Consider the following 461,373-nt stretch of genomic DNA (forward strand, 5'->3'; position numbering starts at 1 on the left):
GGACTTAAGAAGAAAGTCATTGAGGGTGCTGAATAATGATAACTCTACCAAAGACCTGGCAAAGCTGCACACTAGAGGATATAGCTAGGATAGTCAGTGGCGGAACACCAAAATCCACAGTGGAAGATAATTTTTGTGAAACAGGTGGCATAGCATGGCTTACTCCAGCTGATCTTAGTGGTTATAAGGCAAAAACAATTAGTAAAGGAAAAAGAAACCTTACTGATAAAGGCTACCTAAGTTGCTCGGCAAAGAAAATGCCTAAAGGAAGCGTTCTATATAGTAGCAGGGCACCAATTGGTTATGTTGTTATAGCTGAAAACGAAATTTCAACAAACCAAGGGTTTAAAAGTTTTATCCCTGATAAAGGGATAGATAGCGAATATCTATATTATTACTTAAAATCAATTAAGCACATCGCTGAGGCCAATGCCACAGGTACTACTTTTAAAGAGCTGTCAGGTACTGCAACTAAAGCTTTACCTTTTATTGCGCCTCCCGCTACAGAACAAAAACGCATTGTTGAAAAGCTTGATAGCTTATTGGCGCAGGTCGATACCATACAACAGCGCCTAAACAACTTACCGGATATCATCAAACGCTTCCGCCAATCTGTCCTTGCCGCCGCCGTCTCAGGAAAACTCACCGAACAATGGCGAAAAGATAACGGAATATTGGTTAACTCGTATGAATTACCACAAAGGATGGTTGATTTAATTCAACCAGAAAGACCTATATCTTATGGTGTTTTAAAGCCAGGTCCATTTGTAAGTGGGGGAGTTACTCTTCTGAGAATCAAAGATATTTTGGATACTAGAATAAGCACAGATGAGTCTCATAAAATTAGCTCAGAACTATCTAAACAATATAAAAGAACGCTTTTGAAAGGAGGAGAAATTCTAATATCTCTTGTTGGAACAATAGGGAGAATAGGGCTTGTTACAAAGGAATTCTCAGGTATGAATGTTCATAGGAATCTGGCTGTTATAGCTCCTAAAAAAGAGCTGCAACAAAAATTTATATATTGGCAGTTTAAATCTGACTTTGTTCAGAAACAAATTCAAAATGCTAGAACTGGGGCAAATCAACCATTATTAAATCTTGGAGATATTAAAAAGTTTAATATCTCAGTCCCCACTATAGAGGAACAAACCGAAATCGTCCGTCTAGTCGAACAATACTTCGCTTTAGCTGATACTTTAGAAAAAAACCTCGCGAATGCCAAACAGCGTGTTGATAACTTAACGCAATCGATATTAGCCAAAGCCTTTCGTGGTGAACTTGTACCACAAGACCCAAACGACGAACCCGCCGATAAGTTATTAGCGCGTATAAAAGCCGCCCGACTTGAAGCCGAAAAGCTAGAAAAAGCCGCTAAAAAAGCAGCAAAAGCCAGTAAAAAATAACACGCTATTTTTAGGTCTGCATTTATGCCGACATGGTTAGCTATAAACAACCATTGTTGGGCAAAAGAACGACCTATAAATACCAGAAGCAGCTAATTATAATAGGCATTACTAATATAATGTCTATTATAAATAAGCACATAATAAATCAATATGATTAACCATTAGTATAAACAGGGAATACAGATGTCACATAAATATAGAGAAGATAAAGATTTAGCATTTTTACACTATGCAGATACAGAGATGTTAGAAGTACTCGTTAAGCATTTGATATTTGATAAGGATGGTGAAAAGCGAAACACAGAATCTTTATCTGGAGATAAAGCATTTATTGATGCTAAAGGTGACTACAGCAAAATATGGAAGAGTATAGCTGCAGAGCTTCAGCATTATGGTGGTGATACGTTGGTTAACCTTATTCGACGAACCGGTGTTACATATCGTGAGATATTAATTGACGTTTGCGAGCGTATGAAAGTGAAAACAGATTTTGATGCAGCTACTATTGAAATAGAAAAAGCGATGTTTGCTAAGCTAATTGAATCTTCTTGGGAAAAGATGACCGATGAGCAGAAAAAGGAGTTAACAAAAGAGCTGCAAGTTGATCCTAAATTAGCAGGGCCTGCAGCAATGGCAGCGATAATTGCTGCAATAAAACTTGGCGGTTTTGCAAGCTATAAAATTGCATTAATTGTTGCTAACTCTATTGCAAGAATGATTATGGGTAAAGGGTTACAATTAGCTGCTAATGCAGGTATTGCTCGAACGATTGGTATTTTTGCTGGCCCAATAGGTTGGGCTATTAATGTTTTAATAACAGTTCCTGCGATTACAGGCCCTGCATTTAGGGTTACTCTTCCAGCGGTTATTCAAGTAGCTGCTATGCGCCAGCAATTAGAAAATAAGGATTTTTTTTAAATGTATGAAAAAGTTTTGATCATTGATTGGTCCAAAGTAAAGCCTGAAGTAATTGAGGGCCTACATAGAGGGACTATGCGCCTAAGAGATGGTGTTGCTGTAAGCAATAAAGGAGTAGAGCAGTGGCTTCCTTTAGTAGAAAAAACAATAGAGTCTTCTGAAGGGCTTGGTTCTATTTTAAAACAAATACAATCTGCTCAAACGATTCAACTTGCTGCAACGGGGTTGTCTACTGGGCTTTTATTAGGTGCTATTGTTGCACAAACAAAATACTTAGCTAATAAAATTGACAAGTTGCAGGATCAGATTGATTTGGTTTCGCAAGATGTGCACTCACAAAATGTTATATATTTTATGAGTCAACTATCTGAATATTTTGGATTAATTGAATCGGCAAGAGTGCTGTTATTAGACAAGTCACTTGTAGAGGAGTCACATGAGATTGCAGTGCAATACATGGCTCAACTTGCAGTTAAAAGAAATGAACTTTTATCGCTTATTGATAACTTAGTTGGATATGTAGACTCTGCAAGCGCACAACATGCAAAGTTGATGTTTGATTTTGTAAATATGATGATGGACTTGCTTCCGAAGACTATTTGCTTAGAAAGCCAACTTTATGAACGCTTCGGTAAATATAAAATGGCTGATCATATTCTTGAGACTTCATCAAAAAATTACAACCTAATTTTATCTAATTATAAGACTTGGTGTAATACAAAAGCACGTGAAGTCATTAGCGGTCAAACTCCTCAGCATGCCCAGTTAATAAACAATCAGAAAGACTTGTTAAAACAACTTTTTGATTCTGAAATTAACCAAGCGATATTAATCGGAAATATGAAGAAAAACTTAGAGTATGCGCCGGTCAGTACCTCGGCTAACTAGCACAAGTTGCTAGTTAGCTTTTGAGTAGATTAATTTTTATAAAATTAAAGTTCAATAGGTACTAAATATGTCGACCATTGAAAATGAATTAAATATAAATAAAAAAGAAATTGAGCAAGAAATTAAAGCAGATTATGAAAAGCTAGACATTTCTTATTCACAAGCCTTAGTTGATGAAGCCGTTATGGTTTCATGTTTGCAAAGCTTGTTAGCTGAGTTAGAAGATCATAATGGATTACACGTTACTTGTTATAACGGTTCTGAAAAATTTATTTTTGATGCAACCGAGCTAGATAGATTAGCCTGTGAACTAGAAGATTATTATGACTCTTTAGTTGAGTTTCCAGAGAATTTAAAGCGCGGTACGTTTGACGAATTTCATGCTGATTTAATTGATACCGTTGAAGCTTTCTGCAATGTAGAACCTTACCTTAATAGAGATATGCTTGACCAATTGCACAGTGAAGTAGTGCATGGGATAGAACCTGACGAAGAAGATGATGCATTATATGGTACTGGCAACACTAAAGAGTTTGATATACCAAAGTTAATGAAAATAGAAGAGTGCTTTGCCGGGTACTTACGAGTGCTTAAAGGCCAACTAAATTTCAGAATTTGAAACGTTATGGTTAATCGTTTAAGAGTATTTTATAGGACGTAATATACAAAAATAACGATGTATTACATACATTATTATTTTTGTGGATGTATTTCCTGTACAGCTTATGCAAAAGAAAAGGGTAAAAATGGAATTTAAAGAGTTTTTAACAGCAAATATGGATGACAACAGTAAGATATTTTTATTATCTAAAAGCGATCAACAAAAAAAATTGTTTGTTGATTCTTTTAATTTGATTCGTGAATATTTTCCACAATGCGATTGTTACACAATTAATAATGAAAAAGGTAGTTATAAACATGCCTTTAGGTTTGGGATCAAGACTTCAAAAGAAAGTGATGGGACTCCACAAATCACAATAAAATTTACTAAAGATGCTTTAAGAGTTTCTTTAAAGGAAGATGTTGTAAAAGAAGAAAATAGGGTCTTAAATCCAGTAACTATTGATCAGCTTCGCTCTATTTTAGAGAGCATAAAAAGTAAACTCAGACATAAAATGGAAGGTAGTAAAAATACTCCAATTAGTTATTTTAAAGGTGAAAAGAGTTCAGATATGGTTATAAAAAATGATATGCATAAATGTGCTAACGAGATACAGCCTTCTCCTTTAAATCAAATTCTATATGGCCCTCCAGGAACAGGTAAGACTTACCATACAATTGAAGCTGCAGTAAAAGCTGCTGAGCCTGAAAAATACAAAACGCTAGAAATTAAACCATCACTAGGTGCATCAAAAGATCAAAGGGAAGAGCTTATAAAACTCTATAAATCTCTAGTAGATGATGATCGTATTCGTTTTGTAACATTCCACCAAAGTTATGGTTATGAAGAGTTTGTAGAGGGGTTGCGTGCCCTTACAAATGAAGAAAAGCAAATAGAATATAAAGTTCTACCAGGTGTATTTAAAAAAATCAGTGATGATGCTGCTAACACAAATATTAAGAAAAGCCTCGAACTTAATGCAAACCCGAGAATTTGGAAGATATCTATTGATGGTGTAAAGCCTAGTACGATTAAAAACTATTGTTTTAAAAATAATGTGGCTGCTATTGGTTGGGGGCATACCGGTGATATGGCACAAGATGAGCGCTCTCCTGAAGAGAATGCTTACTTTGAAGGGCTAACTAGCCAAAATAAAAATACTATTACTCAGTTTTGCTCTGAGATTAATGAAGGTGACTTATTATTATGTATAAGTAGTGCGAAGACTATTCAGGCTGTTGGTGTTGTTAAGGGGGATTACGAATATAAAGAACAAGGGATATTAGATAGAAATGACTTTCGCCATACTTTACCTGTTGAATGGTTGAAAACGGATCTTGACCTTGATATTCATTCTTTAAATGATAATACCAACCTAGTTCAAAAAACAGTTTACGAGCTTGATAGGTTTACAGAGGCTGACTTTTTTCAGCTTATGGAAAAAAATGAAATATCACTTGGCCAGAAATCACTTCCAGAGACTAAAGATAATTATGTTTTAATTATTGATGAGATTAATCGAGGTAATATTTCAAAAATATTTGGTGAACTTATTACGCTAATTGAGCCATCTAAGCGAGCCGGAAAAAATAACCTAGAAACATTAAAAGTAACTTTACCTCATTCAGGAAACCCATTTTCAGTTCCTGATAATCTTTATATCATTGGCACTATGAACACAGCTGATCGCTCATTAGCCATGATGGACACGGCACTGCGCCGTCGTTTTGATTTTGTTGAAATGATGCCTCAACTTGAATTGTTTAAAGGCAAAGTAGTTAAGGGGATTAATCTAGAGAAGCTACTTGAGACAATGAATAAACGTATTGAGGTGCTCTACGACCGAGAGCATACATTGGGGCATGCTTTTTTAATCCCTGTTTTAAACGCTTTAGATAGTGGTGAGGACGATGCAGAGGCAAGCGCATTTACTGAACTTAAAAGCACGTTTAAAAATAAAATTATACCTCTACTTGAAGAGTACTTTTTTGAAGACTGGAATAAAATTCGCTTAGTATTAGGTGACAACCGAAAAGAAAAAAGTGAATTAGAACAATATATTTTTGTGAAATCGGAAAGTGAAAAATATAACGATATTTTTGGTGAAAATCATGGTTTAGAAACCTACGAAGACACGAAAACCACATACACCTTAGCTGATTTTAACGCTCTAGATTCAGTATGGAATAGTCCGAAAGCTTATCAAGCTATTTATGACGACACATTGCTTAAAAGCCCAGCGAACACTAGTGATGATGCAGGTGAAGTTACATCTTCGAGTGCTCACTAATGTTGGAAGTTAAAAAGCAAACTACTGTTTTTGAGTTTGGGTATTTGGGTAATGGTGATGATGAAAGTGACAAAGTACAAGCATCACCCCAGATAGAGCCTATTTCTAGAGATGCATATAATTATTTAAAAAAGTTATGTTTATGTGATGACTCAGAAAGCCGATTTATGCGCCTAAGGCAAGTTGATAGCTGTGAAGTATTACAAGTTAAAAACTATGCTGGTGTTATTTTTACTCCCGATGGAACCCAAATAGAGGTATTGCCTAAAGTAGCTAAGAATAGTGATGACAGCTCCTCGCGTGCGTCATTGCTAATGATGCTTAAATCACTTAAGCAGTTTAGGCACTTACAAACTAATAATGCGAATTTAGCTGAAAATAAAATACCTTTACTAGAGGTTTTTATTAGCCAGTTTTTAGCCTCTGTAAATACCTTAATAAAGCGCGGGCTTAAAAGTGACTATGTACTAAAAGAAGATAACGTTGCCTTTTTAAAAGGTAAACTTTTGGTAGGAAAGCAAGTTAAGCATAACTTTATTAATAAACATAAGTTTTATGTTGAGTACGAAGATTACTTACAAAATAGGCCGGTTAATCGACTAATATACACTGCACTTGTAAAGGTGAAAGGCTATAGCCGAAGTGCTAATAACCAAAAGCTACTGCAAGAGTTGTTATTTGCTTTTGCAGATATACCACTAAGTAATAATGTTAAAAATGACTTTGCCAGCGTTAAGTTAGATAGAGGAATGAAGTATTACGAAGCCCCACTGGCGTGGGCAAGGCTAATTATTGATGGGTTTTCTCCGTTAACTTTGCAAGGCAAGCGCAATGCATTTTCGTTGTTGTTTCCTATGGAAGCGGTGTTTGAGAGCTTTGTTGCTCAGTATATAAAAAAGCATATTACAGGTTTGGGTGAGATATCTGCCCAGGTGAGCACAAAGTCTTTAGTTGATTATGGTAATACACCATATTTTTTATTAAAACCGGACTTATATATCTCACGCAAAAGTAATATTGATAAAAGTAATGACATTGTGCTTGATACAAAATGGAAATTAATAAACGAGAAAAATTCTAAACGAAAAGACAAGTTTGGGCTTTCTCAGGCTGACTTTTATCAGATGCTTGGCTATGGTCATACCTACTTAAATGGTAAAGGGCGCTTAGTCCTTATTTACCCAAAAACAGATGCGTTTAGTACAACACTCCCACATAGCTTTAACTATGAAGGTGGTACATTAAAGCTTTGGGTTGTTCCTTTTGATATAAAAGTTGAATGTGAAAATAGAATAGATTTGAGCAGTTTAAGTTAAGGTCTTATTTGATAGTGATTTTATTTACATAAAAGTAATATTATTCCCATTTTAAATTTGGTTGTAAGTTTAAATTATATGAAAAACAGTGAGTTATACATTGGCACTAAGCTTGTAATAGTTTATTTGTGTTTAACTATTATAAGGCTCAGCCATGACTTCCAAAATTATCCTTAATGCAAACGATTCAATAACCTGTCCTCATTGTGATACTGATTTTCATGTAAAAGATGCGATAGCAAAGCATTTAATTGAGCAGCACGAAAGTGAGTATGAGCAACTACTAAACCAGCAATTAATGGCTATTAAAGCCCAAGCCACAAAAGATGCAGAAAAATCAGCGTCAAAAGTATTTCAGCAGCAACTAGCTCAATTAAATGAACAGCTAGAAGACAGCAAGCAAAGCCAAGAGGTACTTAAAACAAAGATTGAATCTGAAAAAATTAAAGCAGAGCAACGCGTGCTTGAAAAGGTGAAGCTGGAGAAGCAAAGCCTTGAGGAATCAATAAAATCTAAAGATGAACAATTAGATCGATTTAGAGATGAAGAGCTTAAACTCAGAAAGGCCAAAGCAGAGCTTGAAGATAAACAAAAAAACTATGAGCTAGAATTAGCTCGCAAAGTTGAGGAGCAAAAGCAGTTACTGCGTGATGATGCTGCTAATGAGTTTAAATTAAAAGAAGCAGAGTATCGTAAAAAAATTGATGATGCTTCCAAAGCTAATAACGAACTTAAACGCAAGCTAGAGCAGGGATCACAACAACTACAAGGTGAAGTTTTAGAACTTGAGCTAGAGACTACACTAGCACAGTTATATCCGCTTGATTTTATTGAACCTGTAAAAAAAGGTGCTAAAGGTGCTGATGTTATTCAAACAGTTTGCATGCGCTCAGGAACTGTATGTGGAAAAATAGTGTGGGAAACAAAGCGAGCTGAAAACTGGTCAAACACTTGGGTTAGCAAACTTAAAACAGATGTACAAAATGCTGCCGGTGATATTGGAGTACTAGTGACAACAGTATTTCCTGCTAATAATAATGAACCCATGATAATGATTGATGGGGTTTGGTTAGTTAAACCTGCTTTAGCAAAAGGGCTTAGTGAGGCGCTTAGAATCGTACTTTTAGAATCACAGCGCCAAAAAACGGTTAGTGCGGGTAAAAATGAACAAATGGAAGCTATTTATGATTACATATGCAGTCCTCAATTTGTTCAACGAATAAAGGCTGTTGTTGATCACCAAGAACAAATGAAAAGTGAACTTGAGAAAGAACGAAATGCGATGCAAAGAATATGGAAAAAGCGTGAAGGGCAAATAACAGGTATTACATCGCAAATGATGTCGATTTGTGGTGAGCTGCAGGGCCTCTCGCATGGTGGTATGCCAATGTTGGGTGAGATAGGCGCACTTGAATAATAGCCCCAAGTTAGTTAAGAGCATACTGCTCTTAACTAACAGAAAAGATTTATTAGTCGCATAACTATTTGATCTTAATTAAATGAATGGTAGATTAACGATTGTAGTATTGGTTACCCCAAGGTTGGGAAGTAGTGAAAAGGATTTGCAGTGACGATACCTCAGCGTTACCCCTCTATTTATAGCTCTGCTCGGATAATAAAAATATCAAACGAGCCAATCATCCTATTACCCCTAGCTCTATATACAGCTAATACATCAATTGATGAGGGAGTCCCCTGTGCAAAATAAATCTTTAACTCCATCTCAATGGCTTTCTCAGTTTCTTTCTTCTCGTAATTTAGACTCAGTTACTGGCGGGCCCTTGTTTACGCTCCACGTATCTGAAAATGAATATTTTAATTTAAAGTCATTTTTAAAATACCGAAAACCATCAACAGTAACCTTTAAAGATAGAGACTGGTGTGCTTGTTTTTGTTTGTTTGGTGCAGAATGGTATCGCCGGGAGTATAAATCTGGTTGGGCTTGGTTGGGTATTTTTGAGCAACTTGGTTATGAACTAGATGCTAATCATAGGTCAACTGTCGTTATAAAAGGGCTAACTTTTTGGAAGCGCCCAATAAATAAACATAGCAGCGATAGAAATGATTATTTAGGCTCAGTATATTCTGAAGGTGGGTTACCTTTTGGGTTGCTAGCTGAGCAGGGTAGTCGCTTCCAAAGCTTATTTAAGCGTTTACTTAGTGACTATGACAAGGCTAAAACCTTTGGGCAATCCCCCATTCCATTAATTGAACAACAATTGATGAGAATGCCAGATGCTTTTAAAGAACTCAGTACCATTGAACTCTTGCATGACATGGTAAGTAATTTATATGGGTTAATAGATACTTACGAACTTGAGAAACAGTCAAACCCAACTCAATTTTTAGACTCAACTTTACCCCAATGGCGGGTAAGTTTTCCTATACCATTTGACAATAAAACGGGAGATGACTTTCTATCAGGTTTACTTAACTCAGCGGCTGAGCAACGAAAAGAGTATAGGAAAAAAACTGAACGCTTAAAATTGATACAGTGGTTAGTGCCTGGAGACGAATTAACATTTGCGGCCTCAGTCACTGTAAGCAACAAATTTACGGTTGCCCTTAACAAGCAAGATTTAGCTGCACCGATGGTTGAAGTTTTAATTTATGAAGGGCATAACCAAATAGCTGATTTAGGTATGGCTCGCGCCGAGCCTGTTAATGACCATGTTGTTTTACGTATGCGTAAACTATCCGCTCAATTTAGGCGTAGCTTAAATGACGCAGAGTTAAAGTTAGTCATTATGCAAGCGGGGAGTGTTCGTTATATTGAGGAAATTCCATCGTCTGCAATTCAACACGAAGAAATGCCCATTATATTAACTACGGATAGCGATAAACAACTTGTTTATAGCATGGGTAGTAAAAGTAAAAAGGCAAATTCACTTACTACGGTCACTTCAAAAAAGGCACAAATAGACCTTGGACATGCCACATTGCTTGAGGATTCTGAAAAATTAGATTATCGATTATTGAATTTTAGTGGTGAGCTAACAGTAAAGTATGCTTTTGATGAACATAGTGATATTTATGAAATATCAACAAAAGAAGATAGCTTCCACAAAGAGTTATTAAATATTGCTGGTGAAGAGATTCAATTTACAACAGAAAAAGGTTATCCAGTATATAAAGGCTTACCAAAAATAAGCTGTGACTTACCACAATCGCAAATATACTTGGGTGAACACGAGTTAGGAAAAGTTAGTTATAGCGCTGGTTTCTATGGTCGCCAAATTTTAAGGGTAAAGCATGGTAACAAAACACTTTATAGGCGCAAACTAGCTATTCTGCCCACTGACTTTGATTTGAATTTACAAGCTGGTAAAAACTCGAATGAAGGTAGTGTTTTTATCACTAGTGAACACAAGTTTATTTATAAAGTAACCGGTGATTTAAGTGCTAAGTCAGTAGAGATTAACGATGGTAAGCGTGTTAACTTATTGGCCAATAAAACCCCACCACCATATTTTAATATTGCTGTACAAGCAAATTTACTAGCCGAACCTATAGATTTAAAAATACCATTCCCAAGTAGAGGGGCATTATTATTTGATGGCAATGGTAAAGAGTTACCTCTCCATTTTTCGGTTGATAATTTGTTAGGTGCGAGAATCAACTTATATAAAGAGCCGCACAACGTAAGCACAACATTTGAAATTGAGTTAAAAGCACCAACAAGTGCACATGGTAAGGCAAGCTATGTATTTAATTATCAGGTTGATAAGTTTGTTGAAGAAGTAAACCTTTTTGAATTGCGAGAGAAAATCAAAGAGTTACTAGCTACGGCTCAATCTTCAGAGCTTGATGAAGTGGTAAGAATGCTGATTAGCGCGCCTGGGATGAAGACTAAACAATATACTATCGGTTGGTTTGCATTAACGGGCAGACGAGAACAAAACATACTAACGTTCGATGCAAATTCTGATATTGCTTTTTCAAGCTTAAAAGTTGAATTAATTAATTTAGCCAATCCAGAAGAAAAACCACTTCCTTTAGTACAAAGAACATCTGGTGGTGCCCATATTGGCTCCTTTGAGTTACCTTTTTTAATTGATACTCCAAAACTTGCGGTACCTGCACAAAAATCAAGCGTGCAATTTAGGCCTGTATTTATTCCACCAACTAAACAAGCAAGTTCATCTGATAAGATAAGATCTTTAGGTAAAGCAGCTGAAATGTTTCACCCAGTGTTTAATAAGTTTGCGTTTGACGAGGTTTTAAACTTAATGTCAATGGACATTGAGCACTCAGGGTGGCGTTATTTTGATAGTTTGCTTGAAAATAACACACACTTACCAATGCTTACATTTGAAGCATTTAAAGCTCTAGCGAGAAATCCTAAGTGTCTTGCTATTTTACCTTTTGCAACAAAATTAAATGTTGCTCATGTTTTACAAGTTTTACAGACAGAATTTAACGTAGTGTGGGAGTTACTTCCTTTAAGCATGTGGCAAGCAGGTAAAAAATTATACAAATTAAACTTGGAAAAACTGGGATTACCAAAACTCCTAGTTACTAAATATATCGAAGAAAAATTAGAAGCTATCTGCAATTATTTGTCATTACCTGACTTATTCACATTAAGTGCTCACAATAAATTGATGTACCCAGCACTGGTTGGTATTTGGCGTGATGAGCTGTTGAGAGATAATTCAGGCGAAACAGTGCGCTGGCCACAACACTTTAATAATCAGTTAAGTAACTGGGTTAACACTAATTATTCAGAGCTTGCTCTCTTTGATGTACCTAATGGTTTTCAACATTCAGTTATGTATTTTCCTATTGCAGCTGCCGCAGTTGCTTCAACGAATATAGAGTGGGAAGAAGTCCTTAGGTGTAAAGAAGTTAATTATTTTTTACTACGCCAATTAATAGAGTTTGACAGAAGTTGGTTTGATGCCGTTTATCAATGTGCATTGTGCTTTTTTATTTCGGAACAATAAATATGAATGATTTTTTCTCAACACTAAAAAAACAAGCAAATGCTAAAGCTAAAGAAGCTACGTTGAGTGTATTAGGCATTAATAACCCAAGTTTGAGGAATCACTTAAATAATAAAATGCAAACGGATGAGCCTTTTGTTCACGGCCCTGTTTTTGAGCAAATGTTCAGTTGGGAACGAAATACTAAATTTCAGATGCAGGATTTAGTAAATGAAGATTTGTTATCTCAGGTTGTTGTCGACGCTCTGGACTCTGATATAAACAAACGATATGCATTCAAGAAGAGCTGGAGCCCATTTGCTCATCAATATAAAGCTTGGAATGACCTGTTAGCTAAAAACGTACAGTCGCGAATTATTACCAGTGGTACGGGCTCCGGTAAAACTGAGTGTTTTATGGTGCCGGTGCTAGAGGACTTATATCGTGAATTGGCACACACTAAACAGCAATTAGAGGGGGTTAGAGCGATTTTTTTGTATCCTTTAAATGCATTGATCAACTCACAACAAGAGCGCTTAAATGCATGGACTCAGCATTTTAACGGAGATATACGCTTCTGTTTGTTTAATGGCAAAACACCTGAACATTTGAATAGCAAACAAAAACAAAGGCAAAAAGAAACGCCGCAAGAGGTAATGTGTCGAAACGGTTTACGAGAGAGCCCAGCTCCCATTCTAGTAACAAATGGCACGATGCTTGAGTATATGCTGGTAAGGCAAACAGATGCTCCTATTATTAATAAATCTAAGGGCAAACTTCGCTGGATAGTGCTTGACGAAGCACACACCTATGTTGGTTCACAAGCCGCCGAGTTAGCTTTGCAACTACGACGTGTAATGCAATCTTTTGAGGTAAAACCAGAAAACATTCGATTTGTAGCTACATCTGCAACCATAGCTGGTGCTGAAGCGGAAGAAAAGTTAAAAACGTATCTCGCCAGTTTAGCTAATATTTCGGTTGATCAAGTTGATGTTATTGGTGGGCAGCGTGTTGTACCGCCATTAGAAAAAAGAGCCAAGCGTGTATTAACCTTAGATCATATAATGCAAATAGAGCCTGACGGGCAACCGTCAGAGAATAAAAAGGGTAAACAGAACCCTGATGTATCAAAGCTACGCTATGAGGCACTCGAGAGTAGTGAAATTGCTGTAGCCTTGCGTTCGATGTTAACTGAGCCTAAATCTGCACCAAAAACAATTAAAGAAATTCAGCAAAGGTTGAGTAATTTCAAATTAAGCGAAGATGAAATTTATCATTGGATTGATGTTTGCACTGCAACCAAACCTAATGAAAATGATGAAGCCTTTTTAAAACTAAGAGCTCATTATTTTCAGAGAACTTTAAATGGTTTATGGGCGTGCATAGATAAAAATTGTAGCTACAAACAAAATTCTGAGCTTAAAGAAAATTGGCCGTTTGGCAATGTTTACTCTAATCATAGAATGCGTTGTGAATGCACAGCACCCGTGCTTGAGTTGTCGTTTTGTGAAGACTGTAATGAGCCGCATTTACTCGGGGCTTATGATAGCCATTCTCATATTCAACAGTGGATAAATAGCCATAATGATGAATTTTCATTAGCTGAAGGTGATAGGGAAGACGAATCGCAAGATGGTGAAAACGAAGCTAGGAGTTCAATCTATAAAACGTCACCTGCAGTTGTATTTAGCGCTAAAGAAAATGAAGAGCATGGTTACTGTGAAAAAATTAATTTCGACCAATCTGGCCTAATGGGGGATGGCGAAATTACTTTATTTGAAAGAAATCAAGATACCCAAGAGTGTGTAAGTTGTGGTTATACAGGTAGAGGTAAAAGCGCAAAAGCCTTTAGGCGTGCACTGCTTGGGTCACCATTTTATACAACAAATGTTGTTCCAACAATTTTAGAGTATTGCCCAGATTTTGAACCAGATAAAGATAGCGACACTACACAATTTGGTCCAAATGAATTGCCTGCACGTGGCCGTAGACTAATTACTTTTACCGATAGCCGCCAAGGTACAGCTAAGATATCAGTGAGTATGCAGCAAGAAGCAGAGAGGTCGTATTTTAGAGGTGCGTTAGTTAGAGAACTCAAAAAACACCTTGAAGAAAAAATGGATATAGATTCTAGTCTTTTAGCTAAAGTCAAAGAGTATCAATCCATGTCAATTGACACGCTAAAAGTAATACTGCCTTCGATTAAGCAAGTTAAACCTGATGATGCTATAGCTCTTGAGCAGTATATAACTGCAATTCAGTCTCAAACACAGCCAAGTTTGACACCAATTGCTGTAGCTTGGAAGGAAATGATTGAGGTTTTAAAAGGGGATGCAAATATTGCGCATTCCATGACCTACGAAAATCATTATCTTGCACGTGAAATTTTTTCTTTAAATGATGCAACTAAGCTTTCAGAGATGATTTTAACTCGTGAAGTTGCACGCCGCCCTAAAAATAGAAATAACGTCGAGACTCAAGGTTTAGTCAAGTTAATTTATCCTGGTATTGAAACTATCACGCAAGTTCCAGAGCACTGGGTTGAGAATAATTTTAACCTACAAGATTGGAAAAACTACTTAAAGGTTTGTATGGACTTTTATGTACGGGAAAATACATTTGTGGGCATTCCAGACGAAATATCACGATGGGTAGGCATGCACTTTTACCCCAAGTTTTTAATTAGCCCAGATTCCAAAGATGATAATGAAGACAGAGTTAAGTCTTGGCCGTTATTTAATGCAAAGAGTTCTCGGCAGCAGCGTATAGTGAACTTGCTTATAAAAGCCGCTAAGTTCAAAAACGTTGGTAAAAGAGAAGAGGACCAACTAAATATCTGGTTAAAGTCGGCCTGGCATGACTTAGTCAAAACTCGCACCCTTAATGAATATGCAGGTAAACAATACCAATTAAACTTAAATACGGTTGAATTTAGTTTATTGAAAAATGCATATATTTGCCCTGTTACGAATAAAATCATCGATACTGTGTTTGCTGATTTATCGCCCTACATGCCGGCCAATAAAAGTTCTGACGATTATATTTGTAAACCCGTGGTATTGCCTTCAATTTGGGAGTTTGATACTAGCTCAGATAACTCTAGATATATTGCTGAAATTCGTAAAAACATTGCTAACGATGAAAAAGTTAACTTTTTACGAGAGCAGAACCTTTGGACAGATATTAACGATAGTGCGGTAGAAGGAGGCTTTTACTATACAACGGCAGAGCACTCTGCGCAGCAATCATCTGACAATCTAGAGCGTTACGAAGAACGTTTTAAAAACGGGCATAAAAATGTTTTAAACTGTTCCACCACAATGGAGATGGGGGTTGATATTGGCGGCATTAGTGCAGTTGTTATGAATAACGTGCCACCGCACCCAGCAAATTATTTGCAAAGAGCAGGTCGTGCTGGGCGGTCGAGTGAATCACGGGCAATTGGTTTTACTATATGTAAAAGCAATCCTCATGACCAATCTGTATTTAATAATCCTAAGTGGCCGTTTACAACAGAGATAGCCGCTCCTACAGTGACATTTAGTTCTAAAAAAATTGTACAGCGTCATGTAAATTCATTTTTATTAGGTACATTCTTGCGAGAAGAAATTGGCACAACTAATAAAGAAAAATTATTTTTAAATCTGCAATGGTTTTATTTCAAAGGCGAGGCTGAAAAGCCTGTATATAAAAAGTTTGTAGATTGGATTAATGGCTTGAGGACGACGTTACTGGATGAAATTAAATTACTGGTTCAAGGGACTGTACTTACGAGTGCTTCGGTGAAATCGTTATGTAACGATACTATTACCAAAATAGAAGATTTAGCCGCTCGGTGGGTTGGTGAGTATACCTATATTGAAAATGAATTAACTAACACTGATCCTGAAGGACCTTATGGATACAGATTAAAAAATGATAAAAACAGATTGATAAAGGAATACTTATTAAGGGATTTAGCAACTCGTGGCTTTTTACCTGGTTATGGGTTCCCGACTGATGTTGTAAATATCAAAGTTGACTCATGGATAGATTGGAAGCGAAAAGAAGAAGATAAACCCAACAATCGTCAAGAAAAAGGTATGGAACGAGAAGATAATGTTTCGGTTAGTCGTGGCATGCCCAGCCGCAACTTAGCGGTTGCTATTCGTGAGTTTGCGCCTGGAACTGAATTAGTCTTGGATGGCCGAGTTCATAGGTCAGCAGGTATTTCACTTAATTGGCAAAATATTCATGTGGAAGGCGGAACAGACTCTCAAAAGTTTGATGTAGCATGGCGCTGCGATAGTTGCGGGCAAACAGGTTACGAAGCAGATTTAAGCAAACAGAATAATATTTTGTGCTCTAACGTCAAATGTGGTGAACCAATAAAACCAGAAAATCAGCGAAAAGTCATTCAGCCCACAGGGTTTGTGGTGGACTTTTATCGAGAGCCCACAAATAACGTTGCGAATACACATTATGTCCCTGTAAAAGCCCCCTGGGTAATGGGTAAAGGAACACACATTCCATTACCTAATCCCGAAATAGGCTTTATGGTAAGTGATTCATCAGGGAATGTATTTCACCATAGCTCAGGCTTACATGGGAAAGGGTATGGTGTGTGTTTAAGCTGTGGTAAAGCCGAATCGATGACGTCAACGTCTGAATTGCCTAAAACCCTTTCACTTGAAAAAGAACATAGGCCACCAATGCCGACTAAATTTCAGCGTGATGAGAAAGGAAAACCTGAATGTACCGCCACGGGAAAAATTTTACAGGAAATTCATCTAGGTTATAACACCACGACAGATGTATTTGAGTTAGTTTTGCGTAATCCAATGACTAATGAATATCTCGATGATACGTCTATTGCAATCACGCTTGCAGTTGCGTTACGCAAAGCACTTGTCAATGAGCTGGGTATTGCCGTTAATGAGGTCGGATATGGTAGTCGACCTACCCTAATTGATAAAAGTGCTAAAGGCTATGCAATTCAATTATTCGATATGGTAAGCGGAGGTGCAGGCTTTTCAATATCTGCAAAAGATAGCATTGAAACTCTACTTCGAAAAGCTAGAAATATTTTAGATTGTGATGAAGGTTGTGAGCGTTTTTGTCATAAGTGCCTTTTAGAATCAGATTCTCGACATGACATAGACTTATTAAACCGAAAAGCTGGATTAGAGTGGTTAGGCAATATTCAAAAATACATTGCCTTACCTGACGAGTACCATCAAATGTTAGGTCATGGTGTTCCAGTTAAATATGTTGCCGGTACATTAAAAGAAAAACTTAGTGAATTAGTTAGGGGCAAACCTAGCGTTATTAAATTTATTTTCACAGAAAATGTAGATGAATGGGATACCTCTGTAGGTCAATATAAGTCTCTTTTCCATAGTTATTTAGCTGATCAAATTAAAGTTCAAGTTATAGTGCCTGATGCACATTTCAACAAAGAGGTTTCTGCTTTTTTATCTGAATTAGAAGGTATTGGTGTTGAAATCTTTTCGACAAAAAATAATTACCCAATAGCATTTCAGGCTATCAGTGATCAGCAATGTATTACGATTGCTAACTTAGATAAATTAGCTCAACTACCTGGAGACAGTTGGTTAGTTAGTAATGACATAACAATACAAACAGAAAAGTATCCAGAGGTTACCGGTCAGCAAGTTACATTTAATGCTGAAAAGGAAGCTGGTGTTGCTGAGATTTCAGTACTTGATGAATTAAACGGTCCACTTATCGGGTTTGGTAAAAGATTATTAACTCATTTAATGGCTGCCAATTCAGACTTGGAAAAGCTATTAACAACAAAGACTTTACAGTCAATGACCTATACTGATCGCTATATTCAAAGTCCAACAAGTATGATGATGTTGTCTGAATTGTTGTCTGCAATACCAGGTAGTAACCATGTTGACATCGATATTATTACTTGTTTCACGGATAAGAAAGCACCTCCTGGTTATGCTATTCAACATGATTGGGTTTATGAAGATGACTATAAAGGTATTTTCACCGCGTGGTTACAATACAATTGCTCTGAAAAAGCGAAGCTGAACCTTGTAAACAAGCATGAAGTTCCTCATCGAAGAAGCTTAACATTACAGTTTGATGGGGGACATAAATCAACAATCACCTTTGATCAAGGCGTTGGTTATTGGCGAGTAGTAGCTGAACGAGGCTTACATAAGTTAGATTTTAACCAAGACCCCCAACAACAGTTAGTCAAGCTGGCTGAGGTTTTAGGGAAAGCTCGTATTGTGAACAGCGCTAATTGGGAAACGTGGTTAACAGTTAGCCCAGTAAAATAAATACCGAATTACTTTGACAGTTATTTTGGTTTAAGAAGGAGCCCTCTTTTAAAAAGGGGGTTGATCTATGAAGTTCGAACAAATTATTGAGCGTATTATTTCTATTAATCACGCATGGAAACTGGCTCGGGATGACTTTGGTAAAAATAGCCCGATTACTATATCGCTCAGAGAGCAAAAATCATCTTGGCAAGCTAACTTACTCAGGTTTTATCCTGAGGCTAGCTATTTAGCTCTTGCAACAGATTCTGGTGCACACGATGAAGACCTGTACAGTGTCAGGCTTAATAAGCCAGTTAAAACAAGTATTGGCCTTAAAAATGATGCAGAGCATATCCCTAAAAGATTGGCTGAATCATTATTTACAAACCAAGAGTTAAACAAATATTTTAATAAGGATGTATAAAATATGAGCTTTTTGTCGCTCTTTATTCAAGACCCTCTAACAGCTATTTTTAGTGCATGCATAGTTTTTCTTTTTCTTTATGTAGCTGTATCCGAAGTGCTTAAAAGTAATAACTATATTAATAACCAAAATAGTAAGCTTGAAGAGTTAAGAGGATTAGTAAACTCAAAAAGCTTTGATAATGGGTCATGGTTAAAGAACTGCTTTGTACATGACAACGGGAAATTGTTAGAACGCAATAATTTATTGGTTACAAATGTACCACTAAACCATATTGCAGGTGACTTATATGACTCGTCTAATAAAACAATACCAGCACTCTTAACAAGCATAGGTGTTGCAGGTACATTTTTAGGTATTACCTTAGGGCTTTCAGAATTTGATTTAGGAAATGTAGGTAATGACTCTACAGCCTTACTTCATTCTGCAGCTGTTTTACTTACAGGTATGAAAACTGCTTTTGCGACTTCGTTAGCTGGCCTTGTTACATCAGCTTTCATGATCGTAATACTTAAATGGCGTATTTCAAGTACTAATATAGCTCGTAAAAATGTAGCTCACTTCCTTTCTAAAAATTGCTTAGAAGCTACTCCTTTAGATGTTTTACATGAGATCGCCAGCAATACCAATACTGGTGAGCAAGTCGATTTAAGTAGTGCTTTTAATAAGTTAAATGAAAATATGTCCAAGCAATTAACGCAGTTTGAACAATTAGCTGAGTCGTTTAATGGAAATATTATTTCTGAAAAAATATCTTCTGCAGTTAATAACTCATTGGTCGAGAATATAGTTCCGGTATTTAACGATTTAACTACAGAGTTAAAAGCTTTGAAAACTGACAATGAATTAAATCATAAGCAGTTAGTCGAGTCTTTGGTAAATGAAATGGAAACGAAGCTTATTAAGCCAGTTACAGAGCAACTTAGTGATACGGCTAATACTGTTAAACATAGCAATGAAATTAATCAGCAGCTAAATACAAATGTTGAAAAAACCTTAGCAGAAGTAGCTAATACTGTTTCCACAATTGATACTTTTAACCAAAATACAATGGAAAAGCTTCAACAATTTGCACTGTCTCTAAAAGATGTTTTGTCATCATTTAAATCTGAAACTCAGGTTGCCATGACAGAAATAACGACTCAAGTTGATTCTATATTATCTCTTGCACTCAAAGGAATGCAAGAGCAAAGGATTGCATTTGATAGTAGTACTGAAAAAGCAGGTAATGCTTTTGAAAAAATGGGTGAAAATTTAGAAGCATCATTAGACTCTAGAGCAGAAAAAGAAGCTAAACTATATTTAGAAGTTGAAAATAGATTAGGGGCATTATTAGATAAAACAAACGCTTCGTTTGAAGAACAAACAAAGGTGATTAGTCAAACAGTTGAAAGTGCTAGCCTACTAATGAATAACGCTAGAGAGCAATTACAAATCGGTTTAGGTGATATAGATACAAAAGTTCTCAATATGTCTAGGGCAGTTCAAAGTGAGCTTGAGACATTTAGAGCTCAGTATCAAGAAAACTTGAACGATTTCTTTAATCAACAAAATAACTTGTTAGAGGATACACTTGGTAAGCAACGTAACAACCTAATAGAGGTGGTAGATAGGTTTAAAGGTGTGTTTGAGCAAGAGTATCAAACCCGTCACAATTTACTACAAGAGCTTACTGCACAATACCAACACCTACAAAGTAGCGTTGTAACGATTGAAAGGCTGGTTAAGGCTATTGGACTGACCGAATCATCAACATTCTCTCAGCTTGAAGATATAGCTAGAAACACGGGTATTCAAGTGGGTGAGCTTAAAAAGCAATATACAGAAGCAAGTGCTGTGTTTAAAGAAATAACTGAAGGTTTGCCAAAAGCTATGCATCAATATTATGAGCAAGCTAACCAAAGTACAGAGCTTTACTTTAAAGGTTTTGATGAAGCGGCTAGTAAAATACACAACAGATTAGCTCAGGCTGCAGACTTTTTAATTGAGGCTAAAGCACTAGAGAAGTCAGTTGTAGAGAGTGAGGCTTAATATGCTTTCTAGTATGCGTACCCAACAAGTTGATGAAGTTGATGACAGTGGCGCATGGTTATCTATAGGTGATTTAATGTCTGCTTTGTTGATGATATTTGCACTATTATTAATAAGTGCGCTTGTGCAAATTTCAGAGTCTCAAGAAAGTAGCAAGAATAAAAGAATCCTAATTATTCAGGGGATTAATAAAGCACTTAGTGAAGCAAATATCGAGGTAGAAGCAGACCCTGTAACTGGTGATATTTCAATTTTAGACTCCGTACTTTTTGAGCAAGGCGACTATACGTTAAAAGGTAGTGGTAAAAGGTTTTTAGATAAATTTATTCCTATATACAGTAATGTTGTTTTTCAAAGTGAAGATATAGCTGATGAAGTTTCTCGAATTATTGTGGAGGGCCATTCAAGCCGTGAAGGTGGATTTAGCTATAATATGGAGCTGAGTGTCAAGAGAGCTAATAGTGTTTCATATTATATTTATAATATGGATTTTGATAAGAAGCAGGAGTTTTTTGACAAAACATTACTAGCAGGTAGAGGGCCGCTTGATGCAGATAAACACTCTGATAATGCTGCTGATAGAAAAGTAATGTTTAGGTTCCAGTTTAAAGGTCAGGAGTTATTAGGGTCATTTGAGCAGAGTGGTCTAAAAAATGTTGAGTAGCGGTATTAAATTTAGGGCACCTATCATACCTAATGAAAATAGCTTGAATAATGTATCTGCTAGTTCAAATCTTGAAAACAGTGGTGTATCAAATATAGAGCCTAACTTTCCCCCTCTAACATATACTCAAATAATAAACGTTATCAAAAATGATATGGCAGATGCTATTACGTTAAGTGAATGGTTAATGCTTTTTTGTAATGATATTTATATTGATGATGAACTGGAAAAGCAAGAAATAAGCATACTGCTTTGGAAGTGTATAAATAACTATGATGTAGTAGCAAATATGGCTTTCTTTTTAGCCAGTCAGTTCATTGAAAAAGAACGTAAATCTTACCCTGTGTTGTTACTTGATACTTTATCGATCGTGAAGCCATTTCTACATGAAAGACATCACCGGAGAGTTGAGTGGCTTTCAAATATTTATAAAGCAGATTACATTTCCTGCAATAAGCTAGCGTTGGCTAATAATAGTCCAACGTTGAATTTTATTAATAAACTTAAACTTGCAAAACCGAACGCAACAAGGAAAGGTTTAATTAATAATCTTATTAATAGTTTACCTAAAACACTCGATAATATTAGTTCTGAATGGTTAATTTCTTCATTTTCGCCATTGACTCGATTTGAACTGTTATCTGTAACCAATGAGCTGGTCCAAAGCGACATTCATTTTTCTAATATATTAGATACATGGTTAAAAGAAAATTGCCTACCAAGTGAGGAGCAAAGCCTCTGGTATGAATTAGAACCAGCATCGCGAAAGGTGTTAGAGGAAAAGTATGAAATAAGTAATTATTTCTTGTTTGAATTGCTGGTTAAGTTACTTAGCAAGGATATCAATAGCTCAGCTCTTAATATTGATGAAACCCAAGGTAATCAATTAAGAGCTCGCTCTGTATTTTGGAAAAATTACAGTCAAAAATTTAATCAAATAAAAATACTTTTACCTAAGCATACATATCAAGTAATTAGTGAAGGTTTGGTTGTAAATTCTCGAAATTTGATAATACTACCTGAAGAGCGAAATGAAAATTCTGAAGCATGTATTTTTGAAATTGGTGAGCATATTATTGTAGAAATTTTGCGAGGACAAGCGAGTGAAATTAGAGTTTTTGAGCGTTCTCAACGAAATATTATAAGGTTATTAGAAAATAAAAACTTATCTTTGAAAGATATTCGAAACATGACTTATGGATATGTACATGATCATGAGTACTTATGGCAGTACGCATTTGAAAAGCTGCTCAGGACCAAACTGAATATTACTCCTAATTCAGATATTACTCACTTCTTTGGGTTACCAAAGAGTATAGGTAAATACGATCATCAATACGGTATGGCAAAGCCAACTGAAGAAAGCTTGATGAAGCGGCAAAGTCGTATAATTGAGTGGAATGAAAGGTTTTGGAATGAAGAAGAAAAAACTGAAAAATACTCAAAGGTTTCACCTTTAGTTAAAAAAAGCTATCGTGATTTAGCTATAGCTAAAAATGCTTTATTGGACGGTAATAAGCATGTATACGAGACTTATTTACATAAATCCGCTAATAAAGGAAACCCAGAAGCAATGTATCTCTTAGGAATGAATATTATTAATAACCCTAACAGCTCTCCTACTTTAAAGCGTGATGGAGAAGGTTGGGTGATTAAGTCTGCTGATTGTGGTTATGAGCTTGCTATTAATTTAGCTATTAAATATGGTCTTACTTCATCTAAGGAAAGAGAACATAAAGCGCGCGAGGTACCTGGTAAGAACTTAGTTAAAGCCATAAACTCAAGCAGGAAAAAGAAATTTTGAATAAATATTGCTGGCAGTAGAGAAGTTATCTTCAACAGTTTTCTAGAATTAAATGTGTCATCATTGTTAGTGTACTTCATATTGCAGCAAACTTTTTAGTTATTAAAAAAATTAATTAAGAACTTTATATTTTAAATCAAGAGTTGTATGAAATGTAAATTATGAAGACTGCCCGACATAATTCAATTTTAGACTTTATACCTTCTTGCCCCAAAAGTATTTCAGTGAAGAGCCTTCAAGTTCTTTTGTCACAAAATGGCGTTAGCCTCTCTACTCGCATGCTACAACGCGACCTGCAATCTTTATACGAGCAAGGCTGTTTTGGCCTTGAAAAAGACACGCGAACAAAGCCTTATGGTTGGTCTATAAGTAAGGAATGGCGTGGAAATTCGACAGTGATGAGCACAGAGCTTGCTCAGCATTATTTATTGCTTGAGCAGTTACTGCCGCAAAATATTCCTGTAGATATTAAACAATCAATTCATGCAAAAGCAGATGTTGCGTTACAGCGTTTAAATGGCCATAAGCCCGAGTGGTTGAATCAAGAACATGGTTCTTCAATAAAGGTAAATCTTGACAGCAAGGTTGTTAAACAAATCGAACATGCAATAAAACATAAGCGCGTTGTTAGTGCTGAGATTTATCGCGTTTTATATGACCAAGCGCACTGGTTGGCCTTTTCTGAACTCAGTTTTTATGGGCTTGAGGAAGACAATGGTATTTTAATGGCGCAGTTTATGGTGGGTGAGCTTCACGATAAATGCTATCAAATGCCAGTATATCGGATTCGTAATGTTAAGGTACTCCAAAAAACACGGCGTGAACCAAATCTTGAGCAGTTAAGCTCATTACGATTGGCAATTAATAAAGGTAAACGCCAAGAGCCAATTAACTTGGTCATCAAAGTGCCTACTCAATCGGCAATTAATCAAGGGTTTATAGAGCTTGGAGAGCTAATCGAAAAGCAGCAATTAGACGCACAAACCTCCTTACTCACTTTTAAAGTAGATGATACTCAACAATTAATTGATGAATTGTTTAAATTAGCTCATTGGTTAGAGGTCATCGAGCCTGTGGTTATTCGTAACAGAGTCATTAAAAAAATAAAGGCTGCCGCTAATATTTATAATCAGTAAGTTTAGGTGCGTCAAATATTGACGCACCTTGTTGCTATGCTCTTTAAAAAATAAGGAGCTGCAATGTTTGAATTAGTTGAAAAGTTAGATGGCTTGTCTATTGGCGTGTTTGGTATTGGCGGCTGTGGCTGTAACACAGTTAATACCATTTTTAATGAGGTTCAAAATCCACAAACGAAGTTTTATAACGTTAATACCGATAAGGTTGTATTAGAACACTCTCAAAGTGATGACTTTGTGTTGATAGGTGCAGAGCTTACAAACGGCTATGGTGCTGGTGCAGACCCAGCAATAGGGCTACTCGCCGCACAAGAAAGTGAAGAGCAATTATTAACGCTTATTAAAAGCTGCGATATTCTTTTATGCGCAACTGGCTTAGGCGGAGGCACAGGTACAGGCGCAAGCCCATACATAGCTAAGTTAGCCAAAGATCTAAATAAGCCCGTAATCTGTATTGCCACTTTACCCTTTACCAGTGAGGGGGACTTTAGGCGAAAAGTAGCCGAGCAAGGGCTTGATGAATTAAAGCAATATGCTAATGCTGTAGTTACTTTGCCAAATGATCAACTTATTGAAGTGCTAGGCAATGACATAGGCTTATTTGATGCCTTTAAACACAGCAATCAAATTTTACATTCTTTAATTACGTCTCTTATTGATATGTTGTGTTATCAGGGATTAATTAACGTAGATCTTCGCGACTTTCAAAGAGTAATGGATGCACAAGGCGATGCTGTCTTGGGGGTAGGTAAATGCGCCGATGAAAGCGATTTACAAACAGCTCTTACGCAAGCTCTGAGCAACCCTCTGGTTTGTAGTGTTGATATGAGTACAAGCACAGGTGTTATTGTACAAATTAATTGTGTCGATGAGATTTCATTAGGCAGTTACAACACCATTATGGATACAGTACGCCAACAAGTGAGCCCGAATGCGGTGGTTATTTGCGGTGCTTCCAAAATAACTAGTCTTGCTAATAATTTTGAAATATTAGTGATTGCTACAGGTGCAAAAAGTAAGCTTATTAAATCTAATTCATGGGAAGAAACGCCACCTCAAGCCGAGCCAGAAAAAGCGCCTAAACGAGTTGTATCTACTAAAAATGATATTTTTGATATTCCAGCATTTATACGTAGCCAATCTCCCGCACCTTCAGGTAAATAGCTTTGTAACTTTTAAGCGCTTATACACTGTGTATCAGCGCTCAGATTTAGATAATATTTAACTTTTACTAAATACTACCAAAGCAATGGTAATGAGGATCTGTAAAGAACTTGATGTTTGTATGCGCCAAAAAAAATTAGCTTTTATCTTTTTAACTATATACTTTTTAAACAATTTTTTGTCTAAATAGACATACGATGTATTGAGCTTTGTATTAAAAATAACTCGGCCTCTGGGAAAGTTGTAGTAGTCACTGTTGAATAGTGTTAACCCAAACAATTGGTAAATATTATTCTCCTCCCATTCGACTTGGTGTTGCAGTGGGCTATCGATAAAACCAAGTTGATCTGCCTTTAAGTCGATAGCATTTTGAGCTTTATAGACTAATGTGTTTTCAACGAACCAAAAAATACCAACTTTGCTATTCATATAGGACTCCTAAAATTATATCTCCCGACATTACTCGGTTAAGTCCAATTTAGAACCCTTCCTCATAGCCACATTTCTGCGAAAAATTTGTTTCTTATGTGGAGTTTGCTAACAACGCTGGTAGGGATAAGCCAATTCTAAATGTTATAAAACAGCTCACTAATCTCTTTACGCAATTTATGTTCGGTTGATGGCTCCTGACTAAAGTTAATCATTCAATCTTGAATGATTAGAGCGTGATGCGGGTGTAGAGCTTGATCTAGATCAAAGAATGTTTGCTCATTGCAAACTATATTACGCGGCTGCAATTTTTGTTATGTTTTGAAATTTTCGGTGAAGGTTTTAAAAGCGTAACTTCTTTATCTTCCTGTAAGGTTTGTCATGGCATTACTCATCAATAACAAATGTATTAACTGTGATATGTAATGCATCTACCCAATTAGCGCATAAAAATCATTGGCTTAAATTCTTTGTGTTTTTTCTGTGTTTTCCATCTTCGTGTATTTGCCCTAATTAATTCTAAAGCAGTAACCAAAATTAATGTTTATATGGATAGAAATCAACCTGTTTTAGTAGCAATCATTGAAGTAAAAAGCCAGCAGAGCTGGCTTTAGGTTATAACGAGTCAAAAAACCCGTTAACTGATTTATCAAACAAGTGATAAAAATATAAAAATTGTCCAGTGTTTTGAATATGCGATTGCACATCTCGCTTGAACTGTTTCAATAAGTAGAAATTACAACTGAAAAACACGTTCGTAGCAGGGCGCATCTCTTCAGGCAACGCTTGCATAAAAGAGTCGCTAACGACTATAAACTCTTGCTGAGCTACATAATTTCTTACGTAATATATGTAGCCATCATTTTGTTCATATAAAGCAATATATTCTTCATCATTAGCAACTGCAGGTCGCTTCTGAAATAGTTCCACTACGTTTGAGTTAGTCATATTCATCTCCAAAAAATTTGTCTTCGAAAATAAATACGAGCTACTTATGCAAAATTTACATTGTCTGCTGATTTATTATTTATTGATCGATCGGCTAAGAAGGAAACAAACTTGATGAAAAATAAAAAACTTAACGCTGCAGAGGATTTGGCCGTAAAGGGAGGAGCTGAGAGGATTATCAATTAAACGAACGGTTTCTTTTAGACTCAACCATAAGTAAGAGATTGTATGAATAATATGGCTTGTGATATGTGTAGTAGCTCATATCTGATCTTACAGTTTCGATGAATAGGTTTAGACTTCATCTGACAGGCTGCTATGAGCGAGGAGAAGACGGTCGATAAACTCATTTTTGGACAAAAATGAGTTAGATCTGATGGTCTAATACGTTACTGTCAAATTAAGTCTGAGCTAGTACACCTTATTCGTTTGTTAGGCTTTTGTACTGCTCCATATCCAAATCCACCTTGGAATAAATCGTATAAACGATTTTCAATGCCTTTATAGCTTGAAGTAAGTTGTTTAAAAATATTAAGTAGTTTTCAGTTTTACCTGAGTCAAAAATCACATTGCCACTTTTAACATCATATCTCGCACTAAAGTGTCCTATTTCATTTCTCATTTTTCTGCTAACGGATTGAAATAGAGAACTAACTAGCGGCAACTCACTAAGAAACTGAAGTTTTTTAAAAGAAGTTAGCTTTTTGAATTTACTGACTGACATAGAACCATCAGAAAATAGATTAATGTCACCTCGTTTTGAAAGGTTGGCAATCAGAACGATATAAGTAGATGTTTTGGAGATTAATTCAAATATATCAACATATAGGGATTTTACAGTATCAAAGTCAGCTCTATAAAGTCGACACTTATCAATGTCATTTTTAAAATCATCTGATGCATACTCATATATAAAACCTGCCATATATGATTCAATTTGGCGAAATAAACGCTTGTGCAAGTTAAATAATTTCGATCTATTTTCTAGATATTCATGTTTATGATGAAGGTCCATTAACAATCCAGAATATTTGACTAAGCTTTTATCGATACAGTTATTTAATTCATCATAATACTCAGAATAGACTTTTTGCCTATCATCAATTTCTAGGGATGTAAAAAATATTACCGATAAATACGAGTAAACCTCATAAATTAATTGTGCGTTGTTTGCCTTCAAAATATCTGAGTTAGCCTCAAACTTAGAAGCAGATAAAAGTTCTCTAACTAAGCTAAGATTACCTGACTCAAGTGCATTTAGTACCCTAGAGTGCTCACCATACATATGCTCTTTTATCAAAGAGAAAAAAGTAATTACATCATCATATTTTTTAGCACCACGTATGTCTCTTGAAAAGTAATATAATTTAGGTGATCCACCTTCGAGCAATTCTTTGTGGTGAACATCCGTAAAGATGGGGTAATGCGAAGATAATGTAACTATTCCTGTTGGTAGATTTTGATTATGATATTCATCAAAATCTATTGTTTCACATTCATCCGATTCAATAGATATTCCTTTGCTTGTTTTTTTCGTATCTATAAATATTTCAGTTGAACACGTTGGGCAAGAATAGAGATATGTATCCTTCTTTAATTCAGGGCGGTCAATTCTTAACCACTGCGTTTCTTTGCATGAATTACACCTCACCAAGTTTCTAATTACCATAACTTTCCTTAGGATATAACAGTGTCTTTTTAGCAGAATTTGGCTGTATAGTCGTGGATGCTCAACTTAGCTTATAGTCTGTCATTTGGGAAAGTTGGTCAAGAACAGGCATGAGAAAGTGGTTAGGAATCTCGAGCTAAGTTGTTTTGGGGCAGAAACGAGTTGATCATGAATGACTGCTCATGGCACAAATCGGCTATTCACTGTCAGATTTAATTCAACTCTATAAATCAAATCTGGCAGATCAAGTTAAGACTTATTCAGCATATGCTTATCGAAATGATGCTTGCGGAAATAGGCGAGAGCCTTAAAATTACTTTCCTTAATTGGTTCAATGCAGTTGAGTCAACTTAAGCTTTAAAATGGTAATCAATATTGAACTTCAAATTTAAAAAAAACTGGCTTACACCAATGTTTGTCATAACACTTCTTTTCTCATTGGTATCTTTGGTATCTACATATTACTTTCATGATACGGAATCCATAAAGATAAAAGCCGCACTGTTTGTATCTCCAGTATTTTATTTATGTGCAGTCTACTATTTCTCTTATCTAGCTATTACACCCAATGAAATTGTAATTGAGGGTAATAAAATAAATATTGATGGAAAAACTCATTCATTAGGTGGTAATTCGAAATGTTACGTGTACTTTGATAAGCCTATACGCGCTTCTGAAGTACTACAGGCCGAATTTGAAATTTTACTCGAGAATGAAAAACCAATAACTACATCTTGCTTTTATGATTTTGATTTTGATGAAAGTGACTTTATAACTCGCTACGCAGATAGTGAGGTCGTTTTTGCACATTCAAAGGTATTTGATTAAAGTATTAGAACTCTCGATGTGCTACATGATTTCTTACGTAATATATGTAGCCATCATTAGCTATTGCAGGTCGTTTCTGAAATGGTTCCACAACGTTTGAGTTAGTCATATTCATCTCCAAAAAGTTTGTCTTCGAAAATAAATGCGAGCTACTTATGCAAAATTTGCATTGTCTGCCGCTTCTTATTTTTGATTTTAATAACATGGAGTAAATGAAATGGATAATGACAAATTTAATGCAGCTGTAGCAGCCGATTTTTTAGAGAAAGTTAGCCAGTGCCTCTATCAAGAATATGACGCTATTTATGACTTAAACTTTACGGAAGATAATTTTGATATAGAGAAGCTGTTATTTCACTGCTTTTCGAGTAGCTACAAAATTAGTTTTAGTTATGAACAGTTATCTCTTCTAAGGTCACTATTATTACTGCTTTTCAGCAACACTAACTTATTAATGAGTAATGACGCTGGTGATACTGAAGGCTTTGTTGATGAACGTCAGTTAGAATTTGACTTCGATAACTCGCATTAATTCGCTTGCAGTGAACATGTTTATCTTTAAGTACATATAGGAGATAAACATGGACCAAACAAAACTTCAAATTGTCAGAAAGTACACAAGAGAATCTAAGTCACCTTTTAAAGACGCATCGACGAGCCTTTGGCTTGCAAGTGTCACTAACGAAGACGGGCTTGAGTTAGACTTTTCACAATACATTTACGTTCATCGTGATGATGTTGGAAAAGTCGTCGGGGTCAGTGTTAGCAAGTCTATTGCTCGAGAGCATAGCCTTGAAAGTCAGTATCTTGAAGGGAGCGGTATGTACCGCATACTCATCTTTTACATTGACCAAATCAAAGATTTCTGCGAGCTCTGGGCTGATGAATTTGAACAATTCTTTCTACTGCCGCCTGATTTGTTTTTCGAATTAGCGCAGTGGCATTGGAACACAATCATTGAAAAAGATGGTTAATTGAAGCGACTCGAAAGAGTCGCTTTTATTGAGCAAATTACTGTCAGATAGCGTCATGCCCTTACTTGCAATGACACTATTCGTTGGCATTCACTTTTTTATTATCTAGATATACCCAAATAGCGCCGCCAATCATCATTGATAGGGGGACCAGAAAAGTTAAGTATTCAATCTGAAAGTTCATAGTACTTCTCCAATTCAAAGCGAGTAAAAATAGAGCTCGCTACATTTGCTAGTAATTAACTATAACATATAGCAATCTCAGCATGATTTCACTATACGGCCTAGAGCAATATAAATGTCATTTCTACTATTCATGACATGCTTTCTCAAGTACAAAATAGCGGCGCTATTAAGATAGTAAACCAAAATTCACTTTACTAAACTGGTAATAAACACACTTATTTTGCTTGTTTATTTCTTACTTAATAGTGCGAGACAGACTGAAATAAGCAGGACGCTCAATCATCACTTAGCAAATGTCGTTACCACCGCACCCTGGCGGAGGACCTAGATTTGGCTTCTTTAGGAAGTCAGCTCGCATATATAAGCGGTTTGCGATAAGAGTTAACTGTAGGGAGAGTTAGCTGTGTGAGTTGCACGAATGCGTTGCAACAAACTCAGATGAATGGCAGAGCAATAAAAGAGAAAAGCAGGCACAGTGTGCCTGCTTTTCTCTTTAGATTTCTCATCGACCAAACTTATGTATTTGCACAGTACATAAAACAGGAGAAACTGTGTGAAGACATTACGCTTAAAGTTCGTTCTAGATTTAGTTCGAGTTATCGTGAATGTAATTTATATATTTGTGGTTATTGCAGTTGGGTTTTGGGTCGTGGATTATTTTTCAATCTACAGAGCTGCACCAGGTTACTCATTCTCGGGTATCGATGGATACGCACGACTTATTATCGCATTCATATTTGCAGAAATCTTAGGTTATGTAGAGTCGAGCTTAAGAGAGAAGTACTTGTAATACTCAGCGCCCAATGGGCGCTTTTCTTATGAAGATTGATAAAGCAGCTTATCGTTTAAGGTTACTCCACCAATTTTTAAGTTTATCAAATAAGGATAATTTAGAGTTTTCATTAATAGTTGAGTTGCAGGTATTTTCAATCATTTGTAAGCCTGTATCGTTACACCAAACTACACGGCTTTTTGTAATGAAGTAATGTGATCGGCACTTAAAAGACCAATTACCAATTGAAGGCTTTAAAGAAATACTATTACCGTCAAAAATAAGTTTCCAGTCAGAAGGAGAAAGTGGCGTAACCACTTCCTCACCGCATCCGCAGCAACATTTATGGACGGCTGTACCGTACTCCAATGAAATATACACTGTGGTGGATTGTATATTTTCCGGCACATAATCAACAAATTTATGCTGCATCTTCATCTTCTTCATCTCCTAAAAGCATATTCGCATTAATCGTGTAGGTTGAATTATGCTCTCCATTATGATCATGATAGAAGCCTAGTAATTTCTTCCACCTTATCACAGCAAAGGCTGCGTTAAGCCCATTTAGCTCTGCAATTTGGATATTGCTGGAGTAATCATCTTCGTTTGCATCACTGAGTGACACAATACTTGAAAGATGCTCGTGTCTGTCAGTAGTGCAGAGAGTCGTTCTAACTATCCCTGTTAGTTTTTCGTCAACTAACTGAATTCCTAAACCAACATCAATAAAGGGAATCGATTTAGATTTAAGGAACTTAAAAATTTCTTTTTTGGCTGAACCACTATCAATACAAATAAACACAAAATCCAACTCTTCTATAAGGTGCAGGTTTTGCTCTGTAAGATAATCTGGGTGAGCAAAAATGCCATTACGCATTGAATCATAGCGTTGTTTGTGATGCTCTACTTTAAACCTGAGCAGATTCAATTCATCTAAAGATGTAGAGCCAGGTGAACGAAATGCATTGTGCTGGCAGTATTCATCTCCATCAATAAGGTGAATTTCACTCACTGGAGTTTTAGATACGAAATCTAAAATGTAAGACCCTGTGCCACCCAACCCAACAATTCCGATACGCTGACTTTCAAGCTTTGCAGATACAGCTGTTATACCTGCTCTGCAAGAGTTGGTGTCAATGTACTTGAAAATGTCATCATCACAGTAAGACTCAATGGGTTTATAGGTTTGTGCAGACACTGCTGGCGATATTGCCTGTGCTGGGTTCTGTAATATAGATACATATTGTGTAAACTTGTGATAGTAATCGCTATACCCGCCATTTGGTTTATTTGAGAATGAACGATTTGCGACTAAATTGCCCGTTAATGGCGTATTGTTCTTTATATGGATGATCTGTTGAATCTCGGATCCGTCAGCATTGCATGGCTGTTCTCCAATAAAGTGTATAACGTGAGTTGATGGTCTTTTGGTAACATTGCCATTTAAGGTTAAGTCCGACACAAGAGTGCCGAACTTAACTTCTTTTTGACTATTCACGTATGGCACATTACTTAATAGGACATGACCATTTTGAATTGTTAACTCGTAACCTTCATTTTGAAGGCGTTTTAAGTCGGAACTAAGATTTATCAGTTGCTGTGACATTGAAGATCACCCCGCTCTTAATTCTGACATCATCACCCATGACCATAGAACCTTCTCTTTTATCGACTCCCTTTTTAAAGGTCATGGTATAAATTCTGCTGCTATTATCAACAAAATCTCCAAAGGCTAGTTTTACAACGTCAACAAATGACAGGAATTTTTCGGTAACAGTTTTTGGTCGACCATTTACGATGACCACAAACTCTTTATTTTGTCCATGAATATCATGGTTCGGGTTATTGTTAGGCATAACAATTACTCCAATTAATTTAAATTAAATAAGAGTGCCATTCAGGGCTGGCACTGTCTCCCATACAAGTTCTATCCACGATTATCTTGAGCGCCAGTGAGAGCAAACTTGCTCCCAGCGCCCAAAACGAAATCGAGGATAAGACATTACATGAACTAATTTTTGTTTAGCCATGCGAAGTCCTCCAAGTTGATTTGAGAGGAATCTCTTGTAATGTGAAACGACAGTCGTTATGCTTTTACGACATCTTGCAGGATGTAATGGCATAATTATGAGGCATGAGTCCTCTTATCTAGTGCCCGAAACAAGTATTAAACGGATACTTTGTTTCACGTTTCACAGAAAATAGGCAATGGTTTTTACCATTGCCTATTTTTCTTTTCTAACACCTCGAAAAGGTGTCTTGTCAGATGTTTTCACATCCATAAATTGACCTGTCGCAGAATCTCTCTTTACCCAATGCCCGCTCGGTGTTTGAGTTTGAGATCTGCTCCGGACAGCTCCATGACGTCGGTTATCGCCAGATTTTCCATTTTTTGCCATAGTAATATTACCTCTCATCTATTGAGTACTAATTTAGATCATTATTGATCATTAAATAAACTACATGATCATTTTGATCATGTCAAATGATCCTTTAAGTTGATTTGCGATATAAAAAATATCAGTTATCATGATAATTATAATTTTGAAAGGGAGAGGAACATGTCAGAATTAGAAACAAAATCTCACTCAGTGAAAGAGAGGTTAAGGTTTATTGAGCTTACTCTTTTGTTTAGAGGTTGGATTATTCGTAAAGATATTGTTGATAAATTTGAAACTAGCATGCCTGCGGCCACGAGAGATCTAAAAGCATATAACGACTTAGCCCCTGGAAATATGAGTTTGGATAAGAGTACTAAGAAGTGGGTTATCGAGCTGGGAGGTTTTAACCCTATTTTTCCAATTGAGCGAAATACTGCATTATCGATACTCAGAAATTCAGAATTTGCACAAAGTATCGGTATAACTCACTCTGGTGGTGTGCTAGGGGTGCCGCGCATTTCAGCGCCTTCCATTGATGTATTAGCCCACCTAACTAGAGCAGTTGCAAATGGTGAGGCTGTGCTTATTGAATATTGTGCAGCTTCTAGAGGAGTAGAAACTACAGAAATAGTTCCACACTCATTTGTTGATAATGGTACTAGGTGGCACATTCGTTCTTACGATAAAGCAAGAGGTCGGTTCTGGGACTTCGTTATTGGTCGAATAATGAGTATTAAGCATATTGATAGTAAGGTACTTCCAGAAGAGACTTACGATGCTGATTATCAATGGAACCGCATGGTTAGATTAGAACTGATACCTCATCCAAGTCTAAAGAATTTAAATAATAAAAAAGCGCTAGAGTATGAGTATGGAATGGAAAATGGGCAATTAACCATACAGGTTAGGGCCGCTGTTGCTGGGTATTGGTTAAGAATGTGGAATGTTGATTCTTCAACAGATCATAGTTTAGATGGAAAGCAATATCAGCTTTACTTGAAAAACCCAGAAACCTTATACGATGTAGAAAATGCTCTGTTAGCTCCGGGCTATAATAAACCATAGGGAATTGTGTTTTTTGCTTAGGAACACTATCGCGCCGTTAAGCTATACCATTACAGCTAAATTTTTTAAATAGTTATATTTATTTAATCAAGAATAAAATTTATCAGTAATCACACTGATAAATTTTGTTCTTATAATTGTTTTTTCATTCATTATCTCAGCTTCTGCCTCCGTCAGTAGTGGCAGCTTTGATTTCTTGTCAAACCGAGTTGGCATTTCATTGAGTAGCTGCTTATAGAAGCGTTTTGTGTCATGCTGAATTTTTGTTGATGCCACAATAAGAAAGACTTTGTCATACAACTTCTGCTCTCCAAATAATGCGCTTTTAAATTTTAAAATGCTTTGTTCGTGCTGTTGTTTTCGCTTGAATGAGTGCTCTATTTCAATTGCAGCGACTTCGTTATTGTTCAGTAATACTAGCGCATCAACGTTTTTTACATCATTTGCTGGAAAAAGGCGTTTAAACTCTAACTCAGTCAAATAGGCTTTCCATAGCGGATTGGGAGTACCGTCTGTATTACTATTTTGAATGCCAAGCGCAAGAACTAAACTTAAAATGCTGTCATGCATAATTGAGTTTTGATTCACCTGGTGTATTGGCTCTGATGTTGAGCGAAAAGGGCAGTCGATTTGTGTTAACTCACGCGCATATTGTGCGCCTGTATATGATAATACATAGATGCGCCCATCTGCCGCGCGGATTGTTCTAGCTGCTTGAAGTAACCCCATATCGACGAGCTTGTTTAAAAACTCTAACGTCTTCGCTCTGTTCGTTTGCCATACCTCTGCACATACAATCGCTGATACAAATCCAAACCGCATTGCATGTTTTATTGTCCACTCTAGTTTTACCTGGCCTTGTTGTCGTCGGTTTTTATATTTTTTGTAATGCATATCGATGTCAAAGTAAGGCAGATATACATTACTGTTGGTAATACCTGAGGTATCTTTATCTATCGTCATTTTTTATCTCCATCGTGATTTGTTTACTTGGAGATATGAAGGTTTGAGTGATACGAATTTTGTTCAAATAGCGATGAACTATCGGTTTTTCATTAGGAGAAGCATTCGCTTCACTGCACCTGATGAAACTACTTATAAATAAACTAAATATGAAGTTTCACTTCATTAATCGCAAAGGTTTCACTTTGCGATTAAACGCTTACAACCCACACCAGCTCTAATGTTGACATTCGTCAACGAGCTGGCTCTACGAAGCGTTCGCTTCTAGGGTTGACGCTTAGCGCATGTCCGGCTTGCGCCGCACTAACCCCCCTTTTGCCATGCCAGGCTGCGCATTGATAAATCTTGTTGCTTGTAACGCTGGCAGTCGTTCGTATCCTCACTTTTAGGTTTACTGTTTCATTGCTTCGCTATTTCACAGTAAATTTTTGCTCCACAAAAACAAAAGCGGGGTTAGTCCGCCACGGTCGGACATGCGCTGCTGCGCTCGAAAATTGGCTTCGCAATTATTCTTACTACGCGATTTATTGAGTTGTTTCATAACTGCTTTTTGTTGCAGTCAAAGCGGTTGCTTTGATGCGAGATGACGCTTCGCTTTGTAATTAACACCAGAACACTTTCTGCATAATCTACTTTTATTAATCTTTGATAATGCGTATACGATTATCTCGTTGACAAAAAACAGATACAGAACCTCGAATTGTAGCGGGATGAGTATCTTTGCTTTTATTAATAATCAAGCTCTACAAAGAGCCAAGGAGAACGAATTATGAGATAGATAAGATGGTTTGCCTGCACAGCATTAGCTGTGATTAAACCGTAAACAGGCTGGTGTTTAGCGCTGCACGAGAAACAAAGCCATAGATAAAAGCAGTCAACACTTTTTATCTTTGAAAACTTTTTAGTCGATAAAAGTTTTTTAAAAATATGTTTGCAAATGAGTTTTAAATTCTTAAAGTCAAATAGCGCCAAAACGAAAATTAAGGTGCAATTATGACAGACTTACTAAGTTTAAAACTATTCGGCCATTGTTCTGTAGAGCCATTTTTAGAAGAAGATATAGATACACAAATCACCCCAATTGATGTATGTGATGACATTCTGACCAATCCTTTAAACCTCTCAGCGCAGACAGATATGGCTGCTGCAACTTCTTGCGTGCTTACAGATGAAAGTGATATTTCAGAGCCCTTTATAGAGCCTGTATCGTTAATTGATATTAATGACAACTTAGCTTTGTCAGAGTCAATATCGAGTACTGATGAGTGCCATGTAAACCACACAGATCATAGCTTTATGTTATCGGATGAAGGCGGGATCATAACGTTTGATGACGACCACGGTGCGTCAGACTGGGGATTTGATGATGCAGGTATCAGTGATAATACAGATTTTTAGGTTAGCCAAGGAAGAGATGTGGTGGATAGCATTTTGGGCAGGTGTAGCAACAATCATCTTATTCGCAGTGGTTTTTTATCTGATCAAAGAAATTTTGAAAAGAAAATACACTTCAAATAAGAAATGGTTTGCACTAGATCTGATAGTTACCCGCTTTTCAATTGGTGACTGTCAGTTTAGGTTTGAGCAAAATTCTTCTCAGCTAATACAAAAAGTTGGTAATCAAATTCTCGTTAGTTTTAGTTAATGTCCTTACCAAAGCCCACATCAGTGGGCTTTTCTGTGTTCAAATTCCAATAAGGTCTGTTTTATATGTATTTAAGACTTCGCCCAGATTTAACTGTAAATTCTTGCTAGTTTATTCCTCAAAACGAATATAACTAAAGGTGACTCGAAGATACCTAAAGCAAACCAAAGCAACTTGGTAGGATTGACTCTAATTCTATAAAGCTGACGTTTTGCTAATAAACCTCTGATTCAAAAGGAGTTAACCTAATATTGTAAAGCTCTGTTTTGAGCGAAAACTTTGTGAAATCTGCTTCTTTCTTTAATTTCTTTAGCTCTAAGTTAGAAACTGTTGAAGGTGATTGCGACTTTAATATTTTCTTATGCTCTGAATATGCTGTTTTCTGGCAAAGTAAATCAACCTCAAAAACTACTTAAAAAACTAAAAATAATATTTTAAGACTAATAAAAAAGTGTGTCGCAAATTTACTGTTTTAGCGTTATTGTAAGTAGGTACAAAGTATTGCGGGAAACTTAAATGGACAATTGCAGCGTTCTTATCATTGATGATGAAGAAATTAATACCTTACAGTTAGAGCATGCCCTAGAGGATGTTGGTAAGATTACAACTTCTAACAATAGCTCCGAGGCTATACAACTTATAGAAAAAATTAAGCCTGATATCTTAGTTCTTGACTTAGAAATGCCTACAGTCAGTGGTTTTGATATTTTAGAAGTCATACAGAAAAAGTCTACTCTGGCACATATTAGAACTGTTGTTATTACGTCTCACAGCGATCCTGCGATTGAAGAAAAAGCCTTATCTTTAGGCGCGATAGACTTTATTTCAAAACCCTTAAACCTCAGACTATGTCGAATTCGTATTGAAAATCATATAAAAATCAGGTCGCAAGAAAAGATATTGCAACAGACTCAAGCAGAACTATTTGCTGAAAAAGAGCAGTTGAGAATCACTCTTGACTCGATTGCTGATGCTGTTATTTCTACTGATAAAAAGGCAAATATTGTGTATATGAACCCTGTAGCGCAAAGACTTACAGGGTGGTCACAAACAGCAGCGAAAGGTCGCCATATTGAAGAAGTCATGAAGTTAGTCGATGCTACGACCAAAGCTTCATCAATTAACCCATTAGTCGTTGCATTAAATGAAAATAGACCTGTTGCTATGGCTTTAAATACGCAACTAATAAGTAAGCAAGGAATTGAACATCGAGTTGAAGACAGCGCAGCTCCTATCCTTGATAAAAACCATAATCAATGCGGCGCTGTTATGGTGTTTCAAGATGTAAGCGAAGCTTTAGCTATGTCAATGCAGATGACTTATTTATCTCATCATGATCAATTGACCGCACTACCAAATCGAGTGTTACTGCATGATAGACTCACGCAAGGCATAGCCAGAGCAGAATTTAATGACTCTAAATTAAGTTTAATGTTACTTGATTTAGATAAGTTCAAGTTTATTAATGATGCATTAGGTCATCACGTTGGTGATGAGATAATTGCCCATATTGGTCATAGTTTAGATTTATTTGCATGTAACGATATTACTGTCGCACGTGTTGGCGGGGATGAGTTTGCACTCGTTGTTCCTCATTCAGCTAACTCATTAAGCCTAGAGCCTCTTGTTAATCAAGTTCTCAATGTTATTAGCAAGCCTTTCAGGTCTGGTGGTGAACAACATGTGCTTACAGCAAGTTTAGGTATAAGTGTGTATCCCGACGATGCTTCAAGCGTTGAAGAGATGCTTCGTCATGCAGACTCTGCAATGTATAAAGCAAAGAATGAATCTGCAAATAGTTACTTTTACTTTAGTGACGATTTACAGATTGAAATGAATAGACGCCTTGAGGTTGGAAATAAGCTAAGAAAGGCACTAGAAGAAAATGATCTCGACGTTCATTATCAACCTAAATATGATTTAAACACTGACACACTTATTGGTGTAGAAAGCTTAGTCCGTTTAAAAGATGGGCAAGGCGGCTTTATTTCTCCAGTTCATTTTATTGAATATGCCGAGGAGACAGGGCTTATTTTTCGCTTAGGAGAACAGGTTCTAGAAAAAAGCTGTATTGCTGCAAAAAATTGGCTCGATAAAGGTCTCCCTATTAAAGTTGCAGTAAACATATCTGCTAAACAGTTCACAGATACTAAACTTGTAGATACTGTTGCTGAGATTCTTGAAAGAACGCAATTACCTAGCCGTTATTTAGAATTAGAAGTGACAGAATCGGCCTTGATTGAAAATTTTGATTATACTGTAAGTCAATTAAAGCTTATTTCTGGAATGGGGGTGAGTATTGCTCTTGATGACTTTGGTACTGGATACTCAAGCCTTTCATATCTAAGATTATTCCCATTAGATGTGCTGAAAATAGATCAGTCTTTTGTTCGTGATATGCTTGATGATGCTCAAGCATTTAATATTGTTACTACTATAATTGAATTAGCTCATTCACTAGGACTGCAAATTGTGGCTGAAGGGCTTGAAACTTTGGAGCAAAAAGGCAGACTGCAAGAGCTTGGTTGTCAAATTGGTCAAGGTTATTTACTTAGTAAACCATTGAGTTTCAACAACGTTGATAAGCTAATTCAAACCAGTATAGCTGAAGGAATATTATGTCCTTAAGTTTAAAGCCCTTATCACAATGTAAAGTATTCATCGTTGACGATGATGAGATGGTAAGGCTAAGTTTAGGAGTTATTTTAGAAGATCATTTTTCCGTGGATGCATACTCTTCAGGTCAGGCTGTTTTAGAAGCCTGTGAGGATTTACTTCCTGATTTGATTTTACTAGATATTAATTTACCGGATATAAGTGGTCTGGATATTTGTAGGCGACTTAAGGCTAAAGCTACATTCGAAAATATCCCAATAATTTTCATCACTTCGACTTACGACACGGAATACCAAAATGCATGCTGGGAAGCTGGTGCTTCTGATTTTATTGGTAAACCTATTACTGCATCGACATTGATACACCGCACGAAAAATCATTTAGAGAATAAGCTTCGATTAGAAAAACTATTACAGCTTACTTATAAAGATTCGTTGACAGGCTTATTTAACCGTCACTATTTGGATTTAGAAGTTGCAAACGTTTTTAAACAAACTTCAAGAGAGAGGAAACCGTTCAGCTTGCTAATGCTGGATATCGACTTCTTTAAATTATACAACGATCAATACGGGCATCCGCAGGGAGATGCTTGCCTAAAAATAATTGCTGATGTTATTGAGCGATCTATTCAAAGACCTCAAGATATAGCAATACGATATGGTGGCGAGGAGTTTCTTGTCATACTGCCATTCACTGACTTCGACGGCGTTAAATTCATATGTGATCGTATTTCAGCAGAGCTTGAGGCAATTAATATCCCACATTTTAAGTCTTTATGGGGCCGCGCTACAGTTAGTATCGGTGGGGTTATCTATGAGCACCAAAATAAGGTGAGCTTAGGCGAGTTGATTAGTTGCGCAGATAAAGCGCTTTATACGGCTAAGGCTGATGGGCGAAACTGTTTTAGGCTAAGCTTTTGTGATTGATTTTGGGTTTTTCTTATTACTTTTTGTAGAAACCTCAGGAACATAGCCTATACTTTTGAGACTGTTAACTTACCAAGATATACGATGAAACATTCCCAAAAGCGTCGAGATTTTCTAAAAACACTCGGTGTTGGTGCTGCGGCATCAACACTTGCGTTTAAAGCTCCTTATGTTTTTGCAAAGAACAAAGTAACCCTTCGTGTGATGGGAACACATGTTACATTGCAAGAAGAGCTTAGACAGAGAGCAATGCGCGAGCTAGGTATAAACATCGAGTTTACGCCTATGGGGAGTGCCGCCGTTTTACAAAAAGCAGCAGCAGACCCTAGTTCTTTTGATTTGTTTGAGCAATGGTCTGACTCTATTAATATTTTGTGGCAAGCAGATGCAATTCAGCCAATCGAGGTTGATAGACTCGTTTATTGGGATGAAATAAACCCACTTACCAAGACTGGCAAAATTGTACCGGATGCAAAGTTAGGCGCAGGCGATTCACCAAACAAGCTGCTTTATGCACAGGCAGATGGTTCGTTAGGAGCAACACCATCCAAATTAATTAGCTTCATGCCATATGTACATAATGTCGATTCATTTGGCTATAACACGAATGTTATTGAAAAAGGTATCCCTTACGAAACAGAATCTTGGGCATGGTTATTAGATGAAAAGAATAAAGGGAAAGTAGCCTTAGTTAATGCACCAACAATAGGTATTTTTGACGCTGCTCTAGCTGCTCAAGCTAAAGGATTAATGAAATTTAATGATTTCGGCAATATGACTATTGCCGAGATTGACCAATTATTTGCCATTTTATTTGAAAAGAAACGGCAAGGTCATTTTTCAGGTTTTTGGACTTCGGTTCCGCAATCTGTTGATTTTATGAAAATGAACCGAGTGACCATTCAAAGTATGTTCTCACCAGGGGTCAGTGCGCTAAATGGGCTAGGCATTCCAGTAACTTATGCATCGCCAAAAGAAGGGTACAGAGCATGGCATGGAGTTATGTGTTTATCAAAAAATACCCATGGGCATGTTAAAGATGCAGCGTATGAGTATATGAACTGGTGGTTATCCGGCTACCCAGGCGCATTTATAGCAAGGCAAGGATATTACATTTCTAACCCTAGCCGAAGCCAACCGCTTATGTCGAAACCTGAGTGGAACTATTGGTATGAAGGACAAGAAGCATCAACTGACTTGAAGGGAACGGATGGTAAAGTATCTGTTAAAGCTGGCGAAGTAAGGGATGGTGGCAGCTATATTAAACGCTTTTCAAACATCGCTGTTTGGAATACCGTGATGCCAAATTATGACTACAGTTTAGATAAGTGGTATGAGCTACTTAATGCATAAGGAATTAATTTGTTGAGCTTTTTTTCAAAATCTCTTGCTGCCAAAATGTCACTAGCGATGGCACTTGTCTTAATCGCCATGAGTGTTAGTTATTTGATTATGAATCAAAGGCTGAAAACCATCGAAGACTCTTTCAATGATATCGCTAGCATTAGTAATTATTCGGTAGATATTTTAAAAATCAATAAAGATATTGTTGAGATGCAAAGGGATATCTCAGTTTACGGAGCATCAGGTAGTGCCCCCGTTTTTAAAAAAATAATGGTAAATTTTGAAAGTATTGAAAGTCGATTAGCTGAAATTACTTTAAAAAATACTGTAGGAAGAACGAAAGCTCACATAAATGGAATGACGCAGCTAGTAAGTCGTTATGGTGATAATTTAAAAGTATTGAAACTTCGCTTTACACAACGAAATAACTTAATTGAAAAAGAGTTACCCCAAATTTATCTGAATGCAGTTTTACTTCTTGACGATTTGAAAACAAAGACGATTAATACAAATGATAAGTTGCTAATTGCCGAATACCTTAATCTTTGGCATGTGCTGCATCATGATGCAATTCAATTTTTAACAAAAAAAGAGTATGCCAAAAGAGCATCCGTTGAAAAAATACTGGATACGTTATCTGAAAATGGAGCTGATAATACTAAATTTGAAAAAATGCTCAATTTCGTAAGCCATTATCGGGTGGTTTTTTCAAAAAGTGTTCAAGCTAATCGAAACTATTTGAGCTTAGTTAATGTTGTTATGGCAGGCGATGCAATTGAATTTAGTACGCTTGCAAATAGCTTAAGGGAAGATTCGTTAACTCAACTAAAACAAATAAAACGGAATGCACAACAAGCGGTTACAATGACAGAGAGTATTTTAAATGTACTTGCTTTAATGGTTGTTATATACATTGTCGTTCTATCTTTATTTTTTCACCTGCAAATTACACGTGGGATAAAACGCTTAACAAATAGCTTCACACATTTCTTAGATGGAGATTTGGAAGCACCGATTTATGATTTAAAACGAAAGGATGAAATTGGTATTTTAGCCAAGGCGGCTAATAAGTTTAGAGAACTAAGTAAAGATCTATCTGAAGCGAAGCAAAGTGCTGAGCATACAACAAAAGTTAAGTCAGAGTTTCTAGCAAACATGAGCCATGAAATTAGAACACCTATGAATGGTATTTTAGGAATGGCTCGCCAGCTAAGCCGCACGACTCTCACACCAGAACAAAGCAAAATGCTACACCTCATACAGTCTTCTGGCGCTAGCTTATTAGTTATTATCAACGATATTCTTGATTTGAGTAAAATTGAGGCTTCAAAAATTGAGCTTGAGTCTGAACCAGTAGATTTAAGCTATCTTTTAGAGGAGCTTAAACACCTATTTCAGGAGCAAGCAGATAGTAAGAATATTCAGCTTTATATCTCTACAACTCCGGAAGTTGAAAAACTGGCTTTTTTGGCCGATGAAACGCGCTTAAAGCAGGTATTGATAAATTTACTGGGTAACGCTGTTAAGTTCACAGAGAGAGGAAGCGTTTCGCTAACTGTAAACATACAAGAGATTGGGCTTGATGAAGTAAAGCTTACGTTTAATGTATCAGACACAGGGATCGGGATTGCAAGTGAACACTTGAATACACTATTTGAAGCATTTTCTCAGGCAGATACTTCTATTACAAGGCGTTTTGGTGGTACAGGGTTGGGCCTCACTATATCAAACAAATTATTAGATTTGATGGAAGCACCTCTACAAGTCGAAAGTACACTAGGAGAAGGATCTCATTTTTATTTTTCTCTGTTAGCAAAGCGCACACTATCTTCAATGGACTTAGATCATAAAGATGCTTCATTAACTACACCTAAAGAAGATATAGATTTATCGAATATTAATGCGCTTGTTGTTGAAGATAATGACATTAATCAGATAGTGATTGAAGCGATGCTCAATGAATTTAATATTACCTCTATAAATATGGCAAACAATGGTCAGGAAGCTGTTGAACAATGTGAACTAGGTGTATTTGATATTATCTTTATGGATATGCAAATGCCAGTATTAGATGGTCCGCAAGCCACTGTAAAAATTAGAGAGTTTTCTGCTTTCAAACATACACCAATTATTGCTTTAACTGCTAATGTATTAAGTGCAGATAAGCAGCGCTGTTTTGATGCCGGAATGGATGATTATATCGCAAAGCCACTCGAGTATGACGCTTTGAGGTCTATCTTGCTAAAGTGGTGTAGAACAAATATTAAGCGGACATAGTATGGATATTTATAATAAAGGTGGTGCAAGTTTAGTTGGTTCGAAGGTATTTTTAACAATAGTTTCCTTTGTGTTTTTTATTTTTGCCTTATTTGCAGTTTATTTTTTTGAAGGACACGTTAAAAGTGATGTTTTAGGGTCAATTGATCAAGAGTTTACTGAGACACAAGAGCGCTTAAAAGAAATAGTAACTAGTTCAATTGCTGAGTCAAAATCAGATCTCCGCTTTTTATACTCAACTCCCCCTATATCGGGATTACCAAGAGCTGAATTTAATGATGGAATTGATCCATACGATGGTACTACATACAACCAGTGGAAAGAGCGTCTAGAAACCATATTTATTGGTTTTATGGAAAATAACCTTGCAGTTGAGCAACTTCGTGTTATTGCTGTTACTGCCGAGGGTAGAGAGTTAATACGCGTGCAAAGAGTAGGCGCATCTGTAGAGGCTGTGCCTGACTACTCATTGCAGGCTAAAAGTGGTGAGCCATATTTTTTACCAAGCTCTCAACTTGAAACGAATCAAATTTACATGTCACCACTCACTTTAAATAAAGAATTTGGTGAAGTGGTTTTTCCTTACCAGCCAATGTTACGTTTTTCTATTCCCGTCTTTAGTGATAAAGGAAAGCGGTATGCATTTTTAATTATGAATGTAAATGCTAATGCACTCATTGATAATCTTAAACGAACCGTTTTTAACTACTCTGATTTAATTATTAGTAGCTCTGAAGGTGACTTTATTTACCATCCTGTAGAAGACTATCAATTTTCACGAGATTTAAACCCAGACCTAACGTGGGAAAAAGTTTATAGTCAGAAAGTTCAATATCAAGGGCTCTACACGGTAACATCAAAACTTAACCCTAACTTGCAGTTTTATGTACATTCTACAAAAGTGAAAACAAGACCTAGGAATAAATATGGATATATTAACTTTAATCTTTTAGTACCTGAAAAATACGTAGAAATGTTAGTTAATGAGAAACGTGAAATCACTTATGGCTTCCTAGCGGCTATTGGTGTTTTCACTTCCATATTACTTATAATGTTTTATAGAAATGCAACGAGGAGTCAGTTATTAGCGGAAGCTCGCAGAGAAGCATCTGCAATAGTTGATGGGTCAATCGATGCAATCGTTGGGTTAAATCTAGAGGGTGAGTTAACAAGTATAAATAATACAGCGGAGCGTTTGTTATCAATTTCTAAAGTGACAGCATTAGGGAAACCAGCAATAGACATTGAGTTTCTCTCAAAATTACCCACCCAGACCTACATTAATGATATACAAAGCTCAAAATCACAAATTAAAGATGAATTCTCCGAACAATTTGGCGAAACAACGTTTCATTTTGCGATATCTGTTAGTCCCGTATTTTCTGAACAAAGTACTTTAATTGGACTTGCTTTAATTATTAGAGATATAACAAAAGAAAAAGAAGCTGAAATAAAAGTAAAACGATTAAATACAGAGCTAGAAGCGAAAGTTAGAAAGCGTACTCAGGCACTTGCAGAGGCTAAAGATGATGCGATCAAGCATAGCGATATTAAAAGCGCATTTATATCGAACATAAGTCATGAGCTTCGAACTCCATTGAATGGGGTCATTGGCACTTTAAATATTTTAAAACGAGAAGAGTTGTCTGATAAATCACGAAACCTTGTTGAAATGATGGATCTAAGTGCATCAAATTTAAATCTATTAATTAATGACATACTTGATTTATCTAAGATTGAAGCAGGTAAACTGGATCTAAATCTTAAAACAATCAATCTACAACTACTAATTGAAAGACTAGTTGAATCAAGTGCTATTCGAGCCTTTGATAAAGGGTTAAATGTATATTTAGATACCAGTGACTTAAACTGTGAGAATATTAAAACAGATCCGCTCAGACTCAGCCAAATTTTAAATAACTTAATCAGTAACGCGATAAAATTTACTGACAAAGGCTATATAAAAGTCACTGTTAGTTCTGAGCGCATATCGGAAAAGTTACATGATTTAAAAGTGAAGGTCCAAGATACGGGAATAGGGATAGCGCCTAGTACGCAAGGACAATTATTTGATGCGTTTCAGCAGGCAAGTACGGCAATATCAGAAAAGTTTGGGGGGAGCGGACTTGGCTTGTCTATTTGTAAACAATTATGTCAATTAATGGATGGAGACATTTCTGTCAGTTCAACTTTAAATCAGGGCAGTACTTTCACCTTCAATATTAAAGTTCGCTGCAATGGAGAGAACTTTCAAGTTACTGAAAAATGCTACGAGAATAAAGCTATTTTGGTGGCGAGCAGTAATCAGAATATTTGGGAAGTCTTGGATAAGACAATTAGTTTGCTAGGCGGTATTGTCAGCACATGCTCTATGGCAGAGCTTGGAGCACATAAAAACAAAGCTTTTGATTACGTGTTCTTAGACTATGAAGATGATACAACGAATAACATAGGTTCAATCATTGAAGTTTTAAGCGATTATAACCAAAGTGCTCAGTTTATAACACTTCATCAACCAGGAAATCCACTCCCTAAAGGTATTGCATCAAAAGTATCTCAAATCACCAAACCTATAACCCAAACAGAGCTGGTGCAAGTAGCTGGCTACGAAGTGCCAAAAAGTGAGCCATTATATCTACTTTCTGAAACCAGTACCTTTGAAGTTACAGATGATGTCACTGAGCAATTAAAAGATTGTACGGTATTGATTGTCGATGATAACGAAATCAACATTGAAGTTGCTAAAGGCGCATTAGATGAGCTGCCTATAAATATTTTAACAGCAAGTAATGGACAAGATGCAATTGAACTTTTAAATCACTTCAACACAAATGAGAAGCAAATAAACTGCATACTGATGGATTGCCAAATGCCAATTTTAGATGGTTATCAAGTATGTGAAAAAATACGCACAGGAAAAGCAGGAGAGTCGTTTATTGATATTCCTATCATTGCAATGACCGCAAGCGCTATGGCTGGTGAAAAGGAAAAATGCTTAGCTGTGGGGATGAGTGATTATGTGAGTAAGCCAATTGAGGCAGTTAAGGTATTAGAAAAGGTCATCAAATGGTCGTTATCAAGCTACGATGGGCAATCTAAAGCAATTCCTCTTGTTGTAAATGAACTCAAAGAAGAAAAGCTGTGGGACCGAGAACAAGCCCTTGCACGATTATTAAATAAAGAAGTCTTACTAAACAAAATTTGTGAAGTGTTTGTTGTTAAAGCACCTATTAAAGTGCAGGAACTAATAGAGCAACACAAACAGGGTAATAGTGAAGAAGTCCGTCAAATAGCGCATGCGTTAAAAGGGATGTGTGGTGAAATCAGCGCTAATAAGTTAAGAGAGTTATTCTCTGATATGGAGGTGATAGCAGAGAAAGGTAATTTGGATATAGGCACTCATCTAGCCTCTGTTGAACAAATGATACCTAGGTTAGTAGAGGATGTTAAAAAAAGTACAACTTCTAACAAGTAAACTCAGCTTAAGCCTAAAAGAGGCGAGGTCTAATATCTTAAAAGAGCGTTACCACCTTATGAAATTGTATAGAGCCGTCCGACGGATCTGACTCATTTTTGTTCAATTATGAGTTGTTATACCAGCAGGCCGACAGGATAAACAACAAAGGATTACGGACAGTTTACGCAATTAAATCAGCTATTTTGTCTAATCTATGAGAGTACTAGTTTAATCTTACTTATCCGGGAAGGGAGTTATGGAAAAAGTAAAGCAAAACAGAAAAGAAAAACTTTCTATCTACTTGGCGAGAGATGGGAGCAAGCCAGACTCTGATGTTATAAAGTTAGAAAATACTAAGCAACCTATTGAGCTGTACTTACCAGAAACTGAATCAGCCCGTCTTTACATCAAAAAGCAGCCACCAAAAAATTCTCCTCCTTGGACTAGATTGTTTACAACAGATGCCCAAGTTGACGTGTCTGAATTTGGTACATCTTCAAATGTAGGGGCTGTATTTGTTGTAAGAATATCAGGAGCTACATTTGTACTGTCTTTTGGCACTGGTTTTCACCTTTTAAAACAAGAGTCTATTGAGCGTGATTTCGGTCTAAAAGTGACGCTGAACTCGGTAGATCCTGACAAACTTAGAAGCCTAGACAAAGCCAGTTATGACCACAATCCATTGAATTCAAGAACTCAAAGCACACGGGATGTAGATATATTTAATCTTCATCTGGATTCTGAGATGGAGATGCTTTATGCGGTAACAGGCACATCACTTGTAAAAGAGTTTGGTAGTCATGTAACTGGCAGGGATGCTCTGACAATAGCAGTAGAAACTAACCTTTCAGATATACCCGCGATTCTTTCAAAGTCCATCAAGCAATATCGTTCTAATCTTCCAGATAAATTTAGCTGGGTAGAAAATATCAATAGGGTTCGGGATTATGACGAGATTGAAATACTAGATTTGGAACTAGATCAATACTTGAGTAGTAACAATGTTGCTAATTTCTGGTTAGGGGAGCCAGAAATAGTAGACTGGGAAGGTCAAATCGGCTATTCATTTGATATGTATCAGAAAACTCTCCGACATGTGGTTTTATCTTTCGATGACTATATAGCATACCTGAATGATGTTCCCCCCACAGTTGAGTTAATGAAGAGTAACGTTGTTCACTTAAACAACAATGAGTATCAGTCTATTAAAAGTTGGCCTGTCTACCGCTGCTTGTATGCTGAAATTAAATTTGGAAACGATCATTATATTTTAAGAAATGGAGTATGGTACAAAGTAAACTGTGATTTTGTATCAGCAGTGGATGACTACCTCAGCGATATTGACATTCATCCATTCACTTTTCCCATATATTCTCATGACGACGAGGGCGACTACAACGAGCAGGTTGCAAAGGCAAACAGCGTTTTTTGCTTGATGGATAAAAAGAATATTCAGATTGGTGGCCCATATGACAAGTTAGAGCACTGTGATTTGATAAAGGATGGAAATGAATTTGTTCATGTCAAGTTATACAGAAGCTCGAGCACACTAAGTCACTTATTCTCTCAAGGGTTTGTTGCAGCGGAAGCGTTTATAAAAGACTCTGATTACAGAGAAAAGTTGAACCCCAAATTGCCAGCATCAATCAAATTGGCTGACCCAAAACCAAGGCCTGATCCAAGTGAATATAGGGTGGTTTATGCAATTGCTACAACCAAAGATATACCGAAAGAGCTCCCATTTTTCTCAAAGGTGACATTAAAGAATTCTTTAAAAACTCTGCGGGCGCTAAATTACAATATTTCACTATCTAGAATAGATATTGACCAAAATTGGTTAAAGACTAAAAAGTGCAAACCAAAGAAAAGCTAATAAAGCACTGCTGTTGGAAAAATTGTCCGCTGCGCTCCAAAATTGCAGCAGAATGCGGCGTTATGTACCAGCGAGGAGTGTTTTGAAAAAAGGACTTATCTTGATAGTGGCTTTGCTTTTTGAGAGTAATTTATGTGCATAACCGAAGATGAGGTAAATTCGTAAGAAGCGTTATTTTTGACTAACCCGACAACTTTCTTCAGTCACGTTAAGAGAGCTTGTGAACCCTTCGGTTCGTTTTTTATTCATCTATTTTTATGTTTAGTGAGTAATAAATATGGTGGACATTAAAGCCAACCCACTATTATGTATGATGTAACTATTTTTATAAATCAAAAAAGGTTAAATAATGTGCGTTTGAACTGGTTTTGCTTGATATTTAAGCTTTAAACTGATCTGACCAGTACCGATTTATTCATAGATTTATTTTTTTCCATTTAAAATCACCAGCTTCCGATTGGTATCGTAATTACCTGTATACACAGTAGTTTTTTAAATGTAACCTTTTTCTCGGGTAGATAATTCAAACATGAGAGCGGCTTAGATTTGCTTTAAAAAGCATATTTAGGCATTGTTTTTAGCTTATAGTTTTTAGGTTTTAAATGACTGAAGAAATAAGGGCAGCTGAAGCTGCTGAGCTCCTAAATATAGGTACATCAACATTTAAGCGATATGTTAAAAAGCATAAAAATAGAGGTACATTTGTTGTGTATCGTTACTCGCATAAAAATGTTACTTACTGCAAAAAGTCTGTATTGGCTTTTAAATATGCTAATAAAGCTGAAGTAAGTTAATAAATTTTATTTCAATCATAACACTTTAAATTAGAGCCACTTACTTAGTTTAGTGGCTCTTTGTTTTGTAAATTACAACTACAAGCCCAGCTCATCAAGATATTGCTCTACTTGAGTTCGCCCAACATTTGTCAGTATTAAGTTTTTAATTGTATCATTTCCAATATAGCGGCTCATAAACTGCGAATATTCGCTTTTATTGTATTTGGAGCGAATTTTTAAGCGAATTTTATCTTTAGCATTATTAGCTATTTTTCTTTCAGCTTGCTCTTTTTCTAAACGAGTTTCCCGAAGTGCTTGATCACTCAATGATTTGACCTTAGACATAATGCTGTAGATGTGAAGTTTTAGTGCATTAAATTTTAGTTTTGTATCTGTTTGATATAGCTCATCAGACTTATCATAGCTCTCACCATTAGGGTCATCTGTTTTTCTTATATGATGAAGAAGCGAGCGTGAGATTGCCTCTGCTTCTAATTTTCGATAACCATCTTTGATTAGAATATCTTTGATATTAGATTTCGCAAAACTTCTGCACATTGTGCAGAAAGCCCCATTACTTCCTTTTACATTGATTTTTTCAACATTGCCTTTTATAGCATCTATGGGGCTATAGTCCTTTATTATTTTATCAACTGACCTTTTGGCGAATGGTAATTTGGGGTTCGTTGGCCGCAAAAAAACAAATTCATCATTGCACTTGTTTTTATTTTGTTGCATCCAATTATGCTGCTCTAAAAAAATGGCCCTCATTTCTTTACTAACAGGTAACTTAAATTCTTTTTTTCCCTTCATAGCATCGGCTGGAAATGTAATGAGTGTTGGAAAAGTAGGTGAGTCGAACCACTCCCACCGAAGTAATCTTGCATTTATAGGTCTGACACCTGTTAGAATCATAAATCTAACAATATTCTTTTGGTGAATACTTCGACAGTTCTCTAAGTTAATCCACAGCTCTGCAATTGAATCTATATCGGTATATGCATTACAAGGTGAGGGTAGGCCAGCTGCTTTAGTTACGTAGCTTTTATCAATGTTGAGCAATGGGTTTTGACCGTAATTGTACTTGTTTGCAGCAAAGCGCCATATATTTTTCATAGCTGCATATAGCTCGTTTGCATACCCTTTAGATTCTTTTTCGATAATCTCATCTAAAATAGTTTCTAACTCACCTGCAGTTAGATTTGAAAATGGTCCATCGATTTTGAAATAGGACCTTAACTTCTTAACTCTCGCTAAATAGGTATTGCACGAATTTTCTCGGAACCCTTCAGGGTTTCTCTTGGTTCTGTCTTTAAGTTGCTGCTCAAATGCCCTAAATACATACTCTATGCTGAACTCATCGAAAGTATCATTTTTAATATTATTAGCTTTTTGACGAGCTACATCTAATTGGAGTTGAGGAAACTCACCAAGCTTTTGACCTTTTAAACCAGGGTTTCGTGGGAAGTGCGCATAGATAGAAACATTTCCATTTACGTTAATAACAATTCGTAAGTTATTGCTAGGTTCATATTTAGTCATGCGTTTTTCTGGAGACTTACTGCTTTTTGAGTTTTTATGCTCATTTAATCGGTAGTTTATTATTGACTTTGCAGCTGTAACACAAGATCTGAGAGTGGTTGCTGTAAAAGGTGCTTCGATTGCTTTCCATTTTTCTTGTGCCTTCGAGTACTCATCCATTGTTACCTCATTCAAAAATTTACTCATTTAATTTAAACCTATTTATTAACAGTAAGTTAGTGTTATTTGAAAGATGTGCATACACATGTCAGCAAGAATGATAAAATAGGTTCATCTGGTAACAAATTTTAAGATTTTTGAAAATGTAACTTATTTTTTTGTGTTACATTTTTGTGTTACGGGAGCTGAACCTCAACGAGTTTTATTGAGCTAATCGAGTTTTATTGAGCTTTATTTTTTGAGACTTAATCGTACTACAGCCCTAGTAAATAAAGAGTTTTTATAGGAAAAACATAGATATGGCATTACTCATCAATAACAAATGTATTAATTGTGATATGTGTGATCCAGAATGTCCGAACGAAGCTATTTACATGGGCGCAAAGATTTATCAAATTGATCCTAATAAATGCACTGAGTGTGTCGGGCATTATGATAACCCGACCTGTGTTAGTGTGTGTCCTATTGATTGTATTAAGCCTGATCCAAATCACCGCGAGTCACTCGATGAGCTTGCTGAAAAATATGTACAGCTAACAACAGAGGCATCATAGCTAAGTCTGTTTGGCGTTTTTTAACAACGAATCGCCTTTGTACTAAACCGATATGTCTACAGGTTTACCTGTGCTTATATTGGGTCTTACAGTAACCTCTTGAGATATCGGGGTGGCGAAGTTTTAAATGTTTGGTTTGCCTGCCTGTTGCGCGTTTTCGCCAGAGTCTAAAGCTTGAGTTTGTTAGCTGCTGGCGCATTAAAGCGATCACGCTTTTTTCATTTAAGCCAAATTGTTGCTTTATTGCTTCGAACGGGGTTCTGTCTTCCCACGCCATTTCAATGATGCGTGATATTTCGTGGTCTAAGTGCTGCATTACGACTCCTTTTTGCTAGTTGTACGTGCCTGCAGCGCATTTAGATTACAAAATATCGTGATGCCACTGCTCTGCTAAAAAGTCGATAAAGGCTCGCACTACATTTTGTTGAAAATTTCGCGATAAATACACTGCCCATATATGTGAACCAACGGTTGTATACTCTGGCAGCACTTTTATAAGCTCACCGGATAACAAATGATCATTCGCTAAATCGCAGGGTAAGTGAGCAATCCCCATTCCTTGTTTAGCTGCTTTGAGTAATACGCCCATATCATTGGCGACTATGTTGCCCTTAACGGTGACCTTTTGTGTATTACCGTTACGTTGAAACTGCCACACGCTGTGTTTTTTATGGACAAGGCAATTATGCGTAGCTAAGTCATTGGGGTCGCTTATTGTATTGTGCTGTGCTAAATACGCCTTCGATGCGCATACCGCTGTTGCTATATACATAAGCTTGCGAGCAATTAACCCTTCATCAGGCTGGTGGATATAGCGCAGGGCAATATCTACGCGGTCATCAACAAGCTGCGATAGACTATCGGACAGTAATAACTCAAACCGAGTTTGTGGATGGCGCTTGGTAAATGCTTCAATGGCCTCAAACAGTTTATGTTGCCCAAGACCAATGGGAGATGCGAGTCGAATTGTACCGACTAATTCATTGTTATGACTGTGAGCACGGCTTTGTAAGTCAGACACTTGATTTAATATTTGCTGGCAATAGCTTAGCGCTTCTTCGCCTTGAATAGTTAAACTGACTTTACGCGTTGTTCGATGAAACAATCTTAAATTAAGCCACTTTTCAATATCTTGAATATGTCTTGATACTTGTAGTCGGCTTAAACCTAAGTGTTCAGCGGCCTGTGTAAAACTCCCTGTGCGCGCCACTTCGACAAAGCTTGTAATTGAATTGAGTTTATCCATTGGTATCTTAATATGAAACAATGTGTATCTATGTAGTGTATTTATCAGTAAATGGTGAACAAGTAAACTGCTGTTAATGAAACAAACAACGGAGTATTCCTCATGAAATTAGCAGTATTAGGCGCATCAGGCTGGATTGGTAGCCACATTACTTCAGAAGCATTAACACGCGGTCACCAAGTTAATGTGTTAGTAAGAGACGCAGGTAAAGTAACCCAAGATAATGTCACGGTAACTGAATTTGATTTAACAAAAGACGATATAGCAAACGCCGCAGCAGGCAGCGATGTAGTAATTGTGGCTATTGGTGGTCGTGCTCTTGGTAATCATGAGATTGTGGCTAACAGTGCTCAACAATTACTGAGTGCATTGGCTGGCACTGGCATACGTATTTTATGGGTAGGGGGCGCCGGTAGTTTAGAGGTTGCACCGGGTGTCACGTTGATCTCTAGCCCTGATTTTCCAGCTGAATATAAAGATGAAGCACGTGCGCAAGGTGAAGCGCTTGAGGTGTTTAGAACATCAACAGCAGATACACCTTGGACCTTTGTATCCCCTGCTGCGGTAATTTATCCTGGTGATTCAGAGGGCCCTTATCGTGTAGGAGGCGACAGCTTCTTTACTGACTCAAACGGCGAAAGCAAAATATCAGTAACCGATTATGCTAAAGCCATGCTTGATGAAGCGCAATCTGCAGCACATTTAAATCAACGTATTAGTATTGCTTACTAGGCCTTTCCTCGGGCTCATAAAATGGTATTCTTAACGTCTGTTTTTAGTCGTTTATTCATCTTATGAGCCTGCTATTTTCTATTGCACTTGCAACAATTCCAGCCTTACCAGAACCGGTAGCCAATAATGCGGTTGCTAAAGTAGTTATTCATGAACAAGCTTACTTTTTAAGTTTTATGGGACTAGGTAAGGGTAAAGCACATCATGATATTCACAATAAAGTATGGGTACTCAAAGTTGGTGATGATTCTTGGCACGCAGCTAAAGAGGTACCGAGCACTCAACCTTTAACGGGTCGTTTAGCAAGTACCGCGGTAGGATGGTGAACACGCTTATGTGTTTGGTGGCTATACAGTAAGCCATGATCATCAAGAGGTATCGACCCCAGATGTGTATCGTTATGATGTGATTACTAATTCATACACCCCACTTACCAGCATGCCAGTGCCGGTAGATGACAGTGTCGCTTTGGCATATAAACAACGTTATATTTATTTAGTCAGTGGTTGGCATAACGATGGTAACGTAAACTTAGTGCAAGTTTACGATATTAAAACGGATACATGGCAACAGGCTTCACCATTTTTAGGGAAACCGGTGTTTGGTCAAGCGGCTGCCATTAGCGGCAATACTATGTTGGTTTGTGATGGCGTAGAAACCAAAGCGAATGCTGATAAACGTCGCTCGTTTGCTGCGGTTCCACAGTGCCTAAAAGGAACCATTGATGCTAATAACCCCTTAAAAATTGATTGGCGAACGATTCCTCATCCCACTGGCGTGGCACATTATCGCATGGCAGCAACCAGCTTTAATGGCGATATATATATGATGGGTGGTTCAGCGAATCCCTATAATTACAATGGCATGGGTTACGATGGTAAACCAGCCCCTGCAAGCGATCATGTGTGGCGTTTTGATGTCGACAGCAATGATTGGCACGCGATGCCAAAGGCAAATACCGCCAGTATGGATCACCGCGGATTATTAGAACATCAAGGCAGTTTGTATCGCATTGGGGGCATGAACAATAACCAGCAAGTAACACCCGATGCGCTAGGCTACAAGGTACAGTTATCATTATGAATACACTCTATATCACAGGCGCAGGGGTGAGTGCCGCAAGCGGGATCCCAACTTTTCGTGGCGAAGATGGATTTTGGACCATTGGCAGCAAAAACTACACGCCGATGGAAATGGCAACACGTGCGATGTATCAAAACAACCCACGCGAATTTTTAGCGTGGTATTACCATCGCTTTGCAACGTACCGACATCATGGTCCGAACGAAGTTCATCATTGGTTGAGCGATAAAAACCTTATAACACAAAACATTGATGGCCTTGATGGAAAGGCGGGTAACACCGATTACATTGCGATTCACGGTCGTTTAGATCAAATGACGGTCTTTCACAATCAAGGTGATGAAGTGATGGCCTTCAACGCTCCATGGGATAAAGTAAACGAAGATAACTTACACCATTCATTACTTGAGGTGTTCAACATTAGTAATGAAAGTCCTATTGTTAATCAATCGTTTAAGCCGTATGTGTTGTTATTCGATGAGTATTACACCGAACTTTATCGTATTTCTGAGGCGCAGCAACGTATGCTCGATGCTAATAAAATTGTATTTATAGGCACCTCGTTTAGTGTCAATATTACGCAAATGGCACTTAATATTGCACGAAGTCAGGGAACGCCTATCGAAGTGGTAGACCCAGAACCCACGCATGTGTTTCATCCTAATGTGACCTACAAAAAAATGACGGCACTTGAGTACGTACAGCAGCAAGGTTAAAAGCTAACGAGGCGCTTATATTACGCGCCTCGTCTATTGATTATTGTTGTTCTGCTTTTGCTTCGGTGATGTTTAACCGAGCTTGTAATGGGTCAGGTAAAAACTCTGCGGTACCTGTTTTATTCATTTGCAGTAAAAATGGCTCATCATGTTTAAACGCAGACCACTTCGGGAGTCCCGGGCCATTTGGCGTGCCTAATTTAATAAAGTTAGTAACATAACGGTGCATAATTTTAGCCGCTTGCTTGTCTTGTTCGGTGGTAACATGACCGTATTTTGCTTGCACCGTATTAAAGAAATACGGAATCTCGCTGGCATGCTCAGCTCCTGGTTTATCTAAAGTTTGCGCCACATAGCCAAAGCGGTACAAATAAGCCTGCTTGCCCATATCTGAAATGCGTTTAGCAACAAATCGAGCAGGTTCTTGCATTTGTGCATCTTGACCAATCTGATAATTAAGCACGGGCAGTGGAGTGTCGCCATTGGCGTCGTATGTCATTCTTGCTTGTGTGCTGTGCCCAGCAAAGCTGTCGAATAAAGCGTCTTTTGAAGCAAATCCTGCAAACCCTAAATCCCTGTCTGTAGTGCCAACCATGGCTGGTATGTGGCTAAATGTCCCTTTTCTTAAACGCGTTTCGGTTGATGCACTAATAATGGTGCCATCAATAATGGGGCCTCCAACATAGTTTGGTACGTCGGTATTTTGTTGGTGTAGCGTGCTTAAGTTGAGGTCATCGATAATATCTTCGGCAGGTAACTCACGAAGTGCAGCCAGCGCGTTTTCATCGCTGCCTAAAATTGTATGCTGCTTAGCAAAGTTTTCACCGATTTGTTCTGCGCTTAACACCGTGTCGTCATTACTGTGTAAAGGCCGTTGTTTAAATAGGTCTCGGCCACCAGCAGACATAATAATTGCTTGCTGAAATAAATTATTAGCAGCCGGCGTTTGCATCATCGCATGCACTGATGCACCACCTGCAGATTCACCCATTAATGTCACCTTTGATGCATCGCCACCAAATTGAGCGATATTTTTTTTCACCCATTCAAGCGCTGCAATTTGGTCCATTAATGCGTAGTTACCCAGTGCATCATTTTCAAATCGTGTGAGGGCAGGGTGCGCAAAAAAGCCGAATCGACCTAAACGATAATTAAAGCTGACAAAAATAACACCTTGTTTAGCAAAGCTTTCGCCAGAGTATACTGCTGGTGAAGCCCCACCGTTTACAAAGCCGCCACCATGGATCCAAACTACAACAGGGTAAGGGCTATCACTGTGCTTGGCGGGTTTAAACACATTCAAATACAAACAGTCTTCTGATGGCGTGGTTGCTAATGGCGCAGCATCACCAGCAAATGGTTTTTGCATGCAATCGGGGGCATAATTTTCCAATACCTTGACACCTTGCCATTTAGTAACCGGTTGAGGGGCTCGCCAGCGTAAGTTTCCCACAGGGGGCGCTGCATAGGGAATGCCTTTATAGGCAATAACTCGCCCTTGCTGTTGTCCTTGAATAAGGCCGCCACTCACTGCTACATGGTCGGATTGTGGTTGGTCTTGGCAGCCTTGTAGAAACAGGGCTGAGCCTAACATAAGAGAGGAATAGAAAATCGATTTTAAAATACGCGATGTCATAACATAGCCCAGACTGTTTTGGTAAGGCTTATAATATTAACATATTCAAATAGTCACAACGAGAAAACCAGCACAGCAACAAGGGAAAGACTATGCTGGTTTAGTCTTTGGCTGTTTCATATGATAAAGAATAGAAAAGCCCGCGCAAAGCGGGCTTTTAAGTGGGGGATTAACCTTTATTACTCAGGTAATGTGAATGACACTGTTAGGTCTTCACCCGATGTAACGGTAACAGGTTTAATTTGATGAAGCGTAAATTCTTGGTCTTCTGCCTCTGCATCATCGATGTGTGCAGCGCATGTGTAAGCAAGTTGGTAATCACCAGGTTGAATGAACGCAAGTTCGAACTCGTATTGATTATCTTCACTATCAAAAACCACATTAGCCGTTGCGAGTGGTGCATCAGCCGGTGTTTCGTTCTCATTTACTTCGTAGTTGTCCATTGGCGTTTCTACGTCACTGCTGTATAGGTAAACCGCGTGGCCAAACGAGCCATCTTCAGCAGCAATAGCAATATTATCGGTTTCGCAGTTAGCAATTAATACGTCGCTTACTGTGCCTTCAATATCTTGCGATTCAGCCAAGTTCTCTAAACGAACACCACGAGGCTTAAGCACAATTTCAGAACTATTTTGCGGGTCAACTAATGATTTTTTAAGGTCAAATTCAATAACAAATTCGTTACCAGCTTGATTAAGTGTGAAGCCATCAAGTTGAATTTCACCCACACCGTCGTTGCCTTTACGTTTAACGATTAATGGTTCAATGCTGTCATCTTCATACACAACATGTGATGTCATTGTTAAGTCGTTTGTATCACCATTGATAACATCAGCACGGATCCACTGATACTCGCCTGCAGGCACTTCTTCATCTTCTAAAAGAGCGAAAACATCGTCGCCTGTGTAGTCAAGTAAGTTGACCATTTCAGGTTTTGTTTCATCATCGTCTTCACGCGTTTCAAAAGTGATATCTTCACCGCCTTGCGTTCTCAGTGTGATTGAATCAAATACGACATTGACAGCTTTTAAGCCTGTTACTGGCGCATCAGATACACCCAGAGTGAATTTAGCCATTTGCGGCTGAGCTATGTTGTCATTTTTGTCGTTGTCTGAGCCACAACCAACGAGAGCAAGTAAGATAGCGCTGCTAAGCATTGTTGACTTAAAGTTCATGATTCATTCCTTTAGTGTGTTATGTGTATGCTAGGAAGTATAAGTAACGAAAACTTAATAGAACTTGAATTGTTATTAACTCGTTGCGTTTATCAAAAAAGCAGGATGAAATATGCAGCTATCTTACATATACAGTATATTAATTTAACAACGTATAATGGCTTTTCTGCTTTCGCTAAACTTATAGTGTGCGTATTTTTTACTATTATTGAAAAAAAGTGAACATGCTTACCCAGGATAACAATGAAAAATTATGTCATCAGTGATTGAATTCGGCCCCATCAACGAGAGCCGATTTGCTTATAGAAATAAACTGTTGCATCAAACGTACCCGCGGAACTTTTTGCAAAACCTGGGATTGAGCCCGCTTCAATGTAGTTAAGCTTACGATATAGAGTGGATGCGATATCCCCCATACGGGTATCAAGTACTAATAAACTAATCCCCATTGCGTTAGCGTCGGTTTCTAGGGTGTTCATTAATTGTTTTGCAATGCCTTGGCCTTGATAGTCAGTGTGCACCATCAGTTTTTCTACTTCACCTCGGTGCATTCCGTTTGCTTTTGAACACAAAGATAATTGAACAGAGCCAATCACTTGCTCACCTTCCATAGCTAAATAAAGGCGTCGATATGGCGTGGCTAAGTCAGTATTAACGTCCTGCCAATAGTCATGAGCTGCGTGTAATGATAACGGTGCAATAAACCCGATGGATGCACCACTTTCTACACTATTAATGAGCAGGGTATTTAACGGACTGGCGGCCCCTTTTATTGAATGTACTGCTTTAATTTTCATGACGTTATTGTTGTTGAAATGGATAAACAGAGCCTAAATTAAGTAACGAGGTAAGCTCATCAAGTGCCTGATAGCTTTCAGTTAAAAGCTGAGGATCAGCAAAGTCATTGCTCGTTAATGAATCGCGATAATGTGTGTTAGCCCAATTGACTAGTTGGTCATATTTGTCGTGACTAAAGCGCACGGCAGGGTTTACCGCATTAAGCTCGTTGGTGTTTAATGCAACACGCAAGCGTAAGCACGCAGGGCCTCCGCCATTTTGCATGCTCTGCCGTAAATCAAAAAAACGGACATGTTGTATCGGATTATCCGACAAAATTAATTCTTGAATATATTGATGCACAGCGGAGTTACGTTGGCATTCTTGTGGAGCGACTAACAGCATGCTGCCATCGGCAAGTGTAATAAGTTGGCTATTAAATAAGTAGCTGCTTACAGCATCGGTAATACTTACTTTTTGGGTCGGTACTTCAATAATATGCAGGGTTTTTTCACCGGTATAGGCTTTTTTTATTTCATCTAAGGCATGTGCTTGGTTTAAAAAAGCTTGCTCATGGCACAGTAAAACATTGCCATTTGCGACTGCAATTACATCGTTATGAAACACACCTTGGTCAATCACAACAGGGTTTTGTTGAATAAATAGCTGGCTGTGGGGTTTTAATTGGTGCAAACGAGCAACAGCCTGTGATGCCTCGAGAGTTTGCCGTGCAGGAAATTTACTTGGCTTGGGGAGTGTATTATTAAAGCTACTCGCACCAAATACAAATACCTCTAACCCTGTATCTGCATGGCTATCGCATAAACGATTATGATTGGCAGCACCTTCATCACCGAAAAAACCTTGGTCAGGCAAGTGACAGTGATGGCTAAAATAGTGGTCGTTGTTAAACATGGCTTTCAACAACGCTGTTGTCGTTGTCGGTTCTAATGAGCGGTGAAATTTGTTGTTTAAGTTTGCAGCTGTAAAATGCACTTTGCCATCAAGCGTATCAGCAGAGGGAGACACGGTTGCTGCGTTTGCAGTCCACATAGCAGACGCACTGTAACAGGCTCGCAGTAAAATGGGATCGGCTTTAAATGCTTTTTCAATAATTTGCCTGTCGCTGCCAGTAAATCCCAAACGTTTTAATACGTTGATATCAGGACGAGCATGGGGTGCAAAAATACCTTGTTCTAAGCCGAGCTCATGCATTGCCTTCATTTTTTCTAACCCTTGCAATACGGCTTCTCTAGGGTTTGAATGTGATGAGGCATGACTTAATGAGGCAACATTGCCATACGATAATCCCGCGTAATTGTGTGTTGGCCCCACTAAGCCATCAAAGTTTACTTCTACTGCGTGCATACTCATTCCAATTTGTTAAATGCGTGTTTTTAAACCATACAGATTTTTTTTAAACGAAGCGAGCCAACTCCATTTCAACATTACGAAGGTGTTGTTTAAGCCGTTTTTGTGTCGCAATTAAATAAGCTTTTTGCTTATTTAATTTTGCGTGCTGTTGCCTTACAGCGTTATAAAGCGTTCTTTTGGGAATGTCATACTGTTCAGCGGCTTCGGTAATTGTAAGATGATGAACAGATACCTTTTGCAGTGCTTCTATAAATTCAGGATCGTTATTTAACATAGCGACGCTCCTTATCTGCAGTGGTATGTGGATCGTTCGGTTCATGCACATGCCATGTGCTAATATCTAAACGCCAAAGTAAGTAAAGAGTGTGATAAAAGTTAGTCACGTTCGTCTCCTTTTAGGTGCAAGTTCCTTTTTCACTATTGGAAGAACTGTGCCACTCTTTATTTTTATTTTAAATTATTTAAAATCAGTGATTTATTTTTTGTGGGAATATTTGTAGCAATCTCTAAGCACTAAAATAGTGAAGCAAGTCTTAAAAACTGCACTTTTATGATGCGGTGGGTTTTATTAAGGCAGTGCGTTATGAATATCGACAAAATAAAAAATGAGAAGAACATAATTAGCGCTAACTCGTTAGCGCTAATTAATGGCTATGTTAACGAAAGCTGGTAACGCTAAAATCCTTCAAGCACTAACTTACCGCGAGCTTGATGCGATTCTAAAATAGCATGGGCTTTGAGTATGTTCTCGACATTTATTTTTCCTAAATGCTCACCCAAGGTGGTTTTAATGATGCCTTTATCAACAAGCTCTGAAAGTGTTGTTAGTAGTTGATGTTGAGCAATCATATCGTCGGTTTGAAACATTGAGCGGGTATACATAAACTCCCAATGAAGCGAAATACTTTTGCGCTTAAGCTTTAAAATATCGAAGCTTGCGGGGTCATCAATCAGTGCTAATTTACCCTGTGGTTTAATTACCTCTACAATACTGTCAAGGTGCTTATCGGTATGCGTTAAACTGATTACATAATCAAATTCATCAAGTTCTGCGTCAATACGTTGTTGATTGAGATCTTGGCTGTGATCTAGCACATAATCTACGCCTAAGTCAGTTAGCCATTGTACACTTTGCTGACGTGCCGCTGTGCCAACAACTGTTAAGTTTGTTAGCTGTTTAGCAAGCTGCACTAAAATTGAGCCAACCCCACCCGCTGCACCAATTACCAATACTGAGGCGGGTTTGCTGTCTTTTGATTGCGTAATTTGCAGACGGTCAAATAACAATTCCCATGCTGTAATACTGGTTAGAGGGAGGGCGGCGGCTTCTGCATTGGTTAAGCTTGCGGGTGCTTTACCAACAATGCGTTCGTCAACTAGTTGCAACTGCGCATTACTGCCTTGGCGAGTTAAATCGCCAGCATAATAGACTCGGTCGCCAACGTTAAATAATGACACGTTTTCACCAACGGCTTTTACTGTGCCTACTGCATCCCAGCCAATGACTTTATAGCCGCTTTGGGGAGAAACGTTTGCGCGGATTTTAGTGTCAACAGGGTTGACTGAAATAGCCTCAACAGCAACTAAAATATCGCTGCCCGTTGCAACTGGATCTGGTAATTCAATTGCTTGTAAGGAATGTTCACCAAGCGTTGGGGTGGCTTTGCTATAACCAAATGCTTTCATAATCGTGTCCGTTTTAGTGGGTTTTACCCACTATAACGCATTTAAATCTATTAAAAAGCGGTGTAATCGAAATTCACTTTCAAATAATTTTTGTTAATCAAGATCGCTATTTACCAAATCGAGAAGCTGAATAAGTTGCAAAGCCTGTTGCTCATTGATGCTAGGAAAGCGACAACGAATTTGTTCAGGAATACTGGCAGCGTCATCTTGTAAGGCCTTACCCTTGGCTTCGAGTTGGACTAGGCGTTTACGTTTATCTTGGCTGTCTTGGTAAATACTCAATAACGACTTTTCGCTCATCTTTTTTAAAATTTGCGTCATAGCACCGCCATCAATGGCTGTTTTTTCGAGTAATTCAGCTATGCTGATCTTGTCTTTTTCCCATAATGCCATCATCACGACGTACTGTGGGTAGGTCAAATTTAACTGGTTGAGTGAATCACGGTACGCGCGAGCAATGCTATTCGATGCCATATATAAGCGATGGCAAAGTTGGTTATCGAGTTTTAATTGCGGGTACTTCATAGTGGATTCCTTATGATCAGTGAGTGTATTTTAATTTGCATACAAAATATTTGCAATATTCAAAAAGCTGTTCTAATATATTTTGCATGCAAAATATATTCACTCACAAAGGAGAGTAATCATGAAAGAACTACAAAGCGTTGCCTATACTGCAAAAGCCACAGCAACAGGTGGCCGTGAAGGTACTGCAAAATCAGATGACGGTCGTTTAGATGTCGCATTATCAACACCTAAAGGGTTAGGTGGTGATGACGGTCAAGGCACAAACCCAGAGCAATTATTCGCAGCGGGCTATGCTGCATGCTTTATTGGTGCACTAAAATTAGTGGCAGGCCAAGCTAAAGTTAAACTACCGAGTGATACACATATCAACTCTGAAGTATCAATTGGTCCAATCGAGGGCGGGTTTGGTATTGCTGTTAAATTGGCGGTGTCAGTGGGCGATTTAGACAAAGAAACTGCGCAAACATTAGTCAATAAAGCACACGAAGTGTGCCCTTACTCAAATGCAACGCGCGGCAACATTGCTGTTGAATTATCAGTGATTTAGTATGCTGATAGGTGGGCTTAAATAGCCCACCTCCTTCGTTAAGGCTTTACTATTTCAAACCAATAGTCAAAGTTGTCAATTAAGCTAATCAATAAGGCAAATTTTTGGATATCACCTTTGAAACTGGCTTTATTGCTTTCAAGTAAGCGCTTAAAGTCGACCTGTTTCATTAAAAGTAAATCTAAATCTGCACGATTAAGGGTTAGCGTTAAATCAGCATGCTCACTTTGTGTGTTTGCTAAGTTGTTTAAGTGGGCGTTGTTTAACTCAATAACGAACTGTTCTTGGGTATCGGGCAGCTGAATATTGATAATAAACTGATGTTGAGCCGCTTTTTCGGCATTTAATCGCACACCTAAATAGTCAAAGACGAGTTCAGTACTCATTGCTTTGATGATGTCTGGCCCAATTTCTGTTTTATTTACACTGCTTGGCATGCCATTTCTAAGCTCATAAGCTGCAGATAAGTATGCATTTCTCCAACCTGCATTTTCAGCTTGGTAGCCTAATTGTTCTAATGTATCAGCTTGTAATGCAATGGCTGCTTGATTCTCAGGTTCCGCATAAACTAAGTGATTTAGCAGTTCTGCTACCCATCTATATTCACCATTATTAAATGCCGTTTGTGCCACGTTTAGCATTGCCTTGCTACCGCCTGCGAGTTTTACGTATCGTTTTGCGGAATCGGCAGGGCTGAGTTTATTAAGTGTGGCAGGGTTCATATCAAAAAAGCCAAGATACTTATTAATAATGCCTCTTACGTTGTGGCTAACAGAGCCATGATAGCCGCGGTTAAACCATTCGTTCGATAAACTTTCCGGTACTGTAAATTGGTTATGGATTTCGTTTATCGTAACCCCTTGATTGGCTAAATTGAGAGCCTGATCATGCATGTATCCGTACATATCACGTTGTTTTTCAAGGTAATGAACAATATTCTTATTACCCCATCGAGGCCAATGGTGTGAAGCAATTAGTATGTCGGCTTGCTGAGCAAACTGTTGTAAAGTTTGGTTTATTTTTTTGCTCCATTGTGATGCATCCCTCGTTTCTGCCCCGCGTATTGTATAGATGTTGTGCATGCCTGCGACCGTGTTTTCGGCCATCCATAAAGTTTTAAATTGAGGAAACCAAGTATTCATTTCTGAAGGCGATTCGGTGTGCGGTGTGTTTTTCATTACCATTTCAATGCCGTCGACAACTATGGTTTCTTGAGGCTGTTCAATAATACGGGTAGGCGCGATTAAGCTAACATAGCCAAACGCAATCCCTTTACCTAGCGCACTATCAACTGTAGATAGTTCATTTTTACCAATAATACTTCCATATTGATACCCAGCGCGACGCTGCATTGCCAGCCAAAACAGACTCTTTTACAACGTGTTCCATAAAGTGCGCGGGGGCAATTACCTGTACGTCGTTATTATCGACTTGTTGTTGACTAATAATGCCTTTTACCCCGCCAAAATGATCGGCATGTGCATGACTGTAAACAATGGCTTTAATGGGTCTATCACCTAGGTGCTTTGTTATTAAATCGTGTGCTGCTTTGGCTGTTTCAGGAACGGTAAGGGGGTCAAATATAATCCATCCGGTATCGCCTTTTACATAAGTGACATTCGCTAAATCAAAGCCTCTTACTTGATATATATGCTCAGAAACTTTAAAAAGCCCGTAATTTAGATTAAGTAAAGCTTGGCGATGAAGGCTTGGGTTTATGGAGGGGATAAAGTCGTGTTCTTTTAAAAAATCAAATTGATTGAAGTCCCAAATAACCTCACCATTTGCATTTAATATGTGCTTATTTTGGGGTTTAGCAATGAGCCCTTTACTGGCAAGTGCAAAGTCAGTTTTATCATTAAAAGGGAGTGTTTGTAACAACTGTTGGTTTTTTTGAACGGTGAATTTACTTGCAGGTTTACTCGTTAGGTCACTTTCTGCTTGTGTGTAATGAGTACACATTACACACGCTAATAGGCTGAGATTTATTAATTTTGTTATCATTTTTGTGTCCTTGGTGTGGTTCTTTTTATACATTTTTTATTTGTGCCAATAAATCACCCGAGCCTGTGAGTGATGATGTTTGACCGGCTAAAGGTTCGCTAAACGAAATGGGCTTGATTGTTTTTGCGCGTTGCTCATCAAAAACAGGTATTTGGCTCATCGCAAACTCAGAGAGGGCAGTAATGGTTAAAGAAGGGTTAACACCTAAGTTACCCGGAATAATTGAACCGTCGATAACGCGTAGGTTTTTGTAACCGAAAACTTCACCAGAGGTGTCGACCACGCCTGTTTGCGCATCGGCACCCATAGCTACACCGCTCATGATATGTGCCGTCATGGGGGCTCCAAATAACACTTCGGTTAATGCTGAGCCGGGTACGCCGCCCAGTTTCTCGGCATAGCGTTTGGTGGCTTCTTCTGCTTTTGGAAATGAGACTGTCAGTGGGGTATCTTCGGCTTTTTGTACTGCGGTGATACCTTTTTTAAATAATCGATACCATTTTCGACGCCACTCAAGGTGGATAAAAGCTTCTGATTTTTGCATCACTAAGAACAAAATAGAGCTGCGAGCTTTTCCCTTCGGTCTGAGTACTTTGGCGGTTTTAATTGGATGGCGTACTGTGTTTAGTAAAAATTTTGCAATACGTTTAACTCCTGTGCCTGTCACCATTGGCACGTAAGGCAAATAGAGCCAAGTACCATCTGAGCCTTCTCGAAAACGACAAATCTCAATATTGGTGTCTTTATCTACAGAAATAAATGAACTGATTGCAACGCCGTCATCCACTTTTTTAGTTGTATTGTTTGCGGTTGTGAGCGTTTCTGAGTTAGTGCGAATTTGTTGCCCAAGCCATGGCGAAATATGGGGAAGTGTTTTATCTTGGTCGCGCATTTTCAATAGCAACGGTACTGTGCCCATTACGCCTGCACTTAGCACTACTCCGCGGGTTTTTAGGGTGTAGATATGGCTGTTTTTATGGCTCGTATCTTTTATTTTAATTTTGTAGCCTGCACTGCCATCGTCATTAAGAGGCGTGATTTTAATGACTTCGGAGCTAGGTCTAATTTCAACCCCGTTTCGCTGTGCAAAAAAGAGGTAGTTTTTCATTAGCGTATTTTTGGCATTGTTACGACAGCCAATCATACAACTGCCACAGTAGTTGCAGGTGTGACGACGTGGGCCATCGCCATTAAAGTAAGGATCGGGTACTTCTTTATTGTACGCTTCACCGGGCTTGGCAAATAGTACTCCCGTATTGACGGTTTTAAATGAGCTGCCTTGGCCCATTTCTTCTGCCACATGTTTGAGTGTGTCATCGGCGACATTGGTGTAGGTGTTTTTGGCACTGCCGAGCATACGCTGAGCAAGCCCATAATAGGGCATTAAGCTTTCTTTCCAGTCTGGCTTTATGCGTGTCCATGCGGGAGATTGAAATACTTCGTCATCCGGTATTAAATGCACATTAGCATAAATTTGCGAACCTCCCCCGACACCCACACCGTGTAACACGGTGACTTTATTGGTAAACGAAAATTGAATACAGCCTTTTAAACCAATTTCGGGTTGCCACATGTAGTTTTTAATATCTAAATTGGTTTTGGGGAACGCTTTATCATCTCGGCGTAGGCCTTTTTCGAGTACTAAAACCCGATTGCCTTTTTCACTTAAACGCAAGGCACTCACAGAGCCACCAAAGCCTGAACCAATAACTATTTGGTCAAAATCAAAATTATCTTGCTGCATTGTTGTCACCTGTTGGGGTTTATTGTTATGAGTTTATTCGGGTTAAAAAGGCTAATAGCCGGTCAGCAAATTTACCGTACGGAGGTGTTAAAAACTTAATGCTAGTAAATCTGGCTTGATAAAACACCGGGCGTAATTTTGAGAACGTTAAAAACCCTTCGTAGCCATGATAATGCCCCATACCACTGGCACCGACTCCCCCAAAAGGTAAGTCATGTTGCCCAACATGAAATAACGCGTCGTTGACGCTAACACCACCAGACATAATGTTATCAATATAGTAGTTGATTAATGACTTGTCGTAGCTAAACGGGTAAAAGGCCAGCGGTCTATCTCGTTCGCTGACGTAATCAACCACCTGTTGGGGAGAGTGGTAAGTTTTGAGCATTAAAATAGGGCCGAAAGTTTCGCGAGTATCAATGTGCATATTGTCATTACTATGCATAATGATCGTGAGCGGGAACTTTCGTGTTTTTGCATCGGCAGCTTGTTTACCCAGTGTGATTACTTTGGCACCGAGTTGCTGAGCGTCAGCAACGCAATCAACTAAACGCTTAAATGCGCGGTCATCAATAATGGCTGTGTAGTCTTCACTGTGAATATCGGGTAGGTGTTTTTTTGCCCAATGGGTCGCTGTTTCTATAAAGTGCTCACATTGCGATTGATGCACAAATACATAATCAACATTAGTGCAAATTTGCCCGGCATTAAGCTGTTTAACATACATTATTCGTTCTACAGCCTTTTGCATTGGGTAATCCTTTGCGATGACAGCAGGCGACTTACCACCTAACTCTAAGGTAACTGGGGTCAAGTTTTTTGCCGCCGCTGCCATTACTTTTTTACCCGTTTCGCCGGAACCGGTAAACATTAAGTGATCAAATGGCAACTTTGAAAAGGCAATCCCTACTTCACCTGTTTCACAAAAAAAGGCTAATTTTTCGGGTTTGAAATAATGACCAACAAGCTCAGCGAGTAGGGCACTTAAATGACGGGAATTCTCTGACATTTTAACCATGGCTTTATTACCCGCGGCAAAGGCTGCTGCCAACTGACTAAATGCCAAATTTATTGGGAAGTTCCAGGGAATGATTAACCCAACCACCCCTAGTGGCTGTGGTATCACTCGGTTTTTAGCTCCAAAGTACATGCGATGATCTACATGACGTTTTTGTACTTTCATCCACTTTTTTAGTTGCTTGAGTGTACTGTTAATATCGGCACAGGCATTGATGATCTCTGCAAGCAGCGTTTCGTGACGTGACCGATTACCATAGTCGAGATTAATAGCCTTAATAATACGTTCTTGGTTATTGGTAATTAAGGCTTTTAAAGCAAGTAAGTGCTCACGACGTTGTTCATAGCTTTCTATCCCTTGGGCTTTTGCAAAAGCGCGTTGCTTTGCAAGTGTGGTGTGCAGAATGTCGTCGATAATGACTGGATGTTTTGCAATGTTCATGTCGGTGCTCTAATAGCAAAGGTAACTGATAGCTTAAATAAAATACTTGCAGTTAATTTGACTTTTTAGGACACTAAAATGACTCTTTGGGACATATGGTATTTTTGTGGAAAGTTTAATACGCTCATCAAGCTTGGCGGGCTTTGAAGGTTTAGTCAGGCGTTACGGGGTAAACCCAAATACGCTATTGGAACACGCGGGCATTTTACCTGCACAATTACGTGACCCCGACAGCTTTGTTGTTTATAGCCACTATTTACAGCTTTTAGAACTCGCTGCAGCAGCCTGCGACGAACCATGCTTTGGCTTAAAATTAGGGAGTCAACAAAGTATGAGCACCGTGGGCCTTATTGGGGCGTATATGTCGCGCCAGCCAACGATTCTTGATGCGTTAAACGTAGCCCAAAAATATATTTATCTACATGCAGAGGGCATTGTGCTTAACCTTGCTTTATATGGGCAAAATAGCTGCGAAGTACGATTTGTACGTTTGTCTGATGAAAAGCAGGAATTTGTTCAAAAAGCGCAATTGGCCGTGTGTTTAGTCAATAAAGTAATGAAAGAGCTGGTGGGTCCCAAGTGGCGAGCCGATAAAGTATGCCTTCGGCAGTCGCCAGTGAGTGAACACACAGCCTTGTTTACCAAGGTGCTTGGCTGTGAGGTTGAATTTAATGCTGATACTGATGCTATTTATTTTTCGAGTGCGTTTTTAACGTATAAACCAAAACTCAATGATGCCATTCTCGATACCCTCATTGCAGATCAGCTTGAGATGCAGCGTATAAATAAGCTCCCAGATGAAATGCTGCATATTGAAAGCGCCATGAAAATGCTATTGGCAACAGGGGACTGTAGTAAAGAAAACACGGCATTAAGTATGGGTGTTCACCCTAAAAAGTTACAGCGTATTTTAACTATGCATGAAACGACTTATCGACAACTGCTTGATGATGTTAGAAAGTCAGAAGCCGTTCGACTACTTCAACACGGTAATGTAAGTATGACCGATTTAGCCTTGCGGTTAGGTTATGCAGAATTGTCTATTTTTAGTCGTCGTTTTAAGGCCTGGTTTGGGGTATCACCAACACAATGGCAAACACAGCACGGGGTGTCATAAAACTTTAATATATGTTTTTTCATATATGAGTTTTTTATATTCGTTTTTCCATATATAGTAGCGTTATCTAACGAAGGTGATGCTATGAATAACTTAGAACCTACCGCTTTTTTTAAATGCTTAGCGGATGAAACACGCTTAAAAACGTTGTTGCTGATCATGCATCAACAAGAATTGTGTGTGTGTGAATTAGTGGCGGCTTTGGCATTGAGCCAACCGAAGATTTCTCGCCATTTGGCACTACTTCGAAAGTCAGGGCTATTATCAGATAGAAAACAAAGCCAGTGGGTTTACTACCAACTAAACTCAGATTTACCTAACTGGGCGCAGCAAATTCTAAAAGCGACGTTAGACTCAAATTTTCAGCTAATCGACACTGACTTAATCCGACTTGAAACGATGGGGAATCGCCCCGAACGTCAAGCGCACTGTTGTTAAAGAGGACAGCACAATGACAATTAAAATAGGTATTAATGGTTTTGGCCGCATGGGACGCTTAACACTTAGAGCAGCACTTAATTGGCCTGAACTTGAATGCGTTCAAATTAACGACCCTGCCGGTGATGCAATTACGCACGCTCATTTATTCGAGTTTGATTCGGTGCACGGCCGATTACAGACGCCTGTCACGGTGGAGCACGATACCATTCGTGTTGCTCATCATACAATTGCTGTGTCTAACAACAAAACCATTGCAGAAACTGACTGGTCAAACTGCGATATCGTGATTGAAGCCAGCGGTAAAATGAAAACCAAAGCCTTACTCGATGAATACTTAGCGCAAGGTGTAAAGCGGGTTGTTGTCACTGCGCCGGTTAAAGAAGACGGCGTGTTAAATATTGTGATGGGGGTGAACGATCATCTTTATAATCCACAACAGCATCAACTTGTTACAGCGGCGTCGTGTACTACTAACTGTTTAGCGCCTGTTGTAAAAGTACTACAGGAAAAGGTTGGTATTAAGCACGGCTCAATGACCACTATTCATGACATAACCAACACGCAAACCATTATTGATGCGCCTCATAAGGACTTGCGTCGTGCGCGTTCTTGCGGCACAAGTTTGATCCCCACCACAACAGGCAGCGCTACTGCAATCACCCATATTTTCCCTGAATTAAAAGGAAAATTAAATGGTCATGCAGTGCGAGTGCCACTGACCAATGCGTCAATCACCGACTGTGTGTTTGAATTAAAAGAAAGCGTGACTGAAAAACAAGTCAATGCGTGGTTTAAAGAAGCCGCCGATGGTGAGTTAAAAGGCATTTTAGGTTACGAAGAAAAGCCATTAGTGTCTATTGATTATAAAACCGATCCTCGCAGTGGCATTATCGATGCGCTCTCAACAATGGTTGTTAACGATACCCAATTAAAGCTTTACGTTTGGTACGACAACGAGTGGGGTTATGCAAATCGCACTGCTGAGCTGGTTCGTAAAGTGGCATTGTCTTAAGGTATTTTGATGCGTGAACAATTGGCAGCTTTGCCAAACGAATTAAAACAATACCTAATAATAACCGGTAACTACTGGGCGTTTACCCTCACCGATGGGGCGCTCAGAATGCTGGTGGTGCTGTATTTTCATCAGCTTGGGTATGAAGCATTAGCAATTGCCATGCTGTTTTTGTTTTATGAAGTATTTGGTGTAATTACCAACTTAGTCGGTGGCTGGCTCGGGGCACGTTTGGGGCTCAATAAAACCATGAATTTGGGATTATTGTTGCAACTTGTTGCGCTCGCCATGTTGTGTGCGCCCAGTCACTGGTTAACGGTCGGGTTTGTCATGACTGCACAAGCGCTGAGTGGTATTGCTAAAGACTTGAATAAAATGAGTGCTAAAAGTGCGATTAAGTATTTGGTACCTAAAGGTCATGAGGGAGAGTCAACCCTGTATAAATGGGTTGCTATTCTAACTGGCTCTAAAAATGCGTTGAAAGGACTCGGCTTCTTTTTAGGCGGCGTGTTACTCACATTATTTGGTTTCACAGGCGCTATTTTTGCCATGTTAGTGATGCTAGGAGTGGTTTGGATTTTAAGCCTGCTTACGCTTAATGCTGATATCGGAAAAGCTAAGAATAAGCCAAAATTCAAAACCTTATTCTCAAAATCGCGGGCAATTAATTTACTCAGCTTAGCCCGAATGTGCTTATTTGCTTCGCGAGATGTGTGGTTTGTAGTGGCACTGCCTGTGTATTTGGCAACGCAGTTTGGTTGGCAACACTGGTGGGTGAGTGGCTTTTTAGCGTGTTGGGTAATTGGCTACGGTTTAGTGCAAACTCAGGCACCGCGTATCACAGGCCATAAAAAAGTAGGTTTTTTGCCAACACGCCAAGCTGCAATGTGGGTAACGGCATTAACACTATTCACCTGTTTGTTGGCTACAGCACTGACATTAAACGTGTTTATGCAACTAAGCTTATTGATTGGTTTATTGATTTTTGGCTTCATTTTTGCGGTCAATTCATCGTTGCATAGCTACTTAATTGTTAGTTTCGCAGACAACGATGGCGTGTCGCTCGACGTGGGCTTTTATTACATGGCAAATGCGTTAGGACGACTAGTGGGAACGGTGCTCTCTGGTTGGGTGTTTCAGGTGTTCGGGCTGGTTGCGTGTTTATGGGTGAGTGTGGCTTTATTAGCAATGGCATCTGTTACGACCTGGTCGTTGAATAAAAAGTAAAAACTCATACTTTTTTTTATGTTTGTTGCTGTTAGTTTAGCAAGATAGTCTAAACTATTATCAAATAAACAATAAAAACGGGAATATTCAATGCGGCAGTTAGCATTAGCAAAAAAGCTTTTATGGCTTACCGTAGGAAGCATTTTTATTACAGTGTTTGTACTTTCTAGTGTGCTCTGGTGGCAGCTTTCACAAAGTAATGAGCAACTTGCTGGGCAGTCTGAAAAATTAATTGTTGCAGAGGTTGAAGATAAACTTTCTTCCAATGCGGCAGCATATGGCGAACAAGTCGCTGGCTTTATAAATGAAGCTTACCGTGTGCCTTATTCATTTGCAGCTATCCTCGGTGATGAACAAGCTGCAAATGCCATTACGCGTGATGCTGTGGTTGAATTAAACCGCGCATTATTAGAAAAAAATACACTTCTTTCATCTATCTATACCCAATTCGAACGCAATGGTTTTGATGGCCGTGATGCGAATTTTATAAGTGGTTATGATCATTCAGTTGCAGGGGCAGGTACCCTAGAAATTTATTTTACGCGTAATCGTGATGGTGCTATTGAGCAGCAAGTGGTTGAAGACGTAGAAGAAAAATATGTAGATAAACTGAGTGAATTCGGTCAACGAGAAGCCGAATGGTACCTTTGTGCAAAAGACACGAAAGTCCCGTGCATTATGGAGCCGTACCTATACGAAATTTCGCCAGGTTATTCAGAAATGATGACCTCACTTACGGTGCCTATTATTAGAAATAGTGAGTTCATTGGTGTTGCAGGGGTTGATTTAACGTTACCCGTGTTCCAAACAATGACAGAAAAACTGTCAAAAGAGCTGTATAACGGAAAAGCGCGCGTAACCTTATTAAGCTCGCTTGATTTGGTTGTAGGGAGCAGTCATTACAAAGATAAATTAGGCCGACCACTTAAAGAAGTCGTGCCTAAAAATATGCTTGATAACTACAACAGATTAAAAAAACAAAACGGAATTTTTAAGGTCGAGGACGAGTATTTAGTTAACTACCCCATCACCATTAAGCTTGCTAAAAAGCAGTGGAATTTATTAATCGAAGTGCCGACTGAACTTGCTCTTGAAGGGCCGCAAGCATTAGCTGACAGCATGAGCGAAAATGCTAATACGCTTGGAGGATTGATTTTAGTCACCGGAATTATTATCGCAGGCGCTGCTTTTGTGATCATGTTGCTGGTGATCCGTACTATCGTCGCTCCTCTTCAGCAGATACAGCAACGGGTTGATAATTTGGCAAGTTCAGAGGGCGATTTAACACAAACATTGCATGTTGATACCCATGAAGAATTGATTGCGTTGGCAACAGGGTTTAATGCTTTCTTAGCTAAATTAAGAGATCTTATCTGTGAACTGAAAAATGTTTCTGCGCAGACAAAACAACAAGCTGAATTAGCGACGCATGTGTCGGTAGATACAAAACACAATGTTCAATCACAGTTCCAAGAGATTGAAAGCGTGGTTACAGCCATGAACGAAATGAGTGCGACTGCCCTTGAAGTGGCACGAGCTTCTGAGCAATCGGCACTGCAAGCAGACGAAATTAATAGCCTTGTTGTAAACAGTGAGTCGAGCTTATCGTCGGCGGTAACTCAAGTTAAAACGATGTCGAGTGAGATTAAACAAGCGAACCAAGCCGTTGAAAAAGTGGCTGCGCGAAGTAATGACATTACACAAATACTCGATGTGATCAGAACCATTGCAGAGCAAACCAACTTATTAGCGCTCAATGCCGCAATTGAGGCTGCGAGAGCGGGTGAGCAAGGTCGAGGCTTTGCTGTTGTTGCGGATGAAGTGCGTGCACTTGCGTCAAAAACACGCGCATCAACTGACGATATTAGTGGTTTAATCGACAGCTTACAGCTAGAGGTCGGTAATGCATCAAAAGTCATTGAGCAAGGGGTTGTGCGTGCTCAAACTGCGGTAGACGAAACGTCTGTTGCATTTGATGCGCTGCATGAAGTAGTTGTTAAAGTGGATGAAATTACGCAACAGATCACCCACATTGCGACAGCAGCTGAAGAGCAAAGCTCAGTAACCGAGGAGATTAACCGTAATCTAACCCTAATCTCAGATGCTGCATCGCAACTAGCCGAGCTCTCGACTCAAGCCGGCGACGGTAGTCAAACGCTCAATGCGCTCGTGGCACAGCAGGATGATGAGCTTAATAAACTTAAAACCAAATAGCGTTTGAGTCGCACACTTCAAGCCGTCAGATTACTGAGTAACTGACGGCTTTTGTTTTTATACCGTACTTTAGCGTTTACTATTTAGGCAATTTATTAGACTAATAGTTAATGCGTTCAATTCTGACTTTTTTACTGGGTATTAAAATTAAAAAATACTGTCCCATATTAATTTAATTTATTTTAAATCAATTGCTTATATTTTATTTTCCTGTTATGCTTTTTGCTTGAAAGGTGTTTTTCAAAATTCATACCCTACCTTTTGCCTAATCGTGTTTTGTGTCTTGCTGCTTTACCCTAAGTACAAAATAAATACTCACACAATTTTTCAAGATAAGTAGTAGGAGAAGTCATGAATATGAGGCAGCATGAAGCGTCAAAAACGCCTGCTGATCAGGAATCAGAGACGCTTAGTGGACAAAAAAGCTATCAAGCACTTCATAAACCCAGCAGTGAATTTTCAAGTCGCGATGAATACCTAGAACACGAACTACAAATTATGCAGCCAAAGCGTTGGCGTCCTAACTTACCCTTTAGGGATTATCGCTTTGAGCTCGAAGATTCAATTCCAGCAATGGCCGGTACAATCGGTAAAGTAGTGATGGTGGGAGCCATTGCAGCTACGTTTGCAGCACCACTTGGTCTTGGCGAAGGTTTTATATTAGAAAATGTGCGCTACGAGCTATTAATTGTATCCATCTTTATTTTATTGTTTTCAGGATTCTTTTTACCAACGGCAAACTTAGCTGGAACGCATGGACCACTTATTCCTTTAATTCCAATTGTTGTTGCTGCGGGAGGTCATCCCATGGCATTTGGTTTACTAATTGGGGCGTTTGGCTTGCTATTAGCGCTCAGTAAAGGGGGGAGTTTACTTGCTGGGTTAACCAGTCGCGGTGTGTGTGGTGGTTTGCTTCTTTACCTTGGTTTTATTGGCACTATTTCACAGGTTAAAAAGCTGTTTGCGTGGGCCGAAGGCATTGATATGACTCATATCGCATTTATCGTGATCTTATCAACCATTGTGCTTTATGCATTACTTGAGCATTATAAAAAGCGTTGGCTTGCTGTGCCATTAAGCTGTTTATTAGGGGGGTTACTTGCTTTTTCACTTGGCGCACCTTTTGAATTTAAAACAGCGCCGGGCTTGCCGAATATGAACCCAATGTATTGGTGGGGTGAAAATACAGGCTGGATGTTAGGTCTACCCACACTCGAAAGTTTTGTGGTGGTATTGCCATTTGCTGTACTGGCTGTGGCGATGTGGTCTCCCGACTTTTTAGGTCATCAAGTGTTCCAAAAAATTAGTTACCCAGAACGTACTGAAAAAGTACAAATGAACATTGACGACACAATGTTCAGTGCGTCAATTCGTCAAACGTTTGGCTCACTTCTCGGTGGTTCAAACTTTACCTCCTCATGGGGCACCTATATTGTGCCAGCAGCCATTGCGAAACGGCCAATTCCAGCGGGTGCAGTTTTAACTGCATTATTTTGTATTATTGCCAGTATTTGGGGTTACCCAATGGATTTAGCTATTTGGCAACCCGTATTGTGTGTAGCCTTGATTGTTGGGGTATTTATTCCCTTACTTGAAGCAGGCATGGAAATGACCCGAGAAGGTAAAACCACGCAATCAGCAGCCATAGTGGTGTTTTCATCAACCTTAGTTAATCCAGCATTTGGCTGGTCATTAACGATGTTGCTCGATAATTTAGGTTTAATTGGTTGTAAAGAACGAAGCGCTGAATTAAGCCAAATGAGTCGTTGGATTATTCCATTAGTGATGTTTATTATTTTAACGGGGGTTATGGCTCTTGTAGGAATGTTGCCTGGGATCCCTGCATTAATGGCTGATTTTAGACACTAACTGACTTACGGGGTAAGGCTAAGTCGCCTTACCCTAGTTTCTTTTAAATACTTAAATACGCGTTACTTAAATACCACCTGTTTATTACTACGGGTATAAGTGCGTGTTTCAGGTTTAGTCCATTGCCCTTTCTTAAGATACGATGTCGACACCACAAACTGGTTATCTTTAAATTCGCTGGTTGATTTAACTTTTGTAATTCCCTCTTTATTGCCAGTCACATTCTCGTAGGCAACAAACTGTGTCGGGCTCAAAACATTCATCGTACCTTGCGTGTAAAAACCTGCGGTGGTGAAGTAATAAAAAACCAGCGATTGTTTCTTGCTATCCCAGAAAATCATCGATTCGCCACCGTATTCACCCTCGTTAATTGAGTGAAGTGTTTTAATGGCGGTGCCGTTTAGTGCTCGTTGCCACGTACTTACATCTTGTACTGCTGGTTTGCCTGCTGTTACGTTGAAGTCTGATTGCCAAGTGCCTAAGTAAGGCTCAAATACTTTTAGTTTTTCATCGAGAGGTTGCTCTGTTGCAAGTGCTGTTAAAGAGCAAAAGCACAGTGATAGTAAAAATGATTTTATATATGCCATAATACAGCCTAATAAATTTCGTTCGTTTAGCTGAGTATAGGCGATAGTTCATTGATTAAGAAAACATTAATTACATTTTCATTGTTGTTTTTAGCTTTGTTATGGCTCGCCTGTTGGCTGTTAAATATGCCATACCTTATCGCTGGGATTTACAGCGGTATAAGCTTAATTAGCTTTTTAGTGTATGGCTGGGATAAACGATTAGCAGTGCAACATGGTGAAGATGTGATCCGTGTACCTGAACGCACATTACACCTCTTAGGTGTGTTTGGCGGCTGGCCTGGATCATTAATTGCGCAACAATGGTTCAGGCATAAATCAAAAAAGCGCAGCTTTATCGCCGAACTGTGGTTAACTATCATCGTTAACTGTAGTGCGCTGTTTTCACTGTATTATTTACAGTTAATTTAAATAGTCAGCCTAGAGAAAGACCATTGGCGTTAAAAACTTTAATCTCTTTCTAACAGCACTGCACCGCTGTGCTCTTCGCCTAAATAATCATCTTTGTTGTAGATAGGGCATTTGGCCATTGATAAGCAGCCGCAGCCGATGCAGCCATTAACGCGTTCGCGTAACCGCTGCATGTATTGAATTTTTTCATCTAATTGAGTTTGCCAGACTTTAGAAAGTGCAGCCCAATCTTGCTTTGTTGGCGTGCGTTGTTCAGGTAGAGTGCTTAATGTTTGCTTGATGTCTTCAAGAGTAATCCCCATGGTTTGCGCTGCTTTAATAACCGCAATTCGGCGCAGTACATCGGGCTTATAGCGGCGTTGATTTCCATTATTTCGCCAGCTGCGAATAAGTCCTTTTGATTCATAAAAATGCAAAGTCGATACTTTTACACCGCTGCGTTTTGCTACAAAGCCAACGGATAGGTTCGCTTCAACAAGTTTTTTCTCACACCCTGACATATTTTACTCCTAAGTATTGACCTAAAGTTAGCTTGAGGTTTTACGCTGCACCCATCATAAAAAAAGGAGTGACAGTAATGCAACAAAAACCGACTACAAACACGGTAATTATCTATTCAAGTGCCCGAAAACAAGGTAATACAAGTTTGCAAGTAAATGATTATAAAACACAATATGGTGGCGATGTGGTTTGCCTTGATGATTATAGTATCTCGCCATATTGCTATGACAAGCAGTACAAAAATGATGATTTTTATGCGGTGTTCGAGGCGTTATTAGGGTACGAGCATTGGGTACTTGCATCGCCTGTTTACTGGTATAACACGACACCCCAGTTCAAAGCATTTTTAGACCGTATAACCGATTATATGGATGACGAAACACTCAGACCAAAACTGAGAACACTGCGTGAAAAACAGTTTTCACTGTTATCAAATGCAGGCTCTGCCAAAGCGCCGAATGCGTTTATTGACATGTTTAAAAACACCTTTAATTATTTAGGCATGAGCTTTAAAGCACATCAACATATTGAGGCTAGTTAAACGCAGATAAACAGGGTAGGCTAGAGTAAAAAAGTAACAGGATTCTTTATGAAATCAACGCTATTAGGCTTATCGCTTACCTTGTTAACCACGTTTAGCCATGCCGAGCAAACTAAGCCTGCAATTGAAGGTTTTGGTTTTTATTATGACGTACTAAATCATGCGCCTATCGCAGAGCAAGCGACCTTCAAAGTCGTGTTTGATGTGGCCGATGCTGCACAAAAGGGTAAGCAAAATAATAGTATTAACTCGTTAGCACGCTTTATTAATATGCATATTGCCCATGGTGTAAAACCTGAAAATATTCAACTGGCTTTAGTTGTACATGGCGGGGCAAGTGTCGATCTACTCGAGAACAGTTTTTACAAGCAGCGTTTTAATAGCGACAATAAAAACCAGCAATTGATTTCACAATTATTAGCGCATAATACGGTTGTCTATGTATGCGGCCAGTCGGCAACCCATATGAAAGTTAAACAAGAGCAGCTGATCCCCGGTGTACAAATGGCACTATCAGCCATGACAGCGCATGCACTCTTACAGCAACAGGGTTATACCTTGAATCCATTCTAATGAATATTCTCTGTTTTGGTGACTCAAATACGTATGGGATCTCGCCTGTAGATGGCAAGCGTTTCAACGATAATGAGCGCTGGCCAAGTTTGCTGGGCATTAAATTAGGGGCGGGGTATCAGGTTATCGAAGCCGGACAACCTAACCGTACACTGACCAATGAGCCCCCGTTTAGTGGTGATAAATTAGGTGTGAAATATTTAGAACCTTACCTACGAGCCTATCATGTTGATACGCTTATTATTCAACTAGGTACGAACGATTTAAAGCGCCGATTTGCATTGTCGGTTGCTGATATTGCAAACGCACTCGACACGCTAATTATCGAAATAAAAAACCACTATCTGCACCGTGAATTGCCAAAAATTGTGGTGTTGAGTCCGCCAAAGATTTACGAGGTAGGGGCTTATCAGTCTATTTATGCAGGGGCGAGTGCTAAAATACCCGTATTGTTAGATGCTTTTTCTAAAGTATGTGGGCATCACGGTTGTGTGTTTTTAGATATTACTGAGAATATAGCGCCATGTAAGAAAGAGGGTTTACATTTAACCGATGAGTCTCATAAACAATTGGCACATAAATTACATTATTTGCTTTGTGAGCAAAAAAGCCACAGGTAATGAAACACGGTGGCTTGGGCTTTAACCTTTTAATCAAGGGTTTGGGAGGTTATTTTAAAATGCGTAACTTACACTTAAACGTGTAGTGCGAGGCATAATGTAACGACCATTTGGTGCATCAGCATTGCGGGGATCCCCCTCAGTGATACCTTGTTCATCTGTTAAATTATCTACGGCTAATTGTATTTTTATACCTTCCATCGGCTCTACAATTAAACCTAGGTCAACTTTTTCGTAGCCTTCTAACACAACGGTATTTTCGTTGTTGCCGAAGCGGTCATCAACTGCTGATATTGTGCCGTATAGCGTTGCATACATGCCACTTACTTCAAAGTCATAGCTTGGTGTTACACGCACTTGCCATTTGGGCTGACGCTGGCTCTCGTTACCTTCATTGCTGGGGCTTTCAGTGATCTCAGTTTCTTGAAGAGTAGAGTTTAAGTTGACTGAGAAACCAGACTCGTGGTTATAGTTGTAATCAAGCTCAATACCGTATGCTTCGTTCGTTAAGATTTCAGCGGGAACACCTGGGCGACGAACAAACGTGTCACCTTTTACTTCATTGGTGAAAAGAGTTGCATAGAAATCAGTGCTATCAGTCAGTAACTTATAACCAAACTCTGCTTGGGTTACCTCTTTTATTAACTTTTCTCCTCCCTCGTAAGCTCCAAAGTTATCACGAAAATCATCGAAGTAAGGCATTTTGTAACCACGGTTCACGCGCGCAAATACGCCCATATCGTCGTTAATTGAGTAATTTATGCCGGTTGTCCATGACGTTTTGCTTTCGTCATATTGCACGGTTTTGTTGATCACACCATCTAGTCCCTCATCAACACTGTATTCAACTTCATGGTTTTCAAAGCGAATACCCGCATCAAGTGTAAATGCTTCATTAAGTGTAAACTGAGCAGTGGTGTAGAAAGCATTGGTGCGTGCATCACCTGTTGAGTTTATGTCGTAATTAAAATCACAACCTTCAACACTTGCATTACACGCTATTCCATCTAGCATTTCGCCGCCAGCTTCAAGCACATGATAAGCAGTATTACCTAAGCTCCACCAATCATTGGCTGAAGTATTTGCTGTGTAGTAGCCAAATGCAGTAGAAAGATCACCAAACTTTTTAGAAAAAGCTAAGTCATTAGTAAATGAGCTAATCTCTTTTAAAACGACCCAGCGACCGAGTTGTTGTATAGGGGTGTCTGCGTCATACACCGTGCCTGTTGCCGCTCCCGTTGCAAATTCACCATTATCGGCAACGTCAGCAACAGTTGTTGCCGAGCCACTCGGTACTAAACCGTAGGTGTTTGCATCACCTTTGGTGATATTAAAGCGATCTGTGAAGTTCCAGCCGTTGTCAAATTCAAGTTTGATGCTACCGCCCGATACATGACCTTTCCAACCCCGACCATCACCAATATCTACTTGATGTGCTTCGTTATTGGGTCCTGTGTATATAATCGCTTGGCGATTAAGAGTGCCTAGCTGCGTGTATTTGGCGTCAATGCCATCAACATTAAGAGGTGTTGGTAAGTACCATGCACCGTGGTCATCTGTTTGGCGTGTATATACATTGATTTCGCCTTTTTCCAGCACTTTTGTGATGTTAATAGTGAATTGGTTACCTTTTTCTGAAGTAAAACCTGCGTCACGAATACCTGGCGAGCTTTTTACATAACCACCCACCATGAAATATAAATCATCAGAAATTTCACCACTTATGACTGCATCAACTCTTTGTAAATCGTAGTCTGATGTTGTGTATTTGAACATACCTTCGGTATCTTCATGACCTCGCTTAAGACGAAAGTTAGTGGTTAGGCCAGGCTGTCCATTCGATACAACAGGGTTTGGACCGCCACGCAATGCCTCCATTGTTTCAATGGTTTCGTCGATACGAAATAACGACGAGTTCTCAAGGAATGACAAGGTTGGAGCTGGGTAAATAGGTGAACCATCAAGGCTTAAGGTTAAAAATGGCGCATCACCTCCTCCAGGAAAACCACGCACAAATACGTTTGCACCAGACTCACCACCCGAGCTTTCTACCCACACACCAGGTACAGCTTTAAATAAATCTGCCGTGCTTTTTGGTGATAGTTTAATTATTTGCTCTGCATCAATATTTGTAACTGCATAGCCAGCATCAATTTTACGTACGCCTACACCCGCAGGTGTGCCTGATACAACAATGCGTTCTACTTTTTCTTTTGTTTGTTTTTCAGTTTGTTCCGCAGCCATTGCAGTTTGGCCACTAATTGCAAACAGTATAGCGCAGGCAACTGCACTGCGAGTGTGTGTTGTTGTCATTGTGTGTTCCTATTTTTTGTATTGTTGAATCCACAGCACTAACAGTATTTATGGAAATGTTAATGCGATGCTTTTTTAAACCTTAGAATGTTATGCAAACGTTTGCAATTATTTTTTGCAAGTTTTGCTTTATTTTTGAACACAGAGTCTGTTTGTTGATGTATCTATTGAAAAAATATTATCTATAGCCGCGCAGCGATTTATGCTAAATAATGATATATTGAACACTCAAGTAATAAGGAAGGCAGTGTTTTAACATCATGAACGATAGAAAATTAAAGTTAGCTGATCTTGCTAAGTTAGCGGGTGTATCTACGTCGACAGTATCCCGTGCGTTAAATGATAACCCTTTGATTAAAAAGGAAACTCGTGACAAGCTTCAGCAACTAGCTAAAAAGCATAACTTTAGTTTAAATACTGCCGCTAGTCGTTTACGTACGCAAAAAACGAATGTTGTTGCAGTCATAATCAACCTTGATGGCGATACCGAACAATCTATCAATGACCCTTTTTTACTAAAAGTTGTCGGCGAGATTAATCTTGCACTTAATAACCACGGCTTAGAATTGTTGCTATCAAATTCATTTATGGCTAATGATGATTGGGCTAATTATTTTATTAATAGTCGTCGTGCTGATGGAATTATTGTTGTAGGACAAGGTAAAAGCCAAGTAAACATTGAAGCTGCAGCACGAGCTGGTGTGCCTTTAGTTGTTTGGGGTGACCCAAAAACACCCAGTAATTACCCTATAGTGGGCAGCGATAACTACTTGGGCGGGCGTCTTGCTACGGAGCACTTGCTCGAAAAGGGGGCTAAGAACATCTTATTCTTAGGGGATCCTGATCATGCCGAAATAGGTGAGCGATATCGGGGTTATATGGATGCACTTAATGCTGCTAAAGCAATACCGCACGTGGTTTCTATTGATATTACGAGTAGTGCAGCTTACAAAGGGATAAACCAATTATTGGTTGAAAAAGGGCTATGCTTTGATGGCATTATGGCGTGTAGTGATATGGTGGCATTAGGTGCAATGAAAGCACTAAAAGAGCGTTATATTAGTATTCCTACCGATGTTGCCCTCGTTGGTTTTGACGATATTGCAATGGCAGATATTAGCCACCCTTCGCTTTCTAGTGTTAAACAAAACACGCAACGAGCCTCTGTTATCTTGGTTGAAAAATTATTAGCACAGCTCGCTGGTCAAAAAGTAGAATCTCAAGTTATTGAAATTGAATTAATTAATAGGCAATCAAGCCAACGTTAGCCAACTTTTATACTTATATATCGCTTTATTTTGATTTTGCAAACGTTTGCATTTTATTTTGCACTAAACTAGACTGAATAAAAATAATCACAGGCTAGAGCGAATGACCCCAATAAGAATAACGATTGCATTGGCATGCAGCTATTTTGTGTTTGCTATTATGCTCAATAGTGTCGGCACTGTTATTTTACAGGCAATAAACAGTTTAGATGTCAGTAAAACAAACGCATCAGTTTTAGAAGGATACAAGGATCTCACAATCGCGATTGTGTCTTTTGTTGTGGCGTCATTCATTCCACGATTAGGCTACAAAGTCGCGATGCTAGGTGCGTTAATATTAGTGGCTATGCTCTGTTTAATTGTACCGAGCATTGCAGAGTTTTGGGCTTTAAAAGCATTATTTGCAGCGATTGGGTGTAGTTTTGCAGTAATGAAAATTGCTGTTTACTCTGTTATTGGTCAAGTAACAGACACTGCAAATAAACATTCAGCGTTACTGAACACTATCGAAGGTATTTTTATGCTGGGGGTGTTATCGGGTTACTGGATTTTTGCTCTCTTTATTGATGCTAATAACCCGCAAAGTAGTCACTGGTTAAATGTGTATTATCTGCTAGCACTTATTATTGCTATTGCAGTGTTAGCCGTAGCCACAGCCCCCATAAAATCGCCGCCACGTAGTAATCAATCGCAGTCTCAAGTGCACGCATTTATTGACATGCTACAGCTCACTTATCAGCCTTTGGTGCTTATTTTCATTGTGAGTGCTTTTTTATATGTTTTAGTTGAGCAGGGGGTTGGAACCTGGCTACCCACTTTTAATAATCAAGTGTTAAAACTCCCTGTTGATGTCAGTATTCAGCTTGCCAGTTTATTTGCCGCCGCCTTAGCACTCGGCAGGTTAGTCGCTGGGCAATTATTGCGTTTTATTGGTTGGTTTAAATTATTACTGAGTTGTTTAATTGCTATGGCGGTACTGGTGTTATTGATTTTACCGCTAACACACGATGTTGATGGCAGTAAAATAAGCAGTGTGTTTGATGTGCCTTTTGCCGCGTATATGTTGCCCTTGATTGGCTTTTTTATGGCGCCTATCTACCCATTACTTAATTCTGTGATGCTAAGTTCTTTAGCTAAACACCAGCATGCAGCAATGACAGGATTAATTGTTGTTTTCTCAGCACTTGGGGGGACAACTGGCTCGATTATTACAGGCTTTGTGTTTGATAAATTTAGCGGTCAGCACGCCTTCTACCTAACTCTTGTTCCTATTGCTTTATTACTAGTCAGTGTCGCAATTTTCAAAAAATTAACGTTAAAACCGCAGTATCTAGCAGCGTCTAACGCCTGCTAAAGGATGATTATGAGCTTTGTAAACAGCCAATTATTTAATGATGTTCAGCTGGCAGAAGTGTTTGCTGATTCAAAGATGTTCGCCGATGCTATACCGTATCAATCATGGCAAGTTGCTTGTGATCGTTATCAACAGATAGGCCCATTAAAAGGTGAGGAATTACATGCGTTTGTAATGACACATTTTACGTTCGCCGACCAAACTCTGCCATCTGCTAAGTTAGATTCTCTTTCAGTGAAGCAGTATATTGCAGATCTTTGGCCCCACTTACACCGTGCTGCAGATACTAATGAATCAAGTTCATTGTTACCGCTTAACTATGACTACATTGTCCCGGGCGGGCGTTTTCAGGAAATTTACTATTGGGATAGTTACTTTACAGCGCTTGGCTTAGAAGATATTGGTGACTTAGCTACAATTGAAGCAATGGTAAATAACTTTATTGATTTGCAAAATCGCATTGGTTGTATTCCCAATGGCAATAGAAGTTACTACAGTTCTCGCTCTCAACCACCGGTTCTAGCGTTAATGATACATATGCTGTGGCAAGCAAAGTACCGACAAAATGCTGATTTTGTTTGGTTAGCAAAGGGGGTGACCGCACTTGAATTAGAGTATCAGTTTTGGATGCGTGATCGTGACAAGCTTTCATCAGAACATTTGGTTTCTAAGCGTGTGGTGCGAATGCCTAATGGTGCTTATTTGAATCGCTATTGGGATAGCGCTGCCACTCCTCGCCCTGAGTCATTAAAAGAAGATTTACATGACGCTAAAACGCTTGGTTCTAATCAGCAGCGAAACTACTTTCAACATATTCGAGCAGCCTGTGAATCGGGCTGGGATTTTAGCAGTCGTTGGCTTAAACACGGTGATGATTTAACAAGTATAGAAACGAGCAATATTCTCCCCGTTGATTTGAATAGCTTACTGTATAATTTGGAGAAGACGCTTGCGCATTATCATGACTTATTAGGGCAACATCAACAGAGTGAATATTATATTGATTTTGCAGCGCGACGTTTAAATGCGATAAATGAGTATTGTTGGAATGAGTCAGCAGGCGTATACAGAGATTTTAATATTCGATTAAAACGCCAAAACCAAGTGGACTCTTTAGCGATGGCTGTGCCTTTATTTGTTGGTGCTGCATCTAAACAGCAAGCCGCACATGTAAAGCAAAAATTGATGAATGAGTTTTTAAAATCGGGTGGTTTAGTTACCACGTTATGTACAACATCACAGCAGTGGGATAGCCCAAATGGCTGGGCACCGTTGCAGTGGTTTGCAGTAAAAGGACTGATTGATTATGGCTACCACAACGACGCACAAACAATAATGAAACAGTGGTTAAACATGATTGAAATGCGCTTTGCTGAAGATAAATGTTTGCTCGAAAAGTACAATGTGTGTGATTTAGTAAGCCGTGCTGGTGGCGGGGAATACTCCGTACAGCAAGGCTTTGGTTGGACAAATGGAGTAACGTCTCGATTTTACACTTTGTTAGCTAATAATACGTAATACGAGAGGCTTAACGAAACGATGGTTACGTAGTAATTTCGTGAGCGTGCTCTTTAGTAACAGTCGTTCTTTATTCAATAATGTGGCCATAAGGTTCTTAATTTATTTGTAATACAAAATGAAATTCACCTAAAAGCCATGTATAATTTGCGCCCTTTAAATAACCTCTGTGGCTTGTGTAACGTCATAGTGGGTTTTTCATTATATGGGGTCTTTTCGTGAAAACGTTGCTCAAGCAGCATGGTGTTATTTTTATTCTTCTCAGTATGTTAACTGGCTTAATGGGCGCGTTTGTAAACCCATTAATGAGTTTATTTATTGTTGAAGGCCTTAATTCGCCCCCTATATATTTAGGTGTTTACATGGTTGCGGTTACCTTAACGGGTATAGTGATTAGCCAATGGCTGGGCGGTTTGGCTGATAAAGGCACAAGCGCACGTTCACTGTTTATGGTGGCTGTTTCAGGAATGGTGTGTGCGCTCATTACGTTTGCCAATGCAACTGCATTTTGGCAAGTAATGCTTGCTGGAGTGCTGTTTTTAGCGATGGGTAATGCTGCAATACCGCAAATGATGACAGTCGCTAGGCAATGGGCAGCTCGACAAGATAACATTGATATAACAAGCTTTAATTCGCGTCTGCGTGCTGCCATTTCATTTGCTTGGGTCGGTGGGCCGCCCTTAGGTTATTTGTTAGCGTCGGGTGGGCAATTTAGTTTGTCTTTTTATTTTGCTGCTGGGTGTGCATTACTCGCACTCATTTTTGCTTTTCTATTTATTCCAGACTACAACAACAAAAAGCGCACCGGCCTTGGTGAGCAAGCACCAGTGACCCCCAGTTCGTTTTGGTGTTTAGGTTTAGCCATTATGTTGGGTTCTACAGGCAACATAATGTATTCCTCAGCGCTGCCTCTTTACAGTATTAATGAACTGGGTTTTGCACAGCACACACCAGGCATATTTATGGGGGTGGTGGCTTTTTTAGAAATTCCAATTATGTTGTATAGCGCTAAACTTGCTAGAACACACAATAAAATAACATTGCTTGCTGGGGCTTTTTGCTGTGCGATCGTGTTTTATGTCGGTGTATTTTTTGCCTTTGAAGTATGGCACTTAATCGCTTTGCAACTGTTAAATGGTGTGTTTTACGGTATTTTTGCGGGGATTGGTTTAACGGTTTTACAAGACCAATTACCAGATCGTATTGGCTTTACATCTGCATTTTATACCAATGCAATTAAGCTCGGGGTAATGTGCGGGGCGGGTGCTACAGGTATTATTGCACAGTTTTATAGCTTCCGGTTTGCAACACTTGGCTCCATTACAACCGCATTGTTTGCTATGTTATGCCTAGCGCTTTTTAGGTTGCTGAAACAAAAAGAAGCGCAGACCGAAAAGCGGTTTGTTGAACACTCAGCAATTTAGTTAAGCGTCATGGTATTAAACTGAAAAAGCCCAGTAAATACTGGGCTAAAACAAGGGAGTGTTTATTAATTAAATAAATATTTTAATGTTAGTGATGTTGTACGGCCATTGATTGTACGAGCACGAATAATGTCGTTATCAGGCACTGACCCTTCTTCTGCTTCGGTAATACCCACTGTATCAAATAGGTTATTTACATTTAGCGATAAGTTTAAGTTTTCAGATAAGTCATAGCTTACAAAGCCATTTACTTGCGTGTATCCATCAAACTTCAGGTCGTTATTATCTTGTGCGTACGCATCCGTTGTGCCGATAAAGCTTAAGCCAGCAGAACCTTTATCAAAGTTATAACGCGCCATTAAAGAGTAAATTAGATCTGCCTGGCGACGTGGTGTATTACCAACAAGTTCTGGCGAAAGCGCGTCTTTTGCAATTTCGGCATCAGTCCAAGTTAAATTACCACGGAAATCCCATGCATCGATAAAGTAAGTCGATTCAATCTCAATCCCTTTAGCCTCGTATTCGCGGTCAAAGAACTTTTGTGATGTTGCTTCAAAGTTTTGCTCTTCGGTTTCAGCATAGAAAGCGGTTGCAAAGATTGACAGTGAATCAAAACGTTTTTTAACACCGATTTCGTACTGGTTTACTTCATCAATCGCGTCTTCTTTTGCAACTGAACCATCAGCTTGAACCTTACCAAATAGTAGACGGTCAGCATTCGCACGTCCGCCTTTGCTCAGGCGGGCAAAAGTCGCAAAACTTGGATCAATTTGATAGTTCGCACCGACAGAATATGAGCTGTAATTCCAGTCATAGTTAACGATGCTTGGGTTTGCGTTATCGATACCCGCTACATTTTGTTCTGGAATCGAAATAACGCCGTCATTATTCATATCGACAGTAGATGTTACAGCGCCGGCATAGTTACCACGAGCTTCACCGCTGTCATAACGAGCGCTTGCGTCAATACTTAAATCACCGAACTTGGTAGCAACGTTTATATAAGGAGCACGTGTTTCGTACTCGGTATCGTAATTACGTTGGCAGCAATTTCCCCAATAGGGTGTCCCGTATGCGTATAACCCGTTTTCTGAGTAATTGTCGCCATTGGCTGCTACCACATCAAGCAGGGCTGCATTATCGCCTTTAAGCTCCATAACATATGAGTTCCAAAGCCACGACATGTCAATTGACTGGCTAGATGCAAAGTAACCAAAAGTAACACTGGTGTCATCAGAGAATGACTTCGTTAGTTTTAGGTCATTAACGATAGAGCCCATGTCGTTAAGCGTTACATCAAATGTGTGGATACGCATGGCCAGATTATCACCATAGTTTTGACCAGCTGAGCCACCATTAGCATAAATCAGTGATGCACCGTCGCCTGCAATGCTTGAAGCGATTGAGCTTGCGCTGGCAACTTCGGCAGGAATAAGAGAAATAAAGTTACCGCTAACAGATGATTTTCTAAAGCGATTTTCAATACGCCAATCGTTTTCTAAATCGAATGCAGCTTCAAACCCTAGCGATGTTACTTCAGGGTTCATACCATTTGTCATGTCACCGGTGCTAATTTGGTTATCACCATTTAGGCGCAAGGTTTGTGTAAATAATGCTGAATGTGGTGTGTCTGATTGTGCGTCAAAGCCTGGGATTGAGTCGCCATTTGAATACATTGGCATTGGCAGGTAACCCACGCTTTTATCATCTAAGTGCTTAAAGTATACACGCACGTACCCTGTATCAAACTCTTTGGTTAGGTTAGCCTTGATTTGACCGCCTTTGTTTGATGTGTAGCCAGTTTCTCGCGGACCTTCACCTTGGCGAATAAAACCACCAATATGATAGCGGACACTGTCACTTAGATAAGTACCGTATTCAAAGTCTGTGCGAATTGAGTCGAAATCAAGGCCCACTGTCGTTGACACGCTGCCTGACTCATTTTCACCTGTTTTAGAAATAAAGTTAATAATACCGCCAGGGGCGTCACTTGCAGCGGTAGAGGCTGAGCCACCACGGATAGATTCAACGCTTTGTACGGTAGAATCTAAGCGCATGAAAATGTCTGCGTTACCAAAGGCAATATCGCCAAACTGCATAACGGGTAAGCCATCTTCTTGTAGTTGTAAGAACTTAGCACCCCCCGATGCGACAGGTAAGCCGCGAACTGCGATATTTGCATTACCTTCGCCACCCGTTGATTCAGAGCGCACACCCGGAATGGTTCTAAATGCTTCTGCTGTTGAGCGAGGTGTTGATACTTCAATTTCAGCCAATGAAACACTGCTGACCGAAGAGCTAGATGCCATGATGGTTGTGCGGCGGGGTACACCCGTCACAACAATTGTTTCAAGGCCTGTTTTTTTTGCTTCCTGCGGTGCTTGTTGCTCTTCAGCATACAGATTGTGGCTGATAGCAAGCGCTAAGGCGCTTAGAGTGTATAGGGCGTGTTTGTGTGTTGTCATAATGTGCCTCATCTCAATCCAAAGGTGACTTTGTTGTCTTAAAATTTAATCTTAATCGATTAAGTTAAGATAGCAATTAATTTACATAGTGCCAGTATTTTTAAACAAAAAGTTGCACGTTTTCTATTCAAACGTTGATTTTAAATAACTTTTTAATGGCTCAACGCGCTGTGTTGAGTTAAAGCGTGCTCTGCAGGGTTGCGTAAATAGTTATAGAGCATGGCTAAAAATAGTAAACATGCGAACCCTGTCGCTAAGTAAAAGCCATAGCGGATATGCCCGAAGTAATCACTGATCATGCCCATTAAAAGGGGGCTGCGGCGGCTGATAGGGCGGTAAAGAATAAAATAACGCCAGCCACAGCTCCATGCTGCTGCACTGCAAAACATGAAATTCCCTTAGAGTTTAAAGTAGGGTAGATCATTGACATAAACAGGCCTGATAGTGGTAATAAAAACACAGCCCACTCAACGCCGCCTAAAATTAGCCCTATGTAACACAGTGCTATCCCTAAGCTTAAGTACAGCATTACTGCTTGCCAGCTAAAATGATTTAATAACCACACTGCCATAAAGCGCCCTGCGGCACGCAAAATAAAGAACAATGTAAGTGCATAGGTCGCTAACAATTGCCATGGACCCTGATAGTCACCTAAAAGTGTCGGCATCCAAACGTAAATCGCCACCTCGGTTGCAACATAAAGTGCAATCGCTAGCGAAAATCCTAGCGCGTATGGGTTTTTCATCATTTCCATGGTTGTGGCAAGTGAGGCTGGCTTTGCATGCTTGTCTTGCTTTTTAGGTTTAGGGTAGTCAGCTCGCCAAGCGGTAATCGTGAGTATTAAGCACATTATACCCGCGATAAGGTATAGGTAGGTCCAACTGACTTTCTGGGTGATTAAAAAGCTAACTAACGCAGGGCCGACAATGGCGCCAACACCAAAGAAACCTTCGACTAAATTCATTGTTTTGGTGTGTTCTAAATTATTTTTAGAAATATCACCTAATAAAGCCAGTGCACCTGTTTTAAATAAGCCTATAGCAAGGCCAATACAGCTTAACAACAGGACAAACACCATGAAACTACTGCTCACTGCAAATAAAAAGCAGCTAATTGTAAACAAACCCAGTCCTAGCATAATTGTTTGTTTACGGCCTAAACTGTCGGCAAGAAAACCTAAAAACAGTCCGCTAAACGCAATTAAAGCCATCGGTGCATAATGAAAAGCACTGGCTTGCGTCATACTGAGATCAAACTCTTTAATAAGCTCTGGAATGATCATACCGACGGCATCTGATGTCATAGCAAACATAAAAAACATCATATATGTCAGCCATCTAATCGTTTGCAAAGGATCGTGTGTTCTATTCATGGTTGTATCCTCACATGAAGGCTTGCGCCTTTACTATGTATCTTAGTGTATAAAAGTTATAAAAACTGCTTGAATAATTTGCTGTCGTGGTTAAAGATATAACTTAATCGATTAAGTTTCAACTTGGTATTAACAATTATGATCAACAATAAAGTGCAATTAATCACCTACGCAGACCGGATTACTGGTCAAGGTATTGATGAATTAAGTAATTTATTAAATGGCCCACTTAAAGATGTGTTTGCAGGTGTACACTTATTGCCATTTTATAACCCGATTGACGGCAGTGATGCTGGTTTTGATCCCATTGATCATAGTGAAGTGGATTCACGCCTTGGCAGTTGGCAAGACATTCAAGCATTAGGTGCAAATTATGACTTAATGGCTGACCTAATCGTCAATCATGTGTCTGCTCAGTCATATCAATTTAAAGATGTATTAGCGAAAGGCAAAGAGTCTGAATTTTGGGATTTGTTCTTAACCAAAGACGATGTTTTCCCAAATGGAATGTCTGAAACAGAACAAAAAGCCATTTATCGTCCACGCCCTGGTAGCTGTTTCACACCTATTAAGTGTGGTGACGGTAATACGTATGACTTTTGGACCACGTTTACCGATAACCAAATTGATATAAATGTTAAGTCATTAGCAGGTATTGAATACTTAAATAATGTATTAACTAAGTTTTCAGAAAACAACGTCAATATCATTCGTTTAGACGCTGCAGGCTATGCAATTAAACAAGCTGGCACAAACTGCTTTATGCTCGATGAAACGTTTGCTTATTTAGACAAGTTGTCTGCTCAGGCAAATGATTTAGGCATGGAAACCATTGCTGAAATCCACAGCCATTATCAAACACAGGTTGAAGTCGCTAAACGTGTCAATATGGTATATGACTTTGCTCTTCCTCCTTTGATTTTACATAGTTTATTCAGTAACAACGCTAATGCACTCGTAGACTGGTTGGCTATTTCACCGCGTAATTGTTTAACCGTGCTTGATACACATGACGGTATTGGCATTATTGATGCGGGTCCAATGGGTGAAAAGCCAGGGCTATTAGATGCTGAACAAATTGATAATCTTGTTGAAACGATACATGAAAAAAGCAAGGGTCAAAGTCGCTTAGCAACCGGTGCGGCTGCAAGTAATGTTGACTTGTATCAAGTGAATTGTACTTATTACAACGCACTTGGCGCAGACGATTTTGATTATTTACTCGCACGTGCCATACAGTTTTTTGCGCCGGGTATTCCACAGGTTTACTATGGCGGATTATTTGCGTGTGAAAATGACATGGATTTATTGGCTAACACCAATGTAGGCCGTGATATTAATCGCCCATATCTGAGCGCGGCTGATATTGATAAAGCACTCGCTAAACCGGTTGTTAACGGACTGATCAAACTGATTAAGCTGCGTAACGAACATCCTGCATTTAATGGTGAGTTTAATGTTAAAGGCGAAGGCACTAGTTGCTGTTTAAACTGGCATAAAGATGATAGTTCAATTGAACTTAAAGTGAATTTTGCCAGCCGAGAAGTCCTCATTATTGATCAGCATGATAATGAGCAAGTTTTAATTTCTCTGGCTGACTTTATCGCTTAACCGCTTTGGCCTATTTGCAGCTGGTAGTCAATCTGCGCTACTTGCTGTTCTTTTGATAAAAATAAGGTCGCTGCTAAGCGGCCTTTTTCTTCGCTATTTTGATGTATTGTTGTAAGTTTTGGCACAAATCGCTGGCCTTCATCAATACCATCAAACCCGACAATTCTGACATCGTTTGGAATAGAAAGTCCCATTTTGATAGCCTCACGCATGGCTGCTAAAGCAATTAAATCACTCATGCATAATAAGACATTAGGTCGGGGAGTGCTGCTTAATGCCTCTTTAGCTGCAATACTGGCGAAGCGTTCACTGCTTTCAGGAATATTCCACGTTCTATCATCGCTAAGTGTGACGCCCGCTTCGTTAATCGCTTGGTGATAACCCCGCAAACGTTGGTGCGCGATAGATTGCCCTGCTTCAAACTCATGATGTTCATATACTCGGCACAACACATTATCATTAAGGAGTCTGAGCCCTAAAATTGCCACCCGATCATCACTATTTTCGAGGGCATGCATGGCAATATCAAAACTTGCTTGTTGATTATTCACATTGACCGACGCTTCACGGCCAATGTCAAAGTCTACAGTAACGACATGTTTTGGTACTTTTTTTAACTGTTCGACTAGCTGTTTATTTCGGGGTCTACCATAACAAATAAAGCCGTCAACAAAGTCAACGACGCTGTTAAGGTTGTCGCTGTTGCCAGAAAATAGCAGCAAGTTAATGCCATTTTTCTCGAGTACCGATGACACACCGCGCATAAAACTACTCGCCACTGGATCTGACACCATATACTCAACGCTATCAGGTAGCACTAAGGCAACAATATTAAAGGTGCCACGGCGCAATGATTGCGCGGCTTTATTTGGCCCGAAATACCCGAGTTTTTTACACGCAGCTAAGATTTCTTCTCGGCGTGCTTTCGACAGTTGATCTGGACGATTAAACGCATTTGATACGGTGGCATTTGAAACCCCTAATTCATTGGCAATACTTTTTAAGGTCCAGCTTTTAGGTTTTGACATGGTGGCAACTTAATCGATTTACTTATCAGTAAATTACCATAGAAAGACCCGAAAAAAAGTGTTTTTAACGATAAAAATAAGCGTAACATACAGATTAACTGACTTTTTGTTTACGAAGGTGATGAGGTTTGATTTCAAAATTACCAAAATGGGTAGAAGTTGGCGCATTGATCCTTGCGTTAGTCGCGGGGTTTGTCAATGCGATTGGGTTGCTTAGTTTTGAACATCAGGCAGTCTCGCATTTATCGGGTACGGCCACCTTACTTGGTGTAGGTATGATTAAGGGCAGTGTATTGGGTCTTGTACATGTGCTCGGCGTGCTTGTGTCTTTTTTAGTCGGATCATGCATTGCTGGTTTTTTACTGAACAGCTCGGCATTAAAGTTAGGGCGTCATTACGACACCGCGCTATTTATTGAAGCTTTTTTATTATTGGGAGTGTTATGGTTGTTGTCAGAGGGATCTGGCTATGGGCACTTTTTGGCTTCGGCGGCGTGTGGTTTGCAAAACGCACTAGCGACCACTTACAGTGGGGCTATTGTTCGTACGACCCATGTTACGGGAATTTTTACTGATTTAGGTATTATGTTTGGGCGCTTTTTTCGGGGGGAGCCGTTAGATAAACGAAAAGCCAAACTGTTTTTGCTGATCATCGCAGGTTTTATCATCGGCGGCTGTTTAGGGGCCTGGTTTTTTATCCAGTTTGCCTTTTTAGCTTTGCTGGTGCCGAGTACGATTTGTATTTTGTTGGCAGTGACTTACCGAGTATATTCGCACCGTATTACAGAGTAACTTAATGGCTGGCAATGCTTTTAGGTGTTGCCCCAAAGGTTTGTTTAAACAGCCTGCTAAAGTGACTAAGGTTATTAAAACCAAGTTGATAACACACACTACTAATAGACTCACCTTTTTCTATGCGTTTATAAGCCTTTTGTAATCGCAGCTGCTGTTGCCAAAGTGCGGGAGTAGAGCCAAAGGCTAGCTTAAATTGTTGATAAAATTTACTGCGACTCATACAGGCAATTTTACACAGTACATCAATGTCGATAGTGTGCGCTAAATGTTGCTCAATATACTGGATAACATGGCTCAGTGGTGTTGCAAGCTTGCCCTGTTTGCAACTCGCAATCATTAAATCACGGCTTTGTTGTTGTAATAGTCGAGTGATAAGTTCATTCAGTGAAAGATCGATTAAGTAGTCTCTGTGCTGCTCATTTTCACTAAATAAATTGATCATGCGTTCGAGTAGTTGTTGGGTTTGAATATTGTGCTCTGCATGGACTAACTTAGGTTCATAATGAAAAAAATCATCATGGCTAATTTGTTGCTCAACATTCAATGCATCAACCACTTGGCTAATTTTGTCGGTACTAATTTCAATAGCTAAACAGGTCGTAGGCTGATTGAGAGATGCGTTTGGAAAATCAATTAATACCCCTTGCTTTGGCGCAAGTACAAACGACTGGTGTGGTAAAAACTCTTTGTGGTAGTCACTGTCGGCAACATGCATAATTTTTTTACCGCTGATCATGCCGCAAAATAATAGTTCGCTGGAATGCAGCGCGACTTTTTGTGCATCAAGGTAGGTGTCGTAAATGCTTAATTCGGCATGCTCACCGGCAAAACTTACCTTATTTTCAATTAGCACATCAATACGTTGGCGTTTTTTATCTAAGCGACTGTTGATTAGTGATGTGTTCATTGTTACCTCGTGTTTTCCCTTAAATTTGGACAAATAGTCAAAAAATCTGGACTGGGAATCAAATGTGTTTTGTTGAACTAGGCTAACTTCACTAGTTAGCGGTTAAATAAACAATAACCTACCGCCTAAATAAAATACAACAATTTGAAGAGAGAACACATTATGATCTATGCAAATCCAGGCAGTGAAGGTGCCAAAGTTAGTTTTAAAGCGCAATATGAGAACTATATTGGAGGCCAGTGGGTCGCCCCCGTTAACGGTGAATACTTTGACAATATTAGCCCAGTAAACGGAAAGGTATTTTGTAAAGTACCTCGTTCAAGTAAAGAAGACATAGAACTTGCACTTGATAAAGCCCACGACGCAAAAGCAGCATGGGGCACAACATCGGTGACAGAGCGTAGTAATATTTTGTTAAAAATTGCGGACCGTATTGAGCAAAACCTCGAAATGCTCGCAGTGGCTGAAACGTGGGATAATGGTAAAGCTATTCGCGAAACCCTTGCTGCAGATGTTCCACTAGCGGCGGATCACTTTCGCTATTTTGCGGGGTGTGTGCGTGCTCAAGAAGGATCAATTGGTGAAATTGATGAAACCACAGTAGCGTATCATTTTCATGAGCCTTTAGGGGTTGTCGGGCAGATTATTCCATGGAACTTTCCACTATTAATGGCTGCGTGGAAACTCGCTCCAGCACTTGCGGCGGGCAACTGTGTTATTTTAAAACCTGCCGAGCAAACACCCGCATCAATCCTTGTTTTGCTCGAAGTGATTGGTGACTTATTACCAGCAGGTGTATTAAATGTTGTGAATGGCTATGGTAAAGAAGCGGGTGAAGCGCTGGCAACCAGCACACGCATTGCAAAAATTGCTTTTACTGGATCAACGCCTGTTGGTTCACATATTTTAAAATGCGCCGCCGAGAACATTATCCCTTCGACTGTAGAGCTCGGTGGTAAATCGCCCAACATTTTCTTTAATGATGTGATGGAAAAAGATGATGCATTTTTAAGTAAAGCCATTGAAGGGGCTGTACTTGCTTACTTTAACCAAGGTGAGGTGTGTACATGCCCATCACGTTTGTTTATCCAAGAAGATATTTACGAGCAATTTATTGAACGTGTACTGGCGCGCACATTACAAATTAAACGGGGTAACCCGCTTGATACCGAGACCATGGTAGGGGCGCAAGCATCACAAGCGCAGTTTGATAAAATTTTAAGCTATATTGAAATTGGTAAAAAGGAAGGCGCCGAAGTACTTACCGGTGGTGAAGTAGAGCAGTTATCAGACGAGCTTAACGGGGGCTATTATATTCAGCCAACGCTATTAAAAGGCACCAATGATATGCGCGTATTCCAAGAGGAGATTTTTGGACCGGTGATTTCTATGTCTACTTTTAAAGATGAAGATGAAGCATTAGCGCTGGCCAATAGTTCTGAATTTGGTTTAGGAGCTGGTGTTTGGAGCCGAAATATGAACCGGGCTTATCATTTTGGCCGCAAGATTGAAGCTGGCCGTGTTTGGACAAATTGTTATCACATGTACCCGGCACATGCGGCATTTGGTGGGTATAAAAAGTCAGGGATTGGTCGCGAAACACATAAGTTAGCGCTTGACCACTACCAACAAACTAAAAATCTATTAGTAAGTTACAGTGAAAATCCACTGGGCTTCTTTTAAAAGCAATTTCTTATTGTTGTCGAAACTACCCAAACGCCACTTTTAGTTAGTGGCGTTTTTTTATCTATTTGTAATGCGCTTTTTCTGCTATTAATCAATTATTAATAGCAGGGAGTAAGTTAATAATGATAAGAAATACGACAATAGATGATAGCGAAGCGATTGCTGAAATTTATAATTTTTATGTTCTTAATAGCACCGTGACCTTTGAAGTTGAGCCGGTTACTGGGGTCGAAATTGCAAAACGTATACAGGCCAGTCTTGATTCTCATTTACCATGGTTGGTTGCTGAGGTTAACGGCAAGATCATTGGCTATTGTTATGCAACACCGTGGAAAGCGCGTAAAGCATATCAACACTCCGTTGAAGTCTCGATTTATTTAGATGCGCAGTGTCAGGCACAGGGAGTGGGTACACAACTTTACACTGCACTTTTCACACATTTAAAGACGCGTAATCTGCATGCTGTTATGGCAGGTATTGCACTACCTAATGCTGCCAGTATTGCATTACACGAAAAGTTTAGTATGAAAAAGGTTGCACATTTTCAACAAGTTGGAAAAAAATTTGATGATTGGATTGATGTTGCATATTGGCAGGTTATTTTAGCTGACATAAAAAAGCCCAGCGAACACACAAGCTAGGCTTTCGACAACAATACGGCTGAGTGACCACGTGTGCAGTCACTCACAATAAAAAAGCTTAGAGAACACACAAGCTAAGCTTTCGACAACAATATGGTTGAGTGACCACGTGTGCAGTCACTCACAATAAAAAAGCTTAGAGAACACACAAGCTAAGCTTTCGACAACAATATGGTTGAGTGACCACGTGTGCAGTCACTCACAATAAAAAAGCTTAGAGAACACACAAGCTAAGCTTTCGACAACAATATGGTTGAGTGACCACGTGTGCAGTCACCCGGAATAAAAAAGCTTAGAGAACACACAAGCTAAGCTTTCGACAACAATATGGTTGAGTGACCACGTGTGCAGTCACCCGGAATAAAAAAGCTTAGAGAACACACAAGCTAAGCTTTCGACAACAATATGGTTGAGTCACCGCGTATGCACTGACTCGGTATAAAAAAGCTTAGAGAACACACAAGCTAAGCTTTTGACAACAATATGGTTGAGTCACCGCGTATGCACTGACTCGGTATAAAAAAGCCCAGAGAACACACAAACTAGGCTTTTGTGACAACAATTCGGTTAAAGAGCTAAGTTTTGCTTAGCGCGGTTTAGGTTGTGATTAACTAAATCATTACCTGAGATTTTCACCGCTTCATAAAAATCTGCTAGAGCAGCCGTGTCGTTTTTCGACATAATGCGCGCAATACCACGGTTACTTAAAGCGAATGATGTAAGTTCACGGCGCTTATAGCCGCGTACTTCGCTTTTGTTAAGAAGCTCAATTGCTTCTGTGCAAAGTGATTCTGCGTGACTGAAGTTCTTTGACTTCACGCTTGCTGCACAACGATTAAATGCAAGTTCATATTGACGATTTAAGTCAGTTGATTGTGTTGTGTTTGCTAACACAGCATCATACTGGCCTTGCATAATGGCTTGCGATGAATCTGAGTCATTGATAACCATTAATTTATAGTCACTCTGATCAGCGATTGCGAAAGCTGAACAAGTAAGTAATGAGCTAAGGGCAAGTCGTTTTAAAAGTGGTTTAAACATGGTTAGTTTCCTCGTTAATCGCAGCATCGTTTGCTGATGAGTTAACTTTAGAGTAATCCATCTAAACCGACAAACGATTAAAATAAACCTGATAGATGAATTTTTTTAACTCATAGCCTGTTTGTGTAAAAGGGCGAGCGACTTGAGTGTGTTTGATTTAAAGGTGAAATAAATATCGCTTGCAATTTCATATTTTAAATATACGATCCGTATATGTTTCATATATTGGTGATGTGATGGGTATTGTTAAAATTAGTGATGAACTGCATGAAGAAATCCGTAAAGCAAGCACGGCGATGGTGCGTTCAATAAACTCGCAATCAGAGTACTGGATTAAAATAGGTATGTTAGCCGAGCTCAATCCAACCATGACCTACAGTGACATTATTAAAGAACAGTTACAGCTAGCGGATGTTGCCGTTAAGGAAGGAATCGATGAAAAAAGTGGTAATTAAAACACAGGACGAGCTGGCGCTCATGCGTGAATCGGGGCGCTTATTAGCCAAGGTGTTCGCGTATTTAGACCCTCATGTCAAAGCGGGGGTAACTACAATGCAAATTAATAACCTTGTTGAGCGCTATATTGTTGATGAATTGCAGGCAAGGCCGTCGAGCAAAGGCCAGTACGATTATCCTTATGTGCTAAATGCCTCTGTTAACGAGGTGGTATGTCATGGTTTTCCAAATGAAAAGTGCGTTTTAAAAGAGGGAGATATCGTCAATATAGATATCACACTTGAAAAAAATGGCTTTTTGGCAGACTCCAGTAAAATGTACATGATTGGGACGGTTTCACCGCTGGCAACGCGTCTGGTTAATAAAACTCAAGAGGCGCTGTGGCATGCAATCAACATGGTAAAACCAGGTGTGCGGCTTGGTGATATTGGTAACGCCATTGCAAATTTTGCTCACCAACAAGGCTATAGCGTGGTGAAAGAATACTGTGGACATGGCATAGGGCAAGAAATGCATGAAGGACCCGATGTGCTCCACTATGGTAAAAAAAATACCGGATTAGTGCTTAAAGAAGGTATGACATTCACCATCGAACCTATGATAAATCAGGGAACGGCTAAAATAAAAACCAAACCCGATGGGTGGACGGTTGTTACTCGCGATAAAAAACTTTCTGCACAGTGGGAGCATACTTTGGCGGTGACATCTGCTGGTGTGGAGGTGTTGACCTTACGTGAAGAAGAGCAACACTTTTTAAATCGCCTAAGTTAGAACGACACTTCGGGTGTTGGCTCTTCGGATAACCAATTTAAGGCAGCCGTTTTTGATTTGAATATGCTCATTGTCATTCCGGCTTTTTTATATAAGTTGCGGTACGTTTCTCGGAGCAGGTTTGCGCCTTCAAGTTCATCTGAAATCACCAACGCGGTTTTTTTTGAGGCGACACCTTTACGTTTTAGTTCTGATAAATACACCATCAGTTTTTCAAGTGCCCCCGGTGTTGCCATACATGAGTTTTCAAATTCAACCAATTCATACCAGCCTCCGTAGGTATCAATCAATTTAGTAATGTAGGCTTGTTGAATAAATGAATGCGCGTCGATAATTTCTTCGTTAAACGGTCCAGTCGCTGTTGCAAAGAGCGTGTGCTGATGTTGATAAAACTCAACTAATCCATGAGGTTTAAAGTTTTTATACGGAAAATGTTTGGTCGAGGCTGTGCTGCGCATAAATTCAATCCCTGAAACACGAATATACTGATTTATTATTAGTTTATTGATAGTAGCAGTTAATTATCCAACTTCAACCTTTGTGATTGCACAATTTTAAAACGTTAGATTTAAATATTAGGTATAACTACCATGTTGAACCCGCCTGAATATAGATAGCATTTTGTTCTGGGCCATGCGCTACATCTAAGCCAATACTGATACCATAATGCTCGTCAATTAAGTAACGAAAGCCCGCGCCTACTGTATTAACGGTGTCTGCTTTTGATAAGTCAGAAAAATTATCGGCAGCCCAACCCATACCCGTAAATGCATTTAATTTTATTTTATGAGTGACCTTATAACTGGCTTCTGCTTCAGTGACAAATACATTAAGTCCTTGGTAACGCGTAGCCGATACACCGCGCAAACTAATACTGGGTGGAATATATACGGGTAAGCGTTTTTCGCCTCGGTTATTAACCGAATCGTATTGCATACGTAATGCAAAGTTAAACTTATCGGTATAACGCCAGTAATTAAGAGCGGTTAATTTTAAACTGGTGTAATCGACTTTACTGCCAATCGCCTCATCGAAATATAAGTACTCGGCTTTATAGTTAAAGCCACGCTCAGGGTTAAGCGGGTTATCTCGGCTATCGTACTCTAATAAGGGGCCAATACCTGAAGTATTTACATCGAGTGAAAGGTGTTCTTTGATGATGCCATTCTCAAGCAAAAAATCTTCAATGGGGTTCTCTGCCAAGCTAATGTCCACCTGACGGTAAATTTGTTTGAAGCCATAAAAAAAGTTGCTGTCTTGATACCGAAGTTTTAAATTTTGAAATAGGGCAGGGCCTTCAATATTGAGAGAAAGTGGTGTAAGTAGTTTTATTTCATCAAAGGTGTAAAAGTCGAGGTTTATACTCGCCCAACCAATAATACCTTGGTAGCGAATACGGTCTTCATCCCAAAAGGTAATATGCCCAACAGCGGCTCCTTTGGTGCCATTTTTTGTGCCCATAAGACCCACTAAGCTGATGCTTTGTGGCAAGGTCGACCCTTCTTTTTTCTGCTTTTTTTTCTTCTTTTCGTTATCGTGAAAAAATAGCCCAACGACACCTAATCCAGGCCCGACGGCAGGCTCTGTAATAAAAGTTGGAATAGGTAAAAAAGAAATCGGTTCATCCACTTTTTGTTGCTGATTACTTAATTGCGTTTCTGCTGGCTTTATCGCGTAGTCATCATAGCTGGAAGCAACACTATGGGTACTCACGAACCATGCAGCCGCTAAATTTATTAGTACAACGTTTCTCACTTCTTTTTTACCTCAGTTTTGTGTTTTGCTTCCTTGGCGTTCGGTTATCAATGTTTTTATAGCTGGTAGTTAAACTCCAAGCGATGGTCACCGTCCATGAAATCGACATTTTCATTCCAGTTTGCAAAATACCGCAGATTCATGCGTGGATTAATTTGGTAACTTGCAGCAAATTCGTGGGTTAGGATATGACTTTGATCAAGGCCATAATAATGGTCTTTGTAGGTATCACTTCCTCCAATGGTTGTTAACCAGAAGGGGTTGTAGTTCAGCCAGATTTTGTCGGAGATAGTAACTTTCGCGTACATACCTATTAACCCATACGCTCCCATAATTGAGTAGCCACTGTCTCGAGAACCATCGTCCTCACGTGCATTTTCACCCAACGACGCACCAACCCCAGCTAATGGATAAAACGAGAAACGTCCCATAGGTTTGAGTGCCTTAATATAGCTGTAAGATACATCCATACTTTCGTCGGCAACCAAATTCGCATTCAGATTATAGGTTGCGTCTATTTGAGTGGCACTCATGGTGGTTAAATCAACAGCAAAATTACGGAAACGAAATGAATCGATTGAGTCTGTGGTTTTGCTATCACTGTCCCAACCTAATGTATCTCCGTAGATCCCTTTTACTTCAATGACATTCATTCCCGCGGTAGTTGCAATACCGGTGTCGTATGCTTGACCAATTTTAAGGTTAAGGCCTTTATTGGTAGCACCTATACCCACCTGTGTATATACAGCGAGTGGATCCGACATATCCTGTACTGCTTTTTCTTCAGCAGCAACCACGCTAAGTGGCACACTCAATGAGCATAAAAGAACAGAAAAGTACTGTGAGTTCATGTGTTGTCCTTACACAAAATAGAGATAAAAAATAGGTAGTTTAAGTACTTATAGTCTATTTGCTCGATGAGTTCAATAATCGAGCTGATAAAGTTAGTCGGTTACAAGCGAAGCATGGACTAGATCAATTTAGGGCAATTTATTCATGTAAAGAGTGTAAAAAAACCAGTAAAAAATCCCCTCACCACACTGCCTACACCAGAGCCTTAAGTGCACGTTTAGCCGTTTATAAATTTACAAATAAGGGCTGCTAGCAGCGATATCCACTGTGCTGTCTCCTTCATTTCATACTTGATTGCTTATTTGGTTGCTGAATAGGCATTTCTAAATATTTAAAAGTTAATAAAATCAACTTATTAATAAGGGCTGTGTGGGTAAAAGAAAAGTTGATTTAAATCGTGTTTGCCTAATTTAGAAACTAGAAATGGTGGCTTTTTCATCTATACTGATTGTTGATTCATCATGAGACTATGATGTTATTAACAATGAAAAAGGATGGTTTATGAAAAAACTACTCGCGGCGGCTATTTGCAGCTTGGTGTCCACCGTAAGCCTTGCTGCAGATAAACCAAACGTGTTGGCCATTATGGTTGATGACGTTGCCCCAATTTCACTTAGTGCATATTCGCATGGTATGACTTACCCGACCCCAAACATCGACCGAATTGCTAATGAGGGTGCGCTTTTCACAGATCATTATGCGCAACCCAGTTGTACAGCAGGGCGAGCGGCATTTTTAATGGGTCAGTTACCAATTCGTACAGGTTTAACAACGGTAGGCCAGCCCGGTAACCCGTTAGGAATTAAAGAAGCCGATCCTACATTGGCTGAATTCTTAAAAGACCGTGGTTACATGACTGCTCAGTATGGTAAAAATCATTTAGGCGATTTGGATGAACACTTACCAACTAAGCATGGCTTTGATGAGTTTTACGGTAACTTGTATCATTTAAATGTTTCTGAAGAGCCAGAACAAGCTGATTACCCTAAAGATCCGAAGTTTATAAAACAGTTTGGGCCACGAGGGGTTATTGAGTCATATGCTAATGGTAAAATTACGGATACAGGACCACTGACGCGTAAACGAATGGAAACGTTTGATGAAGAAGTGTTAGAGCGTTCGCTCAATTTTATGGAACGCGCTGTTAAAGCTAAAAAACCATTCTTTATTTGGCATGCCACTAGCCGTATGCATGTTTATACGCACTTAAAACCAGAAAGCCGTCATTTAGCAACCGATATTAGCTCGGAAGAAGATATTTTTGGTAGTGGTTTAATGGAGCATGATGGGCATGTTGGCAAACTGCTGGACAAACTGGATGAGCTAAAAATTGCAGATAACACCATTGTTATTTACACCAGTGACAATGGTCCAGAGCAATCAAGCTGGCCTGATGCAGGCACTACCTCGTTCCGTGGTGAAAAAATGACAACCTGGGAAGGGGGTGTTCGCGTCCCATTTTTGGTTCGTTGGCCTAACAAAATTCCGAAAGGCTTAAAGCTCAACGGTATTTCATCACATGAAGATGTTTTTCCGACTATTGCCGCTGCGCTCGGTGAGAAGAACTTACGTGAGAAACTGAAAAAATCAGATAAAGTTTATATCGATGGTGAAAATAACCTTGATTACTGGACTGGTAAGGCTGATAAATCTGCGCGTAACTTTTTCTTTTATTACTATGAGTCGCAGTTAACTGCTGTTCGTTTTGGCCCTTGGAAAATGCACTTTGCAACGAAGCCAACCGGGATTTACTACGATGATATGATCACTCACAGTATGCCCAAACTATTTAACTTACGTAAAGACCCTTTAGAGCATTACGACGGGGTAACGGGTTTTCACCAAATCATGCGTAAGAGTTGGTTATTGCAACCTATTATTGCCAAGTTAAATGAGCATGTAAAAACGTTTGTTGAGTTCCCGCCTCGCCAAGAAGCAGCCTCACTGAATGTAAACGAAGCAATAGAAAAAGCGAAGTCATTAAATTATGGCCACTAAAGCCAAACAGAGTCTGTAATAAATAGGGCCTTTTTAGGCCCTTTTTATGGCGTGTTTATTTACCAATACTGTTCATCATTTCTAGTTGTTGAATAAACTGTTGAACTTGCTGATTGCCCGGTACAAGGCGCGCTAAGTTTCGTGCATAGAAGAGTGCTTGAGCGTAGTTTTCTTCACCAGCATACCACTGGGCTAAACTGTAACTGATGTCTGGGTTATTTGGTGCGAGTGTGAATGCATGTTCAAGGGCTGAAATGGCATGTGGCATGTCACCCAAGTCTTGCAACAACAACGCATAAGTAAAAGAGTAATTGGCATTGTTTTTTGCAAAATTAGCGGCATTTTTTAAGTGACCTAACGCAGCCTCTTTTTGCTTGGTGCGAATTAAGCTCATTGCCAATGCATAATGCAAATCGGCACTTTCATTATTTACAGCTAAGCCTTGTTTCAAGGTTTTCTGGGCGGCCTCCTCATCTCCTTGATTCCGATATAAGTCGGCTAAGTTAACATAGGCAGGTGCAAAAATTGGCTCAATGCTGATTGCTTGCAGATAATGTGCTTTGGCTTCCTCTGGTTTTTGTAGAGTAAGGGCGAGATTACCTAAGTTGGTATGTGCGTACCCGCGCTCAGCTTGATACAGCTGGGTTTGTTTATATTCATTAAGGGCTTTATTCAGGCGCTCAGAGTCTGGTTCATTCAATCCACTTGGAAAAGCCTCCATTAGCATAGGCGCTAAGGCGCGGGCTGCTTCTGCTCTTATGGGAAGGTGTGTGTCATCAAGCAGTGGATTGAGCATTCGCCAGCGTTGGTTGATGTCAAAAGGCATTGCCGCTTCTATTGCTGCTTGGCGTTTCAGCGGCTCAGGATCTTTTACTGATCGCGCAATCGCAACTACGGCATTGTTATCGGGGCTGCTTGCTAAACGGCTCAGTGCCGATGCGCGAATAATGTCAGGAAATGATTTGTCTTGCACAATTTTTGTCAGCATGGCTGATGCATTGGGTAACCCATTATCAGCGACATGGAACGCCTGTGAAAAGTGCTCTTTGCCTAAATGTGCTGAATTTGGGTGCCAGTTTCGTATCTGCTTTACTGCCCACTGAGGTGTTTTATCTTCATGGCAGCTATTACAGGCATTGGGTGCATTGGTTTTAAGAGTTAGGTCTGGACGAGGTACGCGAAAACTATGATCGCGTCTGGCATCAACTTGCATGTACGTAGTAGCGGGCATATGACAATCAACACATTGGCTACCTTCACTTTCGAGTTTATGACCGTGGTGCTCGGGTGTATCGAAATCGACTTGGCTGTGACACTGTGTACAGGTTTGGTTGCCGGGTAGTTTTAGCTTTCCTGAATGCGGGTTATGGCAATTACTACAGGTTACGCCTGCATTAAACATTTTACTTTGTAAGAATGAGCCCCACACATAATTTTCATCCCACACTTGGCCATCAACATGATAGAGCTCAGGCGTAAGCAGCGATCCGCGAAAATCCTGTAAAAAGCTATGGGGATCACTTCGGTCGTTAAGTTGCGAACGACGAGCATGACACGTTGCACAGACTTGAACTTGGTCGCTTTTTACGAGAGGTTGCACGCTTTTCATGCTGCCGTCTTTTTGGGTAGTGAACAACGGCGTTTGTGTATTTATATTGTTAGCAAAGCCTTTATCTGTTCTTTTTTTATCACCATTTGCCCATTTTAAGTGTTCAGTTGTATCGCCATGGCACGCTTTACAGCTGACGTTGATAGCGCTGTAGGTTGAATTAAAGCGGTTGGTGTTAAGATCGAATTGCTTTTTAAATTCAGTTGAATGGCAATCGGCACACATGTGATTCCAGTTTTGTCCTTTTTGTGACCAGTGAAATAAATCATGTTGTTTTTGCTCAGGATGAAGCACAAACCAGCGCTGCCCGCCGTTTTCCTTACTACGAGAATCCCACGCAAACGGAAAAAGCTGAATGTGGCCTCCTCCCATATCAAACATATATTGCTGCAGTGGCTCGTAACCAAATGTATATAAAACGGGATAGTCAGTCAGTGTGCCGTTAAGATTTGGCATAGCAATAAATAGCTGTTGGTCGCGTGTATAAAAGCGTGCTTTTTGATCTTGGTATTCAAGTGTTTGATCATCAAAGTTGCCAAGCACTGTGGCCGGTGTGGCTTTTTCCATTGCATGAAAATGGTGTGATGTTTGCCAATCCTCGACCTGACTTTGATGACAATTAATACACGCAGGTTCTGCGAACACTTTCACAGCAACGAGACTGATAAAAATCCAGATTAGGCGCATCACTGAACAATTCCTTTTTATTTTTTTAGTAAACCTATTAATGAGTTATATCAGTTTGAGCTGCATAATCAAAGTACAGTATTAAATTAAAAACGCCCTGCTTTTTAAGGACAGGGCGTTTAGGGAAGTGCTTTATTCTGCTGCTTGTTTACGTGCTTTTAATTTTGCAGCATGGTCAATTTCAAATTCAGGCATGTCTTTATTACCCTTCATTAAATAGTTATCCATCCAGCGCATTAATCGTAAGCTGTAATCGTATTGAGCAGCCACTTTTCGGTTGCCGTGGCCTTCGCCTGGGTAATACACCAAACGCACATCTTTACCTTGTACTTTCATGTAGCGATATAGCTCCATTGATTGAGCAGGGTGTACGCGAGGATCATCTTTACCGTGCATAATAAGTAGCGGTGTTTTAGATTGACCAGCCCAATATATTGGGCTGCGCTCTAAGTACCACTGCCATTTATCCCACGGGTAAGAACGCGCGTGAACAAGGTTCATTTCATTCGAAATATCAGTTGTACCAAACTTAGAGAGTTGATTTGAAACACCCACAAACATGACGCTGGCAGCAAAGTGCTCGGTGAGCTTAGTTGCAGCCCATGCAGAGGCATAACCACCGTAAGAGCCACCGGTAATACCCACACGTTTGCTATCAACTAACCCCATTTCAACTAAATGGTTTTTAAAGTCGACAAGGTCATCAAACTCTTTACCTGCATAGTCGTTTTGGCCAAGCTTAGAGTAGTCAACCCCTTTACCTGTTGAACCGCGGTAGTTTGGATAAAACACTGCATAGCCGCGTGCTGCACCCATTTGCCCTGGGCGAGAGTAATTGGTTAACCAGCCATTTTTGTCATGACTTTCAGGCCCACCATGCACCGACATAATGAGTGGGTAACGGGTTCCTTCTTGGTAATCTAGTGGGTAAATTAGTACCCCTTCAATGTCTACACCGTCGCGCGCTTTTAGCGAGATAGTCTCTTGCTTTGCAAAGCGTTTATCGCTTAACCAGCTGTTTGAATCGGTTAAGCGGGTGGCTTTATTACCGCGAATAATAAAGACTTCGTTCGGGTGCTGCGCCGTATTAGCGCGAACAGCAAGTGTTTTGTCTGAGTCAGATACGCTTAGGTTTGTGGCAATAAATTTGCCTTCTTGGATAATCTTTTTGTACTTATTGCTACCAGTTTTAATACTCGCAATAAAGCTTTCAGTGCCCACATTGGCTATAAAATTAAGTGTATTGCGTTTATGAGACCACTCAAAGTCAACAACATGCCCCATAAAGTTTGGCAGCCATTCAGTGATTTCGGCTGTATCAGTGTCGGCTATAAATAAGCGACCTGTGGCTGGGTCGTGTTTGTCTTCGGCCCCTAAAATAGCAATATATTTACCATCGGCAGACAGCTCAGCATCGCCTAGCTTGCCTTCTGTTTTAAAAGACAGAGTGACTTCATTGCTTGCTATATCATACAAGTGCCACATTGATTTAGTGTATTTATCATCAATAAGCGCTGTTGGTTGGGTTTTAACAAGTAATTTTTGACCATTTGCAGACCAATTCATATCACTGACGTAGTCATTTACATTCAGTGCTGTAGGCTTTAATGGGGTGTTAGAGTTCGCTAAATCGACAATAAATAGCGCTTTATTATCCAGACCTAACTCATAAACTTCAGCCATAAAACCAAGTTTTTTCAGTTCTTTTTCAGACTTGTCTTTTGCTGGTAATGCCAAAATAGCCACATGTTGGTTATTTGGGCCTAATTTATAGCTTGAAATAGATGTGCCTTTTAACGACAACACTTTTTGCGCTTGGCCACCATCAACAGGGATTTGGTACAGTGAAGTGTATTCGTCATCATTCAATTTAGCTAAAAAGTACACCGTTTTGCTGTCGTTAGACCATTGAATGCTTTTGATATTGACCTTACCTGTAATGTAAGGACGTTCAACGCCTTTGTCGTCAACAATGAAAAGCTCACTGTAATTGTGGCCATTTTTATCTTTATATAATGTGCGCGGGACCGAGCGTGTAAAGGCAACATTATCGCCATCTGGGCTGACACTGGTTTGAACGACAGATTGAATCAATGGGATATCATCAATCGTGATAGTATCGTTGGCTACAGCAAATGTGCTAGACAAACCAACGGCTAAGGCTAAAACTGACTTTAGCATAGTGTTTTCCTTCGCTTGTTTTATTATTGTCACCGATTATAGCAATATGAAACAGGATTAGTAACGAATGCGGTTAATGACTATACCGAATGCCTAAATAGAAGCGACGACCATTTTTGTATATGCCTGTTGGAGCATACTGATTGCGCTCATAGGTATAGGTTGTTTCATTGGTGAGATTGATAGCATCAAAAATAATATCAAACTGTGTTGTCAGCTTAATCGTTAAGTTACCATCGAGTTGCCCAAAATTGTCCATCATGGTCTCGCCAACGCCGGTGGCGAATTCTGTACGGTAGTTATAGGCAAGGCGACTACTGATGAGTTCATTCTCATAGTAACTAGTTAAATTTATTGTGTGTTTTGAAGTACCGGGTATTGCATTAATGCTGGATGCATTGCGCTTACTACGCTCTCCATCTACGAAGGTGTAATTAGCAATGACACCAAACCCATAAAACAGCTCTTGCTGATAACCCAATTCAAGTCCACGAATCGTGCCGCCGCTTCCATTTATGGGCCTATCAATGGTCATGGCGATATTTTCATGCTCCTCAATGCTTCTTTTAAACTCAACAAACGATTCAACATCTTTATTAAATAGTGCGGCTGATAAAAGCCCCGCATCTGCAAAGTACCATTCTAGGCTAGCATCAAATTGGTTGGCTCTATAAGGGTCTAGATTAGGGTTACCGCCTTGGCCTTGAGCTTGTGTTACGTTGTAGTTAGTAGAAGGCATTAAGTGATTATATTGTGGGCGTGACATAACTCTAGCAACACTAAAGCGGGTGACAATATCGTCGTTAATATTAATGTTTAAATTTACACTGGGTAATAGATCGGTGTAATTTTTTTGATGTGTTTGCCATTGATAGCTGTCTGGGAGTTCAATCGGCGATGCAATTCGTTGATAGGCAGCAGCGTCTTGCTGCGTGTTTACTGCTCGAAGTCCTAGATTTGCGCTATAAGAGTCACCCGATAAGTTTAATTTAACATAACCCGCCGTTGTTCTTTCTTGGATATCAAACCGACTGGCTTTTTCTTCTTGTTGTTCGAATTCAAGCGTATTGAATTGCTTGGCGAGAGAATCAATATCTGCATAGCTGTATTTTTTTAAGGTGTGTTGATCGCCAATCCCCGCTAAAAAGTCAGTAGGTATGGTTGCGGGAAAATCAGCTAAGGTCCACCCAAGTTGCTCTGTCAGCGCATCATAAGAGCCATTTATAGAACGCAGACGAATAAAATCACGTTGATGGTCACGGTATTTCACGCCAAACTTGACCGAAGAAATAATTGAGTGATCAATCGCACGTTCAAAGTCGCCTTGCAGATACAGCTCTTGATCGGTTGAATCTTGGCTATCGTTTCTTGCTTCTGTCAATTGCCATTGTTGAGCATCGAGTGGGGAGGTTGCGTATTCAGCAATGATGTTTTTACGTTGTCGAGTATCAACCGTGTAGGCTGTATTGGCTGAAAACTGTGATGTGTAATCTTGTTTTGAACCGCCGCCACCATGTGTAAAACCAATCTGGTAGGTGTTTTGCCATAAATCGGCTTGCTGTGAAACAATCAACTGCATACTACTGGTATCAATTTGTGACTCGCGCCAGATGGCTTCCATCGCGGTACTGTGTGGCTTGGACTCATCGGTTACTGTTGAATAACGAGCAAAGGCTAAGGTGTTGTCGATAATGTCAGCATTATAAACGCGTCCTCCTCTGGCGAATACGCTGCTTGGTTGCCATAAAAAGTTTTGGTTACTGTTATTGGCATCAAGTACAGAATACAACCCGTTGAGTTGAATATTCCAATCAAAATTCATTTGATGCTCAAAGGCAAATGTTGCGGTTGTTAATACACGACGTTGTTGAAAGAGTGCTGAACCGCCGCCGCCTGGTGTCCAAATATGATTGATATCGGCCATGTTATCGCTTGGGCTTAGACTAAGGTCGTCATTCTTCTGAAAGTGTTGTTCATGCCACCCCCATGACTCTAATCCATCGCGGCGCAGCAATCGGTCATTGCGGGTAAAAGTGAGTAATAAACCACTTTGTTCAGACTTGTTTTTCCAATTATAAAAACTAGCAAACTGCGGGTCGAACTCGCCAGAAAGGTCGTTATATTGCAGTTGAGAATTAATCACAAAGTGTTTATTAGGCGTTTGTAAGGGTCGCATTGTTTTGATATTAACGGCGCCACCTAGCGATCCTTCATCATGATCTGCTTGTGGGGTTTTATACACTTCAAGTGAGGCAACTAAGTCTGCTGGTAGTAGCGTGTAATTAAACCCACGGTTTGGCTGAGACGATATCCACCAATCGGCAGAAGCGATAGATTGTCCATTGAGGTAAGTGCGGTTTTGCTCGGGTGTGGTCCCGCGAACGCCGACTCGCTCACCTTCTCCTTGGATCCGAGAAAGTGAAATTCCGGTCACACGTTGGAGTGCCTCAGCGACATTTTTATCAGGAAATTTACCGATATCTTGCGCACTAATTGTGTCTATAATTGAGTGACTATTTCGTTTATCATGGAGTGACTTGACAGCGCTGTCATGAAAGCCCCGAATTTGAATAGTTTCTAATCCGTTCGTTGCATCATTGTTTGATTGAGCAGTAGCCAACTTCGAGCCGGATAGACATAACATAAAACTAGAATAGGTAAATAGGGTCATAAAATTGAGCGTTTTAAAAGCCATGCTAAATCCAACTAAGCGGTTAATGTGTTCAAAGACTCGCTGCCTAACAATGTGATCAAGCGCTTGGGGCTGTTGTTTGTGCCCAATTTATACTTTACGCTCTCTTGAATTATTTAACCATATATTAACGCGTGTAACAATTAAACAAATGTCGATGTCAACCCAACAAAAAGTAATGCTTAACGATGTCATCGTTGACTTTATAAGCTTAAAAGCAAAAGTGCAGGGCACCTGGGTTGATGTGGAGTCAAAACAGTTACTGTTGCTTTCCTTATTATTAGAAAACCAAGGAAAGGCTGTATCGCGAGAACAGATAATGGATGCTGTTTGGGGCGAGGTGATTGTGAGTGACAACTCGGTAAGCCAGTTAGTCACTCAACTGCGCAAAAGTCTGCATGATACAAAAACACCACAACAGATTATTCGAACCGTCCCGCGTATTGGATATCAATTAATCGCTCAAGTTAGTGAGCCCCCGACATTACTGGAGCAAGTAGCGCCGAGTACCTCTAAAAAAATGGTGTTTTGGGGTCTTGCAGGAGGGCTGATTGGTGTATTTTCAACCCTGTTTTTACAATATTTTTTTGCGGTTGATACTAAAGCAGTCGAGTTTAATTATCGTACTCGTGTAACTTCTGCGCCTGGTACTGAGTCGTTTTTACGTTACTCACCCGACGGACGTTATTTAGCTTTTAGTCAGTCAGATGAAATGCAAAACCAGTTTGATCTTGCTGTGTTTGATCAACAAAGTAAAACTGTACACAGTGTCAAAAGCTCGGGCTATTCTGAAGAAGCCCCTGTTTGGTCACCTGATGGTAAATGGTTAGCGTATTATCGTTATGACCCTCTACGTTGTGACATACGCATGATTGGCGTTAATAACGCGATTGAAACATGGCGATTGAGCCCTGAATATACGCTTACCAAATGCAACCCTTACAGTGCACCTACGCGTCTAAAGTGGTATCAGCCTAACGCACTGTTTGGGATAACTTGGCATGATAATCAACCTCGCTTAATAAAGTACACACTCAGTACTGACGGCTTTGTTAAAGTTCTCGATACAACACTTGTCGGCGAGTTCAAGCCGCTCGCTTTTGATATTAATCATGACGGTAATATGCTTATTCTTGAAAAGCAGGGCATTTGGTACAGTCTTTTTGAAGTCAGCCTGCATGATTTATCAACGCGGCGTGTTATTAGCCGCCAGTTATATAAGCAACATCCTGTTATGTATGATCAAACAGGTCAGCATATTTTGTATGTTGAAGAAGATCTTAAACGCAGCTCATTAGAAGGCGAGCCCTATACCTTACATAAATCGAGGGGGGTTATTGCCAGCCTTGCTGTTAACCCCGCTACGGGTGATATAGCCCATGCTGAAGGGGCGGCACAGATCAACGCTTATCAGTTAAGTTTAAGTAAATCACCTCAAGGTATTCTGGTTGATAAAGTTGCACAACTTGCCTCGTCAACTCAAATGGATTTTATGCCGACATTGTCACATGATGGTAAGCAGGTTGCGTTTATTTCTATGCAGCGCCCGAGTGTTACAGCGTTTTCGCGCGCTGAGGTGTGGGTTAAGCATCAACGTAGAAAATCAGCTAATCTAGTGGCTCATCTTCCAAGCAATATAATGCCAAAATATCTGCAATTTTCACCAAATGGCGACACTTTATTGCTTATGGATGAAACGCAAAAAGTGTACTTGATTAACACGTTTTCACGGCGCTTAGTGCCCATTATTTCAGGTTTTGAGCAATTAAATGCGGTTCGCTGGTCAGCCGATAGCCAAAGCGTGTTGTATCAAGCAAAATCGGCTCAAGATGAGTGGCAAGACTGGCGTTATGATTTACAACAGAGCAGTAACTCATTACTTGCGAATAATGTGTCACTGTTCAGGTTGTCAGCAGAGCAACCACTTTGGCAATTGAACCCCTCGTATTCAGATTATGAACAAACATTGCGGTTTTATTTATCGGCTGCACTTGAGCAGCATATTCCTTTGTCACAATTACTGCCGTCTATGGCGTTGTACAAGCCTGCCTTCTTTGAAGGAGGCATGTATTACGTGTTGCGTGAAGGTCGTCAGTTATCTTTATATTGTTACTTAATTGCTTCTAAAGAGAATTTATTTATAAAACCACTGAGTGTGTATGGTTTAGACATCGGAGTTGAATTAACAATGAGCAGCTCAGTGGATGGAACACAATTAGTATTTAGTCAGGTTGAGGGGATTGAAACCGATATTTTAGTTCATCAAGTGATTAATTAAGTGTCGTTAAAAACGCAGAAATAGACTGGGTATTCCAGTTTCTGTCTTGGGCTTCTTTGAAAGCTGCTTGAGCAGATTCTTTGGCGAGTTGTAGCTGCTTCTGTTGTTGCTGTAGCTTTGCTTGTAGCAGCAAGAGTTGGGGATGATTATTATCATGATTAAGGGCATCGTTTAGCGCGGTTTGAATAGCAGTAGTAGGTTGGTTTAACTCAAACAATAACTGTGCTAAATCTCGTTTGGCTCTAAAATGCCCTTGTTTGGCCGCGGCAGTTAACCACTTTTGCGCTTTATTCGGGGCATAATCAACATAGCGTTGGTTTAATAATTCGCGACCAAGGCGATATTGCGCATTGGCAAAGCCATTTTGTGCAGCAAGCAAAATCCAATTTAGGCCTTTTTGCCTGTCTACCTGACCATAATCCCCACGCAGTAAATTAGCCCCAATTCTATATTGAGAATTAGCGTAACCATTGCGTGCAGAGGTAAGTAATAACTCACTACTCGCGGTGTTTTTTTGCCAGTGATATTTCAAAAGTTTACTGGCATTGTATTTATCTGAACTTAACCAATTAGCAATGTAATATTGCACGACTGCATTGCCTTGTTCTGCGGCATCGATGAGTTCACTTATTTCGTTTTGATAACTCTTTTTTTGGCGTTGGAAACTGTGCTGATACTGCTCCCCTTTAAAAGTAGTAAAATGGTATAGCAAAGAACGATTATAATGGGGTAAAGCATTATCGTCGGCCTTGTATTGCCAACGTTTAACAGCATTTATAAGTGCTTTATCAAAGGTTTTTTCTGGGTAAGAATCGACTAAAGTAATATCCCCCACCGCGCCATTTTTATCGATATCAAATTCAAGCCATACCCAGCCTTCAAGGCCATTGTTGTAAGCATGTTCGGGGTAGAGTGGTTCTACGGTGTAACTGCGGTTTATATTTAGGGTGTGAACAGGGGAAGCTGTGAGCTCAGGGCGCAATTCTTTGTCGTATTTTTCAAAACTTATATGCGTTAACAACGCGGCATAGGCATCTTCAAGTGCTTGTTGTTGCTGTTCACTTTGCTCTGCAATTAGCCTGGCGGTATCGCGTGCTTCGACGAGACCAAAGTCGGCGGCTAAATTAAACCATGCATACGCTTTGGCACGGTTTTTTTCTCGCCCTTGGCCATGTAAATACATGACCCCAATATTATAAATTGCATCGACATTTCCTAATTGCGCTAACTCATAAAACTGCTGCTGTGCTTCATTGTAATTACCCTTGTGATAATCAAGTGTCGCACTTAAGAGGTCAGCATGGCTGGTGGTAGAATACAACACGCACACAAATAAACAGGCTATTGCCTGCAAGGATTTAATAACGCTTTTGTATAATTTGTAGTGGGTGGTATTAGCCGACACGAATTTTATATTTTAAGATTTTTAAACCGTTTAGCATTTGATTGTACTTGTTTTAAGCATGATTGCTAGTTGAAAAAAAGCGGTGAAAGTAGGTTCACCGCTTAAAACACCTCAGGGCGATGAGGCTTGCCTTCCATGGCAATAGTCGTGTACCTGTGTTAGCAAGTGTGTCGACTAGAAGTTAAAACGAATACCTGCAGAAAAGCGTCGTCCATCGGCATACACACCCGTTAGTGCCTGCTTAACACCTTCCTCTTGGTAGCTGAATGTATGCTCATCAGTTAAGTTAGTCGCTTCAAAAACAGCGGTAATGTTCTCAGTGACATTAAAGTTGAATGTCGCATCAACTTGGCCATAGGCATCTTGATACCCTGGCCAAGCACGACCTGTGTCGTATCCTGTGCGATAGTTATAAGACAGACGACCACCAAAACGCTCAGTTTCATAATAGGTACTGATGTTATAAGTATGCTTTGAAATACCTGGGATTAGTACGTCATTGCCATCTAAGTCTTTAGACTCACCATCGACAAAGGTGTAATTAGCTGCAACACCAAATCCTTCAACTATCTCCGTTTGTAAACCAAGCTCTAATCCTTTTAATGTGCCTGATGGGCCATTAATAGGGCGGCTGATTTCAATTTCGACACCATTGAATACTTCGGTTTGTGTGTTATTGCCCAATGTTGATTGTAAGTCTTTATAGAATAGTGCAGCCGAAAAAATGCCTGCATCAGCAAAATACCATTCATAACCTACGTCAAACTGAGTGGCACGATACGGGTCGATATTTGAATTACCACCCGTGCCTACACGTGTTTCGGTATTGTAGGTGGTTGCATTGGTCATTGCCGCATAATCAGGGCGGGTCATCACTCGGGCTGCACCAATACGCAGTAACATGTCGTCGTTTAAGTCTATAGCGAGATTTAAACTAGGAAGAATATCAAAGTAGCTGGTCTCTTCTTCTTGCCATGTTTTTGCATCTGCAGGGCCAACGTATGCGCCTGTTGTCTGTTTTGTTTCCACTAAACGAACTCCGACATTACCGCGCATGCCTTCAACGTCGATATCTGCTTTTACATAGCCTGCGAAAATGTTTTCTTCGATTGCAAAGTTACTATCAAATAATAAATTATATTGCCAATCAAGCGCATCACCATCACGGCGTACTTTAGCTAAGTCAGTCATCGCGTAGTTACGAAGTGTGCCACTCGATCCAATACCCGATAAAAAATCACGGGGTGCTGGGTTTGAGTAATCGGCCAAGCTCCAGTTTAAATCAGTGCGTGTTTGTGATTGTAAGCGCACATTCTCACGTTTATGATCACGGTACTTTAGACCAAATTTAATTTTACTGAAGACAGCGACATCAATAGCACGCTCAAAATCTGTTTGAGCATAATATTCTTTATCTAGCGCATCATTTGAATCATAGCGTAAAAACCCTAGGTTCCACGCATCGCCATCGGCTGGGTCTTTTGCATAACTAGTTTCTATACTTTCAACATTCGCCGCATTGTAACTATGCACAGCATTTCCTTCCCAGCCGACACTTCGGTCAGTTTGTGTACCGCCAGAGCCTTCGGTCACACCAACATGATAAGACGATTTCCACGTTTCACCTTCATGGGTCAGTTTTAAATCATACGAATTCGTTTTAAGTTCTGAGTTACGTACTTTTGTTTCATCTAGGATGTTATTACCTGTTAGTGATAAACCAAGCGTGCCCGCTTGGGCAAAACGTCCCACTTTATCATGCGCTACAATATCTAAAGAAGTATAGTGCGAGCCGCCATAACCAGGTAACCAAAGGAAGTTTTGGTTAGCATTATTGGCTTTCATTGTTGAGTCTAGCGCGTTGAATGTAATGTCAATATTGTCGGTAGGGCGATACTGTAAAGTTAAGTTGAAACCCGTTCTAATACGCTCTTGAGTAAACATGGCAGAACCGCCACCACCAGGTGTGTATACATTTTCAATCTCAGTGCCATCTTCTAGAGTAATATCACGATGCGTCCAGCTCCATGCTTCAATACCATCGCGGCGCAGGTTACGTTTTTGTTTAAATACAGAAACAAGCGCACCGAGAGTTTCGTTATCATTTTTCCAACTATAAAGGCCTGCTAATTGTGGGTCTGTTTCACCCGAAATTTCACTGTGTTGCATTAAAATCGAACCTGCGATTCTATTTGCTTCAAGATCAAGAGGCTTACGGGTACGAACAATCACCGTCCCACCAATAGAGCCTTCATCAATATCAGCCTCAGGTGATTTATACACTTCTAATCCAGAGACAATTTCAGAAGGAAGCATCGTGTAGTTAAAGCCTCGGCTTGCTGAAGAATCAACCCACCAATCAGCAGAGCCAACGGCTTGGCCATTTAAAAGAGTACGGTTTTGGTTTTCTGATGTACCGCGAATACTTATACGCTCACCTTCGCCAAAGGCACGACTCATCGATACACCAGTAATACGTTGCAGTGATTCTGCAACGTTTTGGTCTGGAAACTTACCAATATCCTCTGATGTCACAGCATCGACGATAGAGTTTGCAAAGCGTTTAGTATTTAGTGATTTGACGACACTGCCACGAATACCGCGAACTTGAATTACTTCTACTTCATCAGTGGTGGCTTGGCCAGTTTCATTAGCAAATACAGGTGAAGCTACGCCCGCACTTAATAATGACAAACTGATCGCTAAACTGAGTTTATTCTTGTTTAAGTTCAACATTGTCGATCCCCTTGAATTCGAACTTGTGTTTTATCATTTAGGTTTAAGTGCTTAGCGGCATACACAGAGCACTTAACTGGTGTCAAACTAACGCAACGTATAGCGTGCTTATTTTTCTTGCTCTGCCAAAAGGCAGCGCTGTCATAAAGTTTGAGTGGTTATTAAACGCTTTTCTTGATTGGGGAGTCTTGAATTTGAATGAAAAGTTGTGAAATGTTAAAAATCAATTAAATTTAGACTTTTGTTCTGTTTAATGTTTTGATTTATTAGTGTTTTTTATTTTTATTTTTGTTGGTTATTTTAATGAGTTAAATTTACTTATTGTTTTTTAGATAATTAAATAGCGGACATTCACAACTTTAAGATGAAAAAGTTGGCAAATTTAAAAACGATTCGATACTGATTAAAAGAAGCTGAGAATAAACACAAAGAAGGAAATTTTAAATTGTCGCGGGGCACCTACATATTTTGTTTGTATCAGTTATGCAGTAACCTCGTTTTTAATGCGAAGCTTTAATCCTTGGCGAATTTGGTTTTCTTTAGAAGGGGTGTTTTCTTGACTTTACACGCTTGCTTACGGCTGCCAATAACCAAAAAGCCCGAGTAAACTCGGGCTTATATAAATTACAAACTCTTTTTCGGTGGCAGCGCAACGTTGGCGAAAATTAAACCCGCTACTAACGACATAAAAATCAAGAATGTTTGCTGACCTATGTGCTCGGCGTACACAAAATCTTGACCTTCAATCAGCGAGTTTAGGCCAATGTAGGTCTTGCTTCCCGGGACTAACACGATTAATCCTTGCATGGCGACGATAGAAGCAGGTGCATTCGCAACACGGTTAAACAGGTTACTAAAAATACCAACCGATAATGCCCCTACAAATGTACCCAAGGTGTAGTCAAGATACATTGCTGAGCCAATGCTTGTACCATATGCAATAAAACCTGATGCAATTGACCATAGCGCATGTTTAAGCTTGGTTCTAAATATCACGATTAAGCTGCTACATAACATGAAAATAGCCAGCCATGCGGTCCACTTGGGTAATGGTTCTGGTTGCACAAAATCGGCTTGTCCGAAAATCGCAAACCCGATACCAATACCAATAAAAGCACCAAAATAGAGTTTAAACAGCAACATAAAGGAATCCATGACTCTGGCTGTTCCCGACACCAAATGCCTCGCTGCAAGTTCGGCAAAGCCTAACGCTAAAGCAAGCCCCGGTATAAACACAATAATGGCAGAGAGAACAACTAACCGAATATTAATTTCGGCATCGAGGTACACACTCACTGCACACGCTAAAATAGCGGAAACAATGGCCACTAATGGTTCAAGCATATGAGCAACGCGTTTAGAACGTGTTGACCAAAGAACAAATAAATACACCACTAAAGTCAGCAGTGCAGACCAAAATACATCATTCCAACTGGTGCCCATTAGCATTGCAAATGCACCACCTGATGTTGCAAACGCAACGCCAGTGGTAAATTTGTTGTAAGGGTTTGGCATGGTGTAAATAATGTCGAGCTGTTTATCAACCTCTTGCAAGGTTAAATCGCCATTGAGCATTTTATTTACCAGATCATCGGTATCAGCAAGCGAGCCTAAGTCATGATCACCCGGATCAACGCGTGCAACATGGGTGTACTCTTCTTCGTGGCCATCTGTCCAGATCACAAACGTCACTGAAGTAGGCGACATGACGAAGGAGGATTTTAGGCCAAGATATGTTGCGACTTCCATTAAGTGCGCTTCAAGTCGATATGCTGGTGTGCCATATTTATGGAGCATTTTACCCAGCTTAACGATAAATTTTCGTTTTTCAGTAAACGTTGCGTTTTTCAAAGGCGTTTTGAACCAAAGGTTAAATTGTTCAGTTAAGGATAGACCAAATTTCAATAAGATATAGTCTGCAAAGCAGACTATAAAGCTTAAATTTACCAGCGCGATTTTAGCGACAAACGCTACTATGTCTAGTGTTATTTAGGGGTAATTTACTTATTTTTTGCTTCAATCCATTGCGCCATATATTGTGTTGAACGCATTGTGTGATGTTTCAGCATTTGCCCTGTGAAATTGTTCTGTCTATGGCTTATCAGTGACTCACTGACGTGTTCAATTTTAGCCATTAATTGCGCTTCAAGTTTTGATTTATCATAATATTTTTGCAATAACTGTTTGCCATATTGCTGAGCTTGAATAAACGCAGATTCATCTTTGTAAAGTGCTACGGCGGCGTCGGCAAATTGCTCTGCATTTTCGCAAACTGTACCTGGCCACGGCTCGTTTAGGTGCATGCCTTCACTGCCAATTGGGGTGGTGACACTCGGCGTTTGCATGATCATCGCTTCCAGTAACTTACCTTTAATACCGGCACCAAAGCGCAGTGGCGATAAGCATACGCGAGCATCTTCCATCACTTTATAGGCATCATCTGCCCAGCCTTTTATTAAAAATCCTGTTTTAGGGTTATTAAGTGCCGTTGCTTTAGGCGGTGGGTAAGAGCCATAAATATGTAATTCGGCGTCAGGTAACTGCTTGCGGATCAACGGCCAGATTTGTTGTAAGTAAAGGACTGCATCCCAATTTGGGGCATGGCGAAAGTTACCAATCGTCATAAAATGCTGGCGCTCATTAAAGGGTTTTGTGTTGGTCGGAAGCGCTTTTAAGTCGACTAAAAATGGCAAGTGATGCAATAACGCACTATCAACGTTGAATACATCGTTTAGTAATTGCATTTCATAGTGCGAGATGATCAAACTAATATCTGAGCGCAAAATAGCGGCTATTTCACGTTTGGCAATATCACTGTGTAAGTCTGCAAAGCTGAATGCACGTCCTGCTTTATGTGCCTCGTGGCGAGCGTTTCTTAAGCATTGCAAGTCTTCTGTGTCGAGGATTTTTAAAGCATTGGGACAGTATTTATCTACACGCCAACCAAATTGCTCTTCCATCATGAAGCGATCAAACATCACGATATCGGGATTATAAGCTTGTACATACTGATCAAAGCTGGCGCAGTTTAGGGCAATGACTTGGCTGGTTATGCCTTCGTTTGCAAGGTCAATCATGTGCTCTGTTTTTTGCGCTGGGCTGGCAAACTCGACCTGCCAGTTTTGTGCTCGAAAGGCGCGCAATAGCGACATCATGTGGGTGCCGGCGGCAGAGGAGTTTGGCTCTGGCCATACATAGCCGATCACTAACACTTTTTTCATTGACTTGAGTCTCGTATTTGTAAATTGACATCCACCAAAGTGCGGACAGGTGGTGTCGATTGATTAAGAAGTTCTTTTAAAACTTGGCAAGTGCGCTTACCAATTTCATCGGCATTTATTGCAATGGTTGAGAGCGATGGTAGCATTAATCGCGAATCTTCAAGATCATCAAAGCCAACAACTTTAATGTCTTTGCCCGGTTCTAATCCATGTTGGCGCATTGCTTCAATGGCACCATAAGCAATCACATCGTTAAAGCAAATAATCGCTTTGATATGCGGGGATTTTTTGATCAAACTGTTGAAGGCTTCGCGGCCACCTTGACGATTTGTTTGTGCCTGAATAACACGTTTGTCTTCGCTTATATTAAATTGTTTAAGCGCCGATAAAAAACCACTCAGTCGCTCATGGTAGTCTGATATTTCATCTACACCACCTAAAAAAGCAATTTCTTCAATACCTTGCGACAGGATATGGCTGGTAGCAATATGAGTGCCTTTTTTGTTGTCGGGTAAAACGCACGGTGCTGCCGAAAAGGGAACCTCACGCATTATATTAATTACAGGAAAGCCGCTATTAATCAGGTCATCTTGCCAGCTTTGTTCGGTGCCAGGGGCCGGGCACATAATAAAAGCAGACACATTGTATTCTTTTAGAGTTTTTACAACTTGCTTTTGTCTTTCTACACATTCGGCAATATTTACCAACATAGGCAGCATTCCTAAATCGTAAATATGCTTCTCCAAGCCTACTGCTAGTTGCGCTGAGTAGGGGTTGGTTAGGTCATTAATTACCAGTGCGACAAGATTCGAGCGCTTACTTCGAAGTGCTGCGGCGTCTCGGTTATATACATAACCAAGCTTATCGATGGCAGTCAGCACTTTTTCTTTACTTTTATTACTGACTTTATCACTGTTAGTGAGAACCAAAGACACGGTAGATTTTGATACTTGCGCTTCTTTGGCTACGTCCCAAATAGTGACTTTGCCCGTTGATTTTTTCATTTTTGTCTAGCGAAAAGTAGCGAATATAGTGTGCTTATATTAGCGTAATTTAGTGATTTAAGTCACTGATTAGCTGCCAAAAGAGTCGAAACTCTTTATAAAATGTCTTAAACTATTTTCTTAGTCGGAAATAAAAACGAAAAAAGGAACTAACATGAAAGCATTAAAATTGCTTTTTACGCTGATGATTGGCGTGTCAGTTTGTACTTCAAGTTTTGCCAATGAAGGGTATCAAACACCTTCACCTGCCTTGGCTTCGGTTGTCGATGCTAAATTAGCACCCAGTAGTTATTTATCAAATGATGCCGAGTGGTTGGCATTATTTGATAGAAAACGTATTGATACCCTACAAGATCTTGCGAAAGAAGAACTAAAACTCGCCGGAATTAAACTCAATCCTGCCAATTTTTCGCGCTCACGTGAGCGCGCTATATTTACGTCTCTGGTGCTAAAGCATGTTGAAACAGGGAGTAAAATTACGGTATCGGGTTTACCCAATGGTTTAATTCGCTCGCCCAGTTGGTCAAGCGATAGTCAATACTTAGCCTTTGTGATTGAACAAAAAAATAGTGCCAATTTATGGGTTTATAACGTCAGTACAAAACAAGCAAGGCAACTCAGTGATACGCCGTTAAACTCAGTATTAACGCGTACTCCTTACATGTGGTTACCCGATAGCAGTGCTATCGTTGCAAATGCGGCTGTTAATTTAGGTAAAACCCGTTTAACCAATGACAGCACGGCTGTCGTTCCGGTAATTCAACAAAGTACAGGTGAAAAAGCACCTGCGCGCACTTATCAAAATTTATTAAGCAGCCCCTTCGATGAAGCGCAGTTTAAGTTTTTTGGTCAAAGTCAGCTTACTTATATTCCATTGAGCGGCCAAGCGCAGCCAATTGGTCAAGCTGGGTTAATTAAGTCGTTTTCAGTATCGCCCGATTCAACCAATATTTTGGTGGGTATGATCGATGAGCCTTTTTCGTACCAAGTTCCATACCAACGCTTTGCTGCTACATGGCAAATTTGGGGAATGCGCGGTTACACCTTGGCTGAGCTGGCAAAACAGCCGCTAGCCGACAATATTCCCCAAGGTTACGACAGCGTTCGTACTGGCCGTCGAGATTTTCAGTGGCGTTCAGACCAAGGTGCCGAAGTCATTTGGGCAGAAGCACAAGACGGTGGCGATATGAAAACAGACGTAGCGCACCATGATTACCTTTATAGTTTGCGCGCTCCGTTTAAACGTGAACCTAAGCTATTTGCTAAAGTTGAGCGTCGCTTCGACTCAATAGAGTGGGGCAGTAACAATGTTGCTTTATTATCTGAATGGCGTTTTAGCGACAGACAAATACGCACATTTGTTATACAACCTCGAAATGCCGATAAAAATCGCGTGCTCTTTTCTGAGCGCAGTTACAATGATGCTTATAAAGATCCAGGTTACCCAATCTACGAGAAAAACGACTTAGGTGAAAGTGTCATCAAAGTGGTTGGCGGTCGTTATATTTATTTCCGTGGTAATGGGGCGTCTGAGCAAGGAAATATCCCATTCTTAGACCGTTACGATGTAAAAACAAACTCAACAACCCGTGTTTGGCAATCAGCTGCACCTTATTACGAGCGTGTGCGTGCGATGTTAGACGATGAAGGCGAGCGTTTGATCACCATACGTGAATCAAAAACGGAGCAACCAAATTTCTTTATTCGTGATTTAGATAACGACAAACTCACTCAATTAACAACGTTTGAGCATCCTTACCCTGAATTTAAAGGCGTAACTAAAGAGCTTATTCGTTATAAGAGAGAGGATGGTGTTGAACTGAGTGGCACACTTTACTTGCCGCCGGGCTATGACAAAACCCAAGGAACGTTACCTGTACTGATGTGGGCTTACCCGCTTGAATACAAAGATAAAGCGGTGGCATCGCAAGTGCGCGAATCACCGTATGAGTTTACTTACATTGGGTATTGGGGGCCTATGCCGTACCTTGCAAAAGGGATTGCGGTATTTGATGACCCTAAAATGCCAATTGTAGGTGTCGATGGTAAAGAGCCGAATGACCTTTTCCGTACTCAGCTCGTATCGAGTGCGCAAGCCGCTGTTGATGTATTGGTTGAAAAAGGCATTGCCGATAAAGACAAAATAGCGATTGCTGGTCACTCGTATGGTGCTTTTATGGTGGCTAATTTACTAGCACACAGCGACTTATTTAAAACGGGTATTGCCCGCAGTGGTGCTTACAATCGCACATTAACGCCATTTGGTTTTCAAGGTGAAGAACGCGATTTTTGGCAAGCTCAAGATGTATATGCCGCAATGTCGCCATTTTTCCATGCTGAGAAAATCAATGAACCTATGTTGATGATACACGGCCAAGAAGATCCAAATTCAGGCACGTTTCCAATGCAAAGCGAGCGCATGTACGCCGCATTAAAAGGCCTTGGCAAAGAGGCTCGTTTAGTTATGTTGCCTTATGAGGCCCACGGCTACCGTGCCCGTAAGAGCTTATTGCATGTGCTTTGGGAGCAAGAGCAATGGCTAGATAAATACTTATTAAGTGATGAAAAGGAAGCCAAGCCAGTTGCTGCTGAAGGTGTCACTCAGTAATTAGCAAAATACGTATATTAAGAATCCCCGCCTTTTAGCGGGGATTTTTTTGAGCGGCTAAAGCTGAAGTTAATGGTGGTCAGTATTACGATTTAACGATTTAACGATTTTGAGCTGCATAGAATTAATTGTTGAAAAAATTAATCACTAATTTTTTAATTTTTATCAACGAGATATTTTTAAAGTCGCTAACTTAATTAATACAATTTATATAACGGTCGTTTTATATTTTTGGCGAACTTATCTGAGCTAAAAAATAAATTGGTTAATAGCGTGTTGAAAAAATAATGCCGCTTAGAAAGCGGCATTGACTCTTTAATTGTTATTTACATAAAGTTGTAATCTAAACGTATGCCAATGCTACGCTCGGGTAAAAAATCTATGTATTTTTGAGCGGTTGTTCTATTACTACGACTTCGATCTCTTTTATACTTAATCGCATCATTATCGAAGACATTATTTAAGTGAACGCTTAATTTCACGTTTTCGTTGACCTCATAACGAGCTGATAAGTTAAATACTTCATAACCAGGCACTTCATCTCCAGGTTTGGTATCAAAGTGCGTGTTGTATTTACCATATGCTGAGACGTCACCACGAATAAAGAATGGCTTGTTATTAATGTCAAATTCCTTATCAATTGCGATATAAGCATTATATTTAGGCACCATCGTCATTTCTTGACCTTTAACGCCACCGATTGTTTCATTATCTTCAGTAAGTTCAGAGTTGGTATAAGAGGCATTTACAATTAATGCTAAAGTATCTGTTAAGCTTGCTTTTGACTCAAACTCAAGCCCTCTTGAACGTGCTTTTCCTGCATTTGCGGTATAAGAGAACCCACAAGAATCCATGTAAATACTCGTCTTAATATCACTCCAGTTTATTTGATAAATAGCAGAGCTAAAGTTGAACTTACCATCGAATAATGAGCCCTTTAAGCCAACTTCATAGTTATCGATTGAATCAGATGTGAAGCGAGCTTTACGATTCTTAGCGTTAACATCATTTATTCACGCTGCGGCTAGTGGGCTATTGTTACCACCTGGGCGGTATCCTTCAGAGTAAAGAGCATAAATTGAATAATCATCAGTAGGTTGCCAAGAAGCGCTAAATTTAAAGCGATTTCCTTGTTCTTCACCGCCTATCAGTGTTTTATCGTTTGACCACACACCAATTTCTTCAGTGCGTTCAAAATCTTCTAAATTGAAATGGCGAATACCCGCATTTAACTCAATATTGCCAAAATCGTCTGTTTCAATTTGGTACGCTACATCTGCAAACAGCGCAAACTCTTTTGCCCACTCGCTGAACACATGATAATTCCAAATTTTATTAGGATCGTCAAAGTTATCTAAACCGATTTGCTGGGCATCGTCCCCCCACCAGTAAAGTGCAGCAGCTGCTGTCCTGTCACCGCTTTCAATATATTGCCATTGATGACCTGGAGAGTCAGGTCGCCATGATTTATCCCAATAAGCACCGACAGTCCAACTTAAATTGCTATTTAAATCGAAGTTCTGAAGCCTAATTTCATGGGTAACGCGGGACAGCTCTTGATCGTTTATTATCCATGTTTTAAACATATCAGAAGCATCTAAACGAGACCAATCATCCAGCGAATCAGATTTTACTTTTCGGTATGAACCAGCATAAGTTAATGAAGCAACGTCGGCTATATTATCAACATCAACAGTTATGCTATATAAATTTGTAGACTCTTTATCCCAACCATCGAGTAAATTATAGAGAGCATATTTATCATCAGCACCATGAATAAATCCACCACCTTGAATACAATCTGGGCGATTAAATGTCGGATCACATGTTATTTTAGTGTCTGAGATATCATAACCGTACTTAGCTGAAGCATCTTCATCATAAGATAATTCATAGTAATATCCTGGCTTTGAGGTATCTCCCAATGTTGCGCCATTAGCAGAATACTCATCATGCACATAGGTGAAGTTAAGTGCTAAATTATCAATTGGTTGCCATAATAATTGACTTCGAATAAAACTACTTTGACTTTTACTCTGTTGGCCTGTTGCTTGATTGACATAAGGACGGACATCGTTGGTTATATTACCTGTCACTCTTAATGCAAGGGTATCGTCTAATAGAGGTACATTAACACCTAAAGATAAGCTGCTGTCAAAACCATCTACATTATTTTCACTTGAGCCTTCAATCGTACCAAATAACTCAAATTCATCTAATTGTGGTTTTTTAGTGATAACGCGAACCGTACCACCGATTGCATTCGAACCGTATAATGTACCTTGTGGGCCGCGTAATACTTCAACTCGCTCAACATCTGTGAGGTTTGTAAATTCATACGGGATATCATCAGTGAATATGGCTGTTGTATCTGGCGATGCGCTATTCCCTCCGCTTAACCCTCTTAAAATTAACTGACCACGAGGTGCTGCAGCACCAGCTAAAGTACGGTAAATATCAGATGCATCAAGGTAGTTTCGATTGGCAATCTCAACTGCAGATACCGCTGAAATACTCATAGGTATTTCTAGGATTGTTTCAAGTTTTTTACGCGAAGTAACCGTTATTACTTCTAGATTTTCCTCTTTTTCAATTTTATCTTCTGTATCCATGGCTATTGCTGGAACTGCATATAAATGACCTAAAATCACAGTGGTTAAAATAGTTTGTTTTGTTAATAGAGTGTTTTTCATTGATGTTCCCAGTGTTTTTTTTGTTGATATTCTATTAACGACGTTAATTTAAATATTGGTATTGTTCAATCTATTTAACCCTTTTTTGGGGAATTGTTTTTCTAATTGGTTTTTATTCTGGAATTAATTATGTCTTTTTGTTTATTTTTACATGCTAAATAATGAGATTGACCAACGTGTATATTGTTTTTGTGAGTCGTTAGTCGTGCTTACGGAATTGCTCATCAGGCAATGGTCTTTTTTAGGTGATGAGTTTTTTTAATTGTTCTCTCAAACTGCACATTCGAGTCTTTCTTCAATTAAATTATCCCGTCAGATAAAGCTACAGAGCACTCATAGGTATTTTACAGAGAAGGTAAAAGCTCAGCGCAACAAGTTTGCAGTGATCACAGGTGTCATTGCTGTTTAGGTAAAATACTAAATTCAGTTTCACGCGGAAAATTAGTTATAGTGTCTGTACTTATCGAAGCTATAAAGTAGAGCTGAGTTTAGTTGACTGAAGATGAAGCGCTTGTGCAATAGCCATCGCTATCCCAAGAAATGGAGTCCGATACAATGACTACTCGTGGTCGCGCTGTATGTAATAATGATCTGGCTTGATTATTTGCTGCAATAGAATGTGTTGCCCAAGCTAATGATATAGGCTTTTTGGTAGCTTATATTTTAGTAACGAAGATCGTGGGATAACTAGCTCCCTATATTAATATTGCATTACCAGTTTTCATGAGCTTTAGCGCATTGAAATGTGAGTAATCGCGTGTTTGTTTGCTTATTTAATTGAATGTGTTTAAATCGCTTTCCTATTTTTCAGTATTCATGATGTGATTGGTTTATGCTCGATTTAGCAGTACTTGCGGTTTTTATTCCTACCTTCTTTTTTGTGTCTATTACACCAGGTATGTGCATGACTTTAGCGATGACTCTGGGTATGAGTGTGGGGGTAAGGCGCACATTGTGGATGATGGTGGGTGAAGTGCTGGGCGTGGCAACGGTGGCAATTGCGGCTGTTGTGGGGGTTGCCAGTATTATGCTTAATTATCCTGCGTTGTTTGCGGTACTAAAATATGTTGGCGGTGCGTACCTTATTTATCTTGGAGTCAATATGTGGCGCGCAAAAACCAGTTTTAAGCCCGAAAATGAAACCGAGCAGCAAATAGGGCGCGGACAACTGTTTTCACAAGGTTATATCACTGCCATCGCAAACCCAAAAGGGTGGGCGTTTATGATTTCACTCTTGCCCCCTTTTATAAATGTAGAATTAGCCGTTGCCCCGCAGCTTGCTGTATTAGTAAGCATTATTATGCTGAGCGAGTTTATCTGTATGTTAATTTATGCCACGGGTGGTAAAAGCTTGAGGTTATTTTTAGATAAAGGCGACAATTTAAAATGGCTAAATCGTATTGCCGGTGCGCTTATGATGTGTGTAGGTGTTTGGCTCGCACTTGGATAATACCCACGCGCTTATTTTAGCGAATTGGTATTATCCATACTGGCCTTAATCAACAAATTCAACCTGTTTCGATACATCATTAAAACAGTGTTTTATGGTTTCTATCGCTGTTTTGGTTTTTGCAGCTAAGCTGTCTCTTGCTGGGGTAACTGCATACACGGTGTAGTTTGGCATGGCCCATTCGGGCGCGATTTCGATGAGTTCTTTTGTTCTTAATAAGTGCCTCACTTCAGGCTCTGGCAACACGCCATAACCGACCCCATCACAGACCAGCGCAATTAAACTTTGCATGTTATTGACGTTTATTTTTGCCTTGGGCAGCGGTTTACTTTCAAGCGTTAGTGGATTAAATGCATTGCTGTCGGCGTATGTATGTGAAATACGGGAGAACTGATGTAAATCATCCCAACTGACTTTTTTAAACTTAGCGATAGGATGATCTCTGTGGGCGCAGAGCTTTAACGGCCAGGTTGCGAGCTTTCGTGCAATCAAATTTGAGTTTGTTAATGGGCCTATTGCAATGGCTAAATCTGCGCCACTTTTTATCATATCGATTGGCTCATCAGTTAAAATTAACTGAATACGTAAATCATCAAACTCGTTTATTAGGCGCTCTAGCGGTTCACTTAAAAGCCCTCCACCAAAACCGACGGGGGCGACTAACTTTAATTCGCCACTGGGTTTACTTTGTAAGTGTTGTAATTGCGTGCTGGCTTGATCTGCAAGTGCCAGCATCTTTAAACAGCTTTGATAATACAAATGACCGGCTTCGGTCAGCGTCAACTCTCGCGGGCTGCGATTAAATAAACTTAACCCGATTTCCTGTTCTAATTGCTTTATATGTTGGCTTACAGCCGATGTCGTCATTGATAACTCAGCAGCAGCACTGCTCATATTGCCTGTTTCAACAGTACGAGAAAATACGCGTAGTGTTTTGATTAGCTTGGAATTCATTGTTCAGGCCTTCTTAATTCAGTTTTAAGAAATCGTAAATTGTTAAAACGGGGACTTCTCATTAATATTGCAAACGCTAATTATTATCATTTATAAACGAAAAGTCACGGAGTATTATTATGACGAGGGTTGTTCCTTCTGTTTTACCTCTCACCGCTGCTGTCTTAGCAGGCCTATCTCATTTTGCATACGCTGATGATAAAAAACAAGACATGGAAGTGATTGTTGTTTCTGCATCTGGGTATGAGCAAATGCTAAAAGAGGCACCTGCAAGTATTAGCGTGATTGATCGTGAGCAGCTAGAAAAGCGCTTTTACCGTGACTTAACAGATGCCATGACCGACGTACCCGGTGTGGTTGTGACCGGTGGTGGTGATAGAAAAGATATCAGTTTGCGTGGTATGGCAAGCCAGTACACTTTGATTTTAATTGATGGCCAACGTCAAACCTCTCGCGAAACTCGTCCAAATAGTGATGGCCCAGGTGTTGAAGGGGCATGGACACCCCCTATTTCAGCCATTGACCGAATTGAAGTTATTCGTGGCCCTATGTCATCACTGTATGGCTCTGATGCCATTGGTGGGGTTATCAATATTATAACCCGTAAAACACCCGAAAAGTGGTATGGCGAACTGCGTTTAGACAGCACCATTCAAGAATCAAGCGAATCTGGCAACATTAATCAAGGTAGCTTTTTTACCGCGGGTGGCTTAATTCCAGAGTTGCTAGGAGTTCAGCTTTCTGGGCAGTTCTCTGAGCGTGATGAAGATGACTTTGTTGCTGGCTTTCGAGGTAAAGAGCAAAGCAATATCAAAGCGAAGTTTATTTTAACGCCATCAGATAATCACGAAATTATGTTTGAGGTGGGCTCGGCAAAACAAAAACTGGATGAAACTTTAGGTAAAACCGTCGCGCCTTTAGCGCAAGGTGAAAGCTGTGGCCGACGGGGGTGTCCTGAGTCGTCAACCACAGAGTACGACCAAGAAACTTATTCGCTTAGCCATAATGGCTTCTACGATTTTGGCTCATCGCGCAGCTATCTAAAATACGATAAGTTTGATAACACCTCGCGTGAAATGTATGTTGAAAATACCGACGCGCAAACAAGCTGGACACTGCCATTTACCAATCATAATGCAAGCGTTGGTGCGGCGTATTTAAAAGAAGAACTGGATGATTATACGAGTAATAGCATCAGTGATTTAACGCATGTGGAAAACGAGCAATGGTCGGTGTTTGCAGAAGATGAATGGTCTGCATCAAAGCAATTTAAACTGACCACTGGGCTTCGTTATGATCATGATGGTAACTTTGCGGGTCACTTTAGTCCGCGTTTATATGGTGTATACAATGCCACTAAGTCGCTGACTGTGAAAGGGGGGATTTCAACAGGCTTTAGAGCACCGAATATTCGCCAATCTACTCCAGCGTGGGGACAGGTAAGCCGTGGTGGTAATATTTATGGTAACCCAGACTTAATCCCTGAAAAGTCCGTAAACTACGAAATGGGGATTTATTATGATATCAGTCGCGATTTATCGCTCTCAAGTACGGTGTTCTACAACGAGTTTAAAGATAAAATTACGCGTATTTCTTGCCCATTAACGCAATGTACAGATGGTCCGAATCAGTTTGGTTCTCTGCCTACAACTTATATCAATGTTGATGAAGCAGTAACACAAGGGTTTGAGCTGTCGGTTTCTTACGATATTACCAGCGAGCTTGATGTGAGTGCTAATTACACCTACACCGATTCTGAGCAAAAAACCGGTGAATACAAAGGCAGTCCACTTAATCAATTACCTAAACACATTTTACAAACCTCACTTAATTGGCGCCCAGTAGATAAACTAGGAACGTGGCTGCGTGTGCATTATCGCGGTGAAGAAAGCCAACCTACGACAGGTCCATCGCAAAGTAGCTTAATTGCGCCAGACTACACTTTGGCAGACATGGGGGGTAACTATGATTTAAGCCGACGAATTACACTTGGCTTTGGTGTGTATAACCTATTCGATAAAGAAATATCAGAGGCAGAGTATGGTTATGTAGAAGATGGTCGTCGCTACTGGTTGTCAGTGGGTGTTAACTTCTAAATGTGATGAGTAATATGAGTGTGGCGTAATTATGCCACACTCATATTTATCGAACGAGGTTGAGTGCATACCTGTGAGAGGTGAGTAACGATATAACTTACAGTGACATTGAAACCCAAAGCATGCACTCTAAAGTTAACGCAACTTATTTCAACTGAAATGCATCAGTTTTAAAATTTTGAGTAGCCAGCTGTTGTTCCAGCATCTGCAATTGTTGCTTGGGCTTCCATTCGCCTTTGAAAACCCAGTCAACAAGGTTGTTTTCTTCTATATTGAGCTGTTTCGGTTGGAAGTTATCATCTAACCAAGCATACGGGGCTTTGTTATTGGCGAAGAAATAACGGGATCCCCAACGATTTGGTTGGTCTCTTTGCTTATCCGCATAGGTTTTTTTAAAGATAGGTTTATCGGCCAAGTTATCAGAAAACTGATTTCCTAATAAATAAAACTGGGCATCATAATGATGTCTGCCAAGCCAAAAGCCTTCTACGCCATTAAATTCACTATTAGCAACAACAAACTTTTGTTCGCTACTCAATTCGCCATCATGCCAAAGAGTCGCGGTTTGTTTTAAGTTGTAAAATTGAGAATGCTCAATGAGGGCGGTACCTCTTGGGCAAACCATATCTGTAGCCCCAGTGAAAGAGCAGTAAGAGTGGTAATAAAGACCCTCTTTTTTGTTCCAAAGACTCACTGTATCAGCACCATAGGCCTGTACGTCACATTGATGAAAGATGATTCGTGATGCGTTTTCAAAGCCGCGGATCGCAAACTGATGTTCAAGTGTGTTATGAATTTTTCCGTAATCATTGATAACGGAGATATTGGCAAGTGTTATGTCACTGCCAGTGATATTAACCACGGCAGCTCCCCAGTCACTGTCATTGTGTTCTCGCCAACTATTCCTCAACTGTGCGTAACGAATGATAGTATTAGCGGCGGATTCACCGACAATACTGAGGTTACTGCGGGTGATAAACAGTTTTTCGTTGTACTCACCAGCTGCAACAGTGATCACCACCTCTTTATAGGGGCTACTCGCATTAATTGCAGCTTGAATGCTGTTATAGGCATGCTTATTATTTTTTTCTACATGCATAAATGTGACAGGCTCGGTACCAATTGCAGGCGTCGCAGCAAAAACACTCTGCACAATAGATATCACAACGAGCAATGATAAAAATAAACGCATACTTGTCTCCTAAAGTGTGCTGTTCAGTATTGAGTTATCTATTGGAACGATGGCCCCTCGTTGTTGAATAACCTGTCCTGCAACGAGATTTCCAGCCTCTGCACAGCTTGCAATGTCATGGTCTAGCAACCAATAACTTAAAAACCCTGCATTAAATGAATCACCTGCTGCAGTGGTATCAACAACATTATCTACCAGTCTGGCATCATACTGATTGACAATACTGTGACTATTTTCACTGTATTGACAGCCCTTTTCACCGGTTTTAATGACCAGCTGCCTTACACCTTGTTGATGCAAGTGCTCACGACATTCTGTGAGGTTGTTAAAGCCCCAAATTTGGGCTTCATCTTCAAATGTCACCAAGGCTAAATCAGCAAGCTGATACATACGGTTGTTGCTCTGTTGGCAATGAGATTGAGATGCCCAAAGCGTTGGCCGGTGGTTACTATCGTAGATAATTTTAACACCATGAACTTTTAGATCAGCCAATACATTAAGTAAAATATTACAATCATCGATGGGCAAAATTGCGAGTGAAATACCCGACAAATAAACTGCATCGACTGCTTTTAACTGGCTAACAATATCAGCAAATTTAGCATGGCGAACGAGGTATTTTGCCGCAGAATCATTGCGCCAATATTGAAAAGTGCGTTCGCCATGGGCGTCAGTTTGGATCATGTATAAACCAGCATGCTTGTTACTGTCAGTTAATACGGTGTCACAGTTAACCTGGTAGTCTTGCCAGCGAGCAATCATTGCTTGGCTTAACGCATCCTCACCCATCACAGTGACGTAATTGACATCAATGCGTTCGCTTGCCAATTTTTTCATGTAAATGGCTGTATTCATGGTATCGCCACCAAAGCTTTGTTGCATTTCGCCAAAAATAGCCCCTGACAACTCCACCATACATTCCCCAATAATGGCAATTTTCTTTTTTGACATTAGAGGGTTACTCCTTTTTTCCAGATGGCTACTTCGCGAATATCATTTACTTCATTACAGGTCGGTTTACCATTCACCACATCCACCAACAAATCGACAAATTCTTGATGAACTTCAGGCATGGATTTGCCATTCACCAGCACACCAGCATCGAAGTCGATCCAGCGGGTTTTCTTTTTCGCAAGCTCTGAATTAGTGGCTATTTTTAAGGTAGGCACAAAACCACCGTAAGGCGTACCTCGCCCGGTAGTAAAGAGCACAATATGACAGCCCGCAGCTGCAAGTGCGCTGGTGGCAATGGGGTCATTGCCGGGGGCGTTGAGTAAATTGAGTCCTGGAGTACTTAATCGTTCACCATAATCAAGCACGGCCTGTACTTTGCTGGTACCTGCTTTTTGAGTACAGCCCAACGATTTGTCTTCTAATGTAGTTATGCCGCCTTTTTTGTTACCCGGAGACGGGTTTTCATAAATGGGTTGGTTATGCGCTTTATAGTAACCTTTAAAATTATTTACCATGCTGACAAGCTGGTTAAAGGTGTCTTCATCTTTACAGCGAGACATTAGTAAGGTTTCTGCACCAAACATTTCGGGTACTTCGGTCAGTACGGTCGTTCCACCTTGAGCAATTAAGTAATCAGAAAAATAACCTAGCATTGGGTTTGCTGTGATACCCGATAAACCATCACTGCCACCACACTCAAGACCAAACTTTACTTCACTCAGCAGACCGGGTTCACGTTTATCATGTTTAATTACATCGTAAATTTGTTCTAGCAGCGCGACACCATCTTCTACTTCGTCATCGGAATGTTGAGATATTAAAAATTTTATTCGATTCTCATCAATATCACCTAACCCCGCTTTAAAGGCGGCAAGCTGATTATTCTCGCATCCTAAACCGACAACTAATGCACCACCGGCATTAGGGTGTAATGCCATATCTTGCAGTAAAATTCTCGTGGTTTCTAAATCGTCACCTAACTGTGAACACCCAAATTGATGAGGAAATATATGAACCCCGTCAATGTCAAGATCGGGGTGATTTCGTAGAAACTCATCTTTCATTTGTTTGATCATACCGTTGACGCAGCCAACCGTTGGAATCAACCAAATTTCGTTACGTATACCAATTTCGCCATTCGCTCTGCGGTATATATTCACGGGGGGTGAGGGCTCAGCAGGAGCTTGACTGACAAATTCAGGCTGATATTGATACTCTAACTCATCATGCAGGGTCGTTCTAATGCTGTGCGTATGAACCCAAGCGCCTTGCTTTATATCTTCAAGAGCAAAGCCGATTGGAGCGCCATATTTTATAACACGGTCATCTTTTGAAATTGGCTTTAACGCAATTTTATGTCCTTTTTCGATGTCGTCTAATGCGGTGAACGAGAAGTCTTCAAACTCAATGTGTTCACCCGCACTAATTGGGCTTAGGGCAATAGCAACATCATCAGTATTATGAAGTCTTAATAACTGTGCCATGATTATAATTCCACTTGTTTTGATAGTGTCTCTTCAACAGAGGTCGTAAGCATGCTGTTAAGCTGTTCTGTTACAAGGTCAGTCAGTCCTGTCAGCTCATTGAGATCCTTATCCCAATGCCACTTAGCGCCAAGCACACTGCTGACAAGCTCTTTCAATGTTATTGCACCATCTTGGTGCTGTTGCCAAATAGATTTGAATAAAGTGATCCACTCAGGACTATCTGAAAGCTCAATGGGTTGACCATTACGCTCGCCGCGGTAAAACAAAATTTGCCCCGCAATTGCTGTCGTAATAAGTGCTGGAACGGTTTTATTATCGACAATATATTGCTCTAACTGTGGCAGTAATCGCGTTTTAAATTTGGTCATACTATTCAGTGATATCGACATAAGTAAATGACAAATATACGGATTTCTAAAGCGATTAAGCACATCATTGGCAAATACCTGCAATTCATCTTTAGGTAAAGATAGTGTTGGAATAATCTCCTCAAAAATCAGTTTACTTACATATTTCTCGATTAATGGTGAGGCGAGCGCTTCGCCCACAGAGTCGATATTTGCCATATAGGCCAAAGGCACCATCGCAGTATGTGCACCGTTTAAAATGGCGACTTTACGTTGTTTGTAAGGGGCTATATCGTCAACAATTTTAATATTGACATCACTGCCTTCTAAACATAAAACGTCAGCTAAATGTTGCGGCCCTTGAATAACAAATAAATGAAAATATTCAGCTGTGACCATGAAGTTGTCGTAGTAGCCAAATTGTTCTTGCAAGTGTTGATGTTCATCACGTGGGAAGCCCGTCACGATGCGGTCAACCAACGATGAGCAAAAATAATTATGCTCGTTAAGCCAGCTAACAAACTCGCTGGGTAAATCCCATAGTTGGCAGTACTTGAGGACAATTTCTTTTAATTTTTCACCATTATAATCAATTAGTTCACAAGGAATGATGATCATGCCGCGATCACTTGCACCGTTAAAGTGATTAAAGCGGTGAAATAACCATTGAGTTAATTTCGCAGGGAAGGCTTTTGCTGGCTTATCAGTGAGTGAGTCTTCGCTAATGTACTCGATGCCTGCTTCGGTTGTATTAGAAAAAATTAACTTCAGATCTTCACTTTCTGCGAGCTGTAAATATTTATCGAATTCTTTATAAATAGGAATTTCTTCGTTTACACAGCTAATAATGCGTTCATTAGATACCGATTCACCTTGCTCATTAATGCCTCGAATAATACTGGTATAGAGACCATCTTGAGTATTAAGTAGCGGTAATGTGTCGTAATCAATTGGTCTAATAATGGCGACACCCGCGTTTAAACCTGTTTGTTCATTTAATTTGTCGATTTGCCAATCCACAAAAGCGCGTAAGAAATTCCCCTCACCGAATTGCATTATAGTCGTCGGGTATTTGTTTTTATTGACGTTTTTTCTATTTAGTGTGTACATACATTTGACCCATTTTTAACCTTAATTGGCGTGTTGATTTTTACATCTTAGACATATTTGCCACCGGTGGCAAATAAAATTTGACAAATTGCCACCGGTAGCGAAGAATGACTATTAACAACTTTGTGAATGTTTTTTACAACTTGTTTATTAAAGTGGTGTTAAAACAGGCATTCAAACTTTTGTATCATCTTATTTGAAGAGGCTGATACAGAGAGTTAACAGATAAAAAGGTTAATTTTATGACAACACAGCTATTCAATTTAAAGGGGAAAACGGCTTTAGTAACAGGCGCGAGCCGTGGCTTAGGAAAGCAAATTGCAATGGGATTAGCCGCTGCTGGGGCTGATGTGATCTGTAGCAGTAGTCGTGAGCATGGTTGCGAAGAAACATGCAGCGAAATAGCTAAAAGCGTATCGAAAACATGGGATATTGCCGCTGATTTGAGCGATGCCAAAAGCGTGTCAGCATTAGCAGAACAGGCGTTGTCGGTTAATGATGGCATCGATATTCTGGTCAATGTGGGTGGCACCATTTTTAGAAGTCCCGCTATCGATTACCCCTACGATGAATGGCAAAAGGTGATAAAGGTTAACCTTGATGCCAGCTTTTTACTTGCTCAGGCATTTGCACCGAAAATGATCGAAAAGGGTCAAGGTAAAATTATCAATATTGCATCCATGCTGTCATACAGTGGCGGAATGACTGTGCCCGCTTACACAGCAAGTAAACATGCTATTGCAGGCGTTACCAAAGCCTTAGCAAATGAATGGGCACAATATAACATTCAGGTTAACGCGATAGCACCTGGGTATTTTAGAACAGATAACACGCAAGCGCTTCAGGATGATCCTGGGCGTAATAGCGAAATAGAAAAACGTATCCCAGCAGGGCGCTGGGGAGAAGCTGAAGATTTAATTGGTACCGCAATCTTTTTATCATCACGAGCCAGTGATTATGTCAATGGACATATTTTGGCAGTTGATGGCGGATGGTTAGCACGTTAGTAGGAAAATAAAACAATGAACACAGAAATTGAATCACGTTACGCAGTAGGCCCAAATGAAGTAAAGGGGTTTGACACTGAGCAATTGAGAAACGAGTTTTTAGTCGACAAATTAATGCAAGCAGACAAAGTGTATTGGCTTTATACCCACTATGAACGTTTTATGGTTGGCAGTGCAGTACCTTTAAATAACGCATTAACGCTTGAAACATTAGATAACTTAAAAGCGGCCCATTTTCTTGATGGTCGCGAATTGGGCATTATCAATGTTGGGGGCAAAGGCAGTATTACAGCGGATGGTGAAACTTACTCATTAGACTATAAAGATGCACTTTACTTAGGTCGGGGTAACAAATCAGTGTCTTTTCGCAGTGATGATGCTAAAAACCCAGCTAAATTTTACTTAAATTCAGCACCTGCGCATCACAGTTACCCAAATAAACACGTTACTAAACAAGATGCTAATGTACTTCATTTAGGAAGTTTAGAGACATCGAATGAGCGTAATATCAACCAAATGCTTATCAATACAGTGGTACAAACGTGTCAACTGCAAATGGGCTTAACTGAACTTAAGCCCGGTAGTGTGTGGAATACCATGCCAGCTCATCAACATGATCGTCGTAACGAAGTGTATTTTTATTTCGAAATACCTCAAGAGCAAGCGGTCTGCCACTTTATGGGTGAGCCAACAGAAACGCGGCATTTATGGATTCATAATGAGCAAGCTGTGGTCTCGCCACCGTGGTCAATCCATTCTGGTGCAGGGACACAGAATTACAGCTTTATCTGGGGGATGGCTGGTGAAAACTTAGATTATGACGACATGGACAAGTATCAACCGCAACAATTGAGATAGTCCACATTTAACAGAACACACAATGAAGAAATAATAATGAATAGAAATCTTCTTTACAGCGTTTTCGTGGTTTTTACGCTTGGTTTTATAACCAGCTGCAGCAATGACAACAAAACCACACGCTTGACGCTTGCCCACACGCTGGATACCCGGCATGTGGTGCATCAAGCGATGGAGTATATGGCAAAACGTTTAGATTACTATTCCAACGGAAGTATGGAAATAGTGATCTATCCCGGTGGTCAATTAGGGTCAGAACGAGAGCTTATCGAGTTGCTACAAATAGGTAGTCTTGCTATTACCAAAGTGTCTGCGAGTCCACTTGAGGGCTTTGTGCCAGAAATGAAGGTGTTTGGTATTCCGTATCTGTTTAATGACAGTGCGCATTTTTGGCGCGTATTAAACAGTCAGTTAGGTCAAGACATGCTTGATAAAGTATCTTCAGCAAGACTCAAAGGGTTAGGTTATTACGATGCAGGCAGCCGAAGCTTTTATACGACCCAAAAACCCATTCACACGCCTGACGATTTAATTGGTCAGAAAATTCGTGTATTAAATAGCCCCACGGCCGTTGCGACGGTACAAGCTCTTGGCGGTGCTGCAGCACCTATTGCGTGGGCTGAGCTGTATTCGGCTCTACAGCAAGGGGTTGTTGACGGCGCTGAAAATAACCCACCCAGTTATTACTTATCTCGCCACTATGAAATTGCGAAGTACTACTCGTTAGATGAACATACCTTTGTGCCTGATGTTATTTTGGCCAGCCAAGAAGTGTGGGAGTCCTTGAGTGAACAACAGCAAACATGGCTAACTAAAGCCATGGCTGATTCTGTTGAATACCAACGTTCACTCTGGCAATCAGCATCGGATGAAGCGCTTAAAGCGGTTATTGAGGCCGGCGTTGAAGTTACCTACCCCGACAAAAAAGCGTTTCAGGATAAAGTCGCCGATTTTCATGCATCATTTGCAGGTACGCCTGTTGAGCAACATATCAAGGCTATCAAAGCGATGGGGGAGGCAAAATGACAAAGCTAAATTCACATCTTAACTCATTGATAGAACGGATTTTGATAGTAGCGATGATCGCCATCGTGGCTGTCGTGACTTGGCAGGTGTTTTCGCGTTTTATTTTGCGTTCGCCAAGTTCATACACAGAAGAGTTAGCACGTTTTTTATTAATGTGGATTGGGGTTTTAGGCGCATCGTACGCATACAGAACTCGCGCCCATTTAGGACTTGATCTGTTCTATCAAAAAATGGTTCCGACACTACGCAGAAAATGCACCTTTATTATTGAATTATCGGTATTGATAACCGCATCTTGCATTTTAGTGTATGGAGGCAGTTTGTTAATGATGCTGAGTTTTGAGCTTGAACAAAGCTCGGCAGCTCTGGGTATTAATATGGGCTTTGTTTATGCTGTATTGCCGTTAAGTGGCCTATTAATTGTATTTAACTGCGTTGAAAATATTGTTAATTGCTTAATGAATGTGATGGAGGAATCATAATGGAAATGACAGCCATAATTCTAATTGTGTGTTTTTTCATCTTACTGTTTATTAATGTCCCTATTTCTATTTGTATCGCATTATCGACACTGATTGCGCTTACGTTACATATGGATTTTACGCCAGCAAGTATTACGATTTCCCAACAGATGATGGGTGGTCTGGATAGCTTTGCCTTGTTAGCCATCCCATTCTTTATTTTGTCTGGTTTAATTATGGGCCAAGGAGGCATAGCCAAGCGTTTAATTGAGTGTGCTATGGCAATGATTGGCTTCTTACCCGGTGGTTTAGCGCTTGTGAATGTAATGTCGTGCATGATGTTTGGTGCTATTTCGGGTTCTGCTGTTGCTGCTACGTCGGCTATCGGTAGTTTTATGGTGCCAGAAATGAAAAAGCACGGTTACAGCGAAAACTTTGCAGCAGCAGTCACAGCAAGTGCGGCAACAACAGGTATGCTAATACCCCCGAGTAATATTCTTATTATTTACGCTATTGCGAGTGGGGGAGTATCGATTGCAGCCTTATTTATTGCGGGTTATTTGCCGGGTATTTTACTCGGTTTAGCACTGATGATGGTGTGTGCAATTTATTCTATTAAGAACAATTACCCTGTGACAGCGCGACTGCCTTTTTCGGTCATGTTCGAAAAGATAATCGCAGCATTGCCCAGTTTATTACTTGTTTTTATTGTGATTGGGGGCATTATTGGTGGTGTTTTTACGGCGACAGAAGCCGGGGCCGTTGCCGTGATTTATGCTCTCGTCCTTGCTGTGTTTGTGTATAAAGAAATTCGTTTAAATGAAATGCCTCAGTTATTACTTAAGGCCTGCGAAACAACCGCCATTGTGATGCTGATTATTGCGGCATCTTCGGCAATGTCGTGGCTTTTGTCCTATACGCATATTCCACAAATGGTCAGTGAATTCTTTTTAACATTAAGTGATAACCCAATAATTATTTTGTTATTAATTAATTTAATTTTGATACTTGTGGGCGCATTCATTGATATGACGCCAGCTGTACTGATATTCACACCGATATTTTTACCGGTGGCAATGCAATTTGGTATGTCTCCTGTTCAGTTTGGTATCATGATTGTTCTCAATTTATCGATAGGATTAGTGTCTCCGCCAGTGGGGAGTGTATTATTTGTAAGTTGTGCAGTTGCAAAAACAGCGATACATAAAATAATAAAACCCATGATGCCACTCTATTTAGTGATGTTTCTGGTACTAATGTTGGTTACGTATGTACCTGCAATTAGTGAATTTTTACCACGCTTATTCGGTTTATTAGATTAAAATCACCAAAGAGGTGCATGTCGCCTCTTTTGTCATTTATAATGTAACGAATTTGTGTACTTTTAATAATTAAAAGCTGAACACTACTGTCGCTAAGTAGTTGACTCTGGAATTTTATATGTCTGTAACAATCAACGATATTGCTCGTTTATCAGGGGTCTCTAAACGCACTGTTTCGAGAGTGATAAACTGCTCACCGGCGGTCGGTAAAGCAACCCGTGAGCGGGTGTTAGAAATTATTAAAGAAACAGGGTTCTCGCCAGATAAGCAAGCGCGCGGTTTGGCGTCGAGTCGTTCTTACTTACTGGGCTTAATCTATGATAACCCCGATGCACTGTATATTGATGAAGTGCAACGTGGCGCATTGAGTGTTTGTGCTGAGCTTGGCTATGAGCTTGTTGTGCACCCTGGATCATCAAAACGCGATGACTTCATTAGTGATTGCCTTAGTTTTATTTCGCGCTCAAAACTAGATGGCGTGATTATTTTACCTCCTGTCTCTGAAAATAAAGCATTGGCAGCAGCGCTTCGAGAAATTAATTGTCCTTATGTTCGTCTTGCGTCAGTTGATTTAGATGATGCAGACAATATTGTTGTGTCTGATGAGCGTGCTGCCATGCGTGATATGGCGACACATTTAGTCGAGTTAGGTCATACAGATATTGGGTTTATTTCGGGCCCTCAACATTACCGCTCGTCGATTGAACGTTTAGCAGGCTTTTTGGCTGAGTTGCAGGTATATAACGTTAAGCTACCAACAGACCGCATAGTTGAAGGTAAAAACAATTATGACAGTGGTTTGGCGTGTGCTGAGCAATTACTTAATACTTTGCCAAGGCCCACTGCAATCGTTGCAAATAACGATGAAATGGCTGCGGCGGTTCTTCGGGTTGCAAACAACTTAAATATTAGAGTGCCCGATGAGCTCTCAGTGGCTGGATTCGACGATAATATTTTGGCATCACGTATTATTCCCTCATTAACAACTATCCGACGGCCAGTGTTTAATATGGCGTGTTTGGCAGTCCAAAAGCTGATCAATAAATCCCGTAATAATCAGGAAAAGTTAGCCTTACAAAAGACAGTGACACCTAACCTCGTTACACGCGAGTCAACGGGAAGGGTCAACGGCTAATTGTTTATTAATAAACTCACTGATTAATTCAACCGTGTTATTTTGCCAAGGGTGAAATAGCCAAAAGCAATGGGGAGCCTCTTTAAACACATGCTCCTTGTTTGTAATGCCACGCTCAGTTAATTGTTCTTGAACTGCTTTTTTTCCTGCATAAAATCGCGCAAAGCCACCGTTGATAAATAAAGTCGCAGGGCTTGTGTTTGAGATGTAATTAATTGGGGATGCATGTTGCCAAATTGCAGGGACTTCTTCATAACGACCTCCTAGCCACTTACTGGCAGATGTAACCGCCTTATTTTTATCATTCTCGTAGCGCAGTGCCAAAGGGGTAGTGAAATCAGACAGGCCATCAATGTTGATTAACACGCGCGCATTCACTGCCAATGAGGCACTTTGATTCAATAACTTGCCATGACTATAAGCCAGTAGGGCAGCTATTTGCCCGCCTGCTGAACTGCCTGCAAGGGTCAGTTTTTCAGCATTTAAGTGAAAGCGTGAAGCGTTACTTTTTAACCACTGTGTTGCTAGTGCAATATCATGAATCGATGCAGGGTATTGCGCCTCATCCGAAAGTGTATAAGCAGGGGTTGCCACAACAAAGCCCTTAGCGGCAAGTTTTGCTGCGAGGGTTTGTAAAATGGCCGGCGAACCCGAACCCCATCCTCCACCATGCACCAATACAATCAGTGGTAATACAGTGTTGTTATTAGGTCGAATAATAGTGATTGACTGGGAGCGCAATTTACCTGGGTACGTATGTTGTTCGACGTTTAAATTACTGATTGGGCTGTCATCTGGTAGATGCAACTCGCTGTAGCGTGGTTTTAACTTTTTATATGTGTTTTCAAGAGTATAAGACGCACTATGAACGTGGTTTGATATTCCACTTAATAGAAAAGCGATAAGGGGGAGTGTGTGTTTCATTTATCAGCTACCTTAGAAAAGCGAATATAATCGTAATGTACAGAGTGAGAATTGCGACTGACCAACTTATTGACATTGAATAAGCCCACTTTGGCACCAACCCAACGGCCTTTTTTGGCACTAAAATGCTCTCCGATGGCCCGATATGGTGAGGCTTCTGACGTTTTATAACTAAATACCGCATGAGCGCCAGGTTGCACCAGTAATCTTAAATACATTGTCTCAGTGGTGACCTCTGTAATGATTGTTTTATGTTCTGTACATCCTTTTCGTGCTCCTTTGCATTGGCTATAAACAAGGTGGAGTGCGCCTTCATCTGAACGCGATATACCGATCCACGCATAGTCTTCGCCAAACAATAAAAGACCGCTGTCGCCCTGGTAAGTTTCTGGATTAAAGACTAATTTTGTTTCAACGAAAAAGCGCTCTGCCGGTAGTTTTTGCAATAACAGCGAAGGAGTAAGCCACAAACTGTCTGCTACTTTTTGCTGTTGGGATAGTGTTAAATAGCCAGCACTGTCAGTTAAAGAAAACCAGTGTGGCTGTGGATTTGCGTTCCATTGCCATTGTAAACCAAGTTGCTCAGCATTAAATTCATCGCTGTTGGGTATTTGAGTGCTTAAGAACCGTTTAGCTTTGGGTTTTCGATACTTTAAAACCGGCTCGCCGATGCCATCTTTATCGGGATCTCGGCCAATCACGGGCCAATCATTAAGCCATTGAAGCGGTTGTAAATGCACGATACGGCCGTAGGCATTTTTAGATTGAAAATGAACAAACCAATCTTGGCCATATGGCGTGTTGATCCAACTTCCTTGGTGTGGGCCGTTGGTTAGCGAGTTTCCTTGTGCCATTACAATTTTGTCTTCATACGGGCCTAGTATGTGTTTACTTCTAAAAACTGACTGCCAACCTAAATCGACTCCGCCAGCAGGAGCAAAAATGTAATAAAAGCCATTACGCTTGTAAAACTTAGGACCTTCTAAGGTACGATATGAGGGCAGGGTATTGCCATCGACGATATGCTGGTATTCGTCACTTACCCAACTGGCGTCAGCACTCATTTCACGAATTGAGAGAACATTGTTAAATCCGGCCCTGCTTTTTGCCCACGCATGGAGCAAGTAAGCTTTGCCATCATCGTCCCATAAGGGTGTAGGGTCGATAATTCCTTTCCCTTTTAGAATTAATGTGGGTGTTGACCATGCTTTAGCGGGGTCTTTGGCTGTAATAACATAGATCCCAAAATCTGGGTCAGGATAAAAAATCCAAAATAAGCCATTATGATAACGAATATTGGGTGCCCAAACGCCATTACCATGTTGTGGCGTGTTGTAGTGCTCACGCGGTTGTTGAATAGGGAGTGCGTAATTTATGAGTTGCCAGTTAACTAAGTCGTTTGAATGTAAAATAGGCAACCCCGGCGCAGAGTTAAAACTTGATGCCGTCATGTAATAATCATCACCCAGGGCAACGATATCAGGATCTGAAAAGTCAGCATGAATGATAGGGTTTTGGTAATACCCATTTTCTAAATCTGCCTGCCAAATGAGCGGCGTGTTATTTTTTTCAGTGGGGAACTCTATCAGTTCAATAGCCGGTAAAGTAAAACTGACAAAAAAAAGGGTATTTATTAAGACATAAATTGCTTTCACTTGATTTCCTTATCTGCCTAATAAAAGACTCGCTAAAATAAAAGGCCCAACTGCTTTAGGGTCATTATCTCGGATATTTTCGCTTAAGTAATAATCATAGCTACCATCACGATATGGCTTGCCGCCAAGCCCTGCGACTTCACAGGCTGATGTGATTGAAATACGTTTTGTTTTTTTGTCGACAGCGATGAATTCATCGATTAATCCAGCATAACTTTGCTCTGCGTACACTAAGTAGTAGGCAGGTAAGGCGTTATCTAATACTCCTTTGATGATTGCGTAGGTAAACATGCTGCTTCCAGAGGATTCAGGATAATTACCGGCTTCATCGCCTTTATCTGTGACTTGATACCAAGTTCCAGTGTCATTTTGATAATGTAATAAGCGATCGATTAAGTGTTTAAAGCGGCGAGATAACCATGCTTTTTCAGGATAATCATCTGGCAATTGCGCTAACACATCAACCATCGCCATGGCATACCAACCTATTGAACGTGACCAGTGATTTGCTGATTGTCCTGTGATTGGGTCAGCCCATTTTTGACTCTTTGACTCATCCCAGCCGTGAACAGGGAGTTGGGTATCAGGTCGGTATAAATGCTTTTCAATAAGTTGGAATTGCTTGATAACATCGCTAAATTGCTCTTTTTGACCATAACGACGAATGTACTCAGCGTAGAATGGTGCGCCCATGTATAAACCGTCGAGCCACATTTGTGAGGTGTAGCGTTTTTTATGCCAAAATCCCCCCTCTGTAGTGCGGGGATGCTTTTCTAATTGCTTTACTAGTGTGTCGATGGCGAGTCGATATTTTTTGTTGCCTGTTTCGTCATACATGAAAAACAATAACTTACCAGCATTGAGCATATCAATGTTGTATTTACTCTGTTGATAAGTCTTAATCGTGCCATCGTCCATAACGAGGCTATCAACATACTCTTTTATGTAATTGAAATAGCGTGTATCGCCTGTTTTTTGATAAAGCTTAGCAAATGCCATAAGTTCTAAGCCATGGGTATAGTCCCAGCGAGCAGCAGTGCGCCAGTCAATCAAATAGGCATGCGGATGACGTTGCATTTCTGATTCAGCCATCCATATCGACCACCTAATAGGGGGTTTTTTAACATTGCTTGCAATGCTGTTTACTGACCAAAAAACGCTTAAAATACAGGTTAATAAAATCGATAAATAGCGAAATGTTTGCATGATTATTTACTTTTCTGACGAAGCAATTTTACCATTTCTGTGCCAGCTAAAATATACGCCGCGTTGCCTTTAGGGTCGTTTGCAACAACAGGTTCACTCATGTAGTAGTCATAGCTCCCATCACGGCCAAAGCCAAGCCCCGCTACATAACATTGGTTAGTCATAGACACAGTGCCATCTTGGTGCAATAAGGTAAATTCGTTTAATAATCCCTGGTAGGCCTTATATACAGTCGCAAGGTAATCGGTGCTTAAGTAGCCCTTATTTATTGCTTTTGCATAGAAGTAGGTAAACATCGCCGTTGCTGATGACTCTCTATAATTACCTATCGCATTGGGTTTATCCATTACCTGCCACCAAGTGCCGGTTGCTGGGTCTTGCGTTTTTTCTAGACTGTCGGCAATTTCTTGCACCATGGTAAGTAAGTGTTTTCGTTGCTGACTATTTTGTTCAGGAATATAATCAAGTACATCGACAACGGCCATCGCAAGCCAGCCCATTCCGCGAGCCCATACCTCGTGTGAAAGCCCCGTTGATTTATTAGCCCATGCCTGTTGTTTAAGCTCATCCCAGCCGTGATAGTAAAGCCCTGTTTGTGTATCTTTTAAAAACTCGCGGGTTAAGTTAAATTCGTTCACCACTTCGGCAAAGGTTTCTTGTTGTTGGTGACCCGATTCAAATAAGGCTGCGTACTCAGCTAAAAAAGGCATACCCATATACACACCATCAAGCCATACTTGGCCTTGGTATTTTTTCTTATGCCAAAATGCCCCTGTCGACGTGCGAGGGTGTTTATGTAATTGCTCTCTTAACGCATGAATTGCTTTTAGATACTTTTGTTCATTTGTTTGCTGGTATAGCGTAATTAAATTGCGACCAGGCGGAATATTATCAATATTAAAATTGCTTTGTTTATAGGCTGAAATAAGGCCATCTTCAGAAATAAAGCTTCCGGTCACTTTTTCAATTACTTGTTTATATTCCGCATTATCTGTGAGTTCACCAAGTGTGTAATAAGCATACGGTTGAATACCAATAATGTCATATTCAAACTTTGGAGATCGCTTACGGTTAACATCCCATCCATCGTAGTGGTAGCCTAGCGTTTTACGCGCCAGTTCAGAATCTGCGAATGCTTGTGTCCACTTAAGTACAGACTCTGCGGAGATAGACGCTTGCATTGCATTCTGTGTCAACGATGTTTTGAGCTGAATTCGAGGCTTAATGGTCAGCTTTTGCGCTTGTTGTTTAATATAATGCTCAAATTGTTCTACGGTATTAATACCGCTTTGTGCTTGCCATAAAGATGCAAAATAATAGTGAACTTGCTGACTGCCTTGCTGGCCTTTTGGCGTTAATTCTACTAAGTAGTTTTTATCATCTTGGCGTACTGTTTTTACATCCCCTTTTTTGAAAAAAACCACCATGCCTAGCGCCTTACCGTCGAGACTTTGTTTGCCCCAACTAGCAATATACCCATAGCCATAATTGCTCATGCTTTGTAAATCGGCTTTTAAAAAGGTTGTATCGGGATGTTTTACAAGGCCTGCGGTGATGTTATCAAGTGGTTTGTCGAGTTTTAAGGTGACTTCTGCCAGTGGAGAACCCGCTTGCATACTGATAAATGCACTGAGGTCTTGTTGCTGTACGCTGTTTTGCCAGCCATGGTAATCAAGTTGAATTTGGGCGAATAGATCGCCATTCGCAGTGATGCTTGCAGTACGAGTATCTACTTTGCTGACATGTTCAAGCTTACCTTTCTCATTGGTATAGGCAAAACCACCTGCACCTAGCGATCCTCCTACTTTTAATAAGTCCATTCCCCAATCTTGCAGCGAATGATACGACTTATAACCATCTAAACCAACGTTGTGCAATACGGGTTCTGGAGTCAGTTTTCCGAAGATATCAAAACCATTACGCCAATCGAGGTAAATGCGATAACCGACCTTATCTGATTCGATCCCCGGTCCTTCATAGCGGATCCAGTTTGAATGGTCTGTGTAATATTCAGGAGGGGTTATGGATTGAACATTTTTAAACTGGCCACCGACATATTCTTTCATTCCAGCATTTTGTTGGTGTTTTGGTGGGCGAGTATGAGGTACCCATTCACCACCCACTTTATGAGCTAAATCTGCTTGTACACGCTTTTTGGAAGGTGCGAGACGTGTTGTTGAGATTATCTCTGCGTGTATATTTTCACCTTTAGAAAGATCAGTAACGAACAAAATACCATCGTTCTTTCCATCCAAATCTTTATCAATCGCTTGATTGGCAACTTGATTATCGCCGATATTTACCGCAAGCGTTGTATTAGGTGCTACACCTAAGTCGTAGTAGCTTAAATAAAGAGCTTCATCTTCGCGATTAAACGGACTGGGATTAGCAATATCAACAGTGGCAACAGAACCTGTCTGTGCTTCTTTTATGCTGTGATGCTGGGGTTGTTCTGCTTGTTGGCAAGCGGTAACAGACAAAGCAGCGAAAGTAATCATTGATGTGTGTATCAGGTGACGTGAGGGTAAATGTTTCATTGTTGTTCTCCCCTGAAAAGGCCAAAGCATAGCTTTGGCCTAAGTGTTTTTATTATAAGTTGTATGCTTTTTTCACTAAACCATAGGTTAACTGATAAGCGAGTTCATGTGCTGACTCAATACTAATTTGGTGATTAGCAACAAGTTCAGCTAAATAGCGACAATCCACACGACGCGCGACATCGTGGCGGGCCGGAATAGATAAAAATGCACGCGTATCATCATTAAAACCAACAGTATTATAGAAGCCCGCTGTTTCAGTGGTTTGTTGACGAAAACGCAGCATACCAGCCGGACTATCATGGAACCACCATGCAGGCCCTAGTTTTAGGCTAGGGTAGTGGCCTGCAAGTGGCGCAAGCTCGCGGCTATAGGTGGTTTCATCGAGAGTGAATAAGATGATTTTTAACTTTGGATGATTACCGTATTTACTCAATAGTGGTTTAAGCGCGTTTACATATTCTGTTTGGCTTGGGATATCTGCCCCTTTATCACGACCGAATTGATTGAAAATCGGTTGGTTATGGTTGCGGTGTGCACCTGGGTGGATTTGCATTACTAAACCATCCTCGATACTCATGCCTGCAAGCTCGGTCAGCATTTGTCCACGAAACAGCTCTTGTTCTTGCTCATTTGCGTGACCAGTTCGGCATTTTTCGAATAATGCTTCACATTCACTCAGTGACAAGTCGGCAGTTATTGCACTGGGGTGCCCATGGTCAGTGGCTGTTGCGCGACCTTCTTTTTTAAAGTACTCACGGCGAATACGTATAGCGTCTAAATACCCTTGCCATGTTGTGGTATCTTGCTCGGTTAGCTCCCCTAGTTTTGCGACATTATCGATAAAGTCTTCGCGACTTGCATCAACTACATCATCTGGTCTAAACGTTGTAATAACTCGCTTTGCCATGTTTGTGCCAGCCATGCCACGATGATGTTCGAGCGAGTCTAGCGCACCTTCTGTGGTTGCAATTAGCTCAATATTGAAACGGTCCATTAGCGCATGCGGTTTATAGGCATCAGTCGCCAGCTCTGCGGTGATTTTGTCATAATAGTCTTGCGCATTTTCTGAATTTAATTTTTCAGTAAAACCAAAAACATCGCTAAATACAGCGTCTAGCCAATAGCCACTGGGTGTGCCTGCGAACAAGTAATAATTGTCCGCAAAAATTTGCCATGCTTTTTTTGGATCTACGCTTTTAGAACGTGCCATATCACCTTCTAAGCCATGCTCAGGAATTCCTAACGTTGTTAAGTCGATGCCTTGGCTGTAGAGCATTCTAAACACATAGTGATCTGGTTTTATGAAAAGCTCAGTAGCGTTACCAAAATGAGGGTTTTCATTAAACCATTTAGGGTCTGTGTGGCCATGAGGGCTTACAATAGGGAGATCTTTAATTTCATTGTAAAGTTCACGGGCAATGCTTACGACAGCGGGATCGCTTGAAAATAGGCGATCAGGATGTAGTTTAAGAGACTGTGATTGACGAGTCATAGTGTTTCCTTTATTCATTTACTTATTAGCCACCGGTGGCAAAATAGGCCAATTTATTTTGTTAGTACGTTAGCGCAGGCTTGAGTGATACTTTGCCAGTCTTTTGTATTCACCCAATCAGGTTTTGCGACCCACGTTCCACCCACAGCAAATACATTATCTAATGCTAAAAAATCTTTGAAATTTTGAGCATTTACACCGCCTGTAGGACAAAAGCGTATCTCTTGAAAAACACTCGAGACAGTGTGTAAAAAATCGATTCCGCCACACAATGAAGCTGGGAATAACTTATGTTCTGTAAAGCCATATTCACTGGCGAGAAGAATATCGGCATTATTCGATACGCCTGGTAAGCATGGTTTGCCACAACTTGCTAAAGCATCTAGCAAGCGAGGCGACACTGCTGGCGTTACAATGTAATCAGCGCCTGCATTGATGGCGTTATTTAATGTGTCACTAAGGGTAATTGTCCCCGCACCCACGATGAGATTTGGTAATGCCGATTTTATCGCTGTTATTGCAGCTAATGATTGCTCAGTGCGAAGTACAACTTCGACTAAATTAATACCAGCATCTTGCATAGCCCGAGCAACGGCGACTCCTTGCTGTGGATCATGTGCTTGGATGATTGGCAAAATCGGTTGTCCTGCCATTAATTTAGAAAATGCGCTCTGTGCCATTAGATTGACTCCGCTAATAATTGTTTTGCGCTAATTGATTGATTGTTCAAGGTGACGTTTTCAACATTGAAATCGGTGATATTTTTAACGATTGACTGTTTTGCGACGTTATCAAAGTGGCTATTTATAATTGTAAAATCTTTGATAGGTGCCCGCTCAAATCCATTTAAATAGAACGCTTTATCAAGCACGTTATTACAGTGCAGATTGTCTATAACGATATCGCGTACGGTGGGGTCAAATTGGCCTGCATCACCTTCTTCGTAAAAGAAATTAATAACAATTGCATTTTTTACTGTGCCAACTTCAACATTACGAATGCGAATATGCTCAATTAATCCACCGCGGACAGAATTGGTTTTAATACGGATGGCACGTTCTAAATGTGGACTATCCATCGTGCAATCTTGTACGTAAACATTGTTCACACCGCCTGATATTTCACTGCCAATGACGACACCACCGTGACCTTCTTTCATATGACAGTTTTCGATCACTATATTGGCAGATGGCGTGTTGACGCGACGACCGTCAGCATTTCGCCCCGATTTAATTGCAATACAGTCATCACCTGTATTGAACGTACAGTCTTTTATATGCACATGATTGCAGCTTTCTGGATCGCAACCATCGGAATTTGGCCCATGGCTTGAGAACGTGACACCACTGACTGTCACACTGTTACATAACACGGGGTTTACTAACCAAAAAGGAGAGTTTTTGATAGTCACTCCCTCAATTAACACATTATTACAGCGGTAGGGTTGAATGAAAGGGGGGCGCAGATATGCACCATCAGCGTAGATTCGCTCAGTAACAGGTAAGGCGTTTTCAGCATCAACCATTAATTGTTTACGTGCTGGTTTTTGATCCATCAATTGACCATTTTCTTGGTATTGTAATTCCCAGTGTTTTTCTTTGTGCGGACCTTTCCATGGCCACCAAGTGGTATTATTCGCATTACCCTCTAGTACACCTTCGCCAGTGATAGCTATATTTTGTTGGCCATACGCATAAATTAAAGGGGAATACCCCATCATCTCGAGGCCTTCCCAACGAGTGAATACTGCAGGTAGGTAGTCATCTGGATTAGTACTAAAACTTAGCACTGCGTTTTTTTCAAGGTGTAAATTAACGTTCGATAATAAGTGAATCGGGCCGGTATAAAATACACCCTCAGGAATAATAACTTTTCCACCACCTTGTTGGTGGCAGGTTAAAATAGCCTTTTTTATAGCATGGCTATTATTAAACGTACCGCCACTTTGAGCGCCAAAGTCAACGATATTAAAAGCACTCTCGGGGAACTGTGGTACTTTAATGTTCTTTTTAATCGCTTCGGCTGCTGACCAATCATTATTATCTGTTGGCGTCAGTAAGGTATTTACACTCGCACTTTTGCAGCCCATTAATGCAGCAGTACCTACTAAACTACTCGAGGCGAAGGCTTTAAGAAAAAATCGGCGATTATTGTTCATACTCAAGGTTCCTGTAGTCACAACGTGTGTGCTAATTGTTTTTATAGTTGAAGTACTCTAGCAACAATTGCCACCGGTGGCAATTGTTGCTAGAGATTTTATAAAAAATAACCAACCACACAGTATTGGTTATTTGGAGGGGAGTCATTTGTTAAAATGATCCGCGCAAGCCGACTAAAAATTGGCGTCCTGATGATAAGCTTTCGTATGGGCGAGGTGTGTAAATATCATTCCACATCTCTTGTTTTTCATCAGTTAAGTTAACGGCTTCAAACGACAAGCTCATATTTTCTGTCAGTTCATAGCGAGCAGAGAAGTTGAGTTTTGCTTTGTCATCATAGCCACGTACAAACGTTGATTCATCTTTGTATTCATCGAGGTATTGTTTGTTATAACCACCACGATAGTTGTATGAGAAACGTGCTGACCAATTATCTACTTCATAATATAGGGTTAAATTATATGTATTTTTTGATGTTTCTTCTTCAACTAGGCTTAGTGAATTACCATAAAAAGGGTCTTCGATATCGCGGGTATAGTCGATATATGTGTAGTTTGCTTGGATCCCTAAGTTATTAAAGGGCTCAGGCAAGAACGTAAATGGCTGCTGATAAATAAACTCAGCGCCCCACATATCTTCAGCGTCGGTATTAGTAAGTTGGGTTACGGTCCAGGTAATATCTTCTGCGTTCATATCACCAATGTCGATACCCAAGCGATCTAACTCAGCCTGACTTAACACTTCATCACTACTTTCAGATGAAATACCGGTGATATTTTTAAAGAAAACAGAACCCGCAACCAGAGATTCATCTGCAAAGTACCATTCTAGACCTATATCGTATTGTTTTGCTTTGTACGGCTCAAGTGACGGACCCGCACCACGTTTAATTGTTGCGGTAGGGTCTTGCTCATCAGGGGTATTAACACTTATTGATGAACGTAAGTCAGATAGTTTTGGTCGGGTAATAGCGTGTGAGTAACTAAAACGACCGACTAAATCTTCAGTGATATCATAAGCTAGGTTAAGCGAAGGTAACCATTCATCACCTGTGCTAATCGATTCTCGCCAACCATAACCATTTTCAAAGTTAGCGCCATCACCTTTGCCTGCTGTGTAGCCATCTTTGTAAATATGATCCAGATTTACAATTCGGCTCGTGTTTTTGTTATCAACATAGCGAAGACCTAAATTACCCCTTAGTTCTGAATTGAATATATCTTTTCTAAAGTTAAGTTGAAGGTAGGCTGTGTTTACCTCTTCTTTTATATAATAGGCACGTTTGTACTCTTCCTTCGCTTCAAAAAAGGCGGCATTAGAAAATGCATCCATCATGGCATTGTAGTCAGGTGTTAGCCATGTAGAGCCAAATAGTGTTGAAGTGCTCGGTACTGAGGCATTATTACCAAAGTGAATACCGGTCTCATTAAGCGTGGTAGAAAATAAGTCTCCCGTTATTTGATCGGCATCTAAGTCAATAACTTGTGTTTCAGCTGATTTACCGCTGGTTTTGTTCGTTTCTATATCTAGGTTTTTCCACGCGTTGCGGAAGTCGTGTTGTTCAGTTTCAAAGCTACGCTGCCCTACACCAAATTTCACTGTGTATTCATCATTAAGTTCGTAGGCAAAATCAAGTTTAATGGTTGAGTTTTCGCTCTCAATAGTTTGTGCGCGGTTACGAACGAGCCCAGCACTGTAATTGCTAGCGTCTAGCATGGTGTTTTGTAATTGCTCTTTGGTAAACGCGTTTCCAGGAGCTTGTCCTGCTGCAAAAGCAAATGATGGCATTGTTGTGTTTAACTGCGCACTGCCTATCGCTTCACCACCGGGATTATTAATTAGAGAAAGTGGGTCAATATTACTGTCGTAACTGTAAGCAACGGTTGAGCCCTCTGCATCAAGTGCAAAAGTGCGAAGATAAGGTACATCCAAATCAGATTTTCCTTTACCTACTAAAAAGCTCATTTTTAAACGATCATTAATGTACCAATCACCCGTAAAGCTTACTTGATCAAAGTTTGATTCAGAGGAATCTTGTCGTGCTTCTGAACGTATAATTGCATTTGAAAACGCACCAGCAACAATTGTATTGTTAGGATCTGTATAGATGTTTTCAGGTACGATATTTTTTTGATCACGTAACAATACAGAGTATTGATATTCATCCATTGTCGTGTCTAGCTCTGCATGGAGAATATCTAAGTTCATTGAAAGATTATCAGTAGGAGCGTACTGGAAGGCGACGGTTGCACCTAGGCGTTTTTGCTCTTTTGAAAAGATAGAATAACGAGGTATACGGGGTAAATATAAACCATCCAGATTATCGTTTGTGTAATTGCCATTTTCTAACAAAATGGTCTTAGGTGCAGCTGATAGGTAGTTTGTACCTCCTTGACCAACGGGTGAACCGCCATCAACATAGTTTGGATTATTGACGGTCCAGCGAACCGTTGATGAACCTTCACTTTGGACGGTCCCATCACTGTATGCAACAGAGGCAAGTACACCGAATTTATTATCCCAGTTATTACTGAGCATAAATGACACGCGCGGCGATACATCCTCAGAAATATCGTTATAGCGGGCATTGACATTGTATGAGCCTTTAAAGCCTTCATATTGGAAAGGGCGCGCAGTCTGTAAATTGACATTACCTGAAATCCCGCCATCTTCTCTTTCTGCAGACACGGTCTTATCGATGTCTATTTGTGTAAAGAGTTCTGAAGCAAACACGTTATAATCAAAGGCGCGTGAAGTATTAGAGCCACCAGCCGCATCGGTTGCTGCTCCTGCTGAAGCTGATTCCATGCCATTAATCGTTGTTTTTACAAACCGAGAACCAAGACCCCTAATTGTTATTTGACGTCCTTCGCCAGCATCTTCTTCAATAGAGATACCGGGTACTCGAGCCAGGGAGTCGGCAACGTTTAGATCTGGAAACTTACCAATATCTTCAGCAATGATAGTTTCGCGTGTGCCTACCGCCTCACGCTTAGACATTAGCGCTGCATTAATACTGCCACGGTAGCCTTTAACCTGAATAATTTCGATGCCATCATCTTCTACTGCATTATTTTGTTGCTCTTGTGCATTAGCAGCATAACTTCCCATTACGCCACTGAGTAATAGTGAGGTCATAAGACAGCTTAGTTTGAATGTTTGCTTACTTGTTGTCATTGCTGTTCCAGTTGTAGTTTATTGTTATAAATTACATGACTTTCAAACGGCATAAGTCATATCCTGTTATTTTTTTATGCGATTGTGTGTTCAATTACGCAAAGAGTAAAATGTCACTTTAATCCTTGTTTTGCTACCGGTGGCATTTAGGTAGAAATTATACGTAAAAATTCGTGCTGTCAAACCAAATAAACCAAAAATATTAATATTTCCTTTACAAATTAACGTTTTTAAAACCGCCGCAAGTTACATGATGGTGCAATAGTGGGTTGATTTTATTTATTTATTTGCCACCGGTGGCAGTGTGTGCTAGGGTCATTTTTATTGAGTTAATTTTCTACAGTGAGAGTTCAATGTTTAAACATTTTTTAAGGTTTCTATACGTCGGTGTTGCGCTTTCGTCTACTGCTCAGGCTGATGAACAGATCAACGTTTTTATGGCGGGAGACTCTACAATGTCAATAAAAGAAGTGAAAGATTACCCAGAAACAGGGTGGGGAATGCCTTTTCAATACTTCTTTAATGATCAAGTACAGGTAATTAACCTGGCTAAAAATGGTCGCAGCACACGGACTTTTAAATCAGAAGGTCGTTGGCAAATGATTATGGACGAGATTAAGCCAGGCGACTATGTCATCATACAGTTTGGTCATAATGATCAATCAAAACAAAAAGTTGACCGCTACACATCCGTACCCGACTTTAAAGCAAACTTACTTGGCTTCATCAAAGATGTGCGCGAAAAGCAAGCTCACCCCCTGTTAATGACACCGATAACGCGCCGCTATTTTAATGAAGACGGAACGATTAAAGAGACGCACCCGCTGTATGCAGATGCGGTAAGAGATGTTGCTAAACAAACAAAGGTTGATTTTATTGACATGGAAGCAATTACTAAACGCTACTTTCAAGCGCTAGGTGATGACGGCTCTGCATTACGTTTCATGCATATTGCCCCTGATTTGCACCCTAATTACCCGTTAGGTGTAACAGATGACACCCATTTGAACCAACTGGGTGCAACAGAGGTTGCTCAGCTTGTGTTAACAGAATTAAAGAAGATGAATCATCCCTTGGTTGCAAAAGTTAGGAAGCCAGACCCTAAACACCTAAAGCGTTAAATTTGAGCGTTAAGTTGTATTTTTTACTGAAAGCCTAACAATAAGATTGTGAGGCTTTTTTATTGGGTTTTGTTAATCGGTTTTGGTGTAATTTCACATATTGACATTATAAACGCGTTGCTTCTTTTGGCTTTATTGTCCTTAATTTTATAGCACTATAGTTATGGTTCGCTTTTTTAATTGCTCTACCACATTGGATTAGTCATCAACTGACAGCATTAGTTTTGTCATCGATGCTGGGGTTACTGGCGATTATATGTGTACAGAGACGACTTCAAGTAACTATGCACATGTACAGGCTAATCGTGCGACGACGAATGGATCATACGCTTATGCGTTGGGCTCAGGTGATAACTTAGGTCTTTACAACACTTTTTATACCAGCACCTTAGCGCAAACTAGTGCGGGGTATTACGAGTTAGGCAGTTGCCCTAATTAATAAAATTGTGTCGCCCCGATGGGCGACACATCCACCCAGTTAAAACTTATAAGTTAAGGTTAGGCTGCCGTTTGTAGGCGCACCATAATAACCCACAGTTTGTAAACTATTAATGTACTGCTCGTCAGTGATGTTGTTGACGTTTGCTTGTATGTCAATGTTGTCGTTGATATTCCATCGAGCAAAGGCATTAAGTAAGCCATAACTCCCTTGTTTTACATTGTAGTCAGTGCTTTCGATTTTAGATTGCCAACGGCCATTTAAGCCCACAACCACCGCATCGGTCACCGCATAATCTACTGTTACACCTACAACATCACGAGGCGCCCATTTATTGGTATCATCACCATTTTCATCAGTTACATCAATATGTGTATAAGAAGCGACGATATTGATGTTGTCGGTAATCTTTCCAGTGACTTCAAATTCATAGCCTTCTGACTCAATAGACACGCCTTTATAGTAATAAATACCATCTTCTGTCAGGCCCGCGTATTGAGCAAAGTTATCTTGCTCAGCAGTAAAATAGGCAAACGTTGTCATTAGTGCATCGTCAAACCAAGAAGCCTTAACACCTGTTTCAAAGTTAGTGCCTTTGGTGGGGGCTAAGTATTGGCCGTTGTAATCTGCTTGCTCTTGCGGCTGATAAATATCAGAGTAACTTGCATATAAGTTTAAATCGTCGTTTAACTTATAAGTAAAACCAACATAGGGGCTCGTCTCGCTCTCGTCATTATCAATTGATGCACCGGCATTCATGCCTGAGCGCTCAAATTCAATAGTGTTAAAACCAACTACGGTAAATAATTTATCAGTAATGTTTAACTGAGCAGAGCCAAAGTAACGCGTTAGCTTTTGTTCGATATCAGAATATAAAACAGGCGCTAACCAATCTGGCTCAGGTATAGCATCTAAGTCATATGGAAATGCTGGGGTTGGACCATAGGCCGGTGTGTTTGCAAAATCAAATGGGTGTTGATACATCACGTCATCACTTTTTGCATGGCTTACCCCAAAGCTTGCTTGGTGCTCTTTACCAAACAATTCAAAGGCACCAAATGCTTTGATTTCAAATAAATCAGCATCTACTTCGCTGTCGTAACGACCCGGCCAACCACTTAGGCCAAGGTTTGTGTCTTTATCAATGCTGCCGCTGGCATAAAATAGTTTGTCTTGCTCTTCAAAGCCACGGAAGTTGTAGCTCGCTTGAAGTTGCCACGCGTTTGCAAAAACATAGTTGTATTCAATAAATGCAGAAGTGTTGATGGTGTCCCACATTGTCCATTCTTGGGTGGTTGTGTCGCTCACATCCCATTTTGCTTGGCTGCCATCAGTGTAGTTATACACCAGCCCACCCCATGTATTACCATCGGTATCAGCATCTTGATAAGAATAACCAGCGGTAACAGTGGAGTTATCTGTTAATTGACCATCAACAATAACAGAGAAAAACTCACGGTTATTTTCAAGCCCGTCAAGGTAAGATTCTTTATCTTCAGCAGCCGCAACAAAGCGGGCTGCCCAGCTACCCGAATCAGTTAAAAGCAAAGAGTAATCTGCTTGAAGACGTTTAAAGTCCCATGAGCCAAATGAAACACCTACTTCACCACCATTTTCATTTTTTGGGCGCTTACGAACATAGTTAATCGTGCCCGATGCATTACCAACACCCGTTAAAAGGCCATTTGCTCCACGGATAACTTCAATGTTTTCGTAGCCATAGGCTTCCATAGCCCCGGTTACAATGCCCCAATCATTTGGCAAACCAACCCCATCAATTTGGGTGTTTTTAATTTCAAAGCCACGCGACGTGTAGTTAGTACGATTTGTTTCCCATTCTTCAACATTGATGCCTGGGGCTAAACGTAGCGCATCGTTGATATTAAAGGCTGAATAGTTTTTTAGTTGCTCTGCGGAGATGATACTGATTGATTGTGGTGTTTCATCAATCTCTAGTGCAAGGCCAGTTGCGCCTTCACTTATACGATTTTGGCGAACACCCACAATCTCAAGTGTTTCAATATTCGCTTCAGCCTCAGCAGTTTGCTGTGCGAAACTGAGTTGTGGATTCAATGCATAAATAATAGCGGTTGCAAGTGGCAACTGAGTTAATTTCATTCTTTTCTCCGCGTGTTGTGAGCAGTAAATGGCAATGGTTGATTATTGTTTTGATTAAAATAATTCGCGGTAAACTTATCACAACTGATAATAATTATCATCAAGATTTAAATCTAAAGTGTTATGTTAATACAAATAAATGTAACAAAATATGTCAGTTTATTTTGTAAGAGGGCAGCTTATAAGGCGTATTTCATTTTGTGCTTACCGTCTATTTTAATAGTGGCTTATCGCTGCTTAGCAACATGTAAAATTATGAGTAATTTTAAGGAGATATCACCATTTTATTCTTGGTCCAAATGGTTAGCGGAACAACGTGTGGAAGAGGGGGTATTGCGTGTGCTAAATGATGACATTATAAAATATGCCACTGGCATAAAATCGAAGCCGTTGTGTAGGCTAGGTAAATAAAGTGCGGCGTCCAGAGTCGCTATTTTAAAGTTAATTCAGTATGCGTTATAAGGTTAATAAAGTGGGGTCATACAAAAATTGGGTATTTGAGGAGTAAAATCGTCTTTATGTACTAGTATGAAATAACAATCTTCATTATAAAAGGAATAGGCATGCTCAGCGCTTATCAAAAACAGTTAGTTCAAAATAGCTTTAAAAAGGTAGCCCCCATAGCCGACGACGCAGCAGCCATTTTTTATGCCAAATTATTTGAGTATGATCCTAAACTTAAAGCACTCTTTAAAAGCGACTTAAGGTCACAAGGAAAAAAATTAATGATGACCTTAGGTATTGCAGTTAAAGGGCTCGATAATTTAGATGAGCTCGTGCCAGTACTTGAACAACTTGCACGAAAACATATTGACTACGGTGTAAGCGTGGATGATTACACACCGGTAGGAAATGCATTGTTATATACGCTAAAAACAGGCTTGGGGGATGATTTTACCCCTGAATGCAGAAAAGCATGGGTCATTACTTTTAAGGCCATTGCTGATGTAATGCGAACTGCGGCATACCCCAGTTTTGACCCCGCAACTTACAAAAATGTTAAGTATTATCACAAATAATTTTATTGAATCGGGTGTATTGATATAAAGCCCATTGCTCATGGGCTTTATAGTGAAAGTTTTAAGCGTTACTTTCAACTTTTGTTTGTTTTGAGGTCGACATTGAGCTTCCGACCGATGCGGTGATAACGAGCAAAATGGCTAACCATTGCCATACACTTAAAAACTCAGCCAAGATAATAAAGCCAGCGAGGGCTGCTACCGCAGGCTCCAAACTCATCATGATACTGAAACCCTGTGCGGGCATATTTCTAAGTGCAACCATTTCAAGTGTATAAGGCAGGGCACTTGACATAATGGCAACTAGAATACCTAAAGGTAAAACGTCCCAACTTAATAGCGCCATGCCTTGTGAAGCTGCACCATAGGGAACAAGTACAATAGCTGCAATGCTCATACCTAAAGCGACGGTCATGCCACCTGAGCCCTGATTGCCCGTTTTTTTACCGAATAAAATATAAAATGCCCAACAGGCTCCTGCCGCTAGCGCTAAAATGACCCCAACAGGGTCGAGACTTTCCTCACCTTTCATATCAGGTAATAACAGCACAATACCTGCTATGGCGCAGGCAACCCAAAATAAGTCGCGCTTTTTACGAGATGATAAAAGTGCGACCGCTAATGGACCAGTAAATTCCAGTGCGACACCAATACCCAGCGGAATACGCTCGATAGCGTAGTAAAAAAGTATATTCATACCCCCTAAGCTTAAGCCGTAAATAATAATCGGCATGCGCTGACCAATAGGAGGAAAGGCTCTCCAAGGCTTAAAAACTAAACACAGAATCGCCGCCGAAAAACCGAGGCGCAATGCAGTGGTCCCTTCAGGGCCAATCAATGGGAATAATTGCTTAGCAACAGATGCACCTGACTGAATGGTGACCATGGCTAATAACACGCAAATAACAGCAATCAAAAACGGGGGGATGGTACGCTGCATCACTGTCCTTATGAATAAATAAGAGCTGAAGTTTGGGGGCGATTTTACTGATGTTTTGATGATTAAGAAATGTTTTTCGTTAAACGGTAGCCGATTTTCGATGAAACCTAAGTTGTGAGGCATTCATAACTGTAATGTATTGATTATCAGAGATAAAGTGCATTTTCAGGTGCTCAGTCACAACGGACTGAAAAACGCACGTCAGGTGCGCAAAAATTTATCTCAAGAGTACCCGGTAGTATTTATTGTGATTATTTACTCGTGAACAAGCGATGTCTGAACAATGCGTCATTTCTAATTATAATATACTAGTAAATTGGTATGGGTTTTGCATTGTTTAAGTTTTTTTGCCAAGGAAGACAAAATGTTGACGATCAATTCGCCACGACTACGTACGCCTAACTCACTACAAAACACGCAATCAATTACCTCGACTTATGAGAAGTTAGCCTCGGGTAAACGCATTAACTCTGCGAAAGATGACGCCGCAGGCTTACAGATAAGCCACCGCTTAACAACGCAAATCGCGGTGAAGCAACAAACGCTTCGAAACTTACAAGACGGTATTAGCTACGGACAGGTTGCCGATGCGGGTTTATCGGCGCTCACCGATGCGCTTCAAAGAATGCGAACATTAGCTCTGCAAGCTGCTAATGGCTCTAATACGGATATTGATAGAGCCGCTCTAAATGAAGAGTTTTCGCAATTAAGGGAGCATATAAATACCGTTGTAGCCGACACTGAAATTTTTGGTAAAAAGCCATTAATGTCAAAGCCAGAGCAGGAAACTAACTTGGACAATGTGCCGGTATTAAATGAAGTATTCTCGAATAATATTGAACAAGGAATGGGTTCAGGAGATATTTCTTTAGGCCTAATCCCAGCGGGTTCAACGAACGTTAGAATCCGAATAAATGATAATGGCGCTAATGATGATATAAACCTTTTTACTCAAAATGGTGATCATTTAGTTGGGCAAGATTTATCATCTGTGCAAGATAGAATAGAGGCAAATTTATTCACTCCGGCTAATGGTTACCAAGGAACAGAAACGTACAGTAATGGCAATTTATTTCAGGGGGGTGGCTATAACTTTCCAGCAGTAAATAGCCAAACGATTAATGGTATGAACTTTACCTATTCAGGAAACGGCAATCCAAGTAATTTAAATGAAGAAGTGATCATTGATTCAGTGACTGAGCCATTGTTATTAACTGTTATTGGTAGTGGCTTTTTCAATATTACTGCTAGCTGGGACACGTTGGGAAGCTTAAATTCCTCGTCAACTGAGTCGAGTGATGGCCCGATGTTAGTTACATCAACCGACCGTGCTATTGGCGAAGAGGGGTATATTATGTTTGAAGATATTGATGCCAGTGCGGGTTCGTTAACAATTGATGGTATTACCATAAGCAGCGAAAATTTAGCGCAAAATGCAATAACGAGAATAGACACCGCATTGTCACGTATTGGCGGCTTTAGGGCTGAAATAGGCGCAAAAATAAATGCGATTGAATCGACCATCCGTAATGAATCAAACCAGTCGTTGATGCTAAGTTCAGCGAATCAGCGTATTGAAGACACCGATTTTGCAAAAGTCATGGCTGAGAAAATATCACTCGATATCGTTCAGCAAGCGGGAGTAAGTGTTGCCATGCAAGCTCGCAATATTACAAAAGAGGGTATTTTGAGTTTGCTAGGGCAACTAGAGTAGTTGCCCTCAGACTTATTAGTCATTATCAGCAGGATACACGACACCTAATTGAGCTCTCGCTGTATCCAGCACGTCCATAACCTGTTTTGATAAGGTGTGTGTGTTTACAGCAGACTCAATGTGTCCGGCTTTGGCTGCTGCTATAAAGTGACTTACTTCATAGCGCATAAAATGCTCGTCAAATGGCTGAGCAAGTTCTTCAACCGTGCCATCATTACCAATAAACTGCATACGTTTTAACAAAGAAACCGCTTCGATTCTAATGCGGCCTTTTTCACCTTGAATTTCGGTAAAGTTGTCGCCTTGAGAAATTTTAGAATAACTAATAACTGCTTGTTTATCGGCATAATTTAATAGTACATCACCTGCACCATCAACCCCAGTTTCCAGCAAAACTCCACTGGCTTGCACACTCTGTGGGGCGCCCCAAAGAGCTAACAAAACATACAAAGGATAGATCCCTAAATCAACCAAGGCGCCGTTAGCAAATTCAGGTAAAAAGGTATTGGGTCTGTCCCCATTTTTGTATTTGTCGTAACGCGAAGAGTACTGACTATATTGACCTATATATTTGCGCGGCGTGCCTATTTTGGTAAGTGCGTGTTTAAGAATGGCGAAATTAGGTAGGTGAGTGGTCATCATCGCTTCCATATACAGGCGCTGATGCTTTTTTGCCGCGAGAATAATTTCATTTAACTCAGTACTATTTGCCGCTGATGGTTTTTCACCCAGTACATGTTTGCCTGCGGCTAAACACATAACTGCGTAGTGTTTATGCAGACTATTTGGCGCAGCAATGTAAACAGCTTCAACCTGATTATCTTGGCACACTTCGTCGATACTCGTGAAAACTTTGGCATTATTGCTGGTATGTTTAGCTAAAAACGAACGAGCAGTGCTCTCTTGACGAGAACATACGCCGTATAAATCGAATTCTTCAACATGGGTTGCTGCGTCTAAAAAAGTGTCGCTGATAAAATTAGTACCCACAATGACAAATTTCATGTTTACTCCTCGCTATTAAGTGCAAGCCAAGCCTGCCAGTCTTGTTCAAACTTTTCCATTTGCAGGTGTTTTTTGCTGCGCAAATGTTTGTCTTCGTCTTCTTTTGCCATGTAGGGACCCACACGACACAATGCACAGTGTTTTTCACCCAAGTATGGCGGAATCGTTAGCATTGAGCAGATGTCGTTGTCTTTTTTACTGCTAAACACATACGTGATGCCGCTGGTGTCTTTTACATGCTTATCACGGTCGACGTTGCGAATTTTGTAACCTGGGAAACGGCTAATATCAAACGGCATTTGGCCAATATAATGACACGGTAAACCTTGGTTTAAACTCCCTTCAATGTTCCATTCTCGGTAAGGTTTAACGTCTTTTGAAGTAATAAAACACAGCATAGGGCCGTTTTTATCAAGTGCAAAGCGATGCGCATATTTTAAGTATTGATAAAGCAATGCGCGATTCAGCACATTCATGCTTCCAGAGCCTGTTTGTGCTTTAAAGGCGGCTTCACTTTTGAATGCAGGAATGAGTGGAAATTGAAAAATAACCACATCAAAACGTTGTTGGTCAAGGCGTTGCCAAGCACTGGGTTTCGTTACATCAAACTCTGTGAGCACACGAATACCTAACGTACGCAGTTGTGAAAGGGCGTTGTCGGCGTATTTCTGTTCTATTGTCTGTGCTGCATCATAGGTTGAAGCAGTAAGCTGTGCTGGTTTTACATGCTTGGCAATGGCATGCGAAAACGATAAATCGCCATCACCGACCGTTAAAATATGCCACGTTGGATCCAAAAACATGGACTCAGTGACCTTGCTCAGCGAGGTCGCTATTTTCTAGTTTAGGGCACAAGGCTAAACGTGTTTTTAAACCCTCAATAGCGATTTGCTTTAAGATGAGGTTAAAACTTAACAGCACCGCAATCACAATATGAATAGGGCCGTGCGTAAATCCTGCATCAGTATCGAAGAGCATTAAGCCAAACAATAAAAACATAACGGCTAAGAATATTTCGATAAGTTGATTCGAGTAAAAGGTGATGAGCCCCTGATTTTTATGATCTTTCTTTATGTGGATTGCACAAAAAAAAGGGATCACCTTAATTTTAAAGTGTGCACCTTTTTCAACGTAGTTCTCACCAAGATGGTCTAGTTTAGCGCGTAGTTGATCTATCATACCAAGTCCTTAAACAACTGAGCCGCGGATGTTACCGCAAACACACTGAAAGGGCTACTCAGGATAGACGCTAATACCAATTACAAATATATGGCAGACAAACACCACGCCGGTAAGTACAAAGCGCATTTTTTGATAGTCAACGTGGTAGTTTTGCCATTGAGGTGTGCTCTTTTCAAATAATAACACCAGCCAAAAGCTGGCTGCGAGCCAAGCCAGAATCCATGCTGGCGGTAGAAAGCTCAAAAAGGCAATAGGTATAATAGGCAAAACGGCTTTGATGGCATCGGCATAAGTTTGCTGGCCCGCATGCCATAAATTACCGGCCATAAATGCCAAAATTGCTATGCTGTAGAAAGTGAAAAACTCTAAATTAATGGCACTACTGCCCGTGATCAGCGGCCAGCCTACGCAGCCTAAAAACGGAAGTAGACCTAAGTAACCAAGTTGAATGTGATTGATGAACTTTTCCATAATTGCCTTTTAAACCGACATAAAATAAGTAAAAGCATACCTGCGGGTATGCTTTTTCTTTTAATCAAACTCGTTGTATTTTATACCAGTTAAGCGCCTAAAACGATCGCTTTATTATTTACGTAATTCACGACGCAATATTTTGCCAACCGTTGACTTGGGCAATTCTTCCATAAAAATAATCGACTTGGGTACTTTATAAGCACTTAAGTTTTCACGGCAATAGTCTGTTACTTGTTGCTCATCAATTGGCTCTTTTAAGGTGATGTAGGCACACACTCGCTCACCTGTTTTTTCGTCTTGAGCGCCAATCACAGCCGCTTCACAAATGGCTGGATGCTGACAAAGTACGTTTTCAACCTCGTTAGGGTAGACATTAAATCCAGAGACAATAATCATGTCTTTCAAACGGTCGACTATTTTGTAATTACCACTTGGCAGTTGTAATCCCACGTCACCGGTTTTGAAAAAACCACCTTTCATACACTTATCTGTTTCATCTTGGCGTTGCCAATAGCCCATCATGACTTGTGGGCCTTTCACAACAATTTCACCTGATTGACCTTCAGCCACAGGCTGATCGTTTTCATCCCAAATCTCTACAACGGTATTAGACAATGTACGGCCGATACTGCCGATTTCTTCTTTCTTGAAATCATTTAAGGTCGCAACGGGTGATGTTTCTGACAGTCCATACCCTTCGGTAATTGTGCAGCCAGTGACCTTCATCCATGCATCTGCAGCAGCATGGGTCAGCGCAGCTCCTCCGGAAACGGTCATTTTTAATTGTGAAAAATCAAGCGCTTTAAAGCCTGGATGCATGCATAAACCAATAAATAGCGTATTAATTCCTGAAAAGTAATTAATGGTGTGAGGCTCTACTTGTTTAACTAAAGCATCTAAATCACGAGGATTCGGGATCAGTACGTTAAACTGACCCATCGCGAATAAGCCAATCATATTCACGGTGAATGCGTAGATGTGATAGAGCGGCAACGGACAAATTCCCGTTTCTTGGCCTGGCTGCATGATCTCAGCAAAACGCTCATTCATTTGTTCTGCGTTGGCTAAAATATTACCGTGACTAAGCATGGCTGCTTTGGCAACCCCAGTGGTTCCACCTGTGTATTGAAGTACCGCTATATCATCGCGGTTTGCGTTGTGTGCTTTAAGGGGGGCTAGTTGTTCACCTTGCTCAATAAGCTCAGGGAGAGAGAGTTGTGTGCCTTTGATTGCTGGCAAGCCAACCGCTGCGGTCACTATGACGGTATTAATGGATGTTTGGTCAATGATAGTCGTGAGTTTATCTGCTAAGCCGTCGAGGAGCACAATCGCTTTAACTCCCGCATCATTGAATTGGTGCAGCATTTCTCTTGCTGTGTAAAGTGGGTTGGTGTTTACAACAATTAAACCAGCGCGAAGAGCTGCATAGGTGACGATAGGGTAGTCGACAATATTGGGTAACTGAATCGCAATACGGTCACCTACTTGCAGGCCGCTGTGTTGTTGAAACCATTGTGCCAAATAGCGAGATTGCTGCTCTACATCACTAAAAGTTAATGTTTTACCAGCACTGTTGTAGGCCGGTAAGTCAGCATAAGTTTGACAGGTATGGTCAATTAGCTGTGTGAGATTATCGTGTGTGTTCATTCGGACTCCTTAGCATATTGTTCTTATTAGAGTGTTTGATGATGCGCTTCATTACAGGGGTCATCATCCAAGCAGGTAAATAACGGCTTAAGCTATAAGATAGTCTAGATTGAAAGCCGAGTATCACCATAAATTTTTGCTTATCTAATCCACGCATCAGTCTGGTGACGCGACGGTCTTGTGTTAAGTAACGACTTACTTTATTGATGATTTTAGTGTTTGTGTGTGCGCAGTTGTGTTGGTCACACTCACTTAAATAAGGGGTCTCTGGTGCATAAATTACACTGACTTTAATGCCATCCGGTTTTAATTCTTGGCGTTGTGTTTTGGCAAAGTTCAAGATTACATCGTCAGCAATACGTTGATCTTGCACGTATTCAAAAGGGGTCATGGGGGCATGTGAAGTGATAAGTGCAAGGTGGCTATTCATGGTGAGGTACTGACGAATTACGGCGCTAAAGTTAAGAGTGCGAATGATATTAGCTTGTAGGCTACAATGATTGTTAGTGTCAGAGTGCTTTGCTAAAGACTCGATATTCTTAGTTCTGGGGCAGTATATCGCAACCTCAGGCTCACCAATGGCCACGACCGCATTGTTAACTTGAACAGCCAACGTTTGCGTATCGGCCATATCAACAGCAAAAAATTCAATGTATTGAGAATCATCGCTCAGTGTTCTAAGCGCATGTTTACTTTGCTGGCTAAAGCGTATATCAAATAATGCGACATCATCACCACGCTTTATGTATTGTTTAGCAAGTTCAAAGCCTAAACCACTATTTGCACCCGTAATAAACACCCTTCTTATCATTGCACGACCGCTTATCAGTGAAGTTAGCGAATCAATATATATAAATTGTTAACGCAATAATTAGCTTTTAGCGACCTATTTTTAACTTTTTACGCCATTATGCAGTAATGACTTACGGTAGTCTTTCGGAGATACGCCATACCAACGCTTAAATGCGCGGGTAAATTCACTGTAGTTCGAAAAGCTTAAAATATCTGAAATATTCGACAAGCTTAAACTTGATTCTGTTAAGTACTGGTGCGCAAGATTACAGCGTATGTCATCAACAAGCTCACGAAAGGTTGTCCCTTGCTGAGTTAAGTGCCTTTGCAGGCTGCGGGAACTCATAGACAGTTTTTCAGCAATTAAGTTAACGCCAAATTGTTCGTGTAATAAATACTGTTTTATTAACACTTCAACGTGATCAGAAATATTTTCTCTTTTTGAGTCATTAAGGTGACCAAGTTGTTGGCTCAAAATTGAAAATAGTTGTTTATCAGAGTTCTTGATGGGTAGCTTTAGGTATTTTCTGTCAAAGATTAGCGCGGTGTGCGGACAATTGAACACTGGCACTTGCCCGAGTGCTTGACGATAAACACTGGTATTTGTATTGGCGCTGTGAGGGAGCTCGAGGCGGTGTAACTTTATCTGATCATCCGTAAGCTGTTTAAGTAAGTTAACGCCAACACTTAATGCTAAATCGGCTCCATGATACACACTGACCTTCAGTTTGCTGCGTACTAAAAACGACAGTTTCACGTAATCTTGGCCGATTTCGAGCAAAAGATCGGCGCTATTTTGATGGACATGATAATACTTAGTTAAGTTTTTTAGTGCCATTTCTAAGCTGTCACAGTTACCCATTAAATACCCAACCGAGCCGAGTATGTTCAAACTCTGCCAGCGACCAAGTTCTAATCCAAAATAAGGAAGGTCGAGCTCTTTTGCTGTGATTTCTAGCAGTTCGATTAATTGCTGATACTGAATGAAGTTGTTGGGCTCTTGTAATTGTTTTCTGTCTAACCCAACGCGCGATAATAGTGCATCAGGGTTAATGAGCTTGCTTTCAATTATTTCGATGTATCCATGTAGAGCCGATACTCTAATTAGGTCAGGTGTGTGGGGTGAACGGGGCATAATGTGCTCTTTTTTAGTGCGCTGGCGTAAAAAGTAAAAAAAATTGCGTAAAAAGTAAAGTAAATACAGCGATTAAAGTTTAACAATGTATTAACGATGATGGTCTACTATTTAAAATTAGGCCATTAACAGTACTTATAGGAATACGCAATGAATTACACAAAAGTCTTTATAAGTGGCGGTAATGGTTTTATTGGCCGCAAACTTGCGCAGTATTTTAAAGATAGAGGCGTACAAGTATGCGGTGTTGACTTGATGCCGTGTGATGAATTTAACATTGTGTCGGGTAATTTAAGTGAGCCAGCGAGCTTTAGTCACTTGATCAAAGACTGCGATTTAGTCATTCACACTGCGGCTATTGTGTCTAATGCATTGAGTTACAAGCAAACATGGCAAGCAAACGTCGGCTGGACAAAAAATTTACTTGATGCCGCAGTACATGCTGGCACGGTGATGCGCTTTATTCATATTTCTTCAACGGCCGTGTACGGCAGCGATTGGCAAACAGCGATCAGCGAAGATGCGCCATTACTCCCTGATGGGCGTGCTTATAACGATTCTAAAATGATGAGTGAACACTTATCTTTAAGTTATCACGCCAGTAAAAAGTTGAATGTAACAATTATTCGACCTGGCGATGTCTATGGTCCAGGGTCAAAACCATGGATAGCTTACCCCTTGCAAGAAATTGCAAAAGGAACCTTTATGGTGCCACAGGGTATGTTTGGGCCGGTTTATATTGATGACCTCGTTAAAGGAATTTATTTAAGTGCGATGAGTGAGCAGGCTAGCGGCGAAATTTTTAATTTGTCAGGGCCTGAACAAGTAACAAATCAAACATATTTTAACTATTTAGCGCAGGCACAGGGTCAAAAGCACGTGAAGGTTGTTAATTTAAAGCTGGCATTGAAACTGACCGGCTTCATTGAGTGGTGTTATCACTTAGTTGGTAAAACGACAGATATTAACCCGTCGACAATGCGCATGCTTAGCCGTAAAAGTGCCGCTTATAGTAATGAAAAAGCAGAACGTTTATTAGGGTATAAACCTGAATTTAGTTTGCAGCATGGTATGCAGAGCGCACTGCAATGGGCATTTGAGCAAGGACTTTGTAAAGCGGCTCCAGAACAGCCTGCTGTCAAAGTTAACTAAACAATTAACAACATTTAAAGCAAGTGAAAAGAGGACACACACATGGCATTACCAGATATTATTAATCATCAAGACTTTCTATTAACGATTCATACCAATGATGAAAAACTTATAAAAAATGCATTACCGGGTGTTCATATTTACCCATTGATGCTTGATTCTGAAAACGGGGTATGGGTATTACGCGTTTTATTTGAACCCGGTACAGTATTACCAAAGCATTTTCACACTGGTGTTGTACATTTATATACTTTGTCTGGTAGCTGGCATTACACAGAGTACCCAGATGATGTGCAAAAAGCGGGTAGCTATTTATTTGAACCAGGTGGTTCTATTCACCAATTCCAAGTGCCTGAAGAAAACACCGAAGTTACTGATACGTTCATGGTGGTTATGGGCTCAAACATTAATTTTGATCCCGATGGTAACTACATGAACATTATGGATGCAGGCTGGATTGAACAAGTCATGTTAGCGGCTGCAAAAGAACAAGGTTTTGAACCTAAATATATTAAACCAAAGAGTTTGTACGGTTTTAATAAGTAATTTCGTTCCCACGAAAAGAAGCCCTCATTCATGTAAGTGATTGAGGGCTTTATTCTTTTTAAAGAATTTAGGTTTGCAATCTAAAAAATCAATTAATTTAATCTAAACAATCAATTTTATTTTAATCGCTCAGACCTCTATTGTATTAATCAAGCAGACGCAAGGCTGCGTTAATTAAACTTTTAAATACATCAATGAGGAAAACTATGAGCACTTCATTAATCAACACAAAATTACAACCATTCAATGCAACAGCTTACCACAACGGTGAGTTTGTAGAGCTAACAGAAAAAGATGTGCTAGGTAAATGGTCTATCTTCTTCTTCTACCCAGCAGATTTTACGTTTGTATGCCCAACAGAGTTAGGTGACGTTGCAGACTACTACGCACAACTTCAAGAAATGGGCGTAGAGGTTTACTCAGTATCAACAGACACTCACTTTACTCACAAAGCATGGCACGATACATCTGACACGATTAGTAAAATCAAATTCCCAATGATCGGTGACCCAACAGGTCGCATTACACGCAATTTCGGTGTGATGATCGAAGATGAAGGTCTTGCTCTTCGCGGTACATTTGTAATGAACCCTGAAGGTGAAATCAAAGTGATCGAAACTCATGACCTAGGTATCGGCCGCAGTGCAAAAGAGTTAGTACGTAAAGTACAAGCTGCACAATACATCGCGAACCACGACGGTGAAGTATGCCCTGCATCATGGCAGCCAGGTGAAGAAACATTGGCTCCTTCACTAGACCTAGTTGGCAAAATCTAAATTGCGACTGCACGTAAGTGCTTAAGCGAAGCCACGCTTCGCTTAAGCGAGCAATACGAATTTAATTGCCCATCACAACTCACACACATTAAGCACATTAGCGGGTGGTGGGCAGTTAATCCTGTCATTTTTCGAGATTATTTATTCTGAACTCAAGGGCTAAGCCATGTTAGATACAAATATCAAAAACCAATTAGCAAGCCACTTTGCTTCTATTACCAGCCCTGTTGAGCTGCTTATCGCCTTGGATGACAGCAATAAATCAACAGAACTAAAAAGCTTAGCGACTGATTTAGCATCGTTAAGCGACAAATTTTCGGTGCGAGACAACCCAGACCAAGGTGTACGTCGTCCTTCAATGGTGGTGTCTTCACCTGTAAACAATACGCAAATTATTTTTGCCGGTGTGCCAATGGGGCACGAATTTACTAGCTTGGTTCTTGCATTACTGCACACAGGTGGCCACCCAAGCAAAGCGTCAGACGCTGAAATTGAACAAATTAAATCATTAACTGGCCCGCTTAATTTCGAAGTATATATTTCATTAAGCTGTCAGACGTGTCCGCAAGTAGTACAAGCACTTAACTTAATGGCGGCGCACAATCAGAACATAACAGCCACAATGATTGATGGTGCTTTGTTCCAAGATGAAGTGAACGAGCGCAATATTCTGGCGGTACCGGCTGTTTATTTAAATGGTGAATTGTTCAGCCAAGGTGCTGTGAACTTAACCGACATTTTAAATAAAGTAGACACCAAAGCTGCAGCACGACAGGCTGATGCGCTGAACGACAAAGCGTTATTCGATGTATTAGTTGTAGGGGGCGGCCCAGCGGGGGCTTCTGCGGCTATTTACTCAGCGCGTAAAGGTTTAAACACCGGAGTGGTCGCAGAGCGATTTGGTGGTCAGGTTGCAGACACATTAGCCATTGAGAACTTTATCTCTGTAAAAGCAACTGAAGGCCCTAAGTTAGTTGCGCAACTTGAAGAGCACGTTAAAGAATACGGTGTTGATGTGATGCAAAACCAACGTGCTGCGTCATTAACTAAACAGGATAACTATCAAATTACCTTAGAAAATGGTGCGGTATTAAATGCCAAATCGGTTGTATTGGCAACGGGTGCCCGCTGGCGTGAAATGAATGTGCCGGGCGAGAAAGAGTATCGCGGCCATGGTGTTGCATACTGTCCGCATTGCGACGGCCCGTTATTTAAAGGCAAAGCAGTCGCAGTGATCGGGGGGGGTAACTCAGGTATTGAAGCAGCTATTGACCTTGCTAACATCGTTGAGCATGTCACCGTGCTTGAATTTGCTGACACATTACGCGCAGATGAGGTACTTATTCGTAAAGCGAAAAGCTTAAGTAACATCACAATCATTAAAAACGCGCAAACAACCGAGGTTGTTGGCGATGGCAAGCGTGTAACAGGTTTAAGCTACATTGATCGTGTCTCTGGCGATGAAAAGTCGCTTGCACTGGCTGGCATTTTCGTTCAAATCGGTTTAGTACCAAACACTGAGTGGTTAAAAGACTCAGATGTGTCATTGACTCGCTTTGGTGAAATTGAAATCGACAGTAAAGGGGCGACTTCTTTACCTGGTGTGTATGCTGCGGGTGATGCCACGACAACACCGTTTAAACAAATCATTATTGCCATGGGCAGTGGTGCAACGGCAAGTTTAGGTGCATTTGATTATTTAATCCGCCACAGTGATGAGGCTCAACACACTGAAAATGCAGCCTAAATGGATAAATAAAGACTCTTGATTAGGCAGCTCAACACCCATAGCTGCCGCTTTAAAGCCGCCCTCTCCAAAGGCGGCTTTGTTTTGCATACTATTTATTGATAGCGCGCTGCGGTAATGAACTCATTAAAGCTTTCGCACCAAATAATGACGGTGTTGTATTCGCTAATATTTACGCCTTGCGGAACACGTATTTTAAAGCCATTAAATGAGCGTACTTCGGCTATTCGTTGCATTGTGCCTTTATAGGAAAGGAAGTCTTTTTCGTTATCAATAAATTGGTGAGATAAATACAGTTGATAATCAGGCCCAGGGGCAAGTTTACCTTGCATAGAGATTGCGTCATTACTTAAATACACCATCCCATCACCATAATGCAGGCTGTCAGCCTTTTAGATCAGTTTTAAACTCACCCTTAAACAAAGCACGGTTAGCATGCTGTTGTAATGTGGTGATAGCGGGGGCTGGTGTCGCCGTAAGAATAGGTAAGGTATAAATACCCACCATAAAGCCTGCAATAAACACCGCAATAAAGCTAAGCAAGAGAATGAACTTTTTAATCATTGTAGTGCCGTTTTTTCAAGTGTAATGGTAAGGCGTTGTTTGAGTTTAAGCCTTTTTTCGACGTCGCCAAAATAGTGCAAATAAATACGCTCTAATTCACCTGAACGCTGAAGTTTTTGCATTCCTTGCTCGAGTAAATCCGCGATATGTTGGTTTTCTTTACTTAAATAAAAGTAGTAATTGCTAGGATATTGCAGCATGAGAGAGGGTTCAATGATCAAATGAAATTGCTTTAGTTTGACAAGTTCAGATTCTATAGCCAACACCGAACGTGGGAAGTAATCGCCTAAACCTGTTTCTAGCGCCTTGATCATGCCTAAATAGTCCAGATCCCCATTAACAGTTAGGCCGTTGTTTTTCATAACCGTGTAATCGTACCAACTCTGTTGTTGTAATCCGATTAATTGTTTTAGAGTGTCAAGGTTATTCACTTTGTGAAAAGTCGTTTCATCGCCTTCACGAATAATTAGCAGACGCTTTCCATGCAAGCCTTTGTACAAGGGAATAGTTGTTCTAACCAAAGAGTTAGGTATTTCGCCAGGAAGCGATAGCCACGCTAATGTAACGGCTTTATTATGAGTCAACTGCTCTACTATTCGTTTATCATTCATAGGCTTAACGTTGTAAAGTAGGGAGGCATCTACTTTCATTACTGCAAAGCTCTTTTCTAGAACATCATGAATATACTCATTTTTTTGAACTAAAGGGTAATCGGGCCGAGCAAGTTTTATAACAAGCTGCTCATCTGCATAATTTGCAAAACTAACCATGACACATAGTATAAAAGACACACGTCTTAGGGTATTCATCTGTGTATTTCTCTATTAAGTGCACTGTGTTTACGTTTACACTTTAAAAACATGTACCTGCTGTTGTAATCGAGAAGCAAGCGATGCAAGCTCTTGGCTCGCTTGAGCATTTTGTTGTGAGCTTTCGCTGACCAGTGAAATACTGCTACTAAATTCATTAATATTACAACTGAGTTCATTAGCAACGGTCGTTTGTTCATCCGTTGCAGTAGATACTTGATTGTTCATATCGGCGATTTGTGCCATTTCTTGTGTTATTTCAATTAGCAACTGCGATGACCGTTCAGCAAATTCAACACTTTGCTTGGCGCTTTCATCGGCATTGCCCATTGCTGTAACTGCTTGCTGTGCCATTGATTGCAGTTTACTAATCATTTCATTGATACTGGCTGTCGCTTTTTGTGTATTGTGCGCAAGTTGCCTCACTTCATCGGCAACGACCGCAAAGCCGCGCCCTGATTCGCCAGCACGTGCCGCCTCAATTGCTGCATTTAATGCCAGTAAGTTTGTTTGTTCAGCAACACCTTGGATCATCATCACCACTTGGTTTATGTCGGTCGATTGGGTGTTAAGTTCATTGATTAGCTGCGTATTTGCATTAACGATATGTGACAAACGATTGATTGAATCAATGTTTTCTTGAACTGATTGCTGCCCCATTTTTGCTGTTTTGTCGGTGTGTGAGGCTTTTTCTGAAGTAGCAAGTGCGTTAGCTGCTACTTGCTCAATCGCACTACTCATTTGCGTAATTGCTGTTGCTATCATTGCAGATTGGTGCTCTTGTTCCGTGGCTGTACTGGCGACTTGATCACTAATTGAATTCATCTCTTCGGCCGCCGAAGACAGAGTGAGTGTTGCACTTGTTACGTCATTCACTAGCGTATGAATACGTTCCATCATGGCATTAAAATGGCTGGCTGCTTGGGCTATTTCATCGTTACCATGGGTTTTTGCTCTGAGCGTTAAATCTGCATTTTTAGAAATTGAGCCAATGGTTCCACTCAATGAAAGTAATGGATTATGAATCGAGCGATAAATCATAAAAGCGACAATTAGCAAAATAATGATGAGAATGATGACGGAGGCCGTCATGGCAATGCTGACTTTTTCAAAGCTTTTGTCTGCCGTGTTTTTAAACTTATAAGCCTCTGATAGTTGTAATTCAATTAACCCTTGATAACTCTCGCTAAGGGGATCGAATACAGCGTAGAGTCTTTTCACAAACTGATCGTCTGGAATTGACTTCAATTGATTATTTTTAACCGCAGTGAGAAGCGTATCGAGTTCTGATTTAACATTGTCTAAGTTCTTTTCAACATTGTTGACTAAGCGTTGCTCTTCGCTGGTGAGTTTAGTGCTTAAGTAGCTCTGCCATTTACTGTCTGCTAAGGATTCGGCTTCGTTTACAGACTGAAGAAATGCTGTTTTAGAAATTTGTTCTGCTCGGTATTTATGAAATAAATCGACAATACTTACGGCGTAATTGTCCGATACTGTTTTTATTTGTTCTAGCGGCACAACGCGATCGTCATACAAGCTGTCGATACCTTTTACCATGCTATGCATCATGGATATGGTAAAAATAGACGTGATCACAAAAATCGACACGGGTAACAGCGCTAACACAGCGAGTCGAGAACGAACAGAGTAGTTATTTAACATGATAAAATGAACTTTTATAGTGGCTTAATATTAAAGCTAATAAGAGAAACGTATTTAAGCAAGTTTTTGCAATAGTTTATAGTTATCTTTTGCTTGAATTTGTGCAAATAGTTGATTTACATCATTGTGTGTAACGTTACACATAAACGCTTGAGTCTATAACAGCTTATTTTTCTGTGAGTGTAATTATTAAGTTTTAAATAATAATGAAGCCCGAATATTAAATCGGGCTTCATTTTAAAGGGGGTATTATTAGTGACCTCGGTTGGGCATTTGTCGTGGCATTTGTTTAGGTAAATTACGACGCATTTGTTGCCTTTGCATGCCAAGTTGGCGAGCACGGTTAGCTTGATTTAGTTGTTGCATGCGATTTGTTTGCTGAGTATGTGATTGCTGGCGCTGCTGTAAAGTGTGTTTAGCTTTACTCTTATCAATGGTTTGCAATTTATTCTGCACATGTTGTCGGTCAGTATTTTGTATGCGGTCTTTAATCTGCTGTTGTTTATCGCTAGGTACATCTTGCCACTTATCTGAAACACGTTGTTGCCACTTTCCGTCGTCATGTTTCAGTACATTCCCATTTCGATCGGCAAATATATTGTTTGCTTTATCGCGCTGGCTGATGGCTGTTTTTAAATCGCGCTTTACCTGCGTTTTTGAGGCTAGGCGTGTTTTTATTTGACCGCGTTTATAAATATTATGAAGCGGGCGTTTGTTGTTAAGGTTATTTAATTTATTGCCAATATTAACGTTATTGCCAATGTTTATATCACCGGTATTAATGACTACGGGGCCTCGGTAGCCGCCGCCATACCAACCATTACAGCAGTGATAAGGACGGTAATGTGTGGGCCAACCTAAATCCCAATTCATTCCTAAGCTTAAAAAACCATTGCTCCAACTTACGCCGAACGACCAGCCAGTCCAGTTGTTATAGCCAATATTAAAGCCCCATGTTGACGGCCTAGGGTAATAGTAACCACCTCCCCAATATGGTGGGTAATACCACCCAGTGCCATAAACAGGCGCGCCGTAATAAGGATAAGACCATACATAACCCGGGTAGTAACCTGTGTACACAACGTCTGGGGTTGATTCATAAATCTCGACATAGGTAAGGTTATAAACGGGTGAACTGGGTGGGATTTTGGCGATTTCATTTTTTGGAATGCTGTCAGCCACTAACCACGGCCCTTGCGCTGAATCAGCTTTAAACCATACTGCGTTATCGACAGCATAATATTTTCCTTTTATTTGCAGCACTTGTGCATCGGTATTGATGGCGTACGACACGTTAGTTCCTGGAATGCGCTCAAATTTAGGCTTACCATCATAGTACACGGTCAAACGCGCGTCTTTACGACTGATCGCTGCTGTTTGTGGCACTTTTGCATCAAGCACCGCTTCATTTGCCTCTTCGGTGCCAGCAACAGAGTCACGTAAGCCACCAAGGTCTGATTCTGGTGGGATATTTGCGAAGCTTTGAGGCAGCTCGTTTGCTCGTACAAATGTCCAAGGGCCAGTGTGTTGTTGCGCCCTAAACCAACGTCCAGAAAGCAATACATACATGTTATTGGTTTGCATTTCTCTTAGCCACGGAGTTTCTGTATTAAACACGTACATTAATTCTCCACCACTTAGGCTCTTCCATTTGGCTTCGCCATCGGTTACTACAAGCTCAGTGGGCTTGGTAGCAACAACAATCTCAGGCGGGGATGAAAGTGATGATGTACTTGTGTTTTTGGGGAGCATGTTTGCTAAATCAGCAGGCACAGATTGGGTATGTTTATAAGGGCCTTTTGCTTGTTTTGCCTGATACCAAAAGTGCCCATCGGTTAGGTAAAGCGATTTGTTTTTTGTATCTTTAATAACGGTCATCGCTGTATTTAATGCACGTTCATAGTGTGTGTCTTTGATAGCACTAAATTTAGGTTCACCGTCAAAGCTTAATAACACCGCAATTTTGTCTTTAAAAATAATGATCGGAGGGTCTGTTTTTAATTGCGCTAAGCTTTGCTCTGCAACTTCTGCGTTTTCTAAACTGGCAGTCAGTTGCGACAGTGAAGTATTAAATTGACTGGTTTTAATCGCTTGGTTTACGACGGTGGTAAAGGTTTGTTCTCCCGCATCTTTAGATTCTGGCCAACGCACATCAATGACGCTCATATCGCGTACGGTGACGCTATCGTTTTCTCTGTCGGTATCAATTTTTGCGGTAAACCAAAAAACACCAAATATGGGCTCTTTGTTTTGTGTAAATGACATGGCTGCTCTGGCAGTAAGGGCATTGCCAATTAACTTTTCTGGTTGCGGCTGATAAACAATCAAAGTGCCCTCAGTCGTATGCACTTTTTGAGGCCACTCAATCGCACTGCTAGGAAAGCAGTATATTACACTGCTAAATAAGATGAATAATTTGAAAAAACGATAAAAAGGCGCGTCATGTTTCATGTTCAATCCTTGTCGAATACACGTCAAATAAGTGTAGCTCAGCAAGAAAAAACTGCGTTAAATTTGTTCCGTTTATCGCACAATTATATCAACAATGCTGAGCAACAAATTGCGCCCCCGCATCGACCCCCATGTCATAGCCCGCTGATAATTTTGCAAATGACTTTGTTGTTCGCCCAACAGCAAACTGTGGCGGTGGGGCAATGATATTTATGTTGCAGTCATTAGGTGGGTTCATAATAAAATCAATGCTTTGATTATAGTTATTTGCTCGGCGCAACGTTGCTTCAGCAAGGGCGGGCGTGTCTTTGTATAACCGCTTAACGAGCCAAGGGGCTTTTGCAGGTTTCTTTTTATAACCCAGCGGTTGCGATAAAACGACCGTGATATCTTTATTACCCATTTCATATGCTTTTTGCACGGGGATTGAGTCTGCAACACCGCCGTCGGTCAGTTGAATATCATTAATAACGGGGTAGTGCCGATAGGCAATGGGTAAGGCGCATGACGCTTTAAGTTGCTCTTCCATTAATTGAGCATTTGCTTTTAAATACTCTGCGTGACCGGTTTTGATATTGGTTGCGACAATGTAAAACTCACTCGCTTGATTATTGAATGTATCTAAATCGAGGCGTATATCCCGAATAGTTTCTTGCCACAACCAATCTAAATCAAACAGGTGGCCGCCTTTAGCAAAACGGATAAAATTTATAAATTCGGGGCGACATGAATAATCGGTGATTACCGCATGGTTTCGTTTATATTGTGAGCATAAATACGCGGCGATATTGGTAGCGCCAGCAGACACGCCATAACACTGTTGAAACGGCTGATAGCTGGCTTTTAAAAAAGCATCTAGTACGCCTGTGGCAAAAATACCACGCATTGCGCCGCCTTCTACAACCAGCGCTTTGTTCTGTGTCATTGTATTCCATTTCCCTTGTAATCGTGTTTACTAAACCATAGCAAACACGATTACAAAACAAAATAGAGTTTTGGCTCTAAGTGTTAAATTGCTTCAACCCAGAGCACGCCTACTTGCTTTTCTGTTACTTTAACAGTACTACCTGCTGCAATAGGGGTATGGCTTTTAAGCTGCCATTGGATACCAGAGTATGGATGTGTCGTTAAACCTCTGTCATCAACATCTGAATTAATAACAAAGGTGATGTCGGCAAAGTCATTGTGCAATGGTTTAGTGTCTGTTTTATCTTGCAAACGTTTGAGTGGTTGCCAAAGCACCACGGCAAAACCAAGGGTAAACACAATATTGCTCCACAGTGCAGTAGTGTAGTTGCTATCAAGCAAGCCAATATTCATCAGTAGACCACTGGCAAATAAAGACAAACCTAAAAAAAGTAACACATAGGTGCTCATTCCAAGCACTGCAACTTCAATAATTAGCGCAAGCACACCTAAAATCATCAGTGTTTCGGCTAAATAAGTATCTAAAAATGCCATAGGGAAACCTAACTTTTTTGTTTTTGGTTCAAAGAGTTAATAATAGACATGCCTTGTGCTACTAATGAACTGGCATCGGTGCCGCTATCAGGGAGTAATACCACTGATGATTCACGCGCAATAGCTTCTTTTGCCGCAATGGCTTTGGTTGCAAGATCAAGCTGAATTGCTTTTTGACCTTGCTCGGTATCGGCTGCTTCACCAACCTTGCGCAATGCATCTGCTTGGGCTTCTGCTACTGCAATAATGGCTTTTGCTTCACCTTCGGCTCGTAATATTTGCTCTGCTTTATCGGCTTCTGCGGCGAGAACTTGCGCTTGTTTTTTACCTTCTGCAACGTTGATATTTGCTTGTCTATCACCTTCAGACTCTAATATTTGTGCACGTTTTACACGTTCAGCTTTCATTTGAGCTTCCATTGCTTCCATAACGGATTGAGGAGGAACAATATCTTTAATTTCGTAGCGTAAAACCTGAATACCCCAAGGCTCCGCAGCTTGGTTAATGGCTGATACGATATTGGTGTTTAATAGGTCGCGCTCTTCAAATGTTTTATCAAGCTCCATTTTACCAAGCTCAGAACGCATTGTTGTTTGTGAAAGCTGAGTTACTGCGAACACATAATCATCTACGCCATAGGTTGCTTTGTAGGGGTCTAACACTCGGAAATACAATACGCCATCGACAATCAATGAAATATTATCCTTCGTGATAGCTGACTGTGAAGGTACATCTTGTGCTTGTTCTTTTAAACTACGATCAGCGGCTATGCGGTCAATAAATGGCACAATAAAGTTAAGGCCGGCTTCTTTTGTTGATTGGTATTTACCAAACCGTTCTATTAACCAAGCACGGTTTTGAGGCACGAATTTAACGCTACTTTTCAAGAGCACTAAAATGAAAATTAGAATAAAAACTTCGACATTCAATAGTAAATCGAAAATTTGCGATAGGGGATCCATGTACTTTCCTTAGAGACTGTTAATGTTATTTTTTTCCAATAACTACATTATCACTGGGAAGCATGTCGCGCCATAAATTTGTTAAATGAACAGCCAGCACCCACACTCAGTTGTGAGTGGCTGGCTGTTGAGGGAGTATTAAACGTTTTTTATGAGCCGTGCTTGTTTATTGCTATGGGCGCTAAATAGGTAACAAAAAATATACCCTGTTAGAAACATAAATAAGCTGTATGTCGCACCGGGTATGGCCATCGTGGGATTATTTATGAGGGTGCTAGCAATTAAAATAGCAAGCGTTCCATTTTGCAATCCAACTTCGATTGCAATACTCATTTGCTGCGGCTGCGATAATCCGGATATTTTGGCAAAGAACAGCCCTAGCATCAGTGTGGTTAGGTTTAAGGTAAGTGTAGCAAGGCCGCTGGTGGCAAAAAAACTAAACATTAGATCAGCATTTTTATGAATAATTGCCACGACAATAATGACTAAAAATACGCTCGAAAGTCGGCGAATTAATGGTTCAATTTTACTGCTAAGGTGGGGTTTAAGGTTGTTGAATAGCATACCAACAGTGACGGGCAATAAGGTAATAGCCAGCATTTGTATAATCGTTTTTACTATTGGTAACGTGAATTCATTCCCCGGCACACTAAATGATGACATAGCAAAGTGTACAATAAACGGCAAAGTAAAGGGGGATATAAAGGTTGCTAAAGTGGTTAAACTAATCGATAGGGCCAGGTCACCTTTAAATAGATAAGTATATAAATTAGATGTTACGCCGCCTGGACAACATGCGACTAAAATTAAGCCAATCGCAAGTTCAGAAGGAAGCTTTAAACCCATGGCAAGTAAAAAAGCCACCATAGGGAGTAATAACATTTGGCATGTTAGGCCTAAAATCAGTGCTTTGGGGCTTAAGAATAAAGCCCCAAAATCCTTCTTTTTGAGTCCTAAGCCCATACCAAACATAATGATAAACAGTGCTAATGGCAGCACTACTTTAGTCAAAATATCTATTTGCATGGTATGCCCTTATTGGTCGTAACCTGGACTTTTAGAATCTAATAAGCGCAGCAGAGCAGGCCAAGCAATTGCACCGCCAAGTCCTTTAGTTGCGATTTCTGTTTGTCCTTTTATGCCATCAACAATGACTTTAGGAACCTGTACTAAGTGTTCAGTATTTTGGGTCGTACGGGTTTGAACAGCGCAGGCCGCTTCAAATATATACATAAACAAAAAGGCGTCGGCAACTGTGCTGCCCACGGTTAACAAGCCGTGATTACGCAACATTAAAAAGTGATTGTTACCTAAATCATTGACCAAGCGACTTTGCTCCGCGGGATTAAGTGCTATTCCTTCATAATCGTGATAACTGAGACCTGAGTGAACAACCACAGCTTGCTGTGATATGGGCAGTAAGCCGTCTTTATTCGCAGACACTGCTGTGCCATTTAATGAGTGAGTGTGAATAACGCAATGAGCATCTTCACGTGCCATATGTATACAACTGTGAATATTAAAGCCTGCAGGGTTAACGGGGTATTCACTGTCGTGCAGCTTATTACATTGTTGATCAACTTTTATTAAGCTTGATGCTGTGATTTCGTGAAACATCATGCCATAGGGGTTTATTAAAAACTCGTTTTCAGTACCTGGTACGCGCATTGATATATGCGTAAAAATTAGGTCATCCCAACCATATAAAGCAACGAGGCGGTAGGCAGCTGCAAGTTCTACACGTGCATGCCATTCTTGTTCTGAGACTGAATGTTTCATGGTCATGATGATTTCCTAAAATGGCACTTTACGAACGATAATGTCTTTAAACATAACCCAATCACCTATAAAGCTATAAAAAGGATGCGTAAAAGTGGCAGGGCGGTTTTTTTCAAAAAAGAAATGACCAATCCAAGCAAACCCATATCCAACAACAGGGCATAACAGCAACCAACTATAGTGTTGTTGGTATAAAGCAGCGAACAAAATAGCTAACACCAACCAGCTACCAACGAAGTGTAAGCGTCGGCAGACTTTATTTTTATGCTCTTGAAGATAATAGGGATAAAACTCTTTGAAACTTGTGAATTCACGTTTACTGGCTACAGTGCCCATAATACTTTCTCCATTGTTAATTACAGGTTAACAATAGGCTTTTATTTTTTAAATTACTTGATAATATGGGTCATTGAATTGTTTTTTTAGGACAGTGTGTGCGTACTCTTTCAAGCTGGTGGTTACGGGCTATGGCCGAGTCTTTTAAATGGCAAGGCTTACCAATTAACGAGTTATTTGAAAACGCGAATATTCGACTCACTGATCTGAGCAGTCAAAGTGCTCGGTATCCGCAAGCTCATGTCAGTTTGCTTTGGAAGCAAGCGCAAGCCATGTTGCCAAACACACACTTAGGCGTATATGTTGGTAGCAATATGAACGTACGCGCTATCCCTGTTGTGGGAATGGCTATTATTCAATCAACACAGTTACTCAGTGCGTTTAGACTTATATTGCGTTATCAAAAACTGATGGGAGATACTCATAATGTGTCGCTAATTGATCATGGTGATGAGTATGAGCTGCGCTTTAACTTTAGTGACGGCGAGCGCGATATGTCATTATTAAGTTACGAAGCCCCCATGGCTTTTTGTTTAAAAATAGCCCGTACAGTGAAGGGTAAAGACTGGTGTCCAACGCGTATTTGTTTACAGCGTAAAGAGCCTAACGCTGAAATCAACGAACACTTTAATTGCCCGATTGAATACGCTGCGAAAACACATAGTTTGTTTTTTAGCGAGCAAGTACAAAGCCAGGTACTTTTATCGAGTAATATAAAGTTAGCATCACAAAGTACAGTAACTCAGATTTTGCGTATTCTGTTGGAAGAGCATTTAATTCAAGGTCAGTTTAGTTGTGCTGTGCTCGCTAAAGCATTGAATATGAGTGAAAAAACATTACAACGTCGGTTAGCTAAGGAAGGCACTAATTTTAGCAAAGAATTGGCGTTACTCAGAAAGCAAAAAAGTGTGTCTTTACTGACAGAAACGGATTTATCACTGACTGAAATAGCTTTTTTATGTGGTTATTCTGAGCTAAGTGCATTTCATCATGCTTTTAACCGCTGGTATGGTGTGTCGCCTAAAGTGTACCGAGAGCAAATGATAGCCCTTGCTTAATAAGAAAATAGGTTATTAGTTTACTGAAGATAATTTACGTAATAACAATTGTAAAAATATAAATAGTAATTGCTTAACAAAGGGTTATTGCCTAAAATCACTCCTAAGACGCAAGGATGATCTTAACTATTTAATTTACATATAAAGTCTGAGGTCTACTCACATGCGTAACTTGTCACTTCGCACCATTTTTATAAGCTTTGTTTTCTGTACTTTGCTTATTGTTACAACGATAAGTGCATTGATAAATACAAGCCAATTTTCAAAACTGTATTATCAGCAAACAGAAACCCAATTGTTACCTGATGCGGTGGGTAAAGTTGCAGCGCAAATTGATGCACAAATGCGCTACCCTATTTCAGTATCTCAGTCATTTGCCGAAAACTTGATGTTACATCAGTGGATGAGTGAGGGAGAAAAAAACTCAAATATCCATCATCGTGTTATGGATTATTTTGCTGATTTAAAAGTTAAAAGTGGCGCCTCTTCTGTCTTTTGGGTTAGTCGCAATACCCTAAGTTATTACACTCAGGCAGGTTTTTTTAAAGCTGTTTCGGCAAACGAACCACGCGATAACTGGTTTTTCGATTTCCTAAGCTCTAATGAACGTCAGGCACTTGCATTAGATGTTAGTGAAGAAGGAGGGCAACTTACACTTTATGTAAATACTTTAGTGCAAATTAATGGTGAAAAAGTGGGGGTTGCAGGCCTTGGGTATGACATTTCAGACATATCGAGCATTGTGACGTCACGCAAAATAGGTGAACATGGTTATTTATTTTTGATAGATGATAGTAACCGTGTTATTGCGCATGAGAATAATTCTTACATTGGTAAACAAGTATCAAATATTAATGAATTGAGTTCATTTAAAAATATTACGAATGCTAACAAAAGCAGCTTTACACTTTCGCAAATTAAACTTGATGGCAATGATGTTTACGCCGGTTTGATGCCCATTTCAGGCATGGGTCTAACGTTGGTTGCGATACAGCCAAAAGACGAAATTTCATCGGCTATAAATGCAGTGGTTATCATGTCAATCATTGTTAGTATTGTCCTTGCCGCAATTTTCCTCGTACTAACTCTGTACTTTGCTAATTGGTTGAGCGCAAAAATTCGTGGTGTGGGTGATGAACTGCTCGAAATGTCTGGTCAAGGTGGTGACTTACATAAGCGCCTAGACGACAGCGTTGATAATGAATTGGGACACCTTGCTAAAGGTTTTAATGCAATCATAGGAAAAGTGGCTGAGCTAGTTGATGAAATTAGCATAACGGAAGAAGCGATGCGTAAAGGGATTGATGATCTAGCCGTTTCAGCTGATAAAACGTTTGCAGCTACCGATGATCAAAAAGCGCAAACCGATCAAGTCGCAACGGCTATCACTGAAATGGGGCAAACTATCAATGAGGTCTCTGATATTGCTCATCGGACTGCAAGCGATACAGAAGAAGCGGTTAAAGAAACGGCTGAGACCACTCAAAGTATGGCAATCACAGCTAAGACCATGACAGAACTGAATAATATTTTAATGGATGTCGATAAAAGTATCGGTGAGTTCGCAGCTCAAGCAGCTGAAATTAACTCGGTAGTAGAAGTAATTAATGCAATTTCTGAGCAAACTAACTTGTTGGCATTGAATGCTGCTATTGAAGCTGCAAGAGCGGGAGAGCAGGGTAGAGGGTTTGCTGTCGTTGCAGATGAAGTTCGTTCACTTGCACAGCGCACACAAAACTCAACATCTGAAATTCGTGAGCAAGTGTCTCGATTGCAAAGCTCTTCGCTACAATCGCAAGAGGCGATAGCCCAAGGTACGTTGAGTAGTCAAAAAGTAACAGAGTTGACTCAGGTTGCGTTGTCATCTTTGCAAGCTATTCAACATAAATTTGAAATGATTAGTCAAGGCAACCATCAAGTTGCCGCAGCAACAGAAGAACAAGGCACAGTTGTTGAGCATATAAACCAATCTGCTCATGAAATTTCAGGGAGTGCAACTGAGATTCATAATAACGCTCAACAGCAACAACTAGGCACACAAAGTTTGTTATCGCGAGCTCAGCATCTAAAAGGTTTGGTTAGTCAGTTTAGAGTGTAATTTGTAAGGTAGTTGAGAATTTCAGCACAGTTTAAAGTGCGCTTATCTAATCAACTGAATTATACGATATAGAATATTAATCGAAGCGGGTTACTCTTAGCCCATTTCGATTCTATTTCGACCATTTTGTTTGGCTTTGTACAATGCTTTATCGGTTATATCGAGCACGGAATCTGCTGTTGTCTGTTTATCGGGTGTGCATGTATAAATGCCAAAACTCATGGTTAACAAAGGATCTATGTTCGAGCTTGGGTGTGCAATAGCGGCCTTCTTAATTGCTTTTTGCAGTTTTTGGCAGAATGTCAGGGCATGCTGGCTATTGGTTGCAGATAAAACGATGGCAAATTCTTCACCCCCGTACCGTGCGGCTAAATCACCTTCACGTTGGCACTGTTTTGCTAAAATACTTGCAACGTCTTTTAATGCTAAATCACCTTGTTGATGACCAAGTGAGTCGTTATAAAGCTTAAACGCATCAATATCACAAAGGATTAAACTCAGTGGTAAATCGCTTCGAGCACAACGATTGAGCTCTTGTTGGAGTACAAGGTCGAGCTGCCGGCGGTTTGCGATGTTTGTTAAGCTATCAATGTGAGCTTGTTGATGCAGCTCTTTATTCGCGGCAATCAGCAATTGCTGAGTGTGCTCAAGTTTATGTTTGTATTGCCAGCTTTTTAACGCGTTGGCGATCATGTCGCCCACTAATTTGATCCGCAATAAGTCTGTTTGCGACCACTGGCGTGCTTGTTTTACGCAATCACAGCCTATAAAGCCAAACAGTGTTTGCTCACTTACTAAGCCAATACATAATACTGATTGAATGCCTTCATTGGTAAACTCGGCTTTTTCGGCCGCAGCTTCATCGGGCAGCTCAGCGGTATTAGATGCATTAAATACATGACGAGTTTGCATTTGCTGAAAAAAGTAAGGCAGGGAGTCGCGTGGAATATTTTGTAAGTGCTCCTTAAAAGGAACAATGTCCGTATTTACCCACTCGTAAGTGTTACTCATTGATAAGCCATCATCACTAAACTCAAATATATAGGTGCGATCAGCTTGGCAATTTAAGCCAATGGTTTTTAGCGCTTTTCCTATTTGCTTATCCATACTTTCGTTTTGAATATCGATAAGTTCTGTGGAAATTTGTGAAATTAGCTCATCAAAGTCTTGCCTTTGATCGTGGCTTTTAAATGTCCGAGGTTCACAAATAGTAATAAATAAAGACTGACTGAGTGAAGCAAATTTGAAATCAAGTAACTTAAGCGTATTGTTTTTACTGTTTGCCAGCGTAATACTCAGTGGTTTGCTTTTTTGTGCGCAAGGTAAAAAATCATCGTAGGATAACAGACGGCTCGAGTGTGTATCGCTTAGGCTTAAGTGATCAACATTTAAATCGTGTAAATTAGCGTATTCTTCAACTGAGAATAACGATTGCGCAAGTGAATTAAAATAAAAGCGATTCTGCTCTTCATTAAACATGATTATTGCGAGCGGCAGAGCCGATAACGTTTGCCATGTTTGCTCACTTGAACCCATCGTACACTTTACCCTATATAAACGAACAGCATAAGTTTACATATTTTAACAAATAATTGATATAAAATTTTCCTTTCAGGTCCTCTGAAAGCCATAAATTAGTTTAATAGGTAGGATGAATTAAGTTTTTAGTGCGTTTAAAGGCGTCACGTATTACAATTGAGACTGTATATCATTACTTTTTATCCAGCGAATAGGTTACTCTCTTCTTCATGACAGATATTACAACACACCAAGCATCAAGACGCCGTTTATTGATCGCGCTAGCCATAACCTGCTCGTTTATGGTTATTCAGATCATTGGCGCCTATTATTCAAATTCGCTTGCTGTTCTTGCTGATGCTGGGCATCTGTTTGTTCATAACAGTTCATTATTTATAGCTTTGATAGCTTCAAGCATGGCAATTTATTTTGCAAAAAACTTTAATGATGGCTATCAACGAGCTGAACTAACAGGTGGGTTGATCAATGGTATTTTATATTTAAGTATCAGTTTAGTGATTCTATACGAAGGTGGAGAGCGATACTTTCATCACAGTGATGGCCATGAGTTACACATCAATAGTTACCTAATGTCTGTAATATCGGCGATAGGCTTTCTGTTTCATGGTGCAGCAGCATGGGTACTGTATAAAGGCCGAAAAGCCAGTATTAATGTGTATGCAGTATTTTTGCATTCATTTTTTGATTTGATTTCAACCGTTTCTACGTTCTTTGCGGGTATTCTGATTTATTTAACAGGGTGGGCAGAGGTCGACATTATTTCGAGCATGTTGATTGCCATGTTTGTATTATTCACGGGTGTCAAAGTTATTAGTCGGTGTTTAAAAGGTCTATTTGAAAACAGCGGAAAGCTCCCAGACGTAAATGAAATAGAGCAAAGTATTGCGTCAGTTGAACATGTTGAAAATGTTCATAATGTGACCGTGGTTCGCCAAGACAAAGAGTTAGTTGTAGGGGCTCACGTGGTTTTAAAGCAACATTGCACTGTTGAAAAACATGATGAAGCTTGCCGCTTAAAGGTCGAAAAGCTATTACTGTCTCGTTTTAAAGTCGCAAAAAGCGTGCTACAAATTGAAAGCCATGAATGCCACCATGATATACCATTCCGCAAAAATACTTAATCATTTTGAGTGATTAAACCAGTCGCTACCTGCGTTAAAAATTTCTGATTTAGAACAACTAAATAACTAAATTTTTGCCTTGTTATCAACGCGGTTTTTTCAGCTCTAAAGAGCTCATTTAATCAAGCAAATTGGGTATTACAGTTTGTTTAGGCGTTCGACAATACTTTGAATAGTCTGCTGTGCAATCAGTTCATCGGCTAACATGGGTTTAGCAAAATAATAACCTTGCAGGTCATTACAGCCCATATTTCTTAAAAAGTTTATTTGGTCGAGAGTTTCCACCCCTTCAGCAATACAATATAAGCCAAGGTTTGATGAGAGTGCATGAATAGTACGAATGATTGATTCGTTGCTTTTATCTAAGCCAATGTTGCGTACGAAGCTCTGATCTATCTTAATCACATCAATAGGGAACTGGCTTAAGTAAGTCAGTGATGAGTAACCCGTACCAAAATCATCTAAAAGAAGTTTAAACCCGGCATTTTTTAGCATTTTTAATTGTTTTGATGCTTTTTCTTTATCTTCGAGTAGTGTGCTTTCTGTTATTTCAAGTCGTAACTGAACAGGTTTAATTAAATGATTGCTCAGAATCATGAGTAATCGCTCAGTTAAGTTAGACTTTAAAATGTGCATTGGCGACAAGTTCAACGACAAGTAAAAGTGCGGGTTTGCGCGAAGCAGTGGCAATAACTCAGTCAGAGCGCGATCGAGTGCTTGTTCAGTTAATAATTCTATTAAACCAATTTCTTCTGCAATGGGAATAAATTCAGCAGGCGAAACAAACCCTTGCTCGTTTCTCCATCGCATTAATAATTCAGCCCCATGTATTTCTTTCGTTTTCGCATTAACGATAGGCTGATAATTATTAAATAACTCATCATCTTTAAAGGCATCTTTTAACGCGTTTTCGAGCAACAGTTTTTTTGTCAGCTGATTATTCATTTGCTCGGTAAAGTACTTAAAGTTATTTCTGCCAGATTGTTTCGCATGCATCATTGCTATATCAGAATTACGAATTAAGTCGTCAGCCGTTTTGGCATCAAATGGGTAGAGTGCAACCCCGATACTGGCTGAAATATTAATAGAAAAGTCATCGATAATTACTTTGCTCGCGAGCTCTTCGGTTAGCTTTTTAACCAGTTCACTCAGACTTTGAGGAGAATGTAGATCTTTGACCAACACTAAGAATTCGTCACCACTTTGGCGGCCAATAACAGCGTTTTCAGGCAAAATTAAGCTTACGCGTTGAGTAATATTACACAGTAATTGGTCACCCACAGCGTGACCAAATGAATCATTAACCGGTTTAAACTTATCAAGGTCGATAAACAACAGTGCTGCTAATTTGTTACGTTTTTTAGAGCTATTGATACAACTATTAATTTTAGAGTGCATTAATGTGCGATTAGGAAGCCCTGTTAAAGGATCGTAATTTGCTAAGTAGCGAAGTTCATCTTCAGCTCGTTTTTGCTCTGTTAAATCTGAAATAACAATAACATAATAGTTAATGCTTTGGCTGTCTTTGGCCACCGCAGTGACACTGATGTGCACTGGATGAGCAGGGCTTTTTAGTGTGCGAATATAGGCTTCTGTTTTCCAGTTTTGTTTAGGTTTAAGTGTTTTTAGTACATTTAAGTATTCGAGATAATGAGATTTGCCAATCGCACCGATAAAGTCTTTAACTGTTAACTCGGTAATATTTTTAGGTGTTGAAAAGGCTTCGCTAAAGCTCGTATTTGCTGAAAACGGTTTAAGTTGGCTATCTAAAATAAGTAACCAATCGTTAATTTGACTAAAGGCCTCACCTAGCACAGCTGCTTGTTGTGCATTGGCTCTTTGCTCTGTGATATTGGTGTAAATACCTGAAATTTTTAACGGCTTATTATCATCATCTGTTTCAACAACACGGCCAACATCTTGGTACCAAAGCCACTCTCCATTTTTGTGCTTTAATCGGTATGTTACATTCCATTGTTCATTATTTAATTGTTTAGAAAATGATTCCCATTGGCTGATAACTAATCGGCGGTCAAGAGGGTGAATAAGTTGTATGAAATCTGCAATGGGCAGACTGTCTTTAAATTCACTGTAGCCAAGCTCCACTGCACAGCGGCTATTAAAAAAGGTTTGCTCGGCCAAGTTAGCCTCCCATACGCCACTTTTATTACTGCTTAAAGCTAATTCAGTTTGTTGTTGAGACTTTAATACTTCATCGTGCGCTTTACGAATCGCTTTTTGACGGGCTTGATATTGCCAGAAAATAAAAAACAAAATGGCCAGTGTTATCATCGTATAACAGGTATAAGCAAGGGGGGATGACCACGTTGCATAGGCAACTTTAAAGCGTAATTGCCTACTTTCAGAAATAATATTATTAAGGTCAGACGCTGAAGAAACAGATAACGTATAATCGCCAGGAGGTAATTTTGTGAAAAACACTTTGTTTGTTGTTAGTCTGTCGTAATGAAGTGATGTAGGGCCTTCAAGCGTAACTTTGTACACCGTTTTGTCTTTATTTATAGTGTCAAAGTTAGAAAAATTGACCTCTAATCCCATATCATCAGCGGTCAGTTGTAGCGGATCATCGACGTATTTATAGGGATGATAATTTAATTCTCGAGAAAGCAAAGACACATTAGTAATTTCTGTTTTTACATTACCAGGCTCTACAGGTGACGATAAGAAATCTTCAGGAGACACAAGCAGTACACCGCGCGTAGATCCAAAAGCCAACTGGCCATTATGTAATGTTGCATCAGCATCGTAATTAAATTCATTAACGGCAAGGCCATCACGAATAAAGTAGCGGTCGAGTTCTAACGAACTTAAGTCTAAACGGTATAAGCCATTTTGAGAGCTCATCCATAAAAAGCCAAAGCGATCAATTTGCAAGCCAAAAATTGATTTAGCTTTTAAACCTGATTGCGTATTTATGCGGTATTTTACTTCATAGTTTTCGGCATCAAGACCTATCAGCCCTTCATCTGAAGAAGCTAGCCACAGTGTGTTGTTGTAATCAATAATCCAATCAGTGGTAACAAAGAAGGCCGATGGGTTATAGTTTTCGACTTGGTATAGTAATGTCAGCTTTTGTGTTTCTTCGTTATAGCGATAAAGCTTGCCCGACATACTCAATAAGTACTCATTAGGGTGGGTTGGCAATGGCTTTAGAAAACCATTTGCATTAATAATTTCAACTTGTTCTTTTAGGCCTTCTATAACGCGTAGTTCACCCGTTTTACCATCGTATCTATAAAAATCATTATCGTTAATAAATGCGAACTGATCGGGTCCAATCACGTGAAACCCCCAACTTGTATAAGTTGTTAAAATACGTACTGTTTCTTCATCACCTTTTAATGGAACCAGCTTGCCTGTGAGCTTATCGAAAAGGACTAACCCCATGTATCTCATAACCCACAAATAACGTTTTGTATCTTCGATTTCTGCTTCTGCAACGCCAAAAATACCATATTCACCGTGGAATGCTTTTTCGTCGGCACTTGTTAAATATGCTTGAGCTCGTTTGGTTAGTTGGTTGTATTTCATTAGACCATTATCGGTCCCGATCCAAATGGTGTGGTCTTTATCTTGTACAACAGACCATACATTATTGTTAAAGTTATTGGTGTCGTTTTTTAACTCTATATGCTTAAACCGTCTCGCTAGGGTGGACCATGTGAATACCCCTTGTGAGCGAGATGCTAGCCAGAGTAACCCTGTTTTATCAACCATCATGTCAGGGATGGTGTTGTCGGTCATGTTGAATTTACTTTGATCAAAGCGAAGAATATATTCAACTGACAGAGTTTGACGGTTGAATTCATATAACCCTTTTTCTGTAACTATATACTCACCAAAAGAGCTTGCCGAGTAGTCCCAAATATTTAGCTCAGGAATTAATAACTTAACGCTACCAAATGCGAACAAACGGTTGTTATCAAAGGGAATGGCATACATGCCCTCAACAGTGCCAACAAGTAACCCTAGCTGGGGATCTACACGCAATAATTTTACGTTTTTGTTGTCATCCGTGACTTTTTGTTTCTCTGTTAATGGAATATTTGAAATATGGTCATCGGCTAAGTTTTTAGAAAACAAGCCATTAGATGTACCCATATACAAAAAGTTATCATGTATGATGAGGGCTCGTACAATATGCTCTTCTTTGTTTATAGAAAACTCATGTAAGAACTTTTTTGATTGCTTGTGGTAAGAGTAAACGTGCTGAGCAATAGCAAAATAAAAATAACTATCGTCTTCTGTTAAAGCGAGTATAGGTGAGAAAAACGCGTCTTCTGGGTCGAGCTTTCCAGCGTAAATTTTTTCTACCTTGAGTGTTTTAGGATCGATAAAAAAAGCGCCCGAAAACTCGGTACTTACAAATATTCTTCCGTCGCGAGTTTTGGCTAACGTATTTATCTGGCGCTGATCGAGAATGTGTTCTCCTGCAAACGCCGCCATTTGGTAGCCATCATAACGGTTTAAGCCTTGGTAAGTACCAATCCAAATAAAGCCTAAATCATCTTGAATTACTTTCGTTACACTGCCTTGTGTGAGTCCTTCATCTGTTGAAATACGTTGCATTTGCAGTGCATAGTTTTGTGCATACGCGTTAGGAATAAGCGCTAAAAAAAGATAAATGAAAACAAAATGGAAATGTTTAGGCACTGACTGATTAACCCTAAATTATTATTTGCGCAAAACTTTTAACAAAATATAGCACAATTATGGATGTAATTGAGGCCCCTGAAAAGATAATTTAGTAAATAGTCACACGCGAAACATAAAATGAGTGTATGTGCTATAAATACCTTAGTTAAAGTACGTTAAGGAATGAAATGCGCCATTCGTTTATTTGCCAAAAAAAGCAGGCCATTCTATTAGTTATTGATGAACAAGCAGGGCTTGCTCCTGTCATTACAGACTTTGCCGTTGTTGTTGAAAATACATCAAAGTTATTAAAGACAGCGTCATTACTGGATATACCATTTATATTTACTGAACAAAATCCAAGCAAACTAGGGAGAACGAGTCCTGAGTTAAAGTCCTTTATCTGTAGCACGAATATGTATGAAAAAATGCATTTTAGTGCCTGTGTAGAGCCTGGGTTTATCCATATGCTAGCTGAGTATCAAAGACCGCAAATTGTTGTGACTGGGACTGAATCACATGTCTGTGTGTTACAAACAAGTCTTGATTTAATCGCGGCCGGTTATCAGGTGTTTGTTGTTGAAGATGCAATAGCATCGCGTAATAAACAGCATAAAGCATTAGCCATTAAACAATTGAGTGCAGCGGGTGCAATTGTTACCTGTGCTGAAAGCGTGTTATTTCAGTGGTTAGAAAAAGCGGGAACAACGCAGTTTAGAACTGTTTTACAGTTAATTAAGTGAACTATGTTGCAGGTTTCTTCGTAAGACGGAGTCTGCGTTTTATTTAGTGAATTAGTTTAATTTTTAAGGCTTTAGTTATGACCAGTGTTAGTCGCCTTTTTACCTATTTGTTCATCCTATTATTTTTAGAGTCATTAATTTTAGGGGTTGTGTTTTCTACTTTGCTATCTGGTGTGCTCACTGGCCTTATCTTGCTTTCACTGCCTTTATGGATGTTACACAAACACCCCGACAGCGCATTAACAGCGCACATAGTGGCTGCGGGTTGTATGATGTTTTCATTTTTACATATTCAACAAAGCTTTGGTCTCATAGAAGTTCATTTTGAAATTTTTATATTGATGGCTGTTCTTATCATGTTTGTTGAGTGGCGCGTGTTTATAACCGCTTTAGCGTTTGTAGCTGTTCATCATTTGAGCTTTTATTATTTGCAAATAAATGATGCGGGCGTTTATGTATTCGACCCAGACAGGCTGTTTTTTAGCACCGTACTTATCCACGCAGCCTACGCTATTGTTGAAGCAATTGTAGCGGGTTACATAGCCAAAACGTTACAACGAGAACGCAGCGCTGGCTTATCGTTAAGTAACACAACCGAACAAATCATGGCGAACGAAAATAGCATTAACATCGGCTTAAGAGCGGATGAAAGGCACAGTGAAGCTGTGGCAGGTTTTAATAGACTCTTAGGGTTTTTTTCGCGTGTTGTTGGCGATGTTAAAAGCCAAAGTAGTGTATTAAAAGATCAATCTAATCAACTTGTAAAAGTACATGATGAGTTGCATGAGCTTGCAACAAAGCGTGAGCGACTCTCTTTAGATATTGCTGAGTCTGGCGAGCGAGTAGCAGAGGGGTTTTCACAGGTTGAACATGAAAGTACAGAACTGCAAACACAGTTTAAACACTTACATTTAAGTGCAAAAGAAGCGTTAAATGAAGTTGCTAATACCGACAGTAAAACTGCTGAACTCGCAAATAATTTACATCAAGCCGATAAAAATATTTCTCAATTAGTCAGTGCTTGTAGCCATATATCTGACTTATTAAATGAAATTTCATCAATAGCAGAGCAGACAAATTTACTGGCACTTAATGCCGCAATTGAAGCTGCGCGGGCAGGTGAACAAGGAAGAGGCTTTGCCGTTGTTGCAGATGAAGTCAGAAATCTTGCCACACGGAGTAAAAATACCACAGATAAAATAACTCAAACTCTAGAAAGCCTGTTGCAAAACAGTGCCTCTTCTACGGATTCAATGCAAGGCAGTGTTGCACTTATAGAACAATTGACCGCAATTAGTTCGCAAATGAAACAACAGATTAGTGTTATGACAGAGCAAGTAAGCTTAGCTGCTACGAGCTCAGAATCAGTTGCTCATGTAGTACAAAGCCAAGCGGCAAACACGCGTGCAATTGCAGAAAACTCTCAAACACTGATTGAAAACCAAGCCAATGACAATGAAATGATTGAAAAATTAACTGAGCGCGTACAGTTAATTGACGTGAGTATCGATGTATTGGAGCAAGGTATTGCCAAATTTAAATAATGCCAAGTTAGGGATTGTAATTGCAGCGATAGGGTGGGTATTCGCGGTGGTATTCGCTTTGTACCTTGCTTATCAACAACAAGCACAGGTTTTTGATCCTGATAACAAAATGGCTCAAACTGATTGGTTGCAATCTTTTCACGCTACGATGGGTATAAAATCAAAGGGTATCGAGTTAACCCATGCCGATACACTCTATATTGTTGATGAGAACAGCTGTGTATGTTCAACCCGTTCACAGCCTCATATTCAGAGCTTGTCAGAATATGCTCTAAATAATGACATTCATGTTGTTAAATTAACGCCTACCCCAGCCCTTGCCAGACTCTTACCAGCACAACCTGCAGCTATCCTAGTATCAAAAGAGCAACAGCTTGTTTACGCCGGCCCATTATCAAAAGGTTTAGCATGCTCAAGCCAAAACGGCTTTGTGGAGCTAGTAATTGCAAACTTACGCGCAGGATTTAATAGTCGTTTTATTAACTCTGATGCCAAAGGCTGTTATTGCCAGATTAGTTGAGATAATGTCCGATAGTGAGTAATGCTTAGACAGTATTGAGCTAATTTATATGCAGGCACGATACTATGATCCAGTCATAGGTCGTTTTTATTCGAATGATCCTGTTGGGTTTACAGGTGAAGTCGATACTTTTAATAGATATTCATATGTTGGAAACAACCCTTACAAATACACAGATCCTGACGGTAAAGAAAAGTCATTTATAGAGTCATTACTCTCAACTGGTAATGGACCGGGAAGCCCTGCTCGACGTGATGCAGTGATGATGCAACAGTTCGCCAAAACTGGCGGAGATATGAGTAAGCAGGTTGCAGAAACCTATGCAGGAGCAGCCCTGATGGCGCTTCCAGGGCCTGAAGATGCGGCTATTGTCGCGGGTACTGCTGTAGCCAGTAAAGTGCCTGCTATGTTGGCGAGAGTTGTACCGAATGGTATACCACTAAACTCATTGGGAGCGCTGGGATCAAAAGATGTTTTTGTGACAGATGCAAAAGCACTAGAAGGGCTTTCTTCAAATGAAATTGCAGACGCTTTGACAATCCCACAAAGTTCAATTGGATTTAGTGTGATAGAGTTTCCTTCTAGCAGTGTTTCTGGAATTGCATCACCGATAGCGCGTGATAATCCCGGCTTTGTACAAGGTGGCCAGACCGCAGGAGGTGTTCCTGAATTTGTAATCCCTAACGGAAAATTACAAGAAAATGCAACAATTAGGCAGGTGGATTAGGCATGAATCTTAAAAAAGATGAAAACATATTAGTCGGTAAGCATATTTTTTTAAACGGAAAGGTTGTGGCAGATGAAACAGCACAGCGAATTGATTATCTAAAGAATAATGTAATGTCAGTAGTGGCTTATTCCCATGATGGATGGTCAACGTTACTACGTGATCCAAATGATGGGCGCCTCTGGGAACTAATCTATGATGACTCAAGCTCTCATGGCGGTGGAGCACCTAGCTTGATTTGCATAACACTGGATAATGCGAAAAATAAATACAAATTCAAGTAAGTGAATTAATAAATATCTAGGTCTTTTGCATCCAAAGCCTCGCACTCGCGGGGCTTTGTTTTTTCTGGCTTTGGTAGCTTGGGTTTGTATTCAAAGTTGGCTTAGTGGCTCATTGAAAAAATCCGTTTGGTGCCAAATTCAATTGGGTGATCTGCTCAGGTGAAAATCCGTGTCGAAGGAGTTCGAAGTCTTTTAATTGCACCTGTGCAACATCACCACTGCCGATCACATTATAGAAACTGCCACTTGCTGTAATGATTAATCTTTTGTTAGGAAAAATCTTTTCAATTTTTGACAAATTACTTAACTCTTTAATTTATATTAAATTAATTATAAAGATATACTTTAATTTGATAATTTAGGTTAATGGTCCAAAGTGATTGGAATGAGTTGGTCCAGTAACAGTGGATTCTTGACCTTCTTTGATTAGAATCCTTTCTCTAAATTCCTTAGCACTTTCTAAAAGAAAGGCCAAGCTATGCTTGGCCTTAATAGTAAGCAATGTAAAGATAAAGCCTTATTGAATTTGACCTCTTAACTCACCGCTTGGGTTTGCGGGAGTATGCACATTTACATAGTGTCCACCCATGGCGAGTACTGAGAAAATATCAGCATTTATCATCGTACCAGTGCTGGTCATCCAACGGTTCATATCGTTTTCATCTTGCTCTAGGGCAACAAGAACAGGGCCATTTTCACCTGCAACCCCTGTATGAATATGCGCGGCTGAGGCATCGCTCACACCGGAGGTTAAAACTTGCAGTTCAACGCTGTAATCAGTGGTGTTGACTAATGCATAGCCATCACCAAATGCGTCAGTCGTGACCGCTGGGACTTCTTGGGCTCCACTCAATGGGAAGGTAACAAATACATAGTTATCCGTTAAAATTTGACCACGCAGTTCACCGCTTGGGTGTGCTGGGGTATGAATATTAACGTAATGACCGCCCGACGCGAGAATTGCGAATATATCTGCATTAATCATGGTGTTTTCAGGTGTTTCCCATAGGTTAACGTTATCTGCAGATTGCGCCAGTGCTGCAAGCACCTCACCATTCATGCCAATACGGCCTGTATGAATATGGGCTGCTGTGGCATCGCTCACGCCTTGGGTGAGTGCTCGTAGCTCAAGGTGATAGTTATCCATATTGACAAGAGCATAACCGCTGCCCGACGCTGTAGTATCAACAGCGGGCACTTCTTGCATACCGCTTAAAGGAAAGGTCACAAGTTGGTAATTATCGGTTAGGATTTGTCCTCTAATTTCGCCACTTGCATTTGCTGGTGTATGAACATTGACATAGTGACCACCAGACGCAAGCACTGCGAATATATCTGCGTTAATCTGGGTGTTTTCAGGTGTCATCCATTTACTTGAATCGGTTGGTGATTGTTCAAGTGCAACAAGTACTTCGCCGTTTGTTCCAATTCGACCTGTGTGAATGTGAGCACCAGTCGCGTCATCAACACCGGTCGTGTTAACACGCAGCTCCAGATTATAATCATTCATGTTGACGAGTGCATACGCTTCGCCGCTGGCATCGCTGTCAACCGCTGGTACTTCTTGAGCACCATTTAATTTAAAGCTGGTAAATGCATAGTTACTAGTAAGAATTTGACCACGCAATTCGCCACCTGTGTTTGTTGGTGTGTGAACATTCACATAATGGCCGCCTGATGCTAGTACGGTAAAAATATCAGCGTTGATCATGGTGTTGCTGGGTGTCATCCATACATTTGGATCATCCATTGATTGTTCTAACGCGACTAACACATCGCCATTTTCACCAATTCGACCGGTGTGAATATGCGCTGCGCTTGCGTCATCTAAACCAGAAGTTATCACCGTGAGTTCCACACTGTAGTCAGTGGTGTCGACGAGGGCATAGCCATCACCTTCTGCTGTGGTGGTCACCATTGGGACTTCTTGAGAGCCGCTTAAATCAAAGGTAGCAACAGCGTAGTTATCTGTTAGTATTTGACCACGAATTTCACCGCCTGCAAATTCAGGTGTGTGTACATTGACATAATGCCCACCATCAAGCAGGACTGCTAACGTGTCACTGTCGATAGTGGTACCTTCTGGTACAACCCAATCAGTCATCACTTCATCGTCTTGTTCTAATGTGACAAACACATCACCATTAGAGCCTAACTTACCAGTGTGAATGTGAGCTGCTGTGGCGTCGTCTACACCCATGGTGACTGCTCGCAAGCGTAACTCTGTGCTTGCACTGTCGTACGAGGCGTATCCGTACCCCATGGCATCAGTGTCATTCATAGGTACTTGTTGGCTGCCGTTTAAGGCGAAAGTAATGATACTTGTTGTATCAGGAACGATTTGGGCGCGTAACTCGCCATTTGCAAATTCTTCGGTGTGAACATTGATATACCAATCACCATCCATTAAATCGGCTATTAAAGCTTCGTCAAGATCAGTAATAGCAACCTCGTACATGCCCTCACTTGTGGATTCAAAAGTGAATGCAACGTCGCCATTAGCACCTAAATCACCGTCATGAATATGAGCAGCACTAAACCCTTCGACTGCACTCGCATCAAGAGTTGCGCGGAACTGCATTAAGCTTTCATCTAGCTCTACGGTTGCTGTTGCTGTCTGCATAGAGGCATTCATAGGAACTTCTTGTTTACCGCTCAGCGTCACGGAATACGTTTTACTGGGGCTAAATTCCTGAACAGGAGGGGGAGTGATAATTTCTACGTTGTTGTCGTCGTCATCATCGCTGCATGCGCTGATGAACAATATACTGCTTAATAAGAGTAAATATCTCATCGTTGTTCCTTATATATTTTTTTATGTTCGGACGTTACGACGTGTCCATTTCAATTAGGAATACGGCGAGTAAATATAGAAGGATCAAAATAGTACAATAAAGTAAAAATAATAATGCTTTTTACTTAATTTTCATCAATGTCACACACTCACTTTATGAACGACATGCTGGCTTATCTCGGCGGATATAAAATTGTTTGCGTTAATGAACATATTGCTGGCATTGGATGATGAGCGGTACATAAATAATCATCGCCACAACGAACAAAAAAGATAAAAATTTTCACTGTTCAAAGTTGCAGCTAACCTAGTAAAACATAAAGGGAAAATGGCAGCTGCATTTATTTCAATGTGGCTATGGCTAAAATTACAGCAAATATTGCTCATAATACTATTGCGAACTATTACCGTTTAGATTAATATGCATTTATTAAATGTAATTGAGAGTGGTTTGCATTCATGTATATTTGTTTATGCCATGGTGTAACGGATAAAAAAATCGAACAAACGATTGATAACGGTGCTATGACGATGCGTGAGCTATCAAAAGAGTTGCAGGTAGGTAGCCAGTGCGGCAAGTGCTGTGGTTGCTGTAAAAAAATTCTTAATCGTAAACTTATCGAAATCGCTGACATTACAGAGCAAGTCGCTTAATGTACTTGCTCTTCATTTAATTACTTCTTTTCTTTGCCCCTTACCCCTTGATTCCAGTTTTTATTTGCTTTTAAGCCTTTCATTTATTACGTTATATCTAAGTGTTATGTGTGTATCGTACGTGTTATTTGTTCGGTTTGGCGGATAAACCCGATGCGTGCAGCGTTAAAAGTTGCTGCTTGTAGCTGTACGGGCATATGCAATTGCACAATCAGACTAAATAACGAAACGTGTGCTTTGTTACAAACAAGGCTTTTTTGTCTCAAAACACATCATGTAATGTAGCGAACTGGTATCACCTGGTCATCATTGGTAGGGAACCATGATAATAAACTCTTTTAAAGCAACTTTTTGTGCAGTACTTATCTTTACTATAACGGGCTGTGCGCAGCTGCCTTCAAGGGAATCTATTCAACCAAGTTACGCTATTTCTGCTGATACACCGAGTACAATAGGAGAGGCTGTGGGTAGTAATCATCCAGGTTTGTCAGGGTTTTATCCTTTGGTAGATGGTGTCGATGCCTTCGTCGCAAGGCTTGCACTGATTGATTCTGCAGAGCACACCATTGATGTGCAGTATTATTTATACCATAGACAACAAACCACCATTTTATTTACCGCGTTTTTGCTGAAAGCGGCAGAGAGAGGTGTAAGGGTTCGCTTACTGCTTGATGACTTATCGCAAGCCGACAGTGAGCTTGATTTAGCAGCACTGGCTGTTCATCCTAATGTTGAGGTTAGGCTGTTTAACCCGTTCCCAAATCGACGGTTTAGGGCTCTTGGATTTATAACTAACTACAGCAAACTTTCTAGGCGCATGCATAACAAGAGCTTTATCGTCGATAACCGTATTTTTATTACGGGGGGGCGTAATATTGGTAATGCTTACTTTTCAGCAGAAGATCATTCAGAATTTATCGATTTAGACGTCATGAGTGTTGGCGATATTGTGCCAGAAGCCTCAGATGCATTTGATTTATATTGGAATCACACACTTTCATACCCTGTTCAAAATTTACATGGTGAGCGTGATGAACAATCACTTATCGAGATAACCAAGACACTAGAAAATTATGTAGCAGACAATCAGCAAAGCAATTATGTTGAACAATTACGTGAAAGTGCCTTTGTAAATCGTTTGCTTAACGATGAAATAGAGTTTGACTGGCAGGAGTCGACCTTATTTTACGATCACCCAGATAAAGTAATGAATGATGTCGATGAAAAGTCGGCAAATATGTCGCCTTCATTGTTTAAAAAGATGGGAGAGCCAAAGCGCAAGGCTATTATTGTATCGCCGTATTTTATCCCTCGCGAGCAAGGTACGCAGTTATTAACCAGCTGGGTTAAAAAGGGCGTTGATGTAACTGTGCTGACTAATTCGCTGGCTGCTACGGATGTGTCTGCTGTGCATGCGGGCTATAAAAAATACCGTGCTGATTTAGTGCGTGGCGGTGTTAAATTGTGGGAACTAAAACCAAGTGACTTAGTGGCAATTAAACGAAAAGCAGGCCGAAAGGTTACCGGATCATCACAGGCAAGTCTGCACGCAAAAACGATGACATTTGATGATGAAAAAATATTCGTTGGTACCATGAATCTTGACCCGCGATCACTTGATTTAAATACCGAAATGGGCGTACTAATAGACAGTGAAAAGTTGAGCGGCTTTTTAGCCCACTGGGTTGATAAAAAGATGCCTGAGTATGCGTGGAAAGTTGAGTTAAAAAGCCCAGATGATGACGAACTAATTTGGCTTGATACCATAAGTAATCAGCAATTTGATGAAGAGCCACAAACCTCGTCTTGGCGGCGCTTTCAAGTATGGTTTATCTCTTTATTTCCTATCGAAGACGAGCTTTAACGTTATTTATTCCTAAGCCCAACTTTTTAGTTGGGCTTTTTATTTTCATCCTTTAGGTTTAACTATTTTGATATAAAAAATCGAAATTGAGCGTACACGTGTAAGTTCAATATATTCAAGTGCTTAGCGTGCAAGGAAAAAATAAATATAAAAAAATGTTAAAAAAACTGGTTGGACCAATTGATCTATTGTGCAATTTATGACGTAATGTAGGTATTACTGTCTGGTCGGATGAGTTTATTATGAGCTTACGTACAAAATTAAAAAAAGTATTACCTAGTATTTCAATTACAGAACAAGAAGCGTTAGATGCAGGTGATGTTTGGTTAGAAGGTTCAATCTACCAAGGTAAACCTGACTTCGATGCACTTCGTGATGTACCCGCTGCAAAGCTGAGCGCCGAAGAGCAAGCGTTTTTAGATGGCCCTGTTAAAGAATTATTATCGATGATTGATGATTCTAAAATCCAAAATGGCGTTCATCTTCCTGATTACATTCTTGATTTCTTGAAAAAAGAGCGTTTTTTCTCGCTTATTATTCCTAAGTCATTTGGTGGTTTAGAGTTCAGCCCTTATGCAAACTCAACAATTGTTGGCACGATTGCAACGAAGAGTTCTGCGGTCGCGGTTACGGTTATGGTGCCTAATTCATTAGGCCCAGGTGAGCTATTACTGCACTTTGGTACTAAAGAGCAACAAGATCATTACTTACCTCGCCTTGCGAATGGTCGTGACATTCCATGCTTTGCGTTAACGAGCCCTGAAGCGGGTTCTGATGCCGGTGGCATTCCAGATATTGGTGTTGTTAAACGTGGTCAATTTAATGGTGAAGAAGTTTTAGGCTTAGAGATCACATGGGACAAACGTTACATTACGCTTGCACCCATTGCGACTGTATTAGGCTTAGCGTTTAAAGTTGTTGACCCTGATGGTTTACTAGGTGGCAAAGAAAACCTAGGTATTACCTGTGCGCTTATTCCTAAAGATCACCCAGGTGTTGAACTTGGTAATCGTCATGACCCAATGGGCATCCGTTTTTATAACGGGACTACTCGTGGCGAAAAAGTATTTGTGCCAATGGATTTCATCATTGGTGGTCAAAAGAATATTGGTCGTGGTTGGCAGATGCTGGTGAGCTGTTTAGGTGCTGGCCGTGGTATTTCGCTTCCAGCGCTAGGTGTTAGCTCGTCACAAGTGGCATTTAAAGGGGCTTCTGAATACGCTGCTGTTCGTGAACAGTTTGGTTTAGCGATTGGTCAATTTGAAGGTATCCAAGAGAAACTAGCTGATATTGCAGGTAAAACATACCTACAAGAAGCTATGCGCGTACTAACAACAGAAGGTTTAGGCATGGGCTTAAAGCCATCGGTTGTGACTGCAATTGCAAAGTACCACATGACTGAAATTGGCCGCGATGTGCTTGATTCAGCAATGGACATTCAAGCTGGTAAAGCGATTCAAAATGGTCCGCAAAATACTTTAGCCAGTGGCTATGTTGCTCAACCGATTGCTATTACGGTTGAAGGTGCGAACATTCTTACTCGTAACCTAATGATTTTTGGACAAGGTGTAATGCGTTGTCACCCATATCTGCAATCTATGGTTGAGTCTATTCATAGTGAAGACAAAAACGCAGATAAAGAATTTAACCGTATTTTACGTAAAACAGTGGGCTACAGTGTCGCGAACAGCTTACGTGCATTCCGCTTAGGTGTATTACCATTTACAGCAGGTGCTAAGTCGTCGTTACCAGAAGTTCGTGATTACGAAAAAGCGGCACAAAAGCTGTCGGCTAAGTTAGCTGTTTATGCTGATTTTTCGTTACTTGTGTTAGGTGGCAAGCTTAAACAAGCAGAAATGCTATCTGCACGCTTAGGTGATGTAATGAGTTTCTTATACGCTGCCATGGCATCAATTAAGTACTACGAGCAAAAAGTAGCAAGCAGTGAACGCGAGCAAGCTGCGCCGTATTTCCACTATGCAACACGCTTTGCACTGCAAAGTGCTGAAGAAGCACTGCACAAGTTCTTAGATAACTTCCCTGCAAGTGGTACGCGTAAGTTCATGCGTTTCATCACCATGAATTACTCGATGAAAATGCCGAAAATTAGCGATGATCTAATTCGTGAGCTAGCAACACAAGCACAAATGGATACTGCGTTTAAGGCACAAATCACGCACTTAGTAACGCCAATTGAAGGTGATGGTCATTACATCAACGAGCAGGCTTACAAAGCGAAAATGGCGTGTCTTGAACTACTTGCAAAAGTGAAGAAAGCATTGCGTGCTAAAACAATTAAACCGGGCGTTCGTTTTGCAGAAACACTTGATAACGCACTTGTTGCTAACGTAATTAATGAGCAAGAATATGCGCAATTAATCGATTACAACAAGAAACGCGAAAAAGCTATTCGCGTTGACGAGTTCGATTTTGATATGAACTTGCTAGACGATAATGCAAAGCCAGTTAATCCACTTAAAAGTGTGGTAAACGAGTAAGTCATTCAACAATGCAAGTCCTCAGCAGTTTTAGGACTTTATCTTTAAAAACCCGTGTTTAACACGGGTTTTTTATTGCCTAAAAATAGACCGCTTAATTAAGCGAATGGAATAACTCAACATAGCCATGGTATAAAATGTACAACAGACCTGCATTATGAACCCCAAGCAGATATACTTTGAATTCGATGAATATTTTCAGTTGCATCACTCTTAAGTAAGTACGATTGTGGAAAAAAGACCTCAACCCGTGATGTGTTGTGTTTATCTTCATTACTAGCTTTACCTAGAAACATTAAAACCTATAAATGATATGACATTAAAACCTATAAATGATATAACTCTAAAACCTAGCGGTGAAGTTTATAACGGGTAAGTATCGTAAGTAATGGTTGGAGCGAACATGAATGACATATCACAAAAACTGGCAGCTTCGCTTGAGCAATTACAACAGCTTCAGGAGTCAGGAGTTGTAGCCATTCAGTCAAAGCAACTTAGTCGAGTGCATCGAGAGCGGCTCTTGAAGCATGGGTTTATTCGTGAAGTTATTCGAGGCTGGTACATACCGGCTATGCCAGATGAAAAGCTGGGCGACAGTACATCTTGGTATACTTCTTTCTGGGATTTTTGCGGTGCATATTTATCGGAACGTTTCGATAATGCCTGGTGTCTTTCACCTGAGCAATCACTTAGTCTACATATTGGCGATAGAACCGTGCCTCAACAATTGCTGGTACGTTCGCCTAAAGGCAACAATAAACCCACCGCTTTTTTACACAATACCTCTATTTTCGATGTTAGGTTAAATTTACCTGATGTTGAGTATATTAAAAACGTAGCAGGACTAAACGTATACAGCTTGGCTTCAGCACTGGTTTATTGCTCGGCTAACCAATTTAAAAATGCACCCATCTTAATGCGTACAGCCTTATCGATGGTGACAGATGCATCAGACGTATTGTCTGTTTTACTTGCCGGTAATCACAGCGTGATTGCAGGCAGATTAGTGGGGGCTTTTAGAAATATTGGCCGCGACCTAATTGCTGACAATATCTTAAAAGGTATGCAGGCAGCCGATTTGAAAGTGCAAGAAGAAGACCCATTCGCCGAGAATTTACAGGTGAGTTTTGGTCGTCGTGATGTATCGCCCTATGTTAACCGCATGCGGTTAATGTGGGCGCAAATGCGTGAAAGTGTTATTGCGCACTTCCCTGAACAACCACACCGAACCATCGACATCGAAACCTACATGGCAGAAGTAGAAGACAAGTACGTTACCGACGCCTACCACTCACTGTCTATTGAAGGCTATCGAGTGACGCGTGAACTAATTGAACTTGTTCGTTCAGGTAACTGGCAAATTGATGGTTCAGACGAGAGTAAAAAGCACCTAGATACCATGGCTGCTAAAGGTTACTGGGATGCGTTCCAAGAAGTCAAAAAAGCCGTTTTAGCAGTATTAGAAAGTAAGAACTCTGGTGACGTATTGGAACAGACGCACAGTGATTGGTACCTTGCCTTATTTGGCCCAAGTGTTGCGGCCGGTATTATTAAACAATCGGACTTAGCTGGTTACCGATCAGGGCCTGTTTATATTCGCCAGTCTATGCATACTCCCCCTAATCGAGATGCGGTACGCGACATGATGCCGACATTTTTCGATTTACTCGCAGAGGAGGGTAATGCAGCAGTCAGAGTGGTACTGGGGCACTTCATTTTCGTTTACATCCACCCTTACTTTGATGGTAACGGCAGAATGGGCAGGTTCATTATGAATTTAATGATGGCCTCAGGCGGTTACCCATGGACTGTTGTACCTATGGAGCGACGAGACGAGTATATGCAAGTGTTAGAAGCTGCTAGCGTTGGTGAAGATATTGTACCATTTACTAAATTTTTAGCCTCGTTACTATAAGTTTCTTAAGTACATTAAAGGTCAGATGTTTTCCACTCTTAAAGGTTCGTAAAGCTGCATTATCCATATGAACGGTCGGGTGTACGATTATAACCTTGGGCGTTGATTCTTTTGTAGATGAAGGCTCACAGAGAGTTAATCCTCATTCCTATATTGAGTACAATCCACTATCCGGAACTAACCCAACCGATCGTGTTCCATAAAAAGAAACAATAGAAGTCACTAAAGGTAAACAAGTTTTCTAAGATAATGACGATAACAATCATGTTAGTGCTGGAGATTCATAAGCCGACCCTCGCTTTATGCTTAATGACTTATGGTAGAAAAATACAGATTAAAAACATATCAAATGCGTGGTTATAATTCTGAGTTTTTCAGGTCAAATACGCTTATTTTTTTAATGAGTGTGATCAGTGTAAAAAGTTCAGCTTAGGGATGTAATATTGTGCCCGAAAGGGATATCACCTACCATTGCCCATAGATTTTTCGTTAAAACATGACTGTATGAACGTAAGGCAATTTGTTAAAAAGCACTTTCCTGATATTAAAGACATAGAGCACGCAGCCTCTGTATGGAGTGATTGCGGCGAAATTATTCGCTGTAAACTTAACGGTGAGGCATGTGTCATAAAAGCCATAGAAGTCCCTAAGCAAATTAATCATAGTCGGATCACGCAAAGTGAGTTTGCATTAGCAAGAAAGCGGCAATCATATTCAGTCGAATTTAATTGGTATCAGCAGTTTAGTGGGCAGTTACCGCTTGAGGCTGCAGCCATTCCTTGCTTAAACGCGGTGCAAGAAAATAACCAGCAAGCACTCTTATTTGCTGATTTTACCGCGTGTGGTTATCAACAAGCCCAAGCAAGCTCTGCTCATATTGATGCGATTCTTAGATGGTTAGCACATTTTCATGCTGTTAATTTAAGTCGCACTGCTGAGGGGCTTTGGCCGCAAGGTAGCTATTGGCACTTAGCGACTCGTCCAGATGAGTATGCGCGAATGACACATTCAAGCCTAAAAGTTGAAGCTGAAAATATCGATACAGCACTTAAGCAGTGTGTATATCAAACGCTCATACATGGCGATGCGAAACTTGCTAATTTTGCCATAAAGCCACACACTAATTGTGTATATGGCTATGACTTTCAATACGTTGGAAAGGGTGTCGGTATTATTGATGTTATGTACTTTTTAGGTAGTTGCTTAAGTGATAAGGCGCTCCATGCTGATGCCAGCGCATATTTAGACCAGTATTACGATGAGCTCGCCTTAGCTCTAAAATGTTATAAACCGAATATCAGTGCGGCAGATGTGATTGCTAGCTGGGATGAACTCTGGGCATATGCTTGGGCTGATTTTTACCGCTTTTTAGCTGGGTGGAGTCCTGAGCATTTAAAAATTAATCGCTATATGCAAAGTCAGTTTAACTATTATCTCACTAAAAAAGGAACGTAATGAATAAGCCAATTCGTTTTGCCATAATTGGGTGTGGCGCAGTAACCGAAGTTAAAAGTGGTCCCGCGTATCAACAAACCGATGGCATTGAGCTGGTGGGCGTGACGCGTCGAGATTTAAACAAAGCTCGCGACTACGCACAGCGTCATCATGTGCCCAAGGTGTTTGCAACCCCCAGTGAGTTAATCAACGATGCACAGGTTGATGCCGTATACATTGCTACGCCGCCCGACAGCCATAAAACGTTTGCACTTGAAGTGGCGGCGGCTGGCAAACCCTGTTGTATAGAAAAACCCTTAGCGCCTAGCTATGAAGACAGTTTAGCCATTGTTGAAGCATTCAAAGAGGCAAAACAGCCTTTATTTGTTGCTTATTATCGTCGTTCGTTGCCACGTTTTAATAAAGTGAAATCGCTTATTGAAAGTGGCGCAATTGGTAAAGTGCGTCATGTAAGTTGGCATTTGAGCAAACCAGCAAGTGCTTTGGACTTATCTAGAGAATATAACTGGCGAACTGATAAACAGATTGCACGTGGCGGTTACTTTGATGACTTAGCAAGCCATGGTCTTGATTTGTTAGCGTATTTATTAGGTGATTTTGAAAAAGTACACGGTTTTTGTGCTAATCAACAAGGGCTTTATTCCGCTTTTGATGCTATTACTGCGCACTGGCATCATAAATCGGGTATTACGGGCTCTGGCAGTTGGAACTTTGCGTGTGCGAACCGCTTTGACGACGTTATTATTTATGGCAGTGAGGGTGAAATATGTTTTAGTGTGTTTGACGAAAAACCTATCGAGCTAAACAACACACAGGGTATACGCCAACTATCTATTGAAAACCCAACTCACATACAGCAATTTCATGTAGAAAATATGTCTCAATTTTTTGATTTGGGCGCGCCTCATCCCTCAACCGGTGTAACCGCTTTACACACCAGCTGGGTAATGGAACAAATTTTAATGTCTTAATTTTTATAGGCGGCATTAAAAGCATCAACAATCAACGTATTGTCGGGTGCAGGAAATAATTCCATGAGCCTTGTACTAATGAGAGTCTTTATTTTCTCTGTTTGCAATGCGTGTTCAAATAATGCAATGGCCTGTTTACCTTGCGGCGAGGGCGAACAGGCTATGTAACCAAATGCAGCAGGCTCAGAGGGTTCAATCGTTAAGTAACGGATTTTATCAATACCATGTGCGCGTTGATAACGGTTAATGAACATTGATTTATATTCAAAAATAGCGTCAATTTTATTTTCAAAAAGCATGTAGCCAAGCTGAATTGCATTGGCAGCCCCATCTACTTTAAAAAAATGTTCTTCGTGTCGTTTTATAAAATCATCGATTTTAGCAGAGTAAGACCGCCGACTCGTCACGCCAATGGTGAGGTCATAATAATTTACGGCGTCGGTTAATGAAATCGAGTTGGGTAAGGTTGGTTTGTTGAATACAATCAGTTTGTTTTCGGGAAAGGCCATCAGAGGATACCGAGTAAAAATAGCACTCGCTTCTCGTTCAGGTGTTTTAAGCTTGTTGAGTAAACAGACATCGGGAAGTTGACTAAGTTGTTTCCAGTCCTGTAATTGGCTGCCAGGTACAAACTGTAAGCTGATTTTATTGCCCAACTTAGTGGCCGCCGCTAACACGAATTCAGTTGCCTCATTCTCGGGACTGCCGTCTGCTTGCGGAATAAAGTCAGTCATTATTTTTACATGCAATGGCTCAGAATTAACCGGCACAGCATAAATACATAATAAAAGAATCGTTGCGTATAGTTTCATGCCATTCTGATGCTCAATTTTATTAAATGAATTGTTAAGCGGAAGTAGCCGATGTTGTTGCAAAGCGCTTAATAGACCCTGCCTACTGTTTAATATTAGACCAGTTAAAGAAATTAATGCAATGAAGGGGGATTTTTTGCAGTCGAGTTGTCTATTATGCGCTAAAATAGGCGTAATTTATTTCTTTTAGGTTCTACTTATGTCTATCCATGTAATTACTCACCCGTTAGTTCAACACAAACTTGGCCTTATGCGCGCAGAAGGTATTAGTACTAAAAGTTTTCGTGAATTAGCGTCTGAAGTGGGGACCCTGCTTACCTACGAAGCGACTAAAAATTTACCACTAGAAAATGTGCAAATCACAGGGTGGGATGGCTCTCCCTTAGAAGTTGAGCATATCAAAGGTAAAAAAATTACAGTTGTGCCTATTTTGCGTGCTGGGCTTGGTATGATGGATGGTGTTATGCAGTTATTACCTGCTGCAAAAGTGAGTGTTGTTGGCTTGCAACGCAACGAAGAAACCTTAGAACCCGTTCCGTACTTTGAAAAATTAGTTGGCAAGATTGATGAGCGTTTAAGTCTCGTAATTGATCCAATGCTTGCGACAGGTGGTTCAATGATTGCCACTATCGATATGCTTAAAAAAGCAGGTTGTAAAGATATTAAAGTCATTGTTCTCGTTGCAGCACCCGAAGGTGTTGAGAAAACATTGGCAGCTCACCCAGATGTTGAAATCTTTACGGCTTCATTAGACAGTCACTTAAATGAAAAAGGATATATCATTCCAGGCTTAGGAGATGCCGGCGACAAAATTTTTGGCACAGTTTAGGTAAATAGCGTGGAAAATCATCAAACATTTTCGTTAAAAACTATTTTAACGGGGGCGCAAATGCTATTTGTCGCATTTGGCGCGTTGGTACTTGTCCCTTTACTGACGGGGCTTGACCCTAATGTTGCGCTATTCACCGCAGGCTTAGGCACTTTGTTGTTCCATTTTGTGACTAAAGGCCAAGTTCCCATTTTTTTAGCTTCGTCATTTGCGTTTATTGCTCCTATTATCGCTTCAGTGCAAATGTGGGGTATTCCAGCCACAATGGGTGGCTTGATGGTAGCAGGGTTCTGCTATTTAATTTTAAGCTTAGTCGTTAAATTTAAAGGTGTTAGCGCCTTAGAAAAAGTGTTGCCGCCAGTGGTGGTTGGTCCTGTCATTATGGTGATAGGGTTAGCACTTGCGCCTGTGGCTGTAAACATGGCCATGGGCAAGGCTGGTGATGGCAGTGCGCAGTTAGTGCCTTACGAGCAAGCTATTTGGGTGTCGGGTTTATCTTTGCTCGTCACACTTATTTTTGCTGTGTGGGGCAAAGGTGTTTTTAAGCTTATTCCTATTCTGGCTGGGGTTGTTGCTGGTTATGTTGCGTCTTTATACATTGGTATTGTGCAGTTTAATGCAGTAACCGAAGCCAATTGGTTTGCTGTGCCTGCGTTCACGTATCCAGAGTTTAAATGGCAAGCTATTTTGTTTATGGTGCCAGTTGCTATTGCGCCTGCAATAGAACACATTGGCGACATGATGGCTATTAGCCAAGTAACGGGAAAAGATTACTTAAAAAAACCGGGGTTACACCGCACCTTATTAGGTGATGGTTTGGCAACGTCTGCGGCATCCATTTTCGGTGGACCACCGAATACCACTTACTCTGAAGTGACAGGGGCAGTGATGCTGACACGAAACTTTAATCCGCGTGTGATGTTGTGGACAGCGATTATTGCTATTGTGCTGGCCTTTGTAGCAAAAATGGGCGCGGGTTTGCAGACCATTCCTGTGCCAGTGATGGGCGGTATTATGATCTTGCTGTTTGGCTCTATTGCGGTAGTTGGTTTGAATACTTTGGTTAAATCGGGAGAAGATTTGACAGCCCCACGCAACCTAACGATTATCGCACTTATATTAGTGTTTGGTATTGGTGGTATGCATATTGGTGGTAATGAGTTTAGCCTACAAGGTGTAAGCTTATGTGCCATTCTTGGTATTATTTTAAATGCCGTGCTCCCCAAAGCAGTGCAGACTGAGCAATAGCATGTAAAAAATGATGTGAATTTGCACCAAAAAAGCGCATTTAATATGCGCTTTTTTTGTAACCTCATAAAAAGTAAGGAATTATAAAACTGGTCTACTAACTGCATTTATCTCTATGTCATACTGGTAGGAGCGATTATGCAAGAGGCAAATGTTGTGGATATAACCCCGTTTTTAGCGAAACATCAGTTACCACTTAAATATCAATATTTAAGTGAACAATTCTTTATACCCCTCGCGCACGATGTGTTAAGCGCAAAAATGGCTGGGCAGCCGATGCTGGTGGCGATTAATGGCTGTCAGGGCTCTGGTAAAACAACCCTTGCTGATTTTCTTGTGACGTGGGTCAACAGCAATACAGAGTTTAATAGTGTTTCCTTGTCTATTGATGACTTTTATCTTAGTCATGCAGCACGAGCCGAGTTGGCCGAAGACGTACACCCACTCTTTGTAACGAGAGGGGTCCCCGGTACTCACGATATAAAGTTAATGGAACAAACCTTATCGGCGTTAATGGCTGGCAAAAAGAATGTGCCTTTACCACAATTCGACAAGCTCACGGATGACCCTGTCGCAAAAGAACACTGGCCAACTAACCAAAAGCCGGTCGATATCATATTTTTTGAAGGATGGTGCGTTGCCAGTACTGCGCAGCAGCCATATCAGCTGCAAACACCTATCAATGACTTAGAGCAACACGAGGATGCTGATGGCGTTTGGCGGCGTTGTGTGAACAGCTGTTTAGCGAATGAATATCAGAATGTATTTGCTATGGCTGATTACACCATTATGTTAAAAGCACCATCGTTTGAAGATGTGTATGCATGGCGTTTAGAGCAAGAACACAAGTTAATTGCTAAAAATGGATTAGGTAAAGGCACATTTGATGAAATAACACTGAGGCGCTTTATATCTCATTTTGAACGAATCACCCGTGAAAACTTAGCGACGCTCGCACATGATGTTGATGCCTTATTATTACTTGATAGCCAACGCGATATTACAAAAATGCAGTTGTTGGCAGATAAAATTTCACAACCACTTATTTTTACCGATTTAGACGGCACTTTGCTTGATCACGATAGTTACGAATGTGACGTTATAAAACCTTTTTTAGCTGAGCTGAACGACACGGGTATTAACGTTATTTTTAATACGAGTAAAACATTTGCTGAGGTTATAGATATTCAAGCGGGCCTTGAACATCACCAGCCCTTTATTGTTGAGAATGGGGCGGCAGTGTATATTCCTAAAAACTACTTTGCAGTAAAACCAATTGGTTGTGACGAATATCATGGGTTTTGGCGGTATGCTCTCACACAAAGCTGCGATAAATTACACGATGACCTTAATCAGCATACAAGTCAGTTTAGTCATTGTGTGCGTTTATTTAGTCAGTTTTCAGCCCAAGAAATTGCTGAACTTACTGGTTTACCCCTCGATAAAAGCGAACTGGCTTTACAGCGTCAATATTCAGATCCTATTTGTTTTTCAGGCAGTGATACACAGCGACAACAATTTATAGACATTATTTCGTCACTCGATTACGAGGTGTTGGTTGGCGGTCGTTTTATTCATATTACGAAAGGGACAAATAAGGGATTAGCGCAAAAGTGGTTATTAAATCAATTTAAAAAAGCATATCGCAACCCCTTTACCGTTATTGCTTTGGGCGACAGTCAAAATGATGTTGCCATGCTAAAAGCGGCAGATACCGCTGTTCTTATCAAGAACCCGGGCAGTCAAGTGCAAGCACACATATTACAAAAAGCGTGGCAGCTCAGTGATAAACCCGCCCCTGAGGGCTGGGTTCAAGAAGTCTCGGCATTAAGCATTATTAAAGCGCATTTAGCAGCAAAAAAGGAGCAATCTCATGGCTGATTTTTATCAAAATGGCATCATAACTACGCTACACAATATTGCTGATCGACCAGTAGAAGAACTAGAAAAAGAGTTAATTAGCTTTTCAAAGCAACGGCCTATGGGGCTTATTTTACCCTCGTTATACAGTGAGCTTGAAGGACCCGCGCTGCAAAACATCATTGCTGAACTGAAGCATGTACCTTACCTTTCACAAATCACCATTGGTTTAGACCGTGCCGATGAAAGCCAATATCGCCATGCTTTACAATTTTTTGCTGAGCTTGATCAACACCACAAGGTGCTTTGGAACGATGGTCCGCGTTTACAAGCGCTCGATAAAGAGTTGCAAAAATTGGGCGTCGCGCCAAGAGAACTCGGTAAAGGTCGCAATGTTTGGTACTGCATGGGATATAAACTTGCAACGGCAAAAGTTGAATCTATCGCGTTACACGACTGTGATATTTTAACTTACGACAGAGCATTACTGGCTCGACTTATTTACCCCGTTGCACACCCGCGCTTTAACTATGAGTTCTGTAAAGGATTTTATCCACGCACTGCTGAGGGGAAAATAAACGGCCGAGTGTCACGATTATTGGTCACGCCACTGCTGCGCTCGTTTAAAACTATTTTAGGTAGCAGTGACTATCTTGAATACATGGACTCGTTTCGTTACCCACTTGCTGGTGAATTCTCGTTTCGCCGTGATGTACTGAACGACATTCGTATTCCAAGTGATTGGGGTCTTGAAATTGGTGTGTTATCAGAAATGTATCGTAACTACTCACATAACCGGTTATGTCAGGTTGATATTGCAGATAATTACGACCATAAACACCAAGATTTATCGTTGGGTAATCAAGCTGCTGGCTTGTCAAAAATGTCGATTGATATCACCAAAGCTTTGTTTAGAAAGCTAGCAACGCAAGGTGTAACGTTTACCTCTGAGACTATCCGCTCTCTCAAAGCGACCTATTATCGCATTGCGCTTGATTTTATCGAAACGTATCACAACGATGCGCTAATGAATGGCCTAACGCTTGATATTCACCAAGAAGAAAAAGCCGTTGAGATGTTTGCGCAAAATATAATGAATGCGGGACAACACTTCTTAGAAAATCCAATGGAAGCCCCCTTTGTGCCAAGCTGGAACCGAGTTGCATCGGCGATGCCCGATGTATTTGCACGCTTAGAAGAAGCCGTAGAGCTTGATAATAAAGACTATATTTAACGGAGAAGACACGTGACATTAGAGCTACTCCAACAACGAGTTATACAGCATTTAACGTGTATCTACGGCGAAGTTGAGCTTAATACAACCCTAGAACAACTCGCTGATAGGTTGATTAACACCATGCAATGCGATGATCCTGTTCGAGACCCAACACCACACAAAAACCGTTGGGACGAACAAGATATGATTTTAATTGCGTACGGTGATTCGATTATTCGCCATGCAAACACGGAGGAAGCAGTGGCTAAACCAGAAGAGCCGCCATTGCATACGTTACATCGCTTTGTTAAAAATCAATGCTTACCAGAACTTAACGCATTGCATATTCTGCCATTTTACCCTTACAGCTCCGATGAAGGTTTTGCGGTGATGAACTATGTGCAAGTGAATGAAGCGCTCGGTAACTGGCAGCATATCCGCGATATTTCAGCCGATGTCAGGCTGATGGCTGATTTAGTTATTAACCACTGTTCTAGTCGTAGCGTGTGGTTTGAAAACTTTATTCAAGGCAAAGAGCCGGGCAGGGGGTATTTTAAAACAGCAAACCCCACCGATGAGTTAATTCAAGTTGTTCGTCCGCGAACATCGCCACTTTTACAAGCAGTAGAAACGAAAGATGGTTTGCAGCATGTGTGGTGTACGTTTAGCCACGATCAAGTTGACTTTGATTTTGCTAATCCCGATGTTTTAAATGAATTTGTCGCTATAATTCGCCATTATTTAGATAATGGTGTGCGTATATTCCGCCTTGATGCGGTGGCTTTTTTATGGAAAAAGCTCAATACCCGCTGTATTAATTTACCTGAAACGCATGAAGTGATCAGGTTACTTCGTACCCTTATAGAGCATGTTGAACCTAATGTGATTATTATCACCGAAACCAACATTCCTAACCGCGAAAATCTGTCGTACTTTGGTAATGCCAACGAAGCACATTGTATTTATAACTTTTCATTGCCACCTTTGCTATTGCACACATTACTCAGTGGTAATAGCACCGCATTAAAACACTGGATGATGAGTATGCCACCGGCGCAGCAAGGCACGGCTTATTTTAATTTTATTGCGTCACACGATGGCATAGGGCTGCGGCCTGTCGAAGGCTTGCTCGATCAAACCCAAATAGCTGAAATGGTCAGTACAACAGCAAAATACGGTGGCAAGGTGTCTTTGCGAACGGCTCCAGATGGTACAAATACGCCATATGAGTTAAATATTGCGTTGTTTGATGCTTTGCAAGGAACGCATCGAGGGCCAGATAAATGGGGCATTGCACGGTTTTTATGTGCTCACGCAATTATGTTCGCTCTTGAAGGCATACCAGGGCTTTATATTCATAGCTTACTCGGGACAACCAATGACTATGAACGCTTTGAAAACAGCCAACATAATAGAGCTATTAATCGTCATCGCTGGCAAGAGTCAGACCTATTAGCAAAATTGAGCAATGAAAATGCCCATCATCGTACTGTGTTTAAAGCGATGAAAAACTTAATGGCAATTCGTAAATCTCAGCCTGCATTTCATCCAAATGCCACCCAATACACGTTACATTTAAGTGAAGGGCTATTCGGTTTTTGGCGTCAAAGTATCAATCGCTCGCAAAGCATGTTTTGTGTTTACAACATAAGTGATGAGCCACAAACGTTGACACTAGCTGACTTAAATTTAATTGGCACAGAGCAGTGGAAAGACTTAATAAGTGAAGAACTTATTACTGAAGAAACCCAAACAATGCTGCTATCGCCTTACCAAGCTATTTGGTTAAGCAATAAGTAATGTTTAATTGTACGCTGTAAACGCCCTTTACAGCGCGTTTTTACTGGCTTCATCTAGTAATGATTCAATGCTGAATACCCGTGGTGTCTTTTGCGCTTTACTAAACACTTTAAAGTTAATTGCCAGGGTATTGCTATGAATTTGCTCAACGAATTTTAGTGTTTCTTCTGTATGAGGCCTAAAAATCGCCATCTTTTGGTGCAAAACATCGTGCTTAGGATTTTCTAAAATAGCATGGATATTAATCATTGCGAGTGCGCCTAAGGTAACATGGCCTCCAATGCACACATCGATTTTTTCAGCTGCGGCTCTGAGTGGCCAGTTTATTGCGCCAACGAGCACATCGGTGCGTCGTTTTTTTTCATTTAATGCGCGAATGGCCCCTAATGCCATCGCATCATTAGCGCTCCAAATAACCTGAATATCTGGATGATGAGTTAATAGACCTAAGCTTTGTCGGTATGCTTGTGGCGATGACCAATTAGCAACACCTTGTGCTGCAATGTTTACTTGTGCATGTTGAGCAGTAAACGCTTCAAGCCCTGTTTTACGATCCAGAGCGGCAGGGGTCGTGTGATCACCATTAATAGCATAAATGCTGGCAGGGAGTTGGGCTTTAGAAATGAGCTGTTTTGCCAGTAAGTGTCCCGCTTGAACGTTGTCTGGCACGACACTGCCTGCAATGTTAATCCCTTTGTTTTTAAGAGCGCGTAGTTCGTTATCTGTTGGGCGATTTAATAAAAAGTAAACGGGCGTATTGAAGGTCGGCAAATTTAAAAGCTGTTGGGAGAGTACACTTTTTTCATCCACGAGTATCAGCATATCGGGTGATTGTTTTACTGCATCAGCCACTAATTCTTTCATTAGTATATGATTTCTATTTGCATAATGAATGGTTAAGTTCAGATCAAAATCTTCGGCTGCATCGCGCATTAACTGTGAAACTTCATACCAAAACGGACCGGTAACATTGGTGTTTGCATGCCCCGGATTGATAAATATAACGTTGTATTGTGCATAGGTGCTCGGTAAGAAAGCCAGCAAAGCAATGAATAGCACGGTTTTTAACATAATATTTTATAAATTAAAGAGTGAGAGTTAATCGATTATACAGTTAATACCAGAGGGTTACGACCCACTCTTTGGCTTAAATGGGGGCTAGGTTTCACTCTTTTTAAAGCGTATAATTGGCACATTATTCTTAAATAGAGCTCAACATGAAAACGCTTTTTGTGTGCTTTTTGACACTTTTTTCTCTTAGTAGCATGGCAGATGCACCACTGGATCTTGAAGCTAATATGAAAAATATGGGGCTGGCTTATAAAAACTCAGTGCGCGCTACTGACCTAGACTCTTTTAATACAGCCATCGATGAGTTTATTCATCTACTAGAGAAAGCAAAAAAGGCTGATTTTAAACAGCATGAAAGTGAATCTTTAGAGGGACTTGATAAAGTTATTCAGCAAGCAAAATCCGCGAAGCAGCTTGCAGAAGTACAGGGGTTAGAAGCTGCAAAAGCCCCCCTTAAGTCAATTGATCAATTACGAAAAAAATACCATGAACTTCATGAGCCACCAGGTTTTTGGGAGTTATTATTTGGTAAATAAAAAGGTGCTTAAGCACCTTTTTTAACGTTTCTTTTTACCCTGAACGGCTTTAAAACGCGGGTTTTCTTTATTGATCACATAAAGACGCCCTTTGCGTTTTACTATTTGACATCCAGAACGAGTTTTAGCGCTTTTTAAAGAACTCAGTACTTTCATTTTTGCTCCGTATTAGGCGGTTATTTGCTTGCTAGGTTTTTGAAGCGACGGTTAAATGCGGCGACACGACCATCACTTGCCACCGCTTTTTGTTTACCGGTGTAAAATGGGTGCGAGTCACTTGATACATCAATTGGTACATAAGGATATGTTTTACCTTCTAGCGCGATTGTCCGTGATGTTTTAATTGTTGAACCAATTATAAAGTAGCTGTCTGCGGCTGTATCGTGAAAAGCCACTTGTTGGTAATCCGGGTGAATGTTAGGTTTCATCTCTTTAACTTATGTTATGTGATAATGTATCAATTATATTAAAGTAAATATAGGGAATGTTCAAGATAAAAATAATTCTTATTTATGCATGCTAAATAGCATTAAAAATAAGCAGTGTGAGCAATCCTTAAGCAGTTGAATTCAAAAAACTGGCTATTGTCTTGAAGGCTGTTATAACTAGGTATACGCGCTTATACAAAGAGAAGGAGTAAGGCAGTGAACGATGAAATTCAAACTGAGCAGTTAGACCAAAATGTAATGAATATGCTTCGTGATAAGGATCATTCTACACTTGCACACCGCGTCGATACGTTATTATTTAGCCATAACGATATCATTGAACTGTTAGCGCAGTATCTTGCTTTGAGTGAACAAGAAGACGATGAACGTTTTGATACTTGGTTTGATAACTTAACGAAAGAACAGCATACGGTAGTGAAAACCTTTGAAGTGTATCGTGGTCAATATGAGCACCTAGATTAGACTTTTAATCACATTTTAATGTATGACTTAAAATATAAAATGCATTGCTAGCCCAGCTTAAAAACTGTTTGTTTCCCTCACTTTCATTGTGGTAGGCATGTTTAGTAATGCTTAGTTACTACTCATTATCTCGCCCAAAAAGTTAACTAATTTTAAAACCCACCTTGAAACTTTATATTTTGGCCTCAGTGAAGTAAGTAAGCTCATCATACCAATTTGCAGTAATACTTAATCATTTTGAGCTGCTAAATCTGAGATTAGTTGCGTAAAAATAGCGCTCTTAATTAAGCAAATTGGTATAACCAATACTTCAAAAGGAGAGGTTATGTCACACCATGTTATTGAAATGCCTGATTTAGGTATCGGTACGTTTCGCCTAGAAGGAAAAACAGCTTACAATTCAGTGAAAATGGCACTCGATATCGGTTTTAGACACATCGACACGGCGCAAATTTATGGTAATGAGGAGCACGTCGGTAAAGCGATAAAAGACAGCTCTGTGCCTCGTAGTGAGATTTTTATTACAACCAAGGTTTGGAATGACAAACTTAACAGCGCTCAGTTTATTGAGAGCGTAAAGCAGAGTTTAGAAAAGCTTCAACTCGATTATGTTGATTTATTACTTATTCACTGGCCTTCTGCGTCTAACGGAGAAAAAATGAGTGAATACTTAACTGAGCTCAAAAAAGTAAAAGAGCTTGGTTTAGCAAAACACATTGGTGTTTCAAACTTCACAATTGCTAATCTAAAAGAGGCCATGCAGACCCTTGACGCGAGGGAAATATTTACTAATCAAATTGAAGTACACCCTTATCTGACGAACACTAAGTTACGCGCTTTTTGTCAGCAACAGGGTATTCATGTTACGGCTTATATGCCATTTGCCGTGGGTGAAGTGCTAAAAGACGACGTGATTGTTGATATAGCTAAAAAGCATGATGCGAGCCCTGCTCAAGTTGTCCTTGCGTGGATAAATGCACATAAGATGACGACGATTCCATCATCAACGAAGCGAGAAAATTTAGCGGACAATTTTGATGATTCCGTAAAACTTGATCACGAGGATTTAGACAGAATTGATGCGCTTGACAAAAATAAGCGCCTAGCCAATCCTGATTTTGCACCTGATTGGGATTATTAAAGTAAAAAAGCCGCCTTAATGGCGGCTTTACTCTTCTAGCGCTTACTATTTCAGCATGTAGGCACGCATGGTAATTTGCTCTGCTGAGCTTGAACCATAGTCTGAGATCACTGTTCGAATGTGAACAAACTCACCTGTATTCCCTGTATTTGGAATTGTGGCTGTCCATTCACCATCCACTTGTTCTACTTTCGCATCTTGCCAGTTCTCTGTTGAGAATTTTTCTGACACAGGGCAGTAGATGTAAGCAGGCACCGATTCAATGGTACATTCTTTACCGTATGCATATTGGAATTGCACATTCGCTAATGCAACGTCGCCGACGCCATCAAGTAGCCCTGTGAGCTTCACTTTTGCTTCTTCACCTACTGACATTGTGTTGTTGATGTCAACAGGTAAATCAATCATAGGTACAAGTACGGGTTGCACACCTTGTTGGTACTCGTTAGCAGTAAAGGTGTAATAACCTAGGTACAGTGAACCAAGGCTATCATTTACAGGTGAACGCTCGCCAACACCACGTGCATATGAACGCATTCCTAGAGTAATTTGATGATCGCCTGGTTCAAGTGTTAATGCCCCTTCTGTAGGAGATGCAGGCTCACCATTTAAAGTTAAGCCAAACGCTGAGCTGCCAATATAACCAAAAATACCATCGTGATTAGCTGCATCGCCAAACGAGGCAAGGTTAAAATGAAGCACGTTGGTATCACGCGTGATAATAGGCGCGCCACTGCTACCTAAAGCACCGCCACGTGGACCTTTGAACCATGAGGTCGTCTCTTGTGCACCTTCAGTCATTGCTCTTGGCCCATCAAAATAAGCCCCAGCGCTTTCAATTTTATGGTTAGGCATGACAATATTTGTCCAGCCATTTTTGGCTGTCGCGGTGTAATACTCATCACGAACTTGTGGAAGCATGATCAATTGTGTGCTGCCCGTTGAGTAAAACTCTCCCGTACTGTTGGTCATTGCCATGACATCGGTCCATGCGGGACGCTCATCATTTTGTGAGTGATACGTCGCTGTAATCTTATGCATTTTGTGTTCGGCAATATTAATTTGGCCAGACTGAATATGGCCATCAGTAATGTGGTTGATTGAATAAGCATAAGGTGAACGCTCAGCAGCAACACCTGACCAAGTAATAATATTATTACCCGCTTCAATCTCGGCCATTAGCGCTTCGCCTTCTTCAGAGCTAATACCAATAACAGGCACTTTTGGTGTACCAGTCACATTGCCTTTGTATCGGCCTTCACGCCCCGGACGATAAAAAATAACACCCGTAGCGCCATGCTTCATTGCATTCCCGACCATGTAATTGGTTAGGTAGTTAGGGTTTGCGATTAAAGCAATTTTTCCATCAAGATCAAATTGGCTCCAGTCGGTACTATAACCGGCATCACCAACAGGTAATACTTCTGCTGAACCTTCACCATGGAACGATAATGCAAGGCCTTGTTTGATGTAATCAAACTCGACACCATTTTGCATTTTTACAGTGGTTTCTGGTGCAACTGCACGGGTTGTAATAAATGAGCGAAAACGACTGTCATGACCTTGTGACCAAGCATACATATCATTTACATAGTCAGGCGCCATCTCGATAGCTGCTAACTTGGCTGATTTTTCATCATCAAGTGCGTATGTAAAACCGAATGAGTAACCTTGTGGATCAAGGGGTTGTTCTGCTTTAAAAGTCACTTGTTGTGCATTACGCGCATCAAAGTTAATTTCAGTCGCGCCATCTACTTTTTTGTTAAGCACTGCCATTTGTGCCGCTGACTCAACAAGTCCCGAGTTAGAGTCAGGGTTATCAAACGTCATGATATTTGCGATTAAAGTATAATAACCCGCAGGTACATTGATATCGGCTTTACCGTTATTTAATCTAACGATACTGCCACAATCATCTTCTTCATTAATTAAATAAAGTTTTGATGGTGACGTTGCATTGTGCCCCCAGCGGTCTGTTAGGTTAACGGTTAAATTAACCTGAGGCTGGTCAATCCAGAATGATACAGGCACAGTAACTTGTTGGTCTAAATTACTGACCGTTGTACCAGTGATACGGCCTGTAATGGCACCGTAAGCACCGTTATTAAGTGCAACACTTGGGTCAATCCACATAGGTACTTGTGCTTCGCCATTCGCTGGAACAGTCACTGATTTTGCATCTAAGCCAGCAAGTGTTGCTGGAAGTTGCGTTTTACCGTCTTCGCCAAGTAGGTCTAATTTTAGTTTCAGCGTAATGTCGGTATCAGACGTGTTTGTTAAGGTTACGTGTGTATGCGTAAGCTCATCATTGATAGCGTTTTGGAAAAAGCCAAGCTCTCTATTTGCGGGTGCTACAATAGCTTGTGAAATTGCGCGGTCAACGTTCATTGCGCCGGCACCTTGCTCAAGCACGTGTGAATCACCGCTAAATACGGATGATGTAAGCACGTCTTTTAACTCTTTTGGTGTTAAGTCACCGCGCGCCTGCATAACCAGAGCTGCACCGCCAGCAACATGTGGTGCAGCCATAGAAGTACCCGAATAAACACGATAGGCTGTTTCGCCTAATCCACCTGATGCTGCAGCAACAACAGATACGCCTTGCGAAGCGATATCAGGCTTTGCTGAATGACCATCAGGTGACGGGCCGCGTGATGAAAACGACGCTGTATTGCCTTCACGGTCTATTGCACCAACAGTCAGTGCGCTTGGGGCACAACCGGGTGAACCGATCGTTTCGCGCGTAAAGCTGTTACCAGCAGAAATAACAAATAATGCTTTGTCGCTAAGTGCCTCAACCATGTCTACAAGTGGGCCACTACACGTTGTAGCTGTACCACCTAAAGACATATTAACGATGTCGGCATTTTCAGAAAGCACAGCCCACTGCATACCACTTAATATACCGTATGTTGAACCAGAACCCACATTACTAAGTACTTTGCCTATGATGAGATCCGAAGCGGGTGCAACACCCACCCATTTACCATCTGATTCATGACCATTCCCCGCAACCGTTGAAGCAGTGTGAGTTCCGTGACCATTAATATCATCAACGCCATTGCTTGAATAAGTAAAATCGCGAGATGCAATTACGCGACCCTGTAGGTCTGGGTGTTCAATGTCGTAACCCGTATCAAGCACTGCGACTTTAATGCCTGCACCATTATAATTAATAGCTGATTGACCATAAGCGCCCGTTAATGGCACCGTTGGGGTCAGCGTATTGGCGCTGCTTACTTTGTGAGCATGGACAACGGCATCTAGCCAAATACCTTCAACATTTGCTTCAGCAATAAGAGACTGCCATGTTTTAGCGGCGTTTTCTTTTGTGATGGCAAAGGCAGCACTGTCGATTAGTTCAATTTCACCTGTTAATGACATGCCAGACAATGCTTTAGGCACGGCGCTGCCGGCTAACGTCCCGTCTCGGTATTCAACAATAACGGGTAAAGCATTAGTAGACGCATCGTCGTAACCCGATTCATACAATTTGTTGATGTTGAAAAGTTCTAAATCAATTGCCTGTGAATCAACAAATGCTTGCGCATGAGCAGGGACTACATACGTATTATTTCCCCGTTTAAAAATACTGGTGAAGGCATCAGAGCCATCAGCATTTAGCAGACGAATACCGCCTAATTGGCCATCTTTATTAACAATGGCAGACACTTTATCGCCTGTTATTAACGTAAATGTTAGGGCATCAGCGGATGTTTTATTTGTAAAAGCAGTGTTTTGTGCCGCTACTGGTTGCGCTAAGCTCAAACCGAGCATAGCCAAGTAGGTCGCTTTTAATCGACCCAGCCTTGGAAAAGGTTTCATCTATTTATCCTTTATTATGATGTGATTAGTTTGAATAGAGGAGTTATTACAAGGGTGTCAAAACTGCAAAAATGACAAAAGAAATAACTCAACTACATCAATCTAACGACTAAAAAGATGAAAACCTACAAAACAAATGTACCAAAGTGTATTAACCAAAATGTAACAATGTATACATTGTTGCAACCTTGTTCAGGTGTTCAGTTACCCTTCATTTTCAGAAGAGGAAAGGGAGTGTTTGTCTCTATTTTACCGATAAATCGTATTTAGCAACCACGCTATCAATGTAACGATAGCGAAGCGTATTTTTACCTTCGTTGCCGGTACCATGACTCAATGCGCGGTTCATTAGCTTTAATGCTTTATGAAGAGCTTGGCGTTCATCAGCAGATAAGCCCGTTTTAGTGCGTAGTTCGGTGATATCATCAATAAGTAATTTGGCGACATCAAGCTGAACAGCTTCCTCTACTAAGCCATTTTGGGTCAAGACACCATATTTACTGCACAAGAATTGTTGCCACACTTGTTGTAAATGCTCGTCAATTTCAGCGCCAAATAATTCTTCATCTATTGCAAAGCCTTGCTCAGTGAGCTTACTTAATTGTGCCGAATAATGTTGGGCAAAATAATTAAAAGCTTGGCATGATGAGTTAATATCATGTTTGATGATTAGCTGACCCCAACTTGCCGCACCGCGAGGGTAGTAGTCTTGGTATTCTTCGCATTGGTAAATGCCAGAATAAGAGCTACACTCTAATTGGCTTTGCAAGCAATAACTCGGCTTTGGAAATAGACTACTTTGCTGCCATGCTCCCAGTGTATCTTCATCAATCGAGAGGGTTTGACACAGCTCTTCTGTGGTATAAAAGTAGGTTGCCAAGAATTTAGAAAGTTGCATTATCAGTCACTCACAATAAATACTGTTTATTTGTACAGTATTTAATTTTGTCTTAACTTTGTCCATTTCACAAGTTTTTTATTTATTACGTTACATTACTCGGAAATTGCCTGTGTTTATGATACAACTAGCGCAAATTTTCCAAACATTAAAATAGTTATGCGTAGCCTAGAAACAATTAAACAAGCAAGCTTGATCACTGCAATTAAAACGCCTTACCTAAGCAACGGTGAAATTGATCTTGCCTGCTATGATGACCTTGTTGAACAACAAATCGCAGCGGGTGTTGACGGTATTATCGTAGGTGGTACAACCGGCGAAGGCCAACTAATGAATTGGGAAGAGCACTTGATGCTTATTGCACACAGTGTCAGTAAATTCTCATCTCGTTTACTTATTGTGGGTAACACAGGTAGCAATAACACGCGCGAAGCTATCAAAGCGACAGAATATGGTTTTGCAACGGGAATGGACGCAGCATTGCAAATTAACCCGTATTATGGACGTACTTCATTGGCTGGAGTAAAAGAGCACTTTAAGCGTTTACTTGATATTGGCCCAGCATTTATTTACAACGTAGCAGGGCGCACAGGGCAAGATTTAACCCCTGATATTATTGAACCGTTAGCGCAGCACGAAAACTTTATTGGTGTTAAAGAGTGTGGTGGCAATGAGCGTATTGCACATTACGAAAAACAAGGTATTGCATGCTGGTCAGGTAATGATGATGAAAGCCATGATGCGCGTCATATTTATAACGCACACGGTGTTATTTCAGTGACATCTAACTTGATCCCAGGTTTGTTTCGTCAATTAATGGACGAAAAAAATGATGCATTAAACACCAAGCTACAGCCATTAATGAACTGGTTGTTTTGTGAGCCAAACCCAATCGCAATCAATACAGCATTAATGATGACGGGAGCCGTTAATCCGGTATTCCGCTTACCCTACGTACCATTAGCACCTGCACAACAAGAAGTGGGTTTAGGCTATATTAATGAACTAAATGTTGCTGACATTGTGGGAGATAAAGCTCAACTTTTAGCCGAAAAGGATGTTATTTTACGCTAAAAATGAATTGGCGCTTAATTTTGGATACATTTAAGCGCCAACGTTTTACTTTTTTGTTGCTAATGGGTAAAATTAGCAATCGTTTGGCGTTATAAGAATAAAAGTTGTGAAATTTGTTGTTAATAATTTGTGTTTATGGGTTGCACCCGAGCAGCAAATAGCAGAACTACGCCAACATACATACTGCGACCTCGACCTCAGTTGGGTTGCACCTATGCAACGGCGAAGACTCAGCCCTTTTATGAAAATGGCCTTGCATACTTTGCAACAAGCACAAGCTGAACATTCACACATTGCTATCAATTTTTCTTCTCGTCATGGTGATCTGCCAAAGACGGCCCATTTGTTACATGCGCTTGTTGAAGAAGAGCCGCTGTCACCTACAGCGTTTGGGCTCAGTGTGCATAATGCTGCGACCGGTATTTTTTCAATTATTAAAAATAACACCGCGCCTATGAATGCGATTGCCGGTGGTCAAGACAGTGTAATAAGCAATCTGATCGATGGGTACGCCCGTATTCAATCTGGTATCGAAAATTGTATTTTAGTAGCGCACACTGAAAGTGTGCTGCCTGAAGAGTATTTACCTTTTGCAGATGAGAAGCAAATCGATCACAGTGTGGCTTTTGTATTATCTCCTTACGTTGAAGGCGAATCTTATTTTGAGTTAACTAAATTATCGGGCAGCACTGATGCCGGTAATACGGACTCAGTTTTACCTTTGAGCATCCAATTAGCACAGGCTTTATCAAGCAAGGAATCCAGTGCACTACTTTCACATCAACAATCAGCTTGGATGCTTCAACATTATGGTGGCTAAACTTTTTCAGCGACTCAATCAAATTTGGCGCATTATCGCAACAGGGTTTTGTTTTGCTGTGTTTGGTGTCGGTGGTGTCGTTTTAACGTTGTTGGTGTTGCCACTTCAGCGAGTGCTTGAACCGTGTAAGCACAAGCAAAAACAAAAAGCGCGTATCACCGTACATTATAGTTTTAAATTTTTTGTTGCTCTGATGCACTACATGGGCGTTATCCATTTTTCTGTTGAAGATAAACAGCGCTTTAGTCAGTTAAAAGGCCAGCTAGTATTGGCAAATCACCCCTCTTTAATTGATGTTGTTGTGCTTATTTCGGTGATTAAACATGCCGATTGTGTGGTGAAGGCGCATTTATTTAAAAACCCATTTATGCGCGGTGTTATAAAAGGGACTGGGTACATTAGCAACGAAGATCCTCAGGAGTTATTAAATGAGTGCGAAGCATCATTGGCTGCGGGCAATAACCTGATAATATTTCCAGAAGGCACGCGAACAACGCCAGGTGATCCCCTTAAGTTTAAACGAGGAGCGGCAAACATAGCTGCGCGCTGCAAAGCACCGATTACATCTGTCATGATCAATATGAAACCAAGTACGTTAACGAAAGACACACCTTGGTATCGTGTTGCTCCTACAAAAGCTCATTTTACTATGCGCTTTGCAAAGCACGCCTTTACAGGCGATAAATTTTATAATAACGAACAACCTGCAATGCAAGCACGCCAACTAACCCGTGATTTACAGCATTACTTTTCAGAGGAACTCAGGCACCTATGACTGAACTAAAGAACCAAATAAAACAACTAATCATTAGCAGCTTAGATCTTGAAGATATTACCGTGGATGATATTGAAAATGATCAACCTCTTTTTGTTGATGGTTTAGGCTTAGACAGCATTGATGCTCTTGAACTTGGTCTTGCAATTAAGAAAGAGTTCAACGTAAAAATTGATGCCAACTCAGAACAAACAAAAGCACATTTTGCATCTGTTGATGCACTCGCTAATTTTATAAACCAACACACATCATAATACAGACTTAGAAGTAGGAAAAAGCATGAAAACCGCTGCTGATATTTACAACGTTTTACAGGGCATTTTAGTTGATGAATTTGAAATTGACGCTGATGACATCAGTTTAGATGCACACCTTTATCAAGATTTAGATCTTGATAGTATTGATGCCGTTGATTTAGTAGTGAAATTGCGTGAAATCACGGGCAAGAAAATTGAACCTGATGCGTTTAAGCAAGTGCGTACAGTTCAAGATGTTGTAAATGAAGTAGAAAAGCTCGTTTCTTAAGCTATTAAGTACAGCTTATGCTTAAAGCAATCGCCACAACATTGGTCTTAGTGTGCTTATCGTTATACCCATTTATTGTGTATTTTGGATTACAGCATGTTTCGATCAAGCAGGTAAGCTTAATTTTAATCGCATTACTTGCGATAAGGTTAATGTTGAGCCAAAAATTGACAAGCACAATGCCTTGGCTCAAACCTGCGTCATTTTTGGCAATTGTGGCGCTTGCGACTACGCCGTTTTTTAATAGCGAATTAGGCTTAAGATTATACCCTGTGATCATTAACACCGTGATGGCGATTACATTTATCTACTCATTGCGACAGGGGCCAACAGTGATTGAAAGTTTCGCCCGATTAAAAGAGCCTGATCTAGATAGTAAGGGAGTAAGGTACACGCGCCAAGTGACCAAAATTTGGAGCGTTTTCTTTATTTTAAACGGCACGGTTGCGCTCTACACCAGTCTATTTGCGTCGTTATCAATGTGGACACTTTACAATGGCTTGGTTGCCTATCTCTCGATAGCTATTTTGATGCTAGTGGAATGGCTAGTTAGACAAAAGGTAAAAAATAATGGTGGCGAGTAACCTACAGTTTCACCCAAATTCAGCGTTTGTTGTTGCAGAAAAACACATAACCCGTGAGCAGTTTTTTGCTGATATCAGTGCGTTTCAACATAAATTAGCGGGATTAAAACCTACCAGCCATGTGGTGTTGTTTCACCCAGATACGTATCAATTTGCTGTGCGTCTATTTGCTCTCGCCTGCAGCGGGCACAATGTTATTTTGCCGCCAAATGGTCAGCCGGAAACGTTGCGCCTCCTGTTAGCGCAGTCGCCTATTTTTGCGGGTGATGCACGTGAATTAGACACCGGCATTGTGTTTAATAATCTTGAGTTAAGCCAACAGCACACTCATAGCCGTTTGCCACGCTTACAGTGGCCAACGAAAACCGCCGTTATTTTTTATACTTCGGGCTCTTCAGGGCAATCTAAGCCGGTAGTGAAGCCATGGCGGGTACTCAACCGTGAGTTATCGGTTCTGTCTATGGCGTTTGATTTGCCAAGCCAGTTTACATTTTTGGCGACAGTTTCTCATCAGCATATTTATGGTCTGTTATTTCGTTTACTCTGGCCACTTGTAAAAGGGCAGGTTATTGACAGTGAACAAATTCAATATCCAGAACACATAGCGCAAAAGTTGCAGCATATTCAGCATGCTGTGCTTGTATCAAGCCCCGCGCAGTTAGGCAGATTGTGCATGGATAATGTACTGATACCAGAGCGCGCAAGGTTGACATGGTTATTTTCATCGGGTGGTCCTTTAAATAACGAACAAGCCGAAATGTTGTGTGAGCAACTTGCACGACCGGTAACTCAAGTGTTTGGCAGCACTGAAACGGGGGGAATTGCTTATCGGCAAGTCACTCAAGCCGCTGTCGATGTACCTTGGCAGCCTTTTAATGGTAACCATTTGTCAGTTAACCATGAAGGACGCTTAATGCTTGACTCATCTATACTAGAACATGCGAATTACCCATTAGATGACAGAGCCATTGTGCATAGTAATGGGCAATTTAAGCTCCTTGGGCGTATTGATAGAACCATTAAAATAGAAGAAAAACGCTTAAACCTTGATGAGCTAGAATGCTTTTTACTCAGTCACGAGTGGGTGAAAGAGGCTAAGCTGGTGGTTCTGCCAAGCAAACGAGTTCAAATTGGGGCTGTTGTTGTGCTCACGGATAAGGCCAGTCATGAACTTGAAGAACATGGTAAATTAGTCATAAATCGTACCCTGCAAGCGTATTTGTCAAACCGATTTGAGCGTGTTTGTTTACCTCGCAAGTGGCGCTATATCGATGCATTACCTTTTAACAGTCAAGCAAAGTTGAGTTTAAAAACACTGGAGCAGTATTTTGCCAAGCCTGAATAAAGTCACCCCACAGGTGGCGGTTTTATCGCAAACAGAGCACCGCGTTAGTCTAGCGTTAACGATTACGGCTGATTTAGATTATTTTCGAGGGCACTTCCCTGATGCTCCCATTTTAGCTGGGGTTGTGCAGTTAGATTGGGCTGTGAAATATGCGCAGCAGTACCTTGGGTTTGGTCCACAGGTGCAAGATTTAGAAGTGTTAAAGTTTCAGGTCGTCACCACGCCAAATATGACCGTAAATTTAACCCTTGAGCGCAACGCTAAAGGCAAATGTGTATTTAGCTATCAATCAGATAAAGGCCAGCATGCGTCTGGTCGAATTGTGTTTTGCGAATAAACAATGAATCAATTTTGTATTGTCATTCCTAATTATAACCACACCCATGCTATCGCAACCGTGATTTTAGAACTCAATGCATTAAAACTACCGATTATTATGGTGGATGATGGGAGTTGCGATGATGCAAAGCAAGTGTTTGCGTCTTTACAGCAACAATATGACGATTTAACGGTACTTACACACACAGAAAATCAGGGCAAAGGCGGCGCCGTACAAACTGGGTTGTTATATGCGCATGAACACGGCTTTAGTCATGCAATTCAGGTGGATGCTGATGGTCAGCATTCACTAGACGATATTGCTAAACTCATTGAGTTAAGTAATAACGAGCCAAACAATGTAATCAGTGGTTGTCCAATATATGACAGCTCAGTACCAAAACATCGTTACTTGAGTCGATACATCACTCACTTTTGGGTGTGGGTTGAAACATTGAGCTTTGATATTGTCGATTCAATGTGTGGTTTTAGGGTGTACCCACTCACCGCAGTAAAGCAATTAATGGCAAAGCAAGCGCTTGGCAAACGCATGGACTTTGATATTGAAATATTGGTCAGACTTTACTGGCAAGGTGTCAAGGTTACCTTCTTACCCACTCAGGTTATTTACCCCGAAAACGGCGTTTCTCACTTTCGCGCTTTACATGATAATTTGGGGATTTCATGGCTTCACACGCGTTTGTTCTTTGGCATGCTGTTCCGTTCGCCCCTACTTATTTGGCGAAAGGTGGTGGGTTAATGGCTGCAAAGCACTGGTCAAAAATGCAAGAGCGCGGCAATCGACTGGGTATGCAAATATTGTTATTTAGCTACCGCATATTGGGTCGAAAAGGGCTCTGGATTATCCTTTTTCCTGTGGTGTTTTATTTATTTTTAACAGGTAAAACCGCGCGCCGCGCATCCTATGCTTTTTTAACGCAAGTACGCAAAGTTAATGGTAATGACAAAGTAGTGACGTGGCGAGACAGCTTTCGACACTTTCGTTGTTTTGCGGACAGCGCCTTTGACAAAATCGATGCGTGGCTTGCGCGTATACCCCAAAGTAACATTTCTTACACCAATGAGGCGTTGTTCATAGAGCTTGATGAACACGCGCAAGGTGCCATTTTTATTGGTTCACACTTGGGTAATTTAGAGGTGTGCCGCGCTTTAAGTCAGCACCGCTCAAGTAAAGTGATTAATGTATTGGTATTTACGCATCATGCCGTGGAATTTAATAAACTTTTAAAAAGTATCAACCCAGATGTCGCAATTAACCTAATTCAAGTGACAGACTTAGGCCCTGATATGGCAATAATGCTTAAAGATAAAGTTGAGCAAGGCGAAATAGTTGTTATTGTGGGCGATAGAACCAGTACGACAACAGCGGGGCGTGTCATCGAGGCCGATTTTTTAGAAAAACCAGCTCCTTTTTCTCAAGGTCCATTTATTCTAGCTGCGTTATTAGATTGCCCTGTTTTTCATTTGTTTTGTTTAAAAGATAAGACGGCCGATGGCAAAGTATTTTATCGTGTTATTTTTGAAAAATACGCTGATAAACTTGTTCTACCGCGTAAAACAAGGCAACAGACATTACACAAGATTGTCAGCGATTATGCTCAAAGGCTAAGCTATTACGCTGCCGCATACCCATATCAATGGTTTAATTTTTATGACTTTTGGCAAAATGACGAGCACGTGTCTCGCGACCAAAACAAGGAGAACTAAGGTGCCAGAGCACTCTACTACAACATTTGGCAAGCAACGTTTATCTATCGAAGATATTGTTCATATTGCGTTAGAGCAAGGAGCTGTCGCGTTAACGTCAGACAATCAATTTGCCAAGAAAATCGACAGTGCTGTAGCATTTTTAGACAAGCTTTTGGAAGATGATGGCGTTATATATGGCGTAACTACGGGATACGGCGATTCTGTGACCGTTAAAGTGCCGCTTGATTTGGTGAATGAATTACCTCTTCATCTTACTCGTTTTCATGGTTGCGGTATGGGAAGTATGTTTACCCCTGAGCAAGGACGTGCCATTTTAGCCACGCGATTAGCGTCACTTTCACAAGGGTATTCAGGTGTTAGCTGGGACATGCTTAACCTGCTAAAAGACTTTTTAAATCACAATATCGTACCGGTTATTCCACAAGAAGGCTCAGTGGGAGCAAGTGGCGATTTAACGCCATTGTCATACGTTGCTGGTGCGATGGTCGGTGAGCGCGACGTATACTATCAAGGCGAAATTAAAAACAGCTTAGAAGTGATGAAATCATTGGGTTTAACCCCATTAAAACTGCGCCCTAAAGAAGGGTTGGCAGTGATGAATGGCACTGCAGTTATGACTGCGCTGGCGTGTTTAGCCTTCGACCGAGCGGCGTATTTAGCGCAATTAACTAGCCGTATTACGGCGCTTGCCAGCCTTGCTTTGAAAGGGAATAGCCACCACTTTGATGACATACTGTTTTCTGTAAAACCTCACCCCGGGCAACAGCAGGTTGCAGCGTGGATCAGAGGGGATTTAAATCATGTTGAACACCCTCGAAATGCTGATCGCTTACAAGACCGTTATTCAATTCGCTGTGCGCCTCATGTGATTGGTGTACTGCAAGATAGCCTGCCATGGTTCAGGCAAATGATTGAAAATGAACTTAATTCGGCAAATGATAATCCCATTATCGATGGTGAGGGAGAGCATGTGCTCCATGGCGGTCATTTCTACGGCGGCCATATAGCAATGGTAATGGATACGATGAAAACGGCGGTTGCTAATTTAGCTGATTTAGCCGATCGTCAAATTGCGTCGTTAGTTGATACGCGTTACAACAACGGTTTGCCATCGAACTTATCGGGCAGTAACGACGAACGTCGTTATATTAACCACGGCTTTAAAGCTGTGCAAATTGGTGCCAGTGCTTATACGGCTGAAGCATTAAAGCTGACTATGCCAGCGAGTGTGTTTTCACGTTCAACCGAGTGTCATAACCAAGATAAAGTGAGTATGGGTACGATTGCAGCGCGCGATTGTTTGCGTATTTTACAGCTTACAGAACAAGTGATTGCAAGCACGCTGTTAGCAAGTATTCAGGGTTTACGTTTGCGTATTGCACAAGGCGAGCTTGAATTTACTAGTTTAACGGCCGAAGTGCAGGCCATGTATCAAGATATTAGTGAGTTTTTCCCACTGCTTGATGAAGATCGTCCTTTAGAAGCCGTATTACGTTTTACTGTTGATGCGATTCAAACCAAACGATGGAGTTTATATGCATAGTCGTGGCGCATTATTAAGCACCCATGTAGAGATTGAAATTCCTTTTCATGATTGCGATCCAATGAATGTGGTATGGCATGGTAATTACCCGCGTTACTTGGAAGTAGCGCGGTGTGAATTACTGCGTTTATTTGATTATGACTATTTGCAAATGCAGGCGTCGGGTTATGCATGGCCAATCATTGATATGCACATTAAGTATGTGGGTTCAGCATTGTTTACTCAAAAAATTAGGGTTGATGCGTATTTAAAAGAGTACGAAACTCGCTTACGCATTGATTATGTTATTAGCGATGTCGCAACGGGGAAAAAGCTCACCAAAGCAACGACGATTCAGGTGGCGGTTGATATTGAGTCTAAAGACATGCAATTTGTGTCTCCCCCCGTGTTGCATGACAAGCTGCAAAAGGTGATGTAATGCGAAATAGCCTCTTAATGTTACTGTGTTTTATGATGGCTTGGCCACTTATGGCAGACCAAGTTGGTCTGAAGCAAGGCACCTTTAGCCAAGAAAAACATTTCAAAGGTTTCACTAAGCCGTTTATATCTGAAGGGCTATTCAAACTTACTGAGCAAGGACTTATTTGGCAAGTAGAGTCACCTATAAAAAGTAAACTAGTCATAAAACAAGGCCAAGTTTATACCTATAATGAGCGTGGGGAAGCGCAATTACAAAAAGGTGCCGAGCCATATGTAGCCCTTTTACAAGCGATTATAAAGCACGATAAAGCGGCGCTGGCTTTACAGTTTGATACCCGTGAACACGCTGACAATGATTGCCAATTATTACTTCCTAACGATGAAATGCTCCAGCAGATTTTTAGCCAGTTTACAGTGTGCGCTGATGAAAAAAACGTTAACAGCGTGCGTTTACAAGAGATAAATGGCAATGTTACGTTACTGCGCTTTTCATACCCACAAGATGGAAGCCCACAGTGAAAGTTTGGGGGGTAACACTGGGTTGGTTAACAGTAATGGCGAGCTTATTGGTTGCTGTTTTTGTCATAAAACAGCCCGCCTTAAATAATGATATATTGGCATTACTTCCCCAGTCAGAACCTAGACTCCAACAGCTCGAAACGCACTTTTTTGCCAGTAACAAACAGCAATTAAGCTTTTCATTTTCGGGTGAAAATAAAGAGCAAGCTTACGATGAAATGGTTGCATGGTTAGCTAAAAAAAATATCACACCGCGCTTTAGCGTCCCCAAGGTCGAACAGCTTGCCACGTTCTATAGTCAATATGCGGGCAACTTGTTGACTCCAAGCTATCAACACGCATTAACTGATGCGAGTCGTTTTCAGCACTACTATTTTAGTCAATTGAGTAAAGTGGCCGATCCTTTTGTATCGAGTACGATTAATCTGGATCCGAGTTTAAGTACCGCAGAATTTTTAACCTCGGTAATCACACAATTACAGCAATTTGAAATGTCAGATAGCCGCATTAGTATTCGCCATTTAGATAATGACTATTTGATGTTGTTTGTACACGCAGCCGATAATGCATTTTCGATAGACCAAGCAGTGGCATTAAATGATGATGTGCTCGCTCAACTTGCCCAACTACATACGAATTACCCACACACCAGTATACATTATTCAGGTGCTTTATTTCATACCGCAGAAAATGCACAACAAGCAAAATTTGAAATGACCTTGTTCGGGACTTTGAGCTTAATCGCGCTGATTATTATGGTGGTTTGGGTTTTCAGGTCGTTTAACGCATTATGGCTTGCTTCTGTGACGGTTATCAGCGCAGCGCTTGGTGGCAGCATAGCCTTGGCTATCTTTTTTGCTGAGATTCATGTGTTAACGCTTGTTTTTGCGGTGACCTTAATTGGTATTGCAATTGATTACGCATTTCATAGCATGCTGGACTTAACAACGCATAAAAATGGCTTTAGTCGGGGCCTTAAACTTGCTCTTTTGTTGTCTTTAGTGACGACAATATTAGGCTATGCGAGTTTATTTTTCTCGCCTGTGCAGTTATTAACTCAGGTTGGGGTTTTTGTTGTAGCAGGACTGATAACCGCGTGGCTCACTACACGGCTTTTACTCCCTAGTTGGCAAGCAAGACTCACAATCAGTGTTGAGGCAGGAAAATTTGCGGAAAAATTAAGTGCCCTGCTTAAGTCTATTCATCGGCAAAAAGTCGCGATCATCTTGCTACTGCTCGTTAGCCTCAGTGTGTTTTCGCTGTTAAAACCTCCCGTATTAAATGATGATGTGAAGCTGCTCAATGCAAGTCCTCAAGTGCTTATGAACAACGAAGCCTTGCACATGTCTTTATTAGGTAAAGATAATGGGCAAATAATGATCATGTTTGCCGAAAATGCTGAGCAGCTTTTACTTAAACAAGAAGCACTAAAAGTTAAAATTAAGCAGCAAGGTGGTCAGGCATTGATGCTCAGTGACCTTGTGCCGAGTGCAAGTACACAACAAAAAAATAACAATGAGATGCGTGTGCATCACGCATCACTCGATGTTGTCACACAATTGACAGGCAGTCCTTTAGTGTTGTCAGATTCAATCCTTACTCTGGACGCTGCACTAGACTCACCGTTAGGTCCTCTTATTGCTAATCAAGTGATCTTAAACAACGAATTTGCTGCAAGCTGGTTTATGGTTACGGGTATCGATAAAACGCAATTAGCTGAGTGGGCTCGCGCTGAAAGCGAGCTGCTAGTGTACGATAAAGTGGCCATGATAACTGCGGGGCTAGAGGATTACTCACACTCGTTATTGGTAACCATTGCAATCGCTATCACGTTTGCCATGTTATTGTTTACCTTTAAGTTTGGTTTTAAAGTCGCTTACCAGCAAGGGTTAATATTGGGGTTAACATTAGCAGCCGTTTTACTGCTTTGTAGTGCAATTCAAACACAATTATCAATATTTAACTTATTGGGATGCTTGCTTATTTTAGCGCTCGCAATCGACTATTTAGTGTTTTATCAAATCAATAAGTTAACCCCGAGCAATGTATTAGCGATTAGCTTATCTGCCGCCTCTTCTATGTGGGTATTTGGTATGCTAGCGGTATCAAAAACGCCCGCTATTTTTAGTTTTGGTTTAACCGTGTTAGTGGGGCTGATTTGCATTTATTTGTTAGCGCCGCTCTGTGTCGCATTACCTAATAATAAGGAAAAATAATAGGTGAATAATCAGATTCAACAGGCAGATGTCGTCATTATTGGCGCAGGGCCTTCGGGTGCCGTTGCAGCCAGTTTACTGGTGAATAAAGGCTGGCGTGTCGTGGTGCTAGAACAACAAGTATTCCCTCGATTTTCAATTGGTGAAAGCTTACTGCCACAGTGTATGCACTTTCTTGCAGAAGCAAACTTAGCTGAGAGTGTCAAAGAGCAAGCTGACACGTTGGGCTTCCAATTTAAAAATGGTGCTGCATTTCAACGTCGAGGCGAGCATACGGCGATTGACTTTACCGAAAAATTTACTCAAGGCCCTGGTACGACATTTCAAGTAAAACGGGCTGATTTTGATAAGTGTTTAGCAGATGGCGCAATGGAACAAGGGGCTGAAATTCGTTATCAGCACAGCGTCATAGAGTACACAGACCATGGCGATGGTGCTTTACTCACCGTTGATGATGAAAAAAATCAACGCTACCAAATAAAAGGGCGGTTTGTATTAGACGCCAGTGGTTTTGGCCGCGTATTACCACGTTTACTTGATTTAGAAACGCCATCAAATTTTCCTGTACGCTGGGCGTATTTCAGTCATTTTGAAGACAATATTACTGATGATAAATTTGATCGCGAAAAAATCCTGATCAATGTGCATCCAAAACATAACGATATTTGGTATTGGCTTATTCCATTCAGTGATGGGACTGCCAGTATCGGTGTGGTTGGAAAACCTAGCCAATTTGAAGACACAGCGCCTTTAGCTTGTTTAAATGAGTTTATTGAGCAAGATACGTATTTAAGTGAATTACTTGCACGTAGAGTTGCAATTGGCGAAGCACGAACAATTAAAGGATACTCAGCCAATGTAGCCTCGCTTCATGGGGAACACTTTGCGTTACTGGGCAATGCGGGTGAGTTTTTAGATCCGGTGTTTTCATCGGGAGTCACAATTGCGTTAAAATCGGCATCATTAGTTGCGCCACTAGTCGATGACTACTTACAGGGCAAACAGGTTGATTTTCAAGCACAGTACAGTGAGCCATTGCAGCAGGGTGTAAACTGTTTTCGAACTTATGTGGCTGCTTGGTATGATACTTCGTTTCAAGATGTGATTTTTTACAGTGAACAAAACCAGCAAGTACGAGAAATGATCAGTGCTATTTTGGCAGGGTACGCGTGGGACCTTGATAATCCATTTGTAAAACAAAGCGAGCGACGCTTGAATACCTTGGTTGAGCTATGTCGAGATTAAAAACGTTAGTCATTGCAGCAATGGTGCTGTTATTAGCGAGCTGTGCAAGTGAGTTTGCAGTTAAAGCAGGGGTGGATCTTGCTCCCAATGCGGGGATTTATTTAATGGATCCGCCTGCTTCATTTGTTGCAGATAATTGGCAGCAGGTGTTAGAAGTCAGTCACAACGATGAAAGCCACACGTTACTAGCACAGCTCGATATTAACAGTCTTAGTGGAATTAACCTCGTGGTGATGACCGCACAAGGAGTGCCTGTTTTTCAATTGGAAAAAGCGATTTCAGGACCCGTTAAAAGTAAAAAAATGCTGCCAATTGAGCGTCTTGACCCGCGCTATATTTTGGCCGATATAATGCTTGTGCATTGGCCTGTGGAAGTACTCAGTTCGCAGCTTTATGGTTTAAAAATAGTTGCAAAAGACTCAAAGCGTTTGCTTTATAAAGGTGATGAGTTGATTAGTGAGATCCGTTTTTTAGAAGAAAAAACAGAGCTCGTAAATTATCAGCGAAACTACAAAATAATATTTCAAAGGGTTAATTGATTATGCCATTTTGGCTCAATGATTTAGGAATTGTGAGTGCATTAGGTGTTGGGCAAAAGCACACCATGGCGCGCATCAGTCAAGCGCCAACTCAAACACTTACAAACGTGTCTTCACTTGTTTTTGAACAGCGCCCAACATTTGTGGGGTTAGTGGATGTGTTACCGTTAACAGAATCAATGCGATTCTATAAGCTTATTGACTTAGCCTTGGCACAACTGACCGACACGCTAGCAAAAGTAACATGTTCACGCGATCGTATTGCGGTGGTTATGGGCACAAGCACGGCTGCTATTCAAGAGGGGGAGAGGGCACGTAAAGTACACGCTAAAGAAGGAAAATGGCCGGCTCAGTTTAATTATTACGACCAAGCTCTCATCGCACCCGCGGCTTACATTGCAAAGACACTTGATGCAACGGGTCCCTGTTACAGCATTTCGACAGCATGCAGCTCAAGTGCCAAGGCAATGATCAGTGCACGTGCCTTGCTCAGTGCAGACTTAGCCGATGTGGTTATTTGTGGTGGAGTTGATAGCTTGTGCCAGCTGACAGTGAACGGTTTTGATTCACTCTCTTCAATTAGCGATGAAATTTGTAAGCCATTTAGTAAGGATAGAAAAGGCATTAATATCGGTGAAGCAGCAGCCGTGTTTGTGATGAGTAAAGAGCAACTCAATGATCACGCAGTGGCATTTTTAGGAGGGGGGGAAAGCTCCGATGCTCACCATATTTCAGCGCCAATTAGTGATGGTTCGGGTGCAATAAGTGCAATGCAAAAAGCACTTAATGATGCCAATCTACTCGCAACAGATATTGACTATATCAATGCTCATGGAACTGCAACAGTGCAAAATGATGCCATGGAGTCACTTGCAATCAGTAAGGTGTTTGGCAACAATACGCCCGTTAGCTCATCAAAACATTTAACGGGTCACACTTTAGGTGCTGCAGGTGCACTAGAAGCAGGCCTATGTTGGTTATATTTAGCTTACCCTGAGTTTACGCGCTTGGTGTTTAATAACGCAGAAGTAGATGAATCCCTGAGTGACATTAACCTAATAACTCAGCCCAGAGACGCATCTGTTAGCTATTGTTTATCGAATTCTTTTGCCTTCGGGGGCAATAATGTCAGTGTAATATTAGGACATCTGCATGAATAACTATAAAATTGAGCACGTCGTCCCTCATAGTGACCCAATGATTTTGCTCAATCGCCTTAACGGTTACACCGATGAATCTGGCTGCTGTGAAGTAGATATCAGCCCTGACAGCCCTTTTTACGATGAGAGTTTGCGCGGCGTTGCCAGCTATATTGGTTGTGAGTATATGGCACAAGCCATTGCTGCGTATGCGGGGGCGTTGGCAAAAGACAGAGGCGATGCTGTCCAAATTGGCTTTTTAATCGGGACGCGTAAGTATAAAACGTATGCGCCTGTATTTAATAACGGCAGTACGTTAACAGTATCCGTTGCAAGGTTATATCAAGAAGAATCCGGGTTGAGTGTGTTTGAGTGTCAAATTCATGATGCTGAAACATTATTAGCAGAAGCAAAAATAAATGTGTTTCAGCCTCAGGACCCCATGCAGTTTATAAGAGAAAATCAATGACAAAACGAATTTTAGTCACAGGTTCGAGCCGTGGAATAGGTAAAGCAATCGCATTACGATTAGCAAAAGATGGCTTTGATATTGCGGTTCATTGTCGAAGTGGTGTGACTGAGGCTGAGCAAACTTGTAAAGAAATCAGGGAGCGTGGTTGTCATGCAAGCTTGTTACAGTTTGATGTGTGTGATCGGGCGCTGGCAAAACAACAAATTGAAGCAGATATTGCAGCACATGGGGCATATTACGGCGTGATCTGTAATGCGGGTATTACTAACGATATGGCCTTTCCTGCGATGCAAGGTGATGATTGGGATAAAGTTATTCGCACTGGTCTTGATGGATTCTACAATGTGGTTCATCCCACGGTAATGCCAATGGTTCAAACCCGTAAAGGGGGCCGCATTGTTACTATGGCATCAGTGTCTGGTATTGCGGGTAACCGTGGTCAAGTAAACTACAGTGCTGCAAAAGCGGGGATCATTGGTGCAACCAAAGCATTGTCGCTAGAACTCGCAAAACGCAAAATTACGGTGAACTGTGTTGCCCCTGGACTTATTGAAACAGCAATGACCGATGATTTACCCGTCGATGACATGCTAAAAATGATCCCATTAAAACGTATGGGCTCAGTAAACGAAGTTGCAGGAACCGTTTCATTCCTATGCTCTGAAGATGCGGCTTACATTACGCGTCAGGTTATCTCGGTTAATGGCGGAATGGTGTAATGAAACGTGTTGTTGTTACAGGTATGTCGGCTATTACTGCGCTGGGCGATACTTGGGAGGAATTTAAAGCCGCTTTGCAAAAAGGTGAAAACGCAGTTCAGTACATGACCGACTGGGATAGCGCACCAGAGCTTAACACGCGCTTAGCTGCGCCGGTTACTCATTTTACAAAACCCAGCCATTACAAGCGTAAACAAGTGCGTTCAATGGGGCGAGTTGCCTTAATGTCGACCTGTGCGACCGAGCATGCTTTACAAGATGCGGGACTGTTAGAGCACCCAAGTTTAACCGATGGCTCTACAGGGATTGCGTTTGGCTCATCAACTGGCTCAACGCCGCCGTTGCTTGCCTTTGCCAAAATGATGGAAACGGGGGAAATGACTGGGGTGACAGCAACCAGCTATATTCAAATGATGGCACATACGGCCCCTGTCAATGTGGGCGTGTTTTTCAAAATAAAGGGCAGAGTAATCACGACAAGCTCCGCATGTACCTCAGGCTCACAGGGAATCGGTTACGCGTATGAGGCCATTAAGTTTGGGCGTCAAAAAGTGATGGTTGCGGGTGGTGCCGAAGAGTTATGCATTACCGAAGCGGCGGTTTTCGATACGTTATATGCAACCAGCACAAAAAATGATGCAGCAAAACAGACGCCACGTCCGTTTGATCAACATCGAGATGGTCTTGTTATTGGTGAAGGGGCTGGTACGTTAATTTTAGAAGAGTATGAACATGCCGTCGCTCGTGGAGCGACAATTTTTGCAGAGCTAGTAGGTTTTGGCTGTAATTCAGATGGTCAACATGTGACCCAACCTACAGCCGAAACTATGCAAGTTGCTATTGAATTGGCACTGGCAGATGCCCAGTTAAGTGCCGATGATATTGGCTATGTTAACGCTCATGGCACCTCGACTGATAGAGGTGACATTGCTGAATCTCATGCGACCTTTAATGCTTTAGGTAAAAAGCCAATTAGTTCATTAAAAAGTTACTTAGGGCATACACTCGGTGCCTGCGGTGCAATTGAAGCATGGGCAAGTATTAATATGATGAATGATAGCTGGTTTGCACCGACTATTAATTTGACCCACGTTGATGCTGAATGTGCTGACCTTGATTACATAACTGGACAAGGCCGCGAAATGCGTACGGACTATATTATGTCTAACAATTTTGCATTTGGTGGTATTAATACATCGTTAATTTTTAAGAAGTGGCAAGCATGATCTGGCGCTGCGTTGTTGTTATTTTAGTTCTGGTTAGCGTTAAGGCGTACAGCGCAGCAAAAATGGAGTTGGGGGCTGGGGTATTTTATGCCGATATTCCCCATTATTTAGGCTCAGATGAGAGCGAAAAATATTTACTTCCAGTGCCTTATTTCCGCTATCAAAGTGAGAAAATGGCCATTGACCGTAATAACTTCACCGGTTACCTGTGGCAACATGAAAACCTGCATTTAGATTTATCGGCGGGTGTTGGTTTAGCCGTTGATAGTAAAGATAACAAAGCACGCGAGGGCATGGACGACCTTGATTGGGTGTTTGAATTAGGGCCATCCTTAAATTATTACGTTATCGGTGAACCAAATAGCAAAGAGCACATGTATTTTAGTCTCTTTGTACGTAAAGCCATTGCGACTGATTTTGGTGATGTAGATGATATAGGTTGGCGTTATGGTCCCAGTATTTATTACACCATACCGCTTTTAGAGCAAGCACACTCACAGTTTTCAGTCGCATTTCGTGGTAATGTAAATTTTGCGACAGAGCGTTATTTGAACTATTACTACGCGGTTAACGAAATAGAAAGTAATGCAACACGGCAAATATACGCAAGCCGTTCAGGTTTTTCAGGTGCTGATGTGTCAATTGGGCTCCATTTCGATACACCTAACTACTGGCTAGGTGGCTTTGTTAAATATCACCATCTTGCTAATAGTCAGCAACATGCAAGCCCGCTCGTTAAGCAAGACTATAATGTGTCTATTGGCTTTGGTGTTGCGTGGAAATTCTACCGTAAGCATTTTTAATGAGTGCGGCACATATTAAACGACGATCACCCTTACTTGTTTTATTAAAAGGCACTTTAGTGAAGTAATAACTAACTAAAGTCATTTTTTTTCTGTATAATTTGCGACCCTTGATATGATGGCCGCAGGTTATACAGCATGAACTTTAAATCGTTTAGTTTTTCTTCTGAGCTCTTACAGGCATTAGAAGAACTTAATTTCCATACGCTTACTCCCGTTCAACGCAGTGCAATTCCTGCGGTACGAAAAGGGAAAGATGTACTTGCTAGCGCACAAACAGGCACCGGTAAAACCGCTGCGTTTGCGCTGCCACTTATTCAAAAATTATCTGAATCAACCTTAAGTGATAACAATGCGCCGAGCGCACTTGTGCTTGCTCCGACGCGTGAACTTGCTGAGCAAATCGCCAATAACGTTAAAGCGTTTGCTAAATACACGGCACTAAAAACAGTGTGTTTATTTGGCGGTGTTAATTTAGCCGGACAAGCAAACGATCTTAAAGCGGGTGTTGATATCGTTGTGGCGACACCTGGTCGTTTATTAGATCATCTTCGTTTGGGTAATATCAGCTTAGCAAATGTAAAGCATTTGGTTCTTGATGAAGCAGACCGTATGCTCGATATGGGTTTTATAACTGATATGCAAACGGTTATAAACGGCTGTGATGAAACACGTCAAATTTTACTCTTTTCAGCAACGTACCCCGCGGCGATAAAACAGTTTGCAAGCAAAGTTCTTAAGCAACCTGAAATTATTCGTGTCGATCAAACAAACAGTACAGCAGAAACCGTACAGCACGTTGTTTATCCTGTTGAAGAGCGCCGTAAACAAGAGCTTCTTTCAGAACTGATCGGTAAGAAAAATTGGCAGCAAGTGTTAGTGTTCGTCAACATGAAAGAAACAGCCGATGAGCTCGTTAAAGAATTGAACCTTGATGGTATTCCTGCGGCTGTGTGCCATGGTGATAAAACCCAAGGTAACCGACGTCGTGCACTACGTGAATTTAAAGAAGGTAAAGTACGTGTGCTTGTTGCAACTGAAGTTGCAGCTCGTGGTATTGATATTGAAGGCCTTCCACGAGTGATCAATATTGATTTACCTTGGCTTGCTGAAGACTATGTACACCGTATTGGTCGTACAGGTCGTGCTGGTAAACCGGGAGAGGCAATCTCATTTGTAAGTCGCGAAGAAGAGAATACGTTATTCGATATTGAAAAGTTAATTGGTCAACGCATTAACCGTATAGTGCTGCCGGGTTATGAAGTAAGTAATCGTGAAGTCCTGATCGACAAAATTGGTAAAAAGCCATCTCATTTACGTCGTAGCCGAAGCAATAAGCCATCAGGGCAGGCAACGGGCGAAGCCAGAGCCAAGAACCGCTCGCGTATTGCTAAAGTGAGAAAATCACTTAAAGGCAATAAACTTAGCTTAAAAAAATAGCGTTTATTGGTCGTAATTAGCCCCATCGCCTTTCGGCCATGGGGCTTTTTTTGAACCTAAAACTAGTCCAAAAGGAGTGTTTTTGTTAATTTTTATGGTTAAAAGAGTGGTTTGTTATTAACAAGTGTACCTTGTTGAATTACAATTGCTTTTTTAATCAATGAAGTCGTGTAATTTGTGCGCACGTGTCTAAATGGATGTTTATGCTGTACTTAAAAAAAATAATAACCCGTGTTGTAAAATCCTGCCTAATTTTCAGTTGCGTCAGTATTTCTTCGCTAGCAACGGCTAGCGACAAAGTGGAGTTTGCTTTAGCGCATATTAAAGAATCAATCAGTGTTGATGGCGTTATGGATGAAGCTCATTGGCAACAAGCAACAAAAGTACCGCTAAAATATCAGAATGAGCCTAATGAAAAGGGCACGCCACCGGTACACACCGATGCCTACCTGTATGAAGATGGCCAATACTTGTACGTTGGCTTTATTGCTAAAGACCCAGACCCGTCACAAATACGTGCAGCACTTCGTGACAGAGATACACTGTGGCAAGACGATAATGTTGCCCTGATGATCGATACCTTTAACGACGAACGAACGGGTTATGAGTTTTACGTAAACCCACTAGGTGCGCAAGGCGATATGCGCATGACCGATATCGACGATTGGGTGGAAGACCCATCATGGGATGCAATCTGGGATAGTGCAGGTCAAATTACCGATGAGGGTTATGTGGTTGAGATGCGCATTCCCTTTACGGCACTGCGTTTTCCAAAAGGTAAAGAACAACTTACTTGGAGCTTGGCTGTTTGGCGTAATTATCCGCGTGATGTGTTTTATCAAATGTCTAACGTAGGCTTTGACCGTGATGTAAAGTGCAGTTTTTGCCAGTTTGATAAACTAACGGGGTTTGCTGACATGACACAAAGTATGAATATTCAGCTTACCCCGACTTTAACTGCGCTTCGTAATGATACAAAAAATACGCTGCCAGGTGATTGGCAAAATGGAGATGTTGATACAGAAGCGGGCCTTGATTTACGCTGGGGCGTTACACAAGATGCAGTGATTAATGCAACGATTAACCCTGACTTTTCGCAAGTTGAAGCGGACTCTCTTGAACTTGATGTTAACACCACTTACTCGATTTATTATGCTGAAAAACGCCCATTCTTTTTAGATGGAGCATCCTATTTTAAAACCAGTCAGTTCGAGTTGTTGTATACACGCACAATAGCCGAGCCTGACGTAGGCGTTAAGTTAACAGGCAAGACCGGTAACCACAGCTATGGGTTTATATATGCAGATGATGACAACACCAGTGTGTTATTACCAACCAACCAAGGCTCATATTTTGCAAATCTAGGCGATAAAACTCATGCCGCTGTGGGGCGCTATCAATTTGATATTGGTCAAAAAGGCACTATTGGGGTTATGAGTACACACCGGGAAAATGATGATTATCATAACTCGGTATTATCACTCGATGGCAGTTATTGGTTTAACCAAACAGACAGCTTGCAATACCAAGTTGCAACAACCGATACAAAAAACTCTGATTTTTTAGTTGATGTTTATGGCTTAGAAGAAACGCAATCAGATCAGGCCTATAAAGTAGAGTTTAGTCGTACCAAACGTGATTATGAACTGTATGCAAGCTATGAAAACATTGGTGAGGAGTATCGCTCTGACTTAGGTTATCAAGCAAAAGTTGACTATAAACAAGCTCAACTCGGAGGCGGTCAAACCTGGTATCGTGATGCCGATGATATTGTCACTGAGTACAGCTATAATGCTGAGTGGGATAAAACCTGGGCACAAAATGGTGACCTACTCGAAGAAGAATACGATGGCTTCTTTACCTTTAAAGGTAAAATGCAGTCACAGACTGAAATCGGCTTTATTCACCGCAATGAATTTTACGCAGGGCAGTTCTTTAATCAAAACATCGCTTATATTTATGGCGGTTTTAGGCCCATCCGCGATATCCGCTTTTTACTGTATGCTCAGTATGGCAGCAAAATAGATTACAGCAATGCGCAACTTGGCACGATGGTGCGTGTCGAGCCTGAAATGACTTGGGATATTAATGACCACTGGCAAGTTCAGTTAGAGCACAGTTATAGCTACCTTGATAACGAGCAAAATGAACGCGTTTATACTGTAAACCTCACTGATTTACGTGTGTATTATAAATTTAATATGCGCTCAATGCTCAAGCTGGTATTGCAATTTAAAGACATAGATCGTGATAGAGATGCCTATTTTTCTAACGTGAGTGAAATTAACCGTGATTTCGCCAGCCAATTAGTGTATTCATACAAAATAAATTCACAAACCCTGTTCTATTTAGGTTATTCGGATAAAGGCTATCAGGATGACTCTTTAAAAGAGCTAGAACGTGATCAACGAACATTTTTCACAAAACTAAGCTATGCATGGCAGCTTTAGTTATAATTATAAGTAAGGAAAACAATGAAGTTATTAAAGTTATCAGTCGTTACTGCGGTAGCAACAGTGCTTGCTGGGTGTGCAGCAAAACAAGACGTCTCACATTTTGAAGCCGAAGTACCAAAAACAGTGTGTATTGCAGAGCATCAAGCTGTTAAAGAGGGGGTCGTAACGGCGCTAGAATCAGGGTTTGCCAAACATAACGTGAAAACTCGTGTTATCCCAGCAAATTATGTTTTAAAACATCAAGCGTACCAAACGGATATTACATCGGCTAACACGGATGGCTGTGATGCAGTTGCTTTTTATGTCGCTAATTGGCATTGGGATCTCGCCCTGTACATGGCGTATGCTAATATTTGGGTGATGGATCCTGAGCAAAAAGAAACGATTGCTCAAGCAAGCTACCGCACTGGTGGTGGGCTAGATAAGTTTATTGATGCTAATGATAAAATTATCGAACTGGTTGATGCGATGTTTCAGCAAGTTGAAAGCAAAAACAAAAATAAATCTGAAAAAACAGCGATCTAATTAAGTTGGTCAGCCTATGGCTGACCAATCTCTTCTTTAACTTTATTTCTTACCACACTTTCAAGGCTTTTCAGGCCCCATTGTTTACCGGTTTCAATTGCTTCATCTATCGGTTTTTTAAGTGTCACAGCATGATAAAGCGCAACCAAAGCACCGACACGATTACTACTAGCACAGTGCAATAAGGTGGTTTCTTGTTGATGTGTTTGCAGTAAGGCTTGAAGTTTTGTGGCATTCTCAAGCGTAATATCTGCTTTCGAACGAACTGGAATATGGTAGTAATTCATACCGAGTCCACTTACTAACTCTTTCTCCGACCAGCTAGTTTCATTATCGCCGCGTAAGTTAATAACTGTTTGCAGCCCCACGTCTTTTAACTTAGCAAAGTCTGTTTGGCTGGGTTGACCCGAGGTATAAACAGACTCTGATTGTGCTTTTAAGTTTAAAATATCAAGTTGTGTTACGTCTGTTTGAGCGGCTATCGTTGAAAACGACAGTAAAGCGAATAACGCTAAGTGTATGAGCTTATTCATAATGTCTCTTTTAATTAGGTTAATGTTTGGTATAAACAGTTCGCACGCACGTATGCTCAGTCTATGATGACTTATTCAGTAAAGGCGTGGTTACTTAGGATGATAAAATGTGTTTTCATCCCTTTTTACACTGCTTTTATGTATTTACTCTAATCTGTCGGATTAAAAATGTACATCTTAGTTTTAAATTTGATTGTTGTGCTTTAAAAGAGAAATAACTATCAAAATTGAGTAACTAAATTTCATTGAAGTAAAGCACAATGGCGGCTCCCTCTAGACTACTCCCACTATGAATATTGATACCAATACCAAAATTATCGAACCATGAGGTCCAGTGACGGCTGTCCCACAAAAAGCCAAGGCCATATTCATAAAAGTGATCAGTGCCAAACGCAGCTTGGCTGTCTCCACCTAAGTCAATGCGTTGCCCTTTAATGTAGAAAGCTTGTTCAAAGGGGCCCACTTTGAACATATTAAATTTAGCTTTTATGCCATTAAGTATCCGTGTTGTTTCAGGCTTTGCACTTTCAATTTCGTTAGGTTGTGATAAAGCCCAGCCGTAATAATAATTAATATTTAACTTATATTCATAATAGCCCCAATGTCGAGGCAATCTATAAACCATAGACAGGCTGGGATTTAACACCAGCGCATTACTGTTTAAATTAGTATAGAGATTGTTGGTTAGCGGTTTTAATACGTCACGGCTTTGCTGAGAGTTATAATCGTAGTCATTGTCGTAATGTAGGTAGTGGCTATTTAAGCCAATAATATAGGACCATTTTGAGCCGAGTGCTTTTTCAGCATTAATGCCAAACGTGGCGCTATAGACAGTTTCAGAAATAGAGTCGGATTGGGCTTCGTCAAAGAGTGAAATGAAATCAGCTTGATTCAAATAACTGACCCGGCCGTTTATATGCCACTTATGTTCATAGTAGGGCTGTTTTGCCTCCCATGAGAAAGGAACACTGTATAAGCGCAACTTTTTGCGAAGGGCAATGCTCTCGCCATCTTTATTGGTAAAGTGAGGGTTAAATATTTTTTGAGGATCAAAATCACCAAACCCCAAGGTAATACTGTCGCCATCAGTAAGTACTAAAGACGTTGATAAGGCAGTTTCAAGCTGTTTGGTTGGGTTTGCTTGCAAACTGAAAGTCATTACACAGCATAGTAAAGCACAGACTTTTATCGGTAACGTCATAAAAAATAAAGGATAGGAACAGGAGTAATAATCATAGAAGTATATACACAGCCTCACAACAATCGAAACAAAAAAGCCAAGTATTCTACTTGGCTTTTAAACGTTAATCGTGATTAAGGTTGGTAATAAATAGGTGATTCAGGTCCAACCGGAAGGCCTAATACAAATACCCAAAGATAAAATAGGGCAACCCAACCGACAAAGAAAATCATGCTATAAGGCAACATAGTGGCGACAAGTGTGCCAATACCCATGTCTTTTTTGTATTTAGTGGCAACCGCCAAAATTAAACCAAAGTAGCTCATCATTGGTGTAATTAAGTTTGTCACAGAGTCACCTATACGGTATGCCGCTTGAATGGTTTCGGGTGCGTAGCCAATTAGCATTAACATAGGTACGAAAATAGGTGCTGTTACTGCCCACTGTGCAGAGGATGAGCCTAAACTCAAGTTAACTAGCGCACACATTAAAATAAAGAGTACGAAAACCTCTGGGCCTGTTAGGTTTAAAGCTTGCAGAAGTGCAGCACCATTGATAGCTAAAATAGTACCTAGATTAGTCCATTTGAAAAAGGCAACAAATTGAGCTGCAAAGAACACCAGGACGATATACATGCCCATAGAGCTCATACTTTTACTCATCGCATCGATGACGTCTTTATCGTTTTTCATCGTGCCGACAACTCGGCCATAGACAAATCCAGGAATACCAAACGTGACAAAAATAAAAACCACGATACCTTTTAAGAAAGGTGAGTGTGCAACTAAGCCTGTTTCAGGGTTACGCAAAATGCCATCGTCAGGAACAATGGTCCATGCAAGTAACAGCGATACAACCAATAATGAGACACCCGCCCACTTTAATCCTGATTTTTCTTTTGCCGTTAAGCCTGCGATATCGTTTTTAGGTAAGTCATTACTTGCTTCTTCTGGGTTGTATTTACCTAAGCGTGGTTCAACAATCTTTTCGGTAACGAAAGTGCCTAAAATAGCGATTAGGAATACCGAAATCATCATGAAATACCAGTTAGCTTCGGCGCCTACTTGATAATTGGGATCAATCATTTGTGCCGCGGGTGTCGTAATACCCGCTAACAGTGGATCAATCGTACCTAGCAATAGATTCGCACTGTAACCACCGGATACCCCTGCAAATGCTGCAGCAAGACCTGCTAATGGATGACGCCCCAAGCTGTGGAAAATCATTGCGGCTAAAGGAATTAATACAACATAACCAAGCTCAGATGCAGTATTTGATAATATTGCCGCAAAGACCACCATAAACGTGACTAAACGTTTTGATGCACCCATGACCATGCCGCGCATTGCTGCAGAGAGTAGTCCCGAATGTTCAGCAACACTGACACCTAAAAGAGCAACTAATACAGTGCCCAGCGGGGCGAAACTGGTGAAGTTGGTTACAAGACCTGTCACAATACGTTGCAAGCCTTCAGCGCTAAGTAAGCTGACTACTTCAATCACACCATCAGGATCGCGGCCAGCGGCACCTTCGGGGCGCGGGTCTATGGCACTTAATCCAAACCAATCTGCAACACCGCTAAAAACAATAATTGCCACACAAAACATTGCAAAGAGTGTGATTGGGTGGGGGAGCATATTCCCTAAAAATTCGACAGTCGCTAGGAACCTGTTAAACAATCCATTGTTATCACCATCGTTTGTGGTTGGTGAATCTACTGCTTTTGACATATCCAGTTCTCATAATTACAAAATGGCGTTAACCTAGCATTTTTTGACCTCTGGGTCATGTTTTTAGCGATAAGATATGTTTTAAGTGCGGTTGATTACCCCTTTGTACAGTAAAGGATAACGGCGTAAACGTTTACCGATATAATCATCGGCAAGAATTTGCGCACACACTTCGTCTACACCGTTACTGGCTTCAAAGACCCAATCGAAACGTTCTATTGCTAGCAAGAAACCTCGTTTGAGAAAGCTTTGTTCGCGATAAAAGTCCAAGTTTTTACGAATGATGTCTAACTTACGAGGATCATCCTTCAGTGCGCTAATTACCTCATTTATGTAAGCAACTTGCTGCTTTGATTCAGCTTTTACACGTCGCGACATTGTTAAGTTAGTGCTCCTCGTTAGCAATAAATTGAATTTTCTTTATAAAGTCGTCTTTATTCTTCTCATGTTGGTAATCAAGGTGATAAGTATTATGAAAACCAAAGCGAAGCAAAACACCACTGCCTTTTAAGTAAACGGTGTAGCCATCAATATCAGAGAAAGCGCAAATGCCTTCATAGAGCTTGCCGTCTTCATGGTCTTCACCGTGTTGGATAATTTTTTCGTAAACAGAAAGAATTAATTTACCGTCTAATTCATTTTTCATGATGACTCCTTTTATTCTCAGTACGTTAAATACCTATAAAAAGTTTAGTGCTATTTTGTGTAATGTGAATTTTCATACGCCAGTGTTTTGCGTTAGGTCATTAAAAAACAAAAAAAGTGCCGTGGGTGTCGAAAATTTACAATACCTTAGCGACACCCCACCACTAAACTGTTTTCTATTTGCAGGTGACCGTATGAGCCGTTTAGCTATTACAATTTTATTCACGTTACTTATGAGTATAGGAAGTCCGTTGTCAGCGCAACCTCCACTCACTTTACAAACCCACACAGGCGAAGAGGTTAGTCTTAATAGCCTATTTGGACAAAAACCTGTTTACTTAAAATTCTGGGCCACGTGGTGTAAACCTTGTATGCAGCAAATGCCACATTTTCAACGAAGTTATGAACAGTACGGTGATAAAATTCAGTTTATCGCTATCAATATAGACCTTAATGATAACGCGGATGCCGTTGCGAAAGTTGAAAACCAGTTTTCACTCACAATGCCTATGTACACAGACCATACAGCGAAGGTTGCAAAGCATTATGAGTTTTTAGGTACGCCTTTTCATGTCTTAATTGATAATAACCAAAATGTGATTTTTCAAGGGCATGATGCCGATCAGCCGCTCGATAATACGTTACGGTTACTCTCGCACAATGGCCGAGTTGATAAAGTAAGGCTGCTTAATGAAAAGCAAAAGAGTGGCACGCAATTAGTGATCCCCAAAGACGCTAAAAAAGCGGTGTTGTTTACAACAACGTGGTGCGATTGGTATTTAGCTGATACCCGTCCACAAATGGCCAAGCAATGTGTACTTGCTCAAAAGTACATTAATGAACTTGCAGTACAGGGAATTGATGTGGAAGTAAAAGTGAGTCAGCTTTGGACAGACCACAATGCGGTCGCTGAGTATGTTAAAAAATTTACCGCCAATATGCCGGTTTCAATTGACTATGGTAATGATTTATTTATTGAATACGGGATAAATTCGGTGCCAAGTTTATTAATCTTTGAGAATGGAAAGCGTGTCGCAAAACGCGAAAAATTTTAGTCAAAACGCTGCGAATTTGCTTTGTAATTCACTGAATTTAGCCTATGCTCAAAGCTCATTTACTTGTGAGCTTAAAGCATGATTGATAAGGCATTATTAACAAAAACTCGCGAATTATCTGACCGATTAATCGCCCTACAAACTCCGATCAGAATTCTTGATGCGATTAATTGGGATAAACAGATCAAAGAAGAGTTTTTTAAACATAAATGTCAAAAAAACCCGACTGTTGACCAAGCCTATTACCAACAGCGTGACCTTGGTTTTGTGCCAAGTGATTTACGCCGAGCATTTTCAGATCTTAACCGCGATATCATCAGTCAACTCGGTCAGTTAAATCCTATTGCACAGTACATGAGTAAAATGTGCACAGAGTATAAAACCGTACTTAGTATGATTGAATATCGTGGAACCCCCGAGTTTCATGACCTGTCGGTGGAGTTATTTGGTCACCCAAAAGATTTATTCCATGCGGGTGAACCTTCGCTTGCTGAATTGGCTACGATGTTAGAACAACCTCTTAAAAGCATGCTTGATGCAGACATTTTACCCGATGACCCAAAAAATATTGAGGCAGTGGATGCGGTAAAGATTCTGGCTGAGCAAGTGAAGCAGAGTATGCCGGGTATAAATGTAGAAGTTATTTTAAGTGATGGTATTGTCAGTGATGCAGCAGCAGGGGCGGACAATATTAAGCTGAATCAAGATGTGAAATTCTCACAACGAGAACTTGATATTCTTGAAGTGCATGAAGGCTGGATCCACGTCGGCACCACGCAAAATGGTTTAGCTCAACCTTATTTAACCTGTTTAAGTAAGGGCACGCCAAGCTCAACAGTTACCCAAGAAGGCTTAGCTGTTTTGACAGAAATAATTACGCTTAAGTCAACACCAAGGCGGTTAGCTAAATTAGTTAATCGTATTCAAGGTATTACCAAAGTAATTGATGGTGCAGAGTTTGTTGATATTTATCGAGATTATATTGCGCAAGGGCTAAGTAAAGACGACAGCTATACGTTAACGCAACGTGTCTTTAGAGGAAGCACTGCAACGGGTCTGCCATTTACGAAAGACATTGCTTACATTAAAGGTTTTGTGTTGGTGTATAACTTGATCCGTGTTGCAATTCAGTTAGGTCGCATTGATCAATTACATTTATTGTTAGTCGGCAAAATCTCAATTGATGATTTTAGGCTTATCTCACAATTACATGACTTAGGAGTGATTGAAGATCCTAAATTTATTCCTCCACATTTCAAAGATTTAAGAGGTTTAGCTACGTGGCTCAGTTTCGGGCGTTTTATTGGCAACTTGTCATTTGAACAACTTGAGAATGACTATAAACCTTTGTTTATTTAGTTTATTTAGTTTATTTAGTTTATTTAGTTTATTTAGTTTATTTAGTTTATTTAGTTTATTTAGTACTGAGCTAAAAGAGGGCTTTTAACTCAGTACTTATGTGCTGCTATTAAAGAGTATTTCTCATGTAGCCCCTATCTACCCTCTTTGGTTTACCGTGGTGTATCAAAGATAACTCACGACACACGACACACGACACACGACACACGACTTTAGACACCTGACTTACCAGCTCAATTTAACGTTTGTTTACTCATACCGCTTATTCGTACGTTTTTCAAATTTTTAAAAAATGCAACATTAGCATGCGGTTTGTTGCTAAATAGGGGGCTTTTCAGCTTCGGTTTGTTTACATTTATAGTGTATAAGTAAAGAAAAAATCAACTTTGTTTGATTTATGTTAATAGAAGCTCTTGTTAATACCTTGTTTTAGTGTTAAAAGTTGCTTGTTGCACAAATGTTGATTGTGTAATTAATAACAATAAATTCAGGGTTTAAAATGATACATAAAAATAACATATTTAAAAAAGCTGCATTATGCGTTGCTGTATGCTCTTCTTTAACTTTATACAGTGCACAATCGTTAGCAAGTAACGTTGACGGTGCAATCAAGGGTGTAGTTACTCAGCAACAAAACGCAGCTCCGATTGCGGGTGCGACGGTAACTATTACAAACGAAACCAATGGTTTTTCAAAAACATTAGTTGTTGATGCGAATGGCCAATTTAACCTAAATTCAATTCCAGTTGGTGTTTACAATGTTCGCATTGAGAAAGATGGCTTTCAAACATCAGAACTTAAAGATGTAACAATAGGTATCGGTAAAGTTGCGGCATTAGAAGTTCAAATGACAGAAGGTAGCTTAGAAGTTATTTCTGTTACTGGTAGCCGTATTGCGCGAGTTGATACAACAAGTTCTGAAGCATCATTTAATATCTCGGCTGATGAACTAAATCGATTACCAGTTGCGCCAGATATCACGTCTGTTGCATTGTTAGCGCCAGGCGTGAATTTAGGTGATTCACGTTTCGCTGATGCAAAAGGTAATGCATTAGCAAGTTTTGGTGGTGCATCACAAGCTGAAAACGTTTATTACGTAAATGGCTTGAACATGACCAATTTCCGTAACGGTGTGGGTGGTGCTTCAATTCCATTTTTAGCTTATGAATCTTTCCAAGTTAAAACAGGTGGTTATTCTGCTGAGTTTGGTCGTTCAACGGGTGGTGTTGTTAGTTCTGTAACCAAGTCTGGTACTAATGAGTTTAAGTTTGGTTTACAACACAGACAAAGCATTGGTTCTTTATATGGCGACCGTCCTAGCTCGTATTATCAAGCAGATGACTGTCAGCAAAATATCGTAGACGGAGAAATCGTTGAGACATGTTCTAATCGTATCGGTGATGTAATTTCTGACAACAGCAGAGATTCTCGTGAAACGAGCACGACAGACATCTTTGCAAGCGGTGCATTGATTGAAGATACTTTATTCTTCTACGGTCTTTATGAAATGCGTGATAATGAATACGAAGATTTAATTGACCGTGGTAACGGTATTCGTGTTCGTAAAGACGACGACCCATACTACCTTGCGCGCTTAGATTGGAATATTAATGAAGATCACTCGTTATCTGCATGGATGTTTAAAGACGAAAGTACGTTAGCGACAACTGACTATGATTTTGATGAAAATGGAGTTCGAATCAATGAGTCAGGTAAAAATTCAGAAACTTTATCAGGCGGTACAAGCTGGTCAATCCGTTATAACGGTAACATCACAGATTACTTATCTATCTCAGCAATGGCTGGTAAAGTAGAATTTACTGATACAACAACAGCTGATGGTTCTGATTGTCCCGTAATTTATGACTTATCAGCAGGTCAAAGCCTTGGTTGTTGGGCATCATTTACGATTGAGAACAACAGCGATGAACGTGAGCAATATCGTTTTGACGTTGATTGGCTAGTAACTGATAATCATAATTTACGTTTTGGTTATGATGCAGAGAAAAATACTTCAACAAGTGAAGTTAACCTTTCAGGTGGTATTTACTACGCATATCAAAACTTTGAAGCGGGTGCTGTTTTACCAAATGGTTACACAATTCAAGAGTCTGCTCGTTATGCTCGTGTGCGTAACTATAAAGTTGGCGGTGAATTTGGTATCAACAATGAAGCATTCTACATTGAAGATATTTGGAATGTAACAGACCAATTGACTCTAAACATTGGTCTTCGTTGGGAAAGTTTTGAAAACTTAAATGCTGATGGTGAAACTTTCGTTGAAATGAGCAACCAATTTGCACCGCGTTTAGGTCTAGCTTATGACATCTTTGGTGATGGTGAGCACAAAGTATTTGCAAATGCGGGTCGTTACCATTTACCTGTCGCATCTAACACCAACGTTCGTTTAGCAGGTGCAGAGCTATATACTCATGATTATTATGAGTTAGAAGGTGTTGGTTCTGACGATGTACCTCAACTAGGTGGCAAACTTGGCGAAACAGTTGTTTTCGGTGACGGTACTGCACCAAGCCCTGTAAGTGTTCGTGCTTCTAACCTTGAAGCAATGTATCAAGATGAGTTCATTATTGGTTACCAAGGTATGATCAATGAAGATTGGTCTGCAGGTGTTAAATACACTCGTCGTGAGCTTAAGAGCGTAATCGATGATGCAAGTGCAGAAAAAGCATTTGAAAGCATTGGTATTGATGATGACCACTTCCTTCTACTTAACCCAGGTAAAGGCGCATCTTTTGAGTATGATGCAGATGGTGATGGTGTTCTAGAACAGTACAACTTTACTGCTGAGCAACTTGGTTACCCAGAAGCTAAACGTAATTATAACGCTGTTGACCTAATGCTTGAAAGAGCATGGGATGGTCTATGGATGTTCAAGGCTAACTACACATGGTCACAGAGCTATGGTAATGCTGAAGGTTACGTAAAATCAGATAACGGTCAAGATGATGCTGGTCTAACAACTGACTGGGATTACCCATACCTGATGGATGGCGCAAATGGTTACTTACCAAATGACCGTCGTCATGCGATTAAACTATTTGCTTCATACGCTTTATCAGATAACCTTATATTTGGTATGAACACGCGTCTAACATCTGGTCGTCCTCGTAATGCACTTGGTGCGGGTTACTTCCCAGACCAAGGTAGTTACCACTATGGTGACACTTATTATGTAGGTGATACTAAATTCTCTCGTGGCAGCTTCGGTCGCACACCTTGGACTGCAACAGTAGATGCGAACTTCAAGTATGATTTAAGCAACTATGATGTATTTGATTCTGCATACGTAGCGCTTAATATCTACAACCTATTTGATGCAAGCAATGTGACTAACTATGAAGAAGTTGCTGAATCAGAAGCTGCATTTAACGCAAATGCACAGTTTGGTTCACCAGTATCATGGCAATCACCTCGCCGTGTTGAAGTTATTTTTAACATGACATTCTAACTGTTTGCTAAAGCTTGATTATTAATAATAAGCGCTTATTGTTTAATAAGCGCTTTTTTTATGGAGAAAGTAAAATGCTTAGGAACTTAACGCATATAATCACATCATTATTAATCGTTTCATGCGCAACTCTGCCAATTAAAAAAGAAATTGCTGATGGAAAGTTTAGAATAGAAAATTTTCAATCTGAGACAGGTAAACAAAGAGAATACGTGTATCTGATGTGTCATCGGAAGTCTGAGTCAGGCTGGACTCAAGCTAGACAATATGACGCGGGTGAGCATTCTCTTTGGGTCAAAGCTGTGGTGAGTGATCGTGATTTTCCTTCTGCGGAAAAAAATGCGTTTGTACGCTTTGATATGGACTTTCAAGAGGGTGGAAACTACTTATTAAATAGAAAGATTGATGACGACAATATATCTGTTTGGATAACCAATAAAGATACCGGACTTCAAGTGTCTGAAATCATTACAGAAGAGCTAAAGCGTCCTTTAATTATAGAAGATCAGCTTAGGAAAAAACAATGTTCAGAAGGCTCTGTTTAAATTCACAATAAAAAAACGCAGCTGGAATGAGCAGCTGCGTTTTGTAGAGTTAAAGCATGTTTGCCTTGCATGCTTTGTCGAGGAACTTGTTAACCTGTTAGTGCATCAACGTGTACAACATCGTTTAACACAATGACTTCTGCACGTTTAAAAAAGTTAAAGTCGGTAGCGGTTGCTAATGTATATGCACCCATCATGCGACTGATGATTAAATCACCGTTGTTTAGTTTTGGTAGCATAATTGACTCGCTTACTACGTCAATACTGTCACATGTTGGGCCTGCCAGTACCGATTCTACGCGCTCGCCTGACTGTTTTAATGAGTCAATCGGATAACTCGCTTCGTCAAAAAGTAAACCACTGAATGAGCCATAGATACCATCATCTAAGTAATACCATGGTTTGCCTTCGCGTACAGCTTGACCCATGACTGATGCAACACTGGTGACGGCACCGGCAACAATAAAGCGGCCGGGTTCAGCAATTACACGAACGGTGTCTGGTAATTGCGCTAACGCGTCGTTTATTGGCGCACAAAACTCATCAATAGGCAGTACATCTTTGTTATAAGGCACAGGGAAACCGCCACCAATATCAAGCGTGCTTAATGCAGGTAATCCCAGCGCTGTCACTTCATTAATTACGTGGTTACATGCTGAAATTGCTGTAACGTACTTGCTTGGGCTTGCTGTCTGCGAACCAACATGGAACGATAAACCTTTAATACGAATACCCAGTTGCTGTGCGTAGGTAATAATGTCAATCGCCATTGCAGGGCTGCAACCAAACTTTTTCGATAGATCAGCAAATGAGTCTGCATTACGAAAGCTTAAGCGAACAAGAAGTTCAACGTCGTCTTTGTATGCAATGAACTTTTCGAGTTCGTTGATGTTATCAACCACAAACACATTGCAACCGTATTCAAGTGCATCACGAATGTCTGCATCGCGTTTTATTGGGTGAGTGTGAATAGTACGCTCACTGGGCACGCCTTGGTTTGCAACTAAATCAATTTCCCCACTGGTTGCTAAGTCAAAGCTTGCACCTTCTTCAAGTAAAGTTCGTACAACAGCAGCATGCGGGAGTGGTTTCAGTGCAAAGTATAAAGTCACACCCGGCAAAGCACGGCTTAAAGCTCGGTACTGTTGGCGAACAGACTCGCAGTCTAAAACCATTAGCGGGGCACCGTGTTGTGCAACTAATTGCTCAATAAGTTGATTTGACGGTTGTGCAAAATGTAATGTTTGGTTTGCAGCAACCGTAGCTGCAGGTACTTTGATTGTTAAGTCTTGTGTAAGTGTTGAAATAGCCATTTTACTCTCCGGCAATTAAGCAACCGCTCGGTAAAAATGGAAGTCCGAGTCAGTTGAGTGTCATTAAAAGCGCACATATTTATAAAGGGTGTGCAATCAAATTCACTCTTGGATAGTTGCTCTATCGCCTTGCTACAAACAGGGTTTGTAATGTACTCGGATTGGCTATCATCAAGAAGCAGCGAGATAATAGATCTGGTTTTTTATTTGTGCAATAAAATTTTTTAGGAAAATAAAAATAATTTTTTATTGTTATTTTTCAAAGATATAAATCGATTAATAATATTTATTATATGGATTAATATTGTTTGTTAAACGAAAAAAAATCCCCTTTAAAAAGGGGATTCATCAATTCTATAATTGCAGAACCTTGCCGCTAATTAGCGTGCATTGGTACTTTCAAATATTTTATCAGCAGAGGCCGCCACAAAGCCTGTGTAAAGTTCGCCATCGGGTTTTGGATAACGTAGCGCAAACTCGTAAAAACAGCTTGGTACTGCCATTTTACCATCACTAAATTCTACTTCACTGTCATCAGCTAAAGTTGATGATTGCTCAAGAAGTACCTCTGGTGAGCCTTTAATTTCACCGCCAGAGGTATTGAGTGCAAAGCCTGCGTCTTTCAATGCTTGGTTTACGCTCTCAATGTTATCAAACTTGGCAAGTTCGTTAATGCTAACTGTGAAGTGATTGGCACGGTAGCCCCATGCTGACATCCACGCTGCATATTCACTCTCAGCTAATAGTTTTTTGTAAGTGTCTGAGCTTACTTGCCAATGAGTCCCTGAGTATAAAAAGTCATCAGCAGTGACGGCATCGGCATCAATTTTTTCTACCATGTCGTTAACAATGGCTTGTAACTCTGCTGAACATTGCTCTACAAGTAATTCAGAAATAAACACTTTAGGTTGTTTCGGATCTGAATGTTCATAGTGCTTTGCATACAGTTTTTTTGCTTCGAAGTGGTATTCACCACACTCTTTATAGCCCACGGCTAAGAAGTGGGCTGCGAGCTTTTCGAGGCCAATCTTTTCATGGTTAAAAGTACGTAATGCAATGTGGTCGTTTATTACATCATCTTTTTGTGTCGAACCCAGTAACTCATGAACTTTCACTGCCGAAGGCGTAACTGATAAATAGTTATCCCATAGTTTTTCAAATAGGGCATTTACATCTGTGTGCATTTTAAATTCCTTCATTTAAGGCGGTAAGACCGCCAATCAATTATTCAATAATTAAGCCCGGCGCAAGGGTTTGAGGTAAGTTAACTTTGTCGGCCTCTACAGAAGCAACAGGGTATGCACAGTAGTCTGCTGCATAGTATGCGCTTGCTCTGTGGTTTCCGCTTGCCCCAATACCACCAAACGGTGCGGCGCTAGAAGCCCCTGTTATTGGACGATTCCAGTTAACAATACCAGCACGAATACGTTTTAAGAAGTGATCATAGTCTGCACTTGCATCACTTAATAAACCGGCAGATAAACCAAATGCGGTGTTATTTGCCTCTTCAATCGCGCTATCAAAGTCTGTATAGCGATATACCTTGATGAGTGGTCCAAAGTGCTCTTCATCAGGCATCTCTTTTACATTCGTCACATCAATAATTCCTGGGCTTACAAAGCCTGTGCCCGGTTGTAGATGTGTTAGTTCAACAAGGGAAGTTGCCCCCATTTCAATAAGTTGTTGCTGCGCAGCAACCATGCCAAGCGCTGCTTTTTCGCTGATCATTGCGCCCATAAATGGCTGCTCTTCACTAAAGCTATCTGCGACGACAATGTGCTTAGTTGCTGCCACTAATTTGTCTAAGATAGCATCACCATTTTGTGTATTCTCAATGAATAATCGGCGTGCACAGGTACAGCGTTGACCTGAGGTAATAAAACCTGATTGAATGATATCGTGAACCGCAGCGTTGATATCAGCGACATCTTTTACAATAAGCGGGTTATTACCGCCCATCTCCAACGCTAAAATTTTACCTGGGTTGCCTGCAAATTGTTTATGTAATAGGTGACCTGTGTTTGAGCTGCCGGTAAAGAATAAACCATCAATATCTTTATGGCTGGCAAGGGCAATCCCAGTATCAACTTCACCTTGTACAAGGTTGATGACACCTGCTGGTAAACCGGCTTTTAGCCACAGTTTTAATGTAAACTCTGCAACATGAGGGGTCAGTTCAGAAGGTTTAAACACCACGGTATTCCCCGCTAAAATAGCAGGAACAATGTGGCCATTTGGTAAGTGACCAGGGAAATTGTAAGGGCCAAACACTGCGACAACACCGTGTGGTTTGTGTCGAATAAACGCTTTGGCGCCTGGCATTGGGTTTTCGGTTGTGCCAGTACGTTCGTGGTATGCTTTAATTGAAATAGCAATTTTACCTGTCATCGCGCCTACTTCAGTGCGCGTTTCCCATAATGGCTTACCTGTTTCACGGGCAATAATTGTTGCAAACTCTTCGCTATGTTCTTTTAATTGGTCTGCGAAGCGCTCTAATACTGCAATGCGTTCATCAACGGTTTTGTCTGCCCAGTCTAGTTGTGCTTCTCGTGCTGCTTTTATGGCAGCATCCACTTGCTCTGCTGTGGCTGTTTTACCTTGCCAAACAATATCACCATTGCTTGGGTTAACAGAGTTGAACTCGTGGCCTAGACCATGCTGCCACTGGTTATTTATTAATTGCGTATCTTGAGTTATTTGACTCACCGTAATCTCCTTAAGCGGCTACAGGCGGAAAAATCGCGCTGCATCCCCTTGTTTTAATTTAAGTGCATTGGCCACTTCTTGGCTGACAATAAGCGTGTGTTTAGCGTGGTTATAATGAGCATGCTTTGTGAATGTGGCTCTAAAGTCATTCACACCTTGATTGCAGATTGCCAATGTGTCTGAGCTTTTTTCGTTTATATGCGCCAGTTCAGCAATGGTAATAGGGCATACCTGTGATTCACGAACGCTGCGAATATTGCCAAGTTTTGCTTCTACCGTGGGGCCTGCATCGAATAGGTCAACATAGCCGCGATGCTCAAACCCTTCTTTTTCGAGTAGTTTGAGTGCTGGTTTGGTTTTTTCGTGCACTTTACCAATCACAGCTTGCGCTTTTTTGCTTAAAAGGTTGGCATAAATTGGGTATTTTGGCATGAGTTCGCTAATGAATACTTTATCGCCCAAGCCCACTAAGTGATCTGCTTGTGGGAACTCAATACTAAAAAAGTGTTCTTGTAACCATTGCCAAAAGGGTGAATGTCCTTTTTCATCACTGACACCGCGCATTTCTGCGATAACGGTGTCTGCAAAACGCTCACTGTGCTGCGCCATAAATAAAAAGCGCGAGCGTGATAAAAATCGTCCGGTTAACCCTTTACGGTTTTGCTCACGTAAAAATAAGGTACAAATTTCGGAACAGCCTGTGTAATCATTACACATGCTCAAAATATCAACCGTGTTATACACGTTAAGTGTGCGAGAATGATGGACTGTTTTACCTAAGTGATAATGATAAAGTGGGACCGACATACCTACCGCAGCCTCAATGGCTGTGGTACCAATGACTTGACCGGTTTTACTGTCTTCTAAAACAAATAAATAGGTTTCATCATGTGGTTTGTTGATGTCTTTGGCAAAACTGCGTTCAGCGCGGTCAATTTTTTCTAGCAATAAATTGTCATCAACCGGGAGTGAGGTAAAACCATGGCCCGATTCAATGGCAATTTGCTTTAAAGCTGCAAAATCATTTGCAGTAATTGGACGTAATACTTGCATTCATTGCTCTCCGATGGCGTGCTGAATTAACAGCACGCCAACTTGGATTAACCGTTTACAACGTCTGCAACCGCTTTTTCAAAGCGTGCTAAACCTTCTTTGATATCTTCAAGTGGGATCACTAAAGAAGGCGTAAAGCGCACAACATTTGTGCCAGCAACTAGGCTCATTAAACCGTGCTGAGTGCTTGCAACGAGGAAGTCACGAGAACGGCCTTCATATTTACTGTTAAGCACTGCACCTAATAATAGACCCTTACCACGTACTTCACTAAATACGTCGTATTTTTCGTTAATGGCTTTTAAGCCATCACGTAAAAGTTGTTCGCGCTCTTTAACTCCAGCAAGCACGTCTGGTGTGTTAACTGTATCGAATGCCGCTTCAGCTACAGCGCACGCTAATGGATTACCGCCATAAGTAGAGCCATGTGTCCCTACTTTTAGGTGCTCGGCAATATCAGCTTTGGTGATCATGGCACCGATAGGGAAGCCACCACCCAGTGCTTTTGCTGTTGTTAGGATATCAGGTGTTACGTCTAAATCTTGGTAAGCGTATAGAGCGCCTGTGCGGCCAACACCCGTTTGTACTTCATCAAAAATGAGAAGTGCGTTGTGTTTGTCACATAATGCGCGGACCCCTTTAACAAAGTCGCTAGTTGGTGAAATAATACCGCCTTCACCTTGCAAAGGTTCCATCATAACCGCACATGTGTTGTCGCTGATAAGCGCTTCAAATGCAGCAAGGTCATTGTAATCACAATGATCGATGGCAGCTGGTTTTGGACCAAAGCCATCAGAATACGCCGCTTGACCACCTACCGTAACAGTAAAAAATGTACGGCCATGAAAGCCTTTATTAAAGGCAATAATTTGATTCTTTTGTTCACCATGTACATCTAATGCCCAACGACGCGCGAGTTTTAAAGCTGCTTCGTTTGCTTCTGCCCCTGAGTTTGCAAAATAAACCTTATCAGCAAAGGTCGCATCAGTGAGCTTCTTAGCCAAACGCAATGCCGGTTCGTTCGTCATTACATTTGATAAATGCCAAATTTTCTCGCCTTGCTCTTTTAATGCATTAACAAGGGCAGGGTGACAATGACCTAAGCAGTTCACTGCAATACCACCTGCAAAGTCGATAAACTCTTTACCGTTTTGATCCCACACGCGTGAACCCTCGCCACGAACTGGGATAACCTCTGAAGGGTTATAGTTTGGCACCATTACGTCGTTGAATAATTCTCTTGTTACTTGCATGTGTTGCACCTAAATCTGGCTTAATATGAAAAAATTAAAATTGCAAAAACTAGGTTAGTTAAGCCGTTCCTGCCTAGTTACGCACGATGAGATTATTTTTCTTATCAATTATTTATATTATCTGGTTTGCGAACTTAAATTTGCAGTGCTATTTTGTGTAAATTGACTAAAATAAAAAGCAAATTGACGAAAGAATTAAACAAAATGATAACTCCTCAAGATGAAAAGTTGCTTGCGATATTAAAAACTAACGCTCGCGCAAGTGTGTCGGATTTAGCAAGGGCCTTAAATTTATCACGCTCTACGGTACAAAGTAGGATGTTAAGGCTGGAAGAGTCGGGTGTGATCAAAGGGTATAGCGTTGATTACGGTGATGCCTATTTAAGCCAAATGGTCTCAGCGCATGTATCAATTAAGGTGAAACAAAAGTTAACCACAAAAACGAATATAGAACTGAAGCAAATTGACGCAATTTCTCAGCTTTATGCGATTAGTGGTGAATTTGATTTGATTGCAGTCGTACAAGCTCAAAACCTCGAAAAATTGAGTCATTTGCTTGATGATATAGGTAATCTAGATGGAGTAGAAAGAACAACTTCGTCGGTAATATTAGAAACAAAGTTTAAGCGCTAATAGGGCCATTTAGCGCTTAATGTTGGGTTAGTTGCTTGCTTTACGAATAACTTTCTTTTCAACTTCATCCAGTTTTATGACGTAGGCATTGCCGCCAATGCCTTTAAATTCTTCATCGGTAAACACGATGGTGTTGTCATCATAAAAGGTGACAGCCTCTTTTTGAGTAACGATACCTAGGTCGATACGTGATACATCACCCGAAAAGAATTTGTCTTCTTTAAAGTTTTCAAATAGCCAGATACTTGTTGAATCGAGAAGAACCAACTTAGTTCTATCGGGGCTTAAAGCCGCGGAGGTGATCCAACATAACTTTTCTAATGTGGTACAGGTCTGAAATGAATCAATCAGCTCAGCGTCAAAATTAGCAGCGTGATCGCCTACTTTATAGACATTCGTTATACCATCAAATGGTTCTGTTCTATTTTTAGTAAATAAGTATAAATGACGACCGAAGGCGACAAAGGCCTCTAGGTCAAAGTTTCGTTTGTCAGGCTCAATAGGGGTGCCATCCATTTCTGGATAGGTGAATTTGATGATTTCGGCTTCAGTTGTGTCCCCTTTGATATCAATGGGGTTTTCGATTTTATAAATTGTTAGCCATTTTCTGTCGTTTTTATTATTGCCGAAATCGCCTAAGAAGAAATGCCCGAAGGTGTTTTGGGTCATGTCCTCCCAGTCAATGTTTTTGGCATTAGTGACAAGGATTTCTTTGGCAATTGAACCATCTTGGTTAAGGCGGTATAACTTGGGCTTATCGCCACTGTCGTTTATTGCCCAAAGCCGTTTGTATTTATCAAATTCAATACCAGAGATTTCTTTGACTTTAGGATCAACAGTTAATCGCTTTTTACTGTAAAGGGTGTAAATAGAAGACCCGACCAGCGCTGCAACAACAGTCACGGCAAGGATAAAAAAGGTGAATACGCTTTTCTTTAACATTAACAAGGAAATGGCTTTGGAAGATGTAAAGTAGTATACCCTACAATCTTTATCTTTGTATATTCCATACCCCAGTTCCTGTCGCGGCCATAAAGTTAATATTGTCTTGCAAGACTTTGTGTCCAACATTCACTGATGATTCTGGGTGGCTGACTAAATAACCTTGTACACTGCGTATCCCCATTGATTTTACGAGTTCAAACTGGGCAAATTCTTCGACACCCTCAGCCACAATTTTTAGTCCTAATTTATGGCCAAGCTCACTGATTGAATGCAGTATTTCATTGTATTTAGGATTGCTATTCGCTTGGGCAATAAACAGACGATCGAGTTTAATGACGTCGATTGGTAAATCAGCCAGCGTGCTTAACGAGCTAAAACCCGTTCCAAAGTCATCAATTGCAATAGTGACGCCACTGGCTCGTAATTTCTCAAGTTGCTGAATAATGTGTTTACTGGCTGTAATAAGTGTTGATTCGGTTATTTCTAACATTAAGGCACTTGCAGGCAAGCCTGTTTTAGCCAATATGTTCATTACCCAATCATACACAGCGCGGTGTTTAAGTTGAATGCCTGATATATTCACCGATATTTTAACTTTTTTCATCCCTGCGTTATACCACGCTGACATTTGTCTGCATGATTCGAGTAAAATCCAATCGCCTAGTTCGAGGATCAGGTTCGATTCTTCGGCAATAGGAATAAACTCAGCAGGTGCGATTGCGCCTTCTACCGGATGATCCCAGCGGGTGAGAGCTTCGAAGTAATCGATAGTGCAGTTTTCTACGTGCACAATTGGCTGGAACGATAAATGAAAGTTCTCGCAGGCAATCGCCAAACGCATTTCTTCAAGTAAATAGTGATAACGGCGCATTTTATTGCCCATTTCGGGGGAGTACACCTTAAAGATACCGCGACCATCTGTTTTAGCGCGATACATTGCAACATCGGCCATTTGTAATAATGCATGGGGCGTTGCTGCACTATCGGGATAAACGGCAATACCAATACTTGCACTAATTTTAATCAGTTTATTGCCGAGCACAAAATCGCGTTCGATTTCTTGCAATACATTTTGCGCAATTTCTAGGGCTTTATCTTTGTGGTCGAGCTGACTTATAAAGATTGAAAACTCATCACCGCCTAGACGCGCTAAGTTTTGTTCAAGCCCATTTGTAGCAGACACATTGTTAAGTTTATGGTGGCGTACCACACTGGTTAAACGGGCTGCAACTTGAATAAGCACTTCGTCACCAAAGCTGTGGCCGAATGAATCGTTAACTTGTTTAAACCCATCTAAATCGATGAATAATAACGCGCAATTTAACTTATCGATTTCAGCCAGACTTAATTGCCTTGTTAAATGTTCAATATAGGCATGGCGGTCAATTAACAGCGTTAATTTGTCTTGGCAGATACTGACCTGCGATTCGTGGGTGTAGGTCGTAATATGTGAGCTTAATGTATGAATGTGTGTTTTTAGCTGGCTTACAATTGGTTGGCTTGTATCGTTATTACGCGCTAAATGTAAGGATTTGAGAAGGTTTGATAGTTGATTATTGAGCTCAGTTAAGGTGTGTGTATCGTTTTCTGTTTGTCTTTTTATATTGATAAGCCAACTAATCGCTAAACCGAGCAATAAAAATATACTGATATTGATGGGCGAGAGGAGCGTTGACCAAAACAGGGATGATGCACTGATAGTAATAAATGAAGTGGGTGTTGATTTGACTACAACATACTGCAGCTCATCTTTGTTAATGAGTTGCTGACCTCTAAACACCATATTATACCACGGTGCAGATTCTAGCTGAGTGTTTACTTTTGGCTGAGATTGTAACTGCGTATTATTATTGAAATGTGCTAAATCATTAACTTGTTTCGTTAATAAAATATTTAAACCATACACAAATGCAATTAAGGTAATAATACAAATAGATAATGTACGAAACGCGTTGGTCATTAGTCGCTACCATCCCGGGTAAAATAGTTTTTAACCCACTTCTGAGTTATTCAGTATATTGTTTGTCACTAAAATAGACAAAGTCTTTTTAATGTAATTAATTTGTTAATAGTTTTGCAAATGAAAAATTTTGCATCTACGTTAGTGTTTTTACTCTATTTTTGACTTAAATTTTATTCACTTTACCCCTGTCTACTTGTTAACTACTTTTATGAGTATGCGCTGATCAAAACAATAAAAGAGCCTGAAAATTAAGTGTATTTTATTTTCAACTTGGTTCGGTTATTGCTCTTATTGAATAAGCAATATGATTTTGAGTACTTTTATTTATTTTGCGCACTGAAATGGTGCGAAAAATAAAAAATTGCACTGTCATAATGCGTAAATATAGATTTGATTAACTAAAGCAAAATGCATGCTTTAGATTGGACGTTGTTTTAAATCATGTAACGCACAGCCTCCGTCTGTTGAGTAGTTGAACACGGCACTGTGGCAAGGATTAATTTACCGATTGGTTGAATTGGAGCCCACTATGTTAAGTAAACGTTTTTTTAAGACTAAAGACGAAACAGAAGTCACCTTTGAATTTCAGCACCCTGATGCTGAAGATGTGCAATTAGTTGCTGAATTTACAGATTGGCAACCTGTGCCAATGAAGTTCAGTAAAAAAGAACAAGTATTCAAGTGTAAGCAACGTCTGCCATTGGATAAAAAATTTCATTTCCGCTATCTGATCAATGGCCAAGTTTGGGATAACGATCATCAAGCTGATGGGTATATTCCAAACGGTTTTGGTACCGAAAACAGTATTGTTAACACTCAACGCGCTTAGGTGTATTAATGCAGTCACTTGCGCAGTTATTTTATCTGCATGGTATCGGTTACGAATATACAAAGTACACTGGCGAGCACGTCGTTTTTGATGAAAGTACGCGCCGCAGTGCACTCAGTTGTTGTGGTATCGATTGCACTGATACAGACACCATTAACCAGCTCAACTTTGCCCTGGATGCAGGAACGTGGTTAACGTTATTACCTAACGTTAGCCTTATTGAGTCAGATGAGCCCTTTTTACGAGTGCGAGTTGATGAGCGTCTTTTATCACGCGGCTGTGAGTTACGCCTGCCATCGCTCGATATTGTTGTTAGTCGAGAGAACTTGCACGAATTGAGCGTGACAGGTGATTACCGTTTTAATGATATTCGTTACCTTGAAGTAGCGCTTCCCTTACCCGACATGCCCATAGGCTATCATGATGCTGTGATTACAGTGGCTGATCAAGAAGCACATTCTGAGCTGTGGATCATGCCAAAACAGTGCTTTACAGTGGATGATAAAAAGCGCTTGGGTGTGTCGATACAGCTATATAGCCTATTTAACGCGCACGGTTTAGGTATTGGCGATTTTGCAGATTTAGCGTCGCTAATGCGCGAAGCTGCGGCCAATGGTATGGATTATATTTTATTAAATCCATTGCATTTATTGTTCGAACACAGCCCTGAGCGTGCCAGTCCGTATAGCCCTAATAGTCGTGCGTTATTAAATCCGCTTTATATTGCATTGTCATTATGCGAAGACGCGAAAGATAATTTGGCACTTGAAAAGCTGCTTAATGAAAAACCGCAAGGCACCGATACATACATTGATTACACAAGTGTCAGTGATTTTAAATACCAATTATTTAGCTGTTTGTATCATCACTTTCGTGAGACAGCATCGGTTGAGCGTAAAGCGCAATTCGAAGCATTTTGCCTAACTCACAAACACAGTTTAGCAACGCTGGTGGTGGGTGATAATGAATACGCAAGCTACTTGCAATGGCAAGCGCATTTACAGCTTAACCTATGCCAGCAAATAGCGAATGAATGTGGTATGGATATTGGTCTCATCAACGATTTAGCGGTGGGATGTGCGGGTGATGGCAGTGAATACCGTAGCCAAGATGAGCTATTTTCTCATGGTGCAAATGTTGGCGCACCGCCAGACCCATGGGCTGAACAAGGACAAAACTGGGGCTTACCTGCACTCAACCCGCAAAAATTAAGTAAAGATAATTTTGCGTTTTATCGATCGCTTATTCGCGCCAATATGGAAGATGTGGGTGGGTTGCGAATAGACCATGTTATGGCTATTCGCAGGCTCTGGTGGTGTTTTGATAATCAAGGCCAACAGGATGGTTGCTATGTTTATTACCCTTTTGAGCATTTGTTAGCTATTTTAAAAATAGAGTCACACCTTAACCAATGCGTCGTTATAGGCGAAGATTTAGGGGTTGTGCCCACTGAAGTGCGTGATGCATTGAAAAGCAGTGCTATTTATTCCAATGGCTTATTTTACTTTGAAAAAGATCACAATGGTGAGTTTTTAGCCAGTGAACATTTTGCTCCACATAGCTTACTGATGATTGCTAATCATGATGTCCCCCCCTTTAATGGCTGGTGGACAGGGCACGATATAACTGTTAAACAACAGTATAGCTTAATTGATGAAGCGCAAAGCAACGCCTTGCTCGAAGCCAGAAAGATTGAAAAGCAACGTATGCTTAATTTCATCATGCGCGAAACTTCTCAGCAGCTGACCTTAGATACAGAGGCCTCTGTAGTATACCAAGCATTAGCATGTTGCCTTGCGGCAGCACCCGCTCGATTGTTTACCATTCAGATAGATGATTTAGATCAGCAAATTTTACCGGTGAATATTCCCGGAACGGATAAAGAATACCCCAACTGGCGGCGCTTATTGTCGCGCCCGACGCAGCAAATTATGCATTCGCAGCAGTCATTTTTAGCCAGTTTAATTTCTATAAGGAATCAATAAATGCGAAGTCGTGTTCGTCAAGAGCAAAGTGCACAACCACTGATTTATCAGTCGCAAATCGAGGCGTTGTCAGCAGGTTGTTTTAAAGATCCTTTTAGTTTCTTAGGACCGCATAAAATTAATGATAGCCGTTATGAAGTGCGCTGTTTTTTACCAGGTGCCACTATGGTATCTGTTGTTATGGGGTCGCAGCAGATTGCAGCTCAAAGGCAAGGGGAAAGTGATTTATTTGTAGCAACGATTGATTGCACATCAGTCCCTGAGTACCAGTTAGATGTGAGTTACGCCGACAAAGCGAGCCACAGACACTACGATGAATATAGTTTTGCGAGCACGCTCGATGAACAAGCAATGTATTTGTTTAATGAGGGCAGTTTAGAGCATGCTTATCGCCATTTTGGCGCGCATTTTACTACACAGCAAGGTGTAGAGGGCGTGCGCTTTACCGTATGGGCGCCAAATGCTAGCAGCGTATCGGTTATTGGTGAATTTAACTTTTGGCAACGCCAGCGTCACTTTATGCGTTTTCACCCAGCAAGTGGCGTATGGGAGTTATTTATTGCAGGGCTTAAAGAAGATCAGTGCTATAAATTTGCAATAACTACTCTAATGGGTGAACTGCTCGATAAAGCCGACCCGTTTGCATTTAAAATGCAGCAAGCACCGGGTACAGCATCGGTTTTACACGCTAGCAAAGCAACCGTAAAACTTGATGAGCACGCCCTTAAAAATCGTGCAAAGCGTAACAGTATTGAATCGCCTATTAGTATTTACGAAGTACATGCGGGCTCTTGGCAGCGCAGAGATGATAGTAGCCGGTATCTAACGTGGCGTGAATTAGCTGATAATTTGATTCCCTATACCAAAGCACTCGGGTTTACTCACTTACAGTTAATGCCAATTAGTGAATACCCGTTTGATGGTTCGTGGGGCTATCAGCCTGTTGGTTTATTTGCTGTGACAAGTCGTTACGGTAGTTTTGACGACTTTGTTTACTTTGTACAACAATGCCATGAGGCTAACTTAGGGATTATTCTTGATTGGGTCCCTGGGCACTTTCCAAGTGATCCCCATGGCTTACATCGCTTTGACGGCTCGCACTTATATGAACACGCCGATATACGGCAAGGATTCCACCCTGACTGGAATACCTACATTTATAACTACGACCGTGCTGAAGTGCGCAGCTTTTTAATAGCCAATGCCATGTATTGGTTACACGAGTTTGGCATTGATGGCTTACGGGTTGATGCCGTGGCATCCATGCTTTACCTCGATTATAGCCGTGAAGAAGGGCAGTGGGTTGCGAACCAATATGGTGGGCGCGAAAACCTCGGAGCAATAGAATGTCTAAAGCAAGTTAATTTGCGCTGCTATGCTAATAACCCCGGCATAATGATGGTTGCTGAGGAATCGACAGCATGGCCAGGCGTAACCAGACACGTTGAGCATGATGGCTTAGGATTTGGCTATAAGTGGAACATGGGGTGGATGAACGACAGTTTGCACTACATGCAACGCGATCCTTTGTATCGTGCTCATCATCATCATGAAATGACATTTTCGATGGTGTATGCCTACAGCGAAAATTATGTCTTGCCATTAAGCCATGATGAAGTAGTGCACGGCAAAGGTTCCTTAATTGAAAAAATGCCGGGTGATGACTGGCAGAAATTTGCAAATTTACGCGCTTACTACGCCTTTATGTGGGCTCACCCAGGTAAAAAGTTGTTATTCATGGGGGCTGAGTTTGCCCAGCGTCGAGAATGGAATCATGATCAATCTCTTGACTGGCATTTACTGGAGCACACGAGTCATCGTGGTGTTCAAGAAACAATAAAAGCGCTCAATAAAGTGTATTGCAATACACCCGCACTTTACGAGCAAGATACAAGCCCCGCGGGGTTTGCGTGGCTCGATAGCAACAACTCAGCACAAAGCATTTTTAGCTTTATTCGTTATGCAAAACAAGCTGATGATTTTGTTGTGGTTGTGAGCAACTTAACCCCACAGGTTTACCATGATTACGTTATCGGGGTGCCAAAAGCAGGGCGTTATCAAGTGATCTTGAATACAGACAAACCCGAATTTTTTGGCTCAGGGGTTGAGGTAACAAGCGATCCTGAACAGATTATTTTAACTCAAAATATGCTCAATCATGGGTTTACACAGAGCGTGGTCGTGTCATTACCAGGCCTTGCAACTGTGTACCTTAAGAAGGTGAGCGATGAGTCATAGTGTTGCACTTGAAACAGGGGTAACGATGCCGTTAGGCGCCTCGGTGCAGGGGGATGGGGTTAACTTTGCCGTCTATGCACCCCAGGCACACAGCCTATCTTTATGCTTATTTGACAGCAGCGGTCATTCAGAAATTCTCACACTGCCCATGCGAATGAATGAAGGGGGAGTGTGGACATTACGTGTTAGTCCTTTAAAAGCCGGTGCGTTGTATGGCTTTCGAGCTGATGGTGACTATGCACCTCAAAAAGGGTTATTTTTTAATCCTCATAAGTTATTGCTCGACCCTTATGCTCGCGACATTTATGGCGAGTTTACGTGGAGCGAGCGCCACTACGGGCAGATGCCGGTTGGCACATTAAGCACTGTGAACAACGCGATAGATATGCCTAAATCACGCGTTAGAGAGCTTGCGCTTTACAAGGGCACTAAGCCACAGCACAGTTGGGGAAAAACCGTCATTTATGAGTGTCATGTAAAAGGCGCGACCTGTCGCCACCCTGATATACCGAAAGCGTTGCAAGGCAAATTTTTAGGCTTAAGCCACCCTCGTTTTATTGAACACTTGCGGACTTTAGGTATCACGTGTTTAGAACTTTTACCTATTCATGCGTTTATTAGTGAGCAATTTTTAACGGCTAAAGGGCTGCAAAATTATTGGGGCTACAACACGCTTAATTTTTTTATCCCACATAAAGACTACTTGGTCGACGATGATATTAGCGAGTTTCAAGAGATGGTCGCTGAGCTGCACAAAGCTGATATCGAAGTCATTCTAGATGTCGTCTATAACCACACCGCAGAGGCTGGCACTGATGGGCCGCTATTATCTCTACGTGGGTTAGATAATCTGGGTTACTACCGAACGGTTGCCGATAAGCCACAGCATTATATAAATGATACGGGCTGCGGAAATACGCTTAATATCGATTCACCACGTGCTTTGCAATTGGTGCTTGATAGCCTGCGTTATTGGGTAGAAGTAATGGGGGTTGATGGTTTTCGTTTTGATCTGGCCACCATACTTGGGCGCAATCCAAATGGCTTTAATCATGCGCATGCTTTTATGCAAGCTGTTAATCAAGACCCTGTTTTAAATAGAGTTAAATTAATAGCAGAGCCTTGGGATATAGGCCCAGGTGGTTATCAGCTCGGGGCATTTCCAGCGCCTTGGCGCGAATGGAACGACAAATACCGCGACACCGTAAGACGTTTTTGGAAGCAAGAACAAGGTGTAATAGGGGAACTTGCTAAGCGTTTACATGGCTCGTTTGATTTGTTTGAACATAACCTGCGTGGACCCCTTAATAGTATTAACTTTATCACCAGCCATGATGGATTTACCTTGGCAGATTTAGTGAGTTATGAACAAAAACACAATGAAGCGAATGGCGAGCAAAATCGCGATGGACACAGTGCGAATCATTCCTTTAATTGTGGTGTAGAGGGGTATACCAGCGACCAAGCTATAAGCAAATTACGCTTGCAACAGCAAAAAAATATGCTGCTGACTTTGTTACTTTCCAAAGGGGTGCCTATGCTTTCTTTAGGAAGCGAAATGGCGCACTCGCAAGGCGGTAATAATAACGCTTATTGTCAGAATAATCGTACTAGTTGGCTTGCATGGAAAGAATCGCAATTTAACCACCCACTGACCCGATTTATTGATGATGTGCTTAGATTACGCAAGCAATTTAGCATTTTTCAGCACCCCTTCTTTGTGCATGACGGTGACCCTCGTTATGCCGTTGCGTGGTTTACAGAATCAGGCACCGATATGCAACAAGATGACTGGCATCAGAGCGACCGTCAATTTTTAATGTATAGCCTGACTGATAAGCACACGGAACAAGCTTTACTGATTATTTTAAATGCTGGCTCCTTGCCTATCACTTGCCAATTACCGCGCTTATCAAGCGGTCAATGGTCTTTGGCACTTACCAGTATTCATTCGGTTTCGACAGCGAATGTTGACACCGAACAACAGATTGCTGCGATGAGCAGCTGGGTTTTTACCGCCGATTCAGAGGACTTAAGTCATGACTAAAAAAGGTGAACAAGCATGTGTTGTAAAAGGATGGCAAGATGCGCCTATTATTGATAAAAGCACCTTAGAGGATGACCTATCACGCCATTTTTATTACACCTTAGGGCGTGACAAAGTGGGTAAGTCACAACTGTATTTATACCATGCACTGGCGTTAACTATTCGCGACAGGCTCGTGGCGCGATGCCGTGACACAAAACAGCAAATACATGAACAAAAACGCCGCAAAACTGCTTACTTATCGCTGGAGTTTTTGATGGGGCGTGCATTGGGTAATGCGGTTTTAAATCTTGACCTTGATGAGCAGGTAGCAAAGGCATTGCAACAGTATTGTACTGAGCTTGAAAGTGTTGCCGAAGCTGAACATGATGCAGGGCTTGGGAATGGTGGTTTAGGTCGCTTAGCTGCGTGTTTTTTAGATAGTTGTGCCAGCCTTGCGCTACCTGTTATTGGTTATGGCATTCGTTATGAATATGGCATGTTTAATCAAGCGATAGAAAATGGTCACCAAATTGAACAGCCCGATAATTGGTTACGCGAAGGCCACCCATGGGAGTTAAGCGCACCAGAGCAGTCTAAGCGAATCAAATTTTTTGGTCATGTAGAAAGTTACACCGACAAGCAAGGGCGTGTGCATCGTCAATGGCTCGATACCCAAGATGTCTTGGCGGTGCCATATGATGTGCCGATCCCGGGCTACAAAAACGATATTGTAAACACGTTACGGTTATGGAAGTCAGAGGCAACCGATGAGTTTGACTTGAGTGAGTTTAATGCGGGCAGCTACTCAGAAGCGGTGGCGCGTAAAAATCTCGCTGAACAAATCACCATGGTGCTTTACCCCAACGACAGTAGCGAAAATGGCAAAGAGTTGCGTTTACGTCAGCAGTATTTTTTATCGTCTGCCAGTATTCAAGATGTGGTTGATATTTGGGTAAACAAGTCAGGTGAAAACTTTGATGAGTTTGCTGACTACCATGTTTTTCAACTCAATGACACTCACCCCAGTATTGCGGTTGCAGAATTAATGCGCGTGTTAATCGATGACTATGAACTTGATTGGGATAAAGCGTGGCACATTACGACAAAAACCATGGCGTATACCAACCATACCTTGTTACCAGAAGCCTTAGAAAAATGGTCAGTGTCATTATTTTCGCGCTTATTGCCGCGCATTTTAGAAATAATTTACGAAATTAATGCCCGTTTCCTCGCCGACGTCGCACAAGCATGGCCGGGAGATGTGGCTAAACAGCGCGCCCTTTCTCTGATTGAAGAGGGCCCAGAGCCACAAATTCGCATGGCGTACCTTGCGATTGTCGGCAGTTATTCTGTCAATGGTGTTGCGGCGCTTCATACTGAACTATTGAAAGCCGGTTTATTTAATGACTTTTATCAATTATGGCCAGAAAAATTCAACAACAAAACCAATGGTGTTACGCCGCGTCGGTGGCTTGCCCACTGTAATCCAGAACTGACTAAGTTACTGAACAGCAAAATTGGCGATGAATGGGTGGCTGACTTTAGCAAAATTGGCCAATTGCGCCGATATTACGACGATACCGAATTTCATACACAGTGGCAGGATGTTAAATATGTCAACAAACAACGTCTTGTTGAGCTTGTAAAAAGCCGATGTGGTGTTGAGTTTGACGCCACGATGATGTTCGACGTGCAAGTTAAACGCATTCATGAGTACAAGCGCCAATTACTTAATGTTTTGCATATTATTCATTTATACGACCGGATTCGTCAGGGCGATACAGAAAACTGTGTGCCACGTTGTGTACTCCTCGGGGGGAAAGCTGCGCCAGGTTATTACATGGCGAAGAAAATTATTAAGTTAATTAATAATGTGGCTGAAGTCATTAATAAAGACCCCCTTGCAAAGCCATATTTACGGGTTGCATTTTTACCTAATTACAACGTCACCGCGATGGAAACGATTTGTCCTGCAACCGATTTATCTGAGCAAATATCAACAGCCGGTAAAGAAGCATCGGGCACTGGTAACATGAAGTTTATGATGAATGGCGCGTTGACGATAGGGACATTAGATGGTGCAAATATTGAAATCCGTGATGCTGTAGGTGCTGATAATTTCTTCTTGTTTGGCGCACGAGCAGAGCAAGTTGACGATATAAAAGCGCACTATAATCCGGAGCAAGTTATTTATCAGACCGAAAGCTTATACCAAGTAATGCAACTCTTAGAAAGCGGTCATTTTAATTTATTTGAACCAAACTTATTCGACGACATTATTGCTGCGATAAAGAGTCCGCACGATCCATGGCTTGTAGCCCATGATTTTGCCAGCTTTGTTCAAGCGCAAGAGCAAGTTGAACAAGCCTATTTAGACAGCGCACACTGGACCAGAATGAGTATCTTGAATACTGCTGCCAGTGGCATGTTTTCAAGCGACAGAACCATTGGTCAATACAGCGATGATATTTGGCATTTGGAACCACTTTTAGACACGAGCGCACAGCAACACACACAGAAAAAAAGCAGCTAACTTAAGACGGAGAGAGTTATGCCAAGTTATGCAAATCGATATATAAGTAGTTTAACAAGAGAAACGTATGCCCTTATTTTAGCAGGGGGGCGAGGTTCACGTTTACACGAATTAACAGATTGGCGAGCTAAACCGGCGGTGTATTTTGGTGGTAAACACCGGATCATCGACTTTCCGCTGTCGAACTGCATTAACTCGGGCATTCGTCGTGTTGGCATTGCTACACAATATAAATCGCATTCACTGATCCGCCACGTTAATCGTGCATGGGGTCACTTTAAGAAAGAGCTGGGTGAGTCGGTTGAAATCTTGCCAGCGTCACAGCGTTATGGTGATGAATGGTATTGTGGTACAGCTGATGCTGTGTTTCAAAATATGGATATTATTCGTCATGAGCTGCCAAAATACGTCATGATATTATCGGGCGACCATGTATATCGGATGGATTACGGTGGTTTACTCGCAAAGCATGTTGAAAATGGTGCAGACATGACCGTATGTTGTATCGAGGTACCGTGTGAAGAGGCCGCGAATACCTTTGGTGTCATGACTGTGGATGAAAGTAAGCGCGTTCGCCGGTTTGATGAAAAACCTGCGTCGCCAACCTCAGTCCCCGGCAAACCTGGCACGTGCCTCGCTTCAATGGGGAACTATATTTTTAATACTGAGTTTTTATTTGAGCAACTGAAAAAAGACGCCGAAACAGAGGGCTCTGGCCGTGACTTTGGTCATGATATCATTCCTGCCATTATTGAAGAGCATAACGTTTTTGCGTATCCGTTTAGAGACCCAGGCTATGATGGACAACCTTATTGGCGTGATGTAGGAACACTTGATTCGTTCTGGGAAGCGAACATGGAGCTGGTTATGCCAGAACCGCAGCTAGATTTATACGACCCTAGCTGGCCTATTTGGACTTACCAAGAGCAACTTCCACCGGCTAAATTTATTTTTGATAATGATGACAGACGAGGTATGGCGGTCGATTCAACAGTGTCTGGCGGATGTATTATTTCGGGGTCTTTGGTGAGAAAATCGCTATTGTTCTCTAATGTACATGTCCATTCTTATTGTCAAATAGAAGAGTCAGTTATATTACCAGGGGCTAAAATTCAACGTAATTGTCGTATAAAACGCGCGATTATTGATCGTAGCTGCGAGATACCCGCAGGCCTTGAAATAGGCTATGATCATAAAGTTGATAAAGAAAATGGTTTTAGGGTCTCGAAAAAAGGGATTGTCTTAGTGACGCGTGATATGTTGAATGAACTGGCAAAAAAGTTAAAACAACAAGAGCAAGATAACAAACGCCTTGCTTAAATATGGGTGGGGTGGAAAGTACTAATATCACCCCCCAGCATAAAAAATAGAAGTAAAAAGGAGTACGGCAAAGCATGCATGTATTGATGGTTGCTGCAGAGAATGATGCATTACCGAATGCAAAAGTAGGTGGTGTTGCCGATGTCGTAAGAGATTGTCCTAAAGCCCTTGTTGAAAAGGGGCTGACAGTTGATGTGGTGATCCCCGATTATGGTTTTCACGATTTAGAGCGTCATAGCCTAGGTGTGGTCAATGTGGCGTTTGCCGGACACATGCAACAACTCGAAGTGTGGCAACTTGCTCACTCTCAGAAAGGGGTTAGACAGCTGGTTATTTCTCATTTGGAATTTAGCCGTCACCATGGCGCTGTTTATTGTAATGACGAGGCAGGTCGCCCATTTGCAACCGATGCCAGTAAATTTGCCTTATTTAATGCCGCTGTGTGCGAAGCCTTATTACAAGGACTCATTTGTAAGCCTGATGTTATTCATTTACATGATTGGCATAGTGCGTGTGTTGCGTTGTTACTTAAAACAGATAGTCGCTATAACGATTTCTCCACCTTATTTTTAGCTTACACCGTACATAACCTTGCTCTGCAAGGGATCCGTCCTTTTAAAGGGGATACTTCGAGTTTAGAAGCGTGGTTTCCAAGCCTGGGTTATGACGGCCAAAAGTTATGCGATCCACGTTACCCTGACTGTTTCAACCCAATGCGCACAGCGATTAACTTGGTTGATAAAATACATTTAGTATCACCCACATATTGTCAAGAGGTGCTAAAACCAAGCGATCCTGTTAATGGCTTTTTTGGCGGAGAAGGGCTCGAGCTTGATTTACAAGCTGCATATCAGCAAGGCCGTGTAGTAGGCATTCTAAACGGGTGTGAGTATCCAGGTGATGAACTATCCGATGTCAGTTTTGCTCATTTATATCAGCACGCTGAGTCGGCACTTTTTCAGTGGATGGCAAAAACGTCTGAGCTTGACTCAGCGCATTATATAGCACATCAGCGTGTGCTTAAGTTTAAAACACAGCCTTTCTCTGGCCCTTTAGTGACGAGTGTTGGGCGATTAACAGATCAAAAAGTGCTTCTGCTTTGTCAGCCGTATGATAAAGCATTAGTGCTAGATGAATTATGCCAGCGTTTAAAGCAACATGATGGGTATATGATTATTCTTGGCTCAGGTGATACTGAACTTGAAAAAGTGATGACCACAGTCATGGCCCGACAAGATAACTTATTATTTTTGAAAGGATACGCTCATTTTGTTGGCGAGTACTTGTATCATTTAGGCGATCTGTTTTTAATGCCCAGTTCATTTGAACCTTGTGGTATTAGTCAAATGCTCGCCATGCGCGCAGGTCAACCGTGTCTAGTGCATGGTGTCGGTGGACTTCGTGATACTGTGCAGCACCTTGAAACGGGATTTAGTTTTAATGGTGAGAGTTTAACCGCTCAAAGTTACGAACTTATTACTGGTTTTACTGAAGCGCTTGCGCTAAAAAATGCAGATCCTAAAAAGTGGCAAGGAATTTGTGAACAGGCTAAAAATGCGCGTTTCTCGTGGCAATCAGTCGCAGATGGTTATTTATCGTACTTATATCAATAAAAACACCCTGATTCATGGCAATTAAGTGACTTTTATGTCAATTTCCGCTATTAATTACTTAGTGTTATATAAATGATAAAAAGTAGGTAAAGTGGCTGTATTTGTTGCTAGACAAGCGGTCTTTAATCGTCGTCAACAAGTTGTCGCCTATGAGCTACTATTTCGCGATAGTGAAAAAAACAGTTTTCCAAACGTGTCAGAAAGCACCGCAACGGCACGTCTCATTATGGAAAATCAGCTCAATTTAGGTACCCGCCATATCACGTCGGGCAAAAAAGCATTAATTAATATAGGTCCAGAGTCTTTAAAACTGGATCTATGTGCTTTTTTGCCAACGAAAGATGTCGTTATCGAGCTGCTAGAAACGATGGAGCCTACCGATGAAAACTATGCGTTTTGTCGTGAGTTATTTCATAACAATTATAAACTTGCCTTAGATGACTTCGTGTACCAGCCCGAGTGGGACCGCTTTTTAAAGCTTGTTCGACTTATCAAGTTTGATGTAAAACAAACCCCATTTGAAGAAATTCTACCCGTAGTTAAAAAATTAAAAAAACACAAAAAAATAAAGTTATTAGCAGAAAAGCTCGAGACGGCAGATGATTTTGAAAAAGCCTACGAAATGGGGTTTGACTTTTTTCAAGGCTATTTCTTTGCCAAACCAACCATGATCCAACAGCGTGATATTGATTATAACTACGCATTGGTTTTATCAATTTATGCTGAAGTCATGCGTCCAGACCCCGATATTAGCGAAATAGCGGGGTTATTCTCGCTAGATACTGCTTTAGCTTATAAGCTCTTACGCTTAATAAACAGTGGTGTATTCCCTATAAAAAGTAAAATAGGTTCGTTAAAACAAGCGCTTGTTTATCTTGGTCATGAACGACTGAAAAAGTTTGTTAGCTTAATTATTACTGCACATAGCGCACAAACTAAACCTGCCGAGCTCACGCGGCTTTGTGTTGTAAGAGCTCGATTTTGTGAGCTAATAGCACAGCGTGTGGCTAAGCAGCAAACCGGAGAAGCGTTTTTAACAGGGTTGTTTTCATTACTCGATGCTATTCTTGACCAACCAATGGAAAAGTTGCTTGAACGTTTACCATTTCCAGATGAAATACACAGTGCATTAATGCAAGAAAAGAACATTCTTTATTATATTCTCGAAACAGTTAAAGCCTACGAAACTGGAAGCTGGTGGGCATTAGAACAAGCAGTGGCTTTTTTAACAATAGAAAGCGCAGACCTTCCCAAAATATATGAAAATGCTGTAAATTGGAGCGATAGCTGCAGACAAAATTTATAAGTGATATATGCGCAATATTAATATGGATGTGTTAAGAGGGATTGCGGTACTGGGTTTAATGTTCATGAATGCCTATTACTTTGGTGTTTTTGAGTATGGCTATGTAACAAGTGCAACACCTTCTGTGGCGGATAAGTTTATAAATATTATTAACTTAGTCTTTATTGATGGCCGGTTTCGAACCCTCTTTTGTTTATTGTTTGGCGCAGCACTTACAATTCAATTACAGCGCTGGCAAAGCATAGATGCATTGCATAAGCGTTTAAAAGTATTAGCGTTTATAGGGTTGGCCCATGGGTTTTTACTTTGGGCTGGTGATATTTTATTCATTTATGCATGTGCAGGGTGGTTGGCACTCAAGTTCAGCCATGAGCCGAATGATAAAATAGTAAGAATGGGCATGCTATTTCTGCTACTCGGTGCACTCTCCTCTTTTTTATTGGCATTTATTGAACCTGAACTGCTACCTGTTACGCGTGACTCTGCGGCTTTTTTAGAGGCATACAATGGAGCATTTTCATCCTATTTAGCGGGCTTTATGAGTAATATGTTGATGTTTATCATCATGATTATAGCTGTTCCGCTTATTACGCTGTGGATGGCTGGCGGGCTCATGCTGATTGGGATGTATTTGTATAAACAAAAGATCTTCGAAAATGGCCTTACTAGAGTACAGTTAAACTTTATTGTGCCTGCAGCGCTGGGCTTTACCGTTTTACGATTAGCGGTTGAACCAAATACACATGTACTTATGGTCGCATTGGCTGAGCCTTTCTCTTGGTTTGCAGCACTTGCGATGGCAACGTTGTATATTCATATACTCGTAAAATACGTTAAGAATAACCCCGAAAAGTGTTTAGTATTACAACAAGCAGGGCGTATGTCTTTAACCCTTTACTTAATGCAAACCGTGATATTTTTAGTGTGTTTTAAAGTCATGTTCCCTGAGTGGGTGTTGAGTTTTGATCGCATTAATTATTGGCTTCTTATTGCGGGTGTGGTTGTCTTTCAGCTGGTATTTTGCAAAGTATATACTCGACTGTTTCGATACGGTCCGTGTGAGACCGTGTGGCGAAAACTGTCACGATAATTACCCGTATACTATACTTTTAAAAAAATAACGTGCTGGAATGAACATGCGGGTTATATTGAGTGTTTTAATACTGCTTTGCTCTTTACCACTTTTTGCTGTAGAGCAATTTTCGGTGCTATTTGTAAATCCCTCGGTAAAAGCGGAGCCTTTTTGGCAAAAAGTCACAGCAGTAATGCAAGCTGCGGCAACACACAGTAACGTCAGGCTTGATATTATTTACGGTGGTGGCAATCGGCATATTCAGCTAGAAGAGCTCAGACACTATCTTAAATACAACGCCACTCCCGACTATGTCGTACTGATTAATTACCCTGGGGGAGCAGAGCAATCAATGAACTTACTTGAAAGTCACAAGATAAAGTTCATCACATTAGAAGAAACCATCCTCGGCGCAGAGCGCCAGCAAATTGGTAAACCCTCAGAGCATTTTAAATATTGGCTCGCAGAGGTTTATCACGATAATTTTGAAGCGGGTATCCAATTAGGAAAAGCATTGTTTGATAATGCTAAACAAGCAAAACAAGAACCCAAATTTGTGGCCATTAACGGTCACTATGGGACTGAATCAGATACTCGCAGTAATGGTTTAAGTCACTATTTACGAACCCAACATGTCGAGCTTGAGCAAGTTGTTTATGCAAATTGGAATAAAACCGAAGCCACTGAAAAAGTGCGCCGTCTATTGCACCGTTACCCACAAACGAATGTTATTTGGTGTGCATCGGATTTAATGGCACTGGGCGCACTTGATGCAGTTAAAGAAAAGTCAGGCAAACGCTATTTTATCGGCGGCATAGACTGGCTTGATGACAACTTAAGGTTAATTGAACAAGGGCGCTTAACAGCCAGTGTAGGTGGGCACTTTATGATGGGGGCGTGGGCGTTAATTAGTTTGGTCGATCATCACAATGGTCATCCATATTTGCAAACTCATCATGAAATTAAATTTAAATTAGGCGTGATCACGAACCAAAATGTGACAAGTTACCATTGGCTCAGTGATATCACGGACTGGTCAGTTATTCCATTCGATGCTTTTTTGCTGCGCAATACTCGCAATGCAGAGTATCGGTTTGATTTTGACACATTGCAGACGTTGCTCACCGAAAAACCTGCACTGCATTAAAGCGAGCCGTTAAACGAAGATTAATCTGCCTAGCGTGCTATAGGGTTCTGGTATAAACTAGCGGCTTTAAAATTAAGACAGAAGTGTGCCATGACAGAGTTAAAGCGATTAAATAAATTTATCAGTGAAACAGGGTTTTGTTCGCGCAGAGAGGCTGATAAATATATTGAGGAAGGTCGTGTTACTGTTAATGGTAATTTGCCAGAAATGGGTGTTAAAGTCAGTGATGCTGATGAAGTACTTGTTGATGGTAAACCACTCAAAGCCAAACCGAAACGTGTTTATATTGCATATAATAAACCCGTTGGTATTACCTGTACCACTGAGCGAAAAATTCAAAGTAACATCGTAAAAGCGGTTAATTATCCTGAGCGTATTTTCCCAATTGGTCGATTAGACCGCCCATCTGAAGGCTTAATCTTTTTGACCAACGAAGGCGATATCGTTAATAAGATTTTACGAGCGGGCAATAACCACGAAAAAGAATATGTAGTCACTGTTGATAAGCCACTTAATCGTCAGTTTGTAAACAAAATGGCAAATGGTATTCCAGTTTTAGATACCGTGACGAAAAAGTGCAAAGTGAAACAAACTGGCCCACAGCAGTTTACTATTGTGTTAACGCAAGGGCTAAATCGTCAAATTCGCCGTATGTGTGAATACCTCGGCTACGAAGTGGTCACGCTTAAACGTACACGTATTATGAATGTGACGTTAAAAGGCTTAAAAGTAGGGCAATGGCGCCATTTAACTGAGCAAGAAATGGCTGAAATTAATAACTCAATTGCCGACTCGGGTAAAACAGAGGAACGTTCAATTGACGATAATAAACAGCCAACTAAGCCAAGAACGCCTCAACTACGTTCAGAAGGCGAGAAAAAACGTGACTTTTCTAGCTATGTTAAAAAAGGCCGCACAGACTCAAAACCAGGCTCGAATAAAGCGAATCAAGGTAAACCTAGGTCAAACCAAATAAAGCGAAGTAGCACAAAACGCACTGGCACATTGAGCTTGAAAAAGTAAACGCTATAACGGCGTTTTGCTCAATTTTATCTTCAACTATTATGTGTTGTTGGTGCCACTAGACCAACAACACTGTACTTATCGCTTAACCCCCAATTTTGTACCAGGTATGCTTCTTATATAGTTTTAAGTCGATTTAGATTACGTTCTCGATAACATAGCTGGTGGCAATACCTTAAAACCAGTAGTTGATGATTTTGCATACCAAGCTATTTTAGATAACTGGGATAGCACTGACTTAACAAAAATCACCTCTTATCTAAATCAGTTATGTGATGATCACTCAGGTTGCATCGCCACCAAGTAAGATGTTTTTTGAGTTTAACAATATGAATTGGCAATTTACACCTTATGCTGCACTTATGCTTTTAACGTTAAGAGCTCAACATGGCCTTGAAAACCCAGATTTCGAGCACCCTGGGTTTGGTAATCTTACTTCTTTGCTATTAACGCAGCCTGTAGCGCCTCAAAAAGATGAGGTGCTTGAACAGCTCGTAGCTAAATTACATGAGCAAGGCTTTGATGAATTACTTCAACACCGTGAATCTTTGGGAACTGTTGTCAGAAGCTAGTAAACTAGAAAAAGTATCGTGTACATAAAAGCAATCTACCTGATTTACATGGGTAGATTGCGTATCGCTTTTATCATTTTTAATGATGAGCAGGCATTAAAATAGCGTGTGTGATATCTTCGAAACGAATGACATGCCCGCCAAATTCATTTTGAAAGTTTATCGCATCTTGTTCAGTTGCAAAACTGGCCAATGTATTCCCCATAGCGCCTTGTTGAGATGAGCCCGCAACATACCAAGCTTTTCGCGCATTTATAAAGTAATTATCGGCGGGTTTATGCCAGGGTGTTTTACTCATGTCATGTACAAAAATATCGCTTACATTACGTGTGTTTTCAGGTTCTAGGTAGTAACTGAACATATCTCGTGTTGAACAAAACTTATGCATTTTTTTGCCCGAGCCCGAGCTCGTATCAGTTTGCAGTAGTTCAGCCTTCGGGCCTGGAAATTCTGAAATCAACATACCACATAAATGACATTCATCGGTTGCTTCAATTGCAACTGCTTGGCTGGGTGTCTGTTTAATTTCACTCTCCCCACAGGCACAAAGCATGAATAGAAGTGGCAGTATCGGCAGTAAGGTTTTAACGTTCATTACATTCTCTTTTTAGTAAATAGTGTGATGGCTAAAATTAAAGGCAAGATAACCCAAGTGACGAGCACGCAAAGCAACTGAGTAAGCGACAGGCTTGAGCGTATTGCAATAGCAAGAGCCCCGTTTACATCGGCGCTGTCTAAGCCTGCTAGATTCACTAATCTAAAAATATCAGCGGGATTCAACATCATCATAAACGTGAGTGATTGTTGGCTTATACCGTCTTCAGTGCCTACGAGAAGAGCGAGTAAACCGAGATCAAATATGAGTGCGAAAATAAACCAGACGATTAAAGCAGCACCGGCAGCTTTCGACTTTTCACTCACAGAGATGCTAATTATAAAGGCAATAGCAATGAAGCTAAGGCCTAACATAACGGCACTGGCTATGAATAATGAAAATACAGTAATAATTTCAGTTTGCTGAGTATGGGCATATAAAATGACACCAGATGCACCAAAGCCAATTAAAATTGCCAGTGCAATGATACTTCCTTGCCCTATAAATTTTCCCATTAGTAATTGGGTTTTGTTGATAGGGTAGGTAAGTAATAAGAGTAAGGTGCCACTTTCTAGCTCACCTACAAAGCTGTCGTAACTGAGTAACAAGGCGATTAAAGGAATAAGAAAAACAGCTAAACTTGCTAAGCTTGCTACAGTGGTCGAGGTTGAGGTTAACCCTGTTTCACCTGCGACCGCTGAGCCAAAATAGGTCAGCCCTACTGATAATAAGGCAAAAATAATTGTAATTGAGAGCAACCAACGGTTGCGAAGACCATCGCTAAACTCTTTTGCAGCAACAGTGAAGACTGATTTCATATGCTTCCCTTTTGTGGCGCTTGAGATAAAATTTGTTGATAAACTTGATTTAAATCGGGTTGTTCAATGTGTATATCATCTAAATGACGGTATTTAACGAGCTCGCGGAGAACATTCATTTTATTCTCGTCTTTTACCAATAAATCGGTATCGTGACAGAGTTCAACATGGGTCATTAATTGTGAGTCATTAACGAGCTCAGAGGGGGAAACACCGCGAGTCTTAATGCGTATATCTAAGTTTGCATGTGCGCGTAGACTGGCTAAATTACCGCAAGCAAGTTGTTGCCCTTTACTCAGAATAATCGCACGGTCAATATGGCGCTCAACCCCTGGTAACACATGAGAGCACAGGATAATACTGGTGCCGTGTGCTTTAAGGTTGTCAACTTGTTGGTAAAATTCAGTTGTTGCAACCGGGTCAAGCCCAACCGTTGGTTCATCTAGTAATAGTAATTTAGGTTTACCTAAAAATGCCTGGGCAAGTCCTAAACGTTGACGCATTCCTTTGGAATATGTTTTAACCGCGCGGTTCATTGCCTCTGTTAATCCCACTTGCGCTATTAAATCTTTTGCGTGTTGTTTGTTAAAACCTTTCAGTTTTGCAAAGTAATTGAGTACTTCTATTCCTGTTAAATGCTCATAAAAACTGACATTTTCAGGCAAGTAACCGACTTGGGATCGAATATGCCATGCGGCTTTGGAGTCTGGTTTAGCACCGAGTACATCGACACTGCCATTTGTTGGCGATGTGATACCCAGAATGAGTTTCATCATGGTTGTTTTGCCAGCACCATTATGACCAAAAAGGCCGAGCACTTCACCGGGCGCGAGCTCGCAGCTAAGGTTATTGACTGCTGTGAGACTGCCATAGCTTTTTGTTACTTGGTTCATTGAAACCACGGGCGTGTTAGTCATGTTGTTTGTCCTTGATATCACTCTGCGATTTAATAACATGAGGTGAGTGTGGAGAGCGCATTAATGGGTAGCTGTCTTTAACCCCTGCAGGCTTTAATACAGGAAATTGGCGTTGTACCCAGCGCAGTGTTAATACCGATGGGCTATCCATTAGCATTTTCATTTCTGGGTATTGCCAAACCAATTTATCAATTCCATCGTTGGGTTCAAAGGCAACATCACCCACGCCATCAATATTCATATCCCAGCCTAAATAATTGCTCCAATAGTTACCGCGGCTATCGTGACTCCATTCTTGTTTTTTATTGGAAACGTATTTGACTTGCGTGGGGTTATTTATAAAGCTGTTGCCATATACTTGCGTATGCTCAGAGCCTGCAGTGAGGTGAATACCAATTTCTGTGGTATCAACCACGTTATCGACAATGTTGTTATACGCTGAGTTGTATACAAAAAAACCTTTTCCGTCTCGCCCTAATACTTTATTTTCGGGCTTGGTCCACACATTAGAAATGTGATTGTTTAGGATGTCTGACGAGGTAATAAAATTCATTAGTAACCCATAATCTTCACTGTTAGTCGTTCGATTACCTTGGATCACTAAATTGCGCGAGCTCATTAAGGCATAACCAGCCCGCGTATTGTATGCGTTATTATTGAGTACTTTATTGTCGTGGGAATACATGTAATGAACGCCATAGCGTAGATCATGAAGCGTGTTATTTTCTAATACGTTATCTTGGCTTGATATTATGTACAGGCCATCGCGCGTGTAAGAGACATCATTTCCTTTAACCAGTACATGTTGCACATTGGAGAGCTGAATACCATTGCCGCGATCTGCTGAACGCAGGGCTTTATTGCCAACAATCACGTTATTTAAAACCTGTACATGCTGGCCTTTTTGTAACCAAATACCAAAACCATCGCCTTTAAGGTGGTTATTGGCAATCATTAGTTGCTCTGTTTTTTGATCTGAATAAATACCGGAATGTTGTTCGGTTAAGTTATTTCCCCAATTCACTATCTCGAGGTTTTTAATCGAAATATGTGAACTTTTTAACAGTAATGCGTGGCCTTCGCCTAAAGCATCAATGACAGCACCTGTTTCACCAATAAGGTGGATGGCTTTATTGACAACAAAATTTCCTTGGTAAATACCCTTCGTTAAAACAATTGTGTCGCCTGCTTTTGCGCTGTCTAACTGCGCTTGTAAATCATCAGCTGCAGAGAGTCGCGTACTCACTGCCAACGAATAACATGAAAAACAGAGCAGTATTGCTCCACATAAACGGTGTAACCAAATTAACTGCACTCAATAAACCTTCTATTTGTAACGATAAAGGGTATGGGAAAGTCCCATACCCAAATACAAAGCTTACGCTTCAACTAACATGCGGCCTCGCATTTCCATATGCAGTGCATGACAGAACCAGTTACAGTAGTACCACTGCACACCCGGTTTATCAGCGATAAACGTTATGGATGCCGTTGCTTGCGGTGCAACTTCCATCTGCACACCATGATTAGTCATACAGAAACCGTGTGTCACGTCTTCAACTTGGTCTAAGTTAGTAATAACCACAGTGACTTCGTCACCTAGTTTTACTCTAAACTCAGTCATGCCAAAGCTAGGGGCAATTGAGGTCATGTAGACACGTACTTTTTTGCCGTCTCTGACCACTTTGTTATCAGCGTAAACATTAACACCGTCTGCTTTTGCCATTGCGATAGTCTCGGCAAAGAAAGGATCGTTTCGCTCCCACAGTTTATTTGGCTTCACCTTAGAGCGGTGAACAATGATACAGTCGTGAGGTTCAGCGAAAGTTGGGCCATCGTGAACCAACTTCATTTCATCACCTGAAATATCTATGAGCTGATCATTTTCTGCACGTAATGGCCCGACAGGTAAGAACCTATCTTTTGAGAACTTACACAGTGCAATAAGCCATTTACCATCTGCATCACGGGTTTCACCTTGTGAAGTATGGTTGTGCCCCGGCTGATAGTGAACATCTAGCTTCTGGCGTATGTAGTTCACTTTCTCACCATTGTATGCCTTGATAGCATCTTCAACGCTCCACTTCGCAATTTGGCTGTCGATAAACAGCGTGGTGTAAGCGTTACCACGGTTATCAAATGCGGTATGAAGTGGCCCTAAGCCTAGTTCAGGTTCTGCAACGATGGTGTCGCGAGGCTTAATTTTGTTATCAAATAGGTCATCTAGTTTCTTAATTGAAATCACAGAAACAGTCGGTGATAACTTACCATTAGCAACAAAATAGTCGCCATTGGGTGAGGTATTTAAACCATGTGGTGATTTAGGAACCGGAATGTACGCTGTGAGTGCTGACCCTTTACGGCCATCTAACACTGGGACATTATTGCCATTGTAGGTTTTAAATTTGCCTGCTTTAATGGCGGCTTCGCATCGCGGTAAGTTAAATACAACAACATGGTCACGTTCAGATGAGATCATATCACCGAGTGTGACCCCCATTTCTGAGTTATAACAGGTTGATGCAAAATACTTTCCGTCAAAGTCGGCGTCGGTGTTATCTAAATTACCATCCACCATTACTTGGAATGCGACTTCCATGGTTTCGGCATTAATCACATTAAACAATGAACGATAGGTGCTAATGTCATCCATTGATGCTTTGCCATCGTTGTTCATGGGAATTTCGAATTCGCCATTACAGATCACATATTTAGTGTGTGGAACCTTTTGCACACGCAAGCCATGGATTGCTTGAACATTAGGAACGGTTAGCATTTTATCGGTCTTCATAACATCGCAGCGAATACGTGCTACACGACTGTTGGCCTTGTCGTTAATGAACACATATTTACCGTCGTAACGGCCATCAGTCATACTCATATGTGGATGGTGTGAGTCACCACATTGCAGATGTGCGCTGTCGCCTTTGATGCGTTTAGATTCATTCGTCAGACCCCAGCCTGTTGCGCTGTCGGTATTAAAAACAGGAATACGCATGAGTTCCCGCATTGACGGAATACCTAAAATACGCACTTCCCCCGAGTGGCCTCCACTCCAAAAACCATAATATTCATCTAGTTCACCTGGGTGAACAGTGGCACTGTTACTGCCTGCTTCTGCGGCTTGTGCCTTAGCCATTGATGCGAACATAGTAGCTGACATAGGCGCTGCAACTACACCTGCACCTAATAAAGCACTTTTAGCAAAAAACTTACGTCTGCTTTCGTCTTTCAGCTGTTTTTGTTCTGGGAGCTTTTTCCTATCACTCATGGACTTCCTCCGGTTATTTCATTGTGCTTTGTGATGGGCGTAGTTAGCTAACGTCCACCGTGGGTATTTCTTTTTCCTGAAATTTATTCTTCTTCCTGGCAAGTTTCTTTAGTGGTGGACATTTCTGTTCATTAAAATAGGTGACTTGACAGTCAAGACAGTAGTGACACTCGCGCATATTGATTGAACCATCAGGGTGAATAGCTTGTATTTCGCATTCTTTAGCGCAGGTTTTACATGGCTGACCACACTCAGGCCGACGTTTCAACCAACTAAACAAGCGTAAATTAGAGCCCACAGAGAGCGCTGCGCCTAATGGGCATAAGTAGCGACAAAAGAATTTTCGGTTAAATAAATTAATTACCAGCAAAGACACGGCATACAACACAAATGGCCATTGTCTATCAAACTTGAGTAAGAAGGTGGTTTTAAATGGTTCAACTTCAGCCATTTGCTCTGCAACAGCCATAGAGTCAAGAGACATGCCGAATAAAGCCAGTAAAATAAGGTACTTAATGGCCCATAAACGTTCATGCACTGCAAAAGGGGGCTCTATTTGCGGCAGCTTCACATAGCGTGCAAATACATTTAGTAGCTCTTGCAAAGCGCCAAATGGACATAACCATCCACAGTATACGGCGCGCCCGAACATCATAATGGTCACCGCAGCAGCACACCAAAGAATGAAAATAACGGGGTCGAGTAAAAATAAATCCCACGAAAAATCAGACATCAGTGCTTGTAAAAAAGTGAATACGTTCACTACAGAGAGTTGTCCGCCCCAGCTCCAGCCGATAAACACCACCACCACGATAAGGAATATGTGTCGGAAATTGTGTAAAAAGGTTGGGTGACGCACCAGAATATCCTGAAATATTAAGGTAGCGCCTAATAGAAGCATGAGGAACAGCAGAATAATCACTTCCACTTGCTTGTCTTGCCATACTTGTTGCGTCAGTGATAATTCAGCTTCGGGTTCAGGCATAGCGGGGCGACTGACATATTTATCTAAAGTATGATAATCGCCTTTAAAACTCGTGAATGTGCTGTCAATAGCGCCCATTTGACGGCGTACTAATAGCTCTAATTGCCAATCGGCTCCGGGGTTAAACTCATCGTGAGCGCGTGCGATAAAAATAGACATTTCTTTGAATTTGGGTGCGCCTGTGGCATAAATATCAGTGACGCGAAAGTGGTCTAAATCGTGGAACGAAATGGTATCGCCATTTTGCAAAAGTTGAATACGGTCAAAAATACCGCCACGAACGTAGCCTGAGCCTTTAAAAGAATAGCCATTTCCTAGCACAATAAAGGCATGCTCACCGGGGGCTAATTGCGCCATAAGCCATTGGTACTCACTCTCACCAAGTAAGTTTATGCCTATGTGAGGAATATTAGCTTGCGCGTAATAAAGCTCAGCGAACATAGCGCTTTTTTGTTCAGGAGCAGCTGCATCAATGTGTTCTGCTTCTGTGCCTACAAACGCCTCATCAACGGCCTCTCGACTTAGGTGCAAGCGGCGAATAGACCCGTCACCCGTTAACGCCTGCCAACTTGCTGGTTGATAAACATCGTGCTTTATAGTGGCCATTGGTAAGCGATTTAAAGCTTCAAGATCAATTATGTTTAAACGTGCGGCGATTTTTTTTGCTGACTTAGTTACCGCATCATTCATGACCATGACAGTGACTGTGGCACCAGAAAGTCCATCAATGTTGACTATATTATCTGAGCTGCTGCCTCCTACTTTAAGGCGATCGCTAACATGTAAGCCCGTGTATTGATCAGTAAACTCCCATAGTTTTGATTCTGGGATACCCGTTAAAATAATCGGCTCGTGATGCTCTAATACTTTCACCCCTAAATAATTACCTTGGGGGTCAATGGCAACGAGCATATTCACTGGCTCGCCCGAATAAGCTGGAATTTTGGCAATATCATTGGTTTCAAAAGCGTAGCCCAGTACGTTTTTGTCTTGATAAACGACCCATGCGAAAGGCGCACTTTCGTCGTTAGATATCCGCTGTTTTTCACCAATATGTGTCGCTTGAGGAAAAATTTCCTCAATGAATGGCATGGGATCTTTTGGTGGGCTTACAAACACCGCCTCGCAGGGTAATGTAAGTATAAATAACATCATCGCGCAGAGGTACAAAAGCCAGGTTGATTTTATATTCATAACAGCACCAACAATTCCTTATAAATGGCTTTATTTAGGAAAGTTATATTGTTTTATTTTTTTCATTAATAACCTTACTCTTCTTTACAATGATTTTAGTGACCTTGATCAATTTTTGACTAGATAACATTTAACTACATGTGTTTTTTCGAGTGGGGTTAATGTGTTACAGAAAATTTAATAATTAATTTAAGTATAAATTTTAGAGAGATGATATACCTAGTAAGGAGTACCTAAATAAGGGTAGTGTAAGGAGTATTTTTTAGTACGTTAGGGTTAGTCTTGATTTTATAAATAAACTGGTAAAGAAGGATTAATCGGTTTTTAAATTTGTTTTTTTATTCATGTCTTTGTATTTTTAATTACATGTAAATAGCGGTTGAATGGTTTTTATTATTTATTTAAATGCAATACTTTGGTGTGTTTAACCCTATTTATGGCGTTTTTTATTGGTGGAAAAATCACTGTTTAAGTGTGTTTAAAATACATTCACACATACCATGTATATACATTTTTAGGTAATTAAATACAGTCGTACCGCATGACTAAAAAGGGGGTGGTGATGAACACCAAAAAGCGGTTTATTTCACCATCAGCCATGCTCTTTAACAGCCTGCGGCTCAGATAATCTGCTTGAATAATAAGAAACGGCATGCCTTGGCGGCAGTGATTACAAAATAGCGCCTGTTTAATCAATACCACTGGCTATAGACTCAATTTTCTTCGTGAGAATATTTAACGTGATGGCTATGAGTAAGCGCTGATTGAAAATGCTGCTTTGTAACTGACGCAATTGACGTTAAATTAAAAGATAAGCAGTGCATGCCCAATATCGCTGATTTGGCTAAAACACTCATTTAGCACCGTGTACCTTCGTCGGGCTAGACTATTAAACAGTATGGGTATTTGGTGCTGGTAATGGGCAAGAGAACGCTCAGTGTTTAATCCATTGTGTAGTAAAGAAATAGCAATTTTTGATAAAAGTATGGGTAAATACCGATTTTAAAATAACAATCAACAACACTCTATAAAACAGGAACGACAAATGTATACAGGAATTAGTCAGGTTATTCGTGCTTTACCTGCATTCGCATTAAGTGTTTTTTTAGCCGCTTTATGCTTTACAGTTAACGTGTCTGCAAAAGAAAATACCCCACTCTCTGAACAAAGAAATCAACAACTAAAAAACCTTGTTCAACAAAGTACAATCCCGCAATTAATTCAGGCAATGAAAGAAAAACAGCTCACAGCAACTGAATTAACACAGTTTTTTATTCAGCAAATAGATGAGCTCAATCCTCAATTAAATGCTGTGGTTGCAATGAACCCCGATGCTATAAGCATAGCTATGCAACTTGATGAAGCGCTTAGTCATGGTAAGTTACGCGGCCCTTTGCATGGCATACCAATTTTAGTAAAAGATAATATCGAAACTGAGACTATGCCTACAACGGCAGGCTCGTTAGCATTAAAAGATAATTTTACGCACAGAGATGCGCCAATTATTGCCAAACTTAAACGTGCAGGGGCTATTATTTTAGGCAAAACAAATTTAAGTGAATGGGCCAATATGCGCTCTGAACGTTCATCGTCTGGGTGGAGTGCGATTGGGGGGCAAACGCGTAATCCCCATGATTTAAATCGTTCTACGTGCGGGTCTAGTTCAGGCTCTGGTGCTGCTGTTGCCGCCTTTTTAAGTGTTGCTGCGATTGGAACTGAAACAAATGGCTCTATTACGTGTCCGTCTTCTGCAAATGGTATTGTGGGTATAAAGCCCACGGTAGGTTTATTGAGCCGCCATGGCATTGTGCCTATTTCTCATACGCAAGATACAGCGGGGCCTATGACACGCTCGGTAATTGACGCGGCCATTTTACTGTCAGTTATGCAAGGTTTTGATGAAAAAGATCCCGCAACAAACATCGCAAAAGGGCACCTTAATTATGACTATACGCCAGAGCAAAGTGCCATCTCATTAAAAGGCAAGCGTTTAGGTGTACTGTATGCTGCGCCACTTGCTCATGAGCAAGTTGAGTCACTTTTTAACCAGACTAAACAGATGCTCGAACAAGAAGGTGCTTTATTAGTTGAGGGGTTATCGACAGAGCCATATGATCATTTTTATCAAGATAGTTATGATGTTTTACTCTATGAGTTTAAAGCGACTTTAAATGACTACCTTGCTCAACTGCCAAACGAATATAAATCGCTGACACTAGAAAAGTTGATCCAGTTTAATCAAGCTCACGCTACTAAGGAGATGCCTTACTTTCAACAAGAAATATTTGAAAAGTCGCAGCAAAAAGCAACGTTAACCGACCAGAAGTATCTAACAGCATTACAAAAAGTGCATCAAGCAACCAGAGCAGATGGCTTAGATAAAATGCTTAAAGAACACAATCTTGATGCAATTATTACTGTGACTTTAACACCCGCGTGGTCAATAGACCGTATCAATGGGGATCACTTCACGGGCAGCTTTTCTACTTATCCGGCTGTATCTGGCTACCCTCATTTAACGCTGCCTATGGGTAAAGTGCATCATATGCCCGTTGGACTTTCTATTACGGGTGGTGCGTTGAGTGAAAAAGAGTTGATTGCAATTGCGCATCGGTTAGAGCAATTGATTGGATACAAATACAATTAATTTTTAGTGCCTCCCCTGAAAATATCCTTTCAGGGGAGGCACAAATACAAGAGTACTTAATTGCTGTGGCGTTGTTTAGGTACTTTAATTTTAAACAACAGTGTATAAAGCACTGGCACGACAATAAGCGTCAGTACTGTCGCAAAACCAAGCCCAAACATGATTGTGACCGCCATTGATTGGAAGAATACGTCAAATAAAAGTGGGATCATTCCTAAAATAGTCGTGATTGCTGCCATAGCGACTGGGCGCACACGACTAACGCCTGAATCGAACACGGCTTGATAAGGCTCTTTTCCGCTATCGAGTTCGAGGTTAATTTGATCCACTAATACGATGCCGTTTTTAATCAACATGCCGCTTAAGCTCAGTAAACCAAGCAGTGCCATAAAGCTAAACGCTGCATTCATTAATAACAAACCTGCCGATACACCAATGATTGCCAGAGGCACTGTGGCCCAAATAACCAGTGGTTTTTTAACTGAGTTAAACAGCAATACAGTAATTGCAAACATTGCCAAGTAACCAAGCGGTAATGAGCCAAAAATTGCTTTTTGTGCTTTGCTTGCTGATTCAAACTCACCGCCCCATTGCAACTCATAGCCGTGTGGCAGGTCAATCGCTTCAATATCTTTGCGGACACGGGCAAACAGCTTCGCAGGTGTTTCATCACCAATCACATCATGGTCTGCCATGACAGTGATAGTGCGTTTTCGGTCACGGCGCATAATTAAACTGTCTTCCCATTCAACAACAAAGTCATCAACTACTTGCGTAACTGGCACAAAGACTCCCAATACAGGGCTGTATATTTGTAAGTCGCGCAGGCTTTCGACATTTAACCGCTCTTCTGCAGGCGAGCGTGCAATAATGGGCAGCATTTGCGTGCCGTCTTTATACACGCCGACCTGTTTACCCGATAAGCTTGTTAATAAAAGCTGATCAAGATCAGACTTAGCAATCCCTAAACGGCGTGCTTTTTGTTCGTTGAACTGCGGACGAATAAGTTTAGAGCGAGCACGCCAATCATCACGAATATTAAAGGCACCAGCGTCTTGATGAAGAATGTCTTTTGCTTGCTTAGCGAGCTGACGAAGTACGACAGGATCAGCGCCTGAAAAGCGCGCTTCAATTTTTGCATCGGTCGATGGCCCAATTTCCATGCGTTTAACTTTAAGCTGCGCATCGAGAACATGTTCATGTTGGTAGTCGCGCACTTTTTTGATCATGGCTGTCACGGCCTCACGATCTTGTACACGAATAATCAACTGTCCATAAGCTGGGTATGACTTTTCTGGCGCGTATGTCAGCATAAAGCGAGGAGCACCTTGGCCAACCGTGGTGGTCACTTCTTCAACGAGAGGATCGGCTTGTAGAAACGCTTCAAGTTTTGCTACCCCGTCCATCGTGGTATGAATATCGGCACCTTGAGTATGCCAGTAATCGACATAAAACATGGGGGTGTTCGAGGCCGGAAAGAATGATTGCTTAATAAACTTAAAGCCAAATACCGCACTAACGAGCATGCTCACCATGAGCAATAAGGTGGTTTTACGGTAACGCATTGCGCAATGCAAAACACCTTTATACACATTGAAGATGATACCTTGATAAGGGTCTTCATCGTGGTGAGGCTGTTTTTCCGTAGCTTGTTTAAACATTAAGTCAGCAAAGAAAGGCGTGAGTGTAATTGCCGTAATCCAACTGAGTAATAACGAAATAAACAACACCCAAAATAAGCTACCTGCAAACTCACCACTGGCATCCGAGCTTAAACCAATTGGGGCAAATGCAGTAACCGCAATCACGGTTGCACCCAATAACGGCCATTTAGTTTGATCAACAATATTGGTTGCAGCTTGTAGTTTAGTTTGCCCGCGCTTTAAATTAATAAGAATACCTTCGGTAACAACAATCGCGTTATCAACCAGCATACCGAGCGCAATGATCAGAGCGCCGAGCGAAATCCGCTGCAAATCAATGGCAAATAGCTTCATAAAGATAAAGGTGCCGAGTACGGTTAGGAGTAAAATGACACCTATTAGTACACCGCTTTTAAAGCCCATAAATACCAGCAACACCACAATGACGATAGCAACGGCTTCAAGTAAGCTAATAATAAAACCACTGACTGACTTTTCGACTTCTGCTGGCTGATTATAAACACTATTAATCTCTATACCGTGTGGGCGTTGGTATTCTAACGAAGCTAAATGCGCGTCTATTTTAGCGCCCACATCAACCACGTTTACACCTGTGCTGAACGACACGCCTACAAGGAGTGCTTGCTGCTGATTAAAGCGAATAATGTTATTTGGTACTTCTGCGTACTCTCTAAATACCGTTGCAACATCACCTAAATATATAAGCTCGTTTTCACCCGGCTTTGAAATTAATAGGTTTTCAAGCTCTTTAACGTCTTTAAATTCACCGGTGGGGTGTAAACGAATTGATTCATCGCCAACCCGTACTTTCCCCGCGTTAGAAACACTATTTTGGGTTTGCAAAAGCTGGTAAATACGGTCTGGCGAAATACCTAATTGTGCTAATTTTCGGGTTGAAATTTCAACCATTACCTGTGCTTGTTGCTCACCGCCAACGGTTACTTTGCTTACGCCATCAACCAGCACTAACTCACGCTTTAAATAATCAACGTAGTCTTTTAACTCATCATACGAATAGCCATCACCTGTCACGGCATACATCACACCGTAAACATCACCAAAATCATCCATAATTTTACTTGGGTAAACACCCGAAGGCATTGCTGCGGCTTGGTCGTTAATTTTACGGCGCAATTCATCCCAAATTTGGCGAAGGTCTTGTTTGCGGTAATTACTTTTCATCTCAACGGTAATTTGTGATTTACCGGGCGACGAAATACTGGTGACATAATCAACATAGGGTAATTGTTGAATTGCATTTTCAATTGGAAAAGTAACTTCTTCTTCAACTTGTTGTGGTGAGGCACCTGGGTACAGAGTGATCACCATTGCTTTTTTCAAAGTGAACTCAGGGTCTTCAAGTTGCCCTAAACCAAAATAAGCCACGGTGCCGCCTATTAGCAAAAACAGTGCGAACATCCAGCTTATAACTTTTCGCTCAATAGCAAGTGCAGCAAAGCTCATTATAAGCCTCGCTCTTTTTGCCATGGACGTACTTTCATGCCTTCCTCTAAGGAATGCACACCTGCAGCAACCACCATTTGACCTTGCTCAATACCTGAAAGCACTTCAATACCGTTGCGGTGTAATTGGCCCACTTTAACCGCTTTTTTGTGAACTAAACCGGTGTTTTCGTCATACAGCCATACATAGCTATTATTTTTTTCAGACTCTGTAGGCTCTGAAAACACTGCCTCAACAGGCAGCAGAATATACGCTGATTGTGAGTGGGTGATTTTGCTTAAATCAATATCAACACGGCCTGTCATTCCCGCAAGAAGATTAAAGTCTTCAGGCACTGGCAGCGAAAACACCACTTTGTATGTAAGGGTGGTTGGGTCAGCTTGGGTGTCAAATTCTTTTACGGTGAGTTGGTACGACTTGTCTGGGTAGCCATCAAAAATAACATCAGGTTGGTAGTCAACGTCTTTATCAATGCGTGCAATGAGTTTTTCAGGCACTTGGATAACCACATCCATTAAGTCGCGGGTTTCAAGACGTAATATGTTTTGCTTTGCTTGGATATTTTCAAAGTTCTTCACAAAAACTTTTGCCACAGTCCCCGCAAAAGGAGCGCGAAGTTCACTGTTATCTAAATTGGTTTTTGCAATTTTTAAAGCAGACTCTGCCACTTGCTTATTTGCCAGTGCTTGGTCTAGCTCTGCTTGGCTTGCGATGGAGCGATCAAATAGCTTTTGAACGCGTTCAAGTTGCGAGTCAGCAAGCTCAAAACGTGCTTTTCGCTCTTCGTACTGAAGCTGAAAATCTTCTGGATCAAGTTTGGCAAGAAGTTGGCCTTTTTCAACATGTTGGCCAGCAAGTGCAGGAAACTCAAGTAATTCACCATTGACCCTAAAGGCCAAGTAAGACCCTTGGTTGGCAACGACTTCTGCAGGAAAACTACGAATAGCCTGATCTGACTGACTGTTGGTATTGAAAAGTTTAACAGGGCGTATGACCGGCTCAGCGTTGCTTTGCGCAGTTTGCTCTGTACATGCCGCAAGTGACCATAATACAGTGGTGAATAACACGGCGGATGCCAATCTCATTGTCTTCTCCATAGATATGAAAGCATAAATTTGCTGCAGGATACGCTGCAAAGATATAAAATAAAAATTATTAAATTTTAGAAACATCATTAATTTTATTAATAGGGTTTGCGGTTAATGAATTTAAATCAATTAATTATTTTAGATGCTATCGTGCAAAGCTCTAGTTTGAGCCAAGCGGCGGTAAAGCTTCATAAAACACAACCCGCCCTTACAATTGCCATCAAGAAGCTAGAGTCTGAACTAGGCTTTGAGTTATTAGACCGTGCACACTACCGATTACATTTGACTGAAAAAGGGCGTATTTTTTATCGAGAGGCGCGTCAGTTGCTTAATGCTAACAGTGAGTTAAGTTCGTTAGCTAAAGAGCTTGCACTCGGTAATGAAGCTAATTACCGAATTTGTTACGAGCAGCTGTGCCATCAACATAGTTATAACCAAGTCATTAGCCACACTTTCAAGCGCTTTTCGAGCACCGAGTTTAGTATTTCGTCTGGTAAACGCTTTGTTTCGCTAGAGCAAGTAAATAGCCATCAAGCAGATTTAGGAATTGGCCCATGGTTTGATTTGTTTCATGCGACGGGTGATCTAGAAAGTTTACCCATTGGTAAATTTGACATTGGCATTGTAAGTGCGCCAAGTGTCGTGCCAGCGGAAATTAGCTTTGCCGACATTCAAAATTACCCGTGTCTGGCAATGTTTGAGAGTGACTTAAGTTTTGATAGCGACAGACTCTCTTATACGCTAGGGTCTGCCTTGATGAAAATTGATGATATAACCAGTGTTAAATCGTTTTTGCTTTCTGGGGCAGGGTGGGCAATGATTAGTTTACAGCACTGTCAAAGTGAAATAGAAGCAGGTCTTTTACAGCAAATAAAAATTACAGATCGAGAGCATCAATTTGGCGCAGAAATTCGCGTATTTAGACAGCACTCCGTGCACCATGGCCCGGTTGCGAGGGCTATTTGGCAGGCATTTAGTGAAGTAAGTAAACAGTATTTGGATTCAATTCGTGCAACAAGCAACTAAAGAAGAACTTATTTATACGGTTATAGCCTCTATTCCAGAGGGAAAAGTAGCCAGCTACGGGCAGGTAGCTGGTCTTGCTGGTTATCCTAATAATGCAAGACTGGTGGGACGATTATTAAAAATGATGCCAAGCGATTCTAAAATTCCATGGCATCGGGTGGTCAATAGTCAGGGCAAAATATCCTTTCCTGAAGGCACACCTAAACATTGTGAGCAACGTCAAAAACTGATAATAGAGGGTGTCACCTTTAACAAGTCAAAAATTAATATGCGTATACATCAATGGGACTAAGCCACTACGCCCGCTATAAATTTATAAACCCGCCTCAATACACGTATAAACTAATAGATAGGTAGTGACATACGCAGCCGATAAGTACAAATACATGCCATATAGCGTGACTGTAATGTCGCGTTTTAGCGCTGTAAAAGAAAGTTCCCAAGCTATAAGCAATGCCGCCTGCGAGTAACCACCACAACGCACTTGGGTCAAGATTCAAATATAAAGGGTAAACAAGAGCAAGTGCAAACCAACCCATCAATAAGTATGTTGTGAGCGATATTTTTTTATTGGTATGCTTTACAAGCAACTTATAAATTACCCCGCCAATGGCTAAAGACCAAATAAACACTAATGCGGCCACTGCCCACGCGCCCGACAACGAAATAACTAAATAAGGCGTGTAGGTACCCGCAATCAGTAAGTAAATTGCACAGTGGTCACACTTTTTATAAATAGCACGCAGGCGCTCTTTTGTACTTGCGTGGTAGAGCGTTGAGGCTAAAAAAAGTACCAATAAGCTTGAGCCATACACAACAGCACTCACGGTGGCTGACATTGCGTTTGATTGTGACACTAAGTCCCACAGTACATACACAGAAAATAGGACACCTAAGCCATGTGTGAGCACATTAAGTTGTTCTTCTTGGCGTGAATAAGGAAGCGCAGTTGTCATAGACCATCTAATAAAAATGAATTAAAAAACAATTTCAGTGTACAAGTGTACGCTGAATTTATCAACGCTTATTTTTTCACTAAAAGTTGGTTAAAAAAATAAATTTTATTGGTTTTATTAACCAATGCTGAATAAGTGTAAAAATAAATTATCTATAAAATTTATTTAAAAACAAGTTCTTATAAATTATTTTCATGGTGGCACAACCTTTGATTATGTAATTACGACTAATTACTTAAAGAGACAAGGAATATCATTATGAATAACTCACTAAAACTTACGACTGCTGCGTTACTTGTATTAGGGTCTGCTCAAGCAAGTGCTACTGACTTTGAATTAGACATAAGTAACACCATCACACAAACCATTAAGAGCTATGTTCAACAAGCAAGTATAGAGCTTAAGCAAAGTGTGAATAAAAGCATTGAGTTTGATGCTCAAAAATTACTTGAAAGTTACATGGGTGATGCGGACACCGCTTCAAAAGAAGCCGTAACGTTGGCTGCAAAAACATCTGAAGTAACTAACAAGCAGTAAGGAGGCAGGACAATGAGTAGTGAAATCAGCTTATTTTTACTAATGGTTGCACCTGTGTTGAGTTTACTCAGTGCGTATGCATCAATCGAGTTATTTCGTAATGTTGCACAATGGTTCAACTTTTAGGATAGGAAATAGAATTAAGATTTCATGAAATATTGATCGGCGGACTAAAAGCGCACGTAACTAAAGGCATGTGGTTTTTTGATAGTAGACTTTATGAAGCGTGCGATTTTTCCTTTACCGGTTTTTATTTTACCTGAAGGGTACACAAAGCTAAGAATCTTTGAACAGCGTTACTTAACCATGGTAAAAGAAGCTGTTAAAGACAACACCGGATTTGTGCTTTGCACATACCAACACGACACAGAGCTTAATCTGCCTGAGTTCGGTTGTATGATGCAAATAACCGATTTTAATCAAGATGATAGCGGGCAGTTACTCATTGATGTGTATGCAGAGCATGCCGTGTCTATCAATCAACCATTTTATGATAAACAAGAACTTCGTCATGCTGATGTTGAGCGCGTGTCGAAACCGAGCTGGTATGTAAAATCAGTCGTCACCGATGAAAACTTATTGCTAAGTCATACGCTGCAAGCTGTATTTGCGAATCAACCTGATTTAGCTGCACTTTATAAAGCCCCTCAATTTGATAACCTTGCGTGGGTTGCTGCGCGTTGGCTCGAAATATTACCCATTTCACTAGTTAAAAAACAACAACTTGCTTTTAAATCTAACTTTGAAAATTTGCTAAGTTTCCTCCATACTTTGATTAATACCGAATTTACTGATTAATGTGATCTGTTTGTTGTCGCTCTGCGTAATGTACGTAACGACAATAATTGGATGACACTAAAATGGTAAGTCAACAACTTCAAACAGGTTGTAAACCTAACACAGGTCAATTCACTGCCATGCCAGATACACCAAGCAAAGAGCTTGCAGATGCATTATTTGCAGTTGCAACGCACCGCGATAAACGGGCGTTTGCGCTGTTGTTCCAATATTTTTCGCCAAAAATAAAGCGCTTTGGAATTAAACAATTTGGCTCTGAAGCGCAAGCGATGGAGCTTGTGCAAGAAACGCTTACTTCAGTTTGGCGCAAGGCACATCTCTATCACAAGGACAAAGGGGCCGCAACGACATGGGTTTATACCGTGATGCGCAATGCTTCTTTCGACATGCTAAGAAAAATGAAAAGCAGTAGAGAAGAGTGTATCAGCGAAGATATTTGGCCACTTATTGATGAAGCGACTCCGGGTCAACACGAATTTAGCGACCATTTAGAAGACAAACAAATTAAGCAGTACCTTAACAAGCTGCCTCAGGCGCAACGTGAAGTTGTACGTGGGGTGTATTTTCAAGATATGTCGCAAGAACAACTTGCAGAGCATTTAAATATTCCCGTAGGTACAGTGAAGTCTCGTCTTCGCTTGGCCTTGCAGAAGTTACGCAACGAAATGGGAGACCAACATGATTAAGCACCATCCTTCTAACGACATTCTCATGCAGTTCAGCGAAGGCAATTTGCCAGCATCGTTGAGTATCGCTGTCGCTATTCATGTTGAAATGTGCCCTGTGTGTAAAAAAGAGATTGCAGCACTCGAAGCCAAACAGGCTGATAATGTATTTGCAGGATTTGATGCTGATAGTGAAGATTCATTTGATGCAGGCTTATTCGATGCAATTACGGCAGACGATGCAATCGACGAAATTTACGAGCAAGCCCCCATTACGGTTGATGTTAAAGACAAAACTTACACATTGCCTCGCGCCTTAACACGTATTGGTCACAGTAACTTTATGCAACTTGGTAAGTTGGCGCGCTCACGCATTGACATAGACGACGGTGCTTTAAGAGCCAGTCTTTTACATATTGATGCAGGGGGTGAAATTCCAGAGCACACACATACTGGATTTGAGCTAACCTTACTACTAGAGGGTGAGTTTAGTGATGAAGAAGGCAGTTACGTACCTGGAGATTTTATGATGCTTGATGGGCGTCATAATCATACGCCTAAAACGGCGCAAGGGTGCTTATGTTTTACGGTGGTGAGCAGTGCTCTACACTTTAACAAGGGTATCAGCAAATTACTTAATCCAATTGGTAATTTGATTTATTAGTAGGAACTTTATGCTGCAATCGACAATAAAAATAGGTATTAGTGCTTGCTTAGCAGGCGATAAAGTGCGTTTTGATAGTGGTCACAAAAAATCAAACTTTTGCATGGATGAGTTAGCTAATCATGTCGAGTATAAAAAGTTTTGCCCTGAAGTCGCGGTTGGTTTGCCAATACCGCGACCGACCATTCGCCAAGTGCGTGTTGGTGACACGATAAAAGTATGTCGACCAGATGGCACGGGCGATGTTGGCCCTAAACTGACCGAGTATGGTAAGCGCGTGGCAACAGAACAAACTGCTGAGTTAAGCGGTTTTGTGTTTTGTGCTAAAAGCCCAAGCTGTGGCATGGAACGGATTAAAATTTACAATGAAGCGGGTACCGGAAATACTTCTGAGGGCGTTGGTTTTTTTGCTGAGCAAATTATGGCTCACAACCCGCTACTACCCTGTGAAGAAAACGGTCGCTTAAACGATATGCACCTGCGTGAAAACTTTGTCATGCGGGTCTACACCTACAAACATTGGCAAACGCTTAATGAGCAACCCATTACCGTGCACCGTTTAACGCAGTTTCATGCGCAATATAAATATTTGCTGATGGCTCATAATTACGAGGCGTATCGAAACTTGGGTAACTTACTGGGCACATTTGATGGCGAAGATATTAATGCGCTCGCGAATGAGTACATTTTGGGACTAATGACCGCATTAAAGAAACCTGCTTCGCGAAAAAATAATGCCAATACCTTAATGCACTTGCAGGGGTATTTTAAAAAGTCGCTCACTAAAATTGAAAAGCAAGAGCTTCGCGATGCGATTGATGAGTATCGAAAAGGACTTGTTCCTTTGTACGTACCGCTTACCTTAATTAAGCACCATCTAAAAATACATCCCAATGAATACCTTGCAAAGCAAGTCTATTTTGACCCTTACCCGAACGAACTGAAATTACGCTACGGAATTTAATGAAGACATTATTTTGGTTTAGGCGCGATTTGCGCCTTTTTAATAACGACGCTTTATATCGCGCTATCGACAATGGATGCCAAGATGCGGTGTTTTTTATAACCGAAAAACAATGGCAACAACATGATGTAGCACCTATTCAGATTGATTTATTAAAGCGCCGTTTAGCATTTTTAGGGCAACTTTTAGCAGACAAAGGCATTACATTACACCTTATTGATGCACACGATTATTCGGGGTGTGTTGATAAGCTCTCAGCGTTTTGCCAACAGCATTCTATTGAAAATGTTTATGCAAATAATGAATACGAACTCAATGAAGTTGAACGAGATAATGCATTTTTAGCTAAAGCTGATGCGCTAAATGTACATTTTTACAGCTATGATGGTGATGTTATTGCCCCCCCAGGCAGTATTAAAAACCAAAGTGGCGAGATGTTTAAAGTGTTCACACCTTTCAAAAATGCGTGGTTAAAGCAGTTTCAAGATACGCATTTTTATTTTGCCGAGCCGCCTAATATGCCACCTGCAGTTCAGTGGCAAGAAAATGAATTATTAACCTCTGACGGCAGCTCCGAAAAATGGCCGGTTGATGATGAAACGCTAAGCCATGTATGTGCACGCTTTATCGACGAAAAGCTTGGTACGTATCAGGAACAACGTGATATCCCAAGTATTAAAGGCACCTCTGGTTTAAGCCCTTATTTAGCGCTGGGTATTATTAGTGTTCATCAGTTGCTGGCGCTCATTCAGCAGCGTCATCCCGATGTATTGAAAAATGCTAAAAGTAATCTGTTTTGCTGGGTAAACGAGTTGATTTGGCGCGAGTTCTATCGTCACCTGATTGCGATTTATCCAAGTTTGAGTAAATACGCCAACTTCAACGATAAATACGATGCGGTAGCATGGCGCGACGACGAACATGATTTTAATGCGTGGTGTGAAGGTAAAACCGGCTATCCGCTTGTGGATGCAGCAATGCGACAATTATTGCAAACCGGCTGGATGCATAACCGGTTGCGTATGGTGGTTGCTAGTTTCTTAACTAAGCACCTCCTTATTGATTGGCGCAAAGGCGAACGCTTTTTTATGAAACACTTGATTGATGGCGATCTGGCGTCAAACAATGGTGGGTGGCAATGGGCTGCTAGCACAGGGTGTGATGCACAACCTTATTTTCGTATTTTTAATCCAATTACCCAAAGCGAGCGCTTTGATCCAGATGGTGAGTTTATCCGTAAATATCTACCAGAGTTGGAAAAAATACCTGCGAAACACATTCACTTCCCACATGACTACTTAGCTAAACAGGGAAGTAAAAGCAGTTATTGGTCTCCAATAGTTGATCATAAAGCGGCGCGAGAGCGTGCGTTGAACGCGTTTAAGGTGTGATATGGACAAGGCGACCCTTGACAGATTTATTAATGTTTATCAAACACTCAATAAAGACAATTTGCATCTGCTTGATGAAATCTACCATCAAGATATCCAGTTTTCAGACCCCCTTCATGCAGTGGATGGTTTAGCTGCTTTACACGGCTATTTTAAAAATTTGTACGCTAATGTTATTTCCTGTGAATTTAACATCACTGATGTCGAGCACACGACCAACAAAGCCTTTATTTATTGGACAATGTTTTACCGTCATCCAAAATTAAACAAAGGTAAAAAAATAGCGGTGGAAGGGCACAGTCGGCTCGTTTTTTCTAACGAAAAAATTATCCAACATCGCGATTATTTCGATGCGGGTGCCTTACTGTACAGACACATTCCGTTACTTGGTTCAGCAGTTCGTTTCATTGATAAAAGAGCGAGTGCATAATGACAACACTAATTACAGGCGCGACATCTGGCATAGGTGAAGCGCTTGCGTATAAATACGCAGATGCTGGCGAGCAGGTTATAGCCTGTGGTCGTAACACCGACAAGCTTGCTAAATTAAGTGCCCACAGCAACATTGAACGTTGTGAGTTTGATGCCACAAATTTGCAAGACATCCGTTCAAGCACCGTGGCCTACACACAATTTGATCGCGTTATATTAAACGCAGGAAATTGTGAATATATTGATGATGCGCGTAATTTCGACAGTGCATTATTTACCCGCGTTGTAACAACAAACTTATTAAGCATGGGCTACTGCTTAGAGGCCTTGCTGCCAAAAATTAAGCCGGGTGGCCAGTTGGTCATTGTCAGTTCAAGCGTTACATATTTACCCTTGCCACGAAGCCAAGCCTATGGCGCCTCTAAGGCGGGAGTCAGTTATTTGGCCAACAGCCTTGCTGTTGATTTAAATGATGTCGACGTGACCTTGGTTCATCCCGGATTTGTGAAAACGCCTTTAACAGATAAAAACGACTTTCCTATGCCCATGGCGGTTAGCGCAGAAAAAGCAGCTAATTACATATACAAAGGGGTTGAAAAACGACGTAAGGAAGTGCATTTCCCTTATCGATTTACCCTCATTTTAAAATTATTACGAATGCTTCCTACGCCATTATGGCTGAAGCTTGCAAAAGGATTATCACGTTGAAAAAAGTGGCCGTAATTGGGTCGGGTATAGCTGGTTTAAGCTGTGCGCACCTACTTCATAAACATTATGATGTAACAGTGTTCGAAAAAAATGACTATATAGGCGGTCACACTGCCACAATTGATGTCAACGTTGACGGTGTTGATTATGCCGTTGATACAGGCTTTATTGTGTTCAATGATAGAACCTATCCATACTTTGAAAAATTGCTCGACCGATTGGGTGTGCAACGACAAAAAACGCAAATGAGTTTTAGTGTGCATAACGAACAAACGGGCTTTGAATACAATGGTCACACTTTTTTTAGTTTATTTGCACAAAAGCGAAATATCTTTCGCCCTAAGTTTTGGAAACTACTCAAAGACATCGTGCGTTTTAATGATGTGTGTAAGGCGTTACATGCAGAGCAAAATTATCAACCTAACCAAACGCTAGGCGAGTTTTTAGATGAGCATGATTTTAACGAATTTTTTCGTTACCACTATATCCTGCCAATGGGAGCTGCAATTTGGTCGACCAGTATTAAAGAAATGACCAAAGTGGGAACGGAGTTCTTCGTTAAGTTCTTTTATAACCATGGCCTTTTAGATATTACCAACCGCCCTCAGTGGTATGTTATTCCGGGAGGGTCTCGTGAATACATCAAGCCAATGATTAAAGGTTTTGCAGACAAAATTCGTCTTAACAGTAATATTAGTTCTGTATCGCGTGGTGAAGAGTGTGCCCATGTTCATTTTGATGACGGTCACAGCGAAACGTTTGATAAAGTTGTTTTTGCGTGTCACTCAGACCAAGCTTTAAAACTCTTGTTAGACCCAACTGAGGATGAAAACGCGGTACTTTCTGCGATTCCATACACAGCGAATTCGGTGGTATTGCATACCGATACCTCTTTGCTTCCTAAACGTAAGGCTGCCTGGGCAAGTTGGAATTATTTGCTTAATAACAACACAGACAAAGCTGCAGTGGTTACTTACCAAATGAATATTTTGCAAGGAATTGAAAGTAAACCACAATTCTGTGTGACCTTGAACCACTTAGAGGGAATTAACAAAGATAAGATCTTACGCGAATTTATCTATCACCATCCTGTTTTTAACAAAGAATCTATTGCTGCCCAGCAGAAAAAAGCGCTGATAGATGGCCATAAAAACAGCTATTTCTGCGGTGCCTATTGGTACAATGGTTTTCATGAAGATGGTGTAAGAAGCGCCGTGAATGTTGCTAAACAACTCGGAGTTGAGTTTGAATAGTGCTATTTACATTGGTGATGTTCGACATCGGCGTTTTGCAGTAAAAGAGCATCACTTTAAATACCCGCTCTACATGATGTGGGTCGATTTAGCCAAGCCAGAGGAGCTGAATAATATTCATCCTTGGCTTGGTTGTAATGGCTTTAAACTATTAAAGTTTAAACAAAGCGATTATTTTAACTATCAAACCAACATGCAGTTATCATTGCAGCAACGCGCACTGGATAAGCTTGCGGAACTGGGGGTTAACACAACGTTTAGCCATGTTTATATGCTGGGGCAAATGCGCTGTTTTGGCATTTACTTCAGCCCCGTAAATTTTTTCTTTTATCAAACCCCCGATGGCAATTTTACACACATGCTTGCAGAAGTGAGTAACACGCCGTGGAATGAACGTCATTATTATGTCGTACCTTTAGAAAAAAAAGTGAACTTTAAAAAGGTTTTCTCCGTATCACCTTTCATGAACTTAGATATGAACTATCATTGGAATGTCAGACTTAATTCTGATAACGCTATTATTCATATTGAAAATAAAAAAGACGACACTCTTTTGTTTGATGCAACACTTCGTTTGCAAAGGCAAGCCCTGACTAAAGAGCAGGTTAGTGCCGTGCTGAAACAGTTTCCAGCGATGACGTTGAGTATTTTTAAAGGTATTTACATTCATGCGCTGAAACTATTTTGCAAACGTGTGCCCTTTATTGGTCACTCAGGCAAGCAAGAGAATTAAAATTAGGTGATGTGATGGAAAAAGTATCAAATTTAACGCAATCCTCTACAACAGGTTGGTTGTCAAAAATTTATAAGAAACTGGTGACAGGTGCGTTCAGCAGTATCGACATAGGCTGCATCACATTAATTGATGGCAACGAGTGCGAACAGTTTGGTAATCCACACAGTTCGCTCAGTGTTACGGTGACAGTAAATGACGCCGCAATGTATAAAATGTTTGCCATGTCGGGCAGTGTGGGGGCTGGTGAAGCGTATATTTTAGGGTATTGGGATTGTGATAACTTAACGCAACTCATCGAAATATTTGCCCTCAACCAAGACAAACTAGACGCTTTTGAAAAAAAATTCGCTTTTTTAAGTGGTATTGCTCACCGAGTCAACCACTTAAAAAACAAAAACTCTGCATCGGGTTCTAAAAAGAACATCGCAGCGCATTACGATTTAGGCAATGATTTATATAGCGCATTTTTAAGTGACGAAATGCTTTATTCATGCGCTGTGTATCCATCGAAAGCAGCGACGCTAGAACAAGCACAAACACACAAACTCGCTCTTATATGTGAGCAAGTCGACTTGCAACCTGGCGATAAGGTCATTGAGATTGGAACGGGGTGGGGGGCATTTGCTATCTATGCTGCAACGCATTTTGATTGCCATGTCACAACCACCACTATTTCTGATGAGCAGCATGATTATGTTGCTGAAAAAATAAAAGAATTAAATTTAGAGCACAAAATAACGTTGCTTAAACACGATTATCGACTCCTTGAGGGCCGCTACGATAAGCTTGTCTCTATTGAGATGATTGAAGCTGTGGGTCACGAGTATTTGCCTGGCTTTTTTGCGAAGTGTCAGTCACTGTTAAAAGCTAATGGGGCAATGCTAATACAAGCAATCACAATTGCGGATCAACGCTATAGCCATTACTTAAAGAACTCAGATTTTATACAGCAGTATATTTTCCCCGGCGGTTGTTTGCCATGCTTAGATGAAATGAACAAGCAAATTAAACAGCAAACTGACATGGTTGTTCACAGTGTTAAAGACATTGGGGTGCATTACGCCAGAACGTTGGCTGACTGGCGTGAACGCTTTGTGGCAAGCTGGCCTGAAATCGATAAAGTAAAATTTGATCAACGCTTCTATCGTTTGTGGCTATTTTATTTGGCTTATTGCGAAGGCGCGTTCAGAACGCGTTCGATTAGCACGGTTCATTTGGTTGCGCGTCGACCTCGTTTTGTTCACTCAGGCGATGACATTGCGCTCAATTATTAATTTCGTGTTGTTTCAGGGAGTGTGGTTTATGGCCTTACTCCTTGAGCAACAAGCCATTATTCCAGCTTTAGGCGTTGTTGGATTGATGATCTATCTTTCCGAGCAACGCAAGCAAGACCTTTTGCTTCTAGTGTGTGGCCTGCCCCTTGCGTTAGGCTTTGAATGGCTTGCGACATCCTTAAATTTACTGAGTTTTAAAGTCTACCCCTTTCCATTTTGGCTGGTACTCCTTTGGGGAGCATTGCTTTTAACTATCAATACTTCAATGCAGTTTCTGCAAAAGCTTCCATGGTATTTAGGGTGGCTTGTATGCGCTCTTTTTGCACCGGGTAGCTATTATGCAGGGGCGCGTTTTGGTGTTTTAAACATCGATATATCGCTTTGGATGTTCTGGTTGTGTTATGGCATTAGTTGGGCCTCGATGTTCATGGCAATTATTGTCATAAACAAACGCTATTTAACCTCAAAATGATCACTTAGCCCCTGTGATGCGTAGTGTCTAAAAGATATGTTTTAAGGTATAGAACAATGAAATACAGACTCGCATTACTCCTATTTTCCTCACTGGTATTAATGACAAACGCTAACGCTACGGGTTTTAAAACCGTAGGCCAAGCAAAAATGGAATACTTGTTTTGGGATGTGTATGACGCAAAACTAGAAACGCCCACAGGACACTATGTTTTTGGCCAGCACCCAACCAAACTCACCTTAACGTATCTGCGCGATTTTTCGGCAAAAGATATTGTTAAAGCCACTAATGAGCAATGGCAGCATTTGGGCTTTGATGAAATGGTTGGTGCCTTTGATACTCAATTACTTGATTTATGGCCAGATATAAAAGAAAACGATTCCTTGTCATTTGAAACAAACCAACAGGGAATTGGAACTTTTTACTTCAACAACGAAAAACTTGGTGCTATTGAAGATGAAAGGTTTGCCGATATTTTTTTAGCAATTTGGCTTAGTGCCGACACAACAGAGCCTTCACTTAGAAAACAGCTTATAGGAGGGAAACATGATTAAGCTCAAAGCAATGTTCATTTCAGCTATGGTATTTTTAGTCGCGAGTTGTTCAGCCCCTGATGTTGATTATTATAAAGGGACAGAGCCAGAATTTAACTTTAAACGTTTCTTCAGTGGTGAACTCAAAGCGTACGGCGTTGTTCAAGACCACAAGGGCGAGTTAACGCGTAAGTTAGTTGTTGATATGCAAGCAAGCTGGCAAGGCAGCCAAGGGGTGATTGATGAGCAGTTTGTTTATGACGATGGGGAAACGCAAACTCGCACTTGGTATATCACTCTAAATGATGACGGGAGTATTTCAGGTACCGCTTCAGATGTAGTGGGTGAAGCGAAAGGGGATAGTAACGGCAGTGTGTTTCATTGGACTTACTCGGTAGAACTTCCTTATAACGATAGTACTTTAGTTGTAAACTTCGATGATTGGATGTACTTGGTAACACAATCGCGCTTGATTAACCGTACCGCTATTGATAAGTTTGGTGTCGAGGTTGGGGAAGTAACCTTGGTTATCGAGAAAATCGAATGATCGTTTAGCTGTCATAAAACCTTTTGGAAGATGGTTAAATTCAGTCTTTATTAATCCTGATGTCACTAAGTTAGTGATAGACAGTTAAAATGTAGCCATTTTTGAATAATTTACGTAAAAATAGCAATTTGCTGTTGCTAACTTTTCAAAAATGCATAAAGATAGGTTTTGCGAAGGCAAAATAATAACGAATAGGAATCTAACAATGAATAAAGCTCAATTAGTTGAAAAAATCGCTACTGATGCAGAAATCTCAAAAGCGGCAGCAACGCGTGCACTAGATGCATTCACTGGCGCAGTTACTAACTCTCTTAAAGAAGGTAACTCAGTAGCATTAGTTGGTTTCGGCACATTCTCGGTAAAAGAGCGTGCAGCGCGTACTGGCCGTAACCCACAAACTGGTGCAGAAATCCAAATCGCAGCAGCAACTATCCCAAGCTTTAAAGCGGGTAAAGGTCTTAAAGACCAAGTTAATCCTTAATAAGAATAAGTACTTATTAATTAAAAAAAGGGCTAATAGCCCTTTTTTTGTGTCTGTAATAAAGCGGTAAAGGCTTATGCCTTTAACGCCTTATCACCTCGACCAATGCCGACCGCACCCGAACGCACGACTTCAATTAAGTCTGTTTCATGGCGAAGCGTGTCCAAGAACGATTCTATTTTCTCGGTACTTGCGACAAGCTGTAATGTATAGCTGTGGCGGCCCATATCGAGTATGGCACCTTGAAACACATCGACAACGCGCGTGACTGCGGCACGGGTGTTTTCATCTTGAGCAAAGACTTTTACTAACAATAACTCACGCTCGATGTGTGCCATTTCTGTTAAATCAATGATTTTAAGTACATCCACAAGTTTATTTACTTGCTTTGTGATTTGCTCAACAATGCGGTCATCACCCATTGTGGTGATAGTGATACGTGAAAGTGAGTGGTCATCAGTGGTGCCCACTGTCAGGCTATCAATGTTGTAAGCGCGCTGTGAAAATAAGCCAACAATGCGAGACAGTGAACCTGGTTCGTTTTCTAATAAAATCGATAAAATACGGCGCATTATGCTTTTACTCCTTTACGTAACCACATGTCATCCACAGCCCCTAGCTTTATTTGCATTGGGTAAACATGCTCTTTTTCATCAACACAAATATCTAAGAATACTAATCGGTCGTTAATCGACATCGCTTTGTCAATGGCTGGTTGTAGTTCATCAATATGATCTACGCGAATACCGACATGGCCATAGCTTTCAACCAGTTTTACAAAATCAGGTAATGATTCCATGTACGATGATGAGTGACGCCCTGAATACATCATGTCTTGCCATTGGCGAACCATGCCTAGTGAACGGTTATTAAGTGACACGACTTTCACAGCAAGGTTATATTGCAAGCAAGTCGAAAGCTCTTGAATATTCATTTGAATCGAGCCATCACCGGTAACACAAATTGATTCTTTGTCTGGGAAAGCCAGTTTTACACCCATAGCCGCAGGCAAGCCAAAGCCCATCGTGCCAAGGCCTCCAGAGTTAATCCATTGGCGCGGGTGTTTAAACGGGTAGTACTGAGCTGCAAACATTTGATGTTGGCCTACGTCAGAGCTGACATACGCATCGCCATTGGTTGCTTTGTAAATTGCTTCTATAACCGCTTGCGGTTTAATTTTATCGCCATCGGTGCTGTAGCTCAGACACTTTTGCTCTCGCCAGCTAATAATTTGTCGCCACCAATCTTCTTGTGCAGAACGGTCAATTGCAATGGAGCTTTTATCAATTGCGCTTTGTAATTGTTCAAGTACCGTTTGTAAGCAACCAACGACAGGAATATGTGCTTTTATGGTTTTTGAAATCGATGTAGGGTCAACATCAACATGAACAATAGTGGCGTTCGGGCAGAATTTTTTTACATTATTGGTTACCCGATCATCAAATCGTGCCCCTAACGCTAAAATAACGTCGGCATGGGCCATCGCTTTATTTGCCTCTAGACTGCCGTGCATACCCAACATACCGATAAAGTTAGGGTGTGTGCCGCTAATACCACCTAGTCCCATTAATGTATTTGTAATGGGGGCATTAAGTGACTCTACAAGATGGGTTAATTGCTCTGATGTATTGGAGAGAATAATGCCGCCACCAGAATAAATAACAAGCTTTTTCGCTTCTAGAATGGCAGTGACAGCTTTACGAATTTGCTTTGAATGACCCTTGGTATTTGGGTTGTATGTGCGAAGCTCTGTTGTTTTTGGAAAATCAAATGGAAATTTAATGGCTGGGTTTAGCATGTCTTTTGGCAATTCAACCACAACAGGACCAGGACGCCCTGTGCTGGCTATGTAGAATGCTTTGGCAAGAATGGCCGGGATTTCCTGTGCGCTTCGACAGTTAAAGCTATGCTTTACAATCGGACGAGAGCAGCCAACGATATCGGTCTCTTGAAAGGCGTCATCGCCAATCAGTCCTGTGGGTACTTGACCAGACAACACAACCATAGGAATGGAGTCCATATAAGCGGTAGCAATACCGGTAATGCAGTTTGTTGCTCCAGGACCCGAAGTTGCAAGCACCACACCGACATCGCCCGTTGCTCGGGCATAACCATCGGCCATATGCGTGGCTGCTTGTTCATGACGTACTAAGATATGTTCGATATCATCTTGTTGAAAAAGTGCGTCGTATAAATCCAGCACTGACCCGCCTGGGTAGCCAAAGATATATTTAACCTTTAATTCTTTAAGTGCCCGAACAACAAGTTCGGATCCATTATATTCTGCTGTACTCATCCTCATTCCTCTGTGTGCTAGCTACAAGAGCATAAAAAAACCCCCGCAAATGGCGGGGGTTTTTAAAAGCGTGCTTTCATCTTTTAATACGTCCCCGCTGGGCTTTTTACTAAGACCAGTACGAGTACATTGACGACTAAAAGATGGCTGCGAAAATTCATTGTTTTTTTCTTTATAAAAATAACAGCCGACTAGACGGCTACTGTTTAAAATTTGTTAGGGTTATTTTTAAGCCTTTTGGAAACTGATGTCAACCGCAAAAGCATCTTTTTGCATTAATTTTTCTTTTTTGATGCGGTAATTTGTATTTATTGCATCTAAATTCATTTTTTGCACGTATATTAAGGTGTAACTATGCATTACATTGTTCGTGTGGCAAGCGTTAAGTGTCTGTAATAAATAACCTAAGGTCATGTTATTTATGCATAACTTAGCTATGATTAGCCATATACGAAACTGGGGTAGGGTATTAATTGTGAGATTTATTAATTATTTAGCAGGCGTGTGTTTGTTGTCGAGCTTTTCGGTGTTTGCAAAGCCTGTAGCGACTCATGATATTGGCTTGATCAATAAAGAACAAATAGTGTATTGGCTGAAAAAACGCGGTGAACTTAATCAGCGCGACGAGCAAGCTGCTTTAGAAGACTACATTGGACAAGTGAATACAGCTCAACGCGTTGCGATTAAACCCAGAGTGTTAGACCCCGCAAAGGTGCACAATAAAGCAGTGCTTGATAATAAGTTCACAAATTTTGTATCGTTAAACCCAACCGATGACAAAACAAACGTTAAAGTATTGGCAATCTTAATCGACTTTCCTGACTTGCCTTACGACAATAATCAACTCACTGCTGAAGATACACCCATGTACTACAGCGATTACAGCCAAGCTCACTATCAACAAATGCTCTTTAATGACACATCGTACCCGGGACCATCGGGTCAATCGTTAAACACGGTTCATCATTATTATCAACAAGCATCAGGTGAAAGCTTTGCATTTACCGGAGATGTTTATGGGTGGGTGAGTGCAGATAAGCCCGCTAAGTTTTACGGTGAGCGAGAAGGTGACATTCGTGATCTAAACGCCCCAGATCTTATATTAGAAGCGGTAGAAAAAGCCGTTGCAACCTTTAATATTAATTTACAAGACTACGATCTAACCGATCTCGATGATATTGATGGTGACGGTATTACAAACGAACCTAATGGGATTATTGATCATGTAATGGTGTTTCACTCTAGTATTGGAGAAGAAGCGGGTGGTGGAGTACTGGGCACCGATGCTATTTGGTCGCACCGTTTTTTCGTTACAAACAACGCAAACCAACCCGCTACTGTTGCTGGCAGTAATGTGAAATTATTTGGCTACACGATTAATCCCATCGATGCGGGAATTGGGGTTGTTGCTCATGAGTTTGGTCACGATCTTGGATTGCCTGATGAATATGACTTAATGGGCAGCGCAATTGGTGAACCTGTTGCGTCTTGGTCTATTATGGCCGGCGGGAGTTGGGCTGGGTCGCCAAGAGGTTCAGCGCCAGTGATGTTTAGTGCGTACGCGCTTGACTACTTGCAAACACGTTACAAAGGAAATTGGCTACATCAAACCGAAATTGACTTAGCCGACGTCAATACAGACTCTGAACATAATTTAAAAGCGTCGAGTAGCTTTAGTTCTGGCGTAAATCAGTTAAAGGTCACCTTACCCGCTAAATTAGAAAGCTTTAAAGCACCGTTACAAGGGCGCTATCAGTATTACTCAGGTAAAGGGAATGAGCTTGTACACAGTTACAAGCAACGCATTACATTACCCTCTACTGCTGGCAGGACCGAGCTTGCGTTGTTATCACACTTTAGCATTGAACAAGACTACGACTATGCACAAATTAAAGTAAATGGTGTTGCACTTGCTAATAGCTATACCAAGGCGATAAACCCACACTATGGTGACATTGGTCCTTATTTAAGTGGCGACTCGCAATTTAAAGATGGCGCAAAGTTGCCGCACGGTCACCTTGATATGCGATTTGATTTGTCTGCTTATGAAGGGCAAACAATCGAGCTTGAAATTACGTATGTCACCGATGTGAACATACACTTTTATGGCATTGTGGTTGACGACTTAACTATCACTCAGGGGAATACCGTTGTATTTAAAGATGATGCAGAGCAATCATCAATCGCTCAACTAGCAGGTTTCTCACGTATTGGTGAGTACGTTTATCAGCAACCAACACATTACTTTTTACAGCTAAGAGATTATGCCGGCATTGACAGTGGCCTCCAGTTTGAGTCTTACTCTCCAGGGGTATTGTTGTGGTATGTTGACCCTGCTGAGCAAAATAACAACACAGCTTCTCACCCAGGTATAGGCTTTGCACTTGTGGTTGATGCTGACCAAAATACGATTCGTAAGGGCACAACATCAGGCCCTGCCAATACTGATATTCAAGTGCGCGATGCGGCATTTAGTTTGTATGATCAACGCCAGGGCTTGGGAGACGAGCACCTATTAGCAATTAGCTCATTTTCAGATTCTCAAGATTACAGCTTCCCTATTCAGCCTGCGTCGGGGGTTAATGTACCTTCATTGGGCTTCGGTTGGCGCATTGTGTCGCAAGCAACGGATAGCAGTGAAGTGAATGTAGAGCTTAACTATGATGCAACCTCTGGTATTAGTGCCCAACGTAGCGACCGAGATGTGTCGTTTAGTATCAACGGTCTTATTTTAAATGAAACTGATACTTTTCTGTGGTTGTTTGGTGATGGCGAGCAGTCAACGGTGCTCGCGCCAACCCATCAGTATGCAGAATATGGCCGCTATACTGTCGTGTTTGAGCGCACGACTGAATCGGGAGAGGTTACGCGGTTAAACAAAGAAATTATTGTTAGTGAGCCGCTAACACTCAGCCTTTCGGTTACAGCGAATGAAAATGGTTTACTGGTTGCGACAGCGACTGCACAAGGGGGCATTGCACCGTATCAGTATAGCTGGGATTTTGCCGACGGAGGTGCTGCATCCACGGCAACGGTCAGTTATCAATATGCGTTGTCGGGTAGCTTTGATGTGAATGTTACGGTGGTTGATGCCAACATGGAGTCAACATCTTCGCAATTTGCAGTCACTGTGGATGTGCCTTTAAATGCCAGTGCTCGTTTTAATGCACAAGGTTTAAATGTGCAGTTTTCAAGTCAAATAAGTGGTGGTACAGGGCAATATCGCTATCAGTGGGACTTTGCCGATGGCAGTACAAGTACCTCAGCATCGCCGACACACCAATACACAAATGAGGGGACGTACGCAGTCACGTTAACAGTAACAGACACCCAAACGCAGGCTGTAGAACAAACAAGCTTATCAGTCACGGTTGTTAAAACACAGAGCAATTCGGGATCAAGTGGTGGGGCTATCTGGTGGTTATTACTGATTTTTAGCCCGCTGATTATACGCAGGTACGGCAAATTTTAAGCATTAAAAAGCCAGTTAAAAAACTGGCTTTTTTATTATTTAGCATACAGCTAATTATAGACGTTCAATCACTGCTTGTGTGAAGTCTGTTGTACCGTGGCTGCCGCCAAGGTCACGCGTTGTTCGGTCACCTGTTTTTATAACGTCAGCGACTGCACTGCGAATACGTTCCGCTGTGTCAGCCATACCTAAGTGCTCAAGCATTTGGATTGATGCTAAGATAACAGACGTCGGGTTAGCAAGGTTTTTGCCTGCGATGTCTGGCGCACTACCGTGTACTGCTTCAAAGATAGCGGCATCTTCGCCGATGTTTGCACCTGGAGCCATACCAAGACCACCAACAAGACCAGCACATAAGTCAGATAAAATGTCGCCGAATAAGTTAGTTGTAACGATAACGTCAAACTCATCTGGGGTCATGACTAGTTTCATACATGTTGCGTCAACAATCATCTCTGTTGATTCGATTTGTGGGTAACGTTCTGCTACTTCACGTGCAACTTTCAAGAATAAACCCGATGTTGATTTAAGGATATTTGCTTTATGAACAGCGGTTACTTTTTTACGGCCTTCACGGACTGCAAGTTCGTATGCGAATGTAACAATTTTTTCAGCGCCTTCACGGGTGATTTTTGATAATGCTTCAGCTTCGTTACCGTCTTCAGATACTACTTGACCAAGACCTGAGTACATACCTTGGGTGTTTTCACGAACAGTGATGATATCGATATTATCGTAACGCGCTTTAGTACCCTCAAATGATTTAACTGGGCGTACGTTAGCATAAAGGCCAAATTGTTTACGAAGTGTCACGTTGATAGACGTAAAACCTTCACCTACTGGCGTCGTTAATGGGCCTTTTAAAGTGATCTTGTTACGTGCGATAGTGTCGATTGTTTCTTGCGGAAGCAACTCACCAGTTTTCTCTAGGGCAGCAAGGCCAGCATCAACGAATTCATAATCAAAATCGCAACCTGCGGCATTTAGGATCTCAAGTGCTGAATCAATAATGCTAGGACCAATGCCGTCGCCTTTGATCACTGTGATGGTTTGTTTAGCCATTTACTTTTCCTATTTATGAGTAGATATACACGTAAATACATCGCGAAAATGAGCGCGATTTACTTGTTAGAGGATTTACGTGGATGTGTTTGAAAATTTAAGCGGCTTTTATAGCAATTTATTCAGCTTTTTGCCAGTTTATACTGTGAATACTGACTATAAATAGACGAAAGTTCATATTTTCTTAACGACTTCGAACGTTTTAGCACCATTTTTTAAAAATTATCAGCAAACTCGCATGTACGAAGGTATGAATAAAAATCCGCTTTTGATTGCCAACCGACCGTCGTTAATGTTTCAGCGATAATGTTTTCTTGCCAACTACTAAACATAGCCTTAGGTTGAAATACATAATAACTGAACAATTTTACTGCTATCCAAAGCTTTTCATTCTGTTGTAATTGTTGTTTTTTTAATTGCTCACTGTTAAGTAAATGCTGTGTCCAAGGATTATCGCCGATTAATTGGGTAAGGTATTCGCTCAGGTGAGCCAAATCAAGCGTGTTAATCCCAAACAAGCACGCAAGTGGAGGGCTTACCGTATGCTCTTCTGCGTGTTCAAACACGGTTTTGCGTGACAAACTTGTTGCCTGATTCTCACACAGATACAAGACATAGGCATATAAGGGCAAGGTGACTTGCTCAAATTGCTGAATAGGTGAGTGTTTAAACAGTGCTTGAATAATCCGTACTATGTTTTCAAGGCGTTTGGCTATGTGCGGATATAAAGGGTGCGATGTGGTGGCAACTAAGCGCTGAAACAATACTTTCTGAATGATCGCTGGCGCATTGTCATAGCCCACCATAGATAAGCAATGGCGTAAATCTTTTGCGCGTTGGTGCTCTTTATTATAAGGCTTAACAGCGTACGTAAGCTGGTGAATAAGTTCAGGGTATGGACTCAGTAATTTGTCTAACGCCCGATAACTGTACTCTTTTGCTATTTTAAGTTCGCTGATCAGTGTTAGATACTGTTGCTGGCGACGCTGATTTGCTGGGGGAGGCAGCACAAAATTGATGTTTTCACTAAACCAAACGGTATAAAGCAAGCGTGAATCATTGCAAACACGTTGTTTATCAATAATTGACAGGGGGGCTTTAAATCGATGCCAACGAATTTTTTCAGGTTGAGACACATCAATTAAAATATGCCGATGTTGCTCGTCAGTCGTTAGGTATATTAAGGTTTGCTCGGCATACTTCACTTCGCTTGCGGGAATGTACGGACCGATATGTGCAATAAAGGCTTTAATTGCATTTTGCGCAAACTCATTAGGTGTACGAAGGTAAATATCGGCCAATGCTTTATGCACACTAATATGGCCACCGGACTCTCGGTAGGTAGTATTCATCGCGATGATATTAGCGAGTGCAACAAGGGTTGTCGCACCATCGTAAATCATCACTTTTGGTGCGCTGAGTAAGGCTTGCTTATATTTATTTAAACGCGCTAATAAGTGCTGAATTGAAACCGTATTTGGGCCCGCTGCATGGAGCAATTTTACAGCAAGTTGATGACGACAATGCCACAGTTTTTTGTCTTGCTCGGTCAGTGTTTGCCCTGATGCGAGCTTATTACTTTGTGATTGCACACATAAATAATTAGCAAGACAGCAACTTATAATTTGCTCACTTACTGCTTTATTATAATTGAGGCTATGGCACATTATGCACGCAATGACACACTGGTTAACAACCAGGTTCGTTGTGTAACCATGGGCTGCGACGTATAAGTTAAGTTGTGCCTGCAGACTTTTAGGGTATGTTTGATATATCAGGTAATAACGCTCAGCAAGATTACTGAGTAATGGGTAAATTTGTGACCATTTACGTTTTTGATAATACAGGTTAAGTAGCTGATGTGTGCTATCGAATAAGCGTGCCAATTCCCGCGGCGTCACAGTGTCCATCATTGTGTGCTAACTTTCTTGCTGATAACTTTCATAGGCACTGGGCCCCCATAATACAAGTTGGCCATTTTTAAACAGTAAACCTGTACACTCATCAATCGTGGTTATGCCATCTGATTTAACATGTTGAGTGCGATAAAAAATAATTTGCCATACATTGTCTTCAACGCGTTTTGCATAGGTTAAATCGGGGCTACCTAAATAATCAAGCACGGCATTGAGGTTTTCGGGTTTTTCTATTGAAAGCTTGGCGATGTAGCGTTTGTTGAAGGCTTCACGGTCTTGCCAGATCATGGCTTGCGGATCATCTTTATAAAAAGTGATCACTAGGGCTGCTATAAGTGCGTAAACACCTAACCCTAATACCAGATATTGGAAAACCTTTTTAATCATGTGTAACTCTATAAAACAAACACGAATTTTCAGTATACGCGCAGTTGATAAACTGTGCTACGAGATTGCGACTAATTGAGCCTTAACTGCTTTAAACTAAAGCCTAAGTTTATATCTGTTCGTAACATTACTAAATTTCTAGAGATAATCAGCTTATCCATATCAGCGGTTAACTTACGTTTTAAAGTGGCATTGAGTGCGTCGTCCATCATGGCCGCTTCAATCGACTCATAGTCATTAATTAATTGCTCAGCCGATTTATTACCAATTCCTTTAACGCCCGGTATGTCATTGGTTTTATCACCTGCAAGTGCCCAAAAGTCAACAAGGCGGTGCTGGGGGACATTAAACCGCTGTTTAATGTCTTGATGCTCAATATAGTGTTTTTTAAAGTAATCGAATATGGCGATATGCGCTGATAAAAACGGTAAAAAGCCTTTATCGGTAGACACAATAGTGGACGAGACATTATTTGATGCTGCTTTGTAGGCAAGCGTGGCAATGATATCGTCTGCTTCGTCGTTCTCAGGTGAGAACACCACGATACCGGTCTCTTCGATAGCGTGTTTAAAACGCGCTAAATTGTTTTTTAGAGTATCAGGCATGGGGGAACGCGTGCTTTTGTAAGCAGCGTAGTAATGATATCGCCAGCTTTTATCGCCATCAAACACCGCAATTGCATGGGTGGCGTTGCATTGACTTAGTAATTTTTTACAAGCATGTGCCACGCGGGCACAGCTTGCTTTAATCATATGCTCTTCACTGTGATGACTCTGATTACTATCAACGGCATAGATGCGCCGAATAAGGTTTAACGCATCTATTAAAAGTAATTGGGTTGTCACATGTTCTCCAGTTATGCTTTGATTTCATAGCAAGGGATATACTTGCTGCCAGGTAACTTCATACGACCTTGCTCAACAAAAGCGGCAAGCAGTTTATCCATATCGGCCATTAATGCAGGCTCGCCACTGAGTACAAAGCGGCCGTACTGTTTAATCGCCTGTAAGCCTTCATCTTTTACATTGCCAGCAACAATACCCGAAAATGCGCGTCGTAGATTAGCTGCAAGTTGTTGAGTAGGTTGATCTAAATGTAAATCTAAGCTTGCCATATTAGCATGTGTCGGCGCGAACGGCTGCTGAAAATCGTTATCAATTTTTAATGTCCAGTTAAAGTAGTAGGCATCACCTTGGCTTTTACGGTATTCGCGTACGTCTGCCATTTTAGCTTTAAGGGTTCTGCCAACACGTTCAGGGTCATCAATTATGACGTCAAATTTATCAAGGGCTTTTTTGCCGAGTGTGTTTTCAACAAATTTACAAAGCTCAATAAAGTAGTTTTCACTTTGTTTAGGCCCTGTAAGAATAACGGGTAAACATTGCTTCTCGTTTTCAGGGTGCAATAAGATGCCTAATAAATAGAGCAACTCTTCAGCAGTGCCCGCGCCGCCAGGGAAAATAATAATACCATGCGCAGAACGTACAAAAGCCTCTAAACGTTTTTCGATGTCAGGCAGTATAACCAGCTCATTCACGATAGGGTTAGGTGGCTCAGCTGCAATGATACTAGGCTCCGTTAAGCCTAAATATCGGTTGTCGGTAATACGCTGTTTTGCATGGCCAATGGTCGCCCCTTTCATGGGGCCTTTCATTGCACCTGGGCCGCAACCAGTGCAAATATTTAAACCACGTAAGCCTAACTCGTAACCCACCTGTTTGGTGTATTTATATTCGACTTCGTTAATAGAGTGGCCTCCCCAGCATACAATCATACTAGGATCGCTATTAACCCTGAGTGCTCCTGCGTTTCTGAGCATGTCGAATACCATATGGGTAATGGCCTTTTGCTCTGTTAGATCTTTTTCGTATTTTTGGCAAATAAACAGGATGTCACGGATCACTGAGAAAATATGTTCGTGAATACCCGTGATTATTTCGCCATCGACAAACGCGGATTCTGGTGGATTCTCTAATTCAATTTTAATACCGCGCTCACGGCTTAATAAGCGAATGTCGAAATTTTCATATTTGTCGTAAATTTCAGAACTTGAGTCTGTGTGGCTACCCACATTGAGAACAGCGAGCACGCAGTTCCTAAATAATTTATAACGCTCGCTGGTGGATGATTGTTCGAGTAGATCAACTTCTAGTTGTGATAGTAAATCCAGTACACCGGTAGGATTCAGTTGTTTTAACATAAGCACTCTCCTAGCTCGTCAATGAGCCTGTCTAATATGTATTAAAGACCCTAAGTAAGGTATACATGAGGTCTTTATTTGCTAATGCAAACTCTATTTCGTCCCTCATTTTTAGCTGTATAAAGCGCTTCATCAGCTCGGTCAAAGGCAATCAATTGCGTATCGCCTTTTTTTAGTTGAGTCGCGCCAATTGAAATCGTAATTTCAACTTGCGTATCTTTAAATTTGAATGGGATACTTTGAATTGTTTTTCGTAGTTTTTCTAAAGGGGCTACGGCTTTTTCAAGTGGCATACCAGTCATTAAAAGTACAAACTCTTCACCGCCGTAACGGGCTATAAAGTCAGACTTTCTAACTGATTTTTGCAGCGCTTTGGCGATCACCTGAAGTGTTTTATCGCCTGCACTGTGGCCATATCTGTCGTTGATTGATTTAAAATGATCGACATCAATAACGACTAAAGTAAGCTCAGAACCTTGTGATAAAAACAACTGGTATTCATGTTCAAAGCGCTCATCAAATGCGGCACGGTTCGGAAGTTTCGTTAAGCCATCAAGCAAACTTTTAAAACGTTGTTCGTTTAAACGTTGCTTATAAGTTGTCAGTTTACTCTCTAGACTACTTACCCGATTATTAATGTCTTTAAAGCTTGCAAGTAAGTTTTCACGCTCAGCGTGTTCAAGTTTTTCTTTGGTGATTAAATCATCGCTCAATGACTTGAGCTCTTCTTCCACTAATTCTTTAAGCGCCGAAATTGATGTTGCTTGTTGAGTTTGCTGATTAAGATTTTTAATTTTTCTTTCGATACTTTTATTAAGTGAATCGTATTCTGCACTCAGTGACTCAGAGTGTTTAGTGGTTGAGACAATAGAATGATGCAGATCTTCAATTGTCTGATTTAACGAAATTAAAAAGCTCTGCGCCGACTGGCGTTCTTTACTTATATTTTGTGAAATAATGGTAATAATGCCAATCGCAGCATCAAGTAGCTCATCAACGCTGTCGTTGCGCGTAATTTGGTTTCTGATACTTTTTATTTGTTCAGCACTTTCGTCTTCAAATAACAGTCCATTAGCCAATGTCATTAGCTCAGAGGCAAGCTCGGGTTTAATTAAAGCTTCGCCGGTATCACTTTCAGCTAGCTTGGCTTGCAGGGCTTGGTGATAAATAACAACCAGCTTGGATAAAATGGGCACAAAATCATGGTTCGATTGAATATTATCAAGCTCACGGTCAAGCAAGTTGCGCAGCGAGCGGCGCGCATCATCAGGTAACCCTTTTACTTTTTGTAACTGCTTGCCCGCATCTAATACGCTTTTATTAAGATCGCGCTGCAAGGCAATTTGTTTTGCTTCTTGGTGTTTGAGTAAACCGAGTACATCGTCAATAAAAGGGGCTAGTAGGTTAAAATCAACGCCTTTTTTTAGAGCACTTCGGTATTTGGCAAGGCGGTTATCAAGCTCCATGTCTAGGCCTTTACAGCTCAGCGATAACTTAGCCGCAAACTGTGAAAGTACTTCAACTTGATGTTTGCGCGCATCCTCGACAACCATCCTTGCGTCGATCGCTTGCTTTAACTTTTTATTAAGAACATCATGCTGTTGCTGCACTTACTTACACCGCCATCAAGTTTTATATTTATGTACCTTAAGTCTACAACAATTTATTGTGAAATGTAGGTGATAAGTCAAAAACTTAACTATTTTGTCTATCAGGCTTATTGCTACGGCAGTTTATCGGTTTTTAATTCACATTTTATATCTCAGTTGATAGGCTAATTCGCAATTATCGATAGTAATAAAAAAGAGTTGTTATGAAAAAGTTTTTGGCTATGTCAATTTTGGCCGCATGCTCTAGCAGTGTGTTTGCAGATGTAAACTATTCACTGGCGATCACTGAACCTGAACATCACTTGGGTAATGTTAGTGTGGAGTTTCCTGAGACAGCCCAAGCGCATTTAGACGTAAAACTTCCGGCATGGCGTACTGGACGCTACGAAATTTTAAACCTTGCGAATGGGGTACGTTTTTTCGATGCGAAAGATGATGATGGTAAGCCGTTAAAATGGGAAAAAATTGACCACAGCACATGGCGTGTTCACTTAAATGAGCCAACACACGTTAATATTGATTATCAAGTCTATGCCAATGAACTAGGTAAACGCGCGCGTCACATCGATGACAGCCATGCGTTTATTGATGCATCGGGCTTTTTCATGTTCAGTGAATCATTTCGCCAAGACCCTGTGACGGTAAAGCTTGATGTGCCTAAAGCATGGCGCTCTGTTTCGGGTATGGAAAATGCAGGTTCAAAACACAGTTTTAAAGCGGCTGATTACGATATTTTGGTCGACTCGCCAATTGAAACAGGCATTAACGAGTTACATACATTCACGGTGGATGGCCGAGACTACGAGCTGGTTATTTGGGGCGACGGTAACTACGACGTTGAGCAAATGCTAACGGACCTTAAAAAACTAGTGGCTACAGGTAATGTAATTTGGGATAGCTATCCGTATGAGCGTTATGTATTTATGGTACATGCAACGTCAGGCGCAGGGGGGGCTACAGAGCATTTAAATTCAACAATTATTCAGCGCCCACGTGACCGTTTTGGCTCTCGTAAAGACTACTTAGCGTTCATTAGTACTGCTGCCCATGAGTTTATTCATACATGGAATGTAAAGGCGTATCGTCCGAAAGGCATTGCTCCTTACGATTACACAAATATTAACTACGCGAAAACACTGTGGATTGCAGAGGGTTCTACAAGTTACTTCGAAGATCATTTGTTAGTGCGTTCTGGTATTGCAAAAACGGATGAGTTTTTTGATACCCTAACTAAAACTATTAACCGCCACTTGCAAACCCCAGGTCGTGAAGTACAAAGCGCCGCTGAAACCAGCTTTGATAAGTGGATCAATCAAGGTGGTGACCATGCTCGTAACTACAGCACTAATATCTACCTTGAAGGCTCGTTAATTTCAATGGCACTTGATATCGACTTGCTAGAGAAAAGTGATGGCAAAATCAGTTATCGTGATGTGCACCGTGCGCTTTACAATAAGCATCGTTTGCCAGATGGTTTTACACCTGATGATGTAAAAGCCATTTTAAAAGAGCTAACGGGTCGTGATTACAGCGCATGGTGGCAAGCTAATGTGGATGAGCCAGCAGCCATTGATTTTGATGCCTTACTAGCAAAAGTTGGCTTAGGTTTGACTCGCCCTGAAGGCGCAAAATCAGTACCGAGTATTGATTCATTCGCTAAAAATAGCGGTGAGTTACTAACACTTACACATGTTCGTCGTGGTGGTACAGCATGGCAAGCAGGTTTAACAACAGACGATAAAATCGTTGCCTTCAACAAAAAGCATGTTGGCAAAGACTTAAAAGCAAGCTTAGAAACGTTTAAAGCGGGCGACACAGTGACTGTTGACTTTATCCGCCGTGATGCGCTGCAAACCACAACGCTCACACTTGGCGAAGACTTTGATAAAGAGAAAAAAGTAACAGCATTAAAAGATGCTACACCTGCTCAAATGGCGTTGTTTAAAGCATGGATGGGTGTTGACCACCCAAACCAAGCTAAGTAAACATTTAATGATTTTTGATTGGTAAGAGAGGAGCTGCGGCTCCTTTCTTTTTGTCGGGTGTTTGTTGGGCTTTTACAAACTGTTTGGTGTATTTTGCGTTTAAAATTGTACTGTGGAGCTGCTGCTTTTTACGACGCCAAAATGACTTTTTAACCTGACAAGACCTATCACGAATATCGCTTTGCGCACTGTCAGGTTGTATAACAGGGTAAGGCAGGAGTGAAAAGCCATAAACGCCGGTTTCCCACACGTGTTGCAAATCGCAGTCTACAGGGCGAGCAAATGTGTCTGTGGCCTTAAGCAGTGCTTTAGCCCCCGCTAAGCTAATAGCCGTTGCGCAGCAGCCAGACATGAGTTTTTTATGAATTGCTAAGTGCTGACCATCTGCAAGCGGTTTTGCGTATGCAATGTCACGATTGCGATTTTTATACGCGGCCAATTTAATGAGTTGCCATGGCTGTTTTAAGTGATTGATGTTCTCGATAGCACTGTGAATTGAGCGGTCGAGCACAAAATCATCTTCTAAAATAATGGCGTAGTCGAGTTGCCTATCTACGATTGTTTGCCATGCTTTTCGATGACTCAGGTAACAGCCTATTTCACCTCGACTTAAAGGTTTGTGGTACTTTTTAAGGTTTAAACGGGCATTGTAATGCTTGGCGATATCTGCGTCTGTTAATGTTTTACCATCGACAGCATCAATGCGCTCAAATGCTAAGTTCTGTGCATTAAGCTCATCGCTTACGCGGTTTAGACGCTCTATTGAGCTTGCTAAGTTAATTACAAAAATAGGGGGCATTATGCTTACCTGATGAGTCGTTTTAATCAGGCTAACAAGCTTTAATGACGCTTGGGTGTCAGCATTATTTCGTTTTTATGTCAGGACGAGGGGTATTTAAAATCGCACACTTTTCTTTTTCAGATAAAATGATCCAATTAAAAATTTCATCATTCGTTCGGCCACACCCAGTGCAGTAGCCATTAAGTCGATGGCATTGCCCAATGCAGTCAGTTTTATATGTGGATTTTGGCTTTTTAGAGTCTGTCATGCGAGTTAAATGTTAAGGCCACAACAATGTGACCTTAATGCATTCGATAGGTTATTTACCTGCAACAGGCTTACCAATTTCAAGAGTGGTTGACCAAGGCTGTTTTCGCGATAATGTTTTACCCGAATGAATAGAAATAACGGGGGTATTTTCATCAAGCACAAATGTTGTACGCAGTGATTCTGCAGACTCTTTTTGGGTTTGATGCCAGTTTTTATCTGCTAAACAGGCTTGGGTAAAATTGACTGCTCGAGTATGATCTGCAACCGCTTGCTGTTGTTGCGCATAGTTACCTACACAACGATACGTGACATTGTCATTATCAAGCGCTGTAATTTGGCAGTTGTCGGAAATTAGGTTGTATTTTGCAGTCCATGTTTCCATGTATTTTGTGTTCACACGGCTGCGTTTTAAGCCTTCAAAGCGATTGTCGTATGCGCCTAAAAGTGCATTAATCTTCTCGCAAGGTGTCAAATTATCTATGGCGGCTTGTTGCTCGGTCGTAAGGCCAGTACAACCTGTTAAAACAAGGCCAAAAAGTAAGGCGGCGAGTGGCTTTTTCATATCAGGCTATCCTTTTAAATAGCAGTTCCTTTAACGTTTCCTAAAGGATACCTAAGCCCTTGTAAAAATGCTAATAAAGATTTATTGGCGGGGGTTTTTGTGATGACAAATTGCCCCATAAATAAGGGGCAATTGAATAACATTATTATACATACGCGTATTTATAACGTTGTTTTACCTAAAATATTCGTTACGTTAACTGAACCTGAGCCATCGCTAAGTAGTTCAAAGTTAGCTGCTTTATCAACACGAATGCTGCCAGAACCGTCTGAAATAACCACATCACCTGCGATATCGTTTAAGTCGATGCCACCAGAGCCGTCGTGAACATTTATATTACCTTGGGTGTGTGCGACATCAATGTTGCCAGAACCATCGTGAATTTTAATATCACGACTGACGTTTCTTACGTTAATGCTGCCAGAGCCATCATTGATTTCAAGTGTGCCTTGAATGTCGATTGCCTCAATGGAACCTGAACCATCGTTGATCACGGTGTTAGCAGCTTTGCGAATAATAATTTCGCCAGAGCCGTCGTGCACGTTGACATTAAATGAACGTGGAATACTGACGGTTAAATCAATGCGTGTTTGTTTATTCGTGTGGTAGTCACATTGGCCAGCAGAAAGCTCTGCATTACTGCCTTTAGCCTCAAGTCCTAAGCAGTATTCATCGTGAGGCTGATCTTGGTAAATTTCGGCTTTTACGGTTACTTCATCACTGTCACTGCCTGTTATGTGTAAAAAACCTGAACCGGCTTCTACTTTTAGAGTGCTTAGTGATTTTGCGTTTAGTGTCAGGTTTTTAGTGTTTTGTAGAGGCATATCTCCCCACGCGAATGTTTGCGCTGATAACAAACCTGCGGCAATGAGTGATAACGTTTTAACTGTGCTCAACATGACTTTCCCTTTTATATGTATGGTGTTGTTAGCTTAGTCGTAAACGTGGAGGAGAAAGGTTTAAATGGGTTTAAAATTTTTTATGTAATAGCTTAAGATGCGCCATTTTTAGCGGCATCTTAAGCTTTTAATGTTACTTATGGCGGCCTTGTAAACAGCTCACGACATCAGCCAGTGAAAGGCCTTGACGCTGTAACAACACGGTTAAGTGATACAGTAAGTCAGCCGATTCATTGGTTAATTCATCGTTGTCATGCTTCATGGCTGCCAGTGCTACTTCAACACCTTCTTCACCGACTTTTTGGCAACTACGGCTTAAGTCTTTTGAAAATAAAGACGCTGTGTAGCTTTTACTTGGGTCATCGTCTTTGCGTGAAACAATCACTTGTTCAAGTTCAGCTAAAAAAGCTAGGCTGGGTTTAGCGTCATCACCAAAGCAGCTTTGCGTGCCTAAATGACAGGTTGGGCCTAATGGGTTTGCGAGTACTAAAATGGAATCGTAATCACAATCAGTGTGAACAGAGACGACTTCAAGGTAGTTTTCTGATGTTTCGCCTTTGGTCCACAAGCGCTGCTTTGAACGTGAGTAAAAGGTCACTTTTTGCTTGTCGAAGGTGGCGGCTAAGGCGTCCGCATTCATAAAACCTTGCATCAAAATAATCCCAGAGCGTGCGTCTTGCACAATGGCTGGGATCAATTCGCTTTTGGCAAAATCGACTTGAGTAAGGTTATCTTTGGTTAATTGCATAGTCGTGCCGCTATATTATTATCGATTAAAAATTGTTTTAGTTCGCCAATGTTAATGACGTTCTTATGAAATACGCTGGCAGCAAGTGCACCGTCAACGTGGCTTTGCTGAAATACATCAACAAAGTCTTGCATTGTGCCGGCACCACCTGATGCAATTAGCGGAATGTCGCATAATGCGCGCATTTTAGAAAGCTGAACATTGTCGTAACCTTTACGCACACCATCTTGGTTCATGCAGTTTAACACGATTTCACCTGCGCCTAGGTCTTGCACACGCTTGACCCATTCTTCGGTTTTGTATCGTGTACGGCTTGATGCATTAGGGTCACCCGTTAATTGGTACACTAAATATTCGCCAGTGGTTTCATCGTAAAAGCTATCAATGCCGACAACCACACATTGTTTACCAAACTCATCGTGTAATTCTTTGATAAGTTCAGGGCGTGCAATGGCAGGGCTGTTGATACTGATTTTATCTGCGCCGCGCTCTAGCACACGCGCTGCATCGGCAACTGATTTAATGCCACCAGCCACACAAAATGGAATATCAATATGGCGGGCAATACTCTCAACCCAATTTACATCAAGTAGGCGTTTTTCGACACTGGCGCTAATTTCATAAAACACCAGTTCATCAGCACCTGCATCGCTGTATGCTTTTGCAAGTGTTAAAATATCACCAACCACTTCGTGGCCTTTAAACTTAACGCCTTTTACGACTTGGCCGTCTTTGACATCTAAGCAAGGAATTATGCGTTTTGATAACATGCTAACGCCTCCTCAACATTAAAGGCACCATCAAGCAATGACTTACCTAAGATAACCCCACCCACACCGAGTTTTTTAAGCTTGGCGATATCGTCAAGCGAGCTTACGCCGCCAGATGCTTGTACTTTTATTTGGCTGTTGTGGTTTATTAAATCTTCATACAGTGCAAATGAAGGGCCTGTCATGGTGCCGTCTTTACTGATATCAGTGCACAGAAAGTCAATGACGCCCAATGCTACGTAAAAATCAACAAGTTCAAATAATCCAAACTCAGATTCACTTAACCAACCGTGAGTGGCAGGAGCCCAGCCGTTTTCGGTTTTATTTACATCAAGGGCAATCACGAAATGTTCGGCCCCAAACTTTTCAATCCATGCTTGGACTTGCTCGCGCTTTTCAACGGCCATTGAACCAATCACAACTTGGTTAGCTCCGGCTTTTAGCCAGTCGGCCACATCGTGTTCAGAGCGAATACCGCCGCCAACCTGATAAGGGACGTTTAATGCTTTGGTCGCGGTTTGAATATGTTGCCATTGCTTTTTGCTCGGGTCGCGTGCGCCCTCTAAATCAACAAGGTGCAGCTTACCTGCACCGCTGTTTGCGTACGCTTGTAAGCGTGCGCCTAGTTCGTATGGGTAAAATTGTGCTGTATCATACTTACCTTGGTATAAGCGCACAATTTGGTTTTGTAATACATCAAGTGCTGGAATAATCACGTTTTGGTCTCTTATTTTTGTGCTGCGCTTACAGCTGCCAATCTAAAAAGTTTTGTAATAATCGGGTGCCGACTTTGGCACTGCGCTCTGGGTGAAATTGCATGCCTGCATAGTTATCTTTTGCAACAATCGCAGAGAAAGTGTTTCCGTATTCACCACTGACAAGCGTGGCATCGTTGACGGTGTGAGCAAAGCTATGCACAAAGTAAACATGATCTTGCGCTGTTAAACCTTTAGTGAGCGCATGCTCTTTTAATACTGTTAGGTCGTTCCAGCCCATATGCGGTGATGTCAATGTACCTACATCAAGTTGCTTAACAATACCCGGGATTTTACCTAGGCAATCAACATTGCCTTCTTCGGTGCTTTCGCAAAGTAATTGCATGCCTAAACAAATGCCCATAAGCGGACGCTGATATTCATCAATGGCTTGTTGCCAGCCACCGTCTTTTAGGCGCTTCATTGCCACAGAAGCATGGCCTACACCGGGTAAAATAGCACGTTCAAAGCCTTTTAGTTGCTCAGGCGAAGTGATCACTTCTGGATTTTGACCGAGTCGCTCAAACGCAAAACGCACCGAGTTGATATTGGCACAACCCGTATTAATTATGGCAATCATAAACACCCCTTTGAGCTGGCAGTTTGTTGCGTGGCATCTTTTGCGATAGCAGCGCGCAGCGCTCTGGCAAAGGCTTTAAATAAGCCTTCTACTTGGTGATGACAGTTACCCTCGCTGACTGACAAAATCAGGCTCATTGCGGCGTTGTCACTTAAACTTTTAAAAAAATGCTCAACCATTTGCACATCTAAGTCGCCGACTTTTTCACGGCTAAAATCGGCATTTAACACAAACGATGCACGGCCCGATAAATCTATTTGCGCCTCGGCTTTACATTCATCCATCGGTAGCGCAAATCCATAACGGCCAATTTGCGTTTTTGTACCCAGCGCTTGTTTAAGTGCAAGCCCTAAGGCAATACCAATGTCTTCAACGAGGTGGTGTTCATCAATGTGTAAGTCGCCCGTGGCTTTAACATTAAGTCCGATATTGGCGTGGGTGCGAATTTGGTCAAGCATGTGATCAAAAAAGCCAAGGCCAGTACTAATGTCGCCATTTTTGGTTTGGTCTAAATTAACCTGCACATCGATTTGCGTTTCTTTGGTGTTGCGGGTTATGCGACCTTCACGGTTTTGTGTTGTTAGCTGAGTGACAATGGCATCCCAACTGCCGGTGTATAAAATGCCTTCGCAGCATAAGTTAGCAGCAAGACCTATATCTGTTTGGCGGTCACCGATGACAAATGAACGGGCTAAATCTACTTTGCCTGAGCGCATAAGTTCAGTCAGCAACCCTGTTTTAGGTTTACGGCAGTTGCAATTGTCTGCATCAAAGTGGGGGCAAATCAGTACTTCGTCAAATTGAATACCTTGGCTGTTGAGGATATTCATCATTTTGTCTTGCGCAATGTCAAAATCAGCCGTTGGGAAGCTATCTGTACCTAGTCCATCTTGGTTCGATACCATAACTAAGCGGTATCCCGCTGCTTGAAGTTGCAGTAGAGCAGGGATCACATTGGGTAAAAATACTAATTTCTCGAGGCTATCTACCTGTTTATCGGTGATTGGCTCTTCGATAATGGTGCCATCGCGGTCAATAAATAAATACGGGTTACTCATTATACTTCCTGTTCTACTATGTTACTGGCAAGTGATAAACCATCTAGCCAAATTTTTACTTGTTCTAATTCTTGTTCATTACCGATTGAAATGCGCAGCCAATCATTTTCACCATAAAGAGTGAATGCGCGCATCACAAGACCTTGTACCAATGCAATATTAAATGACTGTCTATCTTTTAGCTTTAAGGTTACAAAGTTACCTTCACCACTAAGCACCTTAACCACGGCCGATGATTGTTCAAGCCAGTCTTTTAGTTTGGCTTTTAAACTATTTAATATAGTAACTTGGCGACGCATTGAGGCGATGTTATCGCTACTGAGTGCATCAGCCGCAATGCGTGCGACTACAGTTGATACTGGATAAGGCGCAATTACTTTACGGATCGGTGCCAGTAAATCACTGTTTGCAAGTGTGAAGCCTGTACGCAAACCTGCTAAAGCAAACGCTTTAGATAAGGTTCTTAGCACCGCAAGATTATTAAATTCATTAATTAAGCTTGCTGCATTGTGTTCTGGACAAAACTCTATATAAGCTTCATCTACCACGACGATGGCTTTACCCGCAAGTTGTTGGGTAATCTTTCTGATCTTGTCTAGGCTCGTCATGCTGCCTGTTGGATTATTAGGATTACAAATGAAAACTAATTTCGAGTCAGCTATCGCAGCAACAATTTCATCAACCGTGCCTTTTAACAGTAACTCTTGGGTGAGACCGTTAATGCTTACGTTGTGAGTGTCGGCAGTGACTTTGTACATACCATAGGTTGGTAAAAATAGCGCGATACTGTCTTTTGCTGGGCGGCAAAATGTACGCACCAATAGCTCAATGCCTTCATCGGCACCGCGTGTCATCAGCACTTGCTCTGGCTCTAAGTTGGCATAACATGCGTAACGGTTAATAACCTGTGTTGGCTGTGGATCGGGGTAGCGATTTAAATCGGCCAAACTCACAGTAGGCGTGCGAGAGTAGGGACTTTCGTTGGCATTTAGCCACGTTGTTCCAGTCAGTTTCTCGCTCTTTGCTGAGCTATAAGCTGTTAGGGCTGCAATGTTGTCTGGCAACAGTGTGGTAAGTGTTGAGTTATCGCTCATTATTTAGTGCCTCAAGACGAATTGAAACAGCATTAGCGTGAGCATCAAGCCCTTCTGCTGCGGCCAAAGGTAAAATTGCTTTAGATAATTCACGTAACCCATTTTTGCTAATGGTTTGTACTGTGTAAGTTCTAAAAAAGTCCAGTAAGTTTAAGCTCGAATAGGTGGCACTGTAACCATACGTTGGTAGTACGTGGTTAGTACCTGACGCATAATCGCCTGCAGATTCCGGTGTATAGTCGCCCACAAAGACAGATCCAGCATTTTTAACTAAGCCTAAATAAGGCTGAGCATCAGCAAGTTGTAAAATTAGGTGTTCAGGACCATATTGTGCTGATACTTCAAATGCCTGCTCAATAGAGTCGACTAAAATCAAGCTTGAATTTGCAAGGGCTTGTTCAGCGGTTTCTTTGCGGCTTAATTTTGCAAGCTGCGTTGTTAATGCTTGCTGCGTAAGTTCAATAATGCGCTCACTATTACACAGTAAGATTACTTGTGAATCAGCACCGTGTTCTGCCTGCGATAATAAATCGGCAGCAATAAATTCAGGATTTGCACGTTCATCAGCAATCACCAGTACCTCAGAAGGACCTGCAGGCATATCAATTGCCATGCCCGGAATCGTCTGGGCGACAAGCTGTTTTGCCATTGTCACAAAACTGTTGCCTGGGCCAAATACTTTATTGACCTTCGGTACAGACTCAGTGCCGTAAGCCATCGCTGCAATTGCCCCTGCGCCGCCACTTTCAACAATTGTTCTAATACCGCATAGCTTAGCTGCATAGAGAATTGCAGGGTTAATGCTTTCATCGCCCTTAACAGGTGTTGCAAGCACAACAGTTTTTGCACCGCTTAATTGTGCAAGGACACCTTGCATAATAACCGACGAAGGTAATGGCGCACTGCCACCGGGTACGTATATACCCACTGCTTCAATCGCTTGGTATTTAAGCTCACATAACACCCCAGGTTGAGTTGTTAGTTTAATGTCTTTTGGTAATTGTGCTTGGTGAAAGCGTTTTACATTAGCGTAAGCTGTTTCAATCGCGGCTTTTAATTCGCTCGATAAAAACTGTTCTGCTTGATCAATTTCTTCAACGGGCACTAATAAACGCGGTGTTTCGCGCTTATCAAATTGTTTTGCCATGTTTAAAAGCGCAGCGTCACCTTGCTCTTTGACTGCCGCTAAGATATCGATGCATTTTGATTCGATCTCTTTGCTTGCCGTGACAGCAGGGCGGGTAAGTACCGCTTGCTGTGCGAGTTGGTTTTCCTCATTCCAGCGAAACATGGATACTTACTCCATCATTTTTTCAATTGGCATTACGAGGATCGAGTTTGCACCGAGTGCTTTCAACTCTTCCATCGTTTCCCAGAATAAGGTTTCGCTGCTCACCATGTGCAGTGCCACATAATCATCACTACCGGCTAAAGCAAGTAATGTTGGTTGACCTGTGCCAGGCAGTAAATCACACACTTCATCGAGTTTTGCTTTTGGCGCGTGTAGCATGATGTACTTACTTTCTTTAGCTTGGCGTACACCCCGTAAACGCGGCATTAGGGTGTTGATTAAATCAAGTTTGCTTTGATCTGTCAGGTCTTTGTTTTGGATTAAACAGGCATTTGATTCGAGGATAGTATCGCCTTGCATTAAGCCGTTGGCTTCAAGTGTTGCACCGGTAGACACTAAATCACAGATAGCATCGGCAAGGCCTGCACGCGGGGCCACTTCTACAGAGCCTGTTAGCATAACTGTGCTTGCGTTGATGCCTTCACGTTTTAGATATTGACCTAGAATTTCAGGGTAGGTAGTGGCAATGCGCTTGCCTTCAAACCAGCTCTTCTTTTGCACACCTAGCTCTTGTGGCCAAGCCAGTGCTAAGCGGCAATAGCCGAAATCAAGTTTTGACAGTTTGTTTACTTCAAATGCAGCGCCTTGACGTTCGCGCTCGGCTTGTACTTCAACAAGTACGTTTTCGCCAACGATACCTAAGTCACACACACCGTCCATAACTAGGCCTGGAATATCGTCATCACGTACACGAAGTACATCAATGGGCATGTTAGTAGAGTGTGCTATTAGGCGTTGTTCACGAAGATTCAATTTAACGCCTAGCTGTTTTAAAAGCTCTTGGCAGTCTTTTGATAGTCGGCCGCCTTTCTGGATGGCGATACGTAAACGGTTGTTATTACTCATTATTTATTTTCCTTTAATTCAAAAACTAAAAACCCCGAGGAAACCTCAGGGCGAAAATAAATAATGTGGTTGATTACTCGCCAGAGGTTCCTTTTAGGAATAACCTCTCAGCGAAAAACCTGACAGGCTATTCCGGTGAATGATGGTGATGATGGATAGTTGTCAAGTTGAAGCGCATAATCTTTCCTGTGTTGCACTCGTTTGTCTAAACCAGTGCGTTAATCTGTTTAAATAAATTACGTATATAGATAAACATGTTTTTAATATTTTTGGCAAGCACTTTTTTTTGCAATTAAAGAATATGCTATAACGGTCGATAATAAGTGGATGGGTAGGAGGTACAAATGGATATCATGATCCCCTTTTTAGGACGCATCACGCGTTTACAACTTGAGAGTAAAGGTGCATTCCACATTGCGGGCGTAAAAGATGCGAACGTGCAGAGAATTGAACTCGAAAAGCGGCAAAAACGCGAAATTGAACGGCGTAAAAAAGCAGCCGAAAGTGCTAATAAAAGTGCTGATAAAAATGATAAAGATATTATCGAAGAAGGTGAAGACGGCAATAAGCACCTCGATACATGGGCTTAATGCTTAAGAAAATAAAATTATTTTTATCTCGTTTTCTAGCACTTTGTGCTAGGTTTGTAGAGTAAAATTAATTTTCAGATTCAAGGCGATATTATGGATAAGCCAGCAGTACCATTTAGTGAAAAAGCGCGCCTTGAAGAGCTTCGTGCACTCGAAATTTTAGATACCCCAAATGATCCAGCGCTGGATAGAATAACGCGCCTTGTTCAGCAGTTCTTTTCGGTCCCTATTTGTTTAATCAGTCTTGTTGATGAACACCGGCAGTGGTTCAAGTCATGCATTGGGGTCAGCGTAAAACAAACACCGCGTGATATCTCTTTTTGTGCCCATGCGATTTTAGATAATGGTCCATTGGTCGTCTGTGATGCATTGCTAGACCCTAGGTTTGCTGATAATCCCTTGGTGACAGGTGAGCCCAATATCCGTTTTTATGCCGGCAGCCCTATTACATTGCAGTCAGGCAATCGTATTGGCACTTTATGCATAATTGACCATCAGCCTCGATCGTTCACCCAAGAACAAGCGAATGTGTTAAAAGACTTTACCGCCATTATTGAACGAGAGCTTGCAGTGATGCAATTGGCAACAACTGATGAGTTAACATTATTGCCTAATCGACGAAGTTTCAGCAGTACGGCTGAGCGTTATTTAGATTTATGTATCAGACAAAATTTAAAAGCGAAGTTGGTCTTTATTGATCTCGATAATTTTAAACCGATTAACGATACGTTTGGTCATGCTACTGGCGATGAGGTATTGAAAGGCTTCGCCAATGTTCTAGCATCGTGTTGCAGAAAAGCAGATTTGTTTGCCCGATTGAGTGGCGATGAATTTGTTATTTTGTTTACTGATTTGAGTACCCAAGAATGCGAAGTCATTATGCAGCGATTAGCTGAGTCATTTAGTGAATTGTCAGGCCAATTTAAGCATAAATTTAACCTTAGTTTTTCGCATGGGATTGCCAATTTTTCAGGGCAAAAACCATGCTCACTGTCACACCTATTGGCGCTAGCAGATAGCCGAATGTACAAAACAAAAGTGATAAAAAAGAACCTATTAATACCAACCGAGTCAAATGTTTAACTTTTATTAGGTTCAACAATTAACTCAATTGGTATAACGCACATGCAGCGATACTATTTCTCAGTTACGTGTTTGGCAGATTGAATACTGCTTTGAATAAGTGGTGAAATAGTTAAGCCTTGCACAATAATAGAAAAAATGACGACGACGTAAGTCACAATGACAATTAAATCATGAAGGTCTGAGCCCGCAATCATTACTTGGTCGCGAGGTATTGCCGCAGCCATTGCCAGTGCTAACCCGCCTCTTAGGCCACCCCATGTTAGAATCTTCACAGAATGTTTGTCGTATTGCCTATACTTCTTGAAGAACATAAATGGCGTCCCCACGCTGATAAAACGCGCAAGTAATACAACAGGTACCATGAGTAAGCCAAGACCAATTTCTTGAATGGTGATAGGCATAGTGACAATTAGCATACCGATAATCAAAAATAGTAACGCATTTAAGAAACTGTCGGTTGCATGCCAAAAGTCTTTTACATAGCGAGTATCTTCAGGACCGGTTCGTTCAGTCGCTTTTGAGCGGGTAATATTACCCAACAAAATACCACTTGTGACCATTGCCAGAGCACCTGATATTTCCCAAATGTTAGCAGCTGCAAAGCCCGCAGTAGGAATGGTGAGTGTTAGTAATAAGCGAATATTAACATCGCGGCTATTAATGATTAAAAAGTGCCCGACTAATGCGATTACTAAACCAAACACAATGCCGCCGATTGCATCGACTAAAAATAACTCTGCTACGTCAGTAAACGTTGCCTCTGTACCATAAAAAGCCACCGAGAAAATAGTGGTAAAGATCACCAAACCAATACCATCATTAAACAAAGACTCACCTTCCACTTGCACAGAAATACCTTCTGGGGCTCGCATTTGTTTAATAATGGCTAACACGGCAATAGGGTCAGTAGGGCTAATTAATGCTCCAAATAACAAACAGTAAATGAAAGGGACAGGCCAGCCCACAAAAGCAAATAAATAATAGCTCAAGTACCCTACAATCACGGTTGAAGTAATGGTTGAAAATAGCACTAATGCGGTTATTTCCCACCGCTGTTTACGCAGCGCTGCTAAATTAATTTCAAGCGCACCTGCAAACAGCAAAAACCCTAGCATGCCCTTTAACAATAACTGATTAAAGTTAATACTTGAAACCACCTGAGTCATTTCGAGGGCTGTGGAATCACCGAGCATTTTAACGGCGAGAATAAGGAGTAAAGAAATAACAACAGAGCCTGTTGTTATAGCAATTGTTGTTTGCATTTTGAGGATGAACTGGTTAGCAAAAGCAATAAAAATAGCTAATGCTGAAAGAAAACAAATGAGGTACCAAGCATTCATTGTTTGACCTTAAATATTTTATAAACAAGACACAGAAAGCAGTCACTTTCTGGGCGCATATGGTACGCCTGTATCATACGTATGTCACAGTGTTTATGCGATTTTAATTAAATTTTAGAGTAAAAATTCAAGGTGCTGATTGCATTTGTATAATTGCTGTTAAAATTGTCTCAAAAGAGACAAATCCAACCTGTTGGAAAGTGCAATTATCATAAATTTAGCTAGGTCAATGTGAGTCTTTAAACGACGCAGACTCTTGTGTCGTGTTTATAGCACGAATAGGGTAAGGAATCACAATACCTTCTTGGGCGTAGCGTTTATGTAATGCTTTGATAAAAGCCGATTTCACCCAAAAACGATTAAAGTACTCTTTCACTCTTAGCATCACAGTAAAATTAATACTTGATTGATCAAAGGTGTGAAACACGACAAACGTGTCGTAGTCATCAATTCCCCATTCATGGCTTTTTAGAACTTGCCTTGCTACATCAAGTGTTATTTGCTCGACCTTTTCAAGATCGGAACCATAATGTACCCCCACTTCCACTGGCACACTGAGCTCTTTTTCAGGGTAAAAATAATTGATGATTCGCGATTTAGACAACTGACTATTGGGGATCACTATCATGTTATTGGGCAACATTTTCACCCACGTTGATCGCCAGCCTATTTTTTCAACAAACCCTTGGTCACCACTCTCAAGCTCGATAAAGTCGCCGACTCTAATAGGTTTATCGATAACCAGTTGAACCCCAGAGAAAAAATTTTCTAATGTCGGCTGTAAGGCAAGAGCAACGGCGAGGGAAGTGATCCCTAGCGACGCGATAATAGGCGTGATTGAAATACCTAATGTGCCTAATAAAACCAGTAGTCCAACACTGACAATGACACAGCGGATCACTCCTTTAATAATGCTGCGGCTGTTAGACACCACTAACGAGCGCGAACTGTAATAGTCAACTGTACCGAATAAGAAGTGATCTAAAAATAGCACTAAAGCAAAAATTAATATTGATTTCGCAGTCGCTGCGATAGGAAGCGGGTAGTCAGTTAGAAAATCAGTCATGTTTAATAAATGACCAAAAATAATCACAAGCACCATCATTGTGCATAAAGTAAGTGGCGTGGAAATTGAGTCGACGAGCAAAGAGTCAAACACAAAGTCTGTGCGCTGGGTCCACGTTTTTAAACAGTAAATAATTATAAACTTTATTAAAAACAATATAATAGCAGCTGTAAATGTGCCACCAATTACGAGTAGCCATGGCTCGTTTACCCACACATTTAGTGCCAATTCAGAAAACATCTTCAATCCTTACGCCTGAAGTTCTAGCTGTCACCTGCAATATATGTACCTAGCTATTGAGGAGGAAAAACCTGCTGATATGGTTTTTATCAACAGAGCATACGAGTAATCAGTTGGTGAAAAAATAAAAGGTACAAATGTATAATTAATGTTATGAAAATGTATAAAATAATTTACAGTATAGCGTTAATTGTTAACATTTCAGTTACCTTTAAATTTCCAATACATTGTAATATATGAACTTTATTTTTAGAGCTAATACTTTATTTGTAAATTTTTTGTTTCATTTTCATTTTTGCGTTTACCCATCTAGGCTGGTCACTAATCGGGAACATGTGCAGTCCGGTTACTAAAAAAACATTAAATACATAACAATCTAACGGAGCGTAAACGTGAATTTATCTAAAATCACACTAGCAACTCTTGCTGCTTTTGCTTTGACTCAAGCAACAAGTGCAGTAGCTGCGAATAAGCAATACTTAAATCAACAAATGGGGATTAACCAAGCTTTGCAAACTAATGCTGCATCGGTATTGATGGCAAGCCCTAATCAGTTAGTTGGTCTAGGTGCAGGGAATGATTTAGTTGTATTAAAAGAAATCAAAACAAATAACGGCCATACAACCCGCCGTTATCAGCAAATGTATCAAGGTCTACCTGTCATCGGCGACACGGTTAGCCTTACATTTGATAGTAATGGCCAGTTAAAACGCGCACATGGTGCGGCGGTGTATGATATTGCAGCAGACATTAGTTCAGTATCTCCTGTACTTAGCAAGAAAAAAGCCGTTGCTAAAGGGCTTGCAAATTCACCGGCAGCAATTAAATCGGTTGGCTTAAAAAAGCATAATGAACAGTCTCGTTTAGCTATTTGGTTAGATGAAAATAGTGTGGCACATCTGGTGTATGAAGTGTCTTATGTCACGTATGGCGATAACCCATCTCGTCCGTACCAAATTATTGATGCAAACAGCGGTGAAGTTTTATTTAGCTTTGATAACCTTCAACATGCCAGTGCAACAGGCCCAGGCGGAAATTTAAAAACGGGTAAGTATATTTATGGCACTGACTTTGACAGTCTAGATGTGGCTCAGTCGGGCAGCACTTGTACGATGGATAATGCCAATGTAAAAACCATTAATCTTAATGGTAGTACCAGTGGCTCAACGGCGTATTCGTTTACTTGTCCAGAAAATACATTTAAAGAAATCAATGGTGCGTATTCGCCATTAAACGACGCTCATTACTTTGGCAATGTTATTTTTAATATGTATAACGATTGGGTCGGCACAGCCCCCTTAACCTTCCAATTAAAAATGCGTGTTCACTACGGAAATAACTACGAAAACGCGTTTTGGGATGGAAGTGCTATGACCTTTGGCGATGGTCAAAACACGTTTTATCCTTTAGTCAGTCTTGATGTTTCAGCGCATGAAGTAAGTCATGGCTTTACCGAGCAAAACTCTGGTCTGGTGTATTCTGGTAAATCAGGTGGTTTGAATGAAGCTTTCTCTGATATGGCAGGTGAAGCCGCCGAATTTTATATGAAAGGCTCAAACGACTGGTTAGTTGGTCAAGAGATCTTTAAAGGCAATGGTGCGTTGCGCTATATGAATAATCCAACGCAAGATGGCAGCTCGATTGATCATCAGAATGACTATTACTCGGGTATGGATGTTCACTACAGCTCAGGTGTATTCAATAAGGCATTCTACAACCTTGCAACAACACCAGGTTGGGATACGCAAAAAGCCTTTGTGGTTATGGCTCGTGCGAACCAACTTTATTGGACTGCTAGCACAAACTGGGATCTTGCGGGTAACGGTGTTATGGATGCTGCCTGTGACTTAAGCTATGAACCCGCTGATGTTCAAGCTGCACTTGCGGCTGTGGGTGTAACGTCAAACCTCAGTGCAGGTAGCAGCTGTGGTGGCACAACAGAACCACCTACAGGCGATGAAGAACTAACAAATGGGGTTGCTCGCACAGGCATAAGTGGTGCAGCAAAAGAGCAGCTGTTCTTTACCCTTGAAGTGCCTGACGATGCAACTAACTTGCAGTTTAATACTACAGGTGGCAGCGGCGATGCCGATCTGTATGTGATGTATGGTTCAAAACCAACACTTAGCAACTTCGATTGCAAAAGTACGTCATCTACGAGTACGGAAAGCTGTGCAATCAGTAATGTGCAAGCGGGTACTTACTTTGTGATGGTGGAAGCATGGAATCAAATTTCAGGTGTATCACTAACAGGGAGTTTTGATACGAGCACCGGGGGAGGTGCCACACCAATTAACCGTACTGAATCTAACGTGAGTGTTGCCTCAGGTGGGTGGACTCGTTTCACGCAAGACCTCGATGCGGGATACTCATCGCTTGATGTGACTATTTCTGGTGGATCAGGTGATGCGGATTTGTATGTTAACTTTGGTTCTCAATCTACTACGTCAAGCTATGATTGCCGCCCTTATAAAAACGGTAATAGCGAAACGTGTACATTCTCAAATCCACAAGCGGGTACATGGTATATCGACCTTCGCGGCTACCGTGCTGCAAGTGGTGTAACACTGACCATTTCGGCTAACTAGCCTATTCTTCGGGAGCTTCGGCTCCCTTTTTTCTCACAGATAAAAAGGATTGATTATGACAACCCTCCTTACGCGGTGCTTAATTGGCATTGCTACACTCTCCGTTAGCCAACTAAGTCATGCCGGGTCAAACGAAACTATTTGGGTGACTATTGATGCGCTTGCAGCAGAGCACTTTAAAAAAGAGACAATGAGTCAACGTAAGCAAGATAACAATTTTGCCATGCAATCATCAACGCTAAACCAAGTAAATTTTATGCGCTTGAATAAGCAAGAGATCGCTGGGTTAAGTGAGTTCATGCATGATAATTACCATCGATGTGGTGGTTTTGTTGCTCATGATTCATTAGCAGACGCCGAGCTTTACACTCAACAGTTAAAGGGTGTTTCGCAGTTAGCTGCGAGCTCAAGTTTAGTTAATTATAGTCTTGATAATGCCGCTACAGTCAACGCGCTACTTTCATCTATTAACAGCAGTGAGCTCACTGATACCGTTAACAGCATGATGAACTTTCATAATCGATATTACTCGGCACAAAGTGGTGTTGATGCTGCCCAGTGGTTAAAAGGGCATTGGCAACAAATAGCCAGTAGTCGTAGCGATATCAGTGTTGATTATTTTAGCCATAGTTTTTCACAATCGTCGGTGATTGTAACGATACCCGGTGCAGAAAAAGCGAACGAAATAGTGATCATCGGTGGCCATTTAGATTCAATTAATCAGTCAAACCCAAGTAATGGTAGGGCTCCTGGCGCAGATGATAATGCATCGGGTATTGCCGTGCTCACCCAAGCGCTTAAAGCGATAGTCGAGAATAACTATCAGCCACAACGAACCATTCAAATTATGGGCTTTGCTGCTGAAGAAGTTGGGCTTAGAGGCTCAAAAGAAATAGCTGCCAATTACAAAGCACAAGGGAAAAATGTGGTAGGCATGGTGCAATTTGACATGACCGGTAATCATGGCAGTAGCACCGACATTGTTATGATGACAGACTATACAAACGCAGCACAAAACCAGTATTTATCACAGCTTTTAGATGCGTATCAACCAAACGTTAGTTACGGGTTTGACCAATGTGGTTATGGTTGTTCAGATCATGCGTCGTGGTATCAACAAGGTTTTGCTGCTTCAATGCCTTTTGAATCGCGTATGAGTGATATTAACCCGCTGATTCATACCTCCAACGATTTACAGTTTGACCCACAACATGCCAGTAAATTTGCAAAACTTGCCGTGAGTTATTTGGCTGAGATAGCTAAAAATGCCGGAGATGTTGTTCAAGAGCCAAGTAATGAACTTGAAAATGGCATTGCCACAACGAACATTGCAGGGGCAGCCAAAGAACAGTTATTTTTTACCCTTGAAGTACCCGCAATGAGCAGTAATCTTGAGTTTGTTACTCAAGGTGGCACGGGGGATGCCGACTTATATATAAAATTTGGCAGCAAACCAACATTGCAAGATTTTGACTGTAAGAGTACAACATCATCAAGTAACGAGCGTTGTTTAATATCGAGCATTAAAGCAGGCACTTATCATGTGATGGTTGAAGCTTGGAATGAAATTTCAGGTGTCTCCCTAACGGGTCGTTTCAACGAGACGAGGAGTGGCAGTAGTATCGACCGTACAGAAAGTAATATTAGTGTCGCTGCTGGAAGTTGGCAACGCTTTACACAGCAAATACCGGCTGGTTTGAGTCGTTTAACCGTGGCAACTTCAGGTGGCAGCGGTGATGCCGACTTGTATGTGAATTATGGCTCAGCTTCCACAGCTTCAAATTATCAGTGTCGCCCCTATAAGAATGGCAACGAAGAAACATGCCAAATTGATAACCCGCAAAGTGGTACTTGGTACATAGATATACAGGGATACCGTGCTGCGTCGGGAATAACGTTAACAATTCAAGCACAGTAATCGTCCTTTTTGCTAATGAGGAAGCCCGCCTTCCTCATTTAGTCTTGCCCTTGGCAAGTCAGTTACGTAAAATCTGGCCATCACTTTTAATCTATTGGCGAAGTTTATCAAACAACTTTTCAGTGCCACTGGCCCTCTTGCGCTTTCTCTTGATGGATACACACCTCGACAGCCACAAATTGATATGGCTGTTGCGGTTGATGACGCCTTGCAAAAACGTCATCAATTAGTGGTTGAGGCAGGAACGGGGACGGGTAAAACTTATGCTTACTTGGCTCCTGCATTAAAATCAAAAGGTAAGACAATTATTTCTACTGGGTCAAAAGCCCTGCAAGAGCAGTTGTTTCATCGTGATTTGCCAAACTTAGTAAAAGCATTAAGCGCGACAAAAAAAGTGGCCTTGTTAAAAGGCCGTGCAAACTATTTATGTACATATCGGTTAAGTCAGCATGTAGCGCACGTGCCAACAGATGACCCGGATGTCATGCATCAATTAGCAATGGTCGCAAAATTTGCCAGCGAAACACGTTCTGGCGATTTAGCCGATTGTATTGGTATTGAAGAAGATGCAAAAGTGCTGCCCTATGTCAGTTCAACGGCCGATAATTGCTTAGGGAAAGAGTGCCCTGACTTTCAAGATTGTTATATACGTAAAGCACGATTAAATGCGATGGAAGCCGATGTTGTGGTGATTAATCACCACTTATTCTTCGCTGATATGGCGGTAAAAGACACCGGTTTTGCTGAATTAATGCCAACAGCCGATGCCTATATTTTTGATGAAGCACACCAATTAAGTGAGATTGCCAGTGATTACTTTGGTGAAAGTGTCAGTACAAAAAAGCTGGTGGATTTAATTAATGATCTGCGGGCAATTTACCGTGCCGATATCCCCGATATGTTGCAGCTGGGTAAAACGCTCAATAAACTAGAAACCAGTGTGGCTGACTTACGCTTGCAGTTTGGTATTGATGGCAGTCGCGGAGATTGGCGAGAAAAGCTGGCCGATAAAGATATCTGCGCGGCACTGCATCGGGTGATAAGCGATCTCGACTTTTTATATCAAGTACTAAAACTATGCTTAGACCGCAGTGAAAAAATAGAGCATCCCTTTGAACGCACGTTGGCCTTTAAAGGGCAGCTTGAACGCGTATTCGATACAGCACAAACAGGTTATAGCTATTGGTACGAAACCACGCGTCGCTATTTAACGGTGAACATTACGCCGCTGAACGTGTCGGCAAAATTTGCACAGATGATGAAAGACACTGGGGCTGGATTTGTTTTTACCTCAGCCACGTTGTCGGTAGATAATGATCTTGGCCACTTTAACGCCAGCCTTGGTTTAAAACCCGCGCAAAGCATGATTGTTGAAAGCCCATTTGACTATGAACAACAGGCCTTGCTGTGTTTACCTCGCTATTTACCTGAGTCGCACGCTAACAACATGCCACATGCCATTATTAAGTTAACGCTTGAGCTTATTAAATCAGCCAAAGGGCGTTGCTTTGTACTGTTTACAAGTTACCGTATGATGCATTTGGTGGCGGAAGGGTTAACCACACAATTAGATTACCCGGTATACATGCAAGGGCAAATGTCAAAACGCATTATTCTTGAAAAATTCACTCGCCACGGTAATGCTGTTTTACTTGGCACTGCCTCTTTTTGGGAAGGGGTGGATGTTAGAGGCAGTACATTAAGTTGTGTTATTATTGATAAATTGCCGTTTGCTGCACCAGACGACCCCCTGCTTCAAGCGCGCATGCAAGATTGCCAACTGCAAGGTAAAGACCCTTTTGCGCATATTCAATTACCTCAAGCGGTAATTGCCCTGAAGCAAGGAGTAGGGCGCCTTATTCGTGATAACAAAGATAAAGGTGTATTGGTTATTTGTGATAATCGATTAGTGACACGCCAATACGGCCAAGTATTTTTAAAAAGTTTGCCACCCATGCGACGTACGCGTGATTTAGCAATGGCAAACGCCTTTTTAGAACAGATCAATTAGAGTAATGTAGATGATTAAACAAAATATTCTTGCCCTCGATGCATCAACAGAAGCCTTATCAATTGTGCTTCATTATCAAGGGCAAACATTTCATCATTTTGAAGAGTGCCCGCAACAGCACAGTCAAAAAATCTTGCCTTTAATTGATGAATTATTAACCAAAGCGCAATGTAAATTAACGCAGTTAGACGTGATTGGTTTTGGTCAAGGCCCCGGCAGTTTTACGGGGGTACGTATTAGCGTAGCCATCGCACAAGGTTTGGCCTATGCGGCCAAATTACCGCTTGTGGGTGTATCAACGCTGCAAATGATGGCTCAGCAAGCACATGAACAACATCATGTTTCAGATGTGTTCTCAGCAATTGATGCACGTATGGGGGAAATATACTTTGCTCAATATCAAGCAAATGAGCACGGTTTAATGACACTTGTGAATGAAGAACAAGTGATTAAACCAGAACTACTTACCCTGCCAGATAACTCCGCAACGGCGGTAGGTACAGGCTGGAAAACGTACCCAGAACTTGTCAGTGAAATGGCAAATATAAGCGTAAGTCCAGATATTTTATTGCCTGATGCTCAGTACATGTTGGCATCGGTTGCCAGTGCCTTTGAAAAAGGTGATACGGTAAGTGCTGCAAATGCTCAACCTAAATATGTGCGAGATACTGTAACGTGGAAAAAGCTTCCCGGGCGTGAATAACGAGAACATGTTGACCTTTCATAATTAAAATGTGTTCACGCTAGAAGGGATTTAATCGCGGTGCGAGGTTTGTAACCTAGTGAGCTGAGTAATAACCGAGCTGAGTGATAATCGAGCTGAGTAATAATCAAGCAAACCTGCCGCGTGCTGTTCATGCTCTCACCTATATTATGTAGGCAACCAAGAGTTAATCGCCCCTAGGAAGAACTCGAAGGGCAGCGCATGTTTGGTATGTATACTGCGTTATAACCTATTTATGGGGAATAACCACACCCTAAACTTGCAGCGTTGGCAATTATGACACATAATTTAAGCATCTTTAAATTGGGATTAAGACCTTGACGTTACCGATTGGCTCAGGCTTTTTCACTGGCGATATACCGGGTCAGTATAGCCGTAAAAATACCGTAACTGATGCGCCTAAGGCGATATCAGACCAATCGGCTGAGCAAAAATCGTCAACGGAATATGTTAAAACGAGCCCTCAAGGTGTTGCGCTCGCAGCCGAATTTAAAACAGAGTCACAAAACTATCAGCAAACCATTTACGATAAGCCAAATAACCCGAAAATTAGCCGTGCTATTTCGACGTATACCGAGTTTGCTAATTTAGAGCGACGTGCTGAGGTGCAAAGCCTGATAGGTGTAGATGTGTACGCTTAATGTGAAAACGATAAACATAAAAAAGCCTAAACACTTGTTTAGGCTTTTTTCGTTTAAAACGATTACTGTTTAATAAAATCAATCAACTTATCAGCAATGTCTGTGTTGTTTTGCGAACCGTAAAAGTCTTTTGCGCGCTGACCGTAAGCAAAAACTTGTACGTCAATAGCTGTATGACCACCCGTTGTCCAGCCAGTAAAACTAGCGTGGTTAATAATATCTTTTACAGCAAGGAGTAACGCTTTATCACCCATTTTTTTAGCTTGCTCAAGTTTGATACTATTTTCTTCGGTAAATTCAATATTAGTATAACGTTGCCATACTGACTTTAAGTCGTCAGTTTTTTGTAACTCATCAGTAATGGTACCCGCCGTCGCTTTAACACCTTTAACGACTTCTGTTTCCCACTTATATTGACCGTGAGCACCCAGAGTTAAACCACCTGTTGAGTGATCAGCTGTGATGACAAGTAACGTGTCTGGGTTTTTATCAACATACGCTTTTGCCTGTTCGATAGACTTTGCAAAGTCGTCCATTTCACCCATTGCACACGCGATATCGTTCGCATGACCACACCAATCAATTTGACTGCCTTCGATCATGACAAAGAACCCTTTATCATTTTGACCATCAAGTAAATCAAGCGCTTTAGACGTCATTTGTGTTAAACGTGTTGGGTTTTCGTCCAGCGCAAACGGTAAACCGACTTCGGCAAATAAACCCAGAGCAGGTATTTGCTTTATCTCATTAAGGGCTGCAAAGTCATCACTGTACTGATAACCAGCCGATTTAAACTCTTCTACAAGATTGCGATCATCACGTACATAGTATTTCGTACCGCCACCTAACATAAGATCGACGGGTAATTTACCGGCGATTTTATTATCAATATAGTCGTTAGCAATTTCGTCATAGTTACGACGAGATTCATTGTGCGCTGCAAAACTCGCAGGTGTTGCATGATTAATTTGTGACGTTGCCACAAGAGCCGTTGTCATGCCACGCTCTTTAGCTATTTCGAGCATTGTTTTGACTGGCTTTTTGTCAGTATCAACGGCGATAGCGCCATTATAACTTTTTCGTCCACTGCTTAACGCTGTTGCGCCCGCTGCACTGTCTGTCACATAAGTATGGTCATCAGGGTAAGTGTGCGCCATACCACGTAAAATAGTATCGAATACAGTGGGGTCTACAACTTTGGTGTTTGGATCATCTTTAAAGTAACGATAAGCGGTGGTATATGCAGGGCCCATTCCATCACCAATCATATAAATGATATTTTTTGGTGCAGATTCAGCCATAACTGAACTTGCTGAGCATAATAATGCTAAAAGACTTAATTTAAATTTCATTGATGTAACCTTATTATTGTGCCCTTATTTATACTGCCGAGATTATTGTATACTAGCCAGACGATAAATAAACGCCTTTAAGTTGAAACGTTTAAAAAATAGGAGCAAGTGTGCAGCCTTTTTCTTATCAAACTGGCGATAAAACCTTGCATGGCCTAACCTTTGGTCATGGTGAAGAGGTTGTGATTGCTTTACACGGATGGCTAGATAACGCAAATAGTTACCTACCTATGCTACATAATGCGACCTTAAACCACACATGGTATTGCGTTGATTTTCCGGGGCACGGCTTATCAGATTGGCGTAATAAAGATGCACATTACTACTTTATAGATTACATTGATGATATCTATATGTTACTTGCGACACTCAATGTGGATCGTGTTCACTTAGTTGGTCATTCGATGGGAGCGATGGTTGCAGGCGTTTTCGCAAGTTGCTTTCCAGAAAAAGTGGCCTCGGTCAATTTTATAGAAGGGATAGGCTGTGTGACTACACCCAGTTCAGATACAGCGAGTCAACTTCGAAAAGCAATTTTGAACCGGGCACGTGTAAACACTAAACAGCCACGCGCATTTGAGTCAAAGGCGCACATTATTAGTGCAAGACTCGCCAGTGGCGATTTAGCGTACCCGCACGCTGCGCTCCTCATGGAGCGTAATTGTTATGAAAAGGGTGGTAAGTGGTACTTGAGAACCGATCCTAAGCTTAAAAATCATTCAGGGTTTCGTTTTAATGAGGCACAATGTGAAGCAACAATCAAACTCATTAAAGCCCCATGCCAGCTTATAATGGGCGATAAAGGATTTGAATTCGTAAAACAAAACTTAGATGCTTATGGTAAATATTACAAGGAGTTAAAAATTCATCAGATACCAGGCGGTCACCATTGCCATATGCAAAGTCCTGCATTAACCTTAGAACACATTCATGCATTTATTAGGCACGATAAAGCAAGTTAATTGTATAATTGCACCAAATATGGGATTATCTGCACCATTAGAGTATTTACTCCATTGTGAAACGGCCTTAGTTAGATTAAGGTTATTAAAAAATATAATTATAAACAGGAGCTAAGAGTGGAAAAAATCTGGCTTAAGCGCTACCCAGAAGGTATGCCTGAAACAATCGACCCTGAGCATTATCACTCGTTACTCGACTTGTTTGAAAAAAGTTTTGCTGACTATAGTGACCTTCCAGCCTTTACTAACATGGGTAAAGTGTTGACCTACAGCGAAATCGACAGTGCAACAAAACGTGTTGCGTCGTACATTCAAAATGATCTTGGTCTAAAAAAAGGCGATAAAGTAGCGGTAATGATGCCTAACTTACTGCAAACGCCGGTAACAATTTTAGGTATTCTTCGCGCTGGTTGTGTAGTGGTTAATGTCAATCCACTTTACACGGTTCGTGAATTAGAGCATCAGTTAAATGACTCTGAGTCATCTGCAATATTTATTCTTGCTAATTTTGCTGACACCCTCGAAAAAGCATTACCAAAAACGAACGTCAAACACATTGTGGTCACACAAGTGGGCGACATGGTTGGCGGCCTCAAAAAGCATATCGTTAACTTTGTTGTTAAATATATCAAAAAAATGGTGCCAAGTTACTCACTCCCGAATGTAATCAAGTTTTCTGATGCGCTTGCGGGTGATGAAGCAATCTATAAAAAGCCAGATGTCGATCTTAACGACTTAGCATTCTTACAATACACAGGTGGAACAACCGGTGTGTCAAAAGGGGCTATGTTATCGCACGGTAATATGGTTGGTAACCTTGAACAAGTATCAGGTTGTTTAGATAATGTTTTAGAGCGCGGTAAAGAAGTGGTTATTACAGCACTGCCGCTTTATCACATCTTTGCACTGACAGCTAACTGTTTAACCTTCATGAAATATGGTGGCTTAAACGTGCTGATCACAAACCCACGTGATATGCCTGGTTTCGTCAAAGAGTTAGCGCAACATAAATTTACAGCCGTGACGGGTGTAAATACGTTGTTTAATGGTTTATTGAATACTCCGGGATTTGCTGAACTTGATTTCTCAAGTTTAAAAATGTCATTAGGCGGTGGTATGGCGGTGCAACGTCCTGTTGCAGAAAAATGGCAAGCTGTCACAAAAACCAAATTGATGGAAGGCTATGGCCTAACTGAGTGTGCGCCACTTGTTACAGTGAGTCCATACGATCTAGACAGCTACAATGGCTCAATTGGTTTACCTGCGCCAAGCACTGATATTAAGCTAATGCTTGAAAACGGTGAAGAAGCAGCAAAAGGTGAACCCGGCGAACTATGGGTTAAAGGCCCACAAGTTATGCTCGGTTATTATAATCGCCCAGATGCCACAGCTGAGTGCTTAAAAGATGGCTGGTTTGCAACAGGTGATATTGCGACATACGATGATGAAGGTTTCTTCTATATTGTGGATCGTAAGAAAGACATGATCATTGTGTCGGGCTTTAATGTATTCCCAAATGAGATTGAAGAAGTGGTTGCAATGCACGAAGGTGTGCTTGAAGTCGCAGCAATCGGTATCCCGCATGAAGTAAGTGGTGAACAAGTTAAAGTTTTTGTCGTGAAAAAAGATCAATCTTTAACTGAAAAAGATATAATAAAACACTGTCGTGATAATTTAACGAACTATAAGGTGCCTAAACTGGTTGAGTTTAGGGATGAATTACCAAAAACAAACGTTGGTAAGATTCTGAGAAGAGCCTTAAAGGACGAAAAATAATAAGAGCCGGCATTAGCCGGCTTTTTTTATGGTAATTGATATTTAAAGGGGTATAAGTGCAATACCAAGTGATCGAAACGCAAAACCAATTAAATGATTTTGTAGAACAAATTACAGGCAAGTCTGTGCTTGCTATTGATACCGAATTTATGCGCCGTCGCACCTTGTACCCAGAGGTTGCACTTATTCAAGTTTTTGATGGTGAGCATTTAGCGCTAATCGATCCATTGGCAGAGTTGTCGCTTTATGATTTTTGGCAAGTGCTTAAAAACCCTGATGTTTTAAAGGTGTTGCACTCTCCGTCAGAAGATATTGAGGTGTTTCAAAAGTACGCGGGTTTTGTTCCAACCCCCTTGTTTGATACCCAGTTTGCACTGCAAATTTTAGGGCATGGCAACTGCATGGGGTTCGCCCACATGGTCAAAGAATTACTTGATATCGAAATAGATAAAAGCGAATCAAGAACAAACTGGCTACAACGCCCATTAACCAAAAAACAGCTAGATTACGCAGCAGCCGATACTTTTCATTTATTACCTTGTTTCGAAATAATTAAAAAGCAAATTGATGAAGCTGGCTTTTTTGATATCGTCATTAGTGAAAGTGAGTTGGTTGCGCAAAAACGGGCTTATCAAACGCCTTATGATCAGCTTTATAAAGATATTAAAAATGCATGGCAATTGCGTCCTCATGACTTAGCCGTATTACGAGAGCTTGCTGCATGGCGCCGTGAAAAAGCTGAGCGAAAAAACCTCGCGCTTAACTTTGTAGTGAAAGAGCACAATATGGTTGAAATTGCCAAACGTAAACCCGCAAGCTTAAACTCTTTACGCCGTGTACCGGGTATTGAGCCGATGGAAGTAAATCGTTCGGGGGTTGAAATATTACAATGCATCGAGCGAGGAAAAGCGATTGACGTTAGTGAGCATCCGCAGCAATTAAAGCGTCTTATTGATTTTCCAGCTTATAAAAAGGCGGCGAAAGATATTAAGCAAAAGATCACTAAAGTAGCAAAAGAGCAGGGTATTCCAGAAGATGTCTTAGCGTCTAAAAAGCAAATTAACCAATTAATAAGTTGGAACTGGAAGCTCGATAACGAAGAACGAAAAACGTCATCTAAGCCTGACTTATTCAATTCTTGGCGCTATGAATATGTTAAAGATGCTCTTAAAGAATGGGATAACTAAGAGCCCACTCTTTAAACAGAGCCTGACTGTGGTTTGACTATATTTTTCACTAAATAGTCAAACCACCTGGTGGCTGCTTCTATAAAGCGCATTAAAATTCAATGTCTTAAATAACACCCTCTAAATAGTATGATTTAATAAATATAAGCATGGTGCGTTTTCACAACATGATTTTATTAAAGTATCTTTCCTTTGCTTAAGCGGTTAGAGCAGTTTTCTGTGTTTATTTTTTTCGTGTAGCCAATTTAATAAATTGGAATTATAGCGTTTTAGTCCTTGTGTTTGCCGTGAGGTTAACGTGTAGAAGGGGGCAAAAAGAAAGAACCTATCACCAAACATAATGACACAGTGAAAACCACATTTTGAATAGTGACGGAGCAATTTGATCCGACTGGCTTCAATGTGAAAGTTGCCGAACATAGAACGATAAAATACGCCATGATGGCATATTGTTAATTCACTTTTGGAGCTAATAACTAAGACGATAATTATTGCAGATATGAAAACGGTTGTTAGCAACGTTAATTGATAAATGAGATACTTTTCAGGTAAATATTCTAAAAGAATCAACAGGGTAAACAGTATAAAAGCGAGTATTAATAACACGCTTTTCTCTGAATTTTTCTTCAGCGTTAGGACTTTCATGCTCTATCCTTGAGATGTTTTTCTTTATATTACGATCCTTTTAATATATGACAACCAGCCTAAAAGAGGGTATTCTGTCCCTTTTTTGATTATATTGTATTATTTAATATGAAGTTCCTTTTTTGAATCAGTATGTAACATAATGCGGTTTAAATTTATTGGGTGAAGAAATTAACGAGAATTTTACCGATTATATGCTCAATAACACTCGTTATTTTTCTATATAACGTCATTAGCAGGGATTTACATCCCCACTAAAATTTTATCTAAGTTCTTTTTCGATTTTGCTACACTTTGCAGTGGCGTTAACCCCTCAGGGTATTCCTCTTGCTCAAGCACTAACCATTGGGTATTACCATCTGTTTCTAAGGTGTCGATGATTTCTGGCCAATCTATGCTGTTTTCACCAATAATGGGGCTGAGTATGCTGCCATTTTTAGTACGAACTTTTATGTGTGTTGAGAGCGTTCGCTTGGGGTATTTTTTTATGAAATAAAGAGGGTCTTTACCCGCGTAATTAACCCAGCCAATGTCTAGTTGTAATGGCATACTATTTGGGGTGTTGCTAGCGATATAATCCCAAAATGTTGCGTTATTAAATGCATTAAACTCTATATTATGATTGTGAAAACCGATCTTCATATCATAGCGGCTTGCATAATTACTGACTTTAGTCAGTTCTTTAACCAATGATTTAACGCCTTCTGGATGCCATGCTCGCTCATCCCAAGGGACATACAGTGTTGTTACCCCAAGTGTTTTGTAAAAAAGGAGTGTGCTATCAATATTGCTTTCATTGAGTGCATCAAAGCCGACGTGAGCACTACTGGCAAGTAAGCCCAATTCAGTTAGTTTTGCTTTGAGGCCGGCAGGGTTATCACTGTAAGGGCCAAAGTCTGCGGCAAACTCAACGCCATCAAATCCCATTTCAGAGAGTGATTTTAAAGTATTATGGAAATCTTTTTTAAGGGAGTCCTTAACCGACCATAATTGCACACTGACTGGAATAGTCGCCAATAACTGACTGCTAAATACAAAGCAAATTAAAAATAATAAATAACGAGAGTTAAACATATTTAAATCCTAAAAAAGCAGGGGAGTTAACCCCCTGCATTGCAGTGTGTTATAAAACAACACAAGGGGGGAAGCTAATCGGTATAGGCGTATTCGCTCAAGCCTAGGTCTACTAAAACCTGATCTAAATGCGCTTTTGCCTCGTCAGACGGTCCCGGATAATCGCCTGCAATAGGCACATTTCCTAAGTAGCCAATGTCTTTACAGCCCTCAGGCGTGCAGAAGAAAGCGGCTAACACCAACTCTTTAAAGCGTAAAAATGCTTTACCAATACGTTGAAATTGGGCAGGTGTTTGTTCATTAAAATAAGCAATATCATCTAAAATTGCGCGATGCTGTTGCTCACTTAATTCGGTAAATGGCTTCTTAAAGCGCAGCTTAGATTCGTCGTTTATCCACACAAGTGAATTTAAAATTTTAATGCGGTCACGTTGTTGTCCTTCATAAGGTGCGCTAACCCATTCATTGATAACCGCCGGTACGTGCAACTCACTTGCCGATGGAATAGTGCCTTCGCGCGGCACAATATAATCGGATAATAACGCCACTAATGTTATTTCGTCCGCCGTTAATGTCAATGGCCATGGTGATTGTGGTGGGATCACTAAATTGGGATCTTGGCCATAACCTTTTGCGGTAATAGGTTTAATATCTAAGTCCGGCCAATGCCCCTCAGTTGAGGATGCTGCACCGATTTCAAGTGCTTTTGTACACCCTGCGGTTAGCCCGACCGCTGAGCCTGCGGCTAATAAGCCTAGCCACTTTAAAGAGTCTCGTCGACTCATTCCTGAAACATAGTTATAGGTTTCGTGTTCGTTACGATGATGCATAATTAAAGTACCCCATTATCAATTTGTTGAGCAAGCCAAGTTGAATTACGCATTGCCAGCGTCATGATGGTGAGCGTACAGTTTTTATGTGGGTTTGAGGCAAACACCCCTGCATCCATGACGAACAAGTTATTACAATCCCACGTTTGACCCCATTGATTAGTCACAGAGTCTTTCTTTGAGCTGCCCATGCGTGTGGTACCTACCTCATGGATAATCTCGCCACCTTTTGAAATAGCTTTTTCGGCAGGCGGGAGTTCACCAACCTCTGCGCCCATGTTTTCAAGGATTTGTTTGGCCGTTTTTAAGCCATGCTCAATTTGCTTTAATTCACGATCAGACCACTTAAAGTGGAATTTCGAAACCGGAATACCCCATTTATCTTTAACGTTTTCGTCAATTTCCATGTAAGTATCTTTATTTGGTAACATTTCACCGCGTAGCGCAAATCCTACATAAGAGCCATACGCATCGCGAATTTGTTGTTTTAAGGCGGGGCCGTAGCCTTGTTTATCGCCAGACACACCTGAACCAGGTTGTCTGAAGCCGCCACCAATTTCAAAGTGATAACCACGTGGGAAATCTAACTCATTGTTAGCTTGAGCTTGATGGCCCCACCAAGGAATGAATAAGTGGTTTGCGGTATGACCATCTTCGTTATAACGCGGGCGGCCTTTTAGCGCTGGAATTTGTGCTCCTAGCCATGCACCTGTTGAATCCATTAAATTACGACCAACCTGACCACTCGAATTAGCAAGACCTTTAGGGTGTGTTTTGTGTTTAGAGTTTAATAAAATACGCGCTGATTCGCAGGCACTGGCCGCAAGAATTACCACATCAGCTTCAAGAGCGTGCTCTGTGACCGTTTTCTTATCAACATAGGTTACACCCGTTACTTTACCTTGATCATTAACAGCCACCGATTTTACCATTGCATCAGTAATCACTTTTAAATTACCCGTTGCTTTTGCCATAGGTAACAGCGATGTTGTTGTTTGGAATGCGGCACCAATTGAGCAACCAGAGCCACATGGTGTTGCATAGAAGCATGCTAAACGGTCGTCTTTTGGACGGGTTAAAACCGCACGATGCATTGGCACAGCTTGAATGCCCAATTTCTTTGCAGAAGCAGCAATTAATAACTCTGGTACGCGGGGTTTTGGTGGTGGCTGCAAAATACCCGGCGATGAATCTGGCATATCTTCATGGCCAGTGTTAGTGCCACACACACCAACGAGCTCTTCTGTTTTGTCGTACCAAGGTGCTAAGTCGGCATACTCGAAAGGCCAGTCCGCACCGTGACCATCACGGCTTTTACCTTTAAAGTCGTGTTCACTAAAGCGCAGAGAGTAACGACCCCAGTGATTAGTCCTGCCGCCTAACATGCGAGCGCGCCACCAATAAAAGTCGCTGCCTTTTGCACTGGTGTATGGCTCATCGGGTACTTGCCAACCGCCATCGACCGTTGCATCGTAGAAACCAAAGTTTTTATCTTTGTTGCCTGCCCCCATTAATGGAGCCTCGCTATTGCGGCGAAACATTGGGCTTTCTGTTTTTGGATCATAATGGCGACCTGCTTCTAACAGCAGTACTTTATGACCTAGTTTTGTAAGTGTGTAAGCGGCCATTGCGCCACCCGCACCAGAGCCAACAACCAATACCTTATGTTTAAATTCAGACATCTTAAAGCTCCTTAATTTTTATATTTTTAAACCACACTTTATCGCCGTGATCTTGAAGCCCGATATGGCCTTGCTTAGCCGTTGCAAAGTTTTGCCAATTGGCAAACTTACTGCCTTTTACAAGTGTGTTCCATGTTGTACTACCAATAACGATGCTTGTCGTACTAATGCCGTTTTGCCAAACTTGTAGATGGTTGTCTTGCATTTTTATACGCACATGGTTCCAGCTATTGGCGGGTTTATGTGCAGCAGCAGGGGCAGCGAATAAATCATAAATTGAGCCAGCTAAATGAGAGTCAATTTTGTTATCTGGGTGCTCTTTGTTATCAATAATTTGAATCTCTGGCGCATGTGAATAAATCATTTGTCCTGCTTCATCGGCCAGCACAAAAATACCACTGTTGCCCTTGGTTGAAATTTTCCAATCAATGTGCAGTTCAAAGTTTTGATATTGTTTCTTGGTTAGTAGGTCACCACCTCCTTTTGTTAATGTCATGGCGCCATCTTCAATAACCCAAGCTGGATTTAAAGAGTCACTTTTAAAATTACGCCACTGTGACATGTCTTTGCCATCAAACAGTAACTGCCATCCGGCGTTTTTTTCTTGTTGTGTTAGCTGATTATCAGTCGCATTAGCGAGTGCACAGCTACTAACTGTGAGCACTAAAGTCAGTGCTTTGAGAGATTTAAACATGGTGTTCCTCGACGATTTACTTGCTTAAGATGCGCACTTTTCAGCGCGTTTGTTGTTATTAATAACTAAATGCAACCCTATGAATGCCACAATTAAAATAATCGGGAATATCAACAGGTTTTGTAATACAGCCTGTCCGGCCAAAATTTCGATTTGTTCCGCGTTGGCACCTGATGCTTTTGCAGACAAACGGGCACTGTCTATCCAACTTCCTATGACTGGATTCCAAATACTCATTGCGAACATGCCCGCGCCTCCCATTAACGACATACCTAGCGCGCCCGATTTCGGAATGTATTCGGCAACACAACCAAGCATGGTAGGCCAAAAGTAAGTTACACCCATGGCGAATAAAATAGCGGCTAAATAAATCATGGTGCCTTGTGCTTGGCTCATCATAAAGATACCTAAGCTTGCACAAAGCGCAGAGCCAAGTAATACACCTGTAGGGTTAAGCTTGTGGACAATAGGGCCTGCAAAAAAACGACCTACCGCCATGAGCCCTGTTATAAGTGCTAAAATGACCATGGGTGATGCCCCCGATGAACCTAAAATACGTTCAATCCATTGCTGAGTACCAAACTCCGTAGTGGCGGTCAGTGTCATGCACGCTATAAGAAATAAATACAGCGGGGTAAATAAATGACGAATGTTGCTGCTGGTCGAGTGGATACGTGTATCAAAGGTCGGAAATTTTGCTTTAATTAGCATGGCACCATAAATAATGGTCGGAACTAATATTAAAGCGACTTGCCACTGCCAGTTAAGGCCGGCAGCCGACATGAAATTAGACGCTAATGCACCAATTACAATCCCGCCAGGGAACCAAACATGAAAGCGGTTAAGCATAGTGGTGGTGTTTTTAGGGTACATTTCAGCTATTAATGGGTTACAACCTGCTTCAACAGAGCCGTTTGCAAAGCCTATTAGAAAAGTCGATACCAGCAAGCCCCAAAAGCCATCTGCGGTGATGGTTAAGGCAAGGCCAAGTAAGTGACAAATAAATGCCAACGCGACCAGCTTTTTAGCACCAATAGCGTTGTAGATTATACCACCGAGCATGGTCGCAACGGGGAAACCTAAAAACGCCATTGCATTGACCCAACCGAGTTCGGTGTCAGTTAAACCAAAGTCACCACCAAGTTGACCCAAAATACCAGCGCGAATGGCAAAGGTCATCGAGGTCACAATCAGTGCTATACAGCAAAGCCGAAAGACAATGCGATTATAATTATTGTTGTCCATATTGTGTGTCCTGTGTGTTCAATTGTTGTCGGTTTTATAAACCTAAAATTCGATTATTACGCTCAGTGTTTGTTGCGCCACTGGCAAAATCGTCAAAGGCTTTGTCGGTGGGGTTTATTAAATGTGCCTTAATAAACTCAGCGCCTTCTCGTGCCCCATCTTCTGGGTGTTTTAAACAACACTCCCATTCAAGCACTGCCCAGCCATCGAAGCCATATTGGGTTAATTTGCTGAAAATTTGCTTAAAATCGACTTGCCCATCACCTAAAGATCGAAAACGGCCCGGTCGGTCTTGCCAGTTTTGAAAGCCGCCGTATACCCCAGAGCGGCCATTTGCAATAAACTCAGCGTCCTTGACATGAAACGCTTTTATGCGTGTATGATAAATATCGATAAATGCTAAGTAGTCTAATTGTTGCAATACGAAGTGACTCGGATCATATAGAATGTTCACACGAGGGTGATTATTTGTGGCGGCTAAAAAGCGCTCAAATGTTACCCCGTCGTGCAAGTCTTCGCCCGGATGTAATTCATAGCAAACATCAACACCGTGTTCATCAAAACAATCTAAAATTGGTAACCAACGTTTAGCGAGTTCGTTAAAACCTTGTTCAACAAGTCCCTGTGGACGTTGTGGCCACGGGTAAAAGGTATGCCATAAAAAAGACCCCGAGAAAGTCGCATGCGTTGTTAAGCCAAGGCGTTTACTCGCTTTTGCGGCAAACATTAACTGCTCCGTTGCCCATTGTGTGCGTGCCGCTGGGTTGCCTTTTACGTGGTCTGCAGCAAAATTATCAAACATTTCATCGTATGCAGGGTGTACCGCAATCAGCTGACCTTGCAAGTGGGTTGATAGCTCTGAAATTGTAAGGCCTGACTCGGCTGCAATACCAGTGACTTCATCGCAGTATTGCTGGCTTTCGGCGGCTTTTTCTAAATCGAAAATAGCGGGGTTAGAGGTAGGGACTTGAATGGCCTTGTAACCTAAACCACTGGCCCATTTACATAATCCACGAAAGCTATTAAAAGGGGCTTCATTGCCAATAAATTGCGCCAGAAAGATCGCTGGCCCTTTGATTTTTTTCATTATGTATTATCCAATCTGTAAACTGTGCCACTTAGTATCGCGCTCTGACGAGGCTACAACATGCTCAATAAATGCCATACCGCGTACTGCTTCTTTGATACCGGGTACATCAAACTCTTGATTTGTGGCGCTGTCGCCTTGTTTAAATGCGTGAATTTGCTTTGCAAAATTACTGTAAATGTTGGCAAAGGCTTCAAGGTATCCTTCAGGATGACCCGCCGGTGTGCGCAGTGCATTTTGCGTATCAGTGTGAAGTACACCTACACCCGCTCTTAGCAAGATAGCTGCTTGGTTATGCGCACGCAGCCATAAGCTATTCGGCTCTAGTTGCGACCATTCAAGGCTGGCTTTATCACCATAAATACGCAGGCGTAGGTTGTTTTCGTCACCAATAGCGACTTGGCTTGCGAGTAATACGCCTTTGCTACCGTTGTTAAAACGCAGTAGCACCGTGCCATCATCATCGAGGCTGCGGCCATCAACTACATGGTTCAAATCGGCACACAGTTGGGTTATTTCGAGGCCCGATACATACTCAGCCAAATTTGCTGCATGCACACCAATGTCGCCCATGCAGCAACTTATTCCCGATTTACTCGTATCAAGACGCCAGCTTGCTTGCTTAGAGCTTTCATCTTCACTTTGTGCAAGCCAGCCTTGGGTGTATTCAACAATGACTTTACGAATACAGCCAAGCTCACCCGCTTTAATGCGCTGCTTAGCTTCTTTGACCATCGGGTAGCCGGTGTAGGTGTGTGTTAATCCATACAAAAGCCCCTGTTTGGTAATGATTTCTTGTAATTGCTGTGCTTCGACAAGTGAAAGAGTTGCAGGCTTGTCTGATAAAACATGAAAACCGTGCTCTAGAGCCATTTTTGCCACCGGGAAGTGCAAGTGGTTAGGCGTTACAATTGCCACAAAATCAACGCGCTCTTCAGCAGGTAATTTTGCTTCTTCTGCAAATAGGGTGAGGTAACTGTCGTAGCAACGGCTGCTATCGAGGCCAAGTAATTCGCCAGTTGCTTTACACTTGTTGGCATCCGAGCTGAATGCACCAGCCACAAGCTCTATCATGCCATCTAATCGCGCTGCAATGCGATGAATTGCGCCTATAAAGGCACCTTCGCCACCGCCGATCATAGCCATGCGGATTTTAGCTTTGCTCATCTTAAGCGCTCCTAATCAAAGTAGCGTTTGCTACTGTTAATGTCATGTTATTGATAATAGGTAAGCTTGGGCAATAAGCGATAATAAAAATTCGGTTGACAATGCAACAAAATCGGCGTTTAAAATATAATGGCAATGACATTTTTTAGGGGTGTTTTAGTTATGAATATTCAAGAAATAATAAAAAAAGCGGGAGTCAATCAGCTCATTGCTGCATTTGATCTATTGCCCGATATCCTCTTTTGGGTGAAAGATACGGATAGTAGAATATTACATTGTAATCAGCATTTTATTGAACATCAGGGTTATAAAACTCTAGAGCAAATTTTACTAAAAACAGATTTTGACTTTTCGCCTAAACACTTAGCGTTTCAATATGTGAATGACGATAAGCGAGTGATGGAAGGCTTTATCGTGACAGACCGTCTGGAGCTTAACCAAACCCTGCAAGGTGAGCTTGGCTGGTTTTCAACATCTAAGCACGCACTCAAAGATCACGATGGTAATGTGATTGGCACCTATGGTGTGACGCGCCATTTACAAAAAACATCTAAAGCCCTTTCACACGTGCGAGCAATTGAAGAACCTGTTAAGTATATTCGCGAACATTATCATCGCCAAATTAGTATTGATGAGCTGGCAGAACTCGCACACTTATCGATTAGCGCTCTAGAAAGGCGATTTAAAAAGCACTTAGCAAAGACTCCAAATCAGTTTATAAACGAAGTGCGTCTCGAAAACGCACGTAAATTATTAATTGAAACACGCATACCAATATCACAAGTAGCGTATCAATGCGGTTTTTCTGAACCAAGCTATTTCAGCAAACAATTTCGGCGTTTGTTTGGTGAAATACCATCACAAATGCGTGCTCAATTAGGCGACTAACATGACTGTTTTGCCAATAAAATAGCGCCTTCTTCAGCACTAGCTTGCGCTAACGTTAACTGAGATTGACTTGACGGGCTTAGCCAAGGAGTAATGGCTGAGGCAATACCGCCTACCAAGGTAACACGGTGTATATTTTGAGCTTTAAAGTAAGCGATATATCGGTCTATAAAAGAGCCTGCCTCGGTGAGTAATTGTTGGCAGAAACTATCGTTAGGATGCGCGAAAACGAGCGGCGCAAACTTGGCGAGTTCCCCAGGGGAGGCCGTTATTAACTGTTGGCTTAAAGCTTGACTCGACTTGCAATCGAGCTCATTTAGCAGAGTATTTATAACACTTGAGCGCTGTGTAACACCATCGAGTACTTCAAATGCTTTTCGGCATAGCTGTAAGCCTAGCCAGCCCCCACTTGCACCATCGCTTAGTAATAAGCCATATCCGCCTAACTCGGTGATGTGCTGATGACGTTGGAAACCGGCGCAAAAACCCGTCCCAAGAATAATGACCGCACCATCATGATGCTGATGAGCGCCTTTACACGCAATCACTAAATCGGTTGACACAGTAAACTGAGCAAAAGGGTGCTGCCACTGCGCCATTGCTTTGCTTGCTGACTCGATATTAGCCCCTGCAAGACCTGCATGCGCAGAGGTTTTTTTCAGCTCAGTGAGAGGTAAGCCAGCATATTCAAATGCACGTTTAGTGGCATCCAATAGAGATGCTTGGCTTTGCACAGCGCTGGTAGCGACATTGGCTGAGCCGCTAATTGCTTCACTCAATAGATGACCGTCTTGGTTTTCTAAGCGAACTTTACATTTACTGCCACCGCCGTCGATACCTAGATAATACAGGTGCTTTGTAGTCATATTTAATCCTTTTTGAGCAATGAACAAATTGCATCTATGTCGATATCACCAATCGAATTATGCACACATGTGTGAACATGCAGAGACGCCTTCGCTGAATGATGGTTTATTAATTGCCACAATGTTGGCGCATTATCTAACGTTATGCCGCCACCAATTACAATTTCTGGCTTAGCATTAGCATGCGCGAGTAAGGTGTTAAGTTGAGTTTGGCCATCAACTGCATTACGCCCACTTTGCCAGGGTGTGCCTGACGTTAAAATGCGATCGACATTTAATGCAGTGAGTGAGTCAAGGGCTTTTATTGGTGATGTAAGCGTGTCGAAGGCACGGTGAAAAGTAACCGTTAAATTAAAATACTTTGCAGTATTAACCAACGAATGGGTTATGTCTTCATCGACTTGCTGATGTTTAATTGCACCAAATACTACACCATGTGCACCGGATTCTGCTGCGTACTTGATCTGTTCACGCATTATTTTATGACACTGAGAATCGACTTCGAATTGATCATTGTACGGACGTATCATCACTAATAATTCTGCATTATTCTTTAAATTTTTCACTGCACATTCAATGGCTGACACACTCGGAGTTAAACCGCCAAGATGCAAATTACAGCACAGTTCAAAGCGTTTCACGCCTAATTGGCTCGCTGATGAGATATTGTTTGCGAGCTGCTTCAAATGACTTTCGTTTAAGCAGACTTCAAGAATTTTACCATTACTCATTGCTGTTTTTTTGTCTTATATATTTTGGGTCGTTAAGTTTGCTAAACATAATGTAATGTCGGTACTAGCTTGTATTTATATTTTATTATTTAAAATCAATTAGTTGATTTTGTTTTTTTTGTTGGTTTTGTTCATGGAATTACTATAGAAACTATGGGGTTACTATAAAGCAGAATATAAAAAAAAGAATATAAAATACTCCATACGCCGATTTTGTCATATCTGTCACCGAATTTTTATTATCACTTTTTAATCACTCACCCTATTCTGAGTTTGAGTTTTACAAGCTGTTAACTCCCAATAATCAGTTTCAAAACGACAACAATAAAGTGCTTTTGTAAGCAGTTTAGTCTTACAAGCATAAGCAGAACACACAACTGGAGAAAGGCATGGGCACGCAAAGAGCAATAAAAAGAAAAGGGCAAGGACGGCATTTTAAACGCAATGCAATTTTGCTTTCATTACTCGCGGCGGTTAATACAACTTACGCAGCAGAGCAAGCTGAAGAGGATGTTGAAGTAATTGAAGTGCGAGGTATACGATCTTCAACGGCAGAAAATTTAGCAATTAAACGTTTATCAGCTGCCACGGTTGATGCAATTACAGCCGAAGATATTGGTAAGTTTCCTGACAAAAACGTTGCGGACTCATTACAGCGTGTATCGGGCGTGCTGATTGACCGTGATGGCGGGGAAGGCAGTCGAGTGAGTATTCGTGGTACTTCACCTGATTGGACACTCACGCAATTAAACGGTAATTACATTGCATCATCTGGCTCGGGTACGCCCACGCGAAGTTTTAATTACACATTACTGCCTTCGAGTATGATCAAAAGCGTTGAAGTATATAAAAGTGCAGAGGCACGAATCGATGAAGGTGGCATAGGTGGTACTGTCATTTTACACACACGTAAGCCACTCGAAATGGAAGCAAACTCGGGCGCATTAAGCGCTGAATTAACTTACGATGATGTTTCCGAAGATACTAAGCCGCAAGTAAATGTGCTGTATTCATGGAAAAATGATGACGAAAACATAGGTGTATTAGCAGGCTTTACTCGTCAAGACCGCACCGTGACAACAATCACCAACAATGCCTCACACTGGCGTTTTCACTCAGATACTGTTGAAGGTGCAGAACGCCCTGCGTTGGTCGACCAGGCAACTGGTGAAGTGTACAACAATGTCTGGGCACCTCGTGCTATGAGTGTGAATAACTCAAATCAAGACCGCACTCGGGATGGTTATCAAGTCGCAGTACAATGGGCTCCAAGTGACAGACTTGATCTAAACTTTAACTATTTTGGTGCCAAGTTAGGCTATGACCAAACAGGGCAAAGCATTACATTTGCGGAGTGGAATGATAACCATAATCCGTATTACGGTATTGTTCTTGATGGCGATACAGTTATCGCGTACGGCAATGGCGACAACGGCTTACTCAATGATAATAACTGGGGTGATGCTGATGTAAACGGGGGTGTGCCTGTTCGTCGTGGTTTGTTGTCGCCACAATTAACTGGGCGTGAGCGTTTTGGCGAATCCAAATCAAACACCTACGATTTCGAAGGCACTTATTATGGTGATACTTACAGCGTTACAGTTAAGCTTGGACACACAGAAGCTGAAGGCGGAACGTCAAAAGAAACGTACGCAAATATTGATGCGCGCCAAGGCTCTGTAAATAGCTGGTTATGGTCAATTGAGAATGGTAAGCCGCATTATGAGGTATCCACTGATTTGGCAACCGATAAAGAAGCATACCAATACTATGATTGGTTTGATTCATATTCATCAGAAAATGAAGATTCAGAAGATTACCTTCAAAGCGATGTTAAATTTGATCTTGATGGCAGCTTTTTCACTCGTTTCTATGTGGGTGCGAAATACAGAGATCACGAGATTAAAGGGATTCGTAATGACTTTCGTTGGGATGACGGCATAGCTGATAATGGTGGTTACCGTGGCTATTTACCAGGAACAGAGTGGTTTCATAACCCAGATTTTCATCCAGATCCGGCGACGCTTGTAAGTGACCATGTTGTTGATAATAGTGCTGGTGATACAGGTGCATTCAACTTTTTAGCGTTTGATTTTAATGCGCTTGATGATTATCTAAAGCAAAATTTCAGTCAAACAGTGATGCCAAGCCTATCAGGCACCTATGCGCTTGAAGAAAAAATATGGTCTGTTTACTCTCAAGCTGATTTCGAGTGGCAAAACTTCCGAGGTAATGTAGGGGTCCGCTATGTAAACACTAAGCTTAGTACCCTTACATACGACGACGTCATTGGCCAAGATGATGATGATACAGATCCAAATGAGCGCAGTAGTGATGGCAGTGAAGTATTACCTAGCTTTAACTTAGCATGGGATGCAACCGAAGACCTCGTCGTTCGTTTTGCGGCCGCACGTACTATGGCAAGGGTAAGTTATTCTGACTTAAGTCAAGCGGAGTCATACGGACCACCCGTTAACATTAACTCACCAGATTCATGGACTGGTAGAGGTACAGGAACCTCTGTAAATACCGGCCTTGAGCCAATGCTTTCTGATCAATTCGACTTAGGAATTGAGTGGTATTACGGTGATGGTTCGGCGCTTGGTGCTACTTTGTTCTCTAAAGATATCTCTAACTTACCGATTTCGACTGTTGAAATTGTAGAACGTGAACACGATTGCTGTAATGGGCCGATCGAAGTAGAAATGAACACCAAAGTGGGTGGTGGGGATGCGAAATCTGAAGGTTTAGAGCTGTTCTTCCAACACTCGTTTGATAACGGCTTTGGTATTTTAACTAACTATACCTACACAGATACTAGCACTAGCGAAGTATCGACGGATGGGCAAAAAACAGAGGCTGAAATTCCGGGTACAGCTAAGCACCAATACAATGTTTCTGTGTACTTTGAAAATGACGACTTTAGCGTTCGAGCTTCGTATAACTGGAAAGATGATCGTGCAAACGGTATTCACCAGGGCTACAACTTATACACTAAAGACTATGGTCAGTTAGATGTGAATGCATCTTACAACCTGACTGATGCGTTGTCATTTACAGCGTCGGTGGTAAACCTAACAGAAGAAATTGAAGAAGGTTATTGGAAGCAAAGTAATCGATTTACCTATAACCAATATTCAGGTCGCCGTTTTTACCTGGGTGCAAACTATAACTTCTAGCAGAAAGTTGTTTGTTAAACGCCAAAAAGGTACCTTACTTAAGGTACCTTTTTTGTTGTAAGGACATGCAGTGATAAAATTTATAAAAGCGACAGTTCTAGACAAGCCTTACTTGCTCGCCTTACGCTTAAATACCATGGTTGAGCATTTAGAAAAGCAAGGTTTGTTCTTATCTCTTGAGCAACATCAAGCACGCGTAGCAGAGCATTTTGAGCACAGTCATTTAGTCTTTGCAGAGGCACAATGTGTAGGTCTTGCTAAGTTTACTAGAGAACAAGATCACATAAACTTACTGCAGTTACAAATAGAGCCAACAGAGCAAGGGAAGGGGTTAGGAACAAAGGTGTTACATGCGCTAAAAAATGAAGCGAATGTAATTAACTTAACCGTTCTTAAAGCAAATCCCGCATATGGGCTTTATCAACGGGCAGGTTTTAAAACCATAGGCGAGGACGACTACGAGTTTCATATGCAGTGGCAGAAATAAAAAAGGGCGCTGTTATCTATAACATGGCGCCCAATTTTGACTATTTCTTTTCTTCGTCAGGTAAAGTGACGTTAAGCTCAAGGACCGCTAAATCATCTTCGTTTTGGTCAAATTGAACCTGAACTGCATCAGTGCTTACGTTCACGTATTTACGAATAACATCAAGGATGTCTTGTTTTAGCTGTGGTAGGTAATCAGGCGTACCACGCTGTGAACGTTCGTGTGCGACAATGATCTGCAATCGCTCTTTTGCAAGTGACGCACTGCTTTTCTTTTCTGAGCGGAAGTAGTCAAGTAAAGACACATTAACCTCCAAAAATCCGTTTGAACAAGCCTTTTTTCTCTACATCTAAAAAGCGAAAATCAACTGTTTCACCTAGCAGGCGATTAATTGCATCTGTGTACGCTTGGCCCGCATCAGATTCAGAATCTAAGATCACAGGTTGACCAGAGTTCGATGCACTTAATACCGCTTGTGATTCAGGAATAACACCTAATAGTTTAATTGCAAGAATTTCTTGTACATCTTCAACTGATAGCATCTCGCCTTTTTCAACACGCTCTGGGTTGTAACGCGTTAATAGTAAGTGTTCTTTTACGCTTTCAAGGCCTTCTTCAGCACGCTTAGACTTGCTGTGTAAGATACCTAAGATACGGTCTGAATCTCGAACCGACGATACCTCTGGGTTGGTAGTAACAATTGCTTCATCAGCAAAGTACATTGCCATCATGGCACCCGCTTCGATACCCGCAGGTGAATCACAGACAATGTAATCAAAATCTTTTTTCAGCTCGTTTAGAACGCGTTCAACACCTTCACGGGTTAGGGCGTCTTTATCACGGGTTTGTGAAGCAGGTAAGATAAAGAGTTTATCAACACGTTTATCTTTAATTAGAGCCTGATTTAGGTTTGACTCGCCATTAATAACGTTTACAAAGTCATAAACAACACGGCGCTCACAACCCATGATAAGGTCTAGATTACGCAAACCAATATCAAAGTCGATAATAACGGTTTTAAAGCCTTTAAGTGCTAAACCTGTGCCAATTGCAGCACTCGATGTGGTTTTACCAACACCACCTTTACCAGAAGTAACGACAATTACTTTTGCCATGAGATTTATCCTTTAACCAAAGCTGAAATTTCTAATGAATCATTTTTTTGTTGGATTTGTACGGCATTACCCCAGTGTTCACCTTGTAGGGAGTCGCTGATCCAATAACTGCCATTAATAGAAACAAGTTCTGCTTCTAATTTTTGGCAAAATATTTGTGCCTCGTTGTAACCTTTAGCCCCCGCAATTGCACGGCCGCGTAATGTGCCATAAATATGCACATTACCATCGCTTATGACTTCAGCGCCGTGGCTTACAGCCCCAATAACAATAAGGTCGCGATCTTTTGCATACACTTGCTGCCCTGAGCGCACCGTGCCATGAATGACTTGTGCTGGAAGGTGAACAGTTTTTTCAACGATAGACGTATTTGTTTGTTGTTTAGCGGTTGCTCCCTTAACGTCCTGTGAATAGTTCAAGACCGATAAGCCCGCTGCTTTTGCGTTTTCGTTTTGTTCTTGCGTGCCATTACACACACCGACAGGATTAAACGATAAGCTTGTTAACATAGACTTTAAAAACGAGAAATCAAGCGCTTCATCTTGTACGTCGCTTAAGTTGATTACGATAGGCGCACCGGCAAAAAACTTAGGTGCTTGGGCGATTTTCTCATCTAACTGCTTACTTAAAAGAGAGGTATCTGCTGAAAATAAATGTAAAACAGATAATGTAAAGAGGTTCCCTTTTAATTCAAAAATTTGTTCCGACATACACGCTCAATTGAATTTTCTTGGTTAGTCGTATTTACAGATAAACGCAGGCTGAACAAGGCTTATACAGTAAAAATCTAACCTAATTTTTATAACTTATTATTTGACTCATGTTATAGTGTGCGCCTTCGTTAAGCAAGATATTATAGGGTCATAATGCTAACTGCGGTGTATAAAAGTAAGAAAAAAGCGGATACCTACCTTTTTGTAGAGAAAAGAGAGGATTTTAGTCGAGTCCCAGACGCTTTATTAGCGACATTTGGCCAGCCTCATTATGTGATGATGATCAATCTTGCTAGCCGTAAAAAGTTAGGTGTTGCAGATTTAGAGGCGGTTAAGCAAGCGTTAATTGAGCACGGTTTCTACTTACAACTACCTCCGCCGGAAGAAAACCTGCTGACCGAATTTAAAAAAGACAAGGGAGCTGATAGTGATTAAAAAACTTGCCGTTATTTTATTAAGTGCCTCGTTGAGCACATCTGTACTAGCAGAACAAAAAACACAAGCCGATTTTGATTTATATGTTGCCGCATTAAAAAAAGAAGCGCTTGAAAAAGGTTACGACCAAGCACTGCTTGACCAAGCCTTTGCAACGGCTAAATTCAAAGAAAAAGTAATCTCGGCAGATAAAAATCAGCCAGAAGTAAAAGAAACACTAGAAACCTATCTACCAAAACGTGTGCCGCAATGGAAAATTGATCGCGCACGTAAATTGTATAAAGAAAACCAAGACGTTCTTGAAAAAGTAGCGAAAGAATATGGCGTCCAAGCACGCTTTATTGTTGCACTTTGGGGCCTTGAAAGTAATTTCGGTAAAATTCAAGGTGGACACAGCGTGATTGCATCACTCGTGACACTTGCATTTGATGGCCGCCGCGAAACCATGTACAAAAACCAACTTTGGGCTGCACTTGATATCTTAAAAGAGGGGCATATTACCCTTGATAAGTTCAAAGGCTCTTGGGCAGGTGCAATGGGGCAAACGCAGTTTATGCCAACCTCATTTAATTCTTATGCGGTTGATTACAATGGTGATGGTCGCAAGGATATTTGGACAACCGAAGAAGATGCCTTCGCCTCTATTGCAAATTACCTTAAGCAAGCAGGGTGGAACGATGACTTAACGTGGGGTCGCCAAGTTAAATTACCGGAAGACTTTGATAACGCAAATATTCTTAAACGTGGCACTAAAACGCGCAGTCAATGGCTTGAATATTGGAAAGAGTCAGAGCGCAGTCTAGCTGACTGGCAAGCATTAGGTGTTCGTAAAATGGATGGTAGTGACTTACCAAACGTTGACATTACTGCCGCGATGGTGATGCCGGATGACGTGAACGGCCGTATGTATCTAGCCTACGATAACTACAAAGCACTCATGCATTGGAATCGCTCGTATTACTTTGCAACCAGTGTGGGTTACTTATCAGATCGCATCGGTTACCCAGCGATTAAGTAATTAACTGTAATTAACCACCAAGTTTGATTTTAAAGCTTGGTGGTTAATTTAAAGAGTGGCCGGGCTAGGATTTGAGTCCTAGCTTATAGTCTTTATCATATAGGTATGCAGCGAAACCAAAGTAAATCACAGAACCTAAGTATGCTATGGGAAAATGGCTTTTCAAACTGATGTAAAGAATTACAGAGATAAGATAGAAATTTAATATACAGCAAAAAATAGAAATGTATTTTCCCAAAACATGAAAATTTTGGACAACAATATTAAGAATAAAAAAACAAAATACACCAACAGTATTATAGGTGAGTGCATCTAATAAGTCACCGTTATGCTTTGTTCCTTCCTCAGGAATGTAATACATAATTTTGTGAGCAAGCCAAGAAGTAGCTAAAATCACCCAAAAGCCATAATTAGTCCAAGTTGAAGAAACAAAATACTCAGATCCTATGTCAGGAGGAGGGATTGACGCTTTATACTTGTTTATATTAATTCCATTTATACATACTGAACTTACAGAATACAATAATTAGTCTATTGTTGAAAAAGTAATTGGGAACTGAACATGTTCCAGAAAAGTTTTTTAACTTTCTGATTGTGTTCGTTTTATTTCACCTTTTTTCTTTATTAACCACGCAATCATGATCGCATTAAAATAAGCGCCCAAAATTTACAGCTTATTACTGCCACGTAGGGTTGCCTAGCTCCTAGCTATTCGCGGACTTAATCGGCGTTAAAACGCCTCCTACAAACTGGCAAATTTTACTCTTTTCCAGGTTTCTTCAAAATCTTATCTTTAAAATCCAGTACTTTACCAATACCAGATCCAAGCTTCATGAGACTTTGTAGTTGCTCTGGACTTAAGCGTTGTAACTCTGCTGACCATTTAGTAACGGTTTCGAGTAAATCGTGGATTTCTTGCATTTGCTGTTGCGCAAAGCGTTCATCGTCGGTGTGGGCTTGTTCGAGTAGGTTATCGCGCAGCAAACTTAGAGTTGGATCAATTTCGCGCTTTTTACGCTCTTCAAATACACGGTTTGCCATATCCCAAATACTGCCAGCTGGGCCATAGTATTCTTTACGGTCGCCCGGAATATGGTGCACTTTAATTAAGCGCCAAGACTGAAGCTCTTTTATGCCCATGCTTACGTTTCCGCGTGAGATACTTAACGTATCGGCAATTTCGTTGGCGGTCATCGGCTCTTTTGTAATGGTTAATAAACCACACATTTGGCCAATAGTGCGATTAAAGCCCCAACGGCTTCCCATTTCACCACAGTGCATTACAAAGGCTACGTTTTTTTCAGATAGGCTCATAATTTTCATTGTTCAAAAACTTCAGAAATTAAATGCTAGCACGCCATGGGTATAACTAAAAGAAATAGCCACTATTGATTGTATTGCGACTAAAGTTTGAGTTGTCACCAATGCAGGTATATCTAGCTGAATGTATTAATTTATTTTTATAACTCCAGTAAAAATGTATGGCTTGATGTGGATCAATAACAGTGACAATTAATCTGTTTATCGTATACGCTGAAACCCAATAATACCATGGAGGAACGTTATGAAAGCCGCAGTAAATAAAGAGTACAAAGGTAAATTAAGCATCGAAGATATCCCATGTCCAGACATTGGTGTCAACGATGTACTTGTCAAAATTGCCGCGTGTGGTGTGTGCCACACTGATTTACATGCATGTCATGGGGATTGGCCTGTAAAACCTAAAATGCCATTGGTGCCTGGTCACGAAGGGGTCGGAACTATCGAAAAAGTGGGTGACAATATTAAACATTTAGCCGTGGGTGACCGTGTTGGGGTGCCTTGGCTTTACAGTGCCTGTGGCCACTGTGAGTTTTGCTTAGAAGGCAAAGAAACATTATGTCTTGAGCAGCACAACACAGGTTATTCGGTAGATGGTGGTTACGCCGAGTACTGTGTAGCTCATGGCGATTATGTGGTTAAAATTCCTGACGGATTAGGTTTTTCAGAAGCAGCACCTTTGTTTTGTGCAGGGGTCACAACCTATAAAGCACTCAAAGTAACAGGTGCTAAAGCCGGTGACTGGGTGGCCATTGTTGGTGTGGGCGGTTTAGGTCATTTAGCCGTGCAATATGCAAAAGCAATGGGTTTTAATGTGATTGCAGTTGATACGGGTGAAAGCAAACTGAATCTTGCCAAAGAACTCGGTGCAGACATTACCATTGATTTTATGAAGCAAGTACCAAGCGAGACTATCTTTGAGCAAGTCGGTGGTGCGCATGGAGTAGTGTGTACTGCGGTATCAAAACCAGGTTTTGAGCAAGCTTATAAAAGTGTGCGCCGTGGCGGTAAATGCGTGCTTGTAGGCTTACCCCCAGAAGACATGCCATTGCCTATTTTTGATACGGTACTGAACGGTGTATCGGTAGTTGGCTCAATAGTGGGCACGCGTAAAGATTTACAAGAGTGTCTCGACTTTGCCGCAAAAGGCAAAGTTAAAGCCATTATTGAAGAAAAACGCCTCGAAGATATCAATGAGATTTTTGACGACATGCTAAAAGGCGATATTACGGGTCGTATCGTGATGACGTTTTAATAACGAGTGAGCCGTTATTAAACAAGCGCGACTACGTTGGGTCGCGCTTGTTTAGTTTTACCGGTAACTACTTATAACGTATAGCTAAACGTTAATTTAGCATTACGTTCTTCTCCTGGCATACCACCTAAGAACATTGCTTTTGAGTAATACGTTTTGTTAAACAAATTGTTTAAGTTTAACTGTAGTTTCCACTCATCTGTTTGGTATTGAATTGCGGCGTCGTAAACTGTGTAGCTAGGTACGTAACCATCTGGAATACCAAACGAGGTTGAATGTGTACTGCGGTCATCAACATATTGAATCCCTGCACTTATCGTTAGTGGCTGAGCTAAATTAAACCACTGAGCATCGTAGCTTAACCAACTACTTGCCGTGACATAAGGTACCCCTTTTTGACGCGAATCAAAGCTTGATGAATTTGGGTTCTGCTTATCACGGGCATCCTGATAGACACCATTGATGTTAAGTTGCCATTGCTCATTTAAATCCGCATTTAAATCAAGCTCAACACCTTTTGTTTGCTCTTCACCATCATAAAAGCTCTTTGGTATAGAAGCATCAGACACGCCGGCTTCATAATCTGGGTTTGCATACTCTAGGTTGGTACGGGCACTGTCAAAAATGACCAATGATGCCAATAGTTGATCATCAAAGGCCTTTACACGCATGCCAATATCGTTACTGATAGACTCGGCATCATCACGGTCAGCTTCGTTACCCGTTACACTACCTAACACGCTATACGCTGTGCGGCCTTTCGAGTGATTTACAAAGAACGAAATGTCGTCGTTTAGTTTATATGTCGCACCTAGGTTGTAGGTCATACCGCTGTCTGAAGTATCTGCTTCTGGTGTTGGCTCTGCGGCGCTTGCACGGTAACGAGGGTCAACGCCAAAATGCTGATAACTTTGTTTAATGCGATTAAACGCGACACCCACACGCGTTGTAAAGGTGTCATGAATATAGGCAACATGCTGAATACCGACTCCCCACGCTTGCACTTCTTTGTTGTAATCGCTGGTCTTTAGAGGATCGTAATCAGCAAAACTTCCCGCGCCCCAATTTGGCGTTCGAATATCAAAAATATACGGGAGTTGGCCTTGGTAAATAACCTCGCCTTGTTTATTTTTAATGACCTGATCGGCATCATAAATAGAGTATTGTTTGAAACGAATATCACGGTCTTCGTAGTTGGCGTTAACGAGTAATTCGTTATCGATACCCGCAAAACTAAAGTCATAACGAAGATCTGCAAAGTATTGCCATGATTTTTCGTCTGCTTGCACTTGGCGATACTCTTGGCGACGCGCAGCAAAGGGATAAAGCACGTCATCAACAACTAACGGGGCGCGAGGGTCGGCATTGATCACACCATTACGATTCCAATACACATAGTTATACGCTCCAGTTTGACGCGCAAAACTTGATTCATAATTTCGGTATTGTAATTGCTGATTTAAAAATAAATTATCAGTAATAAAGTAGTTATGCGTTAACTTAAAGCGCAGTTCTTCGCCTTCGTTATCATTGGCCATCGGCGAAATAATGCCATTATGACCGAAGGTATACGGTGTTAGGCCATCATTTGCTGCGAGTGAATCTGCTAATTGCTGGCGTTGCTGATCTGTTAGTTGCAGTCCTTTTGCCGTTGCATCGTTAACTAAATCAGCAGCGGTGACTTCGCCAGCCGTTTTACCATTTACAGAGTCACTGTTAAAAATACGAATAGGGTGGCCAATCGAGTCAACAGCAATGGCGTCTTTGATATAAGCACCTGAAAGCATTATGTCTTGTTTGTCGCTAAGCACATATTTCAACGCCGCGTAAATTTCGTCCCGGTCATCTTTTAAATCGCGATAGCCGTCACTGCGCGCTGTTTTTGCATTCACTCGGTACGCTAAATTATCCGTTAAAGCAGCTGTGCTATCAAAGCCCAACACATAGCTGTCCCATTGGCCAAGTTCGGCACTAACGGTGTGTTTTTCAGTGAATTGTGGTTTCTTTTCAATAAGGTTGATAACACCACCGGCACTGCCCATTCCATACAAACCTGTGGCAGGGCCTTTAAGTACTTCAACCGATTCTACGTTAGTCATAGAGCGGGTAGGGTTAAAGGTGTTACCAAGGCCTGCACCACCGTACATGCCATCGTAGGTGTAGTTTGCGCCTAAACCACGGATCACTAAGTTGTCACCAATGCCATAATTATTACCCGCTTGCGTTACACCGCTGATGTTACGTACCAAATCTTGTAAATTTGTGGCGCCTTGTGAATTTATAAGCGCTTGATCAACCACCACCACGGGGGCTGGTGTTTCCATTAAGGTCATGTTTGATTTTGTCGCAAGACCAGACTCGAGCACCACGCGATTTTGTTTGTCGTAGACGGTAATCCGTTCAACATCGTTTAAATCATTAGCGTTAACTGAAAAAGCGCTGATACAAGCAAGGGTTAAAACAGAGTATTTGTAAGTTGTCATTATAGAAAAGAAGTTAAAAATTTTCGGTAATGATAATGCGAGTGGTTTTCATTTCAAGTGTTATTTATCTAAAACGGGTAAATAATCGGTTTAGATACAATCAAATAACATCTTATAAATACTTGGTTAACTTTTTGCTGGTAACAACAAGGAGAGGTGCTGGTTTCAATAAAATGAAACCAGCAAATTGGTGATTACTTATAAACAATGCCGTCTTTCATAACAAATTGCACGTTTTCAAGTACGGCAATGTTTTCAAGAGGATTTCCTTTTACGGCAATAATATCGGCTAAAAAGCCGTTTTTAATTTGGCCAAGTTTATCATCAACTTTCAGTAGCTTAGCACTATTAATGGTTGCTGATTGCAGTGCTTGCAATGGTGTCATACCAAATTCAACCATACGTGAAAATTGCTTCGCGTTATCGCCATGTGGGTAAATTGCAGCGTCGGTACCGAACACCATGTTCACACCCGCTTTAACGGCGCGACTAAAGCTCTCACGTTGTTTTTTAGATACTTGACGCTCTTTATTTAGGTTTTCTTCATCAACACCGTTTTGCTCGCCAAAGGTCAGCGTGTATTCGGTATTATAAATATCCATTGAGAACCACGTACCGTGTTTTTTTGCAAGCTTAATTGCTTCGTCATCCACAAAGCTTACGTGTTCTACACTATCAACACCCGCTACAATGGCAGCTTTAATACCACTGGTGCCGTGAGCATGGGCAGCTACGGTTAAACCGCGCAAATGAGCTTCATCAACAATTGCATTCATTTCATCTTGCGTATATTGCTGAATACCCACTTTAGTACCTTTAGAGAAAACACCACCTGTGGCACAAAATTTAATGGCATTCGCACCGTATTTAATGTTTTCACGTACCTTAGCACGGGCAGACCAAGGACCATCTGCAACACCTTCTGCGGTGTATTTCATTTCAGGTGGTAAACGGTTGTTATCACAATGGCCGCCAGTAACCCCGAGTGATGGGCCCGCAGCCCAAATACGTGGTCCGACAATATCACCTTCGTTAATACCGTCGCGCACCGCAATAACGCTATACCCTTCTGCGCCTAAATTACGTAATGAAGTAAAACCAGCATACAGTGTTTTTTCGGCAAAATGGGCGGCTTTAATCGCTTTGCGCGGCACAGATTGACCAATTCGTGCACTACGAGGCACTGTAGGGTCGCTGGTCAAATGTACATGCATGTCCATTAAACCAGGCACAAGTGTAAGATCTAATAATTGAATATGCTTATCGCCATCTTTTAAGCTAGGCTGTGTATTCGTCTGTACAGCCGTTATCTGACCGTTTTCTATACTGATTAGTGGTGATTTAATCAATTTTCCTGAATTTACATCGACCATGGCTTTTGCCGATACGTAGGTTGTGGCGTAGGTATTTACAGAGGCTAAGCAGGCAAAACCTAAGCTAATCGCGAGAACTGTTTTTTTCATTTTTATTCAATATTGGTAAGTCGAAGTTTCACTTTACCAATCACGTTAGTGTGTGTAAATAAAGTGCGATAAGTTGCAGCGATACTTGCTAAACAGGGCGCTAAACCCGCATAATTTACGGGTACTTAATTTAAGGGCAGGGAAAGAATGAAAAACATAAAATTAGCACTACTTAGTTCAGCAGTGATGCTCGCATTAATGGGTTGTAATGAATCAACGCCAAAAAGCGAAACAACACCTACAACAGCAGCACAACCATCTGTAAAAACAGAATCAGCCAGCGCACAGCTGGATACATTACTGACCAATTATTTTGAAGACGGTTTACAATTCAACCCGATTGGTGGCACTTATATTGGCCGAAACGAGTTTAACGACGATTTTATTGCTCCGATCAATGAAGCCAATCGCAATGAGCAGCTTAACTTCATTAAAGAATATAAAAACAAACTGGCAAATATTGATAAGGCACAATTAACAGGCCAGTCTTTACTAAGCTATGAAATACTCGCTCGAGACTTGGATTTGGCTATTGAAGGGTCACAATTCCCAAGTCACTTAATGCCCATAAATCAAATGGGCGGCGCGCATAACACTTTTGCCGCGTTAGGGTCTGGGCAAAGCGCACAGCCTTTTAATACCGTTGAAGACTATAAAGCATTTGAAAAACGTGCAGATGGCTTTATCGCTTGGTTAGAGAGCGTTGAGCAATCAATGCGCCAAGGCATGAAAGACAAGGTGGTACTTCCTAAACCGCTTGCTGAAAAACTATTACCTCAATTTCAAACACATATCGTAGAAAAACCAGAAGAGTCATTATTCTGGGGGCCGATTGCTCAGTTACCTGAGTCATTCAGCGACGAACAAAAAGCAGAGCTGACAAGTGCATACACCGCGATGATCAGTGAGCGTTTAGTGCCTGCGTATCAAAAAATGGCTGATTTCTTAGCGAACGAGTATATTCCAAACGCACGAGAAAGTATTGGTTACAGCGACTTACCAAATGGTAAAGCATGGTATGAGTATCAAATTAAGCAGCATACAACACTGAGCCTAAACGCTGATGAAATTCATGACATTGGTTTAAGTGAAGTATCACGCATTTTAACTGAGATGAAAAAAGTAAAAGAAACCGTTGGTTTTAAAGGGGATTTAAAAGCGTTTTTTGAACACCTTCGAACCTCTGATGAGTTTTACTACGACACCCCAGAAGCGCTGATTGCGGCTTATGAAGAAGTGAAAGAAAAAATTGACGCAAAGCTGCCGCAAATGTTTGATATTGCGCCGAAAGCGCCTTACGTTGTAAAAGCCGTTGAAGATTTCCGCGCAGAATCTGCTGCGGGGGCATCGTATCAATCACCTGCGCCAGATGGCTCACGTCCGGGTATTTTTTACATCAATACGTTTAACTTAAAAGCACAGCCTAAGTTTTTACTTGAAACCTTATCAATTCATGAAGCGGCACCAGGACATCATTTCCAAATTGCGCTACAACAAGAAATTGAAGGCTTACCGCTGTTTCGTAAATTTGGTGGGTACACCGTGTTTGCTGAGGGCTGGGCACTTTATGCAGAAAGCCTAGGTAAAGAGTTAGGTTTATTTACCGACCCTTACATGTGGTATGGCCGTTTATCTGACGAACAACTGCGAGCAATGCGCTTAGTACTCGACACGGGTTTCCACGCAAAAGGCTGGACTCGTCAGCAAGGTATTGATTACATGCTTGCGAATTCGTCGATGGCTGAAAGTGATATTATCGCTGAGGTTGAGCGCTATATCGCATGGCCAGGCCAAGCACTGTCTTACAAGTTAGGTCAGTTTAAAATTCAAGAACTACGCGATTATTGTAAGAAAGAACTGGGTGATAAGTTCGATATTAAAGCGTTCCACACGCAAATTCTGATCGATGGTGCATTACCGATGCCGATTCTTGAAGAGAAAATTAAGCGTTGGGTTAGCGAGCAAAAGTAATAGCTCTAGCACTCTAAACTTTGCGCGCATGCTGGCTTTAAGCTAGAATGCGCGCTGTTAGGGGCTTTGAGTAATACCATGTTAGAAGATAAATTTTGGCTTAAGCGCTCGCTTGAGCAAATGTCACGAGAAGAGTGGGAAGCCATTTGTGACGGCTGTGGTAAATGTTGTTTAAACACATTTATTGACAGCGAAGACGAAGATGAATTCGCCGCAACAGATCAACTTCGCGAAGGTGAAGAGCTTATTTTCACGAATATCGTATGCCAATACCTTGATAACGATAGCTGTGGCTGTAGTGAGTATGCTAATCGTCAAACTCTCGTGCCTTCATGTGTTAAGCTCACCAAAGAAAACCTAAAAGATATCTTCTTTATGCCACAAAGTTGCAGCTACCGTCGTTTGCATGAAGGCCGTGGTCTTGCGTCTTGGCACCCACTGCTCCATGGTGGTAGCAAAGAAATGATGCACCAATTAGGTATTTCGGTGCGTGATAAAACGATAAAAGACTGTCATGTTGACCTCGACGACTTTGATTTATATGTTGCTGAATGGCCAACCATGGACATCGATTAATGACTACGCTAAAAGCATCGATTGGCCTTATAAACCCCAAAAGCCCAACCAACGTTGGCGGTGTATTACGCGCCGCAGGATGTTACGACGCCCAGCAGGTTTTTTTTACCGGCAGCCGTTATCTGCGTGCGAATAAGTACCACACTGATACCAAAAATGTGCTTGAGCATATCCCACTGACGCAAGTTGAAAGCCTTGAGCAAGCGAAGCCAGAAGGCGCAACAACGGTAGTGATAGAGCTTGTAGAAGGCGCCACGCCATTACCCGAATTTAAGCACCCAGAAAATGCGTTTTATGTGTTTGGCCCCGAAGATGGTTCGGTCAGTAAAGACGTGCTGACATGGTGTGATGAAGTGGTTTATGTGCCTACCATTGGCTGCATGAATTTAGCTGCTACGTGTAATGTTGTGCTGTATGACAGGTTAGCCAAACTGGGTGGCATTGAAAGCTCAGACACGACTATTTTTAGCAGCCGCGATACTAATAACTCTTTAAAATGGCAGCAACAAAAAGAGCGCTAATGCGCTCTTCTCATTTATCAGTTTAAGCGATTACTTTTTAGTAATTTGCACGTTACTTTCAAGTCCTATGCCGTTGTCAGTAATGTCTGTGGCAAAATAGACACCTACGGGTTGGTCACGCAGGGCTTCAAGTTCAGCCATTTCTTCATTGGTTAACTGACCTGTTGCAGCAATCGTATCAAGTAACGGTAAAAGGATTTTTTGGATATCAAACGCCATATTCACAAACCCATTTTTTGTGACACTTTGCGCGTCTAATTCGTTTGCAATACGTGCAGATTGATCACCCGTAAAAATCACGATGTGATTACCTTTCATCGCCATTTTAATGTCAAAATTAAGCGGGACAGGCGAAGGAATATATTCATTAATGACTACAGCATCACCATTGGCCGGCAGTTTTATATTTGCAAGTGGTGGAACAAACCCCTGCGCAATTGAATATAAACCGTGTGCATCAGTGGCTGATAAAGTCACTAGAGCATCGAGGCTTTCAACTTGTGGGCCTTGAGTGTCATCAAGCGTAAATTTGGCATCTTGTACGCTTAAACTCATTCCTTGAACGCCATTTGCAAAACCCGAGACCATAGCAAGCCCTGCAGTGCTGACATCACGCATTTCATTTTGTAGAGCGACAATCGGGCCACAGTTAAATTCGGCTGACTTCAATGCGCCAGTCAATGTATTGGCGAGTGGCAGTACTTTTGCAACATCAATCCCGTAAGCAACACTGAGCATTTGACCATCAAGCTGCGTGGTGTGTTTTGGCACAAAGCCACGCACGGCCTGCAGAGTATTTAGTAAGTCTTGGTCGGTACTTTGTAATACGGCTTTAACATCGAAATCGGCATAATCAGCTGTAATACGCGATTTTGTGGTACCCGATACGGTTGCGGGCCATTTTTGAGCAATGTAAGCGATATCAGCTTGACACTCGGGTGTTGAAATTGCGTCTAATGCATTGGCTTGCTGGGCTTTGTTGAGAAGTTCTGTGAGCATTTGGTGCAAACGCGAGTCTTCTTTACCCGTAATTGCATTGGCAATATGTTGGTGATCAACATAGCCAACTGAGTTGCCATCAAGTGAAAAAGTGCTAATTAACTCAGGCAGCTTTTTAGTATCAGCGAGTGACTTAGCTGGTTTTTCTATTCCAAGGGCAATGCGTAAGTCTTGATTGTTCGAAAGAGGGGTTGCTAGAGTTAATGTCGCCCAGTTGTTATGCGTCGACGCAATCAGGTCGATATTATCTAAGCCTTCAAGGCTAATGTTAAACCGTGTGTAGTCTACACCATCAAGTGTTTCGCTTGTGTAAGCAATACCTGCTTCGTCGGCAGATTGCTTAATGCTATTAATAATACTGCTTTGGTCAGCGACTTCAAAACGAACAATTGGCATTAAACCTTGCGCATACATCATTCCTTTATAGTCATCGCCAAACCCCCACATTGATTTAAACGCATCATAAGAGCTTAAAGACTGTTGATACTTTTCCATTAACGAAGCAAGAAACACAGCGTTTGGATCGCTGGTTTGTTTTAGCTCAGCAATAATAGGGGTGAAGTCGTTGGTGCCTTTCATTGCATCAGGCATAAGTGCAAAGTATTTGCTATACGGGAATGGCTTTAATTGGCCGTAAAACACGGCAGTATCTGCTGGCACATAGGCAAGCTCAGGTAAATCTACATCAACACTGGCTTTATTTTGTGAATACAACACCGCACCTGCAACAATTGCAACAGCACCAACAGCAAGAAGCTTATTATTCATAGCTTGAATTCCTTTTTCTTTAATTAGTTAAAAAACATACCATGATTACAAACCCTTCACCATATTTGCTTAATCAACAATGATAAGATTTTTGTAACAGGGTAATTCAACGCAAATCGCTGTATTACCTGTAAAGCTATGCGATAAAAGAAATAATAAAAATAATGAATGGAGAAGGTGTTTTGCAGGGTATTAATTTAATTAAATCAACAGCTGCTGCTGTTATAAGTGCAATTTTAGTGGGGTGCAGTACAAACCCATTACCCCTAGACCCTGTTATTGGTGACACAGGACAAGCGCTATCAGAGATTGCTATTAAGACTGATGTAACACATTACGATTTAGCACTTGAAGTCATACCAAATAAGAAACGATTAAAGGGGCTATCAAAAACCGACTTTACAATTTTAGCACCCACTCAGTTTGTCGAACTTAAACTGGATAGCCGATTTACTATTACCGCGATTACCTCACAAGATAAGCCACTTAACTTTAAACGAAATCAAGGTGTGATCACCATTGATTTAGGTGAACAAAAAGCGCCAGGGAGTGTCGCTACTGTGTCCGTTGCTTATGAAGGGCAACCACACATTGCTAAAAATGCACCATGGGATGGGGGTTTTGTTTTTTCACAAACCGAATCGGGTGAGCCATGGATTGCAACGGCAGTGCAAGGGGAAGGGTGTGACTTGTTCTGGCCTTGCAAAGATCATTTTGCAGACAAAGCCGATAGCATGCGTATTCGTTTAACTGTGCCAAATGGTTTAAGTGCAGTGAGTAATGGTGTACTGCAAAATATCACGCAACTGAGTGATAATAAGCAACAATTCGATTGGTTATTATCGGTGCCAGCAAGTGATTACAATATTGCGATTAATATTGGGCCCTATACGCGTATTAAAACAGAGTATACCAGTGTGAATGGCGCGACGGTGCCTATTGAGTTTTGGTCTCTCACACAAAATGAGCAAAAAGCACGCGAGCTTATCGACAATGATTTACGCCAGCAGGTGACGTTTTTTGAGAAAATGCTCGGACCCTATCCTTGGGGCGGTGAAAAGTTAGGCTTTGTTGAAACGCCACACTTAGGCATGGAGCATCAAACAGTCAATGCGTATGGCAAAAAGTATGCGCGTGATCCCAATGGATATGATTGGTTATTACAGCATGAGCTTGCCCATGAATGGTTTGGCAATTTAATGACCCACGAAAAGCTTAATGATGCATGGCTTCATGAGGGGTTTGGTTTTTATATGCAACCCAGTTACAGCTTATATAAATTTGGTGACGCAGCCTACAATCACAGTATGTATAAAGCCTATTTAGGTCTTAAAAACTGTGCGCCAGTTGTGCTTGAAGGTCAAATTACATCTGACCAAGCGTTTAACTCTGATATTTATGGTAAGGGTGGCTGGACACTGCATACTCTTCGCTGGCTTGTGGGTGAAGACGTATTTTGGCAAGCAACACGAGAGCTGCTTTACGGTGTGAATAACACCGCATCGTTAACCTACCCAATTGCGCCTCGTTATCGCAACACCGACGAGTTTATTAGCATTGTTAATCGTTTAACAGGTAAAGACTATCAATGGTTTTTTGATGTGTATCTAAAGCAGGCTGAATTACCTGAGCTTGAAGTAACACAAACACCACATAACATTTCGTTAAGTTGGAATACAGCCTCGTTAAAAGGGAATAAGTTTCCGATGCCGATCCCTGTGGAAATTAATGGAGAGTCGAACACCTATTACCCTAAAGAGGGTCGTATAAATATTGCTATTCAGCAAGGAGACCATGTTGTTATTGATCCGCAAATGAAAGTGCTTAGGTATTTACCGATTATAGACAAATGCTCGAATGAAGAGTCAAAGTTGTAACGAAGAAAATGAACACGGCATGTGTGATTGCCGTGTTCACTGTTAATTTAGGCTAAGTCTGCTGCACTTGGCAATGACGCAAATGCGCCATAGCGACTCACTGCAAAAGCGCCCGCTTTGGCGGCGTAAGCAATCGTCTCTTCGATATTGCTTTGCGTTTGGCAAAACTCTTTAAAACGTTGCTTATTTTCACAGTGCTGGCCAATCTTTGACAGCATACCACCAATAAAGGCATCGCCTGCGGCAGTGGTATCAACAACGTTGGTGGCTGGTGGGCTTACTTGGCCTTTAAAATCAGCGTGATAAACGTTAATTGCTTCACCGCCATTGGTAACGAGCAAACAGGTTACACCTGCCTTTAAAATGGTATCAATGGTATGTTCAAGTGGCATTGCCTGATGACTTTTTTGATTTAGAAACTCAAGTTCTTCAAATGAAAGTTTTACGATATCTGACAAAGAGATAACATGCCACATTCTATCTAGCGTATGGCGCATGCTTGGCCACAGGTTTTCGCGCAGATTCATGTCAAAACTACAAATTGCACCGGCTTTTTTCGCCTGAGTAAGGCCGTAAATTGTTGTTTGATAGATGTTGTGCTCAGTAAGGCTGTTACTACATACATGCATAATGGCATGTTCAGCAAACATCGAACTGTTAAAGTCATCTACCCGATAAAGTAAATCGGCCGCGGGTGGGCGATAAAAGCTAAATGAACGTTCGCCGCTTTCATCTAGTGAAACAAAGGCGAGTGCTGTTTTAGCGGCATCGGTAAATTGGCAATAATCGGTGTTAACGCCATGCTGTGCCAGCTCATCTTTTATAAAGTGTCCAAACATATCATCGCCAAGCATGCCACAAAAACTGGTTTTTAATCCTAGCTTTGCTGCTGCAACAGCCACGTTAGCAGGCGCACCACCTGCATATTTGGTAAATGATTCAGGCTGTTTGCCGTCAGACAAAAAGTCAATTAGCGCTTCGCCAAAACACACTAAGCTCATTATGTATTCCTCAATGTTATTACTTTTAATACTTCGTAGCAGGCACCCATTGTGTGGTAATCGGTTTTTCCCGCAGGTGATTTTTCGTCACTGTATGCCTGATTGTTTGCTGATAAAATTCTAAACCATGCCCCATACTGATGATCTACCATATGTTGCCAACTGTATTGCCAAATTTTCTCATACCAAAGCCAATATGTATCATCGTGTGTAGCATCAGCGAGTAGGGCGGCAGCGGCCAATGATTCGGCCTGAACCCAAAAGTATTTATCGCTGTCGCAAATCTGTTTATCTGGCGCAAAACCATAAAAAATACCGCCGTGCTCGTTATCCCATGCAATAGCCAATGTGTCATCAAATAACGTTTTAGCTCGCTCAACTAGCCAAGGTAATTCAACATGGCGATTTAAAATCAGTAACAGTTTAGCCCATTCAGTTTGGTGGCCTGGTTGAAACCCCCACGGTCTAAATAAATGGCGAGGGTCATCTTTATTGTAATCAAAGTCGAGCTGCCAATCTTGATGGTAATGCTCCCATACAAAATACTGACTTTTTGCCGCCAACTTTAGTGTGAATGTCTGTGCTAACAGCAGCGCGCGGTCTAAATAGTGGTGCTGATTAGTGGCTTCAAAACACATCAAAAGTGCTTCGCATAGGTGCATATTGGCATTTTGACCGCGGTAAGTGTCGGCTTGACTAAAATCGGCAGTGTATTCGTCTAAATAGGCATTATTTTTGGCATCAAAATAATGGGTTTCAAGTAAATTCCATACTTGCGAAATGGTATTTTCACACTCGCTGATGCCAGCTTTTAATGCGACTGCATTTGCAAGCAATACAAACGCAAGACCATAGCAATGATTCGTGTCATCTAAAATGGTGACCTTGCCTTCGTTGGTTTGTTTTAACAGCCACGCATACCCCCCAGATTTTTGCTTATGCACACGCTCAAGGTGGGCTAAGCCATGGTGTGTTAGTCTGAGGTATTCAGGCTCTTTAAAATGCAAATAGGCCATTGCATAATTAAAAACAAAGCGAGTACTGGACACCAAATGACGGGTTTCTTTGTCATAAATCTGACCGTCATCTTTAAAAAATTGATAGAAGCCACCGCAACCATTTGCTGAATTATCAACACAATGCGGATGATAAAAAGCGAGCGTGTCTTTTATGTGCTGCTTTAAGAAATCAGGGCTTTTAAAATCGACAGTATGCATGCTGCCTCCGGTGGTTTTCTTGATTAAAGCAACTATAGCAGGAAATAAATATTTTGGAACGTTCCTATTAAATCTTTGTGCTATTTTTACTTCAATGTGTAGAATCAAGCGTAACTTGTTAACGGAGTGAAAACCACGTGAGTGAAATTAATACAAACCAATCGTTTGTCGCTGAGGGGTCGCAGCAAAATAAAAACTACCTGCTTCCCTTAACGGCAATGACGACCCTGTTCTTTTTATGGGGTTTTATTACAGTTTTAAATGATGTGTTGATCCCGCGCTTAAAAGGCGTCTTTGATTTAACCTATACCGAAGCAATGCTGGTACAGTTTTGCTTTTTTGGCGCCTACTTTATAGTGTCGTTACCAGCCGGTATGTTGGTGAAAAAATTGGGTTATAAGAACGGGGTTCTAACCGGTTTAATCGTTGCGTCAATTGGCTGTATGTTGTTTTACCCTGCTGTTGTAGTGCATGAGTATTGGCTATTTTTAGGTGCGCTTTTTGTACTAGCTGCAGGCATTACAGTGTTACAAGTATCAGCAAACCCTTATGTTGTCGCATTGGGACCTGAGAAAACAGCATCATCTCGCTTAAACCTTGCGCAAGCGCTCAATTCATTAGGCACAACGGTTGGCCCTTATGTTGGGGGGATCTTATTTTTTGGTACCGCGGGCTCATTGGCGGCAAACGCTGCAACGGCTGAGTCTGTTAAGGTTCCATATTTAATGCTAGCAGCAGCGCTGTTAACGATTGCTGTGGTATTTGCGTTCTTTAAATTACCTGTCATTGCCGAGCACACAGAAGAGCAAGACTGCAAAGCAAAAAATCATAGCCTAAAAGAAGCCCCTCATTTAATTATGGGAGTCGTGGGAATTTTTTGTTACGTGGGTGCAGAGGTTTCAATTGGTAGTTTCTTAGTTAATTACTTTGGTGAAGCACATATTGCGGGGCTTGAAGAGCATGCAGCCGCAAGTTTGATTGCGTACTACTGGGGTGGTGCGATGGTGGGCCGCTTTATCGGTTCTGCGGCATTGCAAAAAATAGCCCCTTCTAAAGCGCTGTTCTTTAACGCCATGATGGTTATTGTATTGTTACTTGTTACAATTTTCACAGAAGGTAATGTGGCACTGTACTCTGTGTTGGCGATTGGTTTATTTAACTCAATTATGTTCCCAACCATATTTTCAGTTGCCATTGAAAGCCTAGGTTCATTAACGAGTAAAGGCTCTGGTTGGTTATGTTTAGCTATTGTTGGTGGAGCGCTTGTGCCTTTAGTGCAAGGTGTTGTTGCCGATACCGTTAGTATTCAACAAAGCTTCTTCGTTCCAGTGATTTGCTATGCGTTTATTGCCTGGTATGGCTTGAATGTTGTGCGTCTTGCCGACACGTGGAAAAAACGAATAGGTTAAAGCGGCCTCTTTTTAATAAAAACCCCGCGTTTGAGACGCGGGGTTTTTTTATGCCTGATTAACTTAGCCGCATGACTTTATGAATACGTATTCAGTGATACGTGAACACTCACAACGTAGGAACGTTCCAATAAAGGTGCTGAACTGTGCTGTTGCAATTTGATGTTTGGTTTTCATTATGAGTACACAGAAAGTAATCGATTTTCGTGAAGAAGTGGTTTTAAAAAGCGACGTTTTTATGGTTTTAAGCTAAATTTATAAGACAAAGTGATTTTATTTTGTTAAAAATAAACGGCTAACAACGAAAAATAACAACAAATAGGGTTGCCATGCAAAGCACGCTTAAATTTACCACCAAAGTCACCGTAGCTGCGTCATTAGTATTAGTGATAGTGCTGGGTTTATTCACAATTAATAATTTTATCTCAATGCGAAGCCAAACGCAGGAGCAGCTATCTTTAGTTCTGCAAGAGATCTCTCAATCGGTGTCACAAAATATTGCTAACTGGCTTAATGCCAAACTAGCCATCGTATCTTCTGTGGCGGATACCTACCAATTAGGTGATAGCAAAGCATTGACCTTAACCCAGCTTAGAACGGCAGACAAAGCGGGCAATTTTAAAAATACGTACATTGGTATTTCAGATGGAACGTTTGTACTTAATGATCAATCTGTTGTATTACCGCCAGACTACGACGCAACAACACGCCCTTGGTATAAGCTTGTTGAAAACAAAACGAATACGGCTTTCACCGCGCCATATATTGATGTAACCACAAACGAATTAACTATTTCGGCTGTCGCGCCAATGCAATCAAATGGTGTATTTAGTGGGGTTGCTGGCGCTGATATCGATATGAAAACCATCACTAAAATCGTTAACGAAATTGACTTTTTAGGGTTTGGTTATGGCTTTTTACTGGATAGTGAAGGACGTATTTTAAGTCATCCAGACACGAAATATAATGATAAAAATATGCGTGACCTGTTTGGCAAAAATCTGTCTTTACAGTCAGAGTTTGTTGAAGTGCAAGTTGCGGGCTCAGATAAGCTAGTCTCGTTTACTAAAATAAAAGGCATTAAGAATGTTGATTGGTACTTAGGTGTGGTGATCAACGAAGAGATAGCGTATTCGTCAGTGGCGTCATTTAGAAACATGGCGGCTGTTTACATGCTTATTGGGATTGTTGCGATTGTACTGATGATGCAATTTTTATTGCGTTATTTAATGCGCCCAATGCAGCGCTTAAGCGATGCAATTAAAGACATTGCTCAAGGCGAGGGGGATTTAACACGTCGTCTTGAAATCGAGAATAACGATGAATTTGGCGAATTGAGTCATTACTTTAATGCCTTTATAGAAAAAATTCATAGCTCAATTGAACAAGTAAAAAGTACCACGGTTGAGCTGGAGCGATTAGTTGAAAGCTTAGTAAATCAAACTCAAGGCACACTCGCTATGTACGCTGATCAAACAAAGCGTACAGATAATGTGGCTACGGCAATTAATGAGTTAACTTCAAGTGCAGTAGAGATATCAAACAGTGCTAGTAATGCCTCTAAATTAGCGACAAGTGCAAATAGCCAATCGCTGCAAAGTCAGTCTGCACTCGCAGACAACTTAAATGCAATTAATGCACTGTCACGTAATATGGAGCAAGCACAAAAAACCATTAACAGCTTAGATGCTCATACGGTCAGTATCGGCCAAGTACTCGAAGTGATTAAAGGGGTAAGCGAGCAAACAAATCTACTTGCTTTAAATGCCGCAATAGAGGCTGCCCGAGCGGGTGAAGCGGGTCGAGGGTTTGCCGTTGTTGCAGACGAAGTACGTCAGCTTGCTCATCGTACACAACAATCAACACAAGAGATCGAAGACACCATAACGCAGTTACAACAGGGCTCGGCGTCAGCAGTTGAAGTAATGACTGCCAGTATTAAAGACAGCGAGAAAAGCGTTGAACAAGCGCATATTGCGGGTGACAAAATGGCCGAGGTTACACAGGCAATTGAGTCAATAGATGAAGTAAATCACAGTGTTGCAAATGCAACAACCGAGCAAAATCATGTTATTCAAAGCTTAGATAGTGATATTCATTCAATTAGTGAGTTGTCTAACCAAGGGCAAAGTAACTTAAACAATACCCTCAATGAGTGCACTAAACTTAAAGAGCAGTTTTATGAACTTGAAAAGCTCGTTCTGAAGTTTAAAGTATAAAGGTATTCTCACTTTTGGATCAAAACTGGCTTAGTGCCATTACCTTAAAAAGTGTCGACACGGCGGACAAACAACGCCGTGCCTTCACGTTATTTACCATGGCCTTTTTTGCCATAGCATTAATTACCACATTACTCATTTTGAACTATCAGGTGTATGCCTTACCGCTTACAGTGATGCTGCTAATAAGCGATATAGACATCGTCGGGTGTTTGCTTTATTACTTTCGAACGGGAAATCTCACTGCAATCGCCTGCATTATCTTATTAATTATTATGCTGTTGTGTATCTCACTGGTGTATACCGGAGGTAAAGAAAATACAGCATTGTATTGGCTAATGTTTTATCCGGTTGTTGCCTATGTAACGCTAGGGCTTAAAGTGGGTAGTGTATTTGTGGCCATTATGTACTTAAGCACTACACTTTTGTTGTTTGGTGCTGATGTTGGTCAGGTAAGCTATGGTCATGTTGAAATGACACGATTTTTGGCCTCGTTCACATTGGTTATTTTGTTCTCTGGGATCAGTGAATTTTTCCGTCAAAAAAGCCATCAAAAAATTGCTGATATTACCCTTATTGAAAAGCGTGACGCTTTAACCGACCCACTCACCGGGCTTGCCAATCGTCGCTATATTTATGAGCATATTTGTCCACGCTTAGAATCGGATGCACAAAGTTATTTACCCATGTCGATATTGTTAATTGATCTAGATAACTTTAAATTAGTTAATGATACCTACGGCCATGATTTTGGCGATCAGGTTTTGATTGCCTTTACGTCTATGCTTTTCGATAAGCTACGCACGACCGATATAAAAGCACGCTATGGGGGAGAAGAATTTATAATTTTATTACCCAATACCGAGCTCAAAACAGCCCATCGCGTTGCTGAAAAATTATGTGCCCATGTTGCCGATAAGCGCATAGCTTATGATGTGGGAATGGCCGTGTCTATTACCTGTAGTATTGGTATCGCGAGCTTAAATCACACCAGTCAGTTTAGTAAGGCTGTTAAGCAAGCCGATGATAATCTTTACAAGGCTAAAATGGCAGGGCGCAATACTGTTGTATCCAATAAACAAGAAGACGAGTAAATGGCCAGATTAATATATGTTTACGACCCAATGTGCAGTTGGTGTTGGGGGTACAGAGAAACGTGGTTAAAACTGCAGGCTGCGTTAACCGATAAACTCAGCATTGAGTATAAAGTAGGGGGGCTTGCACCTGATAGCGATGAGCCAATGCCTTTAGACATGCAGCAATTTTTACAGCAAACATGGCATCGAATTGAGCAGCAGCTTGGTACGAAATTTAATCATGATTTTTGGCATACCGCTCAACCACGCCGCTCTACCTATCCAGCATGTCGTGCGGTGCTTGTTGCAAGGCAACACAATAAAGAGCTCGAAATGCTCTTTGCCATTCAAAAAGCCTACTACTTAAACGCACAAAACCCATCTGACATAAGCTCCCTTGCTAATCTCGCAGAGCAAATAGGCTTAGATAAAACAGTCTTTATTAAAGATATTCAAAGTGACGCGATAAATGCGTTATTAATGGCTGAAATAAACGCAGCGCGTTCACTGCCAATCCAAGGCTTTCCTTCTTTAGTGCTAGAAAATAAAGGGGAGTACCATGTAATCCCAGTTAATTACCTTGATTGGGAAGCCAGTTATCAGCAGATCCTTTCGCTTATATAGTCTCAAAGCCAGCTCTTTTGTTTTTTAAGAGGGGGGTCATTTAACGAGGGGGAGTAGGAAAATTTCATATCACTTTTTTGACTAATTATTTATTAGAGTAATCATTTATTTGAGTAATATTGAAACATTCTTCTATTGTTATGGTTTGAGCGCTTGCATAGTTAAAATAACGACCCAATCACTCGTTTTGTGAGTATGGAAAAAGAAGAGCAACCAACTTTTTATATATAGTAATTGGCTAATAACTTTGTTAATAATAAGTCTTGAAGATAATTGAGCTTCAGCGTGGTATAAAAATGACCGACTAGCTCGATATATACCTGTTAGGTATTTAGGAGAATCACGGAATGATCGAAGCAAGTTGTCATTGTGGCAATATTAAAATAGCGGTTCCTGAAATCACGGATACGGTTACAAGTTGTAATTGTTCTACTTGCAGTAAGTATGCATCATTATGGGCTTACTTTTCACCCAAAGACGTTAAATTTACTACGATAGATAATTCTATTGCTTCATATTCTTGGGGTGATAAAACCATTGAATTCCATCACTGTAATAACTGCGGTTGTTTAACTCATTACACACCAACAGAACTTGGCAATAAAGATAAAATGGCTGTCAATTTTCGTTTAGTAAATGCAAATATTCTTAGCGCTCTTAAAATTAGATATTTTGACGGCGCAGATACATGGAAAGAAATAAAGCAGTAAATGCCTAACAAGGCATTTTAAGTTGGACAAATTGTCGTGAACTTTTTGTTCGTGTCTTGCCTATTTTAGCTAACAGCAATTTGCCGCTTAAATGGCGTTAACCTTATCAATAATATGTATAAGATTATGCGAAATTTTTATAAAATCCATCTGCTAACAACACTTTTATTTGGAGTGTTATCATTCAAAACACTTGGCCAAGACCAATCAGCTACCTACGAAATAATTAATCTTGCTGATGATTTTTATTCTGTATATCAGTCAAGCAAAACGTTATCCCCTGAAAAGAGAGCAGAGCAGTTTTCACAATATTTCACCTCTCAGTTTGAGCCTTTCTATAGTAATAAGGGCTTTGTTAAATCTATTGAAAGTTTCAGTGAGATAGAAGACGTATACTTATTAAAAAACAGAGAGTTATCTAAAAATTTAAATGGTAGCATGGACTCGTTTATTGCTACTTTTGCAGATTTCAAATCTGAAACACCAATATATATACTCCATTCGCTCGGTGGCTTTAATGGGGCAACACGTGATTTGAATGGCAAATCTTACTTAATGTTTGGTGTAGATCTGATGGCTAAATACCATAACTGGAAGAATGACACCCCATTTTTTCATCATGAGCTATTTCATGTTTACCATGAAAACTTTTTTCAATGTAATGATGAACTCTGGTGCTCGCTATGGACTGAGGGCTTAGCAACGTACGTGTCACACCAGTTGAATTCGTCTGCGAGTAATGATGAATTGATGTTAAACATACCTGAAAATATGATTAAAAATGTCCGTTCTAGACTGCGTTATTCGCTGACTGATCTAAAAGGAAAATTTTACTCGAAAAATCCTGAAACATACTCTGCATTCTTTAGTTTCAGAAAAGATGAAACAAATTTGCCATACCGCAGAGGTTATTACCTAGGCTACATTTTAGCTAAAGAAATAGGCAAAGATTACAGTTTAGAAGAGTTGGCAAAAATGGAGAAAAAGACCGTAGAGTTATTATTACTAAAAGCACTTGATTCATTAATCGAATTGCAAGGCTAACAAATAGTTAAACTGGGTCTTAAAACAGTTTATTTTGAGTGTCTTACTATTCTAACAAACTATTTTAAGCCCGTTAATGTTGGGTTATAGACTATAGACTCACGCGTTCCTGACCTTTGACCGAGATATATTACTCGTCTTTGCCTCATTATGGGTTAACGCAAATAATCTAAAGATCTGTTTTGAGCGAACTACGGAAGTTACCCAAAGCAGAGCAAGTGAGGTGCTAGGTAGTTGATTTAAATAAATTAGTTAACCAGCTTAATTGCTCAGGCTAGCAACTTTCGTACGCGTAAAAAAGATAATTGCGTATTAAGGCAAATTTAGGTGTAATGAATACATAATAAGCGCTGAGCAATGCAGGGAAAGCTTACTTTACATTATCTAGGACAGTGAGAGCCTCCAAAAGCCTATTTTTTTATAAGTAAAGCCATAGCATAAACAATACCAACTCTGACACACCGAGCAGGTAGCGGCTCAGTCCAATAAGCGATTATGCAACGCACACTATGTGTCGCATAAATACTAAAATGTTAGTCATACATAAGGATCTGCATGAGTGTTGTAGCAAAGGTTAAAAAATCAGCCTGGAATCTTGGCGCTATTCTATTTTTTATATGGTTTGGATTTAAGGCCATTGGGTATGGAATGGATATTCTAGGAGTTGAAGGTCCATCATTCTGCTCATATACCGGCGTAGCAGAATTTCCGTCCCCTAATGGTAAAAAAATTGCGAAGCTTGGTTATTCGGATTGTGGAGCAACAACTAACTGGCAAACTGGAGTAAGCATCGTAGATGTGAAATCAGGCATAGAGTATAATGGATTCTTTGGGTTGGACGGCAAGCCTGAAAATTTAAAAGTGCAATGGACGTCAGATATAGAATTAACTTTTAGTGACTTTCCAGTAGATAAGTTACTTTGGTTCAATCAAGATTATATGTCGGGTGTAAAAGTAAAAGTCGAGGCCAGTATGGCTAACAATCAAATTCATCCGACGCCAAAAAGCGGCGCGGCTGATTAGAGTGCTACCGAATAACTACTCTACCTCATAACTGGCCAGTCATGAGTACCCAAGTATTTTTATATTAATTGAACATATTTTGCTAGCATTTAAGAAAAAGGAACTCTGCTGATGAAATTATTAGTATTTTTAGTTTTCGTATCATTTAACTCACTAGCAAACCAGTTAGTTAGAGACTCAGATTTTGAGCACAGTGAGACTATTTACTGGATTAATAAAGATAATAATAACGCAATAATTTACAGCCAATTTGAAGCTTTTCATATGCTTAAAGGTTTAATTAGTAAAACTCTTATGAGTGAACCTTTTGGAGTTAATGTTTCAGAAGATATTTGTCACTTTGATCGACTCCTTTTTGTTGATGAGCAAAAAAATCTATTGTTTGAAATTGCAATTAATGATGATGAAATCATCTATAAAGGGAATGCTTATATTGTTAAAAACAAGAGTTTAGAGAAATTTAAATCTCATAACCTTAAGCGAATCGAAAATAACGAGAGTATGCTAGGCAGGTATATAAAGTTAAATGTTAATGGCTACTCTGATAAATGTACTAACTTTTAAGGTCTTTAAATATTCAGAGCATGCATATGTGCTGCGCAACATTCTAAATGTGGTTAGTCTGAGAGTCGCTTTGAAGCAAGGAACTTACATTCGATCTAGCTCAGTTAGACACAAATTAGTTACCAATTAAGGGCAGCTTTACCAGAAGTGGAAATTTAAGCTTAATTCGTCTTTGCCCCATTGTAAGTTAATGTAAAAGGTCTAAGGGTGGCTTTGAGCGAAAAGCGGAAGCTAACGCTTTCTATTTATTAAAGCCACATTTCCCAATAGCAGACGTTAACTACCACTAAATTAAGTCATAACTTCAGGTCTATTTAATGAGCAAGAACTAATAGCTGAAAATTGCTTCATTAGAGTAGCTTACTCAATGGGCTTACCACTCCATTAGCACCTTGTTGTAAAACATGGGTATATATTTGTGTTGTTTTAACGTCTGAGTGACCGAGTTGGCTTTGCACAGTACGAATATCTGCTCCACTTTGTAGTAAATGCGTTGCGAACGAGTGTCTTAGCGTATGAGGTGTAATTGGTTTAGTCAGTTGTGCTTTTAACGCAGCTTTTTTAATCGCTTTGCGCACCCCTGTGGGATAAAAATGATGTCGTCTAATTTCACCTGTTTGTGGATCTGCACTTAATTTATAAGAGGGAAACAAATATTGCCATGCCAGAGATTTATTTGCGGATGGATATTTACGAGCAAGGGCATTAGGCATCCAAACTCCCGCGAATTGCTCGTTCTTTATATCAAGCAGCAGATAATCATTGGCCTGCATAATCTGACTTCTTAATAAAGGAATTAACTCAGTGGCTAAAGTCACTATGCGATGTTTATTACCTTTACCATTCCATATCCGAATGCTTTTATAATCAAAATCAATATCTTGAACACGTAATTGGACAGCCTCCATCACGCGTAAACCGCTACCATACATTAACCCAGCGATTAAGTAATAGCGTTTATCTAAAAATGACATCAACAATTTTACTTCATCAGATGTCATAACAATCGGAAGTTTTTGCTGTTTTTTACTACGCACAAAGACAAGGTCGGGCGATAACTCTTGTTTTATGATGTGTTTATATAAAAGTGCCAGCGCATTTAAAGCCGTCGCTTAGGTTTTAGGTGACACATTTTTCTTCAAAACCAAATAGTCTAAATATTTTTCGACCTCATTATCCCCCATAGATGAGGGGTGCCGCTTGTCGTGATAATTAATAAAGCCAGCAATCCATTTCAGGTAAGTGTCAACCGACCGTAAAGAATATTGTTTGGCTAACATGTAATCTATGATTGAGTTTAAAAATAGCGAGCGTGTTCTCATAACTATTCCAATAAAAATTAATGCTGTACGTATATACAGTTTGGCTGCTTTGCCCCCATAGTCAAGAAAACGAGCAAATGAGTCGTTTTCTACTTTTTGTCAAAAGATGATTTTTCTAAATGTTATTATTTGGAAATGGCTTAAGATGTATGATAAAACTGGTTCAATCAGATAAACGACCCAACCATTGGTAGAGAAACGACCCATTGGGTCGATATTAAATTGTTAGAAGACTCGGATGATATACGAACCTAAAGTGTCACTAATTGAATTTCCATTTAAATCTGACCGAAGTACGGTAGTTGATGAAGTGAAACTATCTGATAAAGGTCTTGATATCATTGTTGAGTCAAATGATTGGAAAGTGAACGTGAATTTTGACGTAACTTGGGGCTTTCGTGTTCTTGATGAACTTGACCTTTGTGAGTTTTGGAAGGAATGTGATTTAACTCAAGGTTGGTTCTTTGAGGTGCTAGAAGGCGGATGGAAAGCTCTTGAGAATACAAGAGGTCATTTTGTTTCAGATAAAATGTATAAACATCGTGAATTTCTTATTGTTGGGTTAAACGAATGTGTTTCTGTTTTAGGTCAAGAGCTCCCAAAAGTTACTGAGCTTACGTCTTCTAACAAGTCACTAAAGCAGGACTCGTAACAGTTGGCTCGGTTCCGCTTCGCTTCACATTTTAGCCAACAATTACTCGCCTCTTAGTGAGGCGTTAGGCTTACGGATGAGTATCGAGTTTCACACAAAAACCTTAGATAAGAATCAGCTTAAAAATGAGTTGGAATTTATAGCTAAATATCTTTTAAACTCTGGAATATCTGAATGCAAAATATTGTTCGGTTTTGGCTGGGGAATAAATTATTACCCAACCAATCAGTGGTTACCTGAAACAATCTTGATTGGAGAATTAATTTCAAAAATTCATGACGTTGAAACTCAAAATTTAGGTCAACTTGGTAAAGATGATTTATTCATTTCTCTACCATCGTTTGAAATTAAATTCTGTAACGACGGTGATCTTCATTTAAGTTATAGTGCAAGTTCAAAGCAAAGTAGTGAAATTTTAAACCGTTGGCAAGCTCTTGGTTTTGAACCTCGAGAAAGTAAGCCTAACAAACAACTCATGCGGGACTGCTAAAGCTTGGCTCAGTTCCGCTTTGCTACACTATTTTAGCCAACTTTTTTACGCCGCTTAGCAAGGCGTTATGTTACTAGGGAAGTCTGTGCGTAAATTCTTAAATTTAAGTAAAAATAGGCAGGTTGAATTAGATAAAAAATTTCCTGATTTATTTAAAATTTATTGTGTAGAAGATTCACCTCATTATAAGAAAGTCGCAATAACTGTTTTTGATCATTGGTTAACTCGTGAAGAGTTTGAGAATGATTTCCCTGATAAAACCGAGCGGTTACGACGAGATAAATCATTGCATGATTTTGCAAAGGTTATGTCTAAAAACACAGAAGTATTGAATTTTAAATTTAAAGGTAAATGGGAGCGTTGTTATCCATCCTTTAGAAAGTTTAGCTCTCAAGCAGCTATGGATATTTATTTACATCCTGCTGGTGATAATGATTCCTCAGATAAATTTTGCAGGTTAGTTTTACCAGAATTTTCAGCCGTGTATTTTGAAAGCTGGGATTATACGAATATATTTTACATTCAAGATGATAAAGTTATAGCGCAAATTAAAAAGTGGGCTAATGAGTCAGGCGTTTATTGCTTGGAGTATTAGTAACATAACAAGCCAATAAAGTGACGGGACTGCTAAAGCTTGGCTCAGTTCCGCTTTGCTACACAAGTTTAGCCAAGCATTATCAGCCCCTTATTGGGGCGTTATGTGGCATGGAGATAAATTGAGAACCTCAAGGATAGTCAAATACACTTTCATCATGTTCGTACTGCTTACAGCACTAAGTACATTTACGAGTGTGGTAATAGGAGTCGACAATTTAGCGGCACTATCATTTGGCGAATATTTTACATATCAATTAATGCCGCCATCTTTGTTAGCAGTAGCCATGTATGCACTAATGGCGAAACGAGACTCAGCTAAAGCCTGGAGATACACTGCCAGTGTGTTTTTGTTTGGCTTCCTAATGGGCATGTTAATCCTTTCGTTGCTGACGCAAGAACTGTATATCCCACCAACATGGTTCGTAGAGCTTCCTTTGTCGGTAGCCTCGGCTATTGTTGGTACTTTAATCGGGATAAAGTGGAGTATAAGAAGTGCGTCTGCCACATAACAAACGCATTAATGAATGGACGTCTAAAGCTTGGCTGACGCTCGTTCCTCGCTGATTTTAGCCAAGCTTAATCCGCCCATTATGCGGGCGTTATATGCCAAGGATTATTCGAGTTGAGTATTAGCCCGTGGGATTATGAAGTTAATGTTAAAAGTTCCAATCAAAGATATTTAGCCTCTGTTACCAATGCTAATGAAATAGCTATGGGGGCGCCAACATCAGGAATCCTTTCCATTGACGGAAAAATCATTTCTACCCGATGTAATCCTTCGATTATTTGGTCAAATAATTCTGAATATTTAGCATTTCCCAAATGGACTAAATCAAATGACCAAAAGTTAATGGTTTATTCTATGAAATCCGGTGAATTGAAGCAGTTACCAAAAACTTATAGAGTATTAGAACTTAAACAGTTTAATGACCGGAATATAAAAGGTGTAGATTCACCTATTTATAAGCCCAAAGAAATAAACGTAGAAATTGATTTTTAGTATTGGCATATAACAAGGCGTTTAAAAAATCGGACACCGTAATGCTTGCTCGGTTCCGCTTCGCTACACAATTTTAGCAAGCATTACTAAGCCGTTTAACGCGGCGTTATATTGCTAGGGAGTTCAATTGAAGCACTGTTTAATCGCAAGCTTTTATGCAAGTTTAACTTCAGCACTAGCATTGATAATAATTGCACTTCCTGATTATTCTGGGGCTTCAATTTTATTTGGTTTGTTTGCATTTCCTGTTGCTTTTATTTGTTCAGTAGCGTTTTCGTATCCTCTAATTTACTTTCGATCAAAGCTAAGTTTAAAAAAATGGCAAAGTGGCTCATTGTTCATGATTACAGGTTTAATTCTTGGTGCTATTACACCAATACTTATATTGGGCTGGGTAACAGTAGACGTAAATAGCATAGTGTTTATAATGCAGTATAGTTTTATAGGTTTTATTGCCTCTGCTACCGCTTGGTATTACGTACATCACAATGTCGCAATATAACAAGCTAATAAATAAGGACAAAAAACAGTTGGCTGTTTTCGTTCCTCAACATTTTATCCAACAATTTTTTGCCCATTGTTAGGGCGTCAGGTGTAAAGGAAGTATGAGTGAAATTTCAGGGATTGATGCAATAGAAAGCTATATCAATTCAAACCTAGAAAAAGTCAAAACCGACGAAACTGGTTGGGACACTCTTTACTTCAATAAAGCCACAAAACAATACTGGGTGCATTGCTACCCAAATTCTGAAGTTCATGGTGGAGGTCAACCTCAGCTTAAACAAATTTCAGAAGCCTGTGCGCAAACTAAGTTCGGTGTGTAATTTACACCTAACAAGTTACTCAAAAGGACGCAAAACGCTTGGCTTGTGCTCCTTCGTCGCTAATTTTAGCCAAGCATTTATGCGCCCATTAGTAAGGCGTTACCGAACGTCTGCTTTTGTAAATCTCGCATATTTTATATGAATGCCTGAACGACTCTTAATGGCACAGAGCCGTCCTTCGGCTCTAACTCATTTCTGTCCAGTGATGAGTTAACATCAATCTAGCAGCATTTCAGTTTTAAAGAATTATAAAAATAGGCCGATACAAAACCATATCACTGAAACAGGGACGTGTTATGAAGGTTAATTCTGAAAATTTACCGCAACCACTAAATAATCAAAATGTGACATTAGAATCACCCAACAATGGAGAGGCTCTTTTAAATACTGAGCTGAAAAAGTTGGCGGATGACATATATCACAAAAGCGAGCCACCTGAACTAGAGCAAACATATAGCAAGCCACTGACAATGACCGCGAGCAAAATAGACATGACTAAAACGGTTGATGACTTTATGTATGAACTTGCTGTTGCGACTGGCGAATTATATATGCCTGGTGGGAGTGTACCGAAGGCTGTGGAAAAAATGCTTTCTCCTTACGATGCATTACTCTCAGATATAAATAATCAAGCGCCTTCATTGGCCTATAAAAGTTGGGGAATATCAATAAACCAATCTGGTACTTTAGAAGCGACTGGTTCGATTAAAGACCTTGAAAAAGAGTACTTAGAAGAAAAACTAAATGGTTCGGAGGAATTAGTAAGTGCTATAAAGGATTTTAAATCTAATTATTTGAAATATATCGGGCCTGAATCCCGGGGCTATGGAAGGTATGATGTTACGAATGATAATTTTGCCGATGTCTTCGATTTTAGAGAAATGCTTGAAAGCTCAAGGAGCAATGACGACTTTAAAAGGACGTGGGAGTATGAAACAAATTGGCTAAAGTTGACTGATAACATCTTGTCACAGTTAAAACGCAGCGCTGCGAGATATTAGTTACTTAAAAGGTTTATTTGGCATTGTAATTGGGCCACACAGCGATCATTTAAAAATGTCATATTAGGCTCGCTTTAACTATCAAGTTTGGCACTGAGACTTATCTAACGATTAAATCTTAATTGGTGAATAACTAACATTATTTATTTGGCGTAGTTATGTGTAATGCAAACTCATTTTTTATTGGCGAGTACCGATTAACGCATCTTTGTGCAAAAACGCGCTGCCGTGAGTTTTTCTAAAAGCTTAAATTTAATGTCATTTTTTAACTGAAATTTCAAAATAATTGCCCCAGATGTTTATAAATGCCTAACTTATAAGGCACATCCTCGAGATTTTCCCCTTATTTTTGCCCAACATAAACGAATTGTTACAGCTGTCATATTTTTGTATTTTTTACGCAACACGCTTGTCATTTTTCATCGTTAGACTTTCGCTCATTAAAACAACCCCACTAGCAAATTAAGCTAATTTAACGAGTAAAGGTGTATGCGATGAAAGGCGTTAAACCACTGATTTTAGCAGGTATTGTAGCGGCATCTGCAGCAGTACATGCAAACGATCTAGATAAAGTAATTGATAAAAGTAGTGAGATAAACAAATCTGCTGCGCAATCACAAACTAAAATCGACAAGATTGCAGATTCAATGCAAGGTCGTTTACAACAGTTCAAAGCCCTAAACAAAGAAATTGACGGTTTAACTGTTTATAACGCACAACTTACTAAGCAATTAAATAACCAAATTGCTGAAATGGACGCGTTAAACGAGTCTATGGATCAGGTATCGGTTATCGAGCGTCAAATCACGCCGTTAATGATGCGCATGATCACAGGCCTTGACCAATTTGTTGCACTCGACGTGCCTTTCTTAACTGAAGAACGTAGCAAGCGTATTGCCTCATTGAAAGCAATGATGGACCGCGCAGATATCACATCAAGTGAAAAATTCCGCCGCTTACTGGAAGCCTACCAAGTAGAAGTTGATTACGGCCGTACTATCGAAGCGTACACCGCATTACTTGATGTTGATGGTCAAGAGCGCGAAGTTGACTTTTTACGTATCGGCCGTTTAGAGCTTATTTATTTAACACGCGACGGCAAAAAAGCAGGTAGCTGGGATAAAGAAACAAAATCGTTTGTTGAATTACCCGATTCTGCAATCAGTCAAATTAGTAAAGGTTTACGTATCGCGCGTAAGCAACTTGCCCCAGATATGTTAACACTGCCAGTCCACGCTGCTGAATAAGAGGTTCGAGATGAAATTATTAACGACAATGACAAAAATGGCCGTGTTTGCAGCTGGCCTTGGTTTTGCGGGTAGTAGCTTTGCTGCTGAGCCAATGGATTTAGACTCATTACTAAAAACATTAGAGCAAGGTAAAGCACAACAAAGCGCTGAGAATAAACAACGTGAACAAGCGTTCATGGCGCGCCAAAACGAACAAGTGCAAATGCTTAAAGATACACAAGCAAAGCGTAATGCCATGCTTAACGAGTCGGAGCGTTTAGAAACGCAGTTTGAAGAAAACGAAGTAAAACTTGCTAACTTAACCGAGACACTTTCAAACCGTATGGGTTCACTTAAAGAGCTATTCGGTGTGTTACAGCAAGTTGCGGGTGACTCAAGCAACAAATTCATGACCTCTGTTGTTTCTGCTGAGCTACCAGGACGTAGTAACTTCATGGATGAGCTTGCTCAAAAAATGGGGTCAACGTCGAAGCTTGCTTCAATCGATGATATTGAAAAAGTATGGTTTGAATTACAACGCGAAATGACTGAGCAGGGTAAAGTATCTCGCTTTACGACGGATGTTATTGTTGAAGGTGGCAGCAAAGCACAAAAAGAAGTGGTGCGTGTTGGTGCATTTAACTTAATCGCGGATGGTAAATACCTAGAGTACACGCCAGCGACTAACACAATCAGCCAGCTTACTCGCCAACCAAGCAGCCGATACACAGCGACGGCATCGGATCTTCAACAAGCTAACTCAGGTGTTGTGCCGTTTGCACTTGACCCAACAGGTGGTTCAATCTTAGGTCTTTTAGTTCAAGCTCCAGACACCGAAGAGCAAGTTCACCAAGGTGGTACTGTCGGTTACATCATTTTAGGTGTTGGTTTAATTGCCTTATTAATCGCACTTGAGCGTTTTGTATCACTGATGATTATGGGTGGCAAAATCCGTCGTCAGCTTAAAGACACGGTTGCACGTGATGACAACCCACTTGGTCGTGTCATGAAAGTGAAAGATCAATACCCAAATGTAGCGTACGACACACTTGAGCTTAAATTAAGCGAAGCAATCATTCGTGAAATGCCAAAAATTACCCGTAACCTAACGCTCATTAAGATTATTTCTGTGGTAGCTCCGTTATTGGGTCTACTTGGTACGGTAACCGGTATGATTAATACCTTCCAGGCTATTACTTTGTTCGGTACAGGTGACCCTAAACTAATGGCTGGTGGTATTTCTCAGGCACTTGTAACAACAGTACTGGGTCTGGTTGTGGCTATTCCAACGGTATTTTTATACACACTTCTTAACACGCGCTCTAAAAACATGCTGTTAATTTTACAAGAGCAAAGCGCAGGTATCATTGCAGAGCGAAGCGAGAAAGGAGCGTAAATCATGGTGCTATTGATTGATGCAATCAATGCTCTACGTGATTTCCTCGACACGGGTGGCCAAGTTCTCTTGGTCATCGGGGTCCTCATCTTCGCGATGTGGTTATTGATACTTGAGCGTTTTATGTATTTCTTTGGTGGCTTTAAACGCTACAAGAAAGACGTAAAAAGCACTTGGAACAATCGAGCAGAGCGTAACAGTTGGAACGCAGAGCAAATTCGCCAAGCGATGATTTCACGCGCTGGCATGCAACTAAATAATAACCTTGCGCTTATCAACGTAATGGTTGCGTTATGTCCACTTTTAGGTCTGTTAGGTACTGTTACCGGCATGATTGAGGTATTTGACGTAATGGCAATCACAGGCACAGGCAGTGCGCGTTCGATGGCGTCAGGGGTGTCTAAAGCCACTATCCCAACAATGGCGGGCATGGTGGGTGCACTTTCAGGGGTGTTTGCATCAACGTATTTACAACGTCGTGCAAAACGCGAAGTGCAATTACTTGAAGACAACATGGTCTTAGACCACTAAATGAATTTTAGGGTGATGTAAAACACCACCCACTAGGAGACAAATAATGAGAGCGCCACTAGGTAACTTATTTCAAGAAGACGATGCAGAAGAAATCAACATGACACCAATGCTAGACGTTGTTTTTATCATGCTTATTTTCTTCATCGTAACAGCATCATTCGTAAAAGAAGCCGGTATTGATGTTAACCGCCCTGAAGCGGCAACCGCTGTGAAAAAAGAGCGTGCCAACATTTTAGTTGCTATTTCAGACAAGGGTGAAATTTGGATTAACAAACGCCAAGTAGATATCCGTGCGGTACAAGCAAATATCGAGCGCTTAAAAGCTGAAAACCCTCAAGGTAGCGTGGTTATTCAAGCTGATAAAAAAGCCACAACCGATGTACTGATTAAAGTTATGGATGCATCGCGAGCTGCAGGCGCATTTGATGTGTCGATTGCTGCGCAAGAAGCATCATAAGGAATGTGAGCGATGCGTTATATAGTTGCATTAATCATCGCTGGTATCGTGACTGTCATGCTGTTTTTAGGCATGCAGGCACTGATCACCGGCGGTGAAGGGGCCATGTCTGAGCCAGTAAAAGGGAACGTACTTGATTTTGTTCGTCTGAAAAAAGAAGAGACGGTACAAAAGAAAGAGCGCAAACCACAAAAACCACCAACACCAAAAGAGCCACCACCGCCAATGGAATCACCGCAAATGCAAAACAGTGATCCCAATGCAAGCAATGCAAACTTTGACTTTGGTGCAAGCGTTGAAGCCGACGTTAACTTATCCGGTGGTTTAGCGCTCGAATCAAGCGACGGTGAATACTTACCCATTGTAAAGGTAGCGCCTGTATATCCGCGCCGAGCTTTATCGCGTGGTATCGAAGGTTATGTAATTGTTGAGTTTACAGTAACCAAGCAAGGCACCGTGCGTGACCCTAAAGTGATTAAAGCGGAACCTGAGTCACTGTTTGACCGCGCTGCAATGGATGCTGCACTTAAATTTAAATATAAACCGCGCGTTGTTAACGGTGAAGCCGTTGAAGTAGCGGGCGTACAGAACAAAATTTCTTTCCAGATTAACGGTTAGAGAAGAGGAATGCGATTATGAAACCTTTAAAAGTTGCCGTGATTTGCGCGGCTGCTTTCACAAGCAGCCTTGTAGTACCAAGCGTTGTTAGTATGTTACCAGGGGTAACATTGGCTACAGCTTATGCCGAAGATCAAAAAACCAAACGCGTACCTGCACTGCGTGAAAAAGTGTATAGCCAATTGGCGCGTGCTCAAAAGCTGGCTGATGATGGTGATGCAAAAGCGGGTCTTGCTGCCTTAGATAGCATAAAAGAGCGTTCATCAAGTATGAACTCGTATGAAATTGCCATGATGCATAATTTCTACGGCTTTATTTACTACAACGAAAACGATCTTGGTAAAGCAATTGCGTCGTTCGAAAAAGTAGTGGCAGAAGAAGAAATTCCTGAAACATTGCGCGTAAGCACCACGTTTAGTTTAGCGCAATTAGCGATGGCAAATAGTGACTACGATAAAGTAATTACGTATTTGGAACAGTGGGATAAAATCAATGATAAGCCAAAAACAGATGCGTATTACGTATTAAAATCGCAAGCTTATTATCAGCTTAAAGATTATCAAAAAGGCATTGAAAACATTAACCTTGCTATTGCAGAAGCTGACAGCAAAGGTGAAATGCCAAAAGAAAACTGGCTAATTTTACAACGTGCAATGTACTACTCACTCAATCAATCTGACAAAGTGGTTGAAGTGCTAGAGCGATTAGTGAAGCTATACAATAAACCTGAGTACTGGGTTCAATTAGGTGGTATGTATGGTGAAACAGGCGCAGAGAAAAAGCAGTTAGCAGTGTTAGAAGCCGCGTATCAGCAAGGCTTTTTAAAGTCTAAATCTGATTTACGCCAATTATCACAAGTGTATTTATACAACGGTCTTGCTTATAAAGCGGCGAATGTGATGAGTAAAGCCATGAAAGACGGTGTCGTTGAACAATCTGCTAAAAACTATGCTTTTGTTGCAGAAGCCATGGTGCAAGCAAAAGAAGATGAAAAATCATTGCCGTATTTTGCTAAAGCTGCTGACTTAGTGTCGCACGGTCAGTACGACCAGCGTATCGCAGAGGTGAGCATTAACCTTGAAAAATACGACGAAGCAGCGGATGCAGCCCGTAAAGCACTTGATAAAGGCGGCTTAGAGTTTGAATCGAATGTGTATGTAGCCTTAGGAATGGCACAGTACAACTTACAAAACTTTGATGCCTCTATTTTAGCGTTTGAGCAAGCTGAAAAACACAAAAAGTCACAGCGTTTAGCTGAGCAATGGATCAAGTATGTGAAGCGTGAAAAAGTACACGCCGAAACGTTACGTACCGCATTGCTCTAATTTGTATTCAACAGGCAAGCGTACAAAATAACTTAATTATAATCGCAACACCAAAGCTGCCTTCGGGCGGCTTTTTTCCGTTGTTTAATTTAAGTTAACCCTCTAATTTTAAAGTCAATTACATTGTCATTTTATGTTTATTAAAATGTAACCACTTTGTCATACAGCTCCCGTAAGGTAGTCGCAGTTTAAAACTCAAGTGACCCAAAAGCATTACTTTACAGTGCTTTTTGGTGACTTGAGTTTATGCGCTAACACAATAATTAAATATCTATCTTAACGGAGTGAACAATGAAATTATCTGGCTTATTCAAGGTTAGTCTTGTAGCGACAGCAATCTCACTAGCAGGTTGTGGCGGTGGTGATATCAACATCAACGTAGAAGAAACGGTCGAACAACCAACTACACCTACTAACCCAACTACACCACCAACCACGGAAGAATTACCCGGTGTATACAGCCAAAGCCTTTCGAACGAAGTATCTGCTGCATTAGGTCGTGATGTAACAGTACAAGTTCTTTCAGGTGTAATCACAGAAGATACTACATTATCGACAGACGCATTCTGGGCCCTTGATGGTGCTGTTTTCGTTGGTAACGATAAAGCAGACAGTGCAACATTAACTATCGAACCAGGTGCCGTTGTATTTGGTAATAATGGTTCTGATTATTTAGTTGTAAGCCGTGATTCAAAAATTGAAGCGACAGGGACGAAAAATGACCCAATTATCTTTACTTCTAAACAAGACGTAACTGGTGAAGAAACATCAGCTGGCCAATGGGGCGGTATGGTGCTTCTTGGTAACGGTATCTCTAATAAGTGTCCTGCTGAAGGCGATTGTGCTCTACAAGTTGAAGGTGTTGAATCAGGTGCTGTATTCGGCGGTACAGACAATACAGATAGTTCAGGTACTTTAAAGTACGTTGTTGTTAAAAATGCGGGTTATGAAATTGCACCAGATAATGAACTAAATGGTATTACATTTGGTGCTGTTGGATCTGGTACAACGGTTGAGTACTTACAAGTTCATAACAACTCAGATGATGGTGTTGAATTCTTCGGTGGTGCGGTAAATCTGAAGCACGTTGTATTAACAAGCATCGACGATGATAGCATCGACTGGGATAATGGTTACCAAGGTAAAATGCAATTCGTTTATGTTGAACAAGATCCAGATTCAACAGATGCAAACCGTGGTATCGAAGCAGATAACGACGGTAGCACACCTTCTAAAGAACCAAAATCATTACCAATCATTTCTAACTTAACAATCATCGGTAACAACTTCGACGGTGAAGACGATGCAGAAGGTATCTACCTTCGTGAAGGTACAGGTTTACACCTTTACAACTCTGTGATCACTGGCTCTGACGAAATGGGTGAGTGTTTAGAAATTGAAGGTGCTGAAGACGGTGCAAGCGAAACAGTTAACAATGCTAACGATGGCACTATCTTAATGCAAAACACGTTTATGTCGTGTACCAATGGCGAAAACTTCAAAAACCCAGTTGATGGTAGCGGTAATTCATTACTAGAGCTTGAAACGTGGTTTACAGCACAATCAGGTAACGTAATCAATGATAAGCCAATGCTTGGTGCAAACGGTCAACCAATTGCGGGTTCTCCATTACTAGGCGCGGGCCAAGATGTAGCAAATACTGTTGATGCGTTCTTTGATACAGTTGACTTTGTTGGTGCATTAAATGACTCAGATGACTGGCGTGAAGGTTGGGCATTTGGTTACGGCGGCGGTGAAGTAACTGCACCAGCAGCTGTAGCAGGTTGTCCATCAGGTACAACGTCAATTTCTCCAGTTGATGGCAGCACAACAACATGTGAAGTGTCTGGTCGCATTACCGCTGATTTAACTCTTACTGCGGGTAACTACTACGCATTAAGCGGTGCAGTATTTGTAGGTGAAGATAATGCTGATTCAGCTACTTTAACAATCGAGCCAGGCGTAACAGTATATGGCCGTACAGGTGATGATTATTTAGTAATTAGCCGTGGTTCGAAAATTAATGCTAATGGTACTAAAGATGAGCCAATCTCGTTCACTTCAAGCCAAGATGTTATGGGTGGTACTACAGCCGCTGGTCAATGGGGTGGTTTAGTTCTTCTTGGTAATGCACCATCAAACAAGTGTCCAGCAGAAGGCGATTGTGCACTTCAAGTTGAAGGTGTTGAGTCAGGTGCGGTGTTCGGTGGTACTGATACAACAGATAACTCAGGTACGCTTCGCTATGTTCGTGTGATGAATGGTGGTTACGAAATCGCACCAGATAACGAATTAAACGGTATCACGTTCGGTGGTGTTGGTTCTGGTACTACTGTTGAGTATGTGCAAGTTCACCAAAATGCGGATGACGGTGTTGAGTTCTTCGGTGGTAACGTACAAGCGAAGTACTTAGTACTAACAAGCATTCAAGATGACAGCATCGACTGGGACAATGGTTTCCAAGGTAAAATGCAGCACATCCTTGTTAAGCAAGCAGCTGATAACTCAGATGCAAACCGCGGTATCGAAGCCGACAACGATGGTTCTTCACCTTCTAAAACACCTAAATCTAACCCAACAATCGCTAACTTAACAATTATCGGTAACACCTTTAAAGGTGAAGATGACGGTGAAGGTATGTACTTCCGTGAAGGAACTGGCGCGCAAATCTATAACGCAATCGTAACGGGTCCTGAGGGCATGGGCGAGTGTCTTGAGATTGAAGGCGCTGCTTCTGGTGAAAGTGAAACAGTTAAGAATGCACAAGATGGTACGTTAATGATTAAATCATCAGTGATTGCATGTTCTGAAAACTTCAAAGACCCAAGCGGTGTAGATTTCAGTGTTGAGAACTGGTGGACAAACACATTAGGTAACTTAGTTGCTACAGGTCAAACGCAAGTTGTAAATGGTATTTTTACTATCGATACAACCACAGCGACAGACGTTAAAGCAATCGACGGTTTCTTTGATACAACAACGCACATTGGTGCAGTATCTGCTGATAACAACTGGACTGAAGGTTGGACGGTAGGTCTGGAATAACACAGTAAGCGAGGTGCTAAACAGTGCGTTTAGCACCTTTAAATAACTTTCTGTAACGTATTTCAGATAGAGGTAAACATGAAACAATATTCAAAACAGTTCAGCTTAACAGCACTCAGTGCAGCCATTTTATGTGGCTTGACTGTCTCGGTACACGCAGCTGAAGCCGACGAAGAAGCTGTTCTCGAAGAAGTTGTTGTAAGTGCAAGTCGGTTGAAAGGCACTGCAACAGCTGTTCTAGAAGAGCGCAAACAGCAAGCTTTCGTTGCTGATATTATGGGTGCTGAGCAAATTTCTCGTAGTGGTGATAGTGACGCTGCAGCAGCGCTTCGCCGTGTAACAGGTTTAACACTTGTTGATGGTAAGTTCATTTATGTTCGTGGTCTTGGTGAGCGTTATTCAAGTACACAGCTCAATAACTCTGCTGTACCAAGCCCAGACCCAACACGTTCTGTATTACCACTGGATTTATTTCCATCAGGTATTATTGAAAGCTTATCAGTACAAAAATCATATTCACCATCGATGCCTGCATCTTTTGGTGGTGGTAACGTTGATATCCGCTTAAAAAGCATTCCAGACCAATTTGTTTTTGATGTATCAGGTCAGCTTGGCTATAACACCAACAATTTTGACGATGGTCTTGAGTACAACGGTGGCTCTGATGATTGGTATGGTGTTGACGATGGTACGCGTGAAATCCCTCGTCCTATACTAGATGTATATCAAAGCGGTCAATCGCTTGATGATTTAACACCTGAGCAAAGCCGCGCTTTAGCGATGTCGTTAAATCGCGATTATGATCCAAAATCAGCAAAGGTTGATCCCAATACTAAGTTCACTGCAACGTTAGGTAATAGCGTTGAATCAGATAAATGGCGCTACGGTTTCTTATCGTCGTTTAGCTACGATAATAAGCATGTTGTTGCAGACGAATATCAAGGTCAAGGTTTCTTAATTGGTGACAATTCAACAACCATGATCCGTGGTTATGACCAAGTGCTTAGTACCGAGCATACAGTTAAAACATCTGGCATGATCACTGTCGGTGTAGAGTATGATAAAGCGCACAAAATTGACTACACAGCCTTAATCTTACGGGATACTGAAGATCAAATATCAGACCGTTTAGGAATAGACCAAAATAACAACACGTCAGATAACAAACGTGTTCGTTCGTATGATGTGCGTTATGAAGAGCGTGAGTTAATTGTTAATCAATTAAAGGGTATGCATACCTTTGAATGGTTAAATTACGCGGGCTTTGATTGGAAGTACTCAATGGGTCGTTCAAACCGTTATGCACCAGGTAACATGGAAACTCGCTTCATTGTTACTGATGCAAATGAAGACGGCTTTTACGATACTGTCAATGAAAGTGCATTAACCAATGCGACAACCGCGGCGCGTTATACATTCCAAGATTTGGACGATGAAGTAGAAAACTACGGTTTTAACTTTACACTGCCTATTATGTTAGAGGGCATTGATATCGAGCTTAAATCGGGTGCAGACTTTATTTCTAAGGAGCGTTCTGCGACAAACCGCCGTTTTGATATTAATACACGTGCTTTTTCAGATGTTGATTTAACGGGTAGTGAGCTGAATACAATTTTATCTGATGATGTACTTACTAATGCAACACTGACACAGCCAATCTTAAACGATACAACGGTTTCTGGGGATGACTACAAGTCTGCGCAAAAAGTAGATGCTTATTACTTTGAAGCAGATTTATTCTTCAATAACACATGGCGGATCAGTGGCGGTTTAAGGTGGGAAGATTTCCGTCAAGTATCTGTTCCTCTTGACCCATTTACTGGTGGTCTTGCATCTTCAATTGATTACGATGAGTTAGATCAACTCGCATTTCGTGAAGACGACGTTTATAGCGCACTTGCTTTAACTTATGTGCAAAACGACGAAACGCAATGGCGCTTAAGTTACGGTGAAACGGTTGTTCGCCCAGATTTACGTGAGATTTCTGACGCGACTTATATCGATCCGCTTACTGAATACCCTGTAGGTGGTACGCCAGGTCTACGTACAACCCAAATCAAAAACTATGATTTCCGCTGGGAAAACTATTTTGATACGGGCGAGAACTTCTCTATTGGTGTGTTCTATAAAGACATGGTTGATCCAATTGAGTCTGTTCAATCACCAGCTCAAGATGGTCCACCACTGGTACGTATTGCGAATGCAGAAGATGGTTATGTTGCTGGTGTTGAATTTGAATACCTGAAAGATTTTGCTTTCTTAGGTGGATTCTGGCAAGACGTGTTCATGACAGGTAACGTGACTCTAAGTGACTCAGAAATCAACATCGACCGTCAGGCGATTGTTGAACAAACAGGGGTTTCTGCAGCGGTTACAAATACAACACGTCGCATGACGGGTCATTCAAAATATGTTGTGAATATGCAGTTAGGCTATGACGCACCAAGTGGTCAGCATGCCTCTACGCTAATCTATAACGTATTTGGTGAGCGAATCATTATTCCAGGTATTGAAGGTCAGGAAGATTGGATGGAGCAACCATTTCATTCTTTAGACTTTAACTACACCTATTTCCCTGATTTCAACTCAAGCTTGAAGTTCAAAGTGACGAATATCTTGGGCGCAAAATCTGAAATAGAGTCAGCCGGTACTTTAACGCGTTCGAAAGAGAAAGGCACTGAGTTCTCAATTGAGTACAAATATCAGTTCTAATACTCTGCCCAAGGAAGGATACAATAATAAATCCTAACGTTGATTTAGCCCTGCAATAGCGTAATGCCAGTCAGTTAAGAGCTGACTGGCATTTTCTTTTGTAAGGATACTTATTTGGTTTCCTTCTTATCACCCTTGGATAATGCCTGTCTGGTAGCCTATCGGGTAAGATAAACAACCTAAGTGTTGTCAGTAACTCATCATAATGAACAGGTAACTTACTTGCACTATGTATTGGCGTAAACATGAAGAAAGCGATTACCTGCCGCATAGATTGGCTAAAGCTTAATTGAGTAGGCAAGATATCTTCTTCTTTAGTTGCATCAAGCATGATTATGCGTATTAAGTTGTAAGCGAGTAGTAATCCCCATAACTCTTGGCGTACCATGTCTGGCTTCTTACTACGTAATGTATGTTTGCTGTGATTCAATCCCTGCTTTATTTCTCTAAACGCCAGCTCAATTTCCCAGCGTTGTGTATAAACCTCTATTAATTCGTCATGCGGAAATCGTAAAGGGTCAATAAGCGAACTCAGAACACGATAGCTTTTTCCATCAGCTTTATAAGTGGTTAATCTTGCCGTTATGGTATCTGGTAATGACTCAAACTTCTTTCTCGCCTGAAGGCTTGTAGATAAGGTAACAATCTTATCATTGTCACTGATACTGTGTTCAACTTGATACTGTAAATCCTTCCTTGCTGGCAACATCCAGTGAGAGTTTTTTCCTTGGCTTTGCCATTGATAAAGTAGCCCTAATGAGTAATAACCACGGTCAAACAAGGTCAGAGAGTTATCCGGTACGGCTGGTAATAGACGTTGAGCTAAGCTCATTTCGCCTACACAACGGGCATCAAAACTACTGTCTAACAATAAGTGGCTAGATACTTCCATTAAGCTACACATTCGAATTTGTGGATAGCTGACTTCTCCATGCTGATTACTGTCACTGCCAAACTTTTCTCGGTTTTCTTGATTATCATGAGTTCGGAAGCTAACGCCATCCACTGCAAGTAAATTAAGTCCACACCACTGCTCAAAAGGCTGGGTGGCAAACACTTTATGTGAAAGTAATTGAAATGTTTGTTGGACTGCTTCGTAACCCAACCTTTGGCGACCTTGCACGAGCGCACTCGGCGCTACTAATTTGTTTTTTCCAGGCAAGGATATGTCGAGTCTGTTAGCAATATCCCACACAGTTTCGTTTCGGAATAAACTCATTCCAATTACAGACCACATAATAGCTTCTAGCGGTAACCGCCTTTTACGAACAGTGGCAACTCCCGCATGTTCAAATGCTTGTTCAAGAATATCAGGGTCAAGAACCTGCTTAAGTTTGTCGAGTGTATGTACATCATCTAAAAAGGAGGACATATCATCGAAGTGTTGAATTAGAGACATAAAAAAATCCGATACTATTTCTAATATCGGATTGTGAAGCTATGAAAAGATCAGTCAAGTGATCATAAAAATATGCTTAACTGATCTGCATTATGCAATAGCGGGGCTTTTTTGTATCCGTATTGAGTAAACAGCATTGCATGTTATGGTAGAGCTTAGTTGTCATAATAGGGATTAAGAATGAGCCTACGATTAATTTTAAATGGTAAAAAAGCAGGCAATGAGCAATTACGCGAAGCCGTCTCTAAATTTCGACAAACAACCCCGTTAGAGGTTCGAGTAACCTATGAAGGAGGCGATGTTGAGCGACTGATTTACGAGGCAAATAAAGAGGGCGTAAAACGGGTTATTGTTGCTGGTGGTGACGGCACGGTCAACGAAGCTGTGAACGCCTTAATGAAAATTGAGCATTCTCAAAGACCAGCACTTGCCATACTCCCAATGGGGACGGCAAATGACTTTGCTTGCTCTGCAAACATTCCGACTGAATACTTGTCGGCGCTCACGTTGGCTTTTGAAGGACATACTCAAGAAGTGGATGTTGTTGAAGTCGATAAACGATTTTTTATTAATGTTGCCAGTGCAGGCTTTGGGGCAAAAATTACCGCCACCACACCGCCAGCACTTAAAAATTTGCTTGGCGGCGGTGCATATACACTCGCTGGGCTTGTTCAAGCGCTGAGCTTTGTTCCTTACAGTGGTCAACTTTCTTTGCCCGATGGTCAGCACAGTTCCGGTGAGATCATTGCCGCTGCCGTGTGTAATGGCCGACAAGCCGGTGGCGGACAGTTACTCGCACCCGATGCGTATATTAATGATGGCATGGTTGATCTTGTTGCTTTCACCTCATTTGCAATTTCAGATGTGCCTGCGGTTATCGAAGAGTTAAGCAACTACCCCAATTCTTCACAAAAGTGGGTGAAACGCTATCAAGTGCCTTGGCTTGAATGGCAAACGCAAACTGAAATGCCAATTAACCTCGATGGCGAGCCAATTACCTCAAAACAACAAACATTTAAAGTCTGTGCTAATGCAGTAAACCTTGTATTGCCAACAGACTGCCCATTAATTAAATAAAATAATATGAAATAATTTTAAGTTCCATTATCTGCGCTGGTTTTGTGCCATTCACAATGCTAGATTAGCTCTGTAAAAATTAAACTCTTACGCAATGGATTTTAATTTTTAACAGCTTAGGTACTTGGAATGAATCAAACAGTGGAAAAAACAATGAAAAAAGTAGGATTAGTCGGTTGGCGGGGCATGGTTGGCTCTGTGTTATTGGATCGTATGCAGCAAGAAAATGATTTTTCTCAAATCGACACGACTTTTTTCACCACCTCACAAACCGGTCAATTAGGCCCTGATATTGCGGGCCCAGCAAAACCACTTCTTGATGCAAACGACATTACTGCGCTTTCGCAAATGGATATTATTGTTACCTGCCAAGGCGGCGATTACACAAAAGCCGTTTACCCGCAGTTGCGCGAGTCTGGTTGGCAAGGTTATTGGATTGATGCTGCGTCGGCACTGCGTATGAGTGACGACAGTATTATCGTGCTTGACCCTGTAAACAAAGATGTGATTGAACAAGGGTTAGAGCAGGGGGTTAAAACCTTTGTTGGCGGCAATTGTACTGTATCACTTATGTTACTTGCGCTTGGTGGATTATTTGAACAAGACTTGATTGAATGGGTCAGCCCAATGACATATCAAGCAGCTTCAGGCGCCGGTGCTCGCAACATGAAAGAGTTAATTGCACAAATGGGCGCAATTCACGAAACGGTTGCTGACAAACTGGCTGATCCTAATGCCGCTATTCTTGAAATTGACAAATTAGTCACCGAAAAAATTGCATCAAGCGATTTACCACAAGACCAATTTGGCGTGCCTTTGGCGGGTAGCCTTATCCCTTGGATTGATGTGCCAATGCCAAGCGGTCAAAGTAAAGAAGAGTGGAAAGCGCAAGTCGAAGCTAATAAAATTTTGGGCACCAGCAAGCAGCCTGTCCCGGTTGATGGCTTGTGTGTTCGTATTGGCGCAATGCGATGCCACTCGCAAGCAATGACCATTAAATTGCGTAAAGATATCAGCGTAGAAAAAATCGAAGAAATTCTTGCGTCTCACAATGAATGGGTCAAAGTTATTCCAAACGACCGCGATATTACAGCAACAGACCTAACACCTGTTAAAGTGACTGGCACGTTGTCTATTCCGGTAGGCCGTATTCGTAAATTAGCTATGGGCCCAGAATATATCAGTGCATTTACGGTTGGTGACCAACTGTTATGGGGTGCTGCTGAACCACTTCGTCGTATGCTACGCATAATTGTTGATGGCTAAAATTAAGTTGTAATAGTTAAATCAGGCTGGCACTTTGCTGGCCTTTTTAAGCAATAAAGGAAAGTAATGCACACACCCAGCAAGTGGAAAATGACACCGGAGCGAGTCTCACAATTTATAAAAACCTATAGCTTTGCGTTGATGGTAGACAGTGAATTTGAAGCCACACATTTGCCTTTAGTATACAAAGCTGATGAGGGGGAATTGGGGACCTTGTATGGTCATGTATCACGTGCAAATCGTCATGGTAAGGGCTTAGATAAAACCTGCGTATTAGTGGTTTTTAGTGGTCCGCATAGCTATATATCTCCAACCTGGTATGCAGAAAAACCTGCTGTGTCGACGTGGAACTACGCTGCGGTCCATGTTCAAGGTGAGGTTGAATATCTGGATGATGAGAATACCTTAGCCTGCTTAGATGAGTTAATTAGCCAGTATGAGCCGAGTATTTTACACGATACCGACTTGCTACCTGCTGATTACCAAGCAAAACTACTGCGCGGTATTGTCGGAATTAAAATTAATGTTCAGTCAGTACAAGCAAAAGAAAAACTTGGCCAACACAAGTCAGCAGCGGATCAACAAGGTGTTGTTGCAGGGTTACAAGCTGATACACACTCAGATGCACAGGCTTTATTGCGCTATATGCTTAAACACGAAATTGGAATAGGCAGCTAATTTGCATCCTGCAAAAGCTGCCAATTGGTTGGAAGGTCATTAGCGCTTGGTTTGTTAAATATTTGTTTCATTACTAGAGGTAAAGCTAGTCTACAATGTATATCTGTCAACCTATTGTCATATCATAAATAAATTAAAGACTTGAACGACTTTGCCTACCCAACTTTGTGCCTAATAAATTTCCAACTATTTATTTGCTCAATTGCAACCACCTCACTATATTTTCGTAAGTACTTAGTTGGAAGTCTACAATGAACATCTCACAAGCCTCACAACTATCTGATTCTACAACACAGCAACAACAAGCTCTTGAAATGGCAGCGACTGCAATTAATGAAATGGCTGCGACAGCCAATGAGGTCTCCGCAAGTTGTGCGAATGCAGCAGAACTTGCAACGCAAACACAGCATGCTTCTGAGCTTGGACAAAATCTCATTTCAGAAACTGTAGAGAGTGTTGTGTCGCTTTCTACTGTGATAACAAAAGCGACTCAAGATATCACTCAGCTTGATGCTGAAAGTGAAAATATCATGTCGATTCTCAGTGTCATAAGAGGCATTGCTGAGCAAACAAACTTATTAGCACTGAATGCTGCAATAGAGGCTGCTCGAGCGGGCGATCACGGTCGTGGATTTGCTGTGGTTGCTGATGAGGTTCGTGCGCTGTCGCAAAGAACGTCTGAGTCAACGGAGGAAATAGCAACCCAACTTAGTACGCTTCGCAAAATGTCTGACCAAGTATCCAAAGAAATGGCCGCAAGTTGAAACCGCACTCATAAAACCGTTGGGCTTGCACATTCTGCGCAACAGCAGTTTAGCGAGATCACATCGTCTATTGTCAATATTAGTGACCTTAACACACAAATAGCGACTGCAGCCGAGGAGCAGCATGTAGCAGAAGACATAAACCGCAATGTTGTCGAAATTAAAAATGCGGCAGACGATGTAAGTGACATTGCACAGAGTGCGCGTCAAAATGGTGAAAGACTTAATCAGCTGTCTCATTTACTGACAGACTTAGTGGGTAAATTTAAGGTATGAGGTGCAACAGCCTAATGTTGTCTTTTCTAATTCATCTCGGGGTTTAGTAGGTAGTTACACTTACTCTGTTTCCATTTTATTACTTTTTATTGATTTGGTAATACATAAAGGCTAATTTGAGGTTTAGACTGTAAAGCGTATAAGTTAAATATGACGAGAAAAATACTAAAATCAGCTCAAAATAATCAAGCACTCTATATTATTTGTTTAATGCTTTTTCTCGTTGTTGCTTTTCACCTTCTGGTTAGTTATCTGCAAGTCAGCTATCAAAAGGAATTTTCGCAATCTTTGTTATCAAAAGCAGAAGACATATCAAGCGATTTAGGCTCTTCTATTCAGGAGGCTTCAGCATTATCTCCTCTTGAGTGTGATGCTCAGACAATCAATAAGTTGCGCATTATTCTTTCTAAACATGAATTTACGCATGACTTAGGTTTGATTTTTAATAATAAAGTTAATTGCTCAGCAAATTGGGGACTTCTTGCTGATTCAACGCCACTTGACAGTGTTTTGTATCATTCTCCATCGGGCTACTATTTTGCTTCTCAAGTTGCGAATATTTTTCCTGTTGCAGCGAAATATGACATTACAAATAAAGGGAGTGTAATTGCCTTTACAATTAATGCCCCTTTTAAAAACTTTGATCAATTAAATAAAAATTTTTCATATAAAATTATTTCAAAGAATAGAAAATACACCTTTCATAACTATGCGGCACACTACCAGTTTAAAACAGATACACTGCTTAAACCGCAAGTGGTAGAAACTTGTAGCACTCAATTCCAATACTGCATTGAGACATACAATAACCGGCCTGGCTTACTGTATTTCCCTTTTTACATTTCTGCTCTATTAATCGGTTTAATAGGATTGATTAGCTTTTTAATTGCTTATTCAATTTGTTCATACTTAGATAAAAGCCACTCAATGGAATTTAGGTTTCGTAAAGCCATTGAAAACGAAGAATTATATTTGGAGTATCAGCCAATACTCGAGCTAAAAAGTAACAAAATTATTGGTGTAGAAAGTTTGATAAGGTGGAAAGATTCTGTTTACGGTAATGTTTCGCCAGAGCTTTTTTTAGGTATTGCAGAGCAGCTAAGTTTGTATCCAACTCTTGCGTATAACTCGGTCAAAAAAGCGCTTAATGAACTTTCGCCAGTTTTACGTGCTGATTCTGATTTCAGCGTGGCAATCAACATTAACGCCTATGAAATACAAACAAAAGAGTATTTAGATTATTTATATGATTTATGCACTGAAAATAAAATAAAACCACAGCAAATCAAAATTGAAATCACCGAGCGAATAGAGCTTCCATTGGACGAATTGTCATGTTTTGCTTCAAAAGCTAAAACATACGGCTTCTCTATTTCTCTTGATGATTTTGGAACAGGAGTTTCAAACCTAGTGTGGTTAACCGAAATCAATTTTGATGTGATCAAAATAGACAAGGTTTTCACTCAATCAATATCTGATGAGTTGAAGCAAGAAATGTTGTTAGCCATTATGTCATTAATAACAAACCTAAACCGCACTGTTATTTTTGAGGGGGTTGAGACAGTTGAAGAATTTAACTTTATTAAAAATTACAATGACGACTATCAGGTTCAAGGTCAAGGTTGGTACTTTTACAAGTCGTTGCCTTTAACTGAGTTATTGCATGTATTAGGCCAGCAAGGTGGCGATTAAAATACGTATAAAAATACATATAATCATCATTGCCCTTGTTGGTTATCACTTATGGCGGGTGCACGGCCCTTTTTGTATAAACAGAAATAGAACGTTTATTCAGTTTTAAATGGCAAGGGGAAAACCCTTTTGAGCGCTTCATGATGCCTTACAGTATGACTCACAGCTGCCCACTCGAATATGAAAGCTGTGAGCTTATCAGTTATTTAATACGTTATTCACGCTTATCTTTTGCTTATTTAGTTATTCGGGATATGCTGGCACAACGAAATCTAATTAATCAGAAGTAGCAAATGAAGCTTAATCAAGTCACGTTACCAGTAAAAAACATGAATGAGGCGGTGGCTTTTTATTTAACTCTTGGTTTTATTCAAATTGTAGATACACCTCACTACGCGCGTTTTAAATGTACCAATGGAGACGCGACATTTTCGCTGTCGTTAGAAAGCGGGGACTTTAAGAGTCATGCTGTTATCTATTTTGAAGAAGAACATCTTGATGCTCTTTACTCGAGCCTTGTTAAAAAGGGAATTACTTTTGAACAACCGCCAACAGCGCAGCGCTACTTATGGACAGAAGCTATTTTGAAAGACCCTTCAGGTAACAAAATTAAACTGTATTGGGCAGGTGAAAACCGCTTGAATCCACCATGGAAAGTGGAAAAACGTGGATAAAATAAAGGCGCTAGGTTTTGCACTCTAGCGCCTCATAACTAAAAACTGTTAAATAAAAAAGTTATTTTCTTTCTTTAAGTAATTGTTTTAGCTCTGCCATTTCAGCTTGTAATTGAACAATTTGGCCTTTTGTGGCGGGCATGTCATCGTCGCTCGTTTGTTCTTCACGTGCATTACGATGCTCTTCAGACATGACTTCTAATATGGCACCGACCATCATATTTAAGAACACGAATGCAGTTAAGAATATAAACGTTAAGTAGAAAATCCAGCTTAGTTTATACACCGCCATGGTTTCATACATTACGTCGGTCCAGTCTTCAAAGGTGGCAATACGAAATAGAGTTAGCATTGAAATTGACACATCGCCCCACAAAACAGGGTTAATATCGGCAAATAACATGCTACCCATTGCGGCATATATGTAGAAGATAACGAACATTAACAGGGCGATATAGCCCATTTGCGGTATGGCTTTTAATAGCGAATTAACCAACAATCGCAGCTCTGGGATCATCGACACTAATCGCAAAACGCGGAAAATACGTAACAGCCTTGCGATGAAAATAGTTGACCCCGCAGCAGGGTAAAGGCTTCCGACGACGATGATAAAATCGAAAATATTCCAGCCTTTTGTAAAAAAGTCTTTTATGCCACGGCTGGCAATAAAGCGGATCACAAGCTCAATCAGAAAGAAGACAGTGATCCCCATGTCCATCCAGTGCAAGGCAATTTCTGCGGTTGGATGTAACGAGTACGTGTGCGCGCCAACAGTTAACGCCGAAATAACAATGACCGCGATAACAAATGATTGAAAAATTTTACTTTTATCGATACGCTGAAACAGCTCTTGTAACTGCGACAACATCATAGATGACCCTTTGGTAATAAGATTTTAAACCCACGCAATATACAGTAAAACACAGTGCCAATGTATAACTTAAGAAAGGAAATTTAATGTTTTTTAACGCTTTAAAGTTTGTGGCTTTAGCAGCCTTATTCGTTATGCTGAGTGCATGTAGCTCTGATGCACGGTATCACGAAATTCAATCGGCCCGTTTAAATGAATGCAATTACTTAGCAGATAAAGAGTATCACGAGTGTGTAAAACGCCAAGAAGACAGTTACGAAGAATTTAAAAAACAACAAGTTGAAAATGACTAAAACCGAAAAACGCCTTGATAAAGCCATTCGTGTTGCGTTAACTCACGCGTGTGAGCAAGCTAAAGAGACAGTCAGTGAGTTTTTATGGCTAACTCATACCGCTGACTTAAAAAAACTGCCTCAATCACTTAAAATAAAGTGTTTTTTCAATACGTTGCCAATTAACGAAAATCAAAAGCAACTGATAGTAAACTTAATTATTGATGAACTTAATACGATAGATATAACTATAAACGCGAAGGCAATTTCATTTTTAAAGGAATAAATATGTTTTTGAATTTAACGGCGAAGCACATGTTATCTTTGAATTCAGCACTGTCTGTGTTGTTTTTAGGGGTGGGTGTTTATGGCATACTGTCTGACGACGCGTTGCCGTTTCCATCATTTAGCGCTTTTGTTGCTGCCGTTTTTTTTGCTCTACAAGCCGTTCGCTCAACAGATAAATTTGCTGCAAAAACCGCACTGAGTAATACGCTAATTGCAACAAATACTCACCTTAAAGTAACGCAGTTTTATTACAGCTCGAAAGAGCAGTTGCTTGAATTAAACCGAATTACTGAGTTTAAAGTCGCCGATAATTACTTAGCGGTCATTCTTGATAGAAATGGTCAAGGCTATGATTTTCAAATTAAAGGAAAATCAGACGCTATAATCGAAAGACTTAACGATATCATTCCCCATCAAGCGCTTAAAAACACGTCAATCACACGGGTTTAGTTTGGTAACTGCGCCACAAATAGCTATAATCGGCAAAAATTAATGAAAGAGACTTTGCTATGGCAGTGCCTACGCGTTCACAAATTTCTATTGGTTGTGAAGTGAATATTGTATTAAAGCAAGATCAACGAACAGGTCAGTTAACCCAAGGTGTGGTGTCACGTATTTTGACAAAATCACCTAACCATCCACACGGTATAAAAGTGCAGTTAGACGATGGTCAAGTAGGTCGTGTAAAAGAGATTTTATCATGAGTGTGTTAACCGAAGCTGAGTTTTGGCAGTTAGTTACCGCAGAAGATAAAACCGCGGAGCCTGAGTCTGTATGTAATGCATTAAAAGCAAAGCTAACTGACTTATCTGATGAACAGCTGATGGAATTTGATAAGCAGTTTAGTCTTCGCATGCGTAAAGCCTACACGTGGGACTTATTCGGTGCTGCCTTTGTAATGGCAGGTTGTAACGACGATTACGGATTTTCAGAGTTTTTATGTTGGCTGATTTCACGTGGCGAGCAGGTATTTATAAATGCCCTTGAAAACCCGGATTCAATCGCTGACTGTACACCGGTTTATCATTTAAATGAGCAACCTTACCCTTATTTAGATGAGTATGATCTTATCGCAGGTATGCTGTACGAAGAGCGAAATGATGATGAACTGCCGTTTATTCCGTCGGGGCTTGAACAGCCAAAAGGCAAGCGCTTTAAAGATAAAGCCAAGTTTTTAAAACAAACCTACCCAAATCTATACGCAAAATACTGGCAACAACCAAGTTAATATAAAGCACCGTTCAGGTGCTTTTTAATGCTTCATATTTTATTGTTTCAAAGGTCACTTGCTTTTACTCCAACGCTTCAATAAGTTATTAAGTATTCGTAATAAAGAGATTACTGCTGCGCGACAAGCGTTTATTGAGCTGAAAAGTAGTTAGTTGAGAAACGAGTTAGCACCGGTGCTTACGCTATTGGTACTTTGCCAAAGTTTGAAGGTTATTGTATTTACGATGCTAAAACCCACTTTGAGGTTTTTTACTTTGAAAGAGGCTTAAAGTTTCAGCAAAAAACATTTATCGATGTTGAAGATGCTGTGGCATATTTTAAGGCAGAGTTAGTTTTAGACCTATTTTCGAAACGTTAATTAAATACCGTGCCTGCGGTAAAAGCTAAGAGCGAATAGCTAGTTGTAATTTTTTAGTACCTAAATAACCTAAATTTATGTTATGTTATTCGCGCTGAGTCTCGCTTAGTTAATGATTATAAATCAGCAGGGTAACCGTCGTGTTAGTTTGCTAAAACACAATTCAAAGGAAATGACAGTGTCAGAAAATGTTTATCAAGCCCCAGAATCAAACCTTGTTTCAACCTCTACAGAATCAACAACGTTAAGCATAAAAGAAATTTTATTCTCTTTTAGTGGTCGAATTCCGCGTAAAACGTATTGGTATGCGTTCTTAGGAGTAGTGGCTGCTACGTTTGTGATTATGTTTATTGCTGCACTACTTTCTGGTGCTAGTGAATCGGCCGTAATGGTTATTTCGTTCATTATGTACATTCCCCTAATGTGGGTTTCACTCGCGATTCAAGTAAAACGTTGGCATGACCGTAATAAGTCAGGTTGGTGGGTCTTAATTGGTTTTATTCCGTTGATTGGACCAATTTGGGCACTCATTGAGAATGGCTTTTTAGCTGGTGATGAAACAGAAAACCGTTTTGGTAAGCCAACTGTTTTATAAGTCTTTGCAGTGTGCTCTAATGGCTAGAGCACACATAATTCAGCCTTTACGATGAACCATTTAACGACACTTCAAATTGCCCGCTTTATTATCAGCTTTAGTTGGTTTTACCATGGGTTGTTTCCAAAACTTGTGCATATTTCGCCTCTTGAGCAGCAGATGACAGGTAGTTTTGGTTTTAATCCTGAAATTTCAAGTTTGATTACACGTGCGGCAGGTGTTGGTGAAATCATCTTTGCTGTGCTTTTTTTTATTTTCTATCGCTCTATTTTAATCAATGTATTAAACATATTGGCGCTAATTGGCTTAATGTTATTTGTTGCCATTTTACAGCCCTCGCTTTTAATTGAAGCCTTTAATCCTGTGACTACAAACTTTGCCATGATCGCGTTTAGCCTTGTGCTAATTAAAGAAACTAAAGAGCCGCAGCTCAATGCTTAATACACCGCATCAGTCGCCAATCACTCAATACACGAAAAAAGAAGAAAAAAAGTTTTTATCTTCTTATTTATTTTTAATAGGCCTGTTGTAAATAATTGCCGCATTCTATTTTTTGGATTTGCCTATAAAAGAACAACTACTAGATGAGCAGGGTGTAGTACAACGCTTTTATGATTCACATAGAAATTGTGGGCAACACAATAAATGTAAACTTATGACAGTTGTAGGAACTGAAAAGACGACTATATACCTAAGACCAGCGAACTTACCAATTGAATTAAATGATCACGTTCATGTTTTAGCTTCATATAATAAAAGTGCCGAAGCATATAAAGTTCATCAGTTACAACTAAATGGTAAGATGATCCAAAGTTATGAACAGGCAATATTTAAAAGCAATATTACGCGTATATTGCTTGGTATTTTTGGTCTGATTTTGATTGTTTTAAGTTTAATCAATAAGTTTAAAACTAAACCGCGTAACAACGCTTAATTTCTTTAACCATGGCGTTTGCAAGTGGCGAATTAGCGTTTGTTTTTGAGGTGATCAACACCACCGGAATATCATAATGGTACTTGGCTGGTTGAATAGCCTTAAACATACCTTTATCTATCCAAAACTGCGCATAGTGATCGGGTAAATAACCAATAAACTCACCCGATAGAATCAAGTGGGCAATGCCTTCATCGTGATACGCTACCGCACTGTTTTGATAATTCAAACCGTCGTTACGGCTTTCTTTATCGCGCATATAGTTACTTGTGATTACTTCAGCTTCTTTTATTAGTTTATTAATGTGCCCGTCTTCACAATCAAATAATGGGTGGTCTTTCGCACAATATAAAAAGTTGGTTTCGTTATGCAGGGGAGTGTAGTGTAAACCGCGAATATGATGGCGGCTCACGCCAATGCCAACGAGTGAGCGGCCATTAGCCACCGATGTTTCGACTTCTCGGGCTTCACATACATTAATATCAAACTGAATATTGTTACTCTTTCTTTTTAGTGTGGCTATAACGCGGGGGATCACACAGCGTGGGTCACTCACCATGGTATCTATCATGGCGATGCTTAAGCGCCCCGATAACTCATTTTTAGAACTGGCGACTGTATTGGCGAATGCTTCACATTGTTGTAAAAGCTCAATTGAAGCTTGATAAGTAATGGCGCCAGCATCGGTAATTTCAAACCCACTGCGGCCACGCTTACATAATTTAATGCCAAGCCTAACTTCTAAATCTGATAAATGAGCACTGATAGTTGAGCGGCCAATATTTAATCGCGACTCAGCCGCCGACAGCCCCCCACACTCTACAATTGCTACAAAAACGCGCAATAAGCGCAGGTCTACATCATGAACTTGCATGGCGATTCTTATAGTTCGATAAATCTGGAATGAATAACGATAATTATGCATTTGTAAAACATCTAGAGCAAGTTAGCATTGCATTAAATAAAACTAATCCTGTTCTTTAGGAGTTATAAATGACATTTAAGTACGGTATTGACCAGTTAACGTTAGACAGCGTTAATGCTATTGCAGCGGGTACGTTACAGGCAGAGCTTTGCCAAGAAGCGATTGATAAAATTAATAAAAGCCGCCAAAACGTAGATAAAATGGCTGCCTCTGATAAAGCCATTTATGGCATTAACACAGGTTTTGGCCCTTTATGTGATACGCAAATATCTCCAGAAGAAACTAACCTGTTACAAAAGAACTTATTAATTACTCATGCTGTCGGCGTGGGTGAGCCCATTGCTAAACCTATTTCCAAGCTAATGCTTATTACTAAAGTGCACGCACTAAGCCAAGGTTATTCAGGTATTCGTTTAGCGGTTGTAGAACGCATGCTTAAGTTTATTGAGCTTGATATTATCCCGGTTGTGCCAGAACAAGGCTCAGTGGGCGCATCAGGCGATTTAGCTCCGTTATCACACTTATTTTTACCCTTATTAGGCGAAGGTGAGTTTTGGATTGATGGTGATATTAAGCCGGCTGCAGAAGTACTCAAAGAGCATGGTTTAGAGCCAATGGAGTTACATGCTAAAGAAGGCTTAGCGCTTATCAATGGCACACAATTTATTTTATCGCATGCGATCACGGCACTCACAAAAATGGGTTACTTACTAGACCTTGCCGATATTGCAGGGGCGATGAGTATCGAAGGTATGCAGGGTAGCCAATCACCGTTTCGTGAAGAGCTTCATGCAATTCGTGCCTTTAAAGGCAATGTTGAAGTGGCAGCGCGTATGCGTCGCTTTTTCGAAGGCTCTGAAAACATGGCGTCACACACTAATTGTGACCGTGTTCAAGACCCATATTCATTGCGTTGTATTCCACAAGTGCATGGTGCTTCACGCAACGCCTACAACCACTTAAAAGAACTTGCTGAAACAGAAATGAACTCAGTAACTGATAACCCAATAGTTATCAGCGAAGAAGAGGCTATTTCGGGTGGAGGTTTCCACGGTCAACCCCTTGCTATGGTATTAGATTACGCTTCAATTGCGGCGGCTGAGCTTGGTAATATTGCTGACCGTCGTTGTTATTTATTACTTGAGGGTTTACACGGTTTACCGCGCTTATTAACCTCATCTGGTGGTTTGAACTCAGGCATGATGATCCCACAATACGTGACAGCGGCATTGGTAACAGAAAACAAATCGCTGTGTTTCCCACCATCGGCAGACAGTGTGCCAACATCAATGGGCCAAGAAGACCACGTATCAATGGGCAGTATCTCGGGTCGTAAACTAAACCAGATTTTAGGAAACCTTGATAAAATTTTTGCAATTGAGCTGATGTATGCAGCGCAAGCTATCGAATTTAGACGCCCTAATAAGTGCTCAGATATCATAGAAGAAAACGTTGCAATTATTCGTAACAAAGTGGCTAAGTTAGAAGAAGATCGTTTACTTAAGCCTGATATTGATGCCATGGTTACACTGGTTAAATCGCAAGCGTTTAAAGTAAACTAAGGGAGCAGATAATGACTTTCCAAGAACAAATTAAACAAGGGATCCCACGCGTTTTACCTGAGCCTAAAGCTTATCCAAGCGATGCTAACCGCGCTCCAAAACGTAAAGACATTTTATCAGCAGACGAAAAGCAATTGGCTATTCGTAATGCATTGCGTTATTTCCCGAAAGAGTGGCACCAAGAGCTCGCCACTGAATTTGCACAAGAGCTAAAGCAATTTGGTCGCATTTACATGTATCGCTTTAAGCCTAATTATGAACTTAAAGCACGTTCAATTAGCGATTACCCAGCAAAGTGTGAACAAGCTGCCGCGATTATGCTTATGATCGATAATAACCTCGATCCTGCGGTTGCACAGCATCCAGAAGAGCTGATCACTTATGGTGGTAACGGTGCGGTATTCCAAAACTGGGCTCAGTACTTATTAACCATGAAGTACTTAAGCGAGATGGAAGAAGACCAAACGCTTCACATGTACTCAGGTCATCCGATGGGGTTATTCCCGTCTTCGGTTGAAGCACCGCGTGTTGTGGTTACCAACGGTATGATGATCCCGAACTATTCAAAACCTGATGATTGGGAAAAATTCAATGCACTGGGTGTAACGCAATATGGTCAAATGACCGCGGGTTCATTCATGTACATTGGCCCGCAAGGTATTGTTCACGGTACAACTATTACGGTGATGAATGCGTTCCGTAAAGTACTTGAAAAAGGCGAGTCACCAAAAGGTAAAATTTTCTTAACTGCTGGCTTAGGCGGCATGAGTGGTGCGCAGCCAAAAGCGGGTAATATTGCAAACTGTATTACAGTGTGTGCAGAGGTAAATCCGAAAGCGGCTACAAAACGTCACCAACAAGGTTGGGTTGATGAGCTAATCGATAACATGCCAGAACTTGTTGAACGCGTACGCAGCGCGCAACAAAACGAAGAAGTGGTTTCAATTGCGTTCATTGGTAATATCGTTGATGTATGGGAAAGCTTTTTAGCTGAAGATATTTTTGTTCACTTAGGCTCAGACCAAACATCACTGCATAACCCGTGGTCAGGCGGGTATTACCCAGTAGATATCAGCTACGAAGAATCAAACCGTTTAATTCGTGAAGAACCAGATGTATTTAAAGAAAAAGTACAAGCGACGCTTAAACGCCATGCTGATGCTATAAACAAACACACAGCAAAAGGCACATACTTCTTCGATTACGGTAATGCATTCTTGCTTGAGGCATCTCGTGCTGGTGGCGATGTGATGGCTGAAAACGGTATTGATTTTAAATACCCATCGTATGTACAAGATATCCTTGGTCCAATGTGTTTTGACTATGGTTTTGGTCCATTCCGTTGGGTATGTACCTCTGGTAAGCCAGAAGATTTAGATAAAACCGATGCCATTGCTGCACAAGTCCTTGAAAAAATCATGGCTGAGTCTCCAGAAGAAATTCAGCAGCAAATGCAAGACAACATCACTTGGATTAAAGACGCGAAGCAAAACAAACTGGTTGTCGGCTCGCAAGCGCGTATCTTGTATGCGGATGCACAAGGCCGCGCAGATATTGCCAAAGCCTTTAACGATGCAATTAATCGTGGAGAAATTGGCCCTGTAGTTCTTGGCCGCGACCATCATGACGTAAGTGGTACTGATTCACCTTTCCGTGAAACATCAAACATTTATGATGGTAGCCGCTTCACAGCCGACATGGCCATTCATAACGTGATTGGTGATGGTTTCCGTGGTGCAACATGGGTATCAATCCATAATGGTGGCGGTGTAGGTTGGGGTGAAGTGATCAACGGTGGCTTTGGTATGCTACTAGATGGCTCTGAAGCCGCAGAACGTCGTTTAAAATTAATGTTACTGTTTGATGTTAATAACGGTATTGCACGTCGTAGTTGGGCGCGTAACGAAGAAGCCAACTTTGCGATTAAGCGTGAAATGGCACGTACACCAAAACTGAAGGTGACGTTATCGAATAACGTTGATGACGAGATTTTATCGAACTTAGATTTTTAAGTTGTGTCAATTCAAAAAGGCCATGTTGCACACGTAACATGGCCTTTTTTTATTTTTAAACTGAACGTGTTGTATCTTTCTTGTATGGAAACAGAAGCGTAATTATTGATGGAAAAATAAAGCCTTTTAAATATGAAAATACAGAAACGTCAGTGGGCGAGTTTGAAAAGTATGTAATGTATTGGGTAATAACTAAAATGAGTATACTAACCCACATACTGAACAAGGCGCATTTCTTCTTTAAAATAACTAAAAACAAAGAGATAACAATAACTACGCGCACCAAAGATTGAAAGTGAGTAAGTAATGAATAATCTATCGGAGGATTTAAAAAATATAAGCTTGAAATTTTTGTTAAGTGGTAAGCTATTAACACTATTCCTAGAGAAAAAATAATGCTCATTCTAATTTTGATAGGTATGTTATTGATTGAGTTTACTCTTTTTTTACTCATAATTTATTATTTCATTAGATTTTATATTAGTAATATAGGGTTGGTGATTAAAGGTTGCTAAATTAATAAGCTTGTTAAACCTGATAATGCAACCAAGAAAAAAAGTGATGTCGAGGGAAACCGAAAAGGATTAATTTTTGCTTTGAGAGCAACAAGAAAGCTCAATATAGAAAAAGAGAAATTTAAGATACAAAGAAATACGATTAGCTCAATTTTGTCTGGGAAAAGTGCTACATATGCATAAGCTCCACCCATAATAAGTGTATACAGTGTCGTAATATGCCAACAGTAATAATTTAGCCATTTTGATGCTACAGGTAGGGTTTTATCAGCTAATAATGGAGCGGCAACTCTTGGCCCACCGATAAATGTATGAACATAAAACGTGATTACGCTCAAAATAGTTGCTTGCCATAAAAAATAAGCTTGCATAGATTTCTCCATTTTTATAGTTATGCAGTTTTTAATAGTTCCACTTTATAAAATCTTTTAGGCAAACCAAGGTAAAATACCAATTATGGTAAGGACTATCCAGCCGGGATGTTTTCCTTTAGTACCAATTAGCACTAATACAGCGCCACACAGCATGGTAATAGAAACAATATTAATTAAAACCTCTGTGATAGATGAATTTGAGGTTGACAATGAAAGCCATATTAAAATACTTGCCATCCCAAACCCAAAAATAGAAACGAGATGCCATGAGGCCCATAAAATTCTAACCTGTCGCGCTTTTAGTAAGTCACCACCATGACTTGGGATTAGTTCGTTATCTCTTAGTTTTTGGAAAATAAGAATCTCACCTAAAAAAGAATGTATTAGGCCGAGAAAAATAGCCAGATAACCTGCTGCTAATATCATCGCATTTTCCTCGTGTCTTATAGTTTGATGGCGACTTTTTATAAATTGCTTTATAACGTGTGGCTTTTTTATTTTTTTGTCAATTGTTTTAATTGATAAACGGGTACATATGAATTTTTATGTTTTATCTAAAATTAATTAAGTTCCCCTTTATTATTCAGACTTATAAATTTTAACTTATTCATAAGTTATTAATTAAAATGAATTTTATGGTAGGGCTTAGTGAAATTAAGGTGGGTTCCTATTACTAAATATAACATGAAGAGTGTTGAATCTATCAGCCTAGTACATTCAGGCATAATTCGTTTTACTTGTTATTACCATTTAGGCGCATTGTTGAACTCTTTATCTCGGGTTATGCTGGATCAAAAAGGAGGTGACTATGAGTAAAATATTAACGGGTGGCTGTTGCTGCGGTGAAGTGAGTTTTCAGGTAACTGACAATTTTAAGCGTTTTTTCTTTTGCCATTGCGAGCAATGCCGTAAATTATCTGGCACTGCACATGCTGCAAATTTATTTACCTCACCCGATGCCATCGAATGGCTGAAAGGTGAACATAATATTACACGTTTTAACTACCCAAATCGTGCATTGTCACGTGCATTTTGTAAAACCTGTGGCTCTGCACTGCCATTTGAATCACAAGACAGCAGCTATCTTTTGGTGCCCGCTGGTAGCTTAAACGAAGAACCAAGCAAAGAGCTCGACGCACAAATATTCTGCGAAGAGCAAACCGAATGGCATAAAAATGGGTTAAATGGTAAAAAGCTGATTGGCTTTGGTCGAGATTAAGCTCATTTGATAAATACATAAAAGCATACTTACAGGTAAATAGTAAAGTTAGCGAGCTTAAAGGAAATAGCTTGTAGGAGGCGTTTTAACGCCGAACATTTAAAGTTCACGGCTGAAGCCGTTCCTACGCAGTTGGCGTATAGGCCGGGCTTTATCGTGGTTTATGAGAATAGAGTGCGACACTATGCAGGCCGCTATAAGTATGTAGGCCGCTATAAGTGGTGACCTACACAGCAGAACACTTTCGATGTAGGTGGCGTTTTAACGCCGAATTTTTAAGGTTCACGGCTGAAGCCGTTCCTACGCAGTTGGCGTATAGGGCGGGCTTTAACGCGATTTATGAGAATAGAGTGCGACACTATGTAGGCTGCTATAAGTATGCAGGCCGCTATAAGTGGTGACCTACAAAGCAGAACACTTTCGATGTAGGCGGCGTTTTAACGCCGAGTTTTTAAGGTTCACGGCTGAAGCCGTTCCTACGCAGTTGAGTGTGTAGCTCGGGCTTTAGCGCGATTTATGAGACTAGAGTGCGACACTATGCAGGCTGCTATAAGTATGTAGGCTGCTGTAAGTGGCGGCGACCTACAAAGCAGAATACTTTCGATGTAGGAGGCGTTTTAACGCCGAACATTTAAGGTTCACGGCTGAAGCCGTTCCTACGCAGTTGAGTGTGTAGGCCGGGCTTTATCGTGGTTTATGAGAATAGAGTGCGACACTATGTAGGCCGCTATAAGTATGTAGGCCGCTATAAGTGGTGACCTACAAAGCAGAACACTTTCGATGTAGGTGGCGTTTTAACGCCGAATTTTTAAGGTTCACGGCTGAAGCCGTTCCTACGTAGTTGAGTGTGTAGGTCGGGCTTTAGCGCGGTTTATGAGAATAGAGTGCGACACTATGCAGGCTGCTATAAGTATATAGGCCGCTATAAGTGGCTACCTACAAAACAGAACACTTTCGATGTAGGAGGCGGTTTAACGCCGAATTTTTAAAGTTCACGGCTGAGGCCGTTCCTACATGAAAGCTTACATGTACTCGTTCGAACATGATTGTCTCGCAACTTGCACTAATCTTCTTTATTTGCCTTTTTCGCTAGAATTTCAACTTGTGCTTTATCTGTTACACCCGCCATGCTTAGTGCGGCACTGCCAACTGATTCGTAATTAAGCTCTATTTTATCAAGCTTAGCGTCGTTTTTATCAGGCAGACTTAAGCTTCGTGACGACATGCCTTTACTGAGAACACCTAAATTGTCGAACACTTTTTCTTCGCCGTCATTCATGATCACCTTAATACTTTTAAGGTTAACGGTGCCATGCGTGCATTTGACTTTTATATGACTATATCGGCTTTTAGTTAAAGGGTTAACGGTGTCGGTTTCACTTTTAAAGCTGACCTTTTTTTCAGCAATTGATTTCCAATCATCGTCGCCTGCAACGCTCTGCAAGCTAAATAAACCGAAGAATAACGCAATAGAAAGTAACTTGATTAGTTTCATTAGAATCCCTCCAAAAATTATTATCACTCAAAGATATAGCACATATTTATTTAAAGTGCCTCTGGTTCATCTATAAAGTAGAGCTATTTTTGATTTTAATTCGTATGAAGCAATACAGTTATATTTTCACCAACCTTACACAGCATGCTATGCTTGTTTAGTGTGCATAAGCTTATGGATTTTCAATGAGATATTACTATTGTTTAGTGTTGTTCCTATTCTCAAATTCACTTTTAGCAAGTGCGTTACTCGATGTTAAACCCAGTAATAAAACACAGTTTTTGTCATTGATAAAAGCGAAGCAGGGGGACTATGCTCTTGTATCTGGCAGTGATGAAGTATGCAAAAGTGCACCGTTTACTTTGGTTAAACAGCCCACACAAGGCTTCACTTTAGGAAGCCTAATAGACTTTAGTGATTTACATAACGGTACACAAACGAAGAAAATTCCTGATTTTTGCATCGTAACATCGAAACTCAAGTATTTCGTTAATGGCATAGTAAGAACTAATCGCTACAGTCGCTGTAATGATGAAAGTGACGAAGGGACGACCGTTGAAGATTTGCGCTTTGAGGATAACGATAAAATCACCTATACACTCAGCCAGCCTGCGGTTAGTTGTGTATTTGAAAAGCAATAATATGTTTTCTGGTAGGTTATTTAAGCCTATTATAGGCTTTTTGGCTGGAGCTAATTTACTCGATGACTAATCAATTCATTCAGGCATTTTTGGTGTTGGCTGTTTGTTTTATCGCTAGTTTGATTATTGACCGTGCGATAAAGCAGTTTCAACGTCGTTTTGACTCAACAGCACTTGAAACCTTCCGACTGATTTCGAACTCGCAGCGCGCTATTTTACTTTTTGTTGGCATTGTACTGGCTCTTTCTAAGTTAGGCTTCGATGTGGCTGCATTGGTTGCTGGGCTTGGTTTAACAGGTTTTGCACTTGGTTTTGCGCTAAAAGACGCAATTTCTAATTTGGTTGCTGGTGTGATGATTGTCCTTTATAAGCCGGTAAAACTTGGCAATTATATCGAAGTGAGTAATTCAAAAGGCATCGTAGTCGATTTAAATCTTCGTTATATAACTATTAAAGGTGAAGGGGCGATTCATTTAATTCCTAACTCATTAATTTTAAGCAATAAAGTATCTATCATTGAGCAAAAAGACGCTTCATAAATAAACGCACCCATTACTTGGTGCGTAATATATCCTAAATTTCTAAGCGGCGCTGTTAAGTCGCTTTTCTTTTGAACAATCACATCCTTGTTTAACCCGCTGTTTGTATCTATCAACTCTGTATACCGAGGGAGCTAAGCCAAACTGGCGTTTAAAGGCATTACAGAATGTCGCAGAATTACTAAATCCGCAGGATAGCGCAACCGCTTTAATAGACACTTTTTCCTCACAAAGCATGTTGCAAGCCAGAGTCAGTCTTTTCTTGGCAATGTAATCGCTATAAGTGGTGTTGAGATATCGTTTGAAATCCCGTTCTAACTTTTTCCTGTTAGGGTAATTAAGCGCCTCAGACAGCCAATTCATACTCATTTTATTACCTGCTTTAATACCTGTGTCGATTGTTTGATCTATACATTCTTTAAAATATTCACAAGAAGAAATGACTGCTCGCTTAGTTAAATCATTCATTATTAAACCTAGCTAATTATTCGAAGGGTGAATGTATCCTTTAAAGTGGTGTGCAATACCAATGTGCCGACATACTTGCTCATCTTGAGGGAGTAAATCTGATGATCACCGTGTTAAATATGTCTTATCCACGATTAAATAAATACAAGAAGTAGAGCAAGTTAATCGCAATCGCTGTGAACGCTAAACAACATAATCATTGCGTTTATAAGCAATATGTTATGTTACAAACTCGCTCGCTTAATTAAGTAAATTGATATTTTACGTCTAAAGCTCAGTGTCTTTATTGGATACAAGCTAATGTTAATAAAAATCATTATCAAGTTCACTGTTAAGCCGCTTTAAATTGCGACAAACCCAGCGATATCAGAATTTTCTGATAGGATTGCTTTAAATATATGCAACGATTTAGTTAGGTTAGGGGGGACTTAAGCAGAAAAAAGCAGCCGAGGCTGCTTTTTGATAGTTGCAAATTACATTTGAGATTGCAGGTAATTCTCAAGCCCTGCGGTTTTGATTAACTGTTGCTGTGTTTCAAGCCAGTCAATTTGCTCTTCTTGCTCATTTAAGATGTGATCAAGCGCTTCACGGCTGATGTAATCTTTTTTCTCTTCAGCAAGTTTAATTGCAGCTTTAAGATCAGGGAGTGAATCAAGCTCGAAGCTCATGTTTGCTTCAATCATTTCTTCAGAGTTTTCACCAATACGCAGACGACCAAGGTCTTGTAGATTTGGTAATCCTTCTAAAAACAAAATACGCTCAATTAAACGGTCGGCGTTTTTCATTTTTTGGATAGACACTTTATAGTCAGCTTTGTCTAATTTTGAAAAGCCAAAATCTTTAAACATACGCGCATGTAAAAAATATTGATTAATACCCACTAACTCATTTGCTAGTACTTTGTTTAGTGCAGCAATAACGCTTTTATCGCCTTTCATACGTGTAAACCTCTATTCGCCCATTTGAGATTGATGGTAGTTCTGGCTACCAATTTTGTCGATTAAACCAAGCTGCTGCTCTAACCAATAAACATGATCTTCTTCAGTATCGAATAATAGTTTTTCAAGTACTTCACGCGATTGATAGTCTTTTTCTTGCTCACAAATAGCAATGGCTTCTTTAACACAATCAACCACTTCAAGTTCAAGAGTGAGATCGTTTTGCATCATGCTTTTAACGTCGGTACCAATTAATAAATCACGACGCTTGGTCATGTTTGGTACGCCTTCTAAAAATAGAATACGTTTGATTAACCAGTCAGCGTGATCTTTCTCTTCTTCCATTTCGTGGTTAAGGCGTTCGTACAGCTTGTTAAGGCCCCAATCATCGTACATACGTGAATGGATAAAGTATTGATCTATAGCGGCTAATTCGTTTGCGAGTAGTTTATTAAAACTATCAATGACTTTCTGGTTACCTTTCATCGTGCTGTCCTCAAAATTCAAGTTGCGATAATTGTAGTATATAAAAATAAGATTGCAAACTTTTTCCTTGTAAATCAGTTATTTACTATTGATTGTGATTCTCGTTTAAGTTTGCGTTAATGGTTGATAAATGAACAATTTATCGTTTTTATTTAAAAATAAAAAAAGCCCTTACGAAGAAGGGCTTAGTGTTTTATTAAGCGGTCGTTAAAAGCGATATGTCGCCCCTAATGTCACTGTTGTACCTAGGCCTTTTATGTTGTAACCACCGTACGTGTATGATTGCGCACGAGCAGGGTAGTAATCGTTATTAAATAGATTTTCAACACCCATGAAGGCTTGCCAGTTATGTGTAAACTTATAGCGGCCGCTCAAGTTGACAATATTGTAGCTGCTAATTGGACCTTGATCGCCCACATAATCACCGTCTGCATTAGGTTCAAAGCGCTTACGTGAGCCAACATACAAGTAACTTGCGCTTAATGACAGTTCATCGTTAGGCGTCCAGTTTAAATTCGCAGTTCCTTTTGGTGGGCTAATTTGACGAGAACCTAAGTAAATATCGTCTTCAGTGTTTTTGCCTTCTACATAGCTGTAGGTTGCAACTAGCTTTAAGGTTGGGCTAATCGTGTAGTCAACAAGCGTTTCGTAACCCCAAATTTCTTGTGGTGCTCGTACGGGCTCATACACTCCAGTTGTCTCATTAAAACTGTTGGTCGTCCCAAACTCCGATGTACTTCGGTAGGCTGCAAATTCAAAACGAACATCATCAAACTGTGAGGTAAAACCAATTTCATAGTTGTCGATGATAGACGCTTCGGTTTGAATTAAACCAATATCATTCACAGTGGCTGCGCGTAACAAGCGGCCAATATCTGAAATGTCAGAGCCTTGTGAGTAATTTGCAAAGGGGCTAAAGGCCGCTAGCAAATTATATTTAATACCCACGTTATAGGTTGTTGCGTCGTAGTCAATGGTGTCGCCTTTTACACTCAGTGGCACTGAACATTGTGTTGCAGAGCGACAAAGTTTTAATGTTTCGTAGTCATCGACGCTTAAGTCAATGCTTTCTTGACGCACACCGGCTTTAACAACTAAGTCGTTATTGATAACCCATTTAGTCTGTAAAAAGCCTGCAACACTGTTCATGTCCATTTCGGGGACCCAAATGCGGCCATCAACAAGGGGTTGTGATGTCACATCGTTTAAAGCATCTAAACCATAGATAAAGGTTGCTTCAATATTGTCAAAATCAACCAGGGTATTAAATGTCGCACGTGCGCCTTTTTTCTCTGAGCTGATTATTGACTGACCACCATCGTAGCCCTCATCTGGGTTTGCAAGGTTTGGCGAATAGAAGAATATGTTTTCGATATCCTGCATGTAGAGGTCTAGGGTCATTTGGGTATTTTCAAACAAGGCGTAATCAGTGTATTTCAAGGTAATATTTTCGTTGCCTTCAGGGCCTTGTGGTTTACCTCGTTTTTGCAACTCTTTTGGCACATGTATCGCATAGGTTTTTTCGCCATCGTTAATATTACCAACGACATCACCGAGATCTGTTTTTTGCTGAGAACTGAAAAAGTTATAGCTAAATTGCAGTTGTTTCTGATCGTCAAAATCATACCCCAGTTTAGTGAAGTAGTTTTCGGTTACGGCATCAGACAAACCATATTGCAAGCCCAAAATGTCGCCTTCGGCGTCACGTTGTACCCCGTTTTCTTCATAACTGGCAGTAAATAAGTAGCTTAATTTATCTGCGCGGCCATTAATAGCTGCTGAGAGGCGTGCACCTGCACTTTCTTCTAGTTTTACGGCACTAAAACGTGATGATAGGCTAATTTCACCTTCGGTTTTACCCTCACTTTGCGCTTGCTTGGTAATATAGTTAATTATACCGCCAGAAGCCCCATTGCCATAAATAGAGGTGGCGCCTTTAATAACTTCTATACGGGCTATTGCACTTGGATCAAGCGTTTTTATTCCTAAAGAACCATTACGCAGAGGTGTTGATTGTGGAACGCCGTCAATCATAACAAGCGGGGCGCGGCCACGTAAACTTTGGCCTGTGTTGCTTGAACTGCCTGTGTCAGGTGCAAGTCCGGGTACCATTTGTGACAGCAAACTTTGTAATTCTGGATTTACCTTTAAGTGTTCTTCAATTTCTTGTTGATTAATTATAGTCACAGAAGCAGGTACTTCATCAATGCTCTCAAAAACACGGCTACCAGAAACGACAACGTGCTCCATCTCTTCTGCTGTGAGTTTTTTATTGAGTGCATCATCAGCAAATGATTGGCTACTTATCACCAGTGCAATAAGGCTAAGCGATGTTTTTAACATGTTTGTCCTTGTTAAAAAAAGATAAATGAAATGAGTTATGGGGCGGCAGTGTAAATGTAAAGAACTGTAAAGGCAAGCTTAATGATAACTATTTGCAATAGTGTTGGAGGTTTAATCTCTACGATGTATGTAACATATTAGCGATAGAGCTTGTCGAATTAACGCGTATGTTGTGAATTGCTGCAATGAATTAAAGGGTCGTTTTAAGTCATTAGAGAGTAGTATTGGCTTGAATAGATTTACCTTGAATTAACTTACTTGATGCCGCTGTATTTCTATGCGGCACCCAAATAAGTAATAAAACAATAGAGGTAGTCATAACTACAATTTGGCCCACTGTTTTGGCCCACTCTTTCTTTTGTATTGTTGGTATTAAAACCTATTTTACACATGAATCAATAATACTGGGCATGTTGAACTATCATGCTTTGCCCGAGAATATGAACCATTCAAGGTGGCTAAATACAGTAGTATAATTAGCCAATGTAAACACTTCTTTTTGCTAAAAGCAGTGATATGCTCGGGGGTTCATGTTTTATCAGTTTAAGTTTAATTACGCGTTATTATCTAAAGTGGCGTTTGTACCAAAAGTAAAAACCCGACACAGTAAAAAATAAAGGTGACAGGGCAAACACAAGCCACAGTAACTGCACAATAGGTCCCGCAAAATCGCCAATATGGAATTTGTATTTAAAGTGCCATGTTTGTGTTGTCCACGAGCTTTTGCTGGCGTCGTAACTCGCGACGATATTGGCTGTATACGGGTTGGCCCATACCCAGCTATAGGCATGGCTTTCACCAGGGTTTTCGATGCGAAAACCAATGTTGTCAGTCGGTTTTTTAGGTAAATAAATTCTAAACAGTTTACCTTCAGGAAAAACAGTGAGTGCATTGTTATAGGCTTTTTGTACTTGATAAGGTGTTGTTTCTGAAGGGGGCAGCACGTCAGGTGGTTTAGGTCTGTCTTCAACCGTGCCTTGCATTACAAACTCTAATACCGCTTTAGTTTCTGTCTTCCAGTTAAACGCCATGCCTGTGTATGCTATTAAAATAAGTGGCAGCAATAAATAGACGCCCAGCACGGTATGAAGTTGGTACATTAATACTCTAAATTTGGCTTTTGGTTTTATAGCTAGTCGCTTTAAACGGTTTTTAGGTTTAATCCAAATGTAAAACCCTAGTAATATTTCTAAAATAAGAATAAGCGCGCATAGTGAAACCCAGTTCCTTAAAGGGTGTTTTTTGTCGCCATCTTCGTAAAGCAACCAACGATGTAGCGCCATGGTAAATCCATACACCGTGCTGTAATAATCGTATTCGTATAAAATATCACCGGTATAAGGGTTAACGCTCACATAACGATTATTGGCAAGTTGTAGTTGCCAAGCAAGATCATCACGCGCCTCAGGCATTAATAAAGTAACAGGTTGTTTAGTTGTGTTTGATACGCGTGCTATTAGTGGGTCAAAAGCGAGCGGTGAAGCTTGTGGAGTCACCGTCCATTTATCACTTTGTGTAAGGTACTGAATATCTTTTGCGTAAATAAGTAATGCGCCTGTTAAACTCAAGCAAATCAAAAAAAGGCCGCTTACTAAGGCAAGGAGTAAATGCGTACGGCGTAACCACAACTTCAAGAGGTGTTCCTTTACTTTGTTTTAAATACAAAGGTAAATTGTAAATGATAACAAGTAACATTTACACTAAAACTTGCTCAATAGTACACGCCTTAATAGCAAACTTATCCTGTAAAAATTGACGAATTTCATTGTTGTCGATTATTTGGTGGGCACAAAACTTTAGTTCGCAATGCACGGTGTGTTCATCAAGCTGCCATGCTTTTATGTATTCAATATTTGAAATAGGAAATGCGCTTATCAGTTGTTCAGATACATGTGTTGATTCGCAGTGACTTGGTGCAACTTGCATTAAAATTTTACTGCTGGCAATTAAGAGCAATACGCCGTGGTATATCACATACACAGAGATAAGAATGGTCGCAATAAGATCGACAATATACCACTGATATAAAATGATCAGAGAGCCGGCAATAATAACGACGACAGAAGCCATAGCATCTGAAAGATTATGAATAAACGCAGCACGAATATTCATACTTTGATCAGCGCCAGCACGGTAGGTAAGGAATGCCGTTACTAGGTCAATAATCAGGGCTAACCCTGCAACCCAAATAACGATCCAGCCATCGATGGGTTCTGGATTTAGGTAACTTTTTATTGCTTCAATGACTAAGTAGCCACCAATTACAATTAAACTCAGGCTATTAAAAAGCGTGGCTAATATTTCGGCGCGTTTATAACCATATTGATATCGATTATTTGCTGGTTTAGCCCCAATTTTGCGTGCTATTAACGCAATAAATAACGATGATGCGTCACTTAAATTGTGCAGTGCATCAGCAATGAGCGATAGGCTTCCAGAAATGAGCCCCCCCACAATTTGTGCAAATGTAAGTAACACATTAATTAATACAGCAAGTAATAATTGCTGTGTGCTTTTGCTTTCTGCATCGTGATGGTGGTGATGTCCGTGTCCCATAAGCATACCTAGTTGCTGATTTCTTTATTTTTATATCATGTGAGCATCGCTTTTAAAACACTCGTTAGCAGTATGCATGTATGGGGTGTTTCGTGTTTAGGTTTTACTGTTCAAATAAGTACTAATTTGTTAAGTTAACGCCGTTGTACCAATTATTAGGTGTTACGTGAAAGCAGCATTTGTTATTTTGATTAGTGTGTTATTGCTCCAGCCGTTGCTGGATAGCTTTGACGTGGCTGATCATAATGTTGCATTTAATCACACCTCAGCCCTGCTTTTAGAAGAGCTGGATCTTGAAGCCCACTGCGCAGCTAATGGCGATCATCAACAGCATCAATCTGAACATGCCGAGCTTGCTAAACAGTTATCTGACTCCGCCGAAAAAGGCCATTGTCATGTGTGCCACAGTCCTGCATTTGTTGATTCATTTACCCTTTCTGAACCTGTTTCAGTTTATTTTGCAAAAATTGAACTGTTAGAGCTTAATTTTAAGTCGGCAGATCTAACACCACTTCATCGCCCCCCAATCGCCTCTCTTACTTAACACTTTACTCCCTTGTCTTTGGGATTATTTTTTAAGGCAAGCTAGGGCTTAGCCTATTTTAAGTAAGAGAAAATTATGTATTTAAGAAATTTTATGCGCTACGCATTGTCGTGCGTATGCTTTATATATGTCGCAAACAGTTATGCGTCAGAGCAACTGCATGACCATCAAGAAAATGCACAAACACCACACATTAACGAAGTAACCTTAACGCCACAGCAACAGCAATTAGCGAATATTAAGGTCGAACGCCTTGAACTCAAAACACACAGCCAAACCGTTTATGCACCGGGTGAAGTTAAAGCCAATGGCTATGCCAGTTATGTGGTTGCCCCTCGTGTTGATTCTATTGTTGTAAAACGTCACGCTTTACTGGGACAGCATGTTAATAAAGGTGATCCCTTGGTAACCTTGTTTAGTGGAGAGGTGGCAAGCCGACAAACCGAATTTAGGTTAGCCGAAGCTGAGTGGCAGCGGGTGAGTAAAATGACCCGTGGTACGGTGAGCGAAAAGCAGCTGCTTACTGCTAAAGCCGAGTACGAAGTGGCATACAGTCGCCTTGTCGCGTTTGGATTGTCTAAACACGCAATAGAAAAAACACTGACTATCTCGCCTGAAAAACTCGGTGAATATACCTTATTTGCACTTACTTCGGGTGCTGTACTCACCGATAATTTTTCACAAGGTCAACGTGTCGATTCAGGTATTGAATTAATGCTAATTGCAGATGAATCTGCGCTGTGGGTAGAAGCGCAACTTTCCTCAAATCAAGACCGCACGATTGCCAATGGCTCTGTTGCAACGATGCAGGTAAATGGAAACCGTTACCACGCTAAAGTTATTCAAGAGGCGCACACTATTGATGAGCAAACACGCTCACGGACAGTGCGGCTTGAAGTGAAAAATACCCAGCACAGCTTACACCCGGGCATGTTTGCAGATGTGTATTTTCACTTTACAACAGAGCAAGCTGTGCTTGCGGTTCCCGAAAACGCGTTAACACGCAGTGCCGATGGTGATTGGCAAGTTTTTGTGGTTGATGATGATGGTGGGTTTATTGCCAAAGAGGTGAGCGTAGGTAGAAATTTAGCACAATACCGTGAAATATCAGGTATCGAGCAAGGGGTTAACGTTGTTACTCAAGGCGCATTCTTTGTTGCTTCACAGCTCGCAAAAGGCGGGTTTGATCCGCATAACCATTAGAGGTGCCGCATGTTTAATTTATTAATCGAGTCGGTGATAAAAAACCGTTTCATCGTGCTATTAGCTTTACTTGCGGCCATTGCTCTGGGTGCATTAATGGTTCCAAAACTGAACTTAGATGCGTTTCCTGATGTGACAAATGTGCAGGTAGCTGTTAACACCGAAGCTCCTGGTCTTGGAGCGGAAGAAGTCGAGCAACTTATCACATACCCAATAGAAGCGGTAATGTACGCACTACCTGACGTTGAACAAGTGCGATCGATTTCAAAAACAGGTTTGTCGGGCGTGACGGTGGTGTTTAAAGAAGGCGTTGATATCTATTTTGCGCGGCAGTTAGTGTTTGAGCGCTTACAATCTGCTAAAGAGCTAATCCCTAACGGACTTGGCATGCCTACCATGGGGCCTAATACCTCTGGTCTTGGGCAAGTTTATCAATACTTACTTGAAGCAAAGCCCGATGCTGACATTGATAGCATGGCGCTGCGAAGCCTAAATGACTGGGTGGTTAAATTATTACTATTACCCATTGATGGTGTTACTGATATTTTATCGTTTGGTGGCGAAGTAAAACAGTATCACGTTAACCTCAACCCTAACAAATTACTTGCCTATAACCTAAGCCAACAAGATGTAAGCAATGCATTGCAAGCAAACAACAGGAATGTTGGCGGTTGGTATATGAACCGCGGTCAAGAGCAATTAGTTATTCGTGGCACTGGCTGGTTTTCGACCGGTGATAAAGGCCTGAGTGAAATTGCGCAAACCCCCATCAAAACGATTGATGGCACCGTAATTAAAGTCACTGATGTTGCAGACGTACAGCTTGGGAGTGAAATACGCCAAGGGGCAGTAACCTTATCGACTCGCGATGAAAATGGTGATGTTGTTAACCGAGGCGAAGTTGTAACTGGCGTGGTATTAAAAAGGATTGGTGCAAATACGAAGCAGACCATCGATGGTATTAACGAGCGTATTACAATGATCAACCGCGCGCTGCCTGAGGGCGTCAAATTCACGCCTATTTATAACCAAGCGGCACTTATTAGCCACGCGGTACAAACCGTTATAGATGCATTATTACTTGCATTTGTATTTATAATCATAGTGTTAGCGCTATTCTTGTTAGACTTAAGAGCAACATTCTTGGTTTTGCTGTCCATTCCAATTTCAATCGGCTTAGCGCTCAGTATTATGGCTTGGTTAGGGCTGTCGGCCAATTTAATGTCATTGGGTGGCATTGCTGTGGCTATTGGTATGCTGGTGGATGGCTCTGTTGTTATGGTTGAAAACATTTTTCGTCATCTAGGGCTAAAACATAATCAGGGTAAATCAAGCCGTGAGCTGGTTGCTGTTGCAGCAAAAGAAGTTGCTCGGCCAGTTTTCTTTGCGTCATTGATTATTTTAACGGTATTTTTGCCTTTATTCAGCTTTGAAGGCGTCGAGGCAAAGCTGTTCCAGCCTATGGCCGTCAGTATCATGTTAGCGATAGTAAGTGCCATGATTGTTGCCTTAGTCGTTGTGCCTGCGCTAAGCGTCTACTTATTTGCTAAAGGTGTGACAGTTAAACACAGTAAGCTGCTACAACCCATTGAAAAGTTGTATCAACGAGCGTTACGACAGGCGTTACAAGCAAAACGGTTGGTGCTTGCTATTGCTGCTTTGTTATTGGTTACAGCCGCTATTTTACTTCCAAGGTTGGGGACTGAGTTTGTGCCCGAACTTGAAGAAGGTACGATTAATTTGCGGGTAACGCTTGCACCATCAGCCAGTCTTGAAACGGCAATCTCAGTGGCACCTAAACTGGAAGCCATGTTACTTGAATTTGCAGAAGTCGATTATGCACTTAGTCGGATTGGTCGAGCAGAAGTCGGTGGCGATCCTGAACCTGTTAACAACATAGAGATATACATTGGTCTTAAATCTCGCGAGCAATGGATAAATGCTAAAACACGTGTTGAACTCCAGCAGTTAATGGAAGAAAAACTTGAGCAGTTTCCTGGGCTCTTATTTAACTTTTCGCAACCCATCGCCACCCGTGTTGATGAACTTTTATCGGGTGTAAAAGCACAGTTAGCAATCAAGTTGTTTGGTAGTGATTTAGCGGTGTTAAGTGAAAAAGGTCAGCAAATTGAGCAGCTAGTTAAGCAAATACCCGGTGCTAAAGATGTGGCCATGGAGCAAATGGGCGGTGAGGCACAGTTAATTGTGAAACCTAACCGCTTAGCGTTATCGCGTTTTGGATTATCGGTTACTGATTTAATGGAGGTTGTACAGCACGGAATTGGTGGACAAAGTGCAGGGCAAATTATCAATGCTAACGAGCGTTACGATATCTATGTTCGCATAGCAGAAAATTACCGGCAGAACCCGCGTGTAATTGCAGACCTTCGTTTACAAACCCCTTCGGGGGCGATTGTGAGAGTAGGTGATGTGGCTCAGGTAGCGATTGAATCGGGAGCATCCCAAGTACGCCGTGATGATGTACAAAGGCGCGTAGTTGTACAAGCGAATGTGCAAGGACGTGATATGGGATCTGTTGTTGCTGACATTCGCGCAATAATAGAGGATAAATTACAGCTACCGAGTGGTTACAGTGTTGCTATAGGTGGTCAGTTTGAAAACCAACAACGGGCACAGCAACGTTTAATGATTGTTGTGCCAGCGGCATTGTTACTGATTGCGCTATTACTTTATTTTGCATTTGGCAATGTATCGCAAGTATTGCTTATTTTAGTGAATGTCCCTTTAGCGGTAATAGGGGGGATTGTGGCTCTGTTTGTATCTGGGCAATATTTGTCGGTACCAAGCTCTGTTGGTTTTATTACTTTGTTTGGTGTTGCGGTATTGAATGGTGTGGTCATGGTAGAAAGTATTAATCATCGCCTTAAGGGCAAAGATGAAGTAGATGACGCGGTGTTTGATGGGGCAACCTCAAGGTTACGACCAGTGTTAATGACCGCATTAACTTCAATGTTAGGGCTTATACCCATGCTATTGAGCACGGGAATGGGGGCTGAAATACAAAAGCCACTGGCAACAGTGATTGTTGGCGGTTTGGTCAGCGCAACATTTTTGACCTTATTTGTCCTACCTGTTCTTTATAAGTCGATGAGTAATAAATAACTGCCTAAGTGGCTTATTTACAGAGGGGCGTAATTGCCCCTTTTTTAGTACTGAGTAATTCTGTAAAGGGCGTTTACACAACACGTAAGCCCTTATAAACTGGGCGCTATAATAATGAAGTAACATATGGAACAGACCGTGAGCAATCAAATTTCAATTCGTCCTGCAGTACCGAGCGACGCAGCAACTATCCTACATTTCATCAATGAACTAGCTATCTACGAAAAAGAACCAGATGCAGTAAAGACTGATGAGAATGCTATTTTAAAAACTTTATTTAGTGAAGGTGCAACCGCTCACAGTGTTATTTGTTTAGAAGGTGACATAGCCATTGGTTTTGCCGTTTATTTTTATAATTATTCTACGTGGCTTGGTAAAAACGGTTTGTATTTAGAAGACTTATACGTCAGTGCTGATAGCCGTGGTAAAGGTGCAGGTAAAAAAATTATGCAATACCTTGCGAAACAAGCGTTAGAAAAAGACTGCGGTCGATTTGAGTGGGTAGTACTTGATTGGAATAAACCCGCGATTGATTTTTATGACAGCATTGGTGCTAAACCACAAAATGAATGGATCATTTATCGACTAACAGGGCAAGAGTTGATCGATTTTGCGAATCAGTAATATCACCAAATCACACAAGCAATAAATATAAATAAAAATCATTTGCATTTAACTGTTTGTCTGTGTAGTTTTAATACACAGGTTTTAAGTGCAGGTGATTTTTATGACACACACAACACATCTCTCGGCCTTAGGTGCTCCAGTTATTGATGATGCATTAGCACCTTGGCAAAACGCTATTTATAACGGGAATCTGGCTTTTGAGTCTGGCGAATTAAACATTGCTCGCGATCACTACACGCAGGCAAGTGGTTGTGCAGAAACATTACTCACGCAATTTGCGAACTTACCACTAACCCCCACGGTTATTGACACATTAGAGCATTGTATTGCGGCCTTTGTAGTGGCGACTTTAAACCTTGCAGATACCTTTAAAGTTATGCAAAAACCTGAGCAAGCCTGTAGTTGGCTTTGCTATGCTCATCAACGGCTTAGTCATCTTTTAATGCACCCAGAGCAGCAAGTTCGCACGCACGTATTACATCATCATCACAAAACGTATTTTGAGCTGGTGAAGTTTGCGAAAATGTCATCGGCATTTCCAACCCTCATCAATCGTATAAATCAGCTATTAGCTGAGCATCCCCACAAAACGCAGTTATTACATTAACGATAAGGAATCAGTATGCCTTTTACATTACCCGATTTAACTTATGACTATGATGCACTCGAGCCTAATATTGATGCAAAAACCATGGAAATCCATCATACATTGCACCACCAAACTTATATTAATAAGGCGAATGCTGCCTTAGAAGGGAGTCATTATAGCGAGCAAGATGCCGAAACACTGTTGCGAACGATTGCTACAATGCCCGAGTCATTACAAAAGGCGGTGCAAGAGCATGTTGGTGGGCACCATAATCACTCATTATTTTGGCAAGTAATGACACCGAATGGGGTAGGCAAACCAAGCGGTGAATTACATACAGCGATCGTTGAAGCATTTGGCAGTTTTGATGAGTTTAAAGAGCAGTTTACTGATGCCGCTGTTAGCCGCTTTGGAAGTGGCTGGGCATGGCTATGTGTTGACGAAAATAATCAACTCGTTGTCGAAAGTAGTTTAAATCAAGACAGCCCGCTGATGCATAACCATATGCCGATTTTGGCTCTCGATGTGTGGGAGCATGCCTATTACTTAAAATATCAAAACCGCCGACCAGAATACATCGCTGCATTTTATAAAGTGATTAATTGGCCCGAAGTTGAGCGACGTTATTTAGCAGCGATTAAATAGTTAAGGTCCGAAACTGGCTAGTCAAAAAAATATATTCGGTTAAGCTATCGGTATTAGCTGATTACGAGAATCATTATGACTAGCCAACAATGGCGTACAGCAAGGCAAAGCCGTGATGCCCGATTTGATGGGGTATTTTTTGTTGCGGTAAAAAGTACCGGTATATATTGTCGGCCAATTTGTCCAGCACCGACAGCGCAAGAGAAAAATGTTGAATATTATCAGTACGCGCATTTAGCGGCACAGGATGGGTTTCGCCCTTGTATTCGGTGTAGACCTGATAGTGCACCGAATAGTCCCGCGTGGTTAGGAACTAAAACCACGGCGCTAAGAGCAAAGCAACTTATTGACAAAGGCGAGGCATATGATTGTGAAGTGCTGGCCGATAGATTAGGTGTGTCGAGTCGTTATTTGCGTCGTTTGTTTAATCAGCACTTTGGTCTTTCAATCACACAATATCGCTTATTCAATCAGTGTAATTTTGCTAAGCAGCTGTTACAAGAAACTGATTTATCGGTTGCTGACATCGCTTTTGCATCTGGTTTTAATAGTATTCGCCGTTTTAACGACGCATTTTTAAAGCAGCTTAATATTGCACCATCAAAATTGCGAAAAACCGATAAAAAACCAAGTGCAACGTTAAATTTAACCTTGGCGTTTCGTCCTCCTTATAACTGGCAGGCTTTACACGGGTTTTTACAGCGCCGCTTAATTAAAGGTCTCGAATGGCTTAGCGAAACAAGCTATGGGCGCACATTTAAAGACCCGCATTGCCAAGGGCAATTTACTGCTCAATTTGTTGAACAAAAAAATCATTTTAAAGTCACGATAGATATTGATAACACCCGCTATTTACAACAAGTGATCCATAACATTCGTCGTGTACTTGATTTAGATGCTGATACGCACACGATTGAAGCCCATTTAAATGCCGAACTTAATAATGCCTTGCCATTGACACAAGGCTTACGCTTACCGGGTATTTGGTCAGATTTTGAAGCGGGTATTCGCGCAGTCTTGGGTCAACAAGTGAGTGTGACTGCTGCGCATAACTTGGTAACTAAGCTGGTCGCTGAGTTTAATCAAGCGAGTGATACCGTGTTTTTTCCATCTCCAGAATGGCTTGCCAATTCAGAACTGAGCTTTTTTAAAATGCCTCAATCACGCAAAGACGCTTTAAACCGGTTAAGTGCGTATTGTCATCAACATCCTAATAATCAAGAGCTTGATAATTGGCTGTCACTAAAAGGGATTGGCCTATGGACAGTTAATTACGCTAAGCTGCGTGGTCAAAGTAACCCTGATATTTTACTTGCCGGTGACTTAGGCATTAAAAAGGCTTTAGCAGAGGTCGGTGAATTTGATAGTGAGCGCTGTGCACCTTTTCGTTCTTATTTAACATTTCAACTATGGCAACAATTATGAAAACGCAACAAGTTATTATGCCAAGCCCACTTGGCGATATTACCATTCAAAGCTCCTCAAAGGGCGTCAGTTATGTAGGTTTTTATCCTGTTGTTGCCATGCAAACTGAAACCGTTAACGAGCATACACTAACCCCGATTTTAATATGCATGAGCGAGCTTAACGAATACTTCAAGGGCGAACGTACACATTTTAGTGTGCCGCTTGACACACAAGGGACGGCGTTTCAGCAATCAGTGTGGCGTGCGCTAATGGGGGTTGAATTTGGTAAAACCAAGAGTTACCTAGATATAGCACAGGCTATTAATAACCCAAAAGCGGTGCGTGCCGTGGGCGCAGCCAATGGTAAGAACCCAATTAGTATCATAGTGCCATGTCATCGGGTAATTGGTGCAAGCGGAAAACTAACGGGGTATGCCGGTGGACTAGACCGTAAAGAATGGCTACTTAAACACGAAGGAATTTTGTAAAAATCCTGTTTTTACTTCTACACTGTTATCAGTTAACTAAATTCGTAGTTTATTATGACAGTGACGTTGTTTTTTATTAGATTTTTACTTGTTCTTTTTATCGTACTTTCTCTGCATTGTCAGGCGAATAGTAGTGCGCCATTGCCCATGACCTTATGTTATGCAGACCACACACAAGCACCTCTGTTTGTTGGTGCTAAACATGAAATACCCCTTGTTGAACCTACGGCACAATTAGCGGCGCTTGCTAAACTTGATAATGCACTTGAATCCGTGACTTTTAAGTTTGTAAAAATGCCATGGTCGCAGTGCATTACAGCGATTAAGCAGGGTCGAGTCGATGCATTTATAGCGGGATTTAGTCCACAAAAATCCCGTTATGCTGTATTTCCGGTTACTGATAAAGGTGTACCGATTGCTAAATTTGCCTTTGCAAGAATGAGCCAATGCTTAATTGGAAGTCGTCGCTTTCATACCAAATGGCAATCTCGTGAAGTGTTACAATCAAAGGCATTTTCTTTGGCCGTTGCAAATGGGCTTTTTGTGGGAGAAGCGGCCAGCGAAGAGGCGTTTTTTATTGAACACACGTTTACTCAGCAGCAGGCTATAGAGCGTGTATCAGAGGGGCGAGCCGATGCGGCTTTAGTGCTCTGCCAAATCGAAAATAATAAACTTGATTTATCGGTATACCATCGACAGAAGCTGGCACCTGTCTATCCACCTTTAAATACGGTGACAGCGTACTTGGCTTTTTCAAATGAGTTTTATGTTAAGCATCAGAATGAGGCGGTTGTTATTTGGCAGCAACTTTTAAAGCAGAATATCCCATTGACCTTTGCAAAACAGATGCAAAACTCCCCACATTTAGAGATGAGCAGCTACGGTGCAAAAGAGTAAGGTAATAGATGATGTTATTGCATGATTAGGGTAGCATATTGCGACTTTAAATTTTGGGCAACATCATGGCACAGCTGTACTTTTATTATTCTGCAATGAATGCGGGTAAATCAACCACACTTTTACAATCGGCATTTAACTACCGCGAACGTGGTATGGAACCAGTGATTTTAACCGCTGCGATTGATGACAGAGCAGGCGTTGGCAAAGTATCGTCACGGATAGGTTTACAAGCTGATGCACATATTTTTGATGCCGACAAAGATGTATTCGAGTTAATCAAATCGTTGAACGATCAGAAAAAGCGTCATTGTATTTTAGTTGATGAGTGTCAGTTTTTATCTAAATTGCAAGTGATGCAATTAACCGATGTGGTTGATGAACTGGGCATTCCTGTTCTTTGTTATGGTCTTCGTAATGATTTTAGAGGTGAGTTATTTAGTGGCTCGCAGTATCTTTTAGCGTGGGCGGATAAGCTTATTGAGCTAAAAACCGTGTGTCATTGCGGTCGTAAAGCAAACCACGTTTTACGCACCGATGAGCAGGGCAATGCGATTGCTGATGGTAATCAAGTTGAAATTGGCGGCAACGACCGATATGTATCGGTGTGCCGCAAACATTATAAAGCCGCGTTAAATCTCTGCCGCTAAAGCATCAATAAAGCAGTTAATATCGTGCTTAGTGACCCCTAAATGCGTCACTAAGCGCAGTGGTTTGCCTGCTGAAAACAGTATATTTTTCTCTTTTAGCTTATTAGCAACAGCTTTTAAATCAATAGCTTCATCGACATTTGCGTACACAATGTTGGTATCGATTTGAAAAGGTGTGGTATCAAAGCCAGATAATGAATTTAATTTTTCAGCGAGATAAGCCGCATTATCGTGATCGTCACTTAGTCGGGTGACATGATTCTCAAGCGCATATTGCCCCGCTGCGGCAAGCATACCCGCTTGGCGCATACCACCACCAAGCACTTTACGCCAGCGGCGAGCTTTATCAATAAGTGCTTTGTTACCCAATAATAATGAACCCACAGGGGCGCCTAACCCTTTTGATAGACAAATAGACACTGAATCAAAGTATTGGGTGATTTCAGTAATATCGACACCTAACTTAACTGCTGCGTTATACACACGCGCACCATCAAGGTGAAGTGCAAGGTTGTGTTTATTAACACATTCTCTTGCTTGTTCAAGGTAACTTAACGGCAGTACTTTGCCTCCAATGGTGTTTTCAAGGCTGAGTAGTTTCGTTTTTGCAAAGTGAAAGTCATCCGCTTTAATAGCTGCAACCACCTTGTTTAAATCAATGGTGCCATCGGCGTTATTTTCAATCGGTTGTGGTTGAATCGACCCAAGTACGGCGGCACCGCCACCTTCAAACTTGTAGTTATGTGCTTGTTGGCCACAAATGTACTCATCACCACGTTCGCAATGCGCCATTAAAGCAAGTAAATTTGCTTGCGTACCAGAGCTGCAAAAAAGCGCACTTTCGAACCCATGTCGCTCAGCAGCAACGTGTTCTAATTGGTTAACGCTTGGGTCATCACCGTAAACATCATCACCAACGGCAGCATTATTCATAATTGCACGCATATCGGCTGTAGGTTGAGTGACTGTGTCTGAACGAAAGTCGATCATGTTATTACCCTTATACAAGTTGGTTAAGAATGGCTTCGCGGTCTGCTTGGTCAAAGTAACTCCAAGCGATAAAGCGGCTTATTTTTTGGCCTTGTGCCATTTTTATTGTTTTAACGTCTTTGACATCAAGCGATGCGAGTTGTTTTTTGAGTTGTGGGAGTGTTTCTGACTTTGATACTAAAGAAGTAAACCAAATACACTGCTCACTGAACTCTTGGCTTTCGATGATCATTTTACTGATGAACTCGCGCTCGCCACCTTCACACCAAAGTTCGTTTTCTCTGCCCCCAAAGTTGAGTTCTTTTTTAGGGGTTTTATTTAAATTTTTCCACTTACGCTGTGAACCTGTTTGTGCCTGCTGTTCATTGGCATGAAATGGCGGGTTACATAAGGTTAAGTGGAACACATCTTTATCAGTGATAACGCCTGTAAACATTTTATTGCTGTTATCTTGTTGCTTTACTGATATTTTTAAACGATTAAATTGCGCAATTTGCTTGGCAATTTTAACGGATAAGGTATCGATATCAGACCCTGTAAAATGCCAGCCATACTCATGTTGACCAATTAACGGGTAGATCAAATTTGCACCTGTGCCAATATCCAGCACTTTAACTTGCTTACCTGTAGGGATTCTACCTTGGTTATCACTGGCTAATAAGTCTGCTAGATGATGAATATAATCAACCCGACCGGGTACAGGAGGACACAGATAATTGTCGGGCAAATCCCAAAAATCAATTTTGTAGTGGCTTTTTAATAATGCTTGATTAAGGGTTTTCACTGCCATTGCATCTGAAAAATCGAGAGTCTCACTGCCGGTTGGGCTTTGTGTTATAAACTGAGAAAGAGCCGGAGTATTTTTACATAATAGAGTAAAGTCGTAGCCATTGAGGTGGCGATTTCGCGGATGCATTAAATAAACCTATCTGTTAGCAATGTTCAGTACAGATTGTATCAAATTAATCATTACAAAGTGTTGTTTTTAGGTTTTTTTAAACGGGCAGGATGGTCAGAAATTTTATTGGTTTCTGTTAGCATAAAATGATTACAAATCAATTTTCATGCATTTAACTTTCTGATTTTACACGTTAACTGAATTAACAAAGGTAAGCTAAGTGATAAAGTCATGTGTGTTCTTAAATGCAGTTTATCTGTTTGATAATCGAGGTAAAGTAATCTTTTCATTAATACGAGTCATAAACCGGCTATGAGTAATAATTCAAAGCTGGTAAATTTTAATTTCAACTAACTGAAAAATAATAAAAATAATAAAAATAATGATAAAAAAATACTTAAAGGAATGGGTATAACGCTCTTAGTTATAATTTGCTTGTTTGTAATCCTAGCGGTTTGGACTTCATTTAAAGCGTCAGGATATAAAGAAACAGCGATACCTTATTTAACCCCAGCATTAACTGAAATATCTAAATGGGACGCACAAACATTAAAAAGTTACATGACCCCAACCTCAATTGAGGGGGTGTCAGATGACGACTTGTCAAAAATTGTTCGAGCTTTTTCGAAATTAGGCGATTTGAAAAAACTCGGTGAGTATCAATTTATTAATGTCAGCACTAAAGCTGTAACAGGCGATGGATCAGGTACTTTTGTTACTTATAAAATCCCTGCTTCTTTTGAAAATGGTGAAGCACAAATAACAGTGACTTTAAAAGAAGAGGGTGAATCGTTTTCCATTTATCATTTCAATATAAATTCAATGGCAATGATTGAATGATAATTAAAGGTAAACTTTAACCGCTGCGAGTAATTAAAACTTGCGGCTGGTTTGTGCAGAGGGAAAGTGAATTGTTTGCTTGTCTCTTTAAGTGTAATATTTAGGTACTAATGTATTGAGTGATCATTTTCAAAGGAGTGTTTATGTCTAAATTTAAAAAGGTTCTAATAGCCTTGATAATATTGGTAGGGCTTGGGGCCATCGCTAAACAATATAATGAGCAAAATCACATGGAAATGGCCATAGAGCAATGTGGCGACAAAGACAGTATCGCACGGGTGGACTCTAAGGGTTTCGAGTGTAAAAAAACATAGCAAGGAAATCACTTTTCACAGTTGGTTTTCATCCTGAGCTGCATGTTTAGCCAACTGTGAAAAAACGATAATAAGGGCGTTGTCCATGTCCGCTTATCGTCTTTAAGCATGCAACTCAACTCAATTTCATTTGGTTCATTCCGTTATATTTTTATTAAAACTCCCGCTCTTACGTTTACAAAGTCGTGTTGTATTTAAGGGCTACTTACTTGATCACATCATGCTTGCTTTGCTAGTAATACTGACGTAACGTATTGCTGGTACGATGAGTTTATAATAATAAAAAGGTCAACCGTGACATTAAAACAACAGTCTGTATTTATAAAATTAGCTGAAAATCAAACCCTCCATATGCGCCGTATTTGTAAAACTGATGCAACCGGGCCTGCGGTGTTTTTTATGCATGGTGCAGTCGAGAATGGCAAAATTTTTTACACTCACAGCAATAAAGGTTTGGCACCGTTTTTAGCTGAACAGGGTTATGTGTGCTACGTGGCTGATTTACGCGGCCGTGGTGAAAGTAAACCTGCCATATCAAAATATGCGAGCTACGGGCAAACCGAAGCCATATTAGAAGACATCCCCGCTTTTTTAGCAAAAATAGAACAACTTGAAGGTGCACCCGCACGTTATTGGGTTGCCCATTCATGGGGTGGGGTATTAATGAATAGCGTATTTGCGCGCTTTCCTAATCTAATTAATGATGTAAGGGCTTGTGCGTATTTTGGATCAAAGCGCACGCTTTATAATCATCACCCAAGCAAATACATCCAAGGTAATTTAATTTGGTATGGTTTAGCACCTTTAATGGCGAGAAAACACGGGTTTGTGCCTGCTAAAAAATTGAAATGGGGAAGTGACGATGAAACGCGTAAGTCCCATTATCAAAGTATGCAATGGGCTAAGCGCAAGCCCTGGGTAGACTCAGATGACGGCTTTGACTATGCAAAAGCGCTGCAAGATATAGCTCTGCCCCCTATTTTTCATGTGGCGGGTATAAAAGATAAGGCGCTTTGCCAACCGATTGACATTGAAAAGTTCATGGCTGAGTCAGGTGTAGGTGTGCAAACAATGACGATTTACGGTCGAAAATATGGTCACAAGGTGAATTATGACCATATTAATATGCTTACTCACCCTGAGGCGCGCCACGATCAGTTTGCTGATCTTCTTGAGTGGTTTTCGGCTCATTCACAAGGCGATTCATAGCCGTTTCGTAACGCTTATATTTATCTTTAGCTTTGTCAGTTAATGGTTGTCTGACTGCTGCTTTACTCAGTGTTGCGACTGGCTTATTCGACTTGTAAAACTCTAAAAAGCGATTGCTGTACTTAACGCCTAAAAATTCACACAGAGCACTCAACGTTTGTTCAGGTTCTGTGACGAGTTGCTCATATTGTAAGTCAAAAAGTGCATCGGGCATTACGCTATGCCAGTGCGACATAAGTTGCTG

At 40.8% G+C, this 461,373-nt stretch carries 391 protein-coding genes and 4 pseudogenes (2 of these 395 running past the window's edge); 233 read left to right on the top strand and 162 right to left on the bottom strand.

The features are described from left to right. From H3302_RS17830 to H3302_RS17905, 16 genes are all read left to right on the top strand, one after another. Positions 1–36: the final stretch of an N-6 DNA methylase gene (locus H3302_RS17830; protein ID WP_182396735.1), read on the top strand. 1,584 nt of this gene lie to the left of the window's left edge; 36 of the gene's 1,620 nt are visible here — the last part of the coding sequence; its start codon lies off the left edge, out of view; the stop codon is at positions 34–36. Beyond that, positions 36–1,406 (top strand): restriction endonuclease subunit S, encoded by a 1,371-nt coding sequence (locus tag H3302_RS17835; RefSeq protein WP_182396736.1) that lies wholly within the window; start codon positions 36–38, stop codon positions 1,404–1,406. Before H3302_RS17830 ends, H3302_RS17835 begins: the two co-directional genes overlap by 1 nt. 186 nt (positions 1,407–1,592) lie before the next feature. Continuing rightward, positions 1,593–2,327 carry a DUF3944 domain-containing protein gene (locus H3302_RS17840; RefSeq protein WP_182396737.1) on the top strand — a complete coding sequence of 245 codons (735 nt, stop codon included), beginning with the start codon at positions 1,593–1,595 and terminating at the stop codon, positions 2,325–2,327. Then, positions 2,328–3,215: a hypothetical protein gene (locus H3302_RS17845; protein WP_182396738.1), complete on the top strand. Its 888-nt coding sequence runs from the start codon at positions 2,328–2,330 to the stop codon at positions 3,213–3,215. It abuts the gene before it with no gap. Between the two features lie 67 nt (positions 3,216–3,282). Further along, on the top strand, positions 3,283–3,834 hold the full coding sequence (locus H3302_RS17850) for a hypothetical protein (protein ID WP_182396739.1): 552 nt from the start codon (positions 3,283–3,285) through the stop codon (positions 3,832–3,834). A gap of 127 nt (positions 3,835–3,961) precedes the next feature. Next, entirely contained in the window at positions 3,962–6,106 is a 2,145-nt protein-coding gene (locus H3302_RS17855; protein WP_182396740.1) for an AAA family ATPase, read from the top strand. Next, positions 6,106–7,422, top strand: a complete 1,317-nt coding sequence (locus H3302_RS17860; RefSeq protein ID WP_182396741.1) for an McrC family protein — start codon at positions 6,106–6,108, stop codon at positions 7,420–7,422. Before H3302_RS17855 ends, H3302_RS17860 begins: the two co-directional genes overlap by 1 nt. A 154-nt stretch (positions 7,423–7,576) precedes the next feature. Continuing rightward, positions 7,577–8,839 (top strand): DUF2130 domain-containing protein, encoded by a 1,263-nt coding sequence (locus tag H3302_RS17865; protein ID WP_182396742.1) that lies wholly within the window; start codon positions 7,577–7,579, stop codon positions 8,837–8,839. A gap of 280 nt (positions 8,840–9,119) precedes the next feature. Further along, positions 9,120–12,368: an STY4851/ECs_5259 family protein gene (locus tag H3302_RS17870; RefSeq protein WP_182396743.1), complete on the top strand. Its 3,249-nt coding sequence runs from the start codon at positions 9,120–9,122 to the stop codon at positions 12,366–12,368. A 2-nt stretch (positions 12,369–12,370) separates the two neighbouring features. Then, complete coding sequence (locus H3302_RS17875; protein WP_182396744.1) at positions 12,371–18,646, top strand: DEAD/DEAH box helicase; 6,276 nt, start codon at positions 12,371–12,373, stop codon at positions 18,644–18,646. A 67-nt stretch (positions 18,647–18,713) separates the two neighbouring features. After that, positions 18,714–19,052, top strand: a complete 339-nt coding sequence (locus tag H3302_RS17880) for a hypothetical protein (RefSeq protein ID WP_182396745.1) — start codon at positions 18,714–18,716, stop codon at positions 19,050–19,052. A 3-nt stretch (positions 19,053–19,055) separates the two neighbouring features. Continuing rightward, entirely contained in the window at positions 19,056–21,083 is a 2,028-nt protein-coding gene (locus tag H3302_RS17885) for a chemotaxis protein (protein ID WP_182396746.1), read from the top strand. 13 nt (positions 21,084–21,096) lie between these two features. Beyond that, on the top strand, positions 21,097–21,747 hold the full coding sequence (locus H3302_RS17890; protein WP_259369926.1) for an OmpA family protein: 651 nt from the start codon (positions 21,097–21,099) through the stop codon (positions 21,745–21,747). Beyond that, on the top strand, positions 21,737–23,551 hold the full coding sequence (locus tag H3302_RS17895) for an EH signature domain-containing protein (RefSeq protein WP_182396748.1): 1,815 nt from the start codon (positions 21,737–21,739) through the stop codon (positions 23,549–23,551). The genes H3302_RS17890 and H3302_RS17895 overlap by 11 nt, the downstream gene beginning before the upstream one ends. 224 nt (positions 23,552–23,775) lie before the next feature. Next, positions 23,776–24,687 carry a YafY family protein gene (locus tag H3302_RS17900; RefSeq protein WP_259369927.1) on the top strand — a complete coding sequence of 304 codons (912 nt, stop codon included), beginning with the start codon at positions 23,776–23,778 and terminating at the stop codon, positions 24,685–24,687. Positions 24,688–24,750: 63 nt separating this feature from the next. Beyond that, entirely contained in the window at positions 24,751–25,851 is a 1,101-nt protein-coding gene (locus H3302_RS17905) for a cell division protein FtsZ (RefSeq protein WP_182396750.1), read from the top strand. A 57-nt stretch (positions 25,852–25,908) separates the two neighbouring features. On the opposite strand, the gene H3302_RS17910 is transcribed toward H3302_RS17905, so the two are convergent. The 3 genes from H3302_RS17910 to H3302_RS17920 all read right to left on the bottom strand — a co-directional run bounded on the left by H3302_RS17910 (position 25,909) and on the right by H3302_RS17920 (position 28,897). After that, positions 25,909–26,280 (bottom strand): hypothetical protein, encoded by a 372-nt coding sequence (locus H3302_RS17910; RefSeq protein ID WP_182396751.1) that lies wholly within the window; start codon positions 26,278–26,280, stop codon positions 25,909–25,911. Positions 26,281–26,895: 615 nt separating this feature from the next. Further along, positions 26,896–27,228, bottom strand: a complete 333-nt coding sequence (locus tag H3302_RS17915) for a hypothetical protein (RefSeq protein ID WP_182396752.1) — start codon at positions 27,226–27,228, stop codon at positions 26,896–26,898. A gap of 421 nt (positions 27,229–27,649) precedes the next feature. Beyond that, on the bottom strand, positions 27,650–28,897 hold the full coding sequence (locus H3302_RS17920; RefSeq protein ID WP_182396753.1) for a hypothetical protein: 1,248 nt from the start codon (positions 28,895–28,897) through the stop codon (positions 27,650–27,652). A 411-nt stretch (positions 28,898–29,308) separates the two neighbouring features. Here H3302_RS17920 and H3302_RS17925 point away from each other — a divergent pair, with 411 nt between their 5' ends. The 4 genes from H3302_RS17925 to H3302_RS17940 all read left to right on the top strand — a co-directional run bounded on the left by H3302_RS17925 (position 29,309) and on the right by H3302_RS17940 (position 31,675). Then, positions 29,309–29,725, top strand: a complete 417-nt coding sequence (locus H3302_RS17925) for a hypothetical protein (protein ID WP_259369928.1) — start codon at positions 29,309–29,311, stop codon at positions 29,723–29,725. 217 nt (positions 29,726–29,942) lie between these two features. After that, a complete protein-coding gene (locus tag H3302_RS17930; protein WP_182396754.1) occupies positions 29,943–30,257 on the top strand; it encodes a hypothetical protein in 315 nt (104 codons plus the stop codon). Between the two features lie 49 nt (positions 30,258–30,306). Then, complete coding sequence (locus H3302_RS17935) at positions 30,307–30,699, top strand: hypothetical protein (protein ID WP_182396755.1); 393 nt, start codon at positions 30,307–30,309, stop codon at positions 30,697–30,699. Between the two features lie 739 nt (positions 30,700–31,438). Continuing rightward, the gene (locus H3302_RS17940; RefSeq protein WP_182396756.1) at positions 31,439–31,675 is read left to right on the top strand and encodes a hypothetical protein; all 237 of its coding nucleotides are present in this window, start codon (positions 31,439–31,441) and stop codon (positions 31,673–31,675) included. 48 nt (positions 31,676–31,723) lie between these two features. Here the strand turns inward: H3302_RS17940 and H3302_RS17945 are convergent, their stop codons facing one another. From H3302_RS17945 to H3302_RS17955, 3 genes are read right to left on the bottom strand one after another with little or no spacing between them, the layout of a single operon-like run. Continuing rightward, on the bottom strand, positions 31,724–32,095 hold the full coding sequence (locus tag H3302_RS17945) for a DUF6527 family protein (RefSeq protein WP_182396757.1): 372 nt from the start codon (positions 32,093–32,095) through the stop codon (positions 31,724–31,726). Beyond that, a complete protein-coding gene (locus H3302_RS17950; RefSeq protein WP_036970305.1) occupies positions 32,079–33,263 on the bottom strand; it encodes a ThiF family adenylyltransferase in 1,185 nt (394 codons plus the stop codon). Before H3302_RS17950 ends, H3302_RS17945 begins: the two co-directional genes overlap by 17 nt. Then, positions 33,238–33,513, bottom strand: coding sequence for a multiubiquitin domain-containing protein (locus H3302_RS17955; RefSeq protein WP_182396429.1), 276 nt, complete (start codon positions 33,511–33,513; stop codon positions 33,238–33,240). Before H3302_RS17955 ends, H3302_RS17950 begins: the two co-directional genes overlap by 26 nt. Before the next feature lie 705 nt (positions 33,514–34,218). On the opposite strand from H3302_RS17955, the gene H3302_RS17960 reads away from it, so the two are divergent. Beyond that, the gene (locus tag H3302_RS17960; protein ID WP_036970301.1) at positions 34,219–35,103 is read left to right on the top strand and encodes a WYL domain-containing protein; all 885 of its coding nucleotides are present in this window, start codon (positions 34,219–34,221) and stop codon (positions 35,101–35,103) included. An 87-nt stretch (positions 35,104–35,190) separates the two neighbouring features. Here the strand turns inward: H3302_RS17960 and H3302_RS17965 are convergent, their stop codons facing one another. After that, positions 35,191–36,066, bottom strand: coding sequence for a hypothetical protein (locus H3302_RS17965; protein ID WP_182396430.1), 876 nt, complete (start codon positions 36,064–36,066; stop codon positions 35,191–35,193). A gap of 993 nt (positions 36,067–37,059) precedes the next feature. Between H3302_RS17965 and H3302_RS17970 the strand changes: the two genes are divergently transcribed. From H3302_RS17970 to H3302_RS18010, 9 genes are all read left to right on the top strand, one after another. Continuing rightward, the gene (locus H3302_RS17970) at positions 37,060–37,464 is read left to right on the top strand and encodes a hypothetical protein (protein WP_182396431.1); all 405 of its coding nucleotides are present in this window, start codon (positions 37,060–37,062) and stop codon (positions 37,462–37,464) included. A gap of 16 nt (positions 37,465–37,480) precedes the next feature. After that, positions 37,481–37,711 carry a hypothetical protein gene (locus H3302_RS17975; RefSeq protein ID WP_182396432.1) on the top strand — a complete coding sequence of 77 codons (231 nt, stop codon included), beginning with the start codon at positions 37,481–37,483 and terminating at the stop codon, positions 37,709–37,711. Positions 37,712–38,227: 516 nt separating this feature from the next. Next, positions 38,228–40,339 carry an EAL domain-containing protein gene (locus H3302_RS17980; RefSeq protein ID WP_182396433.1) on the top strand — a complete coding sequence of 704 codons (2,112 nt, stop codon included), beginning with the start codon at positions 38,228–38,230 and terminating at the stop codon, positions 40,337–40,339. Continuing rightward, positions 40,330–41,253, top strand: coding sequence for a diguanylate cyclase (locus H3302_RS17985; RefSeq protein ID WP_182396434.1), 924 nt, complete (start codon positions 40,330–40,332; stop codon positions 41,251–41,253). Before H3302_RS17980 ends, H3302_RS17985 begins: the two co-directional genes overlap by 10 nt. Positions 41,254–41,337: 84 nt before the next feature. Continuing rightward, positions 41,338–42,606 (top strand): PotD/PotF family extracellular solute-binding protein, encoded by a 1,269-nt coding sequence (locus H3302_RS17990; RefSeq protein WP_182396435.1) that lies wholly within the window; start codon positions 41,338–41,340, stop codon positions 42,604–42,606. A gap of 12 nt (positions 42,607–42,618) precedes the next feature. Then, positions 42,619–44,874 (top strand): ATP-binding protein, encoded by a 2,256-nt coding sequence (locus H3302_RS17995; RefSeq protein ID WP_182396436.1) that lies wholly within the window; start codon positions 42,619–42,621, stop codon positions 44,872–44,874. 1 nt (position 44,875) lies between these two features. Further along, on the top strand, positions 44,876–48,349 hold the full coding sequence (locus H3302_RS18000) for a PAS domain-containing hybrid sensor histidine kinase/response regulator (RefSeq protein ID WP_182396437.1): 3,474 nt from the start codon (positions 44,876–44,878) through the stop codon (positions 48,347–48,349). A gap of 238 nt (positions 48,350–48,587) precedes the next feature. Next, positions 48,588–50,204, top strand: coding sequence for a TIGR04141 family sporadically distributed protein (locus H3302_RS18005; protein ID WP_182396438.1), 1,617 nt, complete (start codon positions 48,588–48,590; stop codon positions 50,202–50,204). A gap of 602 nt (positions 50,205–50,806) precedes the next feature. Beyond that, on the top strand, positions 50,807–50,998 hold the full coding sequence (locus H3302_RS18010) for a hypothetical protein (protein WP_182396439.1): 192 nt from the start codon (positions 50,807–50,809) through the stop codon (positions 50,996–50,998). A gap of 78 nt (positions 50,999–51,076) precedes the next feature. Here the strand turns inward: H3302_RS18010 and H3302_RS18015 are convergent, their stop codons facing one another. Then, positions 51,077–52,708, bottom strand: a complete 1,632-nt coding sequence (locus H3302_RS18015; RefSeq protein ID WP_182396440.1) for a hypothetical protein — start codon at positions 52,706–52,708, stop codon at positions 51,077–51,079. Between the two features lie 272 nt (positions 52,709–52,980). Between H3302_RS18015 and H3302_RS18020 the strand changes: the two genes are divergently transcribed. Further along, positions 52,981–53,235 (top strand): YfhL family 4Fe-4S dicluster ferredoxin, encoded by a 255-nt coding sequence (locus tag H3302_RS18020; RefSeq protein ID WP_182396441.1) that lies wholly within the window; start codon positions 52,981–52,983, stop codon positions 53,233–53,235. A gap of 64 nt (positions 53,236–53,299) precedes the next feature. Here the strand turns inward: H3302_RS18020 and H3302_RS18025 are convergent, their stop codons facing one another. Then, the gene (locus tag H3302_RS18025) at positions 53,300–53,551 is read right to left on the bottom strand and encodes a TIGR03643 family protein (RefSeq protein WP_036972356.1); all 252 of its coding nucleotides are present in this window, start codon (positions 53,549–53,551) and stop codon (positions 53,300–53,302) included. A gap of 45 nt (positions 53,552–53,596) precedes the next feature. Continuing rightward, positions 53,597–54,481 carry a LysR family transcriptional regulator gene (locus H3302_RS18030; RefSeq protein WP_182396442.1) on the bottom strand — a complete coding sequence of 295 codons (885 nt, stop codon included), beginning with the start codon at positions 54,479–54,481 and terminating at the stop codon, positions 53,597–53,599. 102 nt (positions 54,482–54,583) lie between these two features. On the opposite strand from H3302_RS18030, the gene H3302_RS18035 reads away from it, so the two are divergent. From H3302_RS18035 to H3302_RS18045, 3 genes and pseudogenes are all read left to right on the top strand, one after another. Then, a complete protein-coding gene (locus H3302_RS18035; RefSeq protein WP_036972354.1) occupies positions 54,584–55,213 on the top strand; it encodes an NAD(P)-dependent oxidoreductase in 630 nt (209 codons plus the stop codon). 62 nt (positions 55,214–55,275) lie between these two features. Beyond that, positions 55,276–56,296: pseudogene (locus H3302_RS18040) on the top strand (Kelch repeat-containing protein). Beyond that, positions 56,293–57,012, top strand: a complete 720-nt coding sequence (locus tag H3302_RS18045; protein ID WP_074988568.1) for a Sir2 family NAD-dependent protein deacetylase — start codon at positions 56,293–56,295, stop codon at positions 57,010–57,012. The pseudogene H3302_RS18040 and the gene H3302_RS18045 overlap by 4 nt, the downstream one beginning before the upstream one ends. Before the next feature lie 40 nt (positions 57,013–57,052). On the opposite strand, the gene H3302_RS18050 is transcribed toward H3302_RS18045, so the two are convergent. The 7 genes from H3302_RS18050 to H3302_RS18080 all read right to left on the bottom strand — a co-directional run bounded on the left by H3302_RS18050 (position 57,053) and on the right by H3302_RS18080 (position 64,185). Further along, a complete protein-coding gene (locus H3302_RS18050) occupies positions 57,053–58,648 on the bottom strand; it encodes a carboxylesterase/lipase family protein (RefSeq protein ID WP_182396443.1) in 1,596 nt (531 codons plus the stop codon). Positions 58,649–58,827: 179 nt separating this feature from the next. Next, complete coding sequence (locus H3302_RS18055; RefSeq protein ID WP_036972350.1) at positions 58,828–59,823, bottom strand: DUF4382 domain-containing protein; 996 nt, start codon at positions 59,821–59,823, stop codon at positions 58,828–58,830. 281 nt (positions 59,824–60,104) lie between these two features. Further along, on the bottom strand, positions 60,105–60,620 hold the full coding sequence (locus H3302_RS18060) for a GNAT family N-acetyltransferase (protein WP_182396444.1): 516 nt from the start codon (positions 60,618–60,620) through the stop codon (positions 60,105–60,107). 4 nt (positions 60,621–60,624) lie between these two features. Continuing rightward, positions 60,625–61,968 carry an N-succinylarginine dihydrolase gene (gene astB / locus H3302_RS18065; RefSeq protein ID WP_182396445.1) on the bottom strand — a complete coding sequence of 448 codons (1,344 nt, stop codon included), beginning with the start codon at positions 61,966–61,968 and terminating at the stop codon, positions 60,625–60,627. A 49-nt stretch (positions 61,969–62,017) separates the two neighbouring features. Continuing rightward, positions 62,018–62,248 (bottom strand): helix-turn-helix domain-containing protein, encoded by a 231-nt coding sequence (locus H3302_RS18070; RefSeq protein WP_036972346.1) that lies wholly within the window; start codon positions 62,246–62,248, stop codon positions 62,018–62,020. Between the two features lie 401 nt (positions 62,249–62,649). Further along, the gene (locus H3302_RS18075; protein ID WP_036972344.1) at positions 62,650–63,660 is read right to left on the bottom strand and encodes a zinc-binding alcohol dehydrogenase family protein; all 1,011 of its coding nucleotides are present in this window, start codon (positions 63,658–63,660) and stop codon (positions 62,650–62,652) included. Positions 63,661–63,753: 93 nt separating this feature from the next. After that, a complete protein-coding gene (locus H3302_RS18080; protein WP_036972343.1) occupies positions 63,754–64,185 on the bottom strand; it encodes a MarR family winged helix-turn-helix transcriptional regulator in 432 nt (143 codons plus the stop codon). 121 nt (positions 64,186–64,306) lie between these two features. Here H3302_RS18080 and H3302_RS18085 point away from each other — a divergent pair, with 121 nt between their 5' ends. Next, positions 64,307–64,735, top strand: coding sequence for an organic hydroperoxide resistance protein (locus H3302_RS18085; protein WP_036972342.1), 429 nt, complete (start codon positions 64,307–64,309; stop codon positions 64,733–64,735). A 38-nt stretch (positions 64,736–64,773) separates the two neighbouring features. Here the strand turns inward: H3302_RS18085 and H3302_RS18090 are convergent, their stop codons facing one another. From H3302_RS18090 to H3302_RS18105, 4 genes are read right to left on the bottom strand one after another with little or no spacing between them, the layout of a single operon-like run. Next, the gene (locus H3302_RS18090) at positions 64,774–66,087 is read right to left on the bottom strand and encodes an alkyl/aryl-sulfatase (protein ID WP_182396446.1); all 1,314 of its coding nucleotides are present in this window, start codon (positions 66,085–66,087) and stop codon (positions 64,774–64,776) included. Beyond that, positions 66,044–66,739 carry an MBL fold metallo-hydrolase gene (locus H3302_RS18095; protein WP_182396447.1) on the bottom strand — a complete coding sequence of 232 codons (696 nt, stop codon included), beginning with the start codon at positions 66,737–66,739 and terminating at the stop codon, positions 66,044–66,046. Before H3302_RS18095 ends, H3302_RS18090 begins: the two co-directional genes overlap by 44 nt. Positions 66,740–66,764: 25 nt before the next feature. After that, positions 66,765–68,483: a GMC family oxidoreductase gene (locus H3302_RS18100; RefSeq protein WP_182396448.1), complete on the bottom strand. Its 1,719-nt coding sequence runs from the start codon at positions 68,481–68,483 to the stop codon at positions 66,765–66,767. A gap of 25 nt (positions 68,484–68,508) precedes the next feature. Continuing rightward, positions 68,509–69,942, bottom strand: coding sequence for a coniferyl aldehyde dehydrogenase (locus H3302_RS18105; RefSeq protein ID WP_036972339.1), 1,434 nt, complete (start codon positions 69,940–69,942; stop codon positions 68,509–68,511). A 106-nt stretch (positions 69,943–70,048) separates the two neighbouring features. Here H3302_RS18105 and H3302_RS18110 point away from each other — a divergent pair, with 106 nt between their 5' ends. The 6 genes from H3302_RS18110 to H3302_RS18135 all read left to right on the top strand — a co-directional run bounded on the left by H3302_RS18110 (position 70,049) and on the right by H3302_RS18135 (position 77,822). Continuing rightward, the gene (locus H3302_RS18110) at positions 70,049–71,059 is read left to right on the top strand and encodes an AraC family transcriptional regulator (protein WP_182396449.1); all 1,011 of its coding nucleotides are present in this window, start codon (positions 70,049–70,051) and stop codon (positions 71,057–71,059) included. Positions 71,060–71,143: 84 nt separating this feature from the next. Further along, positions 71,144–71,497, top strand: a complete 354-nt coding sequence (locus H3302_RS18115; protein WP_182396450.1) for a metalloregulator ArsR/SmtB family transcription factor — start codon at positions 71,144–71,146, stop codon at positions 71,495–71,497. Positions 71,498–71,510: 13 nt separating this feature from the next. After that, complete coding sequence (locus H3302_RS18120) at positions 71,511–72,512, top strand: ArsJ-associated glyceraldehyde-3-phosphate dehydrogenase (RefSeq protein ID WP_065978938.1); 1,002 nt, start codon at positions 71,511–71,513, stop codon at positions 72,510–72,512. Between the two features lie 9 nt (positions 72,513–72,521). Continuing rightward, a complete protein-coding gene (gene arsJ, locus H3302_RS18125) occupies positions 72,522–73,739 on the top strand; it encodes an organoarsenical effux MFS transporter ArsJ (RefSeq protein ID WP_065978939.1) in 1,218 nt (405 codons plus the stop codon). Between the two features lie 90 nt (positions 73,740–73,829). Then, complete coding sequence (locus tag H3302_RS18130) at positions 73,830–75,953, top strand: methyl-accepting chemotaxis protein (protein ID WP_065978940.1); 2,124 nt, start codon at positions 73,830–73,832, stop codon at positions 75,951–75,953. Between the two features lie 351 nt (positions 75,954–76,304). Beyond that, positions 76,305–77,822, top strand: coding sequence for a DUF3360 family protein (locus H3302_RS18135; RefSeq protein WP_036972331.1), 1,518 nt, complete (start codon positions 76,305–76,307; stop codon positions 77,820–77,822). Positions 77,823–77,884: 62 nt separating this feature from the next. Here H3302_RS18135 and H3302_RS18140 read toward each other — a convergent pair whose 3' ends face one another. Further along, positions 77,885–78,409, bottom strand: a complete 525-nt coding sequence (locus H3302_RS18140) for a hypothetical protein (protein WP_065978941.1) — start codon at positions 78,407–78,409, stop codon at positions 77,885–77,887. A gap of 126 nt (positions 78,410–78,535) precedes the next feature. Here H3302_RS18140 and H3302_RS18145 point away from each other — a divergent pair, with 126 nt between their 5' ends. Next, a complete protein-coding gene (locus H3302_RS18145; protein ID WP_310735070.1) occupies positions 78,536–78,820 on the top strand; it encodes a DUF1294 domain-containing protein in 285 nt (94 codons plus the stop codon). A gap of 38 nt (positions 78,821–78,858) precedes the next feature. On the opposite strand, the gene soxR is transcribed toward H3302_RS18145, so the two are convergent. After that, positions 78,859–79,320, bottom strand: coding sequence for a redox-sensitive transcriptional activator SoxR (gene soxR, locus H3302_RS18150; RefSeq protein ID WP_036972328.1), 462 nt, complete (start codon positions 79,318–79,320; stop codon positions 78,859–78,861). 77 nt (positions 79,321–79,397) lie between these two features. Here soxR and H3302_RS18155 point away from each other — a divergent pair, with 77 nt between their 5' ends. The 3 genes from H3302_RS18155 to H3302_RS18165 are packed head-to-tail and all read left to right on the top strand — an operon-like array spanning position 79,398 to position 81,055. Further along, positions 79,398–79,862, top strand: a complete 465-nt coding sequence (locus tag H3302_RS18155; protein ID WP_036972327.1) for a flavodoxin family protein — start codon at positions 79,398–79,400, stop codon at positions 79,860–79,862. Between the two features lie 48 nt (positions 79,863–79,910). After that, positions 79,911–80,435 carry a DsrE family protein gene (locus tag H3302_RS18160; RefSeq protein ID WP_182396451.1) on the top strand — a complete coding sequence of 175 codons (525 nt, stop codon included), beginning with the start codon at positions 79,911–79,913 and terminating at the stop codon, positions 80,433–80,435. After that, positions 80,435–81,055: a GDSL-type esterase/lipase family protein gene (locus H3302_RS18165; protein WP_182396452.1), complete on the top strand. Its 621-nt coding sequence runs from the start codon at positions 80,435–80,437 to the stop codon at positions 81,053–81,055. The genes H3302_RS18160 and H3302_RS18165 overlap by 1 nt, the downstream gene beginning before the upstream one ends. 54 nt (positions 81,056–81,109) lie before the next feature. Here the strand turns inward: H3302_RS18165 and H3302_RS18170 are convergent, their stop codons facing one another. Continuing rightward, positions 81,110–83,368, bottom strand: a complete 2,259-nt coding sequence (locus tag H3302_RS18170; RefSeq protein ID WP_180311705.1) for a TonB-dependent receptor — start codon at positions 83,366–83,368, stop codon at positions 81,110–81,112. Positions 83,369–83,628: 260 nt separating this feature from the next. On the opposite strand from H3302_RS18170, the gene H3302_RS18175 reads away from it, so the two are divergent. The 4 genes from H3302_RS18175 (at position 83,629) to H3302_RS18190 (ending at position 88,932) form a co-directional block, all read left to right on the top strand. After that, positions 83,629–84,636, top strand: a complete 1,008-nt coding sequence (locus H3302_RS18175; protein ID WP_065978945.1) for a LacI family DNA-binding transcriptional regulator — start codon at positions 83,629–83,631, stop codon at positions 84,634–84,636. Positions 84,637–84,739: 103 nt separating this feature from the next. Continuing rightward, positions 84,740–85,990, top strand: coding sequence for a sugar MFS transporter (locus tag H3302_RS18180; protein WP_180311704.1), 1,251 nt, complete (start codon positions 84,740–84,742; stop codon positions 85,988–85,990). A 9-nt stretch (positions 85,991–85,999) separates the two neighbouring features. After that, complete coding sequence (locus H3302_RS18185) at positions 86,000–87,508, top strand: trehalase family glycosidase (RefSeq protein ID WP_118845186.1); 1,509 nt, start codon at positions 86,000–86,002, stop codon at positions 87,506–87,508. Between the two features lie 218 nt (positions 87,509–87,726). After that, positions 87,727–88,932 carry a sugar efflux transporter gene (locus H3302_RS18190; RefSeq protein WP_244223160.1) on the top strand — a complete coding sequence of 402 codons (1,206 nt, stop codon included), beginning with the start codon at positions 87,727–87,729 and terminating at the stop codon, positions 88,930–88,932. A 65-nt stretch (positions 88,933–88,997) separates the two neighbouring features. Here H3302_RS18190 and H3302_RS18195 read toward each other — a convergent pair whose 3' ends face one another. Together H3302_RS18195 and H3302_RS18200 are read right to left on the bottom strand one after the other, a co-directional pair. Further along, positions 88,998–91,397, bottom strand: coding sequence for a TonB-dependent receptor (locus H3302_RS18195; protein WP_065978948.1), 2,400 nt, complete (start codon positions 91,395–91,397; stop codon positions 88,998–89,000). 152 nt (positions 91,398–91,549) lie between these two features. Further along, positions 91,550–92,769: pseudogene (locus tag H3302_RS18200) on the bottom strand (MFS transporter). 138 nt (positions 92,770–92,907) lie between these two features. Here H3302_RS18200 and gtfA point away from each other — a divergent pair. Next, positions 92,908–94,380 (top strand): sucrose phosphorylase, encoded by a 1,473-nt coding sequence (gtfA, locus tag H3302_RS18205; RefSeq protein ID WP_182396453.1) that lies wholly within the window; start codon positions 92,908–92,910, stop codon positions 94,378–94,380. Here gtfA and H3302_RS18210 read toward each other — a convergent pair. Continuing rightward, on the bottom strand, positions 94,377–95,408 hold the full coding sequence (locus tag H3302_RS18210; RefSeq protein ID WP_065978951.1) for a LacI family DNA-binding transcriptional regulator: 1,032 nt from the start codon (positions 95,406–95,408) through the stop codon (positions 94,377–94,379). The genes gtfA and H3302_RS18210 overlap by 4 nt on opposite strands. A gap of 128 nt (positions 95,409–95,536) precedes the next feature. Between H3302_RS18210 and H3302_RS18215 the strand changes: the two genes are divergently transcribed. Beyond that, positions 95,537–96,199 carry a YoaK family protein gene (locus H3302_RS18215; RefSeq protein WP_182396454.1) on the top strand — a complete coding sequence of 221 codons (663 nt, stop codon included), beginning with the start codon at positions 95,537–95,539 and terminating at the stop codon, positions 96,197–96,199. A gap of 1 nt (position 96,200) precedes the next feature. Here H3302_RS18215 and H3302_RS18220 read toward each other — a convergent pair whose 3' ends face one another. After that, the gene (locus H3302_RS18220; RefSeq protein ID WP_075593200.1) at positions 96,201–97,109 is read right to left on the bottom strand and encodes an AraC family transcriptional regulator; all 909 of its coding nucleotides are present in this window, start codon (positions 97,107–97,109) and stop codon (positions 96,201–96,203) included. 162 nt (positions 97,110–97,271) lie between these two features. Here H3302_RS18220 and H3302_RS18225 point away from each other — a divergent pair, with 162 nt between their 5' ends. Both H3302_RS18225 and H3302_RS18230 read left to right on the top strand, forming a co-directional pair. Then, a complete protein-coding gene (locus H3302_RS18225) occupies positions 97,272–98,792 on the top strand; it encodes an aldehyde dehydrogenase family protein (protein ID WP_182396455.1) in 1,521 nt (506 codons plus the stop codon). Positions 98,793–98,917: 125 nt separating this feature from the next. Further along, entirely contained in the window at positions 98,918–99,436 is a 519-nt protein-coding gene (locus H3302_RS18230) for an arsinothricin resistance N-acetyltransferase ArsN1 family B (protein WP_182396456.1), read from the top strand. Positions 99,437–100,003: 567 nt separating this feature from the next. Here H3302_RS18230 and H3302_RS18235 read toward each other — a convergent pair. Beyond that, positions 100,004–100,477, bottom strand: coding sequence for a hypothetical protein (locus H3302_RS18235; RefSeq protein WP_036972309.1), 474 nt, complete (start codon positions 100,475–100,477; stop codon positions 100,004–100,006). 236 nt (positions 100,478–100,713) lie between these two features. Here H3302_RS18235 and H3302_RS18240 point away from each other — a divergent pair, with 236 nt between their 5' ends. Both H3302_RS18240 and map read left to right on the top strand, forming a co-directional pair. After that, positions 100,714–100,932, top strand: a complete 219-nt coding sequence (locus H3302_RS18240; protein WP_036972307.1) for a ParD-like family protein — start codon at positions 100,714–100,716, stop codon at positions 100,930–100,932. After that, complete coding sequence (map, locus tag H3302_RS18245) at positions 100,913–101,704, top strand: type I methionyl aminopeptidase (RefSeq protein ID WP_182396457.1); 792 nt, start codon at positions 100,913–100,915, stop codon at positions 101,702–101,704. The genes H3302_RS18240 and map overlap by 20 nt, the downstream gene beginning before the upstream one ends. Here the strand turns inward: map and H3302_RS18250 are convergent. From H3302_RS18250 to H3302_RS18260, 3 genes are all read right to left on the bottom strand, one after another. Continuing rightward, complete coding sequence (locus H3302_RS18250; protein WP_180311699.1) at positions 101,701–102,162, bottom strand: hypothetical protein; 462 nt, start codon at positions 102,160–102,162, stop codon at positions 101,701–101,703. The two genes, map and H3302_RS18250, sit on opposite strands and share 4 nt — an antisense overlap. Positions 102,163–102,289: 127 nt before the next feature. After that, the gene (locus tag H3302_RS18255; protein WP_244887007.1) at positions 102,290–103,459 is read right to left on the bottom strand and encodes a BamA/TamA family outer membrane protein; all 1,170 of its coding nucleotides are present in this window, start codon (positions 103,457–103,459) and stop codon (positions 102,290–102,292) included. A gap of 56 nt (positions 103,460–103,515) precedes the next feature. After that, a complete protein-coding gene (locus H3302_RS18260) occupies positions 103,516–104,310 on the bottom strand; it encodes a hypothetical protein (protein ID WP_182396458.1) in 795 nt (264 codons plus the stop codon). A gap of 502 nt (positions 104,311–104,812) precedes the next feature. Here H3302_RS18260 and H3302_RS18265 point away from each other — a divergent pair. Continuing rightward, positions 104,813–106,309 carry an arylsulfatase gene (locus H3302_RS18265; protein WP_036972304.1) on the top strand — a complete coding sequence of 499 codons (1,497 nt, stop codon included), beginning with the start codon at positions 104,813–104,815 and terminating at the stop codon, positions 106,307–106,309. A gap of 55 nt (positions 106,310–106,364) precedes the next feature. Here the strand turns inward: H3302_RS18265 and H3302_RS18270 are convergent, their stop codons facing one another. From H3302_RS18270 to H3302_RS18280, 3 genes are all read right to left on the bottom strand, one after another. Next, positions 106,365–108,605, bottom strand: coding sequence for a tetratricopeptide repeat protein (locus tag H3302_RS18270; protein WP_065978957.1), 2,241 nt, complete (start codon positions 108,603–108,605; stop codon positions 106,365–106,367). A 132-nt stretch (positions 108,606–108,737) separates the two neighbouring features. Next, positions 108,738–110,786, bottom strand: a complete 2,049-nt coding sequence (locus tag H3302_RS18275; protein ID WP_182396459.1) for a S9 family peptidase — start codon at positions 110,784–110,786, stop codon at positions 108,738–108,740. A 73-nt stretch (positions 110,787–110,859) separates the two neighbouring features. Next, a complete protein-coding gene (locus H3302_RS18280) occupies positions 110,860–113,406 on the bottom strand; it encodes a TonB-dependent receptor (RefSeq protein ID WP_259369903.1) in 2,547 nt (848 codons plus the stop codon). A gap of 229 nt (positions 113,407–113,635) precedes the next feature. On the opposite strand from H3302_RS18280, the gene H3302_RS18285 reads away from it, so the two are divergent. Next, the gene (locus H3302_RS18285; RefSeq protein ID WP_182396460.1) at positions 113,636–115,756 is read left to right on the top strand and encodes a winged helix-turn-helix domain-containing protein; all 2,121 of its coding nucleotides are present in this window, start codon (positions 113,636–113,638) and stop codon (positions 115,754–115,756) included. Here the strand turns inward: H3302_RS18285 and H3302_RS18290 are convergent. The 5 genes from H3302_RS18290 to H3302_RS18310 all read right to left on the bottom strand — a co-directional run bounded on the left by H3302_RS18290 (position 115,749) and on the right by H3302_RS18310 (position 124,122). After that, positions 115,749–117,080, bottom strand: coding sequence for a TonB family protein (locus H3302_RS18290; RefSeq protein WP_259369904.1), 1,332 nt, complete (start codon positions 117,078–117,080; stop codon positions 115,749–115,751). The genes H3302_RS18285 and H3302_RS18290 overlap by 8 nt on opposite strands. Before the next feature lie 255 nt (positions 117,081–117,335). Further along, complete coding sequence (locus H3302_RS18295) at positions 117,336–119,897, bottom strand: TonB-dependent receptor (protein ID WP_182396461.1); 2,562 nt, start codon at positions 119,895–119,897, stop codon at positions 117,336–117,338. Positions 119,898–120,521: 624 nt separating this feature from the next. Then, positions 120,522–121,748, bottom strand: coding sequence for a threonine/serine exporter ThrE family protein (locus H3302_RS18300; protein WP_074988806.1), 1,227 nt, complete (start codon positions 121,746–121,748; stop codon positions 120,522–120,524). 149 nt (positions 121,749–121,897) lie between these two features. Next, a complete protein-coding gene (locus H3302_RS18305) occupies positions 121,898–123,118 on the bottom strand; it encodes a glycosyltransferase (RefSeq protein ID WP_182396462.1) in 1,221 nt (406 codons plus the stop codon). Next, positions 123,115–124,122 (bottom strand): LacI family DNA-binding transcriptional regulator, encoded by a 1,008-nt coding sequence (locus tag H3302_RS18310; RefSeq protein WP_036972298.1) that lies wholly within the window; start codon positions 124,120–124,122, stop codon positions 123,115–123,117. Before H3302_RS18310 ends, H3302_RS18305 begins: the two co-directional genes overlap by 4 nt. 184 nt (positions 124,123–124,306) lie before the next feature. Here H3302_RS18310 and H3302_RS18315 point away from each other — a divergent pair, with 184 nt between their 5' ends. Beyond that, positions 124,307–126,730: a S9 family peptidase gene (locus tag H3302_RS18315; protein ID WP_409076807.1), complete on the top strand. Its 2,424-nt coding sequence runs from the start codon at positions 124,307–124,309 to the stop codon at positions 126,728–126,730. 326 nt (positions 126,731–127,056) lie between these two features. Here the strand turns inward: H3302_RS18315 and H3302_RS18320 are convergent, their stop codons facing one another. Further along, positions 127,057–127,743 carry a TonB-dependent receptor domain-containing protein gene (locus H3302_RS18320; protein WP_182396769.1) on the bottom strand — a complete coding sequence of 229 codons (687 nt, stop codon included), beginning with the start codon at positions 127,741–127,743 and terminating at the stop codon, positions 127,057–127,059. Continuing rightward, positions 127,744–129,423: a TonB-dependent receptor gene (locus H3302_RS18325; protein WP_182396464.1), complete on the bottom strand. Its 1,680-nt coding sequence runs from the start codon at positions 129,421–129,423 to the stop codon at positions 127,744–127,746. It lies immediately after the preceding gene. Positions 129,424–130,255: 832 nt separating this feature from the next. Here H3302_RS18325 and H3302_RS18330 point away from each other — a divergent pair. Then, complete coding sequence (locus H3302_RS18330; protein WP_074988722.1) at positions 130,256–130,873, top strand: LysE family translocator; 618 nt, start codon at positions 130,256–130,258, stop codon at positions 130,871–130,873. Positions 130,874–130,918: 45 nt separating this feature from the next. Here the strand turns inward: H3302_RS18330 and H3302_RS18335 are convergent, their stop codons facing one another. Next, positions 130,919–131,827, bottom strand: a complete 909-nt coding sequence (locus H3302_RS18335; protein ID WP_036972294.1) for a LysR family transcriptional regulator — start codon at positions 131,825–131,827, stop codon at positions 130,919–130,921. Positions 131,828–131,946: 119 nt separating this feature from the next. Between H3302_RS18335 and H3302_RS18340 the strand changes: the two genes are divergently transcribed. After that, positions 131,947–133,923 carry a ligand-gated channel protein gene (locus H3302_RS18340; protein WP_065978963.1) on the top strand — a complete coding sequence of 659 codons (1,977 nt, stop codon included), beginning with the start codon at positions 131,947–131,949 and terminating at the stop codon, positions 133,921–133,923. A 145-nt stretch (positions 133,924–134,068) separates the two neighbouring features. Here H3302_RS18340 and H3302_RS18345 read toward each other — a convergent pair whose 3' ends face one another. From H3302_RS18345 to H3302_RS18360, 4 genes are read right to left on the bottom strand one after another with little or no spacing between them, the layout of a single operon-like run. Beyond that, positions 134,069–135,115, bottom strand: coding sequence for a pectinesterase family protein (locus H3302_RS18345; RefSeq protein WP_182396465.1), 1,047 nt, complete (start codon positions 135,113–135,115; stop codon positions 134,069–134,071). A 9-nt stretch (positions 135,116–135,124) separates the two neighbouring features. After that, positions 135,125–136,066, bottom strand: coding sequence for a sugar kinase (locus tag H3302_RS18350; RefSeq protein WP_182396466.1), 942 nt, complete (start codon positions 136,064–136,066; stop codon positions 135,125–135,127). Further along, positions 136,066–137,553: a UxaA family hydrolase gene (locus H3302_RS18355; RefSeq protein WP_182396467.1), complete on the bottom strand. Its 1,488-nt coding sequence runs from the start codon at positions 137,551–137,553 to the stop codon at positions 136,066–136,068. Before H3302_RS18355 ends, H3302_RS18350 begins: the two co-directional genes overlap by 1 nt. Before the next feature lie 2 nt (positions 137,554–137,555). After that, positions 137,556–139,013, bottom strand: coding sequence for a tagaturonate reductase (locus H3302_RS18360; protein ID WP_182396468.1), 1,458 nt, complete (start codon positions 139,011–139,013; stop codon positions 137,556–137,558). 242 nt (positions 139,014–139,255) lie between these two features. Here H3302_RS18360 and kduD point away from each other — a divergent pair, with 242 nt between their 5' ends. From kduD to H3302_RS18390, 6 genes are all read left to right on the top strand, one after another. Then, complete coding sequence (gene kduD / locus H3302_RS18365) at positions 139,256–140,020, top strand: 2-dehydro-3-deoxy-D-gluconate 5-dehydrogenase KduD (protein ID WP_182396469.1); 765 nt, start codon at positions 139,256–139,258, stop codon at positions 140,018–140,020. Between the two features lie 15 nt (positions 140,021–140,035). Then, positions 140,036–140,878 (top strand): 5-dehydro-4-deoxy-D-glucuronate isomerase, encoded by an 843-nt coding sequence (gene kduI / locus H3302_RS18370; protein ID WP_036972286.1) that lies wholly within the window; start codon positions 140,036–140,038, stop codon positions 140,876–140,878. Positions 140,879–140,914: 36 nt separating this feature from the next. Then, positions 140,915–141,904: a TRAP transporter substrate-binding protein gene (locus H3302_RS18375; RefSeq protein ID WP_074988727.1), complete on the top strand. Its 990-nt coding sequence runs from the start codon at positions 140,915–140,917 to the stop codon at positions 141,902–141,904. After that, positions 141,901–142,386, top strand: coding sequence for a TRAP transporter small permease (locus H3302_RS18380; RefSeq protein WP_036972283.1), 486 nt, complete (start codon positions 141,901–141,903; stop codon positions 142,384–142,386). The genes H3302_RS18375 and H3302_RS18380 overlap by 4 nt, the downstream gene beginning before the upstream one ends. Continuing rightward, on the top strand, positions 142,386–143,687 hold the full coding sequence (locus tag H3302_RS18385) for a TRAP transporter large permease (RefSeq protein WP_036972281.1): 1,302 nt from the start codon (positions 142,386–142,388) through the stop codon (positions 143,685–143,687). Before H3302_RS18380 ends, H3302_RS18385 begins: the two co-directional genes overlap by 1 nt. A 118-nt stretch (positions 143,688–143,805) precedes the next feature. Next, complete coding sequence (locus H3302_RS18390) at positions 143,806–144,822, top strand: LacI family DNA-binding transcriptional regulator (protein WP_036972278.1); 1,017 nt, start codon at positions 143,806–143,808, stop codon at positions 144,820–144,822. On the opposite strand, the gene H3302_RS18395 is transcribed toward H3302_RS18390, so the two are convergent. The 8 genes from H3302_RS18395 to H3302_RS18430 all read right to left on the bottom strand — a co-directional run bounded on the left by H3302_RS18395 (position 144,799) and on the right by H3302_RS18430 (position 157,975). Further along, positions 144,799–145,746, bottom strand: a complete 948-nt coding sequence (locus H3302_RS18395; protein ID WP_081759757.1) for an alpha/beta hydrolase — start codon at positions 145,744–145,746, stop codon at positions 144,799–144,801. The genes H3302_RS18390 and H3302_RS18395 overlap by 24 nt on opposite strands. Continuing rightward, a complete protein-coding gene (locus H3302_RS18400) occupies positions 145,743–147,401 on the bottom strand; it encodes a glycoside hydrolase 43 family protein (protein ID WP_182396470.1) in 1,659 nt (552 codons plus the stop codon). Before H3302_RS18400 ends, H3302_RS18395 begins: the two co-directional genes overlap by 4 nt. A gap of 9 nt (positions 147,402–147,410) precedes the next feature. Then, positions 147,411–148,493, bottom strand: coding sequence for a glycoside hydrolase family 105 protein (locus H3302_RS18405; protein WP_227006884.1), 1,083 nt, complete (start codon positions 148,491–148,493; stop codon positions 147,411–147,413). 116 nt (positions 148,494–148,609) lie between these two features. Next, positions 148,610–151,144 (bottom strand): glycoside hydrolase family 88 protein, encoded by a 2,535-nt coding sequence (locus tag H3302_RS18410; protein ID WP_182396471.1) that lies wholly within the window; start codon positions 151,142–151,144, stop codon positions 148,610–148,612. A 52-nt stretch (positions 151,145–151,196) separates the two neighbouring features. Continuing rightward, positions 151,197–152,639 carry a glucuronate isomerase gene (gene uxaC / locus H3302_RS18415; RefSeq protein WP_182396472.1) on the bottom strand — a complete coding sequence of 481 codons (1,443 nt, stop codon included), beginning with the start codon at positions 152,637–152,639 and terminating at the stop codon, positions 151,197–151,199. Positions 152,640–152,692: 53 nt separating this feature from the next. Continuing rightward, positions 152,693–153,319, bottom strand: a complete 627-nt coding sequence (eda, locus tag H3302_RS18420) for a bifunctional 4-hydroxy-2-oxoglutarate aldolase/2-dehydro-3-deoxy-phosphogluconate aldolase (protein ID WP_182396473.1) — start codon at positions 153,317–153,319, stop codon at positions 152,693–152,695. Beyond that, positions 153,319–154,797 (bottom strand): glycoside hydrolase family 28 protein, encoded by a 1,479-nt coding sequence (locus tag H3302_RS18425; protein WP_182396474.1) that lies wholly within the window; start codon positions 154,795–154,797, stop codon positions 153,319–153,321. Before H3302_RS18425 ends, eda begins: the two co-directional genes overlap by 1 nt. Positions 154,798–154,948: 151 nt before the next feature. Continuing rightward, complete coding sequence (locus H3302_RS18430) at positions 154,949–157,975, bottom strand: TonB-dependent receptor (RefSeq protein WP_182396475.1); 3,027 nt, start codon at positions 157,973–157,975, stop codon at positions 154,949–154,951. A 353-nt stretch (positions 157,976–158,328) separates the two neighbouring features. On the opposite strand from H3302_RS18430, the gene H3302_RS18435 reads away from it, so the two are divergent. Both H3302_RS18435 and H3302_RS18440 read left to right on the top strand, forming a co-directional pair. Next, complete coding sequence (locus H3302_RS18435) at positions 158,329–159,096, top strand: rhamnogalacturonan acetylesterase (RefSeq protein ID WP_065978974.1); 768 nt, start codon at positions 158,329–158,331, stop codon at positions 159,094–159,096. 256 nt (positions 159,097–159,352) lie between these two features. Next, entirely contained in the window at positions 159,353–159,535 is a 183-nt protein-coding gene (locus H3302_RS18440; RefSeq protein ID WP_218158190.1) for a hypothetical protein, read from the top strand. A gap of 39 nt (positions 159,536–159,574) precedes the next feature. Here the strand turns inward: H3302_RS18440 and H3302_RS18445 are convergent, their stop codons facing one another. Further along, positions 159,575–161,653: a TonB-dependent siderophore receptor gene (locus H3302_RS18445; RefSeq protein ID WP_182396476.1), complete on the bottom strand. Its 2,079-nt coding sequence runs from the start codon at positions 161,651–161,653 to the stop codon at positions 159,575–159,577. A 563-nt stretch (positions 161,654–162,216) separates the two neighbouring features. Here H3302_RS18445 and H3302_RS18450 point away from each other — a divergent pair. Beyond that, positions 162,217–162,672, top strand: a complete 456-nt coding sequence (locus H3302_RS18450) for a globin family protein (RefSeq protein WP_182396477.1) — start codon at positions 162,217–162,219, stop codon at positions 162,670–162,672. 61 nt (positions 162,673–162,733) lie between these two features. Here H3302_RS18450 and H3302_RS18455 read toward each other — a convergent pair whose 3' ends face one another. Then, positions 162,734–163,612, bottom strand: a complete 879-nt coding sequence (locus H3302_RS18455; protein WP_036972256.1) for an EamA family transporter — start codon at positions 163,610–163,612, stop codon at positions 162,734–162,736. A gap of 364 nt (positions 163,613–163,976) precedes the next feature. On the opposite strand from H3302_RS18455, the gene H3302_RS18460 reads away from it, so the two are divergent. Then, positions 163,977–165,326: a flagellin gene (locus H3302_RS18460; protein ID WP_182396478.1), complete on the top strand. Its 1,350-nt coding sequence runs from the start codon at positions 163,977–163,979 to the stop codon at positions 165,324–165,326. A gap of 15 nt (positions 165,327–165,341) precedes the next feature. Here H3302_RS18460 and H3302_RS18465 read toward each other — a convergent pair whose 3' ends face one another. The 7 genes from H3302_RS18465 to H3302_RS18495 form a co-directional block, all read right to left on the bottom strand. Next, positions 165,342–166,331, bottom strand: a complete 990-nt coding sequence (locus H3302_RS18465) for a Gfo/Idh/MocA family protein (protein ID WP_182396479.1) — start codon at positions 166,329–166,331, stop codon at positions 165,342–165,344. A 2-nt stretch (positions 166,332–166,333) separates the two neighbouring features. After that, on the bottom strand, positions 166,334–167,134 hold the full coding sequence (locus H3302_RS18470; RefSeq protein ID WP_182396480.1) for a class I SAM-dependent methyltransferase: 801 nt from the start codon (positions 167,132–167,134) through the stop codon (positions 166,334–166,336). Between the two features lie 4 nt (positions 167,135–167,138). Next, entirely contained in the window at positions 167,139–167,510 is a 372-nt protein-coding gene (locus H3302_RS18475; RefSeq protein ID WP_036972250.1) for a hypothetical protein, read from the bottom strand. Positions 167,511–167,564: 54 nt separating this feature from the next. Further along, positions 167,565–167,984 (bottom strand): DUF3429 domain-containing protein, encoded by a 420-nt coding sequence (locus H3302_RS18480; RefSeq protein ID WP_036972248.1) that lies wholly within the window; start codon positions 167,982–167,984, stop codon positions 167,565–167,567. 114 nt (positions 167,985–168,098) lie between these two features. Then, complete coding sequence (locus tag H3302_RS18485) at positions 168,099–169,634, bottom strand: AMP-binding protein (protein WP_182396481.1); 1,536 nt, start codon at positions 169,632–169,634, stop codon at positions 168,099–168,101. Further along, positions 169,618–170,445: an SDR family NAD(P)-dependent oxidoreductase gene (locus tag H3302_RS18490; protein WP_182396482.1), complete on the bottom strand. Its 828-nt coding sequence runs from the start codon at positions 170,443–170,445 to the stop codon at positions 169,618–169,620. The genes H3302_RS18485 and H3302_RS18490 overlap by 17 nt, the downstream gene beginning before the upstream one ends. Positions 170,446–170,526: 81 nt before the next feature. Beyond that, positions 170,527–171,561, bottom strand: a complete 1,035-nt coding sequence (locus tag H3302_RS18495; RefSeq protein WP_182396483.1) for an AraC family transcriptional regulator — start codon at positions 171,559–171,561, stop codon at positions 170,527–170,529. A gap of 150 nt (positions 171,562–171,711) precedes the next feature. On the opposite strand from H3302_RS18495, the gene H3302_RS18500 reads away from it, so the two are divergent. From H3302_RS18500 to ahpF, 4 genes are all read left to right on the top strand, one after another. Then, entirely contained in the window at positions 171,712–172,713 is a 1,002-nt protein-coding gene (locus H3302_RS18500) for an NAD(P)-dependent oxidoreductase (RefSeq protein WP_051501873.1), read from the top strand. A 42-nt stretch (positions 172,714–172,755) separates the two neighbouring features. Then, positions 172,756–173,259, top strand: coding sequence for a 2,4'-dihydroxyacetophenone dioxygenase family protein (locus tag H3302_RS18505; RefSeq protein ID WP_036972241.1), 504 nt, complete (start codon positions 172,756–172,758; stop codon positions 173,257–173,259). A 206-nt stretch (positions 173,260–173,465) separates the two neighbouring features. Continuing rightward, positions 173,466–174,035 (top strand): alkyl hydroperoxide reductase subunit C, encoded by a 570-nt coding sequence (gene ahpC / locus H3302_RS18510; protein ID WP_036972239.1) that lies wholly within the window; start codon positions 173,466–173,468, stop codon positions 174,033–174,035. Positions 174,036–174,201: 166 nt separating this feature from the next. Continuing rightward, positions 174,202–175,782, top strand: coding sequence for an alkyl hydroperoxide reductase subunit F (ahpF, locus tag H3302_RS18515; protein ID WP_036972237.1), 1,581 nt, complete (start codon positions 174,202–174,204; stop codon positions 175,780–175,782). Positions 175,783–175,877: 95 nt separating this feature from the next. Here the strand turns inward: ahpF and H3302_RS19965 are convergent, their stop codons facing one another. The 11 genes from H3302_RS19965 to H3302_RS18565 all read right to left on the bottom strand — a co-directional run bounded on the left by H3302_RS19965 (position 175,878) and on the right by H3302_RS18565 (position 185,806). Then, positions 175,878–176,144 carry a DM13 domain-containing protein gene (locus tag H3302_RS19965; RefSeq protein ID WP_259369905.1) on the bottom strand — a complete coding sequence of 89 codons (267 nt, stop codon included), beginning with the start codon at positions 176,142–176,144 and terminating at the stop codon, positions 175,878–175,880. 22 nt (positions 176,145–176,166) lie between these two features. Further along, the gene (locus tag H3302_RS19970) at positions 176,167–176,346 is read right to left on the bottom strand and encodes a hypothetical protein (protein ID WP_259369906.1); all 180 of its coding nucleotides are present in this window, start codon (positions 176,344–176,346) and stop codon (positions 176,167–176,169) included. Next, positions 176,343–177,155, bottom strand: a complete 813-nt coding sequence (locus H3302_RS18525) for a hypothetical protein (protein ID WP_065978982.1) — start codon at positions 177,153–177,155, stop codon at positions 176,343–176,345. Before H3302_RS18525 ends, H3302_RS19970 begins: the two co-directional genes overlap by 4 nt. Before the next feature lie 36 nt (positions 177,156–177,191). Further along, positions 177,192–178,817 carry a methyl-accepting chemotaxis protein gene (locus H3302_RS18530; protein WP_065978983.1) on the bottom strand — a complete coding sequence of 542 codons (1,626 nt, stop codon included), beginning with the start codon at positions 178,815–178,817 and terminating at the stop codon, positions 177,192–177,194. Positions 178,818–179,069: 252 nt separating this feature from the next. Further along, positions 179,070–181,268, bottom strand: coding sequence for a carbohydrate-binding family V/XII (locus tag H3302_RS18535; RefSeq protein ID WP_182396484.1), 2,199 nt, complete (start codon positions 181,266–181,268; stop codon positions 179,070–179,072). Between the two features lie 88 nt (positions 181,269–181,356). After that, complete coding sequence (locus tag H3302_RS18540) at positions 181,357–182,193, bottom strand: patatin family protein (RefSeq protein WP_036972231.1); 837 nt, start codon at positions 182,191–182,193, stop codon at positions 181,357–181,359. Between the two features lie 83 nt (positions 182,194–182,276). After that, positions 182,277–182,729: an NfeD family protein gene (locus H3302_RS18545; protein WP_036972229.1), complete on the bottom strand. Its 453-nt coding sequence runs from the start codon at positions 182,727–182,729 to the stop codon at positions 182,277–182,279. Positions 182,730–182,737: 8 nt separating this feature from the next. Next, positions 182,738–183,691: an SPFH domain-containing protein gene (locus H3302_RS18550; RefSeq protein ID WP_065978986.1), complete on the bottom strand. Its 954-nt coding sequence runs from the start codon at positions 183,689–183,691 to the stop codon at positions 182,738–182,740. Between the two features lie 138 nt (positions 183,692–183,829). After that, on the bottom strand, positions 183,830–184,717 hold the full coding sequence (locus tag H3302_RS18555; protein WP_182396485.1) for a bile acid:sodium symporter family protein: 888 nt from the start codon (positions 184,715–184,717) through the stop codon (positions 183,830–183,832). Positions 184,718–184,726: 9 nt separating this feature from the next. Beyond that, on the bottom strand, positions 184,727–185,482 hold the full coding sequence (locus tag H3302_RS18560; protein ID WP_259369931.1) for a class II aldolase/adducin family protein: 756 nt from the start codon (positions 185,480–185,482) through the stop codon (positions 184,727–184,729). Between the two features lie 3 nt (positions 185,483–185,485). Continuing rightward, positions 185,486–185,806 (bottom strand): DUF962 domain-containing protein, encoded by a 321-nt coding sequence (locus H3302_RS18565; protein ID WP_036972220.1) that lies wholly within the window; start codon positions 185,804–185,806, stop codon positions 185,486–185,488. A 98-nt stretch (positions 185,807–185,904) separates the two neighbouring features. Between H3302_RS18565 and H3302_RS18570 the strand changes: the two genes are divergently transcribed. Together H3302_RS18570 and H3302_RS18575 are read left to right on the top strand one after the other, a co-directional pair. Then, entirely contained in the window at positions 185,905–186,864 is a 960-nt protein-coding gene (locus H3302_RS18570; RefSeq protein ID WP_162898063.1) for an AraC family transcriptional regulator, read from the top strand. A 163-nt stretch (positions 186,865–187,027) separates the two neighbouring features. After that, the gene (locus H3302_RS18575; RefSeq protein WP_036972216.1) at positions 187,028–188,962 is read left to right on the top strand and encodes a methyl-accepting chemotaxis protein; all 1,935 of its coding nucleotides are present in this window, start codon (positions 187,028–187,030) and stop codon (positions 188,960–188,962) included. Between the two features lie 96 nt (positions 188,963–189,058). Here the strand turns inward: H3302_RS18575 and H3302_RS18580 are convergent, their stop codons facing one another. Next, positions 189,059–190,498 carry a diguanylate cyclase domain-containing protein gene (locus H3302_RS18580; RefSeq protein WP_065978990.1) on the bottom strand — a complete coding sequence of 480 codons (1,440 nt, stop codon included), beginning with the start codon at positions 190,496–190,498 and terminating at the stop codon, positions 189,059–189,061. Positions 190,499–190,710: 212 nt separating this feature from the next. Here H3302_RS18580 and H3302_RS18585 point away from each other — a divergent pair, with 212 nt between their 5' ends. Continuing rightward, a complete protein-coding gene (locus tag H3302_RS18585) occupies positions 190,711–191,622 on the top strand; it encodes a cation diffusion facilitator family transporter (protein ID WP_036972213.1) in 912 nt (303 codons plus the stop codon). A gap of 138 nt (positions 191,623–191,760) precedes the next feature. Here H3302_RS18585 and H3302_RS18590 read toward each other — a convergent pair whose 3' ends face one another. Then, positions 191,761–196,296 carry an EAL domain-containing protein gene (locus tag H3302_RS18590; protein ID WP_310735071.1) on the bottom strand — a complete coding sequence of 1,512 codons (4,536 nt, stop codon included), beginning with the start codon at positions 196,294–196,296 and terminating at the stop codon, positions 191,761–191,763. 170 nt (positions 196,297–196,466) lie between these two features. Here H3302_RS18590 and H3302_RS18595 point away from each other — a divergent pair, with 170 nt between their 5' ends. The 5 genes from H3302_RS18595 (at position 196,467) to H3302_RS18615 (ending at position 200,096) form a co-directional block, all read left to right on the top strand. Beyond that, complete coding sequence (locus H3302_RS18595; RefSeq protein ID WP_182396486.1) at positions 196,467–197,021, top strand: hydrolase; 555 nt, start codon at positions 196,467–196,469, stop codon at positions 197,019–197,021. Between the two features lie 77 nt (positions 197,022–197,098). Next, positions 197,099–198,565 (top strand): methyl-accepting chemotaxis protein, encoded by a 1,467-nt coding sequence (locus H3302_RS18600; RefSeq protein ID WP_182396487.1) that lies wholly within the window; start codon positions 197,099–197,101, stop codon positions 198,563–198,565. Then, on the top strand, positions 198,549–199,085 hold the full coding sequence (locus H3302_RS18605) for a DUF6436 domain-containing protein (RefSeq protein ID WP_182396488.1): 537 nt from the start codon (positions 198,549–198,551) through the stop codon (positions 199,083–199,085). Before H3302_RS18600 ends, H3302_RS18605 begins: the two co-directional genes overlap by 17 nt. 49 nt (positions 199,086–199,134) lie before the next feature. Next, complete coding sequence (locus tag H3302_RS18610) at positions 199,135–199,812, top strand: polymorphic toxin type 10 domain-containing protein (RefSeq protein WP_182396489.1); 678 nt, start codon at positions 199,135–199,137, stop codon at positions 199,810–199,812. Positions 199,813–199,814: 2 nt separating this feature from the next. After that, positions 199,815–200,096 carry an Imm27 family immunity protein gene (locus H3302_RS18615; RefSeq protein ID WP_182396490.1) on the top strand — a complete coding sequence of 94 codons (282 nt, stop codon included), beginning with the start codon at positions 199,815–199,817 and terminating at the stop codon, positions 200,094–200,096. A 517-nt stretch (positions 200,097–200,613) separates the two neighbouring features. On the opposite strand, the gene H3302_RS18620 is transcribed toward H3302_RS18615, so the two are convergent. Further along, complete coding sequence (locus H3302_RS18620; RefSeq protein ID WP_182396491.1) at positions 200,614–202,890, bottom strand: CHRD domain-containing protein; 2,277 nt, start codon at positions 202,888–202,890, stop codon at positions 200,614–200,616. 459 nt (positions 202,891–203,349) lie between these two features. On the opposite strand from H3302_RS18620, the gene H3302_RS18625 reads away from it, so the two are divergent. The 6 genes from H3302_RS18625 (at position 203,350) to H3302_RS18650 (ending at position 212,247) form a co-directional block, all read left to right on the top strand. Continuing rightward, positions 203,350–203,544, top strand: coding sequence for a (2Fe-2S)-binding protein (locus tag H3302_RS18625; protein ID WP_036972167.1), 195 nt, complete (start codon positions 203,350–203,352; stop codon positions 203,542–203,544). A gap of 463 nt (positions 203,545–204,007) precedes the next feature. After that, positions 204,008–205,408 carry a phospholipase D family protein gene (locus tag H3302_RS18630; protein WP_220469626.1) on the top strand — a complete coding sequence of 467 codons (1,401 nt, stop codon included), beginning with the start codon at positions 204,008–204,010 and terminating at the stop codon, positions 205,406–205,408. A gap of 242 nt (positions 205,409–205,650) precedes the next feature. Next, complete coding sequence (locus H3302_RS18635) at positions 205,651–207,906, top strand: acyl-CoA dehydrogenase (protein ID WP_182396493.1); 2,256 nt, start codon at positions 205,651–205,653, stop codon at positions 207,904–207,906. 403 nt (positions 207,907–208,309) lie between these two features. After that, positions 208,310–209,821 (top strand): Fic family protein, encoded by a 1,512-nt coding sequence (locus tag H3302_RS18640; RefSeq protein WP_182396494.1) that lies wholly within the window; start codon positions 208,310–208,312, stop codon positions 209,819–209,821. Between the two features lie 504 nt (positions 209,822–210,325). Continuing rightward, positions 210,326–211,276, top strand: coding sequence for a phosphotransferase (locus tag H3302_RS18645; protein ID WP_182396495.1), 951 nt, complete (start codon positions 210,326–210,328; stop codon positions 211,274–211,276). Next, positions 211,276–212,247 (top strand): Gfo/Idh/MocA family protein, encoded by a 972-nt coding sequence (locus H3302_RS18650; protein WP_182396496.1) that lies wholly within the window; start codon positions 211,276–211,278, stop codon positions 212,245–212,247. Before H3302_RS18645 ends, H3302_RS18650 begins: the two co-directional genes overlap by 1 nt. On the opposite strand, the gene H3302_RS18655 is transcribed toward H3302_RS18650, so the two are convergent. Beyond that, on the bottom strand, positions 212,244–213,059 hold the full coding sequence (locus tag H3302_RS18655; RefSeq protein WP_182396497.1) for a hypothetical protein: 816 nt from the start codon (positions 213,057–213,059) through the stop codon (positions 212,244–212,246). The genes H3302_RS18650 and H3302_RS18655 overlap by 4 nt on opposite strands. A 199-nt stretch (positions 213,060–213,258) precedes the next feature. Between H3302_RS18655 and upp the strand changes: the two genes are divergently transcribed. From upp to H3302_RS18680, 5 genes are all read left to right on the top strand, one after another. Then, positions 213,259–213,888, top strand: a complete 630-nt coding sequence (upp, locus tag H3302_RS18660) for a uracil phosphoribosyltransferase (RefSeq protein WP_036972148.1) — start codon at positions 213,259–213,261, stop codon at positions 213,886–213,888. Between the two features lie 9 nt (positions 213,889–213,897). Next, positions 213,898–215,136: a uracil-xanthine permease family protein gene (locus H3302_RS18665; RefSeq protein ID WP_118844835.1), complete on the top strand. Its 1,239-nt coding sequence runs from the start codon at positions 213,898–213,900 to the stop codon at positions 215,134–215,136. Positions 215,137–215,274: 138 nt separating this feature from the next. Next, positions 215,275–217,017 carry an HAD-IIB family hydrolase gene (locus tag H3302_RS18670; protein WP_182396498.1) on the top strand — a complete coding sequence of 581 codons (1,743 nt, stop codon included), beginning with the start codon at positions 215,275–215,277 and terminating at the stop codon, positions 217,015–217,017. Beyond that, the gene (locus tag H3302_RS18675) at positions 217,010–218,230 is read left to right on the top strand and encodes a glycosyl transferase (RefSeq protein WP_036972141.1); all 1,221 of its coding nucleotides are present in this window, start codon (positions 217,010–217,012) and stop codon (positions 218,228–218,230) included. The genes H3302_RS18670 and H3302_RS18675 overlap by 8 nt, the downstream gene beginning before the upstream one ends. A gap of 12 nt (positions 218,231–218,242) precedes the next feature. Further along, positions 218,243–220,012 (top strand): sugar phosphorylase, encoded by a 1,770-nt coding sequence (locus H3302_RS18680; RefSeq protein WP_182396499.1) that lies wholly within the window; start codon positions 218,243–218,245, stop codon positions 220,010–220,012. Positions 220,013–220,039: 27 nt separating this feature from the next. On the opposite strand, the gene H3302_RS18685 is transcribed toward H3302_RS18680, so the two are convergent. Beyond that, positions 220,040–221,083, bottom strand: a complete 1,044-nt coding sequence (locus tag H3302_RS18685; RefSeq protein ID WP_065979007.1) for an ABC transporter substrate-binding protein — start codon at positions 221,081–221,083, stop codon at positions 220,040–220,042. Between the two features lie 146 nt (positions 221,084–221,229). Between H3302_RS18685 and H3302_RS18690 the strand changes: the two genes are divergently transcribed. After that, positions 221,230–221,619: a cytochrome b562 gene (locus H3302_RS18690; RefSeq protein WP_182396500.1), complete on the top strand. Its 390-nt coding sequence runs from the start codon at positions 221,230–221,232 to the stop codon at positions 221,617–221,619. Between the two features lie 21 nt (positions 221,620–221,640). Here H3302_RS18690 and ykgO read toward each other — a convergent pair whose 3' ends face one another. Together ykgO and H3302_RS18700 are read right to left on the bottom strand one after the other, a co-directional pair. Continuing rightward, positions 221,641–221,775, bottom strand: a complete 135-nt coding sequence (ykgO, locus tag H3302_RS18695) for a type B 50S ribosomal protein L36 (protein ID WP_065979009.1) — start codon at positions 221,773–221,775, stop codon at positions 221,641–221,643. Between the two features lie 20 nt (positions 221,776–221,795). Then, complete coding sequence (locus H3302_RS18700) at positions 221,796–222,047, bottom strand: type B 50S ribosomal protein L31 (RefSeq protein WP_036972134.1); 252 nt, start codon at positions 222,045–222,047, stop codon at positions 221,796–221,798. Between the two features lie 258 nt (positions 222,048–222,305). Here H3302_RS18700 and H3302_RS18705 point away from each other — a divergent pair, with 258 nt between their 5' ends. After that, entirely contained in the window at positions 222,306–222,530 is a 225-nt protein-coding gene (locus H3302_RS18705; RefSeq protein ID WP_409076808.1) for a hypothetical protein, read from the top strand. A 325-nt stretch (positions 222,531–222,855) separates the two neighbouring features. Then, positions 222,856–223,671 carry a 2,5-didehydrogluconate reductase DkgB gene (gene dkgB, locus H3302_RS18710; RefSeq protein WP_182396502.1) on the top strand — a complete coding sequence of 272 codons (816 nt, stop codon included), beginning with the start codon at positions 222,856–222,858 and terminating at the stop codon, positions 223,669–223,671. A 45-nt stretch (positions 223,672–223,716) separates the two neighbouring features. Here dkgB and H3302_RS18715 read toward each other — a convergent pair whose 3' ends face one another. Both H3302_RS18715 and H3302_RS18720 read right to left on the bottom strand, forming a co-directional pair. Beyond that, positions 223,717–227,496, bottom strand: a complete 3,780-nt coding sequence (locus H3302_RS18715; protein WP_182396503.1) for a S8 family serine peptidase — start codon at positions 227,494–227,496, stop codon at positions 223,717–223,719. 244 nt (positions 227,497–227,740) lie between these two features. Further along, positions 227,741–228,394 carry a DUF6058 family natural product biosynthesis protein gene (locus H3302_RS18720; protein ID WP_036972129.1) on the bottom strand — a complete coding sequence of 218 codons (654 nt, stop codon included), beginning with the start codon at positions 228,392–228,394 and terminating at the stop codon, positions 227,741–227,743. A 159-nt stretch (positions 228,395–228,553) separates the two neighbouring features. On the opposite strand from H3302_RS18720, the gene dapA reads away from it, so the two are divergent. The 24 genes from dapA to H3302_RS18840 all read left to right on the top strand — a co-directional run bounded on the left by dapA (position 228,554) and on the right by H3302_RS18840 (position 250,828). Continuing rightward, positions 228,554–229,468: a 4-hydroxy-tetrahydrodipicolinate synthase gene (gene dapA, locus H3302_RS18725; protein WP_074988758.1), complete on the top strand. Its 915-nt coding sequence runs from the start codon at positions 228,554–228,556 to the stop codon at positions 229,466–229,468. A gap of 106 nt (positions 229,469–229,574) precedes the next feature. Continuing rightward, complete coding sequence (locus tag H3302_RS18730; protein WP_259369907.1) at positions 229,575–230,288, top strand: beta-ketoacyl synthase chain length factor; 714 nt, start codon at positions 229,575–229,577, stop codon at positions 230,286–230,288. Further along, positions 230,278–231,063 (top strand): 1-acyl-sn-glycerol-3-phosphate acyltransferase, encoded by a 786-nt coding sequence (locus tag H3302_RS18735; RefSeq protein WP_036972125.1) that lies wholly within the window; start codon positions 230,278–230,280, stop codon positions 231,061–231,063. Before H3302_RS18730 ends, H3302_RS18735 begins: the two co-directional genes overlap by 11 nt. After that, positions 231,060–231,317, top strand: a complete 258-nt coding sequence (locus H3302_RS18740) for a phosphopantetheine-binding protein (protein WP_036972123.1) — start codon at positions 231,060–231,062, stop codon at positions 231,315–231,317. Before H3302_RS18735 ends, H3302_RS18740 begins: the two co-directional genes overlap by 4 nt. 25 nt (positions 231,318–231,342) lie before the next feature. After that, positions 231,343–231,588: an acyl carrier protein gene (locus H3302_RS18745; protein WP_054554554.1), complete on the top strand. Its 246-nt coding sequence runs from the start codon at positions 231,343–231,345 to the stop codon at positions 231,586–231,588. Positions 231,589–231,605: 17 nt separating this feature from the next. Next, on the top strand, positions 231,606–232,172 hold the full coding sequence (locus tag H3302_RS18750; protein ID WP_182396504.1) for a hypothetical protein: 567 nt from the start codon (positions 231,606–231,608) through the stop codon (positions 232,170–232,172). Further along, entirely contained in the window at positions 232,159–233,517 is a 1,359-nt protein-coding gene (locus H3302_RS18755; RefSeq protein WP_182396505.1) for an AMP-binding protein, read from the top strand. Before H3302_RS18750 ends, H3302_RS18755 begins: the two co-directional genes overlap by 14 nt. Beyond that, complete coding sequence (locus tag H3302_RS18760; RefSeq protein WP_051501863.1) at positions 233,501–233,854, top strand: thioester dehydrase; 354 nt, start codon at positions 233,501–233,503, stop codon at positions 233,852–233,854. The genes H3302_RS18755 and H3302_RS18760 overlap by 17 nt, the downstream gene beginning before the upstream one ends. A 3-nt stretch (positions 233,855–233,857) precedes the next feature. Beyond that, on the top strand, positions 233,858–234,595 hold the full coding sequence (locus H3302_RS18765; RefSeq protein WP_182396506.1) for a glycosyltransferase family 2 protein: 738 nt from the start codon (positions 233,858–233,860) through the stop codon (positions 234,593–234,595). Beyond that, positions 234,595–235,563 (top strand): acyltransferase, encoded by a 969-nt coding sequence (locus tag H3302_RS18770; protein WP_065979013.1) that lies wholly within the window; start codon positions 234,595–234,597, stop codon positions 235,561–235,563. The genes H3302_RS18765 and H3302_RS18770 overlap by 1 nt, the downstream gene beginning before the upstream one ends. Position 235,564: 1 nt before the next feature. Then, the gene (gene hutH, locus H3302_RS18775) at positions 235,565–237,109 is read left to right on the top strand and encodes a histidine ammonia-lyase (RefSeq protein ID WP_244887009.1); all 1,545 of its coding nucleotides are present in this window, start codon (positions 235,565–235,567) and stop codon (positions 237,107–237,109) included. Beyond that, entirely contained in the window at positions 237,102–237,527 is a 426-nt protein-coding gene (locus H3302_RS18780; RefSeq protein WP_036972107.1) for a thioesterase family protein, read from the top strand. Before hutH (H3302_RS18775) ends, H3302_RS18780 begins: the two co-directional genes overlap by 8 nt. Further along, positions 237,527–238,048 carry an outer membrane lipoprotein carrier protein LolA gene (locus H3302_RS18785; RefSeq protein ID WP_051501862.1) on the top strand — a complete coding sequence of 174 codons (522 nt, stop codon included), beginning with the start codon at positions 237,527–237,529 and terminating at the stop codon, positions 238,046–238,048. Before H3302_RS18780 ends, H3302_RS18785 begins: the two co-directional genes overlap by 1 nt. After that, positions 238,045–240,264: a transporter gene (locus H3302_RS18790; RefSeq protein ID WP_182396507.1), complete on the top strand. Its 2,220-nt coding sequence runs from the start codon at positions 238,045–238,047 to the stop codon at positions 240,262–240,264. The genes H3302_RS18785 and H3302_RS18790 overlap by 4 nt, the downstream gene beginning before the upstream one ends. A gap of 3 nt (positions 240,265–240,267) precedes the next feature. Then, complete coding sequence (locus H3302_RS18795) at positions 240,268–241,509, top strand: NAD(P)/FAD-dependent oxidoreductase (protein ID WP_065979015.1); 1,242 nt, start codon at positions 240,268–240,270, stop codon at positions 241,507–241,509. Further along, positions 241,497–242,048 (top strand): DUF3261 domain-containing protein, encoded by a 552-nt coding sequence (locus H3302_RS18800; protein WP_036972104.1) that lies wholly within the window; start codon positions 241,497–241,499, stop codon positions 242,046–242,048. The genes H3302_RS18795 and H3302_RS18800 overlap by 13 nt, the downstream gene beginning before the upstream one ends. 2 nt (positions 242,049–242,050) lie before the next feature. Further along, positions 242,051–243,208, top strand: a complete 1,158-nt coding sequence (locus tag H3302_RS18805; RefSeq protein ID WP_065979016.1) for a beta-ketoacyl-ACP synthase — start codon at positions 242,051–242,053, stop codon at positions 243,206–243,208. Continuing rightward, positions 243,201–243,656 carry a 3-hydroxylacyl-ACP dehydratase gene (locus H3302_RS18810; protein WP_075593235.1) on the top strand — a complete coding sequence of 152 codons (456 nt, stop codon included), beginning with the start codon at positions 243,201–243,203 and terminating at the stop codon, positions 243,654–243,656. The genes H3302_RS18805 and H3302_RS18810 overlap by 8 nt, the downstream gene beginning before the upstream one ends. Beyond that, complete coding sequence (fabG, locus tag H3302_RS18815; RefSeq protein WP_074988764.1) at positions 243,653–244,378, top strand: 3-oxoacyl-ACP reductase FabG; 726 nt, start codon at positions 243,653–243,655, stop codon at positions 244,376–244,378. Before H3302_RS18810 ends, fabG begins: the two co-directional genes overlap by 4 nt. Further along, a complete protein-coding gene (locus H3302_RS18820) occupies positions 244,378–245,604 on the top strand; it encodes a beta-ketoacyl-ACP synthase (RefSeq protein ID WP_065979019.1) in 1,227 nt (408 codons plus the stop codon). The genes fabG and H3302_RS18820 overlap by 1 nt, the downstream gene beginning before the upstream one ends. After that, positions 245,601–246,407, top strand: a complete 807-nt coding sequence (locus tag H3302_RS18825) for a MipA/OmpV family protein (RefSeq protein WP_227006860.1) — start codon at positions 245,601–245,603, stop codon at positions 246,405–246,407. The genes H3302_RS18820 and H3302_RS18825 overlap by 4 nt, the downstream gene beginning before the upstream one ends. 138 nt (positions 246,408–246,545) lie before the next feature. Further along, positions 246,546–247,847: a DEAD/DEAH box helicase gene (locus H3302_RS18830; RefSeq protein WP_075593236.1), complete on the top strand. Its 1,302-nt coding sequence runs from the start codon at positions 246,546–246,548 to the stop codon at positions 247,845–247,847. 197 nt (positions 247,848–248,044) lie between these two features. Then, positions 248,045–250,297, top strand: coding sequence for a carbohydrate binding family 9 domain-containing protein (locus H3302_RS18835; protein ID WP_182396771.1), 2,253 nt, complete (start codon positions 248,045–248,047; stop codon positions 250,295–250,297). A gap of 24 nt (positions 250,298–250,321) precedes the next feature. Beyond that, on the top strand, positions 250,322–250,828 hold the full coding sequence (locus tag H3302_RS18840; protein WP_036972093.1) for an Sbal_3080 family lipoprotein: 507 nt from the start codon (positions 250,322–250,324) through the stop codon (positions 250,826–250,828). A gap of 14 nt (positions 250,829–250,842) precedes the next feature. Here the strand turns inward: H3302_RS18840 and H3302_RS18845 are convergent, their stop codons facing one another. From H3302_RS18845 to H3302_RS18865, 5 genes are all read right to left on the bottom strand, one after another. After that, positions 250,843–251,361, bottom strand: coding sequence for a protein tyrosine phosphatase family protein (locus tag H3302_RS18845; protein ID WP_075593237.1), 519 nt, complete (start codon positions 251,359–251,361; stop codon positions 250,843–250,845). 235 nt (positions 251,362–251,596) lie between these two features. Further along, positions 251,597–252,520 (bottom strand): Solitary outer membrane autotransporter beta-barrel domain, encoded by a 924-nt coding sequence (locus H3302_RS18850; protein ID WP_036972089.1) that lies wholly within the window; start codon positions 252,518–252,520, stop codon positions 251,597–251,599. 155 nt (positions 252,521–252,675) lie between these two features. Then, positions 252,676–254,271, bottom strand: coding sequence for an AbgT family transporter (locus tag H3302_RS18855; RefSeq protein WP_036972087.1), 1,596 nt, complete (start codon positions 254,269–254,271; stop codon positions 252,676–252,678). A gap of 81 nt (positions 254,272–254,352) precedes the next feature. Then, positions 254,353–254,649: a hypothetical protein gene (locus tag H3302_RS18860; protein ID WP_051501861.1), complete on the bottom strand. Its 297-nt coding sequence runs from the start codon at positions 254,647–254,649 to the stop codon at positions 254,353–254,355. Positions 254,650–254,656: 7 nt separating this feature from the next. Next, positions 254,657–254,917 (bottom strand): DUF3081 domain-containing protein, encoded by a 261-nt coding sequence (locus H3302_RS18865; RefSeq protein WP_036972083.1) that lies wholly within the window; start codon positions 254,915–254,917, stop codon positions 254,657–254,659. 193 nt (positions 254,918–255,110) lie between these two features. On the opposite strand from H3302_RS18865, the gene H3302_RS18870 reads away from it, so the two are divergent. The 4 genes from H3302_RS18870 to H3302_RS18885 all read left to right on the top strand — a co-directional run bounded on the left by H3302_RS18870 (position 255,111) and on the right by H3302_RS18885 (position 261,344). Then, complete coding sequence (locus H3302_RS18870; protein WP_065979298.1) at positions 255,111–255,971, top strand: redoxin domain-containing protein; 861 nt, start codon at positions 255,111–255,113, stop codon at positions 255,969–255,971. A 78-nt stretch (positions 255,972–256,049) separates the two neighbouring features. Beyond that, entirely contained in the window at positions 256,050–257,330 is a 1,281-nt protein-coding gene (locus tag H3302_RS18875) for a flavohemoglobin expression-modulating QEGLA motif protein (RefSeq protein WP_036972081.1), read from the top strand. Between the two features lie 499 nt (positions 257,331–257,829). Continuing rightward, on the top strand, positions 257,830–260,799 hold the full coding sequence (locus H3302_RS18880) for a TonB-dependent receptor (RefSeq protein WP_182396508.1): 2,970 nt from the start codon (positions 257,830–257,832) through the stop codon (positions 260,797–260,799). 14 nt (positions 260,800–260,813) lie between these two features. Next, positions 260,814–261,344 (top strand): hypothetical protein, encoded by a 531-nt coding sequence (locus H3302_RS18885; RefSeq protein ID WP_220469627.1) that lies wholly within the window; start codon positions 260,814–260,816, stop codon positions 261,342–261,344. Between the two features lie 89 nt (positions 261,345–261,433). Here H3302_RS18885 and H3302_RS18890 read toward each other — a convergent pair whose 3' ends face one another. From H3302_RS18890 to H3302_RS18910, 5 genes are all read right to left on the bottom strand, one after another. Continuing rightward, positions 261,434–262,657, bottom strand: coding sequence for a type III PLP-dependent enzyme (locus H3302_RS18890; RefSeq protein WP_036972076.1), 1,224 nt, complete (start codon positions 262,655–262,657; stop codon positions 261,434–261,436). 380 nt (positions 262,658–263,037) lie between these two features. Then, positions 263,038–263,841, bottom strand: a complete 804-nt coding sequence (locus tag H3302_RS18895; protein ID WP_182396510.1) for a DUF1338 domain-containing protein — start codon at positions 263,839–263,841, stop codon at positions 263,038–263,040. 40 nt (positions 263,842–263,881) lie between these two features. Beyond that, on the bottom strand, positions 263,882–265,354 hold the full coding sequence (gene astD / locus H3302_RS18900; RefSeq protein WP_182396772.1) for a succinylglutamate-semialdehyde dehydrogenase: 1,473 nt from the start codon (positions 265,352–265,354) through the stop codon (positions 263,882–263,884). 27 nt (positions 265,355–265,381) lie between these two features. After that, positions 265,382–266,416: an arginine N-succinyltransferase gene (gene astA / locus H3302_RS18905; protein WP_036972072.1), complete on the bottom strand. Its 1,035-nt coding sequence runs from the start codon at positions 266,414–266,416 to the stop codon at positions 265,382–265,384. A gap of 47 nt (positions 266,417–266,463) precedes the next feature. Next, positions 266,464–267,669 carry an aspartate aminotransferase family protein gene (locus H3302_RS18910; protein ID WP_065979022.1) on the bottom strand — a complete coding sequence of 402 codons (1,206 nt, stop codon included), beginning with the start codon at positions 267,667–267,669 and terminating at the stop codon, positions 266,464–266,466. A 204-nt stretch (positions 267,670–267,873) separates the two neighbouring features. On the opposite strand from H3302_RS18910, the gene H3302_RS18915 reads away from it, so the two are divergent. Continuing rightward, positions 267,874–268,302, top strand: coding sequence for an Lrp/AsnC family transcriptional regulator (locus tag H3302_RS18915; RefSeq protein ID WP_036972068.1), 429 nt, complete (start codon positions 267,874–267,876; stop codon positions 268,300–268,302). Positions 268,303–268,329: 27 nt separating this feature from the next. Here the strand turns inward: H3302_RS18915 and H3302_RS18920 are convergent, their stop codons facing one another. Together H3302_RS18920 and H3302_RS18925 are read right to left on the bottom strand one after the other, a co-directional pair. Further along, positions 268,330–269,244 carry a hypothetical protein gene (locus H3302_RS18920; RefSeq protein ID WP_036972067.1) on the bottom strand — a complete coding sequence of 305 codons (915 nt, stop codon included), beginning with the start codon at positions 269,242–269,244 and terminating at the stop codon, positions 268,330–268,332. Positions 269,245–269,293: 49 nt separating this feature from the next. Continuing rightward, positions 269,294–271,207 carry a bifunctional diguanylate cyclase/phosphodiesterase gene (locus tag H3302_RS18925; protein WP_065979024.1) on the bottom strand — a complete coding sequence of 638 codons (1,914 nt, stop codon included), beginning with the start codon at positions 271,205–271,207 and terminating at the stop codon, positions 269,294–269,296. A 532-nt stretch (positions 271,208–271,739) separates the two neighbouring features. Between H3302_RS18925 and H3302_RS18930 the strand changes: the two genes are divergently transcribed. The 12 genes from H3302_RS18930 to H3302_RS18985 all read left to right on the top strand — a co-directional run bounded on the left by H3302_RS18930 (position 271,740) and on the right by H3302_RS18985 (position 288,877). Further along, positions 271,740–272,039, top strand: a complete 300-nt coding sequence (locus H3302_RS18930) for an isoamylase early set domain-containing protein (RefSeq protein ID WP_118844851.1) — start codon at positions 271,740–271,742, stop codon at positions 272,037–272,039. 8 nt (positions 272,040–272,047) lie between these two features. Next, positions 272,048–274,024 (top strand): 4-alpha-glucanotransferase, encoded by a 1,977-nt coding sequence (gene malQ / locus H3302_RS18935; RefSeq protein WP_180311908.1) that lies wholly within the window; start codon positions 272,048–272,050, stop codon positions 274,022–274,024. Further along, positions 274,025–276,262, top strand: a complete 2,238-nt coding sequence (gene glgB, locus H3302_RS18940) for a 1,4-alpha-glucan branching protein GlgB (protein ID WP_180311907.1) — start codon at positions 274,025–274,027, stop codon at positions 276,260–276,262. It begins immediately after the preceding gene. Next, positions 276,252–278,309, top strand: a complete 2,058-nt coding sequence (gene glgX, locus H3302_RS18945) for a glycogen debranching protein GlgX (protein WP_182396511.1) — start codon at positions 276,252–276,254, stop codon at positions 278,307–278,309. Before glgB ends, glgX begins: the two co-directional genes overlap by 11 nt. Beyond that, a complete protein-coding gene (locus H3302_RS18950; RefSeq protein ID WP_182396512.1) occupies positions 278,302–280,824 on the top strand; it encodes a glycogen/starch/alpha-glucan phosphorylase in 2,523 nt (840 codons plus the stop codon). Before glgX ends, H3302_RS18950 begins: the two co-directional genes overlap by 8 nt. An 18-nt stretch (positions 280,825–280,842) precedes the next feature. Next, positions 280,843–282,144, top strand: coding sequence for a glucose-1-phosphate adenylyltransferase (gene glgC / locus H3302_RS18955; protein WP_036972054.1), 1,302 nt, complete (start codon positions 280,843–280,845; stop codon positions 282,142–282,144). A 74-nt stretch (positions 282,145–282,218) separates the two neighbouring features. Beyond that, complete coding sequence (locus H3302_RS18960) at positions 282,219–283,757, top strand: glycogen synthase (protein ID WP_182396513.1); 1,539 nt, start codon at positions 282,219–282,221, stop codon at positions 283,755–283,757. Between the two features lie 91 nt (positions 283,758–283,848). Beyond that, positions 283,849–285,063 (top strand): EAL and HDOD domain-containing protein, encoded by a 1,215-nt coding sequence (locus H3302_RS18965; protein ID WP_036972050.1) that lies wholly within the window; start codon positions 283,849–283,851, stop codon positions 285,061–285,063. A 7-nt stretch (positions 285,064–285,070) separates the two neighbouring features. Beyond that, a complete protein-coding gene (locus H3302_RS18970) occupies positions 285,071–286,153 on the top strand; it encodes a DUF418 domain-containing protein (protein WP_182396514.1) in 1,083 nt (360 codons plus the stop codon). A gap of 46 nt (positions 286,154–286,199) precedes the next feature. Continuing rightward, a complete protein-coding gene (locus H3302_RS18975) occupies positions 286,200–287,282 on the top strand; it encodes an ABC transporter substrate-binding protein (RefSeq protein WP_167330968.1) in 1,083 nt (360 codons plus the stop codon). 90 nt (positions 287,283–287,372) lie between these two features. Further along, positions 287,373–288,305, top strand: a complete 933-nt coding sequence (rluF, locus tag H3302_RS18980) for a 23S rRNA pseudouridine(2604) synthase RluF (protein ID WP_182396515.1) — start codon at positions 287,373–287,375, stop codon at positions 288,303–288,305. A gap of 275 nt (positions 288,306–288,580) precedes the next feature. Beyond that, a complete protein-coding gene (locus H3302_RS18985) occupies positions 288,581–288,877 on the top strand; it encodes a hypothetical protein (protein ID WP_220469628.1) in 297 nt (98 codons plus the stop codon). Positions 288,878–288,956: 79 nt separating this feature from the next. On the opposite strand, the gene H3302_RS18990 is transcribed toward H3302_RS18985, so the two are convergent. From H3302_RS18990 to nosR, 6 genes are all read right to left on the bottom strand, one after another. Beyond that, positions 288,957–289,472 (bottom strand): nitrous oxide reductase accessory protein NosL, encoded by a 516-nt coding sequence (locus tag H3302_RS18990; protein WP_182396517.1) that lies wholly within the window; start codon positions 289,470–289,472, stop codon positions 288,957–288,959. Then, a complete protein-coding gene (locus H3302_RS18995) occupies positions 289,472–290,290 on the bottom strand; it encodes an ABC transporter permease (RefSeq protein ID WP_182396518.1) in 819 nt (272 codons plus the stop codon). Before H3302_RS18995 ends, H3302_RS18990 begins: the two co-directional genes overlap by 1 nt. Continuing rightward, a complete protein-coding gene (locus H3302_RS19000) occupies positions 290,287–291,207 on the bottom strand; it encodes an ABC transporter ATP-binding protein (protein WP_036972038.1) in 921 nt (306 codons plus the stop codon). Before H3302_RS19000 ends, H3302_RS18995 begins: the two co-directional genes overlap by 4 nt. Beyond that, positions 291,200–292,513, bottom strand: coding sequence for a nitrous oxide reductase family maturation protein NosD (locus tag H3302_RS19005; protein WP_182396773.1), 1,314 nt, complete (start codon positions 292,511–292,513; stop codon positions 291,200–291,202). The genes H3302_RS19000 and H3302_RS19005 overlap by 8 nt, the downstream gene beginning before the upstream one ends. 72 nt (positions 292,514–292,585) lie before the next feature. Continuing rightward, the gene (gene nosZ, locus H3302_RS19010; protein WP_182396519.1) at positions 292,586–294,478 is read right to left on the bottom strand and encodes a TAT-dependent nitrous-oxide reductase; all 1,893 of its coding nucleotides are present in this window, start codon (positions 294,476–294,478) and stop codon (positions 292,586–292,588) included. 43 nt (positions 294,479–294,521) lie between these two features. Further along, the gene (nosR, locus tag H3302_RS19015; protein WP_259369933.1) at positions 294,522–296,615 is read right to left on the bottom strand and encodes a transcriptional regulator NosR; all 2,094 of its coding nucleotides are present in this window, start codon (positions 296,613–296,615) and stop codon (positions 294,522–294,524) included. 1,087 nt (positions 296,616–297,702) lie between these two features. On the opposite strand from nosR, the gene H3302_RS19020 reads away from it, so the two are divergent. Continuing rightward, entirely contained in the window at positions 297,703–299,304 is a 1,602-nt protein-coding gene (locus H3302_RS19020) for an amidase (RefSeq protein WP_182396520.1), read from the top strand. A 56-nt stretch (positions 299,305–299,360) separates the two neighbouring features. Here the strand turns inward: H3302_RS19020 and H3302_RS19025 are convergent, their stop codons facing one another. Both H3302_RS19025 and H3302_RS19030 read right to left on the bottom strand, forming a co-directional pair. Next, complete coding sequence (locus tag H3302_RS19025; RefSeq protein ID WP_182396521.1) at positions 299,361–302,432, bottom strand: efflux RND transporter permease subunit; 3,072 nt, start codon at positions 302,430–302,432, stop codon at positions 299,361–299,363. After that, a complete protein-coding gene (locus H3302_RS19030) occupies positions 302,432–303,517 on the bottom strand; it encodes an efflux RND transporter periplasmic adaptor subunit (RefSeq protein WP_036972034.1) in 1,086 nt (361 codons plus the stop codon). Before H3302_RS19030 ends, H3302_RS19025 begins: the two co-directional genes overlap by 1 nt. A gap of 117 nt (positions 303,518–303,634) precedes the next feature. Between H3302_RS19030 and H3302_RS19035 the strand changes: the two genes are divergently transcribed. Beyond that, the gene (locus H3302_RS19035) at positions 303,635–304,546 is read left to right on the top strand and encodes a LysR family transcriptional regulator (protein WP_036972033.1); all 912 of its coding nucleotides are present in this window, start codon (positions 303,635–303,637) and stop codon (positions 304,544–304,546) included. Then, a complete protein-coding gene (locus tag H3302_RS19040; RefSeq protein WP_036972032.1) occupies positions 304,530–304,838 on the top strand; it encodes an MGMT family protein in 309 nt (102 codons plus the stop codon). Before H3302_RS19035 ends, H3302_RS19040 begins: the two co-directional genes overlap by 17 nt. A gap of 34 nt (positions 304,839–304,872) precedes the next feature. On the opposite strand, the gene trhA is transcribed toward H3302_RS19040, so the two are convergent. After that, complete coding sequence (gene trhA, locus H3302_RS19045; RefSeq protein WP_036972031.1) at positions 304,873–305,502, bottom strand: PAQR family membrane homeostasis protein TrhA; 630 nt, start codon at positions 305,500–305,502, stop codon at positions 304,873–304,875. 258 nt (positions 305,503–305,760) lie between these two features. Between trhA and H3302_RS19050 the strand changes: the two genes are divergently transcribed. From H3302_RS19050 to H3302_RS19120, 15 genes are all read left to right on the top strand, one after another. Continuing rightward, a complete protein-coding gene (locus H3302_RS19050; RefSeq protein ID WP_051501856.1) occupies positions 305,761–306,039 on the top strand; it encodes a hypothetical protein in 279 nt (92 codons plus the stop codon). A gap of 219 nt (positions 306,040–306,258) precedes the next feature. Then, entirely contained in the window at positions 306,259–306,837 is a 579-nt protein-coding gene (locus H3302_RS19055; protein ID WP_182396522.1) for an LON peptidase substrate-binding domain-containing protein, read from the top strand. A gap of 62 nt (positions 306,838–306,899) precedes the next feature. Further along, positions 306,900–307,523 (top strand): sigma-70 family RNA polymerase sigma factor, encoded by a 624-nt coding sequence (locus tag H3302_RS19060; RefSeq protein ID WP_036972027.1) that lies wholly within the window; start codon positions 306,900–306,902, stop codon positions 307,521–307,523. Next, positions 307,516–308,166 (top strand): ChrR family anti-sigma-E factor, encoded by a 651-nt coding sequence (locus H3302_RS19065; RefSeq protein ID WP_036972025.1) that lies wholly within the window; start codon positions 307,516–307,518, stop codon positions 308,164–308,166. Before H3302_RS19060 ends, H3302_RS19065 begins: the two co-directional genes overlap by 8 nt. Positions 308,167–308,176: 10 nt before the next feature. Then, complete coding sequence (locus H3302_RS19070; protein ID WP_036972023.1) at positions 308,177–309,130, top strand: DUF523 and DUF1722 domain-containing protein; 954 nt, start codon at positions 308,177–308,179, stop codon at positions 309,128–309,130. Next, positions 309,130–310,521 (top strand): deoxyribodipyrimidine photo-lyase, encoded by a 1,392-nt coding sequence (gene phrB / locus H3302_RS19075; RefSeq protein ID WP_182396523.1) that lies wholly within the window; start codon positions 309,130–309,132, stop codon positions 310,519–310,521. The genes H3302_RS19070 and phrB overlap by 1 nt, the downstream gene beginning before the upstream one ends. 1 nt (position 310,522) lies before the next feature. Next, entirely contained in the window at positions 310,523–310,951 is a 429-nt protein-coding gene (locus H3302_RS19080) for a nuclear transport factor 2 family protein (protein WP_036972020.1), read from the top strand. Further along, on the top strand, positions 310,951–311,661 hold the full coding sequence (locus H3302_RS19085; RefSeq protein WP_182396524.1) for an SDR family NAD(P)-dependent oxidoreductase: 711 nt from the start codon (positions 310,951–310,953) through the stop codon (positions 311,659–311,661). The genes H3302_RS19080 and H3302_RS19085 overlap by 1 nt, the downstream gene beginning before the upstream one ends. Beyond that, positions 311,658–312,914, top strand: coding sequence for an NAD(P)/FAD-dependent oxidoreductase (locus H3302_RS19090; protein ID WP_182396525.1), 1,257 nt, complete (start codon positions 311,658–311,660; stop codon positions 312,912–312,914). Before H3302_RS19085 ends, H3302_RS19090 begins: the two co-directional genes overlap by 4 nt. After that, entirely contained in the window at positions 312,907–313,647 is a 741-nt protein-coding gene (locus tag H3302_RS19095; protein ID WP_182396526.1) for a DUF1365 domain-containing protein, read from the top strand. Before H3302_RS19090 ends, H3302_RS19095 begins: the two co-directional genes overlap by 8 nt. A gap of 14 nt (positions 313,648–313,661) precedes the next feature. Next, positions 313,662–314,924: a cyclopropane-fatty-acyl-phospholipid synthase family protein gene (locus H3302_RS19100; RefSeq protein WP_182396527.1), complete on the top strand. Its 1,263-nt coding sequence runs from the start codon at positions 313,662–313,664 to the stop codon at positions 314,922–314,924. Next, positions 314,902–315,396 carry a DUF2878 domain-containing protein gene (locus H3302_RS19105; protein ID WP_182396528.1) on the top strand — a complete coding sequence of 165 codons (495 nt, stop codon included), beginning with the start codon at positions 314,902–314,904 and terminating at the stop codon, positions 315,394–315,396. The genes H3302_RS19100 and H3302_RS19105 overlap by 23 nt, the downstream gene beginning before the upstream one ends. Before the next feature lie 56 nt (positions 315,397–315,452). Further along, positions 315,453–315,950, top strand: coding sequence for a chalcone isomerase family protein (locus H3302_RS19110; RefSeq protein WP_182396529.1), 498 nt, complete (start codon positions 315,453–315,455; stop codon positions 315,948–315,950). After that, complete coding sequence (locus tag H3302_RS19115; protein WP_182396530.1) at positions 315,943–316,476, top strand: DUF3833 domain-containing protein; 534 nt, start codon at positions 315,943–315,945, stop codon at positions 316,474–316,476. Before H3302_RS19110 ends, H3302_RS19115 begins: the two co-directional genes overlap by 8 nt. Before the next feature lie 205 nt (positions 316,477–316,681). Beyond that, the gene (locus H3302_RS19120; protein WP_036972004.1) at positions 316,682–316,957 is read left to right on the top strand and encodes an HU family DNA-binding protein; all 276 of its coding nucleotides are present in this window, start codon (positions 316,682–316,684) and stop codon (positions 316,955–316,957) included. Positions 316,958–317,031: 74 nt separating this feature from the next. On the opposite strand, the gene ilvN is transcribed toward H3302_RS19120, so the two are convergent. Both ilvN and H3302_RS19130 read right to left on the bottom strand, forming a co-directional pair. Continuing rightward, positions 317,032–317,529, bottom strand: a complete 498-nt coding sequence (gene ilvN / locus H3302_RS19125; protein ID WP_036972002.1) for an acetolactate synthase small subunit — start codon at positions 317,527–317,529, stop codon at positions 317,032–317,034. Then, positions 317,529–319,253 (bottom strand): acetolactate synthase 3 large subunit, encoded by a 1,725-nt coding sequence (locus H3302_RS19130; protein ID WP_036971999.1) that lies wholly within the window; start codon positions 319,251–319,253, stop codon positions 317,529–317,531. Before H3302_RS19130 ends, ilvN begins: the two co-directional genes overlap by 1 nt. A gap of 475 nt (positions 319,254–319,728) precedes the next feature. Between H3302_RS19130 and H3302_RS19135 the strand changes: the two genes are divergently transcribed. Then, entirely contained in the window at positions 319,729–322,725 is a 2,997-nt protein-coding gene (locus H3302_RS19135; RefSeq protein ID WP_182396531.1) for an immune inhibitor A domain-containing protein, read from the top strand. 54 nt (positions 322,726–322,779) lie between these two features. Here H3302_RS19135 and H3302_RS19140 read toward each other — a convergent pair whose 3' ends face one another. The 6 genes from H3302_RS19140 to H3302_RS19165 all read right to left on the bottom strand — a co-directional run bounded on the left by H3302_RS19140 (position 322,780) and on the right by H3302_RS19165 (position 329,843). After that, a complete protein-coding gene (locus H3302_RS19140) occupies positions 322,780–323,787 on the bottom strand; it encodes an isocitrate dehydrogenase (protein ID WP_036971995.1) in 1,008 nt (335 codons plus the stop codon). A gap of 215 nt (positions 323,788–324,002) precedes the next feature. After that, positions 324,003–325,700 carry a hypothetical protein gene (locus H3302_RS19145; protein ID WP_182396532.1) on the bottom strand — a complete coding sequence of 566 codons (1,698 nt, stop codon included), beginning with the start codon at positions 325,698–325,700 and terminating at the stop codon, positions 324,003–324,005. A 6-nt stretch (positions 325,701–325,706) separates the two neighbouring features. Further along, complete coding sequence (locus H3302_RS19150; protein WP_036971993.1) at positions 325,707–326,090, bottom strand: DUF3192 domain-containing protein; 384 nt, start codon at positions 326,088–326,090, stop codon at positions 325,707–325,709. A gap of 71 nt (positions 326,091–326,161) precedes the next feature. Continuing rightward, positions 326,162–326,935: a flap endonuclease Xni gene (xni, locus tag H3302_RS19155; protein ID WP_065979039.1), complete on the bottom strand. Its 774-nt coding sequence runs from the start codon at positions 326,933–326,935 to the stop codon at positions 326,162–326,164. Positions 326,936–326,946: 11 nt separating this feature from the next. Further along, positions 326,947–328,290: a nucleotide 5'-monophosphate nucleosidase PpnN gene (gene ppnN / locus H3302_RS19160; protein ID WP_036971989.1), complete on the bottom strand. Its 1,344-nt coding sequence runs from the start codon at positions 328,288–328,290 to the stop codon at positions 326,947–326,949. A gap of 74 nt (positions 328,291–328,364) precedes the next feature. After that, positions 328,365–329,843: a GGDEF domain-containing protein gene (locus tag H3302_RS19165; RefSeq protein WP_182396775.1), complete on the bottom strand. Its 1,479-nt coding sequence runs from the start codon at positions 329,841–329,843 to the stop codon at positions 328,365–328,367. 260 nt (positions 329,844–330,103) lie between these two features. On the opposite strand from H3302_RS19165, the gene H3302_RS19170 reads away from it, so the two are divergent. After that, complete coding sequence (locus H3302_RS19170) at positions 330,104–331,885, top strand: M61 family metallopeptidase (RefSeq protein WP_182396533.1); 1,782 nt, start codon at positions 330,104–330,106, stop codon at positions 331,883–331,885. A gap of 4 nt (positions 331,886–331,889) precedes the next feature. Here H3302_RS19170 and H3302_RS19175 read toward each other — a convergent pair whose 3' ends face one another. The 12 genes from H3302_RS19175 to hisG form a co-directional block, all read right to left on the bottom strand. Then, a complete protein-coding gene (locus H3302_RS19175) occupies positions 331,890–332,684 on the bottom strand; it encodes a glycosyltransferase family 25 protein (RefSeq protein WP_182396534.1) in 795 nt (264 codons plus the stop codon). 64 nt (positions 332,685–332,748) lie between these two features. Next, complete coding sequence (locus tag H3302_RS19180; protein ID WP_182396535.1) at positions 332,749–332,934, bottom strand: DUF1289 domain-containing protein; 186 nt, start codon at positions 332,932–332,934, stop codon at positions 332,749–332,751. Positions 332,935–332,985: 51 nt separating this feature from the next. Beyond that, the gene (locus H3302_RS19185; RefSeq protein WP_036971979.1) at positions 332,986–333,498 is read right to left on the bottom strand and encodes a hypothetical protein; all 513 of its coding nucleotides are present in this window, start codon (positions 333,496–333,498) and stop codon (positions 332,986–332,988) included. A gap of 161 nt (positions 333,499–333,659) precedes the next feature. Next, complete coding sequence (locus H3302_RS19190) at positions 333,660–334,397, bottom strand: hypothetical protein (RefSeq protein ID WP_182396536.1); 738 nt, start codon at positions 334,395–334,397, stop codon at positions 333,660–333,662. A gap of 133 nt (positions 334,398–334,530) precedes the next feature. Continuing rightward, positions 334,531–335,145: a bifunctional phosphoribosyl-AMP cyclohydrolase/phosphoribosyl-ATP diphosphatase HisIE gene (gene hisIE / locus H3302_RS19195; protein WP_036971977.1), complete on the bottom strand. Its 615-nt coding sequence runs from the start codon at positions 335,143–335,145 to the stop codon at positions 334,531–334,533. After that, positions 335,136–335,915: an imidazole glycerol phosphate synthase subunit HisF gene (gene hisF, locus H3302_RS19200; RefSeq protein ID WP_036971975.1), complete on the bottom strand. Its 780-nt coding sequence runs from the start codon at positions 335,913–335,915 to the stop codon at positions 335,136–335,138. Before hisF ends, hisIE begins: the two co-directional genes overlap by 10 nt. Then, a complete protein-coding gene (locus H3302_RS19205; protein WP_075593267.1) occupies positions 335,897–336,631 on the bottom strand; it encodes a 1-(5-phosphoribosyl)-5-[(5-phosphoribosylamino)methylideneamino] imidazole-4-carboxamide isomerase in 735 nt (244 codons plus the stop codon). The genes hisF and H3302_RS19205 overlap by 19 nt, the downstream gene beginning before the upstream one ends. Positions 336,632–336,659: 28 nt before the next feature. Then, entirely contained in the window at positions 336,660–337,250 is a 591-nt protein-coding gene (gene hisH, locus H3302_RS19210; protein WP_036971972.1) for an imidazole glycerol phosphate synthase subunit HisH, read from the bottom strand. Beyond that, positions 337,247–338,308: a bifunctional histidinol-phosphatase/imidazoleglycerol-phosphate dehydratase HisB gene (gene hisB, locus H3302_RS19215; RefSeq protein ID WP_182396537.1), complete on the bottom strand. Its 1,062-nt coding sequence runs from the start codon at positions 338,306–338,308 to the stop codon at positions 337,247–337,249. The genes hisH and hisB overlap by 4 nt, the downstream gene beginning before the upstream one ends. Beyond that, positions 338,308–339,402, bottom strand: coding sequence for a histidinol-phosphate transaminase (gene hisC, locus H3302_RS19220; RefSeq protein WP_182396538.1), 1,095 nt, complete (start codon positions 339,400–339,402; stop codon positions 338,308–338,310). The genes hisB and hisC overlap by 1 nt, the downstream gene beginning before the upstream one ends. After that, positions 339,392–340,693 (bottom strand): histidinol dehydrogenase, encoded by a 1,302-nt coding sequence (gene hisD, locus H3302_RS19225; protein WP_182396539.1) that lies wholly within the window; start codon positions 340,691–340,693, stop codon positions 339,392–339,394. Before hisD ends, hisC begins: the two co-directional genes overlap by 11 nt. Before the next feature lie 6 nt (positions 340,694–340,699). Continuing rightward, positions 340,700–341,599, bottom strand: a complete 900-nt coding sequence (hisG, locus tag H3302_RS19230) for an ATP phosphoribosyltransferase (protein WP_036971963.1) — start codon at positions 341,597–341,599, stop codon at positions 340,700–340,702. Positions 341,600–341,943: 344 nt separating this feature from the next. On the opposite strand from hisG, the gene H3302_RS19235 reads away from it, so the two are divergent. Together H3302_RS19235 and H3302_RS19240 are read left to right on the top strand one after the other, a co-directional pair. Continuing rightward, a complete protein-coding gene (locus tag H3302_RS19235; RefSeq protein ID WP_036971961.1) occupies positions 341,944–342,189 on the top strand; it encodes a hypothetical protein in 246 nt (81 codons plus the stop codon). A 93-nt stretch (positions 342,190–342,282) separates the two neighbouring features. Further along, the gene (locus H3302_RS19240) at positions 342,283–343,272 is read left to right on the top strand and encodes a sensor domain-containing diguanylate cyclase (protein ID WP_036971958.1); all 990 of its coding nucleotides are present in this window, start codon (positions 342,283–342,285) and stop codon (positions 343,270–343,272) included. Between the two features lie 53 nt (positions 343,273–343,325). Here the strand turns inward: H3302_RS19240 and H3302_RS19245 are convergent, their stop codons facing one another. Together H3302_RS19245 and H3302_RS19250 are read right to left on the bottom strand one after the other, a co-directional pair. After that, positions 343,326–344,615 (bottom strand): sodium:proton antiporter, encoded by a 1,290-nt coding sequence (locus tag H3302_RS19245; RefSeq protein ID WP_065979048.1) that lies wholly within the window; start codon positions 344,613–344,615, stop codon positions 343,326–343,328. Positions 344,616–344,841: 226 nt separating this feature from the next. Further along, positions 344,842–345,921: a mechanosensitive ion channel family protein gene (locus H3302_RS19250; protein WP_083422899.1), complete on the bottom strand. Its 1,080-nt coding sequence runs from the start codon at positions 345,919–345,921 to the stop codon at positions 344,842–344,844. 392 nt (positions 345,922–346,313) lie between these two features. On the opposite strand from H3302_RS19250, the gene H3302_RS19255 reads away from it, so the two are divergent. The 5 genes from H3302_RS19255 (at position 346,314) to H3302_RS19275 (ending at position 353,803) form a co-directional block, all read left to right on the top strand. Then, the gene (locus H3302_RS19255; protein WP_182396540.1) at positions 346,314–348,509 is read left to right on the top strand and encodes a M4 family metallopeptidase; all 2,196 of its coding nucleotides are present in this window, start codon (positions 346,314–346,316) and stop codon (positions 348,507–348,509) included. A 55-nt stretch (positions 348,510–348,564) separates the two neighbouring features. Continuing rightward, positions 348,565–350,427, top strand: coding sequence for a M28 family metallopeptidase (locus H3302_RS19260; RefSeq protein ID WP_182396541.1), 1,863 nt, complete (start codon positions 348,565–348,567; stop codon positions 350,425–350,427). A 94-nt stretch (positions 350,428–350,521) separates the two neighbouring features. Next, positions 350,522–352,438: an ATP-dependent DNA helicase gene (locus tag H3302_RS19265; protein WP_036971947.1), complete on the top strand. Its 1,917-nt coding sequence runs from the start codon at positions 350,522–350,524 to the stop codon at positions 352,436–352,438. 10 nt (positions 352,439–352,448) lie between these two features. Next, positions 352,449–353,141 (top strand): tRNA (adenosine(37)-N6)-threonylcarbamoyltransferase complex dimerization subunit type 1 TsaB, encoded by a 693-nt coding sequence (gene tsaB / locus H3302_RS19270; protein WP_036971946.1) that lies wholly within the window; start codon positions 352,449–352,451, stop codon positions 353,139–353,141. Between the two features lie 338 nt (positions 353,142–353,479). Next, positions 353,480–353,803, top strand: coding sequence for a hypothetical protein (locus H3302_RS19275; protein ID WP_065979051.1), 324 nt, complete (start codon positions 353,480–353,482; stop codon positions 353,801–353,803). Positions 353,804–353,865: 62 nt separating this feature from the next. Here the strand turns inward: H3302_RS19275 and H3302_RS19280 are convergent, their stop codons facing one another. Beyond that, on the bottom strand, positions 353,866–355,155 hold the full coding sequence (locus tag H3302_RS19280; RefSeq protein ID WP_036971942.1) for an alkaline phosphatase: 1,290 nt from the start codon (positions 355,153–355,155) through the stop codon (positions 353,866–353,868). A 110-nt stretch (positions 355,156–355,265) separates the two neighbouring features. On the opposite strand from H3302_RS19280, the gene H3302_RS19285 reads away from it, so the two are divergent. The 3 genes from H3302_RS19285 (at position 355,266) to rnd (ending at position 359,080) form a co-directional block, all read left to right on the top strand. Continuing rightward, positions 355,266–356,117, top strand: a complete 852-nt coding sequence (locus H3302_RS19285) for an alpha/beta fold hydrolase (protein WP_182396542.1) — start codon at positions 355,266–355,268, stop codon at positions 356,115–356,117. A gap of 117 nt (positions 356,118–356,234) precedes the next feature. Next, positions 356,235–357,893, top strand: coding sequence for a long-chain-fatty-acid--CoA ligase FadD (gene fadD / locus H3302_RS19290; RefSeq protein ID WP_182396543.1), 1,659 nt, complete (start codon positions 356,235–356,237; stop codon positions 357,891–357,893). Positions 357,894–357,949: 56 nt separating this feature from the next. Then, complete coding sequence (gene rnd, locus H3302_RS19295; RefSeq protein ID WP_036971939.1) at positions 357,950–359,080, top strand: ribonuclease D; 1,131 nt, start codon at positions 357,950–357,952, stop codon at positions 359,078–359,080. Between the two features lie 888 nt (positions 359,081–359,968). Here the strand turns inward: rnd and H3302_RS19300 are convergent. From H3302_RS19300 to H3302_RS19330, 7 genes are all read right to left on the bottom strand, one after another. Next, positions 359,969–360,799: a sugar phosphate isomerase/epimerase gene (locus tag H3302_RS19300; RefSeq protein WP_182396544.1), complete on the bottom strand. Its 831-nt coding sequence runs from the start codon at positions 360,797–360,799 to the stop codon at positions 359,969–359,971. 74 nt (positions 360,800–360,873) lie between these two features. Then, positions 360,874–361,629 carry a gluconate 2-dehydrogenase subunit 3 family protein gene (locus H3302_RS19305; protein WP_182396545.1) on the bottom strand — a complete coding sequence of 252 codons (756 nt, stop codon included), beginning with the start codon at positions 361,627–361,629 and terminating at the stop codon, positions 360,874–360,876. Between the two features lie 2 nt (positions 361,630–361,631). Next, positions 361,632–363,311, bottom strand: a complete 1,680-nt coding sequence (locus H3302_RS19310) for a GMC family oxidoreductase (protein WP_036971935.1) — start codon at positions 363,309–363,311, stop codon at positions 361,632–361,634. A gap of 1 nt (position 363,312) precedes the next feature. Next, positions 363,313–364,005 (bottom strand): DUF1080 domain-containing protein, encoded by a 693-nt coding sequence (locus tag H3302_RS19315; protein ID WP_182396546.1) that lies wholly within the window; start codon positions 364,003–364,005, stop codon positions 363,313–363,315. A 24-nt stretch (positions 364,006–364,029) separates the two neighbouring features. Further along, positions 364,030–365,250: a sugar MFS transporter gene (locus H3302_RS19320; protein ID WP_182396547.1), complete on the bottom strand. Its 1,221-nt coding sequence runs from the start codon at positions 365,248–365,250 to the stop codon at positions 364,030–364,032. A gap of 34 nt (positions 365,251–365,284) precedes the next feature. Beyond that, entirely contained in the window at positions 365,285–366,337 is a 1,053-nt protein-coding gene (locus tag H3302_RS19325; protein WP_182396548.1) for a sugar phosphate isomerase/epimerase, read from the bottom strand. A gap of 6 nt (positions 366,338–366,343) precedes the next feature. Continuing rightward, a complete protein-coding gene (locus tag H3302_RS19330) occupies positions 366,344–367,504 on the bottom strand; it encodes a Gfo/Idh/MocA family protein (protein WP_036971931.1) in 1,161 nt (386 codons plus the stop codon). Positions 367,505–367,666: 162 nt separating this feature from the next. Between H3302_RS19330 and H3302_RS19335 the strand changes: the two genes are divergently transcribed. Further along, positions 367,667–368,392, top strand: a complete 726-nt coding sequence (locus H3302_RS19335; RefSeq protein WP_075593275.1) for an AraC family transcriptional regulator — start codon at positions 367,667–367,669, stop codon at positions 368,390–368,392. Here the strand turns inward: H3302_RS19335 and H3302_RS19340 are convergent. Next, the gene (locus H3302_RS19340; protein ID WP_118844895.1) at positions 368,389–369,258 is read right to left on the bottom strand and encodes a BadF/BadG/BcrA/BcrD ATPase family protein; all 870 of its coding nucleotides are present in this window, start codon (positions 369,256–369,258) and stop codon (positions 368,389–368,391) included. The genes H3302_RS19335 and H3302_RS19340 overlap by 4 nt on opposite strands. A 2-nt stretch (positions 369,259–369,260) precedes the next feature. Next, positions 369,261–369,989: a copper homeostasis protein CutC gene (locus tag H3302_RS19345; protein WP_182396549.1), complete on the bottom strand. Its 729-nt coding sequence runs from the start codon at positions 369,987–369,989 to the stop codon at positions 369,261–369,263. A gap of 389 nt (positions 369,990–370,378) precedes the next feature. On the opposite strand from H3302_RS19345, the gene H3302_RS19350 reads away from it, so the two are divergent. Together H3302_RS19350 and H3302_RS19355 are read left to right on the top strand one after the other, a co-directional pair. Next, positions 370,379–373,168 carry a TonB-dependent receptor gene (locus H3302_RS19350; RefSeq protein WP_051501852.1) on the top strand — a complete coding sequence of 930 codons (2,790 nt, stop codon included), beginning with the start codon at positions 370,379–370,381 and terminating at the stop codon, positions 373,166–373,168. Between the two features lie 70 nt (positions 373,169–373,238). Beyond that, positions 373,239–373,655, top strand: coding sequence for a GNAT family N-acetyltransferase (locus tag H3302_RS19355; RefSeq protein WP_259369908.1), 417 nt, complete (start codon positions 373,239–373,241; stop codon positions 373,653–373,655). Between the two features lie 40 nt (positions 373,656–373,695). Here the strand turns inward: H3302_RS19355 and minE are convergent, their stop codons facing one another. The 3 genes from minE to minC are packed head-to-tail and all read right to left on the bottom strand — an operon-like array spanning position 373,696 to position 375,480. After that, on the bottom strand, positions 373,696–373,959 hold the full coding sequence (minE, locus tag H3302_RS19360) for a cell division topological specificity factor MinE (protein ID WP_036971927.1): 264 nt from the start codon (positions 373,957–373,959) through the stop codon (positions 373,696–373,698). A 1-nt stretch (position 373,960) separates the two neighbouring features. Next, positions 373,961–374,770, bottom strand: a complete 810-nt coding sequence (minD, locus tag H3302_RS19365) for a septum site-determining protein MinD (RefSeq protein WP_036971926.1) — start codon at positions 374,768–374,770, stop codon at positions 373,961–373,963. 5 nt (positions 374,771–374,775) lie between these two features. Then, positions 374,776–375,480, bottom strand: coding sequence for a septum site-determining protein MinC (gene minC, locus H3302_RS19370; RefSeq protein WP_036971924.1), 705 nt, complete (start codon positions 375,478–375,480; stop codon positions 374,776–374,778). Between the two features lie 156 nt (positions 375,481–375,636). On the opposite strand from minC, the gene H3302_RS19375 reads away from it, so the two are divergent. Together H3302_RS19375 and H3302_RS19380 are read left to right on the top strand one after the other, a co-directional pair. Then, complete coding sequence (locus H3302_RS19375) at positions 375,637–375,918, top strand: YcgL domain-containing protein (RefSeq protein WP_036971922.1); 282 nt, start codon at positions 375,637–375,639, stop codon at positions 375,916–375,918. Continuing rightward, positions 375,911–376,936 carry a lytic transglycosylase domain-containing protein gene (locus H3302_RS19380; protein WP_118844898.1) on the top strand — a complete coding sequence of 342 codons (1,026 nt, stop codon included), beginning with the start codon at positions 375,911–375,913 and terminating at the stop codon, positions 376,934–376,936. Before H3302_RS19375 ends, H3302_RS19380 begins: the two co-directional genes overlap by 8 nt. A gap of 759 nt (positions 376,937–377,695) precedes the next feature. Here H3302_RS19380 and H3302_RS19385 read toward each other — a convergent pair. After that, positions 377,696–378,250 (bottom strand): GbsR/MarR family transcriptional regulator, encoded by a 555-nt coding sequence (locus tag H3302_RS19385; RefSeq protein WP_118845272.1) that lies wholly within the window; start codon positions 378,248–378,250, stop codon positions 377,696–377,698. Between the two features lie 250 nt (positions 378,251–378,500). On the opposite strand from H3302_RS19385, the gene adhP reads away from it, so the two are divergent. Continuing rightward, positions 378,501–379,511 (top strand): alcohol dehydrogenase AdhP, encoded by a 1,011-nt coding sequence (gene adhP, locus H3302_RS19390; RefSeq protein ID WP_118844899.1) that lies wholly within the window; start codon positions 378,501–378,503, stop codon positions 379,509–379,511. Positions 379,512–379,582: 71 nt separating this feature from the next. Here the strand turns inward: adhP and H3302_RS19395 are convergent, their stop codons facing one another. After that, the gene (locus H3302_RS19395; protein WP_182396550.1) at positions 379,583–381,994 is read right to left on the bottom strand and encodes a TonB-dependent siderophore receptor; all 2,412 of its coding nucleotides are present in this window, start codon (positions 381,992–381,994) and stop codon (positions 379,583–379,585) included. Positions 381,995–382,188: 194 nt separating this feature from the next. Continuing rightward, a complete protein-coding gene (locus H3302_RS19400; protein WP_182396551.1) occupies positions 382,189–383,457 on the bottom strand; it encodes an amidohydrolase family protein in 1,269 nt (422 codons plus the stop codon). Positions 383,458–383,604: 147 nt separating this feature from the next. Between H3302_RS19400 and H3302_RS19405 the strand changes: the two genes are divergently transcribed. The 3 genes from H3302_RS19405 (at position 383,605) to H3302_RS19415 (ending at position 386,525) form a co-directional block, all read left to right on the top strand. Then, positions 383,605–385,428: a DUF885 family protein gene (locus H3302_RS19405; protein ID WP_182396552.1), complete on the top strand. Its 1,824-nt coding sequence runs from the start codon at positions 383,605–383,607 to the stop codon at positions 385,426–385,428. Positions 385,429–385,506: 78 nt separating this feature from the next. Then, on the top strand, positions 385,507–386,004 hold the full coding sequence (locus tag H3302_RS19410; RefSeq protein WP_065979069.1) for a YcgN family cysteine cluster protein: 498 nt from the start codon (positions 385,507–385,509) through the stop codon (positions 386,002–386,004). Then, positions 386,004–386,525 (top strand): RNA methyltransferase, encoded by a 522-nt coding sequence (locus tag H3302_RS19415; RefSeq protein ID WP_036971908.1) that lies wholly within the window; start codon positions 386,004–386,006, stop codon positions 386,523–386,525. The genes H3302_RS19410 and H3302_RS19415 overlap by 1 nt, the downstream gene beginning before the upstream one ends. Positions 386,526–386,555: 30 nt before the next feature. Here the strand turns inward: H3302_RS19415 and H3302_RS19420 are convergent, their stop codons facing one another. Next, positions 386,556–388,292 (bottom strand): hypothetical protein, encoded by a 1,737-nt coding sequence (locus H3302_RS19420; RefSeq protein ID WP_182396553.1) that lies wholly within the window; start codon positions 388,290–388,292, stop codon positions 386,556–386,558. A 182-nt stretch (positions 388,293–388,474) separates the two neighbouring features. Between H3302_RS19420 and H3302_RS19425 the strand changes: the two genes are divergently transcribed. Then, positions 388,475–390,169 carry a M1 family metallopeptidase gene (locus H3302_RS19425; protein ID WP_259369909.1) on the top strand — a complete coding sequence of 565 codons (1,695 nt, stop codon included), beginning with the start codon at positions 388,475–388,477 and terminating at the stop codon, positions 390,167–390,169. A gap of 47 nt (positions 390,170–390,216) precedes the next feature. Here the strand turns inward: H3302_RS19425 and H3302_RS19430 are convergent, their stop codons facing one another. Both H3302_RS19430 and H3302_RS19435 read right to left on the bottom strand, forming a co-directional pair. Further along, positions 390,217–391,170, bottom strand: coding sequence for a carbohydrate kinase (locus H3302_RS19430; protein ID WP_036971904.1), 954 nt, complete (start codon positions 391,168–391,170; stop codon positions 390,217–390,219). Continuing rightward, positions 391,170–392,387, bottom strand: a complete 1,218-nt coding sequence (locus tag H3302_RS19435) for an AGE family epimerase/isomerase (RefSeq protein WP_182396555.1) — start codon at positions 392,385–392,387, stop codon at positions 391,170–391,172. Before H3302_RS19435 ends, H3302_RS19430 begins: the two co-directional genes overlap by 1 nt. A 137-nt stretch (positions 392,388–392,524) precedes the next feature. Between H3302_RS19435 and H3302_RS19440 the strand changes: the two genes are divergently transcribed. The 8 genes from H3302_RS19440 (at position 392,525) to H3302_RS19475 (ending at position 401,056) form a co-directional block, all read left to right on the top strand. Next, positions 392,525–393,796 (top strand): sugar MFS transporter, encoded by a 1,272-nt coding sequence (locus tag H3302_RS19440; protein ID WP_065979074.1) that lies wholly within the window; start codon positions 392,525–392,527, stop codon positions 393,794–393,796. A gap of 329 nt (positions 393,797–394,125) precedes the next feature. Next, positions 394,126–396,015 (top strand): methyl-accepting chemotaxis protein, encoded by a 1,890-nt coding sequence (locus tag H3302_RS19445; RefSeq protein WP_182396556.1) that lies wholly within the window; start codon positions 394,126–394,128, stop codon positions 396,013–396,015. 14 nt (positions 396,016–396,029) lie between these two features. Further along, positions 396,030–397,109: a GGDEF domain-containing protein gene (locus tag H3302_RS19450; RefSeq protein WP_259369910.1), complete on the top strand. Its 1,080-nt coding sequence runs from the start codon at positions 396,030–396,032 to the stop codon at positions 397,107–397,109. Then, positions 397,110–397,715, top strand: a complete 606-nt coding sequence (locus tag H3302_RS19455; protein WP_182396557.1) for a DsbA family protein — start codon at positions 397,110–397,112, stop codon at positions 397,713–397,715. Between the two features lie 347 nt (positions 397,716–398,062). Then, positions 398,063–398,425, top strand: coding sequence for a GFA family protein (locus H3302_RS19460; protein WP_182396558.1), 363 nt, complete (start codon positions 398,063–398,065; stop codon positions 398,423–398,425). Positions 398,426–398,551: 126 nt separating this feature from the next. Beyond that, positions 398,552–399,469 carry a DUF5700 domain-containing putative Zn-dependent protease gene (locus H3302_RS19465; protein ID WP_182396559.1) on the top strand — a complete coding sequence of 306 codons (918 nt, stop codon included), beginning with the start codon at positions 398,552–398,554 and terminating at the stop codon, positions 399,467–399,469. Positions 399,470–400,024: 555 nt separating this feature from the next. Then, positions 400,025–400,492 carry a hypothetical protein gene (locus H3302_RS19470; protein ID WP_182396560.1) on the top strand — a complete coding sequence of 156 codons (468 nt, stop codon included), beginning with the start codon at positions 400,025–400,027 and terminating at the stop codon, positions 400,490–400,492. A gap of 111 nt (positions 400,493–400,603) precedes the next feature. Beyond that, positions 400,604–401,056: a hypothetical protein gene (locus H3302_RS19475; RefSeq protein WP_182396561.1), complete on the top strand. Its 453-nt coding sequence runs from the start codon at positions 400,604–400,606 to the stop codon at positions 401,054–401,056. A gap of 350 nt (positions 401,057–401,406) precedes the next feature. Here H3302_RS19475 and H3302_RS19480 read toward each other — a convergent pair. Beyond that, positions 401,407–402,378: pseudogene (locus H3302_RS19480) on the bottom strand (integron integrase). Positions 402,379–402,616: 238 nt separating this feature from the next. Here H3302_RS19480 and H3302_RS19485 point away from each other — a divergent pair. From H3302_RS19485 to H3302_RS19555, 16 genes are all read left to right on the top strand, one after another. Next, a complete protein-coding gene (locus H3302_RS19485; RefSeq protein ID WP_220469629.1) occupies positions 402,617–403,030 on the top strand; it encodes a hypothetical protein in 414 nt (137 codons plus the stop codon). Between the two features lie 76 nt (positions 403,031–403,106). Further along, positions 403,107–403,520 carry a hypothetical protein gene (locus H3302_RS19490; protein ID WP_182396563.1) on the top strand — a complete coding sequence of 138 codons (414 nt, stop codon included), beginning with the start codon at positions 403,107–403,109 and terminating at the stop codon, positions 403,518–403,520. 85 nt (positions 403,521–403,605) lie between these two features. After that, positions 403,606–404,115, top strand: coding sequence for a hypothetical protein (locus H3302_RS19495; protein ID WP_182396564.1), 510 nt, complete (start codon positions 403,606–403,608; stop codon positions 404,113–404,115). Positions 404,116–404,272: 157 nt separating this feature from the next. Continuing rightward, entirely contained in the window at positions 404,273–404,626 is a 354-nt protein-coding gene (locus H3302_RS19850; protein ID WP_220469630.1) for a hypothetical protein, read from the top strand. 113 nt (positions 404,627–404,739) lie between these two features. After that, positions 404,740–405,117 (top strand): hypothetical protein, encoded by a 378-nt coding sequence (locus H3302_RS19500; protein ID WP_182396565.1) that lies wholly within the window; start codon positions 404,740–404,742, stop codon positions 405,115–405,117. 127 nt (positions 405,118–405,244) lie between these two features. After that, a complete protein-coding gene (locus H3302_RS19505) occupies positions 405,245–405,619 on the top strand; it encodes a hypothetical protein (RefSeq protein ID WP_182396566.1) in 375 nt (124 codons plus the stop codon). 103 nt (positions 405,620–405,722) lie between these two features. Beyond that, on the top strand, positions 405,723–405,941 hold the full coding sequence (locus H3302_RS19510; protein ID WP_182396567.1) for an Imm27 family immunity protein: 219 nt from the start codon (positions 405,723–405,725) through the stop codon (positions 405,939–405,941). A gap of 296 nt (positions 405,942–406,237) precedes the next feature. Next, positions 406,238–406,942: a hypothetical protein gene (locus H3302_RS19515; protein ID WP_182396568.1), complete on the top strand. Its 705-nt coding sequence runs from the start codon at positions 406,238–406,240 to the stop codon at positions 406,940–406,942. A gap of 494 nt (positions 406,943–407,436) precedes the next feature. After that, on the top strand, positions 407,437–408,189 hold the full coding sequence (locus tag H3302_RS19520; protein ID WP_036971874.1) for a DUF3450 domain-containing protein: 753 nt from the start codon (positions 407,437–407,439) through the stop codon (positions 408,187–408,189). Between the two features lie 10 nt (positions 408,190–408,199). Next, positions 408,200–409,567, top strand: a complete 1,368-nt coding sequence (locus H3302_RS19525) for a MotA/TolQ/ExbB proton channel family protein (RefSeq protein WP_036971873.1) — start codon at positions 408,200–408,202, stop codon at positions 409,565–409,567. 3 nt (positions 409,568–409,570) lie between these two features. Next, positions 409,571–410,098, top strand: a complete 528-nt coding sequence (locus H3302_RS19530) for a MotA/TolQ/ExbB proton channel family protein (protein WP_065979084.1) — start codon at positions 409,571–409,573, stop codon at positions 410,096–410,098. A gap of 46 nt (positions 410,099–410,144) precedes the next feature. Next, positions 410,145–410,558, top strand: a complete 414-nt coding sequence (locus H3302_RS19535; RefSeq protein ID WP_063707380.1) for a biopolymer transporter ExbD — start codon at positions 410,145–410,147, stop codon at positions 410,556–410,558. A 12-nt stretch (positions 410,559–410,570) separates the two neighbouring features. Further along, a complete protein-coding gene (locus H3302_RS19540; RefSeq protein WP_065979085.1) occupies positions 410,571–411,176 on the top strand; it encodes an energy transducer TonB in 606 nt (201 codons plus the stop codon). A gap of 17 nt (positions 411,177–411,193) precedes the next feature. Then, positions 411,194–412,501, top strand: coding sequence for a lipopolysaccharide assembly protein LapB (locus tag H3302_RS19545; protein WP_182396569.1), 1,308 nt, complete (start codon positions 411,194–411,196; stop codon positions 412,499–412,501). Between the two features lie 291 nt (positions 412,502–412,792). Further along, on the top strand, positions 412,793–415,546 hold the full coding sequence (locus tag H3302_RS19550; protein ID WP_075593298.1) for a hypothetical protein: 2,754 nt from the start codon (positions 412,793–412,795) through the stop codon (positions 415,544–415,546). 78 nt (positions 415,547–415,624) lie between these two features. Next, positions 415,625–418,258, top strand: a complete 2,634-nt coding sequence (locus H3302_RS19555) for a TonB-dependent receptor domain-containing protein (RefSeq protein WP_075593299.1) — start codon at positions 415,625–415,627, stop codon at positions 418,256–418,258. A gap of 70 nt (positions 418,259–418,328) precedes the next feature. Here H3302_RS19555 and H3302_RS19560 read toward each other — a convergent pair whose 3' ends face one another. After that, entirely contained in the window at positions 418,329–419,657 is a 1,329-nt protein-coding gene (locus H3302_RS19560) for an IS4 family transposase (protein ID WP_182396224.1), read from the bottom strand. Between the two features lie 180 nt (positions 419,658–419,837). Here H3302_RS19560 and yegS point away from each other — a divergent pair, with 180 nt between their 5' ends. The 6 genes and pseudogenes from yegS to H3302_RS19590 all read left to right on the top strand — a co-directional run bounded on the left by yegS (position 419,838) and on the right by H3302_RS19590 (position 426,084). After that, positions 419,838–420,734: a lipid kinase YegS gene (yegS, locus tag H3302_RS19565; protein ID WP_074989098.1), complete on the top strand. Its 897-nt coding sequence runs from the start codon at positions 419,838–419,840 to the stop codon at positions 420,732–420,734. Between the two features lie 129 nt (positions 420,735–420,863). Further along, complete coding sequence (asd, locus tag H3302_RS19570) at positions 420,864–422,000, top strand: aspartate-semialdehyde dehydrogenase (RefSeq protein ID WP_065979090.1); 1,137 nt, start codon at positions 420,864–420,866, stop codon at positions 421,998–422,000. A gap of 66 nt (positions 422,001–422,066) precedes the next feature. Continuing rightward, entirely contained in the window at positions 422,067–422,678 is a 612-nt protein-coding gene (locus H3302_RS19575; protein WP_182396570.1) for an FMN-binding negative transcriptional regulator, read from the top strand. A gap of 245 nt (positions 422,679–422,923) precedes the next feature. Beyond that, positions 422,924–423,718, top strand: a pseudogene (locus H3302_RS20025) (methyl-accepting chemotaxis protein); the annotation flags it as partial. Between the two features lie 150 nt (positions 423,719–423,868). Continuing rightward, positions 423,869–425,410 carry an EAL domain-containing protein gene (locus H3302_RS19585; RefSeq protein ID WP_182396571.1) on the top strand — a complete coding sequence of 514 codons (1,542 nt, stop codon included), beginning with the start codon at positions 423,869–423,871 and terminating at the stop codon, positions 425,408–425,410. Positions 425,411–425,703: 293 nt separating this feature from the next. Then, a complete protein-coding gene (locus H3302_RS19590) occupies positions 425,704–426,084 on the top strand; it encodes a VOC family protein (protein WP_065979092.1) in 381 nt (126 codons plus the stop codon). Positions 426,085–426,145: 61 nt separating this feature from the next. Here the strand turns inward: H3302_RS19590 and H3302_RS19595 are convergent, their stop codons facing one another. Further along, positions 426,146–426,952 (bottom strand): ion transporter, encoded by an 807-nt coding sequence (locus H3302_RS19595; RefSeq protein ID WP_174403887.1) that lies wholly within the window; start codon positions 426,950–426,952, stop codon positions 426,146–426,148. An 89-nt stretch (positions 426,953–427,041) separates the two neighbouring features. Here H3302_RS19595 and H3302_RS19600 point away from each other — a divergent pair, with 89 nt between their 5' ends. The 8 genes from H3302_RS19600 (at position 427,042) to H3302_RS19635 (ending at position 430,632) form a co-directional block, all read left to right on the top strand. Beyond that, entirely contained in the window at positions 427,042–427,248 is a 207-nt protein-coding gene (locus H3302_RS19600; protein ID WP_036971843.1) for a hypothetical protein, read from the top strand. Beyond that, entirely contained in the window at positions 427,241–427,513 is a 273-nt protein-coding gene (locus tag H3302_RS19605) for a hypothetical protein (RefSeq protein WP_036971841.1), read from the top strand. Before H3302_RS19600 ends, H3302_RS19605 begins: the two co-directional genes overlap by 8 nt. 2 nt (positions 427,514–427,515) lie before the next feature. Beyond that, a complete protein-coding gene (locus H3302_RS19610) occupies positions 427,516–427,965 on the top strand; it encodes a hypothetical protein (protein ID WP_065979093.1) in 450 nt (149 codons plus the stop codon). A gap of 59 nt (positions 427,966–428,024) precedes the next feature. After that, positions 428,025–428,219 (top strand): YwbE family protein, encoded by a 195-nt coding sequence (locus H3302_RS19615; RefSeq protein ID WP_036971837.1) that lies wholly within the window; start codon positions 428,025–428,027, stop codon positions 428,217–428,219. Beyond that, positions 428,216–428,743 carry a DUF4240 domain-containing protein gene (locus H3302_RS19620; protein WP_036971836.1) on the top strand — a complete coding sequence of 176 codons (528 nt, stop codon included), beginning with the start codon at positions 428,216–428,218 and terminating at the stop codon, positions 428,741–428,743. The genes H3302_RS19615 and H3302_RS19620 overlap by 4 nt, the downstream gene beginning before the upstream one ends. A 538-nt stretch (positions 428,744–429,281) precedes the next feature. Beyond that, positions 429,282–429,698 (top strand): DUF805 domain-containing protein, encoded by a 417-nt coding sequence (locus tag H3302_RS19625; RefSeq protein WP_220469631.1) that lies wholly within the window; start codon positions 429,282–429,284, stop codon positions 429,696–429,698. 51 nt (positions 429,699–429,749) lie between these two features. Beyond that, positions 429,750–430,139 carry a DoxX-like family protein gene (locus H3302_RS19630; protein ID WP_182396572.1) on the top strand — a complete coding sequence of 130 codons (390 nt, stop codon included), beginning with the start codon at positions 429,750–429,752 and terminating at the stop codon, positions 430,137–430,139. Positions 430,140–430,251: 112 nt separating this feature from the next. Further along, positions 430,252–430,632: a hypothetical protein gene (locus H3302_RS19635; RefSeq protein WP_220469632.1), complete on the top strand. Its 381-nt coding sequence runs from the start codon at positions 430,252–430,254 to the stop codon at positions 430,630–430,632. Here H3302_RS19635 and H3302_RS19640 read toward each other — a convergent pair. Further along, positions 430,610–431,506 carry a LysR family transcriptional regulator gene (locus tag H3302_RS19640; protein ID WP_182396574.1) on the bottom strand — a complete coding sequence of 299 codons (897 nt, stop codon included), beginning with the start codon at positions 431,504–431,506 and terminating at the stop codon, positions 430,610–430,612. The two genes, H3302_RS19635 and H3302_RS19640, sit on opposite strands and share 23 nt — an antisense overlap. 119 nt (positions 431,507–431,625) lie before the next feature. On the opposite strand from H3302_RS19640, the gene hutH (H3302_RS19645) reads away from it, so the two are divergent. Next, positions 431,626–433,119: a histidine ammonia-lyase gene (hutH, locus tag H3302_RS19645; protein ID WP_065979097.1), complete on the top strand. Its 1,494-nt coding sequence runs from the start codon at positions 431,626–431,628 to the stop codon at positions 433,117–433,119. A gap of 11 nt (positions 433,120–433,130) precedes the next feature. Further along, positions 433,131–435,131 carry a urocanate hydratase gene (locus H3302_RS19650; RefSeq protein ID WP_182396575.1) on the top strand — a complete coding sequence of 667 codons (2,001 nt, stop codon included), beginning with the start codon at positions 433,131–433,133 and terminating at the stop codon, positions 435,129–435,131. Between the two features lie 511 nt (positions 435,132–435,642). Here H3302_RS19650 and H3302_RS19655 read toward each other — a convergent pair. Both H3302_RS19655 and H3302_RS19660 read right to left on the bottom strand, forming a co-directional pair. Next, positions 435,643–436,017 carry a hypothetical protein gene (locus H3302_RS19655; protein WP_074989105.1) on the bottom strand — a complete coding sequence of 125 codons (375 nt, stop codon included), beginning with the start codon at positions 436,015–436,017 and terminating at the stop codon, positions 435,643–435,645. A 57-nt stretch (positions 436,018–436,074) separates the two neighbouring features. Further along, positions 436,075–436,446 carry a hypothetical protein gene (locus H3302_RS19660; protein WP_074989106.1) on the bottom strand — a complete coding sequence of 124 codons (372 nt, stop codon included), beginning with the start codon at positions 436,444–436,446 and terminating at the stop codon, positions 436,075–436,077. A 382-nt stretch (positions 436,447–436,828) separates the two neighbouring features. Between H3302_RS19660 and H3302_RS19665 the strand changes: the two genes are divergently transcribed. Beyond that, positions 436,829–437,239 (top strand): GFA family protein, encoded by a 411-nt coding sequence (locus H3302_RS19665; RefSeq protein WP_074989107.1) that lies wholly within the window; start codon positions 436,829–436,831, stop codon positions 437,237–437,239. Positions 437,240–438,302: 1,063 nt separating this feature from the next. On the opposite strand, the gene H3302_RS19670 is transcribed toward H3302_RS19665, so the two are convergent. Beyond that, positions 438,303–438,734: a hypothetical protein gene (locus H3302_RS19670; protein WP_036972851.1), complete on the bottom strand. Its 432-nt coding sequence runs from the start codon at positions 438,732–438,734 to the stop codon at positions 438,303–438,305. A gap of 185 nt (positions 438,735–438,919) precedes the next feature. On the opposite strand from H3302_RS19670, the gene H3302_RS19675 reads away from it, so the two are divergent. Both H3302_RS19675 and H3302_RS19680 read left to right on the top strand, forming a co-directional pair. Further along, the gene (locus H3302_RS19675; RefSeq protein WP_075593309.1) at positions 438,920–439,375 is read left to right on the top strand and encodes a hypothetical protein; all 456 of its coding nucleotides are present in this window, start codon (positions 438,920–438,922) and stop codon (positions 439,373–439,375) included. A 62-nt stretch (positions 439,376–439,437) separates the two neighbouring features. After that, positions 439,438–439,914: a mechanosensitive ion channel family protein gene (locus H3302_RS19680; protein ID WP_075593310.1), complete on the top strand. Its 477-nt coding sequence runs from the start codon at positions 439,438–439,440 to the stop codon at positions 439,912–439,914. A 42-nt stretch (positions 439,915–439,956) separates the two neighbouring features. Here the strand turns inward: H3302_RS19680 and H3302_RS19685 are convergent, their stop codons facing one another. The 6 genes from H3302_RS19685 to H3302_RS19710 all read right to left on the bottom strand — a co-directional run bounded on the left by H3302_RS19685 (position 439,957) and on the right by H3302_RS19710 (position 446,705). Beyond that, positions 439,957–440,382 (bottom strand): AraC family transcriptional regulator, encoded by a 426-nt coding sequence (locus tag H3302_RS19685; protein WP_036972845.1) that lies wholly within the window; start codon positions 440,380–440,382, stop codon positions 439,957–439,959. 473 nt (positions 440,383–440,855) lie between these two features. Next, the gene (bfr, locus tag H3302_RS19690; RefSeq protein ID WP_036972843.1) at positions 440,856–441,320 is read right to left on the bottom strand and encodes a bacterioferritin; all 465 of its coding nucleotides are present in this window, start codon (positions 441,318–441,320) and stop codon (positions 440,856–440,858) included. Between the two features lie 12 nt (positions 441,321–441,332). Beyond that, positions 441,333–441,806 (bottom strand): bacterioferritin, encoded by a 474-nt coding sequence (gene bfr, locus H3302_RS19695; protein ID WP_036972840.1) that lies wholly within the window; start codon positions 441,804–441,806, stop codon positions 441,333–441,335. A 207-nt stretch (positions 441,807–442,013) separates the two neighbouring features. Next, a complete protein-coding gene (locus tag H3302_RS19700) occupies positions 442,014–444,149 on the bottom strand; it encodes a TonB-dependent receptor (RefSeq protein ID WP_182396576.1) in 2,136 nt (711 codons plus the stop codon). A gap of 563 nt (positions 444,150–444,712) precedes the next feature. Beyond that, complete coding sequence (locus tag H3302_RS19705; RefSeq protein WP_182396577.1) at positions 444,713–445,783, bottom strand: PepSY domain-containing protein; 1,071 nt, start codon at positions 445,781–445,783, stop codon at positions 444,713–444,715. Between the two features lie 61 nt (positions 445,784–445,844). After that, positions 445,845–446,705 carry a cation diffusion facilitator family transporter gene (locus H3302_RS19710; protein ID WP_182396578.1) on the bottom strand — a complete coding sequence of 287 codons (861 nt, stop codon included), beginning with the start codon at positions 446,703–446,705 and terminating at the stop codon, positions 445,845–445,847. Between the two features lie 166 nt (positions 446,706–446,871). Between H3302_RS19710 and H3302_RS19715 the strand changes: the two genes are divergently transcribed. The 10 genes from H3302_RS19715 to H3302_RS19760 all read left to right on the top strand — a co-directional run bounded on the left by H3302_RS19715 (position 446,872) and on the right by H3302_RS19760 (position 456,878). Continuing rightward, positions 446,872–447,249: a hypothetical protein gene (locus H3302_RS19715; protein WP_036972834.1), complete on the top strand. Its 378-nt coding sequence runs from the start codon at positions 446,872–446,874 to the stop codon at positions 447,247–447,249. 75 nt (positions 447,250–447,324) lie between these two features. Further along, positions 447,325–448,452, top strand: coding sequence for an efflux RND transporter periplasmic adaptor subunit (locus H3302_RS19720; protein ID WP_182396579.1), 1,128 nt, complete (start codon positions 447,325–447,327; stop codon positions 448,450–448,452). Positions 448,453–448,461: 9 nt separating this feature from the next. After that, a complete protein-coding gene (locus tag H3302_RS19725; protein WP_182396580.1) occupies positions 448,462–451,575 on the top strand; it encodes an efflux RND transporter permease subunit in 3,114 nt (1,037 codons plus the stop codon). Between the two features lie 126 nt (positions 451,576–451,701). Then, positions 451,702–452,199, top strand: a complete 498-nt coding sequence (locus H3302_RS19730; RefSeq protein ID WP_409076805.1) for a GNAT family N-acetyltransferase — start codon at positions 451,702–451,704, stop codon at positions 452,197–452,199. A 103-nt stretch (positions 452,200–452,302) separates the two neighbouring features. Further along, positions 452,303–452,809: a hypothetical protein gene (locus H3302_RS19735; RefSeq protein WP_182396582.1), complete on the top strand. Its 507-nt coding sequence runs from the start codon at positions 452,303–452,305 to the stop codon at positions 452,807–452,809. 15 nt (positions 452,810–452,824) lie between these two features. Continuing rightward, complete coding sequence (locus H3302_RS19740) at positions 452,825–453,436, top strand: superoxide dismutase (RefSeq protein ID WP_182396583.1); 612 nt, start codon at positions 452,825–452,827, stop codon at positions 453,434–453,436. Positions 453,437–453,511: 75 nt separating this feature from the next. Beyond that, positions 453,512–454,861, top strand: coding sequence for a DNA-3-methyladenine glycosylase 2 family protein (locus tag H3302_RS19745; RefSeq protein WP_182396584.1), 1,350 nt, complete (start codon positions 453,512–453,514; stop codon positions 454,859–454,861). Continuing rightward, on the top strand, positions 454,858–455,331 hold the full coding sequence (locus H3302_RS19750; protein ID WP_118844936.1) for a methylated-DNA--[protein]-cysteine S-methyltransferase: 474 nt from the start codon (positions 454,858–454,860) through the stop codon (positions 455,329–455,331). Before H3302_RS19745 ends, H3302_RS19750 begins: the two co-directional genes overlap by 4 nt. 147 nt (positions 455,332–455,478) lie before the next feature. Then, positions 455,479–456,228 (top strand): transporter substrate-binding domain-containing protein, encoded by a 750-nt coding sequence (locus tag H3302_RS19755; protein ID WP_220469633.1) that lies wholly within the window; start codon positions 455,479–455,481, stop codon positions 456,226–456,228. A 65-nt stretch (positions 456,229–456,293) separates the two neighbouring features. Further along, complete coding sequence (locus H3302_RS19760; protein ID WP_065979110.1) at positions 456,294–456,878, top strand: thymidine kinase; 585 nt, start codon at positions 456,294–456,296, stop codon at positions 456,876–456,878. Here the strand turns inward: H3302_RS19760 and ltaE are convergent. Both ltaE and rlmF read right to left on the bottom strand, forming a co-directional pair. Then, complete coding sequence (gene ltaE / locus H3302_RS19765) at positions 456,861–457,868, bottom strand: low-specificity L-threonine aldolase (protein ID WP_065979111.1); 1,008 nt, start codon at positions 457,866–457,868, stop codon at positions 456,861–456,863. The two genes, H3302_RS19760 and ltaE, sit on opposite strands and share 18 nt — an antisense overlap. 10 nt (positions 457,869–457,878) lie before the next feature. Continuing rightward, the gene (gene rlmF / locus H3302_RS19770) at positions 457,879–458,784 is read right to left on the bottom strand and encodes a 23S rRNA (adenine(1618)-N(6))-methyltransferase RlmF (protein WP_182396586.1); all 906 of its coding nucleotides are present in this window, start codon (positions 458,782–458,784) and stop codon (positions 457,879–457,881) included. Positions 458,785–459,171: 387 nt separating this feature from the next. Here rlmF and H3302_RS19775 point away from each other — a divergent pair, with 387 nt between their 5' ends. The 3 genes from H3302_RS19775 to H3302_RS19785 all read left to right on the top strand — a co-directional run bounded on the left by H3302_RS19775 (position 459,172) and on the right by H3302_RS19785 (position 461,129). Next, entirely contained in the window at positions 459,172–459,606 is a 435-nt protein-coding gene (locus H3302_RS19775; protein WP_220469634.1) for a hypothetical protein, read from the top strand. 143 nt (positions 459,607–459,749) lie between these two features. Beyond that, entirely contained in the window at positions 459,750–459,920 is a 171-nt protein-coding gene (locus H3302_RS19780; protein ID WP_182396588.1) for a hypothetical protein, read from the top strand. Between the two features lie 294 nt (positions 459,921–460,214). Further along, positions 460,215–461,129, top strand: coding sequence for an alpha/beta fold hydrolase (locus H3302_RS19785; protein WP_036972821.1), 915 nt, complete (start codon positions 460,215–460,217; stop codon positions 461,127–461,129). On the opposite strand, the gene H3302_RS19790 is transcribed toward H3302_RS19785, so the two are convergent. Beyond that, positions 461,050–461,373 carry the end of a sulfotransferase gene (locus H3302_RS19790; RefSeq protein ID WP_182396589.1) on the bottom strand. 1,161 nt of this gene lie beyond the right edge of the window, so 324 of the gene's 1,485 nt are visible here — the last part of the coding sequence; its start codon lies beyond the right edge, outside the window — the gene reads right to left on this strand; its stop codon occupies positions 461,050–461,052. The genes H3302_RS19785 and H3302_RS19790 overlap by 80 nt on opposite strands.

The sequence above is a fragment of the Pseudoalteromonas sp. MT33b genome, from assembly GCF_014117385.1.
Classification (GTDB): Bacteria; Pseudomonadota; Gammaproteobacteria; order Enterobacterales; family Alteromonadaceae; genus Pseudoalteromonas; species Pseudoalteromonas lipolytica.

What these genes read in the sequence shown, in the direction of transcription:
- H3302_RS19465 (WP_182396559.1), top strand. Translation starts at nt 398,552, where the DNA reads ATGCGAAATTTTTATAAAATCCATCTGCTAACAACACTTTTATTTGGA.
- H3302_RS18385 (WP_036972281.1), top strand. Translation starts at nt 142,386, where the DNA reads ATGGAAATGACAGCCATAATTCTAATTGTGTGTTTTTTCATCTTACTG.
- H3302_RS17840 (WP_182396737.1), top strand. Translation starts at nt 1,593, where the DNA reads ATGTCACATAAATATAGAGAAGATAAAGATTTAGCATTTTTACACTAT.
- H3302_RS18375 (WP_074988727.1), top strand. Translation starts at nt 140,915, where the DNA reads ATGAATAGAAATCTTCTTTACAGCGTTTTCGTGGTTTTTACGCTTGGT.
- H3302_RS18780 (WP_036972107.1), top strand. Translation starts at nt 237,102, where the DNA reads ATGCATAGTCGTGGCGCATTATTAAGCACCCATGTAGAGATTGAAATT.
- H3302_RS18820 (WP_065979019.1), top strand. Translation starts at nt 244,378, where the DNA reads ATGAAACGTGTTGTTGTTACAGGTATGTCGGCTATTACTGCGCTGGGC.
- bfr (WP_036972840.1), bottom strand. Translation starts at nt 441,806, where the DNA reads ATGAAAGGTAACCAGAAAGTCATTGATAGTTTTAATAAACTACTCGCA.
- H3302_RS19585 (WP_182396571.1), top strand. Translation starts at nt 423,869, where the DNA reads ATGACGAGAAAAATACTAAAATCAGCTCAAAATAATCAAGCACTCTAT.
- H3302_RS19110 (WP_182396529.1), top strand. Translation starts at nt 315,453, where the DNA reads ATGAAATACAGACTCGCATTACTCCTATTTTCCTCACTGGTATTAATG.
- H3302_RS18015 (WP_182396440.1), bottom strand. Translation starts at nt 52,708, where the DNA reads ATGAGTAAATTTTTGAATGAGGTAACAATGGATGAGTACTCGAAGGCA.
- H3302_RS18265 (WP_036972304.1), top strand. Translation starts at nt 104,813, where the DNA reads ATGAAAAAACTACTCGCGGCGGCTATTTGCAGCTTGGTGTCCACCGTA.
- H3302_RS18930 (WP_118844851.1), top strand. Translation starts at nt 271,740, where the DNA reads ATGTTAAGTAAACGTTTTTTTAAGACTAAAGACGAAACAGAAGTCACC.
- H3302_RS17845 (WP_182396738.1), top strand. Translation starts at nt 2,328, where the DNA reads ATGTATGAAAAAGTTTTGATCATTGATTGGTCCAAAGTAAAGCCTGAA.
- H3302_RS19065 (WP_036972025.1), top strand. Translation starts at nt 307,516, where the DNA reads ATGATTAAGCACCATCCTTCTAACGACATTCTCATGCAGTTCAGCGAA.
- H3302_RS18915 (WP_036972068.1), top strand. Translation starts at nt 267,874, where the DNA reads ATGATAACTCCTCAAGATGAAAAGTTGCTTGCGATATTAAAAACTAAC.
- H3302_RS18220 (WP_075593200.1), bottom strand. Translation starts at nt 97,109, where the DNA reads ATGAACACATCACTAATCAACAGTCGCTTAGATAAAAAACGCCAACGT.
- H3302_RS18810 (WP_075593235.1), top strand. Translation starts at nt 243,201, where the DNA reads ATGAATAACTATAAAATTGAGCACGTCGTCCCTCATAGTGACCCAATG.
- H3302_RS19735 (WP_182396582.1), top strand. Translation starts at nt 452,303, where the DNA reads ATGACACACACAACACATCTCTCGGCCTTAGGTGCTCCAGTTATTGAT.
- H3302_RS19555 (WP_075593299.1), top strand. Translation starts at nt 415,625, where the DNA reads ATGAAACAATATTCAAAACAGTTCAGCTTAACAGCACTCAGTGCAGCC.
- H3302_RS19720 (WP_182396579.1), top strand. Translation starts at nt 447,325, where the DNA reads ATGTATTTAAGAAATTTTATGCGCTACGCATTGTCGTGCGTATGCTTT.
- H3302_RS19100 (WP_182396527.1), top strand. Translation starts at nt 313,662, where the DNA reads ATGGAAAAAGTATCAAATTTAACGCAATCCTCTACAACAGGTTGGTTG.
- H3302_RS18000 (WP_182396437.1), top strand. Translation starts at nt 44,876, where the DNA reads ATGGATATTTATAATAAAGGTGGTGCAAGTTTAGTTGGTTCGAAGGTA.
- H3302_RS18640 (WP_182396494.1), top strand. Translation starts at nt 208,310, where the DNA reads ATGAATGACATATCACAAAAACTGGCAGCTTCGCTTGAGCAATTACAA.
- H3302_RS17950 (WP_036970305.1), bottom strand. Translation starts at nt 33,263, where the DNA reads ATGTCACAGCAACTGATAAATCTTAGTTCCGACTTAAAACGCCTTCAA.
- fabG (WP_074988764.1), top strand. Translation starts at nt 243,653, where the DNA reads ATGACAAAACGAATTTTAGTCACAGGTTCGAGCCGTGGAATAGGTAAA.
- H3302_RS19970 (WP_259369906.1), bottom strand. Translation starts at nt 176,346, where the DNA reads ATGATTAAAAAGTTCATTCTCTTGCTTAGCTTTATTGCGGTGTTTATT.
- H3302_RS18525 (WP_065978982.1), bottom strand. Translation starts at nt 177,155, where the DNA reads ATGAATACCCTAAGACGTGTGTCTTTTATACTATGTGTCATGGTTAGT.
- H3302_RS18650 (WP_182396496.1), top strand. Translation starts at nt 211,276, where the DNA reads ATGAATAAGCCAATTCGTTTTGCCATAATTGGGTGTGGCGCAGTAACC.
- H3302_RS18340 (WP_065978963.1), top strand. Translation starts at nt 131,947, where the DNA reads ATGACGAGGGTTGTTCCTTCTGTTTTACCTCTCACCGCTGCTGTCTTA.
- H3302_RS18030 (WP_182396442.1), bottom strand. Translation starts at nt 54,481, where the DNA reads ATGGATAAACTCAATTCAATTACAAGCTTTGTCGAAGTGGCGCGCACA.
- ahpF (WP_036972237.1), top strand. Translation starts at nt 174,202, where the DNA reads ATGTTAGATACAAATATCAAAAACCAATTAGCAAGCCACTTTGCTTCT.
- H3302_RS17855 (WP_182396740.1), top strand. Translation starts at nt 3,962, where the DNA reads ATGGAATTTAAAGAGTTTTTAACAGCAAATATGGATGACAACAGTAAG.
- H3302_RS17930 (WP_182396754.1), top strand. Translation starts at nt 29,943, where the DNA reads ATGGATAATGACAAATTTAATGCAGCTGTAGCAGCCGATTTTTTAGAG.
- H3302_RS19455 (WP_182396557.1), top strand. Translation starts at nt 397,110, where the DNA reads ATGGCCAGATTAATATATGTTTACGACCCAATGTGCAGTTGGTGTTGG.
- H3302_RS19350 (WP_051501852.1), top strand. Translation starts at nt 370,379, where the DNA reads ATGGGCACGCAAAGAGCAATAAAAAGAAAAGGGCAAGGACGGCATTTT.
- H3302_RS19750 (WP_118844936.1), top strand. Translation starts at nt 454,858, where the DNA reads ATGAAAACGCAACAAGTTATTATGCCAAGCCCACTTGGCGATATTACC.
- kduI (WP_036972286.1), top strand. Translation starts at nt 140,036, where the DNA reads ATGAACACAGAAATTGAATCACGTTACGCAGTAGGCCCAAATGAAGTA.
- H3302_RS19780 (WP_182396588.1), top strand. Translation starts at nt 459,750, where the DNA reads ATGTCTAAATTTAAAAAGGTTCTAATAGCCTTGATAATATTGGTAGGG.
- H3302_RS18625 (WP_036972167.1), top strand. Translation starts at nt 203,350, where the DNA reads ATGTATATTTGTTTATGCCATGGTGTAACGGATAAAAAAATCGAACAA.
- ykgO (WP_065979009.1), bottom strand. Translation starts at nt 221,775, where the DNA reads ATGAAAGTACTGAGTTCTTTAAAAAGCGCTAAAACTCGTTCTGGATGT.
- H3302_RS17885 (WP_182396746.1), top strand. Translation starts at nt 19,056, where the DNA reads ATGAGCTTTTTGTCGCTCTTTATTCAAGACCCTCTAACAGCTATTTTT.
- H3302_RS19510 (WP_182396567.1), top strand. Translation starts at nt 405,723, where the DNA reads ATGAGTGAAATTTCAGGGATTGATGCAATAGAAAGCTATATCAATTCA.
- H3302_RS19400 (WP_182396551.1), bottom strand. Translation starts at nt 383,457, where the DNA reads ATGAAAAAAACAGTTCTCGCGATTAGCTTAGGTTTTGCCTGCTTAGCC.
- H3302_RS19260 (WP_182396541.1), top strand. Translation starts at nt 348,565, where the DNA reads ATGACAACCCTCCTTACGCGGTGCTTAATTGGCATTGCTACACTCTCC.
- eda (WP_182396473.1), bottom strand. Translation starts at nt 153,319, where the DNA reads ATGGCACAGAGCGCATTTTCTAAATTAATGGCAGGACAACCGATTTTG.
- H3302_RS18325 (WP_182396464.1), bottom strand. Translation starts at nt 129,423, where the DNA reads ATGAAAAACACTCTATTAACAAAACAAACTATTTTAACCACTGTGATT.
- phrB (WP_182396523.1), top strand. Translation starts at nt 309,130, where the DNA reads ATGAAGACATTATTTTGGTTTAGGCGCGATTTGCGCCTTTTTAATAAC.
- H3302_RS18425 (WP_182396474.1), bottom strand. Translation starts at nt 154,797, where the DNA reads ATGAACAATAATCGCCGATTTTTTCTTAAAGCCTTCGCCTCGAGTAGT.
- H3302_RS19330 (WP_036971931.1), bottom strand. Translation starts at nt 367,504, where the DNA reads ATGAGCAAAGCTAAAATCCGCATGGCTATGATCGGCGGTGGCGAAGGT.
- H3302_RS18715 (WP_182396503.1), bottom strand. Translation starts at nt 227,496, where the DNA reads ATGAAACCTTTTCCAAGGCTGGGTCGATTAAAAGCGACCTACTTGGCT.
- H3302_RS19470 (WP_182396560.1), top strand. Translation starts at nt 400,025, where the DNA reads ATGAGTGTTGTAGCAAAGGTTAAAAAATCAGCCTGGAATCTTGGCGCT.
- H3302_RS18860 (WP_051501861.1), bottom strand. Translation starts at nt 254,649, where the DNA reads ATGTCGCGACGTGTAAAAGCTGAATCAAAGCAGCAAGTTGCTTACATA.
- H3302_RS19490 (WP_182396563.1), top strand. Translation starts at nt 403,107, where the DNA reads ATGAGTATCGAGTTTCACACAAAAACCTTAGATAAGAATCAGCTTAAA.
- H3302_RS18330 (WP_074988722.1), top strand. Translation starts at nt 130,256, where the DNA reads ATGCTCGATTTAGCAGTACTTGCGGTTTTTATTCCTACCTTCTTTTTT.
- H3302_RS18240 (WP_036972307.1), top strand. Translation starts at nt 100,714, where the DNA reads ATGGGTATTGTTAAAATTAGTGATGAACTGCATGAAGAAATCCGTAAA.
- H3302_RS18655 (WP_182396497.1), bottom strand. Translation starts at nt 213,059, where the DNA reads ATGAAACTATACGCAACGATTCTTTTATTATGTATTTATGCTGTGCCG.
- H3302_RS17985 (WP_182396434.1), top strand. Translation starts at nt 40,330, where the DNA reads ATGTCCTTAAGTTTAAAGCCCTTATCACAATGTAAAGTATTCATCGTT.
- H3302_RS19760 (WP_065979110.1), top strand. Translation starts at nt 456,294, where the DNA reads ATGGCACAGCTGTACTTTTATTATTCTGCAATGAATGCGGGTAAATCA.
- H3302_RS19590 (WP_065979092.1), top strand. Translation starts at nt 425,704, where the DNA reads ATGAAGCTTAATCAAGTCACGTTACCAGTAAAAAACATGAATGAGGCG.
- H3302_RS17895 (WP_182396748.1), top strand. Translation starts at nt 21,737, where the DNA reads ATGTTGAGTAGCGGTATTAAATTTAGGGCACCTATCATACCTAATGAA.
- H3302_RS18460 (WP_182396478.1), top strand. Translation starts at nt 163,977, where the DNA reads ATGTTGACGATCAATTCGCCACGACTACGTACGCCTAACTCACTACAA.
- glgX (WP_182396511.1), top strand. Translation starts at nt 276,252, where the DNA reads ATGAGTCATAGTGTTGCACTTGAAACAGGGGTAACGATGCCGTTAGGC.
- H3302_RS17890 (WP_259369926.1), top strand. Translation starts at nt 21,097, where the DNA reads ATGCGTACCCAACAAGTTGATGAAGTTGATGACAGTGGCGCATGGTTA.
- H3302_RS18335 (WP_036972294.1), bottom strand. Translation starts at nt 131,827, where the DNA reads ATGAATTCCAAGCTAATCAAAACACTACGCGTATTTTCTCGTACTGTT.
- H3302_RS19545 (WP_182396569.1), top strand. Translation starts at nt 411,194, where the DNA reads ATGAAACCTTTAAAAGTTGCCGTGATTTGCGCGGCTGCTTTCACAAGC.
- H3302_RS19180 (WP_182396535.1), bottom strand. Translation starts at nt 332,934, where the DNA reads ATGACAGACTCTAAAAAGCCAAAATCCACATATAAAACTGACTGCATT.
- H3302_RS18160 (WP_182396451.1), top strand. Translation starts at nt 79,911, where the DNA reads ATGAAATCAACGCTATTAGGCTTATCGCTTACCTTGTTAACCACGTTT.
- H3302_RS18825 (WP_227006860.1), top strand. Translation starts at nt 245,601, where the DNA reads ATGATCTGGCGCTGCGTTGTTGTTATTTTAGTTCTGGTTAGCGTTAAG.
- H3302_RS18475 (WP_036972250.1), bottom strand. Translation starts at nt 167,510, where the DNA reads ATGATAGATCAACTACGCGCTAAACTAGACCATCTTGGTGAGAACTAC.
- H3302_RS18135 (WP_036972331.1), top strand. Translation starts at nt 76,305, where the DNA reads ATGAATATGAGGCAGCATGAAGCGTCAAAAACGCCTGCTGATCAGGAA.
- H3302_RS17865 (WP_182396742.1), top strand. Translation starts at nt 7,577, where the DNA reads ATGACTTCCAAAATTATCCTTAATGCAAACGATTCAATAACCTGTCCT.
- H3302_RS17980 (WP_182396433.1), top strand. Translation starts at nt 38,228, where the DNA reads ATGGACAATTGCAGCGTTCTTATCATTGATGATGAAGAAATTAATACC.
- H3302_RS18130 (WP_065978940.1), top strand. Translation starts at nt 73,830, where the DNA reads ATGCGGCAGTTAGCATTAGCAAAAAAGCTTTTATGGCTTACCGTAGGA.
- H3302_RS19325 (WP_182396548.1), bottom strand. Translation starts at nt 366,337, where the DNA reads ATGAAAAAAATCAAAGGGCCAGCGATCTTTCTGGCGCAATTTATTGGC.
- H3302_RS19320 (WP_182396547.1), bottom strand. Translation starts at nt 365,250, where the DNA reads ATGGACAACAATAATTATAATCGCATTGTCTTTCGGCTTTGCTGTATA.
- H3302_RS18090 (WP_182396446.1), bottom strand. Translation starts at nt 66,087, where the DNA reads ATGCAGCGTCGCGCTGGGTATCAATATGGAAGTATTATTGGTAAAAAT.
- H3302_RS18565 (WP_036972220.1), bottom strand. Translation starts at nt 185,806, where the DNA reads ATGGGCACTGTAGCCAGTAAACGTGAATTCACAAGTTTCAAAGAGTTT.
- H3302_RS19850 (WP_220469630.1), top strand. Translation starts at nt 404,273, where the DNA reads ATGTTCGTACTGCTTACAGCACTAAGTACATTTACGAGTGTGGTAATA.
- H3302_RS19020 (WP_182396520.1), top strand. Translation starts at nt 297,703, where the DNA reads ATGTATACAGGAATTAGTCAGGTTATTCGTGCTTTACCTGCATTCGCA.
- H3302_RS18085 (WP_036972342.1), top strand. Translation starts at nt 64,307, where the DNA reads ATGAAAGAACTACAAAGCGTTGCCTATACTGCAAAAGCCACAGCAACA.
- H3302_RS18005 (WP_182396438.1), top strand. Translation starts at nt 48,588, where the DNA reads ATGGAAAAAGTAAAGCAAAACAGAAAAGAAAAACTTTCTATCTACTTG.
- H3302_RS19250 (WP_083422899.1), bottom strand. Translation starts at nt 345,921, where the DNA reads ATGTTTTCTGAATTGGCACTAAATGTGTGGGTAAACGAGCCATGGCTA.
- H3302_RS18785 (WP_051501862.1), top strand. Translation starts at nt 237,527, where the DNA reads ATGCGAAATAGCCTCTTAATGTTACTGTGTTTTATGATGGCTTGGCCA.
- upp (WP_036972148.1), top strand. Translation starts at nt 213,259, where the DNA reads ATGTCTATCCATGTAATTACTCACCCGTTAGTTCAACACAAACTTGGC.
- H3302_RS18895 (WP_182396510.1), bottom strand. Translation starts at nt 263,841, where the DNA reads ATGCACACAGATGTAAATGCCCTATTTGAAAAACTATGGGATAACTAT.
- H3302_RS19485 (WP_220469629.1), top strand. Translation starts at nt 402,617, where the DNA reads ATGATATACGAACCTAAAGTGTCACTAATTGAATTTCCATTTAAATCT.
- H3302_RS19460 (WP_182396558.1), top strand. Translation starts at nt 398,063, where the DNA reads ATGATCGAAGCAAGTTGTCATTGTGGCAATATTAAAATAGCGGTTCCT.
- H3302_RS17875 (WP_182396744.1), top strand. Translation starts at nt 12,371, where the DNA reads ATGAATGATTTTTTCTCAACACTAAAAAAACAAGCAAATGCTAAAGCT.
- H3302_RS18925 (WP_065979024.1), bottom strand. Translation starts at nt 271,207, where the DNA reads ATGACCAACGCGTTTCGTACATTATCTATTTGTATTATTACCTTAATT.
- H3302_RS18840 (WP_036972093.1), top strand. Translation starts at nt 250,322, where the DNA reads ATGAAGTTATTAAAGTTATCAGTCGTTACTGCGGTAGCAACAGTGCTT.
- H3302_RS19745 (WP_182396584.1), top strand. Translation starts at nt 453,512, where the DNA reads ATGACTAGCCAACAATGGCGTACAGCAAGGCAAAGCCGTGATGCCCGA.
- H3302_RS18635 (WP_182396493.1), top strand. Translation starts at nt 205,651, where the DNA reads ATGAGCTTACGTACAAAATTAAAAAAAGTATTACCTAGTATTTCAATT.
- H3302_RS18490 (WP_182396482.1), bottom strand. Translation starts at nt 170,445, where the DNA reads ATGATAAGAAGGGTGTTTATTACGGGTGCAAATAGTGGTTTAGGCTTT.
- H3302_RS19730 (WP_409076805.1), top strand. Translation starts at nt 451,702, where the DNA reads ATGGAACAGACCGTGAGCAATCAAATTTCAATTCGTCCTGCAGTACCG.
- H3302_RS18105 (WP_036972339.1), bottom strand. Translation starts at nt 69,942, where the DNA reads ATGAACATTGCAAAACATCCAGTCATTATCGACGACATTCTGCACACC.
- H3302_RS18070 (WP_036972346.1), bottom strand. Translation starts at nt 62,248, where the DNA reads ATGTTAAATAACGATCCTGAATTTATAGAAGCACTGCAAAAGGTATCT.
- H3302_RS19700 (WP_182396576.1), bottom strand. Translation starts at nt 444,149, where the DNA reads ATGTTAAAAACATCGCTTAGCCTTATTGCACTGGTGATAAGTAGCCAA.
- H3302_RS17910 (WP_182396751.1), bottom strand. Translation starts at nt 26,280, where the DNA reads ATGAATAGCAAAGTTGGTATTTTTTGGTTCGTTGAAAACACATTAGTC.
- H3302_RS19605 (WP_036971841.1), top strand. Translation starts at nt 427,241, where the DNA reads ATGACTAAAACCGAAAAACGCCTTGATAAAGCCATTCGTGTTGCGTTA.
- ahpC (WP_036972239.1), top strand. Translation starts at nt 173,466, where the DNA reads ATGAGCACTTCATTAATCAACACAAAATTACAACCATTCAATGCAACA.
- hisB (WP_182396537.1), bottom strand. Translation starts at nt 338,308, where the DNA reads ATGAGTAACCCGTATTTATTTATTGACCGCGATGGCACCATTATCGAA.
- H3302_RS19620 (WP_036971836.1), top strand. Translation starts at nt 428,216, where the DNA reads ATGAGTGTGTTAACCGAAGCTGAGTTTTGGCAGTTAGTTACCGCAGAA.
- nosZ (WP_182396519.1), bottom strand. Translation starts at nt 294,478, where the DNA reads ATGAGTGATAGGAAAAAGCTCCCAGAACAAAAACAGCTGAAAGACGAA.
- H3302_RS19520 (WP_036971874.1), top strand. Translation starts at nt 407,437, where the DNA reads ATGAAAGGCGTTAAACCACTGATTTTAGCAGGTATTGTAGCGGCATCT.
- H3302_RS18550 (WP_065978986.1), bottom strand. Translation starts at nt 183,691, where the DNA reads ATGGATCCCCTATCGCAAATTTTCGATTTACTATTGAATGTCGAAGTT.
- H3302_RS18010 (WP_182396439.1), top strand. Translation starts at nt 50,807, where the DNA reads ATGACTGAAGAAATAAGGGCAGCTGAAGCTGCTGAGCTCCTAAATATA.
- H3302_RS18080 (WP_036972343.1), bottom strand. Translation starts at nt 64,185, where the DNA reads ATGAAGTACCCGCAATTAAAACTCGATAACCAACTTTGCCATCGCTTA.
- H3302_RS18580 (WP_065978990.1), bottom strand. Translation starts at nt 190,498, where the DNA reads ATGGGTTCAAGTGAGCAAACATGGCAAACGTTATCGGCTCTGCCGCTC.
- hisD (WP_182396539.1), bottom strand. Translation starts at nt 340,693, where the DNA reads ATGTTTCGCTGGAATGAGGAAAACCAACTCGCACAGCAAGCGGTACTT.
- yegS (WP_074989098.1), top strand. Translation starts at nt 419,838, where the DNA reads ATGAGCCTACGATTAATTTTAAATGGTAAAAAAGCAGGCAATGAGCAA.
- H3302_RS18380 (WP_036972283.1), top strand. Translation starts at nt 141,901, where the DNA reads ATGACAAAGCTAAATTCACATCTTAACTCATTGATAGAACGGATTTTG.
- H3302_RS18250 (WP_180311699.1), bottom strand. Translation starts at nt 102,162, where the DNA reads ATGCGCAGCACAGCCTCGACCAAACATTTTCCGTATAAAAACTTTAAA.
- hisF (WP_036971975.1), bottom strand. Translation starts at nt 335,915, where the DNA reads ATGTTATCAAAACGCATAATTCCTTGCTTAGATGTCAAAGACGGCCAA.
- H3302_RS18230 (WP_182396456.1), top strand. Translation starts at nt 98,918, where the DNA reads ATGATAAGAAATACGACAATAGATGATAGCGAAGCGATTGCTGAAATT.
- ilvN (WP_036972002.1), bottom strand. Translation starts at nt 317,529, where the DNA reads ATGCGCCGTATTTTATCGATTTTATTAGAAAACGAACCAGGTTCACTG.
- H3302_RS18025 (WP_036972356.1), bottom strand. Translation starts at nt 53,551, where the DNA reads ATGCAGCACTTAGACCACGAAATATCACGCATCATTGAAATGGCGTGG.
- hutH (WP_065979097.1), top strand. Translation starts at nt 431,626, where the DNA reads ATGACATTTAAGTACGGTATTGACCAGTTAACGTTAGACAGCGTTAAT.
- H3302_RS18910 (WP_065979022.1), bottom strand. Translation starts at nt 267,669, where the DNA reads ATGCAAGTAACAAGAGAATTATTCAACGACGTAATGGTGCCAAACTAT.
- uxaC (WP_182396472.1), bottom strand. Translation starts at nt 152,639, where the DNA reads ATGACTCGTCAATCACAGTCTCTTAAACTACATCCTGATCGCCTATTT.
- H3302_RS19445 (WP_182396556.1), top strand. Translation starts at nt 394,126, where the DNA reads ATGCAAAGCACGCTTAAATTTACCACCAAAGTCACCGTAGCTGCGTCA.
- H3302_RS19170 (WP_182396533.1), top strand. Translation starts at nt 330,104, where the DNA reads ATGAAAAAGTTTTTGGCTATGTCAATTTTGGCCGCATGCTCTAGCAGT.
- H3302_RS19115 (WP_182396530.1), top strand. Translation starts at nt 315,943, where the DNA reads ATGATTAAGCTCAAAGCAATGTTCATTTCAGCTATGGTATTTTTAGTC.
- H3302_RS17975 (WP_182396432.1), top strand. Translation starts at nt 37,481, where the DNA reads ATGTGGTGGATAGCATTTTGGGCAGGTGTAGCAACAATCATCTTATTC.
- H3302_RS19755 (WP_220469633.1), top strand. Translation starts at nt 455,479, where the DNA reads ATGACCTTATGTTATGCAGACCACACACAAGCACCTCTGTTTGTTGGT.
- H3302_RS18270 (WP_065978957.1), bottom strand. Translation starts at nt 108,605, where the DNA reads ATGCGCCTAATCTGGATTTTTATCAGTCTCGTTGCTGTGAAAGTGTTC.
- H3302_RS18960 (WP_182396513.1), top strand. Translation starts at nt 282,219, where the DNA reads ATGCATGTATTGATGGTTGCTGCAGAGAATGATGCATTACCGAATGCA.
- H3302_RS17990 (WP_182396435.1), top strand. Translation starts at nt 41,338, where the DNA reads ATGAAACATTCCCAAAAGCGTCGAGATTTTCTAAAAACACTCGGTGTT.
- H3302_RS18450 (WP_182396477.1), top strand. Translation starts at nt 162,217, where the DNA reads ATGCTCAGCGCTTATCAAAAACAGTTAGTTCAAAATAGCTTTAAAAAG.
- H3302_RS18920 (WP_036972067.1), bottom strand. Translation starts at nt 269,244, where the DNA reads ATGTTAAAGAAAAGCGTATTCACCTTTTTTATCCTTGCCGTGACTGTT.
- H3302_RS18485 (WP_182396481.1), bottom strand. Translation starts at nt 169,634, where the DNA reads ATGAACACACACGATAATCTCACACAGCTAATTGACCATACCTGTCAA.
- H3302_RS19385 (WP_118845272.1), bottom strand. Translation starts at nt 378,250, where the DNA reads ATGAGCCTATCTGAAAAAAACGTAGCCTTTGTAATGCACTGTGGTGAA.
- H3302_RS19670 (WP_036972851.1), bottom strand. Translation starts at nt 438,734, where the DNA reads ATGAAACTAATCAAGTTACTTTCTATTGCGTTATTCTTCGGTTTATTT.
- H3302_RS19060 (WP_036972027.1), top strand. Translation starts at nt 306,900, where the DNA reads ATGGTAAGTCAACAACTTCAAACAGGTTGTAAACCTAACACAGGTCAA.
- H3302_RS18865 (WP_036972083.1), bottom strand. Translation starts at nt 254,917, where the DNA reads ATGAAAAATGAATTAGACGGTAAATTAATTCTTTCTGTTTACGAAAAA.
- H3302_RS19575 (WP_182396570.1), top strand. Translation starts at nt 422,067, where the DNA reads ATGCACACACCCAGCAAGTGGAAAATGACACCGGAGCGAGTCTCACAA.
- H3302_RS18165 (WP_182396452.1), top strand. Translation starts at nt 80,435, where the DNA reads ATGAATATTCTCTGTTTTGGTGACTCAAATACGTATGGGATCTCGCCT.
- H3302_RS19305 (WP_182396545.1), bottom strand. Translation starts at nt 361,629, where the DNA reads ATGCATCATCGTAACGAACACGAAACCTATAACTATGTTTCAGGAATG.
- H3302_RS19600 (WP_036971843.1), top strand. Translation starts at nt 427,042, where the DNA reads ATGTTTTTTAACGCTTTAAAGTTTGTGGCTTTAGCAGCCTTATTCGTT.
- H3302_RS18800 (WP_036972104.1), top strand. Translation starts at nt 241,497, where the DNA reads ATGTCGAGATTAAAAACGTTAGTCATTGCAGCAATGGTGCTGTTATTA.
- H3302_RS18735 (WP_036972125.1), top strand. Translation starts at nt 230,278, where the DNA reads ATGGTGGCTAAACTTTTTCAGCGACTCAATCAAATTTGGCGCATTATC.
- H3302_RS18115 (WP_182396450.1), top strand. Translation starts at nt 71,144, where the DNA reads ATGAATAACTTAGAACCTACCGCTTTTTTTAAATGCTTAGCGGATGAA.
- H3302_RS18670 (WP_182396498.1), top strand. Translation starts at nt 215,275, where the DNA reads ATGCAAGAGGCAAATGTTGTGGATATAACCCCGTTTTTAGCGAAACAT.
- bfr (WP_036972843.1), bottom strand. Translation starts at nt 441,320, where the DNA reads ATGAAAGGCGATAAAAGCGTTATTGCTGCACTAAACAAAGTACTAGCA.
- H3302_RS18360 (WP_182396468.1), bottom strand. Translation starts at nt 139,013, where the DNA reads ATGTACACACTAAATAGAAAAAACGTCAATAAAAACAAATACCCGACG.
- H3302_RS18990 (WP_182396517.1), bottom strand. Translation starts at nt 289,472, where the DNA reads ATGAACGTTAAAACCTTACTGCCGATACTGCCACTTCTATTCATGCTT.
- H3302_RS19610 (WP_065979093.1), top strand. Translation starts at nt 427,516, where the DNA reads ATGTTTTTGAATTTAACGGCGAAGCACATGTTATCTTTGAATTCAGCA.
- H3302_RS18690 (WP_182396500.1), top strand. Translation starts at nt 221,230, where the DNA reads ATGAAAACGCTTTTTGTGTGCTTTTTGACACTTTTTTCTCTTAGTAGC.
- H3302_RS18985 (WP_220469628.1), top strand. Translation starts at nt 288,581, where the DNA reads ATGATCACTCAGGTTGCATCGCCACCAAGTAAGATGTTTTTTGAGTTT.
- H3302_RS18275 (WP_182396459.1), bottom strand. Translation starts at nt 110,786, where the DNA reads ATGCTAAAGTCAGTTTTAGCCTTAGCCGTTGGTTTGTCTAGCACATTT.
- H3302_RS19530 (WP_065979084.1), top strand. Translation starts at nt 409,571, where the DNA reads ATGGTGCTATTGATTGATGCAATCAATGCTCTACGTGATTTCCTCGAC.
- H3302_RS19345 (WP_182396549.1), bottom strand. Translation starts at nt 369,989, where the DNA reads ATGAGTAATGGTAAAATTCTTGAAGTCTGCTTAAACGAAAGTCATTTG.
- H3302_RS18535 (WP_182396484.1), bottom strand. Translation starts at nt 181,268, where the DNA reads ATGAAACATGACGCGCCTTTTTATCGTTTTTTCAAATTATTCATCTTA.
- nosR (WP_259369933.1), bottom strand. Translation starts at nt 296,615, where the DNA reads ATGTTATTTATACTTACATTACCCTGCGAGGCGGTGTTTGTAAGCCCA.
- H3302_RS18705 (WP_409076808.1), top strand. Translation starts at nt 222,306, where the DNA reads ATGAATATGCTTCGTGATAAGGATCATTCTACACTTGCACACCGCGTC.
- H3302_RS17960 (WP_036970301.1), top strand. Translation starts at nt 34,219, where the DNA reads ATGTCAGAATTAGAAACAAAATCTCACTCAGTGAAAGAGAGGTTAAGG.
- H3302_RS18185 (WP_118845186.1), top strand. Translation starts at nt 86,000, where the DNA reads ATGAGCTTTGTAAACAGCCAATTATTTAATGATGTTCAGCTGGCAGAA.
- H3302_RS18100 (WP_182396448.1), bottom strand. Translation starts at nt 68,483, where the DNA reads ATGCAGCAAGATAATTTTGATTTTGACCAAATAGTTATTGGTTCAGGC.
- H3302_RS19420 (WP_182396553.1), bottom strand. Translation starts at nt 388,292, where the DNA reads ATGAATAATAAGCTTCTTGCTGTTGGTGCTGTTGCAATTGTTGCAGGT.
- H3302_RS18700 (WP_036972134.1), bottom strand. Translation starts at nt 222,047, where the DNA reads ATGAAACCTAACATTCACCCGGATTACCAACAAGTGGCTTTTCACGAT.
- H3302_RS18970 (WP_182396514.1), top strand. Translation starts at nt 285,071, where the DNA reads ATGCGCAATATTAATATGGATGTGTTAAGAGGGATTGCGGTACTGGGT.
- H3302_RS18470 (WP_182396480.1), bottom strand. Translation starts at nt 167,134, where the DNA reads ATGTTTTTGGATCCAACGTGGCATATTTTAACGGTCGGTGATGGCGAT.
- H3302_RS17920 (WP_182396753.1), bottom strand. Translation starts at nt 28,897, where the DNA reads ATGGTAATTAGAAACTTGGTGAGGTGTAATTCATGCAAAGAAACGCAG.
- arsJ (WP_065978939.1), top strand. Translation starts at nt 72,522, where the DNA reads ATGCGTGAACAATTGGCAGCTTTGCCAAACGAATTAAAACAATACCTA.
- H3302_RS17970 (WP_182396431.1), top strand. Translation starts at nt 37,060, where the DNA reads ATGACAGACTTACTAAGTTTAAAACTATTCGGCCATTGTTCTGTAGAG.
- H3302_RS19660 (WP_074989106.1), bottom strand. Translation starts at nt 436,446, where the DNA reads ATGATATTAGCAGCAGGTTATCTGGCTATTTTTCTCGGCCTAATACAT.
- H3302_RS17945 (WP_182396757.1), bottom strand. Translation starts at nt 32,095, where the DNA reads ATGAAGATGCAGCATAAATTTGTTGATTATGTGCCGGAAAATATACAA.
- H3302_RS18645 (WP_182396495.1), top strand. Translation starts at nt 210,326, where the DNA reads ATGAACGTAAGGCAATTTGTTAAAAAGCACTTTCCTGATATTAAAGAC.
- H3302_RS18675 (WP_036972141.1), top strand. Translation starts at nt 217,010, where the DNA reads ATGGCTGATTTTTATCAAAATGGCATCATAACTACGCTACACAATATT.
- H3302_RS19165 (WP_182396775.1), bottom strand. Translation starts at nt 329,843, where the DNA reads ATGGTTGTCGAGGATGCGCGCAAACATCAAGTTGAAGTACTTTCACAG.
- H3302_RS18145 (WP_310735070.1), top strand. Translation starts at nt 78,536, where the DNA reads ATGCCATACCTTATCGCTGGGATTTACAGCGGTATAAGCTTAATTAGC.
- H3302_RS18350 (WP_182396466.1), bottom strand. Translation starts at nt 136,066, where the DNA reads ATGTCAAAAAAGAAAATTGCCATTATTGGGGAATGTATGGTGGAGTTG.
- H3302_RS18195 (WP_065978948.1), bottom strand. Translation starts at nt 91,397, where the DNA reads ATGACAACACACAAACACGCCCTATACACTCTAAGCGCCTTAGCGCTT.
- H3302_RS17905 (WP_182396750.1), top strand. Translation starts at nt 24,751, where the DNA reads ATGTTTGAATTAGTTGAAAAGTTAGATGGCTTGTCTATTGGCGTGTTT.
- H3302_RS18170 (WP_180311705.1), bottom strand. Translation starts at nt 83,368, where the DNA reads ATGACAACAACACACACTCGCAGTGCAGTTGCCTGCGCTATACTGTTT.
- H3302_RS18405 (WP_227006884.1), bottom strand. Translation starts at nt 148,493, where the DNA reads ATGGCTGAATCAGAAATGCAACGTCATCCGCATGCCTATTTGATTGAC.
- H3302_RS18050 (WP_182396443.1), bottom strand. Translation starts at nt 58,648, where the DNA reads ATGACATCGCGTATTTTAAAATCGATTTTCTATTCCTCTCTTATGTTA.
- H3302_RS19665 (WP_074989107.1), top strand. Translation starts at nt 436,829, where the DNA reads ATGAGTAAAATATTAACGGGTGGCTGTTGCTGCGGTGAAGTGAGTTTT.
- rluF (WP_182396515.1), top strand. Translation starts at nt 287,373, where the DNA reads ATGACAGAGTTAAAGCGATTAAATAAATTTATCAGTGAAACAGGGTTT.
- H3302_RS19775 (WP_220469634.1), top strand. Translation starts at nt 459,172, where the DNA reads ATGGGTATAACGCTCTTAGTTATAATTTGCTTGTTTGTAATCCTAGCG.
- H3302_RS19965 (WP_259369905.1), bottom strand. Translation starts at nt 176,144, where the DNA reads ATGGTGTATTTAAGTAATGACGCAATCTCTATGCAAGGTAAACTTGCC.
- H3302_RS18430 (WP_182396475.1), bottom strand. Translation starts at nt 157,975, where the DNA reads ATGACAACAAGTAAGCAAACATTCAAACTAAGCTGTCTTATGACCTCA.
- H3302_RS18345 (WP_182396465.1), bottom strand. Translation starts at nt 135,115, where the DNA reads ATGCGTTTATTTTTATCATTGCTCGTTGTGATATCTATTGTGCAGAGT.
- H3302_RS18315 (WP_409076807.1), top strand. Translation starts at nt 124,307, where the DNA reads ATGATTGGCGTGTCAGTTTGTACTTCAAGTTTTGCCAATGAAGGGTAT.
- H3302_RS19540 (WP_065979085.1), top strand. Translation starts at nt 410,571, where the DNA reads ATGCGTTATATAGTTGCATTAATCATCGCTGGTATCGTGACTGTCATG.
- H3302_RS19145 (WP_182396532.1), bottom strand. Translation starts at nt 325,700, where the DNA reads ATGATGGACACTGTGACGCCGCGGGAATTGGCACGCTTATTCGATAGC.
- H3302_RS19640 (WP_182396574.1), bottom strand. Translation starts at nt 431,506, where the DNA reads ATGCAAGTTCATGATGTAGACCTGCGCTTATTGCGCGTTTTTGTAGCA.
- gtfA (WP_182396453.1), top strand. Translation starts at nt 92,908, where the DNA reads ATGATCAACAATAAAGTGCAATTAATCACCTACGCAGACCGGATTACT.
- dkgB (WP_182396502.1), top strand. Translation starts at nt 222,856, where the DNA reads ATGTCACACCATGTTATTGAAATGCCTGATTTAGGTATCGGTACGTTT.
- H3302_RS18545 (WP_036972229.1), bottom strand. Translation starts at nt 182,729, where the DNA reads ATGGCATTTTTAGATACTTATTTAGCCGAAACACTGATGATTTTAGGT.
- H3302_RS18295 (WP_182396461.1), bottom strand. Translation starts at nt 119,897, where the DNA reads ATGTTGAACTTAAACAAGAATAAACTCAGTTTAGCGATCAGTTTGTCA.
- H3302_RS18440 (WP_218158190.1), top strand. Translation starts at nt 159,353, where the DNA reads ATGTGTACAGAGACGACTTCAAGTAACTATGCACATGTACAGGCTAAT.
- H3302_RS18175 (WP_065978945.1), top strand. Translation starts at nt 83,629, where the DNA reads ATGAACGATAGAAAATTAAAGTTAGCTGATCTTGCTAAGTTAGCGGGT.
- H3302_RS18855 (WP_036972087.1), bottom strand. Translation starts at nt 254,271, where the DNA reads ATGTCAAAAGCAGTAGATTCACCAACCACAAACGATGGTGATAACAAT.
- H3302_RS18610 (WP_182396489.1), top strand. Translation starts at nt 199,135, where the DNA reads ATGCAGGCACGATACTATGATCCAGTCATAGGTCGTTTTTATTCGAAT.
- ppnN (WP_036971989.1), bottom strand. Translation starts at nt 328,290, where the DNA reads ATGTTAAAACAACTGAATCCTACCGGTGTACTGGATTTACTATCACAA.
- tsaB (WP_036971946.1), top strand. Translation starts at nt 352,449, where the DNA reads ATGATTAAACAAAATATTCTTGCCCTCGATGCATCAACAGAAGCCTTA.
- H3302_RS19525 (WP_036971873.1), top strand. Translation starts at nt 408,200, where the DNA reads ATGAAATTATTAACGACAATGACAAAAATGGCCGTGTTTGCAGCTGGC.
- H3302_RS18765 (WP_182396506.1), top strand. Translation starts at nt 233,858, where the DNA reads ATGAATCAATTTTGTATTGTCATTCCTAATTATAACCACACCCATGCT.
- H3302_RS19375 (WP_036971922.1), top strand. Translation starts at nt 375,637, where the DNA reads ATGCTAACTGCGGTGTATAAAAGTAAGAAAAAAGCGGATACCTACCTT.
- H3302_RS19675 (WP_075593309.1), top strand. Translation starts at nt 438,920, where the DNA reads ATGAGATATTACTATTGTTTAGTGTTGTTCCTATTCTCAAATTCACTT.
- H3302_RS18805 (WP_065979016.1), top strand. Translation starts at nt 242,051, where the DNA reads ATGCCATTTTGGCTCAATGATTTAGGAATTGTGAGTGCATTAGGTGTT.
- hisG (WP_036971963.1), bottom strand. Translation starts at nt 341,599, where the DNA reads ATGAGTAATAACAACCGTTTACGTATCGCCATCCAGAAAGGCGGCCGA.
- H3302_RS19415 (WP_036971908.1), top strand. Translation starts at nt 386,004, where the DNA reads ATGACTACGCTAAAAGCATCGATTGGCCTTATAAACCCCAAAAGCCCA.
- H3302_RS19710 (WP_182396578.1), bottom strand. Translation starts at nt 446,705, where the DNA reads ATGGGACACGGACATCACCACCATCACGATGCAGAAAGCAAAAGCACA.
- H3302_RS19185 (WP_036971979.1), bottom strand. Translation starts at nt 333,498, where the DNA reads ATGAAAAAGCCACTCGCCGCCTTACTTTTTGGCCTTGTTTTAACAGGT.
- H3302_RS19105 (WP_182396528.1), top strand. Translation starts at nt 314,902, where the DNA reads ATGACATTGCGCTCAATTATTAATTTCGTGTTGTTTCAGGGAGTGTGG.
- H3302_RS18835 (WP_182396771.1), top strand. Translation starts at nt 248,045, where the DNA reads ATGTTTATGCTGTACTTAAAAAAAATAATAACCCGTGTTGTAAAATCC.
- H3302_RS19685 (WP_036972845.1), bottom strand. Translation starts at nt 440,382, where the DNA reads ATGAATGATTTAACTAAGCGAGCAGTCATTTCTTCTTGTGAATATTTT.
- H3302_RS19035 (WP_036972033.1), top strand. Translation starts at nt 303,635, where the DNA reads ATGAATTTAAATCAATTAATTATTTTAGATGCTATCGTGCAAAGCTCT.
- H3302_RS18180 (WP_180311704.1), top strand. Translation starts at nt 84,740, where the DNA reads ATGACCCCAATAAGAATAACGATTGCATTGGCATGCAGCTATTTTGTG.
- H3302_RS19245 (WP_065979048.1), bottom strand. Translation starts at nt 344,615, where the DNA reads ATGAATGCTTGGTACCTCATTTGTTTTCTTTCAGCATTAGCTATTTTT.
- H3302_RS18035 (WP_036972354.1), top strand. Translation starts at nt 54,584, where the DNA reads ATGAAATTAGCAGTATTAGGCGCATCAGGCTGGATTGGTAGCCACATT.
- H3302_RS17850 (WP_182396739.1), top strand. Translation starts at nt 3,283, where the DNA reads ATGTCGACCATTGAAAATGAATTAAATATAAATAAAAAAGAAATTGAG.
- H3302_RS19050 (WP_051501856.1), top strand. Translation starts at nt 305,761, where the DNA reads ATGAATAACTCACTAAAACTTACGACTGCTGCGTTACTTGTATTAGGG.
- dapA (WP_074988758.1), top strand. Translation starts at nt 228,554, where the DNA reads ATGCGTAGCCTAGAAACAATTAAACAAGCAAGCTTGATCACTGCAATT.
- H3302_RS19315 (WP_182396546.1), bottom strand. Translation starts at nt 364,005, where the DNA reads ATGTTTAAATCTCTCAAAGCACTGACTTTAGTGCTCACAGTTAGTAGC.
- H3302_RS19535 (WP_063707380.1), top strand. Translation starts at nt 410,145, where the DNA reads ATGAGAGCGCCACTAGGTAACTTATTTCAAGAAGACGATGCAGAAGAA.
- H3302_RS19300 (WP_182396544.1), bottom strand. Translation starts at nt 360,799, where the DNA reads ATGTTTAACTCTCGTTATTTATTATTTTTAATTTGCTTTGTATTTAGC.
- H3302_RS18395 (WP_081759757.1), bottom strand. Translation starts at nt 145,746, where the DNA reads ATGAAACACACACTCCCCCTTATCGCTTTTCTATTAAGTGGAATATCA.
- soxR (WP_036972328.1), bottom strand. Translation starts at nt 79,320, where the DNA reads ATGTCAGGGTGTGAGAAAAAACTTGTTGAAGCGAACCTATCCGTTGGC.
- H3302_RS19080 (WP_036972020.1), top strand. Translation starts at nt 310,523, where the DNA reads ATGGACAAGGCGACCCTTGACAGATTTATTAATGTTTATCAAACACTC.
- H3302_RS17915 (WP_182396752.1), bottom strand. Translation starts at nt 27,228, where the DNA reads ATGACTAACTCAAACGTAGTGGAACTATTTCAGAAGCGACCTGCAGTT.
- H3302_RS19435 (WP_182396555.1), bottom strand. Translation starts at nt 392,387, where the DNA reads ATGCATACTGTCGATTTTAAAAGCCCTGATTTCTTAAAGCAGCACATA.
- H3302_RS17935 (WP_182396755.1), top strand. Translation starts at nt 30,307, where the DNA reads ATGGACCAAACAAAACTTCAAATTGTCAGAAAGTACACAAGAGAATCT.
- H3302_RS19025 (WP_182396521.1), bottom strand. Translation starts at nt 302,432, where the DNA reads ATGAGCTTTGCTGCACTTGCTATTGAGCGAAAAGTTATAAGCTGGATG.
- H3302_RS19550 (WP_075593298.1), top strand. Translation starts at nt 412,793, where the DNA reads ATGAAATTATCTGGCTTATTCAAGGTTAGTCTTGTAGCGACAGCAATC.
- H3302_RS17965 (WP_182396430.1), bottom strand. Translation starts at nt 36,066, where the DNA reads ATGACGATAGATAAAGATACCTCAGGTATTACCAACAGTAATGTATAT.
- H3302_RS19280 (WP_036971942.1), bottom strand. Translation starts at nt 355,155, where the DNA reads ATGAAATTTAAATTAAGTCTTTTAGCATTATTATGCTCAGCAAGTTCA.
- H3302_RS18745 (WP_054554554.1), top strand. Translation starts at nt 231,343, where the DNA reads ATGAAAACCGCTGCTGATATTTACAACGTTTTACAGGGCATTTTAGTT.
- H3302_RS18620 (WP_182396491.1), bottom strand. Translation starts at nt 202,890, where the DNA reads ATGAGATATTTACTCTTATTAAGCAGTATATTGTTCATCAGCGCATGC.
- H3302_RS19630 (WP_182396572.1), top strand. Translation starts at nt 429,750, where the DNA reads ATGAACCATTTAACGACACTTCAAATTGCCCGCTTTATTATCAGCTTT.
- hisC (WP_182396538.1), bottom strand. Translation starts at nt 339,402, where the DNA reads ATGAGCGATAACTCAACACTTACCACACTGTTGCCAGACAACATTGCA.
- H3302_RS19725 (WP_182396580.1), top strand. Translation starts at nt 448,462, where the DNA reads ATGTTTAATTTATTAATCGAGTCGGTGATAAAAAACCGTTTCATCGTG.
- H3302_RS17860 (WP_182396741.1), top strand. Translation starts at nt 6,106, where the DNA reads ATGTTGGAAGTTAAAAAGCAAACTACTGTTTTTGAGTTTGGGTATTTG.
- H3302_RS18585 (WP_036972213.1), top strand. Translation starts at nt 190,711, where the DNA reads ATGACAGATATTACAACACACCAAGCATCAAGACGCCGTTTATTGATC.
- asd (WP_065979090.1), top strand. Translation starts at nt 420,864, where the DNA reads ATGAATCAAACAGTGGAAAAAACAATGAAAAAAGTAGGATTAGTCGGT.
- H3302_RS18495 (WP_182396483.1), bottom strand. Translation starts at nt 171,561, where the DNA reads ATGCCCCGTTCACCCCACACACCTGACCTAATTAGAGTATCGGCTCTA.
- H3302_RS19175 (WP_182396534.1), bottom strand. Translation starts at nt 332,684, where the DNA reads ATGCCCCCTATTTTTGTAATTAACTTAGCAAGCTCAATAGAGCGTCTA.
- glgB (WP_180311907.1), top strand. Translation starts at nt 274,025, where the DNA reads ATGCGAAGTCGTGTTCGTCAAGAGCAAAGTGCACAACCACTGATTTAT.
- H3302_RS18615 (WP_182396490.1), top strand. Translation starts at nt 199,815, where the DNA reads ATGAATCTTAAAAAAGATGAAAACATATTAGTCGGTAAGCATATTTTT.
- H3302_RS18390 (WP_036972278.1), top strand. Translation starts at nt 143,806, where the DNA reads ATGTCTGTAACAATCAACGATATTGCTCGTTTATCAGGGGTCTCTAAA.
- ltaE (WP_065979111.1), bottom strand. Translation starts at nt 457,868, where the DNA reads ATGATCGACTTTCGTTCAGACACAGTCACTCAACCTACAGCCGATATG.
- H3302_RS18435 (WP_065978974.1), top strand. Translation starts at nt 158,329, where the DNA reads ATGTTTAAACATTTTTTAAGGTTTCTATACGTCGGTGTTGCGCTTTCG.
- H3302_RS18410 (WP_182396471.1), bottom strand. Translation starts at nt 151,144, where the DNA reads ATGAAACATTTACCCTCACGTCACCTGATACACACATCAATGATTACT.
- H3302_RS19680 (WP_075593310.1), top strand. Translation starts at nt 439,438, where the DNA reads ATGACTAATCAATTCATTCAGGCATTTTTGGTGTTGGCTGTTTGTTTT.
- H3302_RS18875 (WP_036972081.1), top strand. Translation starts at nt 256,050, where the DNA reads ATGATTGATAAGGCATTATTAACAAAAACTCGCGAATTATCTGACCGA.
- H3302_RS18995 (WP_182396518.1), bottom strand. Translation starts at nt 290,290, where the DNA reads ATGAAATCAGTCTTCACTGTTGCTGCAAAAGAGTTTAGCGATGGTCTT.
- H3302_RS17955 (WP_182396429.1), bottom strand. Translation starts at nt 33,513, where the DNA reads ATGCCTAACAATAACCCGAACCATGATATTCATGGACAAAATAAAGAG.
- H3302_RS18755 (WP_182396505.1), top strand. Translation starts at nt 232,159, where the DNA reads ATGGTGGCGAGTAACCTACAGTTTCACCCAAATTCAGCGTTTGTTGTT.
- H3302_RS19340 (WP_118844895.1), bottom strand. Translation starts at nt 369,258, where the DNA reads ATGACTACAAAGCACCTGTATTATCTAGGTATCGACGGCGGTGGCAGT.
- H3302_RS18465 (WP_182396479.1), bottom strand. Translation starts at nt 166,331, where the DNA reads ATGAAATTTGTCATTGTGGGTACTAATTTTATCAGCGACACTTTTTTA.
- H3302_RS18850 (WP_036972089.1), bottom strand. Translation starts at nt 252,520, where the DNA reads ATGACTTTCAGTTTGCAAGCAAACCCAACCAAACAGCTTGAAACTGCC.
- H3302_RS18305 (WP_182396462.1), bottom strand. Translation starts at nt 123,118, where the DNA reads ATGAAAAAAGTGTTAGTGATCGGCTATGTATGGCCAGAGCCAAACTCC.
- H3302_RS19650 (WP_182396575.1), top strand. Translation starts at nt 433,131, where the DNA reads ATGACTTTCCAAGAACAAATTAAACAAGGGATCCCACGCGTTTTACCT.
- H3302_RS19000 (WP_036972038.1), bottom strand. Translation starts at nt 291,207, where the DNA reads ATGACTAACACGCCCGTGGTTTCAATGAACCAAGTAACAAAAAGCTAT.
- H3302_RS18890 (WP_036972076.1), bottom strand. Translation starts at nt 262,657, where the DNA reads ATGGCTATTTCAACACTTACACAAGACTTAACAATCAAAGTACCTGCA.
- rlmF (WP_182396586.1), bottom strand. Translation starts at nt 458,784, where the DNA reads ATGCATCCGCGAAATCGCCACCTCAATGGCTACGACTTTACTCTATTA.
- H3302_RS19615 (WP_036971837.1), top strand. Translation starts at nt 428,025, where the DNA reads ATGGCAGTGCCTACGCGTTCACAAATTTCTATTGGTTGTGAAGTGAAT.
- H3302_RS18845 (WP_075593237.1), bottom strand. Translation starts at nt 251,361, where the DNA reads ATGAATAAGCTCATACACTTAGCGTTATTCGCTTTACTGTCGTTTTCA.
- H3302_RS19130 (WP_036971999.1), bottom strand. Translation starts at nt 319,253, where the DNA reads ATGAGTACAGCAGAATATAATGGATCCGAACTTGTTGTTCGGGCACTT.
- H3302_RS17880 (WP_182396745.1), top strand. Translation starts at nt 18,714, where the DNA reads ATGAAGTTCGAACAAATTATTGAGCGTATTATTTCTATTAATCACGCA.
- H3302_RS18600 (WP_182396487.1), top strand. Translation starts at nt 197,099, where the DNA reads ATGACCAGTGTTAGTCGCCTTTTTACCTATTTGTTCATCCTATTATTT.
- H3302_RS18210 (WP_065978951.1), bottom strand. Translation starts at nt 95,408, where the DNA reads ATGTCAAAACCTAAAAGCTGGACCTTAAAAAGTATTGCCAATGAATTA.
- H3302_RS18075 (WP_036972344.1), bottom strand. Translation starts at nt 63,660, where the DNA reads ATGAAAGCATTTGGTTATAGCAAAGCCACCCCAACGCTTGGTGAACAT.
- minD (WP_036971926.1), bottom strand. Translation starts at nt 374,770, where the DNA reads ATGGCAAAAGTAATTGTCGTTACTTCTGGTAAAGGTGGTGTTGGTAAA.
- H3302_RS18575 (WP_036972216.1), top strand. Translation starts at nt 187,028, where the DNA reads ATGCGTAACTTGTCACTTCGCACCATTTTTATAAGCTTTGTTTTCTGT.
- H3302_RS19410 (WP_065979069.1), top strand. Translation starts at nt 385,507, where the DNA reads ATGTTAGAAGATAAATTTTGGCTTAAGCGCTCGCTTGAGCAAATGTCA.
- H3302_RS19395 (WP_182396550.1), bottom strand. Translation starts at nt 381,994, where the DNA reads ATGACAACTTACAAATACTCTGTTTTAACCCTTGCTTGTATCAGCGCT.
- H3302_RS18750 (WP_182396504.1), top strand. Translation starts at nt 231,606, where the DNA reads ATGCTTAAAGCAATCGCCACAACATTGGTCTTAGTGTGCTTATCGTTA.
- H3302_RS18740 (WP_036972123.1), top strand. Translation starts at nt 231,060, where the DNA reads ATGACTGAACTAAAGAACCAAATAAAACAACTAATCATTAGCAGCTTA.
- H3302_RS18285 (WP_182396460.1), top strand. Translation starts at nt 113,636, where the DNA reads ATGTCAACCCAACAAAAAGTAATGCTTAACGATGTCATCGTTGACTTT.
- H3302_RS19515 (WP_182396568.1), top strand. Translation starts at nt 406,238, where the DNA reads ATGAAGGTTAATTCTGAAAATTTACCGCAACCACTAAATAATCAAAAT.
- H3302_RS19310 (WP_036971935.1), bottom strand. Translation starts at nt 363,311, where the DNA reads ATGTCTGAATTTAAACATAAGGTATTGGTTGTTGGCTCTGGTGCGGGT.
- H3302_RS19335 (WP_075593275.1), top strand. Translation starts at nt 367,667, where the DNA reads ATGAATATTCAAGAAATAATAAAAAAAGCGGGAGTCAATCAGCTCATT.
- H3302_RS19085 (WP_182396524.1), top strand. Translation starts at nt 310,951, where the DNA reads ATGACAACACTAATTACAGGCGCGACATCTGGCATAGGTGAAGCGCTT.
- H3302_RS18155 (WP_036972327.1), top strand. Translation starts at nt 79,398, where the DNA reads ATGCAACAAAAACCGACTACAAACACGGTAATTATCTATTCAAGTGCC.
- H3302_RS19055 (WP_182396522.1), top strand. Translation starts at nt 306,259, where the DNA reads ATGAAGCGTGCGATTTTTCCTTTACCGGTTTTTATTTTACCTGAAGGG.
- minC (WP_036971924.1), bottom strand. Translation starts at nt 375,480, where the DNA reads ATGTCGGAACAAATTTTTGAATTAAAAGGGAACCTCTTTACATTATCT.
- H3302_RS19030 (WP_036972034.1), bottom strand. Translation starts at nt 303,517, where the DNA reads ATGAGATTGGCATCCGCCGTGTTATTCACCACTGTATTATGGTCACTT.
- H3302_RS19405 (WP_182396552.1), top strand. Translation starts at nt 383,605, where the DNA reads ATGAAAAACATAAAATTAGCACTACTTAGTTCAGCAGTGATGCTCGCA.
- H3302_RS18505 (WP_036972241.1), top strand. Translation starts at nt 172,756, where the DNA reads ATGGCATTACCAGATATTATTAATCATCAAGACTTTCTATTAACGATT.
- adhP (WP_118844899.1), top strand. Translation starts at nt 378,501, where the DNA reads ATGAAAGCCGCAGTAAATAAAGAGTACAAAGGTAAATTAAGCATCGAA.
- malQ (WP_180311908.1), top strand. Translation starts at nt 272,048, where the DNA reads ATGCAGTCACTTGCGCAGTTATTTTATCTGCATGGTATCGGTTACGAA.
- H3302_RS19120 (WP_036972004.1), top strand. Translation starts at nt 316,682, where the DNA reads ATGAATAAAGCTCAATTAGTTGAAAAAATCGCTACTGATGCAGAAATC.
- H3302_RS18060 (WP_182396444.1), bottom strand. Translation starts at nt 60,620, where the DNA reads ATGAAAATTAAAGCAGTACATTCAATAAAAGGGGCCGCCAGTCCGTTA.
- H3302_RS18720 (WP_036972129.1), bottom strand. Translation starts at nt 228,394, where the DNA reads ATGCAACTTTCTAAATTCTTGGCAACCTACTTTTATACCACAGAAGAG.
- H3302_RS19560 (WP_182396224.1), bottom strand. Translation starts at nt 419,657, where the DNA reads ATGTCTCTAATTCAACACTTCGATGATATGTCCTCCTTTTTAGATGAT.
- H3302_RS19475 (WP_182396561.1), top strand. Translation starts at nt 400,604, where the DNA reads ATGAAATTATTAGTATTTTTAGTTTTCGTATCATTTAACTCACTAGCA.
- H3302_RS18555 (WP_182396485.1), bottom strand. Translation starts at nt 184,717, where the DNA reads ATGCAAATAGATATTTTGACTAAAGTAGTGCTGCCATTAGCACTGTTT.
- H3302_RS18355 (WP_182396467.1), bottom strand. Translation starts at nt 137,553, where the DNA reads ATGGCACAGTTATTAAGACTTCATAATACTGATGATGTTGCTATTGCC.
- H3302_RS19655 (WP_074989105.1), bottom strand. Translation starts at nt 436,017, where the DNA reads ATGCAAGCTTATTTTTTATGGCAAGCAACTATTTTGAGCGTAATCACG.
- H3302_RS18140 (WP_065978941.1), bottom strand. Translation starts at nt 78,409, where the DNA reads ATGGCATATATAAAATCATTTTTACTATCACTGTGCTTTTGCTCTTTA.
- H3302_RS17835 (WP_182396736.1), top strand. Translation starts at nt 36, where the DNA reads ATGATAACTCTACCAAAGACCTGGCAAAGCTGCACACTAGAGGATATA.
- H3302_RS18225 (WP_182396455.1), top strand. Translation starts at nt 97,272, where the DNA reads ATGATCTATGCAAATCCAGGCAGTGAAGGTGCCAAAGTTAGTTTTAAA.
- H3302_RS17925 (WP_259369928.1), top strand. Translation starts at nt 29,309, where the DNA reads ATGTTTGTCATAACACTTCTTTTCTCATTGGTATCTTTGGTATCTACA.
- kduD (WP_182396469.1), top strand. Translation starts at nt 139,256, where the DNA reads ATGACAACACAGCTATTCAATTTAAAGGGGAAAACGGCTTTAGTAACA.
- H3302_RS18120 (WP_065978938.1), top strand. Translation starts at nt 71,511, where the DNA reads ATGACAATTAAAATAGGTATTAATGGTTTTGGCCGCATGGGACGCTTA.
- H3302_RS19240 (WP_036971958.1), top strand. Translation starts at nt 342,283, where the DNA reads ATGGATAAGCCAGCAGTACCATTTAGTGAAAAAGCGCGCCTTGAAGAG.
- H3302_RS18530 (WP_065978983.1), bottom strand. Translation starts at nt 178,817, where the DNA reads ATGTTAAATAACTACTCTGTTCGTTCTCGACTCGCTGTGTTAGCGCTG.
- H3302_RS19150 (WP_036971993.1), bottom strand. Translation starts at nt 326,090, where the DNA reads ATGATTAAAAAGGTTTTCCAATATCTGGTATTAGGGTTAGGTGTTTAC.
- H3302_RS18870 (WP_065979298.1), top strand. Translation starts at nt 255,111, where the DNA reads ATGAGCCGTTTAGCTATTACAATTTTATTCACGTTACTTATGAGTATA.
- H3302_RS19740 (WP_182396583.1), top strand. Translation starts at nt 452,825, where the DNA reads ATGCCTTTTACATTACCCGATTTAACTTATGACTATGATGCACTCGAG.
- H3302_RS19430 (WP_036971904.1), bottom strand. Translation starts at nt 391,170, where the DNA reads ATGAGCTTAGTGTGTTTTGGCGAAGCGCTAATTGACTTTTTGTCTGAC.
- H3302_RS18260 (WP_182396458.1), bottom strand. Translation starts at nt 104,310, where the DNA reads ATGAACTCACAGTACTTTTCTGTTCTTTTATGCTCATTGAGTGTGCCA.
- H3302_RS19190 (WP_182396536.1), bottom strand. Translation starts at nt 334,397, where the DNA reads ATGTTGAGCACAGTTAAAACGTTATCACTCATTGCCGCAGGTTTGTTA.
- H3302_RS19235 (WP_036971961.1), top strand. Translation starts at nt 341,944, where the DNA reads ATGGATATCATGATCCCCTTTTTAGGACGCATCACGCGTTTACAACTT.
- H3302_RS18540 (WP_036972231.1), bottom strand. Translation starts at nt 182,193, where the DNA reads ATGACACAGAACAAAGCGCTGGTTGTAGAAGGCGGCGCAATGCGTGGT.
- H3302_RS18975 (WP_167330968.1), top strand. Translation starts at nt 286,200, where the DNA reads ATGCGGGTTATATTGAGTGTTTTAATACTGCTTTGCTCTTTACCACTT.
- H3302_RS18455 (WP_036972256.1), bottom strand. Translation starts at nt 163,612, where the DNA reads ATGCAGCGTACCATCCCCCCGTTTTTGATTGCTGTTATTTGCGTGTTA.
- H3302_RS19595 (WP_174403887.1), bottom strand. Translation starts at nt 426,952, where the DNA reads ATGTTGTCGCAGTTACAAGAGCTGTTTCAGCGTATCGATAAAAGTAAA.
- hisIE (WP_036971977.1), bottom strand. Translation starts at nt 335,145, where the DNA reads ATGCAATTAACCAAAGATAACCTTACTCAAGTCGATTTTGCCAAAAGC.
- astB (WP_182396445.1), bottom strand. Translation starts at nt 61,968, where the DNA reads ATGCACGCAGTAGAAGTAAACTTTGATGGCTTAGTGGGGCCAACACAC.
- H3302_RS18045 (WP_074988568.1), top strand. Translation starts at nt 56,293, where the DNA reads ATGAATACACTCTATATCACAGGCGCAGGGGTGAGTGCCGCAAGCGGG.
- astA (WP_036972072.1), bottom strand. Translation starts at nt 266,416, where the DNA reads ATGCAAGTATTACGTCCAATTACTGCAAATGATTTTGCAGCTTTAAAG.
- glgC (WP_036972054.1), top strand. Translation starts at nt 280,843, where the DNA reads ATGCCAAGTTATGCAAATCGATATATAAGTAGTTTAACAAGAGAAACG.
- trhA (WP_036972031.1), bottom strand. Translation starts at nt 305,502, where the DNA reads ATGACAACTGCGCTTCCTTATTCACGCCAAGAAGAACAACTTAATGTG.
- H3302_RS18310 (WP_036972298.1), bottom strand. Translation starts at nt 124,122, where the DNA reads ATGAAAAAATCAACGGGCAAAGTCACTATTTGGGACGTAGCCAAAGAA.
- H3302_RS18055 (WP_036972350.1), bottom strand. Translation starts at nt 59,823, where the DNA reads ATGAACTTTAAGTCAACAATGCTTAGCAGCGCTATCTTACTTGCTCTC.
- H3302_RS19140 (WP_036971995.1), bottom strand. Translation starts at nt 323,787, where the DNA reads ATGGCTAAACAAACCATCACAGTGATCAAAGGCGACGGCATTGGTCCT.
- map (WP_182396457.1), top strand. Translation starts at nt 100,913, where the DNA reads ATGAAAAAAGTGGTAATTAAAACACAGGACGAGCTGGCGCTCATGCGT.
- H3302_RS19070 (WP_036972023.1), top strand. Translation starts at nt 308,177, where the DNA reads ATGCTGCAATCGACAATAAAAATAGGTATTAGTGCTTGCTTAGCAGGC.
- H3302_RS18770 (WP_065979013.1), top strand. Translation starts at nt 234,595, where the DNA reads ATGGCTGCAAAGCACTGGTCAAAAATGCAAGAGCGCGGCAATCGACTG.
- H3302_RS18950 (WP_182396512.1), top strand. Translation starts at nt 278,302, where the DNA reads ATGACTAAAAAAGGTGAACAAGCATGTGTTGTAAAAGGATGGCAAGAT.
- H3302_RS18235 (WP_036972309.1), bottom strand. Translation starts at nt 100,477, where the DNA reads ATGTTTAAACCACTTTTAAAACGACTTGCCCTTAGCTCATTACTTACT.
- H3302_RS18445 (WP_182396476.1), bottom strand. Translation starts at nt 161,653, where the DNA reads ATGAAATTAACTCAGTTGCCACTTGCAACCGCTATTATTTATGCATTG.
- H3302_RS18880 (WP_182396508.1), top strand. Translation starts at nt 257,830, where the DNA reads ATGATACATAAAAATAACATATTTAAAAAAGCTGCATTATGCGTTGCT.
- H3302_RS18830 (WP_075593236.1), top strand. Translation starts at nt 246,546, where the DNA reads ATGAACTTTAAATCGTTTAGTTTTTCTTCTGAGCTCTTACAGGCATTA.
- H3302_RS18500 (WP_051501873.1), top strand. Translation starts at nt 171,712, where the DNA reads ATGAATTACACAAAAGTCTTTATAAGTGGCGGTAATGGTTTTATTGGC.
- H3302_RS18685 (WP_065979007.1), bottom strand. Translation starts at nt 221,083, where the DNA reads ATGTTAAAAACCGTGCTATTCATTGCTTTGCTGGCTTTCTTACCGAGC.
- H3302_RS18480 (WP_036972248.1), bottom strand. Translation starts at nt 167,984, where the DNA reads ATGGAAAAGTTCATCAATCACATTCAACTTGGTTACTTAGGTCTACTT.
- H3302_RS18020 (WP_182396441.1), top strand. Translation starts at nt 52,981, where the DNA reads ATGGCATTACTCATCAATAACAAATGTATTAATTGTGATATGTGTGAT.
- hisH (WP_036971972.1), bottom strand. Translation starts at nt 337,250, where the DNA reads ATGATTGCCATAATTAATACGGGTTGTGCCAATATCAACTCGGTGCGT.
- H3302_RS18095 (WP_182396447.1), bottom strand. Translation starts at nt 66,739, where the DNA reads ATGATAACAAAATTAATAAATCTCAGCCTATTAGCGTGTGTAATGTGT.
- H3302_RS18595 (WP_182396486.1), top strand. Translation starts at nt 196,467, where the DNA reads ATGCGCCATTCGTTTATTTGCCAAAAAAAGCAGGCCATTCTATTAGTT.